We start from the raw sequence: 461,373 nt of genomic DNA, 5'->3' as shown, positions 1-461,373 counted from the left end.
CCGTGGCCTACAACGAGAAGAGTCTCAAGCTCCGCCGTTGAGTTGATTTCCGAGGGGGAATATAAGACATGGCAACCATCGATGATTTTCAGAAGCTCGACATCCGCATCGGCACGGTGCTGACGGCGGAACCGTTTCCGGAAGCGCGGGTCCCGGCGATCAAGTTGGAGATCGACTTCGGACCGGAAATTGGCGTCAAACGCTCCAGCGCGCAGATTACCAAACGCTACACACCGCAAGACATGGTCGGCCGCCAAGTGGTCGCTGTTGTCAATTTTCCGCCGCGTCGCATCGCCGGTTTTGCTTCGGAAGTGCTCGTGCTCGGCGGCGTGCCGGGAGCGGGCGATGTGATCTTGCTCCAACCGGAGCAAGCGGTGCCAAACGGCACGGTCATCGGGTAATGAGTATGAATCCCGCAGCCAAAAATCGTCTGATCGGGGGGCTGTGCCTTGGCGGCGCAGCGGCGATCTGGGGCGGCATGTACGTGGTCAGCAAATACGTGCTCGACTACATCCCGCCGCTGACCTTGGTCGTACTGCGGTTTGCCGTCGCAGCCCTCGTCCTCGGGCTGGTCGTCTGGGTGAAAGGGGGCTGGCGGGTCGAGCGGTCCGACTGGGGGGCGCTCGCCCGATATGCGCTGGTCGGCTACACGATCTCGATCTCCGCTCAGTTTATCGGCACGAAATTGTCATCGGCGCACATGGGGGCTGTGCTGACCTCTGCGTCGCCTGCGTTTATCGCACTGTTTGCCTGGCTACTACTCCGGGAGCGGCTGACGCTGCGCAAATTGCTCTCGCTCGCTGTCGCCACCGTCGGCGTGTTGATCGTCGTCGGCACGGATCAGGGCGACCCGTCCGGCGGCGGCAGCGTGCTGTGGGGCAATCTCGCCCTCGTCATCGCGGCCGTCACGTGGGCGCTGTACTCGGTGCTTGGCAAGTCGCTGTCCGACAAGTATCCGGCGTTGACCGTCACCTTCTGGGCGGCGGTCGCCGGTGCCGTCTTTACTCTGCCGGTCGCCGGATGGGAGATGACGACCGAAGAGATCATCTGGACGGCCGATCCGCTCGTCTGGGGCGGCGTGTTGTTTCTCGGGATTGTGTCGACGGCGCTGGCCTTTTTCCTCTGGCTGAAAGGCTTTGAGCTGATGGATGCGGGCACGGCCGGGCTGTTTTTTTTCGTCCAGCCCATCGTCGGCACGCTGCTCGGCTGGTTGTTGCTCGGTGAGCATCTGACCCTCGCTTTTTTGCTCGGCAGTGCTTTGATCATCGGCAGCGTGGCCGTGTCGATGAAACAGGCGCAAGAAACCTAAAAAGGAGACCTGCACGCGACTGTGCAGGTCTCCTTTTTCTCTTTTAGGAAGCGGGCAATTCGGACGTGCAATGACCGCAGCGGGTCGCCTGAAGCGGGATCTGGGAGATGCAGTACGGGCAGCTCTTGGTCGTCACCGGGACATCGTGTTTGCGCTTCATTTTGTTGATCTGGCGGATGACGAGGAAGATCGAGAACGCCACGATCAGGAAATCGAGCACGTTGTTCAGGAACATTCCGTAGTTGATCGTCGGCGCGCCTGCTTTTTTGGCCTCTGCGAGCGACGCGTACTCGGTGCGGGACAGATTGAGATACAGATTCGAAAAATCCACCCGGCCGATCAACAGCCCGAGCGGCGGCATGAGGATATCGTTGACAAACGACGTCACGATCTTGCCAAACGCGCCGCCGATCACGACACCGATGGCCAGATCGACAATACTGCCTTTCATTGCAAATTCTTTAAACTCTTTCCACATCGTGCATCAACTCCTTCCTTGTGTGATGCCGAAAGAGGGGGTCCTATAGACATGCGTAAACAACGACAGATGTATGCGGGTCAGTCAAAAAATCAGAAAAGTGCGCCGGAGGTAGGGAAGGGGGATCGAAGCAGAAGTTCCCGTCCCCTGTTGCATCCAGATCCTACGGCAATTGCGGCGTGTTCCAGTCACTTCGTTTCCACGGCGCGTCGTATGGGGAGCCGTATTCGTTGGAGTTGGTGCTGTATTCGGGGTCGCCGCCGTAGAAGATGTTCGGGGACATGGTGTACGGCGTGACGTTTGGCACGCCTGCGTCGTTGGAGTACACGACCCACGGGATCGTCTGCCCGTTGCCTTGATCCAAGCGACCGCCGTTTGCCGAGACGGCGCCGGAGTAGCGAATCTTCACGCCGTCCTCGCTGTCGAGTTTCATCGCGTGCGCACCGCCGTCGACACCGATGAACGGGTGGCCGTTGTCTTTGGGGATGTTCGCCCAAGGATAGATCGTGTTGTCGCTGTGGTGCGAGATCAGGAGGTACTTCGGCACGCCGTTTTGCACGTAGACGAAGTATTTTTCCCAGTCATGCTCGTGGTCGTTGATGTAGTCGTTGTCCGCGTAGTAGAGCCAGTACTGATAGATGTCATACCCGCCATAGGTCAAGAAATGAAAATAGACAGCCGGTCGCTGATCGTTCGGCCCTCGGTTGGCCCAGCCGGTCGAACCGGTGCCGGTGACGTAGTTGCCGATCTTGAAGCGGACCATGTTTTCCTTGTTGTGCTCGATGTTCGTGTCATAGCTCTGGAACCGGAACGGCTGCGGGAAGTTTTGTTCCCCCGAGTCCAGCCAGTCCTTGCCGTCAAACTGCAACGTCGCCAAATACGTCCGCGGGTCTACCGCAGCCCCTGCTTCCACAGCCGGGCTTACCATCGCGGTCGTGCCGACTGCGAGAAGCGCGGCGCAGAGGATCGAGACTTTTTTCATCGTGGTCTGCCTCCCATCTTTTTCTAATACATGGAGAAATTCGTCCCGCCGCTCCGCATTCCTTTCTACCTTTCCATAACGTTTCGTAAAAGTATCGAAAACACGACAGGCAGGTCATACTACTACTGGAAACCGATTCCGTAGCAGAAGGAGTGACCTTGGATGGACCTGAACGAAAAACGGATCGTCGATCGCTTTTTGGAACTGGTGCAGATCGACACACCGTCGCATAAGGAGCGGCCGATGGCCGATTATTTGTTGCGTGTAATGCGCGAAGAGTTTGGCTGTGAGGTGGAGGAGGACGATGCCGGGCAGCGTGTGTTGCGGGTGGCAGGGAAGGAAAAGAAGCAACTGCTCGAACACGAGCCTCAGACCGGCAATGTCATCGCCACGCTAAAAGGCAACGTCGAAGGGGCGACGCCTCTGCTCTTCACCGCGCATATGGACACGGTGGTGTCGAGCCAAGGCATCCAGGTCAAACAGGAGAACGGCGTCATCAAAACGGACGGCAAGACGATCCTCGGCGCAGACGACCGGGCAGGCATCGTGGCGATCCTCGAAGCTCTGCAATACATAAAAGAACACAACATCAAACACGGCGATCTCCAGTTCGCCTTTACCATCGCCGAAGAGACCGGGCTGTTCGGCTCTCTCTACCTCGACAAGGAGATCATTCAGGCAAAATACGCCTTTGTCATGGACTCCGGCGGTCCGCCCGACACGATCATCACGTCGTCGCCGACAGAGATCGATTTTACGATCCGCATCTACGGCAGAGCGGCGCATTCGGGGGTCAACCCGGAGGACGGGCTCAACGCGATCTCCGTGGCGGCCGATGCGATCTCTCATTTGAAAATGGGCCGGATCGACGAGGAGACCACGCTGAACATCGGCGTGATCCAAGGCGGGGACAAGACCAACATCGTCTGTGACCGCGTCGAGATCCTCGGTGAAGCTCGCTCGCGAGATGAGCAGAAACTCAGCGAACAGATGAACAACGTCCACACCGCCTTCACCCTCGCTGCCGAAAAATGGGGGGCCAAGGTGGACATCGAGGAGCAGAAGATCTACGACGGATTTAACCTCTCCGAAGCGGATGAGGTGGTGCAACTGGCGATGGAAGGTCTGCGCCGGGCCGGACTGACACCGAAGCTCGCCCCGCGCGGGGGAGGCAGTGACACGAACAACCTCAACACCAAAGGCATCCCCGCCGTCAATCTCGGCGTCGGGGCGACAAACGACCACACTGTCGACGAAACGGTCACCGTGCGCGACTTGCTCGCCGCAACGAAAATCGTCATCGGCATCATCCAGACGGCAGCCGAACGCAGGGAGGTGACTTCGTGATGAAATGGGATTTGGAGACGGGCCTCGTCGCGGCGGTTCTCCATGAATCGCCGCAAGGGCGGGAGTTGCTGGTCGAATTGAACGGCAGTCTGGAACGGGCCTGGCAGGAGCCCGTTTTCGGCGTGCCGGCAAAGGTCGGCGACCGCGTGCTGCTGAACACGACCGCTGTGCGGCTGGGGCTCGGCACGGGCGGAAGTCATTTTGTCATCGCCGTCGAAGGGGCGGCCCAGTCGCCGTCGTCACCCGAACAGCCGGGCCACATCATGAAAGTGCGCTACACCCCGTTCCAAGTCGCCGTACACGCCGTCGAGGAGCCCGATCACCCGATGCACGAGATCATGCGCGACGCCGAATCGCTCGACGGGACGCCGGTGGTGATCTGCGAGCTGCACAGCATGTTGCCGGCCGTCGCGATGACGCTCCGCTATGAAGCCGAACGCCGAGCGTGCCCTGTCGCCAAGGTCGCGTACGTGATGACAGACGGCGCCGCCCTGCCGCTCCATTTTTCGAAAACGGTCGCGCAGCTCAACCATCTCGGCCTGCTCGCCGGGACGGTCACCGTCGGCCACGCATACGGCGGCGATCTCGAAGCGGTCACTCTTTACAGCGGTCTGCTCGCCGCTCGCCATGTCTTGGAGGCGGACTGCATCATCGTCGCGATGGGGCCCGGCATCGTCGGCACGGGCACTCGCTACGGGCACACGGGGATCGAGGTCGGCACTGCCGTCAACGCCGTCCATGCGCTCGGCGGCGATCCGGTCGTCGTGCCGAGACTCTCGTTTGCTGACAGCAGACTGCGCCATCAAGGCGTGTCGCACCATACGTTGACCGCGCTGGCACACGTCGCCCTCGCGCCGGCCACCGTGCCGCTGCCGCTTCTGCCGGACGAGCAGGCGACCCGTGTCTGGGCGCAGGTGACGGGGGCGGGATTGCATCAAAAACACCGCCTTGTCGGAGTCAGCGGCCAATCGATACTGGACGCGACCCAAGCCTTTCCAGTACCATTAAGGACGATGGGGCGCGACCTGTCCGCCGACCCCGCCTTTTTCCTTGCGGCCGGCAGTGCCGGGGAGTGGGTGGCGCGACAATTGAGCGCTCCGAAAAAGAAAAAACCGCCGGAGAGTTACTCCCGGCGGGACGAAGCGTGGCAGTTGACCGACAAGAACTGATGCAGCGTCGTGTCGCTGCCCGCATAGGCGCGCAGAATGGCCCGGATCTGCCAAGCTTTGCCGACCATGCGCAACGAACGTTCCGATACATACGTTTTCACCATCTCACATACCCCCCGTGACCGTGTTGGATGTTCCCAGTCTATGCCGATCCGGGGACGGTTATACCACGTCTATGAAAAAGAGATGGTAGAGGAGGAGCCACCCATGTCCGAACAACAAAATCAACAGACCGACCTGCATCTGCGGGAAAAAACGATCGATTCGAAAACGATCTATGAAGGCCGCATGATCTCTCTGCACCTGCAAACGGTCGAACTGCCAAACGGCAAGACCGCATCCCGCGAGATCGTCACCCACCCGGGCGCGGTGACCGTGCTGGCGATCACCCCGGAAGACAAGATCCTGCTCGTCTCCCAGTTCCGCAAGCCGACCGAACGCGTGCTGCTGGAGACACCGGCCGGCAAACTGGAAAAAGGTGAGGACCCGCTGGATTCGGCGAAACGGGAGTTGGAGGAAGAGACCGGCTACACCGCGAGCGAGTGGAAGCATCTCAGCTCGTTTTACACCTCGCCGGGCTTTGCCGACGAGATCATGCACACCTATGTCGCGACTGGGCTGACCAAAACGGCGCAAAACCTCGATGATGACGAGTTTCTCGACGTGATCGAACTGACTGCGGACGAGGCGGAGGCGAAGATCGTCAGCGGCGAGATCGCCGATGCGAAGACGGTGGCCTGCGTCTACTACTGGCTGCGCGAGCGGGATCGTCAGGGGAAGGCGTAACACCATGTCCGATCTGGCGCTCCGAGACTACTTTCTCGACCTGCACATCCACATCGGGCGCACCGCCGACGGCCAGCCGGTAAAAATGGCCGCCTCCAAGGACCTGACCTTTTTTGAAATCATCCGGGAGGCGGCCGACCGCAAAGGAATCGACATCATCGGCATCATCGACGCCGTCTCGCCACCTGTGCTGGACGAGATCGAGGCCTGCGTACAAGAGGGTCTCCTCACCGAACTGCCGGGCGGCGGGTACGACTACCAAGGCAAGACGACACTCCTGCTGGGCGCCGAAGTCGAGACCTCGGGACCGCAGGGCGGAGCGGCGCACTTCGGGATCTGGATGCGCGACATCGTTGCGATGCGCCGATTTTCCGACTGGCTCGGCGAGCGGGTGAAAAATCGCGTCCTCTCGTCCCAACGCGCCCGCTGCACGTCGTTCGAACTGCAGGCGATCACGACCGAGCTCGGCGGACTGTTTATCATCAACCACGCCTTCACCCCGCACAAGAGCGTGCTGGGCAACTGCGTGTCCCGCCTCTCCGACATGGTCGATCCGACGCAGGTCTCCGCGCTGGAGCTCGGTCTGTCGGCCGACAACAAACTGGCCGACCTCTTCTCCGAACTGACCGACATCTCGTTCGTCTCCAATTCGGACGCGCACTCGCTGGCGAAGATCGGCCGCGAGTACAACAAAGTCCGCCTCGCCGCTCCGACGTTCGACGAGGTAAAAAAAGCGCTCCTGCGCCAAGACGGCCGCCGGGTGGTCGCCAACTACGGCCTCGAACCGGAGCTTGGCAAATACCATCGCACCTTCTGCGCGGCGTGTGACACGGTGTTGGACCAGGGCGACATCCAGACGCAGCGTTGCTCCCACTGCGGCGGCAAAAAAATCGTGCGCGGCGTGCTCGATCGCATCCTGACCATCGCCGACCGCGAGCAGCACGTGCATCCGGAGCACCGACCGCCCTATTTCTATCAAATCCCGCTCGACTTCATCCCGAAGGTCGGCAAGCGCACCATCGACAAACTGTTGGCACGCTTCGGCACGGAGATGAACGTGCTCCACGAGGCGACCGAAGAGCAGATCGCTGAAGCGGTCGGCCCGCAGATCGCCCGCGACATCGCCCGTGCGCGGCGGGGCGAACTGCCGATCTCGGTGGGCGGCGGCGGCACGTACGGCAAGATTCTCACTTGATGCTCTTCTAAAAAAAATTCATAGACTTCCTCTCGTCCACATAGGATGTAGCGTTAGGTTGGACAAAGAGGAGGGCTACGAACAATGGTACGCAAGGTGAAAATCTCTGTCTCCGGCTACCTGAAAGATCATATGAGTTTGTTTGTCTTTGTGTCGGTGCTGTTTATGATCGGCGTGTTGTTTGGCGCCATCGTCGTCGGCGCGTTGGCCGATTCGCAGGTCCAGTCGCTCCACGATGCGCTGAAAGGGTTTTTCCAAGCGTTAAACATGGAGCAGACCGGCACCACCCCGTCGGAGATCGCGTGGCACTCGGCCGCCGGGTTTTTGAAGACGACCGGGATGCTGTGGATTCTCGGGCTGTCGATCATCGGGCTGCCGGTGATCGTGATCTTGATCTTCATCAAAGGCTTTATGATCGGCTTTACCGTCGGCGTGGTCGTCTCGCAGTTTCAGGCGAAGGGCATCCTGTTTGCGCTGGCTGCCGTCCTGCCGCAAAATTTGATCTACATCCCGGCCCTGCTGGTCTGCGGCGTCGCCGGCATCTCGTTCTCGCTGGCCTTGGTCAAGAGCCGGTTCGGGCACGAGCAACCGGTGCTCCGCATGAGCGCGGGCACGATGCTCTACCGCAACTTTCTCTCGTACACGGGTCTGGTCGCGACGGTGGCGATGGCGATGATCCTCGCCGCGTTTGTCGAAGGCTACCTGTCCCCGGCGCTGATGCGCGCCGTCATCCCGCATCTGTAATAGACAAAAGGAGCGAATCCGCACGACATGTCACGCAAATTTACCGTTATCAACGAATCTTTCACCTGCCAGCATTGCGGCACGGAAGTCGGCCCGCTGGCACAAGGCTCCTGCCGCAACCACTGCCCGAACTGTTTTTACTCCCTGCACCTCGACATCAACCCCGGCGACCGCGCGGCAAACTGCGGCGGCATGCTGGAGCCGATCCGCATCGAGGAGCACAAAAACAAAGGCTACATGGTCGTGCATCGCTGCGACACCTGCGGTCACACCTGCCGCAATCGCCTGGCGCTTGATGATCCGAGCCAGCCGGACTCCTTTGACCGGATGCTGGCGATCATGAAGAAACAAAGCTTGTAAAAAACAGCACTCTCCATGTGAGTGCTGTTTTTGATGTTATCCCGCTTACAGGATCTTTTCCTCTCTTCTTTTATAATAGAAGCAGAGAGGGGTGGCTCAGCTATGAATCAACAATTGCAACTTCAGATGGCCGTCGAACTGCTCGAAGCGCATCGCGGCGACGGGCCCGCTTTGACCCGCTATGCCCAAAAAATGACGATGTCCGCTCTGCCTGCCATTCGTCAGGTGGCCTGCGCGTTGCTCCAAGATCTGTGGGTGCGCGACAAAAGCCTCACACCATATGTGCTGCGGCTCGCGGCTGACGCGGACGAGCAGGTGCGCGAACGGTCGGTGATGATGTTCACGTCGATGCTGATCACCGATTATCCGAGCGGCATCCAGGAGATCCGCGATCTGCTCGATCACCCGCAGGCAGAGGTGTTGCGCGCCCTCGCCGTGGCGGTCGGACAGGCTGCTCAATACCGCATCCCCGGCAGTGCCGCCGCACTGCTCGATCTGCTCCGACACGCAGGGGAGGACGACCGCTCCGAGGTGCAAGATGCGGTGCGGACGGCCGTCGATCTAGTAAAAAAACGACTGGATCATCAAGTCCGGAACTAAAGTTTGACACGGCTAAAACGGTTGCATATAATAGGAAACAGTTTGACGAAAGGCCGCTTAGGAGGGGGTTGCGATGCAAGAAAAACTCGAGACGATAAAAAAACAACTCCATGCGGAGCAGTTTAAATTGACCCCTCAGCGCGAGGCGACACTGCGCGTGCTGCTGGAAAACGAAGAGAGCCACCTCAGTGCGGAGGAGATCTTTATGCTGGTCAAGCAAAAGGCTCCGGACATTGGGCTCGCAACTGTTTACCGCACGCTCGACCTGCTGTGTGACCTGAAAATCATTGAAAAGCTCAACTTCGGTGACGGCGTGGCCCGCTATGAATTTCGCTCGGACGACCATCCGCATCATCACCATCATTTGATCTGTGTGAAATGCGGCACCTTGTCTGAGATTGAGGATTTGCTCGACGATCTGGAAGAACGCGTCGAGCGCGACCACAACTTCCAAATTGTCGATCATCGCGTGTCCTTCCTGGGATACTGCGCGTCCTGTCGCAATGTGAAAAAATAGTCGCAGATCGTGGAGTTCGTTGCGATCTGCATTTTTTTGCATGCAATTTCTTTCGGATCATGAAAGAAGTTGCAGATGTATGCGGATTCATGTATATCATCGTGGGACAAAAGTACAGAATAACAGGTGGACGAGCATGATTTTCAATAAATCTTTGCCAGCCGTCACTTTTTGGTATAAAATTTGCATGACATAGCAGTAGATTGACAGGCGGTGCATCGCGCCGCAGAGATTTGAAAGGGGACTACATACAATGATCGTAGGGATTCCGAAGGAAATTAAGAACAACGAAAACCGCGTTGCTATCACCCCGGCCGGCGTCGAAGCTTTGAAGCTCGCAGGCCATGAAGTATACATCGAATCGTCTGCCGGCATCGGCAGCGGCTTTACCGACGAAGATTACAAGGGCGCAGGCGCGATCATGCTCGACAACGCGGCAGACGTCTGGGGCAAGGCCGACATGATCATGAAAGTCAAAGAGCCGATGGCTCCGGAATACGGCTATTTCCGCGACGGCCTGATCCTGTTCACCTATCTGCATCTCGCTCCGGAGCCGGAACTGACCAAGGCGCTGGTTGAGAAAAACGTCGTTGCCATCGCGTACGAAACCATCCAGCTGCCGGATCGTTCCCTGCCGCTGCTCACCCCGATGTCTGAAGTCGCAGGCCGCATGTCGGTCCAGATCGGCGCACAGTTCCTCGAAAAGCCGTGGGGCGGCAAAGGCATCCTGCTCGGCGGCGTACCGGGCGTCCTGCCGGCCAACGTCGTCATCATCGGCGGCGGCATCGTCGGCACCAACGCAGCGAAAATGGCGCTCGGCATGGGTGCAAACGTCACGATCATCGACAAGAGCGAAAACCGCCTGCGTCAATTGGATGACATCTTCGGCGGCCGTCTGCGCACCTTGATGTCCAACTCCTACAACATCGAGATGATGGTGCGTCAGGCAGACCTGCTGATCGGTGCTGTCCTGATCCCGGGCGCGCGCGCTCCGAAGCTCGTCAAGGAATACATGGTTCAGCAGATGTCCCCGGGCTCTGTCATCGTCGACGTGGCGATCGACCAAGGCGGCTCCATCGAGACGATCGACCGCGTCACCACCCACTCCGAGCCGACCTATGTCAAGCACGGCGTCATCCACTACGCGGTGGCCAACATGCCGGGCGCAGTGGCGCGCACCTCGACGCTGGCACTGACCAACGTCACCATGGACTACGCGCTGCAACTGGCGAACAAAGGCTGGCGTCAAGCGGTCCTCGACAACGCGGCCCTCGCAAAAGGCGTCAACGTCGTCAACGGCAAGATCACCTACGAAGGCGTGGCGACCGGTCTCGGCTACGAGTTCACCGAGTTGCATAACGCGATCTAATCGCGCCGCTGCATCCGTACATTCCAGAGAAGGGTTCCTCGGAGCCCTTCTTTTTTGCGTTCGCCCGTCATACCTATAGGGAAAAGAGGACAGCCCGGAGGAAGGGGAGAGCGTGATGATCGTATCGCTGCGGCAAGTGTCGCGGTTTTGCCGGATGATCGTATTTGTCGTGCTGTTCAGTTTCATCTGTTTCAAACTGCTGGGCATCGTGCAGGACATGATCCAGCCGACGACCAACAAATACAAAGAGCCGATCGGCGGCGACGCGGTCAAAGTCAGCACAGAAGTCGGCGCGGGTCCGCACGCCTTGTGGGACGAACTGTTGGCAAGGCTTGCAGTCTTTTACCAAATTGGTGAATAGTCACAACGATAACTTTTGCCCGATTGCAGGAATTTCACAGTACGTTGCCGAAATTTGAGGCAGTGGAAAGCATGGGCAAAAGGAGTCTGTTGCATGGACAAGCTGATCGAACGTTTTATTCATTATCTGGCCGTTGAAAGAGGGCTCGCCCACAACACGCTGGAATCTTATCAGCGCGACCTGGTCCAGTACGTCGGCTTTTTGGAGAAAAATGAAATCCACGATCTGAACCAGACGCGGCGTGCCAACCTGATCGCGTATTTGGCCGACCTGCAGCGCAGGGGGAGAGCGACCTCGACGATCTCTCGCAACCTGGCCAGCATGCGGGCTTTTTACGGCTTTTTGCTGCGCGACGGGATGATCGACCAAGATCCGACGACCAACCTTGAGTCGCCGAAAATCGAAAAACGTTTGCCGAAGGTGCTCTCCGTGCAGGAAGTGGAGGCGTTGCTTGATGGACCGGACTACGGCACAGTCGCAGGGATTCGGGACAAAGCGATGCTTGAATTGCTCTATGCAACCGGGATTCGCGTCTCCGAACTCGTGTCGCTCAACTGCTCCGATGTCAACCTGAACATGGGCTTCCTCAAATGCTACGGCAAAGGCTCCAAAGAGCGGATCATCCCGCTCGGGTCGGTCGCCTTGAAATCGGTCAGCGACTACGTGATGCGCTCCCGAAACAAGCTGTTGCGCGACCAGTCGGAAGAGTCGTTGTTTTTGAATCACCACGGCCAGCGTCTCTCGCGCCAAGGTTTTTGGAAGATCATTAAAAAATACGCGATGGCGGCGGCGATCAGCAAAGAGATCACACCGCATACGCTTCGGCATTCGTTTGCCACGCATCTGCTGGAAAACGGCGCTGACCTGCGCGCCGTGCAGGAGATGCTCGGCCACGCCGACATCTCGACGACCCAGATCTACACCCATCTGACCAAGTCGCGGCTCAAAGAAGTCTACGCCAAGGCTCACCCGCGCGCCTAGCTCTCATCTTTTTATAAAAATGTTTTCGACCCACCCCCACATTCGCAGGCGGTGGGTCGTACTGTATAGCACAGCTAATCAATCTGTTTCATCCTGAAATCCCCCAATCCCCCTAGTGGAAAAGGTCCGGCAACCAGCAGCCGGACCTTTTCTCTGTGTTCATATCCTGTTTTAAGGGTTGTCAGACATCTGTCCTTTCAGGTAAGTTAATGGTATGGGCAGGAAAGAGATACCCTAAAATAGGAAGAGAGCACACCTGAATCGGAGGTATACAACTATGGCGTTCAAACGCGTTGTCTTTATCGTACTGGACAGCTGCGGCATCGGAGAAAGTCACGACGCTGCTGAATATGGAGATCAAGGCTCCAACACCATCGCCAACATCGCCAAGGCGGTCGGCGGCCTGCGCGTGCCGAACTTGGAAAAACTCGGCCTCGGCAAAATCCACAACATCGAAGGCGTCGCCAACGACATCGACGCGATCGGCTCCTACGGCCGCATGGCGGAGCAGTCGGCCGGCAAAGACACCACCAACGGTCACTGGGAGATGATGGGCGTCAAGCTCGACAAACCGCTCCCGGTCTACCCGGAAGGATTCCCGCGCGACCTGATGGACGCGTTTGAAGCGCGCATCGGCCGCGAGACGATCGGCAACAAACCGGCGTCCGGCACGGAGATTATCAAAGAACTGGGCGACGAACACGTCCGCACCGGCTACCCGATCATCTACACCTCGGCAGACTCCGTCTTCCAGATCGCCGCTCACGAAGAGGTGATCCCGCTGGAAGAACTGTACAACATGTGCAAGATCGCCCGTGAACTGCTCGTCGGCGAGCACGCCGTCGGACGCGTCATCGCGCGTCCGTTCATCGGCGCAAACGGCGACTACAAACGCACCACGAACCGCCACGACTACTCCCGCGACTTCGGCCGCACCGTCCTCAACGAAATGGACGAAAAAGGCCTGACCGTGATGGGCATCGGCAAGATCTACGACATCTACGGCGGCTCCGGCGTCAACGACAAAGTCGGCACGGAAGGCAACATGGACGGCGTCGACAAGATCATCGAGCAGATGGGCACCGTGGAAAAAGGGCTCATCTTCGCCAACCTCGTCGATTTCGACGCGCTGTACGGCCACCGCAACGACCCGGAAGGATTTGCCCAGTCGATCCGCGACTTTGACGCTCGTCTGCCGGAGATCCTCGATGCTCTGCGCGAAGACGATCTCTTGATCCTCTCCGCCGACCACGGCTGTGACCCGACGACGCCTGGCACCGACCACTCCCGCGAGTACGTGCCGCTGCTCGTCTACGGCAAAAACGCCAAAGGCAACGTCGATCTCGGCACCCGCGACACGTTTGCCGACATCGGCGCGACGCTCTCCGAGAACTTCGGCGTGAACGCACCGACCACGCTCGGCACTTCCTTCCTGAAAGAGATCGGGCCGAACGCATGAGAATGTATGACATCATTCACAAAAAACGGGACGGCGAGGTGCTGACAAAGGAAGAGATCGAATTTGTCATCACCGGATTTACGGACGGCCGCATCCCGGATTATCAAATGTCGGCGCTGTGCATGGCGATCTTCCTGCGGGGCATGACCGCGCAGGAGACCGCGCACATGACGCTGGCGATGGCGGCGTCGGGCGATCAGATCGACCTGTCTGCGATCAAAGGCGTCAAAGTCGACAAACACTCCACCGGCGGCGTCGGCGACACCACCACGCTGGTGCTGTTGCCGCTCGTAGCGTCTGTCGGCGTGCCGGTCGCCAAAATGTCCGGCCGCGGCCTCGGCCACACCGGCGGCACGATTGACAAATTGGAGTCGATCCCAGGCTTCTCCATCGAGCTGACCACCGAGCAGTTCGCTCACAACGTCAACACGCTGGGAGCCGCGCTAATGGGGCAGTCGGGCAGCATCGCCCCGGCAGACAAAAAACTGTACGCCCTGCGCGATGTCACGGCGACTGTCGATACGATCCCGTTGATCGCGTCGTCGATCATGTCGAAGAAGATCGCCGCCGGTGCCAACGCCATCGTCCTCGACGTCAAAACGGGCGAAGGCGCCTTTATGAAGACGCTCGACGGCTCCTTTGACCTCGCCCAAGCGATGGTTGAGATCGGCGACGAGGTCGGCCGCCAAACGATCGCCGTCATCTCCGACATGGAGCAGCCGCTCGGATACGCCGTCGGCAACGCGCTGGAGGTGCAAGAAGCGATCGACACCCTGCGCGGCCAAGGCCCGGCCGACCTGACCGAACTGTGCCTTGTGCTCGGCTCGTACATGGTCGTCGCGGCAGGCGTCGCCAAAGACGCGGCGGAGGCTCGTCAGAAGCTCACCGAGTCGCTGGAGCAAGGGCATGCCCTCGACACGTTCCGACGCTTCCTGAAGGCGCAGGGAGCCGATCCGGCCGTCGCGGACGACCCGAAGCTTCTCCCGCAGGCGCAAAAGACTGTCGAGCTCCCCGCAGACCGCGCCGGATACGTCACCCGCATCCACGCGGAAGAAGTCGGCACCTGCGCCATGCTGCTCGGTGCGGGGCGCGAGACCAAAGAGTCGGAGATCGACCTCGCCGTCGGCCTCGTCCTGCGCAAAAAAGTCGGCGACCGCGTCGAAGCGGGCGAGTCGCTCGTCACTTTGCACGTCGGCGACGAGAGCCGACTGGCCGAAGTGCAGCAGCGCCTGACCGCCGCCTACGAGATCGCTGAGAAGGCTCCCGTCCAGCCGACCCTGATCTACGGCGTCGTCACCCGCGACGGCGTGGAGCGGTTTGTTTAGGAAGGCAAGGGAGATTGCGGTATATGCCGTCCAAACGCTGGCAACAATAGCCCCATAGGGGGTGAGTACATATGCCGGCAGGAGTAAAATGCATGGTGGAAGAGTGCGTTCATAACGCGGAGAAAGCATGCAAAGCGGACGAGATCGAAGTCACGTCGAACGGGAACGATGTCGTCGGCACCAACAAAGGAACCATGTGTGGGACCTTTGATTATAAAGATCATTATCGCGCCGCTTCCGGACTCAGCAAAGAAGAGTACCGCGAGCGTCATGACGCGCAGCACTAAGAACATCCCCTCCGGCCGGAGGGGTTTTTCTTTTTTGTCTTGTAATAAAAAACCTCGACTGGAAGCATCCTACAGGTACTAGCACAAGCGTGATCAACTTTCAGGAGGGTTTCCTATGTCCTTGTTGAAAAAATCGTTCTTCAATACGGCCGCAGTCGTCTGCGCCACCGCTCTTATTTTTGGGCCATCCGCCCCGGCACTCGCGGAAAAAGACGCGAAAAAACCGGACGCTCCGCAAGCCCAACCAGCCGCCCTCGCCAAAGAAGCCGGCTCCGCGATCCTGCTGGATGCGGCGACCGGCACCGTTTTATTTGAGAAAAACAGCCACGAAAAACTGCCGCCCGCCTCGGTGACCAAAGTCATGACCATGCTCCTGATCATGGACGCTGTCAAGGACGGTAAAGTGAAGTTCGAAGACAAGATCCGCACCAGCGAATACGCAGCCTCGATGGGCGGCTCCCAGATCTTCCTGGAGCCGGGGGAGGAGATGACCTTGGACGAGATGTTCAAAGGCATCGCCGTCGCCTCCGCCAACGACGCAGCGGTGGCTGTCGCGGAGCATATCGCGGGCTCGGAGCAGGAGTTCGTCGCGATGATGAACAAACGCGCCCAAGAGCTCGGCTGCGCGGATACGCATTTCAACAATGTGAACGGCCTGCCGACGGACAACCACTATACGTCGGCGCACGATCTCGCCATCATGTCCCGCGAACTGCTCAAGCATGAGGGTGTGACGAAATATACTGCTGTCTACGAAGACCACCTTCGCAAAAGCAGCGCGAAACCGTTCTGGCTCGTCAACACCAACAAACTGGTCAAGTTCTACAACGGCATGGACGGCCTGAAAACCGGCTACACGGCAGAAGCGAAATACTGCCTGTCCGCTACCGCAGAGCGCAACGGATTCCGTCTGGTGGCTGTGGTTATGGGCGAACCGACCTCGCCGACTCGTAACGCCGAAATCTCGCAGATGATGGACTACGGATTTGCCAACTACAAATCGGAAGTCCTGTACAAACAAGGCGAAGTCGTCGAGAAAGTGAAGATCGACAAAGGCAAGATCGCGGAACTGCCGCTGGTGGCAAACGACACCGTCGGCATCCTGATGAAGAAGGGCGAGAAGAAAGAGGCGTACCAAAAGCTCGTCGCCCTGAAAGAAGACATCAAAGCCCCGGTCAAGAAGGGCCAAGTCATCGGCCAAGTGACCGTGAAGCAAGGCGAGAAGGAAGTCGCCAAAGTGGATCTGGTCGCGGGCGTGGACGTAGGGGAAGCGAATATGTGGGAGTTGTTCAAGCGGACCGTGGAGAAGTGGATGACGTTTGGGGAGTGATAGATTTTTGGGACAGAGGAGATAGCTATTGGGCTATCTCCTCTTGCTATGATCATGAATCATTTGGAAGGAAGAAAACGCCGGGTAAAGAGGATCAAGGACAGGGGGAGACCCCTGCCTTTTTGTTAGGGTCGCCACTCGTACACGGATTCCAGATAGAGGTCTTGGAAGCCGAGGTGTTTGTAGAAATTGTGCCCGATGTCGGTGGATTGGAGGGTGGCGTGGGTGTGGCCTTCCTCGCGGGCTTGTTCTAGGACGGCTGTCATCGTGGCTGCTGCGATGCCCTTTCGACGAGCTTCGGGGGTGGTGGCGACCCAATACACGCCGAGGACGCCGTCGGAGGGGATGGTGCAGATGGTGGAGACGGGCTTGCTCTCGGAGAAGCCGAGGTAGTGGCGGTAGGGGGCGTTCTCGGGGTCGAGGGTAGCCGATTGGATCATGATCCGGTCGAATACTTCGTGCAGGTCGGCCGGGATTTCGAAGCCTTTGCAGCAGGTGTCGGCCCAGAGGGCGAGGGCGGCGGGGGTGGTGATCTCGCGGAGTTCGAAGCCGGTCGGCGGCATGGTGGAGGCATTCAGTTGTGAGAGGTCGAGGTACATGCCTTGGAAGTCGAAAGCTTTTACATAGCCCCATTTTTGCAAGCGGTCGCCAAGGTCGGTTGGTTGCGAGAGGGGGCTTAAGATGATAGCGGGTGTCACGCCGCGTTGACGGAACTGGTCGATGGCATCTTTAACGGTGGCTTCGGCTCTGTCGGCCGCGAGCTGCGGGGCAAAGATGGTGTTGAGCACCGGGGTGCCGGTGTAGACCCACTTAAGGTCGTCGCCGTCATGGGCGGTGTGGGTGCCGAGGGTGAGAGAGTAGCGGTTGCGGTTGGCGATGGCGGATGTGAGGAGTTGTTGGATTGTTGGTGGGTACATATAGCGGGAGTCTCACTTTCGAAGTTTATCCCATATTATAACAATTGCACGAAAAAACAGCTACCTCCTGTGAAAGGGGCAGCTGTTTTCGTTTTTATGTTATCGTTATTGACCTTGCACGTCAGACACTTTCACCAGCATTTTGCCGGTGTTTTCGCCGCGGAAGAGGCCGAGGAACGCCTGCGGGGTGTTTTCCAGGCCTTCGGTGATCGTCTCGCGGAATTTCAGCTTGCCTTCGCCGAGCCATTGGCCGATTTGGGTGATCCCTTCGAGCATGCGGTCGTTGTAGTTGCTGACGATGAAGCCTTTTGCCATCGCGCTTTTCACCAGCAGTTGGCCGAAGTGGCGCGGGCCTTGTTCCGGTTTTTCGAGGTTGTAGTCGGCGATCTGGCCGCAGAGGATGATCCGGGCGTGGAAGTTGATCAGGCGCATCACTTCGTCGGAGATCGTGCCGCCGACGTTGTCAAAGTAGATGTCGACGCCGTTCGGGCAGGCGGCTTGGAGCGCCTCGCGCAGGTCGCCCGCTTTGTAGTCGATGACTTCATCGAAGCCGAGTTCGTCGCGCAGGTAGGCGACTTTGTCCGGGCCGCCTGCGATGCCGACGACACGGCAGCCTTTGATCTTGGCGATCTGGCCGACGACGGTGCCGACAGCGCCTGCTGCGCCGGAGACGACGACCGTCTCGCCTTCTTTCGGCTGGCCGATGTCGAGCAAGCCGAAGTACGCGGTGCAGCCCGGCATGCCGGCGACGCCGAGTGCGGCGGAGACCGGTTTGAGGAAGGCCGGGACTTTTTTCAGGTGCTTGCCACTGGCGACGGTGTAGTCCGCCCAGTCGAGCAGGCCGGCGACGATCTCGCCGACCTCAAAGTTGGCGTCTTTCGATGCTTCCACCTGGCCGACGACACCGCCGGTCAGCGGGCGATCCAGCGTAAACGGGTCGATGTAAGTCTTGACACCGCTCATCCGGCCGCGCATATACGGGTCGACGGAGAGGTAGACGGTGCGGACGAGCACTTGACCTTCTTCCAACTCCGGTGTCGTGGTCTCAACAAGGCGGAAGGTCTCCTCAGTCGGCATGCCTTTCGGGAATTCGGTGAGGAAATATTGGCGATTGATTTTCGTCATGGGATTTCGCTCCTTTAATGGTTGTCAGGATATGTAATATGATTTCAGAGTACAGGAGACGGAGTGAAAGTGCAATGTGTAAACGGCGGGTCTCGTCGGACAAGCAGGATTGAGAATGGATGTAAAAACTTGTATAATTAGGGTGATTCGGTCTGATCTCGACAACAGAGGGGGACGTACAAATGGGGTTTCTTGACGGATTGATGGGCAACGCTTCGGAGCTCAATCTGGGCGACGTGCAGAAGGAGTTCGGACATATCCTGTCCTCGACGGAGACGGTGGAAAAAGCGTACAAACTGGTGCGCGATCTGTTCATTTTCACGAACAAACGCCTGATCCTCGTCGACAAGCAAGGCATCACCGGGAAAAAGATGGAACTGCACTCGATCCCGTATAAAAGCATCACGCATTTTTCCATCGAGACGGCCGGCACGTTTGATTACGAGGCGGAGCTGAAGATCTGGATCTCCGGCGGTGCAATGTTGGAGAAGACTTTCAATAAGAGCTTGAACATCTACGAACTGCAGAGCGTGTTGGCGGAGTACGTTCTGGGGTAGGCGGATCGAAAAAGCGATGACGGAGAACGGCCGCTGTGCCGTTCTTTTTTATCAGGAGGACATGATCGAACGCGCAAAAAAGCCAAGGGCGTCGGCCCTTGGCTTTGGGTTTATTTGCTGGAAAGTGGTGAAACTAGACAGTCGCTGTATATGTCCTTCGAAACGTCGCAAGCCCTACCTCTCGTGCGACCATATGGCTCCAGTGACCATGCCTGTTGTGAATCGATGTCTCAATGTCTCATCTCAATGAGCAGAGCATCCGTCTAGCTTCGGATGTTGCCGCGGTAGGATAGGCATTATTATATAACGGATTGGCTTTATAAGCAAGGATAATCTGTTGGTACATTTATCGAAACAGTCGTTTCAGGCGTTTCAGGGCTTCTTCGCCTTTGCCGTAGCGGGTGTTCAGGTCGAAGAGGGTGGTCTGTTTGAGCACGCCTTTTTGATGGGAAAAGGCGTCAAAACTGTATTTCCCATGATAGGCTCCGGTGCCGCTCGGTCCGACACCGCCGAACGGGAGGTACGGCGAAGACAGGTGCATGACCGTGTCATTGATGCAGCCGCCGCCAAAGGAGATCCGCTCGAACACACGATGTTGCACGTCGCGACTCTCCGTGAAGAGGTACAGGGCGAGCGGTTTTTCACGGGCGTTGACTTGCCGGATCACTTCTTCCAAGTCGTCGTATTCCAATACGGGGAGGATCGGGCCAAAGATCTCTTCTTGCATGACGGGCGCGTCCCATCCCGTGCCGGTGAGCAGAGTCGGTTCGATCAGACGCCGAGCCGGGTCGGTGCGGCCGCCGTGGCAGATCGTCCCGTCGGTCAAATAGGAGGAGAGTCGCCCGAAATGCCGGTCGTTGATGAGCGACGGGTAGTGACGGCTGTCTGCGATCACATCCCCGTAGAGCGCTTCGATCTGCCGCTTCAACTCGTGCAGCAACCGATCCTTCACGCCGCGTTGCACCAGCAGATAATCGGGTGCCACGCAGGTCTGACCCGCGTTCAGATATTTGCCCCAGACGATGCGTTTGGCTGCGAGCTCCAGTTTTGCATCGCTGTGGACGACAGCCGGACTTTTGCCGCCGAGTTCCAAGACGACGGGCGTCAGATGTTTGGCCGCCGCCTCTGCCACGATCTTTCCCACCTGCGTGCTGCCTGTGAAGAAGATCAGATCGAACGGTTCGGCGAGCAGGGAGGTGCTGACTTCCACGCCGCCTTCCACGACGGCGATATACTCCTCCGGGAACGCCTCTTGGCAAATGCGGGCGATCACGGCAGACGTGTGCGGTGTCAGTTCCGAAGGTTTGAGCACGGCGCAATTTCCGGCGGAGATCGCGCCGATCAACGGGGCCAACGCCAGCTGAAAGGGATAGTTCCAAGGGGCGAGGATCAGCGTCAAGCCGAGCGGTTCCGGCATGATCGTGCCCTTGGCACCCAACAGGGTCAGCGTGCCCGGCACGTTTCGCGGCGAGGCCCATCGGTCCACGTGTTTGATCGTATGTCTGATCTCTGCCATCAAAAAGCCGATCTCCGTGAGAAACGTCTCAAAGGGCGGCTTGGCAAAATCTTCACGCAACGCTTCTGTCACGTCCGTTTCATGCTGCATGACCGCATCCGCCAAGATCTGCAACTGCCGCTTGCGAAAGGGCACGGAGTAAGGAGTCCCGCTTGCAAAAAAATCTCTCTGCCGACGCAACAGGTCTTGGATGTTCTCCGTCACCCTGGCTACCTCCTTATGAACCTACGGATGCAGAATCTCTGCTCCATAGGTTCTCCGGAGAAGACATCGCCCATTCGAGACGAAAATGCTATAGAATAAACGGACACGCACCTGTCAAAAAGAAGGCATGGAGGAACTAACTGTGAAAAATAAAACCTTAAAATCATGGAGCGACACGTGGCTCGTCGAAGCGACGATCGATCAATTGCAAGCTAAGATGGAAGCAGGCACCTTGACCGCCCGCGATCTCGTCTTGATGTATCTGGAGCGCATTGCGACGTACGACAAGCGGGGGCCAAAGATCAACTCGGTGCTGGAACTCAACCCGGACGCACTGCAGATCGCCGAAGCGCTCGATCATGAGCGGCGGACGAAAGGCACGCGCGGGCCGATGCACGGGATTCCGGTGCTGCTCAAGGACAACATCGACACCGGCGACAAGATGCACACCTCCGCAGGATCTCTCGCGCTGGCCGATCATACGGCGAAGGAAGACGCGGTTCTGGCACGCAAACTGCGGGAGGCGGGGGCGATCCTGCTCGGCAAATTGAACATGACCGAGTGGGCAAACTATATGACGAACCGGATGCCGTCCGGCTATTCGTCGCGAGGCGGACAGACGAAAAATCCGTATCGCGGCGATTATCTCGTCGGCGGCTCGTCGTCCGGTTCCGGTGCGGCGGTCGCGGCCAATTTTGCCACGGTGACGGTCGGCACGGAGACGGCCGGATCGATCCTCTATCCGGCCAGCGCCAACGCGTGCGTCGGGATCAAACCGACGGTCGGGCTGATCTCCCGTCGCGGCGTCATCCCGATCGCGCACAGCCAAGACACGCCGGGGCCGATGGCACGCACGGTGGCGGATGCGGCGATTTTGCTGAATGCGCTGGCGGGGGCGGACGAGCTCGACCCGATCACGCGGACCAGCGTCGGGCAGGCGGCGGCCGATTACACGCAGTTCCTCGACGCAGACGCGTTGAAAGGCAAGCGGATCGGTGTGGTGCGGGAGTTTTTCAAAAAGATCGACGCGGAGCATCAAGAGCTGATGGAAGCGGCGTTCGAGGCGATGCGCGATGCGGGGGCCGAGGTGTTCGACGTCGAGCTGCCGTCTGCAAATGCGGACTGGGACCACGATGTGTTGAAATACGAATACAAAGTCGATCTCAACGCCTATCTCGCCAACTGCGGCCCGCAGGTGCCGGTGCATTCCTTGCGCGAGTTGATCGCGTACAATATGGCGCATCCGGACAGCCTGCTCAAATACGGTCAGACGCTGTTGCTTGCATCGGAAGAGACGAGCGGCACGTTGACAGAGCCTGCGTATATCAATTCCCGCGAGAAGGACCTCTATCTCTCGCGCACGGCGGGCATCGATCCGATGATGGCGGAGCACCGCCTCGACGCGTGGGTTTTCCCGGCGAGCTGGGGATCGCACATCCCGGCCAAGGCGGGCTATCCGTCGATCAACGTCCCGGCGGGGGCATCGGTGGAAAAAGGTCCGGTTGGGATCTCGTTCTCGGGGCTGGCGTACAGCGAGGGCGAGTTGATCGCGCTGGCGTACGCGTTTGAACAGCGGACGCAGCATCGCGTGCCGCCGAAGATGTAAAAAAATGAAAGAGAGCCTGCGTCACGACGATATCGGACGAGGCTCTCTTCTTCTTATTTTGCAAAATAGATCTCCTGAATCTGCGCTGCCACGTCTGCGATGCGGTCCGATACCTGCGGGATGGAAAACCCGACAAAGATCGGCGTGGTCACGAAGCGGGGGACGATTTTGCAGGCGATCTCGCCGTTCTCCAGTTGATAGAAGAACAGGTTGTACGAGTTGCACGATTTGTGGAAATGGTGCAGGGTGTAGTGGGCGGCGACTTGGATGTAGTCGGCCATCCGGTCGAGCCGGGAGAAGTCATGCAACAGGACGTTGAATTCGAAAAAGCCAATGCGCGGCAGGGTGGAGACGTTGAACGTGACACCCGGCGTCTTTGCGATGGTGTGGCCGACAAAATGGTCAGGTCGCATATGATCGCGGTAGTCGACGTCCTTGAGCCCGACGATTTGCATGTGCGGGTGGTGGATCGAGCCGCCGGAGTAAGGGCCGTGATTTTTATAGAAGATCACCGACGTGTACGCGCCGCTCTCCGACATGCGCAGCCACTCCTCGACGCCAAAGCGGATCAGCGCGTGCAGGTGCTCGCGCTCGTAGGTGGCAAACTCGGACTCGCACGTATCGGTCTCGATCAACACGGTCTGCAACGTGTCTTTTAATGTGGGAAATTTGTTTTTGACCAGCAGGATCGGTCCCTGCTCGGCGAGGATCTCATCCAACTGCTCCCGGTCGCAAAAGGGGCAGGAGGTGTCGCGTTGGATAATGCTGTTCGGTTTTTGTTTGCTGAGGTGGGAATCGAAGTGCAAATGGGTGTTCGTCATGGGGATCACCTGTCTCGTCGCCTATTTTTGACAATATTTATGACAATATCATACCGGGAGCTGGAACGAATTGCTAGACCTGCTCTTTCCCGGTATGATGGAAGCAACAGAGGAAGGGAGTGGACGGCATGGTCTTGCGATTGCTGGAGGAGTCGACGTTTTTGCGGTCGCTGTTTGAAAATGTGAGCGATGCGATCCTCGTCGTCGACAAGGACGGGACCGTCACGGGCGCGAACGCGGCGTTTGAAAAGATGACCGGTTGGTCGGCGGCCGAGGTGATCGGGCATGGCGAGTTGTGCGACATCTGCCGGGGAGTGGCGACCTGTTCGGAAGAGTCGACCTGTGTGGAGTGCTTCTCGAAAAAATCGTCGGTGTCGTCGTTTGAGATGCAGGTGCGCACCCGCGACGGGAAGGAGATCCCTGTGGTCGCCTCATCGACGCGGCTGCCCGAGATCGGACACGGCGCGCTGGTGCTGATCCTGCGCGACATGAGCGAGCAGCAGCGGGCCCAGCGTGAACGGCACCAGCGCCAGTTGACCCGCAACGTGATCGAAGCGCAGGAAGCGGAGCGCAAGCGGATCTCCCGCGACCTGCACGACGGCATCGGGCAGGCGCTGTTTTCGATCATGGTCGGACTGAAGGTGGTCAATCAGCTCGACCTCGATCCGGCGATGCGCGAACACCTCGACGAGGTGCAAAAGCTGACAGCGAAAACGCTGGATGAAGTCAAAAACATGTCGGTCCAACTGCGACCGTCCGCTCTGGACGATCTCGGGCTGGTCCCGGCCGTCCGCTCCTACGCGAAAGGGTATCAACATACGTTTGGCATCCGAGCGCAGGTGGAGGTGCAGGGCAAGGGCCGCCGCTACCGGAGCGAGGTGGAGACGGCGGTGTATCGCATCTATCAGGAAGCGATGATCAACGTGGCAAAGTACGCACAGACCGAAGAGGTGATCGTCCGGCTGCACGACACCGGCGATCTGTTGGAGTTGATCGTGGAAGATCGGGGCGTGGGATTTGACCCGGAAAATATCCGCGTGCAAGGCACGGGGCTCGGACTGTTCGGCATGCGGGAGCGGGCCGATCTGATCGGCGGCAAAGTGGATCTGATCTCCGTGCCGGGCAAAGGCACGACCGTCCGGGTGACGGTGCCGGTGCAGGAAGAGGAGGCGAGCGTCTGATGGCGATCAAACTGTTGATCGCGGACGATCATGCGATCGTCCGCTCGGGGCTGTCGATGCTGATCGGCTCTCATGCGGACCTGGAGGTGGTCGGCACGGCGGCCGACGGCCGGGAAGCGGTGGAGAAGGCGCTGGCGTTGCGGCCGGATCTCGTGCTGATGGATCTGAGCATGCCGCCGGGGGAGAACGGACTGTCGGCGACGTCGCGGCTGAAAGAAGCGGCACCGGAGATCGAGGTGCTGGTGCTGACGATGCACGACGATGAGGAGTATCTGTTTCGCGTTCTGCAGGCGGGGGCGTCCGGCTTTATCTTGAAAAGCGCACCGGACCAAGACCTGATCGCAGCGATCCGGCAGGTGGCGGGCGGCTCGGCCTATCTGCATCCGTCGGCGACCAAGTCACTGATTCAGGAGTTTCTCCAGCGGGTGCAAAAAGGCGAGGATGCCGACCGCTACTCGGTGCTGACCGACCGGGAGCAGGAGATCCTCACGCTGATCGCCAAAGGGTACGCCAACAAGGAGATCGCCGAACAGCTCGTCGTCTCGGTCAAGACGGTGGAGACGCACAAGGCGAAGATCATGGAGAAATTGCAGATGAAAACGCGGCCGGAGTTGGTGCGGTATGCGATGAAAAAAGGGCTGCTCGATTTTGAGTGAGGCGGGTTCCGATGGGGAACTCGTCTTTTTTTGTGCTTTTTTCCGCTTTTTGCATCGGTTCAGGGAGTTCCCCGACCCGAATCAGGGAAACCCCCGATGTTTCCCAACCGAGTGCCATTTTATACTGAAAGCAAGAAATCCACACACAATAGGAGGCACGCATCATGGCAAGAGAGGCGTTGTCCAAACAAGAGACAGCCCCAAAAACGAAACCGCACCCGCCCGAAGAGGAGAGCTCGCTGCGCGGCACGTTCGTGTCGGTCTTGATCTTGGGAGCCTTGATCGTCGGTTCATGGGCCGCAGCATTCTGGCTCTATCTGAGCCGCGGGTAACGGAAGAGAGGGGAGTTTGACATGCATCTTCATAAATACGAAAAAATCTGGCTGAGCCTCGGCGGCCTCGCCTTGATCGCTTTCCTGGTGGTCCTCGGCGTCAACGCGTTCGCGATGGGCTCGCATCCGCCGAGCCACATGGCGTATGTCGATCCGACCAAAGTGGATCAGACCGCTCCGTTTGACAAACCGGGTCTCGTCCAGATCGGCGACAACGAGTACGACCTGAACATGACGGCGTTTGTGTTCGGCTACGGTCCGGCGCAAATCGAGATCCCGAAAGGCGCGAAAGTCCATTTTAATGTCACCAGCAAAGACGTGGCGCACGGCTTTTCCATCCCTGGCACGAACGTCAACATGATGGTTTTGCCCGGCCATGTGAATTCTGTCACACATACGTTTGATCAGGCTGGAGAATTTCTGATCCTGTGCAACGAGTACTGCGGGGTCGCCCACCACATGATGATGTCCAACATCGTCGTGAAATAAAGGATGTGAGCGAGAGATGATACATCGTGGAATTGAACACCGCGCGGCCGATCTGAGCCTCGCGTACGTGCTGGTCGCGTACCTCGCCTTCGGGGTGGCGGCACTGGCCGGCCTGTTGCAAGGTCTGGTCCGCGGCGGCATGATCGAGCTGCCGGAATTTATCACCTACTATGATATTTTGACTGCGCACGGCGTGTTGATGGGACTTGTCTTTACAACTTTCTTTATCATCGGTTTCCTCTTCTCCGGGATGGCGAAGACCATGGGCGGTCTGACCCCGACGGGGACCAAGCTCGGCTGGATCGGCTGGGCGATGATGTTCTTTGGCACCGCGATGGGGACGGCGACGATCCTCACCGGTGAGGCTGCCGTGCTCTACACCTTCTATGCACCGATGAAAGCGACCCCGTGGTTCTACATCGGGGCGGCGCTCTTGATCATCGGTTCCTGGGTCGCCGGATTTGGCATGATCCACTCCTACCGTCACTGGCGGAAAAACAACGAAGGCAAACTGTCTCCCTTGTTCGCTTTCATGGCGATCTCCACGATGGTGCTGTGGCTGATCGCAACCCTTGGTGTCGCGGCGGAAGTGGTGCTGCAACTGATTCCGTGGTCGTTTGGCTGGACGGACAAGATCAACGTCGTGCTCTCCCGGATGCTGTTTTGGTTCTTCGGTCATCCGCTCGTGTACTTCTGGTTGATGCCTGCGTATGTGGCTTGGTATGCGGTGCTGCCGAAGATCATCGGCGGCAAAGTGTTCTCCGACTCGCTGGCTCGCCTCGCGTTTGTGCTCTTGATCCTGTTCTCGATCCCGGTCGGGTTCCACCATCAGCTGATGGACCCGGGTATCTCTTCGGCTTGGAAATACGTCCACGTCGTCCTGACTCTGGCGGTCGTGCTGCCATCGCTGATGACCGCTTTCTCGATGTTCGCCGTGTTTGAAAATCGCGGTCGTGCGATGGGCGCGAAAGGGCTGTTCGGCTGGTTTGCGAAACTGCCGTGGAAAGACGTCCGCTTCTTTGCTCCGATGCTGGGCATGCTGTTCTTCATCCCGGCTGGCATCGGCGGCATCATCAACGCGTCCAACCAGATGAACCAAGTCGTCCACAACACGATCTGGGTCACCGGTCACTTCCATCTCACCGTCGGCACGTCTGTCACTCTGACTTTCTTTGGCATCACCTACTGGCTGATCCCGACGCTGACCGGTCGTGAGATGAGCAAGCGAATCAATGCGCTCGGCATCATTCAGACGCTGACCTGGGCGATCGGCATGCTGATCATGTCCGGCTCGATGCACTTCATGGGTCTGCTCGGCGTGCCGCGCCGAACCGCCTTCACCACCTATCTGGACCACGTGCAGGCTCTGAAATGGATCTCGTATCAAAAATTGATGGCAATCGGCGGTGTGTTCCTCTTCATCGCGGCCGCTCTCATGGTCGGCATCGTGCTGTACCTCTGGCTGTTTGCGAAAAAAGGCGTGACTGAGTATCCGATCGCCGAGAATGAAACGATCTCGTCGACCCCGCGCCTGCTGGAACGCTGGCCGGTCTGGGTGACCATCTCCCTGTGCCTGATCCTGATCGCGTACGGGTACCCGATCTACGATGTGATTCAAAATGCCCCGCCGGGATCGCCCGGTGTGAAAACCTGGTAGTCCCTTTGACCCGTTCGCCTGTAGGTGGTGAACGGGTTTTTCTATGCAATACGTAAACTAAATTTTCTGATAAAATAGTACTTTTTACCTATGGCGGAACCTGTCTTCCACATATTACTATTTATCTATGAGCAGTTATTCTGATTGAAATTGGGGGAATGAGAAATGAAAAAAGGGTTTGTGGCACTGACGATGTCCGCAGCGCTGGCGGCTACGTTGCTGGCCGGCGTGCAAGGGGTGCAAGCGGAAGAGAGCACAGAGAAAAATTATCTGCTGGCATTCAAAGGCGATCTCCCGGCTGACTATCAAGAGCAGATCTTGGCAGCGGGCGGCGTGGTCACCCGTGCAATTCCGGAAGTCGGGATCGTCGAAGCCACTTCCGCAAATGGCTCGTTCCTGACGGCCATCCGTGCCAATACGAACGTGTCGGCAGCTGAAGAAGAATTGGAAATCTTCCTCGAAAACGACCCGAACCCGGCAGACGGCAAGCCGATCACTTCCATTCCGCAACCGAACTGGGAAGACCCGACCCAAAACTACTATGACTATCAATGGGATGTGAAGCGCGTCACCAACGACTTCAAATCCTTCGATCTCCATAAAGGCAACCACGAGACGGTCGTCGGCGTCATCGATACCGGTCTCGACTTCAACCATCCGGACCTCCGGGCCAACGCGGACCTCGCCGGTTCCAAGACGTTCGTGCCGGGCACGACCGACGCTTGGGACTTCAACGGTCACGGCACGCACGTTGCCGGCTCCATCGCGGCAAACGGCAAGGTGATGGGCATCGGTCCGAACCTGAAAGTCCGCGCGTACCGCGTATTCGGTGCAAGCGGCGGTGCGCAGCAATCCTGGATCACGGACGCGATTGTAGCGGCAGCAAACGACGGCGTGGAAGTCATCAACATGTCGCTGGGCGGCTGGAGATGGATGGCGCACAACTACGGCGAGAAGGGTAACTCCGCAGCGATGGTCGCCTACAACCGCGCGATCCAATACGCGATCAACAAAGGCGTGACGGTCGTCGTCGCAGCAGGCAACGACTCGCGTGAACTGGGCAACCTGCACGACATGCAGGCGTACTGGAAAGACACCTATGGCCTCGACATCCAGGGCCCGTCCCGCGTCGTGCCGGCTCAGATCCCGGGCGTGATCACCGTGTCATCGACCAACAAGTGGTCCAGCGATTCGCTCGCGTTCTACTCCAACTACGGCAACCCGATTGACGTGGCGGCACCGGGCGGCGACAACGGTCCGCTCTATGACTCCTTGTACCGTCAAGATCCGAAAGGCAACTACCTCAACAAGCGTGACTTCCTGTACCGAACGCTGTCGACCTGGCCGACCTACCTCGCGCCGAACGTGACGTCCAACCTGCGCGGCTATGCGCTGTTGCACGGCACGTCGATGGCATCGCCGAAAGTGGCAGGCGTCGCAGCGGTCATCAAAGCGGCTCACCCGGAGTACTCCCCGGCACAAGTCGCGGCGGCGATCCGTCAGACTTCTGTCGATCTCGGCAAAGTGGGCCAAGACCAACTGTTCGGCGCAGGCGAAGCGAACATCTTCAACGCGCTGTCCGGCCAATAAGAACTACATGCAAAAGAGCCTCGGAGATCTCCGAGGCTCTTTTTTATGGTCAGATCGTGATCAGGTCGTCGGGATGCCGGTGCGCTCTTTGGCGTAGAGCGACCATTTTCGGTCACCCGTGGTGCCGCTGGCATAGCCAAAGCAGAGCTGGAGTTTGATGACGTTGCCGTTGGCGTCGGTGGTCGGGATCATCTGCATGCCTTCCGGTTCGCGGTAGGAGAGCGTTCGACCGGCTTCGGAGATGTTGTAGTCGACCTTGGTTCCGGTCGACCAGTTGTATTGGACGACGTGGTGGTTGCCGACGTTTGTGATCGGCTTGTCGTCCGGGTAGGTGTCGCCTTCTGAGTACGACTGCGGGCTGTAGTGTTCATCGTGATTGTAGGCGGAACCAAAATTGAAGTAGATGAAATTGCCGAAGAGGGTGAATCCTTGTGCAGGCAGGTCTTTCAATGTCTTGGACGGCGTTCCGTTGACGACCGAATACCAAGGCACGGCGGCAGCATCGAACGTGTTCAGGTGTTGGAAGACGGGGATGTTGTCCGCGTTGTACGTGTAACTGAAGATGGAAACACGATATTGGCCGCCCAGCAAGTTGTCTTTGTAGCGGACGGCTGCCCGTTTGTAGTGGTTGTCAAAAGAGATGGAGAAGTTGGTGCAACGGTCGGCATCCACACCGGGAACGGAAGCCAGCACTTCATGTTTCATCGTCCAGCCGTAACCGTCCACTTCCCAAGCATGGAAGGTGCCGTCGCGGTATTGGAAACGGGCGAGGTCGTCTCCGGCTACATCATACAAGTTGTCTTTGGGTGTCTTGGTTTTGTCGAGCACTTCGGAGACGTTGTCGCACCACAGGTAGGTGCCGTCCGGGGCGTACTCGATGGCGATCTGGGAGCCGTGGCCGAATCCCCAGGACCGGTCGTCTTTGTTGACTCCTTCGTAATAGCGCAAGGGATCTGCGCTCGCTTGGTAGATGGAGGTGTAGTGGTCGTGCACCAAGTGCATGCCGGTGCCGATCCGGTTTCCGGCTGCGTCGAGCTTGGTGATCACGAGGTCGCCTTTTTCCGCGCCGGTGTCGGTGGATTTGTTCTTGCATTGGATCACGTAGATCGCGGGATCGGTCAGTTTTCCTTTGTAATCAATCGCAAAGGATTGGCCGACGGTGCCTTGACTCAATGTCTTTTCTCGCAGGGCTGCGTTGGAGCCAAAGGCGACATTGACAGACGCTGAATCCGGATCGACAAAAACGTTGGCCGGGTTTTGTGCCATCACGCATTCCTCCTTTTGATGCAGGTACGGTAACATACGGGCACTGACCATCAAGTATGTCGGTGAAATTCCGACACGGCTGGAGCGGACGATGGATGAAAGGTACCCATAGGGGGTATCATATTTTGTGTTGACAATTGGCAAGGAACGGCATATATTTATACCCAAGGGGGGTATGGTAATTGGAAAACAACGAAACACACAACGAGAGCTGTCACCAACCGGAGCATTTCTCTGAGCGAGATAAAACGGCATTGATCCGCGACCTGCGCAAGATCGAAGGGCAGATCCGGGGCGTGCAAAAGATGATCGACGAGGACCGCTACTGTGTGGACATTTTGGTGCAGTTGGCAGCGATCAAGTCAGGGTCGCACCGGATCGGGCTGAAACTGCTGGAGGCGCACACGAAAGGGTGCGTGTCGCGGGCGGTGCAGTCGGATGGCGGCGAAGAGCACATTCAAGAATTGATGGACGTCATTCGAATCTTTACGAAGTGAGATCGGGAGGTGTTTGCGATGAGCGAAAAAGTCACGTTGCAGGTGACCGGCATGACATGTGCCGCTTGCTCGAACCGCATTGAAAAAGTGCTGAACAAAATGGACGGCGTCGTCGAAGCCAACGTCAACCTGACGATGGAGCGGGCGACGGTGAACTTTGAAGCTGACAAGGTCGGCATGGACGATCTGATCGAACGCGTGCACAAGCTCGGCTACGGAGCGACGGAATACGTGGAGGAGGCACCGGCAAACGAGGCCGGGGAGAAGAAATGGGATCGGCAACAGGCGATGCTGGTGTTTTCGGCGGTGTTGACGGTGCCGTTCGTTCTGGCGATGTTGAAGATGGTGGGGTTGACGTTTTTGCCGGACGTGCTGATGAATCCGTGGGTGCAACTCGCGCTGGTGACCCCGATTCAATTCATCGCCGGTGCCGGATTTTACACGGGGGCTTACAAAGCCCTGCGGAACAAGAGCGCCAATATGGACGTGCTCGTCGCACTCGGTACGTCGGCCGCGTATTTCTACTCGCTGTGGGTGGTGCTGCAGGGCGGGCATCACGTGTACTTTGAGACCAGCGCGATCATCATCACGCTGATTCTGCTCGGCAAGACGTTCGAACAGATGGCAAAGAGCCGCACGTCCGATGCGATCAAAAAGCTGGTTGGGCTGCAGGCGAAGACAGCTCGTGTGGTGCGCGACGGGGTGGAGGTTGACGTGCCGATTGAAGAAGTGGTCATAGGTGATGTGGTGCTCGTCAGACCGGGCGAGAAGATACCCGTGGACGGTACCGTCGTGGATGGGCTGTCGAGCGTGGATGAGTCGATGCTGACCGGCGAGTCGATCCCGGTGTCGAAAAAGGCGGGCGACCCGGTATACGGCGCGACCCTCAACAAAAACGGCGCGCTGCGCTTTCAGGCGGAAAAGGTCGGCAAATCGACGATGCTCGCGCAGATCATCCGCGTGGTGGAAGAGGCGCAAGGCACGAAAGCGCCGATTCAGCGGATGGCCGATGTGATCTCGGGGATCTTTGTGCCGATCGTGGTCGGGATCGCGCTGCTGACGTTCCTGGTGACGTATCTGGTGGTGGGCGATCTGACGACGGCGCTGATGAATGCGACCGCTGTGCTGGTCATCGCGTGCCCGTGCGCACTCGGTCTGGCCACGCCGACCTCGATCATGGTCGGCACGGGCAAAGGCGCGGAAAACGGCATTCTGTTTAAAGGCGGCGAACATCTGGAAACCTTACAAAAGGTCAATGTGATCCTGTTTGACAAGACGGGGACGATCACGAAAGGGCAGCCGTCTGTGACCGATGTGATTCTCGTGGAAGGCGGTGCGGTCGCGTCGGAGGGGGAACTGCTGCATCTGACGGCGTCTGCTGAGAAACATTCGGAACATCCGCTGGCATCGGCGATTGTGGCGGCCGGCCGGGAGCAGCGCGTGTTGACGGAACCGACCGAGTTTGAAGCGATCACCGGCCGCGGTGTGCGGGCGACGGTCGAGCGTCAGGAGCTGCTGATCGGCACGCGCCGTCTGATGGCGGAAGCAGGAATCGACGCGGGAGCTATCGAAGCACAGATGGAACAGTTGGAAAACGAAGGCAAAACGGCGATGATCGTGGCGGTGGGCGGCGTGGTCTCCGGGATCGTCGCGGTGGCCGACACGGTGAAGGAAGCGTCGAAAGGCGTGATCGCCGAACTGCAAGCGATGGGCATCCGCACGGTGATGATCACCGGCGACAACGAGCGCACGGCACGGGCGATTGCGGCGCGTGTCGGGATCGACGATGTGCGGGCGGAAGTGTTGCCCGAGGACAAAGCGAACGCGGTGAAGCAGTTTAAGTCGGAAGGGAGAATCGTGGCGATGGTCGGCGACGGGATCAACGACGCGCCCGCCCTGGCGACGGCAGACGTCGGCATCGCGGTCGGCGGCGGCTCGGATGTGGCGCTGGAGACGGCCGGGGTGACGCTCTTGGGCGGCGAACTCGACGGCGTGGTCCGGGCGATCAAACTGTCGCGGGCGACGATCCGCAACATCCGGCAAAATCTGTTCTGGGCGTTGGCCTACAACGTGCTCGGCATTCCGTTGGCCGCGTTTGGACTGCTGGCTCCGTGGATCGCCGGTGCGGCGATGGCGTTCTCTTCGGTGTCGGTCGTGTTGAACGCGCTGCGATTGAAGCGAGTCAAAATCTAAGGAGGCATCTCATCATGGAAAAAACCACTCTCAACGTACAAGGCATGTCCTGCGGTCACTGCAAAGCGGCCATCGAATCGGCAGTCAAAGAAGTCGGTGCGTCCGACGTCACCGTCAACCTGGAAGCGGGCACCGTCGATGTGACGTACGACACCGCCAAAGTCGACCTGCAAAAAGTCAAAGACGCCATCGAAGACGCAGGCTACGATGTCGCGTAAAGCACAGGAAAAGCGGCTCTGCTGATCGACTAGCAGAGCCGCTTTTGCGTGTCGACAGGGTGACAGTTCGCTGTGGTTGCTGATGGGAAGGCGGGAGGGTCTGCCGGATTCGAACATCGGCTTTTGCGTGTCGACAGGGTGACAGTTCGCTGTGGTTGCTGATGGGAAGGCGGGAGGTCTGCCGGATCAGGACATCGTTTTTCCTTTTTGTCTGCATGCGAAAAACGTAGTGCGGACAAGATAGGTGAACCGTGATTTACAACGTGTCTGATTTCGTTGGAATTTGGCGAAATACTGCCGTTGAGCAGATGCTGATCGCGTGGTATATTTAGTTTCGTCGCCACGGCGCGACACACGAAAGAAACGAAACGCACGACAGATTGCATCATGGAGAGATGTCCGAGCTTGGTCGAAGGAGCACGATTGGAAATCGTGTAGGCGGGAAACCGTCTCAGGGGTTCGAATCCCCTTCTCTCCGCCATCGTGGCGGTGTAGCTCAGTTGGCTAGAGCATTCGGTTCATACCCGAAGGGTCGGGGGTTCAAGTCCCTCCGCCGCTACCACTTTCTTTACAATTTTTATATGGAGAGATACCAAAGCGGCCAACTGGGGCGGACTGTAAATCCGTTGCGAAAGCTTCGAAGGTTCGAATCCTTCTCTCTCCACCATGTACATGGGGGTATAGCTCAGTTGGTAGAGCACCTGCCTTGCAAGCAGGGGGTCAGCGGTTCGAATCCGCTTATCTCCACCATGTATTCCTCGATAGCTCAGCTGGTAGAGCGCCCGACTGTTAATCGGATGGTCACAGGTTCGAATCCTGTTCGAGGAGCCACGCCTTTTTAGCTCAGTAGGTAGAGCGCATCCATGGTAAGGATGAGGTCATCGGTTCGATTCCGGTAAAAGGCACCAACTAGCGGATGCGCCCAGGCGAGACAACGCCGACACTTGCGCATCCGTGCGCTGCGGAAGTGGCTCAGGGGTAGAGCATCGCCTTGCCAAGGCGAGGGTCGCGGGTTCGAATCCCGTCTTCCGCTCCAAACACACAAAGCGTCTCCGAGATCTCTTGGGGGCGTTTTTCTTCGTGTTTATATATCTGATAATTTCAAATAATTGTATTTGCGAAACAGTCTGCGAATCCTTTAGAATGAATAGTAGAAAGAGGCAATTGAGGGGATGTGCCGGGGATGGGGAACAAGGGGTTATTTGCAGCGGGCGTGCTGGCGATGGCGGCGGTGGCAGCCATTTGGTTGTTGATGCCAAAAGCCCACGGAGAAACCGCGTTGATGGTCACAAATAAAGTGGAGAAGCGGCCGACGCACCTGTTGCGGGTGGCCACGTATAACATACACATCGGCAAGGACATGCAAAACAAACTGAATCTCGCAGGTACTATCGAGACCCTTCGCGAGACGGACGCCGATCTGATCGGTCTGCAAGAGGTGGAAAAGAACGGGCCGCGCACGCATTTTACCGATCAAGCCAAAGAGATTGCCACCGCACTCGGCATGAACTATCGATTTGAACACGGACTGAAAGTCGGCCCGTTCGAGTTTGGCAACGCGCTGCTCTCCCGCTACCCGATCCTGTCGGTGGAGCGCATCGAACTGCCGAGCAAGCATGAGAACCGTGTCGTGCTGCTCGCCAAAGTCGATGTCGCCGGCAAAGAGACAAACGTGTTGGTGACCCACCTCGGCCTGCAAACGGACGAACGGAAGCGAGACGTCCTTTTGATCGACGAACGTCTCGCCAACCTGCAAGGCCCGACGCTCCTGCTCGGCGACTTCAACGCGCCTGCTCAGGCGCCGGAGATGGCTCCGTGGTTCCAGCGGTTGGCCTCGGTCACCGACCAGCCGCTCGAGACGTTCCAGGGGCTCGGACAGATCGACCACATTCTCGCCACAGCCGACTGGGACGTGCGCAAGGTGTTCACTGTCGAAAGCACCGCTTCCGACCATCTGCCGCTGGTGGCCGAACTGAGATGGAAGCCCGATCTTCAACAAGATCTGTAAGGATCAGACATAAAAACCCCCTGCTTCTCATATAGAGAACAGGGGGTTTGATTTTTTACATCACCATGATCTTTTCGCGGAGATTGGTCTCGACGACGTTTTGCATCTTTTGCAGCGATTCGGTCGCTGCCAAGAAGTCGCCGCGGCCTTTGTGGATCTCGCCGACCAGCGCGTAGGACTTGGTCAGCTGACCGATCATGTCGTGCTTTTTGAACAGTTCAATCGACTTTTCCGCAAATTCCAGCGCGGTCTCGAACTCTTCTTGCGCCAGTTTGATCTTGGCGATGGTGCGGAAGACGTAGGCGCGTTCACGCAGATCGCCTTCCATCAGGTTCAGCGCTTCGTTGGCGTGGTTCAGCGCGTCTTCGAAACGGCCTTCTTTGAGCAACAGGCGGCCCATCTCGGTGTGCACGTTCGCGAGGTCAAGCGATGCGCCGTGCTTGGTGAAGCCTTCCATGCACTCTTCCAGCAGGTTGAGCGCTTCTTCGGTCTTGCCTTCTTCGCCTTTGATGATCGCGAGGTTGACCTTGCATTCAAAAGAGGCTTTGACATAGTTGAGCGATTTGAAGATCGCGATGGCGTCTTGCGTGTGCTCGATCGCTTTCTTGTAGTTTTTCATCTCTTTGTTGGCGTGGCCGAGGCCGTTGTAGGTCTCGCCGATCAACTTGAGGTAGTTGGTGCCTTGCAGGAGCTGGTAGGACTCGGTGTAGTAGGTCAGCGCTTCTTTATAATCGCCGAGCTTGAGGTTGACCATGCCGAGGTTGGTGATGACGAACGCTTTGGTCGAGACGTCGATGCCTTCGACGCGCGCGAGGATCTGGTAGGCTTTTTTCCAATGGAATTGAGCCAGCAGCAGGTTTTCCTTGCGCAGTTGGATCACGCCGAGCTTGTTCAGCGCCAGAACGGCCGTGTTGTGCTCGCCGCCCCGGATCGCGCTGTCGAGCACGCTTTCAAAAAGCTCCGTCGCGCGTTCGAACTGTTCGACATGCAGGTAGCAGTTTGCCAGATCGAACGAGATGTTCGTCAACTGCAGGTGCGGTGCCGGATTTTCCAGCAGCTCTTCGAGGAGCTGAATGGCGCGGTCGTACTCACCGGATTCCATAAATGCCTTTGCCAGCTTGTAGGTGCTGGTCTGCTCGAGCTTGGTCTGCATGTCGGTCAAGAAGTAGTCAACCGAAACTTCCAGTTTTTCCGCAATCGCGCAAAGCAATTTATGAGACGGATTCGCTTTGTCCGCTTCAATTTGAGAGATCATGCTGGGCGTTACCATGCCGGAGCCCAGGTCGCTTTGAGTGAGACCCTTCAAAATGCGCAGTTCCTTGATTTTCTGTCCCAGTGATGTAGTCATAGGGGTTACCCTCCCACCCGAAAGTCTGATTTAATTGAGTCAGCCTCTTCATTTTACTACAGAGCTCGGTTGAAGAAAAGAGGAAGACCAATCATATCATGAAATGTGATCACGTTTTAAATATTATACAGGTTATACATTTTTCCTGAACAATATACCAGATGATTCCGTTCACTGTCCAGTAAAGTCATGGAAAAACACTGCATAATTATAAAATTGTAAGCGGGTGACCACGAGAGAGGGGGCTTGTACGCATGGAACGACCACATCCGTCGCTCTATCAGCTGTCGACGACCGCAACGACGCGCATCAACGGGTGGGATGCCGTCTCCGCCGCGATCGGTGTCTCCCAGACGGTGTACCCGGCGGCAAGGCCAAACGCGGTGGTGCTGGCGAGGCCTGATTATTTTCCGGAGTCGCTGGCGGCGACCCGGCTGTTGCACCCGTTTCACGCTCCGCTGCTCTACACCGAATCACAGGCGTTGGAAGAGGAGGTCAAGCGGGAACTGGTGCGCCTCTCACCGGGCGGCAACGGTCTGCCAGGTCAGGTGATCGTCGTCGGAGCGGTGCATGCTCAGATCCTGCACGACATCGATGAACTGGGATTTACGTCTTGGCATCTGATCGGCCATGACCTGTGGGACACGGTCGACCGGATCGCGGAGTTGGACGTCGGCGTCGATCCGCGAGATGTCCTTCTCGTCTCGGCCCATCCGTTGGCTGGCGGTGTGGTGGCGGGCGGCTATGCGGCGCACAAGGGCAGCCCGATCCTGTTCGCCACCGAGCGGGGTCTGTCGCCGTCGGCCACCGCCTATCTGCGCCGCCATCCGCGCTCACGGGTGTTTGTCATCTGCCCGGAAGCGTATCTGCCCCGCACGCTGACCAGCGATGTGCGGTTGCTCGGATCCAAGGTCGAGGGCTGGATCGGCGGCGGCGATCCCTATGAGGTGGCCGGCGCGTTTGCCAAGTTTCGCCACAGCAAGTCGGGAGTCGGCTGGGGCCGTCGCGAACGGAGCGGAGCGGCGGTGACGCTGGTGCCGACGGAAAACTGGCCGTTTGGCGTGGCAGCTGCGGCGCTGTCGTCTGTCGGCAAACAGACGCCGCTGCTGCTGACCAAGCGGGAATCGCTGCCCGGGCAGACGGAAGACTTTTTGAATCGGTTGCGACCGCGCCTTGAGATCGGCGGGTTTCCGCAGACGCACGGATTTTTGGTCGGCTCGCTCGATGTGATCTCCTATCCGGTGCAGATGCGGATGCATCAGGCGCTGACGAGAGCAGACTGAGGAAGATGCTGTAATAGATGGAAGAAACTCGTCCGTGCGGCGTAGGCGAAGACAAGTTGGGCATCCTCTTTAGCAAACGAGTCAGAGGAGAGGATGTGTCCAGATGATCAAAAGCAAAGTCATGCGATGGATGGGTGCAGGAGGCGGCGTGCTGTTGGCGGCGGGACTGATGCTTGGCTCCGGAGCTTTGGTCAAAAGCGCGGAGGCAGGTCCACAGGTGTCCTCACGTCAAGGGGCGACGGCTCCTGATTTTGCGTTGACAGATTTTCAAGGCAAGCAGCAATCGGTCAGCCAGTTCAAAGGCAAGCCGGTGGTGGTGAATTTCTGGGCGTCTTGGTGCGGGCCGTGTCGGGAGGAGATGCCGGAACTGGCCCGGGCGGCCGATCATTGGCAGGGAAAGGCGGCTTTTTTGGGCGTCAATCTGACGGAGCGCGATTCCGTGCCGGTGGCCGCTTCCTTTTTAGAGAAATATAAGGTGGCCTATCCGAACGTGCAGGACGACAAAGGACAGGCGGCCGACCTCTATGACATTTTTGTCATTCCGACGACGGTGGTGATCGACAAAAACGGGCAAGTGGCCGCCCGCATTCAAGGTCCTGTCTCTGAAAAACAATTGGATCAACTTTTGCAAAAGCTGTTATAAAAGGATCTCTTCCGGTTATACTGGTAATTCGTAGGAACCGGAGAGGGGGCAACACCTTGGAACGGTATGTGATCATCGGCGGCGATGCGGCCGGGATGAGCGCCGCGATGCAGATCCGGCGGGCTCACCCGGATGCGTCGGTGACGGTCATCGAAAAAGGCGGCACTTATTCATACGCGCAATGCGGACTGCCCTATCTGGTCGGCGGCTGGATCCCGTCGCCTGACATGCTGATCGCACGGCGCTTGGAGACATTTCGGGACAAGTACAACCTGGATGCCCGCACGTATCAGGAAGCGACCGGCATCGACCCGTCCGCCCGGACGGTGCACGTGCGAGACCTGCAAGCAGAGAGCGAGTCGGACGTGCCGTTTGACAAGCTGTTGATCGCCACCGGCGGCTCTGCGGTGGTGCCAAAGGACTGGGACGGCACCGATCTCGGCGGGGTCTATGCGCTGAAGACGATCCCGGATGCAGAGCGGATCATCGCTTTTGCAAAAGAGCCGGATGTCCGGCGCGTGGTCGTCGTCGGCGGAGGCTACATCGGCCTTGAGATGGCGGAGGCGTTTCACGCGCTGGGCAAAGAGGTGCGCGTGCTGAACCGGGGGGAGCAAGTGGCAGGTCCTTGGGATCTGGAACTGGCAGGTCTCGTCTCGGCGGAGTTGGAACGAAACGGCGTGACGGTGACGTACGGGGTCGAGGTGACCGGTCTGTCCGGTGCAAACGGCCGCGTGACGTCGGTCGAGACCCGGTCGGGCTCGTATCCGGCCGATCTCGTCCTGATCGCGGTCGGCATCCTGCCAAACAGCGGGATCGCCAAACAGGCCGGGATCACACTCGGTCTGCAAGGCGGCATCGAGGTCAACAAACGGATGGAGACCAACCTGCCGGGGATCTATGCGGCGGGCGATGTCGCGTTGCAATACCATCGCTTGAAAAAACGTCTCGACTACATCCCGCTCGGCACGCATGCCAACAAGATGGGACGGATCGCGGGCAAGCAGATGGCGGGTCTTGGCGGCGTGTTTCAAGGGGTGCTCGGCACGGCGATCCTCAAGGTATTCGATCTGCAGGTCGGGCGCACGGGTTTGTCCGAAGGGGAGGCCCTCAAAGAGGGGATCGAGGTGGAGACGGTGACGATCAAAACGCTCGATCACGCCGGATACTACCCGGATGCCAAATCGCTGACGGTCAAACTCGTGCTGCGCAAGTCGGACGGCGTTCTGCTCGGCGGTCAGGCGGTCGGCCCGTCCGGGGTCGACAAGCGGATCGACGTGCTGGCCACGGCGCTGTGGCAGGGGATGACGGGCGAGGAACTGCTCGATCTCGACCTGTCCTACGCGCCGCCGTTCAACGCGGTCTGGGACCCGCTGCAACAGGCGGCGAGACGATTCAAATAGAGAGGAGGGGCCGATGGCAGATCGGCTTCTCTTTGCGTGTTTTGTTGCGAAAAATGACAACATTCCTCGACTGCATAGAGGTTTTGTCGAGGGGGAAGGAATCGTTTTGCCAGCAGTAGAAATGGGTAGCCAAGCAGAGAATTTTTACCTCTAGGGAGGGAGTCAGATGAGTTTGACTGTCAGCACAGAAGTGCGAGGCGATACGCTGATCGTGCGGCTCGAAGGGGAGCTGGATCACCACACGGCAGAGCAAGTGCGAACCACGGTGGAGGGAGAGCTCGACCGCGGATTGACCCATAATCTGGTGATGAATATGGAAGGGCTGCACTTTATGGATTCTTCCGGTCTCGGCATGATCTTGGGCCGTTACAAACGGGTGACGGGGGCAGGCGGGCGAATGACGCTGTGCGCTGTCAATGACCAACTGATGAAACTGTTCGAGATGTCCGGTCTGCTGAAGATCGTCCGCATTTACCCGAACGAATCTGTTGCGTTGGCCGAGACGGGGGTGGCGTAAGGGATGCAGGCGTCGAACTACATGGAACTGAAATTTTCTTCCCGCTCCGAAAATGAATCGTTTGCGCGCGTGGCGGTGGCGGCGTTTGTGTCGCAGCTCGACCCGACGGTCGAGGAGTTGACCGAGATCAAGACGGTCGTCTCCGAAGCGGTGACCAACGCGATCATCCATGGCTACGAGGACGGGGACGGCATGGTCACCATCTCATGCAGCATCATCGGCGGTGCGGTGGAAGTGATCGTCGAGGACCAAGGGCAAGGCATCGAAGACCTCGATGAGGCGCGTCAACCGCTGTACACGTCCAAGCCGGAGTTGGAACGCTCGGGCATGGGCTTTACGATCATGGAGAACTTCATGGACGAGATCGACGTCGTGTCGCGCACGGGAGTGGGCACCCGCGTGCGGATGCGCAAAACGTTGAAAAGTCCAACGATGGCAGAGCACTAAGAAGAGGTGCCTATGGAAAAAACTTCAACCCCGCATCAGAAATATACGGACGAGCAGGTCAAAGCCCTGATCGCCAACTCGCAGGCGGGTGACGGGTCGGCCCGCGAAGCGCTGATCGTCTCAAACCAGCGTCTGGTCTGGTCGGTCGTACAGCGATTTCTCAATCGCGGGTACGAGGCGGACGATCTGTTCCAGATCGGGTGCATCGGCCTGATGAAGGCGATCGACAAATTTGACCTTTCCTACGATGTGCGTTTCTCCACGTATGCGGTGCCGATGATCATCGGCGAGATCCAGCGATTCCTGCGTGACGACAGCACGGTGAAGATCTCCCGTTCGCTGAAGGAGACCGCACGTCAAGTGCGGCGCGCCCGCGACGATCTGGCCAAAAAACTCGGCCGTCAACCGCATATCAACGAGGTCGCGCAGGCGCTCTCGATGGAGCCCACTGAAGTCGTGTTTGCGCTGGAAGCGATGCGCCAACCGGCATCCATCCACGAGACGGTGTTTGAGAACGACGGCGATCCGATCTATCTGATGGACCAGATCTCCGACGAATCGCAAAACAAATGGTTCGACAAGGTGGCGCTGCACGACGCGCTGCAAAGGCTACCGGAGCGGGAGCGGTTGATCGTGTTCCTGCGCTTCTTCCGGGACAAGACACAGGCGGAGGTAGCCGAAGTGCTCGGCATTTCACAGGTGCAGGTGTCGCGGCTTGAGAAGAAGATATTAGGGATGATTCGCGATCAATTGGGTTAAGAGGCCGGAACTCGGTTCATACTAAAGGGCAAAGATCGCACAGTTGCGAGGTGCTTTATTGTATGAAGACGATAATCCGGCCGGGCAGGTCGCGGGCGTATTGGCTCATGATCGCCTTGCTGTTGCTCGTGGCGGTCAGCGCGGGCAGCTATTGGTGGTACGGGCAAGGCGCGGTCAAGTACGACCGCATCACAAACGCCAAACGCGTGTAAAAAAGAGCAGGTGCTCCTCCACGGGAGGGGTGCCTGCTTTTTCGCGTTTTCCGGCGGTGTGAAAAACTTGCCAACCGTTTGCAGACATAGGGGCAGGGCGGAGATGGAAACCTTAAGGACAGATGGTTAAGGGGGAATGCTTTGTGAAGCAAGGACCGAAGGACAAAGTGGCGTACAAAAAAATGGCGCAGCGGCACACGCCGAAAAAACCGGTGATGGCCAATTGTATCAAAGCTTTTTTGGTCGGCGGCATGATCTGTTTGCTCGGTCAGTTTCTACAGGGGTTCTACATCGCTTATTTTGGTTTTAACGAGCGTTCGGCGTCCAATCCGACGGTGGCGACGCTGGTGTTCATCGCCGTGCTGCTGACCGGATTGGGCGTGTACGACCGCATCGGTCAGTGGGCGGGCGCGGGGTCTGCGGTGCCTGTCACCGGGTTTGCCAATGCGATGTCGTCCGCAGCGTTGGAGCACCGCAGCGAAGGCTACGTGCTCGGCGTCGGCGGTCAGATGTTCAAGGTGGCAGGACCGGTCATCGTCTTTGGCACGGTCGCCGCGTTCTTTGTGGCGTTGATCAAACAGATACTCACCATGCTGAGTTGACGAGAGAGGAGGGGAATCACATGCCTTTGATGGGAAAGCAAACCTGGCACTTCCCTTCCGCGCCGGTTCTGCTGGCCACCGCTGCTGTGGTCGGTCCGAAAGAAGGAGCAGGGCCGCTGGGGGAAGATTTTGATACGGTGCATCCGGACAACTATATCGGACAGGACTCCTGGGAGAAGGCGGAGCGGCGGCTGATCGAAGAAGCCTGTCAGACCGCGCTGCAAAAAGCGGACATCAGCGGGGACAAGGTCGATGTGCTCTACGCGGGCGATCTGCTCAATCAGATCATCTCGGCCAACTTTGCCGCCCGCACGCTCGGTGTGCCGTTTCTCGGGCTGTTCGGAGCGTGCTCGACGTCGATGGAATCGCTGGCGCTGGCGGCGATGACGGTCGATGCCGGATATGCTGACACGGCGCTGGCCGCCACCTGTTCGCACAACTCGACGGCGGAGCGGCAGTTCCGCTATCCGACCGAGTACGGCGGGCAAAAGCCGCCGACGGCGCAGAGCACGGTGACCGGATCGGGAGCAGCGGTAGTCGGCAAGGGCGGGGTGGGGCCGCGCGTCACGCATGCCACCATCGGAAAAGTGGTGGATCTGGGGATTACCTCGCCGTTTGAGATGGGCGCGGCGATGGCCCCGGCGGCGGCCGACACGATCTCTCGCCATTTCCGGGACACGGGCCGCACGCCGGAGGACTATGATCTGATCGTCACCGGCGACCTGGCGCGGGTCGGGCACAAGATCTGCAACGAGCTGTTGGAGCAGGAAGGGTTTTATCTCGGAGACCGCTTTAAAGACTGCGGCATCCTGATCTATGACCCGGATCAGGAAGAAGTGTTTTCCGGGGGGAGCGGTTGCGGCTGCTGCGCGGTGGTGACGTACGGGCATCTGTTGAAGCGGATGGAGAAAGGCGAACTCGAACGCATCCTCGTCATCGCGACCGGGGCGTTGCTCTCGCCGGTCTCGACGCAGCAGGGCGAGTCGATCCCTTGCGTGGCGCACGCGGTCTGCATCGAGAGGGGGAGCGGCAGTGGAGATTGACATACAGTTTCTGTGGGCGTTTCTTGTCGGCGGCGGCATCTGCGTGATCGGGCAGTTGCTGATGGATCTGACGACGCTCACGCCGGCGCACGTGATGACGATCCTCGTCTGTACGGGGGCGGTGCTGGACGGATTTGGTTTGTATGAACCGTTGATCAAATTTGCCGGAGCCGGAGCTTCGGTGCCGATCACGTCCTTTGGCAACGCGCTGGTGCACGGCGCAATGGCCGAGGCGCAACAGCACGGTTTGATCGGCATCATCACCGGCATATTTGAAGTGACATCGGCGGGGATCTCCGCCGCTATCGTGTTCTCGTTTCTGGCTTCGCTGATCTTTAGGCCGAGAGGGTAGACTATCTTGCGACCGAAGGAGTGATGAGAAGATGTACAACACCCAAGAATCATCCGAACCGCGCAAAGTCATTTTGGTCACGGACGGCGATCAAGTTGCACGCAAGGCGGTGGAACGGGCGGCTGCCGATGCAGGCTGCCGGGTCATCTCCCGCTCCTCCGGCAATCCCACGCCGCTGAGCGGCGAGCAGATCGTCCGGCTGGTCCAGCACGCCAAACATGACCCGGTCGTCGTGATGTTTGACGACAACGGGGACGGCGATTTTGGATTTGGCGAAAAGGCGTTGGAGTATCTTGTCAAGCACCCGCAGATCGACGTGCTCGGGGCGATTGCAGTCGCGTCAAACACTCCGTTTGTCGAAGGCGTGCATGTAGATTTCTCTATCGACCAGAACGGGCGCATGATCGAAGATGGGGTGGACAAGGACGGCATCCCGGTCAAGACCGGCGAAGCGGTCGTCTACGGCGACACGGTCGATGTGCTCGCCGAGTGCGAAGTGCCGGTGATCATCGGCGTGGGCGACATCGGCAAGATGCAGGGCAAAGACCATTTTTTGAAGGGGGCCCCGGTCACCAAACAGGCGATCCTGGAAATTCTGAAACGGAGTGGATACTCGCATGGCTCAGATCAAACGAAACACTGACATTCCGCCGACCAAGCAAGAGTTGCCACTGGAGAAGAAGCTGTCCGAAAACCTGAAGTTCTTTGAACGCGCGCTCGGGATCGGCAAGAGCTTTGACATGATCAACCGGGAGATGACGTTTGCCGGGCATGACTTTGCGTTTTTGTACATCAACGGCTTTGTGAAGGACAACATCGTCGACGACATGCTGCGGTCGTTGTCGCATCTCAAACGAGAGCAGATCGCGGTCGACACGGTGGAAAAACTGTTCCATACGTATCTCGGGCACACGCAGGTCGAACTGGTGGAGACGAGCGACAAGGTGGTCGCGGCCGTCCTGACCGGGCAGACGGCGGTGTTGATCGACGGCTTTGAAAAAGCGTTTCTGATCGACGCCCGCACGTTCCCGGCCCGCTCGCCACAGGAGCCGGAGTTGGAGCGCGTCGTGCGCGGCTCCCGCGACGGCTATGTGGAGACGCTGGTGCACAACACGGTGCTCACCCGCCGCCGCATCCGCGATCCGAGACTGCGATTTATCAACATGAAGATCGGAACGCGCTCGATGACAGACATCGCCATCGCCTATCTGGAAGACGTGGCGGACGACCATCTCGTCGAAGAGATCCGCACGCGGCTGTCCGGGATCGAGGTGGACGGGCTGCCGATGGCGGAAAAGACGGTCGAGGAGTGGCTGACGCAGCGCAACCGTTGGAATCCGTACCCGTTGGTCCGCTATACGGAGCGGCCGGACGTGGCGGCGGTGCATCTGCTGGAAGGCCACATCCTGATCTTTGTCGACACGTCTCCGAGCGTGATGATCACGCCGGCGACGTTTTTCCATCACGTGCAGCACGCCGAGGAGTTTCGGGAAAATCCGATGACCGGTCTCTGGGTGCGGTGGGTGCGTTTTTTGGGGATCTTTGCGTCCCTGTTCTTTATCCCGATGTGGATCTTGTTTACGCTGATCCACCGGGAGTGGCTGCCGGCAGGACTTGCGTTTCTCGGACCGGATGACATCGGGGCGATCCCGATCATCCTTCAGTTCCTGTTCGCGGAGCTCGGGATCGACCTGATGCGGATGGCGGCGATCCATACGCCGACGCCGCTCGCCACCGCGATGGGCTTGATCGCGGCGGTGCTGATCGGCGATATCGCCGTCAAGGTCGGGCTGTTTGCCCCGGAGACGATTCTCTATCTGGCGGTCGCCGCCATCGGGATGTTTGCGACGCCAAGCTACGAGCTGTCGATGGCCAACCGGATCACGCGCGTCTTTTTCGTGCTCTCCGTGGCGTTTTTGGACTGGTACGGGCTGGCGGCGGCGTTCGCGGCGTGGTTTATCATCCTGGCCCGCACCAAGTCGATCACGCGTCCGTATTTCTGGCCGCTGGTGCCGTTCAACCTGAAGGCGCTGCTGTCGGTCGTGATGCGCGCGCCGGTGCCGTTCAGCAACGTCCGTCCGTCGTTTGTCCGTCCGAAAGACAAAGACAGACAACCGAATTAAACACCGTGCGGCAGGCAGGTGCGGAACTTGCAACTGGCGGTTGCCCGACATGAACATTCTTGTTATAATGAGACATAAATTAAACCAGCAAACCCTGATTCGAACGCTTTAGGTCGGGAATGTGGCACTGTAGAAAATTTTACATCGAGATGATGCTGAGTCCTACGGTCGACGTTTTTCGCGTCGACCTTTTTCATATCGGGAGAGGAGACGACGGGTATGTATTTGCATGGCACGAGTCGAGTCAATGAGGCGGGACAACTGGTGATCGGCGGCACGGAAGCCGCTGAGTTGGCCAAGCGTTTTGGCACGCCGTTGTATGTGTATGATGAAGCGTTGATCCGTCAGACGATCCGCGCGTACAAGGCGGCTTTTGAAAAGAGCGGGCTGCGCTACGACATCGCGTATGCGTCAAAGGCGTTCTGCACCATGGCGATGTGCCGACTGGTCGCAGATGAAGGTCTGTCGATCGACGTCGTGTCCGGAGGCGAGATGTACACGGCGCTCAAGGCGAACTTCCCGCCGGAGCGGATTCACTTCCACGGCAACAACAAGACCCCGGATGAAATCGAACAAGCGCTGGAGGCGGGCATCGGCCTGTTTGTCGTCGATTCGTTCCACGAGCTGCAGCTGCTCGGTGCTCTGGCGACCGAAAAAGGGCTGGTGGCCGACATCGAGCTTCGCCTGTCGCCGGGTGTCGAGGTGCACACGCATGAGTACATCTCCACCGGTCAGGAAGACTCCAAGTTTGGTTTTTCGATTGCAAAAGGCACGGCTCGTCAGGCGGTCGAGCAGGCGCTTCAGACGAAAGGCGTCCGTCTGGTCGGCATTCACTGCCACATCGGCTCGCAGATCTTCGAGACGGAGGGCTTCAAGACGGCGGTGGCCCGCATGGCGGAGTTTTACGTGATGAGCCAGCGCGAACTGGGCGCTGCAGACCTGTCGATCTTGAACGTCGGCGGCGGGTTTGGCATCCGGTACACGGCGGAGGATGATCCGCTGGAGCCGGTGGCGTATATCGATGCGATCACGGAGGCGGTCAAGGCAGAGTTTACCCGCCTTGGCACAGAGTATCCGGAAGTGGCGATCGAACCGGGCCGCTCCATCGTCGGTCCGGCGGGCACGACGCTGTACACGATCGGCTCGACGAAAGACATCCCCGGTGTGCGCAAATACGTCTCCGTCGACGGCGGCATGGCCGACAACCCGCGTCCGGCTCTCTACCAAGCGGTCTATGAGGCGATGATCGCCAACCGTGCCGACGAGGAGCCGACCGAACTGGTCTCCATCGCAGGCAAGGCGTGCGAGTCGGGCGACATGCTGATCTGGGATGTCAAACTGCCGACGGTTCAGGCGGGGGACATCCTCGCGGTGTCCTGCACCGGCGCGTACAACTACTCGATGGCGAGCAACTACAACCGCATGGTGCGTCCGGCTGTCGTGTTTGTACAGGAGGGCGAGGCGGATGTTGTCGTCAAGCGCGAGACGAAGGACGATCTGATCAAAGGCGACGTGATCCCGGCCCGTTTTTTGGACGGGGTGTACAGCAAATAGGTCAGGTGCGGAAAGCAAGTCCCGATCCTTCCACATAGTCTGTTAGGAAGAGGAAGGGAGGGAGTTTGCCATGGCATCTCTGTTGCTGTTCCTGCCGAGACTGATTCAATTTTTCGGTGTGTTTCGGGGCGTCTTCGGGTTCTTCCAACCGATGTGGCCCTATATCTCGCAATTTTTCAACCGCCGCCCTGCGGTTGCCTGAACATGAACGGCCATAGAAAAGAGCACCTCACGCAACGGGCGAGGTGCTCTTTTCTATGGCTGTTTTATTTTTTCGGGTTGGGCTCGGCGACGGTCCAGCTCCCGGAGTAGGTGCGGGAGAGCACCTGCCCGGAGGCGGTGGCGAGCGGCCAACCGGTGACGTAGTTGTTCCACGCGACGCTGTCGACGACCGTGCCGGCGGTGTTTTTCAGTTGCAGTTGATCGCCGGTGTTGGTCAGGGTCAGCGAGAAGCCGCTGACATCGAGGCCAAATCCTTTATAGGTGGCAAATGCAGAGCTGTCTTTGCCGACCGTCAGGAAGGAGTGCGCCGGGATGACGGTGGCGGCCGGGACGGTGTAGGTGCCCGATTTGTTGGTCAATTTGTAGGAACTGACGTCGACGGAGACGTTGTTCGGGTTGTAGAGCTCGACGTATTCACGGGTGGCATCGTAGCCGCCGGTCGCGTACATGACCTCGGTGATGTGCACCGGAGCGGTGCCTTTAGGTTCGGCCGGGTTCCAGGTCTGGGTGCCCGCCGTCCAGTCGTACCAGAACAGCGTCTCGTAGTAGGCGGCAGACTCCGGGTTGTCGACGATGATCCCTGCTTCGCGGTTGTTTTCCGGCGAGTTTTCCGACCAGTTGATCGAGGAGACGAGCACTTTGCGGCCGTCGACGATCATGCCTTTGTTGTGAATCTTTTCAATGCCGACTTTTGCGGTGTCGACCAGTTTGGCCTGCATGTCGAGACCTTCGCGGGCGGCGGTGTCGTTGATGTACTGCACCGTGTACTGGTTGTCGCGCGGGTCGTTCGGGTCGAGGAAGGAGGAGTCGAGCAGGACGCGGACTTGGACGCCGCGACGGGCCGCTGCGATCACTTCTTCGAGATAGATGTCAGGCGTCGTCGCCGTGGTGCCGGTCGTCGTCGATCCCCAGAATTTGTGGATGTAGAGCTGTTCGACGAGCAGCGACGTTTGCGCCTGACGTGCGAGGCCGATGATGCCGTTTTGCTGCAGGAACGTGTTGTCTGGAGCAAAGATCGGCGTGACGGTGAACTCGCCGGTGATCGGCTTGGAGCGAGCCTGCAGCGAGTACGTGCCGGAGCCGACGGTGTTGTCCGGGGTAAATCCGGCGGTCGGAGCACCCCAGCGCGAGTCGGTCGCGGTGAAGGGGAAGGAGTCTTTGGCGAGCACGTTCCAGTCGCTGTTGAAGACGTCGGTGAAGCGCTGGGCGGTGGCGGCGTTGTTGACGATCATGCCCCAGCCGCGGTTGCCAAAGTTGTTGACCGACGGAACGCCGGTCGGCTTCCAGTTTTCCGACTGGACGAAGACGCTCTGACCGTCGATGATCGCGTATTTGGCGTGGTCGAAGCGGTAGCGTTTGTGGATGCCGTTCGCCGTGTCGCTGACGATGAAGCGGACTTGGCCGCCGCCGTTCACGATCTGCTGGGCAACGTATTTGCCTTGGTCGACGAGGCCGCCGACCGGCTGCCCTTCGAGGAAGAGGCGGACTTTGACGCCGCGTGCCAGCGCGTTTTTCATCGCGTCGAGGAGCGGCGTGGATTGGAACTCGTAGACGTTCAGGTCGATGCTGGTCTTGGCGCTGTTCAGCAGCGAGACGAGCGTGGCGAAGGAGTTGTCGGGCGACGAGTAGGGCTGGACGGTGCCGGCAAACGAGTAGCTCGGCGCGGTGAAGCGGGACTGGCCCGCTTGGTAAACGCGCAGGTGTTCCCAGTCTGCGGCCGCGTCGCTGTCGTCAAACTGCGCGGTCGATTCACGGCGTTCGCGGACGTAGATCGTGCCCTCGGAGACGGTCGGCACTGATGCGCCGCTCCAGCCTGCCGTCGCGGTGTTGCCGGTGCCGTAGACGAACGTGTCGACGTTGGCAGAGGCGTTGTTCAGAGTCACGGCACCGCCTGCGTTGGCAAACGTCGGTACGGAGCCGGTGACGGTCATCTGCGGAACGGATGGATCGGAGTCGGCGCCATATTCAAAATGGGCCGGGAAGAGCATTTCCGATTGGAACGAGGAGGCGTTTTTGGTGATGTACAGCGTTTGATGCGCCCCCAGCGTGGTGTTGGTCGGGAAGGTCAGTTTGTTCGAGCCGACAGCCAGGTTCCAGCCGGTCAGGGAGACGTTGTCCGCCGTCGGGTTGGTGACGGCGATGTACTCCTCCGGTTCGTAGGAGAGGTTGGTGTCTGCGTAGACTTCGGTCAAGATCGGGTGGTTGACCGCCGCGGCTGTGGCGGGGACAGCGGTCGTCGGCAGGAGACCTGCGAGCAGACCGGTCGCCAGCATGGCGCTGAGCAGCGGAATGGAAAACTTGGTGCGCATGGGACACCGTCCTTTCAGAGAATACGAATAAATTACGAATATTTCTGTGGACATTGTAATCGAATGTTCGGTCGATTAGCAATGATAGAAACTGGGAAACGCATTTCAATTTATTTTTGACTGTAAAGTCGAACGATAAACAAAAAACCCGCCGGTGAGGGCGGGTCAGTTGTAGCGGTTTTGGAACGGCGGCCGGCGGCGTGTGCGGCGCATGCGAAGCAGGAACCAGCCGATCAGCGCGATCAACGCGAGCGGGATCGCGAACAGCAGGTTGCTCGGGCCGGTCGTCGCGCTGAGCAGCGTGGCGGGCGGGAACACGTCGCGGGAGGCGTAAAGAGGAGCCTCGGCCACCGTCTGACCGTCGATCTTCCACACGGCGGTGCCGACCTTTGTGCCTTTGGCATAGGGGGCGGTCGGCGGGTGCAACTGAATCTCGCGTTCGACCTTGGCTCCGCTGTCCCTGCCTGTGGTCACGTAGACGTCCTGCTCGACCTTGGCATCGATTAAGGGGGCTTCAGCCGTTTCGGCAGCATACGTCTGCAGCGTGTCACCGGACCTTGCGACCCGCTCGGTGGTGAAGGAGTCAAATCCGTAGTCGAGTAGCTTGGTTGATTCCAGCCGCACCTGCATCCGGTTCTCGACGCCCATCAGCACGGCGACGATCTCCCGGTCGCCGCGTTTGGCGGAGACGCTGATCGTCTGCTGCGCTTGGTCGGTGAAGCCGGTCTTGAGCCCGGTCGCGCCTTCGTAGTTCCAGAGCATCGAGTTGAGGTTGACGAGCAGCGAATCCCAGACGAGACCGTCCCAAGGGAGTTCCTCGGTGGCGACGATCTTGCGGAAGGTGCCGTTTTTCATGGCGTAGGCGGAGAGCAAGGCCATGTCGCGCGGCGTGGTGTAGTGGTTGTCGTCGTGCAGGCCGCTCGGCGTGACGAAGTGGGTGTTTGTCATCCCGAGCTCCGCCGCTTTGTCGTTCATCATCCCAGCAAACGCTTCGACCGAGCCGCCGATGTGTTCGGCGACGGCGACGGCGGCGTCGTTGCCGGAGTTGAGCATCAGGCCGTAGAGGATCTTTTCCAGCGGCTGGACTTCGTCGTATTCCAGGTAAATGCGGTTGCCCTCTTGCTCGCGGGCGAGCTTGGAAGTATTGACCGGGGCGGTCAGGTCGCCCTTTTCCAAAGCGAGGATCGCGGTCATGATCTTGGTGATGCTGGCCGGGTAGAGCTTTTCATCCGGGTTTTGCCCGTATAGCACTTCGCCCGACTGCATGTCCAGCAGCACGGCTCCTTTCGCTTGCAAAGAGTCGAAGGGAGGGGCGGGGAAATTATTGTCATCGGCTGCTTGTGTTTGGGATAGACTAACGGTCAGACAGAGCGTCATGGCCAGCAGCCAAGACAGTGATTTATAGAAATAGTTGTTCATTGTCTTCACTCCGGACTTGTAGTGGTTCGTCGCTGTACGTACTTATTGTATATTCTAGTACAGCGGTTTTGATCCTGCAAAGTTAGTCATTTACCGAAAAGAGGGTTGCGGGGTGTCGCGGAACACGGTATATTCTTCCTTATTGCTTCGAAGTTGGGGGATGGGCTATGCAAACTTGGAAAATAGGGCGGTTTATGACGCCAGCGAGGATTTTGGTATTCGGCTTCGCACTCTTGATCTTTATCGGCGGCATTCTGCTGTCGCTCCCGATTGCATCGGAGAGCGGGGAAAAGTTGCCGTTTCTGGATGCTTTGTTTACTGCTACGTCCGCCGTTTGTGTGACCGGTCTCGTAGTCGTAGATACGGGTACGTATTTTTCAAAGTTTGGCGAGATCGTCATCATCTCCTTGATTCAGATCGGCGGTCTTGGGTTCATGACCGTGGCGACGTTTGTTACAATCTTTACAGGGAAAAAGATCGGACTGAAGGAACGGCTGTTGATTCAGCAGTCGCTCAACGTGACGTCTCTGGAAGGGCTGATTCGGCTCACTCGCAATGTGGTGTTGATCACGGTGGCGATTGAGTTGGTCTTTGCGGCGTTGCTGGCGATCCGATTTTCGTCGGAGATGCCGATGGGCCGCGCGATCTATTTTGGGATCTTTCATGCCATCTCAGCATTTTGCAACGCAGGGTTTGACCTGTTTGGCGATTTCAAAAGCGTGTCCGATTATGTGGGTGATCCCACGGTATTGGTGCCGCTCATGTGCTTGATCGTCATCGGCGGCCTCGGCTTTACGGTGCTCGTTGACATCGGCCGCAAGATCACGAAACGCGACCGCGTCTCGTTGCACACCAAACTCGTCATCATCGCGACGGTGGTGCTGCTCGTGGTCGGCACGCTCGTCTACTATGGCTTGGAGAGCGGCAATCAGCAGACGCTCGGCACGCTGTCCGAAGGGGACAAATGGCTCGGTTCGGCGTTTTCGTCGACGGTTGCCCGGACGGCAGGTTATGCGGCGATCAACTACGAAGCGGCGACAGACTCCAGCAAGCTCTGGACGGTCTTATTGATGTTCATCGGCGGCGGATCGGGCTCGACCGCAGGCGGGTTGAAAACGGTGACGGCGTTTGTGATCCTGCTGTACATCTGGACGGTGATCTCGAACAAGGAACAGACGGTCATCTTCAAACGCTCCATCGCGCCTCGCCTCATCTATAAGGCGTTGGTGATCGCCGTCATGTTTACGATGATCGTGGTGTTTGCGACGTTCATCCTGACGATCACGGAACAGAAACCGTTCCTTTCCCTGCTGTTTGAAGTCGTCTCGGCTGCGTCCACCACCGGTCTGTCGGCCAATTTGACTCCGACTCTGTCGCCGGTCGGCGAGTGTGTGATCCTCGCGATGATGTACATCGGGCGTCTCGGTCCGCTGACGATCGCATTGGCGCTCGCAGCCCGCTCGCAGGATAAAGGAAATGTGCGCTATCCGGACGGCAATCTGTACGTCGGTTGATCGTTTGGGGAGTTTGTACAAGTTTTCACTTTACAGAATGCGGCAAAAGAAACTATACTTACAGGAACAATGACATATCCTTCAGGGCAGGGTGAGGCGTTTTCGTTACTGGAAACGGCCAATTCCCGACCGGCGGTGATGAACTCTCTGTTCTGGAGAGGGCTAAGTCCGCGAGCCCCCTTTTGCAGGGAGCAGGAACCGGTGCGAATCCGGTACCGACGGTATAGTCCGGATGGTAGAAGGAACTCATACGTGCGGATAACGGGATTGTCCCTGTGCTTTGTTTGATTAAAGCGCATGGTCACATCCCCTTCATTTGTGTTATCCGCCAACATGATGCAGCAAACTCGCGCCCTGAAGTCAGTTTCTTGACTTCGGGCGTTTTTTGTTTGGTGCAGACAAACATCTGGGAGGTGGATTCGTTGAACGATCAACACTACATGCAGTTGGCACTGAACCTGGCTGCGATGGCCAAAGGAAGAACCAACCCGAATCCCCTGGTAGGTGCTGTCATTGTCAAAGACGGCCGGATCATCGGACAAGGCGCGCATCTGAAAGCGGGCGAACCGCACGCGGAAGTCCACGCGTTTCGGATGGCGGGCGACGCGGCGGAGGGTTCGACGCTCTACGTGACGCTGGAGCCTTGCTCCCATCACGGACGGACGCCGCCGTGTGCGGAGCTCGTCGTGCGCTCGAAGGTGAAGCGCGTGGTGGTGGCGATGCAAGATCCCAACCCGCTGGTGGCCGGCCGCGGGATCAATCTCTTACAACAAGCAGGCATCGAGGTCGTCGTCGGGGTGCTGGAACAGGAAGCGCTTCGACTGAACGAACGATTTATAAAGAATATCGTGAAACAGCGTCCGTTTGTTGTGGTCAAGACGGCGATGACGCTCGACGGCAAGATCGCCGCGCACACCGGCGACTCGCGCTGGATCACAGGCGAGGCGGCCAGAGCGAGTGTTCATCGGCTGCGCGACGAGGTGGACGGCATTTTGGTCGGCATCGGCACGGTGCTGGCCGACGACCCGGAACTGACCACGCGGCTGCCGGAGGGCGGCGGGCGAAATCCGATCCGCGTCGTGCTCGACCGACGCCTGCGCATCGAGGAGACGGCGAAGGTGCTCGACACGAGCGTCGCACCGACGTGGATCGTGATCGGTGAAGAAGCGGACCCGGCCAAGGCGGCCCGGTTGCAAGAGCGGGGCGTGGAACTGATCCGCGTGCCGGAGCGCGACGGCCGGCTCGATCTGGAAGCGACGCTCGACGCATTGTACCCCAAAGGGATCACCCATCTGCTCGTCGAGGGCGGGGCACAGGTCAACGGCGCGTTTCTCACGGAGGGGCTGATCGATCAGGTCGTGTCGTACATCGCGCCCAAGCTGATCGGAGGTCTGTCCGCCCCGACACCGTACGGCGGGGACGGGTTTGCCAAAATGGCCGAGGCGGTGACGCTGACCGATCTGCGAGTGGAGACGGTCGGCGAGGATCTGTGCGTGATCGGCTATCCGGCGCGGCTGAAGGAGGACTAGAAACCGAATGTTTACCGGATTGGTGGAAGAGGTCGGGACGGTCAAAGAGATCCGTCCGGCCGGCAACGCGATTCATTTGACGATAGGCTCGTCCACCGTGTTGGAAGGTGTGGCGCTCGGCGACAGCATCGCCTGCAACGGCATCTGCCTGACGGTGACGCATTTCAATGCCCACTCGTTCACCGTCGACGCGGTGCCGGAGACGATGCGCAAAACGACGCTCCATGAGCTGAAAGCGGGCGCACCGATCAACCTCGAACGGGCGATGGCGATGGGGCAGCGCTTTGGCGGTCATATCGTATCGGGGCACGTCGACGGCGTCGGCCGCATCGTCTCCATCGGTGAAGAGGACATCGCCAAGGTGGTGCGGATCGCAGCTCCCCCGGAGGTGCTGCGCTATGTGGTGGAAAAAGGCTCGATCACGATCGACGGCGTGTCGCTGACGGTGATGGACGTGGACAGCGATTCGTTTCGGGTGACGGTGATCCCGCACACGTGGCAGATCACGGTGCTTCGTCACCGTCGCGTCGGCTCGCAGGTCAATTTGGAATGCGACATCATCGGCAAATATGTCGAAAAGCTGCTCGGTCCTTATCTGCCGGGTCAGACGAGAGGAAAAAGCTCCGTGAGTCTGGACTTTTTGCGCCAAAACGGATTTGCATAAGGGGATCATTTACGAGAGGGGATCGACCGGATGTTTCATACGGTGGAAGCAGCGATAGAAGACCTGAAGCAGGGAAAGGTGATCATCGTCTGTGACGATGAAGACCGCGAGAACGAGGGCGACTTTATCTCCCTCGCCGACAAGACGACCGCGCAGACGATCAACTTTATGATCACGCACGGGCGCGGCCTCGTCTGCGTGCCGATCACGGAGCAGCGGGCGGCAGAGCTCCAACTCGCCCCGATGGTGACGCACAATACGGACCAGCACGGCACGGCGTTCACCGTGTCGGTCGATGCGCTGGAAGGCACGACGACCGGCATCTCCGCTCATGAGCGGGCGGTGACGGTACAGGCGCTGATCAGCGACGCGACGCCGGTGGACGGGTTTCGCAAGCCGGGGCACATCTTCCCGCTGATCGCCCGCGACGGCGGCGTGCTGCGCCGCGCCGGGCACACGGAAGCGGCTGTCGATCTGGCCCGCCTTGCCGGTTCCTATCCGGCGGGCGTGATCTGCGAAGTGCTCAAGCCGGACGGCACGATGGCCCGCGTCCCGGACCTCGTGGAGATCGCCCGCGAGCATGATTTGAAAATGATCACCATCGAAGCGTTGATCGAGTACCGCAAAGACCGCGAAAAGCTGGTCGAGCGGGCGGCGTCGGCCGAACTGCCGACCGACTTTGGCACGTTCGACGTGCACGTGTACACCAACTCGCTCGATGACAGCGAGCATGTCGCGTTTGTCAAAGGCGAGATCGACCCGGAGTCGCCGGTGTTGGTGCGCGTGCGCAACGAATGTGTGCTCGGCGATATCTTCGGCTCGAAAAAATGCAACTGCGGCGCGCAACTGCATGCCGCGATGCGCGAGATCGAAGAAAACGGAAGCGGCGTGCTGCTGCACATCCGCAACTCCGCCTCGGGAAAGGCGCGAGGCGGCCTGATCGACAAGCTGAAGATGTACAAGGAAAAAGAGTGCGCAAACGAGGCCGCGCCGGACAAGCCGCAAGCGTCGGCCGACTACGGCCTTGGCGCGCAGATCTTACGCGACCTCGGCGTTCGCAAGATGCGCCTGCTCAGCAACAACCCGCGCAAATTCCGCGGCTTGGAAGGGTATGGCCTTGAGATCGTCGAGACTGTGCCGCTGACTGTAAAAGATACGGATCGCCACGTCGCGATTTCGATTTAATTGGAGGGGTTCTGACAATGGCTAAATTTATCGAAGGCAATCTGATTGGCACCGGGTTAAAGATCGGCGTGGTCGTCGGCCGTTTTAACGATTTCATCGGCGGCCGTCTGCTCGACGGCGCGCTGGACTCGTTTAAGCGTCACGGCGTGGAGGAAGACGATGTGGACGTGGCGTGGGTGCCGGGCGCGTTTGAGATCCCGTTGATCGCGAAAAAGATGGCGGCATCTGGCAAATACGACGCGGTCGTCACGCTCGGCGCGGTCATTCGCGGGTCGACCCCGCACTTTGACTACGTTTGCTCCGAAGTGGCAAAAGGCGTCTCCCGCATCAACCTCGACACCGGCGTGCCGACTGTGTTCGGCGTCCTGACGGTCGACACCATCGAGCAAGCGATCGAACGCGCAGGCACCAAAGCGGGCAACAAAGGCTGGGAAGCGGCCGTCACGGCGATTGAGATGGGCAACCTCGGCAAGCAGTTCTCCTGATCAGGAGTAAAGGAACAGAAAACCCGGTCCTTCCCAAGAAGGAACCGGGTTTTCTTTTGGCAAGGCCCGGTTTCCAATAAAGGAACCGGATTTTCCCTATAGCAAGGTTTGATATCTATATGCAAATGCGGATATCGGGTCGATTGCTTGTTTACAGGTGCACGGCCTCATAACGCGGGCTGTTCAGCACTTCCAGCATCAGGTCGAAGGCGGAGACATGCTCGCCTTTCATCAGATGGGTGAACAGCGTCGGGGAACAGCCGCTGACCAGTTGCACGCCTGCGTCGTTTTTCGTCATCGGAAACTGGGTGTTGCGGGCGTCGACGTTCCAGAAGACGAGGTGCGGCAGGTCGTAGCCGTGCTGGCGATAGAGCTCGCGGATCTGGTTGAACAGGGCGGTATCGGCCGATGCGTCCGCTTGATCAAACTCCATGTCGGAGATGATGAACAGCTTTTTGATCATCTGCTCCTGCGGGAGTTGGTTGTCGATGGCGGTCTGCAACACCAGTTGGAACACTTTGAAGATGTCGGTGTTGTAGCCCCACTCGGCCGTTTGGATGTTGCGCACCCGCTCGCAGAACGTCGAGCCAGTGATCTCGACCAGTTGCGGTTCCATCGAGAAAGTCAGGAAATGGTTGTGATATAAGCCTTTGTTGCGCTCGGCCAAGTACAGACCGACGGAGACGGCGACATCCATCGGCAGGCCGGTCATGCTCCCGGATACGTCGACGACCGCCAGCGCATCGTCCGCTGTGTCCCCGATGTAGTCGGGGAGGTTTTCCCACAGCGCATTGAGCGGTGCGTCTTGCTCAGGCAGACCTACGACGGCACTTGACGGACGATCTCGTAGGGGAAGAGAGCGCCGGTGTTGATCTTGCTCTCACCGTTCGCGACCGCCGCGAGGAAGGCCATGTAGCGCTCGTTGTCTTGACGCAGAAACGCCTGCCTGTATTTCAAGCCCGCCTGCGACGGCAGGGATTTGTATTCGATGTCCGACCAGCGCCTTTCGCTCATCGTCGTCTCGACGATGCCGATGCGGGCGCGCAGGCGGCTCAGGCTCTGGCGGTACTCCTTGGCGGAGAGGCCGAGGATCTGGCGCGTCCGGCGGGCAAGGGCACGGCTTTCCTTCGAGGAGGTGTTTTCCGATTTGAGCCATTTGCCGAGCAGGGACGGAGCGTCGGAGGCGAGGTCTTGGGTGAACTGCGCGGTGATCAATCGACCGGCCGCTCCCTCCGCCGGAGTGCCGAACAGGATATAGAGATCATCCCATCTGCCGTACACCGGGATCAGATGGATGTTTTGTTCAAGAGCATGCAGGTGATACAACGCCAGGTAGCGCAGGACGGTGCGAAACGTCTGCCGCTCACCCTGACCGCCGCGCACGTCGCGGAAATAAAACAGCGACTTGAGCGCGAGCAACGGGTCATCGGCCCATGCTTGCGAGAACAAGCGGATGATGTCCTGTTCATCACGTGTGCGCAGCGCGCCCGCTTGGGCGAACCAATCCAGCAGCGAACTGTGCGTGGTACGGGAGGCGATGGCACCGTTTTCTGTGACGGTCTGAGAGGTCGCATGTTTCAGGAAGTTCAACATAGACAACAGCTCCTGGCGTTTTATTTAGAAGAGAAAAAGAAAGAGAGATCGGAGGACTAGACACCTTCTCAGTTTAGAGGGAGAAATGGCTGTACGTGTCTATGGTCAAGACGCTGTTTTTACATCAGGCCGGAAACCCGGCTTGATCTCAGAGGTTGGTTGCTGGCAGCGTCTTTGGTTTCGATCTCTCGTTGTGTGTGAAATGTATCTTAAACGAATTTTTCAGAGTGTGCAACCACTTTTTTTCCATCGGTGATCAATCGCTGAATGCCGAGGATTGACAACGCCGCCACCGCTGCGCTCACCCACCAGAGCAGAGAGGGCATGCCGATCTCGGTGCCGTACTGGAGCAGATAACCGCCGGAGCCTTGCGCGACCGCGCCGCCGATCGCCATGGAAAATGCGGAGAAGCCAAAATAGGATGCGGCGAGCTCCGGCCGGGCTGCGCCTGCGATCACGTCGAAGGAGGCGGGCTCGACGATCATCATGCCGACGGCAAAGACGGCGACGCTGGCGACAAACAGGGCCCAGCCGTGTGCTGACCCGAGCAGGAGCAAGCCCGCCGCCATCAGGAGCAGCCCGCCTTGGATGCCGCGCAGGGCGGACCAGCGACTCATGAAGCGGGTGATCGGGTATTGGCAAAAGATGATGATGCCAGCCAACGTCAGGTTGATCGACGAGACGGCATGCACGCTGCCGGTGATCGAGACCGCTTGGATCGGGATCGTAAAGTACATTTGCAGGTAGAGGAAATAATAGCCGATGTTGCACACGATAAATTTCAGGAAAAAGCGGTCGGCCAGCACGGTGTTCCACATCCGTTTGAACGGCAAGCGCTCGACCTGTACTTTGATCGCAGGCAGGGTGTACATCGTGATGACGGCGGCGAGGAAGTAGGAGCCGCCGCAGACGAGGGACAGCCATTTGAAATCAAAGGCGATCAGAGCGCCGCCGAGGAGGGCGGAAAGGGCGATGCCGACGTTGCCGAGCACTTTTTTGATCGCAAAGACGCGAGTGCGGTCCTCCGCCGGGGTGAGGGCGGAGACGGACGCGTCGCGGGTCGGCTCGAACAGCGCGCCGCCAAGACCGGCGAGGATCGCCGACAGGAACAAAAGCGACGGCGTGGTGACGAGGCCAAACAGGGAAAATCCGACGCCGCGGATGATCATGCCGATGCCCATCATCGGTTTGTAGCCGACGCGGTCGGCGAGTATGCCGGTCAGAAAGGTGATCCCTTGCTGGCTCAACTGTCGTACGCTGAGAATCAGACCGACCAGCGCGGGCGTCATCAGCAGGGAGTGGGTCAGGTGGTAGGACAGGTAGGGGATCAGCGCATAAAAGCCCAGGTACATCAGCATGGATGTCAGCATCAGCATGGGCACCCCTTTGGGCAGGGGGCGTCTGCGTGCGTTGTGTGCGGTTGCGTTCGTTGTCATCGTTTCGTTTCACCTCTCTCTGTATTCTAAAAAAAGGAATCTCACAAGGGAAACGAAACTATTTTATCGAATCAATCAATAAAATTGATCAAAGCGGGGTGAGGAGTCTGGAACGGGAGCAGATGGAAGCGTTTCTCGCCGTCGCGGAAACGAAGCATTTTACCCGTGCGGCCGAGATGTTGCGCGTGGCGCAGACGACAGTGACTGCGCGGATCAAAGGACTGGAGGAGCGGGTCGGCAAGCCGCTGTTCGAGCGCAACTCCCGCCACGTCGACTTGTCGCCTGCAGGCCGGCTCTTGCTGCCGTACGTACAGCGGGTGATGGAGTTGATCCGCGAAGGGGAGTCGGTGACGAGGGCGTACGGCCGCTTTGAGGATCGGCTGGTGGTCGGGAGCGTGTATTCACTGTGGGATCATGTGCTGTTTCCGGTGGTGGAGGTGTTTCGCAAGGAGCATCCGCAGACGGCGTTGCGGCTGATCACCGGGCACTCGGACGAGGTGGTCAAAAAGATGATGGACGGCCTCGTCGATGTGGCGGTGCTGTTCGTGCCGCCGCAGCATACGGAGTTTGAGGTGGTGCCGCTGTTTTCGTCGACGATGCACCTGGTCGCGCATCGCGATCTCGGGCTGCGGGAGCGGGTGGTGACGGCGGAGGATCTCTCCGACCTGCCGTTCATCCATCTGAACTGGGGACCGCCGTTTGACGAGTGGTTTGCTGCCAAAGTCGGCAAACTGTGGTTGGCGGCGGTGCAAGTCGATCACGCGTCGTTGTTTTTGAATATGCTGCTCGCGGGGACGGGCATCGGTTTTTTGCTCGACTCGATGGCGGCGGAGCATCTGCAGAGCGGCGTGCTGGAGCGCGTGCCGTTTGACGGCGAGACACCGCTGCCGGAGCGGACGGTGTATCTCGTCTATCCCAAGCGCAAAGCGAACGCCAAAGGCGTGCAGGCGTGGATCGCGGCGATGCGCGACTTTCAGGTATAATAAGGGACAGTACATAGGGTTACAAAAGCAGCGGCTTTGAAAAAGGAGGGGCTTTCCATGCCCAAAACGACAAATCGTACCGCCGTGGTGGTCGCGGTGATGCTGGCGAATTTTCTGTCGGCCATCGATTTGACCATCGTCGGGACGGCGATGCCGACGATCATCGGCTCGCTGGGCGGTCTGCCTCTGATGTCGTGGGTGTTTTCGGGCTTTCTGCTCGCCTCCACGGTCACCGTGCCGATCTACGGCAAGCTGTCCGATCTGTACGGACGCAAATCGATCTTTATCATCTCTTGTCTGATCGTGGTCATCGGCTCGATCCTCTGCGCTCTGTCGACGACGATGGTGCAACTGATTTTGTTCCGCGTCGTGCAGGGTCTTGGTGCGGGCGGGATCATGGCGGTGGCGACGACGATTGTCGGCGATATATTCTCCGTCGAAGAGCGGGGCAAGATGCAAGGCTTGTTCTCGACCGTCTGGGGCGTCTCGGCCATCGTCGGACCGGTGCTCGGCGGTGTGATCATTCAGTTGCTGTCCTGGCACTGGGTTTTTTACATCAACGTGCCGATTGCGCTGATCGCCGTGCTGGTGCTGATCTATTCCCTGCATGAGGACATTGAAAAGAAAAAGCATCAGATCGACTATCTCGGGGCGATCACGCTGTCCGGGTCGATGACGGCGCTTTTGTTTGCGTTGCTCAGCGGCGGGACGGAGTTTGCTTGGCTGTCGACGCCGATCTTTGCGCTGTTTGGCCTGTTCTTGGTGTTGTTGATCTGGTTTGTGCTGCATGAGCGCAAGGCACAGGAGCCCTTGGTGCCGCTCGATCTGTTTGCGGTGCCGGTGATCCTCGTCTCGGTGCTGGCCGGATTTTTGACGCAGGCGGTGCTGATGGGCGTGTCGTCCTACATCCCGTCCTATGTGCAGGGCGTGTGGGGCGGCACGGCAACGCAGGCGGGTCTTGCCTTGATGCCGCTCTCCATCGGCTGGCCGCTCGCCGCTTTCTTTGGCGGACGCAAGATGATCGAGTGGGGCTTCCGGCGCACGGCGTTGATCGGCGTGGTGCTGATCGCCGTCACGTCGGTGCTGTTGAACTTTGTCACGCCAAAGCTTGGCTATCCGTACGCGATGGCGGTGCTGTTTGTGATGGGGATGGGCATGGGCTTGTCCTCGCTGGCGTTTCTCGTCGCCGTGCAGTCGGCGGTGCCGTGGAACCGTCGCGGTGTCGCCACCGCCTCCCTGCAATTTATCCGCTCGCTTGGGGCGGCCATCGGCGTGGCGGTGATGGGGGCGGTGATGAACGCCCGCATCCAGCAGGCGCTCGCCGATGAGCCGAGCATCGTCGATCCGCTGTCGGCAACCAACGACCTGCTCGATGAAGAGAAGAGAGCAGAGCTCACTCCCGACCTCGTCGCTCTGCTGTCCGGCGCGTTCGATACGGGGCTGCACGCGGCGTTCGTGTTGCTGGCGGTGTTTGGCATCGGCGGGCTGCTGCTCACCCTGTTCTTCCCGCGTGAACGGGCGGACGGGGAGGCGGCGGCCGCCGATCCCCGGCCATGAACGGCTTCGTCCTGCTATCCGCCCTCTGCGGCGGCATCGGCACCTATTGGATCTTGCGGGGGCGCACGATACGCGAGCATGAAACGGAGTCGCTGCATCAGACGGTGCATGTCGAGCGGCGGGGGCAGGTGCGCTATCTGCGCTTTGATTCCCGCGGCTGGCAAGGCGCGATGCATCTGCGGGAGCCGGAGCGGCTGCTGTTCGCCTATCAGCAAGCGTTTTTGCTCGCGGTCTGTGTCGTGCCGAACCTGCGAACGTTTCTCGCCATCGGCGTCGGGACGGGCACGGCGCTCGGCACGATGCGGCGGCTGTTTCCAACGGCGCAGTTGCACGGCGTGGACATCGACGGCGAAGTGATCCGGGTGGCGCGGGAGTATTTTCACGCGCCGGACGACGAGCGGATCGAGTATCTGGCCGCCGACGGCAGGCGGTATCTGGAGGACGCGACGGCAGAGTTTGACCTCGTGTTTCTCGACGCCTATGCGGACGACCGCATCCCGCCGCGTTTGGAGACGATCGAGTTTGTCCGCCTGCTGCGCTCGCGACTGGCCGAGGGCGGTGCTGTGGCGGTCAACGTGATCGGCGCGGTGCGCGGGCGGGAGAGCCTCTATCTGCGCCGGGTGTGGCGGACGTACCGGGATGTGTTTGCCCATGTCGTGATCATCCCGACGACGCCGTTTCCCGGCGAGCCGCAAAATATGCTGTTGATCGCCGCCGACGCGCCGCTGCCAGACCGGCAAGCGCTCTGGCAGCGGGTGTCCGGGTCGACGCACTTTAACCGGCACAAACGGCGGTTGAACCGATTGGCAGGGCGGATGCTGCATGATCCGCCGTGGGATTTGGCGGAGGTCAAACCGCTGACCGACGAAGACATGTTGCTGTTTCGCCTGCGTGATTGAAGCATCCGCATTTCTTCGGCGGATGCTTTTTCACTTTTTCGAAGGGGGCAGGTGTGATAAGATAGATTATTGACGAAACATATGGAGGGGGCACAACGCATGTTTTTCAGTGGTCTGAACATGGATGACATCCTGTTTCGACTGATCGCCTTCCTGATCGCGATCACCGTCCACGAACTGGCGCACGCTTTGGTCGCGTACTCGCTCGGCGACCCGACGCCCAAGCGCGATGGACGTCTGACGCTGAACCCGATCGCGCACATGGACATTCTCGGCACGCTTTTGATCCTGTTCGGCCCTTTCGGCTGGGCAAAGCCGGTCACTTTTAATCCATACAATTTCAAAGGCAACAAGCGGGTCGGCAAGATCCTGACCACGTTTGCCGGGCCGCTCGCCAACTTTGTGACGGCCGTGCTGTTCGCATTTATCTTCAAAATGATCTTCCCGTCCTTGATGGACGATGCCTGGTCCAATTTTGCAGTCGAATTGGTCAACGCGGTCGTGTACATCAACGTGATTCTGTTCCTGTTCAACCTGCTGCCGATCCCGCCGCTCGACGGCTACTGGATCGTCCGCGAACTGCTCCCGCAACGGACCGCTCTCAAAATGCACAACGTGGAAAAATACGGCCCGTTCGTGCTGTTGCTCCTGGTCTTCTTTGGCTGGGCGGGGTTTATCATCTTCCCGTTGCAACTCATGACCAACGACTTGATCCGCACGATCACAGGGCTGAGTTGACGAGATGGAACCGCTCAAGCTCAAGCTGCAATCGTTTGAAGGCCCGCTCGATCTGCTCCTGCATCTGATCGACAAAGCGGAGGTCGACATCACCGAGGTGTCGATCTCGGAGATCACCGACCAGTACATGGTCTATGTCGACCTGATGCAGGTGCTCAACTTGGAGATCGCCAGCGAGTTTCTCGTGATGGCTTCCAGCCTGTTGGCGATGAAGTCCCGACTGCTGCTGCCGCGTCCCATCGAGTTGGACGTGCCCCTGATCGACTATGAAGACCCGGACTACGATCCGCGTCAGGCGCTGATGGAGCGGCTGATCGAGTACAAGAAATACAAGCAGCTCGCCGAGGACCTCCGGGAGCGCGAGGAAAAGCGCAGCCGCGTCTTCACCAAGCCCCCGGAAAACCTCACCGCCTTTTTGGAGGACAGGGACAAACAGCCGCAGCCAAACCCGGTCGAGGGCGTGACGCTGTTCGACCTGCTCGACGCGTTTCGCAAGGCGCTGTCCAAAGCGCAGCCGGACGAGTACGTGGCCGACGTGCACCGCGACGAGATCTCGGTCGAGGGGCGGACGTTTGAGATCATGGACCGGTTGCTGTTTTCCGGCGGCTCGCTGTCGTTCTCCGCGCTGTTGGGTGACTACTACCGGCGGGGCGACATCGTGGTGACGTTTCTGGCGGTGCTCGAACTGATGAAAAAGCAGAAAGTGCGCTGCCTGCAAGATCGTCTATTCGAAGACATCATCATCGAGGCTGTGCTCGACATCGAGATCGACAACGAGATCGAATAGAGATAGAGGCAAGGGTGAGACACAGTGGATCTGAATCAGATAAAAGCGGTGATCGAAGGCTTGCTCTTCGTCGCCGGCAGTGAAGGCATCACCGCCAAGCAGGTCGCGGCGATCTTTGAGCTGGATGCGGAAGACGCGCTCGACCTGCTCTATGACCTGCAATCCGATTATGAAAACGAAGGGCGCGGTCTCGTTGTCGCAGAGGTGGCGGGGGCGTTTCAGCTGACCACCCGCGTCGAGCATGCGCCGTATTTTGAACGGCTCGCCCAGCAACCGCAGCAGGCCGGTCTCTCGCAGGCCGCGCTGGAGACGTTGGCCATCGTCGCGTACAAACAGCCGATCACCCGCGTGTTGATCGAAGAGGTGCGCGGCGTCAAGTCCGACCGGGCGATCACCACGCTGGTGAGCAAGCAGTTGATCCACGAGGTCGGTCGCGCCGAAGGGCCGGGACGACCGATCCTGTACGGGACGACCAAAGACTTCCTGGAATACTTCGGCCTGCGCGCACTGGATGAACTGCCGCCGCCGCCCGCGTTTATCGCGCCTGACGATCTGGAAGAGGAAGAGCATCTCTTGTTCCAGACGCCCGACATTTTTGCGGACGACGAGCAGTAAGAGTGCCAAAAACCCGAGACTTTCTGTCTCGGGTTTTTTCTGTATGCTGTGGGAGAAAGTGGAGAAGCTAATCTGAGAATCTGCAATGTCTGGAGGAGGGCCGCATGACTTGGGTTCGGGGACTCCTGATCGTCTTGGCGGTCATCGCTGCGCTGGTCGTGACCTGGCTGATGCTCCCGCCGCGCTGGGCCGAGTGGCTGTTAAACGGGCTGTTGCTCTTGCTCGGGCTGGTCATGGCGCTGTTGCTGCTGTTTCCGTTTTCCATCGAGATCCATTTCAAGCGCGAGGGCAAGGATGACCGCATCCACATCGGCGTGCGGGGGATGGCGGGACTGGTGCGCCTTGGCTACGACATCCCGGTCGCCGCGATCATGGAGCGCAGCGGCAAGATCACGCTGAAAAAAGACCCGGCTAAACAGACGCCGAAGCGGCAAAAGGGCTGGGTGACGATCACCGTGGAGAAGATCGAGAAAATCATGCGGGAGATTCGAAAAATCCGCAAGCGACTGCGCAAATACAAGCGGGCGGTCCGCCGGTTCACGCGGACGTTCGAGCTGCAAAAATTTGAATGGCGCACCGCGTACGGCACCGGCGATGCCGCCGAGACCGCCTACATCGCCGGCCTCGTCTGGGGGCTGAAAGGCATCATCGCGGGGCTGTCTTACCGCTATTTCAGCGTGAAAAAGCGGATACAGTACGACGTGCGGCCGCATTTCCAAGCAAAAGGCTTTCGGACGGAGCTCACTTGCATAATCCGATTTTGGCTCGGTAAAGCTATGGTTGCAGGACTGACATTGGTATTTCTCTGGTTGAGGGAGGGCATAAAATGGCGGAACATCCGATTCAAGGCTTGATGAGCACGGCGATGGAAAATCTCAAAGAGATGGTGGACGTGAACACCATCGTCGGCGACCCGGTTGAAACGCCGGACGGCAGCGTGATTCTGCCGATCTCCAAGGTGGGCTTTGGCTTTGCGGCAGGCGGATCGGAGTTTGATCCGGAGGTCGAGACGAGCGGCAAAGGCGGTAAAGACGGTGAAAGCGCGTCGGTCGAGCTGCCGTTTGGCGGCGGTGCGGGCGGCGGGGTGTCGATCACGCCGATCGGCTTCCTCGTCGTCGGGAACGGGCAGGTGAAGATGCTGTCCACCGAAGGACCGAACCAACTGTATGAAAAGTTGATCGACCTCGCCCCTCAAGTGATGGATAAGGTCTCGCAGATGATGAAGAAAAACAAGCAGAACGGACAGCAGGGCCAAGGGCAAGGACATGAAGGACAGAACGGCAAGCGCCGCAACGCGGAAGGCGGCGCGTCGAACCAATCCACGAACTACGAGTGCTAAGCATGACGAAAAACAAAGCGGGCATCTCTCGACCGGAGAGATGCCCGCTTTGTTTTTTGGGATAAGCCGGGGGCTTGTGCATATACATGAGGACAGACAGTCCAAAGGAAACGAGGTAGAGGGCCCCCATGAAAGCAAAATGGTTCGTGGCCGCGCTGGCTCTTGCCGTTTCGATGACGGCATCGCCTGTCGCGCACGCCACTCACAGCAATGCGCAAAACACCGCTGCTTTTCTGGAAGCGATCCCCGCTTCCGCGAACCTGTACGCCGATGAGGTCGGGGTGAGCGCCCGCGCAGCAGCCGTGATCGACGTGCACACCGGACGCATTCTGTATGAAAAATCGGCCGACAAACAAATGCTGATCGCTTCGATCACCAAGATCATCACCACCATCGTCGCCATCGAGTCGGGGATGGACCTGGACGGCATGGTCACCGTCTCCTCGCGGGCATCCGGCAAAGAGGGGTCGTCGATCTATCTGAAAGTCGGGGAGAAGCAAAAGTTGATCGACCTGCTCTATGCCGTGATGCTCCGCTCCGGCAACGATGCGGCGACGGCGGTGGCGGAGCATGTCGGGGGCGGATCGGAGGCCAAGTTCGTCGAGAAGATGAACGCGCTGGTCAAAGAACTCGGTCTGACCGGGACGCATTTTGCCAATCCGCATGGGCTCGATGCGGACGGGCACTACTCGACGGCGCACGACATGGCGGTGCTCAGCGCCTACGCGCTGCGCAACGAGACGTTCCAAACGATCGTCAAGACCAAGGTGTGGCGGATGCCGATGCCAGGCGAGGCGTGGGACCGCAAACTGTATAACAAAAACAAGATGCTCAACCGCTACGGCGGTGCAGACGGTGTAAAGACCGGCTACACGAAAGCGGCCGGCCGCACGCTCGTCTCGTCGGCGACAAAAAACGGGCGTCAGGTGGCGGTGGTCACGCTCGACGCGTCGAGCGACTGGGTCGACCATGCGCGGTTGCTCGACTACGGGTTTGAGAAATACGAGAGCAAGCCCATCGTCGAGGAGCATCAAGAGTTGCAATCGCTTCCGGTTGAGGACGGCGTGGAGGCGGAAGTGGGCGTGATCGTCGATCAGGAGTTTTCCTATCCGGTGCGCAGCGAGGAGCAAGAGAAACTGCGCAAAGAGATCAAGCTGGAAGAAAACCTGCATGCGCCGATCAGCGCCGGGCAGAAGATCGGCGAGATCAGCATCTATTTTGAAGATCGCCTCGTCGCGCAACTGCCGCTGCTCGCCGCGAAGGATATCGCCGAGAAGACGTTTTGGGAAAAGATGAAAAAATTGATCAATGGGATGATCAGCCGCTAAGGAGGCGCCAACATGATCAATGTGATCTGGGTGTTTATGCTCGTCTCCGGCGTGATCGTCGCTGCCGTGACCGGGCGGATGGAAGCGGTGACCAACGCGGTGCTCAGCGGGGCGAAGCAAGGCACGGTCGTCTGTTTCGGTCTGCTCTCCATCGTGGTGTTTTGGAGCGGTCTGATGAAGATCGCGGAACACGCGGGCCTCGTCCAGTCGCTGGCCAAATTGATCTACCCCGTCGCCCGTTTTCTGTACCCGTCGGTGCCGAAGGACCATCCGGCGATGGGCTCCATCGTCGCCAACATGAGCGCGAACATGCTCGGCCTTGGCAGTGCGGCGACGCCGCTCGGGCTGAAGGCGATGAAGGAACTGCAAGACCTCAACCCGGACAAAGAGCGGGCCAGCGACGCGATGTGCACGCTGCTGGCGATCAACACGTCGGGATTGACGATCATACCGGCGACGGTCATCGGCCTGCGGATGCAATACGGCTCGGCCAATCCCACAGAAGTGGTGGTCACGACGGTGCTGGCGACGTTCCTCGCGACGACGACAGCGGTGTTTCTTGACCGGTATTACCGCAATCGAGAGAGAAGGAGGACGAACCGGCGATGATGGAGATCGTACAGCTCATCGCAGCCTGGTCGCTGCCGGTGATCATCGCATTTATCCCGACCTACGCTCTCCTGATGCGCCGCGTGCCCGTCTACGAGACGTTTATCGACGGGGCGAAGAGCGGCCTGCCGACGGTGATCAAGATCATGCCGCATCTGGTCGGGATGCTCGTCGCCGTGTCTGTTTTTCGCGAGTCGGGGGCGCTCGACCTCTTGATCGGGAGTTTGAATCCGCTGTTGGAACCGCTCGGCGTGCCGTCTGAGTTTTTGCCGATGGCGCTGCTGCGCTCGATCTCGGGCTCGGGGAGCATGGCGATCATGACCGACATCTTCCAGGCGCACGGGCCGGACTCGTTTCTCGGCAAGCTCGCCTCGACGATGCAGGGAGCGTCCGACACGACTTTGTACGTGTTGACCGTGTACTTCGGCTCGGTGGGCATCCGCAACGCCCGCTATGCGGTGAAAGTCGGCCTGCTCGCCGACCTTGCCAGTGTCATCGCCGCGCTTTTTGTCGTACATTGGATTTTTGGGTAACGCATACACAGGGTCAGGCTTTGGCCGCATATGATGCTGATACTAAACCACCCAATGAGGATCTCGATGGGTGAACACGTAAACGGCATCGGTTGGGGAGGCGGACCTTGTGGGAGCAGCGATGGGATTTGTCGGGATTGTGTTGCACGACTCGGCCTGTCCGGACATCAACGGGTCGGGGTTTGACTTTTTGGTCTGCCGGGACGGCACGGTGATACCGTCCAACCAGTTCCGCGATGATGACCATATTCACGTCTGCGTGGAGGGGGACTTTTCCACGCTGGCAGACGATCCGGGCGTGGTCCGCGAGCAGATGTTTGTCTTGGTAAAATTGATGTTGCGACTGTCTTCCGCGTTTGAGATGGACCCTGGCAAAGTGAGCGCGCACGGAGATGATTGTCCCGGCGAGTATTTTCCCTGGCATGAACTGAAGATCCGCATCGACCGCCCCCCGCACTAGTCAAGTGCCGGGGGCGATTTGCTTTTGGGCATTTCTTCCCGCATAATGGTGCGTTAGAGGTGATCTTCGCACATGGAACAGATGGAACGTTTGCAAAAGGTGTTGGCGCAGGCAGGAGTGGCGTCGCGCCGCAAATGTGAAGAGTACATAGTGGATGGCCGCGTGACGGTCAACGGTGCAGTTGTCAAAGAACTCGGCACGAAAGTCGACCCGGCAAAAGACCGGATCGAAGTGGACGGCAACCCGATCTCGTCGGAGAAAAAAGTGTACGTGCTGCTGAACAAGCCGCGCGGCGTCGTGACCACCGCCCATGATCCGCAAGGGCGCAAGACGGTCGTCAAACTGCTGGAAAACGAGTATGCGGAGCGCATCTACCCGGTCGGTCGTCTCGACCTCGACACGGCGGGTCTCCTGATCATGACCAACGACGGGACGCTGGCGAACGGCTTGATGCACCCGTCCAAGGAGATCGACAAAGTGTACCGCGCGTGGGTGCGCGGCAAGGTGAGCGCCGAAACGGTGAAAAAGCTCTCCGAAGGCGTGGAGTTGGAAGACGGCATGACGGCGCCCGCCAAAGTGAAGATCTTGGAGACGGCTCGCGATGAGACGCAGCTCGAGATCACGATCCACGAAGGGCGCAACCGTCAAGTGCGCCGGATGTGCGAGGAGGTCGGGCATCCGGTCAAAACGCTGATGCGCACCGAACTGGCCTTTTTGAAACTGGGCCGACTGCGCTACGGCGAACACCGTCAGCTGTCCGAACTGGAAGTGCGCCGTCTCTATGCGGTGGCAGGGATCGAGGGACAGGATTGATCAGGTAAAAAAGGGCATCCTATGGGAAGAACTTCCCATGAGGAGGCAGACGATGCATATGCACGCAGGAAAAGTGATCGCGAGCTGTCTGCTCGCATCGGCGTTGATCGCCGGCTGCAGCGGGAACCAGGCAGCGCAACCGAACCAACGGGAAACAAACGAAACTCGTGCCGATCAAGGCATGCAATCGTACAGCGGCTTTACCCCGCCGGCTGACGACCGCCAGTTTGTCACCGACACGCGCAACATGCAAAAGGGCGATCAGATCCGCTCCGCCCACGCGATCGCCTACGAGTTGGAGTCGATCCCGGCGGTGCAGGGCGCGGCGATGCTCGTCGTCGGCCGCACGGCGTATATCGGCGTTCATCCGGCGCCGGGCTATCAGGTGACCGACGAAGTCCGCGATGTGATCAGTGCCAAGGTGTACGCCATCGACCGGACGATCAATCGGGTGAACATCACCGACCAGCCGGGAACGGTCGATTATCTCAGCGGCTACACGCACGCGCTGGAAACCGGTCGTCCTCTCGACGCGTATCAAGCTCGTTTTAAAGAGGTCGCGGGAACGACATGGCCGACGGGTCAGTAAGATGACGTGAAGAAGCCTCTCTGTGACCAGAGCAGGCTTCTTTGCTGACGAGGGCGGGGTTTTCATAAAACTGTCACGTTCGCGACCGTCAGACATCGTACACTTTCATGTATAATTTAGTAGCGCACAGAATGTCGAATCATAAGTCTTTCTTTCACAAGCAGAGGTGTAGCGACACATGGAGAAACGCACGGACCTCTCGAAGGTGGTCACAGTCGTCATCTTGCTCCTGGCTTCGGTCGGGATCTTGTGGGCGGTGTTCAACTTCCAAAATGATGAGGTAGTCAAACTGGAACTCGGCGGGCCGGCACCGGACTTTACCCTTCAGACGCTGGATGGGAAAATGGCCAGTCTGTCCGATTACAAAGGAAAAGTGGTGCTGGTGAACTTCTGGGCGTCATGGTGCCAACCGTGCCGGGAAGAGATGCCCGCCATCGAGCAGGCCTACGAAACTTACAAAGATCAAGGGTTGGTCGTTCTCGGCGTCAATCTCAAGGAAAAGACCGTTCCTGTACAGGGATTTGTCGACAACTACAAGCTCACATTCCCGATCCTGATGGATACGGACAACGCGGTGGCGATCGATCTGTACAAGGTCAAGCCGATCCCGACGTCGTTCTTTATCGACAGGGAAGGGAATCTGGTGCAAAAGGCGGATTTCCCGATGACGTTTGAGTATATCGAGAACACCGTCAAGCCACTCCTTGATGCCGGGAGATGAGGCAATTGAACAACGAAGAACAAACAGAAAACCGTAAGGGTCAAGGGACGGACCATGAGAACCAGACCGCTCAGGAGAACGCTGCTCAAGGCGCCCGGCCTGTGAGACCTGTGCGGCGCAAAGGGATCATCGAATCGATCTGGGACTTTTTTGCATCGGTTCCGGTCGGCATCACGATCATCGCGCTGCTGACCGTCGGTTCGACGCTCGGGACGATCTATCCGCAGGAGAACGCGATCCCGAGCCCGAACCCGGAATTTTACTATTTTGATACGTACGGCAAGCTCGGCGAAATCTATTTCCGCCTCGGGCTGAGCCACACCTACACGACGTGGTGGTACCTGACGCTCGTCCTGTTGCTGGCGATCTCACTGGTCATCGTCTCCATCGACCGCGGCGTGCCGCTCTACAAGTCGTTGAAAAATCAGCCGGTCGCCCGTAAGGTGCTGGCGATCCGCGGTGACCGGCTGTATGCAAGCAAGGAAGCGGCAGGCGAAGAGGAGATGAATCGGCTCGGCGAAGCGCTGAAGAAGCGCCGCTACAAGATCCGCACCGAGCAAGGCGCACTGCTTGCAGAAAAAGGCCGCCTGCCGCGATTTGGCGCGTACGTGATCCACATCGGCCTGTTGATCATCATCGCCGGTGTCTTCACCCGCTTGATCCCAGGCTGGTACTACACCGACATGGTCTGGATCAAAGAAGGGGAGCGCGTACCGGTTAAAGAGCTCGGCTTCTCCTTGCAAAACAACGGCTTTGAGCTGGAGTACTACGATCAGCAGCAGACCCGCGTCAAAAAGTACGAGACGGACGTGGCCGTGTACGAAGGCGATCAGGAGGTCGCGATTAAGCATCTGATCGTCAACGATCCGCTGATCTACGAAAACACGTACATCTTCCAAAACTCTTTCGACCCAAGCCCGATGTTCAAGGACGGGGAGATCCAACTGCTGGACAAAGCGACGCAAAAGCCGCTCGGCACGTTCCATTTTGACTTTGAAGACCCGCAGCCGGAGTACAAAGTCGGCGACTACACGCTGAAAGTCGTCAACTACTACCCGGACATCCGCGTCGACAAAGACATGGGGATCTACACGAACTCCCGCGAGCCGTACAATCCGGGGATACAGTTTGACATCTCGGGACCAGGGTTTGCGGAGCCGAGCCGTCAGTGGATGATGCCGATGGCTCCGTTTGTGGAGCAGATGCTTGGGGCGGAGTACAAGTTTTCGCTGAAATTCCAGCAGGTCGATGTGTTCCATATGACCGGCCTGAAACTGAACAGAGACCTCGGCATCCCGATTGTCTACACGGGGTGTGGTGTGACGTTGTGGGGCTTGGTGCTGGTGTTCTACTTCCAACATCGCCGCGTGTGGGCGAGACTGGAGGACGGCGTGCTGCATGTCGGCGGCCATACCAACAAAAACTGGCTCGGCATGAACAAGGAATTTAACCGTGCCTTGTCGGTGATTGACGTTGAACCGGTCAAATTCAAAAAGAAATAGAGAGATCATGACAAGACCATGATCGAGAGGAGGGAACAGGTAAGATGATGATGCAACTGTCCGGCTTCTTTTTTGGCACCGCTTTCTTCTCCTATCTGGCAGCGGCGATTCTCTACATCGTCGGTGTGACGGGCCGAAAAATGAAAGTCGAATCAAAGGAAAAAGCCACCTTCTGGACGAAGTGGGGGTATATCGTGATGGTGATCGGCGTTTCGTCGCAAGCGATCGCGATCATCACGCGTTGGGTGTACGGCGGGTTTGCCCCGGTCTCCAATATGTTCGAATACATGAGCTTCTGGGTCTTCACGATCATGCTCGCGTTTGTGGTCATCAATGCCTTCTATAAAGTGCACGTGCTCGGTGCGTTCGTTGCGCCGGTGGGTCTGACGATCCTCGCCTACGCGTCGGTGTTCCCGCGCGATGTCAAGCCGCTGATCCCGGCTCTCCAGTCCTACTGGCTGAGCATCCATGTGACGACGGCCGCGCTTGGCGAAGGGATTCTGACGATCTCCTTTGCGGCGGGTCTGATGTATCTGCTCGTCGTCACCGACGTGTCGGGCAAGAGCCGCGCAGCCAAGTTTTTGGAGTTTACGATCTATCTGTTCTTTACGCTCGTCGCCTTCATCCTGCTGGCAACCGGGTTCCGCGGCGCGGGCTATGAGTTCCTCGCCGGCGCGAACACCGGATCGCAACTGCTCTACCGCATGCCGCCCTTGGCCGGCCCGTCGGGCACCGACCTCGGCTCGCTGACGACGATGGCGGGCATCCCGCTGCCGTTGATCGAGACGCCGGGCTGGATGCACGGCACGAATGCGCCGGTCGGCTTTAACACCGTGATCTGGACGATCATCGGTTCGCTGGTGCTGTACGGCGTGCTGCGCTTGATCGCCCGCAAACCGCTGGTGCGCGTCATCTCGAAATGGGTGCAAGGACTCGACGCGGAGATGCTCGACGAACTGAGCTACCGGGCGGTGGCGATCGGCTACCCGGTCTTCACCCTCGGCGCGCTGGTGTTTGCGATGATCTGGGCGCAAGAGGCGTGGGGCTCCTACTGGAGTTGGGACCCGAAAGAGACGTGGGCGCTGATCACGTGGCTGTACTACACGGCCTACCTGCATCTGCGACTGCGCCGGGGCTGGGAAGGCACCAAGACCGCGTGGATGGCGGTGGCCGGATTTGTGGTCATCCTCTTCCTGCTGGTCGGTGTCAACCTCGTCATCTCGGGTCTGCACTCGTATGCAACGTAACGGCTCGACCGACAATCTCAAACTTCCATGTACAAGTCACCACTCCCGGTGGCTTGTACGTCTATCAGGAGAGTGAAACCGATGGAACAGACGCAAAACCCGAAGATCCTCGTCGTCGATGATGAAGACCGCATCCGCCGTCTGGTGCGAATGTACTTGGAGCGCAACGCCTTCGATGTGGAGGAAGCGGACGACGGGCAGGAAGCGCTCAATCTGGCGCTGGAAAACCGCTTTGATCTGATCATTCTCGATCTGATGTTGCCGTCGATGGACGGCCGCGATGTCTGCGCGACTCTGCGTCAGCAGGGCGTGGAGACGCCGATCATCATGTTGACGGCGGCAGGTGACGAGATGAACCGCATCCACGGCTTTGAGATCGGCGCCGACGACTACGTGGTCAAACCGTTCTCGCCGCGTGAACTGGTGATGCGCGTCAAGGCGTTGCTCAAGCGCGTCGTGCAAGTGCCGGGCGAAAAAGAGGCAGCCGTCTCCTCTGTGCTCACGTTCAACGGCTTGACGATCAATCTCGACTCGCGCCGCGTCACCTGCGAAGGCGACGAAGTCTCCTTGACGCCCAAAGAGTATGAACTGCTCGTCTATCTCGCGCAACGCCCGGAGAAAGTCTTCTCCCGCGAAGAGCTGCTGCGCGACGTATGGAACTACCAGTTTTACGGCGATCAGCGTACCGTCGACACGCACATCAAGCGTTTGCGTGAAAAGCTCGGCCGTGCTTCGGAGCGTGCTGCGTCGATGATCGTCACCGTCTGGGGTGTCGGTTACAAGTTTGAGGTGGGCGAGTGAAGATCCGCAACTCTATCGTCGCAAAACTGCTGCTGACGATCATCGGGTTGTTTATCGTCGTGCTGGTGTTGCTGTCGATCTTTTTGGAGCAACTGTTTGACAGCTATTTTTACAAAGCGGAAGCAGAACGGCTCCAACACCGGATCGAGCACATGGTCGATGTGATTCAAAACTACCCGGAGCCGCTCAACCAGACCATCGTCGAAGAACTGGCCAAGGAAGAGGCGGGGATGCCGAAGGTGATCCCGCCGTGGATGGCCGACGATGTGATCGCGCAGCTCAGCCCGGCTCAGCTCGAACAGATCGTGCAAGGGCGCGGTGTGGTCGTCCAGGGCAAACAGCCGTCGTGGGACACGGAAGTCCCGACGGGCACCAGTTACATCTGGGCGTTGCAGCCGCTGGTCGTAGGCGGGCAGATCGACCGCCTGCTGTACGTCATCCAGCCGACCACTGCCGCCGATGCGATCGACCGCGTCCGCGAGCTGCTGTTCTTTGCGGCGGGTCTCGCGATCATGCTGGCGACGGGACTGGCGTTTGTCGTCTCGATGAATCTGTCGCGGCCGCTGGTGCAGATGAACAAGGTCGCCGAACAGATGGCGCAGGGGGACTTTCACGGCAAAGTCGAGGTGGTCACCCGCGATGAGGTCGGCCGCCTCGGCTTGACGCTGAACACGCTCGCCTACAAGCTGGAAGAAAACATCGACGATCTGGAGCGGGAAAAAGAACAGCTCGCCTCGATCATCACCTCGATGACAGACGGCGTAGTGGCAGCCGATCTCAACGGCACCGTCACGCTGGCCAACCCGCCGGCCCGCCGCTACATGCGCGCCAAACTGCTGACCGACACCGGCTCGCCGAACGACCGCGAACTGCCTCGCGAGCTGTATGAACTGGAAATGCAGGTGATGCGCAGCGGCCAGCAGATGAACGATGAGTTTGACTGGCAAGGCCGCATCCTCGTGGTGACGATGGTGCCGCTCTATGAAAAGGACGGTGCATCCCAGCGCGGTGTCGTCGCCGTGCTGCGCGACATCACCCACGAGCGCACGCTGGACAAAATGCGTCAAGACTTCATCGCCAACGTCTCGCACGAACTGCGCACGCCGCTGGCGATGATGCAGGGCTATTCGGAGGCGTTGCTCGACGAGTTTGGCGACGATCCGGAGCAACGGCAGGAGTTGACCCAGATCATCCTCGACGAGACGCACCGCATGCGCCGCCTCGTCAACGATCTGCTCGACCTGGCTCAGTTGGAGTCGGGCCAATTCCAGATGAACGACGAGGAAGTCAACATGGTCCACCTGATCAAGCGGATCGGCCGCAAATTTGCCACCGTCGCGCACGAGCGCGAGGTGCACGTGGTCGTCGAAGTCGACGTGCCGGAGGAGAGCGAACCGATGCTCGTGCAGGGCGACACCGACCGGTTGGAGCAGGTGTTCACCAACCTCGTCGACAACGCCTTCCGCCACACGGCGAAGGGCGGGCAGATCACGATGCAGTTGACGCGCACCGAAGGGCTGGTACGCGTCGGCGTTCGCGACACCGGGGAGGGCATCCCGCAAGAAGATCTGCCGTTCATCTGGGATCGCTTCTACAAAGTCGACAAAGCCCGCACCCGGAGCAAAGGCGGCACGGGCCTGGGACTTGCGATCACGCGCAACATCGTGAAAAACCACCACGGCGACATCGTGGTGGAAAGTGAAGTCGGAACAGGCACGCAGTTCAATGTTTTGTTGCCGATCTTGCATGCATAAAAGAAAAAGCGATGTTCCGCAACGGGAACATCGCTTTTTTTACATTTCAGGCAACAGGCGGGAGACGATGTCGGCGATCTCGTCGCTGACGGTGGAGACCGGCTTGCCAGCGCGCACGCCGGCAATCAACTCGCGCACGCGGGTCACCGTGTCGATGTCGGCGGTGACGACCGCGTTGTAGCCTTTGCCGGTGCGCTCGGCCGCCTCTTTGACGGAGAACTTGATCGAGTCGATCTTCGAGCCGGAGATCTTGTTTTGCAGATCGACGCCGACCAGCGCCGTTTTGCCGGTCAACAGCACGGCGGAACGCTCGACGCCGGGGATGCGGTTGACGATCTCGGCGATCTCATCCGCTTGCTGATTGAGCGATTTGTCCGACCCTTTGTTGTCTGTCGCACCCAGTGCGGGGGCGCGGACATCGTGGCGGGGCGCTTTGATCTCGCCGACCTGTTCGAGGTTGGGCTTCCGTTCGGCCGGTGTCTGCTGCGTGCGGGCCTCCAGGTTGTCGCGGCCTTCGTTGGCAGGTGTCTGGTCCGCTTGCGGCGACGCGGTCGGGTTGCAACCGACCAGCAGCAGGGCGGCGGTCAGAGCGGCTGTGCCTGCCATCATCCGGGAGAATTTGCTCATCTGGACATCCCTCCTTTCTGCGTAGTGTGCCCAGGAGGAAAGTGATGATCGCGGGAAATTTCTAGGCAGGGTGGGGAAGACTGTATTCAACTACGTCGCAAAGGAGAGAAGCAAGCCGATGAGTTGGGTGTATTACGGTAAATTGTTCGACAGCAAATTTCAAGCGAGCTGTCTGGCAGCGCGATTTCGCGAAGACTGGTGGGTGTACGGCTACAAAAGCCCGTCGTACGTAGGGATCTACGAGACAGCCAAAGGGCGGTACGGGGTCAAATATTTGCAATAAAATTGTGTTTCCACGTGGAACAATTCAAAATATTATAGAAAATTGTCGATTGATATCGATTGAGGAGGATGAAAATGTTTCAAAATCCGACAGATGAACAACTGGTCGATCTGTTGAAAAACGCGAAGACCATCGCGGTGGTCGGTCTTTCCGAAGACGTGACCAAGCCGAGCTACGAAGTCTCCAAATACATTCAATCGCAAGGGTACGAAGTCGTCCCGGTCAACCCGAACGCCGATGTGGTGCTCGGACGCAAAGCGCATCCGTCGCTGACCGAGACAGAAGGGCCGATCGACATCGTCAACGTGTTTCGCAGAAGTCATGAGGTGGCGGCCATCGTTGAGCAAGCGATCCAGATCAAAGCCAAGGCGATCTGGACGCAACTCCAGATCGTCGACGAAGAAGCGGCCCAACGGGCGCAGGAAGCCGGATTGACCGTGATCATGGACAGATGCCTGAAGATCGAGCACAGACGGCTGCTCGGCAAAGAAAAGATCTGAGTCAGCAAAGATAGGCCTGATCAGAGCGTCTTTTCAGTGGAAAAACAGGTGCTGGACAATCTGCCTTCACTTCTGACAGAATGAGGGTGGAGGTGTTTTTACTTTTGAAACGCACAGCACTACTCTTTTGCTTTGTCGGCGTGATGGGCCTGCTGTTCCTCGGCGCGCTGGAAAAGCCGGAACGGCTCGATCTGAACACCGTTGCCGTCATCGCTCACTAAGTTTCCGCGTCATCGGGCATACTACCCGATAAAAGGAGCGGAGACATCATGCCCAAACAAGAAGCAGAGCAAACCAAAGACAAAGCGGCCCACTCCTCGATGCCGGCCCTCCCAAAAGCGCTGGAGAAGCGCGTGTCGCTGAAATGGCTGACGATGGAGGCGCTCTCGAAAGTGGCGATGCGCTACGGCAGCGGATCACAACCCGCCCGCGTCGTGCTGCTGACCGCATGGGGCAAGATTGAAGGCCGTCTGGAGGAGATCAAGCCCTCCTACGCCGAGTCGTTCACCAAACAAGGTGAGACGCTCACTCCGGACGTCGCCTCGATGGTCACTCACATGCGCACCGAATTGCTGGCCCTCTATGAAAAAGAGGAGCAAAAACTCGAACTGATCGATGCGGCCCCGATCCTCTCGCTGACCGACGTGACGCTCGGACAAGGGACGGAGCAGGTGCAACTGCCGCAGTTGACCGTGTTTGCCGATCAGGTGATCGGCTTCTCGCTGGTCTCTGTGCCGCAGGTGCATTAACCATTGTCAGGCAGAACAACCAATGGTATCATAAAAAGCGTATCAATCCCCTAGGGGTGCTTCCGACTGCGGAGGCTGAGAGAAGGCAGCTGACTGTGCTTTCAACCCTTGGAACCTGTACTCTGGATAATACCAGCGTAGGGAAGCGGGATGGCATCTACGCGTTCATATGACGTTGACACGCACTGCCGTCTCTGAGGAATAGTCAGAGGCGGCTTTTTGTTTTTTAGGAGGCTGGAACGATGGATTCGAGACTTTATGTGATCACCGGTCACGCGTTTCTGAAAGGAAGGCAGTTGGAAGACGTGATCCGTGCCGCCATCCAAGGCGGGGCCGACACGATCCAACTGCGCGAGAAAGACTACACCGGCCGCGACCTGCTGGCGGCGGGGCACCTGCTGCGCCGCCTGACCCGCGAGTTGGGGGCGCGTCTGATCGTCAACGACCGCATCGATGTCGCCCGGGCGGTCGACGCGGACGGCGTGCACCTCGGACAGGGCGACCTGCCGATTGAAATCGCGCGCGACATCCTCGGACCGGGCAAATTTGTCGGCATCTCCACGCACAACGTCGCCGAGGCGGTGGCGGCAGAGCAGGCCGGAGCGGACTACATCGGGCTCGGTCCGATGCGCCCGACGCAGACCAAGCTCGACACAGAGCCGGTCGTCGGCCCGGCCGGCGTGAAAGCGGTGCGCGATGCTGTGCGCTTGCCCATCGTCGCCATCGGCGGCATCGGGCCGGACGATGTGGCAGAGATCATTCGAAACGGCGCGAACTCCGTGGCGGTCGTCTCGGCGGTGATCGGTGCCGACGATGTGACGGGAGCGGCCCGTGCCCTGCGTGCGATCGTCGACCGCGAGAGGGGGGACCGAGCATGAAACTGATCATCAACGGTCAAGAGCGCGACGTGGCGGCGAAAACGCTCGCCGATGTGGTGCAGAGCTTTGGCTTGAACGAGCGGATCATCGTCATCGAGCACAACTTGAACATCGTGCCCCGCGATCTGTATGCGACGACCGATGTGACGGAAGGCGACAAGATCGAGATCGTCCACTTTGTGGGCGGCGGCAGATAAGAACGATAGAGTGAGAGGGGATCACAAACAATGGCAGATACTTTGAAAATCGGAACGTATGAGTTTACGTCGCGCCTGCTGCTGGGCACCGGCAAATTTTCCGACCTCGACGTGCAACAACAAGCGGTCGACGCATCGGAGGCGGAAGTGCTCACCTTTGCGATTCGCCGTCTGAATATTGACAACCCGGACAACCCGAATTTCCTCGAACGGCTCGATCTGAAAAAATACACCCTGCTCCCGAACACGGCAGGTGCACAGACGGCGGAAGAAGCGGTGCGCATCGCCCGTCTCGCCAAAGCGTCCGGCCTGTGCGACATGATCAAGGTCGAAGTGATCGGCGATATGCGGACGTTGCTGCCCGATCCGATCGGGACGCTCAAAGCGACGGAAATGCTGGTCAAAGAAGGATTTACCGTGCTGACCTACACCAACGATGACCCGATCCTCGCCCGTCATCTGGTCGAAGCGGGCGCGCATGCGGTGATGCCGGGCGCGTCTCCGATCGGCTCGGGTCTCGGTCTGCTCAACCCGCACTACCTGTCGTTCATCATCGAAGAGTGCGCGGGCAAAGTGCCGGTGATCATCGACGCGGGCGTCGGCTCGGCGGCTGACGTGGCGCAGGCGATGGAACTCGGCGCGGATGCGGTGTTGCTCAACACGGCCGTCGCCGGCGCGAAAGATCCGGTGCTGATGGCAGAAGCGATGAAATTGGCGATTGAAGCGGGCCGCAAAGGGTACCTTGCCGGCCGCATTCAGAAAAAACGTTACGCAAATGCGTCTTCCCCTCTGGATCTAATGATCGAATAGCGGTATTCTTGTACAAAAAGAGGAGAGAAGCCGGGATGAGAACAGACTATCACACGCATACGGAACGCGGACCGTACACGGTCGAGTGGCTGGAACACTTTTTGCGAAAAGCGGCAGCGGAGGGCATCGCTGAATACGGGGTGTCGGAGCACGGCTACCGTTTCAAACAGACGCGGGAGCTGTTCGACAACGAATGGACGGCGGAGCGGCGGCAGCAGGATCTCGACGAGTACATGGCGATGATCCTCGACGCCCGCAAAGCCGGTCACCGCGTCAAGTTTGGCATTGAGATGGATTATGTGCCAGGGCGCGATGCGGACATGCGCGAATTTTTGAAAAGCTATCCGTTCGACTATGTGATCGGTTCGGTTCATTGGATCGGTGATTTCGGCTTTGATCTGCCGCAATTTTTGCCGGAGTGGGAGCGCCGCGATGTGGTGCGGACGTACGAGGAGTATTTTGAGATCCTGCTCCAACTGGCGGAGAGCCGCCTGTTTGACATCTCCGGTCACCCGGACGTGATCAAGGTGATGGGCTATGAGCCGGAAGACGCCGCCTTTTTCCAAGGCTGGTACGAGCGGATCGCTGCGGCGTTTGCCCGCAACGGTCTCGCCGCCGAGGTGTCGACCGCAGGGCTGCGCAAACCGGTGCAAAAGCTCTATCCGGCTCCCGATTTCCTGCGGGCGTTTCGCGCACAGGGGGTGCCGATCTCGCTGTCCTCGGACGCGCATCGACCGGAGGACGTCGGAGCGGACTACGACACGGCGGTGGCGTACATCCGCGATGCGGGCTACCGGGAGATCGTGACCTTTACGGGACGCGAGCGGTCGATGGTGACGCTGACCTGATGACAGAAAAAAGAGACTCTCGAGAGAGTCTCTTTTTTGTATGTCCTAGTGTTTGCCCCAGATCGGCGGTTGGTCGGCGACGACGGCCGTTGCCGGAGCGGAGATCGCAAACAGGAAGGCCAGAATGGCGAGCGATGCGAGTGCTTTTTTCATGTGGACGTTCCTCCAAATGCTTATGATTTTTGTAAAAGCTTGCGGTAGTGCAGGTTTGCCAGTCGCAAGTACGGCACGGCCAACCGTTCACGCCCGATCTCTAGGTAGTAATTGCCCAAGCGTTCTGCAGACTCGGCCAGTTCGGTGGAGTAGCTGAACCGCTCGAAAATCTCAATCGCCTGTTTATATAACTGTGTATAATCGTCAAGAAGTCCTTCTTGCAGTGCCAGATCGCCCAGACAGCGCAGGGTGACCGCCCGCTGCAGGTCGAGGCTGTGCTTTTCGGTACGGTCGAGCGCATCCTGCAGGTAGTGGCGCGCCTCTTCCATCTGGCCGGTCTGTTGGGCCAGTTGAGCGAGGGAGCGCAACGTGTACAGAGCACCGTCAGTGTCATGGGACTGGCGTTTGTAGGTAAGGGAGCGAAGGAAATTTTTGCGGGCTTTGTCAAGGTGACCGAGCGTGACTTCGAGCTCGGCGAGGGAATGGTAGGAACGGGCGAGTGAGGACAGGTCGGATGTTTGACTCAAGATGCGAATCGAGCGTTCGATGTGCTGCGATGCCTTGGCGGTGCGACCGAGGTTTTTGTGGGCGGTGCCGAGCATCATCAGCGTGCGGCCGATAAAGACGACCATGTCACACTGCTCAAAGATCTGCAAGGCGCGCGTCGAATACCAGACGCAGCCTTCCCAGTTGCGCAGGACCTGCTTTAAGATCGCCATCGTGTAATAGAGGCGGCCGGTCTGCTCCGAGATGTGACCGTGCTGGTCGACGAGCGCCTCCGCCTCGCGCAGCCGTTCGTAAGCGTCCCAGATCTCGCCCAGGATGTAGCTGTTGTGACCGATGGTGGAATAGAGGGTGAGTGCACGTTCCAGATCTTCATCCGGCTGCAGCAAGCGCAACGCCTCCAGCCCCCAGTCGGTCGACGCTCGATGACGGCCCGTTTCATGGTAGAGCAGGCACAGGCCGTAGGAGCTCTCCAGCAGATAGAGCGTGCTGTTTTTGGCGAATGACTCGGTGTAGAGCGTGTGCAACACCTCGATGGCCTTTTCCCGCCGCCCGACCGTCTGAAAGCGCCGTGCGGTCTCCAGCAGGTCGCGGAGCCAGTCTTCCTGCAGGTCATGCTTCATGACCAACAGGTCGTCGACCGAGCAGTTCAGACGTTCGGCGAGCACTTCCAGCGTGCTCTCGTTCGCGCCCAGTTTGCCCCGTTCGATCAGGCTCATCGTCTGGACCGAAAACAGTCCTTTTGCCAGCACAGACTGGGAAAGACCGAGGGATTTGCGTTTTTCGCGGATGTTTTGGCCGATCTGCACAGCTCGAGGTTGGTTCCATACTCGCAACGTGAAAACCTCCAAAAAGACGTGGCTATTTGATAGTATTCTACCAGAATTATTTCGTCAATTGTACGGGGACGTCAGTTTTAAAGTAGAATTTTGTCGAAAACTGCTGATCGAACTTTAATTAAAGCTCGCTGAACCAAAAAACAGCAGATTGTGTTATAAAATAAGTGTAATGAAAATCTTGATTGTAAAGCATTGGGGAATGTCTTGCAATCTGGGTAATGGGGAATCTGGGGAGGATGCAAAATGAGTGATTTGACGATTGGGATGCAGTTGAAAAAACTGCGCAAAGAAACAGGTCTGAGCGTGAAAGAACTAGCTGACCGTGCTGGGGTTTCACAATCGTACATCTACGCGATCGAGTCGGGGACGCGCGGCGCCAATGCGACCAAGCTGTCCACGATCGCCCAGGCACTGGGGGTGCCGGTGGCCGATCTTTACGACGTCTACGCGTACTGATCTTTACTTTAATTAGAGAGATTCAATGCATGAATGAAAAAGGCACCGCTTGCTCGCGGTGCCTTTTTCTTGTGGAGCCAAGTCGTGTATAGTAGAGGAAAAGGAGGATGGATATGGACGTACATATTTTTTCGCTCGGTTTGTTTCAGACCAACTGCTATCTGATCGTCGACCCGGCCAGCAAAGACGCGGTGATCGTCGATGCGGGCCAAGACCCGGACGAACTGCTGGAGGCGGCGAAGGGCCTGAACGTCAAGGAGATCTGGCTGACCCACGCCCATCTCGATCACATCGCCGGGCTGAAACAGATCAAGGAAGCGACCGGGGCGAAGGTCTTGATCCACGAGATCGAAAAGGACTGGCTGACCGAACCGGATCTCAACGGCTCCGGTCGGTATGCGGAGTATATGGAGCCGATCACCGGTCCCGCTGCGGACGGGCATTTCGCGCACGGGGACACCCTCACGGTAGGCTCGTACACATTTGAAGTGCGCTTCACGCCGGGACACACGCCAGGTCATGTGGTGTTTGTGACGGACGGCATGGTCTTCGCCGGGGACACGCTGTTCCAAAACGGTATCGGCCGCACCGACCTGTACGGTGGCGACGGTCCGACTCTGATCAAGAGCATTCGCGAGCAACTGTACACGCTGCCGGTCGACACGGTCGTCTACCCGGGCCACGGGCCGGAGACGACGGTCGGCTATGAGCGGCAGAACAACTGGGCGGTCAACGACAAGAGCGACATCTTGTCGGACGGTCCGAACGTGAGATGGACATAGGGATAGTAAACAAGAGCGGTGTGCAGACGATGCACAACGCTCTTGTTTATTTTCCCGCACGATTCGGAGTAAATAGCTGCACCGAACGGATGTGAGCCTCCGTCTCCCACAACAGGACGAACGAAGATGGAAGGGATCGAAGGCACGCTGAGCCGTTGGCGTCGTTCCAGTCGGCGTCCTTCCGGCTGGCCGCGTTGACGGCTCGGGTCGGAAGCGGCGAGACAGATGTAGCTATAAAAAAACGACCTGAGCTAGGCACTTTTGCCGGACTCAGGTCGTTGTCATCTTTTAGAGCACGACATCGCGGAACTTCGTGATATCGGCGATCTTTTCAATGGCGCGCAGTGTTTCTTCCTCCGGTGTCTTATCTACCTGCAACACCATCAGGGCACGCCCGCCCTCTTCACGGCGGCCGACTTGCATCGAGGCGATGTTGATCTCGGCCATGCCGAGCATCGTGCCGACCTGGCCGATCATGCCCGGTTTGTCGCGGTGTTCGGTCATCAGTAGCACGCCTTGCGGGGCGAGATCGACGGTGAAGTCGCCGATCTGGACGATGCGCGGGCCGAGGCCGTCGATAAACGTGCCGGCGACGGTGACCGCTTCGCCTTCGGTGACGAGGCGAACGTGGAGCAAATTGTTATACACGTGGTGGCGCGTCGTCTTGGTCTCCTCGACGGCGATGCGGTGCTGTTCGGCGAGGAACGGCGCGTTGACGTAGTTGACCGTCTCGCCTTGGTGGTAGGAGAGCAGCCCTTTGAGCAGATAGCGAGTCATCGGCTCCGTCTGCCCGTCGGCCAGCTTGCCCGCATACGTCACTTCGATCCGACGCACCGAGTCGTCGGTCAGCGACGAGACGAGCGTGCCGAGCTTTTCGGCGAGCGTCAGGTACGGCTCCAGCGCTTGCCGCACGTCGCCGGGGAGAGACGGGAGGTTGACTGCGTTTTTGAACGGTTTGTCTTGCAGGATGTTCAGCAGTTCGGCGGCGACGTCGATGGCGACGTTGATCTGCGCCTCTTCGGTCGATGCGCCCAGATGCGGCGTGGTGACGACTTGGTCGTAGTCGAGCAGCGGGTTGCCGAGCGGAGGTTCTTCTTCAAATACGTCGAGGGCGGCCGCCGCCACTTTGCCGCTCTCCAACGCTTCAGCCAGCGCTTTTTCGTCGATGATGCCGCCACGGGCGCAGTTGAGCAGGCGGACCCCGTCTTTCATCCGGGCGAACTGGTCGCGGGAGAGCAGATGCTTGGTCTCTTTGGTCAGCGGAGTGTGGACGGTGATGAAGTCGGCGTTTTCGACGATCTCATCGACGGTCGACATCTTCACGCCCAGCGCCTCGGCGCGCTCGCGAGTCAGGAACGGGTCGAACGCCAGCACGCGCATGTTGAACGCGAGCGCCCGTTTGGCCACTTCCGCGCCGATGCGGCCAAATCCGAGGATGCCGAGCGTCTTGCCGTTCAGCTCGACGCCGACGAACGATTTGCGGTCCCAGGTGCCGGCTTTCAGCTTGCCGTGCGCCTGCGGGATCTTGCGCGCCATCGCCATCAGCATCGCGAAGGTGTGCTCGCAGGTGGAGATCGTGTTGCCGTCCGGGGCGTTGATCACGACGACGCCGTAACGGGTGGCAGCCGCCGTGTCGATGTTGTCGACACCGACGCCCGCGCGACCGATGACGCGAAGGTTTTTGCCCGCCGCGATGATCTCGGCGGTCACCTTGGTCTGGCTGCGCACGAGCAGGGCGTCGTAGTCGCCAATGATTTCCTTGAGTTCATCGGGAGCGAGGTCGGTCTGGATGTCGACGTCGACATCAGGCGAGGTGAGCAGAGCGCCGAGGCCCTGTTCGGAGATCGGGTCACTGACGAGTACGCGGTATTTAGGCATGTTTGAGGGCCTCCTTGGCGTTGAGATATACTTGCCCGGCTGCGCGGACACCCGCTCCGAGCTCGACAGCGGCACCGACGCGCAGCAGGGCGAGTTCCAGCGCGGCGAGCACTTGCAGCATGTCGAGCGGGGTGCAGTAGCCCATGTGGCCGATGCGGAAGATCTGGCCTTTCAAATGCTGTTGGCCGCCTGCGATAACGATGCCAAACTCGGTGCGCAGTACTTTGCGCAAAGCCTCGACGTCAAATCCGTTGCCGGAGAACGAGGTCACCGTCGGCGCGCCCGCTTCGTCGGAGCAGAACAGCGGCAGTCCCAGTGCGCGGCCCGCTGCGCGGACCATATCGCGCATCAGCAGATGGCGGGTAAAGACCTGTTGCAGACCTTCTTGCTCGATCAGGTTCAGCACCTCGGCGAGACCGAAGATCAGCGACACGGCCGGGGTGTACGGCGTGGTGCGTTCCGCCAGTTTCTTGCGATAGGAGCGGAGGTCGAAGTAGAAGCGCGGCGAGTCGTTTTGCTCGACGACTTGCCACGCCCGTTCGCTCAAGGCGAGGAAGCAGAGACCCGGCGGCAGCATGAACGCTTTTTGCGAGCCGGTGACGACGATGTCGACGCCCCAGCGGTCCATCGGCAGGTCGGTCGCGCCGAGGGAGGAGACCGCGTCGACGACGAGCAGTGCCTCCGTCTCGCGCACCGCTTTGGAGATGCCCTCGATGTCGTGGAGCACGCCGGTCGACGTCTCGCAGTGGGTGGCAAAGACGACCTTGATCTCCGGATGTTGCTCCAGCTCACGGCGAACCGCGTCCGGTGCGATTCTCTCGCCCCACGGCGCTTCGAGAACGAGCACGCGGCCGCCGTAGGACTTCACAATTTTGATAAACCGTTCGCCGAAGTTGCCGGCCGTGCAGACGAGGACGGTGTCACCCGGCGAGACGGTGTTGGCGACGGCCGCTTCCAGCCCGGCGGTGCCGGTGCCGGCGAGGATCGCCACGTCCTGCTCGGTTTGAAACACCAGTTTCAATCGTTCGGCCGTCTCGGCAAACAACTTGGAAAACTCGCCGCTGCGGTGGCCGATCATCGGTCGGCTCAGGGCTTGCTCAACGGTCGGCGGGATCGGGGTCGGGCCGGGGATACGCAAAATCGTCTGTCCTTGGAACATCGTGATCACTCTCCTGAATGTGGTTGTTTTCGGAATTTTGTGACTACAGGGAATGAAAAAATCCTCTCATCCCTCTCCGCACAAAAATCCTGTGAACGCGACAGGTGCAGACAGCACAGCCGCAGTTCTTGTACGGAAAGGGACGAGAGGAGTTCGAGATCCTTCGTGGTACCACCCTTGTTCGCATCCGTTCTCGCAAACGGACGCCTCAGCAGGTCTGCCGCCTGAAACACTGCGACGATCTGCAAGGCCGATAACGGGGCCGAGCCGTGATTGCCTACTGGACATCCCCGCCGCAGGGGTCAAGGTGCCGTTCGGAAAGACGCTCCGGAATGCTGAGTCTCTGTCTGACGCACCGGTTCACAGCGACCACCGGCTCTCTGAAGCGTCAAGGACAAGGACGATTTCCCTCATCGCGTTTCACTTGTGATGAAATTGTGTGTTCTTGAATTGTCTGTATTCTATCACGGGCATTTTCCGAACGTCAAGTGTATTTCGGTGAAAAAATGTTCGTGTTTACCGTTGTTCGTTTTGAAAGGGCTTACATGCCGAGTACAAGGAAAACCCCATTGGAAAGGGAAAAGACTTCACCGTGCAACGCACTTGCAATTTCCTGCGTTAAAGCGAGACATTGTTCGTCTGACTCAGCGAGAAACGCTTGCGCTTTGCCACCGGCGAGCCACTTTTTGTCTGTGGTGACGACGGCGAGTATGTCACGGGTTTGGCGCAGGGTCATCGTTTCGTTCACCGCCCCTCCTTCGGCAAAATCTCAGGATCGCGCATCCGGGCGCTCTTTTTCGCCGATTCGAGAATCGGCACTTGCGCGACCAGTTCCAGCAGCGCGCCGTTGTCACGGCGGATCGGGAGGAATGCGAAGCAGATCCGCCCCTTTTCAAAGTCACGCCGCTGATAGAGATAGCGTTTCAGCCCGAGCGTCCTTGCCGCCTCGTGGGCGATCGCTTGACGCTGGCCTTCATTGGCGAGCACGATCTGGCCTCCGACGGTACGGGCGGTGATCATCACGGCGACGCCTTCGCGCCGCATCCGCTCCCGGACATCGGGGAGGCCGACGTTGCTGACCGGCACGTCGTCGATCCAGAGCATGTCCCCTTCAAAGCGGATCGTGGCCAGCGCGACGTCGGCGATCTCCCCGATGGTCTTGCCCTTCGACAGCCGACGCAACAGGAACAGCGTCAGCAGTCCGGCGACCGCGCCGAACGGGATGTCCAGCAAGGGACGGTGACCTGGGATCATCAACATGACGAGGACGGTGACAAACGCGGTGATCAGCGAAAAATAATTGCGAGCTTCGAACGTTTTGGCGATCCCGTCGATATAGGCGCGGCCGCGCGGGATCTGCTCGGTCGGCTCCAGATCTTGCAGCGAGCTCTTCTCCATTTTGCGCACGTCGCGAAACTGTTGGATGGCGAGGGCGAGGAAGGAGACGCCGACAAAGTTGTTGGTGAGCAACGCCGGCAGCGCGACGGCGCCGATGGCGGCTGCCACGCCGCCGGTGACCAGGTGGATCAGATAGCCGTTCGGATAGCTGGGAAACTGGCGGTAGTCTTCTTCGACTGTGGAATAGCGGGCGTAGGTGCCCAGCACAAAGCCGGTTGCGATCATCGTGAGGTGCTCCGGTGTGAGCAGTTGGGCCGGCACAGGCATCCCTCCTTTTCCGTATTATTTCCGGGGGCGGAAGAGACATACTGAAAAGAGACATCCTGCAAGGAGCAGAGGAGGGACGATCAAGTGATGGAGGCACAATGGCGGGAATGGGCGAGGGCGGCCCGGCGGCCGGTGGCGATCACGGGGGCGGGCATCTCGGTGGCGAGCGGCCTGCCGACGATCAAGCGCGAGTGGCGGGGCGTGCCGCTCAAAGAGGTGTTTGCCAAGGAGATGTTCGAGCGCGATCCGGAGCGGTTTTACGAGTGTTACCGCGAGATGTTGCTCGATTGGAGAGAAGCGGTGCCAAATGAGGCGCACCGTGCGTTGGCAAGGAGCGGGGCCTGTGTGATCACGCAAAACTTTGACGGGCTGCACCAAAAGGCGGGCAGCGAACGCGTTCTGGAGATCCACGGCAACCTGCGCGAGTTGATCTGCCTCGGATGCGCGGCTCTCTATCCGGCGCATGTGGCGGAGACCAATCCGTTGCCGCACTGCCCGTCCTGCGGCGAGTTGCTCAAACCGAACATCGTCCTTGAAGGGGAAGAGGTGCGGCACTTCGCCACGGCGGTCGACTGGGTGGGGGAGGCCGACCTGCTGCTCGTCGTCGGGACCAAGTTGGACATGCAGCCGGTCGGCGGACTGCCGAAGATCTGCGAAGAGAAGGGAGTGCCGGTCATCGTCTGCAACAAAGCGGCAGAGACGGTGTTGCCGGAGCTGTTTGCATCACGCTAAAAAAACCCCTGCGCCGAAGTGGGACGCAGGGGTCTTTTGAAGTATGTGTGGAAATCGAGCGACAGCGCGCCTACCAGCGGGACTCCGGTCCGGAGGTGATGAAGGCGATCGCTACGAAAGCGCCTGCAAAGCCAAGCAGGACGGTCGCGAAAGCGGCCGAGTTGACAGAAAGCAACAGGCCGAACACTGCGAACAACAGACACATGATTGCAATACCCATATAGAAACGATACATCGGGACTCCCCCCTCACGCTAGATTTCTATTTGCCATGATACCACTATACTTTCCGGCTATGCAACAGATTTCACAAGGAAAGAGAATCGTTTCACAAAGTCGTAAGATTTGGAATCGGGGAAAACAGGCGAGAGACAGTACTAGTCTTTCCATGTTATACTTTGTCTATTATCATATCGCACACGTTACAGCAACGACAAAATATCTCATTTTCCGAGAATTGAGGGGACCACACATGTCGAACGCACTCGCGAACGAACTGCGCCAAGGGATCGGCGCAATCGAAAACGCTGAAGCGGAAATTTTGCGTACGGAGCGCTCTTCCCAGCGCACCAAAGAGCTGACCGAATACCTCAATGAGAAGATCAAAGAAATCGACGCGATCACCGTCTCGATCAACCGCATCGCCTCGATGACCAAAATGCTCGCGCTCAACGCAGGCATCGAAGCAGCCCGCGCCGGCGAACACGGCCGCGGCTTCTCCGTCGTCGCCACCGAAGTTCGCAAACTGTCCGAGCAGTCGGCCGATGCGACCACCTCGATCAAAAACGTGCTGACCGCCGTGCAAGGCATCACCGAGGATCTGTTCCGCTCGGTGGAAGAAGAGACCAACTCCGTCCAAAAGAGCGTCTCGGCGATGCAGGACGCAAAAGAATCGATCCATTCGCTCATCAACGAACTCGGCGAATAATACAGTTCTATAAAATCGGACACTCATCCGAAACAAACGAGTCGCAGCCCGGTATCTGAAGCTGCGACTGTTTTTCCATTCGGGAGGGGAACATGATGAAGCCAACAGAACCAATCGAACAACAAGCGGCACCGAGATATATCCTGGCACTCGATCAAGGCACGACCAGCTCGCGGGCGATCCTTTATGACGAGGCGGCGAACGTCGTCGCCGTGGGCCAGCACAGTTTCACGCAGCACTATCCGACTCCGGGCCACGTCGAACACGACGCCAAGGAGATCTGGGAGACGCAGCGGCAGGCGATGCTCGATGCGCTGGCAAACGGAAATGTGGCTCCCGATCAGGTGGCGGCTGTCGGCATCACCAACCAGCGCGAAACGACGGTGATCTGGGACCGGGTCACGGGCGAACCGGTGGGACCTGCGATCGTCTGGCAGTGCCGCCGGACGGCCGAGCGCTGTGAAGAGTTGACCGAGGCGGGCCATGCGCAGATGATCCGGGAAAAGACCGGCCTTGTCATCGACGCGTATTTTTCCGCGACCAAGGCGGAGTGGATGCTCGACCGGGCCCCGGAGCTGCGCGAACGGGCGGAGCGGGGCGAGCTGCTGTTCGGCACGGTCGACACGTGGGTCTTGTGGAATCTCACGGGCAAGCGCTTACATCTGACGGACGTATCCAATGCGTCGCGGACGATGCTGTTCAACCTGCGCACGCTGGACTGGGACGACGAGTTGCTCGCCCTGTTTCGCATCCCCCGCGCGATGTTGCCGGAGGTGCGCGGATCGAGCGAGGTCTACGGGCAGACCGACGAGACGGTCTTTGGCGCGGCTGTGCCGATCGCCGGGATCGCGGGCGACCAGCAGGCGGCGTTGTTCGGGCAGGGCTGCTTTGCGAAAGGCATGGCGAAAAATACATACGGCACCGGCTGTTTTCTGTTGATGAACACCGGCGGGCAACCGATCTCGTCGGAGAGCGGACTGCTGACCACGGTGGCGTGGAAGATCGGCGATCAGGTCACCTATGCGTTGGAAGGCAGCGTCTTTGTCGCAGGCGCGGGCATTCAGTGGCTGCGCGATGAACTGGGCATCTTGCGCGATGCGGCGGAGTCGGAAGAACTGGCGCGCACCGTGCCGGATACGAACGGCGTGTACATCGTGCCGGCGTTCACAGGCCTTGGAGCACCGTACTGGGACCCGTATGCGCGAGGCACGATCCTCGGTTTGACGCGAGGGGTCAACCGGGCGCACATCGCGCGGGCGATGCTGGAGGCGATCGCCTACCAGACGTGCGACGTGCTGTGGGCGATGCAGGCCGATTCGCGGCTGCAGATCGTGCAGCTGCTCGTCGACGGCGGAGCGGTGCAGAACGAATTTCTCATGCAATTCCAAGCCGATCTGCTCGGCTGTGCGGTGTTGCGTCCGGAGAGCCACGAATCGACGGCGAGAGGGGCGGCCTATCTGGCGGGACTTGCGGTCGGCTACTGGCCGTCGCTCGACGATCTGACGGCGAACATCGGCGCCAAAACGGCGTTCCAACCGCAGATGGCGGAGGAGCAACGGCTTGATTTGTACCGAGGATGGAAGAAAGCGACAGGGCGCGCCGGGGGTTGGACTTTAGCGGAGTAGGAAAAACTTCTTTGTATTCCTAGTTGGAAACGCTATAATGAACAAAGAGTCATTATTTTTACACCCGAAACGTCTGTTTCGCTACATAAGGAGGAACACAAGAAAATGAAAGTACAGACGGGCAAACGCCAAGCGGGTCAATTGACGATCGTTCCGGTATTCATCGGACAATCCTTTGATCAACTCGGTCTCCAACTGAACGAATACCACGGCAAGGTGAAAGACCATGCTGTGTTCTTTGATCGCGAAGGCACCCGCTATGCGGTGATCGGCATGGGCGCGGCCGCGAAGTTCGAACTGAACAAACTGCGCAACGCCGTGGGCTTTGGCGCGCGCGCCGCTCGCAAAGAAGAGCAAAAGGAAGTCACCGTGCTGCTTCCCGAAGGCACCAACTTCACCAAAGAAGAGCTGGTTCACGCAACGGTCGAGGGCTTCCTGCTCGGCGACTACCAGTTCGTCAAATACAAAAAGAAATTTGAAGCAGAAACGGTGGAGACGGTCACCATCGCAACGGTGGACGGTGAGCTGACCGGCCTGGATGAAGTCGTGAAAAAAGCGACCGTCTACTCCGAGGGCACCTGCATCGCCCGCGACCTGAAGAACGAGCCGACGAACAAAATGCGCCCGTACGACCTCGTGGACTACGTGCAAGAGCTGTTCAAAGGCACCGACGCGCAGGTGGAAGTCTTCAAAGGCGACGACCTCGCGGCGAAGAAGTTCAACGGGATCATCGCGGTGGGCAAAGGCAGCAAAAACCCGGGCGCGATGATCAAGATCTCCTACCAGACTGACGCTTCGCAAGAGCTGACCGCGCTGGTCGGCAAGGGTCTGACCTACGATTCGGGCGGCGTGTCGCTGAAGATCGCGCGTGACCTGTCCGACATGCGGATGGACATGGGCGGCTCGGCAGCGGTTGTCGGCGCGATGTACATCCTGACCCGCCTCGGCGTGAAAGCGAACATCGTCGCACTGATCCCGACCTGCGAAAACCTGCTTGACGCAAACTCCATGCTGCCGGGCGAGATCATCGAGTATGCAAACGGCATGACCGTCCAAGTCGGCAACACCGACGCGGAAGGCCGCCTCGTGCTGGCTGATGCGCTGCTGTACTCCCAAGAGCTGGGTGCGAAGCGCGTTGTCGACATCGCGACTCTGACCGGCGCGTGCCTCGCAGCCCTCGGCAAGAAGTACGCGGGTCTGTTCGGCGAAGAGAGCGTCGTCTCCGGCATCAAAAAATCGGCGTACTCGACCGGTGAGAAAGTGTGGGAGCTGCCGTTGGCAGACGAGTATGAAGAGTTGCTGTACTCCGCGTATGCGGACGTGCGCAACATCGCGGAAGGCCCGTTTGCAGGCGCGATCACCGCAGCTTTGTTCCTGCGCCGCTTCGTCGGTGCGGAACAGAAGTGGGCGCACATCGACATGGCCGGCCCGATGGACGTAAACCGCGTCCACACCTACTCCAACGAAGGCGCAACCGGCTTCGGTGCGCGTCTGCTCGCAGACTTCATCATCGGCTAGATCATGTCTTACTACCGTTTTTGGTGGCGCACCTGTCTGGTATTCTGCCCGCTGGTGTTCTTCATCCTCTACTTCAGCGGCGTCTCCTTGCTGTGGTCGCTGCTCTCGATCCCGATCATCGCCCTCGGCGGCCTGATCCTGATCCTGCCGTTCATCTTCGTCTTCTCCCGCGTCGACCGCGAATGGTGGTCGCCCGAGGAAGAGATCAAGAGAAAGCTGCGGTACCAGGAAAAGCTCCGCGAGTGGGAAGACCGGGATGATGACGAGGACGATGATGACCGATATGAGTCGTATGAGAGTCGGAATGACGAGAATCATGAGAACAGCCCTGACTAGTGTCAGGGCTGTTTTTTTGATAGAGTGACAGGAAAGGAAGGGGAGATCCAAATGCTGAGTTTTCGTCAGGTGCGGGTAGAGGATGATCTGGATACGTTGATCGCCTTTTTCACGGAGACGGCCTCGGGTGAGGAAGAGATCGAGGTGGATCGGGAGGACTATTTGGCATTTGCCAAGGGGAAAGCAGATGCGCTGCCGGAAGGTTTCGTGTTGGCGGAACAGGAGGGGCAGACCGTCGGCGAGCTGGTCTTGCGGGTGATGCCCTATGAAGGGAAGCAGATCGGGTATGTATCTTTCGTGTATGTGATCCCTTCCTGTCGCGGGAAAGGATACAGCGAGCAACTGATCCGGTATGCGGAAGACTTATTTTCCAACATGGGCTTGGATGAGTATCACCTGCGTGTGGCGCAGTCGAACCCGCGTGCGATTCGTTTCTATGAAAAGCAAAACCTCGTCCGTCTGTGCGAAGAGCCCAACAATCACGGGCAGCTCTGTTGGCGATTGGGGAAAAAGCTCGGGTAAGAGGGCAGACGAAATAGGAAGAGGCCCACGGGGGCGTGGGCCTCTCTATAACAGGAAAAGAGCGAAGGGTATCTCCCTTGGGGTGGGGTTGTACTGCTAGTATACAGTGATACTTCTACTCGTTAAAGCGGTAAAATCAGGTGGAAGTGGTATCGCGATTGTCTGGAACAGTCGGTAGGCAAAGACGGATGCTTTTTCTCCCCAAATATGCTATCCTAAATCTGTATACGCATGACCGTTTTTCCAAAGGAGCTGTGTTATGTATTACGCATATATCTTGGAGGCAAGTCGGAAAGCGAAGGCGGTTCGAAATCTGTATGAGCATTTGAAGTCGCATACGAAAGCTCCGTTTTTGCCGGAGTTGACGGTGGCTGACTTTGTGTTGACAGACGGGATGACGATCCCCCAGCAGGACAAGCATCGGGTGCTCAACCTGAAATTGCACGATGAGCATCTGTCGCCGTATTTCAAGTCGGATATGAGCCTGTTCCATCTGCTGATGATGGATGACAAAGTCGAGATGCGCATGTACCGCGTGGAAGCAGGCTGGATGCTGCTGTTTGACGGCATCCAGGCTCAGCCGAAGCCGTTCGGACAGAGCGGATTCGATCTGCGATAGCCAGCAGCCGGTGGACATGAAAAAACCTCTTCGTTAACGAAGAGGTTTTTTTTGTTGCCATTCACGCTGCAGGATGCCATTTGGTACAGGCTCCAGTAGGTGTCGCCCAGTTTGCGGACTTCGCGGATGCGGCCTTCTGTGACGAAGCCGCTTCGCTCGTAAGCACGGATGGCCGCTGTGTTGGTATCGAAGACGAACAAGGTGATGCGGTGCAGGTTCAATTCGCCAAAGCCGCAGTCGAGCAGGAGATCGATCATTTGGCTGCCGAGCCCCTTGCCCCGATAGGCGCGGTCGCCGAGGAGGACGCAGGAGATCTTGGCATTTTCATTGACGAGATCGATGTCGGTCAACTCGATATGGCCGATGTGTGTGCCGGTGGCGGTGTCGACGACTTTAAACATCCGCATGTCGGTCGACGTGACAGCACGCTGATAACGGGATTCCAACTGGTCGGCGGTGAGCGGGAAGGTAAAATGTGTGCCGTTCCACAGCATCAGTTCTTCCGGGGTGTCGATCCAGCCGAGTATGCGGTCGATGTCGGCCGGGTCGAATGGTTGCAGGGCGATTGAGATCATTCTGAAAACTCCTTTTGTCTGACTGACCGCCCTGGGTTCCGGTGCCTCCTTACTCCGGCTGTTTGAGCAGGGCCGGGAGAACGTCCACCTCAAGGACGGTGTTGTTCACGATGAGCAGTTCGACGCGGTCGTTGACGGTGACCGTCTGTTTCAGGACGTCGACTTCTCCATTGTGCAGGATTTTTACGTCGGCTGCAACGGATAGCGTCAACGTGCGCGGTTGTTTGTCCTTGTCTTCGGTGGGGTGCTTTTTCGCCGGTTGGGCGATGGTGATCATGCCGGCTGCGTCCGCTTTGGGCGCGGTGTAGGCGGTGACGGTGCCAAACGCATGAGTCGCGATCTCCTCGCGCTTCGGCGCTTGCGGCTGGGCTTGGATGAAGACGATCTGGCCTTGTGCGTTGAGCAAAACGCGCACGCCCATGCCGGTTTTCAGGTCGGCGAGCTGGGCGATCTTTTCGCCGAGGAAGACGTAGTAGGAGCCGGACAGTTTATAGGTGGCCGTCGCCCCGGTCGGCGTCCGGAAGGTCAGGGAGGTGTCGCTGACGGCGGTCAGGGTGCCGTGGAGCTGACCTTGCGATTGACGCTGGCGGTCGCGGTCGTACTCAAAGCGGTTTTCTGCACGGGCGAGGATCGCGGCCAGTTCGTTGCGCTTGACCGGCTTGTTCGGTTGGAACGTGTGGTCGAGGTAGCCGTTGATGATGCCTTGCTCCGCTGCGACCGCTATGTACCCGACGTAGTCGGCTTCGATTTCTTTCGCGTCTTTAAAGTCGAGTTTGTCGGTCATGTGCGCCTTGGCTTCTGCTTCGAGGCCCATGGCGCGGACGACGAGTCGGGTGATCCACTCGCGGTCGGCATGACCTTGCGGGTCGAGGGTGATGCCGGTGTCGAGGAAGCCTTTTTCCTGCGCGAGGGCGATGTAGGCTTTGGCCCAGGCGGAGACTTTTGCTTCGTCGTTCAGGTCGAGGTCGATGTCGGTGATGGCACGCGCTTCTTCTTCAAGGCCCATCAGGCGGACGGTCATAGTGATCGCTTCTTCGTGGGAGACGTTGGCACTCGGGCGGAACTGACCGTAGCCGTCGCCTTTGATCACGCCTTTGGTGTTCATCTCGGTGATGTAGCGGATCGCCCAGTCGCCTTTGGTCACGTCGTGGAAATGACCGTTAAATTTGAAGTGGCCGATCTCGTCCAAGGCAGGCATCGTGCGCGACGGGCCGTCCCCTTGGGCGTACGCGCCGGTGGCACCGGTCGCAGCGAGAGTCAGGGCAAGCAGGATGGAAGCGGTCTTCTTCATTTTTCAATTCCTCCTTCAAACTCGTGTCTGTCATATTTCTACGAGTGGAAAGACTTGCCTGTGGGGGTCGATTTTCGTTTTTTCCGGGCGGCTGCGATCGCTTTTTCTGCGCCGAGGGCGGTCCAGAGGTAGTAGGTGGCGTACGATTCGCAGCCTTTCCAGTCGGCGGCAAAGTCGCGCACTTCCTGCTCGGTCGGCTGATGCTCCCAGCCGTAGAAATGGCGGATCGCGTTGCGAAGGCCGATGTCGGCAGCCGGCAGCAGGTCGGGTCGGCCGAGACCGTTCATCAGGACGCACTCTGCACTCCAGCGGCCGACACCGCGCAGTTTCACGAGGTATTGGATCGCTTCCTCGTTGCTCATCGCATCGAGGGCGACGAGGTCGACGCTGCCTTCTGCCACCCCGCGAGCGAAGTCGACGACGTACTCCGCTTTGCGCTGGCTGTATTTGTGCGCGCGCAGGTCGTCGGCGGTGAGACGGGCGATCTCCTCGGGACCGGGGAATGCCACAAACGTCTCGCCGCCGACTGTGATGTGACGGCCGCAGAGCTCGACGAGGCTTTTTTTCAGGGACTCGGCAAAGCTCAAATTGACCTGTTGACCGATGATGGCGAGGATCATCGCTTCAAACGGGTCGCTGTCGAGCAGGAGATGCATGCCCTTGTAGCGCTCGGTCAAGCCGCGCAGGATGTCGTCGTGGGCGACGGCGTTGTAAAAGGGGGCGAGGTCGCGGTCGGCGGAGAGCATGTGCCGCCAAACGGCTGCGGCGCGGTCGGCGACGTCCTGCGCGGGCGCACCTTCGACTGTGAGATGGAGCAAGGGAGCCGCATCCGGGCTGTCCGGCTGCTCGGCACGCACGCGGACGAGCACGGTGTCGTCGCCGAGGATGTGCGCGCGGGCGATCTGATCGTCGCTGATCCTGTAGAGATAGGAGTTGGACGAGGTCTCGACGCGCTCTTTGAAGTAGCGGAATCGGTAAGGCGCGGCCGGGGTCAGGGTATAGGTGTATATCATGGGGGGAGCCTCCGTTTCTGCGGTGCAGGGATTGTCTATAGATAATTCTTCCACCTTGCCTAAATCACCTGTATCATGACCATTCTGAATGAGAGGCACGACATTCATACAGAGGTGAGCACAGGATGACGATATTTGGGTGGAATCTGGAGACGGCCATCGTAATCGGCAGTATTCTCACGGCTGTCATCGTCAGTTTATGGATCATGAGAACTTCTTGGCGACGCTATGGGATGCTCTTTGGATTGGCCAGTCTGGTGGCGATGTTTCTGTGCGGGGTTTTTGTGTATTTCGGTTTCTATCTGTTTCCGAATGCAATTCGACCGCAATTTCCGATCTTTCATGTGTTGGCGGTGATCTTCTCTTTTCCCAGTTTGGTCTTGCTAAGCGTTCGCTACAGCCCGACGGATTGGAAATGGAAAGTGCCGTTCTACTGGGCCGTCGTTCATCTGGGCATCTCTTTTGAAATCCTGCTGTCGAACAAGACTGATATCTTGATGTATTCAAAATACTGGGACACATGGGATTCCTATACGTGGTGGTGGCTCTATCTCCTGTTCTTTGAATGGGTCGGGGGAAAGATCGTGCCGATTGAAGCGAGAAAACCGATCGCGGCCGATCTGTTTCAATACGGAAGACCCGTATGGATCGCGGTGCATTTTATTTTGATCTCGACGATTTTCTTGGCCGGGATGTATGTGGGGATGAAACTAAAGTGAATTTTCCTGTATAGTAGAAATGATACTGGAGTTAAACGGAAAGCAGGGGAGTAATCGATGGAACGAGACATCCAAATCCGCAACGTGCGACCGGGTGATATCCTCGGCATGACGCGTGTCGTGCTGGCTGCGAGGGGACTGCGCGGGGCGGAGCTTGAGGTGCAGATGGAGCGGGATCTGGCGCGGTTTAACCGGCAGGATCTGGTGGAGACGATCGAGTCGGAGTCACTGGTGGCGATGCTCGGGGCGCGGATGATCGGGGTGTGGCGATACGGGGAGTTTGATCGGGATGTGCATCTGACCCGGCCCGAGATCGATCCGCTGGTGCAAGAGGTCTCGCAGGAGTCGGTGCGGGACGCTTTTTTGCGTGATTTCTGGCCGCATCTGTCGCCGGTGGTCAATCGGGCGATCTATGTGGATTATCCGTCGCCAAAAGGGCTGCTTGGGGAACATCTGTTGCGCCGCGGGTTTGATCGGCAGGTGACGCGCACCGATATGGTGATCGATCTTAAGGAGTCGGTCGCGTCGACGACAGACAGGCTGACGTTTGTTACATACAACGAGGATGTGCATGAACGGTTTCTGCGCGCGTTTTGCCGCTCGTTTGAGGGGTCGCTCGATCCGGCGATGGATTGGGATGCGCGGCACCCGGAGCAGAGTTTTCATCTGTTCCGCGACCGGTTTGGCGTGCTTGATCCGGGGGTGTGGGTGCTGGCGACCGACCGGGACGGGAGGGATGTCGGGTTTGCCCTGTTTCAGCATCTGACAGCCGGACGATACGCCGGACAGACGATGCTGCTCTACACGGCGGTGCTCCCGGAAGCGCGGGGGCAAGGCTATGGCGAGGAGATCGTGCGCGAAGGCTTGAAACGCGTGCGCGAGCGGCGCGGGTCGCAAGAAAAGGTGGCGTTGACGGTGTCAGATCCGAACGAGCCTGCGCGCCGCATCTATGAACGGGTCGGATTTGTGCCGACGGAACGGTTTTCTTTGTACGTGGCAACGAGGCCGAATCTTTGATACACTAGACGGTACAGGTTGATAGATTTGATTGATTCTCAGATAAGAGTCGTGGGAGAGAGAGGAAGTTGCCGCATGACCACTTTGACAGGGTTTTTGAGTGAATTGACGCATAAGCCGGAACTCCCGGTTCAATATTTTTTGGAAATGGGCGAGGAACGGGTGTCGCTCAATCCGTTTATCGGCGGGCAGGTGCAGCTGACGTTTCTCGATGAAAAGGCGTGCGGCACGTGCGGCCGCAAAGTGAAAAAGCTGTACGGCGGCGGCTACTGCTATCCGTGCGTGACGACGTTGGCGGAGACCGATCTGTGCATCATGAAGCCGCACGAGTGCCACCATCATCTGGGGACGTGCCGCGACGACGAGTTTGCACAGACGCACTGCATGATTCCGCATTATGTCTATCTGGCGTTGTCGTCCAATGTGAAGGTCGGCCTGACCCGGAAAAATCGCGAGTTGACCCGTTGGGTCGATCAAGGCGCGATCTGCGCGATCCCGATCGCCGAGACGCCGACCCGCAAGCTCGCGGGTGAGCTGGAGATGGCGATCGCCGAGCACATCGCCGACAAGACCGACTGGCGGAAAATGCTCAAGGGCGTCACCGAAGAGGCGGATCTGTTCGAGGTGCGCGAGAAGGTGAAGGAGATCGTGCCGCAGGAGTTCCAGCAGTATCTGTTTGACGTGGACGAGCTGTATGAGTTTACCTACCCGATCTTGGAGACGCTGGAGAAGATCAAGTCGCTGTCGTTCGACAAAGAGACGACGATCTCCGGCAAGCTGCTCGGGATCAAAGGTCAGTATCTGATCCTCGACTGCGGCGTGCTGAACATGAAGAAGCACAGCGGATACAAGATCGAAGCGGTGCTGACGGAAGCGTCGGAGGAAGCGGCCGCGCTGGCGTAACGGTCGGCGTGGATGCCGATTTCTGCAGAACGGTCGACAACAGAAGGGCCTTGCCGGTGTGATGGCGGCAAGGCCCTTTCTTTTTCACTGGTTATTGCCAAGCTTCCAGTTCTTTTTCAATTTCGCGCTTGAGGTCGTTCCACAGGGCGTCTTTGTCAGCGGCGGTGAGAAGTTCGCCGTTGACGTAGGCGTAGGGGACGGCGGCGCATTGCGTGCAATTGCTCAGGCACGGCGTCCGGATCACGCTCACCCCGGCATACTCCGTTTCGAGTTGTTCGAGGTCGAGCCCGGAGGCCGGGTTGACGTCACAGACTTCGACGATCACGATTCCCATATCGGCAGGCTCCTTCTTCCAGGTTCCTGACCAGTGTATCAAGAATAAGGGAGGTTTACCAGTCGTGACTACTTTGGGAGCGCGGATCAGGTCTTTGCGTCGGCGCGCTGTCATGTCCCAGAGCGAGCTGGCGGCGGGGCTGGTCTCGAAGAGCATGATCTCGCAGATCGAGTCGGACCGGGTGCAGCCGTCCCGCGAGCTGCTGGTGATGCTGGCGGAGCGGCTCGGCGTGGCGGAGGAGGAACTGTTTCCTGCGCAGTCGGTCGATCAGGAGCGGGCGGCCTGTTACAAACAAGCGCAGTCGTTGCTCGCGCTCGGGCATCGGGAGGCGGCGTTGCCGCTGCTGTTCACCTGTCTCGACGATCCGCATCCGGGTTGGTCGCTGCGTGAGTTGACCGGGCAGGCGGCAGACTGTCTGTACGGGCTCGGACGGCTGTTCGAGGCGAGGACTTGGTATGAGAAGGCGTTGCGTCTGGCCGTTCGGGAAGGCGAGGCGCGGGACGTGTTGCGGTGGCGTTGCCGGCTTGGCGAGGTGGCCGCGCTGCTTGGCGAGACGGAGGTGGCCTTGCAAGAGTGGCGGCTGGCGTTGCGCGAGTGGGAGAGCGTGCGGGAAGATCTGTCCTTCCATTTCGCGGCAGACAGGGAGCTGATCGTGTCGGCGCAGCTCGGCCTGGCACGGGCGGAGCAGCAGTCGGGACGGCCGGATGCGGCACTGCGGGCGTTTCAAAAGGCGGTCGACGCGCTGCGGGGCAGCCGGGGGCTGTGGAGACTGCGGGCATCTGCTCATGCCGGGCTCGGGCAAACGCTGGAAGGGCTGGGTCGATGGTCGGAGGCGGCCGAGCATCTTGATGCGGCGCGAACGATGTATGAGCAAGGACGCGACAGGCGGGCGGCCGTCGAGATGCGGGCGTGGCAGGCACGGCTGATGGGCCGAATGGGGCGGTGGGACGAGGCGGAGCGGGAGTTTGCCGACTGTTTACGCCAGTCGTTGACGCTCGGCCTTTCGGAGTTGATCGGGCAGGTGCTCGTCTTGCACGCGCAACATGTGCAGAGCGTCGGCGAACCGGGTGCTGCCCTGCGTACCTTGCAGGAGGCGATCTGTCAGTTGCCGCCGGAAGATCGTCACTGCGGCGTGCTGTATCGCGCGCTCGCCGATGCTATGTGGCAGGCGGGCGACGCGAAAGGCGCACGGGCGGCAGCGGAGCGAGCGGTGCGGCTGCTCGAAAGGGCAGGGTGGGAGCAGGAGTGGCAAGGGGCGTGTCTCCTGCTCGCCCGGATCTGCAAGGGAGCGGGGGATTTTCAGACCGCTCATGATTGGCAGACAAAAGTCAACGGGCTGCTCGGCAGCCGCTTGATCACGACAAAAAACCTGCGGACGTATCCGTAGGTTTTTTCTTTTCTATAAGATGCGCGGCATCGGGAAGAGCACCAGATCGACGCGGCCTTTGAGTTGATCGATGGCGACTTGGCCGACGCGGGTGTCGCGGCTGTCCAGCGACCCCATCGGGTGGCGGTTGTCGCCCATGACAAACAGGTGGTCGGGTGCGACGGTGACCGCGGGAAAATCTTCCGGGACGGTGTCGATGTAGGTCTCCGGCTGATGCTCGCCGTTTACGTAGAGCCGACCTTCTTTGATCTCGACGCTGTCGCCAGGCAGGCCGATCACGCGCTTGATGTAGTCTTTGGAGTCGTGCGGCGCGGGGAAGACGACGATGTCGCCGCGCTCCGGGTCGCCGACGGTGTAGGCGAGACGGTTCAGGTAGACCCGCTGGTGGTCTTCCAAGGTCGGCAACATCGAGGAGCCTTCGATTTTGGTGATCGCAAAGACGTGTTCGCGCAGCACGAGGTTGAGCAGGACGGCGACGGTGATGATGCACACCCAATTGACCGTTTCGCGCAACCAACGTGTTTGGATTGTTTTGAACATTTGAGCGGGAACCCTCCTTCTCGGCGCGTCGCATGGGATGAATACGACTTTACTTCGCGCCGTGAAGAAAGATTCCTGCAAAAAGCGGCTCAGGAGCCGGTTCCGCCTCCCATCCCGCCGGTGCCGCCGCTGCCACGAGCACCGCCGCCGGAGTTGGTGTCGTTCGGGTTGCGCTGTTCGTCGTTCGCACAACCGGCGAGCAACATTGAAGAGACCAGCGCGATCCACACCGCCTTTTTCCATCGTCCCGACATGGGATCACCTCCCCTCCTGGCAACATCTTGCGTAGTATGCCCCAGAGAGCGGAAAAGCGGGAAAAATTTCTTGACACATTTTTATACAAAATTGTATATTAAGTACATAAAATAGCATGCACCAGTCATGGAGGTATTTTTTTCGATGAAAATCGTAGCTCTCGTCGGTTCCTTGAAACAGGATTCCATCACGGCTAAAGCCGTCCAAGTAGCAGCAGCAGCATCCCGTCGCGAAGGCGTGGAAGTCGTCTTTTGGGATCTGAAAGAAAAGCCGCTGCACATCTATGACCCGTCTGACGCGGAAAACTACAGCAAAGGCCATGTGCCGGAGTTTGTCGCGCTGTTTGATCAAGCGGACGGTTTCCTGCTCGGCTCGCCGGAATACCACAACAGCGTCTCCGGCGTGTTCAAAAACGCGCTCGACTTTGTCGGCTACAACCAATTTTCCGGCAAGCCGGTCGGTCTGATCGCGTCGGGCGGCGGCCCGGTGGCGACCAACACGCTGAACACGATGATGACGATCATCCGCTCCCTGCATGGCTACCTGTCCCCGCACTTCGGCGCGGTACCGGGCGGCACCCAGTTCAACCCGGACGGCACGTTCTCCGATGAAAAGCTGCAAGAGCGCTTTGAAGCGATCGGCAAGGACGTGGCGCGCCTCGTTAAACTGTTTGCCGCAGCGAAGTAATCGGGCATCCTGCTACGAGAGGGAGGCGGACGCGATGAAGACAGCGATCCTCCTGATCGCGCACGGCAGTCCGATGGCGGCTGTCAACGAAGATCTGCACGCTCTGGTGCAGCTCGTACGGAAACGCAGCGGCGGCGACTGCATCGTCGAAGCGGCGTTTCTGGAGGGAACTGCTCCCGATATCCCAAACGGTCTGAACACCTGCGTCGCGCAAGGAGCGACGCGGGTGATTGCCGTTCCATATTTTCTGCTGCCGGGACGTCATGTCGCGCAGGATCTGCCGCAGGAGTTGCACGCAGCCAGAGCGCGGCATCCCGAGGTGGAATTTGTGCAGGCGGAGCATCTGGGCGGGCATGAACTCTTGGCCGACATCGCCTGGGAGCGCGTACAGGCGGCGGATGAACTGTGGTACAATGTAGACGGAACGCAAGGCAGACCGGCAGCAGAGGAGGGCGAGCATGAGCGACAACCGGGACGCGAGAATGGAACTCTTTGAGTGTTCGGCCTGCGGTCATCAAGTCCGGCCGGAGATGCCGACGGGCGAAAAAGGGGAGCAGCGCGCTGCTTGTTCATCCTGTGACGCGGTGTATGTGCGGACGTTCGCCCTGTTTGAAGGCGAGTGGGTGTTCGGCCTGTGGCGCAACAAGGCGACGGGCAAGGTGGCCTGCTCGATGTACAAGACGGCGTTCGGTGCGGATGACGCGGACTGCTGATCGAGACGGAGAGGTAGGAAAGGGGGTACATACGCGATGAACTGGGAAGATGCTTTGGATATTGCGGAGGCACTTCACGAGAAGCACCCGGATACGGATGTGCTCTCGCTGCGCTTTGCAACGCTGCGCCGTTGGGTGCTGGAGTTGGAAGGCTTTGAAGGCGACGCAGCCGACTCCAGCGAGAAGGTGCTGGAAGAGATCCAGATGGCGTGGCACGATCTGGTGGAGTAATCGATTGATTGGGAAAACGTCCTACTCTGTGGCAGAGTCGGGCGTTTTTTCCGTTTTTCCGGGGCATAGTAGGAGGAGAAGTCAAAAGGGGGAAGTGGAAAGGATGGCCTGGATGTATGAAGCCAGAACGTATGACAATCGTTCGCTTGCCAATTACGTGGCGATGTGCATGCGCGATGATCAGATGATGGCGGGCAACAGCCAGCCTGTCGTGCAGATCTTCAAGACGAAACGAGGCAAGTTTGGTGTCCGCTATCTGCTCAGTTGAAAAGGAGGCCTCGGCGATATGGAACAGGTGTGTCCGCTGTGCAACGGGCTTCAGGAGATGCATGTGCCCTGCAAAGACTGCGGGACGGCGATGACAGACGGCGGCATGGTCAGCGACTATGTGAGCGACTATTCGCCGTATTGGCTGTCGACGCAGGTGCGGGCGGAGAATGAAACGTGCACGCATCTCTTTTGGTGTTCTTCGTGCGGAAAAGAGTCCTACGCGATCGTGCAACAAGACCTGTTTTAAGCGAAGTGCCGCTGTTATTTCTGAGAAGTCGAACAATCGAGGGGCTATGGCTGGAATTTGTTGCCCTATTTGATGTAGAATAGAGGGAGTGCTTCGTACCAGTCTGTTTTGAGTAAAGGAGTTGTCTCTCTTGGCTTCGTCTGTGAAAATGGTGTTCTGCCAGAAGAACCTCGAAAAGTTTTCCCAACGTGTCTATGATGCGTACACGTCCAAATATCCGGATGAGAAAGTTGAGATCAAGGATTGCGCAGGCAAGGACCTGTGCTCGCTGTGCTTTGACGTGCCGTTCGTGATTCGCAACGGGGCGATTGTGCATGCTCGCGATGAGCGCGATCTGTATTTCAAATTGACAAGCGGCGCTGAGTTCCTGACGGGCGTTCAACTCGTCGACCTCCCGCCGGCACCGCCCGCGCCGCCGAAAGAACCGGCTGCTGCAAAACCGGCACCGGCTGCGGCTGCGAAACCGGCAGAAGCTCCGAAATCGGCAGAAGCTCCGAAATCGGCAGAAGCTCCGAAGGCGGACGCAGAACCGAAACTGGACTGATTGAAGAAACCGACCGTCAAGGTCGGTCTTTTTCTGCGCTTACATACCCTTATTTTACTTCCCGAGGAGGATTTTCATGGACTTTCAACTGACCCTGCAACCGATCACCGAAGTGGAAGCTGACGTTTTGATCGTCAATCTGTTCGAAGGCGTGACCGCTTTGGGCGGCGCGACCGGAGCGCTCGACGCCGCGCTGGACGGCCAGATCAGCGCACTGATCGCAGCCGGCGATCTGACCGGGCGTTTTAAAGAGACCCGCACCCTGTACCCGTTCGGCAAGATCAAGGCGCAGCGCGTGCTGGTGGTCGGGCTTGGCGAACGGGAAGAATTTCACGTCAACCGCGCCCGCCACATCGCAGCGGCGGCTGCGCGTGCGACCCGCGAGTTCAAACCGACCCGCATCGCCACTATCGTGCACGGTGCTGGCAGCGGCGGTCTCGATGTGACCGCAGCGGCGCAAGCGTTGGCGGAAGGCACGGTGCTCGGCCTGTACAAAGTCAAGACGCTGAAAAAGCATGAGGCAAAAGAGACTCTGCAAAGCGTCCTCGTCGTCGAGAACGACGCGAGCAAGGAAGCGGCGATCCAGCAAGGACTGAAGCGCGGTCTGATCATCGCTCAAGCGACCAATTTCTCCCGCGATGTGATCAACGAACCGGCGAACACGCTGACCCCGACCCGTCTCGCGGAGCTGGCGACCGAAGTGGCGAACCGTCACGGTCTTGGCATCCAGGTCCTCGAAGAAGCGGAGATGCGGGAACTGGGCATGAACGCGTTGCTCGGCATCGGCCAAGGCTCCGACCAGCCCTCGAAACTGATCGTGATCACGCACAACGGCGCGCCGGAGTCGGAAGAGAAGATCGCGTATGTCGGCAAAGGGATCACCTTTGACACCGGCGGCTACTCGATGAAGCCCCCGGCCGGGATGGAATTGATGAAGACCGACATGGGCGGTGCCGGCACGGTGCTCGGCGCGATGGAAGCCATCGGTGCGCTGAAACCGAAGGCGAACATCATGATGGTGATCCCGGCGGCGGAGAACATGGTCTCCGGCAACGCGATCAAGCCGGGCGATGTCGTCGTCGCGATGAACGGCAAGTCGATTGAGATCGTCAACACCGACGCCGAGGGTCGCGTGGTGCTGGCCGATGCGCTGACCTGGGCGGTGCGCAACGGCGCGACCAAGATCGTCGACGCCGCCACGCTGACCGGTGCGATCTCCATCGCGCTGGGTCGCCAAGTCGGCGGTCTGTTCTCCAACGACACCGACTGGGCGGCTGTGGTGAAGGAAGCGTTCCACCAAACGGGCGAGCGCGTCTGGGAACTGCCGCTGGTGGAGGAATACAGCCGCCAGTACAACTCGAACGTCGCCGACATGAAAAACTCCGGCGGCCGCGATGCGGGCTCCATCGTCGGCGCGATGATCCTGCGCGAGTTTGTGGAGAACACCCCGTGGGTGCATCTCGATATCGCGGGCACGGCTCGCGACGCGGAAGGCACTTCGGACCTGCATCCGAAGGGCGCGACCGGATTTGGCGTGCGCACGCTGGTGCAGCTGGCGGAAAACCTCGGCGAGTAATGAAAAGAAAAAAGCCATCGACAGCGTATCGTGTCGGTGGCTTTTTTGCTTGCGGTTACATCAATTCCAGTTTGAGGATCGACTCGTAGGTGACGAGGAAGCCGAGCACGACGATCAGCAGGGCGCTGAACGTCGCCATCATGTGGCCGATGCTGCGGCGTTCGAAAAATTTGACGGCGTTCTCCGCGCGCAGGAGCAGGATGCCGATCAGCGACAACGACACCGCCCCGCCCAGTGAAAACGCGAGCACCATCCCGATGCCGTGCGTGACCTGCCCGGCCGACGTGGCGGCGAGCAACATCGCCAGCGCACTCGGGCAGGGGATCAGCCCGGCCAGCACGCCGATGGTCAGCAGGCGGCGGAACGAAGAGGCCTGCAGGCGGTTGACGGTGCGGTGGTGGACGGCTGAGCCGGAGGAGGAGCCATAGCCTGCACCGGACGAGCCGTAGCCGGGAGCGAGGTCGTCGAGGGTGATGAGGTCATCGAAATGACGATGGCCGTGATGGCTGTGATCGTGTCCGCCGGGATCGCCGATCAGATGCACGTGTCCGTGATCGCAGACGTAGGTGCCTTCTGTGGCAGCGCGACGGATGCCGCCGAGCGTGACAACCGGCGGGAAGAGACGCTGGTAGACCATTTTGGCCCCGATGTACGTGATGATCGCGCCCGAGACGAGGCCAAGCCAGCCTTCGACTTGATGGGGCAGGAGAAATTGCAGCGCAGACGTGGCGACCAAGGCGATCAGAAAGATGGAAAAGGTATGCGACAGAGCGGCCGTGAACGCCAGAGTGATCGCATCGCGGGTGCGCGCCCGCGACGAGACCAGATAGGCGGTCATGACGCCCTTGCCGTGTCCCGGTTCCAAAAAGTGCATCGCGCCGAGTCCTGCCGCCGCCGGCAAAGCGATGAGCAGTTCCAAAACGAAGTCACCTCCGAGAGTCGTCAGAGCTTGTCAGTATATGTCTATGCAAGACAATCGCCTTTTTGTCCACTCGCCCGCATTTTAGGCGTACAAGGGGGCGGGCGAACACATACGATGTGGATACGAGGTGAGTGGAGTGAAAAAGGCGAATCAGAACCTGCGCGTAACCAAGAAAACCCGCAAAAAGGCGGCGGAGCGTCGCCTGTTCCCCGGACTCGCCGCGATGAGCGTCGCCGACGTCGTCGACCGCTACAAACAGGCGGTCGTCAACATTGAAGTCTCGAAACGAGAACCTGAGAAAAGCAGCGAGTCCTCCTCCCGGCGCCGTCGCGGTCATCCGCTTCCCATCGCGGATTCGTTCGACGAAAAGCCAAAGCGCAACACCACGAATATCGGAACGGGATTTTTCTTTGACCCCCGCGGGTACATCCTCACGAATGAACACGTCATCCACAACGCGGAAGAGGTCTTTGTGCGATTTTATAACCAAGATCGCTTGATGCGCGCCGAAGTCGTCAAGACGAGTTACAAAGACGACCTCGCCGTCCTCAAGGTCCACCCGCCCAAGAACTGCCGCACGATCCCGCTCGGCAGATCGGACAGCGTCCGAGCGGGGGAGTGGGTGGTGGCGATCGGGTGTCCGCTCGGCCTCGACCACAGCGTCACGGTCGGCATCGTGTCCGCCCTGGAGCGGCCGATCCAGATCGGCGACCGGCACTACCCGCACCTGCTCCAAACGGACGCTGCCATCAACCGCGGCAACTCCGGCGGTCCCCTGATCAACCTGCGTGGACAGGTGATCGGCATGAACACAGCGGTGAGCGCGAGTTCGCAAGGCATCGGGTTTGCGATTGCCGTCGATCAGGTGAAGCACGTGGTGCGGGATCTGATGAGCGGTGTGCCGAAGTTGAGAAGGAGAGCGGGGAAGGGGAGAAAGAGGTAGCAGTGAAGAAACCACCCGTTTTTTATGAGGGTGGTTTTTTTGCGCCTTCCCCTGAATATATTTCGACACGGAGTCATTCTGCAGGGGGTGGACATGATGCGATCCTGGAAGCAGGTCGTGTGTTGGGTGATCGGGCTGTTTGTGCTGTTGTGGGTGTCGGAGGAGATCCGGGAGTGGGTGCGAGGGTACATGGCCCGGACGTATGAGTACGGGTCGGTGATGTGGATTCATCTGCTGCTCGATGTTTGCTTCGGGATGTATCTCGGTGTGGCGTTGGTCCCGCGGATGAAGCGCGGGGTGAGGTGGCCGGTGCTTGGGTTGGTGTTCGCGCCTTGTGTCGTCCTGCTCGGGTGGACATTGTGCAGTTTTGCCGGGTGGGTACGGATGACGCCGCTGATGGCGCATTTTCTGGACAATGCGTATATCCAGATCACCTGCGGAGCTGCGCTGGTGGCCGGGCTGTTTGGCGGAAAAGAATAACGGGATCGTCCCGATTCGGAAAGCACCCGCGGGAGGGTGCTTTTTTCTTGCGATTGTTCTATGATACAGTCAGATACTATTGAAAAAGGGAAGGTCGGTGACATAGGAAAGGTGGAAAAGAGACGTTCGTTCGTCTACGGGGTCATTCATCTGTTGCTGCTATTGACGATTCTATATGGATATGAGAAGGACTTGGACGGCTTGATGCTGATCGGGGGCGTGACCGCCGTCGGACTGGCGCTGATGTCGGCTGTGGTGGTCCAGCGTGTCCGCGTCGCCGAGGAGGAACTGCGGGCGACGAAGGAGCAACTGGAGTCGTTTTTTGATCACACGGCCGATGCAATCGGGGTGTTTGCTCCGGACGGGACGCTGTTGCGGCTGAACAAGGCGTCTGAGCAGATCTTCGGCTACACGGTGGAAGAGATGACCGGGCGGAAGGTGCAGACGATCCCCGATGAGTCGTATATCACCGAGGTGGAGATGTTGCAAAGCCGTGTACGCGCCGGAGAGAGCGTGGTGGGCTACGAGACGGTTCGCCGCCACAAGGACGGCACGCTGATCGATGTGAGCATCACGTATTCGCCGATTCGCGATCAGCAGGGGAATGTGGTCGGATTTGCCAACATCCTGCGCGATATCTCGGAGCGCAAGCGGGTCGAGCGTCGGCTGCGGGAGAGCGAGGAGCGGTACCGGCTGATCACAGAAAATACGTCCGACCTGATCTCGCTGGTCGACCCGGACGGCTGCATCCGCTATGTGTCACCGTCGCACGAGACGGTGCTCGGGTATGATCTGAGCTATTTTCAAGGATTGCGCTCGCTCGAGCTGGTGCATTCGGAAGACGTTCAGCTGATGAAAGAGACCTGGCAACAGATGATCCTTGCCTCGCTGCCTGTCTCGTCGGAGTTCCGCTATCGGCACCAAAACGGCGAGTACGTGACGCTGGAAAGCCGGGGGATGGCGGTGGTTCGCGAGGACGGGACGATGGACAGCATGGTCATCGTCTCCCGCGATGTGACGGAGCGCAAACGGACGGAGGAGCTGCTGCGCAATTCGGAGAAGCAACGCGTGATCGGGGAATTGGCGGCCGGCGTGGCGCATGAGATCCGCAATCCGCTGACTGCATTGCGCGGGTTTGTGCAGTTGTTCCAGCAGGGGAGCGCCGGACATCCCAGTTATTATCAGGTGATGCTGGACGAGCTGGACCGGATCAATTTTATCGTCAGCGAGCTGCTTTTGCTCGCCAAACCGCAGGCGGTGCACTTGCAAGAGCGGGATCTGACGGTGCTGCTGCGCAACGTTTTGATGTTGGTCGACACGCAGGCGATCATGAACAACGTGCAGATCCTCACCGAGTTTGAAGAGGGACTGCCTCTGATCGTCTGTGAGGAAAATCAGCTCAAACAAGTGTTTATCAATCTGTTGAAAAACGCCATTGAGGCGATGCCGGAGGGCGGCGATGTGAAGGTGCAGGTCAGACGGCAGGATGAGGATCACCTGCTGATCCGCGTCACCGACAAAGGGTGCGGCATCCCGGAGGATTTGATCCCGCGCCTGGGAGAGCCGTTCTATACGACAAAGGAAAAGGGCACGGGGCTTGGTCTGATGGTCAGCTATAAGATCATACAGTATCACCAAGGCGAGATCGAGATCGAGAGCGGCCCGGACGGGACGACGATCGACGTGATCTTGCCGGTCGAACTGACGGGTGCCGTTGCTGAAATCGGTTAGTTTGCTTTCATCCATTTCTTGTAAATTATGCAACTTTTTTGGATCGTGAAACGATTTGCTCCTTTCATCCGTCGAAGTATGTAGAAAGAACGTGAAAACAGGGTGGGGTTGCACATGAGAAAATGGTCTGTTCCGCTGGCCGGACTGATCGTCCTGTTGCCAGTCTTGACAGCTTGCTCCGATACGTCTGCCATCTCGATGGCCAGAGAACACAAATCCAATACCTCGTCTTCGGATGTGCAGGCGACTCAACCGGCGCCTGCGAAGCCCCTGGCGGCTGAACGACCGACTCCTGACCGAGACGGTCAGAAAGAACCTCTGTCCGCAGTTCCTGCAAACCCGCAACCGGTTCCGGCAGAGAGCGGGAAGACCGAACCCGCACCGGCCCCGGCCGATCCGGGAAAGACAGACCCGGTCTACGGGCCGCAACAACCCGCCTCCGAACCGAAGCCGCAACCCCCGCAACCGACACCAGCACCGGTTGAGCAGACGCCGCCGCCGGTGCCGACCATGCCTCCTGCCGATGCGCAGACGGTGTACAAAGCAGGTCCTGCCGAGGTGCGTTCTGTGGCGCTGACGTTTGACGACGGGCCGGATGCGATCTACACGGGTCAGGTCTTGGACATCCTGAAACGTCAGAATGTGAAGGCAACATTTTTCCTGATCGGTCTCAACGCCGAGCATCATCCTGAGATGGTCAAGCGCATTGCAGCCGAAGGACACGCCATCGGCAATCACACGTGGAGCCACGTCAACCTGCCGAAGCTCACCGCGGCTCAAGTACAGGCGGAAGTCGGGCGCACATCCGACCTGTTGACGGAGCAACTCGGTTATAAGCCGTCGTTGGTGCGGCCGCCGTTTGGCTCGTTGTCGCCGGTGGTGACGCAGCAGATGAACGGGCTCGGCTATCGGGTGATCCACTGGTCGGTCGATACGCGCGACTGGGCGGGCACGCCGTCTGCGTCGATCGTCGCGGAGGTTCACGCCAACGTCAAGCCAGGCTCGATCATTTTGATGCACTCGGCCGGCGGCAAAGGCGGCAAGCTCGACAACACGGTGAGTGCGCTGCCGAAGATCATCGAAGATTTGCGCGGGCAGGGCTATCAATTTGTGACGGTGCCTGACCTGTTGAATCTGCCGAAGTCGATTTGACCACCCTTGGAAGAGAGGGTGGTTGTTTTTTTGCCCGGATGAATATGGTAAGAGCACGTAGGAATCTTTGGTTCGGGAAGCGAATGAATGTACAACGGGAAAAGGGAGGTACAGAGATGCTCAATCAAGCAGTTGTGGAAGACGTGCTGAACGCGGCGCTGGAGACAGGCGGCGATTTTGCAGAAGTGTTTGTGGAGGATCGCACCAGTTCGGTGTTGCAGATGCTCGGCGGCGATGTGGACAACGGAGTATCGGGGCGTGACTTCGGTGTGGGCATTCGGATTTTGGACGGCACGTTTGCCGTTTATGCGTATACAAACGATGCGGACCGTGACAATCTGATCAAGGTGGCGCGAGCGGCAGCCCAAGCGATTCGCGGGCAAGCGACCGGTCGCGCGCTCGATTTGCGCAAGTCGGTCCTCGACAACAGACACGAGGTCAAACTGTTGCCGCAGGATGTGGCGAAGGCGAAGCAGGTCGAGTGGATGCGCCGCGCTCATCTGGCGGCAAAAGCGGTCGATCCGGTGATCGCGCAGACGAAGATCGGCTTTTTGACAAACGATCAACGCGTGTTGATCGCCAACTCGGACGGACTGTTTGTGGAAGACCGCAGGGTGCGTTCGCGGATGATGATCGAAGCGATCGCATCGCGCGGGACGGAGAAGCAGACCGGGTTTTACGGGCCGGGTGCGCATGCGGGGCTGGAGTACTTTGCCAACCTCGACATCGAGCATTATGCGCGCGTGGCCGGGGAGACGGCCAAGACGATGATCGATGCGGAGTTTGCCCCGAGCGGGAAGATGCCTGTCATTCTGGACAATGAGTTTGGCGGGGTCATCTTCCACGAGGCGTGCGGACACGGGCTGGAGGCGACGTCGGTCGCCAAAGGGGCGTCTGTCTTTGCAGGCAAGATGGGGCAACAGGTGGCGTCGCCGCTGGTGACGGCTGTCGATGACGGCACGATCCCGAACGGCTGGGGCTCGCAAAACATCGATGACGAAGGCGCGCCGACTCAGCGCAACGTGCTGATCGAAAACGGGATCTTGAAAGGCTATCTGATCGACAAGGTCGGCAGCCGCAAGATGAACATGGCGTCGACCGGTTCCTCCCGCCGGGAGTCATATAAATTTGCGCCGACCTCACGGATGACCAACACGTACATCGCAGCGGGTCAATCGACGCCGGAGGAGATCATCGCCAACACGGAATACGCTTTGTACGCGAAGTATCTGGGCGGCGGATCGGTCAACACGGCGACCGGTGACTTTAACTTTGCGGTGCGTGAAGGCTATATCGTGCGCAACGGCAAGATCGAGAAACCGGTGCGCGGCGCGACGCTGATCGGCAAGGGCATCGAGGTGCTCCAGCGCATCGACATGGTCGGGCAAAACCTCGGCTACGGCCAAGGGATGTGCGGCTCGGTCTCGGGCAGCATCCCGGCTGACGTCGGCCAACCGATGATTCGTGTCTCGGAGCTGACGGTCGGCGGTCGAAAGGGGGGCCAGTAACTCATGGATCTGCAACAATTTCGAACGGAACTGTTTGCCCGCGGTCGGGAACTGGGATATGCGGATATGGAGGTCTATTATCAGGCGGACAAAAGCACGTCGGTCCGCGTGTTTAAAGGAGAGATCGACTCGTATACGGTCGCGGAAAAGGCGGGTCTGTCGTTCCGCGGCAGCATCGGCGGCAAGATGGGGTATTCGTTTACCGAGCGGCTCGACGAGTCGTCGATTGAATTTCTGCTGACGGAGGCGCGGGCCAACGCCGAATTGCTTCAGGGCGGCGAAATAGAGGAGCTGTTTGGCGGCTCGGATCAGTATCCGGAGTTGGACCTGTACGCGCCGGAACTGGCAAAGCTGGATCCGTCCGTGTTGATCGAGGCGGCGAAGGAGATGGAGCGTACGGCGTTGGCTGTCGACCCGCGTGTCGATCTGATCAACTACTGCATGGTGACCAACTCGGAGGCGGAAGTGTCGATCATCAACACGCAAGGGCTCGACTGCACGGTGAAGAGCTCGCTGGTCTACGGGGGATTGTCCGCAGTGGCAAAAGACGGCGAAGAGGTGACGAGCGCGTTGGACAGCGGCTTTGTCACCGATGATCTCGCCCGTCTTGATTTCACCGGGATCGCGACGCGGGCTGCCAAGGAATCGGTGGCAAAACTCGGGGCTCAGCCGGTGGAATCAGGCCAGTATCCGGTGATCTTGCGCAACAACGTTGCCGCACAACTGCTCAACGCCTTTTCGGAGGTGTTTTCCGGCGAGGCGGCAGAAAAAGGACTCTCGAAGCTACAAGGACGTGTCGGCGACCAAGTGGCGGGCGCAAACATCACCCTCGTCGACGACGCGCTGCTGCCGGGAGGGCCCGGCTCGGTGCCGTTTGACTCGGAGGGCACGGCGACCGCGCGTCTGGAGGTGATCCGGGAGGGGCAACTGGTCACGATGCTGCACAACCGCAAGTCGGCGAAGAAGGCCGGCGTGTCCTCGACTGGCAACGCAGTCAAGGGATCGTATAAATCGACCGTTTCGATCGCGCCGAATAACTTTGTCCTGCAACCGGGCACAAAGTCGCTCGACGAACTGATTGCCGGGACGGAACGCGGTCTGATGCTCGTGGAACTGCAAGGGATCCATGCGGGCACCAACCCGGTATCGGGCGATTTTTCGTTGTCGTGCCTTGGCTTTTTGATCGAAGGCGGCCAAGTGGCGCGTCCGGTCAATCAGATCACCGTATCCGGAAATTTCTTTGACCTGTTGCAATCGGTGGAGGAACTGGGGAATGATCTGCGCTTCCATGCGCCAGGGCGCGGGGCGTGCGGTGCGCCGTCGATCAAGATCGCTGCGCTGTCAATCGCGGGTAAGTAAAAATGAAAGGTGGGTGTGTCTTCCAGAGCGGAGGACACACCTTTTTTTATGTGCGGGCGGTGCGCATGTAGACGGCGAAGCAGATCAGAGGAATCAGCATCAGGCCGATGATGAAGAGCACCAACGTGGAGAAGGGGAAGTGGTCGTAGAGTAGGCCGCCGATCAGCGGGCCGAGCATCCGTCCGACCGGGCCGCCGCTGCCGATCAGCCCTTGCAGGAAGCCAAGGCGCGAGGGCGGTGAGAGCTGAGAGACGGCCGCGGGGATACACGGCCAGAGCAACATCTCGCCGAGGGTGAGAACGATCATCCCGGCGATAAAGACGGAGTAGCTGTTGCTCAGGAGGATCAGCAGAAACGCGATGAGAAACAGGCCGGTGCCAAGGAACATCTGCGACGAAGGTGACCGAAAGACCCGGACGAGCCAGGCGATCAGCGGTTGGCCGCAGAAGATCAGGACGCCGTTGATCGTCCAGAGCAGCGAGTAGGCGGACAGCGAGGTGCCTTGGCTCTGCATATACACGGCGATGGAGCTCTGCCACTGCACGTAGGCGATCCAGAGGATCAGGAAGCCGATGAACAGGGCGTTGATCGGCAGCCAAGGGATCTTGAATTCCGGAGTCAGCGGACGCTCAAAGGTCGCGGACGTTTCAGGGGCTGCGGCTTGCGCTTCGGCGACCGGTTGGGCAGGAGCCGTGACGGAGGGCTCAGGGTCGCGTATCTTGAAGAAGGCAAAGACGGCAAAGAGGAACAGGGTCAACGAGGCCGACAGAAAAGCGAGGTCGAAGGAGACCTGCGCGACGAGGCCGCCGATGGCGGTGCCGACCGCGACGCCGAGGTTGTTGGCGACGTAGAGGAAGTTGAAAGCCCGTCGTCCTCCTTCCGGCCAGACCTTGGCAGCGAGCGCGTTGATCGCCGGGAAGACGAAAGATGCGGACAGTCCGAACAAGAACATCACGGCGACATAGAGCGGCCACGAGTCGATCAGACCGGGCAGCGCGATCACGAGCGACGCGGTGAGCAGGCCGGTCAGCAGAACGGGGCGTGCGCCGACGCGGTCAAACAGCGAGCCGCCGGCGAGGTAGCCCGCCGTGGCGCCTGCCGAGTGCAGGAGCAGCACGAGACCGGCGACGGTCAGCGGTTTGCCCAGTTCCTCGTGGATGTAGATCGAGTTGAGCGGCCAAAGGAACGACAGACCGCCGACGTTGAGAAAACAACCGACGGCGAGCAACCAGAGCATCGGCGGATAGTCGGCCATGCTGCGGCGCAAACGATGAATGAGAGTCACTGCAAAACCTCCAAAGTACTCAAAGAAGTACGAAGTTATAGCGTTCGTTAATCTGTAACCAAACCATTCTATCACAGGGGATAAAGAGTCGATAGAGGGCAGAGGGCACCTGCTCTGAGCGTACGTAAGGGGCAGGATGTTTCATGCCGCTGGCAAGTTGTGCTACACTTTGTTGCAGATGGAATGTTTGGCAAGGATGAGGAGAGAAGTCTGTTTTGGACATTACAAATCTGTTGTTGCTCGGTTTGTTGGCGATCGGTGTGATCGGCAACAACCATTCGGTTTCGGTCGCGGTGGCGGTGTTGCTGCTGATGCGGCTGTTGCATTTGGATCGTTGGTTTCCGAGTCTGGAGCAGTATGGGTTGCAGTTTGGCGTGATCATCCTGACCATCGGGGTGCTCGCACCCATCGCCAGCGGCAAGATCGGCACCGATGAGATCTTGCGCACGTTCATCACGCCGCAGGCGTTGCTCGCCATCGCGGTCGGGGTGTTTGTGTCCTATCTCGGCGGGCGAGGCGTGCAACTGATGTCGGCCAGTCCGCTGGTGGTCACAGGGCTGATGATCGGCACGATCCTTGGTGTCGCGCTGTTCCGTGGCGTGCCGGTCGGGCCGCTGATCGCTGCCGGGATGATGGCGATGCTGCTCGGGCTGTTTCAAAGGTAAGGATAGCGGGGCATATGGAGGAGGCAGCAGAAGATGCAAAAGTGGTTGAGCGAGGCGTTGCAGGCGCCGTGGACAGCGTGGGACTATGAGGAGACGATCAAGGCGAAACTGTTGTTTCTCGACTGGCTGGGACAAGCGTGGGCGGGGCGGCAGGATGAGGAGGCACGGCGACTGGCTGAGCATCTGGAGGCGTTTGGCGGCGAGGAGCAGGCGATGCTGTTCGCAGCGGAGCGGATGGTGCCGGCACCGCTGGCAGCCTGCGGAAATGCGGTGCTGAAGGCGGGGCAGTTGATGTTCTCCGTGGTGTTGGCCTCGATTGAAGCGCAGAACAAAGGCGGCAAGGAACTGGTCGCCGCTTTGATCGCAGGGCTGGAGACATCGTATCGGATGGGGGACCATGCCGGCGCGGAATGGCTCGGTGCATTGGTCGGTGCCGCTCATGCGTTTGAACTGGACGAAGACGGATGGGCTGTGTTGCTCGGCATGATGTTCCGTCAACATCAGGAGGTGCCGGAGTCGGGGATCGCCCGTGGTCTGATCGCGCAGGACATCGTGGTGGCAGCCGGGCTGGCCCGCGATGAGTGGAGCGAGGAAAATGCCATGCGGAGCGATCTGCCGGAGGGCTGGTGGCAGGCGCTGGAGCGCACGTCCGGAAAGCCAGGGATGAGGGAGTTCCTTCTGGCGACGGAAGTCAATGCGGACGAAGTGGTCGCCCGTTTCCGGGAGCATACGTCAGGTCGGATGTCGGACCCTTACGTAGAATATTACGTCGATGCGGTGATGGCGATCGAGGATATTTGTTGCATCCCGCAGTTTTACCGACGGTAAAAAACAAATATATTATTTTTAACATAAGAGAGGCTGTTATAAGCCTCTCTTTTTGTTATTATAGGAAATAGTCGGAGTATGCGTTATTTTCGAACGTCCATGGTTTGTCCTGTATCATATGGACTAGATAAAAAAGAGCCAATTTAGACTTTTGATCGAGTGGGATCACCTTATGAAAGGGCTTTCATAGCTTTCACTGCGCATTGTGGCTTTGAATATTCTGTGTCATCAAGAATTTTCCCTTTGTATTTATATCCACGAGACCTTATAATCTAAATTATCGAGAAAAACGGAATAATCGGAGGTGTTCAAGGGAGATGGAAAAACAAAGAAATTGGAACAAAGAATTGCCGGAAGAACATGATGCATGCGGCATTGTCGCCGCTGTGGAAACGAGTGGTCAGCCGACACACGAAAATGTGTCGCGGATCATCGATGCACTGGACCAAATGAATCATCGGGCCGGCTTTGTGGATGGTGAAGGGGACGGGACCGGTATCTTGGTCGACATTCCTCGCAAGATCTGGATGAAACGGTTGATGAAGAACGGTTTGCCGGGCGCGTTTGTGGAAGATGAGCATTTTGGTGTGGCGCATCTGTTTGTGCCGAAGACGGACAGCGCGACGGTGGCCGACTGGAAAAAGACGGTGCGCGATTTGTTTGCAACAAAAGGGCTGACGATCCTGCTCGATCAAGCGGGCGAGGTCGACCCGAGCGTGCTCGGTCCGCAAGGGACCAAGGAAGAGCCGCTGTTTTGGCAGATCGCGTTCGGCGTGCAGGAAGAGGGCGCTGAGGCGGTTGAGCTGAAGGACTACGATGCGCGTCTGTACCATCTGACCTGCGAGATCGAGGCAGAAACGCCGATTCACGTCGTTTCGCTCAGCCGCTACAGCGTGGTGTACAAGGTGCGCGGATCGGCGGAGTGCCTGCGCGGGTACTACCCCGAATTGCAAAATCCGGAATTGCGCTCGTCGGTGACGGTCGGTCACAACCGCTATTCGACGAACACGACCACTGTGTTTGAGCGAGTCCAGCCGTTCTCGCTGCTCGGACACAACGGCGAGTTAAACACGATCAAGCGGCTGCGCGAAGAGGCAGAGATGCTCGGCATTCCGACGGTGGTCGGCGGGTCCGACTCGCAGGACTTGAACCGGGCGGTGGAAGGCCTGATCAACGAGTACGGTCTGTCGTTCTTTGAAGCGATGGAGATGGTGTTCCCGCCGATTGTCAACGAGATCAAGCACTTCCAGAAGGATCTGCAAGATCTGTACATGTACTTCCGTTCGGCGTGGGGGCCGTTTGCACAAGGTCCGGCTGGCATCGTGTCCCGTTATGGGAACGAGTGCGTGTTCAGCGTCGACGCGCTCGGCCTGCGTCCTCTGTGGCGGGTGCAGACGGAGACGTCGATCTGGTTTTCGTCGGAACAAGGCGTGGTGCCGCTGCGTGAGATGATTTGCGAACCTCGTCCGATGGCTCCGGGTGAAAAGATCGGTCTGCTCTTGTCGCCGGAAGGAGTCAAGGAGCTGAACTACCCGGAGTTGCAACGAGAGGTGTTGCAACGGGCGAGCACCCGTTTCAAATTTGCCAACTATCGCCGTTCGATTGCCTTCGGGGCACCGCGCGCGGAGTTTGCAGACGGTGAGTTGCTCGTCGAGACGGCGAAGCAGGAATCGGCGGAAGATCGCGAACGACTGCTGGCAGCGCTGGGCTGGGAGTCGGAGGATCTGACGCTGGTCGATCATCAGGCGAACACGGGCCTTGAGCCGATCCGGTCTCTTGGCTTTGACGGACCGTTGGCTGTGCTCAGCCAAGAGCGTCGCAATCTGGCCGATTATTTCAAAGAGAGCGTTGCGGTCGTCACCAATCCGGCCATCGACCGGGAGCGCGAGATCGAACACTTCTCCACTCGCGTCGTGATCGGACCGCGTCCGTCGCTGCTCGGTCATCAGGGGCTGGTGCACCGCCGCGTCGAACTGCAAACGCCGTTGCTGCTGGGCGGACATCGCCGCACGGCGCCGCTGTCTCGCGATCTGTACCGCCCGCTCGCGCATCAGCTCGGCACGTATCTGTTCGAAGACCTGCTCCGCGAGTTTGAAGATGTGAAGTACGGCGTATCGGTGCTGCACATCAACTCCCTCGAAGGCGAGTCGATGCAGCAGGCGCTGGCACGTCTCTCGCAAGAAGCGGTGGAAGCGGTGGTCAGCGGCGCGCACGTGCTGGTGCTCGACGACCGGTTTACGTTCCGCGATGACTTTGGCTATCTCGACCCGCATCTCGCCACCTCGGCGATCCATTTCGCCCTGAAGGAATACCCGGTGGCGAAAAAAGCTGAAAACCTGCGCCGTCGCGTCTCGCTGGTGCTGCGCAGCGGGGGCCTGCGCAATCTCCACGACATCGTCGTCGCCATCGGACTCGGCGCCGATGCGGTCAACCCGTATCTGATGTGGGAGCTGGCCTCGCACACGGAGCCGCTGGCGATGATCAAAAACCTCTACTCGGCTCTGCAAAAAGGTCTGGAAAAAGTCATCTCCACCATCGGGATCTTCGAACTGCGCGGCTATGACCGGCTGTTCTCGTCGATCGGCCTGCACCCGGAGGTGGCCGCACACTTTGGCATCGTGAATTTCTACGGGTCGCAAAAGGGCGGCGTGTCGTTTGCCGATCTGGAGCAAGATGCGGCCGGGAGAATGAAACTGTTCACCGAAGGCGAAAAGGCTCGCGTGGCTCGCGGCTATCAAGTGTTCCCGCGCCTGTGGAAACTGGTCACCGATGTGGGCGAAGGGGTTAAACCGTACTCGGCCTACACGGAAAAGGTGCAGGAGCTCGAGAAGAAAAACCCGATCTCCGTCCGTCATCTGCTTGCTCCGAAAGTGGTCGACGAGGCGAAGCGTCCGCCGATGGAACAGGTCGACATCTCCGTCGGCATGCATTCGCTGCCGTTCTTGATCTCCTCGATGTCGTTCGGCTCGCAAAATGAGACGGCGTTCCGCGCCTATGCGGAGGCGGCGTACCGGATGAACATGATCTCGTTCAACGGCGAAGGCGGCGAGATCAAAGACATGATCGGCAAATACCCGAACCATCGCGGCATGCAGATCGCTTCCGGTCGATTTGGCGTCAACAACGAACTGCTCAACTCCTCTAATCTGGTCGAGATCAAGATCGGCCAAGGTGCCAAGCCGGGCGAGGGCGGTCATCTGCCGGGCAGCAAAGTCAGCGTCAAAGTCGCGGCCGCAAGAAATGCGTCTGTCGGCGTCGACCTGATCTCGCCGTCGAACAACCATGACATCTATTCCATCGAGGATCTGGCACAGATGATCGATGAGATGAAGACGGCCAACCCGAATGCCCGCGTCTCCGTCAAAGTGCCGATCGTGCCGGGCATCGGCACGATCGCCGTCGGTGTCGCCAAGGCGGGCGCTGACATCATCACCGTCAGCGGCTACGACGGCGGCACCGGAGCGGCACGCGCTCATGCGCTGCGCAACGTCGGCCTGCCGACCGAGATCGGTGTCAAGGAAGCGCACGAAGCTCTGGTGGAGTCGGGCCTGCGCCACCTTGTCGAGCTGTGGGCGGACGGCGGTCTGAAAAACGGCATCGACGTGCTGAAGATGATCTTGCTCGGTGCAAACCGCGTCGGGTTTGGCACGCTGGCGATGATGGCGGTCGGTTGCACGGCGTGCCGAGGCTGTCACAAGGATACCTGTCACGTTGGCATCGCGACGCAGATCGAATCGATGGAAGAGGCGGAAGAGAAGGGGCTGAAGATGTTTGTGCCCCGCGAGTTGGATCGTTCGATTTCCCGTCTGATGAATTTCTTTGCCGGCATGGGAGAAGAGCTGCGCGAGTGGACGGCGAAACTGGGCGTCACCCGCACTCAAGATCTCGTCGGCCGCGCCGATCTGCTGGAGCAGATCGATCTGCACGCCCGCATCGACCTGACCGCGCTGACCACGCCGTGCGTTGTCGAGACGCAACACGGTGTGCCGGCGGTGCGCATGTCCAGCGTCGGCGTAAACTCGCTGACGGAGCGCATCTCGTCGGAGGCGGTCGTCGAGATGGCGTCCGGCAACTCCCACGTCACGCACCAAGTCCAGCGCACGATGAGTCGCGACCGCGTGCTCGGCAGCCACTTTGCCGGCACAGTGACCCGATCCCGCCTCAAAGGCGAGCACGGCAACTTCCAAAAGGCGTCGCTGCGCCTCGATGACGGTTCGATCGCCGGTAATGGGTTTGCCGCGTACAATGTCACCGGCGTTCATCTGCGGGTGCAAGGCGGCGCGCAGGACGGTCTCGGCAAAACGTCCTACGGCGGCAAAGTGATCTTGCTCAAAGGCGTGAATAAGCACGGCGTGCGCGTAAACGGTTCGGCGGGCAAGAGTCTTGGCTACGGGGCACAGCGCGGATTGTTTATCATTCAAGGCATGGCCGACTCCCGGGCGGGCATCCGCCTCTCCGGGGCTGACATGATCTTTGGTCAGCGGCTGACTGAACCGTTGCAAGACCACCTCGGGATGATCGGGGCTCGCTCGCAGATCAAAGGATTCGCGTTTGAGTACATGACGAACGGCCGGGTGCTGGTGCTCGGCGATCCGGGGCCGTGGATCTGCTCGGGGATGACCGGCGGCACGGTGTTCCTCCGTCTGCAACCGGAACTGGGTCTCGATGAGAAAGCGTTGCGTCGCCGCATCGCAAAAGGCGCGAAAGTGTCGTTGATGCGCCTGGACCGTCAAGGCGTTCGCGACGTCGAAGAACTGCTGACCACTTACCGGGCTGAACTGCAAAAGAGCGGTCAAGAGGAGGAGGCGTCGGTGATCGAACAACTGCTGCATGCCCCGCAGCATCACTTCCTGATGATCAAGCCGGGCGAGCAACAGACCGACCAGGACATTGCGACTGAATAATATAGAAGAGACACGCTGAAACAGGCGTGCAGAGAGGGCTCCCTGCCAAGTTGCGGGGGCCCTTTTTTGCGGGCGCATGACGGGGCGGGACAGACAGGTGCCGTTTCCACGGGAGGTGCCGTTCATACGATAAAAGAAGAGAGAACAAAAGAGGTGTCCGTGATGGAAGTACCTGACTGGATACGGCAGCATAAAGAACCACTCACCTGCTGTATCGGCGCACTCTGGTCGTTTGGTCTGTCGGTTCTGTTTTTGATGCAGTTTTAACGCGGCGGCGAAGTCAAATCACGCTGGATGTTACGAGATCCAGCGTGCAGACTTCGTCGTTTTTTGTTTTTTGTCAGACTCTTTCTTTTGGAAGAGTATCAGATATTCGTGGGGATGAAGGGTGAGCGGAAGGGGGGAGAGCGGTGTGCGGTGATCGTACATCACCTTGACGGAGAAGCCGCGGGAGAGGAAGCGATGGACGAACTGGAAGCCGAGCGGCATCATGCGGCCTCGGTCCTTGATGTCGCCGATCTGCAGGGCGCAGAGACCGCCTGGTTTGAGCACCTGCCAGAGGCTGTCGGCCACCTCTTCGATGGCGAGCAGAAACTCGCGGGAGGCGAGCCGGGACAGATCATCGCTCAGGTGGCGGGAGAAAGGGTGCGTGTTGCCATAGGGGGGCTGCGTGATGACGAGGTCGACCGACTCCGGTTCGAGCAAGGAAGGCAGCGAACGGGCGTCTGCCGTGTAAAGAGACGGACCGACTCCGGACAGCAGTCTGGAGCGCACCTCCTCCACATAGCGTTCGTTGCAGTCGACGCCGACCGCCTGCCGCCCCATCATCAGGGCTTCATAGACGGTGGTGCCGCCGCCGAGAAAGCAGTCGAGCACTGTGTCTCCCGGACGCGAGTGCGTGTGGATCAGGTGGCGAACCAGCGCGGGCGAGAAAGAAAGGCCGAACGCGCCAGGCACCTCATCGGGGAAATGGGGAGAACCGTATGCGGGGGACAGCAGATCGAGCTGTCTGCCTCCAAAAGGGTCCTGATGGGTAGATCGGGACGAAAGTACGGGAATGGCCATGAGTGTTCGCTCCTTTCAATCTCGTGACGCGTGGTTATATTTTGATTGTACTAGGAAATCATGGATTTGACAAGAACGTATGTTCTGTTTGTTTTTTTGCCTCCGGTTCTCTAAGATTTGAATTGGATAAGCTCACCAAGAAAGGGGAATTGTTATGAAGGTGATTTTTATTGAGATCGGTATGGGTGTGGATTTGCATGGACAAGATGCGACGGTCGCCGCAACGCGGGCATGCCGTGATGCGATTCAGACCAACTCGATGCCGGGTCTGCGCGCGATCCTGCCGGGGCAGGACATCCAAAACATGCGAGTCCGCGTCAAACTCGGCGTGCCTGTGCCGGCCGATCGCGTGGACATTGAAAAAGTAAAAGCAACATTTCCTTACGGCCAGGTCTCCGTCGAGATCGTTCCGGGCGGTTTGATCTGCTCCAGCGGCGTCGTGCTGCCCGATAAAGGAGATGCCAATGATGAAGTGATCGTGGTCAATGCGGCTGTCGAAGTGGGATACGAAGAATAAGCAAGACTAAAAAGGTGGATAAGCCCATATAGTACAAACATGGTAGATCACTCTGTTTACAGGGTGATCTTCCTTTTTTCGGTGAAAGGAGACAGATGATGAGTACGCGTCAACAATGGACCTCTGCATGGCTTTGCTTGTGCTTGACCCTGCTCGTGCTGTTCGCCGGAGGGGAAACGAACTATTTGCGACCGACACCTGTTTTTGCCGCATCCGCTCTGGCCGATCATCTCTCACCCGCTTCTCCTGCGAGAGACGTGTTCCCGAGCGGCTCGATCATGCTCGATAACTACCGCCCGGACAGAGGGGCGACGATGGAAGAGCTGCGCCTTGAGGCGGAGCAGATCGCTGAGATGAAAAAGGAAGCGCGGGAGCTGGCGGCCGCCCAGAAGTCGCCGCAACAGTACCTGCTCGCTTCCCGTTCGATACATCTGGCCGAATACGCCAAATTTGAAAAGGCCCGCCGCGGTCATCTCATCGCGCAAAAGGCGCAGCATTTTCTTGGCAAGCCTTACGTGTGGGGCGGCACGAATCCAAACGGATTTGACTGCTCCGGATTTACCCAGTACGTCTATTCGCAGTTTGGCGTGCAGGTGCCGCGCAACTCTTACGATCAATATCAGGTCGGCAAGACGGTGAACAAAACGGAATTGCAGCCGGGCGACCTCGTGTTTTTCTCTACCTATGCGCCGGGTCCGTCGCACCTTGGCATCTACATCGGGGAAGGAAAATTTGTTCACGCGCTCAATCAGGACACGGGCGTGATCACGTCCGCGCTGGACGCCGACTATTATCGCGACCGCTTTCTCGGAGGCAAGCGGGTGCTGTGATGCTTTGATTTGACAACGCACGTAAAACATGCCACGATGATCTCAGATTCCGAACCGTTGAGTGGAGTGAGGAAGATGAAAGTCGTCAACAACATCACTGAATTGATCGGGAACACTCCGGTCGTCAAATTGTCCCGTGTCGTGACTGAGGGCATGGCGGACGTCTATCTCAAACTGGAGATGTTCAATCCGAGCCGCAGCGTCAAAGACCGCGCGGCCTACAACATGATTCGGCAGGCCGAAGAGGACGGGCTGTTGCGCAAAGGGAGCACGATCATCGAACCGACCAGCGGCAACACCGGCATTGGACTGGCGATGAACGGGGCGGCGAAAGGCTACCGCGTCATCCTGATCATGCCGGACACCGCGACGGAGGAGCGCGTGCGCATCCTCAAGGCGTACGGCGCGGAGGTGATCCTCACGCCGGGAGCCGAGCGCATGAACGGGGCGGTTCGCAAAGCGCAGGAGTTGGCGGCGGAGATCCCGCTCTCTTTTGTGCCGATGCAATTCGACAATCAGCACAACCCGAACGCCCATCGCGGCACCACTGCACAAGAGATCTATGAACAGATGGAAGGGCGTCTCGACGCTTTTGTCGCGACGGCCGGCACCGGCGGCACGATCACAGGCACGGGTGAAGAGCTGAAGAAGCTGATCCCCGATCTGAAGATCTACGTCTGCGAGCCGGAGTCGTCCGCCGTGCTGTCCGGGCAGCCGGCCGGTTCGCACAAGATCGTCGGGACGAGCCCCGGCTTTGTGCCGAACGTGCTGAACCGGCAGATCTATGATCAGATCCAACTGGTGGTGTGCATGGACGCGATCTCGATGACCCGCCGCCTCGCCCGCGAGGAAGGCATCCTCGTCGGTACGTCGAGCGGCGCGGCTGCGCTGACGGCGCTTCAGGTCGCCCGCGAGCTCGGCCCCGGCAAGCGCGTTCTGGCCATCGCGCCTGACACGGGCGAGCGCTATTTGACGTCCGAACTATTTCAAAGCTGAGAATGAGGTGGTAGCATGCCGCACGAAATCGATGGCATCCAGCAGATCGACCAAGAAGAACTGCAACAACTGCTCAAAGAAAAAGAGGGCAAGATCAAATTTATCGACGTTCGCGAGCCGGAAGAATACAACGCCGGTCATATCCCGAACGTGCCGCTGATCCCGATGAACTCGATTCCGCAGCGTCTGGACGAGCTCGACAAGGACGAGGAGTATGTCTTCATCTGCCGCAGCGGCAACAGAAGCCACATGGTCTCTCGCTTCCTCAAGCAACAGGGCTTCGAAAAAGTGACCAATTTTAACGGCGGCATGCTCTCTTGGCGCGGCGACGTGAAGCAAGGCATGGAGGAGTAAATGCGGCTTCGTGATCAGATCGTGTTGATCACCGGTGCGTCGAGCGGTATCGGCCGTGAGACGGCGCTGCATCTCGCGCGCGAAGGGGCAATCCCGGTACTGGCCGCTCGCTCGGTGGATAAACTGCAAGAGGTGGCTGCCGAGATTCGCGAGCAGACCGGCATCGAGGCGCACGTCCTGCGTATGGACGTGCAGTCCGAGCAGGAAGTCCTTCGTGCGGTCGCCGAGGTCATCGAGCGGTACGGACGGGTGGATATCCTGATCAACTGCTCCGGATACGGCGTGTTCGACCCGGTCGCCACGATGGCGATGCGGGACTATGAAGGCATGATCGATGTCAACTACCTCGGCGTGGTCCGCGTGACAAAAGCGGTGCTGCCGGGGATGTTGCAGCGCGATCAGGGCCACATCATCCAGATCTCGTCCTTGGCAGGATTTGTGGCCGGTCCAAGGCACAGCGGCTATGCCGCGTCCAAATTTGCCGTGATGGGCTTTTCCGAGGCGTTGAGCTATGAGTTGGACGGCACGGGGGTGCAAGTGACCACGATCAATCCGGGTCCCGTCGAGACCCCTTTCTTTGATCATGCCGACCGCAGTGCGATCCCGGACTTTGTCCCGTCGCTTACGTCCGATCAGGTGGCGGCGACGATCTTGCGGGCGACTCGCGAGAAAAAGTCTTTATACATCATTCCGCGCCCGCTGTCGCTCGGCGTCAAACTGCGCTATCTGTTCCCGGCTCTGTACAAACGATTGACGCTCGCCGGGATTCGCTTCACAGAAAAGAAAAACGCTCCCTCGAAGTAGTTGAGGGAGCGTTTTTTTAGTGTTGCCGGTTTTGCTCGAGGTATTTTTCCAAAAAGAAATACTGGCGCGGCGAGCCGTCGTAGAGGCGTTGCAGCATATCGGGCATCTCGTCCACGAGCAGGAAAAACAGCTCGTCCATCTGTGAGGTCAGGTCGATCAGCCGCACGGTGTGCTCGCGAAATGACACGCCTTCCGTAAGTTCTTCCCACGGAAATTTCTGCACGGCCGCCTTCAAAAAGTTGTGGCGGGAGTCGTGGGCGTACAGGGTGTGATTGCCTTTTTCATCGACGAACAGCACGCCTTCCGGTCGAAAGTAGTAGTCGCCCGGATCTTCGACGTTTACAACATAAACTTTGGCTAGCTTGATGACAGGTTTTCGCATTCGACTATGGCTCCTATTTCCAAGTGATAGATTGACTTCCAGACAGCAGGTGGGTTAAAATGAATAAAAGGTAAGTTGTGGCAACGTTCCATCTCTTATCTACCTTTAATGTACCGTTAGGAGGATTCCCATGCAAGGTAAAGTGAAATGGTTCAACGCAGAAAAAGGTTACGGTTTCATCGAGCGTGAAGACGGTGGCGACGTATTCGTACACTTCTCCGCAATCCAGACCGATGGCTTCAAAACCCTCGAAGAAGGTCAAACCGTTGAGTTTGACATCGTCGACGGCGCACGTGGTCCGCAAGCGGCTAACGTCATCAAGCTGTAATCGGTAAGCGATATTTTCATAAATCTCGCTGATATAGCCCTGGGAGATCTCTCTCCCGGGGCTTTTTCCTATCTTCGCATACACGAGGGGGGAAAGGCAAAATCTAACGGCGAGGGGGGAGCGAACGCATGAATCGACTGGGACTGTTGTTGTGGAAGTGTTGCGATCCGGTCTATCGCGCGGTCCGGCGCTTTGATTATGAGGACATGGGCGGCACGAATGTATTTCGGATCAGGGTGCGGCGGTTTAAGGGTCCCGACTTTCGATTGCCGAACGGCGAGGAGTTGCGGCGCGGCGAGTGGGTCGGGATCTTGCATCTGTACAACGTCAGGTTGCAACAGTTGATGAACGGCATCTCGTCGGAAAATCGACGCTCGCTGTTGATGATCCGCGAGGCGAAGCGGTCGCTGCCGGAGTTGGCCGAGTTTGTCCGCGAGCATCCGCGCGGGCAACGGGTCAAGGCGTTGATCGGCGTGACGCTGCTCAACCGCGGCGTGGAACCGCTCGGCTTTCACGTCGGGTCGGTGCCTGATACGTGGTGGTATCGGTTTCGCAATTGGTACATGCTGCGGATTCTCTCCTTTTGTCATCCGGACGGGAGCAAGAGGCTGATGAGGCGTCGTGAGGCGCTGGTGCTCAAGCGGGTGATTTTGCTGAAAGACGAACTTTTTCGCCGCTACGGTCAAGTCGAGCCGAGGCTTGTCATAGATATGGAACAGGAAGGGACATCCTGATCCATTGATGAGGTGAGGCTGTTGAAGACGTGGGTGATCGCCGGGATCGTCGCGGCGTTTGCATACGGGCTGTACTCGCTGCCGCTCAAGTATCTCAGTTCCGACAAGTACATGAAGGCGCCGCTGGAAGTGATCGCACTGGGACTCGCGCTCGGGGTGGTCGTGACAGGCGGTGTGTTTGCTTGGATCAAAGGCGGACATGCGGTGCTCGCCGAGCCGAAGCTTTGGCCGGGCCTGTTGATCGGCGCGGCTGCAGGGGCGATCTGGTTGATCGGGACGCTGACGGTGACGGCGGCGTTTCGCGATCCGGCGACAAATGTGGCGCAGTTGATCCCGTTGGTCAATGCCAACACGGTCGTCGCGGTGCTCGGCGGACTGGTTGTCTTTCGCGAGCTGGCGAACGGGGCGGACCTGACGAGGATCGCCGTCGGCAGCGCGATTATCATGATCGGCAGCTATATTTTGAGCGCCTGATTTCAAAAAAAGATGAAACCCTTTTCGGAAATGAGCGTCTAAGTTCATAGGGAAAGGGTTTTTCTTTTGTGTCTGTGCGTCAGAAAACGTTCTCTCTTTACGAAATGGAGTAGGAGAGTGCCTGAGTTCGGTTGTCAGCCTGTGCAAAGGGAGATAGAATGTCCAGAAGAGGTGATAGACTTTGGGGAAAAAAATCATTCGCAGTCTTTTGATTGCGGTCTTGATCACCGGGATCTCCGTGATTTTGATCGGGTGTACGATGGTCCTGCCGACGCTCGATGCGTCGAAGCTGAACATTGAGTATAATACCACTGAAATTTTTGACCGCAATGGCGGCAAGATTATGGAGTATCAGGCGGTGCCGGGTGAGCCTGCCAAACTGAATGAGATACCCAAATACGTGCAAGACGCGATGGTGGCGGTGGAGGACAGCCGTTTCTACAGCCATAACGGGATCGATTTCAAAGCGATCGGCCGCGCGGTCTATCGCGATATCATCACCCGCTCGGCGGCGGAGGGCGGCTCGACGCTCACGCAGCAGCTCGCGAAAAACGTCTATCTGACACACGATAAGACGCTGAAGCGGAAGGTGTCGGAGATCGCGCTGGCCGCACAGATCGAACGCAACTTCTCGAAGGAAGAAATTCTCGAACTGTATTTCAACCACATCTACTTTGGCAACGGCGCGACCGGCATCAAGGCGGCGGCCGAGACCTATTTTGACAAAGGCGACCACATGCAGGATCTGACGCTCGCGGAGAGCGCCCTGCTGGCGGGTCTGCCGAACGCGCCGTCCGCCTACAACCCGTGGGTGGAGCAAAACCGGGAACTGGCGATGCAGCGCCGCAACATCGTGCTGCGCGCGATGGAGTCGCAAGGCTACATCACGGCGGAACAGTCGCAGGCGGCACAAAATGAGCCGATCAAACTGCAAAGCGGCGATGACATCAAAGGTCTGGATCAAGGCGGCAAGTATCCGTACTACCTCGATTACATCCTGGAAGAAGCGGAGAAAAACATGGACGTTCCGCCGGAGACGATCCTGCGCGGCGGGGTGAAGGTCTACACCCACCTCGACCCGGCCTATCAAGAGGCGCTGGAAGCGGTATACAACGATCCGCGCAACTTCCCGCCGAACGCCAAGGACGGCACGATCCCGCAGGCGGCATCGGTCGTGCTGGAGGCGGAGACGGGCGGCATCGTCGCGCTGATCGGCGGCCGTGACAACGGCCAAGAGCACATGCAGCAAGGCTTCAACCGGGCGAGCATGGCAAAGGTGCGCCCGGGCTCGACATTCAAACCGGTCGTGGTCTACGCACCGGCGATCGACACCGGAGCATATACGTCGACGACGATGCTCCCGAACCAGCTCAAACAGTTCCCGGGCGGCTACCAACCGCGCAACTGGAACGGAAAATACTCCGACAAGGTCTCGATGCCGCAAGCGATCTACCAGTCGCTGAACGTGCCGGCAGCCGAAGTGCTGTTTGACATCGGCATCGGCACAGGCTACCAGTACGCGACGAAAAACTTCGGCATTCCGCTGCCGTCGGAGGATAAAGGCAAGCTCGGCATTGCCCTTGGCGACGTGGAGATCTCGCCGCTGGAACTGGCGGGCGCGTATACGGCGTTTGCCAACAACGGCGTTCGCACCGTGCCGCACGCGATCAAGGAGATTCAAAACTCCAAAGGTCAAGTGATCGGCTCGCAAGGCGTCGAGACGACGCAAGCGATCAAGCCGGAGACGGCGAAAGTGATGACCAAACTGCTCAAGACCTCGGTCGAGCATCCGGACGGAACCGCAGGTCCGGCGCGTATCGGCGGCCGCGATGTGGCGGGCAAGACGGGCACCACCGAGATCGAAGGCATCAAGAACGGCAACCGAGACGCGTGGTTTGCCGGGTACACGGGCGAGAAGATGGTGATGGTGACATGGATGGGCTTTGACCAGTCGGACACGTCGCACTATCTGACCAAAGGCTCCGAAGTCCCGGCCGCCATGTTCTCCAAGGTGATGGCAAAAGGCCTCGCCAACACGAAGGCAGTCAGATTTGACACCAACGTCAGCGAAAAGCCGACCAAGGAAAAGGAAGAGGACGAAGAGGCGGAGAAGGCGATCATCAAAGACCTCGCCGCGACGCTCGAAGGCAACAAGGCGAAGGTCACGTGGAGCCCGGTCGACATCGAGGGCGTCAAGTACTTCCTCTACCGCGCAGAGCTGTCGGCAGACGGCTCGGCCAGCGGTTCCGTGGCGATCGGCGACTTCTCAAAGCCTGGCTACACCGATTCGAAGCTCGAAGCGGGCAAAACGTATCTCTACTGGGTCGTCGTCTGGAAAGACAAGGAACTGGCCAAATCGAACATTCCGCGACTGACCGTGCCGGGCGGCAACACCAAGCCGACCGACCCGAACAAACCGGGAACGACCGATCCGGCCAAACCGGGTAACGGCACGGGCACGACGCCGACCGATCCGAACAAACCGGGAGACGGCACAGGCACGACACCGCCGACCACCGACCCGAACAAACCGGGAGACGGCACGAAGCCGACCATACCGCCGATCCCGGACCCGACCACTCCGACTCAACCGGGCACCGGAACGGGCGATGGCGGAGGCGGTAGCACCACGCCGCCGAATCAAAACGGCAACTAAGGCGGTCGAGCGCCTGCTCGCAGATGAAAAGGACCTCTGCCCGTGCGGGTGGAGGTCCTTTTTTGCAGGAGGAACGCGGGGATGTTTTCCAATGGGGATTGCAGGTTTGAAATCAATCCAAATTGTGCTATAGTATTGGTAGTTTTTCTGTCAAAACCGAGTACTTGCAGAGCCTCAACGCGCATGTGTACAGGCTTTCTTACATACTAGGAGGTCATAGCTATGAACGTCGATCACAATAAAATAGAAGAGGCTGTACGGATGATCTTGGAAGCGGTTGGGGAAGACCCGGATCGCGAAGGGTTGCTCGACACGCCGAAGCGCGTGGCAAAGATGTATGCAGAGGTGTTCAGCGGCCTCGGGAAAAACCCGGAGGAAGAGCTGAGCGCGATCTTCAATGAGATGCATGAAGAGGTCGTCATCGTCAAAGACATTCCGTTCTTCTCGATGTGCGAACATCATCTCGTCCCGTTCTACGGCAAGGCGCACGTCGCCTATATCCCGACCAACGGCCGTGTGACCGGCCTGTCGAAACTGGCGCGCATCGTCGAAACGGTCGCTCGCCAGCCGCAACTGCAAGAGCGCATCACGTCGACCGTCGCCGACACGCTGGTCAACAAGCTCGAACCGAAAGGCGTCGCCGTTATCGTCGAAGCCGAGCATATGTGCATGACGATGCGCGGTGTGAAGAAACCGGGCGCGAGCACGATCACCACGTCGGTGCGCGGCCTGTATCAAGAAGACACGGCAGCGCGCGCGGAAGTGTTCGCGCTGATGCGGGGCTAATTTCATCAAAAACAGGGTGCCGTCACGGCGCCCTTTTTTGCTAGGAGGAGTCTAATATGTCCACAACAGAAAAATTGCTCAACCTGCTCGGCATCGAGGTGCCGATCGTCGAGGGGGGCATGGCGTACATCGGCGACGGCAGACTCGCCGCGGCGGTCTCCCAAGCGGGCGCGTTTGGCCAGGTCGGCTCGGCGGGGCGGTCGCTGGCCGACTTTGAAAAGCAGATCCAGATCGCCATCGAATCGACGAACAGACCGTTTGGCGTCAACCTGCCCATCGGCGAGCACAGCGACCCGAGAGAGCGGGTGGAGTTGATCTTGAAATACAAAGACCATCTGCGCGCCGTCTCGATCTCGGCAGGTAATCCGCGTCCGTTTATCCCGGTGTTCCAAGAGGCGGGTCTCCCGGTGATGGTCGTCGTGTCGACGGCGATGCATGCGGCGAAGGCGGAGCAGTCGGGTGCGGACATCCTGATCGCTGAGGGTACGGAAGCGGGCGGACACAACGGCCCGGCTGAACTGACGACGTTTGCCCTGATCCCGCAGGTGACCCGCGCGGTCCGCGTGCCGGTGCTGGCGGCGGGCGGCGTGGCCGACGGCCGGGGATTGGCGGCTGCCCTCGCGCTGGGTGCTGCCGGGGTGCAACTGGGCACGAGGCTGGTCGCAACGGTGGAGTCTCCGGCGCACGACGCTTACAAACAGGCGATCCTGCAGGCAAAAGGCGAAGACACGGCGATGATCGAGCGCAGCATCGGCCGCGTCACACGCGTGCTGAAAAGCCCGTATGTGAGCGAAGTGCTGGAGTTTGAGCGGACGCAGCCGTCGGTCGACGAACTGTACCCGTACATCAAGGGCGAGAAAAACCGCGTCGGTGCGGTGGAAGGCGATCTGGCACACGGCTTTGCCTACAGCGGGCAGGGGTGCGGTCTGATCGAGTCGATCCCGCCTGTGGACGACGTGATCCGCCTCATGGTCGAAGAAGCGCGTGCCGTGATGCGCAACCTTCCGGCGTTTTGATCGTATAGATAGAGGCATGGGCAGAAAAAAACACCCCGCTGCGGCTCAGGTGAGCTTCAGCGGGGTAAAATCGAGATAGTCGCAGGCGACCAGGTGATAGGAGATGCCGTCGTGTACGCCTTCCAGTGCGCCGCGATGGCCTTCCTTGCCGTGCAGGTGACCGTAGATCACCTTCTCGACCGGATACTGGCGCAGCACGTCGAGAAAGCCGGAGCTCTGGTGTTTCTCGTTGGTCGGCGGGTAGTGGAGCATCACCCAGATGCGGGTCGCGCCCTGCTTGACCGCGTGATCGAGCGACAGTTTCAAACGTCCGACCTCGCGTTCGTAGATCGTCCGGTCGTGCTCGTCAAAATGGAAAGAGCCGGGAGAGTCCCAGCCGCGTGCAGCGGCGATCACCAGATCGTCGGTGACTTTCAGCGAGTCGTTTTGCAGGACGGAGATCGAAGGATCGAGCGCCTTGCGCACTTTGCTGACGGTCGACCACCAGTAGTCGTGGTTGCCGCGGATCATCACTTTTTTGCCCGGCAGTTCGGCGATGTAGTCGAGGTCAGGCCGAGCCTCCTCCAGATTCATCGCCCACGAGATGTCGCCCGGGATCAAGACGAGGTCTTCCTCGGTGATCGATTCGAGCCACGCCCGGCGAATTTTTTCCGGGTGGTCGGTCCAGTTGTCGCCGAAGATGTCCATCGGCTTTGGATTGGCGAAAGAGAGATGCAGATCGCCGATGGCGAAGATGTTCATCTATCGTCACACATCCTTTCACAGGGCAGGAAGGAGCAGTCCCTTGTTTGCAAATCAATCATCCGAACAACAGCGGGTAACCGCCTTGATGTACCAAATGGCCCAATCATTGATCGCACATGATGATTTTACTATTCTGCCACAGGACCCCCGTGCGGGGCAAGACGAAGGGGAGGACGGCGTCTCGCAGGCTGTGCTGTACCGCCGTCAGTTCAATACGATGCAGGTGGTCCGCCTGATCCGCGCCGACCGGCATGATCTCGGCTACATCGAGCGTTTGATGCAAGAGGAAGTGCGGCGTCTGGACGCAGCGCGGCGGGAAAATGCGGTGGGCAGAATGTATGTCTTGACCTTTTTCATCTTCCCCCATTGGCGATCCGACGAAAACATCCGCGCCGTCTCGCAGGCGGGCGTGTATGCCGGATTGACCCGCAACCGGGGCGCGCTGGCCGTTGCGGTCGACGCCGCTCGCGGCGTGCTCGGACCGGTACCCGGAGAAGACGCGGGCAAAGAGATCTCCTTCGACCGATTGGCGGAGATCGTCGCCAGATTTCCGAACGAAGAATTTCCCGCTGAAGTGTTGGAGCGCACGCCGCAACAGTGGGAGGCGCAACTCGGCGAGCTGTCGCACCGGCGTCAGGAACGCGTCGAGCAAGTGATGCGCCCGGAAGGCAAGACCCGGATCGTCACGGCCGTGCTCGCGCTGACGGTGATGATCTGGCTGCTGGCGACCGCGTATCCCAATCTCGTGCTCGGCTACGGCTTGATGATTCCGGGCCGCATTCAGATGGGCGAGTTTTGGCGGTTGATCACGCCGATGTTTTTGCATTATGAGTTTGCGCATCTCGCGTTTAATATGTTGAGCTTGTATGTCTTTGGCCGTTTCGTCGAGCGGATCTACGGCTCGGGGCGGTTTGCCGTCATCTATCTCTTGGCCGGGATCGCCGGGTGTCTGCTGTCGTTCGCGCTGAATGACCAGCCGTCGCTGGGCGCATCCGGCGCGGTCTTCGGCCTGTTCGGGGCGTTGCTCGCCTTCGGACAGTACGACCGCCGCGCCTTTGCGATGACTATCGGAGCGTCGGTCTATGGATTGTTGATCATGAACCTGATCTTCGGCTTCCTGATGCCGAACGTAGACAATTGGGGCCATATCGGCGGGCTGATCGGCGGCTATCTGACGGCGATGATGCTCGGATTGCAAGGCCGGGCGGCCAAGCGGCGCGCGATGTATGCGCTGGGATATGCGGCGTTTGCCGTGCTGACGTTTGGCGTCGGCATGAGATAGGGTTGTGAATCAAAAGCCTCTTCGGAGGCTTTTTTTATTTAAAGATTTCCGTGTGACACGTGTATGCCTCTTAAGTATATTTGCGTATTGATTAAATAATTCTATTCTATTATCATGGTTTTGGGGATAATATTCATCTTTGATCACAAACAACATGTGCAGTTGAGGGGAGTACAGGGTGAGATGAGATTATCAAAATTGCTGGTCACGACCGGTGGGATCGTTGTGTTTGTTGCCGCGCTGATGGCAGGCGGTTTGTTCGTTTTAAGCGATGCTTCGGACAAGCAGGTGGAGGCGCTGAGTCGCCAGGCTGAGTTTAAACAACTGGGCTTGGATTTGGAGAACGCGGCCAACACGTTGACATGGGAAGCGCGCGAATATGCGCAATTTGGTGAGAAAGTTCACGCTGACAACTACTGGCGGGAAGTCAAGGAGACGAAGACCCGTGACCGAGTTGTCACTCGGCTGAAAGAACTGGGAGCCCCGCAGGAGGAGCTCGACCTGATCGAGTTTGCCAAGCAAAATTCGGAGACGCTGGAATCGTTGCAGCAGATGGCGATGAAAGCGGCCGACCGCAAAGATTTTGACGCGGCGCGCTCTTTGATCTTTGACGCGGAGTACGAAGCGCATCAACAGCGGATCGCCCGTCCGATCGCCGAGTTTCAGCAAAAGATGAAAGAGCGCACGGAGTTGGAAGTGACGAATGCTGAAAAGGCGAAGAATACCGTCACCGTCGTGCTTCGCGTGCTCGGATTCCTGATGCTGGCGTCTGTGATCGTGGCGTTCCGGCTGCTGTACCTCCGCATTAACAAACCGCTGGCTTCTTTGACCAAGACGGCAAACCGCGTGGCGGACGGCGACCTGACTGTCGAGCGCATCGAGGTACGCACCCAAGACGAGGTCGCGGATCTGAGCGAAGCGGTCAACACGATGGTCGACAACCTGCGTGGTCTGATCGCCAACGTCAACGAGACGGCGGAGCAGGTGGCGGCGATGTCTGAAGAGCTGCTGGCCGGCGCGGAACAGACGGCGATGGCCAACGAGCAGATCGCGTCGACCGTGCAAGAGATGGCGGGCGGTGCGGAGATGCAGGTGCACAGTGCCGAGGAGAGCCTGCTGGCGATGAACGAGATGAACGGCGGCATCCAGCGGGTCGCCGAGACGTCGGCCAACGTGGCGGCTGCGTCGCGGATCACCGCGCAGGATGCCGAATATGGCAATCTCACCGTGCAAAAGGCGGTCGGGCAGATGGACGAGATCGCCCGCACGTCGCAGGAGATGTCGTCGGTGATCGAGATGCTCGACAATCGCTCGAAGGAGATCGGCCAGATCGTCGAAGTGATCACCGGCATCGCGGCGCAGACCAACCTGCTCGCCCTGAACGCTGCCATCGAGGCGGCAAGAGCAGGAGAAGCGGGACGCGGATTTGCCGTTGTCGCCGATGAGGTGCGCAAGCTGGCCGAGCAGTCGGAAACGTCGGCCGGGCAGATCTCGACGCTTGTCCTGGAGATCCAGCGCGAGACGTCTGCCGCTGTCGAAGCGATGGCGAGCGGCGCGACCGAGGTGCAGGCGGGCATTCAGCTGGTTGACGAAGCGGGCGAGGCATTCCGTCGCATCGTCGACGCGGCGCAAGAGGTCGCGGCGCAGGTCGAGGAGATCTCGTCTGCGTCCGAAGAGATGTCGGCCGGCTCCGAACAGGTGACGGCAGGCGTCGGGCAGCTGACTGAGATCGCGCGCGACTCGGCCGACAACGCGCACAACGTCGCCGCTTCCACCGAGGAGCAACTGGCGCTGATGCAGGAGATCTCCTTCTCGATGACCGCTTTGTCTTCGATGGCGCAGGAGTTGCAGGAGAGCGTCGGACGATTCCGAGTCTGAGTCTTTTCAAAAAGTTTGCGAACCCCTTGTTTTGACCTTGTCAAAGCAGGGGGTTTTTCGTTAGGGTTAGGAGTAGTGTTTCACAAGGAAGAGACTGCGAGGTGAACAGATGGAGGACCACGAGTTGCAGACGCTCGTCGAGCGTGTGTCGGAGGAGTCGTTCGGGTGGCCGTTTCGGCACAAGGCGACGTTTAACGGCCGCCTGCGCACGACCGGCGGCCGCTACCTGTTGCGCACTCATGACATCGAGATCAATCCGCATCATTATCGCCTGCACGGGCTCGACGCGATGGTCGGCACGATCAAGCACGAACTGTGCCATTATCACCTGCATCTGCAAAGGCGCGGCTACCGGCATCAGGACCGCGATTTTAAAGAGATGCTGGCGAAGGTCGGCGGTTCTCGCTACTGTGCGGACACGGGACTGCGCCGAGAAGTGAAGACGCAGTATCTCTACGCCTGCGCCGCTTGCGGACAGACCTACCCTCGCAAACGCAAGATCGACACGAAAAAATACGGCTGCGGCCGCTGCCGGGGCAAGTTGATTTTACAAACTTCTTCTTCCTAGTACCGACAGGAATTCACCACCTGTCGTCGAAATGTATGGGAGTGGCGGCAGTTTTTTGAAATAAAGGGGATGACAGCAACATGTTGCAACAGAGTGCATGGACGTTTCGATACAGCCTTGAGGGCTTCTTGAAGCGGTTGCTGCAAGGGAGCGAGACCGGCCGGACGGAGTCTGAGCTGGTGCAAGAAGTCCTGAGCGGCTATGCTGCGGGAGATGAAAAGTCCCTCGAATCAATCCCCGCCCGCGTGCGTGCAGCCTTGAATGCGGCGCACGGCGCGTTTGTGAAGACGGAGGAGGAGCGGCACGTTCTGCGGGCATCGATCGCGGACGAGCTGAACGACCTGAGCTACCGTTTTTTGCAAGAGAAGGGGAGCCCGCAAAAGCACGGCGCCATCCTGCGCCACTTACAGGATGCGACCCGTCGCGGACGCGGCGAATTGATGTCGCGCGTCGATTTGGACCGCGACCCCCGCTTTGCACGCCTTGAGAATGGCGAGTGGCTGTTGACCGAATGGGAACTGGTCAACGACGCGGTCGCCGCGCTGATGACCGAGTTTGGCCAGCGCCGCGCCGATCGTACCGATCTGCTCGGACTGCTCGCCGAGGAAGAGACGTTGCAGGGCAAGACCTTGATCTTCTATCCGGAGCTCGACCCGCGCTTTGCGGCGTCGGGGGAAACGGTCGACTGCCTGCTGGTGGAACCGGAGGCGGCTGCGGCGGTGGGGATGCCGGTGGAACCTATTATTGAACCAGAGACGATAGAAACACACACATTGGACAAGCCGACGGAGCGCAAGGAGGATTCTCAGATGAGCGAGACGATGATGATGGATATGGTGATCACGGAAGAAAAAATGGAGAACGTCTCCACCGATCAATTGGTCACCACTGTATTGGCGCAACTGGCGTCTGCGAGCACGACCCTGACGGAGCGCAATCAGGAGATCCCGAACGAGGTGCTCAACCTGTTCAACCTCGAAGACCTGCAAGGGATCGAAAAGCTGATGAACCAACGCAAGCGTCTGGCTGAGCTGGCAGAAGACCTGCAGGCGGTCATCGCCAAGTGGTCGGCTGCGGACCGCGCCGAGTAACAGGAGGCTGAGCGCAGGCGATGCAGATGCCGGGCAAAGGACTGGAGCGCCGTTTTCAGCGGTTGCGCGCCGTTGTCTCGACGTGGCAGTTTCGGTATAATCAATTGCCTGACCAAGTCGTTTCGCGGTTTGACGAATCCGATCTGGACTCGATCGCCAAACTGTTGGTCGAGAAACGCGAGCTGGAGCGGCTGATTCGTGATTTGAATGAGTTTATCCGCCGCTGGGAAGACGTCCCTTCCGGACTGGATTCCCGGGCGGCGATCCGCTCCGGTGTCGGCGGCGATGAGGATTGAGAGCCATGAGCAACAACTCCCTGGAGACCGTTTTTTTTGAACGATTGAACACATTTGGCATTCGATTGAATGAAGAACAGCGAGAGGCGGTCCGTCATGTGACGGGGCCTCTCGTCGTGTTTGCGGGGCCGGGCAGCGGCAAGACGACCGTCTTGACCTGCCGGGCCTCCTATATGATGCAGGTGGCCGGGATACCGGCGCACAGCATGCTCGTCGTGACGTTTACACGTGCGGCGGCGGAAGAGATGAAGACGCGGCTGGCGGCGATGCCAGGGCTTGGACCGCAGATGGTGCGGTCGGCGGAGATCGGGACGTTTCACTCGATCTTCATGCGCATCCTGCTTCAGCAGTCGGGCGGCCGCGTGCCGCAACTGCTGGAAGAGCAGGAGCAGCGGCAGATCATCCGCACTCTTTTGCGCGGTCAAGGCAAGGACGGCGACGACGAAGAGGTGGCGGAAGCGCTGCAAAAGATCGGGCTGTGCAAAAACAATTTGATCATGCCTGAGCGGATCAAAGCGACGAAGCCGGAGAACCAGCAGTTCAAAGAGCTGTTCGCCGGGTACGAAGCGCAGAAAAAGCGGCAGGAGCGCTGGGACTATGACGATATCCTCGTGCATTGCCATGCGTTGTTGAAGAGCAACCCGACCGTGCTGGAGCACTATCGCCGTCGTTTCCAGTACATTTTGGTCGATGAGTTTCAAGACACCAACCTCGCCCAGTACGAAGTGATCCGGCTGCTCGGCGCGCACGGCAACGTGTGCATCGTCGGCGATGATGACCAGTCGATCTACCGGTTTCGGGGCTCGCAGGTCGAGTATCTGCTCGGCTTTGACACGCTGTTCCCGGGCAGCGGCAAGGTGATCCTCGCGACCAACTACCGCTCGACCGATCCGGTGATCGAGACGGCGTCGCGGCTGATCCTGCACAACAAAAAGCGGCAGAGCAAAAAGATTCGCGGCACGGGCCGCGCCGGGGTGCAGCCGACGGTGATCCGTCCGGAAGGCGAGCGGTCGGAGGCGGAGCAGATCTTGACGGAGATGGAGAAAAAGGTCGCGGACGGCACGGTGCTCGAAGACATCGCGGTGCTGTACCGGACCAACATTCAGGTCCGGGCGATCATCGACGGACTCGTCAAACGCAATCTGCCGTTTACGCTGCATGATGCCGAGGGCGATTTTTACCGCCGTTGGCAGGTGCGCGATGTGCTGACCTATATGCGTCTCGCGCTCGACCCGGACGATCTGGACGGGCTGGTGCAGATCATCAACCGGCCGAAGCGGTACATGTCGGCCGACCGCTGGGTCGAGGAAGCGCACACGATCCGGCGGGAGAAAAACGTGACGTATCTGGAGGCACTGCCGCACCTGTCCGGTCTGGAGCCGTACCAGACGGCAAAGCTGGAGCAGTTGATGCAGGACATCCGGTCGCTGCGCCTGCAAACGCCCGGACAGGCTCTGCGCACGATCCGGCAGGTGATCGGGTATGATAAATATTTGGAAGAATACTCGATCAAGACGGGCAACGATCTCAAACAGGTCAAAGATCCGCTGGAGGAGCTGGAAGAAGCGGTGATCGGGCATCGGACGATCCCCGACTTTCTCGCGCACATCGCCGAGGTCGCCGAGACGATTCGCAAGTCGCGGCACAAGGGTGAGGGCGTGCAGTTGATGACGATGCACCGGGCGAAGGGTCTGGAGTTCGGCCACGTGTATTGCATCGGCCTCGTCGCCGATATGCTCCCCCACCCGAAAGCACTGGCTGCGGAGGGGGAAAAGCGGGACGCGGCGTTGGAAGAGGAGCGTCGCCTCCTGTACGTCGGCATGACCCGGGCCAAAGAGTACTTGACCTTGTCCGCGCCGATGAACTACCACGGTCATCGGGCGGAGGTCTCGCCGTTCCTGTACGAGACCGGGCTGGTACCCCGTCCCGTCCGCGTCACCGTCTCCACCGACAGCAGCGGCACCGGCAAAGCGAAAAGCAAAACGGCCGCAGCCGCCGCTGTGCCTGCGAATGAGCGGATGAAGGCGGCACTGGATCGCTACGGGTCGCTGGAGATCTCCAAAGGGGACACGCTGCATCACAAGGACATGGGACCGGGCATCGTCGAGGAGATCATCCCGCTGTCGGGAAACGGCGGACGGCGGGTGCTGATCAAGTTCGCGGGCGTGGAGAAGATCAGCGACCTGCATCTGGAATTGTGTCTGTATCTGGGGTTGCTGGAAGCTTCAAAACCTGTTGAACTGACGCAATAAAGATCATTTCACGGAGCGACCGACAGCAGACCGCTCGTTCTTGACAAATCTCCAAAGACCAGCGACACACTTTTGTGTTCGTTGGTCTTTTTATTTGACAAGCCATATAACGATATGTTTATATGACTATGTTGGCGGGAACAGTTTTTCTTTGAAATGGGTATTCTATGCGTGTGTTTTCTGACGTGTTGGACAGAGAGGGTGTGAATCACCTATGACTACAATGGCTTGGCTTGCCATACTTTTATTTGTCATCACGCTCGTGTTTGTGATCTGGCAGCCGAAAGGGCTGTCCATCGGCTGGTCTGCGTCCGGCGGTGCGGTGCTGGCGTTGCTGTTCGGGGTGGTGAGCCTTGGGGATGTGTGGACGGTGACGGGGATCGTGTGGAATGCGACGCTGGCATTTGTCGCGATCATCCTGATCTCGCTCTTGCTCGATGAGATCGGCTTCTTTGAATGGTCGGCTCTGCATATGGCGCGATTGGCGCGCGGCAACGGGCGGCTGATGTTTGTGTACGTCGTGCTGCTCGGGGCGGCGGTGGCCGCTCTGTTTGCGAACGACGGGGCGGCGTTGATCCTGACGCCCATCGTGTTGGCGCAGGTGCGGGCATTGAAATTCTCGGATAAGATGATCTTTCCGTTTATCTTGGCGAGCGGCTTTATCGCGGATACGGCATCGCTGCCGCTCGTGGTCAGCAACCTCGTCAACATCGTGTCGGCCGACTACTTTGACATCGGATTCCTGGAGTATGCCTCCCGGATGATCGTGCCCAATCTGTTCTCGGTGGCAGCGAGTCTCGCGGTGCTGTATCTGTTCTTCGGCAAGGGCATCCCGAAAACGTATGATCTCGCTCAATTGAAACAGCCTCGCGAGGCGATCAAAGACGAGCGGTTGTTCCGGTTTTCCTGGGCGATCCTCGCCGTCCTGCTCGTCGGCTATCTGTTCAGCGAAACGTTCGGCATCCCGGTCTCGGCGGTGGCCGGCGTGGCGGCTCTCGTCTTTTTGGTCGCTGCTCGCCCCTACAGACGCGTCGTCAAAGAGGCGCCGTGGGCGGTGGTCGTATTTTCCATCGGCATGTACGTGGTCGTCTACGGCCTGCGCAACGCCGGGCTGACCGACCTGTTGGCACAGGTGATCCAAGCGGCGGCCGATCAAGGTCTGTTCGTCGCAACGCTCGCAATGGGCTTCCTCGCGGCGGTGCTGTCGTCCGTCATGAACAACATGCCGACCGTGATGATCGACGCGCTGGCGATCCAAAGCACGACGGCGACCGGCCCGGTGCGGGAAGCGCTGATCTACGCCAACGTCATCGGCAGCGACCTCGGGCCGAAAATCACGCCGATCGGCTCGCTCGCGACCCTGCTCTGGCTCCACGTGCTCTCCCGCAAAGGCGTGGTGATCTCGTGGGGGCAGTATTTTAAGACGGGGATCGTGCTGACCGTTCCGACGCTGTTGATCACGCTGGTCGGATTGTATCTGTGGTTGAGCGTGATCGCCTAAACAAAGAAGACCAACGGAGATGAACCTCGTCCGTTGGTCTTTTCATTTGTCCCTGTACAAATCCACATACAGGGACTTGTCTGCGTTGATCTGCCCCAAAAAAACGTCGTCGACGGTGAGCCGCTTGTTCTCCAATTCCCGCTCGACCCACGTCCGGTCGAGGCCGATGCGGGCGAGCGCTTTCGGCAACAGGGTGCCGTCCATGATGACGGTGGTCGGTTCGTTGTGCGGACGGACATTCAGGTGGATGTCCTTTGGGGTGAGCGGCATGAGTTGCGGTTTGAGACGGACGCTGATCCGACCGTTCGATTCCATGATCGCGAAGTCGACGTCGCCGATCTGGAAGGCGTTTTTCAGCCGCAGATGTTCGAGCAGTTCATCGGTGGTCAAGTGCTCCTTTGCCAAATTTTGCTCCAGCACTTTGCCATCCTGGATCAGCACAGTGTTTTTGCCTTCGACGAAGTTACGAAACCACTTGCTCTTCATTGACAGCCACGAAACCGAGTAGGGGATGGCCGCATAGACGCCGATGGCGACCAACCCGTTTACATAGTGGCTTTCCAAATCATAAGCCAGCGCGGCGGCGATGCTGCCGATGGTGATGCCGACTGTGTATTCGAAGAACGTCATCTGTGACAGTTGGCGTTTGCCGATCAGCCGGGTCACGGCAAAGAGCAAGATCAGAGAGACGGTGGAGCGAATCAACAGGGCGGGCATGTTGTGCATGGGCAGTTCCTTCTTCCTCGTTGCTTATTTCGCCGGGTCTTTGCGGGTGACGATGTTGATCGTCCGGCTGTCCTCGACCCAGTACACTTTCGCCCCGAGCGACTCGGAGACCGCTCGGATCGGCAGATACGGTTCGCTCCCGTACAGAAGCACCGGGGAGGGCAGTTTGACAAATTTGCCGTTCATCCGCAACCACAGGGCGCCGATGCGGGTGCGCAGCTGGCGGATTGTCTCCGGGCCGTAGAGCTGTCGGAGTTGATCGGCAGCGACATAGACGGTTCCGTTTTCGTAGAGGAGCCCGGCGTGCAGTTGCTTGGGCTTGCCGTCGAGGAGCAGGGTGGGGTTCATGTCTCCTTGTACGAGCAGCGGGATGAATTTGCCAAACAGGGCGTGCGAGATCTGTTCGGCGATGCGGGTGTGGCCTTCATTGTTCGGGTGAATGTCGTTTTGTTTCAGGTTGACGTATTCGTTTTCGTGCTTTAAAAACAGCGACGCGGTCGGCACGACGCTGGCGTCATGCTGGTTGGCGGCGGCCGCGAGCGATTCGTTGACCCAGATCACCCATTCGGCGAGCTGCGCGTGGCGGGCGTCGTCGACGGGAAACGGATTGTAGACTTCGAGGACGAACAGGCGGGCGTCTTCGTTCAATTGGCGGACGTCTGTCAGGATCTTTTCGATGTTCTCTTCATACTTGGTCAGCGCCTCGCGCATTTTCGCGACGTCGCCCGGGCTTTGGTGGTCGGTCCAGATGATGTCGTTGCCGCCGACGGAGAGCGTGATCAGGTCGGCTTTTTTGATCGTCTGGCTCAACTCAGGCCAGTGTTCGAGCAAAAAGAGAAACTGACCGGAGGTAAGTCCCGGGATGCCGAGGTTGTGCAGGTCGGAACTGCCGCGCAACAGCAGTTGGCGATGCAGGTGCGAGACGTAGCCGTTCAGCCGCGACCCGTTGACGGGCGGCGATCCCCATCCGGCGGAGACGGAGTCACCGATGGCGACGTAGGTCACGTGTTCAGGCAGGACGCTGCCCATGTGCGCGTGCGCCGGACTGAGTCCTGCGAGCAGCAGGCACAGGCAGAGGAGCAGAGCGCGAACGAACACTTCGCATCACCTCCGGGCTTTGAGTCTCGAAAACCATTCATCGAGCGAGAGATAGACGACAGGGACGAGCACCAGCGTGATCAACGTCGAGAAGGTCAGGCCAAACAGCACGACGGTGGCGAGCGGGGCTTGGATCTCCGCTCCTTCGCCGTAGCCGAGCGACGCGGGCAGGAGTCCGAGCACGGTCGCGCCGGCTGTCATCAGGATCGGGCGCAGACGGACGGGACCTGCCTCCAGCACCGCCTCGACGCGGTCCAGTCCCCGGCGGCGCAGGCGGTTGATGTAGTCGACGAGGATGATCGCGTTGTTGACGACGATGCCGACCAGCACGATCAGGCCGATAAACGCGCCGACACCGAGCGACCGCCCCGTCACCAGCAGGCCGAACACGACACCGATCACGGTGACCGGGACGGAGAACATGATCACGAGCGGGTGGAAAAATGACTCGAACTGTGCCGCCATCACCATGTAGACGAGGATGACGGCGAGGACGAGCGCACCTTGCAATTTGGTAAAGGCGTCGGACATCTGCTCCGACTCGCCGCCGTACTCGATGGAATAGCCGGCGGGCAGCGTCACGTTTTGTCCGAGCCGCTGGCGGATGTCATCCATGACGTGGCCGAGGCTTCTGCCTTGGTAGTCGGCTTCGACGGTCATCTCGCGCAGGTTGTTGTAGCGGGAGATCTGAGCCGGTCCGGTTGCCATGTTCAACCGGGCGACCGTGTCGAGGGCGACGTTGCCGCCCAGCGGCGAGAGGAGCTGCAGGTGGCGCAGTCGCTCGACGGAGCTGCGCATGTCGGGCGGAATGGTGACGCGCACGTCGAGCTCCCGGCCTTTGCTGCGGTAGCGGGTGACGGTCTGCCCCTGCACCAACTGGTGGATCTGAGCGGCGATCTGCGCGTGGGAGAGCCCGTAGGAGAGTGCCTTTTCCCGGTCGACGGTGACGCGCAGTTCTTGGGTGAGAGCTTCGCGGGCGGCCGATGCTTCGCGCACGCCTTCGACAGCGGAGATCTCCTGCTCGGTCTGCCGGGCGAGCGTACGCAGAAGCTCCGGGTCGTCGCCGCGCAGCCGGATCTGGATCGGGCGTCCTGCTCCGCCGCCGAACTGGTCGCCGGAGACTTGCACGGCGATGCGGGCGGCCGGGATGTCGCGCAGGCGAGCCCGAATGTCATCGGCGACCGCAGCGGTGGTGCGGTCGCGGGCGGTGCGCAGTTGGACGTTCAGCACCGCTTTTTGCGTTTGGATGCCCGCTGTCGGGTTGAATAAATTGCCGCCGCCGATGGTGACAAACGTGGTTTCGATCTCCGGCACCTGCCCAAGCCGCGCTTCCGCATCGGCGACGCGCTGCGAGGTGTGCAAAAGCGGCGTGCCCGGCGGCAGGTCGAGGTTGATCTGGATCGCCCCTTGGTCGCCTTTGGGCATGAATTCTTTGCCGAGAAACGGATAGGCGGCCGCAGACAGCGCGAGCAGGAGCAAGGTGGTGAAGTAGACCGTTTTGCGACGGTTCACCGCCCGGTGGAGGAGGCGGGCGTAGAGACGGCCGAGGCGACCGAGCGTCTCCTCCTTGGCGGTCTCTTCCTTCGCCAGTTCCGTCTGGTCCGTTTTCATCTGCTTGTCCCCGCGCAGAAAATAGTAGGCGAACATCGGCACGAGCAGCAAGGCGCTGAACAGCGACGCCAGATGGGAAAACGTGACGGTGAGCGCCAACGGTTTGAACAGTTGCGCAGCGAGCCCGGAGACGAAGATGATCGGCGAAAAGACGACGACCGATGCAAACGCGGCCGCTGTGACGGCGAGCGAGACTTCGCTGGAGCCGTCGAGCACCGCCTCCCGCAACGGACGTCCGAGCTGGCGATGGCGGAAAATATTTTCCAAGATGACGACGGCGGTGTCGACCATCGCCCCGACGCCGAGGGCGAGACCGCCCATCGTCAGCATGTTCACCGTCATCCCGGCAAAGTACACCATGATGAACGTGGCGATGATCGAGATCGGGATTGCCAAGGAGATGACGAGCGTGCTTCGCCAGCTTTTCAAGAACAGGCGCAGGATCAGCACCGCAAACAGGCCGCCGAGCAGCATGTCGCGGGTGAGGGTGCGCACCGACATGATGATAAAGTCGGCTTGGTCAAACAGCGGCGTGATCTGCACGTTGTCCGGCAGATCTTTTTTTAAGTCGTCCAACGCCTGTTCGACACCTCGGGAGACTTGGACGGTGTTGGCGTCCGACAGTTTTTGAATCGAGAGCGACACGCCGGGATGACCGTTCATTCGCGAGAGGTGACCGGCGTTGTCGGTCACCTCTGCCACGGTGGCGACGTCGCGCAGGTGGAAGCGGTTCCCCTGCGGCGAGGCCAAGGGCAGGGTCCGGATCGTCTCCAGATCAGGATAGTGGCCTTGGATCAGGATCGCCATGTCGCGGCCAGCCTCGCGCACGGAGCCGCCGGAGAGGGTGAGATTTTCAGCGGCGAGCAGTTTGCTCAGTTGATCGAGCGTCAAGCCGCGCGATTGCAGGGCCAGCGGGTTGACGGTGATCTCGATGACCTGGGTGCTGCCGCCGGTGACCTGAACGGCAGCGACGCCTTCGACCCGCTCCAGACGGCGCTTGATCGTCTCGTCGGCGAGCAGGTCGAGCTCGTTCAGGTCGCGGCCGCCCGTCATGCCGAGCTGTACGACCGGCAGCAAATTGGGATCGAAGCGCAGCACGGTCGGCGCTTGCGTGCCGGCGGGAAGCAGCGGCCGGATGTAGTCTACTTTTTCCCGCATCTGCAAGGTGGCAAAGTCCATGTCGGTGCCCCAGTCAAACTCGACGAGGATCAAGACGCCGCCGCTGCGGGTGACGGAGGAGATGTTTTTGACGTTGTTGGCGGTGCCGAGGATCTCCTCCAGCGGACGGGTGATCATGTTTTCCAGCACTTCCGGGCCGCTGCCGGGGCTTTGCAAGGTGACGGCGGCGATCGGGAAGGTCATGCGGGGAAACAGTTCGACCGGCAGTTTAAACAGGGAGACGCCGCCGAGGATGACGAGGGCGACGATGATCATCGCCGCGGCGACCGGGCGTTTGACAGACAGCTCGGACAGCCTCATGAGACGGGCTCCCCCTCGGTTTTGGTCACATTCAAGGCGGCGCCCGCCTGCACGCGGTCTGCGCCTTCGAGGACGACGAGGTCTCCGGCAGCCAGCCCGGACTTGATCTCGGCGAGGTGGCCGTTGTCATAGCCGGTGGTGACGCGCGCCGATTCGGCGGTGCCGTCTTTGATCCGCAGAACGAACGCACCTTTCTCATCGTGCAGGATCGCCGCTTTCGGGAGGACGAGCACGTTTTTGTGCGGATCGAGCGTGACGGTCGCCTCGCCGATCATGCCCGGTTTGAAGCGTTTGTCCGGATTGGGCAGGTCGGTGCGGGCGGTGAAGGAATGGGTCTGCGGTTGCAGGGCGGGCGAGACTTCGAGCAAGCGGGCTTCGACCGCAGCTTCCCGGCCGACCGACACGGCGGCCGCTTGTCCCGGTGCGAGCCGTGCTTGTTGGTTGGGATCGACGTAGATCTCAAACTCGACCTGCGGCAGGTTGCCGACGCTGTACAGGGGCAGACCCGGCGCGGCAGGTGAGCCGGGCGCGGCGTTTGCCGCCAGCACGACGCCGTCGAGGGGCGAGGTGAGACGGCCGGCGCGCACCTGCGCTTCGGCGAGTTGCACCGCTTGGCGGGCCTGGGCGATCTGGCCCTGCATGCTCTGGAGCAGGGGAGCGCGCAAGGCGGCGAGTCCGCCGGAGATCGCTTGCTCGCTCTGCAGGCGGGCCAATTGGGTCTGCAACTCGGTGAGTTGGCGCAACGAAGTCAGCAGAGCGGCGGGATCGGGAAGCGATTTGCCGGTCGCGTACCGGCTCAGTTGGTCGGTCTGCCGCTTGATCTCCCGCTCCAGACCCGCGATCCGGTCCTTGTCTGCCGGGTCTGACGGCAGGGCGGTCATTTGGCGATATTGGGCTTCCATCGCTTGCAACGCTTGGCGGGCCTGTTGCAATTGCTCCTCGCCTTGCCCGGTCTCCAGCGTGGCGAGGAGTTGTCCTTTCTGCACGGAGTCGCCGGTGTGCACGTATACTTGGCCGACCTTGCCGGGCAGGGTCGCGCTGACCTGCGCTTCTTCCGCCGCCACGACGCGGCCGGGCAAGAGCAGCGTCTCCGGCAGATCTTGCGCGCGAATCTGATAGGCGGTCACCGGCACACCGGCCGTCTCGCCGCCGCCGTTTGGCGCGGCATTTGCGCAACCGGTCAGGACGAGACAGAGCAGCAGCCGGCCAATCAGTCTTTGTCGCATCGGCTCGCCTCCTCACGAAACATTTTCCAATGGTGGAATTAGTGTGGGCGCACCGCCAATTTTTTATGAGCGCCGTGGGAGGACAAGTGTCTAGCTCAGAATCATAATAAGATAAGAATTGTGCAGGAATCGTGAAAAAATAAGAGGAGGGGGGAGGTGATGGCGGTAAACGGGGGAAAAAGGCGTTGAATGGCGGATAAAGGCATGATATATTTTCCTTAACGAACGACAACATTCGACATACATTCGACATGTCCACCACTTTTGCTCTCAAATTAGTCTTAGATCTTATCTCGTTCTACATCTAGATTTGAGCGGCAAGTACATACCAAGTACGCCTTACTGCAGAATCGACTGCGGTAGGGCGTACTTTTATTTCGCCACTTTTATCAATCGTTGCGCCCAAAAGGCAAGGCCGCCGCCGCCGAGGATCATCACGAGGTCGAGCGCGAGGCGGATCAAGACGGGGGTCATGGGAGTGAGGCCGAAGCCGGGGTGGCGGAAGAGGTGCACGAGCAGGGCGAGGAGCACGATCGCCGACACAGCAAAGGCCGCGCCGTACAGCCCGCGCAGGCCGAAGATGAGAAAAAAGAAAAATCCGAGCCCGAAGGTCGCGATCAGATGCGGCTGCTCGGCCGTCTGCGAGACCGACAGATTGGTGATCAGGTACGCGGTGAACACCGCCCACGCGAGCATCCACTTTTTCATGGACAGATTCCTCCCTTTGTCCCATTGTATGCGGGGCTGTCACGAATTACGACGAGCTTGGACGAACAGGACTCCGGCACTTTACGTGCCGGGGTTTTTTGTCGTGTCGTCTCGCAACCTATCACATTTTGGGGCTTGAGGTCGATGCGAGGAATCTAGCATAATGATAGTATCTAGCTGGTAGACTGATTGACAGTTTGGAAGGGGACCTAGGAGAATGAGGAAGAGATGGCTGACGGGATTGATCTGCGGGATTCTTGCTATGTCCTCGCTCACTGCGCCGCCGGCGGAAGCGGCGGCGAAAAAATTTAACATGTCGTATCTGTACTTCGGCAAGACGAGCTCGTATGTCGGGCAGGTGGACCGCACGAAAGGGTCGCTGAACGTCGTGTCGCCGAATTATTTTGATTTGAATGAAGACGGCTCGCTGAAGATCACGTGGAAACTGGAGCGTTCGTTTATCGACGAGATGCACAAACGCGGGATCAAAGTCGTACCGTACGTGACCTCGCACTGGAAACTCGACATCGGCCGCAATGCGATGGCCAATCGGGACAAGCTCTCCACGGAGATCGCCAACGCGGTCAACCAATACAACCTCGACGGCATCAACGTCGACATCGAAGGCATGACCGAGACGGAGCGCGATGCGCACACCGATTTCGTCCGCCTGCTGCGCGAAAAGATGCCGGGCAAAGAAGTGTCGGTCGCGGTCGCAGCCAATCCGAACGGCTGGACGAAGGGCTGGCACGGCTCGTACGACTATGGCAAACTGGCGCAATATGCCGACTATCTGATGGTGATGGCATATGACGAAGCATGGGCGGGCGACCCGACGGCAGGACCTGTGGCGAGCATCGGCTTTGTCGAGCGTTCGATCCAGTACGCGCTCAAACAAGGGGTGCCGAACTCCAAGATCGTGCTCGGCCTGCCGTTCTATGGCCGCCTGTGGAAATCGGACGGTACTTTCAAAGGAGCCGGCGTGTCGAACGTGCGCGTCCCGACCGTTCTAAACAAATACGGTGCGAACGTGGTGTTTGACGGGGCGACGCAATCGCCAAAAGCTACCTTTACCGTCAAAGAAAGCGATGAAAAGCTCACGGTCGGCTACAACACGCTGACGGCGGGCAACTATGAGCTCTGGTGGGAAGACGAGCGCTCCCTGAAGGCGAAACTGCGTCTCGTGCAGAAATACGACCTGAAAGGCGCCGGTTCCTGGTCGCTCGATCAGGAAGAAGCGTCGATGTGGAATTATTTCAGCCTGTGGCTGAACGGGCTGTATTTCACCGACGCGCAAACGCACTGGGCGAACAGCGAGATCCTGGCGATGGTCGACAAAGGCTGGATGCTCGGTACATCGAGCACGACCTTTGCCCCGGAGACAGCTCTGACCCGCGCGCAGGCGGCGGTGATCCTCGTGCGGGCGATGGGGCTGCAGGGCGTGACCCCGACGGAGACGGCGAAGTTCTGGGACGTTCCGGCGAACCATTGGGCAGGAAAAGAGATCGATCTCGCCAAGCAATACGGCTTTATCAACGGGGCGGGCGACAACGTGTTTGCTCCGGAGCGTGAAGTCAGCCGTGAGGAGATCTCGGCGATGCTGGCCCGCATCCTCGACCTGACCGCGCCGACCGACGGGCAGACGCCGTTTGCCGACGTCGACCCGAACCGCTGGTCGTATGCATCGATCCTGGCGATGAAGGAAAACGGCGTGATCAACGGTTATGAAGACGCGACATTCCGTCCGTTCAACCACACGACCCGCGCCCAGATGGCGACGCTGATGTCCCGCATCGCGACGCAACTCGAAGCAAAGAGTGTGAAATAAACAGGTGTCAGCCCCGGTCTCCGTGCAGAGATCGGGGCTGTTTCATTTCAACGGGAGGCAAAGACCGATGGATTCGATCCTTTCCCAGACGAAAACTGAATACATCTAGAGGGGATGGATCTCTGTGAGCGCACAGCGTTCGTTTCGTTTTTTATGGATCGGTCAGACGCTCGCCAATCTGGGCGATGTCTTCTATGTCATTGCGATCATCAGCGCGGTGTATGCGGTGACGGGATCGGCGAAGTAGATGGCGCTGGTGCCGTATGTCGGGTGGATGGGCGTTTGTGAGGAGAAACCACGTGAGGATGTGATCTTTTTTGACGAAAAAGATTCTGTGGTTGCTTGCGGCCATCGCGGTGGTTGTGTTCGGGTATTGGCAGATCGAGAGGGTTCAGGAGACTGATCGGCAGGATATCGGGAATCAAATGGTCATGTTCGTCCGTGGAGCCGAAAAAGCAGTCGACCGGGCGATCCGGTCCGGGGCGGGCAAAGGGGAAGAGTTGCCGCATCTGCAGATAGCGTTCGCTCATTTGCAAGATGCAAAACGGATGATGGTGGAGTTGGATCACGAGACGTAGAGAATGCCCATGGTGACCGAACTGCTCGACCTGTACAGCCAACTGTTGCCGAGTTTGGAACGCCGTCAGAAAGATGGAGAAGATGTCGCCGTACAACTCTCGCAAGTCCGCCATGATCTGGATGTGATCGCCAGCTCGCTTTCTCCCATGGGGGTCGCGTACTGGGACCAAGCGACACTCGGTCCTGAGTGGAAAAAGATCGTCGATCGGCTCACCTGCGAGGAAGTGCTGAACGTCTACCAGGTGGATGTGCCGCCTGAGTGGTATTCTTGGACCGTTGTCCTTGATACCCGCCGTCACACACCCGCATAGGATAAGGCAAGAGAAGTGCGGGAAAGGAGCGGAGAGTTGGATGCCCAAACTGGAGGCACTGCGCTGGGTACCGAAGCTCTTGAATGCCTATATCGACGCGAAAGTCGAGTACGAGACCAACCGCCGTCTGCAGGAGCAGAGCGGCGAAGAGACAAAGCCGTCCGACGAATCGGCCGATCTGCCGCTGCGACCGGCGAAAAAGCACCGACCGCGCTTGCAAAAGCACACGAGGCGTACAGCAGGCAAGAAAAAGGCGGTCACCTCTCCCGCACGCACGTTTGCCGAACCGGGATCGGTCTGGCTGGCGAAAGGGACGGCGCTGCCGGTCGGCAAGCAACGCCAGATGGACCGGCTGGAAATGCTCCGTCAGCAAGTGGCGCACCTGCAAAAGCAACTCGACCGCGAGTTGCAACTGTTGCGCAAACGGGTGTAAATCATAAAAGGGCAAGGCTCCTCAGCAGGAAGCCTTGCCCTTTTTTTATTTCGCCGCTTCGTTGCGCCTCATCTCCGGTCGTCTGCCGTATGTCAGCGTCCTCCAGACCCATTCCATCGGGCCGAATCGGAAAGTTCTGAGCCAAAAGACACTGAAAACGACGAGTGCGGAGTAGATCAAAAGGCTCAAGATCAGACCTTTGGCCGGACCGACTTGGTTGTACAGACCGAAGCCGTAGTGGTAGAAGATCGTCGTGCAGATCAGCGACGAAAGCAAGTAGTTGCTTAACGCCATACGCCCGACGAACGAGATCGGCCGCAAGAGGCGTTGCCAACCGGCATGCTGAAGGAGCAGGAGCACCGACGTCACGTAGAACATGCACCCGGCCGGATCACTGATGCGCACGCCGAGGCGGTAGAAATAATACGTCCACATGCTCTGAAACTGCAACCCGCGCTGCTGCTCCAGATAACCGCCGATCAGCGCGAGGATCAAGGAACCGATCCAAACGCCCCACAGGAACGCGCGGTGGAGGTGCGGCTGGTGAAACACACCTTTGCGCACCGCATACACGCCAAACAGGAACATCGCCAGCAACACCGGAAACGAAGCCCACCAAGCGAACGAATAGCCGTACATCACATCGAGATACCGCTGGTGCACCATGTCGAGATAGGTGCCTTTTGCGTAGGCGTTCTCGGCGAGCCTGATCATGCCGGGGGCGTGGAAGAACATCCCCCAATTCATTTGCTTCCAGATCCATTGAGAGTACTGGAAAAAGTTCAACACGTAAAAGATCGGGCTCGCCACCAGCAGAAACAGCGCGCTGCCCATCACGATTTTCTGTGAGGCTTTGCGAAAGAGCACGAGGACAAATCCGAGGATCGCGTATTCGACCAAGATGTCACCGTACCAGATCAAAAAGGCGTGAATCAAGCCGATGCCAAGCAGAACGCTCATCCGACGCAAAAACAGCATCACGGCCGATGTGCCTTTTTGCATTGCCCGGTCGAGAAAGATCACCATGCCGATCCCGAACAGGAAGGAAAACATCGTGTAAAACTTGCCCGCAAAAAACACCTCGATCAGCCAACGCACCAAACTGTCGGCCGCACCGGGCCAGTTTTGTGCGCGATACGGAGCGTCGTAGGAATGAGCGGAGTTGAAGAACGCCATGTTGACGATGAGGATGCCCAGTATCGCAACACCGCGAATGACGTCAAGCGAACCGATGCGGTCCTCCAGCTGGATCGGGGTGACATCGACGTGTTTGTTCAATTGGGGAACCCCCTTGTCTTCTCTCTATTTGACAGAATAGACACACAATTTGTCAAGGGGTTACACTCGCATATGACAGGGCAGGTTGTGCTTTTTTGCACATACAACCTGTGGTAGAATGGTCAAAATAACCACAAAGAAAAAAGGGGTGGAAAACACCTGTGAATAAAACGATCTATGATGTAGCGAGAGAAGCGGGTGTCTCGATGGCGACCGTGTCTCGCGTGTTGAACGGGACGGCGGTGGTCAAAGAGGAGACCAAGGCGAAGGTGCTGGCGGCCATCGAGTTGCTCGGGTATCGGCCGAACGCGGTGGCGCGGGGTCTGGCGAGCAAGCGGACCAAGTCGATCGGGGTCATCCTGCCTGACGTGTCCGATCTGTTTCATGCGGAGATCCTGCGCGGGATCGAGGACATTGCGACGATGTACCAGTACCACATCATTCTGGCCAACTCCGACGCTCGCGAGGCGCGGGAGATCGATCTGATCGGTACGATGTGGGAAAAACAGGTCGACGGACTCCTCTTCATTTCCGAGAAGATCACTCCTGACATTGTCAGAACATTTGAACAGGCACAGTTGCCGGTCGTGCTCTGTGCGACCGATGATCCGGAGGGACGCATCCCGGCGGTGTCGATCGACAACCAGTCGGCCGCACGGGACGCGGTGGACTATTTCCTCGAAAAAGGGGTGCGCCGGATCGCCTATCTCGGCGGCCCGACGGCGCATCCTGTGACGATGGAGCGGCTGAAAGGGTATACCGCCGCCTTCCAAGCGGCGGGGCTTCCGTTCGATCAGGAACTGGTGCTGCACGCCGACACGTTAAAATATGAAGACGGCTATGCGCAGGCGAAACGCTTCCTCGACCAAGGACACACCGCCGAAGCGGTCGTGGCGGCGAGCGATGAACTGGCGCTCGGCTATCTGAACGCGGTGCGCGACCGGGGCGGCAAAGCGCCTGACGACGTGCTGTTGCTCGGCTTTGACAACACGCGCCTCTCGACGATGACCCGACCGGAGCTGTCGGTGATCGCGCAGCCGACGTATGACCTCGGCGCGGTGTCGATGCGGCTGCTGACCAAACTGCTCAACGACGAGCAGATCGACGAATACACTGTGCGCCTGCCCCACTCGATCATCGAGCGCACGTCGACGCAGCGCAACGAAACTGCCGCCGAGGACCCAAACCGATGAAGCCGCGGGTGTTGGTCACCCGCGCTCTGCCGGAAGCGGGACTTCGCGAACTGCGCGAACGGTGCGACGTGACGGTGTTCTCCGCGGAACGTCAGCCGACGCGGGCGGAACTGCTGGAGCTCTTGCCGTCCTGTGACGGGCTGCTCTGCACGCTGATGGACGCAGTCGACGACGAACTGATCGCCGTCGCACCAAATCTCAAGGCGATCTCCAACTACGCGGTCGGCTACGACAACATCGACGTGTCGGCGGCCACTCGGCGCGGGCTCCCGGTGACGAATACACCGGGGGTGCTGACCGTCGCGACGGCGGAGATGGCGTGGGCGTTGATGATGGCAGTCACCCGGCGGATCGTCGAAGGGGATCATTATGTCCGCGACGGCAGATGGACCGGATGGTCGCCGATGATGCTGCTCGGCATGGAATTGGCCGGCAAGACGCTCGGCATCGTCGGCTGCGGCCGGATCGGACTCGCGGTGGCCAAGCGGGCCAAGGCGTTCGAGATGCAGGTGCTTTACACCAACCGCCGCCGACTCGATGAAGCGACGGAGACGGAATACGGCCTTCAGTATGCGGCGTTGGACGATTTATTGGCCGCGTCGGACGTGGTGTCGCTGCATCTGCCGTATGCGCAGGATTCGCATCATCTCATCGACCGCGACAAACTGCACCGCATGAAGCCGACCGCCTATCTGATCAACACCGCTCGGGGAGCTGTGGTCGACGAAGCAGCACTGGCCGCCGCTCTCAAGGAAGGGCGGATCGCCGGTGCCGGACTCGATGTGTTCGAAAGGGAACCGGCGGTGCACCCGGACTTGCTCGGCCTCGACAACGTCGTGCTCGCACCTCATCTGGGCAGCGCGACCCTGGAGACGCGCACCAAAATGGCGGAGATGGCGGCCGTCAATCTGGCGCGCGTGCTGCACGGGGAGCATCCGCTGTCTCTGGTCAACCCCGAGGTCTGGGACTCATACATCACGAAACACAATCAACAGCAGGGAATGTGAAAGGAGCACGGCGACATGTTTGCAAACTGGATCGACCAGCATCGCGAGGAGATCATCGCTGCCACGCAGGGGATTCTGCGCATCAACTCGGTGGGGGGCCCGGCGAGCGGGCCGGAGCAACCGTTCGGACCGGGGTGCGCACAGGCGTTGGATTATGTGTTGGATCTCGGTCGTGAACGCGGTCTGACGGTGAAAAATGTGGACGGATACGCCGGGCACATCGAAGCGGGCGAAGGCGACGACTATGTGGCCGTCCTGGCACATCTCGACGTCGTTCCTGTCGGCTCCGGTTGGACGTACCCGCCGTTCGGGGCGGAGATTCACGACGGCAAGATCTATGCGCGCGGTGCCATCGACGACAAAGGCCCGGCGATGGCGGCGCTGTTTGGGCTGTTTGCCGTGCTGGAGTCCGGACTGCCGCTGCAGCGCAAGGTGCGGATGATCTTCGGCCTCGATGAAGAGACGAACTGGCAGTGCATGGATCATTATTTTGCAAAAGAGCCGTTGCCCGTCGGCGGATTTACGCCAGATGCCGACTTTCCGCTGATTTATGCGGAAAAGGGGATCTTGTGCTTTGACCTGGTCAAGTCGCGTCAGTCGCAGGATGCGGCAGCCGTGCGCGTGCGGGAACTGACGGGCGGGTCGCGGATCAATATGGTGCCGGATCACTGCCTCGTGCAACTGACGGTGCAAACGGGCGACGCGACGGAGATCGCGGCCACGCTGCGACAGACGGCGGAGCAACAGGGTATTCTGGCAGACATTCAGACGAACGGCCGGGACATCACCTTGACGGTCGAAGGGCTGGCGGCCCACTCGATGGTGCCGGCCAACGGAGTCAACGCGGTGGTGCACGCGGGGCGATTGCTTGCTGCGCTTCCGACGGCCGAGCCGGACCTGTGGCAGTTTCTCGGACAGGTCGATCCGGCAGGGGCCACGATCGGCGTGGAGATGACCTGCGAGGTGACCGGACCGCTGACGTCCAACCTTGGCATCGCAAAAGTCGACGAAGAGCAGGCGGTATTTTCCTTCAATCTGCGCTTCCCGGTGGATCAGACCGATACCGGGCTGATGGATCTCGTGCGGGAAACGCTCACTCCGGCCGGCTATCGGGTCGAGCTGTCGGCGGACGTCAACATGAAGCCGCTCTATGTGCCGAAAGACTCGGAGATCGTGCAAAAATTGCTCGCCGTCTACGAAGCGGAGGTCGGGGAGCGTGCTGAACCTTTGACCATCGGCGGCGGTACCTATGCCCGGGCAATCCCGAATGCGGTGGCGTTTGGAGCGCTGTTCCCGGGCGAGACGGAGACGGCGCACCAAAAAGATGAGCACTGGCCGGTCGAAAATTTGATCCGCTGTGCGAAGATCTATGCCAACGCGATCTACGAACTGGCCAAGTAAACCGCTCTTCGCGCACGCCCTCGATTCTCGAAAGTGACCATGCTTACAGAACGATGGTGCCCTCCATTGCATAATGAATAGGTATCATACTTTTTTGATTGTTCGAGTATGATTGTCCATGAAACACCAATCTCTCTGCGAAGGAGTGAGGAGAATGCGCGTAGAGAGGATCGCAGACAACAAGGTACGTATCTTCATCACGTACGACGACCTCGATGAACGTGGCATTGAACGCGACGAGATCTGGCAAAACGGTCGCAAGGTGCAGGAGTTGTTCTGGGACATGATGGAACACGCCTACCTCGAAGTCGGTTTCGAAGTCGGCGGCCCGGTCGCTGTGGAAGCGTTCACAATGCCGACCGAAGGCGTCGTGGTGGTCGTCACCCGACTGCCGGGACTTCCGAACTCGGTGGAGCGAGAGGCGGTGCTGGACGAGGAGGAACTGGAACTGGATACAGAAACTCCCGACCCGTTTGGCGCGTTTACCTTCGTGTTTCAAGACTTGGAAGATGTGATTCGCGCAGCTCATTCGCTCGCTCAGTATGAAGGTGTCGGCGGCACGCTGTATCATTACAGAGGGCGCTATCACCTGTTCTTCGATGAAGAAGAGATCGGCGAAGAGATGTACGACACGTTCTGGTCGATCCTGCATGAGTATGGCGAGCTGTCGTCGACGACAAAGGCGATGCTCGATGAATATGGCAAACGAGTGATGGACGGGAATGCGATCCCGACGATCATTGCTCATTTCCCGCTGCAAAAGTAGTCACCCACCTAAATACGTGATCAAAAAAGCCCTCCTGCCTCGGCAGAAGGGTTTTTTTCTGTGTTCGTTTTTCATTTCGTCACCATCGACACGAGTTTCATCAGCATCGCGGCAATCGCAGCGGCCATCAGAGGGCCGACCGGGATGCCTTTCAAAAAGACGATGCCAAGCACCGACCCGATCACCAGACCCATCATCAGCTCCGGCTCCATTTTCAGCATGTACAGCCCTTGGCCGTTCACATAGGTGGCGATGATGCCGCCGAGCAGAGCGCAGATCCCGCCGATGGAGACGAACGTGGTCAGCAGGTCTTTGGTGCCGATCTTGCCGTTGACCAGCGGCACCAGCACCGAGATCATCAGAAAGAGCAGGCCCAGTTCCAACCCGCGCCGCTCCAGCGACGGAAAATACCGCTGCAGGCTGAGCAGTTTCAAGATGAGCAAAAAACTGGCGGCGGTGGCCAAGATGCTGGCCCTGCCGACAATCCCAATTATGATCAACACCACCAAGATGATCTCACCGGCCACAAAGGTGCCCTCCTGTCCACATGCGTAGTCACTCCATGTATATGGACGCGAGTGGACAGGTAGACCCTCTACAGCGTATTCCGCAGGGTGTCGCTGCGCAGCCCGCAGCGCAACGCTTCCAGAGAGATCGTGTCGCGCGGGTTGATGTTGCCCAGATTGACATTGGGTCCGAACGTGTGGATCAGCTCGATCTGCTGGCTTTTGAGCGGGGCTTCCCAGATCAGTCGGGACGGGTGAGGCAACTGCTCGACCAGCGCGTCAAAATCATCGCGGCGCAGCGTGCCGTCCTCATTGAAGAGGCCGACCGCCTTGCCCGATTCACGGCCTTCGATGATCACGTTGGTGGCGCCCGACTCCAGATCCGCTTCGATCATCTGCAACTGGACATCGACGGGGAGCATCGCGCCGTTTTCCTTTTTGCCCACTTCGGTAAAGACGTGAAAACCGAGACGTTTGGCCTCGCGGATGATCCGGCGGCGCAGTTCCGGCGACAAGGTGATCGTGCCGTCCGAAACTTCGACCGTTCGCATGCCCAGTTGCAGACACCGGTCGAGAAAAGGCTCCCATTTGTTCTGCAAAATCGCGGTTTCAAGGAAGGTGCCGCCCGGGTAGACGTTGATCTGATGCTCATGCAACAGGCGAATCTTGTCGGCGAGCACGGTCGCTGGATACAGCTTGGAAGTGCCGAATCCGAGCTTGAGGTAGTCGATATAGGGAGAGGCCAGTTCGATCAGGTCGCGAGTCTCTTGCAACCCAAGGCCTGTGTCGATCAGCATGGTCAAGCCGTGTTCCGTTCGCGGTTTGGCGATGCGACCCGGGATCGGGTCGTGGAGAAGATCATCCCACGCTCGGACGCGGACGTCACGCTCGGATGAGGAACGCTGCATACCTTCGACTCCTTTCGGTAGTAGGCTCCTTCATCCTATGCAAAGAGGCGGGCGACTGGTTACGCCCGCGCTCTGTTCCGTGCCAATGTCTTGCGATCCCATTCGATCTTCTTGTATTTGTCGCCGTCGCCTTTTTTCTTGCCGCTGCCCGGGTTGATCAGGAAGAACGCCAGCACGGCGCAAAAGATCGACAGACCGGCCATCGTGAAGAACATGATCTTCGGCGTGTCCATCAGCGCGCCAAAGATCGGCGGTCCCGCCGCCACGCCGAGGAAGCGAACCGAGCCGTACAGCGAGGTGACCGCGCCGCGCTCTTCTTTTTCCACCGCCGACGTGATCAGGGTGTTCAGACACGGCAACACGAGACCGGTGCCGATCCCGGAGATCACGAGCAGGCCGAGCGAGACGTACGGGTTGGTGAAAAAGGCGGCTGCGATCAGCGGTGCACCGATCAGTGTGAGCCCGGTGATGATCAGAATTTTCATCAGATTGAGCTTTTTCTTGATCTTCGAACCGGTGATGTAGGAGGTAGTGCACATCGCCAGCAGCGGCACCGAGAGGATCAGACCGCGCATCAGACCTTCGACTTTGTAGGTTTCTTCCAGGATCTGCGCGATATAGAACAGAACACCAAACAGGATAAAGAGGGCAGCCGAACCGGCAAGATAAGCGGTGAGCAGCCATTTGTATTCTTTCTTAAAGGTCTTTTTTAAAGCGGAGAGGTACTCTTTGACCGTCTGTTTCGGACCGGTCTTTTTCGGCTCTTTAACAAAAAAGTAGACCAACGCGGCCGCGACCACGCAGATGACCGGAAAGGCGAAGAACGCCGCGTACCAGACGATGAAGGCGATCAGCACACCGAGGATCGGCGAGACCACCTTGCCAAATCCGTTGGCCGCCTCGATCAGACCGAGCGATTTGGCGCGGGATGCGCCGCTCCAGATGTCGCCGGCCAGCGCCATCGCAATCGGTGCGGTGCCGGCAGCGCCGATGCCTTGCAACACGCGGCCGGTCATGATCAGCCAGTACGGGTTGTCGAGCAACCAAGCGGCGATCCCGGCGACCACCCCTCCCGCGCCGTAGAGCAAGAGGGCGGGGACGATGACGACTTTCCGTGTGTAGCGGTCCGATAAAAATCCGGCGAGCGGGATGATGATCCCGGCTGGAACGGAGAAGAGGGTGATCACAAGGCTCGCCTGAAACTTGGAAATGCCGATCTCCTCCTGCATCGTGGGCAGGATCGGGATCAACATCGAGTTCCCGAGCACCATGATCAAGGGCACGGTCGCCAATGCAAACAGAGGCAAGAAATGTATCTTCGACTTGGCAGCTTCCATCGTGTTCAGTCCTTTCTCCGTGGGCAGGATCTCCTACTTGTCTGCAGGTCTATTGTCTCCGTTCCGGCAGGGGGGCTATGTCAGGGAAATTACCCCTTGACAACGTTCGGTTCGTCAAGATAAAGTGGAAACATCAGCAAGCCAACCAATTACATACCAGCAATAAGACACTCTTATCCAGAGTAGGCGGAGGGACTGGCCCGATGAAGCCCGGCAACCGGCATCTGACACGTTTTTGATTTTTTCAGATGCACGGTGCCAATTCCTGCAGAGCGCTGCAAGCAGCGCTCTGAGAGATGAGAGAAAGTGCCCTTTTTTGCGTCTACGCGTATACAGGCCTTTCTCCTCAGGAGAGAGGTCTTTTTGCTAGGTGACACAAAAAAGGAGCGCGATACACATGCATATCGACACCAGACTGGCCCAGATCGGCAACAAAACGGACGTAAAGACGGGGGCGGTTTCCACCCCGATTCATATGTCGACCACGTTTGGTCACCCGGGGTTTGGTCAGAGCACCGGCTTTGACTACGCCCGTACGAAAAATCCGACCCGTCAGACGCTGGAGGATGCGATTGCCGCGCTGGAAGGCGGGTTCCGCGGCTTTGCATTTGCATCGGGGATGGCGGCGATCTCTTGCTTGTTCGGGCTGTTTGAGCAAGGCGATCACTTGATCCTCTCCCACGACCTCTACGGCGGCACCTACCGCCTGATTGAACAGATCCTGCCGAAGCAGGGCATCACCTCGACGCTTGTGGACACCGGCGATCTGGCAGCGGTCGAACGGGCGGTGCAGGCCAACACAAAGGCGATCTTTGTGGAAACGCCGACCAATCCGACCGTGAGAATCACCGACATCCGGGGCATCGTGGAGATCTGCGAGCGGTACGGCTTGATCTCGATCATCGACAACACGTTCATGTCGCCGTACTTGCAACGACCGCTCGACCTCGGGGCGGACCTCGTGGTGCACAGCGCGACGAAGTATCTCGGCGGGCACAACGACGTGCTGGCAGGACTTGCGGTGGCGCGTGAAGAAGCGTTGGCAGAGCGGGTGTATTTTCTGCAAAACTCCATCGGGGCGACGCTTGGTCCGCATGACTGCTGGCTGATGATGAGAGGGATGAAGACGCTCGGCCTGCGCATGGACCGCCATCAGGAAAACGCGATGTTGGTCGCCAAATGGCTGACCACGCATCCGGCGGTGAAAAAGGTCTACTACCCGGGCCTTGAAGGGCACGAAGGACGCGACATCCAGATCGCGCAGGCCAAGGGATACGGCGGCATGCTGTCGTTCGATCTGCGTTCGGAGGAACTGGTCGGTCCGTTCCTCGAGCATCTGCAACTGATCACCTTTGCGGAGTCGCTCGGCGGGGTGGAGTCGCTGATCACCTATCCGTCCAAACAGACGCACTTTGACATCCCGCAGGAGATCCGGGAGAGCGTCGGTGTGACCGACACGCTGCTACGCCTGTCTGTGGGGATCGAACATTATGAAGATTTGATTGAAGATCTGCAAGGCGCGATCACCGCGGCAGAAGCGGCCGTTCGCACAACAGAGGAGGTGCAAGGATGAGCGAGGACCAAGGGAAAGACATTCGGTTTGCCACCCGCCTGCTGCACACGGGCCATGAGATCGATCCGGTGCACGGTGCGGCGGCGATCCCGATCTACCAGACGTCGACCTATCATCAGGACGACGTGGAAAACCCGCCGCTGTACGACTACGCCCGCTCGGGCAATCCGTCGCGCGATGCGTTGCAAGGGCAGGTGGCGGCGCTGGAAGGCGGTACGCATGCGCTGGCGTTCTCGTCGGGCATGGCCGCGATCACTGCGTCGCTGATGCTCTTCTCGGCGGGCGACCATCTGATCGCCTGCGATGATATCTACGGCGGCACCTACCGCGCGTTGACGCAGGTGTTCAATCGGATGGGGATCGAGACGACGTTTGTTGACGCGACCGATCCGGACCGCATCCGAGCGGCGATTCGTCCGAATACAAAAGGCTTGATCCTTGAGACGCCGTCCAATCCGACGATCCGCATCATCGACCTGAAGGCGGCCGCACAGATCGCCCGCGAGCATGGTCTGATCTCTATCGTCGACAACACATTTATGACGCCGTACCTGCAACGCCCGCTGGAACTCGGCATCGACGTCGTCGTGCACAGCGCGACGAAGTTCCTCGGCGGCCACTCCGATGTGGTGGCCGGTCTCACCGTCACCAAAGACGAGGGGCTCGGCAAGCGGCTCAAATTTTTGCAAAATGCGACCGGCGGCATCCTCGGACCGCAAGACTGCTTCTTGCTTCAGCGCGGGCTGAAGACGCTGAAGGTGCGTCTGGACGCGTCGTCGGCAGGCGCGGAAAAGATCGCGAAATGGCTGCGCGGACGGGAAGACATCGCGCACGTGTACTACCCCGGTCTGACCGATCATCCGGGCCATGCGGTGCACAAAGCGCAAGCGGACGGTTACGGCGCGGTGCTGTCGTTCGACGTCGGCAGCGGCGAGCGGGCGAAACGGCTGGCCTCGCGGGTGACGCTGCCGATCTATGCGGTGTCGCTCGGGGCGGTGGAGACGATCTTGTCCTACCCGCGGACAATGTCGCACGCGGCGATGCCGGAGCCGGAACGTCATCGCCGGGGCATCACCGACGGCCTGCTGCGTCTGTCGGTCGGACTGGAAGATCCGGACGACCTGATCGCCGACCTGGAGCAAGGCCTGCGCTAGCAACAGTGGAGCAACCTGAACCTGCCGAGGTTTGGGTTGCTCTTTTTTAGGAAGAAAGGGGATCGTGGCGAGGGTGCGCCGGGTGACAGAACGTGAAAATGGGCACACTGTCTGTGAAAACCGATACGAGAAAAGGGGGAACCCGAACATGAAACCCTTTAACGCAATCACACGCAAGGACGGTGGCAAAGAAGATCTGATCGCGTTTGACAACCCGGACGATGCGCCGGAAGACGTCCCGGCAGCAGCACGGGGCTACGAGGAAGAACTGGTCGCCGTCGACTCCCCGGATGATTTTGAGGACGAGGGCGAACCGAGGGCGAACGGAACACTCTGAGGGTGCTCCTTGGCCTTCAGTCCAAAATATGGACTCGTATCTTGATCTTTCGAGCGAGACGGGTGCTACCCCCTCTAGCCAAGGAATACGCTTAGGTGTATATTGGTTGGGGGTTCACAAACCTCTCAATTGTTCAAAGGTGGTTGAGTCGACTTGAATAGCCAAGATGTTACATCGAATGCAACCAAAGATGAGCCGGTCGAGAATTTAAACGTTCTGACCAGCACTCAATTGGTCATCAAGGATGCCCTGAATAAGCTCGGATACGGCGATGAAATGTTTGAACTGCTGAAAGAACCGCTGCGTGTCCTGACCGTGCGGATTCCGGTCCGCATGGACGACGGAACTGTACGCGTGTTCACCGGGTACCGTGCGCAGCACAACGACGCGGTAGGCCCGACCAAAGGCGGGATTCGCTTCCACCCGGAAGTGACCGAGGACGAGGTCAAAGCGCTGGCAGTCTGGATGAGCATCAAGTGCGGCATTGCCAACCTGCCCTACGGCGGCGGCAAAGGCGGCATCATCTGCGACCCGCGTGAGATGTCGTTCCGCGAGACAGAGCGCCTGTGCCGCGGCTATGTGCGCGCGATCTCGCAGATCGTCGGCCCGACCAAAGACATTCCGGCACCGGACGTCTTTACGAACTCCCAATCGATGGCGTGGATGATGGACGAATACTCCCGCATCCGCGAATTTGACGCACCGGGCTTTATTACGGGCAAACCGCTCGTGCTCGGCGGCTCCTACGGTCGTGAATCCTCCACCGCGCGCGGTGTGGCGATCGCGATTGAAGAAGCAGCGAAAGTCAAAGGCATCGAGCTCAAAGACGCTCGTGTCGTCGTCCAAGGCTTCGGCAATGCAGGCGGCTACCTGGCCAAGTTCATGCATGACGCAGGAGCAAAAGTCGTCGGGATCTCGGACGCATACGGCGGCCTTCACGACCCGAACGGTCTCGATATTGAATATCTGCTGGATCGTCGCGACTCCTTCGGGACGGTCACCAAGCTGTACAAAAACACGATCACCAACCAAGAACTGCTGGAACTCGACTGCGATATCCTCGTGCCGGCGGCGATTGAAAACCAGATCACCGCTCGCAACGCCAACGATATCAAAGCCAAGATCGTCGTCGAAGCGGCCAACGGTCCGACCACGAATGAAGCGACGAAGATCCTCTCCGACCGCGGCATCCTGCTCGTGCCGGACGTCGTGGCAAACGCAGGCGGCGTTATCGTCTCCTACTTCGAGTGGGTCCAGAACAACCAAGGGTTCTACTGGAGCGCGGAAGAGGTGGACGCTCGTCTGCAAAAGATCATGTCCGGATCGTTCCACTCCGTTTACGAAACGGCGAAGCTGCGCAAGATCGACATGCGTCTCGCCGCCTACATGGTGGGCACCCGCCGGATGGCAGAAGCTTGCCAACTGCGCGGTTGGGTCTAAGACACACAAAGAAAAGCCGAATGCGCGCAACTGGCATTCGGCTTCTTTTTATGCTATCATTCTTGTTCGAAGTATTCTTTTAACTGTTCCAGATCGACCGTTTCACGCAGGGCGACCATCAGTTTGATCCGTGCTTTCTGCCCGTTCAGACCGTTGGAAAACAGCACGCCCAGATCGCGCAGATGCTTGCCGCCGCCCTCGTAGCCGTAGACGTCCTGCACGATGCCGTTGTAGCAGCGCGAGACGAGCACGACCGGGACGTTGTGCTGGATCGCATCCTTGATGCCGGGCACGACCATCGGCGGGATGTTGCCTTGGCCGAGCGCTTCGATGACGATCCCTTTGGAGCCGCTCTGCACGAGATAGCGGATCAGGCTGTCATCCATGCCGACTGCCATTTTCAAGAGACCGACCTCGGCGACGAGGGAGTCGACCGGGATGTGCGCGTGGGGTTTGGGGATGTGGCGGATCTGCACTGAGCGTTTGTCCAAAAAGCCGATCGGCCCCACGGCAGGCGATTGGAAGGTGGCGACGTTGCTGGTGTGCGTTTTGGTGACAAAGCGCGCCGCATGGATCTCGTCGTTGAACACGACGAGCACGCCTTGATCGACCGCCACTTCGGACGCTGCTGTCCGCACCGAGTTGAGCAGGTTGATCGGGCCGTCCGCACCCAGTTCGTTCGATGAGCGCATCGCGCCGGTGACGATGACCGGCAGTCCGGGCGGGAGGATCAGGTCGAGGTAATAGGCGGTCTCCTCCAGCGTGTCGGTGCCGTGCGTGATCACGATGCCGTCCACGTCCGGACGCGACAGTCGCTCCTTGACGGCACGGCCGAGATCGGTCAGTTGCTCGGTCGTCAGGTGGGGGCTCGGGATGTTGCTGAACGCCTCCACACTCACGCGGGCGACGTCTTTCAGTTGCGGGATCGCACCAACGAGGTCGGCCGCATTTTCCACAGGTTTCACAGTTTGGGTCGCCGGGTCCTCGATCATTGCGATCGTGCCGCCGGTGGTCATGATTAATATATGTTTAGGTTTCAAGTGCTCACACCTCATGTCATTCTTTCTCTACTCGATATTATGCCCCTGCGAGGACACCTGTGTCAAAGCAGGATTTTGATAAGAAGGAAAGAATTTACAGAGGAAGCAGCGTGGGAAGGGGGAATCGGAGTGAACATGCTGTTGTTGATCGGCTGTGCGGTCGCGCCCGCAGTGGCACTGATGTCTTATTTTTATTTGCGCGACCTGTACGACTCCGAACCTCTGCGTTTGGTCGGTTTGTTATTTTTGCTCGGGATGCTTTCGGCCGTGCCGGTGATGTACTCCGTGTCGTGGCTGGATCAGTTTATCGCCTCGCCGTATGCGCACGCTTTTCTGGCGGTGGCGGTAGTCGAGGAACTGCTCAAACTGGTGCTGACGTGGTGGTTTGCCGTGCGGCACCGAGAGTTTGACGAGGAGTATGACGGGATCGTGTATGCGGTCGCGGCGTCGCTTGGGTTTGCGACGATTGAAAACATCTTGAAAGTGTTGAGCTACGGGTGGGACACTCTGTATCTGCGGACGCTGTTCACCGTGCCGGGTCATGCCCTGTTTGGCGTGATCATGGGTTTTTACCTCGGCAAGGCCAAATTTGCCGTGTCCAAAAAGCAAAAGTGGATGTTCTACGGTCTCGCCTTTGTGTATCCGTGGTTTATTCACGGCACGTATGACTCGCTGCTGCTCTCCGAGCAGACGTTCTTGGTCGGTCTGACCGTACCTTTCATGATCTGGCTGTGGGTCAACGGTCTGCGCAAAGTGCGTCAAGCGCAGCAACGCTCACCGTTCAAACCGCTGGAAAAACATTCGCACGACGTATAAAACTCTTTCGTTTCGTCGACAATTGGTGCTAGAATGCCTGATCTCGTACCAAGGAGGCGGAGAAGATGCCAGAAAAGGCCGACCGGGTCAAAGTCCACATCCGTTGCCGCAACTGCGGGGAAACGTTTATCCTGCGCGGCATCAAAGATTATCGCGGCCAAATCGACACCGGATTTAAACGATGCCTGTGCGACAACGAACAGAGCTTTGATATCGAAACGCTCGCGTAAGTACCACATGGACAACATGCAAAAGGGAGCCCTCTGCCACGGCGGAGGACTCCCTTTTTTTGTCTCGGATAGGATGGTAGACCCTTCTTCAAACTAAGACCAGAACTCAATCTCACAAGAACTGGAGGGGGTACCACGATGAAGAGATGGAAAGTGTGGACAGCCGCGCTTTCGGTGGCGCTCGCGTCTCTCTGCATATACGCGGAACCGATTCGTGACCTGCCGCAGGGACATGACGCATCGGTCTTTACCACCCGTACTCTGGTCCGAGGCAGCCAGGGGATCGACGTTCGGGAATTGCAAGGCCGTCTCAAGTTCCTCGGCTATTACAAAGGTACGATCGACGGCAGCTATGGTTACGGTACATATTGGGCCGTGCGTAATTTCCAGAACAAATTCGGCATGAAAGTCGACGGCAAAGTCGGGGCACAGACGCGGACGAGGTTGGTCCGGGCCACGAAGGGGTACAACCCGTACAACCCGCCGAAGCAGACGGCAGGCGGGAGCGGCAGCAAAACGGGCGGCAACAGCGGCAATTCGACGCGAGCCGCCTCCTACGGCGGCAAGAGTCTGTCGGCCAACGACCTGAAACTGCTGGCCAACGCCGTGTACGGCGAAGCGCGCGGGGAGCCGCACGTCGGGCAGGTGGCCATCGCGGCCGTCATCATGAACCGGATCGACAACCCCAACTTCCCGAACACCGTGCCTGGCGTCATCTTCCAGCCGGGCGCGTTTACGGCGGTTGCAGACGGGCAGATCTGGCTGACCCCGAATGAAAATGCGAGAAAAGCTGTGCGCGAGGCGTTGAATGGCGCCGACCCGTCCACCGGCGCGATCTACTACTTCAACCCGGCGACGGCGACATCGAAATGGATCTGGTCCAGACCGCAGATCAAGCGGATCGGGCGGCACATCTTCTGCCGCTAGAAAGGAGGTCGAACGATCATGTTCTCTCGAATCACATCCTTGGTGCTGGTGCTCGCTCTGGTGGTCGCCGGTTTCTGGGGCTACCGCGAACACAAAGAAAAACAAGCGTTGCTGCTCAAGGCGGAAAACCAATACCAACGCGCGTTCCACGACCTGAGCGACCACATGAACCGCATCCAAGACGAACTGGGCAAATCGCTGGCGGTCAATTCGCAAAAGCAACTGACCCCCGCCCTCACCGAGACGTGGCGGATGGCGTCGGAGGCGCGCAACGACATCGGGCAACTGCCGCTGTCACTGATGCCGCTGAACAAGACGATGGAGTTCATCAGCGATGTCGGCAACTATTCCTACCATGTCGCGGTGCGCGACGAGAACAAGCAGGCGCTGAACGAGCAGGAGTGGCAGACGCTGCAAAAGCTTTACACCCGCTCGAAAGAAATCGAAAATCAACTGGCCGAACTGCAAACGGCCGTCATCACCAAAAACCTGCGCTGGATGGACGCGGAGACGGCTCTCGCGCAGACTGATAAAAAGACGGACAATCAGATCGTCGACGGATTCCGCTCGATGGAAAAGACGGTTGAACAGCAAAAACCGCTTTCCTTCGGCCCGACGATGGACCGGATGAAAGTCAATTCCAAGCTGGATGCCAAGACGCTGACCGGCAACGACGTGACTCCGGAGCAGGCGGCCGGGATCATCCAGAGATGGCGCGGGCTGGACAGCACGAAAAACATCGCAGTCAAGCGCAACGGCAAAGGGGAGCTCTACCCGTCCTACTCGATTGCCTACACCGCGCCGGACGGGCATAAAGAGTTCTTTACGATGACCGTCAAAGGCGGCAACATCACGTGGTATGCCAACGAGCGACCGGTCGCAAACGAGTCGATCGATCTGGCGCAAGGGGAGACGTTCGCGGTGAACTGGCTCCAGGCGCACGGGATCGAAGCCTCAGCAGTGGTCAAGACGGAGACGTTTGACAACGTCGGCGTCTATGAAGTGGTCGGCATGAAAAACGGCGTGCGGATCTACCCGGATGAAGTGACGGTGGAAGTGGCGTTGGACACGGGCGAGGTCGTCGGTCTGAACGCGCAAGACTATGTGTTCCACCACAAACAAAACCGCAGCGTCCCGCAAGTGAAAGTCTCCAAGGAAAAGGCGCAGACGATGGTGTCCTCCAAAGTGCAGGTGCAAGAGTCGAACCTCGCGCTGGTGCTCAACGATGCCAAGCAAGAGGAACTCACGTATGAGTTTGTCGGCACGATGGACCAAGACACCTTTAAAATCTATATCAGCGCACTCGACGGCGACGAGGTCGGCGTCGAGAAGGTTCGCTAACGTCCGGCAGGCAAAAAGAGAGGTCCGAGCGACCTCTCTTTTGCTTACTGTTTTTGCAAATGTGAGGATACTCCGTCGGCAATCGCCTCCGCCAGAGCCCGCTGCGAATCGCCGCTCGTCAGCCGGTGGCGGTCGTCTGCGATGTTCAGATAGCCGCACTCGATGATCAACGCCGGGATCGGCTGGGAGCGCAGCAGATAGTATTTGGCCGCCTTTGCATCGCGCTTGGACATGCCGGGGAGCTTGTGAAGCGCGGTCTGGACCGACTCGGCCAGCTCTTTGGCACCCGGCGTTTCGTCGGAATAGAACACTTCGGCACCGCCGCGCGTGGCCAGCGTGGAGACGTTGGCGTGCAGGGAGATGAACATCTGGGCTTGCAACTCATCGGCGATCTCGAGCCGTCGGCGCAGGTCGGCCCGCTTCGAATCGAGGCCGCGGGACCCGGACGGAGCGTAGTCGACATCCGACTCGCGGGTCATCGCCACGGAGATGCCGCGCTTTTCCAAGGCGGCCTGCAGATGCTGACCGACGGCCAGCGTGATGTCCGCCTCCCGCAGCCCGCCAGACAGCACGCCGGGGTCGTAGCCGCCGTGACCCGGATCGACCAGCACGATCACCGGCGCGCCGGGCGGGGCCAGCGTCTTTTCCTGACGTTCCGCGAGCGAGAGCGACGCAGCCGTGAAGAGTATCAATAAAAAAAACGGGTAGAAAAATCGCCGCATCAAGGAATTCCTCCTCGTCCACAGAAAGGGTTACTGCATGATATTCCGAGGCTGTCCCAAATATGAGCGGTGGTAAGATCGCGAAAAATGCGCTATAATTTTTCCATTAATTTTAAATTGACCTATAAGGAATTCATCGCATTTTTTCGACAGGTCTTCCTGTCACTGGAGAGTGAAACAAATTGGCATATCCGGTCGTAGGTCAGAGTTTGCAACTGGAAATTGCAGACGGCGAATTTATGGGGCGTTATGCAGCGCGGGTGCAGGACATCGAGAAAACAAAGCTGTTCATCGAGATGCCGCTCCGACAAGGGGCCAAAGTGCCTACACCGCTTCCGCAAGGGCACGCTGTGCTCGTCCGCTATCGGGCGGTCGACGGCGCGCAGTGCACCTTTACCACGCGGGTGCTGGGACGGGACGTTCGGCAGATCCCGCTGCTCGCTTTGCACCGTCCGCGTCTTTCGGAGATCCATCGTCAGCAGCGGCGCGAGTTTTTGCGCGTGCCGATCTCCTCGCCGTTCGATATCGTGTTTATGAACTCGGAGACAAAGGAGATCGTCTCCGCGCAGGCGCACGGACAGGATATCTCCGGCGGCGGATTTGCTTTCCGGGTCGCGAAAGACCTCGGCATCCGCGCGGGGGACATCGTCGGTTTTCGCGTGGTGCTCCCGCATGAGGCAGGTCCCGAGATCGTCGGCAAGGCCCGCGTGATCCGCGTCGGTCAGCCGAGCGGCGAGCAAGGGCTCAAATCGGTCTCGCTCAAGTACTTCGAGATCCGTGAAGCCGAGCGTCAACGCATCGTCCAGTACTCCTTCAAACGCCAGATCGAGATCCGCGACAAAGGTCTCGACTAGGCTGTCCTCGCGCGAGGACAACATGTATGAAAGCCCCCGGACTTGCATAGGATGGAACGTAACCGGGGGTGGTACAAGATGGAACAACGGCGGCAACAAACCTATGAAGAACGCTTTTTAAAAGCGTATGAGCGCTGGGAAAAACCGCTGGTGCGGGTGCTGATCGCCTGCTTTGTGTTGATCGTCGCGGCACAGGCCGTGCTGATGTGGCCGGCCGGACGGCAACTCCTCTCCGGAGTGGACCGGCTGGAGGGGCACAAGACAAACGGCGCGACGCTGGCGACAGCGACCAAAGACACGCGGGCGCAACTGACGATCCGCTCGGTGGACAGCGGGGCGGGCCTGCCCAAGGCATGGGTCAAGGTCAACGGCATCCCGGTCAGCGCCTTTACAGAAGAAGCGGTCACCGTCTCGGTGCGTGAAAAAGACGTGGTCACCGTCGATACGTCCGGTCTGCCCGGCGTGTTCCGCTTTGAGATCGACCATGACGACCCGCAGATCTCGTATCCGGTGCCCGGCACGCTCGTCGAGGCGGGCGACGGACAAGAGGCAAAGGTCGGCCCTGTGCATTTTTCGAAGTGACGCGACTTTCTTGAACCGATAGGGCAGGTGTGATACTATCGGAGGTAGGTGCAGATCTTGGTACTTATTCTCAGTGCTGACAACTGAAAATGTCGCGTCAACTCGTCCTTTTCAGGATGGCTGAAGTGAATATCTGGTCATGAGAAGCGGGCGATGGCCTGCTTTTTCGTGTCTGCCGGTTTTTGATTTGTTTGTTTGATTTACATTCTGATGTGCTACAGCAGGAGGCAGATAGGCTTTGATGAATACATTACGCGTGGCTCTCGACGGCCCGGCAGGAGCAGGCAAGAGCACAGTGGCGAAACGAGTCGCCCAAGCTCTGGGTCTGACCTATGTCGACACCGGTGCGATGTACCGGGCGGTCACTTGGAAAGCACTCCACGACCAACTCGACCTCTCAGACGCAGCAGGGCTCACCCAACTCGCGAACCAAGTACAGATCGACTTCAAGCCGACAGCTGCCGGACAAGATGTCTTCCTCGATGGTCAGGACATCACGGAGGACATCCGCACGCGCGATGTGACCAGCCAAGTGTCGGCTGTTTCTGCTGTCGCGGGCGTACGCCTCGCGATGGTCGAGCAGCAGCGCAACATCGCTGCCCGCACCGGCGTGGTGATGGACGGCCGGGATATCGGCACCGTCGTCTTGCCGAACGCGGAGGTCAAGATCTGGCTGACCGCATCGGTGGAAGAGCGGGCCACCCGCCGCTATCAGGAGCTGATCGACAAAGGGCAAGAGGTCGATTTTGAACAGCTCAAGCTGGACATTCAGCGCCGTGACGAGTATGACAGCGGGCGCGAGCATTCGCCGATGAAGATGGCGGAAGACGCCGTGCTGGTCGATTCCACCGGGCTGAACATCGATCAGGTGATCGAAGAAATTTTACATATCTGCCGTCAGATCGTAGCACAGAAATCATAGGGGCGACTTATAGTATGCTGTATGGATTTTTCCGGGCGTTGTTCCGTGGTTATTTTCAAGTGTTTCACCGCTGGCAGGTCAGCGGCGCCGAGAACGTGCCGCAAAATGGTGCGGTGATTATCGCCGCCAATCATATCTCCAACCTCGATCCGCCGCTGGTGGGATCGGGTTGCCGGCGCAAAGTTAATTTCATGGCCAAGGCAGAGCTCTTCAAGATCCCGGTGCTGGGCTGGCTCATCCGCGATTTTGGCGCCTTTCCGGTACGTCGGGGCGCAGGCGACCGGGCTGCGCTGCGCACCGTGTTCAAACTGCTCGACGAAGGCCAAGTGCTCGGCTTGTTCCCTGAAGGCACGCGGAGCAAGTCGGGCGAGGTCGAGGAAGGCCAGTCCGGTGCCGCCACGTTTGCGTTGCGTTCCGGGGCGACCGTCGTGCCGGCTGCGATCATCGGTCCGGTCAAACTGTTCAAACCGCTGAGATTGGTCTACGGCAAACCGGTCGATCTCTCCCGTTTCCAAGGCGTCAAGGCGAACAAGGAAATCATCGCCGAAGCGACCGAGGAGATCATGAACGCCATCGAAACTCTCATCGAAGAACACCGCCACCGTTAAACCGCTGGATTCGTATGGAATAACGGCTGTCGTATCATACTATCTTTGATCACCAATCCCGTTTTTGTTTCTTTTAGGTGGAACAGGATAACGAACGTCATCCGTCAGCTCTGCTGACGTTCTGGCGCTTGCCGAATAGGAGGTAGAATCTATGATCGAAGAAATGAAAGAGATGGATGTCATCACTCTGAAAAAAGGCGATGTTGTCAAGGGCACGATCTCAAAGATCGAAGACGGTCAAGCGATTGTGGATGTAGGGTACAAGTATGAAGGTGTGATTCCGATCGGGGAGCTCTCGGCCCTCCGCATCGACAACGTGGCAGACGCGGTCAACGTCGGCGACGAAGTGGAAGTGAAAGTCATGCGCATCAACGACGACGAAGGCAAAATGATCCTCTCCAAAAAAGAGGTCGACTCCCTGAAAGCGTGGGATGTGCTGGAAGAAAAGTACAACAACGGCGACGTTCTGGAAGTCAAAGTAAACGATGTCGTCAAAGGCGGTCTCGTCGTGGACATCGGCGTGCGCGGCTTCATCCCGGCTTCGCTGGTGGAGCGTCATTTTGTTGAAGATTTCTCCGACTACAAAGGCCGCACTCTGCGCGTGAAGATCGTCGAGTTTGACCGCGAGGGGAACAAGGTGATCCTGTCTGCCAAGGCGGTGCAAGACGAAGAGGCGGAGTCGCAAAAAGAAGCGCGCCTCCATGAGATTCAGGCAGGCGACGTGCTGACTGGCACGGTGCAGCGACTGACCTCCTTCGGCGCGTTTGTCGACCTCGGCGGGGTCGACGGTCTGGTGCACGTCTCCGAGATGGCGCATCATCGCGTCGACACCCCGGCCGACGTAGTCAAAGAAGGCGACCAAGTCACCGTCAAAGTCCTCAAGACCGACCCGGAAAAAGGTCGCATCTCCTTGTCGATCAAAGCGGCGGCACCAGGACCTTGGACCAACATCGGCGACAAGTTCCAAGCGGGAGAGATCTACACCGGCACGGTGAAACGCCTCGTTTCCTTCGGCGCATTTGTCGAACTGCTGCCGGGCGTGGAAGGTCTGGTGCACATCTCCCAGATCGCCAACCGCCATGTGGCGACGGCCGATGAGGTGCTTGAAGTCGGTCAGGAAGTCAAGGTGAAGGTGCTCGACGTCAACGAAGGCGAACAGCGCATCTCCCTGTCGATCCGCGAGACTGAGGAAGGCTTCGAACGCCGCAGCGGCGGCGGTGAACGTTCGGGCGGCAACCGCCCGGGCAGACCGCAGCAAAACAACGACTACCGCGATGAAGACGGCGGCCTCGGCACACTCGGCGACGTCTTCGGCGATCTGTTTAAAAAGTAAGAGAGAGAAGCAACAGCTGTAGAGAAGTGAGGGAATGGGACCGTGTCAATTGAACAACGCAAGCTCGACCACGTGCGCTATGCACTGGAATTGCCGGTGACGAGAAACACCGGATTTTCCGATCTGAGCTTCGTACACCGGGCGTTGCCTGAGTGCGACTTGGCAGACGTCTCCCTTGCGACCGAGATCGGCGGACTGACATTCAGTTCGCCGATTTTGATTAATGCGATGACGGGCGGGGCAGACCAGACAGAGCGGATCAACCGCGATCTGGCCGCGCTCGCACAGCGCACGGGGCTGGCGATGGCTGTCGGCTCTCAGCGCGCTGCGTTGAAGGACGAGCGGTTGGTGCGCACCTATGCCATCGTACGCGAGCTCAACCCGGACGGCATCGTGATCGGAAACTTGGGAGCGGGAGCGAGCGTCAAAGATGCACAGCGGGCGGTCGATATGATCGGCGCCGATCTGATGCATCTGCATCTGAACGTGGCGCAAGAACTGACGATGCCGGAAGGAGACCGTTCCTTCCAAGGCATCGCACAGCAGATCCGCGAAGTCGTGGAAGGGCTGTCCGTGCCGGTGATCGTCAAAGAGGTCGGCAACGGCATGGCGGCGGAGACGTACGAACAGCTCGCAGAGCTAGGCGTGCCGGTCGTCGACGTGGCGGGACGCGGCGGGACCAACTTCGTCTCGATTGAAAACCAACGCCGCAGCGGTCTGCATTTTCAGGATCTCGAAGGATGGGGGCAGACGACGGCCGTCTCCCTGCTCGAAGCGCAGCCGTATCTGAACCGCTATGACCTGATCGGCTCCGGCGGCGTGCAAAACGCTCTCGACGCAGCCAAATGCCTCGCGCTCGGCGCACGCGCAGTCGGCGTGGCCGGGGCGATCCTGCGTCCGCTGATGGAGCACGGGCTGGAGGCGGCGGTGGAACTGGTCGAGCATTGGCACGCCGAACTGCGGGCCGTGCTGACCTTGCAAGGCTGTGCACGCGTGACCGATCTGGCACAGCGGCCGCTGATCGTGCGCGGTGAGACGGCGGAGTGGTGCCGTCTGCGCGGCATCGATATCGAGTCGGTCGCACGGCGCGGTCTGTCTCGATAAGCAACCGAACACAAGGAGGGGGAAGGCGATGTCAGAGATCGAACTGAACACGTTTTCCATCGTCGCCCGCGACCCGCGCACGGGGCGGTTCGGCGTGGCGGTGACGACCAAAGCGTTTGCCGTCGGCTCGCTCTGCCCGTTCGCCAAAGCGGGTGTGGGCGCGATCGCCACCCAGGCGCGCGTCAACCCGACGCTCGGACCGAAAGGGCTGCGGCTGCTCGAACACGGGCTGTCGGCGGAGGAGACCTTGCAGGAACTGCTCGCCCACGACCTCGGTCGCCAGTACCGGCAGCTCGGCGTGGTGGACAAGTACGGCCGCGCCGCCGCTTGGACGGGCGAGGAGGCCAACGAGTGGCGCGGGCACATCGTCGGCGACAATTTTACCGTGCAGGGCAACCTGCTGGTCGGTGAAGAGGTCGTGCAGGCGACGGCCGCCGCGTATGTCGGATCGAACGCCCCCTTTGAAATGCGGCTGCTGCAAGCACTCGAAGCCGGCCAAAAGGCCGGCGGGGACCGGCGTGGCAAACAATCGGCCGCCTTGCTCGTCGTCGACATCGACGAATGGCCCTACATCGACATTCGCGTCGACGACAACCCGGAGCCGCTCAAAGAGCTGCGGCGGCTCTACGACATCCACAAAAACGGCCTGATGTCCGCCTACCACGAGTGGGTCGACACCACTTCGCGCGGTGTCATGATGGAGGGCATGGCAAAACCGGATGAGAAAAAAGCACCCTGAGGAAGTAGGGACGGGGTGCTTCTTTTCTGTGCGTTTTTTCTCCTTTTTCGAAAAATTGTTTCATTCATCAAACCTCTTGCAAACTAGCACATCCCGTGCTATATTACTAATCGTTCTCTCATCGCAGATACGACAGCTTACAACAAGATTCGACAGAATATGACGTTGCGAGAGAACATTCCCTACTACGCTTCCAAAAGCTCTGTGGCAGAGCAAAGGGAATACCAGTTCGACTCTGGTTGGAAGCTCCATATAGATTTCCCCTGACAAAGCCCGTTGGCCGAGCGAATCCACTTCGTCGGACAAGGGGCTTTTTTGGCGTCTTCTTTTGGGCGTATACCCCCGGCAAGGACAGGCAAAACTGACAGCAGACAGTCTGATGTGGTGGTTGTTTTCCTTGAGAGGGGGATCTTGAGATGAATCCGGGTGTGGAAGCGAACATCATCGCCATCGTGCTGACCATTCTCATCGTCACCGGCTGGGGCGAAAAAGCGCTCTATGATGCCAAGATGGGGGTGCGGACAGCCCTCCTGTTTCTGATCGGCTTCGTGTTCCTCTCGAACTGGACGCTGACCTTCCCGGCCGGTGTACAGATCAATCTCGGCGGGACGCTGATCCCTTTGGGAGCCAGCGTCTGGCTGCTGCTCATCGTCTCCCGCAACGCCGGTGTGCGACTGCAATGGGCGGTCGGCACGTTGACAGTGGCTTCGGCGCTGGTGATCTTGATGACACTGGTCCCGCTCGATCCGGCGTTCTTTCTCGTCGACAGCGAGATCCTGTTTCCGGCATCGGCCGTGATCCTCGCCGTCTGCTCACTGCGCCGTCCGTTCTACGCGCTGACGGCGGCAGTGACCGGGCTCCTGCTCGCCGCGTCGATCGACCCGCTGCTCAACTGGGAGCCGGAGTGGGGTGAGGCGGTCTTTGGCGGCGGCGAGGTGCGCGATCTGCTCGCCTATACGATGCTCGGCGTGCTGGTCTCGCACGGTCCGTATCACGCGACGGTGCGATTTGTGATGCGGACGATCAAAGCGATCTTCCGCCCAGGGCATCAGGAAGGAGGCCCCGAACATGCATGACACGACGCTGATCATCCTGATCGGCACGATCTGCGGTATCGCCTGCCGTCTCAATCTGCTGCGCACCGACTACCGCCAGTACCCGACCTATCCGCACGGGCGCATCGTCCATCTGGCGCTCGGCGTGATCGCGTCTGGACTCGGGGCGGTGCTGGTCGCCACCTTGCTCGACAAAAACTACACGGCGGTGACGTTCCTGACATTGGCCGCCCAGCAGTTTCGCGATGTGCGCAACATGGAGCGGCAGATGCTGACCAACGTTGACTCGATGGAACTGGTGCCGCGCGGTGTCACTTATATAGAAGGGATCGCGATGGCGTTTGAAGGGCGCAATTATCTCGTGATCGCCAACGCTTTTTTTTCCGCGCTGGCCACGCACTTTTTCACATGGATCGGCGGGCTGATCGTGGGCTTGATCGGCCTGTTCATCGCCCACCGCTTCATGTCCGGGCGCACGCTCGGCTCGGTTGTGGAGATCAAAAAGGCGAAGGTGCATTTTCAAGGTCCGAACCTGTTTGTCGACGACATCCTGATCTACAACTCCGGCCTGAAAGACAGCCAGGAGAAACTGGTCAAAAACGGCGTCGGACTGATCCTCGTTCCGAAAAACGCCAACGCCACCGTCACCATCGGCAACCTCGGCCAACGGCAAGCGATCCTGCACGACGTCTCGACGATTCTCGGCGTCTACCACGACTCCGGCGAACCGTCGCTCGTGCCGCTCTCCAAGCGCGATCTGAACAGCGGGCGACTGGCTCTGTTCTTGCTCCCGCTCGACCGAGACCCGGACAAAGCCATCGAGATCGTCCGGCGGGTGCCCTTGCTGGAGAATGCCTATCGCCGTCCGCTCAAAGGTTCGGTCAAGCCGGATCGGCAGCTCTAGAGGAAAAGGAGGCGTGATCTCGAGATGCCAAGTCAAGCGGTCTCCAATTTTATCCTGGCCGTCTGCACCCTCGACTCAACCAGCGTCGGCGGCTCCGGCCCGATCTTTTATTGCAAGGACGAAGAGGAGTTGCAGAAAGTCTCGCTCTATCTGGAAAAAATCCTCGACGCGATGGCTCATGAACTGCGTCCGGGGACGATGATTTTGGTGAAGCATTGATGAAACACCGCGTGTACTACGACAGCGGCACAGGCGTCGCCGCCCTGCTCGCAGCGGCGATCCGCCTGAAAAAATTGCGCGGCGACGTGCTGCCATCCGTCGAAACGGTCGCCGCCTTTCTGCGCGACCACGACAAAGTCCGTCCCAAAGGCGACGTCCATCTGCTCGGCGAGCTGCGGGGTGAGCGCATCTACTGGTGCGGTCTCGGGCGCTCCGCGACCATCGCGGTGCGCACGTGGCGGCATTTTTTGCATCTCTACGAAGAGCGGCAAGAGGACTATTTTTTCTATCAGGTGCCGTCGCCGAAAAAAAGACGGTGGAAGCGGGGCGAGCGTCTGCTGAACAAGCCGGGGCAGCGGGAGAAGGCCAGACAATATCTGGCCGAAGCGGCCGTCAAGGAGTACGCGCTCTTTTTGACGGTGCTGATGACCGACTGGCAGGAGGGGTGAGCCGAGGATGCATGTGATCTACTACTGTTACGGCAGCGCTCATTCGTCGGTGGCGTCTGCCGCCATCCATCTGGGTCGGCTGCCGAGCGACCGCGTCCCGACACAGGAGGAAGTGCTGCGCCTGACCGACTTTGATCAGGTCGAGTCGTGGCAGATCGGCACGCTGTTTTTTAAAGGGCACGACGAGTTTGACAATCCGGTCTACACGCTCGGGCTCGGTCCCGAGCAAGCGGTCGCCAAACAGGCGCTGCTCTCGTTTTTGGATCGTTTGGGCCTCGATACGGGCAATCTATTTTTGAACCACGCGCTGCCTCACATCAACCGCTACGCCAAGGCGGGCGGCGCGCTGTCCCGCCGATACGGGCTGGTCAAATGGGGGCGGCCCTTGTCCGCGTACGGCATCCGGCGCGACTATTTCAAACTGGTCGAGTTTGTGCAAGGGGTCAAGGTCGAAGAAAGCCGCCGCATGATGCACAAACACGGCGGTTGACAAGAGCAGGCAAGTTCAGGGATAATTATCAATTGGTATGCAAGTCCTAGATTGTAAGAAGAAAGGCAGGGAGTCAACCTATGCCAGCTCCAACACCATTAGTCGCCATCGTCGGCCGCCCGAATGTGGGCAAATCGACGTTGTTTAACCGTCTCGCCGGAGAGCGGATCTCCATCGTCGAGGACAAGCCGGGCATTACGCGCGACCGAATTTACTCCAGCGCGGAATGGTTGGATCATAAGTTTCGTATGATTGATACAGGAGGGATCGAAGTCGGGGAAGAGGACGAGATCGTCCTCCGCATCCGTGAGCAAGCAGAACTCGCGCTCGCGGAGGCGGACGTGATCATCTTCCTCGTCGACGGACAGGACGGCGTCACGCCGCAAGACCAGCAGGTCGCGCAACTCCTCTACCGGACGCGCAAACCGGTCATCCTCGCCGTCAACAAACTGGACAACCCGAAAATGCTCCAGTCTGTGTACGACTTCTATGAACTCGGATTCGGCGAGCCCTTCGGCATCTCGTCCGCGCACGGCGTCGGCCTTGGCGACCTGCTGGAAGAAGTGTTCAAACACTTCCCGGAGGACTACGACAAGGACTACGCGGAAGACACGATCAAAGTCTCGCTGATCGGCCGCCCGAACGTCGGCAAATCGTCGCTCGTCAACGCCATCCTCGGCGAAGAGCGCGTCATGGTGTCCGACATCGCCGGCACCACCCGCGATGCGGTCGACACCCCGTTCTCCCGCGAAGGTCAAGACTTCGTGCTGATCGACACCGCCGGCATGCGCAAGCGCGGCAAGGTCTACGAAAACACGGAGCGCTACTCGGTCATGCGGGCGATGTCGGCGATCGAGCGCAGCGACGTCTGCGTGCTGGTCATCAACGCCGAAGAAGGCATCATCGAGCAGGACAAGCGGATCGTCGGCTATGCGCTTGAGGCAGGCCGTGCGATCATCATCGTCGTCAACAAGTGGGACGTGCTGGAAAAGGACGACAAAACGGCTGTGGTCTTTGAAAAGACGATCCGCAGCGAGTTCCCGTTCATGCCTTGGGCCCCGATCTTGTTTGTCTCCGCGGTCACGAAGCAACGTGTACATAAAATCCTCGAAACGGTCAAAACAGTCGCGGAAAATCATTCGATGCGGATTCCGACCTCCACGGTCAACACGATCATCGAGGACGCCGTCACGATGGTGCCGCCGCCGACCGACAAGGGTCGCAGAATGCGCGTGTACTACTCGACGCAGGTGGCGGTGCGCCCGCCGTCGTTCGCCGTCTTTGTCAACGATCCGGAGTTGATGCACTTCTCGTACGAGCGCTATCTGGAGAACAAACTGCGCGATGCATTCGGTTTTGAAGGCACGCCGATGAAGTTGTTCGTTCGCAAGCGCAAGACGTCGGAAGACAATAAGTAGGCGGACCGCGAGAACGGAGGATTTTGTTTGAGCGGAATGGCAGCAATACTGATCGGTTATTTATTGGGTTCGATTTCCTTCAGCATGATCATCGGCCGCTACTTTGCCGGGATCGACATACGGGACCACGGTTCGGGCAACGCCGGGGCGACCAACACCCTGCGCGTGCTCGGACCGAAATGGGCCGCCACCGTGCTCCTGCTCGACCTGATGAAAGGTGTGTTCGCCGTCCTGATCGCACGCTGGATCGGGGCGACAGACACTTTCGTCGTGTTGACGGGGGTCGCGGTGATCGCGGGCCACAACTGGCCATTATTTTTCAATTTCCGTGGCGGCAAGGGCGTCGCGACCACCATCGGCGTGATGTTCTCCCTGTTGCCGCTCGAAGCGACGGCAGCTGCGATTATCGGGCTGATCGTGTTGGCGTTTACCCGCTATGTATCCCTTGGATCGATGGTGTTCGCCACGCTGATCCCGCTGTTGATCGTGTTGGCGGAAACGATGTTTGACTGGGAGATCTCGAGAGCATATCTGGTGTTCTCCGTCGTCGCTGCGGTGATGACGATCTGGCGGCACCGCGCCAACATCGGGCGGATCGCCAAAGGGAACGAGAGCAAGCTCGGCGCGAAGCGGCAAGGGCAGCAGCCTTCGCCGCGGGCGTAGGGCGGTCTCGGGAGAGCGAGGAGGGAAACCGTATGGTGGAACAGGTTGCAGTCATCGGCGCGGGCAGTTTCGGGACGTCGCTGGCGAACGTGCTGGCCGACAAGGGGTTGCAGGTCGATCTGTATGCGCGCCGCGAAGAGCTCGTGCGTGAGATCAACGAACAACATACCAACCGGCACTACCTGCCGGAAGTCTCGATTCATCCCGGAGTACGGGCGTCCGCGAATCTTTCGGACGTATTGAAAGGCAAGAAATGGGTGTTGATCGTCACGCCGTCCTCGGCGTTTCGTGAGACGCTGCGGGCGATGCGTCCGCACCTCGATCCGGAGGCATCGGTCGCGCACGGCACAAAAGGATTTGACCTCGAGACCGGGCAACGGATGACGCAGGTGATGGAAGACGAACTGCCGGAGCTGGACAAAAGCCGCTTTGCGGTCGTCAGCGGACCGTCGCACGCCGAGGAAGTGTCGCAGCGCATCCCGACGACCGTCGTGGTGGCCAGCCGCCGCCAGTCGACGGCCGAAGGTTTTCAGGATCTCCTGATGACCTCCTATCTGCGCGTCTACACCAATCCCGACGTGATCGGGACGGAGGTGGGTGGCACGCTGAAAAACATCATCGCGCTGGGCGTCGGCATGTGCGACGGCCTCGGCTTTGGCGACAATGCCAAGGCGGCGCTGATGACGCGGGGTCTCACCGAGATCTCCCGCCTTGGCGTGCATCTGGGCGCGTCGCATCTGACGTTCGGCGGACTGTCGGGCGTCGGCGATCTGATCGCCACCTGCACGTCGAAGCACAGCCGCAACTGGCGCGCCGGATATGCGCTGGGTCAAGGCAAACCCCTCGACGAAGTGCTGGAGCAGATGGGCATGGTGGTCGAAGGCGTGCGCGCGACAAAAGCGGCGTACCAAATCGCCGGGGAGCAAGGCATCGACATGCCGATCACCAAGGCGATCTACCACGTGTTGTTCGAAGGTCTGTCGCCAAAAGCGGCCGTTGAGGAACTGATGACGCGCCGAAAAGTTCACGAGATGGAAGAGGTCGCCGAGGCGGTCTCCCTGAAATGGGACCTGCCCTAAAAGGCTTCACCGCTTTTCATTGTGAATGGGCGGTACGATCTGGTACAATATGTAGCGGCATGGAAATTTTTTTGTAGCGTTAGGGAGGAATTTCTAGTGAGCAACGTACCGAGCAATCTCAAGTACAGCAAAGAGCACGAATGGGTACGCGTTGAAGGCAACCGCGCGTACATCGGCATTACCGACTTTGCCCAATCCGAACTGGGCGACATCGTGTTCGTCGAACTCCCGGAAGTCGGCACCACGCTGACTGCGAACGAAACGTTCGGCACCGTCGAATCGGTCAAGACCGTCTCCGACCTGTACGCGCCGATCTCCGGCACCATCGTTGAAGTCAACACCGAGCTCAACGACGCACCGGAAAAAGTCAACGAACAGCCGTACGAAGGCGCATGGATGCTCGTCGTCGAAGTGAGCGACGCTTCCGAGCTGGACAACCTGCTGTCCTCCGACGACTACACCGCGCACATCAACAAATAGTCAGGGAACCCACCGTGGAAACTTGGCGCATCATCAACACAGGAGCGTCCGACCCCGCCTGGAACATGGCGGTCGACGAGGCGATCCTGAACGTACACAGTCGGGGGCTCGTGCCTCCGACCGTTCGTTTTTTTGGGTGGAATCCGCCGACGCTGTCCATCGGCTACTTCCAGCGGGCGACGAAGGAGATCAACTTTGACGCCTTGAAAGAACACGGTCTCGGCTTTGTCCGCCGTCCGACCGGAGGCCGCGCCGTCCTGCACGACCGCGAGCTGACATACTCGGTCATCGTCAGCGAGTCGCATCCGATGATGCCGAGCTCCATTAACGAATCCTACCGCGTGCTCTCGATGGGCCTGCTCGAAGGATTCCGGGAGCTGGGCTTTGCAGCGGAGATGGTCTCGCTGGCCGACGAGAAGGAAAAAGAAAAATTTGCCTCGATGGGCTCGGCAGCCTGCTTTGACTCGCCGTCGTGGTACGAGCTGGTCGTCGAAGGCCGCAAGGTCGTCGGCAGCGCGCAAGTTCGTCAGCTGCACACGATCCTGCAGCACGGCTCGATCCTGCTCGATCTCGACATCGACCAACTGTTTGCCGTGCTGAACTTCCCCTCGGAGCGCGTCCGGGAGCGGTTTCGTTCCGCATTTGCAGACAAAGCGGTCTCGATCAAAGACTTCAGCGGCCGCGACGTCTCCTACGAAGAAGCGGTGGCGGCGTTTACTGTCGGCTTTGCAAGGGGACTTGGCGTCCGTCTGGAGCCGTCCGAACTGACGGCAGAGGAGCGGGAACTGGCTGAGACACTCGTCCGGGAGAAATACCGTGACGATTCGTGGAATTTTAAAAAGTAATCCGTCATACCATGACATTCGGGAAGAACTTCCGGATGTCTTTTTTCATTTTCTGCTCTTTTTTCGGAAGGGCTTGTTCTAGTTTCTCGGACCGGCTCATAGAGTAGGGGTAAAACAACCTGCCTGGCAAAACGGTCTGACCCAATCCAATAGGACACACCTGCATAATCTCGTGACGGTCTCATATATATGTAGTGTCCTATTGGAAGAGTTTGAGTCTCTCGGCTTTCATAGATGCCGTACCGAAAGTTTTCCATGGGAGGGATCTGGCGAGGGGTTTCGCGTACCGCAGTCAACGCCGATCATTTTAAGGAGGGAACAGCGTGGAAAAGTTCGACATTTTTAAAGACATCGCAGAACGGACGGGTGGCGACATCTATCTCGGCGTCGTCGGTCCGGTCCGAACAGGGAAATCGACCTTTATCAAGAAATTTATGGAACTGATCGTCCTTCCGAACATCAAGGAAGAGGCGGACCGCGTACGCGCGACCGATGAACTGCCGCAATCGGCGGCAGGGAAGACGATCATGACCACCGAGCCGAAGTTCATCCCGAACCAAGCTGTGGAAATCCTCGTGGCAGAAGGCCTCGACATCAACGTCCGCCTCGTCGACTGCGTCGGCTATGCGGTGGACGGCGCGCGCGGCTATGAAGATGAAAACGGCCCGCGCATGGTCTCGACTCCGTGGTTCGACGAGCCGATTCCGTTCCAAGAAGCGGCCGAAGTCGGCACCCGCAAAGTCATCGCCGACCACTCCACTCTGGGGCTGGTCGTCACCACCGACGGCACGATCAACGAGATCGCCCGCGACTCGTACATCGAGGCGGAAGAGCGCGTGATCCACGAGCTCAAAGAGCTCGGCAAACCGTTCGTCATGGTGATCAACTCGGTCGAACCGCACTCCGAGCGCTGCCAAGGGCTGCGTCAAGAGCTGATGGAAAAATACGACATCCCGGTGCTCGCACTGTCTGTGCAGCAGATGCAGCAAGAAGACATCATGGGCGTGCTGCGCGAGGCTCTGTACGAGTTCCCGGTTCATGAAGTCAACGTCAACCTGCCGAGCTGGGTCATGGTCCTCGACCAAGACCACTGGCTGCGTGCCAACTTCGAAGAGTGCGTCAAAGAGACGGTCAAAGACATCCGCCGTCTGCGCGACATCGACCGCGTCGTCGGGCACTTCTCCGAGTTTGAGTTCATCTCCCGCGCCGCCCTCGCCAACGTCGACATGGGCCACGGCGTCGCCGACATCGACCTCGTCGCACCGGATGAGCTGTACGACCAAGTGCTCACCGAAGTGGTCGGCGTGGAGATTCGCGGCAAAGACCACCTGCTCCAACTGATGAAGGACTTCTCCTTCGCCAAGCGCGAGTATGACAAAGTGGCCGAAGCCCTGCGCATGGTCAAACTGACCGGCTACGGCATCGCGCCGCCGGTGCTGGAAGAGATGACGCTCGACGAGCCGGAACTGATCCGTCAGGGCTCCCGCTTCGGCGTCCGTCTGAAAGCGACCGCGCCGTCGATCCACATGATCCGCGTCGACGTCGAGTCGGAATTTGCCCCGATCGTCGGTACCGAGAAGCAGTCCGAAGAGCTGGTGCGCTACCTCATGCAAGACTTCGAGGAAGACCCGCTCAAGATCTGGGATTCGGACATCTTCGGCAAATCGCTGGCTGCCATCGTCCGCGAAGGCATCTCGGCGAAACTGTCGATGATGCCGGAGAACGCGCAATACAAGCTGAAAGAGACGCTGGAGCGCATCATCAACGAAGGCAGCGGCGGTTTGATCGCGATCATTCTCTAAGTCAAATGGCATGTCAAGAACGCGTCAAAAGGAGGAAAAAATCGGGTCTTTAGACCTGATTTCCCTCCTTTTTTGGCGTGTTTTGTTGTATTTGGTCGTTACTGTGCTATAATGTGCCTTGTGTCTTTCTTATTCTATCTATGTCCAATGTATAAAGTTGCTCAAACTGGATACAAAGGGAAGTAAGCAGAGGAGGTGAAGGGTCGTGAACAAAACGGATCTGGTCAACCTGGTGTCCGAGAAGGCTGAGTTGTCCAAGAAGGATGCAGCAAGCGCTGTGGACGCCGTCTTTGATGGCATCATCGAAGCCCTCGCAAACGGTGACAAGGTACAACTGATCGGTTTCGGTAACTTCGAAGTACGCGAACGTTCGGCACGCAAAGGCCGCAACCCGCAAACCGGCGAAGAGATCGAGATCGCAGCAGCGAAAGTTCCGGCATTCAAACCGGGCAAGCAATTCAAAGATTCCGTCCAATAATCGGGATCGACACAGGGAATACATACAAAGGGCCTCCGTTTTCGGAGGTTCTTTTTGCTTGGAGAGGGAAGGAACTGGATGCGCATTTGTTGAAATACTCGAACAACAAATAGTGAAAGGGGTTTCAACCACGTGACTGCATCATTCGGGATTGACTATGAGCAAGAGGTGGCAAACTTTACACTGGAGATACCGGAGCGATACAACTTTGCCCGTCAAGTCGACGACTACGCGGCAACGCACAGCGACAAACTCGCCATCGTCTTTAAAACGGAGCCTGCAGACGAAGGTCAGACCCTTACATACGGTGAACTCAGCAAACGCTCCAACCAATGGGCGAACGTCCTCGCGTCCCAAGGCATCGGCCGCGGTGACAAAGTCCTCGTCCTGATCCCGCGCTCCGTCGACGCGTACGTCATCTACCTCGGCCTGATCAAAGCGGGCGCGGTCATCCTGCCCGGCTCCGAGATGCTGCGGGCCAAAGACATCGAGTACCGCGTCGAGCACGCAGGCGTCAAAGCGGTCGTCGCATACGGCGGCATCCTCGATCAGGTGGAGGCGGTGCGCGGCAAATCGTCGACTCTGTCCACCTTCATCCTCCTCGGCGGCGAGCAAGCGGGCTGGCAGTCCTATGCCGACCTGATGAACGGCCAGTCTGACCAGTTTACCAGCGCCGACACCGCCGCAGACGAGATGGCGTTCCTCTCCTACACCTCAGGCACCACCGGCGGCCCGAAAGGCGTCATCCACACCCACTCCTGGCTCTACGCGCACCAACGCATCGCAGCCGAGTATTGGTTTGACGTGCGCGAAGACGACATGGCGTGGGCGACGGCGGGACCTGGCTGGGCGAAATGGATCTGGAGCCCGTTCGTCTCCATCCTCGGACGGGGCGCGACCGCGTTCGTCTATGCGGGCAAATTCCAGCCGGAGACCTATCTGCAACTGCTGTCCCAGCACCCGATCTCCGTGCTCTGCGCCACCCCGACCGAATACCGCATGATCGCCAAAGTCGACGGTCTCGACCGCTTCACCCTGAAAGCCCTGCGCAGCGCGTGCTCCGCCGGTGAACCGCTCAACCGAGAAGTCATCGACACCTTCCACCAGCACTTTGGCGTCACCGTCCGCGACGGCTACGGCCAGACGGAAAACTCGCTGCTGGTCGGCACCTTCGTCGGCCTCGACGTGCGCGCAGGCTCGATGGGCCGCCCGTCGCCGGGCATCCGCGTTGCCATCGTCGACGAAGACGGCAAAGAAGTGGCACGGGGCGAGGTAGGCGACATCGCCGTCGACCGTCAGGCGCCGATCCTGTTCAAAGGCTACCTCAACGACCCGGAGCGCACCGCCAAAGCGTTCCGCGGCGACTGGTACATCACCGGCGACCAAGGCAAAATGGACGACGAAGGCTACATCTGGTTCGAAGGCCGCGCCGACGACATCATCATCTCGTCGGGCTACACCATCGGGCCGTTCGAAGTCGAGGACGCGCTCGTCCAACACCCGGATGTCGCCGAGTGTGCCGCCGTCGCCTCCCCGGACCCGGAGCGCGGTGCGATCGTCAAAGCGTTCGTCGTGCTCAAACGCCCGGAGCAGGCATCGGATGCGAAAGTGAAAGAACTGCAAGAGCACGTCAAAGTCCTGACCGCTCCTTACAAATACCCGCGCGAGATCGAATTTGTCGAGAGCCTGCCGAAAACGACGTCCGGCAAGATCCGTCGCGTCGAACTGCGCTCGCTGGAAAAATCGCGCAAACACTAACGAAGCTCACCACGAGACACGAGAGGACGTATTTCCATGACCAACCCCCACCCGAACCGCCTGATCCACACCTTCTCCATCGTCGCCTGCGACCCGAAAACGGGCGAGATGGGCGTCGCGGTCGCATCCAAATTTCTCGCCGTCGGCTCCATCGTCCCGTGGGCGAAAGCAAACGTCGGCGCCATCGCCACCCAGTCGTGGGCCAACACCGGATTTGGCCCGGACGGCCTGAGGATGCTCGAAGAGGGCAAGACGGCGAAGGAAGTGCTCGCCGCCCTGCTGGAAGGCGATGAAAACCGCGATTGGCGGCAGATCGGCATCGTCGACCGCCACGGCAACGCAGCGGCGCATACCGGCAAAGAGTGTCACGACTACGCCTTCCATCACATCGGCGAAGGCTTTACCATCCAGGGCAACCTGCTCGTCGGCCATGAAGTGATCGACGCGATGGCCATCTCCTTCCAGTACGCAAAAGGCGACCTCGCAGACCGCCTGCTGGCCGCCCTGATCGCCGGTGACGAAGTGGGCGGCGACAAGCGCGGCCGTCAAGGGGCAGCCCTCTACGTCGTCAAGGAGAAAGGCTCCTACGACGGCCTGATCGACAAATACGTCGACCTGCGCGTCGACGACCACAAAAACCCGGCCTACGAGCTCAAGCGGCTGCTCGGCCTGCACCGCCTCTACCTCGGCGAGACCGACCCGAACCGACTGCGCAAAGTGGAAGGCGACGTGCTTGGCGAGCTGACCGGCCACCTGATCGCGCTCGACTACCTGCCGACCGGCGAGTATGCGGAGTACAGCGAGCCCGTCAAAAAAGCGTTGCACGACTATTGCGCCGTCGAAAACTTCGACACCCGCTGGCGGGAAGACGACCTGATCGACGAAGAGATTCTCGTCTTTATGCGCGGTCAAACGCATAGAGATTAAAGGAAGAGGGGAGCCTCGTTTTGGAGATGGCTCCCCTTTGTGCTATAGTTGTAGAGTCCGGGAAATGTCCGGGAAATCAAACAACAGGGGAGGGGCGATCACATGAGTCGTTTGTTGCGAGGGGGCATCCTGCTCTTGGTCGCGATGCTGTGCGTGCTTTTGGGGACAGGGGTGAGCCATGCGGAGTCGCCTTTGGTCGAACGGTACACAGCGCCAGACGGCATGGTTATCACCAGCCACTCTCCGAGTTGGGATTCGCAGACCAAACTGAAGTCATTGCACGAGGAACTGCTGAAGAACACACACGGGGAAGAGATCGAACTGCTCGACGAGATCGTCGTCCACGACGACTACCCGCGAGGCAAAGGGGTAGCGGGGCAGTACATCTTCCAGACCGTGGGCACGATCATCCCCGGCACCAAACAGAAAATGCAACCGGGCAAAATCGAACTGTACGGCGGCCGCGAACATCAGACCGTCGCCTCGTTCGCCCACACCTTGGCACACGAATACGGTCATCACGTGACCCATTACTATACTCTGCAAGCGGACGGATATCCGCTGACCGACGAAAAGCGCTGGAGCCAAACGTCCTACGCCCGCATGCGCGGACTGACCCACGACGACCGCATCGCCGTCGAAGGCGTCGACCACCGCTGGCAAGTCGCCGAAGTCGCAGCGGAAGACTACGTCCAACTGTTCGGCTCGCCGCTGGCCAAAGCGCCGACCCCGTTCGAATCGCGCATCGAACAGGCGATGAGAGGTCAGGAGCCGTCCGCCATGTCATGGAACGCCTCCATGTACAACGTCCAGCCGCAGGAAAACATCCTCCTGCCGCTGGCCAGCGACGTGCCCCACCTCTACGAATTTTTCCACCAGCGGATGAAAGGCGAACCGGGCACCTACACCCCGCCGAAAAAGCCGGAGCTCAAACTGGTCTCCTACGCCGAGCAAGCCAACGCCGGATACCAGCTCAAGTTTGAATGGGAAATGCCGGGGGAGAAAGACAACTACACCTACACCCTCGTCACATACGGCGAAAACGACCTCCTCGCCGAGCCCATCGTCACCCGCAAAGCAGGGGAGGCCAAAGAGGCCCGCTACGGCTCTGTCGTCGTCCAGCGCGGCTCGTACCTGTACACCTATCAGGAACCCAACGCAAAGGGCCTGAGACACTTCAAACTGTACTCATTCGGCGACAACAACTGGGTCTCCGAATCGGCCGAACTCACCGTCGACATGGCCAATCCGACCGAGGTCAAAGTCAACGAGAAAAAAGTCGTCCCCGTCGCCGCAGCACCTGCCGACGAAACGGCGCTCGACGTCTGGGACATCGACCTGATGCTCTTTGACATCGACCTGTCCTGGCTCGTCTCCCTGATCGGCTGGGCGGCTGACTTCATCAACGGCGTGCTGACCGCCTTGCTGGGTTGACGAATTTCCGTGGAAATGAGAAAATGCGCGCAAACACCGAAAAACTGACAAAGGTGGCATGTAAGACATGGCAGCCCACTATCTCCGCTTTCAAGCTGAAGGCACCGTCCGCTACGGCGTGCTGCAAGGCGATACCGTCGCAGAACTGGCAGGCAACTTCCTCGACACCACCGAACGCACCGGCGCGACCTACGCGCTGGCAGACGTCGAACTGCTGACACCGACCGTCCCGACGAAGGTCATGTGCATCGGCCTGAACTACAAACTCCACGCCGAAGAGCGCGGCAAAAAGATCCCGGAAGAACCGATGCTGTTCCTCAAACCGCCGTCTGCCGTCGTGGCGACGGGGCAGGAGATCGTCCTCCCGGCCATCGCCCAAGACGTGGAGTACGAAGGCGAGCTGGCCGTCATCATCGGCAAACGCGCCAAATTCCTGACCGTGGAGGAAGCCCGCGACGCGATCTTCGGCATCACCGTCCTGAACGACGTCTCCGAGCGCTTCTATCAGGTCAAAGACGGCCAATGGGGCCGTGCCAAGGGGTTTGACACATTCGCCCCTGTAGGGCCGTTCGTCGCGACCGGACTGGACTACCAGAACCTCAAGATCGAGACGAAGATCAACGGCGAGGTCAAGCAGTCGTCGTCGACCTCCGACATGATCTTCACCGTCGACCACCTCGTCTCGTTCGTCTCCCAAGTCATGACCCTCGAACCCGGCGACATCCTCACCACCGGCACCCCCGCAGGCGTCGGCCCGCTGCAAGGCGGCGACGTGTGCGAGATCACGATTGAAGGCGTAGGGACCTTGGTGAATCGGGTACGAGACCTGCGGAAATAATTTCTTTGTCATAAACGCTTGCATCGGCGCGTACTCTCTGGTATAGTAGTAAACGTCGCCGATGCAATGCTGACGACAACCACACAACTGCAAACATCGGAATATAGCGCAGCCTGGTAGCGCGCACCCTTGGGGTGGGTGAGGTCGTGGGTTCGAATCCCGCTATTCCGACCATCTATAAGAGACTGTGTCAGACATCTACGTTCACAAGTGAGATGATGGCATGGTCTCTTTTTATGTTTTCAAATACTCAAATAGCGAAATGTCTGATACAATTTAAAGATTATTACATTGATGGGAGATTGATATACGATGAAGTATTCGAAAAAGTGGATTAGAATTTTGGATAAAGTTAATGGATTTACATATAGCAAGCGTGATGTTTGGTATAGAGGAGAAAGTAGAGAATGGCCAAAATTAAATTCTGGCCTTTTTAGATTGGATTTTCAGGGGAGTTTGGAAAGTTTCCTTAATTATGAGTTTAATCTCTATAGCGATTTTTATAATCTAGGTAATACAATTCATAGGAAAACGGATTGGGAACTATTGTTTTTAATGCAGCATCACGGTGCGAGTACTCGGCTTTTAGACTGGACGTCTTCGTTTGCGGTAGCACTATTCTTTGCAACTCAACGTTGGGACCATGACGGGAATGCAAGAATTTGGGTGCTCAATCCTTATAAACTGAATAACTTGTCTGATCATGAAGGGATATTGTCTATCCCACATTATTATCCAAGTTATGAAACATTAATTAATGATCGTTCTTTTTCGGATCAAACATTAGCTATTAGTACTGTTAGAAATAACCCTAGAATGGTGGCTCAGCATGGGCACTTCACTCTTCAGGGGAATTCCAATAAATCATTGGATGAGGAAATCGAAAATAGAGATGTTTTAAGTGAAATTGTGCTAACGCCTGATCTAAAAGTAGATATCGCCAATTTTTTGATTCAATGTGGGGTTAATGAGTTTTCTATTTTTCCTGATATGGATGGACTGGCCAAATATTTAGGGAAGAAGCAACAATTTGATCACTTTAGACAGTTTTCCTCTTCGAAATTATTTTAGTATTCATTGGCGCATGAATTTATGGTAGATATTACAGTAATTTTAGATGCAAAAGATATGCATGAACCTATTTAAAATAGGATAGTTAAGTATTCGAGAATGCATTCATGTTTAACTTCAATATTACGTAGCTTAGATAGAGAAGTCGCAAGTGAAGAGCGAATCGAACTTGCGGAAGTTTAAGATGATCTGTTAAGTATCAGTAGTACTTTCCCAGGGGCTTATACAACCTGTAAAAAAGTAGGATGATGTATCACTGGAATACACGAGATCCCCGTTTGGAATTTGTAAACGGGGATCTCGTTGTTAAATTATCAATATAAACTTAATCCAAGTATCGTTTGAGAACGAAACGTAAAATCACCATTCTATCTCAGCTACGCGTTTGATCATGGTATTATATAAATGTATTGCATTAATATGGTCAACTTTAGTTGCCCATGGTGCTCTCACTTCTTCTAGACAGTTGTCTTGGATTTTTCATGCATTATATAGCAAGTGCGGTAAACAAGCATGCTTAATTACCATCTTGGCCAGAAGGAAGTGATACTATGAATTCCGGTATGAAAAAATTCATTAAAGTATTTACTACCAAACGGGACTTATTTGTTGATAAAACTGATACTGATGAATTAATTGATCGTCTCTCGACGGTTCCTCTCGGGACTTTACTTAATGTGCTTTCTAGAATGTCTGCTCTGCCGTTGGATAAAGACGCAGCGGTTCGCGATTTATTCGAAAGGAATTTTCCTATTGCTGGTCAGAGGGCTAAGAACAAATATCTTTATAGTCATCAAGGACTTCTTGCGACTTGGAAATGGTTGTTGGCTTATGGCGACACCAACGCTATTGAAGAAGATAATATGCCACTAGGACATGCTGTATTGATCCTACTCATTTTTTGTATTGAAATATCAGATGCGATATCTTTAGAGGACATTTCAGTTGAAAGCGTAAAAAAGCATATGTTGCAAAACTATGTTTTCAATCAGCATACGGCAGGATTTGCTGCACTTGCTCGAGCAAAAATGATATTTACAGAGCTACCGATAGAGGTCGGAATGAATTTTCCGCGGGAGTCTATTAATTTTTCATCTAAATTCTATGAAACATATGGATACTCGATTCAAGACTATTTAGGCACGATTAGTTTGATAACGGCCAAATATCAAGAAGATGAGGATGCCATTTTTTCAAACAGGGAAGTGGACTTAATTAAGTTATTTAATAACGCGGAGTTCACCAAAGTAGGAGCAAAAGTTCTTGATTCGCTTAGTATTAGTTTAGAGGATGCAAAACTATGGGCTATTGATACAATCGATTCGCATTGGAACTACACGAAGTTTCTTGAATATCCGATAATAAAATTGCCTAATGGACGAAGTTATCCAATTATGTCTAAATTGCTTGAAGAGCAATTTTTTTCACAGTTGTTTTTTAGGATTAGAAACTGTTACCCACGAAATGACTCAAAGTTTTTAGGCTTTATGGGACGCGTATTTGAGCGGTATGTACAAATCTTACTGGAAAGAGCGATTCATGACTCATCCCTTCCTTATGAAGTGATTCAAGAGTTTGAGTATGAATATGGAGCAGGAGGTGTAAAGAGGTCACCGGACCTCATGCTTAGATTGGGAGATAAGTTGCTTGTCATAGAAACTAAGAGTAGAAGATTATTGCTTGAAACCATTCTTGAAGGTGAAGAATCATACATTGAGAAAGATATTGATCGAATGGTAATTGAGCCAATTAAGCAAATACATGATAGGCTGAGTGAATTGATTCATGGCGTGCAGCACTCAAAACTCAAGGGAATTCGAGATATCTTCGTTATGAGCGTAACGACGGGGGAATTTCCTACGATCCAGTTTATTGAGGATAAAATAACAGAGAGGCTCAGCTCATTATTAGATATGGATTTTAAAGGTCATTTTCATCTCAGCATTGAGGAGTTCGAGCTGATGAGTAACCTTATTGGGCGAAAAAATGGTAAGCCTATATTTCGAATCCTTGAAAACAAAAAGAAGTTGTTTCCAGGGATGTCATTTACAAACTTTATTGTCAGTACCTCGTTGCCTAATAGGTTTCCGAAGCTGATTTTCGAGAAATTATCAGAGAGTCTAGATGATTTTTCTCGTCATTTTGGTAGCTTTACCGATTAGATTCTGACATTTTGACCGTTTTGATAAACCATTACGGGGTTTTTTGCTGTCGGCTTAATGGAAATAAAAAGCACCCTAAGGGTGCTAAGTAAAGTCTAAATTATTTTGTTTGTGCAATCACCAATGGCCCTGGATCGCGGTCAGCAGCGGAGTATTGAAGATCCGCCTGAACAATCCCCATTCCGAGTAACACAACGAACATCGTGATCAGTACTTTTTTCATGTTATATTCGCTCCTTGTTCATCAGTTCTAGTACGTCGCTCCGTACCGATTGGTAGTGCAAAGCTTTTTCGAAATCTCCGAGACTGCGGTAAGAATCAACCACGAGTTTCAGGGCGTTGACTTGATCTTGGTACATGCCTATTCTACCAAAGATTTCGTAAGATTTTAAACTGTGATTGATGGATTGTGGAAATTGTTTTTTGGTGTGTTGGTATCGAGCGAGAACGGAGTGGTATTCTCCGGCTTCTAGAATCTCACCTACTGAAGATTCATAGACCGTTGCTTGTTCGAGAGTTGATTCACATTCCTCGAAGTGACCATGATCTAAAAGGAGACTCGCTTTCTTCGCTAACACAAACACGATACCGGCTGGGTCGTCTTCCTTTACAAAATGCTAGAAGCACTCTTCCAACTCTCGTAACGCTTGCTGAAGGTCGTGGTGATGGGTGATGGACGATGCGATGGTCAGTTGCACTTCGTAGAGTAAGGAGTGGTGGTTGAGCGTCTGGTAGAGCTGTTTCGATTGATGGAAAAGTTCGGCTGCTTTTTCGAAGTCGTGTGTGTTTTTATATGCGATTCCCTGCACGTAAAGGGAATGGGCATAGCTTTTTAGATTCTTGGTTTGTTGTGTGAGCAACGGTTGTAAAATCCCCAATATAAACGGTTGAAAATTCCCCACTTCCAACGGACAATCTCTCCGAGAGGAGAGAAATCATGGTCAAGAATGGGGAATATTTTGTGATTCAAGAGATGAAGCAACGGGGGATGAGCATCACGTCCATCGCGAAAGAGCTCGGCCGCGACCGTAAGACGATCAGAAGATGGATTCGGGAGGGAGTTCCGGGCGACTACCGCCGTACTGTAGAGAAACCAGAAAAGTTGGCTCCCTTCAAGACTTACGTCAGACAACGGATGGAAGAAGGTTGCCTCAATGCGGTTGTCATCTTAGACGAGATCCGAGCAACTGGGTACACCGGCGGGATTACGATCCTTCGAGACTATATGCGACCACTTCGGCCGCAGGTTTCCTCAAAAGCAACGGTCAGATTTGAAACACCGCCAGGTCGGCAGGCTCAGGTGGATTGGGGCGAGTTCCGAGTTGAGTGGAACGGAAAGAAAAAGCGTCTCTACGCGTTTGTCATGGTTTTGGGATTCTCCCGTTCCATGTTTGTGGAATTCACAGAAGACCAGCGTTTAGAAACCCTGATGGGTTGTCACGAACGGGCTATGCAATTCTTTGGTGGTATCACTGAAACTTGTCTCTACGACAACATGAAAACCGTAGTAGCTGGTGTGGATGATCAAGGCGATGTTGTTTGGAATGCGCGTTTCGCGCAATTTGCAGCCCATCATGGCTTCCCTTCTTCGCCGCTGCCGCCCCTATCGGGCTCGAACGAAGGGCAAGGTAGAAAACGGAGTGGGTTATGTCCGCAAAAACTTCTGGCCGCGGGTACAATCCTTTACCGATCTCCAGCACCTGAATGAACTGGCCCTTCACTGGCTAAACAGTATTGCGAATGTTCGCATTCACGGCACGACGCAAGAGCGCCCTGTTGACCGTCTCTCCCGTGAATGTTTAAAACAGATGGCATCAGAGCCGTTTGATTGTGTGGAATACCATGTTCGCAAAGTGTCGTCAGACACTCTCATCTCCTATGAGGGGAATCGATATTCTGTTCCGAGTCGGTTTATTGGGCATCTTGTGCAGATCAAAGATGATCGTCGCGGCGGGATTCGGATCTACTATGAAGGTAAGATGATCGCGGAACACAGAAAAGCTACCGGTCAAAGAATCGTTATACAAAATAAAAACCACTTCGAAGGCATTCGAACAGACAGCGTCGCCAAACCGGTTCCCCAACCTATACCGCGACTCATGTCTAACGCTATACCAGAAGTGGTCATACGTCCTCTCGCCGTCTATGAACAGTTCACAGACGAGGAGGTGGTGCGCTCATGATCATACAAGAGCGCTTAGAAGCCGCCTTTCAACAGTTTGGATGGGTCCGGATTCCGGAGATTCTCCATGCTCATGCGGAAGAAGCAGCTAAACACAATCTAACGTATTTGGAGTTTCTAGACAAGCTCCTTCAGGAGGAATTAGCGGCGAAACACGACCGCTATCTCAAGACGAGGACACGCCTTGCCAAGTTGCCGTACCACAAAACGATGGAACAGTTTGACTTCGAATTTCAGCCGTCTATCGACGAGCGCAGAATGCGTGACCTAGCCACCTTACGCTTTGTTGAACATCAGGAGAATGTGATCCTGCTAGGGCCGCCAGGTGTGGGGAAAACGCACTTGGCGGTAGCTATGGCGATGGAGGCCATCGCACAACGAAAGACCGTCTACTTTACATCGGCTCACGATCTTGTGCAGACTCTTCAGGACGCCCATCACAGCCGCTCCATTCAACAGAAGATGCGCGTCTATACTAAGCCGGATCTCCTCATTATTGATGAGATTGGCTACCGTAAGATGGACGAAACTGCTGCCCATTTCTTCTTTCAAATTGTCTCGGAACGATATGAAAAAGGATCGATCATCCTCACATCCAATAAATCATTCGGCATGTGGGGAGACATCTTTGGCGATACCGTGTTAGCGACTGCCATTCTGGATCGCCTCCTCCATCATTCCAGTACGATCAACATCAAAGGCGAAAGCTATCGAGTGAAGGAAAAGAAAAAAGCAGGATTCTTCAGGGCAGAAAACACCGAGGATCAGGACAGGTAGCCTTTTCATTTGGGCGGTGAAACTGGGGAATTTTCAAACGGCGTTTTTGAGGAATTTTCAACTGATGTTGACAGTTGAAAGTATTCTCCGGCGCGTTCCAAGAAGTGGATCGAGTCATGCGATCTGCCACGTCGTCTCAGGGTGAGGCCGACGTTGTAGGAGATATGGGCAGCGAGGTCGTTGAATGACGAGAAACGTGAGGTGTAATCGAGAGCCTTCTTGTAATTGTAGTAAGCATTTCCTGTGTCCTGTCTCTGTGTGTAGGCATTGCCGATTTTGTTGCGGATTAACGCTAACAGGTACGCGTCATGATGATTTTCCGCCTCTAGATCCGTAATGATGGGGTGGAGGACGTGAAGAGCATCTTCATAGCGTTTTTGTTGATACCGACATTCGGCCAGATGGACGGAGAGCATGATCCGGTCCTTTTCCGAAAGATCTTTTTCGTGTTGCAGATCCTGAATCATCGATTCTGCTTCGTCAGTTTGATTCGTTTCCAGCAAGACTTCGACTAAACGGATACGGCTGACGAGTTCCATGTGTTGATCTTCATCTTGCAAAAGCTCTCGTATCGGAACTTTAAGAGCAACTGCAATCTTGTTCAGCAACTCCGGCGATGCGTTTGCTTTGTCCTGTTCGATTTGGCTGATCCAGCCGAACGTGACGCCGGTGGCATCGGCCAGGAAGGATTGGGGGAGGTTGCGTTCTTTTCGGAGTCGGCGGATTCTTTCGCCGATGGTTTCTTTATGCTCGTTATGGATATTCATATGTACCACCTCTGCAATCACAATAAGCAAAGATAATTATACATAAGTATATCCATCTAAACAACAGTTGTGAAATGTTTATAGTCGTTATGCAAAATTCCTACTCGCTATAACATATTGCTGGAACTAATAAGTAAATTCTAAACTCATCTCAACGAGATTCAGAGGGGTGAGTGTGTGGGTGACTTGACGTTAGGACAGCGGATTCGGGAGTTGCGATTGAAAAAAGGGTGGACACAGATCCAGTTGGCAGAGGGGATCGCTACGCCGTCGATGTTGTCTCAGGTGGAGAGTGGGAAGGCGAGACCGTCTTTTAACTTGTTATCCGCCTTTGCGGAACGGTTGGAGGTGCCGGTGGAAAACTTGCTCTCGAACGTGGAGCTGAATCTGGACTCCATCAGCACCTACAAAATGGCGACGGCGATGGTGGCGGCACAGGAGTACGGGTCGGCGATCCCGTTGTTGCGGGGATTGGTGGAGAGGCGCGTGCGTCGATTTCGACGATGGAGATCTTGTTTCATCTCGGGGAGTGCTTGCTGCATACGAGTCAGTTTGCGGAGGCGGAGGCGATCTTCAAACAGCTGCAGGAATACGCGGTGCTCAGTGACGATGCGTATCTCAAGGCGAAGGTGTTGCTAGATCTGGGGCACATCGCGTTTCAACGCAAGCTGTATCAGATCGCGTGCTTCCAGTGGGAGAAGGCTTTGGCGGAGAGCGAGAAGATGGAGGCGAGAGATGCAGGTCTTCAGGCAAGTATCCTGCACAGGCTTGGTCAAGTCGCGATCATGCAAGGGCAGCCATCTACGGCGGAGGAGTATCTATCCCGTGCTGTTGAGATGTACGAGGGCAGAGACACTCTTCCGGAGATGGCACATGCCTGTTTGGAGCTCGCAAGATCTTGCAAGCAACTCGGGAAAGTGGAGCAAGCCGCTGTGCACTCGGAGCGGGCGCATGCTGTCTTTCAGAGCATTCAGGAGTTGCGGATGACCATCCAACTGGAAATCGAGACGGCTGCTCTATACGCGGTTACGGATCGGGAAGAGGATGCGGAGCAGATGTTGAGGTACGCGTTGTCCAAGGCGGAGTTTCTGAAGGATCGCGAGTTACAAGGCATGGCCTGTGCGGAGCTGGCACAGATCTATTTGCGGAAAGGGGATCTGGGTCGGGCAGTCGAGTCTTGCGGGCAGGCGCAGGCGTTCTTCCCGCCCCTGCATGTCGGTCAGGCTGTCATCAACCGTGTCCTGGCACGAGTCGCGGTGGCAACATACAACCCGGAGGAAGCGAAGCGCCGGTTCCAGATGGCCGCAGTTGGATTCAAACAGGCGGATCGGGTGGAGGAGTGGGAGGAAACGTTGTATGAACTCTCCCGGCTCTATCTGCAAGCAGGTGATCATCCCAGAGTGATCGAAATATTGGAAACAATTCGGGAGTACACGGTTCGAGTGAAGAGAAACGCGTCAGAACCTTTCCAATGAATCGCATGGGTGACCTGAAATGTGATTACAGACAGGAGGAATGATGACAGATGTATGGCATCAAGATCAGAAGGCCCAGAGCGGAGGATTTTGAAGAGTTGATGCAACTCTTTATCGCGGTCGTAGAGGATACATTCAAACGAGAAGGGCTGTCGGATTTATCCGATGATCGGGAGAGCGAAATCGAGAGCAAAAAACGGTACCTGCAAAGCGATTTGGACAGTAACGGGGAGCAGCGATATTTTCTGATTGCTGTAGATCAGCATCATCGCATCGTAGGCACGATCGAATACGGTCCTGCCAGTGAATTGATTCATGAATGCACCAATGGAACATGGGACGGATTGCAGGAGGTCGGAACTGTATTTGTGCTTCCGGAGTATCAGGGTCGCGGGATCGGGACCTTGTTATGGAGTGCCATGCTGCTGATCTTTTTAGGCCGGGGTATTCATGAATTCTGTCTGGACAGCGGCTACGGCCGTGCTCAAGCAATGTGGCGGAAGAAATTCGGAGAGCCGGATTATTGGCTAAAGGATTATTGGGGCCCTGGACATGATCACATGATCTGGAGGAAGAATGTACGTGATGTAGAGATAATGGTTTGACGTGAGTCGCATGGGGGGAACGCTGGTATTTTCTAAGCACGTTCCTTTTCACCGCAAAGACCGGATACAAATGTTTTTTCCTCTGCAAACTAAAAGAAATCATCAGGAGAAGAGGAATGCAGAGATGGCTCTTTCACCGCTTGTGTATCATCGGTTGGTGCGTCCCAAATGGATGACTCAGAAATACATTCATAACCATATCAACGCAAACTTTGATCTGAAGAACAAGCGTATCCTCGATTTTGGTGCGGGCACGGGAGCGAACTGCACGCTCTGTACGCCCGAGATGTATCACGGGATTGAGCCGGATCACGGACGAGTGCAGTTGGCCAGCCGTTTGTATCCGGGATACAAATTCAGCGTCTTGCAAGATGATGTTCTGCCTGTAGAAGACCGTTCGATTGATTTTGTGATGATTATTGCCGTTCTGCATCACATTGCCACGCAGGAGATCACCCGATATGTAGCGGAATTCCGGCGTATTTTGTCTCCGGAGGGGAGGGTGCTGGTGATCGAGCCGTCTCTCTGGGAACACACGCCCATCTGCAACTGGTTTATGCAATGGCTCGACAAAGGGGATTACATCCGAGACGAGCGAGGATACCTGGAGTTGTTCGAAGATCAGGGATTTTCCTGTCAAGTTCTCAAGCGATTTAAAAAGGGATTGTTCTACAATGAGGTGTATTTCTACGCTGTTCCTGAGCAAGAAAAAGGGGACCACTGATGTGGTCCCCTTTTACAATAGCGGTGCAAACATGCGGGCAGCCGCTTCTTTACATCGATGCGAGAGGGGGCGTTGTCTGTGCAGGCGAGGACAGACTCTCACGCTGTCCTCGATGTCTTGTAAAAAGTCTTGTTCCAAGCGGGCGACAAGTTGCCGATCATACAAAACCGCGTTGGTTTCGAAGTTCAATTGAAAGCTGCGAATGTCAAAATTGGCAGAACCGACGGAGGCGAACAGGTCATCGACGACGAGAACTTTGCTGTGCAAGATCCCTTTTTGGTACATGTAGATCTTGACCCCGGCCCGCAGTAAGTCTGCAAAATAAGACTGCGCAGCCCAAAATGTGAGCGGAGTGATCGTGCATCCTTGGACGATCAGCCGCACATCCAGACCGTTTTGAGCGGCTTGCTTGAGGGCCGCCAGTGTTCGCCTGCAGGGGGCAAAATACGGAGTTTGGATGTACACGCGACGCTGTGCGGTCATGATGGCCAGATGGAACAAGTCACGGATCAATTCACCTTCGCAAGACGGACCGCAATTGGCGATTTGGATGAATTGGCAGCCTTCCGATTCGGATTTGGGGAGATCATTCGTCAATTGAAGTTGACAACCGGTGAGGTAGTGCCAGTCATCCACGAACGTTTTTTGTAAATCGCGGACGCAGGCTCCTTCTATTTTCAGATGCGTGTCCCGCCAAAAGCCGATGCGTTGGTTGCGGGACAGATATTCATCGCCGATGTTCATGCCGCCGATAAAACCGAGCGTTCCGTCGATCACCACGATCTTGCGGTGATTTCGGAAGTTCAGCTTGAGGAGGTTGCGAAGGGTGATCGGAAGGAAGTGTTTGATCTCGATGCCCGCCTTCAACATGTCTTGAAGGACTCGTTTCGGGATCTTTCGGCTGCCGAGACCGTCGATGATCATTCGAACCTTCACTCCTTCCGAGCACTTCATTATGAGGAGGTCCCGGATCTCTCGACCGATCTGGTCGTCTTTTACGGTGTAGTACTCGATATGAATATAGTGCTTGGCCTGCAACAAAGCTTGCTTGAGCTCCCGAAACTTTTCCTCGCCGTTTGTGAGCACTTGGGCGCGGTTGTTTGATGTGAGCGGCGCAGCATGGTTTTCCGTGAGCAGTTGCACCAACCGATGGATGTGTGACGCCCCCTTTCCATGCATCGCAGACAAGTTTTGCAGTTGTCCTTTTTGTTGGTCTATGAAGTTTTCCAGATCGCCGTGATTGCCTGCCGGTCTTTGGAATAACTTTCGTTTGCGAAACGACAAGTAGAAAAAGGAGCCCAGGAAAAGAAGGACAGAGGAGCAGATGATGGCGACCACCGCCTTTTGCTGTCGGTTTTTGCAAATCGTCTATTCTATCATGTGCGAAAAGGGGCATGACTTTCCTCGTAAATTCTGGTGTTTTCTTGCCGAGGAGACGAGAGTTTTATATTTGATATATAATAATAATGATAGTCAGATGCGGATTCATAGAGAGGGAGTTGAGCGAATGACCGTTAGGATCAACCAAATGCTCTCGTTGCGGATCGAGATGCTGCTGGCGAATGGATTTGCGAAGCAGGACATTTTGACCGAGTTGAAAAAAGGGACGTTTGCCCGGGAGCACCAGATCGGTGATCGGATCGTCGATTTTACTTTGCTGATCGACTTCGCCGCTGACCATTGGCCTGAATGTGAAAAGGCGGTACAGGATGGATACCGCGTCACCTTCCACACGATCAACGGGGTCAAGTCTTTGCTCGCGGTGAAGTTTGGCTTGCAAGATGAGCGGGACTATCAGGACAAAGGCGATCATTTGGACGGGATCCAGTTGTCGGACGCCGATGTGGAGTGGCTCCAGTCTGTGTTGGCGATGAACTGGCGGGTCGTGGATCAAGAGGAGAAGGGATCAGACCCGAAGGTTGTGCAGATTCGGTTAGCGGCTCCACAAGAATGATAGCAAGCAGCACTCCGAGGAGTGCTGCTTTTTTCTTGTCATCCTCAAAGTGGCAGATGAAATGATTTTTGAAATAAATATAGACGAAACTCGCATTCGTCTATTATAATTGCAAACAAATACAAAATATGTTTTCTTTAGGGGGTAATCAGATGGAATCGTACAAAGGGAAAGTAGCCGTCATCACCGGAGCGGCGAGCGGGATTGGCCGTGCGTTGGCAGATCGGTGTGTGAAGGAGGGCATGAAGGTGGTGCTGGCGGATGTGGAGGAAGTGGCGTTGCAAAATGCCGAACGCGAGCTGAGAGCGAAGGGTGCGGGCGTTTTGGCCGTCCTCACCGATGTGTCGAAGGAGAGCGACGTGCAAGCGTTGGCCCGGCAGACGGTAGACGCTTATGGTGCCGTGCACCTGCTCTTCAACAACGCGGGAGTCGGTTCCGGGGCTTTGCTCTGGACCAGCACGGTGGCCGACTGGCAGTGGGTGATGAGTGTGAACCTGTGGGGGCCGATCCATGCGATCCGGGCGTTTGTCCCGATCATGCTGGAGCAGCAGACGGAGTGCCATATCGTCAATACGGCGTCTCGAGCCGGGTTGGAAACGGGGCCGGGGCTTGGTATCTATCGGATGACCAAACACGCGCTGGTCAGCATGAGCGAGACGTTGTCTCATGAATTGAAGATGATCCAGTCCTCGATTGGCGTCTCGGTGCTCTGCCCTGGATTTGTGCGGACGCAGATCTGCGATGCGCACCGGAACCGACCGACGGAGTTGAGCGGTCCGAATGACCGTGAGATGCCGTCGCCGATGGACATTCAACTCGATCAGATGATGAGGAAAGCGGTGAGCAACGGCATGACCCCGGAGGAAGTGGCGGACATCACGTTTGCTGCGATCCAAAACCGCCAATTTTACATCCTACCCGACCCGGAAGCCAAGCAGGCTGTGCAAGTGCGGCTGGAGGATATCTTGAACGACCGCAATCCGTCTTTTCTGATACCGGCAGCTTTTAACTGATTTATTAGATTCAATATTTCGAATATGGAAAACTGGCTGGTCTTTCATGCAACTTCTTGGTAGAATCCATAACTAATATCTTCGTTGGAAGTCGTAACGAGGCAACTGGACATCAAAGGAGTTATCGCACATGAAGGGTCTGCCGAGGAAAGAGATCGTCTATGTCAGTTTCATGCTGTTTTCGATGTTTTTTGGGGCAGGAAATCTGATCTTTCCGCCGTTCCTTGGGCAGTCGGCGGGGGAGTCTGTGTGGCTGTCGCTGGCGGGTTTTGTACTGTCGGCGGTGGGATTGCCGATCTTGGCCGTCATGGCGGTGGCGAAGGCAGGGAGTTTTGAACGCTTGGGCGGACGGGTGCATCCTGTGTTTGCGTCATGGTTTCCGGTGATCATCTTCCTCTCCATCGCCCCAGGGCTGGGAGTGCCGCGTGCGGGGAGTTTGGCGTATGAGATGGGGGTGCGCCAGTTTCTTCCTGTAGAAATGGCGGAGCATCCGGTGTCACTTCTGCTCTATACGCTGGTCTTTTTCGGGGTGGTGTATGCGCTGAGTCTCTCCCCTTTGAAATTGGTGGACCGGTTTGGAAAGCTGTTGACGCCTTTGCTGTTGACGATGATCGCTGTGATCTTTGTGAAGAGTCTGTTCACGGATCTGGGTGCTCTCGGGGAGCCGCGGGGTGAGTATGCGGCGCATCCGGTGTTTCAGGGGATCTTGGACGGGTACTTGACGATGGATGCGATCGGGGCGTTGGTGTTTGGCATGGTGCTGACCACGGCGTTGCGGTCGCGGGGGATCGAGGGAGACAAGGCGCTGTCGGCTGCGATGGTGTATGTGAGCATCGGAGCGGGTGCGTTGCTGACGACGGTCTATCTGATCATCGGCTACTTGGGCGCGCAGAGTGCGTCGCTCGGAGCGGCAGAGAACGGGGCGCAGATCTTGAGCGTGATGATGAACTATCTGTTCGGGTCGGGCGGCACGCTGTTGCTTGGTGTGGTGTTTACGCTCGCTTGCCTCTGTGTGTCAATCGGGCTGGTCACGTCGGCGAGTCAGTTTTTTGCGGGACGGTTTACGCGCCTGTCGTACCGGGCGTGGGTCGGAATTTTCTGCTTGGTGAGTCTGACGGTGGCCAATGTGGGGCTGACCCAGATCCTGAAGGTGTCGGTGCCCATACTCGGTGTGATCTACCCGGTGGCGATTCTGCTCGTGGTGTTCGGGCTGCTGGATCGGGCCGGGAAATGGGCGGCTCCCGTGTACGCGGCGACACTCGGATGTGCAGGGGTGTACAGTCTGCTCGACGTGATGGGTGTCGGGTCGCTGGCTTCGATGCCGTTGCAGGAGCAAGGGATCGGCTGGCTTGTGCCTGCTTTGCTCGGATTGGCAGCGGGATGGGTCTGGTCGAAGTTTGGTGCAAAGAAAACGGACTCTGTGCAGAAGCATGGGGTGTATTAGTATAGAAGAAACACATGAAAAAGGCGGCTGCTCCCCGTGTGGAGTGTCGCCTTTTTTGTCTGTGCAGGAAATAGACCGTTGCTATAGAATGTAGGAGATGGAAATCATTGGAGAGGGGGCGTGGGAAGGTGACGGGTATTATTCAGTTTTTTGGGTTGGCCTACATACTGGTTGTCGTAGGGATGATCGCCCTCGTGGTCTATCTCATCATCGCGGTGCTCAATTTTATGAAGAGAAAGCAACAGACGGATGCCGAGATGGCAGCCAAAATGGGGCGAATGATCGAATTGCTGGAGCGACGTGAATTGGAAGGTAAAGAGCTGAAATAAACAAACAACCACACCTCGTCACGGTGTGGTTGTTTGCTATCCAGCGATTGATTCGTGCTCGACGATGTCGATGTATAAACAAACAACCACACCTTGTCTCGGTGTGGTTGTTTGCTTTACAGTGATTGTTTGGTGCTCGAAGATGTCGATGCGCTCGACGAGCCGCCGTTTTTCAGGTCGTCGTATTTGTCTTCCATCTCGCGGCCTTTTTGGTTGATGGCTTCGATGTCGGCCAGGCAGGACTCCAACAGGGCGAGATCGAGGCTTTCTTCGGAGTCGCCGAGGGCGAGGCCGAGTTTTTTGTAGAGGTCTCCGAGGTCTTCGTAGACGTCGATGACCGATTGGTGGTAGTCCTTGTACCGGGTGTCGTCCGGGACAGGGGCTTTTTTCATGTCGCCCAGAGCTTGTTCGTAGTAGGTGGTGTTTTCGGCGTAGATCTCTTTCATCTGCTTGTAGGTGATGTCTTTGTATTTCAGGTCGTCGAATGCTTGTTCCATGCCGGCTTCGCAGACGGCGATGTCTTTGATGCCGATCTCCATGACCTCGAGGAAAGTTTCTTGCTGCTGTTTCGGATCTTCGGTGCCTTTGTCGCCGGCCTTGCTGTCCGATGCCGGGCGGAGGAAGACGAAGTTGTCTTCATCAAACATGACATCGCTGTACAGATCAAAGGCGATCTTGAACGGCAGGGTCGGGTCCATCGGCGGGTAAACCATGATGCCGCTCACTTCGGAGCGCGGCTGGATGTCCCCGCCGGCGAGGAATTGTTTGAAATCGACCGCATCTTTAAACTGGCTGCCGAACGTTTCTTCGAGTTGTTTGCCGTCTTGAGTGACGGTCGCCACGTTGTAGCCGATCTTGGAGGCACGGTTGTTTTTGATGGTCAGGTGGATGCGGGTCTCTTCTTTGGCGTAGTCGATCTTGTTGATGGTGAAGGAGATGTTTCGTTTGGAGAAGGTGCTGCCGTCTTCAAAGCTCTTCGCCGGGGAGACGATGGAGAGACCGTCGACTTTTTTCAGTTCCTTCAGCTTGATGACCGGCTGGGTCAGGTCGCCCAGTTTGTGGGTGCCGTCCACGGTGCCGGTGATCTGAATCCACGTGTCCATCGTCAGCCGCTCCGTGGACACGTCACCGATGTCGACGACGATCTCGCTGTTCGTTGCGCCGACGTGCATGACGAACGCGTTGGTGAGTTTGTCGGTCATTTTGCCAGGTTCGAGGAAGACTTTGCCGCTTAGTTCGACGGTGGAACCTTTGTATTTGTCCGGGCTTTTCAGCAGGTCGTTGACTTGGTCTTGGGTGATCTGGACGTTGGAGCCGCTTGCGGTCTCCGATTGGTTGCTGCAACCGACGGTGAGCGAGACGGCGAGGAGGAGGGCGAGACTGCCGGTGATGATGCGTTTGTTGTTCATGAAATTGACTTCCTTTCATACTTTTGGAGTAATTGTAAAAAATATACATAATGAAACCTTCCTTATTTTGCTATAAGATGTTGGTGTCGTCAACTGTTTTTTTTATTGAGATTTTTGCAGTAGAAGGATAGTCAAGAGAGGGGATTGTTCTACATGGAATGGATAGCAGACCACCGCTGGGAGTTGCTGATCGGGGCGGAGTTGCTCTTTTATGCGTGCGTGGCCGGTTTTTTCCTGCTGCGCTATATGTGGGGATGGGAGCGGGGGAGCCTGTTTGTGCTGGGGGTGGGACTGCTCAATGAGTTCTGGATTGTCGCGCTGGGTGTGATCGACTATCAGGAGACGGGGCAGATCTCTGCGTATCAGATCGTGATTGTTGCGGTGGTCCTGTACGTTCTCGTGCAGGGGAAGGAGGGGATGCGCCGCATCGATCTCTGGATGAAGAGTCAGGTCTTGCGGCTGAAGGGGCAACCGATTCCGGCGGAGTTGGATGATTACAAATACGGTGCCGCGAAAGCTCGCAGCGAGCGTCGCGGGTGGTTGACGCATCTGTTGATCTACGCGGCCGTGAACGGGATGTTTTTGGTCATGTACGGGCTGTCTGCCAGCCCCGACCATTGGTACGACAACGAGACGGCCGATAAAGTGGCCCGCGTGTGGGGCATTGTGTTTGCGGTGGATACGGTGGTGTCGTGGTCGTATACGGTGTTCCCGAAGAAACGGAAAGTTGAGTTGTAATACATAAGAAAATACCGCGAGAGATCGCGGTATTTTTTATTTGGGAGCCAACGGGATGAAGATCTTCTCCTGCCATTTGTGGTAGCCGTAGATGACGAACGAGAGCCCGAAGATCACGAAGAAGTACTGCCAGGCTGTGATGTTTTTCAGCGTCGCGATGCCGATCCGTGTGAGCAGAGGGAATACTGCGAACGAAAACAGCGCATCCATGACCAAGTTGCTCAACACATACAGCGCGAACCGATGCGACGTGAGATAGAAGATCCAAAACGTGCCGACGGCAAAGATGCCGTATGCAAAGCTGGCGTCGATCATATAGCCCCAAGGGACGATGGACTGGTGGATCTCCCACCAGCCGTACGCGTAGGCGATCTGGAAGTTGATCGTCATGAGCAGGGCAGTGAAGATCGTGGTCGGCATGTATCGTTTGATTGTGTTCTTATCCAAGAAAAAAAGCGAAAACCAAGGCGCAGTCAAGAGGATCAGTTGCAACGTTTTAACACTCATCGAAGGAACCTCCTGCGGAAAGCGGAGTTTATTTCACCTTGGATAGGGTGTGTCTAGGAAATCAATTTTAAACCGACGGCGGAGGCGAGGATCATCGACATGAAGAGGATGCGTCGCCAGTCTTTCGATTCGTTGTAGAGAATCATGCCGAGCAGTGTGGCGCCGACGGTGCCGATGCCCGTCCAGACGGCGTAGGCGGTGCCCATCGAGATCGTCTGCATGGCGAGCGTCAGGAAGGTGAAACTGCCGCAGAAGGCGATGGCTGCGATCACGTAGGAACTCCAGCCTTTGTTCAATTTGATCCGGTTCATGCCGATAACGCCGAGCACCTCGAAGGAGCCGGCGAGGACGAGATAGAGCCAGCCCATCAGGCGTCGCCTCCTTTTGTTTGCGTTTCGCCGGTGACGATCTTCAGCCCGATCACGCCGATCAGCAGCACGAGGATCAACGATACTTTGACCGGGTCAAAGGGCTCGTCAAAGAACAGCATCTCACCCGCGACCGTGCCGGCGGTGCCAAGGCCGGTGAAAACCGCATAGACGGTGCCGACCGGCAGGACTCTGAATGTTTTGATCATGATGTAGAAGGAGAACAGGATCAGTGCGGCCGTGCCGATCCAGCCCAGAAGGGTGGTGGAGTGTTTTAACCCGGAGACCCAGACCACTTCGAGCAATCCGGCTACGATGATCATCAACCAAGCTCGATTCATTTTCTCTCCCTGCTTTCTCTCGTTTCTCTTCTCTATGTTTCGATGGACAGTCCGCGCCAGAAGATATGCCAAGAAGCATCCAAACGCTTCATGCACCGTTCCGGCCCGCCGTATAACATCTCGACAAAGACGCCGTCGAGCAGGCACAGGTAGGCTGCTGCTGCACGATCGGGTCCGACGGGCGCGATGATCTGCTCCTGGATCGCACGATCAAAGAGGGCGGTGACGATCTGCTCGAAGGTGTCGAGGTAGTTGTACAACAGCTCCATCACCCGGTCGTGCAGATGATCCGGGGGGAAGAAGGACATGCGCAGCCAGAATTTTGTTTTGACGTCCTGTTCGTACAGTTCTTTGTAGCGCAGGAGCAGATGGTGCAAGCGGTCGGGCAGCGGTTGGTCGGCGTTGTCTGCGAAGTAGTGCGTGATGAACTGCATCTCGTCTGCCGCGATCTCTTGGATGACGGTGAGGAACAGCTCTTCTTTTCCTTTAAAATGCGCGTACACCGACGGCGTTTTGATGCCGACCTCGCGAGCGATCTCATTGATCGACGCGCCTTCATAGCCAAAGTGGGCAAAATGGGCGAGGGCGACCTGTTTGAGCCGGGTCGGGGTGTCTGTCATAAAGGGAGGCACCTGCCTAACTAATAGTAGTTAGGTAATACTATGCTCCTTCGATTGCCGGATGTCAAGGATGATCCTTGCAGAGGCTCCACATAATAGGGGCAAATAAAAAAGGGACCGATATCGGTCCCTTGACGTGTGTGTTGAAATTGATTTCCAATCGTTGCTGTGGTACAATGGAAAACGGTCATTTCTTATGTAATACATATCGAAAATATTCTAAACCCATTATCATTATACCCGAATATAAGGGCTCTGTCAATGGAGGATGCATATTTTTTCGGAAGAGGGGCGAATCGGGATGAGCATGACGGAACGAGAGTGGCAGGAAGAGCAACAGCGCGTCGATCAAGTGGTACAAGAGATCGACCAGCAGATGGAGTCGCTGGAGCAACAAGTCGGCGAAGTGCGGGCCGATATCGTCGACATTCGGAAAAACTTCTGGGATGACGTCAAGCTCAATTTCAGCGACGCCGGAGAGATGTATGAGACGTACCGCAGCATGAAGCAACAGGCGGACGTCCTGTCCGAACATGAACGCAATCACCGGCTGGCGCAAACGCAGTTGAAAAAATTGCAACGGCTGCGCAGGTCGCCTTATTTTGGACGGATCGATTTTGCGGAAGAGAGCGAGTCGTCGGCCGAGCAGATCTACCTCGGGATCGGCACGGTGCTCGATGAGGAGCAGGAGAATTTTCTCGTATACGACTGGCGGGCACCCGTGTCGAGTCTCTACTACGACTATGGGCCGGGTCCGGCGGAGTATGAGACGCCGGGCGGGACGGTCGCGGGGAGGATCGATCTGAAGCGGCAGTATGTGATCCGCGATGCAGAGATCGTGTCGCTGTTTGACACGGGGGTGACGATCGGCGACGAACTGTTGCAGGAGGTGCTGGGCAAGCACGGGGATGCGCAGATGAAGAGCATCGTCGCAACGATTCAACGGGAGCAAAATCAGATCATCCGTGACGAACGGAGCAAGATGCTGGTCGTCCAAGGCGCGGCCGGCAGCGGCAAGACGTCGGCGGCGTTGCAGCGGGTGGCGTATCTGTTGTACCGCTATCGGGAGACGCTCAGCGCCCAGCAGATCGTGCTGTTCTCGCCAAATCCGATGTTCAACTCGTACGTGTCGACGGTGCTCCCGGAGTTGGGGGAGGAAAATATGCAGCAGACGACGTTCCAGGAGTATCTGGAGCGGCGGCTCGGCAAGATGTTCCAAGTGGAAGACCCGTTTGAGCAGATGGAGTATACGCTGACGGCGATGAACGAGCTAGGGTACGAGGCCAGGGTGGAAGGCATCAAATACAAGGCGTCGACCCGGTTGCTGACAGCGATGGAGGAGTATTTGGACCGGCTCGCGCAAGGGGGGCTGATCTTCCGGGCGATCAAGTTCCGGGGTGAGGTGCTGATCCCGAGGGAGCGGATCAAGGAGCTGTTTTACGGGATCGACGATATCTCGGTGTTTCCGCACCGGATGCGGGCGTTGGCCGATCTGCTGCTGGAAGAGCTTAACGTCAAGGCGGAGGAGATGCGCAACGAGCCGTGGGTGGAGGAAGAGGCCGAGCTGATGGATAAGGAGCAGTACCAGCGCGCGCACAACCGTCTGCGGAAGGAGAAGCGGTATTCGGAAAACTCGTTTGACGACTTTGCCCGCGAGTTGGATGTTCTGGGCGAGATGGTGGTGCAGAAATATTTCAAACCGTTGCGGCGCGGGATCAATCAGTTGCGGTTTTTGAATCTGCCCGCCGTGTACCGTCAATTTTTCCTGCAACAAAAAAAGGCCGGGGAGACGGCGCATTGGGAAGAGATGTGCGCGCAGACGGTGGAGCGGCTGGAGCATGGGAAGCTGGCGTATGAGGATGCGACGCCGTTCTTGTATTTGAAGGAGCGCATCGAGGGCTTCCAGACCAACACGCAGGTGCGGCATGTGTTTGTCGATGAGGCGCAGGATTATACGGAGTTTCAGTTTGCGTTTTTGCGTCGGCTGTTCCCGCATGCGAAGATGACGGTGCTCGGGGATTTGAACCAGTCGATTTTTGCCCATGCGCAGGGCGGGGATCGGTTTGCTGCGCTGTCAGAACTGTTTGAGGAAGGCGAGACGAAGCGGATCGTGTTGCGCAGAAGCTACCGGTCGACGCGGGAGATCATCGAGTTTGCCAGCGGGCTGATCGAGGGCGGGGATGAGATCGAGCCGTTCAACCGGCACGGGTCGAAGCCGACGTTGACGCAGGCGGCCGATGAGCAGGATCTGGCGGCAAAGGTGGCAGCTCGCATCCGCGATCTGCAGGAGGCCGGGCATCAGACGGTGGCGGTGATCTGCAAGACGGCGGAGGAGAGCCGGGCTGCGTATGAGCGCCTGAAAGGCGCGGTCGATGTGCGGCTGATCGGGATGGAGACCGGCGGTTTTGAAGCCGGGGTGATCGTGATCCCGTCGTATCTGGCCAAAGGGATGGAGTTTGACGCGGTCCTCCTCTACAACACGTCGCAGGAGCGGTACGGACGGGAGAGCGAGCGCAAATTGTTCTATACGGCCTGCACGCGGGCGATGCATGAGCTGCACCTGTTCACGGTGGGTACGGTAAGCGAGTTTTTGGCGGGTGTGGAGTCGGGGAGTTATGAACGGCTGACATAGAGCAAATAAAAAGGCGACCCGGAGGTCGCCTTTTTTGTATCGCTTTTGAAAATTAGTTGGTGGAGATGCCGCGTGCTGCCCAGATCGCGTCGATTTGAGCTGCGTGGGAACCGCCGTAGAGCAGTTGGTCGGCTGCTTTGATCGCACGAGCGCCGTCGTTGAACGTAGCGTTCGGGGTGAGCGACCAGTGGGACTGCAGGATGATGCGGGTCGCGATGTCGCGGCCGAATGCTTTCGCCATTTCGTACTCGCCTTGCGACCAGATCTCGCCGTCCGCGTGGACTTCGCCTTGCCAGTCTTGCGGGTAGACTTTGCCTTCGTCCAGACGACGGAGGTTCGGCGGGTTGTCCGAGGAGTAGGAGACTGCGTCCCACTCGGCGACAACCGGATCAAATTTCGGGTCCGGCTTGAGGAACGACTCGTAGGTCGCGCCGAGGAAGTCGCCGAACGCTTCGCCCATCGCGCCGCCTTCAGCAGAGTTGCCGAAGCCCGGAACTTGGTTGTCCTGGATGGAGTGACCGTACTCGTGGACGATAACGCCTGCGTCTTCCGCGTCGTCTACGCCGCCGGTGCCGAAGGTCAGAGCCTTGGTGGACGGGGAGTAGTAGGAGTTGTCAGCGGTGGTGCCGTTGACGTTCGCTACGATCGAGCGGTTGTTGATGTTGTTGAAGCCGATCGACTGGATGTAGCGTTGCAGCGAGTCGAGGTGGTAGTACACGTTGGTGTTCTCGAAGTGCGCAGAGCTGCGGGTGTAGTTGTAGACGAAGCTCGAAGAGAAGGTTTTCGATTTTTTGTTGCTGATCGAGACATATTGGCCCGTCAGATAGCCGGAACCGTCGAGCCCTTGGAGGGTGACCGTTTTCAGTTCGTTGGTCAGCAGGTCGTAGTCGGCGTTGTTGTTGTCCGTCAGGTTGACGTTGCCGGAAGAGACGACCGGGTTCGGCAGGAAGACTTTGCCGGTGCCGTTGACTTTTTGACGCAGGTCACGGGATTTGATGATCGCGCCGGTGCCAGCGTGGACGTAGGTTTCGAACTCGCCTTCTTCTGCGATCGCCGAAACGGTGGTCACTTTGTATGCCGGAACAAGCTTCTTGTCCTGGACGATGTAACCGAATTTGCGGGATGCTGCGCTCGCGAGGTTTTTGATCTTGGTGTGACCGAGAGCGAGGCCTTCCGCTTCGTTTTCGGTGATGTTTTTCTTGGTGGTCTCAGCGGTCAGGTTCGGTGCGTAGTCGGAGGTGACCAGAACCGCGTTGCCCGCTTTGTCGAGGGTGACGGTGACTTGGTTGTAGAAGACTTCCTTGCCGCCGTAGGTTTGTTGGTAGCGGACGTAGTCTGCCGCGTCAGTGCGGACGGTCGTCACGTACTGCAGGTCGGACAGGTCAGCTTTCAGTTCGTACTTGCCGGCGTTTTGCTTCAGGAACGCGTCAGCTGCCGTTTTCGCGTCGACAGTTGCGACGGCCGGAGTTGCTACCGGTGCGCCGCTTTGTGCAAAAGCAGCCGGAACAGCAGAGGTCAGGATGACGGCAGTTGCCAGAGCGACTGCAAATTGTTTTTTCATTGGGTGTTTCCTCCCTTTGTGTTTTTTCTATCTTTTCACAATAATTTTACGGTTTTCAGCGGGAGGAAGCAATAGTTTTCGTAAATTTTATATTTGCTCGCGAGTTGTTTAACATACGAACAAAAAAAAGCCCCTCTCATCATGAGAGGGGCTTGCACCCAAATCTTTCAATTAACGCGCGTTACGTTGTGTTTTGTTCGTGTCGCGGAACAGCAGAGTCAGCGAGTACAGGCCTGCGATCCCGACCAGCGTGTAGACAGTGCGGGCGAGCCAAGAGTCAGCACCGCCGAGCAAAGCTGCCACGAGGTCCCACTGGAACAGGCCGACCAGCAACCAGTTGAGGGCACCTACGATCACCAGAATCAGAGCAAGACGATCCATTCATCCCCCTCCTTTCTGCCTAAAGGCGTACCTATAGACTTCTCCAGTGCGTGTCCCAATATGACTGGAAATAATGTCAGGAGTGCCGCTCGCCGTGATTCTCGGAGTCGTCCGTTTTTGGATTGGCCGTCGGCATATATCCTTTGGAGGGCTGGTAGTTCAGTCCGTCCAACGATTTGCCGCTGCGCTTTTCCAAGTCGATCTCAGGCTGTGACGGTCTGACTTCATTCGGTTCAACGTTCATCTCAGACGCCTCTTTCCTCGAAAGATCTGCACATTACCTCAACTAGTATGACCGCAGGATCGGGAGCGGATGCGCCCTCTTACCTATTTCTGCCTTTCTTGCTATACTTTATGTATCTGAAGGAGAGAAAGAGAGGGAGAAGGCATGGCGCGGCGTATAGCGGGGCAAACCGCGATTGTCACGGGGGCAGGTCAGGGCATCGGCCGCGAGATCGTCAGAACGCTGCTCGAGGCAGGGGCCCAGGTGGTCGCTGTCGCTCGCAACGAGGTGGGTCTCGAGCGTTTGCAAGAGGAGATGCAGGCTGGACGGCGGCTGCTGGCTGTCGCGTGCGACATCCGCGATCCGCTGGAGGTGGAGCGGTTGTTTGAAGTGGCGGCCGAGCGCTATGGCCGGATCGAGATCGTGGTCAACAACGCCGGTGTCGGCCTGTTTGCGGGGATCGAGGAGACGCCCGTCGCTTGTGTCGACGAGATGATCGACACCAATCTCAAGGCGGTGATCTTCATGTGCCAGGTCGCGTTTGCACACATGAAGCGCAACGGGGGCGGTCAGATCGTCAACGTGTCGGCTGTGCTCGGTCAGGAGGCGTTGCCGCACAGCGCCGCGTTTTCCGCCAGCAAGTGGGGCGTGAACGGGCTGTCGGAAGCGCTGCGTCAAGAGGGGCGTCGCTACGGCATCCGCGTGGCGGTGGTGGCTCCGGGGGAGACCCAGACCGATTTTGCCGGCACACCTGCCTACAACAAACCGCACGGACTGAAGCCGGAGACGGTGGCCGACAGCGTACGCTATCTGTTGATGCAAGAGAGCGACGTGCAGACGGCACATCTCGTGCTGCGGCCGGACGGAGCAGGCGCATAAAAAAATCCCCGCATCTCGTTGCCGAGGTGCGGGGTTGTTTTCTTGTGTCAGTTGACGTTTTGCGTCGCTTCGAAGCGGTTGAGGTATTCCTCAAGGCTCTTTTTCAGCTCCGGAGTGTGGATAAATTCGATGCCGAATTCAAAGACTCCATTTTTGAGCTGCACGCGGCGGACGATGCCGGTCGCGTCGATGTGCGTGTCGCCGTCGATCGAAACGGAGATCTCGGTGCCTTGCTCCAAGAATTTGTCAGACTCGACGCGCACGCCGCCGAAGGAGACGTCGAGGATCTTGGCGTTCAGATCGCCTTTGGACTGCGAGCTGACGGTGCCTTCGAGGTTGACTTCATAACGCGGGTGCTCGCGGCGGTCGGACAGGTTGGCCTCACGGTGCGGTTTGATCAACAGAATACGTTCTTCAAGAGTGCCGATAACGGTCGACTGGAAAGTCAAGATCCCATTTTTATGGTAGACAGTCGCGGTGACCGGATCGCCGATCTGCAGGTTGGCAGCGGTCGGGAACACGACGTCGAACAGTTCACCCTGTTCAAAGAAAATCTGTCCCATATTGGAATAGTTGGTGGAACTGACAAGAATATTCGCGCCTTCGAACATGCTCATCGCAGGCAACTCCTCTCCCCAATTACAATTTTAGACCCTTAATCTACAGTTTTGTGAAACTGTACCTTAAAATAATCCGTTGTTAACTATCATAACTCATTCTATTAAAAATGGAAACTGCCTTTGCGACAAATTCTGCCGATTTTCACTAAGTTTTGTCACGATTTGCTCGTTCTGGATTCCAGTGGTATACTATTTTCGAAATTTGAAGGGCGGGGATGGATCATGACGAATCATCAAACCGATTATTTTGTGATAAAAGCCAAGGAAAACGGGGTGCAGGTGATCGGCTTGACACGCGGTCAGGACACTCGATTTCATCACGCGGAAAAGCTCGACCGCGGCGAAGTGATGATCGCCGAGTTTACCGAGCACACGTCTGCGGTAAAGATACGCGGCAAGGCGACGATCTGGACTAAATTTGGTTCGATCGAGGCGGGAGACAACAATTAAGAGTACCATGAATAGGAAAGACAGCGGAGCAGACGGACATGTCTGCTCTTTTTCGTTCATAAACATCGTAGGGAAAGGGGGTCGCCTGCATGTCCAAAGGGATGCTGGCTGCGCTCCTGCTCTCGGTGATGTTGGCCGTCTCGCTCTCGTTCCTGCCGGAGCAGGCGCTGGACCGTTGGGGCGGAGACGCGTTTTTGCAAAAAATGCAAGACGGGCGCGATGTACCGGTGACAAAGATGGAAGGCGTTGTCGACGAACTCGGACAGATGCCGCTCAAAAGCTCGCTGCGCAAAGTATCGTGGGAAGGGGAGCAATTGACCGTCTGGCTGTCGGTGCCTGCCGTTTCGCTTAAGAAGGAGCGGCCGTGGCAAGACGTCTATCGCATCGTCTACCGCTTTTTGGTCGGCGTGCCGCAAAATGCCGCGGTCGAGGTGCGCGTCGTCACCAATGAACAGCCGGAGCGGGTAGTGTTTTCCGTGGCGGCCAAGCGGGCCGATCTGCTCGACGCGCCAAAGCCGGGTAGCGAGGGTGTGGAGTCGTTCGTTCGCAGCAAACTGCGGGTGTCGGAGTATCGTTGAGGAGGAAGTCGGCGCGGGGATGCTCTCGCGCTTTTTTGTATTCCCTACCCGAATTGTTATGTTATACTGGACGGGAAGTGATTTCATATTTCCTGTCGAAAACAGACATGTTAAAGTTGATCTATGAGATTTGAATCCTAGGGCTTCTCATAGCCTTTTTTATGTATACCAGGCTGGTGGAGTTCGAGTAGGAGATGGAGACGGTGCAAGTACAACAAAGATCCGAAAGAGATGTGTGCGTCGGCGACGTGCGTTCCCTGATACACGCGGAAATGGATCACGCCTACTTGTCCGGCTATTTTCGGGCACCTGAGTTGGAGGAACTGCCGCTGTTGCTTGCGACGTTGATCGCAAACGAAGCGGGGCTGCCAGCTCATCAGGCACAGGCAGCGGTCAGCACGCTGCTTTTGATCCATCACGGGTTGGCGTTGCACGAGGAGATCGAGCGACTGGCCGCCCGCGACAATGAAAAATATCGGCAGCTCGGCGTTCTCGCCGGCGCCTACTATTCGAGCAAATATTACCGCTTGCTGGCCGAGAGCGGTCAGATCGCGTTGATGGGGCGGTTCGCCGAGGCGATCCAATCGATCAACGAGGCGAAGGTGGAACTGGCACGCGACCCGTACGACATGTCGATGGGCATCGAGCGCTATCTGCTTCTGCAGGAGACGGTGTACGGCGGCCTGTTGCAGGGCCTGTTGAAAGCCTGTCTGCCGGACCGCGCCGATCTCGCGGAGCTGACGGAGGCGATGGTGCGGGCGGCGGTGTTGCACCGCGAACTGCGCGATCACGCCACGACCCCGGCGCGGACGTTGACCGCTCTGCTCGTGTGGCAGCACGGCACGTCGGAGGAGCGCCGTTTCTTGAAAAACCTGTCGCGTACAGGTGCTGAGACTCGACTGCTGTCCCTTCATGTGAAATATGGAACATCTGGCGAAGTCGCTCGTCTGCTGGAAAAAAGCCTCGGCCTCGCCGAGCATTCGCTCCGGGCATTCCCGGAGCTGGCGGACGACCTGCAAGGGCTGATCGGGCGGTTGTCCGACTATCAGCCGGTGACGTGGCGAGCCGAAGAGGGCTAGAAGAGGGAGCGATACCAGCATGAGCAACAAAACTGCGAGTAAGTCGGAATTTCAAAACAAAGAAGAAAAAGTACATTACGTGTTTGAGCGCATCGCCAAGCGGTACGATCTGATGAACTCCGTGCTGTCTGCCGGGTTCCACAAGCGTTGGCGCAAGATCACGATGAAAAAGATGAACATCCGTCCGGGTCAGTCGGCGATCGACGTGTGCACCGGCACCGGCGACTGGGCGATCGCAATCGCTCAGCAGGTCGGCTCCGAGGGCAAAGTGGTCGGGCTCGATTTCTCGCAGGAGATGCTGCGCTACTCGTACCCGAAGATCGAAGCGGCCGGCGTGGAAAAGCAGACCTCGATGATCTACGGCAACGCGATGGATCTGCCTTATGAGGACAATACGTTCCACTACTCGACCATCGGTTTTGCCCTGCGCAACGTGCCGGATATCCGCAAGGTGCTGTCCGAGATGATGCGCGTCGTCAAACCGGGCGGTCTCGTCGTGTCTCTGGAGCTGTCCAAGCCTGTTTGGAAGCCGTTCCGAGCGCTTTATTTCTTCTATTTCTATAAGATCCTGCCGATGATCGGAAGCCTCGCGTCCCGCGACAGCATCTCGTACAGCTGGTTGCCGGAGTCGCTGACTCATTTCCCGGATCAAAAGGAATTGAAAAAAATCTTCGAAGAAGTGGGCCTTGAGCATGTGCAGGTGACCAACTTCTTCGGCGGCATCTGCGCCCTGCACATCGGACGCAAACCGGAGTAAACAGACGGAGGGCGAACTCATGCGGAAAAAGGAATACGTGGTCGGCATGTCGGGCGCGAGCGGCGCGGTCTACGCGATCCGCCTCGTCCAAGAGCTGTGTCGGCAGGGGCATCGCGTGCATCTGTTGATCACCGAGTCGGTGTGGCAGGTGTTTCGTCTGGAGATGGGCTGGGACATCACACCGGGTGACCGGGCGGCGATCCCACGCTGGTTCAACCTGCCGGAGGACGCGGATCTCCTGATTCCCGAGGGACGCGACTACGGTTCGCCGGTGGCGAGCGGGTCGCACATCACGGAAGGCATGATCGTGATCCCTTGCTCGATGGGCACGCTGTCGGCCATCGCCGGCGGCGCCTCCGACAATCTGCTCGAACGTGCGGCCGACACTCATCTCAAGGAGGGGCGGCCGCTCATTCTCGTACCTCGCGAGACCCCGTTCAATAAGATCCATTTAAAAAACATGCTCGCCTGTGCGGATGCCGGTGCCAAGATCGTGCCGGCGATGCCAGGCTTTTACCATCGTCCGGAGACGATGGATGACTTGATTGATTTTGTGGTTGGCAAAGCGTTGGACGCTTTGCGAGTCGAACATGCTCTGTTCAAGCGGTGGGGAGACCGCGAACAAGAGTAGTCGGGAGGGAAACACCAGTGGAAATCATCGGAAAAGAGCATCCGTTCGCGGACATCTGGGCCAAGGTGCAGCGAGAAGAGCGACTGACGTTTGAAGACGGCGTGAAACTGATGTCGTCCAATGACCTGATCGCGCTCGGTCACATGGCGAACTACGTGCGGGAAAAGAAACACGGTTCCAAGACGTACTTCAACACGAACCGCCATATCAATCCGACCAACATCTGTCAGACGCTGTGCGATTTTTGCGCATTTGGCGTGCGGATGAAAGATCCGGCCGCCTATACGATGACGATGGAGGAACTGGAGCACCGCGTCGACATGATCACGCCTGACGCTACAGAAGTGCACATCGTCGGCGGCAACAACCCGACGCTGCGCCTCGAGTACTACGAGGACCTGCTGCGCATGGTGAAGAGAAAGCGCCCGAACTTGCACATCAAGGCTTTCACCGGCGTCGAGATCGACCATTTCACCCGCGTGAACAAACTGCCGGTCAAGGAAGTGCTCGACCGTCTGATCGATGCGGGCCTTGATTCGATGCCGGGCGGCGGTGCGGAGATCTTTGCCGACCAGCCGCGCTCGATCATCTGCGACCATAAGACGAGCGCTGAACGTTGGCTGGAAGTGCACGAATACGTCCATACCCGCGGCCTGCGTTCGAACTGCACGCTGTTGTACAACCATGTCGAGTCGATTGAAGACCGCATTGACCATATGACCCGTCTGCGCGATCTGCAAGACCGCACCGGCGGCTTCCAGACGTTTATCCCGCTGTCTTGGCACCCGGACAACACCGAATTGATCAAAAAGTACCCGCACCTCGCGACTTCGACCGGTTTTGACGATCTGAAGATGGTCGCGGTGGGGCGTCTGTATCTCGACAACATCGATCACATCAAGACGTACTGGATGCAGGTCGGTGAGAAACTGGCGCAGACCGCGCTGTGGTTTGGCGCGGACGATCTTGACGGCAACGTCGTCGAAGAGAAGATCTACCATGCAGCGGGCGCACAAACTTCGCAAGGGATGGCGAAATCCGATCTGGTCAAACTGATCCGGGAGGCGGGCCGCACGCCGGTTGAGCGAGACACGCTCTACAACGTGGTCAACACCGATTTCCCGGAAACCCCGCGCGGCGCGTCTGTCGCGGAAGAACTTCAGGTGCTGTCATGACATCCGAACTCCGGTACGCGGTAAGCGTCGTACCGGAACCAGAAAGGGCAGAGGGCGACGCACACATCCTGCGAGTCGGCCAGATCAAGTATACAAATGCGTTGCCGATCTGCCATTTTCTTGAGAAGAATGACCCGGACATCGAGTATTACCCGGGTGCTCCCATCGAGTTGAACAAATGGCTGGCGGAGGGCGCGGTCGATGTCGGTCTGGTGTCGTCGTTCGCCTACGCCGAGCATGCCGATACGATGGTCGCTCTGCGCGGGCTGTCAATCTCGTCGGGAGGTCCGGTCGGCTCGATCTTCTTTTTCTCGAAGCGACCGCTGGAAGAGCTCGACGGTTGCACCGTCGCATTGGCTTCCATCTCCGCGTCGAGCGTCAACCTGCTGAAGGTGCTCTTGGCTGAGATCGGGGTCACGCCGACCTACATCACCCGGGAGCCCAATCTGCCGGAGATGCTGGAGGAGGCGGAAGGTGCGCTGCTCATCGCCGACCAAGCGTTGTATTGGTCGTTGCAGGATCACGGCTGCTATGTCTATGATCTGGGTGAGGAGTGGTATCGCCGCACCGGGCACAACATGACGTTTGCCGTCTGCGCGGTGCCCAAGCGTCTGCTGACCGCCAACCCGGAAAAGGTGCGCAAGATCCACCGCTTTTTCTTGGAAGGAAAGCGCAAAGGGTTGGCCGACATGGACGAGATCGTGCGCGAGGCGCAACGGATGCTCGGCCAAAGCGAATCGTTCTGGCGCAATTACTTCGGCAATCTGATCTATGATTTCAATGAGGAGTTGGCGGCGGGGGCCGATCTCTTTTTCGAAAAGGCCCACCGTCACGGACTGCTCGAAAAGCCTGCAAAGGTTGAACTGTGGGGTGACGAGGAATGATCAACGTAAACACGAAGTCCACGAAGGTGGATGAAGTTCTGGATAAAGTGCTCCAAGGCGAGCGCCTGACGCTTGAGGACGGCCATATCCTCTATGCGAGCGACGATCTGATCAAACTGGGCGCGGCTGCCAAGCAAGTGATGATCAAGCAACACCCGGAAAATCTGGGCACGTTTGTGATCAACCGAAACATCAACTACACGAACATCTGCGATACCTACTGCCGTTTCTGCGCGTTCTATCGCACGGAAAAATCGCCGGACGCGTATGTGCTGACCGACGAACAGATCTTCGACAAGATCCAAGAGACGGTCGATCTCGGCGGCACGGAGATCCTGATGCAGGGCGGGACGCACCCGAACCTGCCGTTCTCCTGGTACACCGACATCCTGCGCAAGATCAAGTCCCGCTTTGACATCACGATGCACTCCTTCTCGGCGGCGGAGATCCGCAAGATGGTGCAAGTGTCCGGCCTGCCGCTCGAAGAAGTGCTGCGCCAACTCAAAGAAGCGGGTCTGGACTCGCTGCCGGGCGGCGGTGCGGAGATCCTCGACGACCGCACCCGTCTGCGCATCTCCAAGCTCAAAGAGTCGTGGACGGAGTGGATGGATGTGCATGACGCGGCGCAACGCCTCGGCATGAACACCACCGCGACGATGGTCATCGGCTTTGGCGAGTCGATTGAAGAGCGACTGCTGCACTTCCTGCGCGTGCGCGATCAGCAGGACAAGACGGGCCGCTTCACCGCGTTCATCTCGTGGACGTACCAGCCGGACAACACGGCGCTTAAAGGCGAGCGTGCGACGGCGGTGGAATACCTCAAGAACACGGCGATCTCCCGTCTGATGATCGACAACGTGAAAAACTTCCAAGCTTCCTGGGTGACGATGGGTCCGAAGATCGGCCAACTCGCTCTCGAATTTGGTTGCAACGACATGGGCTCGACGATGATCGAGGAGAACGTGGTCTCGGCAGCCGGTGCTCATAACCGCATGGACAAAGCCGCGCTGATCCGCGTCATTCGTGACGCTGGCCGCATTCCGGCGCAGCGCGACACCCAATACAATATCCTCAACGTTTTCTAAGGCGGGTTTTTAATGAAGTTGCTGGACATCTATTTTTCTCTCAAATCGGATATCGACGCGGTGGAGCGCCGTCTCCTCGATGAAGTGCATACGTCCCAACGCCCCCTCAAAAAAGCGTCGGCTCATCTGCTCAAAGCGGGCGGCAAGCGCATCCGGCCGGTCTTTGTGCTCCTGGCCGGCAAGTTCGGCACGTACGATCTGGAACGGCTGTCCCGGGTGGCGGCGTCGCTGGAGTTGATCCATATGGCGTCGCTGGTTCACGATGATGTGATCGACGACGCGTCGGTCCGCCGGGGGACGCCGACGGTGAAGGCTGAATGGGGCAATCGGATGGCGATGTACACGGGCGATTTTATCTTTGCCCGCGCTCTGCGGTTGCTCTCGGACATACCGAATCTCGAAGTCCATCAACTTTTGTCCAAGTCGATCGTCTCGATGTGCGAAGGCGAGATCGAGCAGATCCGCGATTTCTACAACGTGGATCAAAACTTGCGCACCTATCTGCGCCGGATCAAGCGCAAGACGGCGTTGCTGCTGTCGATCTCCTGCGAGCTGGGCGCGCTGGTCGCCGAGTGCCCGCGCCCGGTCGTCCGGGCGCTGGAGCGTTACGGCTACTATGCGGGCATGGCGTTTCAGATCATCGATGACATCCTCGATCTGACCTCGACGGCTGCCAAACTCGGCAAGCCGGTCGGCTCCGACCTGCGTCAGGGCAATCTGACCTTGCCGGTGCTGTACGCGCTGCGTCACTCTCCGGACCGACAGCGTCTGCGCACGCTGATTCACCCGGAGATCACCGACAGCGAAGCGATCGAGGCGATCGAGATCGTCAACCGCTCCGGCGGGCTGGAATACGCGGCCGCGCTGGCAGACCGGTACATGGAGAAGTGCCTCGCCGTTCTGGACAAGCTGCCCAAGATCGAAGCTCGTCGTCAACTGGAAGGCATTGCTCATTTCATCAATGAACGCGATCACTAGCGGATCGCGTTTTTTGTTTGCATTCCGTTCCCTGAGTTGGTAAAATGGACAAGGATTGTGTCACGTACATAACTAAGCATGTTTAAAGGAGTGTTTGAATCATGGCATTGGAAAGAACTTTTCTGATGGTTAAGCCGGACGGCGTTCAACGCGGTCTGATCGGCGAAATCGTTTCCCGTTTTGAGAAAAAAGGCTTCAAACTGGTCAACGCGAAACTGATCCAAGTGGATCGTTCCCTGGCTGAGTCCCACTACGCAGAGCTGTCCGACAAGCCGTTCTTCGGCGAACTGGTCGACTTCATCACCTCCTCCCCGGTCTTCGGCATGGTATGGGAAGGCGAGAACGTCATCACCACCGCTCGCGCAATGATGGGCGCTACCAACCCGTCCGCAGCAGCACCGGGCACCATCCGCAACGACTACGCGATCTCCGTTGGCATGAACATCATCCACGGCTCCGACTCCCCGGAGAACGCAGAGCGCGAAATCGGCCTGTGGTTCGGCGGCGAAGCGCTGTCCTACGACAAAGCCATCAACAAGTGGATCTAATCCGCGCACAGAGAAAGCCCCCTCGCTACAGGCGAGGGGGCTTTTTTGTCAGGTAGGAGCGGATGGCCGGGAGGGCGTCCCTCGCGGCTTGACGGCCTTGCTCGATGCAGTACTCGATGCGTTCAAAGGAGGTCCAGCCGACGCCTTGGATTGCAGGTCGGATGTAGAAGATGTTCTCGTCGCGCAACTGAAGAGCGGTGATGTCGTTCGCCATGATGTCCCAACTGCGCAAAAAGACGTCGAAGAACGTGTGGACCCGGACCTGACTCAGTTCGGCGTGGAGCAGGTCAACGGCGATCACTTTGTCACAGCCCGCCTGAAAGAGCAGCTCGGCCGGGATCGTGGTGCGGATCGCGCCGTCGATCAGCGTGCGACCATCCAGTTCCCGAGGAGCAAAGACGCCCGGCATCGAGCAGGAGGCGCGGATGGCGGCCGCACGGTCGGTGATCGGCAAAAAGACGGTACCGGGCGGCTCGTAGCGGCTGTCTGCGGGCGGTACAAGGGAAGAGTCGGTATAAACGACCGATTCGGCGGAGTAGAGGTCGACGGCGGTGACCAGCAGCGGGATCGGCTCGTGGGCAGGGGAGAGTCGGAGCATGCGATTCAGGTGTTCTTCAAATTTGTTGCCGCGCACAAAGCCGATCGGGATCATTTTCGACAAGTCCTTGGAGAGTCCCAGCCAGTAAAAAGGCAGTCGGACAGCCGTCCACAGCAGGTCGCCGACCGAGGTGGTCCAGTCGATCAACTCCCGTCCTTGCAATCCGCCTGCGAGCCGGGAGATCGTCTTGGGCGGCAGTCCGTGGGCATACAGGCCGGCGACGACGCTGCCGGCACTGGAGCCGGCGATCACGTCGGGGCGGATGCCCGCTTGGGTCAGCACCTCCAGCACGCCGGCGTGGGCGGCTCCGCGCAGTGTGCCGCCGCTCAATGCCAATCCGATTTTCAAAGCTTCATCTCCTGTCTGCCGGGGGCAGGATTTTGTCAAAACAGGGCGAATTGTATCATCCACCAAGGCAAGCTTTTGTGCGAAGGAGAGGGTTCGTCCGATGGCAGTTCTCGATGAATTTGACCAGTTTATGGAGGATATTCTGAAATTTTCGAAGATCGATTTGCGCAAATACAAACGTCCGCAGATGCAGCGGCGCTTGACCGCTCTTCGCGACAAGGAAGGGTTCCGCGATTTTGCCGCTTATTTTCAGGCGATGAAGGCGGACAAGCGGTTGTATCATGATTTTCTCGACCGGATGACGATCAACGTGTCGGAGTTTTTCCGCAACCCGAATCGTTGGGAAGTGGTCGATGAGCGGATCGTGCCGGAGTTTTTGCAAAAGACCAAGCGGCTGAAAGTGTGGAGCGCCGCCTGTTCGACCGGGGAAGAGCCGTACACGCTGGCGATGATTCTCAGCAAATATCTGCCGCTGGCCGACGTGAAGGTGATCGCGACCGACATCGACGACAACGCCATTGAAAAGGCCAAGCGAGGCATCTATCACCAGCGCTCGTTGCAGTTTGTGCCGCCGGAGTTTATGAAGAAGTATTTCAAGCCGATCGACGGGCAGTCTTTTGCAGTGGCTGATGAGATTAAGCGCTGTGTGACGTTTAAAAAGCAAAATCTGCTGGAGGACCCGTTCGAGTCCGACTTTGACCTGATCGTCTGCCGCAATGTGATCATCTATTTCACGGAGCCGGCCAAAGAGGTGCTCTATAAGAAGTTCTCGGCAGCCCTGAAACCGGGTGGGATCCTGTTTGTCGGCAGCACAGAACAGATCTTTAATCCGCAGTCGTTGCAGTTTCAAACGTATGATACATTCTTCTATCAACGTCAAGTATCACCGTAACCCTATGCTGGAGGACTGTTGTCCTATTCATGCGGCCGCCTTTTTGTCGATAAAGGCGGTCTTTTGTCGAAGAAAAACGTATTTTGTCGGCTGATTTATGGCTAAAATGGAGTCAAATCGTCCCTTCCTCCCCTTTACAGGGAGGAATATAACGGATAGAATACTATTAGAGAGCAGAGAGGTCATTAAATTCCTGTCAAAGAAGGCAGGAGGTTTTATTTAAATGACCACTGAGAAGAGAACCCCCACTGATAGGGGGCAGGGAGGCCATTTGCTTATAGAGCAGGGCCTGATACAAGTTTTGCCGAGCAAGAGTCAGATGACACAGCTGATCCACGCACCTCTCATTCCACTCACAACGCACAAGCAGATCTCGCATACATGAAAGGCCTGTCATCCAACGTGAAAAGGGCTGTCCGATCTCGGACAGCCCTTTTGCGTGTGTTGGCAGCCAACAGGATGTGACAAAGCGCAGGACAAAATAGAAAAAAGGATTCCAGCCTATCGCGATACGGCTGGAATCCTTTTTTTCGGGTGCTGGAGTTGATTACTCACCCAGGGTGGTGATGTATTTGGCTACAGCTTGAATTTCTTTTTCGTCCTTGATGATGCCGCCCGGCATATCGCCGCCGACGCCGTCTTTGATGATCTGCGCGATGGTTTCAGAGGACAGTTTCGAACCACGATCTACCAAGCTCGGGCCGGCACCGCCTTTGAAGTCCTTACCGTGGCAGGATGCACAGTTTTGTGCAGCCAGTTTCTCACCGCTGATCTCCGGTTTTTCATGATGCTGAATGACCGTAGACGAATAAGAAGCGACGCCACTGAAGGTTACACCCATGGCGAAGAGGAAAAGTACCAGTAAAAGACCGCGAACGCTCATAATTCACACTCCTTTCTTCTACTCACCCATTTTACCATGCGTCTTGAAAAAACCCCACACTTGTTTTCTTGGAAATATGTGAACAAACCGCAACTTTTTTCGACTTTGGGCGAAAGAGGGACTTTAGACCTATTTGCACGGAAGCTTTGACGAAGGGTATGATGTTGATGGTATGTAAATACGCTGATTCAAATTTTTCTACGCCTCAATTTGTAAGCATCCCCAGTCTGTGTATGACTTTTATTAATTTCTGTGTTAAGATTATCTATGAGATTGCGACGGAAGAAATGGATGTGATGTTCCATGACCGATTGGGAAGACACATTTGTCGATACAGGATATACTCTCTTGGACCTCATCAGCCACAGCAGCCATTTTGGCGACCTGATGCACGGCGTGAAGAACGAGACGGAGGAGCGGGTGCTGGTGTTGCGTCTGCCCACTCCGCTCGTGTCGTTTTTGCGCTTCGAACAGATCCGCCTGCGTGCGCATCTGTTTCAGGACCCGGCGTTGCCGATGTTGCGCCTTCTTGATGTCTATTCGCAGGGAGAGGCGGCGTTTCTGGTCTATCAGCCGGTGGACGGCGCCAGGCCTTTGCTCGACTATCTGGCGGACAAGTCCTTGCCGGAAACGCTCCATGTGCTGATCTCTCTGTGCAACGCGGTCGCCGCTTTGCACGAGAAGACGATGTGGCACGGCGGGATCGTGCCGGAGTACGTGTGGGTGTTGCCGGACGGGGAGATCCGTCTGTTGACGATGGTGACCGATTCGCCGCTGGCTTTGTTTAATGCCTGCGGAAATGGGGAGCCGATGCAGGTGTTTGCTCCGGAGACGCTGACGATGAGCCCTCTGGATGCGCGCACCGATATCTTCAACCTCGGCGTGCTGTTTTATTGGCTGCTGACCCGCCGCTATCCGTTCAGCGACGAGGACGGGGCGTTGCACCCGCCGTCCCGCATCAATGAACACATCCCGCCTCAGTTGGACCGCCTCGTACTGACGATGATCAATCAGAAGCCGTCGAAGCGCATCCAATGGATCGGGCAGATCGTCGATGAGCTGTCCCGCATGATCGGCGAGCACAATGTGACGGCTCCCGGACAGGAGCGCTGTGTGATCGGCGCCCAACATCTCTTCTCGGCGGAGTTTACCGGCCGTCATCAGGAGGCCAAACAACTCTCCGAGTTTTATGACGGGATGATCGCGGGCAAGCGTCAGGCGATGCTGGTCAGCGGCAAGCATGGCGTCGGCCGCAAGCGGCTGATTTATGAGCTGTCGGGGCGCTACATGGACCGCGTCTCCAGTATCTCTTGCAACGCCAAAGAGATGTCGTTCGCCGCGGTGGAAGACCTCGCGATCAAGATGTTCATGCTCTGTTCGGCGGTGCCGACGCTGAACCGGCTGGGCGAGATGTATGTCCGGCGACTGGCTCCGGTGTTGCCGCGTGTGGCGTATGAGTACCGGGAGATGCTGGCTGCCGACAAGACGACTCAGACGGAGATGTATGAATCAGACAGTATGCTGTTCGAGTTTTTCTGCGAAGTGATCGAGACCTACGGCGAGCCGATGGTGTTTGAGATCTATGACGTGCATCTGCTCGACAGCGATTCGATGAAATTTTTCAAAAAGTTGATCGCTCACGAAGCGATCGCCTTTGGTTTGATCGGGGTGACGGAGGAGCCGGAGGGGCCGTTCACCGATCTGTTCTCCGACCATCTGCATCTTGATCCGCTGCCGTTGCCGCAGATGCGCGAATGCGTGCTGTCGCGGTTTGGCGATGCCGATTTCTTGAGCGATGAGTTTATTGAGTGGCTGAATCACCATGCCCGCGGCTCGCTGGAGCAGGTGTTCCAACTGATCGAGTACCTTGCCGACACGAAGCAGATCTATCTGCAGCGGTATCACTGGCGGATGGTGCCCGGCAGCGTGGAGGAGTTGGACATCCCGCAGTCGATGGAGTCGCTGATCCTGTTCCGCTTGGACCGGTTGAACCCGCTGGCCAAAGAGGTTTGCCAAGCGATGTCGCTGTTTAAAGGCGCGTTCGTGCACGAGGCGATCGCCAAGGCGGTCGGGCTTGACTCGGTGCAAGAGGCGTTGGAAGTGATGCATTTTCTGGAGGAGCAAGGTCTGGTCTTGCAGACGAGCAACCTCTACCGCTTCCCGTCCAACAACGTCAAACTGCATATCTATAACGCCATCGAGCCGGACACGCGCCGCGGGCTGCATCGCAAGCTCGCCCAGTGTCTGGTCGAGGTCGGCTCGGCCGAATATCTGGAGATCGCCCATCATTTTGAAAAGGGCGAGGTCTGGGAGCAGGCGATCCTGCTCAACATCGTCGGCGGCCGCCGTTGTTTCCGACGCCAGATGTTGGCGGAGGCGGAGGCGCATATTCGCAAGGCGATTGAGTTGTACGGGCACCTGGAGGATCGCGTCTGCCCCAACTCCCTGTTTACCTTCCAGGCGCGGCTGTTGCGGCTGCTCGGTTTTTTGGAGGAGTCGGCCCGCGTTTACAGCGAGTTGTACGAGCGGACGAAGCAACTCACGGTGCTGATCTCCTTGTCGATGATCTATTGCAACGTCGGCCGCTTCCACTTGATCAAGCCGTATCTGGACTATATCGAACAGCGGCTGCGGTCGTCCGAACCGCTCAAGCCGAAACAACGGCTCAATCTGATGGTGATCAAAGGCAGTTACAACATCGAGGTGGACGGGAACTACGGGTTTATACAGGAGATGGAGGAGTACCAGTCGACGCACGGAACACAGTTGCGGGCAGAGATGAAGCCGCGCGATTATGTGAGTTGGCTGTACAACCTGCAGGTCTTGCTGACCTATGTGCCCGGCGTGCCGTGGGAGCAGCGCTCCCGCTATCTGCATGAAGCGGCTTCGCTGGCGGAGCACCACAATTTTCGCAATTTCCTCGTCGGCATCTACAACTCGATGGCGATCGGTTTCCAAGAGACCGATCCGCTGCGGGCGAAAGATTATTATATGCAGTCGGCGCAACTCGCCTTTGAGCTTGGGGACAAGAGCAAAGAGGCCATCGCGTATATCAATCTCGTCGACATCTACCGCTTGCTCGGGGATATGTATCACTCGCAGCGGTATATCGAACTGGCGCGGGAGACGGGGACGTCCGTCTTTAAAGAGTCGGACACCTATCTGATGCAAAACGAGATCGAGCATTACCTGTTCATCGAGGATTACAAAAAGGCGGAGCAGGTGATCGACGCGCTGGTGCGCAAGACGAAGTGGACCGGACAGCAAAAGATGCGCGAGTTCTCGTTCTTGAACCGCTTCCGCAGCTTTGTCGAGCAGGGCCGTGAGCGCTGCTGTGACCGGATGTGGCCGGTGGTCGAGCAGATCTGCAAGAACCGCAAGTTTGAGATCGAGCACCAATATCTGCGCGCGCAGTATTTCATGATGAAACACCGCTATGCAGAGGTCGTCGAGGAGTTGGTCGAGCTGATCGATCAGACCGATGTGCCGACCGAAGTGCGGATCCGTCGCAACATGTTGCTCGTCGAGGCGTATCTGCAGACGGGTCGTTGGCAGGACGGGCTGGAGATCGCCTTGTCGGTGCAAAAGCTGATTCACAACACCGGCTATGTCGGCTACCTCGCCCGGGCGCATTTTTATCTCGGACGTCTGTATCAGCTCACCCACCAGTTCGTGCTGGCCAACCTCAACTACAAGCGGGCGCTGATGGGCTTCCGCAAGCTCAACCAGCAAAATCGTCTCATCGAGATCGACCGCCTGATGCGTCAGACCAACCAGGAGATGGTCAAATCGGCCGACCGGATCATCGAAAAGATGCAGACGGAAGTGCGCGAGGACAATCCCAGAGGAGCGCTGGCCATCGCCGACGGCGGCGTCCGGCTGAAGGAGTGGGCGCTGACCATCGCCCGCGAGCGGCAAGAGATGATCGACACGCTGACCGACAACGAGATCTTGCTCGATGCGATTCGCCGCGTCTCGTCGTCGATCATGGTCAAGACGGTCTGCGAAAACCTCGCGGCCGTCGCGTTTGAGAACCTTCTGTTCGACCATCTGCATCTGTATGTCAAGCTCGGCGGCGACCGCGTTGAGATGTTGCAACTGAACGAACAGTTGCAAGCGATTTCGCACAGCTCGTCGGAGGTCGACGCTCTGATCGCCGAGGTGATCGAGTTGGAACGACCGGTCGAGCGGGAAGGGCGCGGGGCCTATCTGTACGGTCTGCCGGTCTTTGCCCACGATCAGCAGGTGATCGCGGTGATGGTGCTGGAGAAACTGACGTTGCAGACCCCGTTCACGGTGCGCGACCGACGTTTCATCACCTCATTTGCGCAGCTCGTCTCCTCCAACGTGGAGAACGCGATCATGTATGAAGTGATGATCACCGACAACTTGACCGGGCTCTATCAGCGCAATTACTTCATGAAGCGGCTCGGTGAGGAGTTCAACAAGGTCAAGCGCTACGGCGTCGACCTGTCGTTCCTGATGATCGACTTGGACGATTTCTCCAAAGTGAACAACGTCTACGGGCACAACGAAGGCGACCGCGTGCTGCGCATGGTGGCAAAGACGCTGGTCAAGTCGGTGCGCAACGTCGACGTGGTCGGCCGCTTCGGCGGCGAGGAGATGATCGTCATCCTGCCCAACACCGACGGACCGTCGGCCAAGATCGTCGCGGAACGGATCTTGCAAGCGTTGCGCGGCATCCAGATCGAAGGCGACCGCTACCGGGTCACCGGCTCCATCGGTGTCGCGTCCTGCGACATGGACCAACCGGAGGACGCGCTCGACCTGATCGAGAAGGCGGACCAAGCGGAAACCTACGCGAAACGCACCGGGAAAAACCGCATCGTCTGCCATTGGGAAATGGAGCAGGAGGCGGTGGAGCGGGAGCACCAACTCGCGTGCAAAAAGCATGAAAATGTATAAAGTTCGGACAGGGACACCCGGTTATGGGTGTCTCTTTTTTTGTTTGGAGTTGCCAATTTTTTAGGGATTTTGTGTTTTGGGAAGTGGTGTTAAATTAATGGCAAGCAACAATTAAGTCGCGAAACTCAACATCGAAGGGAGTACAATAACGTTGTCATCGAAGTGGAAGTCCTCATCTCAGTTTTTGTCGTTATTCCTTTCGACCTGTCTGGTGGCAAATGCGGCCTGCACGCCGAACGCAGAAGCGGCCGGCGCGATCAAGAGTCAGGGTGATCAATCGGCTATGAACGCGGTGATCGGCGAGATGCCGAACAAGCTCCCGAAAGAACGACTGGAGCTGACCAGCAAGCGAACCAAATACTCGACCACCTATCTAAACCCGGACGGCTCGTTCACAGAAGAGATCTCCCTGGAGGCGCAGCACTATCTCGACGCATCGGGCAAAGAATGGAAAAAGATCGACAACAAGCTGAAAGCAAGCAATCAAAAAACGGGGTTTGTCAACGGCTCCAATGCGTTTAACATCTGGTTCGCCGATCAGAGCGGAGCGAACGAACTGGTTTCCGTGGAGAAAGGCGGCAAGAGCGTCGGGCTGATCCCGGTCGGTGCCAAGCAAGCGAAGGGTGCTGTCAAAGGCGATGAGATCACATATGCGGGCGCATTTGAAAATGCGGATGTCCGCTACCAAGCACAAGGCGAGGGCGTGAAAGAGGACTTGATCCTCCACGCGCTGCCAAAGCAAGCGACGTTCTCCTTCGAACTGAAGCAAAAAGGGGTCAAGGCGACGGTTGAAAAGGACGGGACCATCGCTCTGGCCGATCAGAACGGCGAGAAGGTGTGGTACTTTGAAAAACCGTTCATGACCGACGCGGAAGGCAAGTACTCGCAAAAAGTCGACATGAACCTCCGCGAAGCAAACGGTAAAACATACGTTGATGTGACACCGGATGCGGCGTTCTTGCAAGACAAGACGACGAAGTTCCCGGTCACCATCGATCCGACGATCAACAATTGGGATGTTCTGCGCGACACGTTCATCTCCTCGGCCTTCCCGGATGCGAGCTACGGTTCGGAGACGTTCCTGACGACCGGCTACCACGGGTACTTTGGAGCGACTCGCTCTCTGGCGCAATTCTATCTCTCCAGCATGCCGAGCGACGCGAAAATCTCCAGCGCGACGCTGAACCTCTACCAGCAGAAAACGGACGCGACCAACACGTCGATCGACCTGCACCGCATCACCTCCGCATGGGGCTCCAACACCACGTGGAACACGCAGCCGGAGATCAAAACGACGGCGGAGACCACCACAACGAATTACACGGCAAACGCCTACTGGACGATGTATGCGACCCAACTGGTGAAGGACTGGTACAACGGCGTGACGCCGAACTACGGATTTCTGCTCAAACAGCAGAATGAGACGACCTCGCCGTACCGCACGTTCACTTCGGTCAACGCGGGCAACAACACGCCGCGCCTGACGATCACGTACACGGTGGACGCGATTGGCTTGGAAGAGTTCTGGGGCTACAGTAAGGACGGCGTAAACGTTTCGAACGGCAACCTCGTGCTTCAGGAGACCGACCTGTCGATTCAAGGTCGCGGTGTTCCGGTCGAACTGAAACGCACGCACAACAGCCGCCGGATGGCAGTGGCCGGGCTGTTCGGCTACGGCTGGCAAACCAACTGGGACATGCAACTGGTCGACTCCGGCAGCGGTCCGATCACCCTGATCGACGGAGACGGCACCCGCCACATTTTCGGTCAGCGAGCTGACGGCGTCTATAAAGCGAATGGCGGCGTGTACCTCGATCTGGTGAAGAACGCCGACGGCACGTACGTGATCACCAAACCGGACGGCACGGCCATCAATTTTGCAACGTCCGGCAAGCTGGCTTCTCTCGCCGACACGAACGGCAACGCGACCACTTTCCAATACGACGCATCGGGCAAGCTGACCTCGGTCAAGGATGCCTCGGGCCGCACCACGACGCTGGCTTACAACGCAGCAGGCTATGTCTCGACGCTGACCGACCCGGCGAATCGCATCACCCGTTATGAGTACGATGCGACGGGCAACCTGAGCAAGAAGGTAGACGCTGCAAACGCCGCCACTTCTTACGCATATGATGCCAACCGCAACATGACCGCGCTGACCGACGCGCGCGGCTACGCAACGACGTACACCTATGACGCAAACGACCGCGTCACGACGGTCGCTCGCCCGATCACCATCGGCACTGTGAAACAGACCGGCACGACCACGTACGCCTATGACATGACAAACCTGATCACGTCTGTCACAGACGCTGAAGGCAAGCGCATCGATTACACGTACAACGCCAACGGCAACGTCGTCCAGACCATCGAAAACCCGCTGGATGAGGCGAATAAAGCGGTCACGACCTACGCGTACGACAACAACAACAACCTGACACAGGTGAAAGACCCGAACGCAAACAAAAACGGCGGCACGGAAGCGTACGTGTATTCCTACGACGCGAAAGGCAACGTGACGGCGGTGCAACTGCCGGGTAGCCAGCGAGCGGACTACGGATATAACGGCCAAAACGATTTGACGAGCGTCGAGGACTTTAACAACAACGTCAGCTCGTTCGCCTACGATGCACGCAGCAATCAGACGGAAGCGAGCGACGCGTATGCGCAGACCACGTCCAACCGTTACCTCGCCAACGGCAACATCGACTATACGACGCATGCGATGTCTGTCGCGGATAACCTCGTCACCAACTCCAGCTTTGAGCAGGACGGCAACGGGGACAACTGGCCGGACAACTGGTCGAAACAGATCGAGCCGGGCAAGACGGCGACGATCACCACAGAGGCGGGAGGCAAATACGGCACCAAGTCGGTTTCGATCTCGAACCCGACAGGCTGGGCACTCGCGGCTTCTGACAGCATGATCCCGTACACCGCGGGTACGCCATACGTGGTGAGCGGTTTTATGAAACTGGATGGCGTGACCAACGGGGCTCTGGTCAAACTGGAGTTCTTCGACACCAACCAAAACTGGCTCGGCCAGCAACAGTCCTTTGTGATGAAGGGCACGCATGACTGGACCCGTCTGCAAGCGGTGGTCGACAACGCTCCGGCCAATACGGCCAAGGTGCGCGTGGCGGTCGGCATGAATGCAGGTCCAGGCACGGCGCACTTTGACGGCATTCAATTGGAAAAAGGCACTGTGCTCAGCGCGTACAACCTGCTGGAAAACAGCAGCTTTGAACTCGATGCCAACGTAGATAAAATGCCGGACTTCTGGACTCACTCGGGCAACCTGTCTGCCAATGACAGTCTCGTGCAATCTGTCAGCGGCGATGACAACGCCTATGCAGGCGCCAATTCGTTCAAATTGACCGGAGAAGCGGGCAAGAACAAATTTATCAAGCAACGCATCAATCTCTCCGGAGTAGCGGGAGAACGCTTTACTCTGTCCGGGTGGTCGAAGCAGACCGGGGCTGATCCGAACGGCGGCTACTACAACATGCAAGTGGCGATCAACCACGCTGACGGCACTACAGACTGGACAAACGCCAATGCGTTCGACAAGACGGATACCAACTGGCAGCATGTCGCTGCGGAAGTCACCGCGCAAAAAGCGTTCCAATCGGTAGACGTCTACTACTATTATTACAATCAGACCGGTGCCGCGCTGTTCGATGCCGTTCGTTTTGAGCAGGGGGCGTCGCACTCGTCCTATTCCTACGATGCAGCGGGCAACTACATCACCGCAGAGAAAAGCCCGGCCGGAACGACTTTCAAGTCGTCGTATGACGCGGTCGGCAACAAGATCTCAGCGACGGACGGCAAAGGGGCGCAAACCTTCTATCAATATGAAGGCCGCAACCTGTTGACCAAGGTCACCGACGCAAACAGCGGCATCACGTCCTACGGATACGACGGAACGGGCAACCGCACGTCGATGGTAGATGCCAAAAACAACACGACCAGTTATGTGTACAACGAATGGAACCTGCTCTCGAAGATCACAAACTCGCTCAACCAGTCGATCTCGATGGAGTATGATCGCAACGGCAATGAGACGAAAGTGACCTATCCGTCGGGCAACACGGTAGGTCAATCGTACAACGCCCGCAACCTCGTGGACGGTATTTATCACAACGGGGTGAAAAAGTGGAGCGCGACGTACCACCCGAGCGGCTCCTTGGCGAGCGTGACCGATGCGGCGGGCAGCACCACTTCGTTCGTGTATGACAAAAACGACCGCCTGATCCAACAGGTGACCGGCGCGAACCAACTGGACTTCGGTTTTGACGACAACAACAACCAGACCTCGGTCAAGATGACGTCCGGCACGGTCAGCGTCACGGCGGGCGCGGAGTTTAACCCGCTGAACCAACTGACCGCCTTGGCGCGAAACGGAGTCAAGCAAGCGAAGTTTATCTATGACGAACGCGGCAACGTGACGTCTGTGATCTACTCCAACGGATCGTACACCTCGTATCTGTATGATGAAGCGAATCGCTTGAAAGCGCTGAAAAACTACACGGTCAACGGTGCGGTGCTCAACTCGCACGCCTACTCCTATGATGCAAATGACAACATCATCGGTATCGCGACCGAAACGGGCAACTATGCGTACGAGTATGATTCGTTGCATCAACTGCTGAAAGAGACACATCCGGACGGCACCGCCATCCGCTATGTGTACGATGCGGTCGGTAACCGCACCAAGAAAGAAGTGACCAAAGGAACTGCGGTCACCGCCACCGCGTACACCTATGACGCCGGCAATCAACTGACCGCCGTCAACGGCCAAGCATATCAATATGATGCCAACGGCAATCTGACCCATAACGGGGCGAACACCTTTGTGTACGATGCAGGGAATCGTTTGACCCAAGTGAAGAACGCGCAAGGCACGGTGATCGCTTCTTATGAGTATGACTACCAAGGCAAGCGCATCGGCGCGACCACTTCTGCAGGCACGACTAAATTCCATTACAACGGCACCAAGGTGATGTTCGAGACTGATGCGAACGGTCAGATCAACGCCGAGTATACGTGGGATGAGGAAGGCAACCCGGTCACGATGACCAAGGGGGGGCAGACGTACTACTATCATGTCAACGGGCACGGCGACGTGACCGGATTGACCGACGCTGCCGGCAACGTCGTGGCCGAATACCGCTATGATGCATGGGGCAACATCCTGTCGCAGTCCGGTGCGATGGCATCGGCCAACCCGTACCGCTATGCAGGCTATCGCTACGAGGAAGCGACGAAAATGTACTACCTGCTCGCACGCTACTACGATCCGAACACGGGCCGCTTCATCACCCGAGACACGTTCCACGGCGTGGAAGATGTGCCGCTGAGCTTGAACCAATACGCGTATGCGCATAACAACCCGGTCATGAACATCGACCCGAACGGGCACCTTTCTTGGAAAGAAGCCACGAAAAAGTTGTTCAACCGCATCGTCAGCTCGCTGGCGAATGACTGGAGATCCAATACGCTGACCAACGTCTTCTTCACCTTTATGGGCGGCGGTATTGGCGGTGGTCTCGCTTACAAGGCGGCAAGAGCAGGCTTCACGTTGTTGGAGCGCCATGTATTGCGAAAATCGGTCATCGGTTTCATTAAAGGGGCGATCGGCGGCTATCTGTTCGGCGTCACTTCCCAGATCGGCAAGATCCTCGGGGCCGGCAACAAGTTGACTAACTTCGAGGGGGCATTTGACCGCACGTCGCTTGGACGCGCAGTGGACAATGCGATCACCCGCGCCGAGAGATCGCTCAAGGGCATGATCAGCAGATGGTAAGGTAAAGAGAGGAGAGAGGTGGGAGATGTCTGTACAGAGCACATGGAGCTTGGTGGCTGTCGGTCTCTTGTCGCTGTGGGTGTACCGATCTTTCTTCAAACCGCCCGCTCGTTATCAGGATCTGACCCGGCAGGCTGCTTTTTATCAACTCTTGCGGCAAAGGGACAAGGCATTGGCAGTGTGGCGAGCCGGATTGCAACTGCCGAGCCTCACCGAGGTTCAACGCGCCGGCATCTGGCTGGAGGTCGGAGGGCTGCTCGCACAGTGCGGTCAGCATCAGGAGGCCGCCGTAGCTTTCGGTCAAGCGTTTGATCTGATCGGCGAGCAGCAGTTTCGCTATGATGCCAAGCTGATGACTGCCGTGCGCGCCTTTGTGCAGACCGGGCAGCACGAAAAGGCACAGGCTCTGTATGATCAGTTGCTGAGTCGCGCTGAGTATGACAGACAGTTCCTGCGACTGCGGGAGATCGAGAATCTGTTGAAGAAATAAGAAAAAGAGCATCGGCCTGTATACACATACACAGGTCGATGCTCTTTTTTATGACCGCAACAGCCACACTGCGGCCGAATAGTACACCACGTGCAGCATCACCGACAGATACATACCAACCCCGAAACGATAATACCGTGCCAACGCGCCTTCCGTTGGCAGACGGCGGAAAAACAGCATCAAGGCCAGCGTGTCGAGCACGAGCAGGACGACGGGAATGGCCAGCACCCGTTCGGTGGCGGCGACGCTCAGCGCGTGGAGCAGGTAACCGCCCATCAGGGCGCAGATGAATTGGTAATAGACATGCGAGATGCCCTGTTCACCGACGAGCCGCCAGTAGGCGGTCGGTTTCAGGCGGATGACAGTAAAGGCTGACGCGATGTTCAGGACGAGAAATAAAATCGAGAGCGGGAGCAAAAACGGCTCCATAAGGCAATCCTCCTTCCGTCGACAAGTATAACACATGGAAATCGTGCGGTGAGAACAGACTAACAAGTGCTGGAAAACGGCAAAGGAAGGAGTCGGGTAGGTGTGAAGAGTCGGGAAACCAGACCGCAGATCTTGGACCGCCATTTCAAGCAGCGGGAAGGCATTATTTTGGCAATCGACCGCTATTACCGCAGCAAAACCGACGAAGAACTGCGTCTGATCCGAGCTGAACTGACCCGCGAGCAGCAGATGCTCGGCAACATCCCGCTGCTTGCTTCGACGACGCCGATCGTCTTTTTGATCTTCGGCTCGCAGGTCAATCAATATTTTCCGCACACGTCGATCCGCTGGAAGGTCGCGGTGGTCCTGTCGGTGCTGATCATCGTCTGGTCGATCAATCATCATTTCCGCAAACGGGGTCGGGTGTATCTCGATCTGTATTTGATAGAACAGATTGAAAAGGAGCGTTCCAAAACCGCACAAACTCCTGTAGAATAGAGGCAAATGAATGTTGCAGATGTAAGGGAGCATGAGTGGAACAGGATGGAGACGCTGCTGTGGAACTGCCGCCGGATCACGCTGGACGATGTGCCGGCGTTGCTGGAGTGGTACAATGACCGGGCGTTGCATGAGGTGGCCAACTCGCGCCCCTTTGAGCCCTATACGCTGGACGAGCTGGTGGCGTATTGGAAACGAAAGCTCAGCCGCGATCACGCCCGCTACTTTGCGATTGAGGTCGACGGGCGTCTCGTCGGTCGAACCGGGCTGAAGGAGACGCCGATGGGCGGCGATATCGTGGAGTATTCGATCTTGATCGGCGACCGGTCCTTGCATGCGCGGGGATTGGGCACGGCGGTGACGAAGCGGATGCTCGACGAGGCGTTTGCCGATCCGAAGGTGCAAGTGGTGCGGCTCTATGTGCGCCGCGACAATGCCAAGGCGCTTCGCTGTTATGAAAAATCCGGCTATCGCTCCGTGCACACCTTTACGCAAAACGGCGTGCCGATGGAAATGATGCAGGTCGACCGGCGCGATGTTCGAGACGCGCTCGTTGAGGAGAGGATGGGAGACGTATGAAGGTAGAGATCGATTGGCAGGGCAAGCGCAAGTTTGAAGCGACCGGCGGGTCCGGTCATCCGGTGACGATGGACGCCAAACCGGAGGCGGGCGGTGAAGACACCGGCGCACGCCCGATGGAACTTTTGCTGATGGGCCTGGGCGGTTGCACGGGCATCGACATCGTGATGATCCTTGAAAAAGGGCGGATGACCGTCGACGAGTTCCGCATGGAACTGGATGCCGACCGGTCGGAGGAGATGCCGCAACGTTTCACTGGCATTTCCATGCACTATATCTTAAAGGGCCCGGATCTCACACCGGACAAGGTCGAGCGCGCGATCTTACTCTCCAAAGAAAAATATTGCTCGGCGTCCGCATCGCTGAACGCGGAGATCCGCATGTCGTATGAACTGAACGGCGTGCAATATCAAGTAGGGGGAAGTCTGACCGAATGAAGATCGTTTGCAAAGAGTGCTATGAAGAGAATCCCACGCACGCAGAGCGTTGCCAGCGCTGCGGCTATCTGTTAGAGAACGCCAAGCGCGACCAAGCGAAGAGCGGCCATTTTGAATGGCAGCATCACGACGCGCCGAACACCATTGTGCGACGCACCGGCAAGCCGGAAGAAGAACGCAAAAAAGTTTGGTAATGAGAAGAGAGCCCTTGCCGTATCCGGCGGGGCATCTTTTCGTTGACGGGGCATCTCGTTTATTCAAAGTGGGGTTGGAGGTTGCTATGATTCCTTTGCGCAGAAGGTTGAGCGGCATGCTGGAAGTGCTGATCGGCCTCGGGCTGATGGTCGGGTTTGTGAACCCCGCCGCGCTGCTCAGTTTAAATCCTTCGCCGTTTTTTTTGGTGGTGATCTACGGGGCGTGGGTGGCGGGCACGGCAGTCGGTGTGCTGTCCGGCGTGCTGGCCTCGGTGCTGTATCTGGTGATGCTGGCGACGCTGACCGCCTTTCCTGTAGAAGCGCTGTGGTCGTTTATCGTCGCCGATCCGACGCACTATCTGACGCCGATGTTCCTGCTCGTGGCAGGCTACGTGTTTGGCGAGCTGCGGATGACCTGGCAACGTCGTTTGCAGCGGTTGCAGGATCAGGCGGAGATCTCCACGCAAGAGGCGGCAGACAGCCGCGCCCGCCTGCAACAGGCGGAGACGGCGCTCGTCGAGCTGCAGGGCCGAGTGCTCGGGCAGACGTCGACGATGAAGCGGCTCTATCAGATCGCGCAGAGCTTGAACGTGCTCTCGGTCGAGAAGATCTTGCTGGAGTTGATGGGCGTGCTGGAGGATCTGTTGCACGTCGAGCAGGCCTCTGTCTACCGGGTCGAGGAAAATCAAAAATTTGCCCGCCTTGCCGTCCGCACGGGCGGCGCGACGGGCAGCAACTCGCTGCAGATCGAGAAAAACGAGCTGATGGCCCGCGTGATTCGTGAAGGCAAGATCTTGACGTTCGCCGACGCGTCCGACCGTCCGGCGCCGATCTATACGGTGCCGATCCTGCGCGAGGACCGGACGTATGCGCTGATCGTGATTCACAAATTGCCGTTTGCCAAGGTGACGGCCGACACGCAGGAGTTGCTCGGTGTGCTGGCCCGCTGGGCGGGGGCGTCGCTGGAGCGGGCGACCTCGTTCGAAAAAGCGCGGGAGACGCAGGCGACCTATCCCAACTCGCGGGTGCTGCGCGAACCGTTCTTTTTGGAACTGTGCCAACTGGAGGTGGAGCGCCGCGACCGGTATGATATCCCGTACACGATCCTCCAAGCGGAGATCCAGACGGACGCTCCGGCGGAGCAAGTGCCGCAGTTGATCACCGAGCGGCTCGGAGGCGGCATCCGCACGTTCGATTTTGTATCGTGGGTGCCGGAGAAGCGCGTCGTGTCGTTCCTGTTTCCGACCTTGGAGCCGGAGCATGCCGATGTGGTGGCACAGCGGGTCTTTGAACGCTTGAACCGGGAGCCGTTGCGGGTGCTTGGTGCGGAGATGAACAACGTGGCGGAGTTGGAGCGGGCAGGTGATCGCCGATGAAAGATCTGACGTCAAGGCGGGACAAGCACCGCCGTAAAACGTGGCGCGATCATTTTCGCGAGCGGGTGTTGCCGCCGTCCGGCCTTGCCAAATCACGGCAACAAGCGGAGGCGCGCAGACGGCAGGCCAAGCGTCATGCGCGCTCGGTGGTCGGTTTTGCTTTGTGGGGGCTGGTTGATCTGGGATTGACGGTGGCAGCCCTCCAGGCGGGGTCGGTGTGGCCTCTGGCGGTGCGCTATCCGTTGACGTTTGCGGTCGCCGCATGGGTGCAGCCGTTTTCGGAGGAGAAGCCGTGGAGCGCAAGGCAGAGCCTGACCGCGTGGACGGCGGTGCTGATCCCGGGTCTTGGCAGCTGGATCGCGGCGGCGTGGTCGCTGATGATCTCGCGGCCGCAAGGGGCGTGGCAGGATGTGCCGGTGGCTTTGGAGACGTATCGGTCGTCCATCGACTGGGGCGGCGTGCTCGACGTGGTGCCGCTGATCGACGTGTTGGACTCGCCCGACCCGGTGCGAAAGAAGAACACGCTGCTTCAGATCCAGACGATGCGTTCGGCGATTGAGGTCTCGGTCGTGCGGCGCGCCTTGGATGACGAGGACCCGGAGGTGCGCTACTATGCGGCGGGTCTGCTCAACTATGCGGAAAACGTGCATTCGAGCCGGATCGCCAAATTGGAAGAGCGGTTGAGCGAGGACCCGGAGGACATCGGCGCGTGGAATGACCTGTCTGACGAGTACGCGGCGATCATCCGCGAAGGGATCGCCGGGGAAGAGCTGAGTCAATTTTTCCTGGAAAAACGCTTGATGGTGTTGGAGCAGAGCCTCCGCCTCGATCCGATGCAACCGGTTGCCGGGATCGCCAAAGCGGAGACGCTGTTTCAACTGGGGCGGCTCGACGAAGCGGAGTGGACGGCGAGCGAATGGATCTCCGATGAAGACGGGCGAATGGCGGATGCCGCCCGCGCGGTGCTGATGCGCGCGGCCTATCAGCGCGGCGATCAGGAGCTCCTCGAAACGTTGATGGGCGCGGTGCAGGATGTGGACAGACTGCCGGAGGAAGTGCGCGACACGGTGCGCTTTTGGCGGCGGACAAAGGAGGAGGCGCGATGAGGCGACGCGTACGGATCACCGTCTACACGCTGCTGCTCGCGGTGGCTGTGACAGCTGTCACCCTGCGGGTGAGCGGATGGCTGAACGACGGAGAGAGCTCGACGCCGAAACCGAATTTTACCGAGGAGAAAACGGTGCAGATCCCGGAGGGGCCGCACCAGCGTTATCTCCTGCTCCATCATGACCGGCAGGACATTCCGGAGGCGGCCAAGACGCTGCAAAATTTGGAGATGTCGCTGCGCTACGGCAAGCTGCCGTATGACGCGATGACGTTTGAGCAATGGCGGGCCGCGCCGCCCGACCTGCAACCGTATCGGCAAGGGGCGGTGATTCTGATTGGCGAAGATCAGAGCGCACTGGCTCACACCGAGCGGTTGCAAACGTATGTGGAGGAGACGGGCGGGCTGCTCGTGTCCGCGCTGCGCAGTGGCAATTCGCCGCTCACCTCGTTTTTCGGGATGGAGAGCCAGCCGGTCTATTTCGAGGACAGCATGAACGGGATGCGCTGGCAAGTTCCGGTCTATCCCGGCCTGTCGGAACAGGTGCTCAGCGAGGAGCGGATCAATTCGACCTCGCTGGATGTGCAGCTGACGAAGGGAAGCGAGGTGTGGGCGGAGTCGGTCTCGCCGCGGAAAATTCCGTTGCTCTGGTCGACTCGGCACGGGGCGGGCTCGACTTTGTATTGGAACACGACGGCCCTGTATGAAAAGTCGATGCGGGGCGCGTTTTTGCAGACGTTGCTCAAAGCGAGCGGCGGCGCAAAGATGACGGTCGGCAGTCAGGTGTGGTTTATTGACGATTTTCCGTCGCCTGCGCATGCGCAGGTCACACCGGGCAATCGGACGGGCCTGACCGACTATGATTTTCGTTTGAAGCGGTGGGACCCGGACATGCAGGCGATCGCTGCCAAATACGGACTGCGATACTCAGCCGGGGTGATCTTTACCTACAACGATCAGGTGAGCCTGCCGTTTGCGCTGGGACAGAATCTGGGACATGAGAAGCTGTTCCGGCTGGAGGCCGATCTGTTGATGGGCGGCGGGGAGATCGGACTGCACGGGTACAACCACCAATCGCTGAATCTCCGCTACAACGAGACGCAGCAGGCGGAGCTCGGCTACAGACCGTGGCCGTCAGTCACCGAGATGAAACAGGCGCTGATCGAGGCGCGCCGACTGTGGCAGGAGGAGCTGAAGCAACCGCTGCCGACGATGTACATCCCGCCGTCAAACGTGCTCAGTCCGGAAGGCAAGCGAGCGTTGGTCGAGGTGTTTCCGGAGTTGCGGACGATCTCGGCGATCTATCAGAGCAATGAACAGTTGGCGGCGTTTGAGCAGGAGTTTCTGCCCGACCCGGATCTGCCGCAGATCATGGGCACGCCGCGGCTGACATACGGGTATGATCTGTCGGCCGACGAGCGGTTCGATCTCTATGGTGGGATCGGTTCGGTCGGGATCCTGTCGCATTTCAATCATCCGGACGATGTGTTTCACGAGGACCGCAACAAAGGGCAGGACTGGAGCCTGTTGCGCGACCGCTTTGATCAGCTCGTCGGCGAGGTGCAGGAGCGGTTTCCGTGGATGCGCAAACGGACGGCGACGGAGCTGGCCGACGAACTGCGAGGGTATCATGCGGCGGAGGTGCGGTTTGACCGTTCGCAGCCGGGCGTGCTGACGGCGTATGCGTCGCCGATCAAACAGCCGCTCTTCGTCGAGGCGCGGGTGGATGCCCCTCTCAAATGGCAGGTGAAAGAGGGCGGCCGGATCGTCGGAACGGATGAGACGCACGGTCTGTTGTGGGTGGAGATGACGGAGCCCAAACTGGTGCTGACATCTTCTGTGAAGTAAAGCAAGGCTGGGAAAGGTAAGGAGAGGATCGGGCAATGAAGAACGTGTGGCGGATGACCGTCTATGCGGTGCTGCTCGTCGTGGCGGTGGCGGCTGTCGGCCAGCGGGTGAACGGGTGGTTGAGCAGCAGCGAAACCAAGTGGAGCGAGACGGGGTTTGAACAAGTAAAGGAGATGCAGATCCCCGAGGGAGCTCACGAGCGGTATCTGCTCTTGTTCCGCGAAGGAGAGGAGATACCGGAGACTGCGCAGACGCGTGACAACGTGGAGATGGCGTTGCGCTATGCACGGCTGCCGTATGACGTGCTGACGTTTGAGCAATGGCAAGATCAGCCGGTGTCGCTCGACCGATACAACCAAGGGGCGGTGATCCTGATCGGCGAAGATCAGGACGCGCTCGCGCATGTGGAGACGATCCAGCGGTATGTGACCGACGCGGGCGGGCTGCTCGTCAACGCGGTGCGCAGCGTCGATTCCCCGCTCAATGTTTTTATGGGCGCGACGAGCCGCAACCAATTTTTGAACATCCGCATCAAGGGATTGGGCTGGCTGGAGCCGTTGTTTCCGGGGCTGACCGAGCAGGGGCTGAGCGAAGAGCGGCTGAGTTCGTCTTCGCTCGATCCGGTGCTCGATCCGCAGGCGAAGGTGTGGGCCGAGTTGATCGCGCCGCGCAAGGTACCGTTCCTGTGGACGGTGCAGCGGGGCAAAGGGCGCACGCTGTACTGGAACACGACTTCGTTGCAGTCCAAGGTGATGCGCGGTCCGTTTTTGCAGGCGATGACCAAGGCGCAAGGAGACGGTGCGGCCCGGCTGACAGTCGGTGCGCAAGTGTGGTACATCGACGATTTTCCGTCGCCCGCCTATGACCGGGTGACGGAAGGCAACAAGACGGGGATGACCGACTATGATTTCCGGCTGAAGCAGTGGGACCCCGACATGCAGGAACTGGCGAAAAAGTACGGGCTGCGCTATTCGGCCGGTGTGATCTTTTCGTACAGCGACCGGGTGCAAGCGCCGTTTGAGTTGGAGAAGCGGCAGGGGCATGAGAAGTTGTTCGATTTTGAAGCGAAACTGCTGCAAAGCGGCGAATTGGGGCTGCACGGCTACAACCACCAGTCTCTGAAGATGGAGTACACGCCGCTGCAGCAAAAGGTGTACGGGTACAATCCGTGGCCGTCGACCGGCGAGATGCGCGGTGCGCTAGAGGAAGCGAGCAAGCTCTGGGACAAGGAGTTCGGAGGGCAGCCGACGATGTACATCCCGCCGTCGAACGTGCTCAGTCTGGAAGGAAAACAGGTGCTGGCCGACGTGTTTCCGGGGCTGCGAACGATCTCGGCGAGCTATGTGACCAACCCGGAGGAAGGCGCGTTTGAGCAGGAGTTTTTGCCGGACCCGGATGTGCCGCGCCTCATGGGCACACCGCGGCTGACGTACGGGTACGAGCTGACGGGCGACCAGCGGTTTGAGCTGTACGCGGGCGTGGCGACACTTGGGATCGTGTCGCATTTTAACCACCCGGACGATGTGTTCAACGAGGAGCGGAACATGGGCAAGGATTGGCCGGCGTTGTTGAGCAGTTTCGATCAGGTGGTGGCAGATGTGGAGGCGCGCTATCCGTGGCTGCGCAAACTGACGGCGACGGAGCTGTCGGACGAGCTGCGGCATTATTATGCGGCCGAGGTCCGATTTGACCGTTCGCAGCCGGGCAAGCTGACCGCTTATGCGTCGCCGATGCACGGCCCGTTGTATGTGGAAGTGCGGGCGCAGAACCCGGAGAGATGGCAGGTGAAGTCGGGCGGCGAGATCGTCGGGACGGATGCCAAGACGGGCCTTTTGTGGGTGAAGATGACCGATCCGATGCTGTCGTTGGAGGTGACGCCGTGAAGGTGACGCTGTTGCTGGAAGGCACCTATCCGTATATTCAAGGCGGGGTGTCATCATGGACGCACACGTTGATCCGCACGCTGTCCGACTGCGAGTTTTCGATCCTGTACATCGGCGCGACGCGCAATCCGAACGCGAAGTACCGGTACACGCTGCCGGATAACGTCGTGTCGGTGCAGGAGGTCTATCTGCACGAACAGGAGGAGACGCCGGGACGACTGCGCGGCTGGCGCAAGAAGGAGCGCGAGGAGATGGTGCGCTTTTTTAAGACGGGCGAGCTGCCGAGCCGCGAGACGTTGCTGACGGTGCGCTCCTGGCGCAAGACCCCGACGGCGGAGGCGATCCTCGAAGAAGAGTGGGCTTGGAATGTGTCGCTCGACGTGTACCGCTCGTTGCCGATACCGCCTGCACTGGTCGATTTTGTCTGGAACTGGCGGGCGATGTGGTTGCCGCTGTTGCGCCTGATGCGCGCACCGATCCCGCCGGGGCAGTTGATGCACAGCGCGTCGACCGGCTATGCGGGCTGGTACGGCGCGATCATGAATCGGCTGGAGGGAACGTCGCTGGTCGTCACCGAACACGGCATCTACACCCGCGAGCGAGAAGAAGAGATCGTGCGGGCGGAGTGGGTGTCACTGCCGCTGAAGAGTTGGTGGAACGACTTTTTCGCAGCGGTGGGACGAGCGGCGTATGATCAGGCCACATTTATCACCACGCTGTCAGTGGTCAACCGGCGCGCACAGGTCAAGTACGGAGCGCGGGACGAGAAGATCCGCCTGATCCCGAACGGGGTCAACCCGGTCACGTTTGCCGGGGTCCGGCCGACGGCGGGAAGGCCGTTTACGGTGGGGGCGATCCTGCGCGTGGTCCCGATCAAGGATGTGAAGACGCTGTTGCGGGCGATGGCGGTCGTGCTGCGGCAGGAGCCGGATGCGAAGTTGATGCTGATCGGGCCTCAAGATGAGGACCCGGAGTATTACGAGGAGTGTCTGGCTTTGATCGACTCGCTCGGCATCGCGGAGGCGATCATCTGGACGGGACCGGTCAACATTTTGGAGTACCTGCCAAAGCTCGACTGCATCGTGTTGACCAGCATCTCGGAAGGACAGCCGCTGGTCATGCTGGAGGCGATGGCGGCAGGGCTGCCCATCGTCGCGACGGATGTCGGGGCGTGCCGGGAGTTGATCGAAGGGTTCCCGGGCGATGAACTGGGCTCGTGCGGACTGGTGACGAAGTTGATGACGCCCGATGACACCGGTGCGGCGTTGCTGGTGCTGGCGAACAGTCAGCCTCTGCGCGCCGAGATGGGCGAGATCGGCCGGGAGCGGGTGCGGCGGCATTATGAGCTGTTTACGGTGATGCGCACCTATCGAAATCTGTACGAGGAAGCGGTGATGTCGTAGGTGGCAGGCATCGGGTTTACATTAAAAAAGGCGCTCGGTGAGTCGGGTCGCTCCGGGCGGTGGAAAGTCTATGTGTCGGCGGCGTTTGTCGCGGCCGGGCCGTGGCTGATCACGCTGATCTCACTGTTTGCCCTGCTGTGGTGGGGACGGTTGTTCGGGATGAACAACGACACGCGGGATCTGTTTTTTGCCACGGTCACTTATGCGATGATCGGGTCGAACCTGATCTCGACGACGGCGCAGTTCTTTTTGACCCGCTATCTGGCCGACGCGTTGTACGTGGAGGCGCACGACCGGCTGCTCAGCGCGTTCACGGGCATGTTTGTCTACACGGGTGTGTCCGCGTTGATCCTGACGGTGGCCATTCAGTGGTCGTTGCCGCTGCCGTTCGCTTATAAAATGTGGACGGCGGCGTTGACGGTGGTGCTGACGCAACTCGGTCTCTTGATGATCTTGCTGTCGGCTGCCAAAGCATACCGGGATATCGCGCGCGGTTTTTTGGTGGGCCTTGGCGGGCTGTTCCTCGCGGCGGTGCTCTACGGCCTGTGGGCGCGGGCGACAGGGACGTTGCCGAACGGAACGACGGTGCTGGCTCTGTTTACGCTGGGACAGACGTTGACGCTGGCGTGGCTCGGGGGGGTGACGGTCCGGGACTTTCCCGGTCAGACGCCGTCGCTGTATGAACTGGCTCCGCAGTACGGACGGTATCCGGAGTTGCTGTGGATCGGGCTGTGCTATGCGTTGACACTGTGGGTGGACAACGGTCTGTACTGGTGGTCGCCGGAGCATCATGAGATCGTCGCGGACAGCTACCGGCTGGCTCCGGCGTATGACCTCGCCAAGTTTTGGACGTTTTTGGCGTTGGTGCCGGGGTTTACGGTGTTTTCGGTTTCGATTGAGACCGATTTTTATCAGGTATTTCGCCGGTTTTATGACGCGATCGAACGCGGGGATACGCTGGCTCCGATTCATTTGCATGAGGAGGAACTGCGCATCGGCACGAAAGCAGCCTTGTGGACGATGGCGAAGGTGCAAGCGTTTGTGGCTCTGCTGGCGTGGGTTTTGGCGTTGCAAGTGGAGCGGACGTTCCCGGATGTGGTCGGGGTGTTCCAGTGGACGATCATCGGCTCCGTGCCGCATATGGTCTGGATCACGGCATTTTTGTTGCTGCTGTATTTTGATGCGCGCAAACAGGGGCTGTGGTCGGCGTTTATCGGCGTGGTCGCCCTGCTGGTCTGCACGCGTGTGGCGCTGTGGTACGACTGGTCGCCCGGGAGCGGCTATCTGCTGGGGGCGGTCGTGGCGATGGTGATCTCGATCCTGATGCTCAATCGGCAGGTGGAGCGGCTGCTCTATTTTGCTTTCTATGATCCGAACGGGTCGCGGACGAGGACGATCCCGCCGGCGGCGATGCCGAGCGTGCGGTTGAGCCGGATGGGCTATCCGCTGGTCGAGGAACTCCCTGAGGAGGAGCCGGGTGCGGCGAGAAAAAAATCTCAACCTCGCTGGAAGCCGGGGATGGTACTGCCCTCGCGCAAGGAGCGGCACGGCAAAAATGCGAAGTCGGGGAAGGAGGAAGAATCCCGATGAGCGAGCAAAGGGAGCAAGCAGAGAAGAGCGTGCAAGCGGAGCAGAACGTGAAAGTCGAGAAGAGCGTGCAAGTCGAGAAGAACGTGCAGACGGAGTTGCATCGGGATGAACTGGTGCATGTGACCGTTCCCTTGGAATGGGTCGGGGAGATGGTGCGTGATGTGATGAAGGAGCAACTTCGCATCCCGCGCAAGGTGATCCGCAAACTGGTCGAAGGGCAGGGTGTGCTGGTCAACGGGAAACACGTCTGGCTGTCGACGCGCTTGGCGGAAGGGGACACGTTGCGGCTGATGCTGCCGGCGGAGCAGTCGGAGTATATCTTGCCGGAGCCGATTCCGTTTTGCACGGTGTATGAGGACGCGGAAGTGCTGGTGGTGGAAAAGCAGGCCGGGCTGATCGTTCACCCGACCTCCGGGCATTTTACCGGCACGCTGGCGAACGGCGTGGTCTGGTCGTGGCAGCGGCGCGGCGTGGTCGCGAAGTTTCGACCGGTGCATCGGATCGATCAGTACACGTCCGGGCTGATCGTGATCGCGAAAAATCATTTTGCACATACGAGGTTGACGGCGCAGATGATGGAGCGCACGGTGGAGCGGTCGTATCTGGCGGTGGTGCACGGCGAGCTGACGGACGACAGCGGCCTCATCGACGGGCCGATCGAACGCAGCGACGAAGACCGCCGCGTGCGCGTGGTGCGGCCGGACGGGCAGGAGGCGCGCACGGAGTACCGGGTACTGGAGCGGTATGGGACAGGCACGCTGGTCGAGTTGAAACTGCACACGGGACGGACGCATCAGATCCGTGTGCACATGAAGCACATCGGACATCCGCTGTTTGGCGACGCGATGTACCAGAACGGAGACGACAGCGAGTGGATCGCCCGGCAAGCACTTCATGCACAAGTGCTCGGGTTTACGCATCCGAGGACGGAGGAGCGCATGCGGTTCGTTGCGGCGTTGCCGGACGATATGCAGAGGCTGACGGAAAAGTTGCGCAGCCGCAGGGAAACGTAGAAAAGCCATCCGCAATAACGTGCGGATGGCTTTTTGTTGTCTTCTTTAGGACCCTTTGCGGATCTGTTCCGCGACTTCGATGATCTGGAGGGGGGCGATCATGCCGGTGTCGTAGTCGCCTTGGAGGACGCGGTAGCTTTCGGCGATCATCGAGTCGGAGTCGGATGTGTCAGATTCGGGGAACCCGTAGGCGCGCACCATGAAGCCGTGCTGTTCGAGAAAATCGATCGCCCGCTGAATGTTCATTTTCATGGAAAACCCTGCCTTTCGCTGGCGTTTTGCACAGAATAGGGCTAGTATGCGCGTCTATGGCAGACTTTACGCAAGTTGACGATGCTTGGGCGGGTTGGTAGAATGAGGAGGACGATGGATCGGGTTTTACCACTCTGCCACTCTGGAAAGGATGGATGAACTATGTTGTACGTTCTCGTATTCCTCGCTGTCTCGTATCTGCTCTACACCTGCGGGGTGAAGTTTCAGACGCGCGGACATCTCCTTGGCAAAGGGTGGCTCGACCGTTGCGGCTACGTCTGTTTGATGACCGCTGCGATGGCGGTGACGTTGCCGACCGTCTTGTTGACAGTCGAACGTCTCGATCTGCAGCTCTCCGGCTATGCGCTGAGCTTGATCTCCACGCTCGGCACGGTGGCGCTCGGTGAGTTTTTGTATGCCCGCACGGCCAAAGTGTCTGTCAGGATGCTGGCGTTGTTGCGCGCAGAAGAGAGAAAGCGCGAGGCGTGACCTGGATTCGTGAGCGGGTCGATTTGATTTGATAGGATCAATCGTGATGACGGCTGCCAGGCCGTTTTCTGTTTTTTATATGTCCTGCAAAGGGGATGAGCGTTTGAGCAGTGGAAACATCCGCGAGACGATGAAGCAATTGATCAGCGACTGGGGCATTTCCGGTTATGAGCACGGCATTGCCGAGCGATTGAAGCACGTTTTGAAACCGTATACGACCGACATCCAAGTCGATAAAGTCGGCAACTTGATCGCACGCGTGCCAGGACTTGGTCCGGAGCCGCGCCCGACGGTGATGCTGGCGGCGCATATGGACGAGATCGGCCTGCTCGTGACCAAGATCGAGCCGGGCGGCTTTTTGCGCGTGGTCAACGTGGGCGGCGTCGATGCCCGCACTCAAGTGGCGCAAGAGGCGGTCGTGCATGCAAAGGACGGCGAGTATATCGGCATCTTCGGCACGAAACCGCCGCATCTGACCTCTCCTTCCGAGCGCGGAAAAGCGGCACCGCTCGAGGATTTGTTCCTCGACATCGGCATGCCGGAAGACATGGTGCGCTCTTTGGTGCGCATCGGGGATCCGGTGACGATCCGCCGCACGCCGCTGGAACTGCAAAACGACCGCATCTCCGGCAAGTCGCTCGACAACCGGGCGAGCATCGCCGCTGTGCTCGAGTGTCTGACCGAGATGCAACGATTGAAGGTCGGGACGGACGTGCTGGCTGTGTTCACCGTGCAGGAAGAGCGCGGTCGCAACGGTGCCGGACCGGCCGCATACGGCCTGCAGCCGGACATCGCCATCGCCATCGACGTGACGTTTGGCGACATGCCGGGCGGGCCGGTCGATGCATCGTTCCCGTTGGACGGGGGTCCGGCGATCTGCGTGGGGCCGAACCTCCACCGCAAGATTACGGCGGGTCTTGAGCGGACGGCGAAGGACCTGAACATGCACTATGAGCGCGAGATCACCCAGGGCGACTCGGGTACTGACGCGTATCCGATCCAGATCTCGCGTGGCAGCATCCCGACCGGGCTGGTTTCGATCCCGTTGCGCTACATGCACACGTCGGTGGAGACGGTGTGCTATCGCGACATCGAGCGGACCGGCAAACTGCTGGCTCACTATATCGCCGGGGTGGACCGGACGTATGTGGAGGGATTGTCTTGCTACTTAAAAAATTGACAGAAGCGATGGGTCCGTCCGGCTATGAGGATGAGATCCGACAGGTGATCTACGAAGAGATCAAGGATCACGTCGATCGCGTCTACACCGACTCGATGGGCAACCTGATCGCCGAAAAGGACGGCACGCGCCAGGGTCCGAAAGTGTTGCTGTGCGCGCACATGGACGAAGTGAGTCTGATGATCTCGCACATCGACTCGAACGGTCTGCTCCAGTTTCAGCATATCGGCGGCATCGATGACCGGGTGCTGATCTCCAAAGCGGTGGTGATCGGCGAGAACAAGATCCCCGGCGTGATCGGGGCCAAGCCGATCCACCACCAATCGGCCGACGAGCGCAAAAAGCCGATCGGGCTGAGCCAACTGCGCATCGACATCGGGGCGACGTCCCGCGAAGATGCGTTGCGAGTGGTCCAGCCGGGCGATGTGGCGGTGTTTGCGACGACGTATGAGGAGATCGGCCACCGCCGTGCCAAGTCAAAGTCGTTCGACGACCGCGTCGGCTGCGCGGTGCTGGTCGAGACGTTGAAAAAGTCGTTCGACGTGCCGTTGGTGTTCGGATTTGCGGTGCAGGAGGAGATCGGGCTGCGCGGTGCGGGCCCGCTGGCGTACCGCACCGATCCCGATCTGGCGTTGGTGATCGAAGGGACGCTCGCGTCCGATTTTCCGGGAACGCCCGCGCACGGGCGCGTCACGGAGCTCGGCCTCGGTCCGGCGCTGTCGATCATCGACGGGTCGACGATTCACAACCGCGCTTTCCTGCAGCACATGCAGCAGGTGGCGGAGAGCAGCGGCATCCCGTATCAGTTCCGCAAAGGGGCGGCGGGCGGCAATGACATCGGACGCATCCATCTGTCGCGCGAAGGCGTGATGTCGGGCGTGATCTCGGTGCCGACACGCTACATCCACGCTCCGTCACAGATGATCAGCCTCGATGACTACGAGAACACAGTGAAGCTGGTGGAGATGTTTCTCCGCAGTGTGGAACAGGGAGGACTCACGCGATGAAAGACACACTCAAGCAAAGTATCTCGCAGCTGGCGGAGAGCTGCGGCCCGTCCGGCAGCGAAGAGAAAGTGCGCGAACAACTGCGCAACATGGTCGCGCCCTACGCGGATGAAGTGCGCGAGGACGTGATCGGCAATTTGCTCGTCACCAAGCGCGGCATCGGCGTTGACCGCAAGCATCTGCTGCTGGTGGCGCACATGGATGAGCCCGGTCTGATCGTGATCCACATCGACGGCGACGGGTACCTGCGCGTGGCGCCGGTGGGCCCTGGCGAAGCGGCCTATCTGGTCGGGCAACGCGTGAAGTTCCCGAGCGGCATCGTCGGCGTGGTGGGCGCGCACGATGTGTCCGATCCGGGTGACGTGACGTTTGCCTCCCTGTACATCGACCTTGGCGTTGACTCCAAGGAGATGGCGGAGGAACTGGTGCAGATCGGCGAGTCCTGCGTGATCGTGCAACCGACCATCGAGCTGGCTCCGGACCGTCTGGTCGGCAAAGCGCTCGACAATCGCGTCGGTTGCTCGGTGGCGGCGGAAGTGTTGAAGCGGCTCAACGGCTGCCCGCATGATGTGACGGTGGTCTTTACCGTGCAGCAACATGTCGGCCAGCGCGGGGTCAAGCCGGCGGCGTTCGGCCTGTCGCCCGACTTTGCCCTCGTCCTCGACGGGGTGCGATCGGGTGATACACCGGGTGCGGATCGCATCGAGATCGGCCTTGGCAAAGGTGTTTCGGTCAAGATCATCGACAAGACGGTGATCATCCCGCCGCGCATCAAGAACTACCTCGTCGATCTGGCGGAGGCGAACGGCATTCCGTACCAGTTGGAAGTCTGTCCGGACGGCACGTCGGACGCAGGTTCGCTGCTGATCTCCCGCGACGGCATCCCGACAGGCGGCCTGTCGATTCCGGTGCGCTACCTCGTCTCCGGCTCGGAGATGGTCGACCTGCGCGATGCGGAAGCGGCTGCCTCCCTCGCTTTGCAAGCGTTGCAAAACTACCGCTGAGCGGCATGTTCATAGCAGACAGGAAGAAACCTTTGAGCGGATCGAAGGTTTCTTCTTCTGTTCAGGTGGAAGGTTGTCCCATAGGAACGCTTGTACTATAATGAGGGCGTACAGAGAGACGAGGGGAGTCGAAAGATATGTTGAGGTATCTGACAGCAGGCGAATCGCACGGCCCGGCTCTGACCGCTATCGTGGAGGGGCTGCCGAGCAATCTGGCGGTCGACATCGACGATGTCAACCACCAACTGTGGCGACGGCAACAAGGCTACGGGCGGGGCGGTCGTATGAGGATCGAGTCGGATCGAGTTGAGGTTATGAGCGGAGTGCGTTTTGGCAAGACGATGGGAACACCGGTGGCGTTGCTGGTTCACAACAAGGACTGGCGCAATTGGTCTGAAAAGATGGCGATTACCGGGGAGGCGCCGGACAGCGTAGTGGAGATCACCAAGCCCCGTCCGGGTCATGCCGATCTGGCAGGCGCATTAAAATATGGGCAAGAAGACGTCCGCAACGTGCTGGAGCGCGCCTCAGCCCGAAACACGGCGACGATGGTGGCGGTCGGCACGATCGCGCGGCAACTGCTGCGCCGCTTCGGCATGGAGGTCTACGGACATGTCGTCGAGCTCGGTCACGTCAAGGTCGATCAACTCGAAGGCACGATCCCGGAGATCGCCGAGCGGGCGGAAAAATCGGAAGTGCGCGTAGCCGACCCGGATGCGGAGCAGCGGATCATCGACGCGATCACGCAGGCCAAGGCGGACGGGGACACGTTGGGCGGGATCTTTGAGATCATCGTGACCGGCGTGCCGATCGGCCTCGGCTCGTACGCACACCCGGATCGCAAGCTCGACGGTCGTCTGGCACAGTCGCTGATGAGCATTCAAGCGATCAAGGGCGTGGAGATCGGTCTCGGCTTTGAAGCGGCTCGCCGACCCGGGTCGCAGGTGCACGACGAGATCGGCCACCGTCAGGGCGAGTATTACCGCCGCAGCAACAACGCGGGCGGACTTGAAGGCGGTGTAACCAATGGTCAACCGCTGGTCGTCCGAGCGGCGATGAAGCCGATCCCGACGCTGTACAAACCGCTGGAGTCGGTCGACATGCGGACGAAAGAGCCGTTCCGGGCGACGATTGAGCGCTCCGATGTGTGCGCGGTGCCGGCCGCTTCTGTCGTCGGCGAGGCGATGGTGGCGTGGACGGTCGCGCAGGCGTTCTTGGAAAAGTTTGGCGGTGACTCGGTGGAAGAGATGCAGGACAACTACGACAACTACCTGCGTCGGGTGGGCGAGCGATGATCCGCGAGCACGTAGGTCTGGAAGGCGGTCGTGCCTATGACATCGTGATCGGGGAAGGCCTATTGGAGCAGGTCGGCGGCATGCTCGGGGAACTCGGTGTGAGCGAGGCGTCCCGTCACCTGGTGATCACCGATGCCAACGTGCAGGCGGCAGGCTATCTGGAAAAAGTGATCGCGTCGATGGCGGCGGCCGGCTATGTGGCCGAGGTCTACGTGATCCCGCCCGGTGAAAGTTCGAAATCGCTGCCGTTGGCAGGCGAGGCGCTGGCGTTCGCCTATCAGTGCGGTCTCGATCGTCGTTCGGCGGTGCTCGCGCTCGGTGGCGGCGTGGTCGGCGATTTTGCCGGATTTGTGGCGGCGACGTATATGCGGGGCGTTGCGTTTGTGCAACTCCCGACGTCGTTGCTCGCTCATGACAGCGCGGTCGGTGGCAAGGTGGCGGTCAATCTCCCGCAGGCGAAAAATATCATCGGAGCCTTTCACCAACCGTTGTGCGTCGTCTATGACACGACGGCGTTGCAGACGCTGTCGTTGCGCGAGATGCGCTCCGGCGTGTCGGAGGCGATCAAGCACGGGGCGATTCGCGACCGCGACTTATTTTTCTGGATCGAGCAGCATCAAGAAGGTCTGCTCGCCAACGACTCGTCCCTGATGTCCGAACTGCTCGCCCGCTCGTGCCGGATCAAGGCGCAGGTGGTGGCGGAGGATGAGACGGAGCAAGGGGTGCGGGCGATCTTGAATTTCGGCCACACGCTCGGTCATGCGGTGGAAGTGCTGGCCGGGACGTACACTCACGGGGAAGCGGTGGCGATCGGCATGGTCGCGGCTGCCGACCTGTCGGTGCGGCTCGGTTTGTGCGCGGCGGAGGAAGCCGTGCTGGTCGAGCGGGCGATGGTCGCTTGCGGGCTGCCGACATTGATTCCGAACGAACTGGACGAAGCGGAACTGATCGAATCGATGCGAAAAGACAAAAAGGCGGCTGGCGGCACGCTGACGTTCGTGTTGCTGCGTGAGATCGGCCGCGTGGAGATCGTGGAGGACGTGCCGGAGTCGGCGGTGCGCGATGTGATTCGTGCGAGAAGGGAGGGGTAAGACGTGATGGAGATGGCAGTGCGCGGCATTCGCGGCGCGATCACAGTGACCGCCAACGACACGGCGGCGATCCATGAGGCGACGACGGAGCTGTTGCTGGAGATGGTGGCGGCAAATGGGGTGGTGACCGAGGAAGTCGCGGGCTGCTTCATCACCGCTACCCCCGATCTGAACGCCGCATTTCCCGCTGTGGCCATCCGCCAGCTGGAAGGCTGGCCGCTCGTGCCGCTGATGTGCGCGCAAGAGATGGAGGTGCCGGGCAGTCTGCCGATGTGCATCCGGATCTTGCTGATCGTCAATACGCCGGAGAGGCAGGCGGACATGCGCCATGTGTACTTGCGCGGGGCGGTTGTGCTGCGGCCTGATTTGGCCGAACCAAATGAGGATTCGGAAAATCGGGCTTGACGCAGGAAGTCGATCCGCGTATCATTTTAATAAGTTAAGATTATGAGAGCAAGTCAGTGAGAGCAGTTTGAGAGTGTTTAGAGAGCGTTTAGAGATTGATTTGAGAGAGCCTAGAGTGCAAGACATGAGTGAGATGAGCGCAGCAGAGACGAGTTGAGCAGAGCGGAGCAGGCAGAGCGGGATGGGTGAGCTATACCCATTTGCGCCTTTGTATATTCCTGTCCACGATGGTCAGAGCGTTGATGCTCTGGCCTTTTTTAGTACCCTTTGGGGCCTTTTACAAAAGACTAGCAGAGTTGAGAACAGCGGAGGAGTGAGTCGAGATGATCAAACAAGCACTGCACACGGTGATCAGCGGCGGCACGTTGACGGCGGAGGTCGCCGAACGGACGATGAGCGGGATCATGAGCGGAGAAGCGACGCACGCGCAGATCGCCGGTCTGTTGACCGCCCTGCGGATGCGCGGTGAGACGGTGGAGGAGATCACCGGGTTTGCCCGGGCGATGCGTCATCATGCGGCGAAAGTGGTGACCGCCGTGCCTGACCTCGTCGACACCTGCGGCACCGGCGGTGACGGAGCGGATACGTTCAACATCTCCACGACCGCGTCGTTTGTGGCAGCGGCGGCCGGGGCGAAGATCGCCAAGCACGGCAACCGTTCTGTGTCCAGCCGTTCCGGCAGCGCCGATGTGCTGATGGCGCTCGGGGTCAACGTCGACCTGAGCCCAGAGCAGGCGGCGGAGTGTTTGGAGGATCTCGGCATCTCGTTTATGTTTGCCCCGCTGTTCCACCAATCGATGAAACATGCGATGGCCCCGCGCCGGGAGCTCGGGTTCCGCACGGTGTTCAACGTGCTTGGTCCGCTGACCAATCCGGCTGGAGCTGCGCGGCAAGTGATCGGCACGTTCGCCCCGGATCTCGTCGAGAAAATGGCGGCTGCGCTGGCGGCACTGGGCACCGAGCACGCGCTGGTCGTCCACGGCGAAGATGGCCTCGATGAATTGACCGTCACCGGGCCGACGAAGATCGCAGAAGTGCGAAACGGCGTCGTGGAGCGCGTCTTCACCCTGACCCCGGAAGAGGTCGGGCTGGAGCGTCACGCGGCGGAGGAGTTGAGCGGCGGTGAAGCGCCGGAAAACGCGGCGATCACGCTGGACATCCTGCGCGGCAAGAAAGGTGCGCGCCGGGACATCGTGCTGTTGAATGCGGCGGCCACCCTGTATGTGTCGGGGAGCGCCGATACGATTGAACAAGGCGTGCGGCTGGCGAGCGACGCGATTGACAGCGGCAAGGCACTCGATATGCTGAACGCGCTGGTGCGCAAGACGCTGGGGTTGACGCAGGCAGAAAAGGAGTTGGCGTAATGATTCTCGACCGCATCGTGGAAGTGAAAAAAGAGGAGGTCGCACTCCTTTGCCAAACGTTTGACCGAAACCAAGCGTTGGAGACGATTGCCGAGCTCCCGCCGACTCGCGGCTTTGCGGCGGCGATCCAAAAGGCCGGAGAGATGGCGTTGATCGCGGAAGTGAAAAAGGCATCGCCGTCGAAAGGCGTGATTCGCGCCGATTTTGACCCGGTCGCCATCGCGAAAATTTATGAAAGCGCCGGAGCGACCTGCCTCTCGGTGTTGACCGATCACCAATTTTTCCAAGGGCATGCCGATTATTTGCGCGACATCCGGCGGGCGGTTTCCCTGCCGCTGCTGCGCAAAGATTTTATCATTGATGAAAAGCAGATCTACGAAGCGCGGCTGATCGGTGCAGACTGCATCTTGCTGATCGCGGCGATTTTGACGACGGAGCAACTGCGGGAATACGCTGCGTTGGCGAAGTCGATGGGTCTGGACGTGTTGACGGAGGTACATGACGAGGAGGAGTTGGAGCGCGTGTTGGCTGCCGGACAGCCGCAGTTGCTCGGCGTGAACAATCGCGATCTGCGCTCTTTCCACGTCGATCTGAACACGACAAACCGGCTGGCGAAACAGTTGCCTGCCGGGACGACGTTGGTCAGCGAGAGCGGCATCTTTACGCATGGAGACGTCGAGGCTGTGGCGGCAGCGGGGGCGAAAGCGATCCTCGTCGGCGAGTCGTTGATGCGGGACCCGGAGATCACCCCGGCTGTCGACCGACTGCTCGGCCGTCTGAATGCGGAGGCGTGATCGGGATGCGGATCAAAGTCTGCGGATTGAAGACACGGGAGGCGGTCGAACAGGCGGCCGCTCTTCCCATCGACTATGTGGGATTTGTCTTTGCCAAGAGCAAGCGGCAGGTGACAGCGGAGCAGGCGCGCGACCTGCTTGCGGATCTGCCCCGTTCTTTTCAAGCTGTCGGCGTGTTTGTCGACGCGGCGATGGACGACCTGTTGTTCACCGCGGAGACGGCGGGGCTTGACGTTTTGCAACTGCACGGGGAGGAGTCGCCCGCGTTTTGCCGGGAGCTGCGTGAACGCTCCGGGCGCGCCGTCTGGAAAGCGTGGGGCGTACGCGGGGATCACGGCGATCAACAGGTGGCCGAGTATGCCGACGCGGTCGATGCGGTGTTGCTCGACAACGCAAGGGGCGGCACCGGACAGACGTTTTCGTGGACGTCGATCCCGGCGTTGGCTGCGAGCCTGCCCGGCGTGCCGCTGTTTGTGGCGGGCGGGCTGCACCCTGGAAATGTGGAAGAGTTGATCAGCAGGTATCGCCCGGACGGCATCGATGTGTCGTCGGGTGTCGAGAGCGACGGCGTGAAAGACCCTGAGAAGATCACCGACTTTGTGATGAGAGCGAGGAAGGCCCAATGACCACCGCATACCCGGATAACAAAGGTCGCTTCGGTAAATTCGGCGGCAAGTTCGTCCCGGAAACGTTGATGAACGCGCTGGAGCAACTCGAACGCGATTACAATCATTATATAGAAGACCCGGATTTTCAAAAGCAATTGCAATACTACCTCAACGTGTACTCCGGCCGTCCGACGTCGCTGTATTACGCAAAAAACTTGACGGAACACCTCGGCGGGGCGAAGATTTACTTAAAGCGGGAAGACTTGAACCATACCGGCGCACACAAGATCAACAATACGATCGGCCAAGGTCTGCTGGCCAAGATGACCGGCAAAAAGCGTGTCATCGCGGAGACGGGCGCAGGCCAGCACGGCGTGGCGACGGCGACGGTGTCGGCGCTGCTGGGCTTGGAGTGTACCGTGTTTATGGGTGAAGAGGACATCGCGCGTCAGGAACTGAACGTGTTTCGCATGCGCCTGATGGGCGCCGAGGTCGTCCCGGCCAAGTCGGGCACGCGCACGCTCAAAGACGCGACGAACGAAGCGATCCGCCATTGGGTCGAACATGTCGAGGATACGTTCTACATCATCGGCTCGGTCGTCGGTCCCCATCCGTATCCGATGATCGTCCGTGATTTCCAGCGGATCATCGGCGACGAAGTGCGCGAACAGATCGTGGAATTGGAAGGCAAACTGCCGGATAGCATCATCGCCTGCGTGGGCGGCGGATCGAATGCGATGGGCATTTTCTACCCGTTCCTGCACGACGAATCGGTCCAACTGATCGGCGTGGAAGCGTCCGGCAAAGGCGTGGACACGGACGAGCATGCGGCGACGATCTCCAAAGGCTTGCCGGGTGTCATCCACGGCTCGCTGACCTACCTGCTGCAGGATGAGTACGGTCAGATCCAGCCGGCGCACTCGATCTCGGCAGGTCTCGACTATCCGGGCATCGGACCTGAGCACGCGCATCTCGCCGACACCGGCCGCGCACAGTATGTGCCGATCACAGACAACGAGGCGTTGGAGGCGTTCCAACTGCTGTCCCGACTGGAAGGGATCATCCCGGCGCTGGAATCGTCGCATGCGATCGCTCATACGATGCAGGTCGCGCCGACGCTGCCGAGCGACCACGTGATCGTCGTGTCGCTGTCGGGACGCGGGGACAAAGACGTGCATCAGGTGCTCGACATTTTGGGAGGTGCGGACAGATGAGCCGGATCGGTGCGATTTTCCAAGAGCTGAAAGCAAAAAACGAGAAGGCGTTCATTCCGTTCCTCACCGCCGGAGATCCGTCTTTGGAGATCACCGAGCGCCTGATCCTCGAACTGGACGCCAAAGGGGCGGACATCATCGAGATCGGCATCCCGTACTCCGATCCGCTGGCCGACGGTCCGACGATCCAAGCGGCGGCGGTGCGCGCTCTGGCTGGCGGTACCCGGATGCCGGACGTATTTGCGCTCGTCCGGCGCGTTCGGCCGCAGGTGAAGGCGGCGCTGGTGCTGTTCACGTACGTCAACCCGGTGTTCCAATGGGGCATCGACCGATTTTTTGAAACGGCAAAAGAGGTCGGCGCAGACGGCGCGATCATCCCGGACCTGCCGATTGAAGAGAGCGGAGAAGCGGCGGCAGCGGCAGCCAAACATGGCGTCGACCTGATCCCGTTGCTCGCTCCGAACTCTCGCGAGCGCATCGCGAAGATCTGCGAAGAGGCGCAAGGCTTCGTCTACGTCGTGGCGGCGCTCGGCGTGACCGGGGTGCGCGATACGGTCAGCGAAGACCTGCCGCAGTTGATCGCTTCGGTCAAGGAGCACACCGATCTGCCGGTGGCGGTCGGATTTGGCGTCGGGCGTCCGGAGCAGGCAGCGCAGATCGGCCGCCATGCGGACGGCGTGATCGTCGGATCGGCGATCGTCAAAGGCATCGGAGGGATCGCCGATGCGCTGGCAGCGGGTGATTCGGCACTGGCTGAGCAAAAGGAGCGCGAACTGATCGACTTCGCCGCGTCGCTGAAAGAGCCGTTGCGCTCGGCGGAAGCACCTCTGTAATCCACGTCCGATCTGCGGATCGGAGTGTTTTCCCGCAAGTGAGAAGGGGGCTTTTTGATGGAAATGAGAATCGAACCCGCGGCGTCTTTGCGCGGCGTGACGGCGGTGCCGGGAGACAAATCGATCTCGCACCGCTCCGTCATGCTGGGCGCACTGGCGAACGGGGTGACGCATGTCACCGGATTTTTGCCGGGGGCGGACTGTCTGAGCACGGTCGCTTGTTTCCGGCAGCTGGGCGTTTCGGTCGAGCAACTGTCGGCGACCGAACTGAAGGTGCACGGCGTCGGTCTGCGCGGTCTGCAGGAGCCGTCCGACGTGCTCGATGTCGGCAACTCCGGCACGACGATGCGGCTGTTGCTCGGCATCCTCGCCGGACAGCCGTTTCACGCGACGCTGACAGGCGACGTCTCGATCCGCCGTCGACCGATGGGCCGCGTGTCGGTGCCGCTGCGGCAGATGGGGGCGCACATCGACGGTCGGGAAGAGGGCCGTCTGGCGCCGCTGTCGGTGCGCGGCGGCGGTCTGCGGGCGATCCGCTTTGACTCGCCGGTCGCATCGGCCCAGATCAAATCGGCGGTGCTGCTGGCCGGCCTCTTTGCGGACGGCGAGACGGGCGTGCGCGAGCCGGAAGCGTCCCGCGACCACTCGGAGCGCATGCTGCGGGCGTTCGGCGTCGACGTGGCGGAAAAGGACGGCTACATCACGGTGCAAGGCGGCTCACAATTGATTGCGACCGACATCGAAGTGCCGGGCGACATCTCGTCGGCCGCCTTCCTGATCGTGGCGGCGGCGATCCGTCCCGGTTCCGACCTGACGATCCGCGGCGTGGGGGTCAACCCGAGCCGCACCGGCATCCTCGACGTGCTGCGCGAGATGGGCGCCCGCATCGACCTGCAAAACGAGCGCGAGTCGGGCGGCGAACCGATCGCCGACATCCGCATCCAAGGCGGCGAGTTGCGCGCGGTGACGGTCGGCGGAGCGACGATCCCGCGCCTGATCGACGAGATCCCGGTGCTGGCTGTGGCGGCGACACAGGCGGTCGGCGTGACGGTGATCCGCGACGCAAAAGAACTCAAGGTCAAGGAGTCGGACCGCATCGCCACCACCGCCGCCGAACTGCGCAAATTCGGCGCGTCGGTGGAGGAATTGGAGGACGGTTTGCACATCACCGGACCGACGCCGTTGTCGGGCGGAGCGGAGATTGCGACCTATCATGACCATCGGATCGCGATGGCGATGGCGGTGGCGGGACTGGCGGCAGACGGGCCGACCGTGATCCGCGATTGGGAAGCGGTCGACGTGTCTTTCCCTGGCTTTGGTCAACTTTTGCAAAATCTCAGATAATTTAGGTTGACAATCGAACAGTCGGTCGAGTAAGATAAACACATAAGCTTTAGTTCTGGTTTCTCTCCACTCCTATTCATTTAGTGCCTGTCCGCTTTGAGCGGGCAGGTCTTTTTTTGTTATGTAAGCGGTTTCGGCACGAGAACGGGAAGTGTGGTACAATTTTGTCGGGGGAAAGCAAAGGAGATGACCGTTGTGAACTTGGAACGAGAAGATCTGTCGCGCGAAGTGTTGCATGGCATCTTTTTGAAAATTTACGAACTGGAGTCGCTGAATATCGTCGCATCCAACCGCTGGCGGGAGGACGACAGCGCATTTCGCAATGAGGACATGCAGGGGGAGTACCTCTATGAACTGGTGACCCGCAACCGCGAATGGCTGGTCAAATTGCTCTCGGATCTGGATGCGATGGTCAGCATGTACCCGGCGTTCGTCATCTTGCCCCTCCTGCGAGCGTACGGCGCGTTGACGGTGCGGGTGCTCAAGGGCATCGACGAGCTCGACGGCGCGATGCTCTCGGTCTGGAAGGTGCTCAAGCGGCTGGAGCCGCACACCGCGACGGACGAGCAGGCTGAAAACGGCTGGGCGGTGATTCGCTCGGTCTGGACGATCCTGTTGAAGCCGGACGTCCTCGATTCATTGTAACGTTCGCATCCTGCTTGTCATGCTTGCCAATTCCGTGAATAGAATGATACGGAATGGACGGTCTGTGCAAGGGCCTAGCAGGCGGGGGGGACGTTTCCGATGAGGAGCTTGAAACTTTTTTATCATACGATCACCGCGCAGCTCGTCATCGTCCTGTGCATATTGATAAAGGTCTTGTTGATTCCTTTTTTGGTCTGGCGCTTGCTGGGAACGAGCCCGGTGGCGATGATCACGCTGGACGTGGCGACGATTGTGTTTGGCACGGCGGTGGCCCTGACGATGGGGCTGGTCGGCTATTGGCAGGCGGCTCATTTCAGCCGCGAGCGGCGGTTTCGCGAGTCGGTGCGCTATATGTTGCTGATCTTCGCGCCGCTGGCCTGCTTTTTGCTTTACAAAGGCGTGTACGGCGCAGCATGGGACACGGAACTGCTGTTGCTGTTCTCCGGCTGGGCTTCGATGTTCGCGCATCCTCTGAACTTGGTCGGATTTTACGGGCAGTGGGTGGACAGCGTGGCGTTGGTGGCGATGGGCGGCTGCTATCTGCTCGGCGTGTTCGTCTACCACGACGAACACCGCTCCGTGCCGCGTCAGCCGCAGCCACCGGCGGTTCCCTTGCGGCAACGGCTGAAATGAATCTGTCGAAGAGAACTTCTCTTCGACAGATTTTTTTTATCCTTGTATAGAGAACGGATGTTCGCGTATAATGAAGATAACATTACAGGAACAAACGTTCCCTTTTCGATGGGGGTAAGAAAATGGCTGGCTATAACGTAACAGACAAGCGCCGCGTCTTGCTCGTCGACATGAACTCGTTCTATGCGAGCGTCGAACAGGCCCAAGATTCGGCCCTGCGCGGCAAGCCGGTGGTGATCTGCGGCGATCCGGAGCGGCGCAGCGGCATCGTGCTCGCCGCCTCCAAAGAGGCCAAGGCGTTTGGGGTCAAGACGGTCGACCCGGTCTGGATGGTCAAGCAAAAGTGCCCGCAGGCGATCCTCGTGCCGCCGCGGATGGAGACGTACATGGAGGTGTCCGTGCGGATCCTGGACATCGCCAAACGCTTCACGCCGCAGGTGGAGGTGTTTTCCATCGACGAACTGTTCCTCGACGTGACCGGGACGGAAAAGCTGTGGGGCGACGCGTGGGAGGTCGGGCGGATGTTTCGCAGGCTGGTGTTGGAGGAGACGGGGGTGCGCTGTTCGGTCGGCATCGGGCCGAACAAGCTGGTCGCCAAGGTCTGCTGCGACAACAAAGCGAAAAAGGCGCCGGAGGGGATCTGGGAGTGGCGGCGGGAGGACATCGCCCGCGAGATGCATCCGCTGCCGGTGCGCGAGCTGTTTGGCGTCGGCTCGCGGATGGAGCGGCATTTTCAGAGCCGGGGCCTCGTGACGATCGGCGATCTCGCCGCGTACCCGCTGCACCTGCTGCGCAAGCGGTTCGGGATCATGGGCGAGGTGTTTCATCTCTCTGCCAACGGGATCGACTACAGCCCGGTCACGCCGAACACATTTCGGCAGGACATGAAGGGCTGCGGCCACATGATGACCTTGCCCCGAGACTACGAGACGGCACAGGAGGTCGAGGTGGTGCTGCTCGAATTGACGGAGGAGGTCTGCCGCCGGATGCGCCGGATGCGCAAGGGCGGGCGGACAATCCACATCCACTGCGGTTACAAGGGGATGACCGGCGGCTTTTCCCGCCAGACGTCAGTGCCGGTTCCGACCAACATCGCCGGCGATGTCTATGAAGCGGCGCGCCGGTTGTTTCACCAGCATTGGGACGGTACGGCGGTGCGTTCGATCAGCCTCTCCGTGGAGAACCTGACCGATGACGACGAGCAGCAGCTCGACCTGTTCCGCGACCGCGAGCGGGAGCGGCGTCTGGCCTACACCGTCGACCGGATCAAGGAGCGCTACGGCAACACCGCGCTGGTGCGAGCCGCCTCGCTGACCCGGGCGGGGCAGGCGTTTGAGCGTTCGAAAAAAATCGGCGGACACTTCAAGTAAACAGGATCCAAGCAAAAAAAGTTGATTTGTCGGAATTTAACCACTTGTCAGATTCGAACAGTTAGATTATAGTATATTCAGGGAAGGGTAAATGATAGTTACGAATTAGGGAGGTTTGTTAAATGAAAAAGATGAAAAACAAAGCGGCACTGACGCTGGCAGTAGCTCTCGGTGTATCGGCAGCAGCAGGAATCGGCGGCAACGTGGCCCAAGCAGAAGCAGCTCCGCAAAAATATTTGGTCGTCTTCAAGCAACAAGCAGGTCTTCCGAGCGGTTACGAAAGCCTGATCGAAAACGCAGGCGGTAAAGTGACCCGTTCCATCCCGGCACTGGGTGCCGTTCAAGTCGAGGCATCCAGCACCGACTTCCTGAATGCGGTGGAAACCTCCAGCCTCGTACTGGATGCGAGCGTGGAGAAAACGTACTTCCCGGACGTCATGTCCGACGCGACGACGGAAACGACCGTCCAAGCGGTTCCGTACGCAGGTGCTGACCTCTACAACACCTACCAATGGGACATCAAGCAAATGACCAGCAACGGCGCATCCTGGAACCTCCTGGGCGGCACCGGCAAATCGGTTGACGGCAAAGACATCGTCGTCGCAGTCGTCGACACCGGCATCGACTACACGCACCCGGATGTAAAGAACAACTACGCGTACGGCAAGTCCTTCGTGCCGGGCTACCCGGATGCGTTTGACCAGAGCGGTCACGGCACCCACGTTGCAGGCTCCATCGCAGGCAACGGCCGCATCCTCGGCGTCGGCCCGGATCTGAAAGTGGCGGCATACCGCGTCTTCGGCCCGACCGGCGGGGCATCCACCGCTGACCTCGCGGCAGCTCTGCACACGGCAGCTGACGACAACGTAGACGTCGTCAACATGTCGCTGGGCGGCTACGACTGGTACCAAGATCCGTCTCTGACGACCCAAGCTGTCGTCGCGGACGTGCTCCTGTTCAACCGCGCGATCGAATACGCGGTAAAAAAAGGCGTCACCGTCATCGGTTCTGCCGGCAACAACAACGTCGACATCTCCAAGCCGGGTGAACTGACCCGCGTGCTGATGGGCGAAGATGCAAAAGGCACAACGCACCGCAGCCCGAGCTCCCCGCTGCTGATCCGCGTTGCGTCCAACGGCGAAGCGCTCAACCGTGCGTACTACTCCAACTACGGCAACGGCAAGATCGACGTCACCGCTCCGGGCGGCGACTACGGCACCGCGTGGCTGGAAACTCGCAACCCGGCTCTGCGCATCGGCACCAAACGCGCACTGTCCTCCGTACCGGGCGGCTACGCTTGGTACCAAGGCACCTCGATGGCTGCTCCGAAAGTTGCAGGTCTCGCAGGCGTGATCATCGCAAAACACGGCAAAGACGTGCTGAGCCCGGCGCAAGTCAAGCAAATCATCAACAACACGGCAGTTGACATCAACAAGCCGGGTTACGATGAAGAGTCCGGCAACGGTCTTGCATCCGCACTGAACGCACTTCAATAAATCACGACTTTTCAAATACAGACAGCCGAGTTTCCATCGAGGAAGCTCGGCTGTTTGTTTGTCTGTTTACAGCTGGAGGAAGAAGTTACAACTTGCGAAATAACGGTCGCTAAGTTAACATAATGCACATAGGGAGCGCACCACATGAACAGCGATTCATGTCAGCTTCCTCCTTCGAAAAATTGGACAACACAAGATGTGCGTCTCAGGCAGCCGGTGCTCATGACCACCTGCTGTTAATGAAACGAAACCCGCCCTGGCTAGGCGGGTTTTTTTTGTATTACGATCCCAACTCATTTTTGGCCAAATGATAGAAACTCCAGACTAAGCCAAGCAGCAAGCAGACAAATGCCAACGTGTGATCTGCCATCGTCATCGCTTCTCCTTCGCTGTGGGTCGAGTGGTTGTGAGATCATCATATGGGGAGAACTTGGCCCTGTGAACCGCTTATTTTGGCGGAACTTCTACTGTATTTTCGACTTTGATTTCGCTATAATGGCAGATAGCGAATGGCATAGGAGAAAGGAGCAATGGACAGATGAGCGGCGTGAACAACGAAGGGTTTGTTCAAATCGAAGATCTCGACCAACACGCAGCCGATGCACACCGCCCGACGATGGCGGAGCGTCAGCGCGTCGACTACCGGACGATCGCCAAAGACGTCGGCCGACTCGGCGAAGGCAAACAATATTTCATCCGCACCCACGGGTGTCAGATGAACGAGCATGACACGGAGATCATGGCCGGCATGTTGGAAGAGATGGGATACGCCCCGGCAAACGTGATCGAAGACGCTGATTTCGTGCTGTACAACACTTGCGCAGTCCGTGAAAATGCGGAGGACAAGGTGTTCGGCCACATCGGCACGCTCAAACCGATCAAAGCGAAAAATCCAAACCTGCTGATCGGCCTGTGCGGTTGCATGGCACAGGAAGAGGTCGTGCGCGAGAAAGTCCGCGTCAAACATCCGCATGTCGACATCGTCTTTGGCACGCACAACATCCATATGCTGCCGGAACTGATCGAGCAGGCGCATCACAGCAAAGAGACGATCTTCGAGGTCTGGGATGCGGCGCAAGGCACCGTCGAAAACCTGCCGAAGATGCGCAAGGACGGCGTGCGCGCCTGGGTGAACATCCAGTACGGGTGCAACAAGTTTTGCACCTACTGCATCGTCCCGTTCACCCGTGGCGAGGAACGCTCCCGTCTGCCGGAAGACATTCTCAACGAACTGCGCGAACTGGCGGCAGAAGGATATAAAGAGATCTATCTGCTCGGGCAAAATGTCAATGACTACGGGCTGGATCTCGGCCACATCGACTTTGCCGATCTGATGGACATGGCGGCGGGGGTCGAAGGGATCGAGCGCATCCGCTTCACCACTTCGAACCCGTGGAACTTTACCGACAAGCTGATCGACACGATCGCCCGCCATGACAAGATCTGCAACAACATCCATCTGCCGGCCCAGTCGGGCAACTCGCAGGTGTTGCGCCGGATGAAGCGCGGCTACACCCGCGAGGAGTACCTCGATCTGGTGGAACGGATCAAGGCGCGCATCCCGGACGTGTCGTTGACGACCGATATCATCACCGGGTTCCCGGGTGAGACGGAGGAGCAATTCCAAGACACGCTGTCGCTGCTGGAGACGGTCCGCTACGACAGCGCGTACACGTTCATCTACTCGCCGCGCGCGGGGACTCCGGCGACCCGTCTGCCGGACGACGTGACGGAGGCGGAGAAAAAAGACCGCCTGCTCCGTCTGATCGGGCTCCAGGAGCGCATCACCTCCGAACACGCGCAAGAGATGGTCGGCAAGGTCTATTCTGTGCTGGTCGAAGGCGAATCGAAGACCAACAAGAACGTGCTGCAGGCGCGCACCGAGAGCAACAAGATCGTGCACATCGAAGGCTTTACGCCGGACGAGATCAAGAGCATGGTCGGTCAGATGATCTTGGCCAAAATCGTCGAATCAAAAACTTGGAACCTGCGCGGCGAACTGCTGCCGGAAGGGGTAACCGTATGAACATCCTGTTAGAAGAACGTCCGCAACTCGCACAAAAGGCGCAACACATCGCAGGCATGGTCACGCAGACGCTGGAGATGTCGATCTTTAAACAAGCGGAGCAAGACCTGCGCACCGACGAACAAGCGCAAGGCCTGCTCCAAGCGGTGCAACAAAAACAGGCGACCGGCGAAGACGTCGATCACCTGCTCGACGAGTTGGAGCAACTCGACGTGGTCCGCCGCTTCACCATCGCGCAAGAGGGTCTGTCGGAAGTGGTCTCCCACGTCACGAAGATCCTCGCGGCGGTGCTGTCCGACCGCGTCGACCTCGTCACCGAGTCGGAAGGCGGCGGCTGTGGCTGCTGCCCGGCAACGGGCTGCGCAGGCAAGGAGGGCACCGGTCCGGAACTGTGCGGCGGTGAAGGCCCTTCGAGCTGCGCAGTATAAAAAGAGCGGAAAAAAGAGAAACAGAGTGCAAAGGGAATTCCCGTTGCACTCTGTTTTTTTCTTTGTGTGACAAAGGGTGGAGGTGTCACGAGTCTTGACCGAGTATCTGCAAACGTTGGCGGTGGTCGTGTGCGTATCGACCGTTTTGTTCCTCTGCTTGCTGGTTCCAAGCACGGCGTTTCGCGAATACAGAGGACTGGAATTTCGGTCGTCGAGCTGGAAGGACCGGTGGCGGGGCAGGCTGATCAAGGCGTCGGTTTTTGGCGTCCTCATCGCCTATACAATCGCGATGCTGCCAGCTTTTCGCGACTTGCCGCATGTCTGGCAAAAAGAGTATCAGACCACAGTCGGCCTCGTGGAGGAAGTGGACGCGGAGACTGACTCTTTTTGGCTGCATCAAAACAATCTCAAGTTCGAGTACTCGCCGCGTGATGTCGAGATCGTGCGTTACCGATCTTATCGTCTCTATCATCTCCCGCACACTCGTATCGTGATGAAGGCGGAGGAAATTCGCCCTGGGGACGCATGAGAACAGGGACGACCCCGATTCTTTTTGTTATAATGGATGGATGTTCACAAGGTAACTGATCGAAATCGGGAGGAATCCTTTTTATATGGCACGTTATACACCGATGATGGAACAATATTTGGCTGTCAAAGCAGGGGTCCCTGATGCTTTGCTGTTTTTCCGTTTGGGCGATTTTTATGAACTGTTCTTTGAAGATGCGGTGACGGCGTCCCGCGAACTGGAGATCACGCTGACCGGTCGCGAAGGCGGGATCGGCGAAAAGATCCCGATGTGCGGCGTCCCGCACCATTCCTCGGAAAACTATGTGTTGCGCCTCGTGGAAAAAGGCTATAAAGTCGCGATCTGCGAACAGGTCGAGGACGCAGGCGCCGCCAAAGGCATCGTCAAGCGCGAGGTCGTGCGCGTTGTCACGCCGGGCACGGTGATGGAGAGCAAAGTGTTGCAGGAAAAGGCCAACCGCTATCTGGCTTCCTGTGTGGAAACGAACGGCCGCTACGGGCTGTCGTTTTGCGACCTGACCACCGGGGAACTGCTCGTCGTCGAGCACGACACCGAGCAGGCGATGCTCGACGAAATGCTGCGCCATCAACCGGCGGAGATCGTGGTGCCGGCCGGGGAGAAGGACGCGCTGTATGCACAGACGATGAAAGATCTGCTCGGCTCGGTCCTGACGAGCGGGGAAGAAAAAACGCATCGCACCGACCGGGCGACCGAGGTGCTGCTCGCTCATTTTGAAGTGATCTCGCTGGACTCGTTCGGCCTTGCCCGCAATCCGTTGGCGGTGGGAGCGGCGGGGATGCTGCTCGCGTATCTGGAGGTTACACAAAAGCGCAATCTGCACCATCTGAAAATGCCCGCCTATATCACCAGCGATGAATACATGACGCTGGACTCCTTCACCCGCCGCAACCTCGAACTGGTCGAGACGCTGCGGGACAAAGGCAAGCACGGCTCGCTGCTCGGCCTGCTCGACGAGACGGTGACGGCGATGGGCGGACGCTTGCTGCGCCGCTATGTCGAGCGTCCGCTGGCCAACAAGGCGCGGATCGAGGAACGGCTGGACGCGGTGCAGGAGTTGCACGGGCAGTTGATGTTGCGCGCCGACATGCGCCAGTTGCTCGATCAGGTGTACGATCTGGAGCGACTGGTGGCCCGCGTCGCGTACGGCTCGGCCAACGCCCGCGATCTGCTCGCCATCGCCTCGTCGCTGGCGGTCTTGCCCGCGCTGAAAGGGCGGCTGCTCTCCGCAGAGGCGGGGCTTTTGCGCCAGATCGCCGACAAGATCCAAGACTTTGATGAACTGGTCGACCTCGTGCAGCGAGCCATCGTTGACGAGCCTCCGGTCTCGGTCAAGGATGGCAACGTGATCCGCGACGGCTACCACGACCACCTCGACACGCTGAAGACCGCCTCCCGGGACGGCAAGCGCTGGATCGCCACGCTGGAGCAGGAGGAGCGGGAAAAGACCGGCATCCGCTCGCTGAAAGTCGGATTTAACAAAGTGTTCGGCTACTACCTCGAAGTCTCGAAGGCGAATATCCAACACGTCCCGGCGACCTACGAGCGCAAACAGACCCTGACCAACGGCGAGCGCTACATCACGCCGGAACTGAAAGAAAAAGAATCGCTGATCCTCGAAGCGGAAGAAAAGATGGTCGATCTGGAATACCAGCTCTTCGTCGAAGTCCGCGACGAGGTGGCAGGCGCTCTCGGTCAGATCCAGCAGGCGGCCGAGGCGATCGCGCAGATTGACTGCCTGCAATCGCTGGCGACCGTGTCGGCCAACCGCCGCTACACCCGTCCGCAGATCGAGACGGATGACCGCCTCCTGATCACCGAAGGACGGCATCCGGTCGTCGAAGCGATGCTCAAAGGCGAGCCGTTCGTCGCCAACGACACACTGCTCGACAACAGTTCACACCAGATCGCGCTGATCACCGGCCCGAACATGGCGGGCAAATCGACGTACATGCGCCAAGTGGCGTTGATCGTGCTGTTGGCTCAGATGGGCTGCTTCGTCCCGGCCGATCATGCGGAGATCGGCATCGTCGACCGCGTCTTTACGCGCATCGGGGCGTCTGACGATCTGGCAGGCGGCCAGTCGACGTTTATGGTCGAGATGGTCGAGCTGGCAAACATCCTGCATCACGCGACGCGCAAAAGCTTGATCATCCTCGATGAGATCGGGCGCGGCACCTCGACGTTTGACGGCATCTCCATCGCGCAGGCGGTCGTGGAGTTTCTCCATGAAAATCCGAAAGTGGGAGCCAAGACGCTGTTTGCGACGCACTATCACGAGTTGACCCGCTTTACGGAGTCGTTTGCGGGGGTGCGGCATTACTCGACGCACGTGCAGGAAAAAGGCGACACCATCGTCTTCCTGCGCAAGATCCTCCCGCAAGCGGCCGACCGCTCCTACGGGATTCAAGTCGCAAAACTGGCGGGGCTGCCAAACGACGTATTGGCCCGCGCCCGGGAGATTCTGGCCGAACTGGAAGAAGGCCAAGTGCAGTCTGCTGTCAGCCCGCAGGCGGAAATGGTCAGGGAAGCAGCTCCGACGTACGAGGTGAAAACAGAAGCAGCGCCTGAAGTCAAAGCGGCAGTCGAGCCGCAAACGAGCGCGCAGTCGTCGCAACTCTCGCTGTTTGCAGCGGAGCATCCCGTGGTCGAGGAGCTGCGCGGGCTCGATGTGATGCGTTTGACGCCGCTCGATGCGATGAACATGCTCTATCAACTGCACCAAAAAGCGCGGGGAAGTGAATAGAGATGGGGAACATCCAAGTCCTGAGCGACCTGCTCGCCAACAAGATCGCCGCCGGGGAAGTGGTCGAACGCCCGGCATCGGTGATCAAGGAGCTGGTCGAGAACGCTGTCGACGCCGGCAGCACCGAGGTGGTGATCGAGGTCGAGCAAGGCGGCCTCGATCTGATCAAGGTGGCCGACAACGGCGTCGGCATGGAGCCGGAGGACGCGCTGACCGCGTTTGAGCGGCACGCGACCTCGAAGATCAAAAGTGAAAAAGACCTCTTCCGCATCCGCACGCTCGGCTTTCGGGGCGAAGCGTTGCCGTCGATCGCCTCCGTCTCCAAGACGGAGGTCAAGACGCGGACGAAAGAGGCCAACGAAGGCACGCTCGTCAAAATCGAAGGCGGTCACCTGATCACGCACGGGGTGACGGCAGCGAAAAAAGGCACCGACATCGCCGTTCGCGATCTCTTTTTCAACACGCCGGCCCGCTTGAAATATCTCAAGACGATCCAGACGGAGCTCGGCCACATGATCGACATCGTCAACCGGCAAGCGCTGGCTCATCCGCAGATCTCGTTCCGGATGTACCACAACGGGCGGCAATTGCTTCAGACGCCGGGGGACGGCAATCTGCTGCACACCATCGCCGCGATCTACGGGCATGAGATGGCGAAACAGATGTTGCCGATTGAATGGGCAGATTATGATTACAAGATCACCGGGGCGGTTGGCTATCCGGAGTTGAATCGGGCCAACCGCAACCACTGCACGTTTTTGGTGAACGGGCGGTATGTGCGCAGTTATCAGCTGTTGAACGCGGTGCAAAATGCGTATCACACGCGTCTGCCGATCAATCGCTACCCGGTCTGCGTGATCGCAGTCGAGCTCGATCCGAGCCTCGTTGACGTCAACGTGCATCCAAACAAGCTGGAAGTCCGCTTCTCGGAGGAAAAAGACGTGCAACACGCGGTGCAGCAAGCGGTGGAGCGCGCACTGTCCGTGCAGACGTTCATCCCGAAAGCGACCGCCAAAATGGTGGAGACCTCGTCTGGCGAGCCGAAGGAAAAGACGGTGCAGGACCGGTTCGATTTTCAAGCGGGGAAAGGCGAGTCTGCACCATCGCCGGCGCCGTACAAGCAGGGCAGCAACGGCCCCGCCTACCGCGAACCGCTCCCGCAAGGCGGCTCGCTGGTTCGTGAGACCCCGCTGGCGAAGTCCTACACGACCCGCCGCGACCCCATCGACCGTGACAACCCCGGCCGGGAACAGATCGACGCCGCCATGAGCGCCTACGGTCGACCGGCCGAGCCGAACCCGGCACAGGACTTTTCGTCCAGAAAGCCAATAGACAAAACGACTGCCGTTCCAGATCACCCGGGCTTTGCCGAGGTCGCTGGGGCTCTCATGCACTCGACTCTGACACCGCCTTTGCCACCGGAGAACGTGCAGACCCCGACCCCTGCCGAACCCGCGGAGCCGGCTGCGGAACGCTCGCTGGTCCCTCAGTTTCGGCCGGTCGCTCAGGCGCTCGGCATGTACGTGATCGCGCAGGACGAGTCCGGGCTGTTCATCATCGACCAGCACGCTGCGCACGAAAAGGTGCTGTACGAGAAATTCACCAAAAAGCTCAACGCGCGCGAGATCCGTCCGATGCCGTTGCTCGTCCCGTTGACGTTTGAACTGACCGCCGCTGAAAGCGCCCAACTCGAACAGAAGATCCCGATGCTCGCCGACATCCAGATCGAAGTCGAGCTGTTCGGCGGCACGACGTTCCTCGTCCGCTCCGTCCCGGACATCTGGGAGGGGCTGGAGATCCAATCGTTGCTCCAAGAGCTGATCGATGAACTTTTGCTCGAAGGCCGCTCCCAAGATCCGCGCCAATTGATCGAAGCGAAAGTGATCTCCAAAGCCTGCAAATCGGCGATCAAAGCCAACCAATGGTTGTCGATGCCGGAGATGATCGCCCTGTGCGACCAACTGCGCGAGTTGGACAACCCGTTCACTTGCCCGCACGGTCGTCCGATCATCATCCACATGTCGAACTATGATCTGGAGAAGCAATTTAAAAGGGTGATGTAATTGATCGAGCCGCACAATCTGTACGTGACGACCGGGCTGAAAGAAAAGCCCGCCTACGTCGCCCTGGCTCACGAGTATTGCGCCGAGATCGGCGGCACCTACATCCAGCGCCGCAAGCTGGGTCTGGAGAAACTCCAAGACCGCTACGGCGCAAACGGACTGCTGGTCGTCAGCGATCAGGTGAAACTCTATCTCGAGGGTCGGGAATTCTTTTTTCACCCGAGTATGGCAAATACAAGAATTAAGCGCCTGAGATCTGGCGAGAATGACTTAGTGATCGAACATGCGGGAGTCGGACCGGGCGATACCGTGCTGGACTGCACGCTTGGGCTTGGCTCCGACTCGATTGTCTTCGCACATGCGGTCGGCGATGCAGGGCGGGTGATCGGCCTCGAAGCCTCCCCTGTGATCGCTGCGCTGGTGCGGCGGGGTCTGCAAGAATTTACGGTCGACGTGCCGGAGGTCAACCGGGCGATGCGCCGCGTGGAAGTATTCTACGCCGATCACCTCGACTATCTGCGCGCCCAGCCGGACCGCTCGGTCGACGTCATCTACTTCGACCCGATGTTTCGCCGCACGGTGCAGGAGTCGAACGCCATCGAGCCGTTGCGCGTGCTCGGCGACGACAGCCCGCTCTCCGTGGAAGCGATCCGGGAGGCGCGCCGTGTCGCCAGAAGGCGCATCGTGCTCAAAGAGCGCTGGTATTCCAAAGAATTTGACCGTCTCGGCTTTGTCAAACCGCGCAGATCGAGCGGCTCGACCAACTACGGCATCATCGAGATCGGAGGGACAGACGCATGAAGACAGGGGAGAAACCGCGCCTCTTGATCCTCGTCGGCCCGACAGCCGTGGGGAAGACCGCCTTTAGCATCGAGTGCGCGAAACGGTTTGACGGAGAGATCCTCTCCGCCGATTCGATGCAGATCTATCGAGGCATGGATATCGGCACCGCCAAGGTGACACCGGAGGAGATGCAGGGCGTGCCGCACTACGGACTCGACCTCGTCGACCCGGACCAGCCGTTTACGGTGGCCGATTTTCAGAAATACGCCGACGGGGTGATCCGCGACATGCACAGTCGCGGCAAACTGCCCATCGTCGCCGGGGGCACGATGTTGTATGTCAAAGCGTTGACCGACCATCTGGACTTTACCCCGGTGCGCATCGTTCCGGAAGTGCGCGATGAACTGAGCGCATTTGCGGAGCGAGAAGGCGCAGCGGCCTTACATAAGCGTTTGCAAGAAGCAGATCCCAAGACGGCCGAGCGGCTGCATCCAAACGACACCAAACGGGTGATTCGCGCGCTCGAAGTCTACCTTTCCACCGGCGTCCCGATGTCCGAATCCTATCAGGAGGAGCCGACGGAGACCAAATACGACCACGCCGTCTACGGTCTGTCTGTCGAAGATCGGCAGGTGCTCTACGAACGGATCAACCGCCGCGTCGACATCATGGTCGAACAAGGTCTGCTGGATGAAGTGCGCCGCCTGCTCGACAGGGGGTATCACCGCGACCTGCAGAGCATGCAGGCGATCGGCTACAAGGAGATCGTCGATCATCTCGAAGGCCGCCTGACCTATGAGGAAGCGGTCGAGGCGGTCAAACAAGGATCGCGTCGCTATGCCAAACGCCAACTCTCGTGGTGGCGGCGGGAGACGCAGATCAAGTGGTTCGATGTGATGCAGACCACATCTGAGCACCGTTTGCAGGAAATCGAACGGTGGGCAGCAGGAATTATCTAACATCACTTCGAATAACTTATATAAAAAGACAGACATGGGGGTAAATCCAGTGAACAAACAACAGATCAACATCCAAGACCACTTTCTCAACCAAATTCGCAAAGACAACATCCCGGTGATCATTTACCTCGTGAACGGCTTCCAAATCCGCGGCATCGTGAAGGCGTTCGACAACTTTACGATCATCGTCGAGTCGGAAGGCAAGCAACAAATGGTGTACAAGCACGCGATCTCCACCTTTACCCCGATGAAGAACGTAAGCTTCCACGCTGGCGAGTAAGCGTTTGACATAAACGCTTGAGAGGCGTTTCCGCTCCCGGAAACGTCTCTTTTTTTATTTTCTCGCCGGAGTGGGCAGAATGGAGAGTGAAAAGGAGGGCTGCTCTCATGTACAATCGCGAAGATCAACAAGGTCAAGAAGAGTCGGTGCAACACATCTTTCAGATCCTGAACGACGTCAAGGCGGCCGATCTGCCCGTCTCGGACGCGGTCGACTCGCTGGCTTACTGGTTCCATGAGGCGTTCCAGAAAGGCGAGATCTCCGTCGAAGAAGGGGAGATCGACGCGGAGGCGCTCCAAGGCGAAGACGTCTGGACGTAACCGGAATGCAGAAAAAACGACCGTGGCATTTTGTCGTCACGGTCGTTTTTCATACAGCCAAGCTCCGACGATGTTCACCCGAAGTCGACGAGGATCGGATGTTCAAGCGAAGTCGACGGGAATGGCATGGCCGCCGCTTTTGCCGGTGCCTTTGCGCGTGTCCTTGATGATGCGGATCTCCAGCAGTCCGTTCTTGTACTGCGCCCGCGCCTGCTGGGGCCGCACTCGGACAGGAAGGCTCACGGTGCGCTCAAAAGAGCCCCGGAAGCGCTCATCGAGGTAGAAGCGATCTTTACGGAACGAGGCAAAGCGGCCTTCCAACGAGCCGCTGACCGTCAGCGTCTCCGGTTTGACCTGCAGTTCCACGTCCTGCGGGGAGGTCAGCCCTGGCAGCTCGACGACGGCGACGACCTCTTGCCGCGTCTGGTAGATGTCGATGCGCGGAAGAGCGCCCTTCGTTTTGGCGGTGTTGACATCGGTCGCTTCGGTGCCGAACATGTGGGTCCACTCCGGCATGTTCTGCAGCGCATTCAGTTCTTGCATCGGCAACTGCTTCATCATGTTCTGCAAAAATTGCGGACCGAACATGCGTCGCAACTGTTCGTTCATGTTGGTCATGCCGCGAAAGCCTTGAAAGGGGTCTTTCGGCTGGTTGTCATCAAAGTTCATCTCGGGTCACCTGCCTTACGATATCAAGGTATGCAACAGGGCGAAATCCGCTCCTCGAAGGTGCGAGAGAGGGGGAGGGCGGGGTAATCGCGCGAGTTGTTTTGTTTTGTCTGGAGCTGCTGTTGCACCGCGTGCATCCGGCGTGGTAGGATAACTCTTGTCAGCGACGCTGCTGCGAACGAGTGACAGACGCAGTTGACATCGAGATGATGATGTGATATAGTAAATCTCGAACGAGAGATTTTTGAAACATGCCGGTATAGCTCAGCAGGTAGAGCAACTGACTTGTAATCAGTAGGTCACGGGTTCGATTCCTGTTGCCGGCACCATCGCAGGGGCATAGTTCAGCTGGTAGAACGTCGGTCTCCAAAACCGAATGTCGTGGGTTCAAGTCCTGCTGCCCCTGCCAACTTTATTTGCAAATCTTGTGATTGATGGGGAGTCGCCAAGCGGTAAGGCAACGGACTTTGACTCCGTCATGCGAAGGTTCGATCCCTTCCTCCCCAGCCATCAAAAGTAAAAACCATTTTTCGCATCCGGTTGCGAAAAATGGTTTTTTTTCGTTTCCCGACATATCTATAAAGAGTTTGGATATCCATCGAGGGGACGTGGCGGCGATCAAAACAAACGTGCTGTTTTTTTTCGACGGCGGAGTGGATGACGCGATCGCGTTGCTGTATGCGCTCGCTTCCGATCAGGTTGAGATCGTAGGCATCGTGGCCGACTATGGAAACATGTCGCGGTCCATCGCGGTTCGCAATGCCCGTTATCTGTTGCAAAAAACCGGCCGGGAGGAGATCCCTGTCATCAGCGGAGCCGAGCATCCTCTATCCGGCGCGTCACCCACTTTCTTTCCGCAAGTCCACGGGCCGCAAGGGTTGGGCTACATCTTACCCGCGCTGGCCCCGACGAATGTGGAGAATTTTGCAGACGTCGTTCCGATCTTGCAACGATATCAAGAACAACTGGTGATCGTGGCGGCCGGACGCTTGACTTCGCTGGCCGTGCTGGAGGCGGTGTATGGAGATCTGTTGGCGAAGGTGGGTCGGATCTTCGTGATGGGGGGCGCCTTTTTGGTGCCGGGCAACGTGACGCCCGTGGCGGAAGCAAATTTTCACGGCGACCCGCTGGCAGCAGAGGCGGTGATGAAGCAGGCTCGCTCGTTAACCGTCATCCCTTTAAACGTCACCGACCATGCGCTCGTAACGCCTGAGATGGCGGCGGAACTCGATGCGGATGATCGGACCGGATTGATCAAAGGGATGTTTGACTTCTATTACCGCTTTTACAAGTCGAAAAATCCCCAGATCCAAGGCGCTCCGATGCACGATCTGCTGACAATGATGGCTGTCGTGCAGGAGCCCATGATGCGTTACACGACGTCCCCTGTCTGGGTGGAAACACAATCTGGCGTCGCACTGGGGCAGAGCGTGGGAGATTTTCGTCCCTACGCAGAACGGCCTACAGATCGCCGGTCCCATCGGCTGGCCGTCTCGTTTGATCAGGAGTTTTTCCGTGCGGATCTGATGTCTGTGCTGAAGTCCGCCTTTTGATGCGCATCACCACCCACAGCAGGAGCGGGATCAAGATCTGAAAAGGCATCGAATAATAAGGCCATATCTCGGAAAATTGATACATGTCGGCGCTGTTTTTATAGATAAAAAAGTTCATTTCCAAAATCAGGAGCGCAATCGGTACGTAATAGACGGCGCGATGGCGCTCTTCGGTTTGAAAAACTTGAGAGAGGGCCAGCGTGGTCACATAAAAGCAGATGCTGAGCTTGACAAACACACTGGCCACTTCCGTCATGAAAACCATCGGCTCGATGCGCTCAATAAAATCTGCGATGGAAACGTACTGATACGCTGAATAAGTCGGGTAGATCAAGTTTGAGACGAGATCGCCGAGCACGAGCAGATTGCGGGTCTGACCGATCCAGAGCAACAGACCGGCCGCCAACGTAAACCCTACCGTCGTTTTGACGGCGCGGGAATGTTTCGAGAGTTTGGGCAGAACGAACGCAAACAGCACCGTCTCGCCAAAAGGAAAGGCGGTGCTTTCCAGCGCGCCTTTAACGACAGGACGCCACCCTTGATCGAACAGCGGAAGCAGGTATTCAAAATGGAAGTCCGGGGAGAGCAAGATCACCGAAACGACGATCTCGAGGACGATAAACGCCAGTAACACCACGGCGCATCGGCTCAACACATCGATACCCTGAAACGTGACCCACAGCATGATCGCGAGCAGGGGAAGGGCGCTCACGAATGTCGGAGTTTTCGTCAGCCCCACGCTGGAGATCAAGACGGTAAAATTTTTCAACACCAGCACGCCGAGGTGAAAACTGTACCAGGCATACAGCAGACCGATCCCTTTTCCCGTCCATTTTCCGAGCAACTGTTCGGTGATCTCGATGATCGTGCGTCCAGGGAACGACTGGCAAAGGTGAGCGTACAGCCAAGCGAGGCAGGTGCCTGCCGCAAGCGCCGAAAGGATGGACAACCAAGCATCGTGTTTCGCGACAGCAGCCATTGGCAAAGTGAAGGAACTTCCAAACAAGAACATGAAGAGCAAGGCACCCATTTCCGTTCCCGATACCTGTTGCCGATCAGAAGACATCGCCTGTTCATTCTCCTTTCGTTCGCGTCCGCTTCCGTTTGTGAAACACCGACACCAGCAAGAGCATCAAAGGAATTCCGATCTGAAAGGGCAGGGAGTACCAAGGCCATGCGTTTGCTGCCGTTTCGATCAACTCGGCATGATTGTTGTAGATAAATCGCGACAATTGCGCCATCAAAAGGGCGAGGGGGATCACATAGATGCGGTACCCGCTCGATTTGGTCACGTGGGCAAGGGACATGGCGCAGGCAAACAGACAGACGCTGATCTCGATATATCCGGCCAAGATCCACGTGACAATCGCCAACGGTTCGACCCGATCCAAAAAATCGAACAGCGAGATATACTGATAGACCGAAAACGTGGGATAGGTCAATTTGCTGGTCAATCCGCCGAATACGAGGATGTTTCGGACATGGACGAGCAGCAGAAGAGCCCCGCCCGTGAGGAGTGCGCGTAAGGAGATTTTCTTGACTTGATCGGTTTGATTCAGAAACGGAATGATAAACGCGAAGATCACCGTTTCGCCAAAAGGGAACGTCGTGATCTGGATCGCGCCTTCCAGCACAGGCGACCACCCTTTATCGAGCACGGGCAGCAGATTTCGATAGTCGAACTGATTGAAGAGCAACAGACTGGATACCAACACTTCGAAGATGACAAACAGGTAGATCGTCTGTGCATAGCGGCTCAGGACCTCGACTCCGAGATAGACTCCCCAGACGACCACGGCCAGGATAGGAAATAAAATCGCCGGGATCGGTGTCCGAGGCAACGCAACGGCCGACAAAAACTCGACGAAATCCCGCAAGACGAGCGAACCCAAGTGGAAACTGTACCAGAGATAGAACAGACCGACCACACGGCCCGCCCAGTTTCCAAGCAGCCCTTCGGCGATCTCTGAGATCGCCTTTCCGGGATGCGACTCGAGCAGACGGGAGTAGGTCCAGACGATCAGGCTGCCGGCGGCAAGGGCCAGCAGGATCGAGATCCACACGTCTTGACCGGCCACCGCCCCGATCGGTACGGTGATCGCGCTGGCCACGTTAAATATCAGCATCAAAGACCACAGCCCGGCGGTGGAGATCTGCTCTCGATGAGATCCCATAGGCGTGCCTCCCTTTTTACGGCTTGGGGAAGATCATTTTGGAGATCGGTTCGAACATCGCGCGGATCGGCGGGGCAGGGCTCGGCACTTCGATCCCGGCCAGCATCAAGGCGCCGATGAGCCCGGCACCGGACATGAGCGTCAGGTAGACCGCGATCTCTTTCTTTTTTTGCTGGGAGAGCAGGCTCCGCACTTGGAAAATACTCAGCAGGGCGATGAACAACAGGAAGAGCACGATCTGAGCGATCATTGCGTTTTGACCTCCTGTTCCTGCAATTGCAAGGGTGGGCCTGACATTCCGAAACGCGTGATCTTGACCTGAATGGCACAGGTGATCGTTGACTTCGGAAAGATCTCATCCCACCGGTCTTTCATCGCTTTCCATCGCTTTGGATCGTAGCGGTGGATCTCGTCGCCAAATCCGAACATGTCTGCCTGAAAGTCTTGTTGCGCTTTGTCGATGGCCTGTTGGATGTGTTTTTGCAGCGTCTTTTGCACGGCGTTTTGCATGATCTGGATGTTTTTGGGGTTGCTCAAGTCCAGATTGGTGTTGTTTTCATTGATGATGCCGTTCCCTTTCAGATCTACCTGAATGTGGACCTGATCCCCTTGATAGGTAAATTTGAGTTTTCGTTTCATGTCCAAGCCGACGACATTGAGATTGCCCTGTTTGCCTGGCAAGGTGGCCATGAGGGAGGCGTTTTTCAGTTTGTTGGTGAGACATTGCAATCCGATCGTTTCTTTTGCGTCGAGATATCCGGCCAGTTTATCGTCTTTGAAGACGGCCGTGCCCGACAGTTTTAACGTTTTCTCTTTGGAGCCCCCGACGGTTACCGGTTCAATCGCTGCCATGATCGGACACGCACCTTCGCTGGAGACGGAAAGCATCAAGTCTCGAATCGTCACTTGCGTGCCGCTGATCAATTGCTCGATTTCCCGGATCGCCTCTGACGGGTCCCGTTCGATGGGATAGCGGAGTTTCAAGATCTCTTGTGCCTCACTGTCCTTTGCCACCACGACGAAAGTGCGAAGCCGCGTGGTGGGGTCGCGGCCGTAATAGTCGAGGATGTTTTTGATCCCGTGTTTGGCCAGCCGGTCCCCGAGGACCAGTACTCGCCGATGGGAGGTGAAGACGCGCCGCGACAGTTTGGTCTGCTGTTTTTGGAACACATCGTTGATGTTTTCCCCGGTTGAGGTTTGGACGAAAAAGTTTTTTTTTCCTCCGCCTTCGCCGCCTCCGCCTCCGCCTGAGCTCGGTCCGACGCCCACCTTGGAGGGAATGGCGAACAAACTGGTGCCGAGCAATTTTTCATCTTCTGTCCAATCGATGCCACCGCCCATGGACAGGGCGATGTCGTTGATCTCTTCCCGGTCCCAACAACCGCTCAGCAGAACGCCGGAGAGGAGTGTGAAAGTCACAAACGCCGATTTGATGTTCATGTCTGCCTGTTCATTCCTTCCTGTCGGGCTTTGTCCCTCTGTCGGGGCTCGGCATCTGCCCGCTCGGCATTCTGGTTTCATTCTCGGGCGCAGTCGAATGGGGACGGAGGGTCATCTTCCAGATCGGGGCACGAACCAACACATCTTTGAGATCACGCATCGAGAAAGGGGCGACGGGATACAGATAGGGCACCCCGAACGAACGCAAGGAATTGAGATGAATCAACATGCAGATCAGTCCGATCGTGATCCCGTACAACCCCAGCGTGCCGGCCAGCAAGATCAACGGAAATCGCAAGATCCGGATGCTGACGGCAAAATTGAAGCGGGGAATCGTAAACGATGCGATGGCGGTGAGGGAGACGATGATGACCATCGGAGCCGAGACGATCCCCGCTTGCACGGCCGCTTGTCCAATGACCAACGCCCCGACGATCGAGATCGCGGAACCGACCTGCTTGGGCAAACGCACGCCCGCTTCCCGCAACGCTTCAAACGTGACCTCCATGATCAGCGCTTCGACCAAGGCGGGGAAGGGGCTGGCTTCCCGCGCTTCGGAGATCGAGAGCAGCAGGTTGGTGGGGATCATCTCTTGGTGAAACGTCGTCACCGCCACATAGAGCGAAGGGAAGAGCAGGGCGATGAAAAGAAACAGATAGCGCACCCAGCGAATCAGCGTGGAGATCATAAACCGCTCATAGTAATCTTCGCCGCTTTGCAATCCGCTCCAAAACGTATAGGGCAACAGCAGGACAAACGGCGTGCCGTCGACGAGGATCGCCACTTTTCCTTCCAGCAGATTGGCGGCCGTCACATCGGGGCGTTCTGTATTCTGAATCTGCGGGAAGGGGGTATAGGGACTGTCCTCGATCAGCTCTTCGATATAGCCGGATTCAAAGATTCCGTCGATCTGAATGCGGGAGAGACGACGGCGAACTTCGGCTAAGATCGTTTCCGAGGCGATCCCTTCGACATAAAGGAGCTCAACTTTTGTGTTCGAAAGCTCCCCGATGGTAAACGATTCCACTTTCAGCCGGTTGGTTTGAAGTTTGCGGCGAATCAAGATCGCATTGGTGCGGATATCTTCTGTGAACCCTTCTCGCGGTCCGCGTATGTAGGATTCGCCTTGCGGATCTTCGATGCTGCGGGGTTTCCAGCCTTGCAAGGAGACGACCAACCCTTGCGCGGCTCCTTCCGCCAAAACCGCTGCATGACCGCTCAGCACGCTTTGGGTCAGCGTGGTCAGGTCCGTGACGGTCTTGACGGAGCTGTTCGGAAGGACAGATTCCTGCAGCGAAGTGATCGTACCGTCTGCCGTCGTGTCGTGCTTCGGGAGAGGTGTTTGTTGCAAAGGTCCGATCACTTGTTGAGTGAGCTGTTCTGTGTTGATCAAACCCTCTATATAGAGGGTGAGCATCTTTCGGCCGTCGGCACTCACAATTTCATGGCAGACAAAGTCGGAACAGTTGCGAAAGATGTCTTGGATCAGCGCGTGATTTTTGACCAGATCTTCTGTCAGGTTCTGAGCCAAGTCATCCTCCAAACGAAGCTCGCGGGCATCCAACAGGGGAGCCCCGCCTTTTTTCCGTCCTCTGCGAATGCGGTTCATGATCGGATTCTCCTAGTTTTCATTATCCAAGGTTATCTTTTGATGAACTGTCAAAATTTATGAGTCGAAAAAAATCCAATCAATTTCCACTTGCATCGGACGGCGAGATCCTGTATATTAGTTTTCACAGGGCAACGACACGCACGGTGCTCATGGCAGAAAGACTCCGCGGATGTGGCGGAATTGGCAGACGCACTGGTTTTAGGTACCAGCGGGCAACCGTGGGGGTTCGAGTCCCTTCATCCGCACCACTTTTCAACTTCATATCATGTGCCCATAGCTCAGCTGGATAGAGCGTTTGACTACGAATCAAAAGGCCGGGAGTTCGAATCTCTCTGGGCACGCCATTTACTTCTGGGGGTATAGCTCAGTTGGTAGAGCACCTGCCTTGCAAGCAGGGGGTCAGCGGTTCGAATCCGCTTATCTCCACCAGTACACATTTTTTATTCCTCGATAGCTCAGCTGGTAGAGCGCCCGACTGTTAATCGGATGGTCACAGGTTCGAATCCTGTTCGAGGAGCCATACGGCTCGTTGGAGAAGCGGCTTAACTCACCGCCCTTTCAAGGCGGCATTCACGGGTTCGAATCCCGTACGAGTCACCATTTCGGAGGTTTAGCTCAGCTGGGAGAGCATCTGCCTTACAAGCAGAGGGTCGGCGGTTCGATCCCGTCAACCTCCACCATTTTCATAATTACCATGTCTCACAGAGACACACCATCGCGGGGTGGAGCAGTTGGCAGCTCGTCGGGCTCATAACCCGAAGGTCGCAGGTTCAAGTCCTGTCCCCGCAACCACATGGAGCTGTGGTGTAGTGGCCTAACATGCCCGCCTGTCACGCGGGAGACCGCGGGTTCGAATCCCGTCAGCTCCGCCATTTTACAACTTTATAGGTACGGAGAGTTGGCCGAGTCGGTCGAAGGCGCTCCCCTGCTAAGGGAGTATACGTCAAAAGCGTATCGAGGGTTCGAATCCCTTGCTCTCCGCCATTTCGCGGGTGTAGTTCAATGGTAGAACATCGGCTTCCCAAGCCGACAGCGTGGGTTCGATTCCCATCACCCGCTCCATTTGTTTTTCTGGACAAAAACAAATGGGCCCATAGCTCAGTTGGCTAGAGCGCACGACTGATAATCGTGAGGTCGGAAGTTCGAATCTTCTTGGGCCCACCAAATGAAAGACCTGATTCCTCGTGAATCAGGTCTTTTTGCATGGGCATGCTAACCCACGTACCAAACGAACTTCACAAAGGGGGATGTGCTCATGGTGCGCAACAAAGACAACCACCCGGGCAACTTTGGCGGTCCGAAACATCTCGACAGCCCGAAAGCTCGCGACGAGTACGCAGCGCTCCGTCCGGACGGCTCGATTGCGCCTCGTCCGCGTTCGCGCATGGCCCAAAGTCCTGAGCATCATGCCTACCCGAATGAACCGAAGATCTGAGGTACAGCGCGCCGCCGGGCTCATCCGAGCGGCGCTTTTAATCCGAATGATATCGTCTGCATATTGATAAATGTTCGTGAAATCCCTTGCACGATCCGCTGATGCCTAGTACAATGGCAAAGGCAACGAGATATGTGCAAAGGAGATCCGAACCATGCAAGCATACGATGTAATACTTGTAGGCGCAGGTCCGAGCGGGATTTTTGCCGCGTATGAACTGATGCATCTCGATCCGAATAAAAAAGTCCTTTTGATCGATAAAGGTCACAATATTTTTAACCGCAGCTGTCCGATCCTCGAAGAAAAACTGGTGAAATGCCCGCCGGCGCACCAGAAAAAAGAGTACGCAGGCTGTCTGCCGGCTTGCTCGATCACCGCAGGTTGGGGTGGGGCAGGAGCGTACAGCGACGGCAAATTTAACCTCACCACCGAGTTTGGCGGCTGGATGCAAGATTACCTGGCGCCGTCCGAAGTGCTGAACCTGATCGAGTACGCCGACGGGATCAACCTCGAACACGGCGCGACGCTGACTCTGACCGACCCGACCACCAAGGAAGTGGCAGCGATCGAGCGCACGGCAGCTGCTACCGGGCTGAAACTGCTCAAAGCACGCGTTCGTCACCTCGGCACGGAAGAGAATCTCAAAATATTGCAAAATATCTTCGCCACGCTGGAAAACAAGATCGAGACTCGGTTCAAGACGTTTGTCGAGGACGTGCTGGTCGAGAAGATCGACGGCAAAAAGACAATTCAAGGCGTCGTGCTGAAAAACGGCGAAGTTCTCCACGCGAAAAAGGTGATCATCGGGCCGGGCCGCGACGGTTCGCAGTGGCTCGGCGAGATCCTCAAGCGTCAAGGCCTGACGATGACCAACAACCAGGTCGACATCGGCGTGCGCGTAGAGACAACCGACGTGATCATGGCGGAGATCAACGAGCATCTCTATGAAGCGAAGTTTATTTTCAACACGAGCGTCGGCACCCGCGTGCGCACGTTTTGCTCCAATCCGTCCGGTCACGTCGTCGTGGAAAATCACTCCGGCGTCATGACGGCAAACGGTCACTCGTACAAAGACCCGCAGCTCGGCAGCAAAAACACCAACTTCGCGCTGCTGGTCTCGCATACGTTTACCGATCCGTTCGACAAGCCGATTGAGTACGCCAAAGAAATTTCCCGCCGTGCAAACGATCTCTCGAACGGCTCGGTGATCATCCAAAAATACGGCGACATCCTGAAAGGCCGCCGTTCCACGGAGAAGCGGATCAAGGAAGGCTTCCTCGAACCGACCTTGAAGGAAGCGGTGCCGGGCGACCTCGGCCTTGTGTTGCCGTACAACACGATGAAATCGCTGATCGAGATGATGGAAGCGCTCGACAAAGTGACGCCGGGCATCGCGTCGGAGCACACGCTGTTCTACGGGGTGGAAGCGAAGTTTTACTCCGCCCGTCCGCGCCTGACCGACAAATTTGAGACGGAGATCGCAGGTCTGTTCGCCGTCGGCGACGGGGCAGGCATCACACGCGGTCTGGCGCAAGCGTCTGCTGCCGGTGTGCACGTGGCCCGCTACATCACCTCCTCTTTCTAGAGGAGGCTTTTTTCTGCTCTTGCAAAATGTGATATAGCTCCTAGTACAATCGGGCACAATAGAATATGGTATACGAAACCGCAACAGATTGGAGCTTTGACACATGAGCAAAACACCGGAAGAGACCCGCGTCGTGGTCGGAATGTCCGGCGGTGTCGACTCTTCGGTCACAGCTTGGCTGCTCAAGCAGCAGGGCTACGACGTCATCGGCGTGTTTATGAAAAACTGGGATGACACCGACGAGTTCGGACACTGCACGGCCGAGGACGACTTCGCAGACGTGAGACGGGTATGCGACAAGATCGGCATTCCGTACTATACAGTGAATTTTGAAAAAGAATACTACGACAAAGTGTTCTCGTATTTCCTCGACGAATACCGCAAAGGCCGCACGCCAAATCCTGACGTGCTGTGCAACCGCGAGATCAAATTTAAAGAATTTCTGGATGCGGCGGTCGACCTCGGGGCGGATTATATCGCGACCGGTCACTACGCCCGCGTCGAAGAGGTCGACGGCGAGTTCCGCCTGCTGCGCGGCGTGGACAACAACAAAGATCAGACCTATTTCCTCAACCAACTCAGCCAGCATCAGCTCTCGAAGGCGATGTTCCCGATCGGCCACCTGCCAAAGCCGGAGGTGCGCAAGATCGCGGAGGAGGCCGACCTGGCGACGGCCAAGAAAAAAGACTCGACCGGCATCTGCTTCATCGGCGAGCGCAATTTCCGCGAGTTTTTGAGTCAGTATCTGCCGGCTCAACCGGGTGAGATGCAGACGCTGGAGGGCGAAGTAAAGGGGCGGCACGAGGGCTTGATGTATTATACCCTCGGGCAGCGTCACGGCCTTGGCATCGGCGGCTCCGGCTCGGGGGAGCCGTGGTTTGTCATCGACAAGGACGTCGAGCGCAACATCCTCTACGTCGGTCAAGGGGAAAACAACCCGGCGCTCTACTCGGAGGGCCTCTACGCCACCGACATCCACTGGGTCAGCGACCGCGAGAAACCGCAGTCGTTCCGCTGCACCGCAAAGTTCCGCTACCGGCAGCCGGATCAAGGCGTGACGGTGCACTTGCGCGACGGTCGGACGGCGGAGATCGTGTTTGACCAGCCGCAAAAGGCGATCACACCGGGTCAAGCGGTCGTATTCTACGACGGCGACGCCTGCCTCGGCGGCGGCACCATCGATGTGGTGCACAAGCAACTGCCGGAAGAGCTGAAAGATCTGGCGGAAGTCAAGTAACTCCCCTGCAACCGTCCGACAGAAAACTCCCGAACGGGTCAAACCGGCGGGAGTTTTTTCCTGTCTTCGTTTACAGGTTGCAACTGTGCTGTAACAAACGTTTGTTAGAATGTGGGCACAAGGTTTGATGGAGGGATATTAATGCGGTTACAGGATAAAGTAGCGATCATCACAGGCGGCGCCAACGGGATCGGCCGTGAGACAGCCCTGTTGTTTGCCAAACACGGAGCGAAACTGATCATCGCCGATTTCGACGAGACGAACGGCGGTGCGACCGTCGATGAGATCCGCGCCCAAGGTGCGGAGGCTGTCTTTGTAAAAGTGGATGTCAGCAACCAAGACGATGCGGTTTGCATGGTCGAGACGGCCGTCGGGCAGTATGGCCGCGTCGACATTCTGATCAATAACGCGGGCATCACCCGCGACGGATTTCTGACGAAAACGGACAAGGCGATGTGGGATCAGGTGATCGCGATCAATTTGACCGGCGTCTTCAACTGCACGCAAGCGGCGGTGCCGGTGATGATGGAGCAGGGCAGCGGCGTCGTGCTCAACGCGGCATCTGTCGTGGCGCTGTACGGCAACATCGGCCAGACTAACTACGCGGCCACCAAGGCGGGCGTCGTCGGCCTGACCAAGACGTGGGCGAAGGAGATGGGTCCCAAAGGCGTGCGCGTTAACGCGGTCGCACCGGGCTTTATCGTCACGGCGATGACAGACAAAGTGCCGGACAAGGTGCTGGGCGCGATGGCGGAAAAGACCCCGCTTCGCCGCCTTGGACAGTCGGCCGACATCGCCAACGCGTACCTGTTCCTCGCGTCGGATGAGGCGAGCTTTGTCAACGGCGCGGTGCTCAGCGTGGACGGAGGCTTGACCTTCTGATGAACCCGGTCACCGATTGGCTCGCCAGCCGCGCCCGGCTGACCCCGACTCGTGAGGCGGTCGTCGAGGTCGTCACGGGACTGCGCCTCACCTATGCGGAGCTGGACCGACGTGTCAACCGGTTGGCAACCGCGCTGCAACGGCTCGGAGCGGGTCAGGGCGACCGGATCGCCCTGCTCGCGCCGAACGCGGTCTGCTATCTGGAGATGCTGTTTGCCGCGGCAAAAACGGGGACCGTCTTTGTCCCGCTCAACCATCGCTTCTCCGTGCCGGAGCTGGACTATGTGCTGAGCGATTGCTCCCCGCATCTGCTGATCGTCCACGATGCATTTGCAGAGGTCGGGCGGGCGCTTTCGTCGAAAGTTAATATTCCGAACGTTCTGTCATTCGGTGAGTACGCAGGGCTGATCGAAGACGGTCAGCCGGAGACGTATGAGCGGGTGACGGGTGACATGGAGGACCCGTGGGCGATCATCTACACCGGCGGCACGACCGGACAGTCCAAAGGGGCGGTGCTGTCCCACCGGGCGATCACGTGGAACTCGGTCAACACGGTGGTCTCGTGGGGGCTGACGGAGCACGATGTCACCGCGCTGTACATGCCGATGTTTCACACCGGCGGCCTGAACGCGCTGACGATGCCGGTCCTGCACGCAGGCGGCAAAGTGGTGATCGGCGGTGATTTTCATCCGGTACAGGCGTTGCGGTTGATGGAGGACGAACGCTGCACGATCGCGCTGTTCGTGCCGACGATGCACCATCTGATGACCGAGTCGCCGGAGTTTGCGGCGATGGAGTTTTCCACGATGCATACGTTTCTCTCCGGGGGGGCGCCTTGTCCGCTCGGGATCTACGAGAAATATTGGAGCAAAGGGCTCGCGTTCAAAGAAGGCTACGGAATGACCGAGGCCGGTCCGAACAATTTTTACATCCACCCGGATGATGCCCGGCAAAAGATCGGCTCGGTGGGCGTGCCGATGTTTCACAACCAAGTCCGGCTCGTCGATGAAGAAGGGCAAGACGTGCCGACCGGCAGCACGGGTGAGATCTGGATACAAGGGCCGCATGTGTTTTCCGGCTATTGGAACAAACTGGAGATCACGGCGGAGACGCTGGTCGACGGCTGGTTGCGCACCGGTGACCTCGGGCGCCGCGATGAGGAAGGATTCCACTACATCGTGGGCCGGAAAAAGGACATGATCATCTCCGGCGGCGAAAACGTCTATCCGCTGGAGGTCGAGCACGTCCTCGCCGAGCATCCCGGCGTGAGTGAAGTGGCGGTCGTCGGACTTCCCGATCCCAAATGGGGAGAGAGGGTGACGGCGGTGGTTGTTTTGGCGGCCGGGACGGAACTGGGCGGCGATGAGCTCAAGGCTCATTGCACCGCCAAGCTGGCCGGGTACAAGATCCCCAAGCAGTTCCATTTTGTCGCCGAGCTGCCGAAAACGTCGGTCGGCAAGATCGACAAAAAGCAGATCGAGAAAGGGTTGACCCGTTCGGCGGGTTAACCCTTTTTTGCAGGTATTTCCCAGCGGAATCGAGAAATAGTGTCTACTACGAATCACCGGGGAAGTGGGGAGAGATTTGAAGCTATGAGGAACGAACAACATCTCGTCTTGGCCACCAAGCTCGTGCCGCCGCGCGTGAAGGCGCAATGTCTGCGTCGGGAGCGTTTGCACGATCTGTTCGCCGCCGTCACCGATTATCCGGTCACGCTCATCCAAGCGGCGGCCGGGTATGGCAAAAGCACAGCGCTCGTCGCTCATCTCTGCTCCCGGTTCGACCATGTCGCGTGGTACTCGGTCGAGGAAGGCGAGCGGGACATCTTTTTATTTTTACGCTATCTGATCCACGCGCTGAAAGCGTTGCAGCCGCAGATCGGAGAGCGTTCTTTGCGGCTCCTGCAAGAGGCGGAGCTGACCTCGTCAGCCCTCCAACCGGCGCTGACCCTGTTGATCAACGACATCGTCGAACTGGCACCCGATCCGGCGGTGCTGGTCCTCGATGACGTGCATGCGGTCGCCGACACGCCGGAGATCCGGACGCTGCTCGATCTGCTGGTCCGCTACCTGCCGCCGCATCTGCATCTCGTGCTGGGCAGCCGCACCGCGCTGGAGCTGCCGGCGATTCAAAAATTGAACGCCACCTACGACCTGCTCAAGATCGGCAAACAGGAACTCACCTTTACGTTTGACGAGATCGACACGCTGTTTGAGCAGGAATACGGGATCACCCTTGCGCCGGAACAGGTGCGCGAACTGGAAGAGCAGACGGAAGGCTGGGTCATCGCGCTCCAGATGATCTGGAAAGGGCTGGAGCAAGGCGTCGAACTGCGCGACCTGTGGCGCACGCACCCGGAGCCTGGGCGGCGGCTGTTCCATTATCTCGCGGAGGAAGTGTTCGACCGTCAGCCGGAGCCGGTGCAAAATTTTCTGCGCCGCACTTGCATCTTGGAGCTGTTGGACCCGCCGCTCTGCGACCGACTGACCGGTCGGGAGGATGCGGCAAAGATGCTGACCGATCTGGAGCGGGACGGGCTGTTTGTCACCGGCGGCGGGGCGGGCGATTATCGCTATCACCGCTTGTTCCAACAATTTTTGGTCGACCGTTCGCAGGCGACGCTGACCGTCGCAGAGTGGCTGGCACTGCATCGGGAGGCGGCCCGGCACCATATGCAAGAAGGCGATCTGCAAGCGGCTTTGTCCCATTTTGATCAGGCCGGAGATCTGGAAGAGGTGATCTCCATCCTGCTCGACAGCGGGGAGCATCTGCTGCACAGCGGGCGATTGGAACTGATGCGTCGCTGGATCGACCGGCTGCCGAGCTCGTATCTGGAACAACACCCGCGCCTGCTGTTTTGGCGGGGCGAGGTGGAGCGGGCCGCGTCGAGATTTCACGAGGCGGAGCACTGGTACCGGCTGGCAGAGGGCGGCTACATCACCAAGCGGGATGTGGTCGGACGCAGCCGTGTCTACCGAGGACAGGCGCAGGTCTACCTCGACACGATCCAGCCGAACAAAGCGTCGTATTGGCTGCAAAAGGCGGTCACGATCCTCGGCGACGACCACCCGGAGGAGCAAGCGAAGATCCTGCGCCTGCTCGCGGAAAATCACACCAACAGCGGCGATCTGCAGGAAGCGAACCTCCTGATCGAGCGCGCCGACCTCCTCGTGCCCGCCGTGCGCGACGAACTGGACATCCGGCTGTATCTGCGGACGGGACGTCTGCGCGACGCCCGCGGGATGGCGCAGGAGATCGTCGATCGGCAGCAGCACCTCGGCATCGCCTTGCACGAGCGCGTCGCCAAGTCGCACCGGGAGATGCATCTGCTGCTCGCGTTGATCGACGCGTTTCTTGGCGATGCGGCCTCCAGCCAGTGGCATGCGGAACAGGGCATCCGGATGGGGCAGACGTTGCGCTCGCCGTTTGTCGAGATGGTCGGCTACATGCGGCTCGGCCACGCGCTCGGCATTCAAGGTCGGCTGGAAGAGGCGCAGGACTGCTACCGAAAGGCGGTTGAGCTGACGGAGGGATTGGCTGTCGAGCGGGGCAAGGTGGAAGCTCTGATGGGGCTGTGCATCACCACCGGGCTGCTCGGCGAATTGGAGCAGGCCGAACGTCACGCCCGCGCGGGTCTTGAGATCGCGCTGAACGTCCACGACCGCTGGTGTGCCAACATGGTCCGGCTGGCGATCGGTTCCGTCTGGGGTTCGTGGGGGCATTATGAGCAAGCGTTGCCTTGGCTGCTCGATGCGGAAGCGGGATTTCAGGCGTGCGGCGATCACTTTTTGCTGACCAATGTCCAGCTCTGGCTGAGCATCGCCTATCACCGCACGGGGCAGGAAGAAGCGTTTTCAGCCGTCACGCCGCAGCTGCTGGAAAACGTGGCGGCAGGGGGGTACGAAGACCTGTTTGTGAAACGGACGCTGTTTGGCCCGAGCGATCTGCAGATGTGTGTGCCGACGCTGATCGAGGCCCGCGACGCGCTGGGGTTGAAGGCGGCCGACCCGATCTTGCGCCGGATGGGATTCCGGTCGCTGGAGCGGCATCCGGGTTACACGCTGCGCATCTATACCTTGGGCAAATTTGCCGTGTGCCGCGGGCTGGAGGAGGTCGGGCGCAAAGAGTGGAAGCGGGAAAAATCCCGCCAACTGTTCCAACTGCTCGTCACTCGCCACGGTCAATATTTCCAGCGGGAGGAGATCTACGACCTGCTCTGGCCGGACGACGACGAAAAGACGGCCAATCGCGATTTCAAAGTGGCGATGAACGCGCTGGCAAACGCTTTGGAACCCAAGCGGGAGGCGCGGGCCAACTCGTTCTTTATCGACCGGTTGGACACGGCGTACCGTCTGCAGACAGAGGCGGCGGTGTGGATCGATGTCCAGGAGTTTGAAGCGTTGGCGGAGGCGGGGCTGTCCGGCTCCGGCGCGGAGGCCGTGCGGTCGTTGCGGGCGGCGTTGCGGCTGTATCAGGGCGATTTTTTTGACGACTATCCGTATCTCGACTGGTGCGCCCATGAACGGGAGCGCATCCGCACGCTGTATCTGCGCGTGTTGGAGCGGCTGGCGGTGTGGCACCGGGAGCGGGAAGAGCACGACGAAGTCATCCTCTGCTGCGAGAAGATCCTCGCCGTCGACCCGGCGTGGGAGCTCGCGTACCGCCTGCTGATGCAGAGCTACCATCTGCTCGGCCATCGCAACCTCGTGATCGCCACTTATAAAAAATGCGTCACCGCTCTCGACGACCACCTCGGGCTCGCCCCGATGGAGGAGACGACCCGCCTCTACCAACGATTCGTGCGGGGCGCGCAGGGGGCGTAACGACAGTAACTCTCATGCAACCTCCTTGTGCTAGACTCTTCGGCACAAGGAGGTTTTGTTTGATGAATCAGACTGCAATCGGCATCGTCAGCACGGGAGTCTACCTTCCGTCCACATACCAGACCAGCCGCGAGATCAGCGAACAGAGCGGCATCCCGCAGGAGATCATCGAGACCAAGATGGGATTTTCGCGCAAGACGATCCCGGGTCCCGACGATCACACCTGCCAGATGGGTATCTGGGCGGCGCAACGGGCGATTGAAAAAGGCGGCATCGACCCCGCGACGATCGACCTCGTGATCTACGTCGGCGAAGAGCACAAAGAGTACCCGCTCTGGACAGCGGGCATCAAGCTCCAGCAAGAGGTGGGCGCCCTCAACGCATGGGCGTTCGACGTCCAACAGCGCTGCGGCACGATGGTCATGGCGCTGAAGGTCGCCAAAGACATGATGATCGCCGACCCGGAGATCCAAACGGTCCTGCTCGCAGGCGGCTACCGCAACAGCGACTTCATCGACTACACCAATCCGCGCACCCGCTTCATGTACAACCTCGCAGCGGGCGGAGCGGCTGTTATTTTGAAAAAAGGCCACGAAGAAAACGTCCTCCTCGGCAGCCATATCATCACCGACGGCTCGTTCTCGGAGGATGTAGCGGTGGTGGCGGGCGGCACCAAGCACCCGATCTCCGCAGAGGCCATCGAAAAACGACTCAACTATCTCGACGTCATGGACCCCGAGGGCATGAAACAACGGCTGGAGCAAAAGTCGATGGACAACTTTATTAAAGTCATGGAAAAGGCACTGGCGAAAAGCGGCCTGACCCATGACGATATCGACTACCTCTCGATCCTGCACATGAAACGCTCGGCACACGACTACGTGCTCCGGCACTTCGGTCTGAACGAGGAGCAATCGGTCTACCTCTCCGAGTACGGCCACATCGGGCAGATCGACCAGATCCTCTCGCTGGAACTCGGCTTGGAAAACGGCCGAATCAAAGACGGAGACCGCATCGTCATGGTCAGCGCAGGCATCGGCTACGCGTGGGACGCATGCGTGGTGCAGTGGGGGAAAGCGCATTCAGTGTAACTCCCGTGCAACGACCATCCGGTAGAATTACCTCAACATTCCGAAAGATATACACAAGGGGGAAATGTTAGATGAAAAAGTGGAGCAAACTGGGGCTCGTCTCCGTTCTCTCCGTGTCGATGTTGATGGCAGGTTGCAGTTCCAGTTCGACCGGCGGCAGCAGCGAGTCAGGCAGCAAGGATCCGATCAAGGTCGGTGTCGTCACCTCGAAGTCGGGCGCGCTGGAAGCGTACGGCATGCAGGAGATCAACGGTTTGAACCTCGGCATCAAATATGCGACCGGCGGCACCAATGAAGTCAACGGCCGCAAGATCGAAGTCCTCGTCGAGGATGACGCGGGCAAGCCGGACGAGGGCATCAAAAAGGCCCGCAAACTGCTGGAAGAGGAAAAGGTCGACATCCTCCAAGGCTCGGCCAACTCCGCCGTCGCGCTGGCTCTGCTGCCGCTGGCAGAAGAGTACAAGAAAGTGATCATCGTCGATCCGGCTGCAACCGACGAGATCACGGGCAAAAACTTCAATAAGTATGTGTTCCGCACTGGCCGCAACCTCTCGCAGGATGCTGCAACGGGCGCGAAATATGCGGTTGACACCCTCGGCAAGAAATTCTTCCACCTCGCGCCGGACTACGTGTTTGGCAAATCCAGCGCAGCGGCGTGGAAAGCGGCGATTGAAAAATCGGGCGGCTCGGTCGTGCAGGAAGAGTTCGCACCGCTGAACACGCAGGATTTCACCCCGTATCTTCAGAAAGCCACCCAGTCCGGCGCAGACGTGCTGATCGTCACCTGGGCAGGCGCAGGCGGCGCGTCGCTGTTCAAGCAGATCAATGAACTGAAGATCGCCGAAAAGATGAAGATCACCACCGGGATTCCGGATATCGCAGGCATCAAGGCGATGGGCGAGTCGGCAGTCGGTCTGACCGGGATGACCGCCTACTACCATGGGGCGGCGAAAAACCCGGAAAACGACTGGCTCGTCGAGAACCACAAGAAAGAATTTAACGGCGCTCCGCCGGATCTGTTCACCGCTGGCGGCTTCACGGCCGGCATCGCCATCGTCGAGGCGATCAAGAAAGCGAATTCAACCGATTCCGAAAAGCTGATCGCGGCGTTGGAAGGCATGTCTGTCAAAGGAGCGAAAGGCACGTACACCTTCCGCAAAGAAGACCATCAGGCTCTCCAGCCGATGTACATCGTCAAACTGGAGAAGAAAGACGGTTTCGACTACCTCGTGCCGACGCTCGTCAAAGAGCTCAGCCCGGAAGAGACCGCGCCGCCGATTCAAAAGTAAGCGCGGCAGGCAAAGTCCACAAGCAACGATGACGTAGCCCTGCCGACATCGGTGGGGCTTTCTACTACTAACAGAAGGAGGTGCCGGGCGATGTCCGACTATCTGCTCGAAACAAAAGGGCTGACGATCCAGTTCGGCGGCCATGTCGCCGTCTCCGATGTCAGCTTTCAGATCAAACGGCACACGTTCACCTCGATCATCGGCCCCAACGGGGCGGGCAAGACAACGTTTTTCAACCTGATCTCCGGCCAGCTCAAACCGACCGCAGGACAAGTGATCTTCCAAGGGCGTGACATCACCAAAATGCCGGTGCATCAGCGCACCCGGCTCGGCCTCGGCCGTTCCTTCCAGTTGACCAACGTGTTTCCCAATCTGTCGGTGCTGGAAAACGTCCGCGTCGCGGTGCAAGCGGCGAGCGGCGGCGGGTTTCGCCTGTTTTCCCACTACAAAAAGTTTCACCGCTATGAGGAGCGGGCAATGGAACTGTTGACCCTCGCGCACCTCGACGGCAAAGAGGGACACCTGGCGAAACACCTCTCCCACGGCGACAAGCGCAAACTGGAGATCGCGATCTTGCTCGCTCTGGAGCCGGACGTCCTGTTGCTCGACGAGCCGACGGCCGGGATGTCGCTGGAAGAGGTGCCGCAGATCATCGAAGTGATCCGGTCGCTGAAAGACTCCGGTCAGCACACCGTCTTGCTGATCGAGCACAAGATCGACATGGTGCTCGGCCTCTCGGACGCGCTGGCCGTGCTGTTCAACGGCAAGCTGCTGGCCCAAGGGTCACCCGATGAGATCATGCAAAACGAACTGGTGCAGTCCGCGTATCTGGGAGGTCTCTATGACGACGCTGTTAACGGTTAAGGGAATTCAGACGTTCATCGGCCAATATCACATTCTCCAAGGCGTCGATCTGGAGGTGGAGCAAGGCCGCGTCACCCTCATCCTCGGCCGCAACGGGGCGGGGAAGACGACGACGCTGCGTTCGATCATGGGGCTGACTCCTGCCAAGCAGGGCCAGATCGTCTTTGACGGGGAGGAGATCCAGACGCTCAAACCGCATCTGATCGCGCAAAAGGGAATCGGCTACGTCCCGGAGGACCAAGGGGTCTTCTCAGACCTGACCGTCGAAGAAAACATGAAGCTCGCCATCCGCAAACTGGACGACGCGACGCGGGCGCGACAAGACTTCGTGCTCGATCTGTTCCCCGATCTGAAGATCGCCTGGAAGCGCAAAGGCGGCAACCTCTCCGGCGGCCAAAAGCAGATGCTGTCGATCGCCCGTGCTTTTGTCAATGACAACCGGCTGCTCCTGATCGACGAGCCGAGTAAAGGCCTCGCGCCGATCGTCGTCGAGAAGGTGATGGAGTCGATCTTGGAGCTGAAAAAGCGCACGACCATCGTGCTCGTCGAGCAGAACTTCCTGATGGCGAGCGGAGTGGGCGACGACGTGTTCATCCTCGACGACGGTCACACCGTCTATCGCGGCAGCATGGCGGACGTGCGCTCGGATGAAGCGGTAAAGAAAAAATATCTCGGGATCGGCCTGTAGGCGGGAAGGAGGAGCCCTAGTGTCCCTCACAGTCAATCTGTTGTTAAACGGCGTGGCGCTCGGCATGCTGATCTTTTTGATCGCTGTCGGCCTGACGCTGATCTTCGGCCTGATGGGCGTGCTCAATTTTGCTCACGGCGCGATCTTTGCTTGGGGCGCGTACGTCGGATGGGCGGTGTACGGCGCGACCGGCAGTTTCATCTTGGCGATCCTCGCCGGGACGGCGACCGGGTTTGTGCTCGGATTTGTGATGGAGCGATTTTTCATCCGGCCTTTTTATGGCAATCATGTCGCCCAGATCCTGTTGACGCTCGGCCTGATGATCGTGCTCACCGAAGGGATCAAGATCTTCTTTGGCCCGAACATCCTCGGCTTTGACAAGCCGGAGCTGTTGCAGGGCGTGGTGACGATCCTCCAAGACCCGTTCCCGGTCTACCGGATCTTTACCATCGGGGTCGGCGCGCTGGTGCTGATCGGCGTGCACTACCTGCTCTCCCGCACCAAATACGGCATCATCATCCGCGCCGGTGTCCAAGACCCGGAGATGGTGCAGGCGCTCGGCATCGACGTGCGCAAAGTGTTTGCGCTGGTCTTCGCGTTTGGCGCCGGTCTCGCGTCGTTTGGCGCGGTGATCGCAGGTCCGTCGTTTGGCTCCTTGCACCCGGAGATCGGGATGCAAAACCAACTGGCGGCGTTTATCGTCATCGTCATCGGCGGCATCGGCAATTTTGTCGGCGCGGCCATCGGCGCGGTGCTGGTCGGGATCACGCAGACGTTGATGGCGTACTATCTGCCGGAAGCGGCGTTGGCCGTCAACGTGGCGTTGATGGCGTTGGTGCTGATCTTAAAGCCGGAAGGTTTGTTCGGACTGCGGAGGTGATCGAGGATGAGAGAGCGTATTTTCAATAATAAATGGCTGCTCGCGGCGGTGCTCGTCCTGCTGGCGATCCTGCCGTTCGTAGGCACGTCGCAATTTTTGATGTTGATGTTGATCCAGGTCTTCATTCTCGCCGTCTACGGCATGAGCTACGACCTGTTGCTCGGCTACACGGGGATCGTGTCGTTCGGCCACGCGATCTTCTTCGGAACGGGGGCGTACTCGGTCGGCATCCTGCTGACCAAGATGGAAAACCCCAATCTGCTGTTTGTCGCCTTCCTGATCGCCATCGTGTTTTCGGCGGTGGTGGCCTTGCTGCTCGGGGTGCTGTCCCTGCGCGTCAAGGACGTGTATTTCTCGATGATTACGCTGGCGTTTGCCGAGCTGTTCTTTATCGTCGCCGAGAAATGGAGCTCGCTGACCGGCGGCAATGACGGCATTCCGTACATCCGGGTGCCGGAGCTATTTCGCGAGCGGGTCTCCTTGTACTTCATCGCGCTGGGCTTCCTCGTCGTGATGTTTCTGTTCCTGCGCCGCGTCGTCGATTCGCCGCTCGGCCGGGTGTTGCAAGCGATCCGCGAGAACGAACGCCGTGCCGAGTCGCTCGGCTACAACGTGCTCCAGTACAAGCTCGTCTCCATCGTCATCTCCGGCATGGTCGCCGCGATGGCGGGCGGGATGTGGGCCGTCTTGCAGCGCTATGTTTCCACGACGGTGTTTTCCCTCGACCAGACGATCAGCGCTCTGCTGATGACGATCATCGGCGGCGTCGGCACGCTGACCGGGGCGATCCTCGGAGCCGGGGTGATCACGTTCGCCAACGAGTGGCTCTCGTCGCTGGCGTCGGTACACCCGATCTTTGAACGGTGGCTGATCTTCTTTGGCATCATCTACATCGTCATCGTGATGTATTTCCCGAAAGGCATCATCGGGACGATTCGCGACAAATGGGCACGAAGTTCGGAGAGGGGGAAGCGTGATGCCGCACAAACGGATCAACGGGGTAAATCTGTACTATGAGGAGGCGGGGCAGGGAGAACAAACCCTGCTCCTGATACACGGCAACGTCGCTTCGTCCCGCTGGTGGGACCCGATGTTTGACACGCTGGCCCGGACGCACCGCGTGGTGCGCGTCGATCTGCGCGGCTGCGGCAAAAGTGAAGCGCCGGGCGGCAACAGCGTTCCGCAATACAGCGCGGACGTGCGGGCCTTGGTGCAGGAACTCGGTCTGCAAAACGTGATCGCCGTCGGCCACTCGATGGGCGGCGCGATCTCGATGGACATCGCCACGGTAGCGCCGGGCTTGCTTAAAGGGATGGTGCTGGTCAACTCCGCTCCGGCAGAAGGGATCGTCACCCCGGAAGAGCGTCGTCCGCTGATCGAGCAGATGATCGCCGACCGCAACCTGATGAAAATGTCGCTGGCGGCCGTCATGCCGACCGCGGCCCAAGGCGAACTGTTCGAAGCGTTGGTCGACGACGCGATGATCGCGGGCCCGACCTGCATCCCCAATTACATCTCGCTCGGTGAGACCGACTATCGCGAGGCTCTCGCAGCGACATCGCTCCCGACGCTGATCATCTACGGCGACATGGACTCCCTGATCGCCCTCGACATGATGGAACGCACGCAGCAGGCGATCCCGGACAGTGAAATGGTGCTGTACGAAGGCATCGGTCACTCGCCCAACGTGGAAGCACCGGAGCGGATGGTGGAAGATCTGCTCCGTTTTGCCGCCCGGTTTGCGTAACAAAAAAATCCCGAAGGCGCACGGCCTTCGGGATTTTTTCTGTTTTCGTGTAACTGCTCTGCAACGACCGGTCGTTAGAATGAAGTGAAAGTTCGAAAAACTTTCACACAAAGAGAGAGGGAGGAAAAACAAATGAAAGGGACGATGCGCAAGATCGGGATGATCTTCATGGCGTTTGTCGTAAGTTTGCTCACGTTTGCGCCGGGTGAGGCAGAGGCTTCCAGCTTTAACGAGTACTACTACGGAAGCAACTTCTACTACAAGGTCTTCGTTCCGACCGGATACACGGCGGGCACGCCGGTGCCGTTGATGGTCATGCTGCACGGCTGCATGCAAAATCCGAACGACTTTGCTGCCGGCACCAAAATGAATGCGCTTGCGGAATCGAAAAAAGTGATCGTCCTCTATCCGGAGATGAACATCTACGCCAACTCCTACCAATGCTGGAACTGGTTCTTGGACTACAACCAGCATCGCGGCAGCGGCGAAGCGGCGATCATCAAAGGCATGGTCGACAAAGTGAAAGGCGCGTACACCATCGATTCGAACCGCGTGTACGTCGCAGGTCTGTCCGCAGGCGGCGCGATGGCGTCGGTCATGGGCGCGACCTACCCGGATGTGTTCCGAGGCGTCGGTGTCGCAGCAGGGGTGGAGTACAACGCAGCGGATGATTCCTTCACGGCCACGTCGGCGATGAACTACGGAGCTGCGTACTCGCCAAATTCGTCCGGCTACGATATCTACCGCGAGATGGGCAGCTACAAACGCCGCATGCCGACGATCGTCTTCCACGGCACAGGCGACAGCACCGTCCATCCGAGCAACGCAACGTCTGTCGTCGGATCGTGGGCGCAGGCCAACGACTATGTCGACGACGCGAGCAACAACGACTCGGTCAACGCGACCGCAGACGCGACCTACACCGGCACCGTCTCCGGCGGACGCAGCTATACCCGGTACGTCTACAACGACGGCGCTGGCAGAGGGCTGATCGAGTACTACAAAGTGACCGGCATGGGTCATGCTTGGTCGGGCGGCTCTTCGTCCGGTTCCTACACCGACCCGTCCGGTCCGGATGCCACCACGATCATGTGGAACTTCTTCACCTCGCACTGAGTGCGACCGGAAGCAACTCATTTGAAAAAATATGAGTTGCTCCGTTATACATATTGATAGTATTCTAGTATATCGAAAGGAAGGTGTTTTCTTTGTTAGAAATCTTAGCAATTATCGTATCGCTGGGCCTGCTGATGTATTTTGCCTACCGCGGCTTCCCGGTGATCGTGTTTGCGCCGATCTTTGCCTTGCTGGCGGTGGTGCTTTCCGGCCTGCCGCTGATGCCGAGCTACACCGAGTCATTCATGACGAACGCGGCGAACTATGTCAAATCCTTCTTCCCGATCTTCCTGCTAGGGGCAGTATTCGGCAAGGTGATGGAGATGAGCGGGGCGGCCGCCTCCATCGCGCATGGCATCGTTCGCGCCATCGGCTCGCAGCGTGCGATCCTCGCGGTCGTGCTGGCCTGTGCCATCTTGACCTACGGCGGCGTCTCGCTGTTCGTCGTCGCCTTTGCCGTCTATCCGTTTGCTGTCGCGATCTTCCGCGAAGCAAACATTCCGAAGCGTCTGATTCCGGGCACGATCGCGCTCGGCGCGTTCACGTTTACGATGGACGCGCTGCCGGGCACCCCGCAGATCCAAAACATCATCCCGACCAACTATTTTGGCACCGACGCTTATGCCGCGCCGGTCGTTGGGATCATCGGGGCGCTGATGGTGTTCTTCGGCGGCATGTGGTGGCTGGAACGCCGTCGCAAACAAGCGTTGGTCGCTGGTGAAGGCTACGGCGAAGGCCATATCAACGAGCCGGAGATCGCCACCGACACGAAATACATCAATCTGTGGCTGGCTCTGTTGCCGCTCGTGCTCGTGCTCGTCACCAACTTTACGCTCTCCCGAACCGGGCTCTCCGTGGCAAACTGGTACGACGCAGCGATGCTGAAAGAGTCGTTCAAGATCGCCAATCCCGCGACGGTCGTCTCGTCCTGGTCGCTGATCATCGCCCTGACGGTCGGGATCCTCGCGGCGATCCTGATCAACGTCAAGAGCGTCTCGAACAAATTTGCTTCCGGTCTGACCACGGCTGCAGCCGGCGCACTGCTGGCGATCTTCAACACCGCGTCCGAAGTCGGCTTTGGCAACGTCATCAAAACGTTGCCGGGCTTTAAAGCGATCCAAGAATCGATCCTCGGCGTGTCCTCGCATCCGCTCGTCTCCGAGGCGGTGGCTGTCAACGTGCTGGCCGGTGTGACCGGTTCCGCATCTGGCGGCATGTCGATTGCGCTGGAAGTGATGGGCAAACAATATCTGGAGATGGCCAATGCGAGCGGCATCTCGCCGGAGTTGCTCCACCGCATCGCGTCGATGGCGTCCGGCGGCATGGACACTCTGCCGCACAACGGTGCCGTCATCACGCTGTTGGCAATCACCGGACTTACACATCGCCAGTCGTACAAAGACATCTTTGCGATCACCATCGTCAAAACGGTGACCGTCTTTATCCTCGCATTCGCAGTTTCGATCTTCTAAAGGCCTAAAGGAGGTACCTGTTCCATGTCCCAACTGCTCCAAGGAAAAGTCGCCCTGATCACCGGCGCGGCCAGCGGCATCGGCCTCGCCATCGCCGAGACGTTCGCCAGCGAAGGCGCTGCGGTCGGCATCGCCGACCTCAATCAAGCAGCAGCCGAGCAAGCGGCGGAACGTCTGCGTGCAGCCGGTTTCACCGCGATGCCGCTGACCTGCGATGTCACCAGCGAAACGGCGGTGGGAGCGGCCATCGACGCGCTCGTCTCCGCATACGGCCGACTCGACATCCTCGTTAACAACGCAGGGATGCAATACGTGTCGCCGCTCGAAGAGTTCCCGAGCGACCGCTTCGAACTGCTGGTCAAGATCATGCTGACCGCGCCGTTCTACGCGATCAAGCATGCGCTGCCGATCATGAAAAAACAAGGGTTCGGCCGCGTCATCAACATGGCTTCGATCAATGGTCTGGTCGGATTTGCCGGCAAAGCGGCGTACAACTCCGCCAAGCACGGCGTGATCGGTCTGACCAAAGTAGCAGCGCTGGAAGCGGCGGCGCACGGTGTCACCGTCAACGCACTCTGCCCGGGCTACGTCGATACGCCACTGGTGCGCGGTCAGCTCAGCGACCTCGCCAAGACGCGGGGCGTGCCGCTGGAGAGCGTGTTGGAAGAGGTGATCTATCCGCTGGTGCCGCAGCGCCGACTCTTGCAAGTGCAGGAGATCGCCGACTACGCCACGTTTCTCGTCAGCGACAAAGGGGCGGGGATCACGGGGCAAGCGGTGGTCATCGACGGCGGGTACACCGCTCAGTAAGGGAAACGTGAAAAAAGACAGGATGGGCGCGCTCGGAGACGGGTGCGCCTGTTTTGTTTTCGGGGTCACCTGCGTATGCTTTGGAGGAGGTAGATGAGGAGGGCGATCATCGTCGATAAAAAGCCCACAAACAAAAAGACACCGGACCAGGCTGTGACGGTCACGTTGCGCATCACTCCTTTTTTCCGTATGAATAATAAATCATCGTATGTCGGCGAGTCCCGATATATGAATCGTTTGCGAGGAGGGGTGAGATGACGGCGAGATACAATCGCGTCTTGATCAAGCTGAGCGGCGCGGCCGTGGCGGGACCGCGCGACTTCGGATTTGACCCGGAGGCGCTGGAGCACATCGCCGCCGAGGTGCTCAGCGTCGCGGAGATGGGGGTGGAGGTCGCCATCGTGATCGGCGGCGGCAACATCTTTCGCGGCAACGTCGGCGAGGCATGGGGTCTCGAGCGGGCGGAGGCCGACACCATCGGCGTGCTCGGCACGGTGATCAATTCCTTGATGCTGCGCAGCGTCCTGAAAGCGCACGGCGGGCAGGAAGTGCGCGTGATGACAGCGGTGCCGATGAACGCCATCACCGAGCCGTTCATCCGGTTAAAAGCGATCCATCATCTGGAGAAGTCATTTATCGTCATCCTCGCAGGCGGAACCGGGCAACCGTTTATGACTACCGATTATCCGGCGGTGCAACGGGCGATCGAACTGCGCTGCGACGCGATCTTTGCCGCCAAACACGGCGTCGACGGCATCTACAACAACGACCCCAAGCGCGACCCTACCGCCCGCCGCTACCGGACCATCGGCTACGAAGACGTCGTGCGGGACAACTTGAAAGTGATGGACCAATCGGCGTTTTTGCTGGCCCGCGATTTTGGACTGCCGATTCATCTCTTCGACTTCGAGCGACGCGGCGCGATGACCGCCATCCTGCGCGGCGAAAACCCCGGCACGCTGATCGGCCCGGGGACGGTGGCCGATCTGGAATAGGGGAATGAACAAAACATGGACGAAAAAAAGCCCTCATCAGAGCGATGAGGGCTACGGCTGTTTTTACTGTTGCCAGTTGTAGCGGGATTCGGCTTGGGTCAGGGTGTCGACTACTCGTGCGTTGGCCCACAGTTTGGCGTATTCGGTTGCGGCGTCCTCGTCGAGGAAGGACTTCAGGAAATTGTTGTTTTGGTAGACGTGGAGCGGCCAGTTGTCCCAGACGACCGCTTGACTCTTGAAGTCGATGACTTTGGAGTTGGCCCACAGTTTGGCGTAGTCAATCGCTGCTTTGCGGCTTGCGAAGTCACCGAGGTAGGTGTTGTTTTGGAAGACCTGCGAGTAGTGGTTGTCCCAGACGAGTTCGCCGGAGCTGATGCTGTAGACGGAGCCGCCTTCCCACAGCTTAGCATAAGAGAGGGCAGCCTCGAAGGTGCCAAACGTATTGAGGTAGGTCGAATTTTGGAAGACGTTGTACTGCGGTTGGACTTGCACCGGAGCGGTGTAAGAAGGAGTCGTGTACGAAGGAGGGGTGTACGAAGAACCGCCACCCGAAGAGGATCCGCCGCCGTTGTGATAGTGGTATTCCCCGTAAGAGAGCCCCCAGCTTTCACAGTTGGTTCGGCAGGTGTGGCCGCCGCTTTTGTCCGTTCGACCCGGGTGGGCAGACGCGGTAAACGGTACGAGGAGGAGCGAGCCAGCAAGAGAAAGCGCAATTACTTTTTTCATCATTTACCTCCAGAGGTACATATTTTTCCGACATATGGTAATATAACATAGATTTTATCAAATTAGAAAGTAAGAAATGTACACATTTAGGAAACTTTCGTAAATGTTTCGTCGATGTAAAATACCGGACAAATATGACTAAAATGTGATCGTTTTAACGATTGATTGATCCTGTGGAAGGATATTGTAACCGCTTGTAGAAATGTGAGCAGAAACTATTTTTTATTTCATGCATAAGGCTTAATTTACGGGGGAGGAGTGATCGATTTGCGAAGAAGCCACTTGACCCTGTTTTTGGTTGTGATCATGAGTATGGTATCGGTATTGAGCGGATGCTCCATCAGCCTCGGGGTTCGCGATGCGGAACCGGCAGCTTTGGAGTACACATATGAGCACGCGTGGGGCAGCACGACCATACAAGGCACGCCAAAAACGATTGTCGCGCTGGACTTTTCCTTTGTCGATACGCTGGTGGCGTTGGACGTCTATCCGGCGGGGATCGCCAGCGCCGGCAAAAGTGAAGTCCCGGACTATGTGGCAGACAAACTCACAGACTACCGCAATGTCGGAGACCGCACGAGACCCAATCTCGATCTGATCCGCTCGGTGCAGCCGGATCTGATCATCGCCAGCGCGGATCGTCATCAGATGATCCAAAGCGAACTGCAGGCGGTGGCGCCGACCATCGCGCTTGACGACAACAGCTATCTGGAGGTGCTCGACAACCTCCAGTTGATCGGCGAGATCGTCGGCAAGCCGGGCAAGGCGGAGCAAGTCAGACAAGAGCTGGCTGCAAAAGTGGCAGCGGTGAAGCAACAGGTGAAGAGCGACCGCACCGTCTTGATCGGCGGCGCGTTTGATGACACGTTTTCGATCTGGCTGAAAGATTCGTTTGTCGGCTCGCTGATGACCGACATCGGCATGAATTACGCCTATCAAAAGCCTGAGTCCCCAAAGGAAGGATTTTCGGAAGTCGGTCTGCTGACGATTGAACAGATGCTGGAGATTGACCCGGACTATCTGTTCATCTACGGCGATTATAAAAAATGGGAAGACAAGTGGCAGTATCGCAGTCTCCATGCGATCCGCACCGACGGCGCGATGGAAGTCAACCGCAACCTCTGGTCGCGCGGGCGCGGTCCGTTGGCGGCAGGGCTGATCCTCGACCAAGCGATGCCGCTGTTGTCCAGGCCGTCTAAATAGAAGTCGGGCACGTGGGTAAAAGTAGAAACAGCTTCCGTACGCGGAAGTTGTTTTTTTGTGTGAAATCTCTTGACAGTGATAATCATTATCAATATGCTGTTATTGAGAATTGTTTTCAGTAAAAGACACTTGATGAGGTGAACGTTTTGTCTACGATTGAATCGCACGACCGCCAGAGACAGCTCGACGCGGAAGAGTCGAAGATCTGTTTCCATATACATACGGAACAGCCGGAATTGGAAGGGTTGTTCCTGCAACATCTCGCGGCAGCTCGTCGCGGCATCCTGCACCGCTTGTTGCAGGCGATGATCCGGGAAAACATCGCCGGTCTCGCGCACCGCACGATCTGGCCGGACGGCGACCGGACGGTCGAGGTGCAGGTGCGCAGCGGGGAAGTCCTGCGCGCGCCGGTCAAGGCGCGGCATACACTGGGCCGCTTCGATCTCGGGACGGGCGACGTGACCGTGACGGCAGCAGACGGGGTGGTGCGTGTGATCGAGCACCCGGTGGAGTTGATCGATCTCGTCAAAGCGGACGTGGTACAGGACGACGAGGGCGAACAGCGCTTCCGCCGCTTCCGGGAAGAGTTGCAAAACAGCGTCGCCAACTACGCGCTGGCTCTGGCCGGTGCCGAGGTGCGCGAACGGGATTTGCGCGCAGAGGCGGAACGGGCTGGCGTCACATCGGCGACCGCATGGGCAGAGCAGCAGGTCGGGTCTGACCCGATGTTCTCGCCGCTGGCTTTCTTTGAACAGTGGGTCGTCGAAGGACATCCGCTGCATCCGGGGGCCAAGATCAAGATGGGGCTGGATGTGGAGGACGTGATTCGTTATTCCCCGGAATGGGGCGCCACTCCCGGTGTGGCGATGGCGGCCGTGCGCAAAGACCTCGTCCGCTTTGTTTCCCTCGATGGTTCGTCCCCGGCCGACCTGTTGTGCCGGGAGCACACCGGACTGCAAGCACACATCGAGCAACGGTTGCGGGAGCGGGGACTCGACGCGGCCGACTATGAACTGATCCCTTTGCACCCGTGGCAGTTTGAACATACGCTTCCGCATCTGTACGCAGGCGAGATCGAGCGGGGGGAGATCGTGCCGATCCCGAGCTTCCGCATCCGCACGCACGCCTTGATGTCGTTCCGCTCGCTGGCACCGGTGCAACGGCACGGCGCGGGCAAGCACCACATCAAAACGTGCGTCAACGTTCAGACCACCGGCGCGGTGCGCACGATCTCGCCCAACTCGGCGTTTAACGGGCCGACTCTGACCCGGATCTTAAAAGAGATTCAGGAGCGTGAAGATCAATTTGGCGGTGCGTTCGTGATCTTGGAGGAGAGCTGCGGTGTCTACTACGACCCGGCCGACCAGACACTCTCCCACGGAGAACGGATGAACCTCGGCAAAAACCTCGCCTCGATCCTGCGCGAAAATCCGGAAAACCACGTTCTTGAAGGCGAGATCTCCATGCCTGGCTCCGGTCTGATCGCCAAGTCGCCGATCAGCGGCAAACCGGTGGCAGGTGAACTGATCGAGCAGTACGCCGCACAGCATGGCATCAGCGATCTGGATACAGCGGCCGTCTCTTTCCTTGAAGCGTACGCAAACGTCGCGCTGCCGGGCTTCCTGACCGTGATGAGCCGGTACGGCATCTCCTTGGAAGGGCACCTGCAAAACAGCGTCGCCGTCTTCCGTGCGGGCGAGCCGGTGCGGATGATCCTGCGCGACTTCGGCGGCGTCCGCATTCTCCAATCGCGCTTGGCCAAACTGGGCATGGGCGCCGAGTTTTTCCCCGGTTCGGCGACGGTGATCGACGATGTCGACGACATGCGCAACAAAATTTATTACCCGGTGTTCCAAAATCACTTCGGCGAGCTGATCACCGAGATCGCCCGCTGGTTGCAACTGGATGAACTCGTGCTGTGGCAGCCGGTCGCAACAGTCTGCCGCCGCGTGTTTGCCGAATTGAAACAAGACCCGGCGATTGCGGAGCAGACAGAATCAGATGAAGCGGCTTTATTTGAAGAAGGAATCGATTTGAAAGCGATGGCGACGATGCGTTTGCTTGGCGACGTCACCTCATATACGTTTGCAAAAGTGCCGAATCCATTGGCGCAGGTCTAGGAGTGAGTGGAGATGAACATCTTGATCGAACAACAGGCAGAGGACGCTCTCCAAGACGCGTACCGCAACATCCGGCAAGGCGGGCTTGACCCGGAAGAAGAGCGCGTCCTGCGCTATCTCGACGCGCAGCAGCCGCATCTGGCAGACGCGTACCGCTCGCACATCCCGAAGGCACGGCAGACGATCTTGCAACGCCTCGTCGCGTCCCTGCTGCGGGAGGACGTCCTCGGGTATGCCACCGCTGCCTATGACCTGCAAGTGGAAAAGGGCCGTTTTACCTTGAACGTGCCGGAACTGACTCCCGAGTGGGAAGCCTTTCTCGCCGCACTCAAGCGCTATGACCCGGCTGACCGCATGTACAAGGTCTATCCGCTCCCAGGCCATCAACAGCTCGTGACTCCGCTCGGGCGGACGTTTGCCTTTCGCCGTCTCGACGTCGAAGGTCCTGTGTTGCACGTGGCGGACGGCACCGTCCGGCCGCTCCAGCATGCGGCCGAAGTTCTGCACCTGATCCGTCTGCAGGAGATCGCCACCTCCGGACGCAGTGAAAACGCCTGGCTGCGGCTGACCGACGAACTGCGCAACGGCAGTGCCAACCTCGCGCTCGGCTATGCCCATTACGACGAGCAAAAGCGGGAGTGGCAGCGTGCGGCGGCCGAGCTGCGGACCGACACGACGCTCGGGCTGATGATGGCATGCAAAAAACAGGACCCGCAGTTTGACGCGTCGCTTTTCTTTGAACAGCTCTGCGTCGAAGGGCACAACTTGCACCCTGGCACCAAGACCAAGATCGGCATGGATTCGGATGCAGTCTATCGCTATTCGCCGGAGTTTAACGGCGTGACCGACATCCGCTTTGTGGGGATGCACCGCGACCACGCCGAATTTTCCGCAGTCGATCCGGTCGCGCACCCGAACGACGTGCTGTTTGGACAATACCCGGAGTTGGAGACGGTCGCCCGCAACGAGTGGGAGCGGCTCGGTCTTGCACTCGATGACTATCTGCTGACCCCGGTCCATCCGTGGCAGTACGAGAAAGCGATTCCGCAGATCTACGCCCGCGAGATCGAGCAACACGTGGTCGTGCCGGTCGAAGGCTACTCGGTGCCGTGCGGCGCGACCTCCTCGTTCCGCACCGTCGTGCCGCTCGGACGCGGTCCGCAGGCGCTGGCTCTGAAAGTGGCGGTCAACTCGCAGATGACCTCCACCGTCCGCTCGATCTCGGCCAACACGACGCAGAATGCAGCTGTCTTTACACACATGATCCGCGAGATCATGGATCGCGAGCCGGAGCTGTTGCGGACGTTCGTGCCGGTGTCGGAACTGGCAGGGTATTGCTTTACATCGTCCGATTCATTAAAATCCCGCAATCTCTCCGCTGTCCTGCGGGAAAACATCGACGGGTTCACCGGCACGGAAGAGCTGGCCATCGTCGGCTCCGCGCTCTACTCCGAATCACCGATCTCCGGCAAGCGGATCCTCGCGGAACTGGTCGAGGCGTTCGCAGAATCGACCGGGGCCGGATCGCTGGAAGCGGCGGCCAAGGAGTTTGTCCGCGCATACGCCGAAATGACGCTGCCGGGCGTGCTCACTTTGATGGTTCGCTACGGTGTCGGTCTCGAAGGCCACATGCAAAACAGCGTCCCGGTGTTTAAAGCGGGACGTCCGGTGCGAATGCTGTTCCGCGACTGGGGCGGGGCGCGTCTGTACGGCGAGCGACTGCGGGCGGCCGGATTTGACATGAAATTTTATCCAGGCTCCGTCACGGTGACAGAAAAAGTCAAGGACATGCAGAATAAAGTGTTTTATACTGTATTCCAGAACCACATCTCGGAAATCATCCTCCAACTCTGCAAAGATTTCCCGGTCGAGGAGGCTGACCTGTGGCGGGAGATCCGCTCCCTCTGCGACCGCGTATTTGCCGATCTCGCGCTCGACCCGGCCTGTGCCGAGGCGGCGGAGGAGGATCGCGAGGTGCTCTACTGCCCGGAAGTCGAGCATAAGGCGCTGACGAAGATGCGCCTTGAATCGGAGGAAAAAGGGTACTGCTACGCCAAAGTGAGCAACCCGTTGCACCAACCTATCCAGTAACAGAGAAGAAGGGTCTTTCATGGCAAACCTCGAGGTCAAATTACCAAATCAAAGCCGATACGCGCTCTATTCACCGTCGTTTCGGACTTATATGGGCGGCTCGCTGGTCGCTTCGGTGGGCGAGTGGATGGACATCGTCGCGCTGAACTGGGCGGCGTTGCAGATGACCGATTCGCCGATGCTGCTGGCGTTGATCAACGCCTGTCGCCTCGTGCCGATCTTTGTGCTCTCGTTCCCGGCCGGCATGCTCGCCGACCGCTACAACAGGCGCAAACTGCTGATCGGCATCCAAACGTTCGTCACGCTGCTGACGTTTGCGCTCGGTGCGCTGCTGATGACAGGGGCGGGGTTTTGGATGTTCGCCGCTCTCGTCACCGCGCGCTCGGTGCTGATGGCGATGGACCCGCCGGTGCGCAACTCGATGATTCCCAACCTCGTCGAGGAGAGTGCCATCCCCAGCGCCATCGCGCTGAACACGACGGTGCTCAACCTGTCGCGGATCGTCGGACCGGCGACGGCGGGGCTGTTGCTCACCGTGATCGAACCGGCGCAGATCTTCTATGTCAGCGGAGCGGCGCTCCTCGTCGAGCTGATCTGCCTGTGCGTGATTCGGATGCGTCCGCAGAGACACCGACCCGCGCCGAAAAAAGCCAAAGCGGGGATGGGGGAGGCGCTGATCTACATCCGCCGCCATCCCAACGTGCAGTCCCTGTTGATTCTGGCGATTGTGCCGATGGTGTTCGGCTTTCCGTATTCCTCGATGATGCCGTTGTTTGCCCAAGACCTGTACCAGCTCGGCCCGGACGGATTTGGCGCACTGCTCTCCGTCTCGGCTGCAGGTGCGATCATCGGCTCGTTCTGGCTGTCGCTGGTCGGCGGCCGGATCGGGGCCGGCAAATGGCTGGTCTGCTCCGTGATCGGGTTTGGCGTGTCGCTGGCTGCGTTCATGCTGATGAAGGACTTTTTCACCGCCGCCTGCGCGATGTTCCTCGTCGGTCTGACCTCGCAGACCTACCGCACGCTGTCCCGGATGACGATCCAGATGCAGGTGCCCGACCATCTGCGTGGCCGGATCATGAGCATCGCCCTGATGGACCGCGGCTTCATCCCGCTGGGGGCTTTGCTGATCGGCATGGTGGCGACGCAGTTTGGCACGCTGTCGGCCGGTCTGATGATGGGGGTCTGCTGCGTGACGATCACGTTGATCATGCTCGCGGCACGACGCCAGATCTGGGAGTTGTAAACAAAAAAGGAGACCTGTGCCCGCAGCCAGGTCTCCTTTTTTGTTGCCTTACAGCAGCGTGTATCCGACGATGACGACCGAAAAATAAAAGGCGATCTCCAGCCAGTCCTTCCGCGTGTGCTTGAGCAGTTTGAATCCGACATATGCGCATCGGCCCATGATGATGATCAAACAGATCTGATACAGCAACTTCGGAATGATGATCAAAGTCACATCGCCTCCTACCTTGATGTGACTCCATCTTTATTTTCAATCTCGCTTGAATATGACAGCAGGATTTTTTGACCTCTTCTCGAAGTGGTATATACCACCAGTTTATACTGGGAGTTTTCCAATCGGGACGAGGAGGAGAAGGGGAAAATGAAAAAATGGGTCAGTTTGGTCACCCTTTCCGCGCTGCTGTCGACAACTGTCGTAACGGGCGCATATGCGGGGACCGACAACAAAGTGATCGATGGGATTGAAAAGGCGTACATCGTGTCTGTGCAAGACGAGGGGAGCATGCTCACCTATCAGATGATCGTCGATGGCGAGGTCAAAACGTTCTACACCCACAACAAATCGTTCAGCGCCGGAGCGGGCCAGTTTGTCAGCTTCAAGGCAAAGGAAAACCGCATCGTCGACTTCCAAGAAGCGGTCGCCGTCGCGTCGCTCCAAGAGAAGATCATGGCGAAAAACACCACCGCGAAAACCCTCGACCTCGAACTGCGCGGCACCGTGCAACTGGCTGACGGATACGAAGTTTTCCAAAGCGTAAACGGACAATTGACTGAAAAGTCGCTCAGTGACGTGATGGTCGGTGCCAGCAATGTAAGCGTTTTCCTCAACGAGCAAGGCAAAGCGTTCCAAGTGATCATCGAGGGCCAAACGCCTGTCGACACGATGCGCATCGGGATCATGACCAGCGGCTTTGCATCGCTTGACCATACCCAATTCGATGTCAAATCGGCAAACGGATTCCAGATCGTCGACAAAAAAGGCGGCCAGACGTTCGAGATCGCGGCCAACGACGTCGCGACGTTTGTCTCCACGCCGGTCGGCACGAAAGTGTCGGTCAACGGTCTAGACCTCTACACCACGCCAAACCGCCTGTACGCAGTACCGAAAGACTCGCTGTTGACGGTCACCACGTTCAAGCGCGCGTACGGCAACCCGTCTTATCGCGGCACTTTCGAGATCACCGCTGCGCCGACTGCCGGCAAGCTCAACGTGATCAACGAAGTGAACATGGAAAACTACCTCACCCAAGTCGTGCCGTCCGAGATGCCGGCCTCCTTTGGCCTTGAAGCGTTGAAAGCGCAATCGGTTGCGGCGCGCACCTACGCGCTGTCCGACTACTTCTCCAACCGCTATGCAAACAAAGGCTTCCATGTCGACGACTCCACGCTGAGCCAGGTCTACAACAACAGCGCGGAAAACGCTCTGACCACGCAGGCGGTCAACGAAACGCGGGGCCTCGTGATGATGAGCGGCGGCGACCTCGTCGATGCCCGTTACTACTCGACCTCGGGCGGCTACGGCGCGGCGAAGCACGAAGTCTGGTCGGACGCAAACGGTGCCTTCCCGGGCACGCCGATCTCGTACCTGAACGCGAAGAGCTACGTCTACGATCCGGCCGATCCGTCGCAGATGTTCAACCTCAACACGCAGGATGAAGCGGCGATCAATTCGTTCTATAAAGATCTGTCCTTCAATGGCTACGACTCGACCTCGTACTATTTCCGCTGGAAAGTGGCGTTCTCGAAGACGGAGTTGGAAAACACGGTCAACTCGCAGATCAAAGCTCGCTACGCAGCCGATCCGAAGTTTATCCTGACCCAAGATGCGACCGGCAACTTTGTTTCCAAAGCGATCCCGACCGCCGGCGTCGGTGAGATCAAAAATCTCTATGTCGGCAAGCGTGGCACCGGCGGCAACATGCTGGAACTGGTCGTTGAAGGCACCACCGGCACGTACAAGATCGTCAAAGAATACAACATTCGCTTCACCGTTCGCCCGAACAAGCAATTCACGCTCTCTGCGGGCGACATGCTGCTCTACCGGGCGAAAGGCGGCTCTTCGACGTATGACCTCGGGTACACGCTGAAAAACTACACGATCCTGCCGTCCGCATTTGCCACCTTTGACATCGCTCGCGATGCAAACGGCGGGCTGTCGGCTGTCACCTTCTACGGCGGCGGCAACGGCCACGGTGTCGGCATGAGCCAGTACGGCGCATCCGACCTCGGCGCGAAGGGCTGGAAGTTCGACCAGATCCTCGACGCGTACTACAAAGGGATGGATTTGACCAACGTATACGGTGAATAATGTCGGTTTGAAAGGAGGAGCCTGCGCCAAAGCGCGGGCTTTTCTGTTTTCTCTTGTCAGACATATACTGGAATGGTAGAATACAGAAAAATTTTCAAGGGAGTCGGTGTGTGTTGAATTATCTGGCACTGGAAGCTTGGATCGAAGAGGAAATGAGAACCCGACACGTGCCTGGCCTGGCTGTGGCCGTCATTCAGGAAGGAGAACTGGTCTATGCGCGCGGTTTTGGCGTGACGGGACTTGGCGAACAGGCGGTGCCGGTGACGGCAGACACGCTGTTTCGCGTCGGATCGGTGACGAAACAGATGACGGCGATTTTGATCCTGCGCCTTGTGGAGGCAGGGCTGCTCGATCTGGATCGACCGGTGATCGACTACCTGCCGGAGTTCCGGCTGTCCGATGCGCAGGCGACAGAGGCGATCACGCTGCGCCTGCTGCTCGCTCATTCATCGGGTCTGATCAATCAGGCGGACCACTACGGCAGCCGCGACCCGCAAGGACTGCGTCGCTATGTGCTCCACGAGATCTCGAAACTGCCGGTCTGGTATGTGCCGGGTCAGGTGTTTTCTTACAGCAACAACAATTACAACATCGCCGGTCTCATCGCCGAAACGGTGACCGGGTGTTCTTATGACGATCTGATGCAGGAATACGTATTTGACGCGCTTGGGATGAGCCGCACCACGTTTGACCCGCTGCGGGCGATGGGGCTGGGGCTTGCGATGCCGGTGATGCGCGGTGGGGACGGCGAGTGGTCGCCGCTGCCGGTGTTCCCGGAAAATACGGTCAATCACCCTTCCTTTTTTGCCATGTCCTCGGTGCGCGATCTGGCCCATCTGGCGCTGTTTCACATGCATCGCGGTCAGTTTGGCGGTCGGCAAGTGGTACGAGCCGACCTCGTCGACGAGATGCATCGCCCGCAACAGCGCAACTACTACACCTCCCGGCTGGCTGCCGGTCTTGGCATTTTTTCCAATGTGCGCAAAGGGGTTCCGCTGCTGACTCACTTTGGCGATATCTCCAGCTACAGCGCGGATATCATCACCGTACCGACGCACAAAGCGGCGGTGATCGTCGTCAACAACAACGAGTTTCCGATCTATGACATCCTCTACAAGATCCTCGACCAACTCGTACCGGGAACGGAAGCGACAGGCGACACGGACGCACCGACGGAGGATCGCGAGTTGTGGCAGCGTCTGGTCGGGGTCTACTATGGTCCGTTCTGCGGTCAGTTGGAGATCGCGGTGGAAGAGGAGCAGCTGATCCTCCGCCACAACGGCACTCGACGCGCGTTGCGCCGCCATGCGGACGATCTGTTCGCCTGTTTGGACGAGGAAGGGACACACGTCGCGACACTCGGCGTTGTGGCGAATGAAGGCGACATAGATATCGTTACGGTTAACAATAATTTTGCCAAACGTCTGAATCGAGTTCCGAAACGGTGGGAGCCGACAGCGGAACAACTTTCGGCTTACACAGGCACCTACGCGCATCATGAGATCGTCTCCTGCGAGATCACCGCGCAGGAGGGGCGATTGAGCGTGACCGATGAGCATGGCACGGTGGAGTTGGCGCCGTATCGCGAGCATCTGTTTCTGCATCCGCATTTTGGCACGTATCTGTTCGAGGTCGAAGCGGATGGGCAGGCGGAGCGGTTGTTGTGGAGTCATTTTCTGCCGATGAAACGGAGGGAGACGCCATGAAGCGAGCGTTGATCTGGGCAGGGGCCGGTGTGCTCCTGCTCGCCGTCGGAGCCGGAATTTGGCAAGGGGGCTACCTGCAACGGTCGGTCGAGACGACACCTGCGCCTTCAGCCGCGACGGAGGACACGCAGACCGAGACGCGTTCGTTTGCGATCCGGGGTGTGATCGAAGGATTTTACGGCAAGCCGTGGTCGTTCGAGGAGCGGTTGTCGATGTTTGATTTTATGGCGGATCACCGCTACAACACGTACGTCTACGCACCAAAAGACGATCCGTACCAGCGGGTGTCGTGGGCCGATCTCTACCCGGCGGCGGATGCGGAGCGGATGAAGCAACTCGTGCAGGGGGCGGAGAACCGTCGCATCCGCTTTGTCTATTCGATCTCGCCGGGTGTGCCTGCGCCGCTGCCCGGTCAGAAACTGACGCAGGAGGCGATCGACCGCTCGATCGGATATTCGGTGGCGGCCGACCGCGAACGATTGAAGAAAAAGCTGGAGCAGATGCGCGGTCTTGGGGTTAAGACGGTGATGCTGTCGTTCGACGACGTGGCGAGCCAGATGAAGGACAAGGACCGCGGCATTTACGGCACCGATCTCGGAGCGGCTCACGTCGAGCTCGCCAATCTGGTGTTGGAGGAGCAGCGGGCACTCGACCCGGAGTTCACGCTCTGGTTCGCCCCGACGCGCTATCACGGAGTCAAAGACAACCAGTACTGGCAGACGGTGCGGGCCAAGCTGAACCCGGATATCCATGTGATCTGGACGGGCAAGGAGATCGTCTCACCTGCGATCCGCAGCGAGGAAGCGGATCAGGTCGCAAAATGGCTGGGCCGCAAGCCGCTGGTCTGGGACAACTACCCGGTGAACGATTTTACGTATGAGATCGACCATCGTCCCCAGCTCTTCCTCGGTCCGTTGGAAGGGCGCGACGCCGACCTGCACCTGCACACGGCCGGACTGCTGGCCAACCCGATGATCCAGCCGGAAGCGTCGAAACTGGCGCTGGCGACCGTCGGCGACTACCTCGACGACCCGAAAGGCTATGACCCGGAGCAAGCGTGGGGGGAGTCGCTCGCCGCTTTGCGCGGGGTCAAAGACGCGAAGGTGCTGGCTTCGATGCTGGCGTACGCGCGCACGAGCCCGGTGCATGCCGCTCCCGACGCGCGCATCGCCGAGTTGATCGCCGCTTTTTGGAAAGATCCAGCTCCGGCGTCCGCGGCGACGGCGCATTTGCGAAGCGAGTTTGAGCGGTTGCAGCGTTTGCCGGTCGGGTTGCCGACAGCGGTGGAAAACAAGGCCCTGCTGGCTGAGATCAACCCGTGGGTGCGCAAACTGGCCGGGCAAGGGGAGGCGGGGCTGCTCGCCATCGAGTATTTGTCCTTACCACCGGAGCATGCAGAGAAGGCAACGGCAAAAGCCCAATTGGTGGGAAAATTGCAAAAATTACAAGCCGATCCGACAAAAATCGGCGAAGAAGTGCTTGAATTCGCCTTAGAAGCTGTAAAAAAATAATTTTCTATCCGGGAGGAAAAGTTTTTCCCTCTCCGAATATATAGTGGTATAGACCTCCATATGTTAGGTGAACCCATGCTAAATAAAAATATACCGATACCTCTGTACTACCAGTTGAAGGAACGGCTGACTCAGACGATTCTGCAGGGCGAGTTGACGCCGGGCACGCTGATGCCGTCGGAGCGAGAGTTGAGCGACCGCTACAGCATCTCGCGGATGACCGTCAGGCAGGCACTCGGCGAGATGGTCAAAGAAGGCCTGCTCGTCCGCGAACAGGGTAAAGGCACGTTTGTCGCCGAGCCCAAGATCAACCAAGGCCTGCTCAAACTGACCTCTTTCAGTGAGGACATGCGCAGCCGCGGCATGAAACCGGATTCCCAAGTGCGCTCCGTGACGGTGCAGGAAGCATCCGCCGTCGTCGCGCGCGGCCTGATGATCCAGGAGAAAGACCAAGTGATCGTCTTCGAACGCGTGCGGCTCGCCGACTCGCGGCCGATGGCGTACGAAGTGGCGCATCTGCCGCTCGGGTTGTTTCCCGGCATCGAGGCGGAAGACCTGCACAACGTCTCGCTGTACAACTTGATCGAAGAAAAGTACGGCGCGAGTTTGGAGTACGCCCGCCAGACGATCGAGGTCGGGCTGTCCAAACCGTTCGAGTCTGAACTGCTCGGCATCGCGCCCGGTTCGCCGGTGCTGCTGATCGAGCGTTCGACGTTTGACGCGGACGACCGGCCGTTCGAGTTTGTAAAGGCTGTCTACCGCGGCGACCGCTACAAGCTCCAAGTCGAGCTGAGAAGGTAGGTGGGAGCGATGCGCGCATATGTCGGCATCGACGGCGGCGGCTCGAAGACACGGGCTCTCGTCGCGACGGAAACGGGCGTCCTGATCGCAGATCTCCTCGCCGACGGCTGCAATGTCAACCGCTACGGTTGGGAGAGATCGCAACACGTGCTCGATCAATTGTTTGAACAAATACGTGCCGCACTGCCTGCTGACACGGCAGTCGCGGCGATCTACCTCGGCTTGGCAGGCATTGACCGCGAGCCGGACCGCCGCCGCATGACCGAGTGGGCGTCATCGCGATGGACCGACTGCGCCGTGCGCGTCGAACACGACGGGATGCCTGCGCTGGCAGCCGGCAGCGGCGGCCGCCCAGGGATCGTGCTGATCTCGGGCACCGGTTCGGTGGCGTTTGGCATCGACCCGAGCGGACGTCAGGACCGCGCAGGCGGTTGGGGCTATCTGATCGGCGACGAAGGCAGCGGGTATGACATCGGCCGCCGCGCGTTGCAAGCGGTGATGAAGTCACACGACGGCCTGCTGCCGCCGACACGCCTGACCGCGTTGCTGCTGGCCCGCTACGGCGTGGAGCATCCGACCGGGCTGATCCCGGTGGTGTACAGCGACACGTTTTCCAAAGAGCGGATGGCCGAGGTGTCCCGCTTTGTGTTTGCAGCGGTCGCGGAGGGCGACGTCGTCGCGCTGCGCCTGCTGAACGGAGCGGCGGATGAGCTGGGCGCGCTGGTTCGCGTGCTGTTGGAACGGCTGGACTTTGGAGACAGCCTCGTGCCGGTCGTGGCGACCGGGGGGCTGTTCCACGCAGGCAGTCCGCTCCTCGCCTTGGTGCAGGAGCGGTTGCAAGGGCAGGCCGAGGTGCTGGTGAGCGATCACCCGCCGGTCGCCGGCGCGTGGATGCTGGCCCGGCAGATGATCGTCGGACGGCAAGGAGCAGCGGGCGGAAACGAGTGGAGAGCACTGTTTTCGCAGTTGTAACGGAAGGAGCTGTTTTTGATGGATTCGATTGCAAAGTTAGCGACGGAGCAGACAAACGACCGCTCGGCAACGCTTGATCAGATGAGCGCGCTGGAGATCGTCACCTTGATGAACGAAGAAGACCGCACGGTCGCCGACGCGGTGCAACGGGCGTTGCCGGCCGTTTCGGAGGCGGTGGAGCGGATCGTCTCCTCGCTGAGCCAAGGCGGACGGCTGTTCTATGTCGGGGCCGGCACGAGCGGACGGCTCGGCGTGCTCGACGCGTCGGAGTGCCCGCCGACTTTCGGCACGGAGCCGGAGATGGTGCAAGCCCTGCACGCAGGCGGCGAAGCGGCGCTGGTGAACGCGGTGGAAGGCGCGGAGGACGACTTTGCGGCCGGAGCGGCCGATCTGAAGGCGGCCGGGCTGCAGGCGGGCGACGTCGTCGTCGGCATCGCAGCCAGCGGACGCACGCCGTACGTGGCCGGAGCGCTGACCTATGCGCGCGAACTGGGAGCGGCTACGGTGGCGATGTCCTGCAACGCACCGGCGGAGATCTCCCGCCTCGCCGACACGGCCATCGAGGTCGTGACCGGTCCGGAAGTGCTGATGGGCTCGACCCGGCTGAAAGCGGGTACCGCGCAAAAGATGGTGCTCAACATGATCAGCACGGCGACAATGGTTCGCCTCGGCAAGGCCTACCGCAACCTGATGATCGACGTCAAGCCGACCAACGTCAAGCTGGTCGACCGCGCCTGCCGCATTCTCGTGCAGGCGGCAAACGTCGAGTACGAGGCGGCATCGGCCGCGCTGACGCTGTCGGGCAACCGCGTGAAGGTCGCCTTGGTCATGCTCAAGACCGGCCTGTCCGCTGAAGAGGCGGCGCAGCGGCTCGACGAGGCGGACGGCTTTGCCGGCCGCGCCGTCGGCGAAGCGTAAACGGAGGAAGGAGACCCATCATGACCGCATCTCAAACGAACGACACCGCGCTCACGCTGCGCCAAAAGATCGGCCAGACGATGATGTTCGGCTTCCACGGCACCGAGCCGTCTCCGGAGATCGAACGGCTGATCCGCGAGCACCACGTCGGCGGCGTCATCCTGTTCGCCCGCAACATCGGCGGTCCGGACGACGTGTTGAAACTGACCGTCGCCCTGCAAAAGATCGCCTATGAAGCGGGGCACGCGCACCCGCTTTTCATCTCCATTGACCAAGAGAACGGCATCGTCCGCCGCCTCGGAGCCGGAACGACGCTGTTGCCCGGCAACATGGCGGTCGGCGCGACCGGCAGCCCGGACAACGCCCGCGCTGTGGCCCGCGCCACCGGCCGCGAGCTGAAGGCGCTCGGAATCAACTACAACCTCGCGCCCGTTCTCGATGTCAACAACAACCCGTCCAATCCGGTGATCGGGGTCCGCTCCTACGGCGAAGACCCGCACTTCGTCGCCGATTGCGGCGTCGAAGCGATCAAGGGCCTGCAAGAGGCGGGCGTCCCGGCTTGTGGAAAGCATTTCCCCGGCCACGGTGATACGAGCAAGGACTCGCATCTGACCCTGCCGACGATCCCACATGACCGCAAGCGATTGTTCGAAGTCGAGATGGTGCCGTTCCTCAAGGCAATCGCGCACGGCGTCGATTCGATCATGATCGCGCACGTCTGCTTCCCGGAGATCGAGCCGGACGTCACCAAGTCGGCGACGCTCTCCAAGCGCGTCGTCACCGACTTGCTGCGCGGCGAACTGGGCTACAAAGGACTGATCACCACCGATTGCATGGAAATGCACGCGATCTCCAAAACGATCGGCACCGTCGAAGGCGTTTGCCAAGCCTTTCAGGCCGGCATCGATCTCGCCTTCGTCTCGCACAGCCACGACCTGCAGGAGGCGACGATCCGCCGCATCGCCGAGGCGATCGAGAGCGGCGAGATCCCGGCTTCCCGTTTGGATGAATCGGCGGAGCGCGTCCTCGACCTGAAACGCAACTACCTGTCGTGGGACGAGATCACGCCGTATTTCGGTCAAGAGACGATCACAGTGCCTTCGCTCGTCAACGGCGAAGAGCATCAATCGCTGGCACGCCGCGTCATGGAGTCGGCGGTCACGCTGACGAAAAATGACGGCGGCCTGTTGCCGCTGGCGATCTCGGCGGACCAATCGGTCGGTGTGGTGTATTTGAAAAACATCATGACGTCGATGGTCGAGGACGAGCGCTACCTGATCAACTCCTTGGCCCAAGCGGTCGAGGCGGTGCATCAAAATGCCCAAACGTTCGAAGTCGGCAACCCGCCGACCGATGAAGAGATCGAACGTGTGGCCGGACAGCTGTCCGACTGTGCGGCAGTGATCGTCGGCACGATGAATGCGCAGCTTTCCCCGCAGCAGGTGGCGCTCGTCAAACGTCTGCACCAACTGCCGCAACCGCTGGTCGTCGTGTCGATGCGCACCCCGTACGATCTTGCCGCATTCCCGGAAGTGGCGGCTCACATCTCGGCGTATGAATTTACACCGGTCGCGGCTGAGATCGCGGTCCAAGGCATCTTTGGCCGTACAGATCTGCAAGGCCGTCTCCCGGTGAGCATCCCCGGCGTCGCTCAAAGAGGCGGCAAGGCGGAGGCACGGGCATGAAGACGACGGAGCAGCAGCCTTTGACTTGCATCGGTCTGATGTCCGGCACATCGGTCGACGGGGTCGATGTGGCGATCGTCGATCTGACCGGTGCTCCGCCGTCTGTCGGTGTGAAGTTGCGCCATTTCCAGACCGTGCCGTTCACAGATGCCGTTCGGAGTGAGGTCTTTAAACTGTTCTCTCTCGGCAGCTCAAACAGTGCGACGATCTCGCAGATGAATTTTCTGCTCGGCCGGGTCTTCGCCGAAGCGGTTTTGACAGCGCTTTCACACGCAGGGATCGCCCGTGAGGAGATCACCTTCATCGCTTCGCACGGACAGACGGTCTGGCACAGCCCGACGCCGGAACCGTTGGCCGGGTACGACATTGCGTCCACGTTGCAGATCGGCGAGGCGTCTGTCATCGCCGAGCACACCGGCATTCCGGTCATCTCCGATTTCCGCGTCCGCGACGTGGCGGCCGGCGGGCAGGGCGCGCCGTTGGTACCGTTCGTCGACGCGCTGCTGTTCGCCGATCCGACCGGACAAACGGGGCGGATCACCGCCAACATCGGCGGCATCGCCAACCTGACCGTGCTGCCCGCTGGCGGCGTGGCGGCAGGGGAGCGGGTTATCGCCTTTGACACCGGACCTGGCAACATGATTCTCGACGGGCTGGTGCGGCGGGCGACGGGCGGAGCGCAGACCTATGACAAGGACGGCAAGATCGCCCGCTCCGGCCGGATCATTGAGGAGTATCTGCAAGAATGGCTTTCGTTGCCATACTTCAGAGAAACACCGCCCAAATCCACCGGACGCGAGCTGTTTGGCGAGCCTTGCGTGGAGATGTGGTGGCGAGACGGACAGGAGCGCGGCTACGCACCCGAAGATCTGATCGCCACGGCGACCGAGTTCACAGTCAGGACCTTCACCGAAGCGATCCAACACCACGTCCTCCCGCATCACGCCGTCGAGGAGATCATCATCGGCGGCGGCGGGGCGTACAACCCGCTCCTGCTCGCGGGCATCGGGGCGGGACTTCCCGGCATCCGCATCTTGCCGCAGGAGGCGACCGGCATCCCGAGCGATGCAAAAGAGGCGGTCGCCTTTGCGATCCTGGGATATGAATGTTACCATCGCCGTCCGAACAATCTGCCCTCCGCCACCGGCGCGCACCGCCCGGTCGTGATGGGCAAGATCGTCTGGACGTAGGGGAGCGATCGGTCATGACGATGCGCATCGGCATCGAACGCCTCTCCGACACTGACACCCTGCGCCGTTATCAAGGCGCGCGGATCGGCCTGTTCACCCACTTGGCTGCGGTCGACCGCGACCTCGTGCCGACCGTCGACCGCATCGCCGCGCGGCCTGAGCTCGATCTCCGGACGATCTTTACCCCGGAGCACGGACTCTACGGGGTGGCGCAGGCGGGCGACACCGTCGCGGACGAGACGCACCCGGAGTCGGGCGTCCCGGTCTATTCGCTCTACGGAGCGCGCAAAGAACCGACGCCGGAGATGTTGCGGGACCTCGACGCGATCTTCGTCGACTACCAAGACGTCGGCGTTCGCTTTTACACCTACCTGTCCGCGCTCGGCTACGTCCTCGATGCGGCCGCCGCGCACAGAATTCCGGTGATCGTGCTCGACCGTCCCAACCCGCTGTCCGGGTCCCGCGTCGAAGGCCCGCTCGTTCGCGTGCCGTTCCGCTCCTATGTGGGGCGCGATCCGTTGCCGTTGCGCTACGGCATGACGACAGGGGAGACTGCCCGATTTATCGCCGCGGGCAAAGGGTTGCCCGCACCTGAGGTGGTCACCGTCGAAGGATGGTCACGCGACCGCTGGTTCGACGAAACGGGCCGCCACTGGGTGCCGACCTCGCCGAACATGCCGACGTTCGATACCGCACTGGTCTATCCCGGTCTCGCGCTGCTTGAAGGAACCAACCTCTCCGAAGGACGGGGCACCACCCGGCCGTTCGAGACGTTCGGCGCACCTTGGCTGCGGGCCAAAGAGTTGATCCGCGCGTTTCATCGACTGAACCTGCCGGGCGTGCGCCTGCGCGAAACGCACTTCGTCCCGACCTTTTCCAAATATCAGGGCGAGCTCTGCCACGGCGCACAGGTGCACGTCACCGACCGTGAGACGTTTCGCCCGGTCGAGACGGCCGGGCATCTTCTGCAGACGGTCGCGCTCCTGCACCGGCAGGAGTTCTCCTTCACCGATCCGGTGAACGGCCGCCGCTTTCTCGACCTGCTGACCGGCACAGACGAACTGCGGACGGCGATCGAAACGGAGCAAGACCTTTCCGACGTGTATAAGAGGTGGCGCACCGAGGCGCAGGCGTTTTGCGCCGCACAGTCTGCTCACTTTTTATATCTATAAAAGCACATCTAGCACAGATTTAACCAAGGGGGCACTTACACATGAAATTCATGAAAACTGTGGCATTGGTCACTGTGATGGCAGTAGCGGGCGCAGGTTTGGCCGGCTGCTCCGAAAAAACGGAAAAAGAGACAGAGACCGCAAACTGGACCGGCAAGATCGTCATCTGGGACGGCCCGCGCTGGGAAGATCCGAGCAAAAACAAATACCATTGGCTGGAAGCACAAGCGAAAGCGTTTGAATCTTCGCACCAAGGCGTCACCGTCGAGATCGTGCAAGTGCCGTGGGCAGAGCTGAATGACAAGCTCGGCGTCTCCATCGCCGGCAAAGCATGGCCGGACATCGCGCCGATCGACATCTCCGGCAACGGTGTCAATCCGACCTTCATCAAGCAAAAAGTCGTCGAGCCGCTGGATGACTACTTCACCGCTGACGACAAGAAAGACTTCTACGAAAACGCGCTGGAAGCATACACCCAAGACGGCAAAATGTACGGCGTGCCGGCGGCGATGACCGTCCACTCCATGCTGCTTAACCTCGACGTCTTCAAAGAGCGCAACGTCGAGCCGCCGAAAGACGGCCAATGGACGTGGGAAGAGTTTGTCGACAGCATGAAAAAGCTGACCTACGACAAAGACGGCGACGGCACCACCGACGTGTACGGCATGTCCACCTACATCAAAAACGGGTACTACGAAGCTTGGCCGTTCCTCTACATGGACGGCGGACGTCCGCTGAGCGAAGACGGCACCAAGTTCACCTTCGACAGCAAAGAAGCGACCGACGCGATGAAAAAGCTGGCCGACCTCAAAGCTGTTGAAAAAGTGGCTCCGAAAGAAATGGGCTCCGGCGATGTCGGCGGCACCTGGAAAGCGTTCTCCGCTCAAAAATCGGTTGCCGTCGAGCCGTGGGCGACCTGGGCGATCTCCGCAGCAGCAAAAGCAAACATGAACAACGTCATGGTCGCGTCTTACCCGACCGGCAAATCGGGCAAGCCGGTCACCATCGGCGGCGTCGGCGGCTGGATGATGTTCGCACAAGAAGACAAAGGGAAAAAGAAAGTACTCGCTGACTTCATGAAGCAACTGTCCAACACCGACAACCAAGTGCTGTCCGCGAAAAACTACGGCACCTTCCCGTCCCGCAAATCGGCGATGGATCAAAAGCCGTTCGAAGGCAACATCCCGATGCAACAAGCGCAAAAGCTCACCGAGCAAGCGGTGATGGTTCCGAAGCACGCGAACTGGAAGAAGATCGACGAAGCGATTCAAAAAGAACTGCAACTCGTCCTCAACGGCGAAAAAGCGCCGGACGCAGCGATGGCTGACGCGAAGAAAACGGTCGACGGCCTGCTGAAGTAACACCGAACTGAACAACCTGCACAGGGTGGGGGCTCCCGATATGCGGAGCCCCTGCTACTACTTACACCGTCAGGAGGGAAGAGCGTGAAGACCTCTCCAACGACAGCACACGAAACGGGCAAACCGTCCGCCAAGCTCCGCTCGCGTCAGAAATCCTTGCTTCGCGAGATGTGGAAGCAGCGCGCCGCCTACCTGTTCCTGCTGCCGAAAATGATTCTGTTTATCGCCTTTATCGTGCTACCGGTCATCTGGGCGTTCGTCATTTCCTTCCAAGAGTTTGGCATCTTTGAGAGCGAATGGGTCGGCATCGACAACTACGTCGCCACCTTCCAAAACGAAGCGTTTATGATCGCTTTGTGGAATACGCTGAAATACACGTTGGTCACCGTGCCGGTCTCGATCCTGCTGGCGTTGACGCTGGCCACTTTGATCCACCCGCTGGGCCGGATCTCCCAGAGTTTTTTCCGGGGCGCGTTTTACCTGCCGACGGTCACCTCGATGGTCATCATCGCGATGGTCTGGCGTTGGGTGTACAACTACCGCTTCGGTCTGTTCAACTACTTCTTGAGCTTCTTCAACATCCCGGCTCAAGACTGGCTGAACCAATCGGACACCGCCTTGTGGGCGCTGATCATCATGAGCATTCTGATCCCGCCGGGCGTCGGCATCATCATGTACCTCGCCGCGATGGGCTCGATCCCGGAATCGCTGTACGAGGCGGCCAAGATCGACGGCGCAGGCTCGTTCCAACGCTGGTGGCAGATCACCGTGCCGCTGCTCAAGCCGACCACGCTGTACTTGACCATGCTGTCCTTGATCGGCTCGTTCCAAGTGTTCACGCAGGTCATTCTGATGACCGGCGGGGGACCGGGCGACGCGACGGAGACGCTGGTTCACTTGATCTACAAGACAGGCTTCCGCGATCTGGAGTTCGGCCTCGCATCGGCGCAGGCGATCGTGCTGTTCGTGATCACGCTGATCTTCGGCCTCATCCAATACCGACTCCTGTACCGCAAATCGGAAGACTAGGGGGGAGCAGACACAGATGAACCTGCAACGCACATCCGGCAAATTTATCACCTACACGATCCTGATCATCTGGGCCGTGATCTCGCTGCTCCCGCTGTACTGGGTCTTCTCGACCGCCTTGCAGCTCAGCGAATACAAAGACGACACCACCGGTCAAGTCATCTCCTACGTCGAGGCCGAACCGCCCAAGCTCTACCCGATGGGCATCCCGAAATACTTCGAGGAATGGGGCAAAGCCCGCGACGCCGCCTCATCCGGCAATGCCGCCGCAGAAGCGCATCACCGCGAGCGGATGGATATGATCGTCACCGACACTTTCTCCGGATTTGCCGCCTTGTTTAACGGCACGAGCATCTGGAAATGGTTCTTCAACTCCGCGTACATCGCCGTCGTCGTCACCGTCGGCATCCTCTTGCTCGACACGATGGCCGGCTACGTGCTGGCCAAAAAACAATTTCCCGGACGCGACTTTATCTTCTGGCTGATCATCGCCACGATGATGATCCCCGGTCAGATCACGCTCGTTCCTCTCTTTAAAATGGTGCAAACGCTCGGCCTGATGGACACGCATTGGGCGCTGATCTTGCCTGACCTCTCGATGGTGTTCGGCGTGTTCCTGATGCGCCAGTACATGCTCTCGATCCCGTCCGATCTGCTGGAAGCGGCCAAAATCGACGGCGCTTCCGAGTGGAAGACCTTCTGGACGGTCGTCGTCCCGCTGGCCAAGCCGGCGTTGGCGACGCTCGGTATCTTTACTTTCATGAACGTCTGGAACTCGTTCCTCTGGCCGATTATCGTGCTGAACAACGCTGACCTCTACACGCTCCCGGTCGGTCTGAAGACCTTGCAGGATCAAAACCTCGCGATCTTCAAACTGCTGATGAGCGGTGCGGCGGTGGCGGCGGTGCCGATGATCATCGTGTTCATCGCCTTCCAGCGCTACTTCATCCGCGGTCTCACCGTCGGCGGCGTCAAAGAGTGATCGCGCGAAACGTTCGCGCCGTTGTGGAGCAGGGGCTGGCAGACGGCCTCTTTCCCGGAGCGGTCGTGCGGGTGGTGCGGGCAGGGGAGGAGATCCTGTTCGACGCATGGGGGATGGCGGAGATCACGCCGGAGCAACGCCCGATGCGGACCGACATGTGGTTTGACCTCGCCTCGCTGACCAAAGTGATGGCGACACTTCCTGCCGTCCTGCGCACGCTGCAGGCAGGACAGATCGATCTGCACGCGCCGGTTCAGCGCTATGTTCCGCTGTTCACCCAGCCGGACGTGACCGTGTTTCACCTGCTGACCCACACGTCCGGACTGCTTGCTTGGCTGCCGATGTACTTGCGGGCGCAGACTCCGGAAGCGATCTATCGGCACATCTGCGAACGAGTGCGGCTGGAGGCGACTCCAGGCACGCGTGTCGTCTACAGCGACCTCGGATTTATCCTGCTCGGCTGCCTGTTGGAAGCCGTGTGGAACAAACCGCTGCTCGAGGTGTTCAACGAGCAGGTGTTTGAGCCGCTCGGCCTTGACCAGACCTTCTTCACCCCGACTCATCTGAAACGCACCGAACTGGTTGCGACGGAGGTCGGCAACGCCCACGAGCGCAAGATGTGCGCCGACTACGCCCCCGCTGCGGAGATCGACGCCTTCCCGTGGCGCACCGAGACGCTGGTCGGCGAGGTGCACGACGGCCACGCGTGGTACGGCATGGGCGGCGTGAGCAGCCACGCCGGGTTGTTTTCCACAGCCCGCGATGTCTCCCGCTATGTCGAGATGTGGGCGGCAAAGGGAGGCGGTTATCTGGAGGAGCATTGGGTGCGGCTGGCGACGACCCTTCACACGGTGGGCATCGGCGACGCGCGAGGGCTCGGGTTCCAATTGTATGAGGACGGGGCGTTCGGTCACCTCGGCTTCACCGGCACCTCGCTGCGCTTGCATCCGGCGACTGAGACGCAGGTGATCGCCTTGACCAACCGCGTTCACCCGCATGTGCAGACCGATCTGGCTGCGTGGCGGCGAGCCTTGCACGCCGCAGCTTTTCAACTCTAGCCAAGAAGGGAGGAGAGTCATATGAACCAAACGATCATCCAAGGCAACCTGGTCGTCGGAAGGCAGATCCTGGACGATCACCTGCTGATCGTCGCTGACGGCAAGATCACCTACATCGGTCCGCGACGAGACGAGACGCCCGACTTGATCTGTGCGGAAGGATACATCGTCCCCGGCTACCTCGACGTACACGTGCACGGCTCGAACGGCCATGACGTGATGGACGGCAGCCGGGCGGCGTTGGAGGGCATCTCAGCCTCGCTGGCCCGCTACGGCGTCACCGGCTACCTTGCGACCACGCTGACGGGAGGGATCGGCGATCTTCGTCAGGTGCTCGCCGCTTGCCGCCAGTTTGCCGACGAACGGCCGCCGGGCGCGGAGTTGCTCGGTATTCACCTCGAAGGTCCGTGGATCAACATGCGCCACAAAGGAGCGCAAAATGCTGCCTTCGTCGTCACGCCCGCCGTCGAGGACGCAGATGCGCTGTTGCAAGCGGCGGGCGGCCTGCTGAAAGTCGTGACGCTGGCTCCGGAGCACCCGGAGTCGCATGAAGTGATCGCACACCTCACCGCGCACGGTGTTCAAGTCTCTGTCGGTCACTCCGACGCCACCTATGACCACGTCAAAGAAGCGATGAACCACGGTCTGTCGCACGTCACGCACTGTTACAACGCCATGCGCCCGCTGCATCACCGCGAGCCGGGCGTCGTCGGCGCGGCGATGTACCACGACGAGCTGACGACCGAGTTAATCGCCGACGGTGTGCACGTCCATCCGGTGGCGATGAGCATCCTCTACCGACTGAAGCGGGCGAACAACCTCGTCCTCGTCAGCGACGGCATGCGCGCCGTCGGCATGGAGGACGGTGCCTACGACCTCGGCGGTCTCGACGTCCTGCTTAAAGACGGCGAAGCGCGTCTCCCCGACGGCACGCTCGCCGGCAGCACGCTGACTCTCGACCGCGCCGTGCAAAACATGGTGCGTCTGTGCCGAGTCCCGCTCCCGGAAGCGGTCGAGATGGCCACCGCCACCCCGGCCCGCCTGATCGGTGTCGCGGACCGTAAAGGACGGCTGGCTGTCGGCCACGACGCTGATTTCCTCGTCCTCGACACAGAATTGAACGTGGTACGCACATACGGTGCCGGACGTTTGCTCTACGAAAAAAAGACGACACTCCTCTAGCGGGAAGTCGTCTTTTTTCCCTTTTATCGGTTCACCTTTCTCTCCATCCGGCGCGTATGATGCCAATACGGAGCAAGAGGGGAGAGGAGGGGGTTCGGTGCCAGACACAACGATCACCTTTCGGGAAGCGTGCAGACAAGACGAGGGATATCTCGTTGACGTGACGTTGGAAACGATGCAGCGCGTCTTCGAATCGAGCGTCGGCCATTCGCTGACAAAAGAGGCGATCCTCGAGATCATCCACAGTTGCGACGTGACCCTGATCATCGAGCAAGATGGCCGGCCGGTCGGCTACACCTGCTACGCGCATACCGCGCCAGGGCGGATGTACTGGGCGTCGCTCGTGCTGTCTCCGCACGCGCAAGGCGGCGGCATCGGGCGGCAGGTGACCCGCCACATCGTCCAGACAGCCAGAGCGCGAGGGGTTCGCGTGATCGACGGACACGTCCAACTCCAAAACCGCCGTGCAGTCGATTATTGGTTCCGGCGCGGGTTTCGCCCCAGCGGCCCACCGGTGCAAGGGAGTCTGCCGATCTGCTTGTGGATCTGAAAACACAAAAAAAGACCCTGCCGAGGCAGAGTCTTTTTTTCTTACAAAATGCCTTCGATCAACAGCACGCGCGCAGGAGCGGCCTCCGTCTCCAAGATCTTCAGCGGGGCACCGACAAAGAAATAGCGGCCTTCCGCCACCTCTGCCAAACGCAGCCCTTCATAGATCACGATCCCGGCGGCAAACAGCGTCTTGTGCGTCGGATGACCCGCTTGGGCCCGTTCGATCCCCAGCGCGTCGATTGCCACGCCGCGCACCCCGATCTCCGCGAGATAGCGTGCACCGTCCTCGGCCAGATAGGCAAAGTCCGGGTCCCACTCTTCGCTGAGCGAGTTGCGCGTCTTCAACACGACAAACTCGTTTTTCTCGAGGCCGTATGTCTCCAGATCCGCACGGGAAATACCGGCTTCCACACGGGTCAAATCCAGCACCCGGCAAGGGCCGGTCAGCTGTTCCATCGGCCATTCCTTCATCGTGCCGCCGCCCGGCACCATGTGCAGCGGGGCATCGACGTGCGTGCCGCAGTGCATGTCCATGTCGATGCGGGACTCGTAGGCGGTCGCCGTGTCAAAATTTTGTACGTTGCGGATCTGCGGTTGCTTCTCCGGCTTCATTTTATAGACGGGCATGCCCTCGTAGATCGGCATCGACACATCATAAATCTTGTACATCAGACGTTACCTCCTCGGCACTTCGATCCGCTCTTCCTTCGCTTGAACGACCTGAGCGTCTTCCAACTGGACGCGCCACCAGTGCGTTTCGCTCTCGGCCAGCAGGTCATTCAGTCGCTCCGGGCCCCACGTTCCGGCCGGGTAGGTGGGGATCGGGTGCTCGTCCTTGTCCCAGGCTCGGCGGATCGGATCGACAAATTTCCAAGCCAGCGCGACTTCGTCCCATCGGGTGAAGAACGTGGAGTCGCCTTGAATCGCGTCATGGATCAGCGTCTCGTACGCTTCCGGCGAGTCAAACTCGCAGTTGTTGCAATAGTCCATCGCAATCGGCAGCACCTGCATGTCGTCTGCCGAATTGCCCTTGGCATTGAGCACGAGCGAGATGCCTTCCGACGGGTTGACGCGGATCACAAGCAGGTTCGGGCGCAGATCGCCTTTTCTGTTGAAATAGATATGCTTGGGCATCGTTTTAAACTGGATGATGATCTCGGTCGATTTCTCCGGCAGTCGTTTGCCCGTGCGGATAAAGATCGGCACGCCCGCCCAGCGGAAGTTGTCGATGTACAGCCGCCCGCCGACAAACGTCTCGGTCGACGACTGCGGCGAGACCCCGTTTTCCTCCGAGTAGCCCGGCACCGACTGCCCGCGCATCGAACCGGCCGCGTACTGACCGCGCACCATGTTGGCGTGCACCTCGTCCTCTTGGAAGCGGCGCAGCGAGCGCAGCACTTTGACCTTCTCGTCACGGATCGCTTCATTGACGAGGCGGGAAGGCGGCTCCATGCAGACCATCATCACCATCTGCAAAAGGTGATTTTGCACCATGTCTCGCAGCGCACCGGACGACTCATAGTATGCAGCGCGCTCTTCGACACCGACCGTTTCGCTGGCTGTGATCTGGATGTTGTCGATGTGCAGGTTGTTCCACAACGGCTCGAACAGCGAGTTGGCAAAGCGGATCACCTCGATGTTTTGCACCATCGTCTTGCCGAGATAGTGGTCGATGCGATAGATCTCTTCTTCGGCGAACGTCTGCTTGATCTGCTCGTTGAGCTCGACGGCCGTCCGGTAGTCGTGCCCGAACGGCTTTTCGATCACCAGCCGCTTCCAGCCTTTGTTTTCCGTCATGCCGCTTTCCCGCAGGTTGGTCGAGACCTGGCCGAACAACTCCGGTGCGATGGAGAGATAGAACATGCGGTTGCCGGGCAGATCAAACTGGGACTCCTTGTCCACGACCAGCGAGAGCAGGCCGCTGAAGGCGTCCAAATTTTTGATATCCACCGCCCGATAGTCAAATCGTTCGACAAATGCAGCCCAGTTTGCTTCGCTGTCGATCTTCATCCGGGAGTACGATTCGACCGACTCGCGGACCGCCTGCCTGAACTCCGCGGAAGTCAATTGTTGGCGTCCTGTCCCGATCACGGCAAAACGTGCGGGGAGCAACGAATTGCGATACAGCCCGTACAGAGCGGGGAACAACTTGCGCTTCGCCAAGTCGCCCGTCGCCCCAAAGAGGGTAAGCACGAAAGGATCGAGTTCTGTTGTATGTGCAGACACGGATTGCACTCCTATCCACGCAGATTTTTCCATGGGCAATTGTATCATACCTCACCTTATTTTTCCCCAATCTTCGACGAGATATTTTTTCGAAGGTTGGGACAGGAATCAAAGGGGAAAATGTCGAAGAGAGTCGACTCCTGTATTCTGGATGTATAGCCATCTCTAGCAAGCGAGGAGGTACCCGACTCTTGTCTATTAAAAGGAAACTGGCGATCATTTTCTCGATCATCATCTCCTCGATCTTATTGATAAACAGCACGTTGCATTACGTGTCGACCAGCGAGATGCTGGTCAATGACCAGATCAAACAGATGGAAGCGACCGCCGATGAGATCCGCGTCGCCGTCGAACATTCCGAACTCAGTCAGCAGTACGCCGAGGATCTGCTCGGCGAACAACTGCGCCTCGCAGCCATCGCCGCGCTGAACTCGCTCGACAAAGACGCGGCGGGCGTCACCAACGAACAGTTGTCCCGGTTGGCCGAGCAACTCGGCGTCTCGCATATCACCTTGTTCCAGCGAATCGGCGACGACATCGTCGGAGTCAAATCATCCGATCCGCATGAGGTCAATCTCAGCACCAAGGAATGGGGATATTGGTACACCGCCTTCAACCAACTGTTGGACCAAGGCCATGTGACGATCCCCGAGGGGCAAAAACTGCCGCACTTTTGGTCCGGTCCCATCGGCGTGTCGTCCTCCGACCCCGATCATATCGACAAATGGGGCTATTACTACGACGGCACAACCAACTACATCATCGACCCGTACTTCCGGGACATCTACCAATTCAAGCGCTTCGAGGAGAGCACCGGACCGAAAGCCATCGTCGAGGAGACGGTGCTCAAACGCCCCTCCCTGCTGGAGATCACCGCGTTCAATCCCACCGCATTCGGCGAGGAACCGATCGTCACCAAACTGGACGGCAACGAGTACATCGACTTGGAAAATCGCCCGATTCGATTTGGCGACTATACCTACGCACAGGAGGAGCGCGACGTCGACTCGGTCCGCAAGGCGGCCAGAAGCCGGGAAATCGTCTCCTATAAAGCGGAGTTGAACGGCAGCACCGTCCTGAAAACGTTCGTGCCGGTGGAAGCCGTTCGCCCGTACGTGATCGGGTTGGTCACCGATTATCAAGTGATCCAAGACGTGCTGAACCGTCAGCTGCTGACCAACACGTTGATCTCCATCGGACTGATCCTGTTCGTCTTTTTTGGCAGTTCGTTCATCGCCGGATACACGGTCCGTCCCGTGCAGCTCATCCTGCGCAAAGTCGACGAGATGGCGAAAGGCCATCTGGAAGTCCGCATCCCGCTCGACTCTCAGGATGAATTGGGCCAGCTGGCAAACGGCATCAATGCGATGTCACAAAACTTGCAGGTCTACACCGAAGAGCTGCGGTCGCTGTTTGAACACAACTCATCGGCGATCTTCTCGCTCGATCTGAACGCGACCTGCCTGAACATCAACCCGATGGCGCAAAAGATCACCGGCTACCTCGCAGAAGAAGTGCGCGGCCGCTCGTTCCTGGACTTTGTCGCCGAAAAGGAAATGCACAAGGCTGTTGCGCAGATGGAAGAAGTGAAAAAAGGGGAGTGGCGCTCTTTTGAACTGTTCCTCCTGCAAAAAGACGGGCATCAGATCGAGGTCAATATCAAAAGCGTGCCGATCGTCGTCAGCGAGCGGATCGTCGGATTTTACCTGATTGCCCGTGACGTCACCGAGAGCAAAAAGACGGAAGAGTTGCTCCGCAAATCGGACAAGCTCGCCGTCGTCGGCCAGCTCGCCGCAGGAGTCGCCCACGAGATACGCAATCCGCTGACGGCGATCAAAGGGTTTGTCCAATTGATCGCCAAAAGCGAAGGGGCAAAAAAAGAGTACGTGGAGATCATGCTCTCCGAACTGGACCGGATCGAATTGATCATCCACGAGTTTCTTGTGCTGGCCAAACCGCAGGCGGTAAACTACCAGCAAAAAAATCTGCTCCACCTGCTGCAAAACATCATCGCCATCGTCGAAACGCAGGCGATCATGAACAACGTCCAGATCCTGCTGACGGCCGATGCGGACATCCCGTCTATCGAGTGCGAAGAAAATCAGCTCAAACAGGTGTTCATCAACGTCCTGAAAAACGCGCTCGAAGCCATGCCGGACGGTGGCCAGATCACGATCTTCGTCCTGCGTGCCGACGAGGACCGCGTGTTGATCCGCTTTGTCGACGAAGGCGTCGGCATCCCGGACGAGCGCATCCCAAAGCTCGGCGAGCCGTTCTACACCACCAAAGAGAAGGGAACGGGCCTCGGTCTGATGATCTCCTACAAGATCATCAACGAGCACAAAGGCGAACTCAGTGTCTCCTCGCAAGTCAACGTCGGAACGACGGTCGATGTCGTGTTGCCGATTGACCGAAAGTTGAAATAAGAAATAAGAAACTGGAAACAAGAAAAAGCATCCGAACCTATGCGGTCGGATGCTTTTTTTGTTGGGCGTAGAGATCGAACAGGTGGCGCTCTTGCTCGGGGGTCAGACCGGACGTCATCATCCGCTCGCTCACTTCGCGATCCCAGGCATACGTGTCACGCAGCGTCTCTGCCAGCGGGCGCAGGGTGAGACCTTGATCCAGTGCTTTTTGCGAAGAAATGGTGTTGTAGTAGTTGGTGTCCTCCGGGACGAGCAGGAGGGAGTTGATCGGCGAGAGGCCCATCTTTTCAAACATCTGCTCTTGCAAAAACGCCTCGTCGACCCATGTGAACGTTGCGTCGCCGCCGGTGACCGCTGTGCAGAGCTGCAGGAAATCGGCCATCGTGAGGTCTTCGGCCGGGCCGCTGACGTTGTAGATGCCCGCCTGCTGGCGTTCGATCATGCGAATCGCAAACGAGGCGAGGTCGCGGGCGTCGATAAACTGCACGCGGCGGTCCGGTCGACCGGGGGCGAGCACCTCGCCGCCTTGGGCGATCCGGCGCGGCCAGGCGGGCAGGCGGTCGGTGTAGTCGTGCGGGCCCACAAGGATGCCGGGGCGCAGCACCAGCGTGCGACCGGGGAAATGCTCTTCGATCACGCGTTCACAGGCGACTTTGAGCGGTCCGTAGGCGCGCAGGTTGCGCTCTTCCCCGATCCCCTCCGGCAGCGGGGCGAGGGGCGCGTCTTCGTCGAGGTCCCGGTCGAGAAAACCGCCGTACACCGCGACCGTGGAGATAAACGTATAGTGACCGACCGCGCCGCGGAGCAGTTCCGCCGTCGCTTCGGCAATGCGGGGGAAGTAGGCGCTGACGTCGATCACCGCATCCCACTCGCGCCCTTGCAACGCGCTCAGGTCGCCGTCGCGGTCGCCGCGCAGATGCTCCGCCTGCGGAAACAGGCCGCTGCCGCTCTTACCGCGATTGAACAGGGTGACTTGGTGTCCGCGTGCCAAGGCCGCTTCGACGAGATGACGGCCGACAAACATCGTACCGCCGAGAATGAGGATTTTCATGGGCGAACCTCCTGGATCTTTTTTCTATCCGTTTCATTCGTGTTGTAGGGTGTGAACTCCTTTTTCAAAAGTGAAAGGAACCTTTGTGCCCGCGAAAATTGACCGATAATGATGAATAATGCGGATAATCTTAAAGGAATAATCCTTTTGCCACTAGATTTCTGTAAGGTACAGATACTATACTGATAAAAAGATTTAAATAATCATGATTTTTAGAAACGAGAATCTATGAAGTGATCATTCGTATTATTTTTATGTAAAGGGTTTGAAAAAATTCAGTTAGAAAATTTTCCTGGAGGTGGAAAGTTTTATGTTTGTGCCATCAACAGCTTCGAGGACGTTGCTTGAGCTGTTGCGGGAACGGGCGTTCGAACAGCCGGACCGCAGAGCGTATACCTGTTGGAGTGAAGAAGAGGAACGGCACTTGACATACGCCGACGTGGATCGGCGCGCACGTGCGATAGCGGCGTTGCTGCAACAGCGGGCGATGCCGGGGGAGCGGGCGTTGCTTTTGTATCCGCCGGGGATCGACTATCTGGTTGCCTTTTTTGGCTGTCTGTATGCCGGGGTGCTGGCCGTGCCGGCCTATCCGCCGAGGCTCAACGGCAACTTGGACCGGCTGTTGGCGGTCGTCGACGACTGCGAGGCGACGCTGGCGTTGACAACGGCCGAGATCCGGACCGGGATCGAGCGGCGGTTTGCCGACGCGGCCGGGCTGGCTCGCTTGCAATGGGTGGCGACTGAAGCGATGGATGAAGCGCAGGAGGAGGCGTTGGCTGCGGCGTGGCAGGCACCGGAGGTCGAGGAAGAGACGCTGGCGTTTCTCCAATACACGTCCGGATCGACCGGCACGCCCAAAGGCGTGATGCTCAGCCATGGCAACTTGATCGACAACCTCGGCTTGATCGAACGCGCATTTGGCACGAGCGCTGACAGCGAAGGGGTGATCTGGCTGCCCCCGTATCACGACATGGGGCTGATCGGCGGGATCTTGCAGCCGCTGTTTACCGGCTACCCGATGACGCTGATGGCCCCGGTCGACTTTATCACCAAGCCGTTGCGCTGGCTGCAGGCGATCTCGCGCACCGGGGCGACGGTGAGCGGCGGGCCGAACTTTGCGTACGACCTCTGTGTGCAGAAGATCTCGCCCGATCAGATGGCCGGGCTGGACCTCAGCCGCTGGGACACGGCGTTTACCGGAGCGGAGCCGATTCGGGCACAGACGCTGGAGCGGTTTGCGGCGCATTTTGCTTCGTGCGGGTTTCGCAAGGAGGCGTTTTATCCGTGCTACGGACTGGCGGAAGGGACGCTGTTTGTCACAGGCGGCCGCAAGGGACAAGCTCCCGCAGAGCGGACGTTTGACGAGACGGCGTTGGCAGAAGGCCGAGCGGTCGCGCAGGACGGCGGCCGCACGCTCGTTTCGTCCGGACGCGTCGGCTCGCACAGCCAGCTCGTCGAGATCATCGATCCGGCGAGCGGCAGGCAGGCGGCGACGGGGCAGGTCGGCGAGATCTGGGCGATGTCGCCGAGCGTCGCAAAAGGGTATTGGCAGCGCGAGGGCCTGACAGAGGAGACGTTCCGCGCGTTTCGCACCGACAATGGAGCCGGGCCGTATCTGCGAACGGGTGACCTTGGGTTTCTGCTGGACGGGGAGCTGTATGTCACCGGTCGGCTGAAAGACCTGATCATCATCCGCGGCCGCAACCACTACCCGCAGGATATCGAGTACACCGTCCAGCAGAGCCACCCGGCGTTGCGACCGGACACGGGAGCCGCCGTCGCCGTCGAGGAGGGCGGGGAGGAGCGGCTGGTGATCGTGCAGGAAGTCGAGCGGGCGTACCGCAAAGGCAACCTCGCCGAAGTGGCGGAAGCGATCCGGCGTGCGGTGTCGGAGCGGCACGAGCTGCAGGTGCACGCCGTCGTGCTGATCAAACCGGCGAGCATCCCCAAGACCTCCAGCGGCAAAATCCAGCGGCATGCCTGCCGGGATCGCTTCCTCGACGGCAGCTTGGATGAGTTGCATCGGGACATGGTCGGAGGAGCGACTTCGGTCGAGGAGGAAGGAGGGGCTTCGCAATCCCTGCATCAGGCGGACGTTTTGCTGGAGCGAACGGCTCAGATTTTAAAAGTGCCCTCTGCGCAGATTCAGTTTGACACCCCGCTCCAAGCCTACGGGCTGGACTCGCTGATGGCGGTCGAGCTGAAAAATGAAGTCGAGGCGCAGTTTGGAGTCGACATCCCGTTCGCCCAACTGCTGGACGGACTTTCGCTCGCCGATTTGGCACGAGTGATCGCCGATTCGGGAACGACGGCGGGCGTTGAGCGGGTGGAACGACCGTCTTCATGCGAAACGACCGGCGATGCGCCGCTCTCGTACGGTCAACGCTCGCTCTGGTTCTTGCAACGAGTCGCACCGGACAGCGCGGCCTATCACATCGCCCGCGCTGCACGTTGGAGCGGGGAGCTGGAAGTCGAGGCGTTGCGCGCTTCTTTTGACATCCTTGTCAAACGTCACGCCGCGTTGCGCACGTCCTTCCCGCTGATTGACGGCGAGCCGGTTCAGCGCCTTCACGAGCCAGGAGCGCTCGATTTTACAGTCGAGGATGCAGCTCCTTGGTCGGAGGAGCAACTGCGGGCACGGCTTCTGGAGGAGAGCCATCGTCCGTTTGATTTGGAAAAGGGTCCGCTGCTGCGGCTGCGTGTGTACCGGCGTGCGGCGGGGGAGCACCTCCTGCTCCTGACCGTGCATCACATCATCGCCGACTTCTGGTCGCTCGGTCTGCTCGTGCAGGAGTTGCAGACGATCTATCCGGCGGTACGCGACGAGCGGCCTTACGAATTGCCCCGGACAACGACCACCACGTTGGATCACGCACGGGCGCAAGAGGCACTGCTCAGCGGACCGCTCGGTGACCGGCTCTGGTCGTATTGGCAGAAGCAGCTCTCCGGCGCGCTGCCGGTGCTCCAGCTCCCGACCGACCGTCCGAGACCGCCGATACAGACCTACCGTGGTGCGGCGGAGTCCTTCCGCTTGGACGGAGCGCTGACGGAGCGCTTGAAACAACTGGCGCAGTCACAGGGGACGACGCTTTTTACGCTTCTTCTGGCTGCCTACCAAGTGCTTCTGCACCGCTATACAGGCCAAGACGACCTTCTGGTCGGTTCGCCGACCGTCGGACGTCGTGCGGGAGATGCCCATGTGTTTGGCTACTTCGTCAACCCGGTGGTGTTGCGCGCCCGTTTTGATCGAGGGGAGACGTTTTCTGACTTCCTCGCCCGGACCAAGCAGACGGTGCTCGATGCGCTCGACCACCAAGACGATCCGTTCGCCCGGCTGGTCGAACGCCTGCAGCCGCAGCGCGACCTGAGCTATCCTCCGCTCCTGCAAGCGATGTTTGTCCTGCAACGCTCGCACGCCCTCGATGACGCCGGTCTGAGCGCCTTTGCTCTCGGCGAGGACGAGGCGCAGCTCGCGGGGGCGTTGCCGCTCACCGCGTATCGGTTGGAACAACGTGCCGCCCAGTTTGATCTCACGCTGTCTGCGGCTGAGTCGGCAGGCGGGCTGATCGCGTCGTTTGAGTACAACACCGATCTCTTCGACAGCAGCACCATCGAGCGGATGGGCGAGCAGTTTCAGATTCTTGTGCAAGGCATCGCACAAACGCCCGACGCCCAAGTGGCCGACCTGCCGCTGTTGAGCGAGACCGAACGCCACCGCCTGTTGCACGGGTGGAACGACACCGTCCGCGACTATCCGCGCGACCGGACGGTGCACAGCCTGTTTGCGGAGCAGGCCGCCCGCACGCCGGATGCGACGGCGCTGGTGTTTGGCGAACAGACCCTGACCTATGCCGCGCTTAACCGACGGGCCAACCAACTGGCGCACCGTCTGCGGCGGCAGGGGATCGAGCCAGGGCAATTCGTCGCCGTGTCGCTCGAACGCTCCTTGGAGCTGATCGTCGGCATCCTCGGCATTTTAAAAGCGGGTGCCGTCTATGTTCCGGTCGATGCTTCCTACCCGGATGAGCGCATCGAGTACATGCTGGCCGACGCCGCCGCACCTCTTCTGCTCACCCAGCAGAGCCTGCGCGGAAGATTTGCCGGACAGCGGGCGGATGTGCTCTGCCTCGACAGCGACTGGAAGTGGATCGCAGAGGAGAGCGAGACAGACCTTCCTTGCGAACGGACGGCCGACAGCCTGGCCTACGTCATCTACACGTCCGGCTCCACCGGGCAGCCCAAAGGCACCTGCATCCCGCATCGCGGCATCGTGCGGCTCGTCCGGAACAATCCGTTCGTCGATTTTGCATCGGACGACGTGTACCTGCAGTTCTCGCCGATCTCGTTCGATGCGGCGACGTTCGAGATCTGGGGCAGCCTGCTCAACGGCGGTCGGTTGGCGATCTTCCCGCCGCAACAGCTGACGGCGGAGGAACTGGTTCGCCAACTGACCCTTCACCGCGTCACGACGATCTTCTGCACGACTACGTTGTTTAATCAATTGGTCGAGCATCACCTCGACGGCCTGCACACCCTGCGTCACCTGTTGATTGGGGGCGAAGCGATGTCGGCCGCTCCTGTCAAAAAAGCGCGGCAAGCCCTGCCGAACTGCCGCATCGCCAACGCCTACGGGCCGACGGAAAGCACCACGTTTGCCAGCATCCAGACGGTTCCGGAGCCGGAGCAGATCGGCACCAGCGTGCCCATCGGCCACCCGATTGCCAACACGCAGCTCTACATCCTCGACGGCCGCTTGCAGCCGGTCCCGGTCGGTGTGCCGGGCGAGTTGTACATCGGTGGCGACGGTTTGGCCACCGGGTATCTGAACCGCCCGGAGCTGACAGCCGAACGATTTATTGAAAATCCGTTCCCGGACACGCCGGGCACACGCCTCTACAAGACAGGCGATCTCGTGCGCCGGTTGCCGGACGGCGCAGTCGACTATCTCGGCCGCCTCGACCATCAAGTCAAGATCCGCGGCTTCCGCATCGAACTGGGCGAGATCGAATCCGCCTTGGAAGCGCACCCTTCGTTGGCCGCGTCTGCCGTGCTCTGCCGCGAGGATCAGCCTGGCGACAAGCGCATCGTCGCGTACTACGTCCCGGCCGCCGGGCAGCAGGCGAGCGGCGGGCTGCTGCGCACCTATTTAAAAGAACATCTCCCCGAATACATGATCCCGAGCGCCTTCGTGGAACTGGAAGCTCTGCCGCTCTCCCCGAGCGGCAAGGTCGACCGGAAGGCCTTGCCGCAACCGGCGGGCCTGCGCGATCTGGAGACGGCCTACGTCGCCCCCAAGACCGAACTGGAGCGGGGGATCGTCAGCGTCTGGCAGGAGGTGCTCGGCGTTGACCGCGTCGGGCTGCACGACAACTTCTTCGACCTCGGCGGGCATTCGATGTCGGTCGTCACCGCGCACAGCAAGATTCAGCAGGTGACCGGGCGCGAGTTCACCGTCGTCGAGATGTTCCGCCACCCGACCGTCGCCGCGCTGACCGCCTACCTTGGAGCGGAGGCACCGGCCAAAAAAGACCTCGGTCAGGTCCAAGATCTGGCCCGCCAAAAACGGGATGCGTTGAACCGTCAAAAGCAACTGCGCAAAGACAGGAGGAAATAATCATGAGCCAATTTGATGAAAAGGACGAAACCTTGCAAGGCATCGCCATCGTCGGTCTGTCCGGCCGTTTTCCCGGTGCCAAAAACACGGCCGAGTTTTGGCAGAATCTGATCGGCGGCGCGGAGTCGATTGAGGTCTTCAGTGAGGAAGACCTCACCGAGTCGACCGTCGACCGCACCCATCCCGATTACATCCCGGCCGGAGCGGTGCTGGAGGATGCGGACACGTTTGACGCACCGTTTTTTGACTTTCTCCCGAGCGAAGCAGAGATCACCGACCCGCAGCAGCGCCTGTTCCTCGAATGTTCGTGGGAAGCGCTCGAAGACGCGGGCTACGACTCGAAAAAATACGACGGTCGCATCGGCGTCTTTGGCGGCGTCGGCCGCAACACGTACGTCAACCGCCTCTATGCCAATCCCGACCTGATCGCAGCGGTCGGCCAGTACCCGGCAGCCGTCGGCAACGACGCTGATTTCCTCGCCACCCGCGTCGCCTACAAGCTCAACCTGCGCGGCCCGGCGATCACCGTGCAGACCGCCTGCTCGACGTCGCTGGTCTCCGTGCACCTCGCCTGCCAGAGCTTGCTCACGTACGAGTGCGATATGGCGTTGGCCGGAGGGGCTGCGGTCAAAACGCCGCAAAAAGAAGGCTACATTCACCAAGAAGGCGGCATCTTCTCCAAAGACGGTCACTGCCGCGCCTTCGATGAAAACTCCAGCGGCACCGTGCTTGGCAACGGCGTCGGGCTCGTCCTGCTCAAACGCCTCGAAGACGCGGTCGCGGACGGCGACCACGTGTACGCTGTGATCAAAGGTTCGGCGATCAACAACGACGGCGCGGCCAAGGTCGGATTTACCGCACCGAGCGTCGAACGCCAAGCGGACGTGATCGCCGACGCACTCGCCTTGGCCGACATCGATCCGGCGACGATCTCCTATGTGGAAACGCACGGCACCGGCACCGCCCTCGGCGATCCGATTGAGATCTCTGCTTTGACGGAAGCCTACCGCCTGCACACCGAGGAGAGCGGGTACTGCGCGATCGGATCGGTGAAAACCAACATCGGCCATCTCGACACCGCCGCAGGGGTGACGGGGTTGATCAAAACAGCACTGTCCCTCCACCACAGACAACTGCCGCCAACCCTGCACTATCAAGCGGCCAATCCGAAGATCGATTTTGCGAACAGCCCGTTCTATGTCAACGTCGAGCTGCGCGATTGGAAAGCAGGCGAACACCCGCGCCGCGCCGGGGTCAGCTCCTTCGGCATGGGCGGCACCAACGCCCACGCGGTGTTGGAAGAAGCGCCGCTCTTGGAAAAGGCGGGGGAGAGCCGCTCGAACCACCTGCTCGTGTTGTCGGCCAAGACGGCGACCGCTCTGGATGCGATCACCGACAACCTCGCGACCTATTTCGAACAGCGTCCGCAGGCAGACCTCGCCGACGCCGCCTACACGCTGCAAGTCGGCCGTCGCGAATTCCATCACCGCCGCACCGTCGTCGCCGCTGACGGGGCAGAGGCCGCCCGCTTGCTTCGCGAACGCCCGCAGGCCCGCGAGGCGGCAGGGGAGAGCACGCCGCTTCTCTTCGTCTTCTCCGGCCAAGGCTCGCAATACATCGGCATGGCCCGCGACCTCTATGACACCGAGCGGACGTTCCGCGAGACGGTCGACCGCTGCGCCGACCTGCTCCGGCCGCACCTCGGGCGGAACCTGCTCGACCTGATCTACCCGGCAGAAGAAACGGCGGACGAAGCCCGCGACCTGCTCAACCAGACCCGCTACACCCAACCGGCGCTGTTCGTCATCGAATACGCCCTCGCGACCCAACTGCTCGCCTGGGGCATGCAACCGGCCGCGATGTTCGGCCACTCCATCGGCGAATACGTCGCCGCTACCCTCGCCGGCGTCATCGCCCTCGAAGACGCTCTGCCGCTCGTTGCCGCACGCGGCCGTCTGATGCAGGAGATGCCGGTCGGTTCGATGCTCGCCGTCCAACTCAGCGAGGACCAAGCCTCGAAGTATTTGACCCCTGAGATCTCCATCGCAGGCATCAACGGCCCCCATTCGGTCGTCCTCGCCGGACCGACCGATGCCATCGCCGCCCTAGAGCAGGAACTGGTGAAACAGAACGTGCTCGTCCGCGCCCTTCAAACTTCGCACGCGTTCCACTCGGCGATGATGGAGCCGGTGCTCGCCCGCTTTGAGGAACTGGTCGGCCGAATCGAACTGCAAGCTCCCTCGATGCCGTATCTCTCCAACGTCAGCGGCACGTGGATCACCGTCGCCGAAGCGACCGACCCGGCCTACTACAGCCGCCATCTGCGCGAGGCGGTCCGCTTTGCCGACAACGTCCGCACCGCGCTGACCGAACACCCGCAGGCTGTCGTGCTGGAAGTCGGTCCCGGCCGCTCGCTGAGCACCTTGATCCGTCAGCAGATCCAGGCGGAGGGGATCGAGGCGGCCGTGCTGTCGACCACCCGCCACCCGGATGAAAAACAGCCGGACGACGCGTTTCTGCTCACCGCCGTCGGCCAGCTCTGGGGATTCGGCGTCGGCATCGACTTCCTGCGCTTTAACGAAGGGTCGGCGGTACGCCGGGTCTCCTTGCCGACCTATCCGTTCGAGCGTCGCCGCTATTACCTGAAACCGGGTCAACTCGTCATCCAGTCTGCGAAAAAGGGACGCCAGCGCGACCTCGCCGATTGGTTCTCGATCCCGGCTTGGAGCCAGACACCGCCTTTGTTCCCGCAGGAAACGGCGACGGGGCAGAGCTTCTTGCTGATTCACGACGACAGCGAGTTCGGCGAGTCGCTCGCTCAGCGTTTCCGCGCGGTCGGGCATGAGGTCATCACGGCACGCACCGATGCAGACTACGGTGACATTTTCAAACAGGGCGTTCCGTCGCACATCGTCCATCTAGGAGGTCTGCTCGCAGGCGGGGAGGAGATCGACGCGCAAACCGCCCAAGAGCGCGGCTTCTACAGCCTGCTGTCGCTGGCTCAAGCCCTCGGTGCGATCCAGCATGCGGAAATCACACAGCTCACCCTGCTCACCAACAACCTGCAAGCGGTGACCTCCGAACCGATCCTGCAACCGGCGCGGGCGACGATCCTCGGGGCGGCGAAAGTCATCCCGCAAGAGTATGAACACCTGACCAGCCGCGTCCTCGACATCGAGCTCCCGGTGGCCGGTTCGTGGCACGAAGCGCGTGTGCTCGACCAGATCATCGCCGAGATCTCGGAGCAGCGCGATGATTTCCTCGTGGCGTATCGCGGGGCGCACCGGTTTGTCCAAACCTTTGAAAAAGCCAAACTGACCGAGTCCAAGCAAGCCGCGTTCCGCACCGGCGGCACCTACCTGATCACCGGGGCCACCGACACGCTCGGACTTCTGCTCGCCGAACACCTCGCGACCGAGGCGCATGCGAAACTCATCCTGCTGGCCCGCCCCGATTTCCCGGCGCGTTCCGAATGGGCCGACTGGCTCGCGGCACACGCAGCGCACGCAGAGGATGACTCCCGCACCGACGCGATCCGCCGGCTGCAAGCTCTCTTAGAGCAGGGGATCGAGATCCTGTTCGCCCCCGTCGACCTGACCGACCGCACGCAGATCTCGCAGGTGCTCGCCGATGCAAGGGACGCATTTGGCGATCTGCACGGCGTCCTGCACGCGGACGAAACGGTCGGCAACGGCCTGACCCAACTCAAGACCCGCGACGCGGTCGAAGCGGTCCTGCAGCCGAAATTGTACGGCACCCTCGCCTTGGCAGCGGCGTGCGCAGATCTCGAGCTGGACGTGTTCGCCGTCTTTTCCCGGATGTTGGCGGTGACCGGCGGATTTGGCCAGACCGACAACGCGGCGGTCAGCGCCTTCCTCGACGCATTTGCCGCCGAACGGGCGGGGCAGGGCGGTGCCGCGCAGACGCTCGTGCTCGATTTTGGCATGTGGCAGTTTGACGCGCTCCCGGACGGTCCGATGATCCCGGCCGAGCTCAAGGCGCAATTTGCCAATCTGCAATCCGCATACGGCCTCACCTTCGAAGAGGGGATGAGCGCGTTTGCCCGCGCCTTGCACAGCCGTCTGCCGCAGGTGATCGTCTCGGCGCAGGAGTTGTCCGAGGTGATCGCCGAACTGAGCGAACTCACGCCGTCCCGCTTCCTGAACAGCCTGCAAGGCAACCGCCCGACGCTCGATGCCAACCGGGAGTACATCGCCCCGAGCACCGAGATCGAGCGGCAGGTCGCCGGATTCTGGGAGGAACTGTTCGGCATGGAGCAGATCAGCATTCACGACAACTTCTTTGAACTGGGCGGCAACTCGCTGCTCGGCGTCCAACTGGTCAACCGCGTCCGCAACGCGTTCGACGTCGACCTGCCGATGAGCGTGCTGTTTGAAGGCGGCACCGTCGCGGGGCTCTCGGCCTACATCGCGGGCAACCAGCTCAATGAAGAAGAGATGGTTGAGATCGAGCGCATGCTGGCCGAGATCGAAGCTCTCTCCGCCGATGAAGCGGCGAGCAAACTGGGAGGGGTCTAAGCCGATGAAACTGCATGAACGCCTAAGCAACCTCACGCCCGAACAGCGCGCCTTGTTCGAACAGCGGCTGAAAGAAAAAGGGCTCGCCGAGCGAGTGCTCCCCCAAGAGCCGACGCTGATCCCCGACGCCGTGCTCAAACACGTTGCCGGACAAGGCAAATCACCGCGTGCCGCAGACCGCCCGCGCCGCACCGACAAAGGCATGGAGTTCTCCCTGTTCTTCTTCTCCGGCGACGGGTCGGCAGCAGGGGAGGGCAAATACGACCTGCTGCTCGACAGCGCCCGCTATGCGGATCAAAACGGCTTCCGTGCCATCTGGACCCCCGAACGCCACTTCGAGGATTTCGGCGGCCTCTATCCCAATCCGTCTGTCGTCTCCGCCGCTCTGGCGGTGACGACAGAGAAGATGCAGCTCCGGGCCGGATCGGTCGCTCTGCCGCTGCATCACCCGATCCGCTTTGTCGAGGAGTGGTCGGTCGTCGACAACTTGTCGCGCGGCCGCGTTGCCGTCTCCTTTGCCACCGGCTGGCATCCGGCCGACTTTGTGCTGGCACCGGAGCGCACCCGCGAGTACTACGATAACCGCAAAGACAACATGATCGAAAACATCAAGCTGATCCGCCGCCTCTGGTCGGGCGAGCCGCATACGATCACCGACTTCGAAGGCACCGAGCACGTCGTCAAGATCCTGCCGCGGCCGCTCCAGCCGGAGCTCGAGATCTGGGTGGCGATCTCGAACAACGTCGAGACGTTCATCAAAGCGGGCGAAGTCGGCGCGCATGTCCTGACCGGTATGGTCAACCAGCCGCCGGACGACCTCGAACAAAAAATTCAGCTCTACCGCAAGGCCCGCGCCGAAAACGGCTATGACCCGGACACAGGCAAAGTGACCGTCATGCTGCACACCTGCGTCGGCGAGAGCAACGACGAGATCAAAGGACTCGTCCGCGAGCCGCTCAAAGACTATTTAAAGACGTTCATCAAACAGCAGAAAAACATCATGGAAGGCTACGGTCATTTTTCCGAAGCGGACCAAGACACCGTCGTCTCCTATGCGTTTGATAAATACTTCGAGGAGAGCGCCCTGTTCGGCACGCCCGACAAGTGCGGACAGCTCGTCCGCGACCTGATCGACGTCGGGGTGGACGAGGTCGCCTGCCTCGTCGACTTTGGCATCACGAATGAAAACGTGCTCGACAGTCTGCAACATTTGACCGTGCTCAAAGACCGCTTCCACGGGCGGTCTTGATCGAGAGGAGGAGGGACCCGACATGAAAAACAACCTGGCCGACCGCATCGCCAAGCTGACCCCCGAGCAACGCGCCCTGTTTGAGGCGAGCTTGCGGGCCAAGAACATGAAAGCCGACAAGATCCTGCCCAAAGAAGGTTCGATCCCGCGCCGGGGTCACAAAAACCCGAGCCCGTTGACTGTCGACCAAGAGCGCCTGTGGTTTTTCCATCAGATGAACCCGGACAAGCCGACCTACAACGTCTACGGCGCGATCCGTCTCGAAGGCCGTCTCGACATCGACGCGATGGAATTTGCGATCAACGAAGTCCTGCGCCGTCACGAGTCATGGCGCACCACCTTCGACCTGATCGACGGGCAGCCCGTGCAGATCGTCCACGACGAGCTCCAGTTGAAATTTGACGTGGCCGACGTCCGCGATCTCCCGGAGGAGGAACGGGAACCTGCCGCGCATCAAGAGACGCTCGACGAGGTCATGATCCCCATCGATCTCGTCAACGGCCCGGTCGTGCGCGTCAAATTGATCCGCATCTCCGAGACTCAGAACATCATCGTGCTGACCGTCCACCATCTGGTCACCGACCGCGTCACGTTCTCCATCGTCTTCCAAGAGCTGGTGCAGCACTACATCGCTCGTGTGCAAGGGCAGCCGTCGCGGCTCCCGGAACCGGCAATCCAGTATGCCGACTACGCGGAGTGGCAGCGCGAGTACCTGCAAGGGGAGACTCGCGAACGGCTGATGAACTATTGGAAAAATTATCTCGACGGCAGCGACTTTGTGCTCAACCTGCCCACCGATTTTCCGCGCCCGCCGGTGCAGTCCTACAAAGGGGCGCGCCATTTCTTCGAACTGCCCAAAGAGCTCGGCGACCGTCTGAAAGCGCTCGGCACCAAGGAGGGGGCGACCCCGTTCATGACCTTGATGGCCTCCTTTAAAGCACTGCTCTACCGGTACACCGGCCAAGAGGACATCATCCTCGGCACTCCGCTGGCCAATCGTGACAAGCCGGAGATGGAGCGCGTGCTCGGCTATTTCCTGACCTCCGGCATCTTCCGGACCCTCGTCGAAGGTCGTCTGTCGTTCCGCGAACTGCTGGCCCGCGTCCGGGAAAATACGCTCGGAGCGTTCGAGCACTCCGGCATGCCGTTCGGGCTGCTGCTCGACGAACTCAAGCCAAAGCGCGACCTCTCGCGAAATCCGCTGTTCCAAGCGATGTTCGTCTACGTCGATGTCCCGGAAGTACCGATGCAGTTCCCGGACCTCAAGATCTCCTATGAGCTGATCGACGGCGAAACGGCCAAATACGACATCGTCTTCGGTCTGATCGACCGCGACGGGATCGTCGACCGCGAGTACGGCACCGAATGCTTCTTTGAATACAGCCCGGATCTGTTCCGACCGGAGACGATCGCCCTGATGGCGGAGCATTGGGTCCTGCTGATCGAAGAGTTCCTCGCCGCCCCGGACACGCCGCTCGGCGACCTGCCGATGCTGACCGCAGCGGAGAAAGCGCGCATTCTTGGCGAGTGGAACGACACGCGAATGGAGACAGATGCTGACCTGTTGGCCTATGAGCGGATTGAAGCCCACGCCGCGCTGCGACCGGACGCTCCGGCCCTCGACTTTGAAGGGCAGATCGTCACCTACCGCGAGCTGAACGAAAAGGCCAACCGCCTCGCACGCCATCTGCAAAGGCAAGGCGTCCGCCCGGACAGCATTGTCGGTCTGTGCGTCGAGCGTTCCCCGGAGTTTGTCATCGGCTTGCTGGCCGTGTTGAAGGCGGGAGGCGCGTACCTGCCGCTCGACACGATCTACCCGGATGAGCGGATCGCCTTCATGTTGCAAGATGCAGGCGTTCAGCTCGTGCTCACCCAGACCGCTTCGCAAAGCCGCGTGGAAACGCTCGCTCCGCAGGTGCGGACGATCTCTCTCGACGCCGCAGATGAACTCCTGGCCGTCCAGAGCGCGGAAAATCTGACCCGCACCGCAGAGCCGGAACATCTCGCCTATATCATCTACACGTCCGGCTCGACCGGGCAGCCGAAAGGGGCGATGATCGAACACCGCAACCTCGCCAACTTCGCATCCGTCCTGCCCGAGCAGATCGGGGCCGGGGCGGAGGATCGCACTTTGCAATTTGCCTCGATCTCCTTTGACGCTTCGGCGCTGGAGATCTACTCGTCCCTAGTCGTCGGCGGCACCCTTGTCATGGCGCGCCGCGAGTCGCTGGTTCCAGGTCGGACCTTGGCGGAGTTTCTGCGCACCCAACGCGTCACAACGGTCGCGCTGACCCCGTCGGTGCTGCATCTGCTGCCGGCCGCCGACCTCCCGGATCTGCGCACGGTGTTGGCCATCGGCGAAGCGTGCACGTTGGAAGCGGTCGCCCGTTGGGCACCGCACTGCTCCTTCTACAACGCCTACGGGCCGACGGAGACGACGATTCTGTCGCATCTCGCATCGGTGACCGACACCACGCGCATCCCGCCGATTGGCCGTCCGTTGCCGAACATTCACGGGTACATTCTCGACGCGCACGGCCAACTCGTCCCGGTCGGCGTGCCGGGCGAGCTGCACATCGGCGGGGCGGGCGTTTCCCGAGGCTACCTGAACCGCCCCGACCTGAATGCGGCCGCCTTCCGCGCCGACCCGTTCTCCAGCCAGCCGGGAGCTCGCCTTTACAAAACCGGCGACCTCGTCCGCTGGTTGCCGTCCGGCGAGGTCGAGTACCTCGGCCGCATCGACCACCAAGTCAAAGTGCGCGGCTACCGCATCGAACTGAGCGAAGTCGAAGCCCGCATCGCCGAACACCCGCAGGTGCGTGAGATCGCCGCCATCGTCAAGCCGGATGCCAGCGGCAGCCACCGCCTGATCGCCTGCATCGTCGCACACGATTCGGCGCTGACGGCGGGGGAGATGCGCCTGTTCCTGAAGGACCGCCTGCCGGAGTTTATGGTGCCGTCCGCCTTTGTGTTCTTTGATCGCTTCCCGCTCAATCGCAACGGGAAAGTCGACCGCAAAGCCCTGCTCGACATGGACAACCTGCTCATCAACAGCGAGGAAAGCTATGTCGCGCCTCGCCATGAGATCGACGAGGTGTTGGCCAAGATCTGGAGCGAGCTGCTGGAGATCGAGCGCGTCGGCATCGACGATCACTTCTTCGACCTCGGCGGCCATTCGCTGCTCGCCACCCAGATGGTCTCCCGCGTCCGCGAGACGTTCCAAGTCGACGTGCCGATGGATCAACTGCTCGCCGCCGGCACCATCGCCGGTGTGGCCGACGCTCTCGTCCGCCACGAGAAAGTGCCGGGCCAGATCGAAAAGATCGCCCGCGTCCGCAAAAAACTCGATGCGATGAGCCCCGAACAAGTGGCCGCCCTGCTCGCTGCCAAGAAGGGAGGACAAGCATGACCCTGTCCAAAGATCAAGCCGAACTGCTTGCCCTTCTGCTCGCCGAGGAGGGTCTGGAACTGGAGCCGGAACGGTCGATTCGCCGTCTGGAACAGCGCGATGATCTGCCGCTGTCCTACGCGCAGCAACGGCTCTGGTTCCTCGCTCAACTGCTGCCGGGCGACCCGTCGTACAACATCTCCACCAACGTCCGCCTGCAGGGGGACCTGCGGGTGGACATCCTCGAACGCTGTTTCAACGAAGTGGTGCGCCGTCACGAAGCGCTGCGCACCCGCTTCCACAGCGTGGGCGGTCAGCCCCGGCAAGTGATCGAGCCGCAGCTCGCCATACCGCTCGTCACCGTCGATCTGCGCCATCTGCCGCCGGAGGAGAGGGGGGAGGAGGTCTCGCGCCTGTTCCGCAAGGAAGCGCAACAGGCGTTCGACCTCGTCCGCGATCCACTGATCCGCACGACGCTGCTCCAACTTGCGGAGGACGAACACGTCCTGCTGCTGACCATTCAGCATATCGTCTCGGACGGCTGGTCGATGGGCGTCTTTCTGCAAGAGGTCGGCGTGCTCTACGAAGCCTTTTTGCAAGGCAGGCCCTCGCCGTTGCCGGAACTGGAGATCCAGTACGCCGACTTTGCAAACTGGCAGCACGAGACCTTGCAAGGTGAGGTCTTGGCGGGCCATCTCGATTTTTGGAAAAAGTTGCTCCACGGCGACCTGCCCGTGCTGGAGCTTCCGACCGACCGCCCGCGCCCGAAAGTGAAAAGCGGCAAAGGGCATCTGAAAAAATTCGTGATCCCGCAGCGGCTGCTCGACAGGCTGACCGAACTTGGCGCCGAGCAGCAAGCGTCGCTCTACATGACCCTGCTCGCCGCATTCAACGTCCTCCTGTCCCGCTACACCGGGCAGGAAGACATCCTTGTCGGCGCGCCCATCGCCAACCGCAACCGTCGCGAGTTGGAAGGGCTGATCGGATTTTTGGCCAACACCGTTGTCTTTCGCACCGACCTTAGCGGTGAACCGACGTTTCGTGAGCTGCTGAACCGCGTCCGCGATGTGGCGAACGGCGTGTATGCGCATCAAGACCTGCCGTTCGTCAAATTGGTCGAGGCCATCCAGCCGGATCGCAACCTCGGCAACACGCCGCTGTTCCAAGTCTTTTTCGTCCTGCAAAATGCGCCGATGCCCGCGATGAAGCTGCCCGGTCTCACACTCAGCCTGATGGAGATGGAGAGCGCCACCGCCAAATTTGACCTCTCGATCTACATCCTCGAAGAAAACGGCTCGCAGGTCGGCATGCTCGAATACAACACCGACCTCTACGACCACGAGACCATCGACCGGATGATCGCACAGTTCCTGACTTTGCTGGAAGGCATCGCGGTCCATCCGGACCTGACCGTCTCGACCCTCCCCCTGCTCCCGGAGGCGGAGGAACGCCAGATCGTGCAAGACTTCAGCCACGGCCCGCAAACCGGTGTGGAGGACGTCTGCATCCACGAACTGTTCGAACGCCAAGTGGCCCGCACCCCGGACTCGACCGCTTTGGTTTTCGAAGGGGAGACCCTGACCTACCGCGATCTCAACGCCCGTGCCAATCGCCTGGCCCACTATTTGCGAAATCATGGGATCGGCCGGGACCAACTGGTCGGCCTCGCGCTCGAACGCTCGGTGGAGATGGTCGTCGCGCTGCTCGGCGTGCTGAAAGCGGGCGGCGCGTATCTGCCGCTCGACCCGCACCACCCGGTCGACCGCTTGACCTTCATCACCGAGGAGACCGGAATCAACATTCTGTTAACTCAAACTCGCTTCCTGCACACCCTGCCGCAGCAGGGACCGGCCTTGATCGACCTCGACTCCGAAACGTTTGTCGAGGAGAGCGAGACCAATCCGGTCAGCGGCGTCACGCCGGATGATTTAGCGTACGTCATCTACACGTCCGGCTCCACCGGCCAGCCCAAGGGCGTGCTCGTCCCGCATTACGGCGTTGTCAATCGTCTGCTCTGGGGGCAAGCAACCTACCCGCTGGACGGCACCGACCGCGTCCTGCAAAAAACGCCGTACACATTCGACGTTTCCGTCTGGGAGTTTTTCTGGCCGCTGCTGGCCGGTTCGACACTGGTCGTCGCCAAACCGGACGGCCACCAAGACCCGTCCTACCTCGTCGAACTGATCCAGTCGCAAGCGATCACCATTACTCACTTCGTCCCGTCTATGCTGCAGGTCTTCCTCGACGAGAAAAACGTCCGCGCCTGCACCTCGCTGCGCCATGTGATCTGCTCGGGAGAAGCGCTGCCGTACGAGTTGCAAGAGCGATTCTTCAACCGGCTCGGAGCCGAATTACACAATCTGTACGGCCCGACCGAGACATCCATCGAAGTCACCTACTGGGACTGCGACCCGGACAGCACACGCCGCGCTGTGCCCATCGGCTACCCGATCGCCAACGTCGAGACCTACGTCTTCGACCGCCATTTGCGCCCGGTGCCGATCGGCGTTCCCGGAGAGCTCTATCTTGGCGGGGCGTGTGTGACGCGCGGGTACAACAAACGGCCGGAGTTGACCGAAAAAGCGTTTATCCCGCACCCGTTCCCAAAAGGGGATGGAGAGCGCCTTTACAAAACAGGCGATCTCGTGCGCTATCTGCCGGACGGGGCGATTGAGTACATTTCACGAATCGACCACCAAGTTAAGATTCGTGGCTTCCGCATCGAACTCGGCGAGATCGAAGGCGCACTCGCCCAGCACAGCGCGATCCGCGAGGCGGTCGTCATCGCCCGGGAAGACGAGCCGGGGGACAAACGTCTCGTCGCCTATCTCGTCCCGGTCACAGGGCAGGTGGTACCGACAGCATCTGAATTGCGTCAGTATCTGACCGACCGTCTGCCAGCGTACATGATCCCGTCGTTCTTTGTCGCCCTCGATTCACTACCGCTGACATCGAGCGGCAAGACCGACCGCAAAGCGCTGCCCGCTCCGACGATTCAGCGTATCGCTTTCGAACGGGAGTACGTCGCCCCACGCGATCACCGAGAGGAGGAACTCGTCCAGATCTGGCGGGACCTGCTCGACGTCGAGGAGATCGGCGTCCACGACAACTTCTTCGACCTCGGCGGACACTCCCTGAAAGCGACCCAACTGGTCGCGCAGGTCAGCAACGCGTACGGCGTCTCCATTCCGCTTGGCCGCCTGTTTGAAGACCCGACCGTCGCCGGGCTTGCCGAGATGATCGCAGCAGGGGAAGGGCATGCGCAACACGGCGGTGAACAGCCGATCCAGCCGCTCGCCCGCACCGAAGCCTCGCCCGCATTCCCGGCTTCCTTTGCCCAGGAACGACTCTGGTTCTTTGACCAGTTCGAACCGGGCAACGCCTCCTACAACGTGCCGAACTTGATTCGTCTGCGGGGGCAGCTTGACTTCCGCGCCTTGCAGGACAGTCTGACGGAGATCGTCCGCCGTCACGAGTCGCTGCGCACGACCTTTGAGATGGTCGAAGGTGTCTTGCTCCAGCGCATCGCACCGCCGTCCGCGCAGGAACTGCGTTGCGTCGACCTGACCGACCGCCCGCGTCACGAGCGGGAAGAGACCGCCTATCGCCACGCCGATCTCGAAGCAAAAACCGGATTTGACCTCGCGAGCGGCCCGTTGTTCCGCCCGACGCTGTATCGCCTGCTCGATGACGAGCACTGGCTGATGCTCAATTTGCACCACATCATCACCGACGGCTGGTCGATGGGCAATCTCTTCCATGAATTGGCGACGCTCTATCATGCCTTTTCGCAAGGCAAGCCCTCGCCGTTGCCGGAACTGTTCCTGCAATACGCCGACTTTGCCGACTGGCACGCCAATTGGCTGTCCGGCGATCACCTGACCGGCCAGCTCGACTACTGGCGCGCTCAACTGGCAGGCGAACTCCCGGTCCTGCACCTGCCGACCGACCGACCGCGCCCGGCCGTCCAGACCTACAACGGCCGCCTGCACGTCTTCGAACTGCCCGTCGACCTGCGCGAACGCCTGCAGGCACTCAGCCGGGAGGAGGACGCGACTCTGTTTATGACCTTGCTGGCCGCTTTCAATGCGTGGCTGCACACCCTGACCGGGCAGCAGGACGTAAACGTCGGGACGCCGATCGCCGGACGCACCCGCAGTGATCTGAAAGAGATCATCGGCCTGTTTGTCAACACGCTGGTTCTGCGCAGTGATCTGGGCGGTGACCCGACCTTCCGCGACCTGATGCGAAGCGCCAAAGCGACCGCCCTCGATGCCTACCAGCATCAGGACGTTCCGCTCGACCGCTTGATCGAAGAGCTGCAGCCGGAGCGCGACCTGAGTCGCACCCCGCTGTTCCAAGCGTTGTTCGTTCTGCAAAACGCCCCGCTCGACGTGCTGGAGCTCCCGGCCTTGACGATGAGCTACATCGAAACGGACAGCGGCGCGGCCGGATTTGATCTGACGCTCTCGATGAAAGAGACGGCACAAGGGCTGTACGGAAAATTGATCTACAACACCGACCTGTTCGACGACTCGACCATCGAGAAATGGGCCCGCCAGTTCCGCACGATCCTGCAAACGGTCGTCGCAGAGCCGGATCTGCCTCTGGCCGACCTCGTGCAGCGCAGCGGGGCAGACACGTCCCGCTGGCACCAAGCCACCGCAGCATCTCGCACTCCGCAAGCCGCACTCCGCACGGAACATGCAGCCCCGCGCACCCCGCTCGAAGCGGAAGTGCTCGCCGCGATGACCGATCTGCTCGGCTTTGGCGGATTTGGCATCCACGACAACTTCTTCGAGCTCGGCGGACACTCGCTGATGGCCACCCGCATCGTCTCGCGCCTGCGCGCCGCCCACGGCGTCGATGTGCCGCTGCGACGGCTGTTCCAACGTCCGACAGCAGCGGGTATCGCCGAGACGATCACTGCGATGCGGCGCGACGAAGAGGCACGCGCCGTTCCGATTCCTTCGGTGAGCCCGGACGGCCCGCAGCCGTTCTCCTTCGCCCAAGAGCGCATGTGGCCGGTCTTGCAGCGCATCGGTGGCATTGGACTGTTCAACATGCCGATGGCGGCACGATTGACAGGCGAGCTGGACGCATCCGTTTTGGAAGCGGCTTTCAATGAGATCGTCCGCCGCCACGATGTCCTGCGCGCCCGCTTTACGCAAGGGGAGGAGGGGCCGATCCAGAGCATCGCGCCGTTCGAGCCGATTCGCATCGAGCAGATCGATCTCCGCCATCTGCCGCTCGAACAAAGGGAGGCGGAGGCGCACCGCCTGCTCGTTCCGCTCTCGGAGGTGCCGTTCGATCTGGCGAAAGGCCCGCTGATCCGCTTCCACCTTGTCCGCCTTGACGACGGTGAGCACATTCTGCTCTGCGTGGTGCACCACATCGCCGCCGACGGCTGGTCGCTCGGCGTGCTCTTCCAAGAGTTCGTCGCCCTCTACAGCGCCTACGTTGAAGGTAGACCGTCACCGTTTCTGCCACTGGCCGTCCGCTACGCCGACTATGCCGTGTGGGAGCGCGAGTACCTGCAGGGCGACCGCCTCGAACGCCAGCTCGACTTCTGGAAACAGCGGCTCGCCGATGCGCCGGAATCCCTGTTGCCGCTGCCGCTCGACCGTCTGCGCCCGGACGCACCGACCTTCAATGGTGCCAGCGTCGCCGTCACCTTGCCGCCGGCCGTGCTCACCCTCCTGCAAGAGATGAGCCGCCGCCAGGGGGCGACGCTGTACATGACGGTGGCAGCCGCCCTGCAGACCGTGCTGCACCGGATCAGCGGCGCATCGCGGATCTCCATCGGCACGCCGGTGGCCGGACGTGCCCGCACCGAATGGGAGAGCTTGATCGGTCTGTTCATGAACACCATCGTCCTGCACACCGACTTCGACGGCATCCCGACATTTGCCGATTTGTTGGCCCGCGTCCGTGATTACACCCTCGGCGCGTATGACGCGGCTGAAGCGCCGCTCGTGCTCGTCGGCGAGGCTCTGCAGCGCCGCACACCGTTCTACAACGTTCTGTATGCGCACCAAAACGTGCCGCTCGCCGACCTGCAACTGCCCGGTATCGCCCTGTCTTCGTGCCATCTGGACACCACACTGGCCAAAAGCGACCTGTCGTTCACGACGTGGGAAGAAGCGGCGGGCCTCGGTCTCTCGCTCGTCTACAACACCGACTTGTTTGACCGCTCGACAGCTAGAGCGATCCTGCACCGGCTGACCCGCTTCTTGGAACAGGCGGCCCGTGACCCGCACCAACCTCTGGAGGAGATCTGATTTGCTGAAAAAAGTCCTCGTCACCTCGCTCGCCCTTCTCCTCGCTCTGCTCGCAGCGGCGGGAGGGGGCGGCTACTGGTACGTCCATCGCTCGCTCGCTGTCACGGCGGGGGAGTTGCTCGTCGGCGTCGACCGGCCGGTCCGCATCGACCGGGACGCGTACGGCGTGCCGCATATTCAGGCGGAGACGGAGCACGACGCCTACTTTGCCCAAGGCTACGTCCACGCGCAGGACCGCCTGCTTCAGATCGAACTGACCCGTCGCGCCATCAACGGCGGGCTGTCCGCTCTGATGGGGGAGAGTACCCTCGTCTCAGACCGGTTCTACCTGACCATCGGCTTCCAACGCGCCGCAGAAGAGGCCGTGCCAAAGCTTCCCGACGACACCCGTCGCGCCTTGCAAGCGTACGCCGACGGCATCAACAACTTCATCGCCGACGCCAAAACGACCGGCAAGCTCCCGGCTGAATTCAAAGCGCTCGGCATCGACCCGGCACCGTGGCAGATCGCTGACACCCTCGCCATCGGCAAAGTGATGGCGTGGGACCTCGGCGGCAACATGCGCACCGAACTGTTCCTGAGCCAACTCGTCCCGCAGGTCGGCCCGGAAAAAGCGCTTTCGCTGGTCCCGTTCGCCCTCAACGTCAAACCGTCGGACCTCGTCGACCAACACCCGGTCGCCGCGCAGAGCGACAGCCGGATCGGCGACCTGCTCCACCTGATCGCGCAAGCCCGCGACATGGGCACGCCCGGGGAAGGCATCGGCTCCAACAACTGGGTCGTCTCCGGAGCGAAAAGCGCATCCGGCAAACCGCTGCTCGCCAGCGACATGCATCTGATGCTCGGTGCGCCGTCGATCTTTTACCAAAACAGCTTGGTCGTCCCCGGTGTCATGAACGTCTCCGGCGCGATCTTCCCAGGCGTGCCCGGCGTGATCGTCGGTCATACCGACCGCACCTCCTGGGCGTTCACCAACGGCATGACCGACGTCCAAGATCTGTACATCGAAAAGCCTCACCCGCAAAACCCGCACCAGTTCGCCTACAACGGTACCTACGAGACGGCCAAAGTCTACCCGCAGGAGATCGACGTCAAAGGCAAAGAGCCGGTCAAATTTGACGTCCTCGTCACGCGTCACGGCCCGATCATCACCGATCTGCTCGAACCGCTGGAAGACACCGGCGTCCTGTCGACCCCGATCCAGCAACGGGTCGCGAACCAAGTCACCGAGCCGCTCGCTCTGAGATGGGTTGCGCACGACTTCTCCGATGAGATCGGCGCGATGCTGCGCTTCAACAAAGCGAAGGACTGGACCGCGTTTGAAGCCGCCCTGCGCGACTTTTACGCCCCGGTGCAAAACGTCATCTACGCCGATGTCGACGGCAACATCGCATGGCGGCACAACGGTCACATTCCGATCCGCAAAAAAGGCACCGGCTTGCTGCCTGTGCCGGGCTGGAATGACGAATACGAGTGGACGGGCTACATCCCGTGGGAAGAACTCCCGCAAACCGTCAATCCGCCGGACGGCGTGATCGCCACCGCCAACAACCGCGTCATCGATGCCAGCTATCCGTACGCCCTGGCGCACGAATGGGAACCGAACTACCGCGTCGACCGGATCAAAGAGCTACTGGGCGAAAAGCCCAAGCTCACCGTCGACGACTTCACCAAGATGCACACCGACTGGAAAAACCGCCAAGCCCTGCAAAATCTCCCGGTCTGGCTCAAGATCTTGGAAGCGGGGGAGTGGAGCCCGCTCGAAACCGAGGCTCTGCAAGCCCTGAGGGATTGGTCGCCAAACCCGACCGACCACCCGGACCTGATCGGCCCGTCGATCTATCACAACACCTACCTGAAAATCGTCGAAGCGACCTACAAACCGCTGCTCGGCGACAAACTGTACTACCAGTTCATGCGCACCGGACTGCCGTTCAACGCCGTGGACGCGCTGTTCCAACAGGAGCAGCCGATCTGGTTCCAATCGACCGAGCAGACCACCGCGCAGGTCGTCCGCGACGGATTTCGAACGGCCGTCGCCGACCTCGCCGCCAAACACGGCGACAACGCGGAAAAATGGAAGTGGGGCACCCTGCACCAACTCACGCTGTCCCATCCGCTCGGCGGGATCAAACCGCTGCACCTGCTGTTCAACGACGGCCCGTATCCGACAGGGGGCAGCAACCACACGGTCGGCATGGGCGGCTTCCCGAAGACAAAGCCGTTCCAGATGGTGCTCGGCGCGCCGTGGCGTTTCGCCGTCGACATGGGCGACCCGTCGGCTGCACGCGACATCATGATCCTCGGCGCATCGGCACAACTGGGCAGCCCGCATTACAAAGACCAGACGCAACTGTGGATCACCGGGCAGACCAAATCTCTGCACAGCGAAACGGTCGAAACGTTGCTCCTTCAACCGGCGTCCTCTTTGTAGTACTATAGAAAAGAGGAAATAAGTCCCACAAGGAGGCAACCGATCATGAAATCTTTGATCGTCATCGACTATACCAAAGACTTTGTCGACGGAGCCCTGCCGGTCGGAGAGCCTGGCATCGCGCTGGAAGACCGCATCTGCGAACTGACCGAAGAGTTCGTGCAAAACGGCGATTTTGTTGTCATGGGAGTCGACCTGCACCACAGAGACGACCCCTATCACCCGGAGACCAAACTGTTCCCGCCGCACAACATCGACGGCACTCCGGGCCGCGACCTCTACGGCCGTCTCGCAGACGTCTACAAGGTGCACGCCGACCGAATCTACTGGATGGACAAAACGCGCTACTCCGCGTTCGCAGGCACCGACCTCGAACAAAAACTGCGCGCCCGCGGCATCACCGAAGTGCACCTGATCGGCGTCTGCACCGACATCTGCGTCCTGCACACCGCCGTCGACGCCTACAACAAAGGCTTTCGGATCGTCGTCCACGCCGACGCGGTCGCCTCCTTCAACGAGGCAGGCCACGACTGGGCGCTCGGTCATTTCACCGGCTCCTTGGGAGCGACCGTCGTAAAAAAATAAGCGCAAAAACGCCCGGATTCTACATCTCCGGGCGTTTTTTGTTGAATCTGTGCGAATAATCTAATTTCCACGGGAATACGCAAAAAAAAGACTGCCGAGCCTGAGACTCGACAGTCTTTTTCTTATTTCCCGATCCCGCAAACTTACTTCGCGAGGTCGAGGAGTACGGTTTGCAGGATGCCGCCGTTCTTGTAATAGAGAACGTCGACGACAGAGTCGAGGCGAACGATCGCGTCGAATTCTTTCACTGCGCCGTCATCGGTTTTTGCGGTGACTTTCACGGTTTGACCCGGTTTCACGTCATCGGACAGGCCGACGATGGAGAAGGTCTCGGAACCGGTCAGGCCGAGGTCTTTGTGAGACTTGCCGCCAGCGAACTGGAGCGGGAGCACGCCCATGCCAACGAGGTTGGAACGGTGGATGCGCTCGAAGGACTCTGCGATGACAGCCTTCACGCCGAGGAGGAAGGTGCCTTTCGCTGCCCAGTCACGGGAGGAGCCGGTGCCGTACTCTTTGCCTGCGAGGACAACGAGCGGGGTGCCTGCTTCTTGATACTTCATCGAAGCATCGTAGATCGACATGACTTCGCCGGTCGGGATGTAGGTGGTCACGCCGCCTTCGGTGCCCGGAGCCATTTGGTTGCGGATGCGGATGTTTGCAAACGTACCGCGGGTCATGACGCGGTCGTTGCCGCGACGGGAGCCGTAGGAGTTGAAGTCCACCGGTTTGACGCCGTTCTCTTGCAGGTATTTGCCTGCCGGAGAGTCAGCCTTGATGTTGCCGGCCGGGGAGATGTGGTCGGTGGTGACAGAGTCGCCGAGGACCGCCATCGCACGAGCGTTCAGGATGTCTTCGATCTTGCCGTCGGTCGACAGGTTCTTGAAGAACGGCGGCTCTTGGATGTAGGTGGAGTTCTCATCCCAGTTGTACAGGACGCCAGTCGGAGCATCGATCGCGTTCCACGCTTCGTTGAAGGTGAAGACGTTCTCGTAGGTGTTGCGGAACATCGCCGGTTCCAGCGCTGCGTTGAGGGTTTCCTTGATCTCTTGGTGGGACGGGAAGATGTCCTTGAAGAAGACCGGGTTGCCCTGTTGGTCATGGCCGAGCGGCTCGGTTGCAAAGTCGATGTCGACAGTGCCCGCGATCGCGTACGCCACGACGAGCGGCGGGGAAGCGAGGTAGTTCGCTTTGACTTGCTGGTGGATACGGCCTTCGAAGTTGCGGTTGCCGGACAGGACGGAGGTCACAGTCAGGTCGTTGTCCGCAATCGCCTGCGAGACTTCTTCCGGCAGCGGGCCGGAGTTGCCGATGCAGGTGGTGCAACCGTAGCCGGTGATGTGGAAGTTCAACGCTTCCAGCGGCTTGAGCAGGTCTGCTTTTGCCAGGTAGTCCGCGACGACGCGAGAGCCCGGTGCCAGCGAGGTTTTCACGTACGACGGAACGGTCAGGCCTTTTGCGACCGCTTTCTTCGCGAGGAGACCTGCTGCCAGCATGACGCTCGGGTTCGACGTGTTGGTGCAAGAGGTGATCGCCGCGATGACGACAGCGCCGTTTTTCATCGTGGTGGTCTTGCCGTTTTTGTGGGAGACGGAGACTTCTTTCGCGAGGTCAGCGTCAGACAGGCCAAAGCCGCCGTCTGCGATCGACTTGCGAACGACCGTGTTCCACTCTTTTTTCATATCGGTCAGCACGACTTTGTCCTGCGGACGCTTCGGACCTGCCAGCGTCGGAACGACGGTGGAGAGGTCGAGCTCGACTACATCGGAGTATTCCGGGGTCGGAGCGCCGTCTACGCGGAACATGCCTTGTGCTTTGTAGTATTCGCGAACGAGTTCGATCTGCTCTTCTTCGCGGCCGGTCAGACGCAGGTAGTTGAGCGTCTCTTCGTCAACCGGGAAGAAGCCGACCGTTGCGCCGTATTCCGGAGCCATGTTTGCGACCGTTGCGCGGTCAGCCAGCGACATGTGGTCGAGGCCGTCGCCGAAGTACTCGACAAATTTGCCAACAACGCCTTTTTTGCGGAGGATGTTGGTGACGGTCAGCGCCAGGTCGGTCGCGGTCGCGCCTTCCGGCAGCGAGCCGGTCAGCTTGAAGCCGACGACTTCCGGGGTGACGAAGTACAGCGGTTGGCCGAGCATGCCCGCTTCTGCCTCGATGCCGCCAACGCCCCAGCCGACGACGCCAAGACCGTTGATCATCGTGGTGTGGGAGTCGGTGCCGACGAGGGAGTCCGGGAAGACTTGGGTTTCGCCGTTTACTTCTTTGGTCATCGCAACGGATGCCAAGTACTCGAGGTTGACTTGGTGAACGATACCGGTCGCCGGCGGAACCGCGCGGAAGTTATCGAACGCCGATTGTGCCCAACGCAGGAAGCGGTAGCGCTCTGCGTTGCGCTCAAACTCGATGCGCATGTTTTCATCCATCGCGTCGTCGGAGCCGTGTACGTCGACCATGACCGAGTGGTCGATGACGAGGTCTACCGGCACGAGCGGGTTGATCTTGTTCGGATCTTGGCCGATGCGGTCCATCGTCGCGCGCATCGCTGCGAGGTCGACGACAGCCGGAACGCCGGTGAAGTCCTGGAGGACGATACGAGCCGGTTTGAACGGAACCTCTTGGTTCGGGTCGCGCTCTTGGGTCCAGTTCGCGAGTTTTTGGATGTGCTCGGTGGTTACGCCTACGCCGTCTTCGGTGCGCAGTGCTGCTTCGAGCAGGACTTTGATCGAATACGGCAGTTTGGAAACAGAACCGATACCTGCTTCTTCGAGAGCCGGGAGCGAGTAGTAGGTGAAGTTTTTGCCGCCTACAGACAGCTCACGGCGAGTTTTGTAATGGTCGTTATGAGACATTTGATGAGACCCCTTTCCGAACTCGGCGTTCCACAGAGTGAAACGTCGTTTCGTTTTATGATACTATTATATATGAGAAACTCTCCTTCGGGCAACACCATTCCCATCATAATATCCCAAAAAGGCAGGAGTCTACGCAGAGCCGCTCACCTTTTCGCATAGAACTGCGCAAATCACCCACAATAAGGAAAACAACATGCACTCGTTGCGCGAAGGAGTGGGCTTATGGATCCGCATCAACCCAGTTCCCGAAGCCGCGTCCGCCGGCCGCTGGTGAAATTGGCGTCGACCAGTGTCAACTTGATTCATCGACGCAACCCGTGGGTGATGGCTTGGTGGTCTACCGCTTTTCCCGGTTTTGGTCAACTGATCTTGGGGCAACACGTCAAAGGATTTGTTCTGATCTTTTGGGAGATCGCCGTCAACGTCGGCAGCCAGTTGAACGTCGCGATCATGTATTCGCTGCAAGGCCAGTTTGAGCGCGCCAAATTGGTGTTGGATCATCGTTGGTTTTTTCTGTACACGCCCGTTTTTATCTACGGGATCTGGGACAGCTATCGCACCACGGTCAGTCTCAACAACAGCTACGGGATGGCCGTCTTTGAAAATGCCAGGATCAATTCCTTTCATATGGACAGCATCAGCGTCAACTTCCTTGACCGGCGTATTCCGTGGGTTGGTATGATCTATTCGCTCTTGATGCCAGGACTCGGACAGCTCTATGTGCATCGCTTGGTCACCGGCTTTTTCATTTTAATTTGGTGGATCGTCATCGCCTATTTCTCCCATGTGACGGAGGCGGTCTATTTCACATGTATCGGCGATTTTGTCCGGGCCAAAGCGGTGGTCGATATGGAATGGCTGCTCTTCCTGCCGTCGATTTACGGATTTGCTTGCTACGAAGCGTACATCACCATCGTCGAGCTGAATAATCTGTTTCGTCGCGAGCAAACACAGTATTTGATCGAGCACTATCAGTCCTCATCCTTCCCGTTGCCGGAGCCAAACCAATGAGCCAAGAGACTGCGATCTGCCTTGTCGCTTCATTTGAACAGAATACTCATTTTGAAATGGCGCTGGTCCATTTGGAACAGATCGGGATAGTCCGCAGTCAATTGTTTGCCGTGCCGTTGGAGAGCAGGTCGATGCCACCGCAATTTTTCGACACGATCAGCCGCTCGGACGGACGTTCTCTGTTTGACGGAGCAGCGGCTCTCGGGACCGTGATGATGGTGTTGGGCAGCATTTACGGTTTTCTCTGGAAATGGGGGCCGATCCTCTGGGGCATCATCGGCTTGTTTATCGGGGGACTGATCGGTTTTGGACTGGATTATCTTTGGACTCGGAGCCAGCAGGTGAAACAGTTGAAAAAACCGATGACCGAGGTCGTGTTGCTCCTGTATTGCCGTCAGGATGAAGCGGATGCGTCAGTAAGGGTACTGTGGCAGCAAGGAGCGCTTGGTGTCGCCCGTCTGGATCGTTCCAAGGACGCTTTTTGTCGAGATTCAGCACATTCAGAAAAATAGAACTTTAATTGAATGAAGCGTATTCGTCGGCGTCTGACAAAAACAGTCAAAATCACTCATCGAAAAGTTTCAGGATCTGTCATATACTATCCTTCGTGGGAATGCAACGAGGGGGACTACCGATGGAGAAAGACCTGCTGCTGCAAAAACAAATCGCCAGACTGCGAGCCAAGATGATCTCAACGGCCGAACGAACCCGCTCCCTGACCGATCAGGATGTGATTCGCATCAGCCAGGAGCTCGACACCTATTTGGTGCAATTGCAACGTATGAAGATGCAACGTATGAATTGACCTTATAGAAGCCATACACGCCTTCCCGCTTGGGAGAGGCATTTCTTTCTAAAAGAGCACCTCACAGCGATTGTGAGATGCTCTTTTTTTGTTGTCGATAGTTTGATTACGGTAAAGTAAGCATCCCTTTCAGCGTCGGAACAGCAGCTCCGCCCACGCGGATCACGGCACCGTCCGGGGAAGAGGAGATCGAGATCTGCAAACGACCCGGACGGCGCATCGCATCGCCTTGAGCAAACGTCAGACGATGCTCCGTCGCGTTGTCCAAGACGCCTTCCAGCACGAGGTAGCCGGCGAGCGCTCCGTTGGCCGATCCGGTGACCGGATCTTCCGGGATGCCGACAGCCGGACCGAAGTCGCGGGTGTAGAGGTCGTAGTCGCCGCCTTTCGATTCCAACGTGAACAGGTGCGTCGTCACCGCTTCCTGTCTTCTATTGATCGCTTCCAACTCACTCAGCATCGGTTGTGCCGCATCGATGGCTGCGCGGGTCTTCACCGGTACCAGCAGATGCCAGTTGCCGGTATGGCCGAGCCGGATCGGGTAACGTGTGTCCAGATCGGACTCTTGCACCCCGACCCACCGGGCGACGTCCGCAGCGGATACCTCCGCATCGCGTACCTTCGGGGTCACCTGCGTCATGACGACGTCGGTCAGCCGGCCGTCCGTCGTCTGCCATTCGACCGGCACGAGGCCGATGTTGGTCTCCAGCACGAGTCGCTCCGCTTTTTCCAGCCAGCCGTAGTCTGTCGCCAGCACCCACGCCGACCCGACGGTCGCATGACCGCAGAACCCGATCTCCGAGGTCGGAGTGAAAAACCGCACTTTCAGATCGGCCTCCGGATGTTGCGGCGGCAGAAGAAATGCCGTTTCCGACAAATTCAGCTCGCGGGCGATGTTTTGCATCTCCTCTTCGGTCAGCGCGCCGGCATCGGGCACCACACCGGCCGGATTTCCGGTGAAAGGCGTTGACGTAAAGGCATCCACATGATAAACGGGGATTTGTTTCATTGTTTTGATCGCTCCTTTTTTGTCTGTCTGTACGTCCACTATACCGCGATGGCATTTTTTAGGGAAGGGGCATTTTTTATACATAAATGTATTGAAAGTTTTGCTAAGAGGGGTAAAATGGAAGTCAAAGGGGAGTGACACACGATGTGGTCGTTGATGAAAGATCGGCGAATGGCTTTTTTGATCTTTGCAAACTTATTTTCTTCTGTGGGGTCCGGTATCACAATGATCGGCATCCCGTGGCTGTTCGTCACCCGCGACGGCGGGGACGCGATCTTTGGTTATACCACGTTGGCGACGACGGCGGCGCTGTTCTTTTTCTCCCCGTACATGGGCGCTTTGATCGACCGTTATTCACGAAAGACGCTGCTGCTCGGCAGTGAAATCGTCGGCGGCACGTTTATGATCGTGTTTGCCCTGTGGGGATTGATCGCCGGGCACTATGAGACTTGGCAGTTAATCCTGATTTATTTCGGTGGATCGCTGTACTATTCCATGCACTATCCGACGCAGTTTGCGTTTACACAGGAGATCTTCTCCCGCGACCAGTACAAAGCGCTCAACTCCGTGCTGGAAGTGCAAAACCAGTCGGCTTCGATGATTGCCGGGGGGCTGGCGAGTCTGCTGATCGACCGAATTGATTTCTCATGGATCTTGCTGGCCGATGCGCTGACGTATGCGGCCGGATTTATTCTCTTTCTTCTGATCCCGTACCAACGAAGTGCCGAGACTGCAGGTTCTGCGGCAGCTAACGTATCCATGTGGCGCAACATCGGCGAGGGTTTTCATTATCTGAAGCAAAAGCCGTTGCTCACCGTCTTCTTCCTATGTACGCTGATGCCGTTCGTCGGCGTGATGCTCGGCAACTATCTGTACCCGGTGTACGTGCAGAGCATCCTGCACGGCACCGCGTCCGTGCTGGGCGCGTCCGACATGATCTACGCGGTCGGCGCGGTGTTGGCCGGGTTGACGATCCCGTTTTTGATCCAACGTTTTGGCTCGTATGGGACAGTGATCGTCACATTTCTCACGTTCACCGCGTCGGTGTTGCTGATCTATGCGTTTCCCATCGTCGGCGTCTTTCTCGCGGTGAAGATCCTCAACGGTTGGGGCAACTCCGGGACGCGGGTGGCGCGCAACACGATCATGATGGAAACGGTACCGAACCACGTAATGGGCCGGGTCAACAGCTTCTTCAACGCAGCCGGGATGGGCATGCGCGTGCTGATGATCGGGATGGCGACCCAGGTCGTGGCCTTCTCGGGCGTGGATACCGCGCTGCTGGTGTTGGCCTTGGTGCTGGCCGTCAGCTTCGCAGGTGTGCTCGCCACCCGCAAGCTGTTTACCGTCCAGAGATCGAAACATCTGCATACGCCGTAGAATACCTGATGGACAGAAAAAAGACGCCCTCCGATACGTCGGTGAGGCGTCTTTTTTGATGAGAGGGATGCGTGTGACCGCTTGCCCGGTGCAGAACGGGATGGGTTGCATCGATGCCTTTGCCCCGTATAGCAGAGGGCTGCGCTTATATTTTGAATTGCTTGATCAGTTCTTGCAGTTCGCCTGCCAACTGCGCCAGAGCTTCCGAAGAAGCGGCGACCTCTTCCATCGAGGCGAGTTGTTCTTCTGCCGCGGCCGACACATTTTGCGTCGACGAAACGGCGTTCTGCGTGTTCATCGCCATCGACTGCATGGTGGAGACCACTTGTTCCGAGCCGACGGACAGTTGCCGGGTGGAAGCGGCGACTTCTTGGATCTGGTCGGTTACAGCTTGGATCGAGTGCTGGATCTGTTTGAACGAGGCGCCTGCCAGATTGACAGTCTGCAACCCGCGAGTGACCTCTTGCGTGCCGTCTGCCATCGAGTCCACGACCGTCAGCGTCTCCGCCTGGATGGAGGAGATCAGCGTGGCGATCTGCTGCGCGGCCTGATTGGACTGTTCGGCCAGTTTGCGCACTTCATCGGCCACGACGGCAAACCCTTTGCCGTGTTCTCCGGCACGGGCCGCCTCGATGGCAGCGTTCAAGGCGAGCAGGTTGGTCTGGGTGGAGATCCCCGTGATGACTTCCAGAATGCGGCCGATCTCCTGCGAACGCTCGCCGAGTCCTTTGACGGAGTGTTCGAGTTCGGTCATCGTCTGCGAGATCGAATTCATCTGCGAGATGGCGGTCTGAATCGACTGGTTGCCGATGCGGACGTTCTCGGTGGCGGTCATGGCGTTTTCCGTCACCTGTTGCGTCACGCCGGCGATCTGCCGGATGGAAAGGGACATCTCTTCCATCGTGCCGACATTCAGTTCTGCGAGCGACATCTGTTGCTCGCTGCCGGCCGCCATCGACTGTGCGGACTCTGCGATGTGCTCAGTGGCTTGAGAGGTTTGTTCCGCGCTCGCCGTGAGCTGCTCGGCCGACGATGCGACATGTTCGGACGTTGCCCCGACCTGTTGGACCAGATGGCGCAAATTTTGGACCATGCTGTTCGTCGACTTTACCAATTGACCGATCTCATCACGGGATCGCACCGTCATCTCGTCTTGGCTCAGATCACCTGCTGCGACGAGACGCAACCGATCCACCACGGCCAAAATCGGCTTGACCAGCATGCGGGTGAAGACGATGGCGATCCCGATCCCAAACGCCAGCACGGCGAGGGAGAGGATCAGGTTGGTCATCGAGAGCTGCTTGCCTTGCTCCAACATGCTGGCTCCGTTGGCCTTCATTTGATTTTCCAGGTCGAGAACTGCCTTGGAATACCCGTCGATCAACGGCACGCCTTGGACGATCACCTCGGTCATGACCATCGTGGTGGCCGTCTCTTTGTCCCCGCTGTCATAGACGCGGAATACCTTTTCTTCCACCAGTTTGCTCCACGCTGCGTCCTGCTGGAGCAGAGCTTGTATCTCTTGGGAGACACCTCGCTTCATTAACTCTTGGGAAATGGCCTGGCTCTCTTCTTTATTTGCTCGGAAGATGTTTTTTAAATTCTCTTCACCGCTCAACACATACGCGCGAGTCAGAGCCATCCGATCCGCCACGGTAAAGCGCAATTTTTCATAAGACATCATCATCGGCAATTCCTGCGTGATCGACCGTTCCACCTGCGTTTCAAATGCCATGATTCCATACTGACTAAACGCGCCGATCCCGGCTACCAAGAGCAACAGGACGGAGAAAAAAGCGAGTATCTTCTGACCAAGCGTCATGTAGAGAAAACCTCCATCATTCGTTTGTTTGGTTATATTCGACTTAACCAGACATAAACCTACACAAACGTAAATAGTAAATGATGGCATGAGATAGCGGAAACAGAAAGGAGGCAGCCTTCCGCACAGGGAAGGCTGCCTCCTTTTTATTTGAAACGTGTGGTTGCCGGATTAGTTCACGCCTACGTTGCTCCAAGCGGTTTGGAGAGCCGTGTAGTAGGAGGAAGACGTGCCGTACAGAGCTGCTACCGCTTGCAGGGTGGCTGCGCGTGCGCCCGAGAAGTTGGTCGAGGAGGTCATGTAGTCGCGGGAAGCGGTGTACCAGACCTTGCCTGCGATCGAACGGGAGCCGATTGCCGTTGCGAAGTTGTAGAACGCTTTGTTCGGGATGCCGGAGTTGGTGTGCACGCCGCCGTTGTCGGAGGTCGTGTTCACGAATTGGTTCATGTGCTCCGGATCGCCGTACGCGCTCGGGTTGGACATCGAACGCAGAGCGTCGCCTGCCTTGCCCGGGGTGTAGACGTCTTCGCCGATCAGCCAGTCGTCGCTGTCCATGACAGCCGCCATCGCATCGGACCAGGACTCGTTCAGTGCACCGGATTGGTTCTGGTACACGAGACCGGAGGTGTATTCGGTGACTGCGTGGGTCAGTTCGTGCGCGACAACGTCATATGCGCCGGACAGAGCGATGAAGGTCACGCCGTCGCCGTCGCCGTAGGTCATTTGCGAACCGTTCCAGAACGCGTTGTTGTAGCTGCGGGAGTAGTGAACGCCGGACACGAGGGTCGCGCCGTTGTTGTTGTACGAGTTGCGGTTGTGCTCGTTGAAGTAGTAGTCGTATACTTTGCCAGCGTAGTAGTGAGCGTCAACGCCTGCACGCTGGACACTGGTATCCCATACGTTGTCGATGTCGCTCATCAGCGTCTTGCTGGAAGTGCTGTTCGCGTAGTCGTAGGTTTGGACAGACGTAGCTTTCGTCTTGTCTTGCAGGTAGTAGGTGCCGTTGCTGAGCATGGTGTTCAGGGACGTCTTGGTGTCGCCCAGAACGCCGGTGCCGGTACCGACAGCAGCGGTGCCGGTGGTCGGCGTGGTGCCGCCGCCCGGTTTGGCTTTGACGAGGGTGTGGTTGGCGTATTCCACACGGTTGAACGAATCGACGATGGAGCCGTCAACCGCATTGACGAAGATCGACCAGTTGCCCGGAGTCTCATCCATGTAGCGAACGGATACTTCATAGGAGAGAACTGCCTTGTCCGCTTTCGGGACAAACACCAGTTTCGCCTGAGCCTCTTCGGTCAGCTCACCAGTGAAGCCGGTGCTTGCCACAGCTTTTTTGATCGCTTCAGCAGAGGAGAGCGACGCTTTTTTAGCGGTCGGAGCCAGATCTTTGTAGCTGCCGGTTACGCCTTGGACGTTGCCGTCTTTCTCGTGGACGATCATCTCGCCGCCAAAGACCGGGATGCCGTCGATCACGCGAGCCAGTTTGGTGTGCGAGACACCGTTGTCGTCCTTGTGGGACTTGGTCACTTTGAAGTGGCCGTTTGCCTGAGCATAGCCAAAGTCGCCTTTGACTTTGTCGAGAGCTTTCAGTGCGCGTTCATCAGCGGTGGCACCCGATACTTTGCCGAGTTTGCCGACGACGTTGTGCACGTGACCCGTCTCGTTTTTCAGGACTTGCTTGTCGCTTGCGGCGCCTGCGTTCATCGACAGTGCCGAAGCAACCATCGAGGACAGCACAAGGGTGGTGATGACTTTCTTGTTCATTTGGTAATTCCTCCCTTTTGTTCGAGGGCGTTTTTTTTGTTTTTGTGTCGCCCTTGCAAGAAATCTACACCATACCAAAACTTTCTGTCAACTAATTTTCCGAATATTTTTATGGTGGAATGAATATTTTTGAATAGTTTCAATTCAGTAGCTCTGGATCGTGATAAAGCGTTAAATTGAATGTCGCACAACTCACAACACCAGTCAGCATGCGGGATCACGCTTGAAAGCGGTTGCACGCAATCGGTAAGGGCATTTATAAAACAGGCGAGCGGCACATCGAATCGGTCCTGCGACGATGTTTATATTTATTCATTGAAAGGACAAACTTGGTCTCATGCTTATTTAATGAAGAGAAGGTACGGGATTAAAAGATCCCCCTTGGGCAATCACCCATTCACCCCTTGCATCATACCTTGTAACAATCTCTCAAAAAGTGAGGTGGAAGCCAACGTGATGAGGAGCGGTCAAAGGCCGCCTCAGCGGGGCGGGGGCTCGTCGGTTGATGTGATCGATCAGTTCCGCAACGGGGAGGTGGCTTTGAATGAAGCACTACGCAAACTGCATGGGTCGCATACGCCGATCCTCCGCGATGCGCACCGCTCGACTCCGACCGATAAACAACGCTTTCAGTCGATCATGAATGAGCTGGATCAATTGATCGGACTGCGGCAGGTGAAGACGCTGGTGAAGGAGATCTACGCGTTTATCCAGATCCAGCAAAAACGCCAGCAGGCGAAACTCGCCACCGAGCCGATCGTGTTGCATATGATCTTCAAAGGCAACCCCGGAACGGGGAAGACGACTGTCGCGCGAATCTTGGCAAAACTTTTGCGTGAAATGGGCGTACTATCAAAAGGTCATCTCGTGGAAGTCGAACGGGCAGACCTCGTCGGAGAATATATCGGGCACACAGCGCAAAAAACCCGCGACCACGTCAAAAAGGCGTTGGGCGGGATCATGTTTATCGATGAAGCGTACTCCCTGGCTCGCGGCGGGGAAAAAGACTTTGGCAAAGAGGCCATCGACACGATGGTAAAGGCGATGGAGGACCACAAAAACGATTTTGTCCTGATTCTCGCCGGGTACGACACGGAAATGGAACAATTCCTGCGCACCAATCCGGGCTTGCCTTCCCGCTTTCCCATCGTGCTGAACTTCGAAGACTATACGGAGCAAGAGCTGATGCAGATCGCCGATACGATGCTGCGCAAACGGGAATACAAACTGTCGCCGGAGTCATCGTCAAAATTGCGCACCTACTTGCGCAATTCGACGCAGCAGCAGGGAAAACGGAACTTCAGCAACGCGCGGATGGTGCGCAACGTGATTGAGCGGGCGGTGCGCCTGCAAGCGGTGCGGTTGCTGGAAGCGCGCAATCCGACCCGTGACGAGTTGATGAAGATCGAGCCGGATGATCTGGTTTTCGAGGAGGGACCCCGAGATGAAGAACTGTCTTTTGGTGGGCCGTACCAACGTCGGTAAGACGATCTTTTGCATCAACTTCGCCGAGTATCTCGGGTTGACCCGCATGGAGGTCCTCTTTCAACTGCCGGACGGCACCACCCGTCAACGCAAATACGACATGGTCAAAGCCCGCCACGAACTGTCGGGCGGCGGCATCCACAAGACGCGCAATCTGCAGTCCATCTCGCTGGAACTGCCGCGCGGCAAAGGGGTGCGCGAGTTTAAACTGACCGACTCGACGGGACTGGCAGACGGCATTCCGACCGATCTCGAGATGCGCGAGGCGATGGCGCAAACGTTGGAACAACTGCGACAGGCGGACTGTGTGTTGCACATGGTGGACGCGCCGGAGATCCACAGGGCAGGAGGGCTTGGCAAACTGGGCGAGCTCGACCAGCAGGTCGCCGAGATCGGCCAGCGCAAAAGCGGGTATCTCTGCCTCGTCAACAAGACGGATCTGCCCGAGGGGCAGCGCGGGTTTCGCTTGCTGGAAAAGGAGTTAAAAGGGGTAAACCTGCTGCCGATCTCCGCTTTGTACCGCCACGGGTTCCGGGAGGTGAAAGAACATGTTTGGCGTCTGGTCTAGCCTGCTGGTCGAGACTCTCGGCATCGTGCTGGCGGGACTGACGATCAAATTGATGGATGACTGGCTCGACATCGAGTACGACCAGTGCATCGGCCGGCACACGCTGGCGATCCGCCTCGGGCGGGCCTGCCTGCCGTATGCGCTGGTCTCGCTGGCCTTGGCGATGGCCTTGGCTCCGGAGGTGGCGTTGACGCTGTTCTTTGCCGCCTATGCGATCGGGATGGGCCATGATCTGCGGGAACGGATGCCGACGCAGTTGCCCGGTTGGTTGGAATCGATCCTCGCGGTGCTGCTCTCTGTTCTTGTCGGCGGCTTTTGGCTGACGGTGTGGGCGGTGTGCGCGATGGGGATGATCCAGTTGCTCGATGATCTGATGGATGTGCAAAAGGACCGCCGCTCCGGTCAGAACAATCTCGTGTTGCGGTACGGGCTGGTCGAGGTGACGATCCTGATGTTCATCTGTCTGTTGGCGGCGGTGCTGCTCTCGCCGCTGCGCACGGTGGAAGTGATGCTGGCGATGCCGCTCGTGCATATCGTGCTGTCACTGCTCACCGGGCTGGAACTGCGAGGTCGGAAGGAGGAGTCTGGATGAGCACAGGCGTGATCTTGCTGCTGTTGCTGCTTTCGATTCTGGTCGGCTACTCGGTCGGACGCCGCATTGGCTACGTAAACGGCCTGGAGGGCGGCCGCGCCCTCTCACGGATCGAACTCCGCGAGCAGAGCTACCGGGATGGGAAATGTCCGATCTGCGACCAGAAGGGTTGAACGGGAAAAGGGCCGCATCGTCGAAGGTGACGATGCGGCTCTTTTAGTTTGCCGGCAACCGATCTGCGATCCGGTTCAGCAGCGTCGCGCACTGCGCCCGCGTCAGCACGTCCCCTCCGGCAAACGTGGTCGCGGTCATGCCGGTAAAAATGTTCTGGGCACTCACGGCGAGCACGGCTGCATACGACCAATGGCCGGGAAACACATCTGTATAGGGATTTGGCAACGTTTCGTCCGCAGGCAATTTCAAGATCCGGCTGAGCATCACTGCCATCTGTGCCCTTGTCACGGGAGCGTTCGGTGCAAAGGTGATCGGGCCAAGCCCTTGCATGACGCCGTTTTGATAAGCGCGTTCGATCTCATCTCGGGCCCAGTGCCCCGCCGGGATATCGGCGAAGGGAGAGCCGCCTCCAAGGCGGGGCAGAGCCAAGGCTCGCGACAAGATCACGGCAGCCTGCGCACGGGTGAGTGAGCCGTTTGGGGTGAAGGTCGTCAGGGAAGTGCCTCTCAGCCAACCGTGTTCGTAGGCGGATTGGATCTCCGGTTCCGCCCAGTGTCCGGCGATGTCGCGAAAGAGGACAGGGCTTTGCACCAATCCGTAGCCGTAATAAGGATCGCGCCCCACCGCGCCCAGATCGAGTGCGGTGCCCTGCAAGATCTGCCGCAGCCGGGCAGGTGTCGCGTCGGGGTAGCGTTCCTTCCACAGCGCGATGATCCCGCTCACGTAGGGGGCGGCCATGCTGGTGCCGTCCATATAGGCGTAGTCGTTGCCGGGATAGGTGCTGAGCACATTGACACCGGGAGCGGACAGTTCGATCTTCGACCCTGACGCCGAGAAGGGGGCGCGCCTGTTGTACGCGTCCGTCGCGGCGACGGCGATCACCGATTCATAGCGGCCTGGATAATTCACCGTCTCTCCGGCGCCCTCCGGGTCGCCTTCGTTGCCTCCTGCGGCGACGCAGAGGATGCCGTTTTCGACCGCTTGACGCAGGACCATCGTCATGGCGTAGGAGCCGGTGTAGGTGCCAAAGCTCATGTTGATGACGTTCATCCCGTTGGTGATGCACCAATTGATCCCGGCCACGATGTCGGAGGTGTATCCTTCGCCTGTCTGGTCGAGGACTTTGACCGCGTACAACTGCGCATCCGGTGCGACACCGACGACGCCGATCCCGTTGTTCAACGCGGCGATGATACCGGCCACATGCGTGCCGTGTCCGTCGTCATCCGCATAGGAGGAGGTGTACTCGACACAGGATACGCCCCCGGCCAGCACCAGATCGGGATGAGACGAGATGCCGGTGTCGAGCACCGCCACTTTCACTCCTTTGCCGGTCAGCCCGGCTGCGTTGGCCTGCGGGAGGAGTGTTTTGGCGTGTCCCCAGTCGACGTGCTGGGGCTTGACCTCCTGCACAACGTCCGGCTCGACGGCTGCGACCGCCTGGTCTGCCCGCAGCACAGGAATGGCGGCAGCGGGGAGGAGCGCGGTGATCATGTGCAGATACGGAGACTCGACGTGATCGATGAGCTGCCCGCTGGATTTTTGGATGAGCGCGGGGTCGTTTCGATCTTTGAACAGGATGACGTACCGCCCGGTGGGGGTTGTCTGCTGGGAAATGCGCATCCGTGCGGAGGTGTCCGGCTCGGCCGCGCGCGTGCCGCACGATGTGCAGAGTAGGGCGAGGGTCAGGATCAGGACGATCGATTTGTGCACTGCGCGATCATCTCCTTTGCTCGGCAGCCGCTTCGATGTCGGCTGCCAGTCGGTACATCAGCGCAGCCACCTGCGAGCGGGTGGATCGTGCGGTCGGGGCAAACAGGTCGTGGCCGATCCCGGTGATGATCCCTCTTTGCTGCATCGCCACGATGTTGGGGTAGGACCAGCGGTTCGGATCGACGTCTGTGAACGGACTTTGCGCCACATCGCCCGGTGTGAAGTGAAAGACGTTGTTGAGCAGGGTTGCGAGCTGTTCGCGGGTCATCGGATCGTTGGGGGCAAAGCGCTGGGCGCCCACGCCGTTGATCAGGCCGTGCTCGCGGGCGACTTCGATCAGATCTTGTGCCCAGTGCCCCTGCGTGTCGGTAAAGGTGCGGGCACTCGGCGTCAGATGGTCGAGTCGCAGCGCCCGCACCAAGATCACCGCCGCTTGGGAGCGGGTCAACGGTTGCTGCGGAGCGAACAACGTGCCCGACACGCCGTTCATCCAGCCCTTCGCCGACACGGCCAGAACGCTTTCACCCGCCCAGTGCTCCACCGGGACATCGGAGAAGAAGCGGCCGTTTAGCCAGTTGGTATAATAGCTCCACATCGCCGGTTCCTCTTGGTACAAACTCCAAGATCCGGTGCCGCGGATGCCGTATTTCCCGAGTATTGAGAGCTTGCTTTTGATCGCTCGTTCGTTGTCATACCAGATCAGATAGTGTCCCGCGCTGAGTTTGGTGTTGGCGAGATAAAACTGCGCTCCTGTCGGCACGGTCAGGGTGACGTGGGCGCTTTGCGCCGTTTCGTCGAAGGCGACCGTTCCGCCGAATTGCTGGACCAACGGTTGCACGCGGACGTTGGAGACACCGAGGCCGATGATCTCTTGGCCGTCCAGCGTCGGCCCGTCTGTCTTCCAGATCCGGCCGTAAAAAGGCAGTCCGGCCACGATCTTTTCTTTGGGCACGCCTTTGTTGATCGCATATTGGATGGAACGCTCAAAAAACGAGAGACTTGAAACAGGCCCCGGGTCGCTGCCTTCCCAGCTTTCATCGTACGTCATCAGCATGAGGTAGTCGGTGTGCGGGTGAAGACTTTCGTAATCGTACAGGCCGTGCCAGCCGAGATTCCAGCCGTTCGGATTGGCTGCGACGGCCACGCTGACTTCTTTGCCGGACGGCAGATGACTGCGCAAGAGTCGGATCAAATCGGTGAAGGCGTCCCGATACTCGTGCCCGATGCCCTCGATGTCGACATTCACGCCGTCCAGATGGTACGCGTCGACCGCTTCAGCGATTTTGGCAGCCAGCGCCTCCCGGTTGGCAAGCGCTTGGGTGCCCGCCTTGTAGTTCCAGTGATTGCTCAAAAACGGGACGACGCGTATGCCGCGCCGGTGCATCGTGTCAATAAACGAAGACTGCAGTTTCCATGTGATGTTCAGCGTGCCGTCTTCGAGAATGTCGAAATAGTTCGGAGAGACGACGTCGAGGCTGTTCTGTGTTTTGTCTACCTGGCCTACATAAGAAGTCGGGGAGCCGAAGAAAAGATACGACATATTGAACCGATCCTCCAGAGTTTGCGACGATGTGACGGAGAGCGGCATCGTGAGGAAGACCAGACCGAATACAGCGGCCATTACGGCGGCGAGTTTGGATTTTTTCATGACAGGCTCGCCTGGAAGGTCAGCGTGTTCTTTTGCGAAGCGATCTCATAGCGCACGCCTTCCACTTCGACGGGGGATGACGTGAGCCGGGTGAGATCGGCATCCGGCCGCACACCTAGTTTATGGAACAACGCGTCCGCTTCGAAAGGAGGGGTCTCCGGATGGTTCATGGTGAAGACCTGGCCCCAGGCACTGAGCATTTGATAACGCTCCGCTATCGTGCGGGCGGAACTGATCACTTCAACTCTCGAGACGGTGTTGTCGTGTTCAGGCGTCAAGCGAAGGCGGAGTCCCGGGCGGAACGCATAGGTATACCGTCCGCCCGCCCGCCAGCGAAACGCGGCCGGATCATGAATGACCAGCTCTGATCCCATATCGGCAGACACGGCATTCCACCGCTCGGCAAACTCTTGCAAAGGAACGTGAAAAGGCTGTTTCCGCTGCAATAGGCGGGCTCGTTTCGCGTCTTTTTGGATGGCAGGCGGTTCCTCGTGCGCCTGTTGATCCGGAGACTGACATCCGGTCAACAAAGAGAGACAAGTCACGAGAAGGAGAACCACGTTCCGGATGGCTGGCATCGTCTGCACCTCTTTCCGTCAAGTCCCGATTTTGGGTCGCATGAAGTTGTCTTATTTGTTCCACGAGAACAAGTTCCGATACATCGGGGTCACACTGTAGGGGAGGTGAGGCGTTCGATGATGAGGACTGCATCTTTGAACCAAAGTGGGATGGGGGGCGGATCTTGATCCAGTGCGCACGGGTGCGCTATTTGGAGCGGACGGACCGACATGAGTTAAAAATGTGCCAGTTTCAAGGATTTTTATTTGAAAAGCGACCGGAGGACTGTTTTTGGGTGAGGTAAATCTTGTAAAATAGGGAGGAGAGAAGGAGGAGAGAGTTTTGAGTTTGCCGATCTGTGTAGCGTGCGGGGTGCAGTACGAAGGAACGATCGCGTCGCCGCCGGTGTCGTGTCCGGTCTGCGAGGATGAGCGGCAGTATGTGCGCCGCGAGGGTCAGGCGTGGACGACGCTGGAGGCGTTGCGAGAAACGGAGCGGGTGAATCGGGTGATCGAAGTCGAGCCAGGCCTGTACTCCGTGCAGACGGAGCCGCGCGTGGCTATCGGGCAGCGGGCCTTGCTTGTGCAGTCCGATGCGGGCAATGTGCTGTGGGATTGCGTAACGTATTTGGATGATGCCACAGTCGAGGCGATCCGTCAACTGGGCGGGATTCGCTATATCGCCATTTCACATCCGCATTATTACTCGGCGATGGTGGAGTGGGCAGAGGCGTTTGATGCGCAGATCGTGCTCCACGAGGATTCGAAGGAGTGGGTGATGCGCCCGAGCGAGCGGATCACGTTCTGGTCGGGGGACGCGTTGGAGTTGGCAGCGGGTGTAACGATGCTGCGCGTGGGCGGGCACTTCACCGGGAGTGCGGTGTTGCACTGGCAGCAAGGGCAGGCGGGGAAAGGCGTCCTGCTCACAGGCGACACGATCTACGTCGTGGCCGACCGTAAATGGGTGAGCTTCATGTACAGCTACCCCAATCTGATCCCGCTGCCCGCCTTCGAAGTGGAGCGCATTCGCGATCTCGTGCAGGCGTATGAGTTTGACCGGCTGTACGGCGCGTGGCCGCATTCGGTGGTGGAAACGGATGCGCGGCAGGCGGTGATCCGCTCGGCGGACCGCTACATCGCGGCGTTGACGAGCCGACCGCAGAATGAGTTAAAGAACCGGTTCTAACACAGAGATCCTTAACCAGAAAAAAGGTTGCATCTCTCCGAGGAGGATGCAACCTTTTTTCACTCGTCATCGCGCCGCATGCGGATCAAATACGTGATCCCTGCGACGGCTGCGGCCGCGCCGCCGAGCAGGAGCCAGGTCTGCACCGGGTCGTACCACATGCGGACTTTCCACCACGTGGCGGGAAAGGTCAGCCAGTCGGTGAGGCGGAACGCTTCTTTTTCGCCGGTGGCGAGGACGTATTTTCCCGTTTTTCCCGCCGGATCGTAGACGGCCAGATAGTAGGTGCCGGGTGCGAGCGTGCGGGAGATCCATTGTCGTTGAAAAAGGGTGGTCTGGGTGAAGGGTTCGAAAAATTCATCCGCTTCGCCTTCCGGGAGAAAAATCGCGCGTCCTTGTTCGCGGCTCAGCTCAATCGGAAAGTTTGGCGGCGTGTTGCTCGTCGGCAGGCCGGGGCCGATCAGGACCAAGGCGGGGGCGAAGTCGGCATGGCCCTCCCGTTTTGGCACCGAGATGCGGGCGTAAAAGGGTGTTTCTTCTGTCAAGGTCAGGGCAAAGAGATCGACTTCTCCCGCCGCTGCCAGATCGCTGTACGTCGCGTAGGACACGTTCGCATCCGGGATGCGAAACGCCTGCTCAAAGCCGGAGGGCTGCTCCTCGACAAAGAGCGGTTTGTGCGCCATCGCCGAAGAGGGAAGGAAGAGTGAGGCGATCAACACGATCAGACCGTAGAGCAGAAACGGCGGCCGGCGTTCGTTGCGTTTGTTTTTTGTCAGGGCCTGTCACCTCCTGTACCACTCATATGCGGGAGGAAGGACATGCAGAAGAGCAATCGTGACAGGCGGGGGAGGTTAGGGTAAGATGGAAGTGCGATGCCACTCGTAACGTGGTTACATAACAATACTTATGAAAACCTTACATAGAAATGGTGGAACTCATCTTGAAGAAAATGCTGATGATCTCCTACTACGCACCGCCGATGCTCAACGCGGAGTCGATCCTCGTGGCGAAGACGCTGAAATTTCTGTCGCAAACGTTTGACGTCGAGCTGTTGACCGTCTCCCGTGACTCTGATTTCAAAGAAGACCCGTACCTCATCGAGGAGATGGGCGAAGGCACGAAGGTCCGCCGCTTCCGCAATCCCAAACCGCAGTCGCGCGTCCTGCGCAAGATCTATCGCGAGGTGATGAACCGCTTCTCGATGGTGGACAACCCTCTGTGGCTCGGCAAGGCGTTGCAGGCGGTGGAACGGCTGCCCGACGCCTACGACGTGATCTACTCGCGGTCACAGCCGGGGGCGAGTCACATCGCCGCGCTTTCAGCCAAGAAAAAGCTCGGCATCCCGTGGATCGCCCAGTTCAGCGACCCGTGGGGGCACAATCCGTACCATCCGTACCACGGTCGTCGCAAAGCGGTGATCGAGCGGTACGAGTCGGAGGTGATCGAACTGGCGGACCACTTGATCTTCCCGACGGTGGAGATGCGCGACCTCTATGCCTCGGTCTACCCAAAGTTGAAGGTCAAGCAGCGTTCAACCGTTCTGCCGCATCATTTTGACCAAGCGTTGTACGGGGAAGGTCAGCCGGAGAAACAGGACGAGAGCAAGATCAGTCTCGCGTACATCGGCGATTTCTACGGCCTGCGCTCCCCGGAGCCGCTGTTGAAAGCACTGACCGAGCTGCGCGAGCGGCGGCCGGATCTCGTCGAGCGGCTGCAGCTCGATGTGATCGGCAACGTGGAGCGCACGTTCCACGGGCAGCTCGAAGACGCGGAAAAGCGACTGGGGATGCGTGTCAACCGCGTCGGGCAGGTGCCGTACCGCACCTCGCTTGTGCGGATGGCGCAGGCTGACCTGCTGTTGCTCGTCGATGCGCCGAGCGATGTCAATCTGTTTCTGTCGTCGAAGCTGATCGACTATTTTGGCGCCCGCCGTCCGATCCTCGGCATCACGTCGACGAAAGGCACGGCCGGCCGCCTGATCGCCGAGTGCGGGTGGAACGTCCATCACCCGGACGACGTGGCGGGCATCTCCCTCGCTTTGGAACGCTATCTCGGCGAGTTGACGGAATATCAGGAGCGCGCACGCCATCTGGAGTTGGTCGACCGCTACCGCTCCGAGACGGTGGTCGGGGAGCTGGCCGGTCTGTTTGAAAAGCTTGGGAACAAAAAACGCAACTAAAAACGCAGGGAGGACTCACAGATGCAGGATCAAACGTTGGAATATGCCCGTTCGCTCGACAAAGGGGATGAGCTCGCCGGTTTTCGCGAGCGTTTTTATCTGCAGCCGGGCACGATCTATATGGATGGCAACTCGCTGGGCCTGATGTCCCGCGACGCGGAGGCAGCGGCATTGAACGCGCTCAACGATTGGAAGACGCTCGGCATCGAAGGCTGGATGGGCGGCAATCCGCCGTGGTTTTATCTGGCGGAGGAACTGGGCCGGATGCAGACCGATCTCGTCGGGGCCAAACCGGAGGAGCTGGTCGTCGCCGGTTCGAACACGATCAATCTGCATAACCTCGTCGCGACGTTTTTCCAACCGGAGGGCAAGCGGACGAAGATTTTGACCGATGATCTGAACTTCCCGTCCGACCACTACGCGCTGCAAAGCCAACTGCTGCTCAAAGGGCTCGACCCCGCTGAGCACCTCGTTGTCGTGAAGAGCCGTGACGGCCGCACGATCAGTGAGGACGATCTGATCGCAGCGATGACCGACGAGATCGCGCTGGTGTTCCTCCCGGTCGTGCTGTACCGCTCCGGGCAACTGCTCGACGTCGAGCGCCTGACCCGTGAAGCGCATGCACGAGGCATTCTGATCGGCTTTGACGGCTGTCACTCGGTCGGCGCGGTGCCGCACCGCCTGTCAGAGTGGGGCGTCGATTTTGCGATGTGGTGCAACTACAAGTACCTCAACGGCGGCCCGGGCGCGACGGCCGGGCTCTATGTGAACGAAAAGCACTTCGGCACCCGTCCGGGCCTGTCCGGCTGGTTCGGGTATCGCAAGGATCGGCAGTTTGACATGGTGTACGACTTTGAAGGCGCAGAGTCGGCCGGCGCATGGCAGATCGGCACGACGCACCTGCTCTCGTCCGCCCCGCTGCTCGGCTCGCTGAAGATCTTCCAAGAGGCGGGCATCGACCGTCTGCGGGCGAAGTCGCTGCGGATGACCGACTATCTGATGGAGTTGATCGACGCGCTCCCGGAGTCTTACGGCTATTCGATCGGCAACCCGCGGGAAGCCGACCGCCGTGGCGGACATGTCGCGCTGGAGCATGAGGAAGCGATCCGCATCTGCAAAGCGTTGAAAGGGCACGGGATCATCCCGGACTTCCGCTTCCCGAACGTGATCCGACTGGCGCCGGTCGCGCTGTACAACACGTTCGAAGAAGTCTGGCAGACGGTCGAGGCACTCAAGCAGATCATCGACAACAAGGAATACGAAAAGTTCCCGAAAGACCGCGAAGTGGTCGCCTAATAAAGAAAGAGCCTCGGCTGTCGAGGCTCTTTCTTTATTTCGCCAGTGCGGCGCGGATCTTGTCTTTGTTAAAACCGAGCACGACTTCATCGCCAATGACAAAAGCCGGGGTCGCGTTGGCACCGAGGTTGACCAGTTCTTCAAGGTATTCCCGCTTCTCGCGGATGTCGCGGACTTCGAACGGGATCTCTTCATCTGCCAGCCATGCTTTTGCTTGGAAGCACGGAGGGCAGGTCGGTTGCGAATAGAGGATGACTTTTTTCTCCATGAGACTCACTCCTTTTGGTATCTGCTCTTAGAGTAGCAGAGGAAGGCACTCAGTTTCTGTAAGAAGGCAAACAGTTCTACAACAGCACGAGAAAAGGTGATATAATCTCAAGATGTGTGTCATGGTTTGAGAGGAGAGATAGAATGGCTCTAACACTTCGCAAATTTTCCACGCCGCTGCTGATCCTCGCAACGGCTGTTGTCATGCTCGGCATCTTCCAAGTCCAGAGCTGGGGTTGGGCTTCTCTGGTCGTTCTGGCCCTTGCGCTGATCGGCGTGCGCAAAGATTCGAAAGACATCTCCTGGGCGCGGTTTATGCCGGTCGGTTTTGTCACATTGCTCGTGTTCTACATGATCTATAAATACGCAGGTCCGCTGTGGAGCACCGTCGTCGGTTGGCAGACCGACAACATCAAGCACTATTTCCAATGGAACGAGCTGTTCAACTCGATCCCGTTCAACGACGCGGCTTGGCTGCGCGTGTGGCAACCGGATTGGCTGACCGGCTACATGCAGTGGGTGTATTTGAACGGTTTTACTTTGTCCTACTGGATCTGTGTCATTCGCGCGTTCTTTACGAAAGACGTGAAGAAACTGGCTCTGTACTCGCTCGGCGGCTATCTGTTGCAAGTGCCGCTGATCCTGCCGTTCTACAACACGATCCTGCTCCAAGAGATCTGGTACGTGCAAGGCGTGCCGGATATGCTCGCCCGTGACCTGACGCCGGCGGAGCAGTATACAACGGCGTGGAACTGCTTCCCGTCGATGCACACGTCGATTGCGTTTGCGGCCATCGTGCTGGCGATGCGCGAAAAGAGCCGTTGGTTCCGCTGGTTGATCGGGATCTACTGCGGTTCGATCATCCTCTCGACGATGTACCTGAAGATCCACTGGGTCATCGACGTGTTGGGCGGCATGGCGTTTGCATACGGTTGTGTCAAACTGGCCGATTTGATCGTGAAGGCGAAGTTCTTTGAGAAGTTTGCTACTCGTTTCGAAGCGATGGCAAACAAGCTGAGCGGTCAGCCTGCAAACCTGCAGATGGCAGCGACAAAGGAAGAAGAGAAATAAAGCCGGGGACTGGTTCCCGGCTTTTTTTCGTATGGTATGATAGAGGCAAGGAAGGGCATACATAGGGCATTCTTTAGGAGAGTGAGATCGATGAATAGAGAGTTTTTTGAAAACAACCGCAAGAAACTGCACGGAAAGCTGGCGGATCGTTCCCTCACGGTGTTGTTTGCAGGACGCGCACCGAAAAAGACGGGCGACCAGATCTATGACTTTACGCCAAACCGCAACTTTTACTACCTGACCGGGTTTGAAAAGCCGCACGCGACTTTGCTGCTCACCAAATGGGGCGATGAGGTGCACGAGACGCTGTTTATCGAGCGTCCCGATCCGGTGAAGGAAAAGTGGGAAGGAAAAGTGATGACGGAGGAGGAGGCGAAGGAGATCACGGGCGTGGAAAACGTGATGTTCCTCGACCAGTTTTTGGACCAGTTCCGCCGTCGGTTGATGGATGATTATCAAAATCTGTACCTCGATTTGGAGCGCGACGCGTGGGACCTGCCGTACACGCATGAGCAGGAGTTTGCGCGCGAGTCGCTGGAGAAATATCCGTTCTTGAACATCGCAAATCTGTACCACGAGATCGCGCACCTGCGCCGTACCAAATCGGCGGAGGAAGTGGCGATGTTGAAGCGGGCGATTGAGATCACGGATGAAGGCATCCGCCATGTGATCGCCCATGCGAAGCCGGGGATGCGGGAGTATCAACTGGAGGCGTATTTCGACTTCACGCTGCGTTCCAACGGCGTGCGCGACCGGGCGTTCGGCACGATCCTGGCGTCGGGTGCCAATGCGACGGTGCTGCATTATGAGAGCAACGACGCGGTGGTGGGCGACAACGATCTGGTGTTGCTCGACCTCGGGGCTTCTTACGGGCACTACAGCGCGGACATCTCGCGTACGTTCCCGGTGAGCGGGAAATTTACGGAGCGTCAGAAGGAGATCTACAACATTGTCCTCAAGGCGGAAGAGACGGTCATCGCTGCGATGAAGCCGGGTCTGCCGGTAGCGGAGTTGAACAAGATCTGCAAAGCGGTGCTGTCGGAGGAACTGATCCGCATCGGGCTGATCGAGAAAGAGGAGGAACTGACCAAGTACTACTACCACGGCGTCTCCCACTATCTCGGTCTCGACACCCACGACGTCGGTGCCTACCGCGACGCCGTACTGGAGCCGGGAATGGTCCTCACCGTCGAACCGGGCCTCTACATCGCCGAAGAAGCGATCGGCATCCGTATCGAAGACGACGTGCTGATCACGGAAGAGGGGCATGAGGTGCTGTCGAAGCAGATCCTGAAAACCGTCGACGAGATCGAAGCGTTCATGGCCAATCGGAAGTAAGGAAATTGTGATAAAGAGAGGAGCCTTGAAAAAGGCTCCTTTTCATGTCCTGAAACGGGGCAATTGAGGAGACGAATGGTCATTTTCACGCAAAAAGGAGCCAGTCAAGGCTCCTTTTCATGTCCTGAAACGGGGAATGAGGAGATGAAAGGTCTTATTCACGCAAAAAGGAGCCAGTCAAGGCTCCTTTTCATGTCCTGAAACGGGGAATGAGGAGATGAAAGGTCTTATTCACGCAAAAAGGAGCCAGTCAAGGCTCCTTTTCATGTGCAGAAACGGGGTTATGAGGAGACGAAAGGTCATTTTCACCCTGCGAGGCTCCTTTTATTTTTCCTTGATCGTGATCGGAAGGCTGACACCGATTTTTACGTCGTTCTCGAGGATGCGGGTCAGTTCGGCCCGGAGTTCGTAGCGGCCGGGTGGAACAGGCTCGATCACGCCGGAGGTTTTTTCAACTGCCGGCATCAGGGTGACCGATTTTTTCACCGATTGTCCCGGATCGAGCTGTTTGTTCGTGATCGCTTGGTGGCAGATTTTCGGTTCGCCGGCGTTTTCGGGACGCTTCTCGACGAATTTTTGCTTGATGCCGTCGGTCGAGACGTACACGCGGATCCCGTCGTCGCAGCCGTTCAGCCCGTTGTACGCAATGGGCTGTTGTGTCACATTGAGAATCTCCACTTCCACGCGGATCTCCTCTTCCTTGGTGAACTCCTGACCGTTCATGGTCACTTTAAAACGCGCACCGTTCGAGTCTTCCACATGTTGAGGAGCCGAGGCGGGCGGCGGTGCTTGACCTGCGTCGGTGGCGCAACCTGCCGCGCCGGTCAAAGCCATCGCCGCCAACAAGATCCACTGCAGCATGTCCGTCACCGCCTTATGCTTCCGCCAACGCATCTGCATACGCCTTCGCATAGGGCGGCAGATCCGGCGGACGGCGAGATGAGATAAAGTGGCCATCGACAACGACCTGCTCATCGATCCAGATCGCACCCGCATTTTCCATATCGTCGCGGATGCCGGGCGTAGAGGTCACTTTCACGCCTTGCAGGATCTTTGCGGAGATCAGCACCCATCCTGCGTGACAGATCTGGCCGATCGGCTTTTTCGTCTCATGCATGTCTTTCACCAACTGGATCACGCCCGCATAGCGGCGCAACTTATCCGGCGACCAACCGCCTGGCACGAGGATGCCGTCGTAGTCGGATGCGTCGATGTCTTCAAACGCATAGTCGGATGTGACCGGAACGCCGTATTTGCCCGTATACGTTTCGCCCGCCTTCGGGCCGACGATATGGACCGTCACCCCTTCTTCACGCAGCCGGAGCACCGGATACCACAGTTCGAGGTCTTCAAACTCGTGCTCGACGAGCTGAATCACTTTTTTGCCAGACAGTCTCATATGGAACCTCCTCAGAATGGGTCTTTCTGCCATCGTAACACAATTGTTCGGCGACTGAAACTGATTGCCCCCTTGACGTACCATCCAAGGCATGTGAGAATAACATAGAATACATCCAAATTTTAAAGAATTGTGAGTGAGTCGCGATGAGAGACCATACGGCAGGACCAGGTCAGACAATCGAATACGACGTCGCTTTGGAAAAAAGGGACCGAGTGGAAGCAGATGCTTCCGCCCGGTCCCTTTCTTTAGCTAAAGCAAGAAAGGAGAACGTTGACATGAATCAGATTTTTCTTGATGGAGAGAGCGTGACCGCAGAGAAGGTGGCACAGGTCGCGTTTGACCGCGTGCCGGTGGCGCTGGATGAAACGACGATGGAGCGTGTGGCCGCATGCCGCAGCCGAGTGGAGGAGTTGGTGGACACCGGGCAGGTCGTCTATGGTATCACGACCGGCTTTGGCAAATTCAGCGACGTGCACATCTCGAAGGAGGATGCAGCGCAACTCCAGACCAACTTGATCAGAAGCCACGCCTGCGCTGTCGGTCAACCGCTGCCGATCCCGACCGTCCGCGCTCTGATGATGCTGCGGGCCAACGCGCTGGCAAAAGGGTACTCCGGCATCCGCCCGGAGACGTTGCAACTGCTCGTCGACTGTCTCAACGCCGGCGTGCATCCGGTGGTACCGGAGCAGGGGTCGCTCGGAGCGAGCGGCGATCTGGCGCCGTTGTCCCATCTGGCTCTGCTGCTGATCGGGGAAGGGGAGGCGTATTATGAAGGCGAGCGTCTCACCGCAACCGACGCGCTCAGCCGTGCGGGCCTGTTCCCGATCCAACTGCAAGCCAAAGAGGGCCTCGCCCTGATCAACGGCACGCAAGCGATGACCTCCATCGGCACCTTGACGCTGGTGCAAGCGCAGCGTCTCGCCAAGGCGGCCGACATGATCGCCGCCCTGACGACCGAGTGCTTGCGCGGCATCCCGGAGGCGTTTGCCGAGGAAGTGCATCGCGTCCGCCCGTACCCGGAGCAGATCGGCGTCGCGAAAAACTTGCGCACCCTGCTCGCCGGCAGCGGGCTCACGACCGAGCAAGGCGAACTGCGCGTGCAAGATGCTTACTCGCTGCGCTGCCTGCCGCAGGTGCATGGGGCGACGCGCCAGTCGCTCGCCTACACCGCCGATAAAGTGAGCATCGAGATCAACTCCGCCACCGACAACCCGCTGATCTTCCTCGAAGAGGGCAAAGTCATCTCCGGCGGCAACTTCCACGGGCAACCGATGGCGTTCGCGATGGACTTCCTCAAGATCGGCATGAGCGAGCTCGCCAACATCTCGGAACGCCGCACCGAACGACTCGTCAACCCGGCGCTGTCCGGTCTCCCGGCTTTCCTGAGCCATCAGCCGGGCCTCGCATCCGGCATGATGATCTTGCAGTACGTCTCCGCCTCGCTGGTGTCGGAAAACAAAGTGCTTGCTCACCCGGCCAGCGTTGACTCGATCCCGTCCTCGGCTAACCAAGAGGACCATGTCTCGATGGGCACCACCGCAGCGCGCCATGCGGCGCAAGTGGTCCACAACGCGGCAAAAGTGCTCGCCATCGAGTTGATCTGCGCAGCCGAGGCGGCCGAGTTTGTCGGGGCAGACCAATTGGCTCCGGCCACTCGCGTCCTGTACGACCATCTGCGCGCCGTGGTGCCGCCGGTGCTGGAAGACCGCTCCACAAGCGCAGAGATCGAACACGTGGCAGAGCGACTGCTGTCCGGTGACTGGGTGGACGCAGTTGAGCAAGTGACAGGCACTCTTTTCTAATACCTTTCTAACTAACTTCTAGGAGGATGAACTGATATGACCACCAACACCAACACGACCGAAAAAAGAAAAACCTATGGTGCCCCGCGCGGCACGGAACTGTCCTGCAAAGGTTGGGTACAGGAAGCGGCGATGCGCATGCTGATGAACAACCTCGACCCGGAAGTCGCCGAACGCCCGGAAGATCTCGTCGTCTACGGCGGCATCGGCAAAGCGGCGCGCAACTGGGCGTCCTACGACGCCATCGTCCGCGAGCTGCAACGCCTCGGCGATGACGAGACCTTGCTGGTGCAGTCCGGCAAGCCGGTCGGCGTCTTCAAAACGCACAGCCGCGCACCGCGCGTCCTGCTCTCCAACTCCGTACTCGTCCCGGCGTGGGCTAACTGGGAGCATTTCCGCGAGCTGGAGCAAAAAGGTCTGATGATGTACGGCCAGATGACGGCCGGCTCCTGGATCTACATCGGCACGCAAGGCATCCTGCAGGGCACGTATGAAACGTTTGCGGAAGCGGCTCGCCAGCATTCGAACGGCACGATGAAAGGCACCCTGACCTTGACCGCTGGCCTTGGCGGCATGGGCGGCGCGCAACCGCTGGCCGTCACGATGAACGACGGCGTTGTGATCTGCGTCGAGGTCGACCGCACCCGCATCGAACGCCGCATCGAACACCGCTACCTCGACACAATGGCGGAGACGCTCGACGACGCGCTGCGCATCGCTGAAGAAGCAAAAGCGGAGGGCCGCGCGCTGTCCATCGGTCTGCTCGGCAATGCGGCGGAGATCTTCCCGGAGTTTGTCAAGCGCGGCATCAAGCCGGACTACGTGACCGATCAGACCTCGGCGCATGACCCGCTCGTCGGCTACATCCCGGCCGGCTACTCGCTGGAAGAAGCGGCGAAACTGCGCACCGAAGACCCGGAGCGCTATGTCACCCTGTCGAAACAGAGCATGGCCGCACACGTCCAAGCGATGCTCGACCTGCAAAAAATGGGCTCTGTGGTGTTCGACTACGGCAACAACATTCGCCAAGTCGCGCTCGACGAAGGCGTGAAGGACGCGTTCAACTTCCCGGGCTTCGTTCCGGCCTACATCCGTCCGCTGTTCTGCGAAGGCAAAGGCCCGTTCCGCTGGGCGGCACTGTCCGGCGACCCGGAAGACATCCGCAAAACGGACGAACTGGTGCTCAAACTGTTCCCGGAAAATGAACACCTTCGCCGCTGGATCACGATGGCGGGCGACCGCGTGGCGTTCCAAGGACTGCCGGCGCGCATCTGCTGGCTCGGCTACGGCGACCGTGCCAAGCTCGGCCTCGCCATCAACGAAATGGTCCGCACCGGCGAGCTGAAAGCGCCGATCGTCATCGGCCGCGACCATCTCGACTGCGGCTCCGTCGCGTCGCCGAACCGCGAGACCGAAGCGATGAAAGACGGCTCGGACGCTGTCGGCGACTGGGCGATCCTCAACGCCCTGATCAACACCTCGGCAGGCGCATCGTGGGTGTCCGTTCACCACGGCGGCGGCGTCGGCATGGGCTACTCGCTGCATGCGGGCATGGTCGTCGTCGCGGACGGCACCGATGCGGCAGCGGAGCGTCTGGAAGCGGTGCTGACCTCCGACCCGGGCATGGGCGTCATCCGCCACGTCGACGCAGGCTATGACGAAGCGATCGAGACGGCAGAAAAACACGGCATCCGCATCCCGATGCGCGAAGGGGAGTGAGGGAATGGCTGAAAAAATCGACCTGCTGGTGACGGGGATCGGGCGGCTGGTGACACCGCCCGGGAACTCCCCGCGCTTTGGCGCTCAAATGCGTGACGTCCGCGAGATCGAAGGCGCGGCCGTCGCCATCGCAGGCGACCGCATCGTCAGTGTCGGTACGGAGGCGGACGTGCGCGCCGAGATCGGCGACGCGCAGGTCGTCGAAACGCTTGACGTCGGCGGCCGCCTTGTGGTGCCCGGCCTCGTCGACCCGCACACCCACCTCGTCCACGGCGGCACTCGTGAGAACGAACTGGCTCTGAAGCGCTCCGGCGTGCCGTATCTGGAGATCCTCGCCCAAGGAGGCGGCATTCTCTCCACGGTCAAATCGACCCGAGCGGCCAGCGAGGACGACCTGTACGCCAAGGCACGGAAAAGCCTCGACGAGATGCTGCGCCAAGGCGTGACCACCGTCGAAGCGAAAAGCGGCTACGGCCTGACCACGGGTGACGAGCTCAAACAACTGCGCGTCGCCAAACAGCTGCACGACACCCATCCGGTCGACGTCGTCTCGACGTTCATGGGCGCGCATGCGGTACCGCCGGAGTACAAAGGGCGCACCGATGAATACGTCGACCTCGTCGTGGAGGAAATGCTGCCGCGTGTGGCAGAAGAACAGTTGGCCGAATTCTGCGATGTCTTCTGCGAACACGGCGTGTTTTCAGTCGAGCAGTCCCGCCGTATCCTGCTGGAAGGCAAGCGCAACGGCCTGATCCCGAAACTGCACGCCGACGAGATCGAACCGCTCGGCGGGGCGGAGTTGGCCGGGGAAGTGGGGGCGATCTCCGCCGAACACTTGCTGGCCGCCACCGATGAGGGGTTGAAGGAACTGGCAGACAACGGTGTCATCCCGGTCCTGTTGCCGGGCACATCGTTCAACCTCGGCCTGTCCACCCATGCGCGGGCACGGGACATGATCGACCGCTACGAACTACCGGTCGCCCTGTCCACCGACTATAACCCCGGCTCCTGCCCGACCGAGTCGATCCAACTGATCATCATGCTCGCCTCGCTGAACTTGAAAATGACGCCGGAAGAGATCCTCACCGCCTGCACGATCAACGCGGCGAACGCGCTCGGGCGCGGTTTTGACATCGGCTCGTTGGAGCCGGGCAAGCGGGCGGACCTCGCGATCTTCGATGCGCCCAATCTTGCCTACCTGCCGTACCATTTCGGCATCAACCACACGTTCGGCGTGATCAAAAACGGCCGCGTCGCGGTCTGGGGAGGGAACATCTCCTGATGGCTGAGCAAGAGAACACCTACCAATTCCTTAAACCGGTCGACCAAGCGGCGTTTCGCGACCACATGGAGACCAAGGTCGCCCAGTGGATTCGCCCGTGGGACGGTCAAGAGGAACTGCTGGCCGGCGTAATTGGCGTACCGCTCTCGAAAACGTCGATCTCGCACTCCGGAGCGTCGACCACCCCGGCAGCCGTCCGCACCGCGTTCAAGTCGTTCACCACCTACAGCATGGAGTACGGTGTCGACCTGCAAGATCTCGCTGTGCGCGATCTCGGTGACATCGCTATGCACGCGACCGATCTGATGGGCAACCACCGTCGCATCGAAGACAGTTTGCGGGCCTTGTTCCAAGCCCACCCGGCACTGATCCCGGTGCTGATAGGCGGCGACCACTCGATCACCTGCCCGGCTGTCAAGGCGTTTGCCGACCGCCATCCGGGCAAAAAAGTCGGCATCATTCACTTTGACGCGCACCACGACGTTCGCAACTTCACCGACGGCGGCGTGACCAACGGCACCCCGTTCCGCGGCATCCTGGAGTCGGGGGTGGTCGACGGGCGCAACATCGTCCAGATCGGGATCCGCGGCTTCATGAACTCGAAGCCGTACCACGACTACGTGACCAGTCACGGAGTCACCGTCTTTTCCTCCCGCGATGTCTATCGCCAAGGCATCGAGAAAATCATCGATCAAGCGCTCGAAATTGCGGGGCAGGGAACGGATGTTCTGTACGTCTCCTTTGACGTCGACGTGATCGACCAAGCGTATGCACCGGGATGCCCGGCGATCGGCACAGGTGGGATGCACCCGTGGGATGCGCTCGATGCGCTGTACCGGCTGGGCACGTTGCCGCAGGTACAAGGGCTGGACTTTGTCTGCATCGACCCGACGGTCGACATTCGCAACGTCACATCGCGCCTCGCCGTGCAATTTATGCTGACTTTCTTCGCCGGCGTGGCGGAACGTGCGAAAATTTAACAAAAAATTCCTTCCACACCTCGACACAAACGTATCGAAACAGGTATGATCGAGATACACCAGAGAAAGGGTGTGGAAATGCACGTGTCCACCATGTCTAGTTTCTTTCGCAATCGATTCGTCCAAGCGATCATCCTCTCGACGCTGTTTGTACAGATCGGGGTTTGGGTACGCAATTTTGCCATCCTGTTGTATGTGATGGAGAAGACCGGCAACGACCCGATGTCCGTCTCGTTGATCTACGTCGCGGAGTTTGTGCCGATCTTCCTGTTCTCCTTTATCGGCGGTGCGTTTGCCGACCGCTGGCGTCCCAAGCGCACGATGATCGCGAGCGAACTGCTCAGTGCCGTCTCCGTTTTCGTCGTGCTGGGGGCGTTGGTCTCCGGGATCTGGCAAGCGATCTTCTTCGCGACACTCGTCTCGGCGATCCTTTCGCAATTCTCGCAGCCGTCCGCGATGAAATTGTTCAAACAGCATGTGCCCGCCGAGCAACTGCAGATGGGCATGGGCCTGTTCCAGTCGCTGATCGCTCTCTTCCTGATCGCAGGTCCTGTGATCGGTACGTTCGTCTATCAGCGCTACGGCATCGACGTCTCCATCGCGGTGATGGGGATCGCCTTCCTGCTCTCGGCCGCCGTCCTGACCTATCTCCCGGCAGACCGCCCGGAAGAGGAGAAAGCGGAGCAAACGTCGCTCAAGCAAGAGATGAAAGAGGGCATCCAGTACGTGCTCAGCCGTCCGATCCTCAAATCGCTCGGTGGCTGCTTCATGGCAGCCGGTGCGGCCGTCGGTCTGATTCAGCCGCTCGGCGTGTTCATCGTCGTCGAACGGCTCGGCATGCCCAAAGAGTTTCTGCAATGGTTCATGGTCTGCACCGGTGCCGGCATGCTGGTCGGCGGCGGATTGGCGATGGGCCTGGCCAAAAAGATCGCACCGGCGCGCATGCTCTTCGTCGGCATGCTGGTCTCCGCCATCGCAATGGTGATCACCGGCTGGTCTGAGATCTGGGCGCTGACGCTCGCCGTTCAATTCCTCTCGTCGCTGTTTATGCCGATGATCCAGATCGGAATCAACACGATCATGCTTCAGTCGACCGAGGAAGCGTTTATCGGTCGCGTCAACGGCATCCTCAACCCGTTGTTCATGGGGATGATGGTTGTGCTGATGAGTCTCTCGGGCACCTTGAAAGAGATGAGCTCGCTGATGACCGTCTACATCATCGCCGGCGCCCTGTTCTTCGTCGGCATGATGTTCATCCTGCCGCTGCTCAAACACAAACTGACCGAGCAAGCTCCGGCAAATTAAACATGCAAAGACGCCCCCTCGCATATCTATCTGATACGAAGATAGGAGAGGGGGCGATCTTTTTTGTTCAACATCAACGATCCGGCGATCTGGACTGTGGTGACGATGCTGGAGTTCGTCGGCGCTTTCTTTTTGGTCTTGGTCCTGTTTCAAGTCATCCTCGCAGGAAAAAACCGCTCCTGATCGTATCGGGAGCGGTTTTTAGTCTATTTCATAGGCGGCGACACGATTGCGGCCGGCCTGTTTGGCCCCGTAGTACATCGCCCGGTCGGCGAAGCGGAGCAGTTGTTGCTCATCTTCGGTGTCGTCCGGGATCGTGGCCACGCCGATGGAGACTGTCAGCGAGATCTGTGAGAGGACATTGTCCATGTCGGACACCGTAATCTTTTTCGATGCGACCGAAGCGCGGATCTTTTCAGCGATGGTCAGGGCGATTTCTTTATCGGCGCCGGGCAGGACGACGATAAACTCCTCACCGCCGTAGCGGGACACAAAGTCATTGTTTCGCAGGCAGTTTTCAAATGTGCGGGCCAAGGAGCGCAACACCGTATTGCCCGCGAGATGTCCGTAGCGGTCGTTGATCTGCTTGAAATGATCGAGATCGATCAGCAGCAAGGACAGCGGTGCCGAACCGTGCAACCGTTCGACTTCCTCGCGCAGGCGACGTTCGCAAAAGCGATGATTGGGGAGTTGCGTCAATTCGTCGTACAAGCTTTGTTTCTCGACATGTTCGTATCGCATGGCATTGCGGTAGGAGACACCGAGTTGGTTGGCGAGAATCGCCGTGGCGTCCAGCGATGTCGAGTCAAATTCGTTTTCGTTCGAGAGCAGGCAGCAATACCCGAACTGACCGGGCTCTGTAAGGAACGGTGTGACCAGCAACGCACGATACGACAGCGGTGTAAACTCCGGCTCTTCCGACAGCCGTTTGGCGAGATAGGGCATCCGGCTCGGGCCCGACGTGCGGATCAAATACTCGCGCATCGCCGCCACCGCATCCTCGGGACAATCGGCGGAGACCGAGAGAGGGACGATGTCCGAGTTGGACTGCATAAAGATGACGCAGTGCGCAGCTTGAAACCACTTTGGCAGTTCCTGCGTCACTTGCCTGGACAGCGCACTCACCGCCAGTTCGCCGGAGACGATACCGGTGAGTGCCGCCAGATTGCGAAACAGGGCGTTGGAACGCCAGACGTCGTTGAACAGCTTGAAGACATACACGCACAGGATCATCGGGATGCCGATCGCGAGCAGGCCGTACAGCCCGTCCCCTTCGTATAGGAGGATCACCAGCAGCCCAAGGCTCGCCGCAAACAACGAGGAGATCAGATCAAATTTGGCATCGGAGAGAAAGTCCTTGAGCCGGATGCCGCTCAAGTTGCGCAAGAAGATGAAGAGCAAGAGGTAGTTGAGCACAAAATGAGCGAGAATGTAGGTCAAAAGCGGCAGCAGATTATGAAACAAAGCGGCGCTGTGTGATCCGCCCATCAAATAAAACACGGAAGCCGAGCCGCCGCTCAGCACCAGAAACATGCCGCCGTTGGCCATGATCTTCCACAGGTCCAGCTTTTTCTCATTGGCCCAGCGCGACACAGAGATCAACACTTGGGAGATGAGCACGACCGGGATCAGACCGAATTTGAGAAAGATCAGCAGTTCGACGCTGGAAGACAGCGAGATCGTGTGCTGCAACCGCTTCAGCGGGAAAAATTCGGTAAACGCATAAAACGCGATTAAGACCAAAAGAATGGAAGAGTCGGCCAGCCCGAACGTTGGCTGTGCGTTGGTGGCCGCCACCACACTGACGAGTAGCGCACCGAGAAGAATCGTTCCGATGGCAAGCCGTTGAAATGACACGGATCGATCACCTTTCAATCAAATTTAGCTATTTTTATGTTCAATAGAGGAACAGTTTCTCCATTCTTTGACAAAAACCTTCCTAAAACCTGAAAAAATATAGGTAAACTGTATTGGTTCTATAGTCCTTTGAACTTAATAGTCGAGAGGAATGAGTTTTGCAAGGATTAATAGAGGCTGGGCTCGAATAGGAAGCTGATGAGAAAATTGCGAAAGTGAGGAAACGAAATGAACGCCACCACGTATATCAAAGAACGTTTTGCGAAGGAAGACGACGTGCTGACGGCTGTGCGACAAGGGATCAAGGACCGTGACATGCCCTCGATCTCCGTTGCGCCGGAGACGGGCAACCTGCTCAGTTTGCTTGTCGGCATCAGCGGCGCCAAAACCGTGCTGGAAGTCGGGGCACTGGGCGGTTACAGCGGCATCTGCCTGGCTCGCGCACTGCCTGCAGACGGCCGACTCGTGTCGCTGGAGCTCAAACAGGAGTATGCGGATTTTGCTCATGAAAATTTGAAACAGGCCGGGTATGGTGACGTTGTGGAATACCGCGTGGGGGAAGCGCTCGACCATCTGGCAGCTTTGGAGCAGGAAGAGCGCCGATTTGATTTCTTCTTCATCGACGCGGACAAAGCCAACTATGCCAACTACCTCGAATGGGCGATCAAACTGGCCAACAAAGGCGCCGTGATCACCGCCGACAACGTCCTCTGGGGCGGGCGCGTGCATGATGAGACCAATCAAGAGGAATCAACGACCTATCTGCGAGCCTTCAACGACCTTGTCGCGGCCGATCCCCGCCTGGAAGCGATGATGGTCACGACCGGCGACGGATTGATCGTAGCGAGAGTAAAAGATTCGATCAGTTGAGTCTCGTGTGCGCGCTTTTCATACATCGCACAGAGTCACCACCTTGTCCTCAAATTTGGACGAAGGAGAAGATGCTGAGTGGAGCCGCTAGTTGCATTTCTCGGGCCGCGCGGGGCTACTTCATCCCCGATGTGGAACGACCCGGCGAAGACGCGTTCATGGACGAAGCCTTGTCCGAATTGAAGGCGTTCGGATGCGTGGTGCAAGGGCTGGTTTCGTATCCGGTCTATCTTTATGAAACAAATAGGGAATGAGCGGTGCTTGAATGTGCCAGTATAGAAGAAGTTCACGATTGTATCGACCGCATCGATGACCAGAACGTGCGCCTGATCGCCGAACGACACCGCAAAGAGGAGATCATCCAGCGGGTGAGAGGACGGGCCGACTGGAACGGCATCGACCCGCCGATCACCGAACGGATCTACCGGGCGATGAGGTGGTTGGGGGAGCTTGACACGTAACCAAACGGTATCCTATAATGTGGACGGGAAACCAAAAGGTTTCGCATTCGAACTCTTCTCTAGGAAAAGATACGGAGGTAGACAACATGCAACACAGCACCGTGCCGGACATCCGGCATACATACGTATACGCAGCGCCGATTCAAAAGGTCTGGGAGGCCGTTTCCACATCGGAAGGTCTGTCCGCATGGTTTATGAAAAATGACATTGCACCGGTACTGGGTCACACGTTCACCATTCATTCGCCGTATGGCGACCAGTCCTGCGAAGTCACCGTCGTCGAGCCGCCGACCCGGCTCGCGTTCACATGGGGCACGCAATGGCTGATCACCATCGAGCTCGAAGAGCAGGCTGACGGCAAGACCGAGGTTACGCTGACGCACTCCGGCTGGGTGGAAGAGATGGCCGCAAACCGAGAGCGCATGAACCACGGCTGGCAGGAGATCCTGGATCAACGCCTGCGTCTGGCTGTGGAATCCGCTTAGTTGATCATCAAAAAGAAGCACTCAGGTGCTTCTTTTTTTGTATCCAGCCAGATCCCGTCCGAAGGTGGCGTTCTGGTATAAATTCCCCGCGCTCTGCTGACTCTAAGTTGAAAGAAAAAACACGTCCAGAATCCGGAGGAGAAGAACGAACGTGCAGCCCAAGAATTCACTGAATTTCTTTCAATTATCGATGGTGTACATGATGTCGACCGGATTGCTCAACCACGTCACGCTGATCCCCATTCTGTTGGAAGTGGCAGGGCGCGATTCGTGGACCGGGCCGCTCGGTGCCACTGGATTCACCATTCTGTGGAGTGTTTTGTTGGTCTTTATCATTCGCCAAATGCAGGGAAAGCATCTCTGCGACTGGCTGCAACAAACGGTGGGACGGCCCGTCACCTATCTGTTGATCGCGTGGATGACGGTGATATTGTTCTTGCCGACGGCTGTTACGCTTATTGATCTGATCTATTGGACGAACAACACCTATTTGACGAACACGCCGAGAGTGATCTTGCTGATTCCGATCTTGGGCTTGTGTTTGTACAACGCGTACCACGGCATCTATTCGGTGCGAAAGACAGCGTCGTTGCTGTTGCCGTTCGTCATTCTTTTTGGAATATTTGTGGCGACTGCGAACATGTCATATAAAGACTACACGATGCTTCTGCCCGTTTTGGAGCAAGGCTGGCACCCCGTGGTGCGAGGGACACAATACGCGCTGTCCGGATTTCTCGAGATCATCTGGATCGTGCTGTTGCAACACCGGTTGGACAGGTCTGCTCCGCTTTTTAAGGGGATGACGGTGATTACGCTGCTCATGTTCGGTCTGACTGTGGGACCGCTCATCGGTGCAATCGTAGAATTTGGACCATCGGTCGCGGCCAACATGCGATATCCGGCATTTGAGGAATGGCGGTTGGTGAAGATCGGCGATTATATCGAACATGTGGACTTCCTTTCAATCTTTCAATGGATCACCGGAGCGTACGTGCGATTGTCCCTGCATGTGTATTTGATTCTTGAACTATATCGTTTGCACGAACAGAAGAAACGCAAGGTACGGCTGTGGGCGTTGGGAATCCTCGGCGCGGGGCTGCTGATGATTTTTGCCGTGCCGCTGAATGACATCCAGTTTATTGGACTGTTGAAGACGTTGGTCTTGCCTTTAAAAGTTTACACCTTGCTCGGACTGTCGGTGATTTTGGGAGTGATTGCTCTGCTTGCAAAACGAAAGGAGGGACGTGAGGGCGATGAGGGAAACGAGCATCCGGAAGCTGTTTGATCGGAGTCCCGATGTGGTGATCCGCCCGGTCGCATTTGGTGAAGGGCGCAGTGCGGAAACGATTCTCCTGATCTTTTGTACGACGCTCTGTGACATCGAAAGGATCGACGAGATCGTGCTTCCGCGGTTGTATCGCGCGGCGAGTGCCGGCGGCGGACGCCAGTTGGTTAAGACGATTCCCCAGTTGTTGTCGGCCGTGCCGATGGAGTTCAACGAAGAGTATCTTGTCGAAGAGGTGTTCGGCGGCACGCTGATCCTCTTTCATGAGCAGACGGGTGCGCTGTTTACTCTGGGCATGTCCAAGCGACCCAATCGAAACGTGGAAGAAACGAACACCGAAGTGTCGGTTCGCGGACCGCGCGACGGATTTATCGAAGACCTGAACACCAACATCGCATTGATCCGCAAACGGCTGCGAACGCCGACGTTGACGTATGAACAGTTTGTCATCGGCAGAAGGTCCAAGACCCAGGTGGCGTTGCTGTATATGACCGATATCACGCGCGATGATGTGATCGCCGAGGTGCGGGATCGGATCAAGCAGGTCGACGTCGATCTGCTTCCCAGCATCGAGTCGCTGGGCAAAACGGTCGCCACCTCCTCGTATCGCTTTTTTCCAGCCTTCATTTTTACCGGTCGTCCTGATTTTGCGGCCGATGCGTTGGTCAATGGCCGTTTCCTGATCCTGATGGACGGAGATCCGACCTGCATGATCGCCCCGGTCGAACTGCTCTATCTGTTGAAGACGGCGGAAGACAACCGCCTTGCGTCCGTCTATGTGATGGCCGAGCGGATGATCCGGCTGGTCGGTCTGTTCTTTGCACTCTTTATGCCGGCCTTCTGGACGGCGCTGGTCGTCTATCATCAGGATCAACTGCCGTATCGGATGCTGGCCACCGTCACGATGGCGCGGCAAGGGGTGCCGTTCCCAGCCGGATTTGAATCTTTCATCATGCTGTTTTTGTTTGAGCTGTTTCGCGAAGCCGGGGCACGTATGCCCAAGGCGGTGGGGCAGACGCTGTCTGTTGTCGGCGGTTTGATCATCGGGGATGCGGCGATTCGCGCCGGCCTCGCTTCGCCCGGGCAGGTGGTCGTCATCGCGATGTCGTTTGTCGCCACCTCCACGCTGGTGCATCACTCGTTGACCGGCACGGCATCGTTGTTGCGGATGTTTTTCTTGCTGGTGAGCACGTTGTTGGGGATGTACGGAGTGGTGCTGTCGTTTATCGGATTGATCCTCTGCTGGACCAATATTGAATACTTTGGAGTCCATTACCTCGCCTCGATCAACTACAGCAACTTCCGCCAACTGTTCGCTGCTACTTTGTTCCTGCCGTATCACGAGTTGCGTAAACGCGCCAAATTTTTGCGTCTGAAAGACGAAACGTCAGGGGGCGATGAGGGATGAGGGGGCGGTTGCTCAGAGGCGGGCTACTGGTGTTGGCATTGTCTGTGATGGTGACCGGTTGTTGGGACGCGAAAGAATTGGAACAGATGATCTATCTCAATGCGCTCGGTTTCGATTACAAGGACGGGGAGTATACGACCTACGCGCAAATCGTCAATTTCTCCAATCTGGGGAAGCAGGAGGGCGGCGCACGCATGCCGGAGGAAGTGTGGGTAGGTCGCGGCTACGGGAGCACGATCGACATTGCGACAGACAACCTCTATCCGTCGTCACAGCAACGAATCTCATGGGCGCATGTGAAAGGAGTTGTGCTCAGCGAAGCAGCGCTCAAAACCGGGCAGTACGATGAGATGTTCGACTCGTTCAACCGCTATCCGGAGATTCGCCATGAGATGTCGTTTTATGCGACAAAGGAATCACTGGAAAAACTGTTGACAGCCAAACCGATTCTCAATCAATCCGCTTTTTACACCCGTTTGATCAACCCAAAAGATATATACCGGCAATATTCGCTCATCAAGCCGTTGACGATCCGTGAGTTGGGCAAGTACTTGCACGAGCCTGCGAGCACGATGGCGGTGCCTTTCCTGCGGGTCAACTCGGAGCGTTGGAAGGCAAATGAAAAGGGACATCCGGTGATGGAAGTCGACGGAGCAGCTTTTGTTAAGAACAAAAAGTACAAAGGCTCCTTGGACCGCGTCAAACTGATCGGCATGCGGTGGGTGCAGAAAGGCTCCTCAAGAGCCCCGGTTTATCTGCGCAACGAAAAAGGACCTGTCGGCGTACTGGCTCTCTTGAAGCCCAAATGCAAGATCAAATACCGCATCGTGGACGGCAAACCGCGATTTTCTTTACAAATCAAAGCATCGGGCCCCGTCATCGAACGCATTCAGGCGGTGGACGAAAAAGAATTGATCAAACTCGGGACCAAAAAAGTCGAAGAAGAAGTCCGCGGCCTCTACCGGGAAGGGCTGGCGATCCAAGCGGACGTGCTGGGGCTCGAAGAGACACTGTATCGCAAAGACCCAAAGTTATGGAAAAAACTGACCAAAGGTGGAGATCTCCCGCTGGATGAACAAATGTTGGAGAATATCGAGGTAAAAGTAAAACTGGTTTCCACCGGCAAGATGAAGCTAAACAGCTTCTATTGATTTTAGTTAACATAATATATATTATCGGACGTTTAGTCCGGACAAAGAAAACCCGCCAAACCGGCGGGCTTTTCTACTTTTTAAAAACCTCCTCTGCTGTCTGCAAACGTTCTGCGATCTCATGCAGTTCGGTTGGGGTTTTCTCCTCAAGGTCTCCCGAGATCCAAGTCCAGACCTGCCGAAACTGATCCGCGACGTCATGTGTTCGCTCCAAAACTCTCGTACCGGCTGGAATCGCGCTCGCAGCGTATGCTTCATAGGTGTACTTGATGGCTGCCGTTTCGTGAAGAGCTTTCTCGTGCAGTCCTTCACGTTCGGCCACAGCAGTCGCTACGGCCAGTTTTTGAACGACTTCTCTCAAATTTTGCGTGTGACGGGCGACTTGCTCCAACTGAATGCTCTGGAGCGTCACAATCTGATCTTTCAATTGTTGATGCTGACGGTATGTTTGCATGGAAAACAGCAACAAAACAACGCATACGACCGACAGTGCAATCGTTGTCCTCTTCATACTGCTACTCTTCCCCGTCCGTCCAAAAAGAAAAACCCGCCTTTTGGCGGGTTTTTCTTTTGTATGAGATTAGTTCGCCCAGTACCAGGATTGCGACCCGTACGGGTATTCGACACGGCTGTCTACGTGCAGGAAGCTGGAGTACGGGATGATTCCGGAGAAGCCGCTGGTCTTTGCAATCGATTGCATCGTGGAAACGGATTTGCCGCTGATCACGATGTCAGCTGCGATGCCGTACATATGTTGGGAGTTGGAAGCACCGCCGACATTCGTGTTGTGGTTGATCGAACGGAAGCCGGAGTTGATGGTGATCGCCGCGTTGCCTGCTTTTTGACGAACAGCTTCCAGTTTCCACATCAGCTGACGGACGTTTTCTTTGACGGTGGTCGAGCTGACTTTGCCGCCGGAGAAACCGCTGCCGTCTTTGGAGTAGAACTCGCTGAACTCGAAGTGCAGGGTCGAACCGTCACCGGTGTCTTCCAGTGCGTTGAGCTTGGATTGAGTAGCCGGGCCAACGATGCCGTCAGCGGTCAGGCCGTGTGCACGTTGGAAGCGGATGACAGCCGCTTTGGTGCCGGCACCAAATACGCCGTCTTTCGCTACGTAGGTTTGGGAAGCGGAGTCCGCTGCATAGCCAGCCACGCGTACTTGCAATTCCTTTACGTCGGAACCGCTGGAGCCTTGTTGCAGGGTGCGGGTCCAGGTGTACGCGTGAGCATCTTGAACCGTTACAAACGGGAGCAGCATGGCGGTTGCCAGCATCATAGCGGCAACCCGAGACTTTTTGGATTTCAACATAGTCATATCCCTCTCTCTCTTATCTGTTTATTAGGAATAATATAGTATCCCTGGCAATAGTATATAAAGGTGTTACGTACATGGCAATAGTTTTTAACCTTAATTCATGATATTTCGTATATTTTTTCAAAAATCGACTGAAAGATACAGAAATTTTGTAATGAAATCACATATTCAACATTAAAAAACCTGTGATTCTAAACGAAATGTTCAGAATCACAGGTTTTTTGTTTTCTCTATGCGATGATTACACCAAGCGCATGCTGACGACAAACACGACGGTCAGCGTGGCGAGGGCAAACATGGACAACGCAATCGAATAGCGGCCGACCAGCTTGGCAAACTCCCCTGCTCCCTGGCTGCCTGCCAATTTTTTCGCGGCGCGGTTGCTCATCCAGGTCATGACGATGATGAACAGCAGCACGGTCATGCCGCCCGCCTGCTCCATCAAAGAGAGCCACAGCGGTTTTTCCGAGTGGGTGAAGCCCAGACGCTGCACCAATGTCGCGCCGGAAACCAGAACGATCAGAGCGGCGAAGTTGACAAATCGCTTGACCGCCTTCATCGACAGCAAAAACACGGGCTTGCCGTTCCCCTCCGTCAGATGACGGCGCACGGACAGCAGCAGAATCACCAGCAGAACGGTCGAGCCGAGCCACAGGGCCAGCCCGGAAAGGTGTAGGAAATACAGGATGGTATCAAGCATTTAGATGTTCCTCCTCTGTTCTCTTGATTGTAGGTACATGTTGAAGTTTCGGCCACCAGTTCCAGCGACCGAGCAAGACCATGATCGCAGGCATCAGCATCCCGCGCACGAGGAACGTGTCGATCAGTACGCCCAGTGCGACCACGAAGCCAAACAAAAACAGTTCCAGCAACGGTTGTGTCATCAGTACGGCAAACGTCGCGATCAGGATCAATCCGGCCGACGAGATCGTTTTGCCCGTTTTGGCGACGGCCACTTGGATCGCGGTGACGAGATCCTGTTTGGTCGCTTCTTCCCGGACGCGGGACCACAGCAGAATGTTGTAGTCGACGCCCAATGCGACGAGAAACACAAACGTGTAGACCGGAATCCGGTACGAGATCGCATCATATCCGAACACCCCGGTGAAGATCAGCCAACTCAACCCGAGTGATGCCCCGTAGGTGATCAGGATCGTGCCGATCATGTACAGCGGAGCAAGCAATGAACGGGACTGGAAGATCAGGAAGAAGGTGATCAAAAACGTCACGGACAGCATCACCCACAGCGTGTCCCGGTCGTTGACGCTGCGCGTATCCACCTGCACCGCCGTCTGACCGGCCACATGCAGCGTGGTGAGAGCCGGGTCGTACCCGCTGTCGCTCAAGATTTGACGCGACTGTTCGCGCAGGTGCTCCACCGTCCGCATCGCGTCGTCGCCATACGGGTCGTCTTTGAGCACCACTTCGACGCGCACAGCCAGCCCGTCAGAAGAGATCTCCTTTTCAGACGATACAGACGCTACGCCTTCCATGCCGGCCAACGTCTCACCCAGTCGGCCCTCCGGCAAAGCTTGCGAAGAGGTCGCGATCACTTGCACCGGGGCGAGCGTTCCTTTCGGGAAATGTTGCTCCAAGACGGTGAATCCGGCCCGCGATTCCATCTCTTCGGGGAACGACTGCAAGAGATTAAACGAATACTGGATATTTCCCACGGCCAATGAAGAACTGCCGAGCAGCACGACGAGCACCGCGATGATCAGGCGAGGTTTGCGTGTGACAAAGCGTCCCACAGCGACCCAAAATCCTCGCTCCCCTTTTGACTCTTCTCCGATTTTCGGCACGAACGGCCAGAACGCCTTTCGTCCGATCAGAGAAAACGCAGCCGGGATCAAGGTCAAGCCGCCGAGCATGATCACCAGCAACGCGACCCCAAATACCGGAGCGAAGTGCTGATACGGTTTAAAGAGAGTGCCGAACAACGCCAGCACGGCGACCAAGATGATGCCGCTGGAGAAAAAGATCGGCTCTCCGACATGGGTCATCGCCACTCGCATCGCCTCATACTGCGATTCGGTGCGACGCAGTTCTTCCCGATACCGTGAAAACACGAACAGACAGTAGTCGGTGAGCACGGCAAACAGCAGGATCATCATGATCGACAGTGCCTGACTTTCGACCACAAACCAAGCTCTCTCCCCGGCGATGCCAAGGATACGGTCCACGATCTGATGCAGAATGCCCGCGATGACCAACGGTACGACGGCCAGCACCGGCGAGCGGTACAGCACGATCAGCAAGACCAAGATCAAAGCCACCGTGGCGAGCATCAGCACGACATCCGCTCCGGCAAAAATGCCGATCGCATCGGACGCGATCCCGGCCGGACCAGTGACGGCCACTTGCATCTTGTTTGCAGCGGCTTCTTGGAGTTGCGCGCTCAGGGCGGTGACGACATCGTGCACTTGGTGCGTGTCGAGGTCCTGCTCCAATTGAACGGGCAACATCAAGGTGGTGCGATCCTCCGAATACAGACCGGCCCAGGCAGCAGGCGGCATCGCATGCAACGGTACCGATTGTTTCACACCGTCCGGTTTTTGCTCCGTCATCGTGCGGCTGATCTCCTTGACCCGCTCCAGCTCTTCCTCTGTGAGCGGCTGTGAATCATGAAACACGACCAGCGCCGTGACGCTGCCGTCTCCCGGAAAATGAGTTTCCATTGCATTTCTGGCGATCTCCGACGGGACCCCGTCCGGCAGATCGGTGCGGTTTGAGTTTACGGCAAACGTATCGCTGGAAGGTGCGAAGCTTGCCAATACGGCTGCCAGCACCAACCAGAAAACGAGCACGACTTTGGCGCCAGTTTTGCTGCTGGCAAAGTCGGTGATCGTATGAAGAATTTTCATCATGTTCAGTTCCCTCCTGTCCTCTGTCCTCTACATCTCGGATTGTAAGTGACAGACATGAACAGAAGATGAACGAACAATTACAAACGAGGCAATCGAATCAAGAAGGTCGTCCCGATGCCGGGAGTGCTGTCCACTTCGATCTGACCGCGATGCTGGCGGATGATCTTTTGCACGATTGACAAACCGAGTCCGCTACCCGACCGATTGCGGTTGCGGGACTTGTCCGCTTTATAAAAGCGATCAAAGATGTGCGGCAGTTCGGCAGCCGCGATGCCGATGCCGGTGTCGCGAATGAGCAGGTGCACCTCTCCCACGTCGGAGGACAACTGCAAGGTGATCGCGCCTCCTGCTTCGGTGAACTTGATGCTGTTGGTCAGCAGATTGATCCAGACGAGATGCAAGAGCTGACGGTCGGCCCGGACCGTCACGTCCGGCAACTCCAGTTCCAAGTGCAAGTCTTTTTCTTGCCACTGCCATTCGAGCATCAGCGCGACCTCGCGCAGCTGTTCATCGAGGCGGTACTCGGTCTTGTCCAGCGCGGCATTCCCTTTGTCCAGCGCGGCCAACGTCAACAGTTGTTGGCTGATCGAGGACAGCCGTCTGCTCTCCGACTCGATGATGGACAGGTAGACCTCCCGTTCCTCCGCAGACATCTCTTCGGTGCGCAACGCCTGCGAAAAACCTTGGATCGAGGTCAGCGGCGATTGGATCTCGTGGGAGACGTTCGACACGAACTCCTGCCGCATCGCCTCCAACTTCTTCAGCTCGCCCGCCATCTTGGAAAAATGGCGGGCCAATTCGCCGATCTCATCGCCGCGCGCGATCTCATAGTGTACATCAAAGTCACCCTCGGCGATCTGGTTCGTCGCGGCCGTCAGCCGTTTGATCGGTTGGACGAGCAACCGGGTCAAGATGGTCAGAAAGATCAACGAGATGCCAAACGTCAGCACGAGCAGCCACGCCAGCAACACGCGCAGTTCTCCAAATGCGCTTTCGATGTCCGGACGCAAGAACAGAACGTACGTTTGGTTAGCTGTTTTCAAAGGGACGCCGACGCTGTTGGCGAGCGTATTTTCAAAATATCCGGTAACAAACAACTCGTGCTTCCGTTCCTTGACGCCGTGATACGGTTGTCCGTTGCGCACGCGCTCCACGATGGCCGGGTCCGGGTGCGTGTCTTTGAACGGCGAGCCGTACATCGTACCGTGCCCCTGCTCGTCGACGATGTACAGGCGGTAGTTCAGATCGGCGATCAAGGTCAGATACTCATGCAGATCGAGCATGGGATGCCTCTCATATTCGGACGCGATCGATTGAGCCATGTGCATGAGCCTTTCTTCGTTGTGAGACTTGAGCTGCCATTGGTAGTAGAGATTGGAGAGCAAAAAAGCCAGTACCCCGCTGGCGAGGACGACGATGACGGTCAGCATGGTGATACGAACGTACAGCGTTTTCAGCTCTCCCGCACCTCCAGTTTATAGCCGAGTCCGCGCACGGTGACGATGGCGATGTCCTCGGCGTTGACCAGCCGTTCGCGCAGGCGTTTGATGTGGACATCGACCGTGCGGCTGTCCCCTTGGTAATCGATGCCCCAGATGCGCTGGATCAGTTGATCGCGCGTCATGATCCGCCCTGGATTGCTGCCCAGCAGCGCCAGCAGCTCAAACTCTTTTAGCGGCAGGACCAGAGATTCGTCGCCGACGCGCACCTCGTAGTTGCGCCTGTTGATCGTCGTTTTGGCGAAGGAGATGATCTCTTCAGAGACCGCTTGATACCGCCGCAGCAGTGCCTTGATGCGAAACAGCAGCTCGCGGGGTTCGAACGGTTTGACCAGATAATCGTCCGTCCCGGCCAAAAAGCCTCGCTCCTTGTCTTCTACTTCCCGCTTGGCTGTCAACAGGATCACAGGCAGGTCATAGACATCGCGGATCTCTTGGCACAGTTCGTAGCCGTCTTTGCCCGGCATCATCACATCGACGACCGCCAGATGGATGCGTTCCCGCTCCAAGATCTCCGCCGCGTGGAGGCCGTCTTCGGCAGCGTGCACGGTATAGCCTTCTTTTTGCAGATAAAACCGCAGCAAAGTGCGGATGTTCGGATCATCGTCTGCGATGAGGATGTGAATGATCATGGCTTCCCTCCGGAACGCATGAGAGTTTGGAACTCTTTTATTGTACCAGAAAGAGGGCCTGGAACTAGGTCCCAAGCCCTCTCTTTTTATCCGATGGTAGTTATCCGAGCAGATCTTGCTTGGTAAAACGCCACTGTCCGATCAGATACAACGCGACGGTCCAGCCGATCAGCCAGAGCGCGCTTTCCCCCAATGTGATGTGGAGTCGGAACATCTGCCCCACCTCGCCGGAGTAGATCGAAGGCAGATTGAAATGGGTGGTCGGCAACCACTTCAGCCATTCGCTCCCCATGGACACCTGTGTCACGATCGTGCCGCAGACGACCACCCCCATCGCGAGGCCGGTCGAGACAGCCGCTGAACGCACCATCGTCGAGCAGAAGAAACCGAGCGTGGTCATCGCCACCGTCGCCGCCACGGTGAGCAGCATGCCGTTCAGAACAAATGTGCCGAGCGGAATGACTTTTGCGTTGGACGCGTCAACAGCGAAGATGGTTTGCATCTGACCGCCCATCATCACTTGCTCCTCGTAGTGTCTGACGCCGATCGTTTTCGGATGCTCGTAGCCATCCGTGCCGAACAGAGCAAACATGGCGCCGGTCAGCGCCCCGAGCAACAGCGCGATCAGGATGATGCTGGCGATCAGGGAGGTGATGTATTTGCCAAACAGGATCTTCGAACGCGAGGCAGGACGCGCCAGCAACAGTTTGATCGTGCCGCCTGTCATCTCGCCCGACACCATGTCGGCCACCAGCAACACCGCCAGCAGCGGGAACAGCACCATCGCGCCGATCATCAAAAAGGTCTCGATCATCTGCCAGGACGATGCCGGGCGGAAGTCTTCCAAATTGGGCGTCATGTCGCGGGCGATGTAGTACTCATAGGTGAGGATCTGTTGCTCCATATCGCCTGATTGCCACTTTTGGTCAGGCGGGAGATTTTTGATGTTTTCTTTGATTTGCTCGATCTGGGTGCGCAACATCTCGGCTGTCATCTTGGTTCCGGACGGTTGGCCCGATTTCACGCGGTCGAGCCGCTCTTGTGTGTTCGTTCGCTCCAGTTTCATGTGTTCTTTGTCAGCGGCCGGTATGTTCTCGTCCGCGATCATCTCATCGAGGTGGCGCAGTTGGTCTTCGAGCATCTGCTGTTGGTACTCCGGAGAGTTGTATCGCTCCATCTGTTTTGCTTCATAATAGGAGCCGACAGAGAACAGGCCGACCACCGCCAAACTCAGCAGCAACACGACGAGAAACCGCCGCCGCCGCAACAATTTGATCCATTCATTCTGTATGATCGCCACGATCTCACGCACGTTGATTCCCTCCGGTCATCTCCAAAAATACGTCTTCCAGCGTCGAGGACTGCTCTTCGATGCGCAGGATCTCAATGTTCGCCTTGATCAGGCTGCCGAGCAGCGCGTTCAGACTGCCGCTCGGGCGATCCACAGAGAGCAGACCCGGTCCTTCTACGACCGGCTGTAGGTCGGATGCGACCGACCAGACTGTATCGTGCGCCAGTTCGGCCCGGTCGACGTGCAGGATCAGGCGATTTTGCTGCGAGCGTTGTTGCAGGTCGTGCACCGTCGCGGTCGTCACCCATTTGCCTTGTTGAATAACGCCGACACGGTCGCACACCAGTTCGATCTCCGCCAGCAAGTGTGAGGAGATCAAGATGCTGGTGCCCTGCGCTGCCAACGAGCGGAGCAGTTCGCGAAACTCGCGAATGCCGCTCGGATCGAGGCCGTTGGTCGGTTCGTCCAAGATCAGCAAGGCGGGATCGTGCAACAGCGCCTGCGCCACACCGAGCCGCTGACGCATGCCGAGCGAGTAGCGGCGCACTTTGTCACCGATCCGCTCCTCCAGACCGACGAGGCGCACCACGTCGCGGATGCGGGCTTCGGTGATGTTGCCGCTCAGTCGGGCAAACTGTTGCAGATTTTCTAATCCGCTGAGATACGGATACAGTTCCGGGTTTTCGACGATGGTGCCCACTCGCTTCATCGCGGCGGACCGATCCTTTTGCACGTCGTGGCCGTCGATGGCGATCCGACCGGATGACGGACGGGCCAGACCGACCAGCATGCGGATCGTCGTTGTTTTGCCGGCGCCGTTTGGCCCCAGCAGGCCGAACACTTCACCGCGTCCGATCTCAAATGATATGTTGTCGACCAGCGTGCGCGATTTGATCGCTTTGGTCAGACCTTCCACTTGCAATACAGGTTGCATTCACACATTCCTCCAATTTCTGTCTCCCCTGTGCCTACTTCATTAGACGCATTCTACGGCAAAAAATTGAAGGAAAAGGTAGAAAAGTTCTTAAGAAAATATGAAGAAACCCCTTCCTGTTCAGAAAGGGGTAAAATTTTGTGTGGGAACGGCTAAATGCCGCCGCGCACGTACAACGTTTGACCGGTGATGAAGCTCGACTCGTCCGAGACGAGGAACAGGACCGCGTTGGCGATGTCGATCGGCTGACCGACGCGGCCGAGCAGAGATTGCTGCGCACCATACGCTTTGAATTGTTCGAAGTCGACGCCCATTCGCTCCGCCGTGGCGCGAGTCATATCGGTCTCGATAAAGCCCGGTGCCACCGCGTTGACGTTGATGTTGAATTTGCCCAATTCGATCGCCAGCGTCTTGGTGAAGCCTTGCAGACCGGCTTTGGCGGTGGCGTAGTTGAGCTGACCGCGGTTGCCGAGGGCAGAGGTCGAGGAGAAATTGACGATCTTGCCGTAGCGGGCTGCGACCATGTGTTGCTGCGCGGCTTGCGAGCAGTAAAAAGCGCCTTTGAGGTGGACATTCATCACGGTGTCCCAGTCGTCTTCGCTGAGCTTATGGATGAGGTTGTCCCGCGTGACCCCCGCGTTGTTGACGAGGATGTCGAGGCGGCCAAATTCATCGATGGCGCGTTGAATCAGGCCGGTCACCGCCGCTTTGTCGGTGATATCGCACGGGTGCGCCACCGCAGTGCCGCCGGAGTTGTTGATCAGAGCGGCTGTCTGCTCGGCATGTTCGGCGTTGATGTCGTTGACGACCACCTTCGCCCCTTCTTCTGCCAGTCGGATGGCGGTCGCAGCGCCGATGCCCCGGCCGGAGCCGGTGATGAGGGCGACTTTATCTTTTACACGCATGTAAAATTCCCCTTTCAGATGGAACAGGTTTTTATTCGAGAACAGCGACGGTGGCGGTCCCTTTCATCGCGACCTCGCCCTGTTGGGTGATCGCTTGCACCTTGCAGACGAGACGCAGCGTCCCGTCCGTTTCCAAGCGTTCGGTGACTCGCCCGCTGCAGGTGATCACGTCACCAGGGCGCACCATGCCGGTAAACCGCACCTTGAACCCTTCCATCTGCCCGTCCAGCCCGATCCACTCGGTCAGGAGTTGACCGACAAACGCCATCGTCAGCATGCCGTGGGCGATCACACCGCCGAGACCGACCTCCTGCGCGTATTCTTCAACTGTGTGGATCGGATTGAAGTCGCCGGATGCGCCGGAGTACATGACGAGCTGTGTTTTCGTCACCGTCGGTTTGGTCAGTTCCGGCAGAGCATCGCCCGGTTGAAAGTCACGAAGCGCCATGTTACGCCTCCTCCTTTCGCTGCGGGATGATGATCTTGAGCGTCGATGTATAGCAGTGTTCGCCGTGCTGGTTGTAGCCTTCCTGCTCTACGACGACGAACGTCATGCCGCCACTTTTCCCATTGCGTCCATAGACGTCCTTGACAGTCAGCGAACAGGTGAGGACATCGCCGGCATGGATCGGCCGACTGTAGCGAAACTCCTGCTCACCGTGGATCAAGCCGTCCGCCTTGATATTCAGCCCTTCGATCACGCCGCAGTTCAAGGTGATGCAAAACGTCGGCGGTGCGATGATTCGCCCGTAACGTGTGGTCGCCGCATAGTCCGGGTCGCGATACAGCGGGTTCGGATCGCCGATCGCCTCGGCAAATCGGCGGATCGCGCCTTTTTCGATCTCGTTTTGTACGGGCTTGGACGACTTCCCGATCAGGTCAGGGGAGATCATCAACTCGCATGCCTCCTTTGGTGTACAGGGTGTTCAGATCCCAATTGTTTCTATTATACGAAATGAAAGTGATTTCAGAAATGTTTTTTTATACTGATCAGGCCAAAAAGGCCCGGTTCAAGAACCGCGGACCTCATTGCCGTATTCTTTATGACCTTGATACTCCAGCCAACGGTGGATGATCGAGCGCAACCGCCGCTGTCGTTGCAAAAGCAGACGCTTGATAAACTGGCGCTCCCGTTCGCGCAACGCCCCGCGCGGTACTTTGTTCAAGGCGTTGTTGATGTCCGATTCTTGGAGCCGTTCGATCTGATCGATCATCGGCTCCAGCAGGTCGAGCCGCGATTGCAAGTGCAGCAGTCCTTGCGGCACGCGGTAAAACAGCCACAATTGCTCCCAGACCGCCGAATTCCATGAGCCGCGCTTCCACTTGCGGGGCGATCCGTACAGGGCGCGGGAATGATCGGTCAGGTACCAGTCGTATTTTTCATTCGGATCGTTCCGATAGAGGATCAAGTTGTGGCCGGCCGCCCGCTCCGGGTTGGCGATCCAGGCATCGAACACGATCAGCGAGGCAAGTTGCTCGACATCGTGCAGAGATTCCTCCGGCCGCTCTTGCACTCGTTGCGGTGCTTCCGACCAAGGGATGATCTCGACAGCGCGGGCTTCGACGGTGACGATACCGCTCTGTGCCTCTCCTTCAGGTCCGAGCACCGTTGCTTGTTCCAGAGCGGCGACAGGATAGCCGAGCCGCTCGGCCAGGGCGGCTGCCACATATTCGTTGGCGACGATCGGGCCGCTCTCATACCAGTGGCGGGTGGTGGCAAATTTAAAATCGCCGCGTACGCCCTGTTGATCGGCGACGACCCAGATCTGACCTTGGCGCTTGGCTTTGCGGACGGCGACCCATTTCCAACGTCGTCTCCACATGCGGTCATCTCCCCTTTCTCGGTGATTCTCTCAGCGGAAAGGCTTGCTTTTTGTTATCCTATGGTAAAAGGGTGCAGATCGGGAACCTTTTGCCCGTCCAAACGTACTAGAGGTGTATCGAGTCTAAAAGGAGTGACAAAAACGATGACCATGCAGATCATCGCCATCGTGATCAGTTCGCTGCTGATCTTGCTGGCGATTGGGTTTACGGTCGTGCCGATCATCCCCGGCACGCTGTTCCTGTACCCGGCGGTGCTGGTGTATGGCTTTATGGTGGATTTCTCCCCGTTTACGATGTGGTTCTGGGTCGGTCAGATCGCGCTGACTCTGATCAACTTTGTCTCCGATAACATCGCCCAACTGCTCGGGATCAAAAAGATGGGCGGCTCCAAACACGGAATGATCGGCGGCACGATCGGCATGTTCGTTCTGCCGTTGTTGATCTCGCCGCTCGGCTTGCTGGCCCTGTTCCTCGGCCCGTTGGTCGGTGCCGTGATCGGGGCGATGCTCGGCGAGATGATCGCCCGTCGCCAGTCAAATGAGATCGTGAAAGTGGGCTGGGGTTCTGCCCTCAGTTTCCTCGCTGGCACGTTCTTTAAATTTGTGCTGGTGATGATCCAAGTGACATGGTTCTACATGGCGATATTCTAAAAGAAAATGGATTTTTTCCGGTTGGCCCTCTGCATTCTTGGGAATAGTACCAAGAAAAGGAGGGCGTTTTTCATGAACGAATATTCTTTCGCCGACATGTTCCAACACCGGCATTGGTCGGAAGAATTGCATGAGACCCCTTGGTGGCAGGCGCTGATGGCCGATCCGCGCTTTCATGCCGCCTACGAGCGGAACCATCACATGCGGCTGAAATTGAGCAAGACCAGTTACCTCAAGAAACTGATGCGATCCGAATCGGAACGCCAGTCGTTCATCGCGGGTGTCCTGCAACCGGAACCGGAACATCTGTCCAACTGGGAGTTGGACTGACCTGACCGGAGCAACAGGCACAACGACGGTACGGCATGCGTACTATGTAACACCACTCCCCCATCTCATCAATCGCAGGAGCTCGCTCCTTTAGAAGAAAGGGTGCAAAGCGATGAAAAAGATTCATTTTGTCGGTATCAAAGGGACGGGAATGAGCGCCTTGGCGCAATTGTACGCTCGGATGGGTTACGAGGTGTCCGGCTCGGATAGCCAGGAGATTTTCTTCACGGATGAATTGCTCTCGAAAGCGGGCATCACATATATCGGCACACCGAACGCAGCGCAGGTAGAGCAGGTCGATTTGGTCTGCCATTCGCCGGCCTACAACCACGAACACCCGGAGATTAAACGGGCGCTGGAACTCGGAATCCCGGTGTACACCTATCCGCAATTGCTTGGCAAACTGACCACGGAGCGCCCGTCGATCTTGATCACCGGCACGCACGGCAAAACGACGACGACCTCGATGGTCGGATCGCTCCTCGCCCATGTGGGGCAAGACCCGATGGTCGTGATCGGCAGCAAAAACTACAACATCGGCAGCAATGCCCGGTACGGCGACGGCGCATTGGTCGCGGAGGCTTGCGAGTACAAGCGCAATTTCCTTCACTACCAGCCGCACATTCTCGTTGTCAACAACATTGATTTCGATCATCCGGATTATTTTCACGACCTCAACGACGTCTTTCTGGCCTTCCAACAGTTGACCGATAAACTGTCGCCGGAGGGTGTGCTGGTCGCATGCGGCGACGATCCGCTGTGCCGGAGGTTGCAAACGTCGGCCAACACGATCTATTTCGGCTTGAAGTCGGGCAACGACATCTATGCGACCAATATCGTCGAGTCGCGCGGCGTGCTGCGCTTCGATGTGTGGGAAGGCAGCCAACCGCTGGGCAGCGTCCAGTTCCGCTCGCTCGGGGAGCACAACGTGCTGAACGCGCTGGCGACGATCTCTGTCTCCCGTGCGATGGGTCTCTCCTTCCAAGATGTGCAAGCGTCGCTGACTCAATTCCAAGGGGTGTACCGCCGCTTTGATTACATGGGTCGCCTCGGTAAACTGGAGTTATATGATGATTACGCGCATCATCCCAGCGCGATCACCACGACGCTGCGGGCGGTGAAAGCCTCTTTTCCGAATGATCCGTTGATCACCGTGTTTCAACCTCACACGTATTCGAGGACGAAGAAGTTTCTGGAGGAATTTGCCGAGTCGTTGACGCTTTCCGACGAAGTGTTGCTCGTCAAACTGTTCTCCTCGGCCCGCGAGACAGATCCCGGTGACAACCTCTCCGAACAACTGGCCACCGCGATTCGCAATCGGGGCAAGACGGTCACGTTCGTTGAAAACCTGGAGGAAGGCTCGCGCTATATCCAACAAATCGCCAAAGGTCGCGACGGCATCGTCCTGACGATGGGGGCCGGCAATGTGCGCGGCATCGGGGAAGACTCGCTGTCTCTGCTCTTGGAATCGCAATCGGAATAGAAAATGGCAGGTAAAGGCCGTCCAAGCGGGCGGCTTTTTTTCGTTTTTGGAGCGAATGGACGACAAGGGCCCTGTATGCCCGTTTGAGGGATTTAGTCCTGTTCTGGTGTTATGGTATTGAGGGGTAGTAGAAAACGCGAATACAAGGCAAATAGAGGGGGTGTTTTTTGAGGAGATCGGAAAATGAGTTTACATAAAAAGACAATGTAGATCATACACACCCACTTTTGGAGCGAAAAATAGAAAATAAAACAATCTAGCAAATACTATGGCGATAATAACCCCTTATCGCTATAATCTAAGTATAAAGACTTGACGAAAGGAATGATCGTTAGTGTCTGATCGGTTCCCTGTATTGAGCCAAACGTACGTTCCTACTGTTGCTCAGGAGATGGGCGTGCTGCATGATGAACACCTCATCACCCTCTTCCTCAATCGTCCCCGTCCGAAGGTCTGGTCGAAAATGACCCGCAAGGCCTACCATCGCGACTTGGAAGCTTTTTTGAAATTTATCGACGGCACTCCCCTCGCCCAAGTTACATATGTAAAGTTGGTGGAGTATTGCTATTCCATTCAACACTATGCACCGGCCACCCAGCAGCGGATGATCAACGTGATGCGCTCCCTGTTCTTGTTTGCCCACCGGCTCGGTTATCTGCAAAAGAACCCGGCGATCCTCATCGCCGCTCCCAGCGTTCCTGTTCGGGCAACGCATAAACGTTCGCTGTCCATTGCCGAAGCACAACGGATCTTGGAAACAGCTCGCGGGAAGGATCGCTACTACCTGATCGTCGTGCTCCTGATGACCACCGGCGTTCGCGTAGAAGAACTGTGTTCAGCAAAATGGTGCGATCTCTATGAAGACATGCGCGGCAACATCGGCTGGATGGTGCGGGGGAAAGGCGATAAGGACCGTCCGGTGCTGATTCGTCCGGACGTCTGGACCCTGTTGCAGGACTTCCGACGCAAGACCGGCAAAAATCCGGAGCTCGATCCCAGCGATCGTACGCCCCTGGTCTTTACCACGCGCTACACCCGCTATCAACAAAACGCAGTGCGAGATATGATGTACCGCCTTTCCGATGCGGCCGGCCTCTCCCGCCGAATCTCCCCGCACATCTTGCGCCACACCTGCGCCACGTTTGCTTTGGAAGCGGAGGCCCCGCTGCTGCAAGTGCAACGGCAGATGGGCCACTCCAGCCTGCGAACCACCGAACGCTATCTCCATGACATTCGCGAACTGAGCGAGAGTGCAGGCAGTTACATCAATCAAGTTCAAATTTAGGATAGCAACTCGGGGTTGTCTGTAATAATGTTATGTTGCTTGTCCACTCCGAGTCCGATGAAAAAGCCATGCCGATCTATTGGCACGGCTTTTTTACTTGTCATAATATTTGTTACGGAAACCAGCGTCCCACTTTTTCACCGCTCCCCACCGCCCGCGTAACAACGGCCACATGTTGGGGTCCTCGATCCCGAGCCTCCAGAGCGAGAGACCGGCGAGTTCGTGGCGGTTGATCAATGTAATCTTTTGTGAAAGGGACGATGTGTTTTCAAACCAAACCTGATGCGGGGTGCCGCTGGAATCCCGGTACGTGTAGGTTGGAGTCTGACTGTCCGCATCTAACACTACATGGACCCGATACTGTCTGGCACGATTCATCGCCCCGTCGAACGACAGGTACTCCGGCACCTGACTTGACTCTTTCCAATCATAGGCATACCCGGCGAGCCCGAGCAGCGTCTTTCCCGGCTCCAAACCCTGTGCCAAAACGGATCGGATCCCCGATTCAGCCCAATCCAGCGAGGAGATCGGGCCAGGCAGCGTATACATCCGATGCTCCGTGTTCAACATCAGGGAAACCAGATCGGCCGACCTGCTCAGTCGTTGAAGCTCCGAGACCGGACAGCGCGGCTGGCCGTCATCGCCTGCCAGCAGAGGAATTTGAACGACCAGCCGCAGACTGGCCTGTCGACACGCCTCAGCCAGTGTCTCCACCCATTGGACAAATAAAGCGTTGTCCTCCGGATGCAGATCGGTCCAATCCAAACAGATCCCGTCCGCCCCGATGCGACTGTACGTTCGTATCAACGTCTCCGCCAACTGATGCTGATGACTTCGCATCGCCTGCCGGACCACTTCCCGGCCGCCGATGCCGCCGTTATAGTAGAGATTGCTCAGAGCGGGCAACACGTTGACGCGCCGCTCGCGAGCCGTTTGTACAGTACGCAGGATCTGCTCTTCCGCCACAAATGACTGCAACCGCCACGGCTCGGAGGGCGCCACTTGAAACCATAGCGGAAAGATCCCGCTCAGCCCCTCCTCTCCTTCACGTACGAGCGCTTTGTCGCTGCCGGGGTAGATACCCTCCTGTCCGGTGCAAAAAGCAAACGCATAGCGTGGAGTGCGAGGTCGAGCGAGCAGATGCTGTTTGTACCCCGGTTCCGGCCGCGGTTTGGGCACCTGCAGCAGTTGGCCCGCGGTGATCGCTGCCTCCTTCGTCAGCCCGTTGAGACGGGCGACGGTCAGTACCGATGTCCTGTAGCGGCGGGCAATCGATTCCAAGGTGTCGCCGTTTTGCACGATCACATAGGTGACCACTGTCTGAGCCACGACGCTCACCTCCACACGCGTTTATTCGATCGGGGAGAGCTTGGCGCGGATCGCGCTCCAGGCGGTAGGATCTTCAAGCCCAAGACGCCAGATGATCACCCCGCCCAGATTGTAGCGGCGCACAAGGTCCAGTTTCATCGATATCGAACGTGCGTTCTCAAACCATACTTCGTGGTTGCCCCCGCTCTTGTCGGTGTAGACCATGTACGGCACTTTGTACGTCGGATGAAACTTCACGACGCCGCCGTGTTCGGCCCGGAGTTTTTCGACCGCCTCATGGGACAGGGCACGGGCACCCGCTTTGCCGATCGTCCAGTCGTAGCCGTAAAACGGAATGCCGAGCAAGATCTTTCGCGGCGGCACGCCGTCTTCCAACGCCATCGCCAGCGTGTCGCGCACCCACGGCAGAGCTGCGACCGGTCCGGGAGCAGCCTCCGTCGGTTTATATTGATCGTACGTCATGATCCCGAGATAGTCGGCCGACTGAGCCAATCCCGGATAATCGAAGTCGACCGAATACGGTACCTTCCTCGCATCGCCAAGAACGTCGACAGTGACGAGCTTTCCTTGACTGTGCGCGCGCTCAGACAATTCACGGACAAATTCGGTGTAGAGCGCACGGTCTTCATCGCGCAGCTGCTCGAAGTCGAGGTTGACCCCGTCAAACTGGTATTCGTTGATCAAAGAAAACAGATTTCGATAAAACGTGTTGCGATGCGACCGCATCACAGCGCTGAGCGTGTCGGCCGCCGTGGTGCCTGCCGCCTGATCGGTGTTGTGGATCGACGCAAGGATCTTCACCCCGCGGCGTCGAGCGCTCTCTACCAGTTCAAGGATGATCGTCGGCGAGACGCGCGGCTTGATCTGACCCAACGCCTTGCGGTCGAGATCAAACCAGTATGGCGCGACACTCGACAACAACCGTGCATGCCTCTCAAAGGAAGCGGCACTCCCCGGCATCGCCGCCCCCATGGGACCTGTGTAAAACCCCAGCACATGGCGAGTCGGCACTCGCGGCTCGCGAAACTGCGGCGCTTCCTCCCCCACCTTGATGACATCACCTGACTCTACCTGCCGGAGCCCGCCGTTGAGCCGGGCCAGTTCCTCAATGGAAGTTCGATAACGCTCCGACAGTTCGGCCAAAGTCTCACCTTGTTGTACGACGACATAGGTGAGCCGAGATCCTTCCATCCTGCCAGCCTCCATTCCGCATTCTCGACAGAAAAGGTGCACCGATGCATTCCGTCACCGCTATCGTATGCAGGCGGCTGTCAGGGTGACAACGACTCACCAAGTCTCCGGCAAGATCAGCGTTTGCCCCGGATGCAGGTAGCCGTCGTCCAGTGCATTGATCTTCCTCAGCGTGTAGACCATCTCCCGCACGTCGCGCTTCCCCGCCTGCTCCTGATGGCGTTCCGCAATCCCCCAGAGCGTGTCCCCATATGAGACGACATACTCCTGCCCGGATACGCCTTCCGCTTTTTCCGCCCCTGCCTCCACTCCAAGCAAGAGCAGCAATCCCCCATAAAGCAAGATGCCGATGCCGAGTCCCGCTTTTTTCACCGTAAACTTGTCCATATTTGCAGTCCCCCCCACATTTAGAACACATGTTCGCGTTTGGTGTTTTTATCATATGGCGAATGTATGTTCCTGTCAAGAGAAATAGGAACTCATGTTTGTATTCTATTACCATCCGTGGTATAATTTCATCAAATCAAATTGCGAACATATTTTCGATCATCGGAATCTCGTGAGGGAGTGTTATAGATGTTGAAATTATCCAAGCGACAACAGGAGATCCTCGACTACATCAAGCGTGAAGTCCGGGACAAAGGATATCCGCCGTCCGTCCGTGAGATCGGCGAAGCAGTCGGCCTCGCCTCCAGCTCCACCGTGCACGGACATCTTGCCCGCCTTGAGCAAAAGGGTCTGATCCGCCGCGACCCGACCAAGCCGCGCGCCATTGAGGTGCTTGACGACCTGGACGCGCCGCAGTCCCGTTTTGAATACTCGACCATCATGGCGCCGATCGTCGGCCGTGTCACCGCAGGCATTCCGATCACCGCCGTCGAAAACATCGACGACTACTTCCCGCTGCCGTCCCGCTTTGTCGGCGACTCCCACGTCTTCCTGCTGGAAGTCGTCGGCGAGTCGATGATCGATGCCGGCATCCTCGACGGCGACCTCGTGATCGTCCGTCAACAAAACACCGCGCACAACGGCGAGATCGTCGTCGCGATGACCGAAGACGATGAAGCGACCGTCAAGCGATTCTTCCGCGAGGCGGACCACATTCGCCTCCAGCCGGAAAACCCGACGATGGACGCGATGCGCTACAACAATGTCACCATCCTCGGCAAAGTCATCGGCGTCTTCCGCAACGTCGACTGATCGATTCTGTCTCCCCTGCCCGTCTCCGACGGGCTTTTTCTATCTAACAGAAATGAAACAAGACCCCGTCGCAAGGACGGGGTCTTGTTTCATTTCTGATTCTTAGTAGGTGGTCAGGTACTGGTTGCGTTCCCACTCGGTGACGGTGGTGCGGAACATATCCCACTCGATTTGCTTCGCTTCAACGAAGTGGGTGACAGCGTGCTCACCGAGGGTCTTCAGGAGCAGTTCGTCAGCCAGCAGTTCGTCGATCGCTTCCTTGAGGGAAGACGGCAGCGACAGGATGCCGTTTTCGAGACGCTCTGCTTCGTCCATCACGTAGATGTTGCGGTTGACCGGTGCTGCCAGCGGCAGTTCGCGGCGGACGCCGTCGAGGCCGGATTGCAGCATCGCAGCCAGTGCCAGGTACGGGTTGCAAGCCGGGTCCGGGTTGCGAACTTCGACACGGGTGGACAGACCGCGGGATGCCGGGATGCGGACGAGCGGCGAACGGTTTTTCGCCGACCAAGCGATGTAGCACGGCGCTTCATAGCCCGGTACCAGACGCTTGTAGGAGTTGACGGTCGGGTTGGTGATCGCAGCGAAGCCGCGTGCGTGTGCCAAAATGCCCGCCAGGTAGTGTCTTGCCGTCTTGGACAGGCCGAGTTCATCAGACTCGTCAACAAAGACGTTCTCGTTGCCTTTGAACAGCGACATGTTGCAGTGCATGCCCGAGCCGTTGATGCCATAGACCGGCTTCGGCATGAAGGTCGCGTGCAGGCCGTGTTTGCGAGCGATCGTTCTAGCAACCAGCTTGAAGGTCATGATGTTGTCTGCTGCGGTGACAGCGTCGGAGTATTTGAAGTCGATCTCGTGCTGACCGACTGCCACTTCGTGGTGAGAAGCTTCGACTTCAAAGCCCATCTCTTCCAGGGTCAGAACGATCTCACGGCGGCAGTTCTCGCCGAGGTCGACCGGTGCCAAGTCGAAGTAACCGCCTTGGTCGTTGACTTCCGTGGTGACGTTGCCCTTGTCATCCAGTTTGAACAGGAAGAACTCCGGCTCCGGGCCGACGTTGAACTGGGTGAAGCCAAGGGATCGAGCGTCTTCCATCGCTTTTTTCAGGATGCCGCGCGGGTCGCCCGCGAACGGGGTGCCGTCCGGCATGTAGATGTCACAGATCAGACGCGCCACTTTGCGGCCTTCTTCGATCTCCCACGGGAAGATCAGCCAGGTGGACAGGTCCGGGTAGAGGTACATGTCAGATTCTTCAATGCGGACGAAACCATCGATGGAGGAGCCGTCGAACATCATTTTGTTATCCAGTGCTTTGTCGAGCTGAGAGACCGGGATCTCGACGTTCTTGATGATCCCGAGCAGGTCGGTGAATTGCAGTCGGATGTAACGGACGTTCTCTTCTTTTGCCAGACGACGGATGTCGTCAGCCGTGTAGTTGCGGTTCATTGGTTTTTCTCCTCCTTGGCCCCGTCACGAAGATCTCGGACTCAGGCTTTATATATTTAGTGGAAGAAGCGCGACAGATCACCGGCGTTGAAGGTGTTAACACCCGGCATGCTCGGTCTGCGCACCATTTCCCTTTTCCACATCTCGCGCACTTCCCGATCGGACAGGTCCTTTTCGAGCTTTTGAGCAGCCTTTTTCGCCTGCTCTTTCTCGCTCTCCGGCAACAGATCGGACGTGGTCTTGGCAGCACCGACGACCGCTTTGATGCCGGCGATGTTCAGGCCCTGATCGATCAGTTGCTTGATCTCCAGCAGTCTCTCCACATCATTGAAAGAGAACAGCCGTTGATTCCCATCCGTTCGCGCTGGGCGGATCAAGTCGTGCGTTTCGTAATACCGGATCTGCCGGGCGCTCAACTCGGTGAGTTTCTGAACGATCCCGATGGGGAACAGGGCGAGATTACGTCTGATCTCATCGTTCATGTTCATCATCGCCTTTCCTTGGTACACCCTCATTATATGCGCGTCACTATTAGTTGTCAACGCGTGTAAGGAAAGTTGACACGATAATTTTCAGATGAAAAAAGACCATGCTTGGCGATGATGTCACCCCTAGCATGGTCTTTTTCCCTGTTTACTATGTCAGTCGAGCAGCCCGCGTGCCTTCAGAGAAGCGACAGCAGACAGCACCGCCACTTTACCGTGCGCATAGGTCAGCCCGCCCTGCAAAAATCCGACGAACGGTTCGCGGATCGGACCGTCGGCCGACAGCTCGATGGACGAGCCTTGAATGAACGCTCCGGCCGCCATGATCACTTCGTCCGCGTAGCCCGGCATCGCCCACGGCTCCGGCTTGACATGCGAGTCGACCGGCGCGGCCGCTTGAATCGACTGGCAGAACGAGATCAGCCGCTCGCGGGAGCCGAGCCGCACCGCTTGGATGATATCGGTGCGGCGCGCCTGCGAGGACGGGTGCGTCTCCAGACCGATCTCTTCAAACAGCCCGGCTGCGAACACTGCCGATTTCAACGCTTCCCCTACCACATGCGGCGCGAGGAAGAAGCCTTGGAACAGCGTACGGTTCGTGCCGAGCATTGCGCCTTGCTCTGCCCCGATGCCAGGCGCGGTCAGACGGCACGCGGCGCGATGTACGAGATCGGCGCGACCGACGACATAGCCTCCGCTGTGCGCGAGGCCACCGCCCGGATTTTTGATCAGCGAACCGACGGCGAGATCGACGCCGACCTGCGTCGGCTCCAGGTCTTCCGTAAATTCGCCGTAGCAGTTGTCAACATACACGACAACGTCCGGCTTGATCTCCTTGACGAAGCGCACCATCGCGCCGATCTCCTCGACGGTGAACGACGGACGCCACGCATAGCCGGCCGACCGCTGGATGCCGATCATCTTGGTGTTCGGCTTGATCTTTTTCGCCACCTCGGCAAAATCGACTTTGCCCTCCAGCAGCGGCACCGAGTCAAAACTTACACCAAACTCCGCCAGCGAGCCTTCTCCCGCCTCGCCGCGCACGCCGATCACTTCTTCCAGCGTGTCGTAAGGCTTGCCGGTGATGTAGAGCAGTTCGTCTCCAGGGCGCAGCACGCCGTACAACGCCAAGGAGATCGCATGCGTGCCGGAGACGATGTGCGGCCGCACCAGCGCCGCTTCCGCTCCGAACACTTTCGCATAGACGCGCTCCAGCGTCTCGCGCCCCGCATCGTTGTGACCATAGCCGGTCGACGAGGCAAAATGGAAGTCGGCCACCTGCTCGTCCTGGAACGCTTCCAACACCTTGGCTTGGTTGTACAGGACCGTCTCGTCGATCTGACGCAGACGATCTGAAATCTTCGCTTCAATCTTGGCAGCCGTCGCTTGCCAAGCAGGGTCTTTGATCAATTGCAACAAGGACAAAGCACGTTCTCTCCTATCTATTGGAACCTCTTTTGTCATCATACCACAGATTTCGAACAGGGCGTGTACCCTTTGCGGAGAGGATACGTCTTGATGAGTCTTGTCTTTATAGAAAAAGAAGCGCCTGCAGGGTCTCCCCCTCAGGCGCTTCTTTTTTTGCCCCACCACAGTCGGTCGAGCAGCAGCGACCACACATAGCCGCCGAACAGCTTGGCCAAAAATTGACCGATCACGATCTCCGGCAAAAACGAGCCGAACGCGATGGTGGGAAACACCACCGAATCGACCGCGCTCGACACGGCGTTCGAACCGTTGACCTTGGCGAACTTCGGAAAGCGGCGCATCAGTTGATACACCACCGTGTCGGCCGCTCCGGACAGTGCAAACGCCGCAAACGACGCCATCGCCACGCTGGCCGCGTCCCGGTTGAGCAGGTACGAAAGGATCGAGCCTGCCCCGATCAGCAACGCCATGTTGATCCACAGACGCCGGCCTTGCCAGCGTTCGTGCAACACATCCCGCATCGTGATGTCCAGCCCGATGAACAAAAAGGCGTTGATGATCGTGGACTGCGGACCGAAATAGGCCACAGACAGATTGGCCGCCACAATTGCCGCCAGATACAACACCCACAACATGCTCCCGTTCCCTCCTACTCCTACTGAAGCGTCGAGTCGGTCACGTCGAACACGATCTTTTGCGCCGGTTTCGGCGGCTTTTGCTCACGCGCCTCCTCTTCCAAATAAGGACGCAACTCGTCTGCCAGCCGCTGCGGCACTTCGGCGCGCAGATAGGTGCCACTCTCGCGGTGCTCCTCTTCAAACACCCGCGCTTCCCGATGCAGGCGAGCGACCAGCGCACTCTCTTGGTACGGCACGACCGCTTTGATGATCAGCGAGCGGACGCCGACCAGATCATCGACCTTCTCCATCATATCGGCCACTCCGTCGCCGTTCAATGCCGACACGCGGATCGTCGCCGTGGAGTTCGGGTCGTTGCCAAACCAAGTCCCCGGCACCCGGTCGATCTTATTGAACACCGTCAGGATCGGCCGGTCGAGCACCTGCAACTCCTGCAACACGTGATAGACCGTGTCCATCTGCACATCAAAGTTCGGATGGCTGGCATCTACCACATGGACGATCAGATCCGCCTCGGCCGTCTCTTCCAGCGTCGAGCGGAATGCCCGCACCAACGCATGAGGCAGTTGTTGGATAAAGCCGACCGTATCGGAGAAGATCGAGGTCTTGCCATCCGGCAACCGCACCTGACGCGTCGTCGTGTCCAGCGTATCGAACAAACGGTCGCGCCCTTCCGACACCTCTTTGCTCCCCGTGCCGTACCGCTCGACAATCGCCCGCATCAGCGTCGATTTGCCTGCGTTGGTGTAACCGACAAACGCAATCACCGGCACCTCGTGCTTTTTCCGGCTGCGGCGATGCAGATGGCGGTGTTTGCGCACCTCTTCCAGATGGCGGGTCAACTCCAGCAGTCGGCCGCGAATGTGCCGTCTGTCGGTCTCAAGCTTCGTCTCACCCGGACCGCGCGTCCCGATACCGCCGCCAAGTCGCGACAGCCCGGCACCAAGTCCCGAACCGGCCAGACGCGGCAACAGATAGTTGAGCTGCGCCAACTCGACCTGCAGCTTACCCTCGCGCGTGTTCGCCCGCATCGCAAAGATATCGAGGATGATCTGCGTCCGGTCCAGCACGCGGCACGGGCGCAGCGCATTTTCCAGATTGCGCACGTGCTTGGGCGACAGTTCCGAGTCAAATACCACCAGATCGATGTCCAGCTCTTCGATGATCGCCTTCAGCTCTTCCAGCTTGCCCCGCCCGACATAGGTAGAGCTATCGGGCAACTGGCGGTTTTGCGTCACATGCGTGACCACTTCCGCCCCCGCCGTCTCGACGAGACCTTGCAGTTCCTCAAACGCCATCGCCCAGATCTCTTCCTCATCCCGCGCCAGTTTCAAACCGACCAGCACCGCGCGTTCGCGGCGATTTGCTTGTTCTTGTATCTCATGCATGAACGGAGAATCCCTCCTGTCTCTCTACTCCACTTTCGCACCGAACGCACGAGCAAACTCCAACGCTTGCCCGATGTCGATTCTGACCCCGGCCATGTCCACCGCCGTCCAGTTGACGCCCTCCGTCTGCGCACCGCGCAGGTCGGCCCCTTTCAACCGCGCCCGGTCGAGGATCGCATGGGTCAGATCGGCGTCGCGCAGATCTGTCTTTTCCAAATTGGCTCCGTACAGATCCGCTTCTTTTAATTGTACCCCGCGCCACTTCTGCGCTTTCAGATCGAGCATCCGCAGATTGGCATACGACCAATCGCCGCCTTCGAAATGCGCGCCGCCGACATTTGTCTCCGTCAGATCCGAGCCGGTCATCTTGCAGCGGACAAACCGCGACACAAACAGGCTGGCTCCTTTGAAGATGCAGTTCGTGAACGCAGACCCGTCATGCATCGATCCGTTCATCGTCGCGTTGCTGAAATCACATCCGGCAAACAAACATTTTTCTGTGGCCGCCTCCGAAAGATTGACACCGCGAAAGTTGCAATTGAAAAATCGGCAATCCCGCATCGTAAAGCCGGTCAGATCGTCGCCGGAAAATGTCTCATCATGAAATTCTTTGCCTTCCCACTCCGTCATCCTCAAAAAACCACCTGTCGCTTCGAAAGATGTGAAACTCAAGTCCTGGCGCTGATCCATTTCTCCATGCGATTCAGTCCTTCTTCCAACTGCTCCATCGAGTACGCATACGACAACCGCACGTACCCTTCGCCGTACGAAGAGAACGAATCGCCCGGCACGACCGCTACACGGGCCTCTTCCAGCATCCGAATGGCAAACTCAAACGACGGCAGGCCAAACTTTTCAATTGACGGGAAGATGTAGAACGCCCCGTCCGGCTTGACCACATCCAGCCCCATCGCGACCAAACGGTCGTATACGTAATCCCGGCGCTGTCTGTACTCCTCCCGCATCGGCAGCGCGTCGTCCGCACCGTTCGTCAGCGCTTCCAACGCCGCGAACTGTGAGATCGACGACGCACAGGTGGTGTTGTACTGATGCACCTTGATCATCTGACGGGCGATATAGCTCGGCGCAAACGCCAGCCCCACCCGCCAGCCGGTCATCGAGTGCGACTTTGACAGACCGTTGATCACAATCGTCTTCTCCCGCATTCCCGGCAACCGGGCGATCGACTGGTGCCGTTCCCCATAGATCAGTTCACTGTAGATCTCGTCGGAGATCACAAAGATCTCCTTGTCCCGCAGCAGATCGGCGATCCCGCGCAACGTCTGTGCATCAAGGACGCAGCCGGTCGGATTGCTCGGATACGGCAGGATCACGCAGCGCGTTTTGTCGGTGATCTTCTCGGCGATCATCTGCGCGTTGACGCGAAATCCGCTTTGGCGTGTGTCGACATGCACCGGCACGGCGCCGCACAGCTTGATGATCGGCTCATAGCCCGGATAGACCGGACCTGGCAGAATTACTTCCGAGCCCTCTTCCAAGATCGTGCGCAGCGCGATGTCGATCGCTTCGCTCGCGCCGACCGTGACGATCACCTCATCCTCGGCATTGTAAGTCAGATCATACCGGCTCTGCACAAATCGTGCCGCCGCCTCACGCAGTTCCAGCAAACCGGCGTTGTGAGTGTAGGAGGTGCGATTGTGATCGATGGCCGCTTTGGCCGCTTCCTTTATATGCAGGGGCGTCGGAAAGTCAGGCTGCCCGATCGTCATCGAGACTGCATCCGGAAATTCGACGACTTTATTGAAGAACTTGCGAATCCCCGAGATCTGAATCTCTTGCACGCGCTTGTTCAATAGATGTTCCATGATGACTACCCCGCTTTCACTTGGCTGACAGTTGTTCCAAAAATTACATCCCTTTATTATACCCCTTTTTTTCCTCTGGTGCCAAGGCAAAAACTTATCCTAGCATAACAGTCGGGTATGTAGTATAGTTACTCAATGTCTCGTATAGATCAAACAACTGGTAGAACGTACGCAACTCGCGAGGTGAATCTAACATGAAAAAGAAATTCAAATTTGGACTGGCGTTGCAAATCTTGATCGGTCTGACTCTCGGTATCCTCGTCGGTGCCATCTTCTACGGCAACCCGGCGGTGGCGACCTACCTGCAGCCAATCGGCGATATCTTCATTCGCCTGATCAAAATGATCGTCGTCCCGATTGTGGTCTCCACCTTGATCGTCGGCATCGCCGGCGCGGGGGATATCAAAAAACTGGGCCGACTGGGCTTGAAGACGATTCTCTATTTTGAGATCATCACCACCGTTGCGATCATCCTCGGTCTGGTGATCGCCAATCTGTTCCAACCCGGTGCAGGCATCGACATGAACGCCCTGACCCAATCGGATATTCAAAAGTATGTAGACACAGCCGGTGAGACTAAAAGCCACGGCTTTGCTGAAACATTCGTCAATATCGTACCGAAAAACATCTTCGAATCGCTGATGAAAGGTGATATGCTGGCGATCATCTTCTTCTCTGTGATGTTTGGTCTGGGCGTTGCGGCCATCGGCGAAAAAGGCAAGCCGGTGCTGAACTTCTTCCAAGGCGTCGCCGATGCGATGTTCTGGGTGACCAACACGATTATGAAATTCGCTCCGTTCGGCGTCTTTGCGCTGATCGGCGTGACCGTTTCCAAATTTGGCGTGGCCTCGCTGATCCCGCTGGGCAAACTGGTCCTCGTCGTGTACGGCGCCATGTTCTTCTTCGTCCTCGTCGTGCTCGGACTCGTGGCCAAGATCTCCGGCATCTCCATCTTCTCGATGTTCACGATCCTGAAAGACGAGTTGATCCTCGCCTTCTCGACCGCATCCTCGGAGAGTGTCCTGCCGAAGATCATCGAGAAAATGGAAAAATTCGGCGTACCGAAATCGATCACGTCGTTCGTCGTCCCGACCGGCTACTCGTTCAACTTGGACGGCTCCACCTTGTACCAAGCCATCGCAGCTCTGTTCATCGCACAGATGTACGGCATCGACCTGTCGATCACCGCACAGATCACGCTGGTGCTGGTCCTGATGGTGACCTCCAAAGGCATCGCCGGCGTACCAGGCGTCTCCTTCGTCGTCCTGCTCGCCACCCTCGGCTCGGTGGGCATCCCGCTCGAAGGCCTCGCCTTCATCGCCGGGATCGACCGCATCCTCGACATGATGCGCACTGTCGTCAACGTCATCGGCAACTCGCTGGCAACCGTCGTCGTCGCCAAGTGGGAGCGTCAGTACGACGCGAAAAAAGGCCAAGAGTACCTGAACAGCCTGAAAACCGCTTCCAACGGCGGCAACAACATCGCAGGTTAACAAATGACAAGAGAGCAACACAAAGAGAGCACCGGTGATCCCTGTCACCGGTGCTTTCTTTCGTCGTGCCTGTCTCTGGTTTTGTATGCTATGTCTGTTAAGCGACATCCAGCAGGCGATTGCTGCTGATTTCCAGGAATGCATACGCTTCTTCCTTCATCTTGTTTGCGTCGTCATCCCAGCTGTGTTTGCAGAATTGGAAGATGCCGCTGTTCTTTGCAACGCGGTCCATCTGCATCTTCATCAGCGGGCCGTTGCACAGCACCGCGACCTTCTCCAGATAGCTCATCGTCCACTTCTGCAGTTCTTCCCAAGCTGCGTTTACTTCCGGACGGAAGACGATCGGGTGGCCGTTCTTCACCATCAGGCGGTTGTCGGCCAACACCTTGATCTTGCCTTTTTCCAGTTGTGCAAACGCATTTTTGATCAAGGTCGAAGCTTCCGCCACGTCCTCGACAGTCAGGTTGTCCTTGATTTGCCAAGCAACCACTTGGTTCACCTTGTCGATGTCGATTACAAATTTGTCTCTCATTTTCATACCCCTCCGTAGCTGCAACGCCAGCCCCCCGCCGGCGTCCGCTTGATTGTAAGTTTTTTGAAAATCCAACTGCTGATGTAAACGATAAGAAAACACCAGAGACAGACCCCTAAATAAATCTGGTTTACAAACCAGTACAGTCCATTTCGACAATGAATGACAATGTCCTTCAAGAAACGATCAGGATTTGCAAATTTTTTTCACCGATAATGATTCCGTTTCACAATTCACACTTTTTATTTTACACGCATCAAACAAGCGTTCCCCTGCGTAGGGATAAGAACATCCCGCGAAAGGAGGTGCTCGTCATGTCGCTCGTCTTGTTAGAAGACCAAAAGCGCCCGATGTCCAAACATCGCTATGTGGTGTTTGACTCCTTCCGTCCGCTGCGTCCGCTGTACCGTTTGGTGCGCTTCACGTATCACAGTTCCCGTCTGATCGCGGCACGGGTCTCCCGGATCATCCGTCTCCCCGGCCGCACGGCAGCCGATCAACAGCCGGCCTATGAAGTTCTGCCGCACAAACACTCCTGAGGGCCTGATCGATTTTTTATCAAGAAAAAAAGACCTGAGTCTCCTCAGGTCTCGCGTCCGTACAAGCGGTAAAACGCATCATATTTGTTTTCTTGCTCCGGCTCGATCTTCTCCGGAGCTTTTTCGCGTCCCCGATTCTGCTGACCTTTCGCGTTGGCCGGACCGCCGCTGCGGGGGCCGGACAGCCGGTTGCGAAACTGTTCGCGATACGCGGTCAACTCTTGCAGAGAGCGGATGTTGTTCTTTTGCCATTCAAACAAGATCCGGTCGATGTATTTAAAATTGAACTTTGCGGAGAGCACCGCTTCGCGCAGTGCTTCGCGGATGATCTCTTCTTGGTAACGGTCTTCGTCCAGCCAGCGCACGATCTTTTCATACTCGAGCGGTGACAGCGGACGGCCAAACTCTTGCTCGAACAGTTCGAAGACGCCCGTCTCCTTTTTCTCGAGGATCTGCAAGGAGTTGACAGGCGGACGCTTGGGAGTCAACAGATCGTTCAATTTATGATACAGCGGGCGCAGATCGTACGACTCTTGGCCGATGCCGACCCCGTCCTCGATGGCGAGAAAGCCTTGGCGCAGCAGGACGTTCATCGTGCTGGCGATCATCGCTTCCGGCATCATCATCCGCTCGGCCAATTCGCGTTGTGTCGGCAGTCCGATGCCCTGTTGCCGAAAATCGATCAGGTGCAAGAGCAGCATCATCTCTTCGTCTCCGAGACCAATGCGTTTATAAGAGCGCAATAGGATGCTCGGTATGGCGAGAAAGCCGGATGTCATCAGCATCGTCACGGCGTTGTCTTCTCGTGGTCTCTCAGCCATTCCATCTCCCCCTCTATCTCAGGTCGCGTCTTAGTATAACACAGGATTGCCGTTTTGAAAGGCACCTAAAAACACAAAAAGGACAGGTAATTTTCCTGCCCTTTCGCGTTTAAAAAAGGTCTGAATTTACGGGTAGAGACGGTACAGCGTACGCGGGATCATGATCGTCTCACGGATGTGATCGATGCCGCAGATCCACGCGATCGTACGCTCCAAACCGATGCCAAAGCCGGAGTGCGGCACGGAGCCGTACTGGCGCAGTTCGAGGTACCAGTTGTACGACTCGTCAAAGCCGTGCTCCGCATAGCGCTCTTTCATCAGCTCGTAGTCGTGGATGCGTTGCGAGCCGCCGACGATCTCGCCGTAGCCTTCCGGAGCGAGCAAGTCGGCGCCGAGGATGACCGAGTTGTCTTCCGGGTCCGGCTGCATGTAGAACGCCTTGATGTTGGCCGGCCATTTTTCAACGAACACCGGCAGATCGAAGTGGTTGGTCAGCTCCGTCTCGTGCGGTGCGCCGAAGTCCTCGCCGTACGGGAAATCATGGCCTTTCTCCTGCAGGATCTTGACCGCTTCCGCATAGGTGATGATCGGGAACTTTTCGTTTACGACACGCTCCAGCGGCGCAGTGTCGCGCTGGATCGCTTTGAGCTCTTGCGGGCAGTTGTCCAGAACATGCTTGATCGTGTGTTTGACCAGCGCCTCTTGGATCTGCATGTTTTCCGCGTGCTCGACGTACGCCATCTCCGGCTCGATCATCCAGAACTCGTTCATGTGCTTGCGGGTCTTGGACTTTTCGGCGCGGAAGGTCGGGCCGAAGGAATACACTTTGCCCAGCGCCATCGCAGCCGCTTCCATGTAGAGCTGGCCGGATTGGGACAGGTAGGCGTTTTCGCCGTTTACGTATTCGGTTTGGAACATGTTGGTCGTGCCTTCTGCCGACGACGGGGTCAGGATCGGCGGATCGACCTGGGTAAACCCGTTTTTGTCAAAGAAGTCGCGCATGCCTTTGATGACTTCTGCGCGGATCTTCAGGATCGCCCGTTGGCGCGGGGAACGAATCCACAGATGACGGTGGTCGAGCAGGAAGTCGACACCGTGCTCCTTCGGGGTGATCGGATAGTCTTCCGTGCGGGAGACCACTTCAATGCCGGTGACCGTCAGTTCGTAGCCGATCGGCGAACGCTCTTCGGCGCGCACCTTGCCGGTGACGCGGATCGAGGTCTCTTGGGAGAGGCCTTTTGCCAGCGCAAACAGCTCTTCCGGCACGTCTTCTTTGGCGACGACGCCTTGGATGAAGCCAGAACCGTCCCGGATATTCAAAAAGGCGATCTTGCCGCTCGAACGCTTGTTCCACAGCCAGCCTTCAAGCAAAACTTCTTGATCGACGTATTGACCAATCGTCGCGATCTTCGCTTTCGTGCTCACGTCAATATCCCTCCACCTGTTTCAAACAACAGCGCGGTTATCGCGCTGGTACTTGTCCTTTTTATGTATCAAAACTTATACTATCACGATCTGGAGTCGTGGACAAGCCAGTGACCAGAGAGTTCGTATCCCGTGCGATCATCAATTCCTCATTGGTCGGGATCACGCACACCGCCACTTTGGAATTCGGCGTCGTGATCAGCCGCTCCCCCTTGCCCTCTTCGTTGGCCCGATCATCGACTTCGATGCCCAAATAGGTCAGCCGCTCCAGCACCGAACGGCGCAGCAACGGGCTGTTTTCCCCGACCCCGGCTGTGAAGAGGATCACATCCACACCGTTCATCGCCGCCGCGTACGCACCAATGTATTTGCGGATGCGATACGTGTACATCGAAAACGCCACCCCGGCCCGCGTGTTGCCTTTGCTCCGCTCCTCGACGATCTGACGCATGTCACCGGTGATTCCGGAGACGCCGTACAACCCGCTGTGCTTGTTCAGCATCGAGTTCAGCTCGTCGAACGTCAGCCCTTCCTTTTCCATCACATACTCGTGAATGCTCGGGTCGATGTCCCCGGAGCGGGTGCCCATCATCAGCCCCTCCAACGGCGTCATGCCCATCGACGTGTCGATGGAACGCCCCCGCCAGATCGCTGCCACAGACGCCCCGTTGCCGATGTGGCAAGAGATCACCTTCAACCCCGTCACGTCACGTCCGACCAGCGCCGGCACACGGGAGGTGACATAACGGTGCGACGTGCCGTGAAACCCGTAGCGACGCACCTTGTGCCGCTGATACAGCACATAGGGGATCGGATAGAGAAAATGTTCCATCGGCATCGTCTGGTGAAACGCCGTGTCAAACACCGCCACTTGCGGCACGGCGGGCAACACCTCTTCCATCGCCTCGATGCCGAGCAGATTGGCCGGGTTGTGCAGCGGCGCGAGGTCGAACGTGTCACGGATCGCCTGTTTGACCTCGCCGTTGATCAGCGTCGACAGTGAAAACCGTTCGCCGCCGTGCACCACGCGATGCCCGACCGCCGTGATCTCCGCCGCTTCCTTGAGCACCCCGACCTCGGGGGAAGTCAACGCCGCCACCACTTGCCGGATCGCCTCGCGGTGGTCGAGGATCTCGGAGACCGTCTCCCCTTTTTGCCCGTCCGTTTTATAAGCATGGATCGCGTCGTCGCTGCCGATCTTTTCGACCGTCCCTTTGATCAGCACCGCCTCTTCCGGCATCGCGAACAGTTGGTATTTCAGCGAGGAACTGCCGCAGTTGAGCACGAGGATTTTCATCGCCTGCCCTCCAGTCGTTCGCCGCTTTCGTCATAGCGGTAAAATCCGATCTTCGACTTGATCCCGAGATGTCCGGCTCGCACCAGTTTGCGCAGATAAGCGGCCGGACGGTACTTGGGGTCGGCCGTGTCGTGAAACAGCGATTCCAGGATGTCGAGGCAGGAGTCCAGACCAAAGCGATCGGCCAGTTCCAGCGGCCCGTGGCTGAATCCATACCCCGCCTTCATCGCGAGGTCGATGTCCTCCGACGTCGCCACCCCTTCCGCGAGGATCAGCGTCGCCTCGTTGATCAGCGGCATCATCAGGCGCGATGTGATGTAACCCGGCGACTCAAACACCCGGACGGCCGTCTTGTCCAATTCGCGAACGAGCGCCATCGCATCGTCCACCGTCTGTTCGGACGTGTGCAACCCGCGCACCAGCTCCACCACATCACGCTGCAGCGGCGGGTAATGAAAATGCAGCCCGATCACGCGCTCCGGATGCTTGATCTGGGCGGCGATCTCCGTGATCGACAGCGTCGAGGTGTTGGAGGCGATCACCGTCTCCGCCCCGACGACCGCTTCGATCTGCTGGAGCACTTGGATTTTATCTTCCAGCACTTCCCACACGCTTTCCACCACCAGCGAACATTCGGCGAGATGAGTCAGATCGCTCGCCAACCGGATGCGCGAGAGGATGCCCTTTTTTTCCGCTTCCGTGATCCCCCACTTGGTCAGACGCCGGTCGAGCGACAACTCCAGCCCCACCCGGGCGGCGTTCAGCTCGGTTTCCGACTTGTCGATCAGCACGACGTCGAGACCCTTTTCCGCGATCATCTCCGCGAGGCCGATCCCCATCGTGCCAGCGCCGACGATCCCCACACTGTTGATGTTCAAAAGCTGACCCTCCTTCACGTTCCCTGACTTGCTCGTCCACCCTAGGATAACCAAAAAAGCCCCGACCTCATCAGGTCAGGGCTTTTCTGGATGTGTCACCGAGTTAGCAGCCGCATTTGCCTTGAACCGGAGCTGCGTAGCCGGTTCCTGCGAGGAGCAGGAACAGCACGAAGATGATCAGGAATACAACCGCCCATTGCGTGTAAGGTCCGAATACACCGTACATGAAACCATCCCCCTCTCTCAGAATTTTGCGAGTTTGCCGTTTCCCTTACGCGCCGTAGCCAGCGAGGCCCGGGACGAGCAGGAAGAACAGCACGAAGATGATCAAGAACACAACCGCCCATTGCGTGTAAGCACCGAATACACCGTACATTTCACATACCCCTTTTCGTATTTTTTTGTTTTCGTCAGCGAACAGAGTGACCTTCACCGTAGCCGCCCAGACCAGGCACCAACAGGAAGAACAAGACGAAGATGATCAGAAACACGACGACCCATTGGGTGTAGGGACCAAAAGTACCGTACATGGTTCATTCCTCCTCTCAGTGTGGTTTCGCGTCGATAGCGTCGTTGCGACTTGGTGTGTTGCTTGGTTTTGTTATACTCTATGTCCCGTCCGCCAGCAGTGGAAAGGCGATGGCCTACTGGGGCCTGCCCATTTTCGGGGACAGGAAAAAAGAGCGATGTGCACGTAGGTGGGGTGCGGCATCGCTCTTTCGTAGGCGGTTCGAGCAGGTATCAATAGGCAAAGGCTAAAGCAGTCACTGCCTTGTACTCTCCCTACCGACTGTTTCAATCAATGACAATACCACATCCCCCTGCACTTCCCGCTTTAACGTTGCAAAGCTGTACACTATACTTAAATTATCGCTCCCTCCCCCAGGGAGACGAGACGCATCGAACTAACCCTTTTGTGAATCTCACGCTTTGTTTGTACCCCATACCCTTCTTTGGCAGAGACCCCTCCCTAGGTCTCTGCTTTTTTTCTCTATTTGCGCCACAGTTTTTCTGTCTGTTCAACGGGTATCGTGATCTCCAACCCTTTTATCGTCGCGGCATCGAACTGTGTTTGATGTCGGCGAACGGGCCGTATCGTGATTGATTGCGGCAAGTCTGTCACAGATTCGAACAGGCCTTTGAACCAGTCACCGTTCCCTGTGCGGCTGATCTGTTCGAGACGATTCCCTTTGTCGTCCACGACTTCAAACTCCATGAGGCCCGCCAGACCCGCCTCGCCCTTTGCGCTCGGCTGGATGGTCCGCCCGACGATCTCAGTAGCCGTAGCGGCGAACGAGACCTTTTCGATCAAGATCGTGGTGTCGCCGTACGTTTTTGCCTGCATCGGCATGATGACCTTGTTGCCCGCGGTCTGTTTCTTGACAGGAAAAGTGAAGGCCCACTTCCCCTTGATGTCCCCGAACTGGCGGAAAGTCAGTCCGAAGTCGAAGCTCTCGGGCAGCGTCGCAGCCGGGAACACATACACGAGTCCGGCATACGAGTAAGCGTCGATCCTGTCTCCTGTACCGCTGGAGCCGTACGTGCCAAGGCGCTCGCCATTGATTTCAATATAGGTGTGCGGATTGGTCTGCTCCGGCAGCACTTTGTCGGAGGAGAGCACATAGCCGATCGACAGTTGCGAACCGTCGAAGAGCACCTCCGTGATGTTAACTTCATATCCTTGGTCGGTCGCGCTCTGGTTGATCTCCGTGACAATTCCCTTTTCATGAGCGGACTGCAAAGGCGCGTCGCCGACCCGTTTGAACACCGACCCGATCACCGGGGCTTCCCGCAACACTTCAGCGAAACTCGGCACTGTAAAGCCGACGACCATCAAGCAGGCGACCGAAGACGCGAGGACGGCGGAGAGCACCATTCGATTGCGCAGACGCGATGGGTTCACGCTGCGTCTGCTAGCAGGCAGAGACGCGAGCGTCTCGTCGATTCGATGGCGGACGATCTCCGGGAGTTCTTGCTCCGTTACCGTCGTATTTTTCATGATAGTCCCTCCTCTCGTTGATTCACCCCAAAGAATCTCGCGAGCTTGCCCCTCGCCCGGTTCAGCCTCGACTTCACCGTTCCTTCGCGAATGTCCAGCGACTGCGCGATCTCTTTGATGCTCAGGTCATGAAAATAATACAGCGTGACGATCACCCGATGATCGTCTTCCAGCGAATCGACCGCTTCCTGGATCTCCACCTTGTCGTAGGACGAGGTGGAAGCAGCAGGCGTGTCCATCCATTCTTCGATCAGGACGACTTGGCGGTTCGTGCGGAGCATCTGGTTGCAGACATTGATCAGGATGCGGACCAGCCAGGTCTTGAAATATCGCGGCTCCTTGACAGAGCGAAGCGAACCGTACGCTTTCAGAATCGTCTCCTGCAAAGCGTCCGCACAGGCTTCGTCTGTCTTGACCATCGACTTGGCGATGCGGTACATCGTGAGTTCCGCATCTTTGACCAAGCGGACGAATGCGTCCTTGTCGCCTCGTTGAGCCGACCGGACGAGCGCTTCTTGCGGCACGTGATGTACCTCCTTTGTTGGTTGGTACTGATTAGAACAACCGGGAGTGAAAAAGGTTCCCTTTTTTCTGTACGAAACATCTATCCACAAAAAAGACGCGCCAATTGACGCGTCTCGAAGGACTCGAAAGATTTTATTCTCCGGAATCCTCGAACAATTCACTTTCATCGGTCAGCAGCTGTTCCGAGCGGTCGATGAAGGACTCATACTTGGCATGGTCGGCGGGGTTCTCGAATATCACCTCTCCGTCCACCACAGTGAACTGACCCAATCGATCTTCCATAAAGACGAAGTATTCCTCCAACAAAGCTAACTCCTGATGCTGGAGTTCGATAAATTGCTCCTCCATCGGCAACACGTCAAGACGAGCATGCTGTACAAATAACCACATCTCTTTTTGCAACTTTGGATCGAGATCGAGTGCTTCAGACTTCTCGGACAAGGTGACATTATAATGACGATGTATCTCGCTGTCATACAAATTGAGGGAAACCTTCAAAGCTGGAAACAGTTCCCGTACTTCATCAAATATCATCGGGTTGGTCAGTGCATCCGGGTCTAACAACCCTTCTACGGAAGAGGCGTCCGCTTGAAAGCGTCCGTGGATGCCATCTAGGTCTTCTTTCATATCTTGAAGGAAAGCCGAAACCTCTTGAGGTAAGATGGGGACGGGTCTGGAGTACGAGACCGTTTCCACATCGGCATTCAGGATGTTGCCAAGCGAGAAGAAGAGAAACAGCAGGCTAGCACTCACGAGACCCCAAGGTTTTCTGCGTTGCAAGATAAAGCGTTCCAACGCAGCACCAATCAAGAAGGCCGGCAGGAGCAGAAGCAACGGATAACCTATGGAATAAAAGAGTCGATCGGTTTCAGAAAACATAACTTGGGTGAACTTCCAATAGGTAGCAGCCATTACCACGCAACAAACGATCCGCGTAAGAATACGCAACTGTATGGTTTTCAAAAAATATCACAACTCCCAATTAACTAGTCGCATTTTGCCGAGTGATACCGAGAACGATTTCCCACCTTGTTTTAATACCAGCAGAACGGGAGACTCCAGAACGGCATTGCAGCCATCGAGAAAACTAGTGGAAGCGTCTTAGATATATCCAAAGCACTCACTCCTTTATGTGTAAAATTCCACTCACAGCTCAGTCATACCTCTATCTTGATTGAATCTTTGTCTTTCCTTTTGTAAATCAATAATACTACCAAATTTTAAAAAGAGACCTAAAAAGGTCTCTAGACGGAGGTAAAACAAATGGGTTGCACTGTAACGCTTGCTAAGTATTCTTGCCAAGTAGGTTCATTGTATAAATCAGAACATCCTCTGTCATGCGCAGACATAAAAGGGCATCCTCGTTTGATACCTGTTTCTCTTTTAACATAGGGATACATTCTGCTTGATGCGCACCAAGGTGACTTAAAAGCGAATACAAGGAGTAAACCACGTTAAACCTCTTGTATCCAGCTTGGAGTCCTTGCTTTTTACTTTGTTGTACAGCATTTAGAATCGAAGAGTAAGTGTCCGTGCCAACAAGTTCCTCGGGAAGTATATGAAATAACCCGTTGTGCCAGTGTTGATTCGGAGGCTGAATGTGCTGCTCATAAACCCCCGTTAGCATATTTCTACATGCTGTTATACAAGCTATCGGATTGCCTTCCAATACCGAGCTCAATGCTTCTCTGTAATTGACCGCAGAATTTCGATAATTCCTTTCAAGCCAGATCTCTAGTAAACTTACATCTTTGGACCTCTGAAACACTCCATTAATAGCAGGCCTTACAATTATATTTTGGGGAAGAATCTCAAGATCAAAGCCCAAAACTCGAATGCAATTTTCAAATTTCTTAAAATCATCCGTCAGAAAAGGGGTAATATAATTTGAAAAACCGTTATCTGTGCATCTCTCCAGAACTTCTTTTCTATCCCACGCCATCTCATCTCGAGTTTTAGTGAGACCAAAACAAATATCTTCTACCTCCATGAAAGAAGCAATCGTTCCAATCAATTTGTTGAAAGCCCCTTCCGCCCCTTCCGAATAAACCTCTCTTAATATCTCATAAACAGATGTGAAACGATAATCATACTGCTTATTTTTTTTTTGTCCCCCAGTCATCCACATTTGTGGGTACAAGATACTGAGCGTGTTCATCCCACAATTGTTTTTGGCCCGATGTTAGAAGGATCTTCCCCCAAATTTCCTGGCGTCCAAACGATTGAGGATCAAGAATAGAGTTGTTAGTTAAAACAGTAGCCAACTCTGCAATGGCTATATTTTTCTCGTTATCCAATATTATTCCTCCCTATTTCAATCTAGAAACACCTATACTATAATACATTTTTTAGTTTAAGATGGGAAGTATTTGTCTGCTATATATCATTATGCGTATATCTACATCGTAGAAACTATTGATTTCTCAGTGTCTTTATCAAGATGCTATTATCGGTAATCATCAAAAGCCTCGTGCCGCATACCGAGTAGCATAGGCTTGATGGGTGTGAACAACATAGGTCGCACCTCATGCTGATTGTCACATGGTGGAGCTATGTAAGGTAGAGGGGATCGATGGAAGTGCGGCTTGAAGGGAGATGACTCATCTTGATACGTACATTCGCACGTGCCACCTCTTTGACACGTACAAAAGCACGTGTTAAACTATAGTCAGAAGGAGGGACACGATGAAAGAATACAGAGACTCACGCAAGATGCTCCGTCTGCTGGAGCGGGACGGCTGGCGCATCGCCCACCAAGTTGGGAGCCACATCCAACTAAAGCACCCCACAAAGAAGAACAGGGTCACCGTGCCGCACCCGCAGAAGGACACACCACTCGGGACTGTCAAGAACATCCTGAAGCAAGCCGAGATCGAGGTTGAGGGGGACTAACCCCCTCCGCTTCACTCGGAACAAAGGAGGCGCATCAGCATGAAAGATATCTACTGGTTCTGGGCGATCTGCAGCCGCGACGAAGACGGTATCTCGGTGAGATTTCCCGAGCTTCCCGGATGTTACACCGGCGGATCCGATCCAGAAACCGCGAATCAAAACGCCAAAGAAGCACTTGGACTTCATATCTACGGTATGGAGCAGGATGGCGAACAAATCCCCGAACCATTTGGTCTAGAATCTCTTCTCAAAACGTTGAGTGAAAATGAGTACGTTTCATACGTGGAAGTACGAATGATTCCTTTCCGCTCAATGATGAGGAACAAGGCTGTAAAGAAAACACTCACCATCCCCCAGTGGCTCAATGACATGGCAGAAGAGCATAACGTGAATTTCTCTCAGGTGTTGCAGGACGCCCTGAAACAGACCCTTGGGGTTGTAGATCCATCTAAGGCCAAGGAATAAAAGTAAAAAAAATATAAGTGCGCTGATAGAAAACCCCGCATGACAGAGTCCCTCCTGTCATGCGGGGTTTATTAGCAATAAAAGCAGCATATTACGTTCTTACCTTACTATTTTTAGACTTGTGGCTTCTTTCCCTAACCTTTTTGGGCCTTGGGTTAGCAGTAACACCATTTTCTCTCAGTCTCGAAATTGAGTCGATCACGCAATCGAAAAACAGAACCACTTTTAGCGAATTTTCCTTTGTTCCGTATCGCCAATCAGCTCCGTGAAGTATGGCATGTCTACTTAAGGGTTCGCTAAGTTGAGCACCGTGCTCAAAGCCTTCCAACAACTTTTCGATGAAGAACTTTTGTATCTCGACTAAAAAACGATCCCGTTTATTGTTCAATTTCATCGAAAGAATGTATTCTTTGAGCTCCCCGTTCTGCATTTTTCCTACCTTTTGGGCCCAATCAACGACAACACCTTCAAAATGAGGCAACATTGCGGGGATTGATAGATTATACTTGCCTTCAAGGTGTGCATTTACGCTATCCTCAAGTATTGGATACCTATGAGCAAGCCACTCGTATTTTCCCCAAGTACTAATAATTAGCTTTATCACCTCTTCATCATCGTAAAAGTCCACGATCATTTTCGAGACAATTCCCTTTGCCTCATCTATTGGCTTATCGTTATATATTTCTACGACCTCTGGCACCATAGGCATCGGTATATTGAGATCAGGTGGCCACCCCAGCGCCACCATAGCAACTGGGTATGCATCCATGATGCTTTCGTACTCGCCTGCAGATTCCTGCAATCGTTCTGCAAGTTCAGTAAGGTCTGGAAAAAAGACGATACTGCCTAACATTTTTATGATCGGTTGTCTCCAACTTTGATCAATTTGCTGCGCTATGTTCTGTAGCCCTTCGTTAATCGGTTCAAAAGCGCGGTTAATCTGTTCAGATGTCGCACGTATTGATTCAGTGATTGCCTTTCTTGATTCCGAAAATTGTTCTGATATCATTTTCAATTCTTCCGTAACTTGCTTTACGCTTTTACCTTCATACATGATGTGAACCTCCTTTGCTAATAGAAAAGCCCCGGCGTTGTTTACCGGGGCTCGGGCGGCGCGTTACGCTTGTGCAATTCGTTCGCAGGCTCGAGATAAGCTATCAATTGTAGTTATTGTAACACCCCATAATCATTAACACAACGCCTATGCGATATTATTTATTACGAATCAATTGCAAGATACCATTGTAATGAAACGCAGTTTCTTGGTCAGCAGCCGAGTATAGGTCTAAAGCTTTTTCACGGTTTCTCATATAATAATCGTACGATGTTTGATTGCGTGTATCGTAATAAGCCCGCAAACCCTTAATAGATTCATCCAAAGCAATGAGTGAATCGAGATATTTTTTGTAAATCGGTTCTATCGCCTTATAGTGCGGGTTTGACTCACCTCCGATAGTAGAAAAATATGAATCAGTATATGTTGCGAAATCCATCATTACCTTCGTGGTAAATTCATGTCGCTTTTTTGATAGATCGAGCCCCTCGGTGGTATAGCGATACTCAACTCCCGTCCAAGCTAAACTAAGCGAACTGTTTAACTCGTCTAGGTGGTCTTCTAGGTCGCCCAGTCTGCGGTACACATCCGCGATACCGACTAAATCTTTGATTTCCTGCTTGTTTTGCTCATTGCTGTTGGCATGAATATTGACCGTCCCTGTTGCCACATCGAACTCCACATTCCCGCCCATCGACTCTGCAACGAAGCGCGCAGGGACGTAGGATCGGTTCTGGTAGTTGAGGACCGTGTAGCCCTCCGGCAATTGCTTCTCCACGCCATTGAACTTGAATTTGAACGAGCTAAGATAAGCGTTAACCGTCTGGTCTGCGGCCGCTACACCCGTGCCGGCCACCACCGCGCCGATGATGATACCGGCAATGAGACCCTTTGCATTTTTGAACATATGAACACTCCCTTTTATCGCAACCACCAAGAAACTATATACTACTTTCATAAACAAATTCCTGCTACTTATAGAAATGTTGTGGATCAAGACACCGGCCTAATGTCCCCATTGCAACACGAGTCAACCAAGTGCGCAGACAACCCAGGAACAAAGCCTGAGTCCTGGAGGGGGCGTCCTTTTTCGGATTCGGTGATTTATTCCACGTTGTTCGACATTTTCCTCTAAGGACGAAAACAAACGCCTGTGTCCAGCAGACTGAGTTCACACTCAGTCTCGCAGCGGTCTTATTTATCCGTCTTCCGACGCTCTCTTGAGGTCTCCCCTCAAGCACCTCATACTATCATAGTAACAGGGCTTGACTCCAATTCCCTTTAATATGACTCTGATTTTACTCTGAAAAAACTCCACCGTTTTTAGCAAAGTCAGACGTGGTACGTGCTTTCTGCCAAGCCTTCCTCACACATCCGTTCGTAAATCATGCCGTCGATCACAGAAGCGACCTTCTTGCTTCGCATATACGGTTGCTCCAGCAGGTACGAGCCCGCTTGACGTAGATCGCCAGCCACTTCATCGTGCCCAGTACCAGTCGCGCTCGTCCAGTATGGGCACCTTCTCCCGAACACAGATAAGGAAGTTGCCGATCACATGGCTGAAATACTCGCAAAAGGCATCGTATATAAGAAGCGAATGTTTGTAAACAAGAAAAAGAGCGATTCCGCGCATCAGTCGCAGAATCGCTCTTTTATTGCTTCCAACCATTACTGGTCTGTGTTTTGAGAGTTTGGCGGCATGCTGTCCGCGTCCTCTTGATTATCGCGAATCGTCTTTTGCAAGACAAACGACGACATCACCAAGAACATCGCGGTCACTGCATAATATCCCTTAACCGACAGCGGCTCTTCCAACGTCCAGATGCCGATGTACATCGCGGCGAACGCTGCGACGAACGAGGCCCATGCGAGGAACGTGAAGGCTGGCGTGTTGCGTTTTCTGTTTCTCATGAGTATGCACCCCCTCCTTGCCTGCTAATATTTTACAGGCAAGTTGAGAGTTGTGCAAGATGCAACAATATTTTGTTTAAACAGAAACAGGCTCCTTGATCTGCGCTTGCAGCCACGTGCGGAACTCGTCGCCCGTCATGTTCTCGTCGCGGACGAGGTCGACCGACAGCGTGCGGATGCCTTCTTCATAGACGGACAGCATCTCGCGGGTGCGGTCGTAGATCTCTGCGAAGATGCGGCGGATCTCCTCATCGAGGATGTTCTTTTGCAGGTTCTCGATGTCGACGATGCCCAGCGTAGACAGACCGCAGGCGATGATCGTGCGTGCCATGTTGGTCGCTTGCTGGATGTCGCCTTGTGCGCCGGTGGAGCGGTTGCCGTAGATCAGTTCTTCGGCGACGGTGCCGCCGAGGGCGACGATGATCTGGTTGACCAGTTGGTCGTACGTGTACAGATAGCCGTCGCTCTCCGGGACTTGGCGCACAAATCCAAGCGCGTTGCCGCGCGGGGCGATGGTGATGTGCGACACCGACTGGGAGCGCACCAGTTCACTGGTGATCGCGTGACCCAGTTCGTGGACGGCGACGCGCTCCAGCTCTTCTTCACGCGGGCGCTTGCCGGTGCGCTCACCGAGCAGCACTTTGTCGACCGAGTCGCGGAAATGCAGCTGCTCGATCTGTTCCTTGCTTTCGCGCATCGCGAGGATCGCCGCTTCGTTGCACAGGCTCTCGAGCTGCGCGCCGGAGAAGCCGTACGTTTCGCGAGCGACCTGCTCCAGGTCGACGCTGTCGGCCAGCGGTTTGTTTTTGGTCTGGATCTCGAGGATATGCAGTCGGCCGGTCTTGTCCGGCAGATCGACTTTGATCTGACGGTCGAAGCGGCCCGGGCGGATCAGTGCCGGGTCGAGCATGTCCAGTCGGTTGGTCGCGGCGATCACCAGCACCATCGGCGAGGTGGTCGTGCCCATGCCGTCCATCTCGGTCAGCAGTTGGTTCAGCGTCTGGTCGTACTCTTGGTGCGAACCGGTGCTACCCCGCTTGCCGCCGATCACGTCGATCTCGTCGATGAAGACGATCGCCGTGTCTTTGCCTTCTTTTTTCGCGGCCAGACGCGCTTTTTTAAACAGGTCGCGGACGCGGGATGCGCCGACACCGACGTACATCTCGACAAACTCCGAGCCCGATGCGGCGACAAACGCCGAGTCGGTGTAGGTCGCCGCCGCTTTGGCCAGCAGCGTTTTACCGGTGCCGGGCGGGCCGGAGAGGATCAGGCCCTTGAGCGGACGGATGCCAAGCGTTTGGATCTGGTCACGGTGCTTGAGGAAATCAAGCGCCTCCATGATCTCGCGCTTGGCCATGTCCTGGCCGCCGATCTGGTGAAACTCGATCTGATGCGATTTGGCCACTTCGCCGGTGACGCCGGCTGCGGCACTGCGATTTTTTTCGATCATCACGCTCGCGGCGAACAGCAGCGAGAACAGCAGGAAAAACGGGAACAGATAGCCCGGGAAGGTAAAGCCGACGAACACGAGCGTCGCAAAGCCGAGCCCGAGCACCACTTCTTTCAAATAGGTCTTCACAGCGACGACACCCCCATCAGCTGTTCAACGGTCACCGCTTGATATGGCAACACTTCGTAGAGGTAGTGATCCCCTTTTTCCAGTTGAACAAAAATATAGCGGTCGTTCATCGACAGGTTCGACTCCACACCGGCTTTGCCAGCCTCAGCCTGCACGCGTTCGATCATCGCCGGGAAGTCCCCTTGCGCGATCCCGGCGTACAGGGTCGGTTGCAGATCGCGATAGAAGGTCTTCAGGCCTTCGTCGCGAGTGTCGAGCAGGTCGATCTTGACTTGTTTTGTGCCGAGCGAGTTGTAGACTTTCTCCTCCAGCGCTTCATAGGTCACCTGCAGATCGGCGACCGGTTTCATCTCGATCTTGATTTCACGATCCGAACCTTGGACGATCGTCTCGACGCGTTTGACCGCGCTGTCTTGCAGCAGTGTATCTTCGAGGGGGCGCACCAAGCCGAAATTGCGGTACAGCTCCCAACCGCCAAACAAGACAGACAGTGCCACAGCGAGGACGACGAAGACCGGAACTATACGAATTCGAGACATGTGACATCCCTCCTCGTCCTTCTATGTGAACGGTATTTTTAGTTTACATAACGAAAAAGCATCCCCGTCAGTATAGCACAGGCATGCTGGGAATTTCCCTAGGAATGTAGAGGAAAACACCTCGTCGCTGGGTACGGACGAGGTGTTTTCTAGGTGACAAGAATAGACATTATGTGACGTGACGTTACTTCGCGTCTTGGTTCTGCTCGGGCAACGCGATCTGCCACAGCACCTGACCGGTTTTGAAGTCGAGGTAGGTGTAGCCGGGCGTGCCGTTTGCAAAGCGGCCATAGATCTCCCAGACATGGCGGCTCGGGGCGGTGCGATACTCGACCTTGCTGTTCGCCAGCACCGGGCCTGGCAACGCCTGCACGACCTCGGCGACCGGCTGCAAGGCCTGTTCACGCATCGTCTCGCGGACGAGTCGTTCTGCCCAGACCGGTTGCTTGGACGCTTCGATCGCCTGTTCGCGGGTCATCCCTTGGTCTGCGTACTGGGTGGCGACGACCTTTTCGTCTGCTGCCCAGACGTAGAGATCACGGCCGAGTTCGTCATGACCGGTGATCAGAAAGCCGTTGAATCCGCCGGTGTACGGGGTCACTTCGGCGATCTTCGCCAGCGGCGTGGTGTCGAGCGCATGCTGGGCGGAGATCTCGGCTCCGGTGTACTGCGCATAGGTGATCTCGCGGATGGCAAACACCGCTCCGCCGAGCAAGAGCAGCACGATGACCAGTGACAAGCCGATGTATTTTTTCATGGGGGGTTACTCTCTTTCGGAAGTCTCGCTGTGTACGATTAACAGTCCCGCTCTTCGTACACGGTTATGTTAAATGTACCCTCTTCCTGTCCCTTCGTCAAGCCGAAGACCAGTCCCCGCTCCTTGCAGGTGCGGTTGAGAAAATCGACCACCTCATACCATTCGCTCGGGTCCGCGACGGTCTGCGTGCCCAGTGTGACGAGCTTCGTGCTGTCCATACAAAGAGACCTCCTTTTGTCAGTCGAGCGTCCACCCTTTCAGCGCGTCGATCAGCTTCCGGTTGGTAAAGTCGAAGTGCAGCGGTGAGACGCTGATGTGCTTTTCTTTGATGGCTTCGATGTCGGAGCCTTGCTCGGGATGCAGGTCCATCAGTTCGCCGGCCAACCAGTAGTAGTCGACGCCGCGGGGGTTGACGCGTTTGTCGTATTCGTTGTGATAGCGACGGGTGCCGAGGGTGGTGATCCGGGTGCCTTGGATCGTCTGGCCCTCTTTGAGTGCCGGCACGTTCACGTTCAATACAGTATCTGCGAGTAAGCCGTTTTTCATGACTTCTTGGACCAATGTGGCGGTGAAGGTAGCTGCGTGGGTGAAGTCATACGGCGCATGGCCGCACAGGGAGACGGCGATGGAAGGGATGCCTTGGATGGCGCCTTCGATGGCGGCGGAGACGGTGCCGGAGTACATGACGTCGCTGCCGAGGTTGGGACCGGCGTTGATGCCGGAGACGACGATGTCCGGTTTGTTGGCAGGGCCCATGATTTGATCGATGCCAAATTTGACGCAGTCGGCAGGGGTGCCGCTCACGCCGTATGCTCGGATGCCGTTCGGGAGCGTCTTTTCGTCGACGTAGAGCGGTTTATGTAAGGTGATGCCGTGGCCGGCGGCACTGCGTTGACGGTCGGGGGCGACGACAAAGACTTCACCGATGGTTTGCAAGCTGGCTGCTACGGCGGCGATGCCGGGTGCGAGTACGCCGTCGTCGTTGCTGATTAAGATTTTCATTGTGTTCCACTCCCCTTTCTTTGGCTCATTGTATCATGGTGGACGAGGAATCGTCTGCCAGTCGAATGGTAAAAAGCAATCAACATAGCGGTCTACCTCGCGGAGATACTAATGGCACAACACCAAGGGGGTGAGCCGGATGACAGTATCCACGATCAGCACGGTCTCCACCGAGGAAGTCAAACGGTTTGCTGAAGAGATGGCGAAGGAGCTTGGGATTGCGGATTTGTTGCAGATGGAGTGTTGGGCGCATCCGCATTTGAAGGCTGTGGAGCTTGATGAAGGACCTTTGAAATTGCGGAATACTCAGTTGCGTATGCGGATTGGTGAGAATGACAAACATTAGGTTTTCCGATACAAAATGTGACTATACGTGAAATGTCACGGAGAAAAACCGTCAGTTGCGAGGGAGAAAGGTCTCGTGGCTGGCGGTTTTTTGGGTGATAATGTAGGGGGATTTGTGGCTGACGGTCTTCGCTTGCTGAGTGGTCTGAGTTGACGGGGGGGCCTTTCCCCCGCTCAGACATTCATGACAAATGTTATGAAAAACTCGCTCCTCGAAAGGCCCCCCCCCCGCCAACTCAGGCATCGCCCGAGCGGCAGGCGGGTTGTTTTGAAGGCCAAGGGGCTTACTTTTGGGGCGCTGTGTAGGTGGTTTTGAGCCAGTAGTTGGGCTTCTGGTTCGCCGTTGGCGTGTTGTAGCTGCGGATCTTGAAGGTGTACCAGCCGGTGCTGGTCGGTGTGTAGGTGATGGTGCCAGGCTGTGCGGTCGAAGTGTAGAAGTTGTTCGAGGTGATTTTGGTTCCCGTGGGGCCGTCTAGTTCGAGGTAGATGTAGGTGGAACCTGTCCAGGAGGCCGCGTCGTAGTAGAGGTTGGCAGTGATCGGCTTGCCCGACTGGGCATACACGCGCCCGACGGTGACCAGTTGGGTGTTGTCGGCTGGTTTGATGTCAAGGTCGCTCGCGCCCGCGAACTCTTGGGTGACCGCGTAGTTGGCGGTCGCGAAGGTGCCGCCGATGCCGTCTTTGGAGTAGGCAACGTAGTTGTTGGCCGGGATGGTGATGGTCGCCTGACCACTGCCGTTGGTCCAGACGTCCGCCCCTCGACCCGCGTAGTCATGCAATTTGACGTTCGCGCCAAAACCGGTCTGGACGGTGATGGTTCGCGCAGAGGAACCATTGTCGTTGAGCGCTGTGAGCAGATGGTTGCCGCCCATGCGCTCGTAGGCAAAGACGTCGCCGTCTTTCCACCGCTGCTGGGTGCTGCCGGACGCGATTTTTTCGTGAATCCAGATCAGGTTGTCGATGGTCGATTTCATGCCGTAGTTGTAATAGTCTTTGTAGAAGACGGTCGGGTAGCCTTCCGAGGTGAGGATGTAGGCGTAGGCGAGGTGCTTGTTTTTGGAAATCGGGTTGTGCCCGTCGGTGTCGTGGTTTTCGACCCATGTGACCGATTGCGACGGGTTGATGCCGGTCAGTCCGGCATGGTCGAGGCGGCTCATGTCGTAGTACCCGCCGCTGTTCGCCATGCTGGCGAGCTCATCGCGCAGGGCGAAGTCAAAGACGGTGGAGCGGTTGCCCATCGCCGACGAGGTCCACCAGTTCAGGGTGTCGCGGTTGCCGTCCCAGTACTCGCCCACGGCAAATTTGCCCGCCATTGCGCCGTAGTTGAGGTAGTCTTTCAGGAAGGTGTAGGAGATGCCCTTGACGTAGTCAAGGCGGTATCCTTGAATATCGAGGGACTTGGTCATCCAGTCGCCCGCTTTTTTGAGTCCGTCTGCTACGTAGGCGCTGTCATGCGCCAGATCCCGGCCAAAGGACGAGTCGTCGTTGGGGACGTTGGCATCCTGAGATTTGAAACCAGGGTGGAAGTCGTAGTAGCCTTTGCCAAAGCGGCCGTTGCCATTGCCGACGACGCCGTATGCGTCCGCATATTTGAAGTTCCACGAGCCGTCGTCGCCGTTGCGGTGGTTGAGCACCATGTCGACGTAGACATCGAGACCGTTGGCGCGCATCATGGCGACAGACTTTTGCAGGTCCTCCCTCGTGCCCCATCGGGTCGCGACGGTGCCCATCTGGTTTTTGCTGCCCATGTCGTAGTCGTCAAACGGATCGTAGCCGTTTGAGTAGCCGCCCGATGCGCCTTTTGTCACCGGTGGAATCCACACGGCGGTGAAACCGGCCAGTTTGAGTTCGTTCGCCTTGCTCCCAAGGTTGTTCCACCACGAGGTGCCCGAGGCACTGGCGTCCCAGTAGAAGCCTTGCATCATGACGCCTGCGGACGCAGGCTCGACGAGCAGGCTGACTGCGACGACTGACGGTGCGAGGACGGCAAATGCTTTTTTGAAGTGCATGGATGTTTCCTCCCTGTCTGTTAGTGCAAACGCTTTCACGGTTGCTTGACTTATATTATTTGCGAATTTTGTTGCAATTCCTTCTGGGACGAAAAGAAGCCCACTCTTAAGAGTGGGCCTGTAAATATTACAGCAACATGGACAACTGTTCCTCTTCGCCCAAGCGATCCAACGACTTTGGGGCATGATCTTGCAGATAGGCGGTGTGCAACTCTTTCTCTTTTGTCATCACAGCAATGGAAGGATCTTTGGTCGGACGCAGTTTGCAACTGTATACGATCGGGAAATAATCGCGCAGGAATTTCCCCTCTGCGTGCGCCGTCAACGCAAGGATCTGGAAACCCAACTGTTTGGCGATGTGAAAGACGGGGCTCAAGACGTGGTCGCTGGACGCCTTGCCAAAAGGATTGTCACAGATGACGACGCGGTGGTTCAGATGACCAGGCCGCAGATGACCCCGTTTTTCTGCCAAATAGTTGAGGATGCCGAGGAACAAGGTCATGTTTTTGCTCCACTTCTCTCCTCCCGACCAATGTTCGGTGCTCGGCCATTCTGTGAAGGCACCCGATACTTTTCCGTCATTGGTCACTTTGCGACAACGAACTTTGATCGCGTTCGCGGAGTTGATCACCTGCAACAGCGTCGTGGGATGCAGCCACGACTCGACCTGCTTCTTGACCTTGTCTTTTTCTTCATGGCCTTGGGCATTTTTGTATTTGTCTTTCTCCAACTCTTTCATCATCCATTCCAGATGGGCGCGCATTCGCAAGAGCCCTTCTTCATCCTCCCACTCCGGGACGGTGAAGTCGTAGATGTCCTTGACTCCCGATTCGAATCGGACTTTGGTCATCTTCGGAATCGCATTGAGTTCTTGGCAGATGTTTTTGAGGTAGGAGTGCAAATGCGAGATCACATGCTGCACTTGCTGGTCGCTCTCCCGCTGCTGTTGCTCCGCGATCTGGATCACTTGCTGAATGCGAGTGTGCATGGCGGATGACCAGTCCGAGATATCCTGATACGTGATCTTGACCCGCAGTCCATCGAGAATCTGTTGCCGCACGCGCTCTTCCTGCACGTCCTGTGCGAGATATCGTCGGAACTGCGCGATCTGTCCGTTTCGCGCATCGACGGACGTTTGCAGTCGGTCTTTCTGCTCCTGCAATTGCTTGGCAAGTACTTTGACAAATTTCAGTCGCTGGTAAGGGAAATCCCGCTGCTCCTGCTCGCTCAACGCAACGACCGAGAGTTCCGGGTCGCCGATGCTGTGACCGTTTTGCAGAGATAACAGATCGAGTTGATATTTGACTCCTGCCAACTCCTTTTGTAAGGAGGTCGCCTCTCGTTGATCGGCACTGTTTTGCTCCGATCTGTTTTGGATCGAAATGCGGTCCAGTTCCAACTGTTCCTCGATCACTTCCACGCTGGAATCTCCGAACACGGTACCGTCCCATGCGACTTCGTATCTGTCCAAGTACGAGTCTTTTTTTACATCAAAACCTCTCCGTGCATCCTCTCTCGCCTGATCCAATCGCTGATACTTGATCTGAGCCTCATGAAAACGTTCTTTTCGGTCCTTCCAATGGGCCTGAGCCGATTCGACAGCCGCTAGAAGATCACCGGCGAACACCAGTTCTTGATCGATCCAATCTGCGTATTCGTCCAGATAGTGAGCTAGACTTGAACGAATGCGTTTCAGACTTTCCCGAAATTGCATCAATCGGTTCTCAATGTCTTCCTTCCGCGCATTGATCCCCATCAATTTCAAGTCCAGATCACGGATTTGATCCTTTAACACAGGCAAAGAGCTTTGTGTGCTCTGCGGAGTCAGGTCTTGCACCCGCTTGTACAGATCCTCTCCTTGCGTCACATGTTCATTTCCTCTCGCCTCTTGCACCCTTGCCGTAAAGACGGCCTGCTCTTCTTGCAAATGTTTGATCTTTTGTTTCAGGTTTTCAAGAACGCCTTCACACGCAGCCAACCGCGCACGCTCTTGTTCCAAATCCACAAGCGTCTGTTGCCGCTGTTGAGCGATCCCTTCCCAGCGCGTCGCTTTGCGAATCCGGTCTGTCAGATCTCTTTCTTGGTCGTTCAGCAGATCGATCCGACTGATGATCGTTTCCATCTCATCATCAATCCGCTCCTCGTCAAATTCCAAAGTCTCCAAAAGACGAGTGCTGTCCTTGCCTTTTTGCAGAGCCTCGTCCCGCTGTCGCCGCCAGGTCTGGATGAGATCCATCGGATAGTTTGCAAAAAACTGCTTGGTGCTGTGGGCGAGATTGGCGACCTGTTGACGTTCTTGTTCGAGGATCTTTCGTTGCTCTTTTTCACGAGTCGCTCTGTTTTTTTGCTCTTCCAACCAGTTTCGGAACGAATCAGGCTCCGTCAGGTCTTTCCATTGGCGGGGGGTGAACAAATAAGCCGGGTCCTGCCACACTCCTAGCAGATAAGAATGTGCCTGTGCTGTCGTGAGCAGATGGATCGGATGAGTCCACGTGTTTCCATGACTCAGACGTTGCTTGACTTTTTCAAGATCGTGAGCGGCGGTGATGACTGTCATCGGCCAGAGCGGATACATTTCATACAGTTCGTTCAACGTCCGACCAGACTCAGCGGCGACTCGCAGGACATACTGCGTCCCCAATTCGAGTGACGGCAGGTCTTTAAGCGCCCCCTCCACCCATTGCTCCAATTCCGGGTCTGCCGAGAACACGCCGTTCTCCTTGTACAGATCGTAAAAGCGATAAGCCAAACGCTCGCTCTCCAGAGACGTCTCCACCCGCTTCTCCAAATGATGGATCTTATCGTCCAGACGGTGGCGAATCGTCTCTTCCTTTCGATGCAAACCTTGCGTTTCGGAGAGATCGTCCATCACCGATTGCAGCGTTCTCAGCACTCGCTGCTCTTCCTCCTGAAAGAAGGACAGCGTCGACTCGGCTTCGTGCAACGCCTGATTGCTCGCGAGCAAGTCCTCGTGCACTCGTTTGATCTGTCCCCGAAGCAATTCTTTCTCCTGCTTTGTTGTTGTCTTTTGCTTCATGAGCCGAGGCAGTTCGGTTTGAATCGCCTTCAGTTGCTCAGACCATTTGACACGCTGTTGCAGAACATGATCTTTGGGATCGATCAAAATCTCAGACTCAATCTCGCTCATCTGTCCTGCAAAAGTCTCGACCAAAGTTTCCCACTTCGAACGATTTTTCACCAAATCCTCTCGCTTGTCGGCCGCTTGCTTTTCTTGCCCTTCCGTTGCGCGAAGATCGCGTTCGATCTCCTCCAAACGAGTCTGAGCGGCTTGTCTCTGTTCTTGCAAGGTCTGCAAGATCGACCGATAAAGATACGCGGCCTGACTCAGATATTCACTGCGCGCGCGTTCCAAGCTCTCCGTCGTCTGGTCGCTCTCCATGTTCCGCAACTGCTCTTCGTGCCAAAGGATCTTATTTTGCGTCTCTTCGGCATCCGCTGTCATCTGCTTGTATTCAAGACTGCGAAAACGTCCCTGTGCATCCCGCTCCGCCAGTTGAATCTGCTGATAGACAGGGAGGTACGCCTCAAACGCTCGCAATTTTTCTTCATAGGCGATCTTCTTGACCAGTACGGCAAGCCCGGTTTTCCGGCGCTTCCATGCCTCCTCTGCAACTGCCAGGTCATCACGCTCGGCTTTCAACTGCTCCAGCCGCTCCCCCACCTGCTCCAGTTCCGCCGTCATGTTCAACCACAGCGTCTTGCCTTTGCCCTGCAAACGCTGATAATCGTGTTCGATCATGTCGGTTTGCCGGTATCGGTCGACGATGCCTTGCAGCTCTTCGTCGATCTTTTGATATTCTTTCAGTTGCTCGCCCAACGCCATATATTCGCGAAAATGCTCGCGGTGATTTTCAAACAACTTATAAAAATCTTGGGTGCCATTGCTGGCAAGTCCCTGCTCGACAGTCGGGATCAGCAGTTTGTCCACGAGTTGGGTCATCGTCTTGCACCCGTCAAAGAACGCATCGACGCCCCCCTCGGCTCCGTTGATCTTCAACATCGCCTCCCACTCGCCAGGTACGAGACGATACCGCTCTTCCAAATGATCGATATATTCGCCGCGCTTCGTGAAAAACGCTGCGTTGCTGCGATAGTCCCGCGACATGCGATCATAGTACTCTTGGATCTCGTCCCGGTTCGCCACCCGCTTCCCTTTCGCTGTCTCTTTGACAAAAGGGATCTGTCCGATCGCGTGCGGACTGCCTTCCCGATAGTCAAACGCGTACATCAAATACGACAAACCATCCCGCCCCATGTAAAACGTGACGCAGGTGACGAAATACTCGCGCGGCGATTCCTCCAAAATCCATTCAACCGCCACGTGCGCCGGTCCGAGCGATACATCGAGCGTATCTCGCATCTTGCGCTCCGCCATTGTGCTGTTGGGCAACACACATTGAATCAGCGTCTGAATAAAGACCGTCTTCCCGCCGCCGTTTTCCAAAAGCAGTGCCCCGTTGTGCCCGTCAAAGATGAACGTCTCATCGTTGTAGCGCTTGTTGCCCCCTTCATAATTAACGTTGGCAAAGCGAACTTTCGATATCGCCGGCATTTACTCTTCCTCCCCTTGCACCTGATCAAACTCGTACATGAACTGAAGAATGCCGCGGTTGTATTCTTTGTTCATAAAATACCGTTGGATGATCACCTTGGCCTTCTCGGTGAGCACGATTTCTTGATTGCTCTGATCAACAGCCAGATCTTGGTCCTGCAAAAAATTGAAGTAACGTTGCATATAACCAAAACGAGTATTCTGCCGAGCGTCCAATTTCTTGGCATTCTCGCGCAGATGATCCAATTCCCCCCAGCGCTTGACCACTCCAGCCCAGTTCCACTCCAGATCCTCACTGGCCTCTTCCGTCTCCGCCTGATGTTCCGCGAGGCTTTTGATCCGCTCGTCGATCAACCTCATCCATTCGTCATACGTCAAAAAATCACGGGTCGGCTCAGAGCTCTCATAGCTGTTGTAAAACGCGCCAAACAACACCAAGATCGCGAAATACATCAGATACACATCGAGATTGGTCGCCCCGGTGGGGAGATACTGTCTGATCCGGCTGTTTTTGATATGAAAATACGAATCAGTCACCTTCGGAATCAAATACAGATAATCGCTCGTCTTCTCAAGGACCGCATCGACCTCCGCACTGTACAGTTCCGCAAGATCCCGCACAGCGCTGTGCACCGTATAATCGCGATACCCGTCCTGCTCGCGTGCCACCTTGCCCTCTCTCATCAACTGAGCGAACACACGGAAACTGCGCTCCACATCATCGCGATGATACATCTGACTCGTCGTCATTCGATTCCTCTCCCCTGCGCAAAATCATCTCTTGAATGGTAAACCTCTCATGGGGTCTCAGTAGCTGATCGACCTCCTTGACGACGAGCGTTTCTCCCCGCCCGATTCTGTCGACAACACCGTCGAGCAGTCCCGCTTCTTCCGGGTCCGATCCGGGGAAAAGCGGCGAACGTTGATGCAGCAACAGCCAGAACTCATAAAAGGAACGATGTTCGAGCATCGCCACCCCTTGCGGCTGATCTCGCAACCACTCGACAAACTCGGAAAGCCGCGTCTCTTTTTTGCCATGTAAGAACTGATCCACGACCTCCGCTATTTTCATAAAATTCTCTCGTTGGAGTTTGACAAACGGGGGACGCTCCTCTTCCGAGATCGCCGTTGCAAACTCGCCTCTCGCCTCATCCGGCTCTTCGTGCTTTTCCATCCGTTGCGGCGCAAACAGCGTCAACGGCGACCACCCGGCGTATCGATCCAACAACGCCATCGGGCGCACCAAACTGTGCACCGCTTTGGGTGGAAGCGGGGAAGCGACCGTTCGGGAGACAAGGTCCTGATCAAAATTCAGCGAAGCCCGGCCGACATGATACAGTGACTCTTTCGCAGCGTGCAACACCTTGCGCTTTAACGTGATGCTTTCATCCAAAAGAGTCCGATGCAGATGATGCACCTGATGCAGCTCATTGGCGATCTTGACGATCAGCCGATACGAACGTTGCTCTTTCTCCCCTTGCTGATCGTACTCAAACTTTTGACGGGCCGTACGGACAAACTCTTCCAGATCGGCAAACTCCGCCTGCTCGCGCTCCAGCCGATACGTGATATCGTCCACGAGTCGGCTGTACCGGTCCTGAGTCTCCGACGAGACGATGTTCCGTTGCACTTCATGACCCAGTTGAATCAACTTTTTGCGCAATTCCTCCACCGCGACACGCATCTCGTCGATCTCCCGCAACGCGCTGTTGAACTCACCTTTTTCAAGCTGTTTTCGCAGGACCAATTGGTTGATGGAGATCTGATATTCGCTGAAATACTCCTTTGTGGCAAACACCAGTTCCAATCCCCTGTCTGTCAGTTGGTAATACTGGCGATTCTCTTTGAGGTTGTAGTCCCTGACATCCAGCAACGTAAAGTAATACGTCTCCTCTTTTCGCGTCTCCCAGTCGTACACCGTGAACGATTTGCGCTGACCTGTCGGGTCTCGAAAAGCCTCGACGATCTCACGAGCCAGTTTGATAAACCCTTCGCGGTCTTCACGGATGGGACCGTCTGCATTTTGCTGATACAAAAACTCGCCGAGATCATCAATCGACGTGTCGCGGTTGCGTGTGAGCATGCTTTCAAAGAAAAACAACAATCCCAATACACCAAGGGAAAACCAATCGATCGAATTGCCTTCCCGGTCCGTTTTTCGCTTTGTGCTCAATTCAAATAAAGGGGCAAAGATCGACAAACGTTGAATGCGTTCCCCAAATCCTTGCAACAGATCCTGCATTCGGTCGCTCATGCTTCACGCTCCCAATAGATCCCCCACTCACGGGAGGTCACCGCTTCTTGCGGCAGATAGTGGCCTGTGCCCAGCATCGTTTGAATCACATGCGCCTCGTCCTGGCCAAACTGTGACGACAGTGCTTGCAGAGCTTCTGCCTGCACTCGATGATGCTCTTTGCCAGGGACTGCACGTTTCTTTAGTAACTCCCGATACAACTCCAGAGCAGGCTGTACCTGTCGCGATTGGAACAAGGAATACCAAATTCCAATCCCTTCATAATCCAGATCGCCGAAATAATAAAACTCGCACTCACACTGTTGATCGAGCCCGGTCTGCTGATCGATCTGCCCGATATTGGACAAGATCGTTTTTCCTCTTCCGAACGTCATGGTCGTATAAAAGGTCTGACGATGAAACCCTTGAAGCAGAGCGTGGAACGGCGTCTTGTTCTCGATGATGAGATGCCTGTGCCGGGAGTGCTGAGCCGCCTGTCTGTGAACGGCGATCATCAACGGCTCCGGGATCTGTACGATCCCGAGTTGTTCCAGAGAGAGTCCGAGGCGTTTGATTGTCTTTTCTCCACCGCCCTCTTCCAACCACTTCTCATCGCCGACCATGTGAAAGGAAGCCTCGGGTATTGGAATCCCCGACACTGAATCGGTGCGATGCTGCAAGTATAGGTCAATCTGGTGAATCCAAGGCAGATCGGCGTGGAAAGCGGATCGTCCGAGTTTGTAGTAAGCGTCTAAACTGATCATCGGATGCAACCTGACTTGCTCGCTGCGCAGTTGTTCAAAGAAATCGCCTTGCAACTTCGTATGCGAAACGCGATATTTTTTTGGCAATTGCGGTTCTTGACTGTTGAGATCTTTCATTCCTTCTAGTAGGCCGTCTGCCATCAACGTTTGAACATGCGCAGCGAGCGTCCGATACTCGATCATTCGAAATTCTTCCTGTATCGTCCGAAGTTCGATCGTCTTCTTCTTGTAAGCAAGAAGAAATTGTTGAATCTCTGAAAACATACACCCATTCCTCTTTCTATCAACTATAAAATCTTCTAGACCTATTATATCTGGAAATTGTTCAAGGAGGTTAGGCGTTTTTAGACAAAATCAAAGACCAGCGATGTGATCGCTGGTCTTTGGTGTACTGCTTATTGATTAGGCGAACAAACGCGCACACACGCGCTCGATCTCTGCGTAGATCTTCTTCTCATCCATCGTCAGCACGTTGCGGTTTTCGACAACGAGCTCGCCGTTGACGATGACGTGCGTCACATCATGCGACGACGCGGAGTACGCGATGTGCGCGATCATGTTGTGGCGCGGGTGGAAGTGCGGTTGGTCGATGTCGAGCAGGATGACGTCGGCCAGAGCGCCCGCTTGCAGGGTGCCCAGTTTGTCTTCGAGGAACAGGGCTTTTGCGCCGTCCTTGGTCGCCATCTCGAGGGCTTTGTAGCCGGAGATCGCGATGGAGTCTTGGTGGACGCCTTTGTGCAGCATCGCGGCCATGCGCAGCTCTTCGAACATGTCGAGGTTGTTGTTGGATGCTGCGCCGTCGGTGCCAAGGCCCACGGTCAGGCCGGCATCGAGCATTTTCTTCGCCGGTGCGACGCCGGAGCCGAGCTTGAGGTTGGAGTCCGGGTTGTGCGCGACGCGCACGTCGTATTTGGCCATGATCGCGATGTCCTCGTCGCTGAGGTGTACGCAATGCGCCGCAAGGGTCGGGCGGGTAAAGACGCCGAGTTCCTCCATCAGCTGGATCGGGCTCATGCCGTGCTGCTCTTTGCATTGCTGGACTTCGAACGCCGTCTCCGAGAGGTGGATCTGGATCGGCAGGTCGTATTTCTTGGACTCCTCCACGACGCTCTTCAGGTAGTCCGGCGGGCAGGTGTACGGCGCGTGCG

At 58.1% G+C, this 461,373-nt stretch carries 441 protein-coding genes, 22 tRNA genes, 1 pseudogene and 3 riboswitches (2 of these 467 only partly in view); of the genes and pseudogenes, 333 read left to right on the top strand and 131 right to left on the bottom strand.

Features of this window, described 5'->3' with window-relative positions:
- The 3 genes in view from OS242_RS04115 to OS242_RS04105 are tightly spaced (at most 27 nt apart) and all read left to right on the top strand, a layout consistent with a single transcriptional unit that may run on beyond the window.
- Positions 1–41: the end of a helix-turn-helix domain-containing protein gene (locus OS242_RS04115; RefSeq protein WP_267150364.1), read on the top strand. It extends 1,279 nt beyond the left edge of the window; 41 of the gene's 1,320 nt are visible here — the last part of the coding sequence; its start codon lies off the left edge, out of view; the stop codon is at positions 39–41.
- A gap of 27 nt (positions 42–68) precedes the next feature.
- The gene (gene csaA / locus OS242_RS04110) at positions 69–401 is read left to right on the top strand and encodes a chaperone CsaA (protein ID WP_267150363.1); all 333 of its coding nucleotides are present in this window, start codon (positions 69–71) and stop codon (positions 399–401) included.
- Positions 401–1,309 carry a DMT family transporter gene (locus OS242_RS04105; protein ID WP_323372898.1) on the top strand — a complete coding sequence of 303 codons (909 nt, stop codon included), beginning with the start codon at positions 401–403 and terminating at the stop codon, positions 1,307–1,309. The genes csaA and OS242_RS04105 overlap by 1 nt, the downstream gene beginning before the upstream one ends.
- Positions 1,310–1,352: 43 nt before the next feature.
- On the opposite strand, the gene mscL is transcribed toward OS242_RS04105, so the two are convergent.
- Together mscL and OS242_RS04095 are read right to left on the bottom strand one after the other, a co-directional pair.
- Positions 1,353–1,787 carry a large-conductance mechanosensitive channel protein MscL gene (gene mscL, locus OS242_RS04100; RefSeq protein ID WP_267150362.1) on the bottom strand — a complete coding sequence of 145 codons (435 nt, stop codon included), beginning with the start codon at positions 1,785–1,787 and terminating at the stop codon, positions 1,353–1,355.
- A gap of 163 nt (positions 1,788–1,950) precedes the next feature.
- Complete coding sequence (locus OS242_RS04095) at positions 1,951–2,769, bottom strand: hypothetical protein (protein ID WP_267150361.1); 819 nt, start codon at positions 2,767–2,769, stop codon at positions 1,951–1,953.
- Positions 2,770–2,931: 162 nt separating this feature from the next.
- On the opposite strand from OS242_RS04095, the gene OS242_RS04090 reads away from it, so the two are divergent.
- Together OS242_RS04090 and OS242_RS04085 are read left to right on the top strand one after the other, a co-directional pair.
- Positions 2,932–4,116, top strand: coding sequence for a M20/M25/M40 family metallo-hydrolase (locus tag OS242_RS04090; protein ID WP_267150360.1), 1,185 nt, complete (start codon positions 2,932–2,934; stop codon positions 4,114–4,116).
- The gene (locus OS242_RS04085) at positions 4,116–5,285 is read left to right on the top strand and encodes a DUF3866 family protein (protein ID WP_267150359.1); all 1,170 of its coding nucleotides are present in this window, start codon (positions 4,116–4,118) and stop codon (positions 5,283–5,285) included. Before OS242_RS04090 ends, OS242_RS04085 begins: the two co-directional genes overlap by 1 nt.
- On the opposite strand, the gene mciZ is transcribed toward OS242_RS04085, so the two are convergent.
- Positions 5,240–5,389, bottom strand: a complete 150-nt coding sequence (gene mciZ / locus OS242_RS04080; RefSeq protein ID WP_267150358.1) for a Z-ring formation inhibitor MciZ — start codon at positions 5,387–5,389, stop codon at positions 5,240–5,242. The two genes, OS242_RS04085 and mciZ, sit on opposite strands and share 46 nt — an antisense overlap.
- Before the next feature lie 103 nt (positions 5,390–5,492).
- Between mciZ and OS242_RS04075 the strand changes: the two genes are divergently transcribed.
- The 13 genes from OS242_RS04075 (at position 5,493) to OS242_RS04015 (ending at position 16,599) form a co-directional block, all read left to right on the top strand.
- The gene (locus tag OS242_RS04075; protein WP_267150357.1) at positions 5,493–6,071 is read left to right on the top strand and encodes an NUDIX domain-containing protein; all 579 of its coding nucleotides are present in this window, start codon (positions 5,493–5,495) and stop codon (positions 6,069–6,071) included.
- 4 nt (positions 6,072–6,075) lie between these two features.
- Positions 6,076–7,266 carry an endonuclease Q family protein gene (locus OS242_RS04070; RefSeq protein ID WP_267150356.1) on the top strand — a complete coding sequence of 397 codons (1,191 nt, stop codon included), beginning with the start codon at positions 6,076–6,078 and terminating at the stop codon, positions 7,264–7,266.
- Positions 7,267–7,350: 84 nt separating this feature from the next.
- Complete coding sequence (spoIIM, locus tag OS242_RS04065; protein WP_267150355.1) at positions 7,351–8,010, top strand: stage II sporulation protein M; 660 nt, start codon at positions 7,351–7,353, stop codon at positions 8,008–8,010.
- A 27-nt stretch (positions 8,011–8,037) separates the two neighbouring features.
- Positions 8,038–8,370 carry an RNHCP domain-containing protein gene (locus tag OS242_RS04060; RefSeq protein ID WP_267150354.1) on the top strand — a complete coding sequence of 111 codons (333 nt, stop codon included), beginning with the start codon at positions 8,038–8,040 and terminating at the stop codon, positions 8,368–8,370.
- Positions 8,371–8,472: 102 nt separating this feature from the next.
- A complete protein-coding gene (locus OS242_RS04055) occupies positions 8,473–8,970 on the top strand; it encodes a hypothetical protein (RefSeq protein WP_267150353.1) in 498 nt (165 codons plus the stop codon).
- 73 nt (positions 8,971–9,043) lie between these two features.
- Positions 9,044–9,487 carry a ferric iron uptake transcriptional regulator gene (gene fur, locus OS242_RS04050; RefSeq protein ID WP_267150352.1) on the top strand — a complete coding sequence of 148 codons (444 nt, stop codon included), beginning with the start codon at positions 9,044–9,046 and terminating at the stop codon, positions 9,485–9,487.
- A 253-nt stretch (positions 9,488–9,740) separates the two neighbouring features.
- Entirely contained in the window at positions 9,741–10,856 is a 1,116-nt protein-coding gene (gene ald / locus OS242_RS04045) for an alanine dehydrogenase (protein WP_267150351.1), read from the top strand.
- A 115-nt stretch (positions 10,857–10,971) separates the two neighbouring features.
- The gene (locus tag OS242_RS04040) at positions 10,972–11,217 is read left to right on the top strand and encodes a DUF4227 family protein (protein ID WP_267150350.1); all 246 of its coding nucleotides are present in this window, start codon (positions 10,972–10,974) and stop codon (positions 11,215–11,217) included.
- Between the two features lie 93 nt (positions 11,218–11,310).
- Positions 11,311–12,198, top strand: a complete 888-nt coding sequence (xerD, locus tag OS242_RS04035) for a site-specific tyrosine recombinase XerD (protein ID WP_267150349.1) — start codon at positions 11,311–11,313, stop codon at positions 12,196–12,198.
- A 277-nt stretch (positions 12,199–12,475) separates the two neighbouring features.
- Positions 12,476–13,657 carry a phosphopentomutase gene (locus OS242_RS04030; RefSeq protein WP_267150348.1) on the top strand — a complete coding sequence of 394 codons (1,182 nt, stop codon included), beginning with the start codon at positions 12,476–12,478 and terminating at the stop codon, positions 13,655–13,657.
- The gene (locus tag OS242_RS04025) at positions 13,654–14,982 is read left to right on the top strand and encodes a pyrimidine-nucleoside phosphorylase (protein ID WP_267150347.1); all 1,329 of its coding nucleotides are present in this window, start codon (positions 13,654–13,656) and stop codon (positions 14,980–14,982) included. The genes OS242_RS04030 and OS242_RS04025 overlap by 4 nt, the downstream gene beginning before the upstream one ends.
- A 92-nt stretch (positions 14,983–15,074) precedes the next feature.
- The gene (locus OS242_RS04020) at positions 15,075–15,269 is read left to right on the top strand and encodes a DUF1540 domain-containing protein (RefSeq protein ID WP_267150346.1); all 195 of its coding nucleotides are present in this window, start codon (positions 15,075–15,077) and stop codon (positions 15,267–15,269) included.
- Positions 15,270–15,393: 124 nt separating this feature from the next.
- Positions 15,394–16,599, top strand: coding sequence for a D-alanyl-D-alanine carboxypeptidase family protein (locus OS242_RS04015; protein WP_407702079.1), 1,206 nt, complete (start codon positions 15,394–15,396; stop codon positions 16,597–16,599).
- A gap of 125 nt (positions 16,600–16,724) precedes the next feature.
- Here the strand turns inward: OS242_RS04015 and OS242_RS04010 are convergent, their stop codons facing one another.
- Positions 16,725–17,516, bottom strand: coding sequence for a GNAT family N-acetyltransferase (locus OS242_RS04010; protein WP_267150344.1), 792 nt, complete (start codon positions 17,514–17,516; stop codon positions 16,725–16,727).
- A gap of 105 nt (positions 17,517–17,621) precedes the next feature.
- Positions 17,622–18,641 carry an NADP-dependent oxidoreductase gene (locus OS242_RS04005; RefSeq protein WP_267150343.1) on the bottom strand — a complete coding sequence of 340 codons (1,020 nt, stop codon included), beginning with the start codon at positions 18,639–18,641 and terminating at the stop codon, positions 17,622–17,624.
- A 182-nt stretch (positions 18,642–18,823) separates the two neighbouring features.
- Between OS242_RS04005 and OS242_RS04000 the strand changes: the two genes are divergently transcribed.
- Entirely contained in the window at positions 18,824–19,198 is a 375-nt protein-coding gene (locus tag OS242_RS04000) for a PH domain-containing protein (protein ID WP_267150342.1), read from the top strand.
- 346 nt (positions 19,199–19,544) lie between these two features.
- Here the strand turns inward: OS242_RS04000 and OS242_RS03995 are convergent, their stop codons facing one another.
- Positions 19,545–20,918, bottom strand: coding sequence for an aldehyde dehydrogenase (locus OS242_RS03995; RefSeq protein ID WP_267150341.1), 1,374 nt, complete (start codon positions 20,916–20,918; stop codon positions 19,545–19,547).
- Between the two features lie 142 nt (positions 20,919–21,060).
- Between OS242_RS03995 and OS242_RS03990 the strand changes: the two genes are divergently transcribed.
- The gene (locus tag OS242_RS03990; protein ID WP_407702071.1) at positions 21,061–22,524 is read left to right on the top strand and encodes an amidase; all 1,464 of its coding nucleotides are present in this window, start codon (positions 21,061–21,063) and stop codon (positions 22,522–22,524) included.
- Between the two features lie 53 nt (positions 22,525–22,577).
- On the opposite strand, the gene OS242_RS03985 is transcribed toward OS242_RS03990, so the two are convergent.
- Positions 22,578–23,345 (bottom strand): DUF4931 domain-containing protein, encoded by a 768-nt coding sequence (locus OS242_RS03985; RefSeq protein WP_267150339.1) that lies wholly within the window; start codon positions 23,343–23,345, stop codon positions 22,578–22,580.
- Positions 23,346–23,473: 128 nt separating this feature from the next.
- Here OS242_RS03985 and OS242_RS03980 point away from each other — a divergent pair, with 128 nt between their 5' ends.
- The 6 genes from OS242_RS03980 (at position 23,474) to OS242_RS03955 (ending at position 29,250) form a co-directional block, all read left to right on the top strand.
- Entirely contained in the window at positions 23,474–24,526 is a 1,053-nt protein-coding gene (locus OS242_RS03980) for a PAS domain-containing sensor histidine kinase (protein WP_267150338.1), read from the top strand.
- Positions 24,526–25,182, top strand: coding sequence for a response regulator transcription factor (locus tag OS242_RS03975; protein ID WP_323372896.1), 657 nt, complete (start codon positions 24,526–24,528; stop codon positions 25,180–25,182). Before OS242_RS03980 ends, OS242_RS03975 begins: the two co-directional genes overlap by 1 nt.
- Before the next feature lie 164 nt (positions 25,183–25,346).
- A complete protein-coding gene (locus tag OS242_RS03970; protein ID WP_267150337.1) occupies positions 25,347–25,514 on the top strand; it encodes a cytochrome c oxidase subunit 2A in 168 nt (55 codons plus the stop codon).
- Positions 25,515–25,535: 21 nt separating this feature from the next.
- On the top strand, positions 25,536–26,003 hold the full coding sequence (locus OS242_RS03965) for a cytochrome c oxidase subunit II (RefSeq protein WP_267150336.1): 468 nt from the start codon (positions 25,536–25,538) through the stop codon (positions 26,001–26,003).
- A gap of 16 nt (positions 26,004–26,019) precedes the next feature.
- The gene (locus OS242_RS03960; RefSeq protein ID WP_267150335.1) at positions 26,020–27,660 is read left to right on the top strand and encodes a b(o/a)3-type cytochrome-c oxidase subunit 1; all 1,641 of its coding nucleotides are present in this window, start codon (positions 26,020–26,022) and stop codon (positions 27,658–27,660) included.
- A gap of 165 nt (positions 27,661–27,825) precedes the next feature.
- Positions 27,826–29,250, top strand: a complete 1,425-nt coding sequence (locus OS242_RS03955; protein WP_267150334.1) for a S8 family serine peptidase — start codon at positions 27,826–27,828, stop codon at positions 29,248–29,250.
- A gap of 60 nt (positions 29,251–29,310) precedes the next feature.
- On the opposite strand, the gene OS242_RS03950 is transcribed toward OS242_RS03955, so the two are convergent.
- Positions 29,311–30,516: a hypothetical protein gene (locus OS242_RS03950; RefSeq protein WP_267150333.1), complete on the bottom strand. Its 1,206-nt coding sequence runs from the start codon at positions 30,514–30,516 to the stop codon at positions 29,311–29,313.
- Positions 30,517–30,698: 182 nt separating this feature from the next.
- Here OS242_RS03950 and OS242_RS03945 point away from each other — a divergent pair, with 182 nt between their 5' ends.
- From OS242_RS03945 to OS242_RS03895, 11 genes are all read left to right on the top strand, one after another.
- A complete protein-coding gene (locus OS242_RS03945; RefSeq protein WP_267150332.1) occupies positions 30,699–31,013 on the top strand; it encodes a metal-sensitive transcriptional regulator in 315 nt (104 codons plus the stop codon).
- An 18-nt stretch (positions 31,014–31,031) separates the two neighbouring features.
- Entirely contained in the window at positions 31,032–33,206 is a 2,175-nt protein-coding gene (locus OS242_RS03940; RefSeq protein WP_267150331.1) for a heavy metal translocating P-type ATPase, read from the top strand.
- Positions 33,207–33,220: 14 nt separating this feature from the next.
- Complete coding sequence (gene copZ, locus OS242_RS03935) at positions 33,221–33,424, top strand: copper chaperone CopZ (protein ID WP_267150330.1); 204 nt, start codon at positions 33,221–33,223, stop codon at positions 33,422–33,424.
- Between the two features lie 389 nt (positions 33,425–33,813).
- Positions 33,814–33,905 (top strand) — tRNA-Ser (locus tag OS242_RS03930).
- Between the two features lie 4 nt (positions 33,906–33,909).
- Positions 33,910–33,986: transfer RNA gene (locus OS242_RS03925), tRNA-Met, on the top strand.
- Positions 33,987–34,007: 21 nt separating this feature from the next.
- A tRNA-Tyr gene (locus OS242_RS03920) sits at positions 34,008–34,091 on the top strand.
- A gap of 7 nt (positions 34,092–34,098) precedes the next feature.
- Positions 34,099–34,174 (top strand) — tRNA-Ala (locus OS242_RS03915).
- Between the two features lie 5 nt (positions 34,175–34,179).
- Positions 34,180–34,255, top strand: a tRNA-Asn gene (locus tag OS242_RS03910).
- Position 34,256: 1 nt separating this feature from the next.
- Positions 34,257–34,332 (top strand) — tRNA-Thr (locus tag OS242_RS03905).
- A 53-nt stretch (positions 34,333–34,385) separates the two neighbouring features.
- Positions 34,386–34,460, top strand: a tRNA-Gly gene (locus tag OS242_RS03900).
- A 147-nt stretch (positions 34,461–34,607) separates the two neighbouring features.
- Positions 34,608–35,432, top strand: a complete 825-nt coding sequence (locus OS242_RS03895; RefSeq protein WP_267150329.1) for an endonuclease/exonuclease/phosphatase family protein — start codon at positions 34,608–34,610, stop codon at positions 35,430–35,432.
- 55 nt (positions 35,433–35,487) lie between these two features.
- Here OS242_RS03895 and OS242_RS03890 read toward each other — a convergent pair whose 3' ends face one another.
- A complete protein-coding gene (locus OS242_RS03890) occupies positions 35,488–36,780 on the bottom strand; it encodes a helix-turn-helix domain-containing protein (protein ID WP_267150328.1) in 1,293 nt (430 codons plus the stop codon).
- A 254-nt stretch (positions 36,781–37,034) separates the two neighbouring features.
- Here OS242_RS03890 and OS242_RS03885 point away from each other — a divergent pair, with 254 nt between their 5' ends.
- From OS242_RS03885 to OS242_RS03815, 15 genes are all read left to right on the top strand, one after another.
- Positions 37,035–38,063, top strand: a complete 1,029-nt coding sequence (locus OS242_RS03885) for a cell wall-binding repeat-containing protein (RefSeq protein WP_267150327.1) — start codon at positions 37,035–37,037, stop codon at positions 38,061–38,063.
- A gap of 103 nt (positions 38,064–38,166) precedes the next feature.
- Positions 38,167–38,706, top strand: coding sequence for a TlpA family protein disulfide reductase (locus tag OS242_RS03880; protein WP_267150326.1), 540 nt, complete (start codon positions 38,167–38,169; stop codon positions 38,704–38,706).
- 56 nt (positions 38,707–38,762) lie between these two features.
- A complete protein-coding gene (locus OS242_RS03875) occupies positions 38,763–40,106 on the top strand; it encodes an FAD-dependent oxidoreductase (RefSeq protein WP_267150325.1) in 1,344 nt (447 codons plus the stop codon).
- Between the two features lie 13 nt (positions 40,107–40,119).
- The gene (locus OS242_RS03870) at positions 40,120–40,260 is read left to right on the top strand and encodes a hypothetical protein (RefSeq protein ID WP_267150324.1); all 141 of its coding nucleotides are present in this window, start codon (positions 40,120–40,122) and stop codon (positions 40,258–40,260) included.
- A gap of 12 nt (positions 40,261–40,272) precedes the next feature.
- Positions 40,273–40,623, top strand: a complete 351-nt coding sequence (gene spoIIAA, locus OS242_RS03865; protein WP_267150323.1) for an anti-sigma F factor antagonist — start codon at positions 40,273–40,275, stop codon at positions 40,621–40,623.
- A gap of 3 nt (positions 40,624–40,626) precedes the next feature.
- Positions 40,627–41,070 carry an anti-sigma F factor gene (spoIIAB, locus tag OS242_RS03860; protein WP_267150322.1) on the top strand — a complete coding sequence of 148 codons (444 nt, stop codon included), beginning with the start codon at positions 40,627–40,629 and terminating at the stop codon, positions 41,068–41,070.
- A 12-nt stretch (positions 41,071–41,082) separates the two neighbouring features.
- Positions 41,083–41,829, top strand: coding sequence for an RNA polymerase sporulation sigma factor SigF (gene sigF, locus OS242_RS03855; RefSeq protein ID WP_267150321.1), 747 nt, complete (start codon positions 41,083–41,085; stop codon positions 41,827–41,829).
- A 62-nt stretch (positions 41,830–41,891) separates the two neighbouring features.
- Positions 41,892–42,041, top strand: a complete 150-nt coding sequence (locus OS242_RS03850; protein ID WP_267150320.1) for a hypothetical protein — start codon at positions 41,892–41,894, stop codon at positions 42,039–42,041.
- 182 nt (positions 42,042–42,223) lie between these two features.
- Entirely contained in the window at positions 42,224–42,643 is a 420-nt protein-coding gene (gene spoVAC, locus OS242_RS03845) for a stage V sporulation protein AC (RefSeq protein WP_267150428.1), read from the top strand.
- A 20-nt stretch (positions 42,644–42,663) separates the two neighbouring features.
- On the top strand, positions 42,664–43,686 hold the full coding sequence (gene spoVAD / locus OS242_RS03840; RefSeq protein WP_267150319.1) for a stage V sporulation protein AD: 1,023 nt from the start codon (positions 42,664–42,666) through the stop codon (positions 43,684–43,686).
- Position 43,687: 1 nt separating this feature from the next.
- Positions 43,688–44,038, top strand: a complete 351-nt coding sequence (spoVAE, locus tag OS242_RS03835; RefSeq protein WP_267150427.1) for a stage V sporulation protein AE — start codon at positions 43,688–43,690, stop codon at positions 44,036–44,038.
- A gap of 31 nt (positions 44,039–44,069) precedes the next feature.
- Positions 44,070–44,681: a stage V sporulation protein AE gene (locus OS242_RS03830; protein ID WP_267150318.1), complete on the top strand. Its 612-nt coding sequence runs from the start codon at positions 44,070–44,072 to the stop codon at positions 44,679–44,681.
- Complete coding sequence (locus OS242_RS03825; protein WP_267150317.1) at positions 44,656–46,161, top strand: spore germination protein; 1,506 nt, start codon at positions 44,656–44,658, stop codon at positions 46,159–46,161. The genes OS242_RS03830 and OS242_RS03825 overlap by 26 nt, the downstream gene beginning before the upstream one ends.
- 219 nt (positions 46,162–46,380) lie before the next feature.
- Positions 46,381–47,715, top strand: coding sequence for a diaminopimelate decarboxylase (lysA, locus tag OS242_RS03820; protein WP_267150316.1), 1,335 nt, complete (start codon positions 46,381–46,383; stop codon positions 47,713–47,715).
- A 70-nt stretch (positions 47,716–47,785) separates the two neighbouring features.
- The gene (locus OS242_RS03815; protein ID WP_267150315.1) at positions 47,786–47,917 is read left to right on the top strand and encodes a hypothetical protein; all 132 of its coding nucleotides are present in this window, start codon (positions 47,786–47,788) and stop codon (positions 47,915–47,917) included.
- Between the two features lie 64 nt (positions 47,918–47,981).
- Here OS242_RS03815 and OS242_RS03810 read toward each other — a convergent pair whose 3' ends face one another.
- Entirely contained in the window at positions 47,982–50,246 is a 2,265-nt protein-coding gene (locus OS242_RS03810; RefSeq protein ID WP_267150314.1) for a phospholipase D-like domain-containing protein, read from the bottom strand.
- A gap of 165 nt (positions 50,247–50,411) precedes the next feature.
- Positions 50,412–51,665: a D-alanyl-D-alanine carboxypeptidase family protein gene (locus OS242_RS03805; protein WP_267150313.1), complete on the bottom strand. Its 1,254-nt coding sequence runs from the start codon at positions 51,663–51,665 to the stop codon at positions 50,412–50,414.
- Between the two features lie 167 nt (positions 51,666–51,832).
- Between OS242_RS03805 and OS242_RS03800 the strand changes: the two genes are divergently transcribed.
- The 5 genes from OS242_RS03800 (at position 51,833) to ribH (ending at position 57,042) form a co-directional block, all read left to right on the top strand.
- Positions 51,833–53,179 (top strand): TrkH family potassium uptake protein, encoded by a 1,347-nt coding sequence (locus tag OS242_RS03800; RefSeq protein WP_267150312.1) that lies wholly within the window; start codon positions 51,833–51,835, stop codon positions 53,177–53,179.
- Between the two features lie 73 nt (positions 53,180–53,252).
- A riboswitch (FMN riboswitch) is annotated at positions 53,253–53,427 on the top strand.
- A gap of 174 nt (positions 53,428–53,601) precedes the next feature.
- Positions 53,602–54,708 (top strand): bifunctional diaminohydroxyphosphoribosylaminopyrimidine deaminase/5-amino-6-(5-phosphoribosylamino)uracil reductase RibD, encoded by a 1,107-nt coding sequence (gene ribD / locus OS242_RS03795; protein ID WP_267150311.1) that lies wholly within the window; start codon positions 53,602–53,604, stop codon positions 54,706–54,708.
- A gap of 7 nt (positions 54,709–54,715) precedes the next feature.
- A complete protein-coding gene (locus OS242_RS03790) occupies positions 54,716–55,372 on the top strand; it encodes a riboflavin synthase (RefSeq protein WP_267150310.1) in 657 nt (218 codons plus the stop codon).
- Between the two features lie 30 nt (positions 55,373–55,402).
- The gene (ribB, locus tag OS242_RS03785; protein ID WP_267150309.1) at positions 55,403–56,557 is read left to right on the top strand and encodes a 3,4-dihydroxy-2-butanone-4-phosphate synthase; all 1,155 of its coding nucleotides are present in this window, start codon (positions 55,403–55,405) and stop codon (positions 56,555–56,557) included.
- A 17-nt stretch (positions 56,558–56,574) separates the two neighbouring features.
- Positions 56,575–57,042 (top strand): 6,7-dimethyl-8-ribityllumazine synthase, encoded by a 468-nt coding sequence (gene ribH / locus OS242_RS03780; protein ID WP_267150308.1) that lies wholly within the window; start codon positions 56,575–56,577, stop codon positions 57,040–57,042.
- Positions 57,043–57,193: 151 nt separating this feature from the next.
- On the opposite strand, the gene OS242_RS03775 is transcribed toward ribH, so the two are convergent.
- The 3 genes from OS242_RS03775 to OS242_RS03765 form a co-directional block, all read right to left on the bottom strand.
- Positions 57,194–57,781: a DUF7788 domain-containing protein gene (locus OS242_RS03775; RefSeq protein ID WP_456128041.1), complete on the bottom strand. Its 588-nt coding sequence runs from the start codon at positions 57,779–57,781 to the stop codon at positions 57,194–57,196.
- Between the two features lie 80 nt (positions 57,782–57,861).
- Positions 57,862–58,635, bottom strand: a complete 774-nt coding sequence (locus tag OS242_RS03770) for a DUF2828 family protein (protein WP_267150307.1) — start codon at positions 58,633–58,635, stop codon at positions 57,862–57,864.
- 209 nt (positions 58,636–58,844) lie between these two features.
- Positions 58,845–60,071, bottom strand: coding sequence for an MFS transporter (locus OS242_RS03765; RefSeq protein WP_267150306.1), 1,227 nt, complete (start codon positions 60,069–60,071; stop codon positions 58,845–58,847).
- A 98-nt stretch (positions 60,072–60,169) separates the two neighbouring features.
- On the opposite strand from OS242_RS03765, the gene OS242_RS03760 reads away from it, so the two are divergent.
- The 19 genes from OS242_RS03760 (at position 60,170) to OS242_RS03670 (ending at position 77,346) form a co-directional block, all read left to right on the top strand.
- Positions 60,170–61,054: a LysR family transcriptional regulator gene (locus tag OS242_RS03760; protein ID WP_267150305.1), complete on the top strand. Its 885-nt coding sequence runs from the start codon at positions 60,170–60,172 to the stop codon at positions 61,052–61,054.
- A 57-nt stretch (positions 61,055–61,111) separates the two neighbouring features.
- Positions 61,112–62,611, top strand: coding sequence for an MDR family MFS transporter (locus tag OS242_RS03755; RefSeq protein WP_267150304.1), 1,500 nt, complete (start codon positions 61,112–61,114; stop codon positions 62,609–62,611).
- Positions 62,608–63,510, top strand: a complete 903-nt coding sequence (locus OS242_RS03750; RefSeq protein WP_267150303.1) for a spermidine synthase — start codon at positions 62,608–62,610, stop codon at positions 63,508–63,510. The genes OS242_RS03755 and OS242_RS03750 overlap by 4 nt, the downstream gene beginning before the upstream one ends.
- Before the next feature lie 99 nt (positions 63,511–63,609).
- Positions 63,610–64,248 carry a site-2 protease family protein gene (locus OS242_RS03745; RefSeq protein ID WP_267150302.1) on the top strand — a complete coding sequence of 213 codons (639 nt, stop codon included), beginning with the start codon at positions 63,610–63,612 and terminating at the stop codon, positions 64,246–64,248.
- Between the two features lie 4 nt (positions 64,249–64,252).
- The gene (locus OS242_RS03740; protein WP_267150301.1) at positions 64,253–65,035 is read left to right on the top strand and encodes a segregation and condensation protein A; all 783 of its coding nucleotides are present in this window, start codon (positions 64,253–64,255) and stop codon (positions 65,033–65,035) included.
- 24 nt (positions 65,036–65,059) lie between these two features.
- Positions 65,060–65,650 carry an SMC-Scp complex subunit ScpB gene (gene scpB / locus OS242_RS03735; protein ID WP_267150300.1) on the top strand — a complete coding sequence of 197 codons (591 nt, stop codon included), beginning with the start codon at positions 65,060–65,062 and terminating at the stop codon, positions 65,648–65,650.
- Positions 65,651–65,754: 104 nt separating this feature from the next.
- Entirely contained in the window at positions 65,755–66,504 is a 750-nt protein-coding gene (locus tag OS242_RS03730) for a DUF2953 domain-containing protein (RefSeq protein ID WP_267150299.1), read from the top strand.
- Positions 66,477–66,989 carry a GerW family sporulation protein gene (gene ytfJ / locus OS242_RS03725; RefSeq protein ID WP_267150298.1) on the top strand — a complete coding sequence of 171 codons (513 nt, stop codon included), beginning with the start codon at positions 66,477–66,479 and terminating at the stop codon, positions 66,987–66,989. Before OS242_RS03730 ends, ytfJ begins: the two co-directional genes overlap by 28 nt.
- Positions 66,990–67,117: 128 nt before the next feature.
- On the top strand, positions 67,118–68,317 hold the full coding sequence (locus tag OS242_RS03720) for a D-alanyl-D-alanine carboxypeptidase family protein (protein WP_267150297.1): 1,200 nt from the start codon (positions 67,118–67,120) through the stop codon (positions 68,315–68,317).
- A 12-nt stretch (positions 68,318–68,329) separates the two neighbouring features.
- Positions 68,330–68,926, top strand: coding sequence for a nucleoside recognition domain-containing protein (locus OS242_RS03715; RefSeq protein ID WP_267150296.1), 597 nt, complete (start codon positions 68,330–68,332; stop codon positions 68,924–68,926).
- Positions 68,923–69,459 (top strand): spore maturation protein, encoded by a 537-nt coding sequence (locus OS242_RS03710; RefSeq protein WP_323372893.1) that lies wholly within the window; start codon positions 68,923–68,925, stop codon positions 69,457–69,459. Before OS242_RS03715 ends, OS242_RS03710 begins: the two co-directional genes overlap by 4 nt.
- Positions 69,460–69,568: 109 nt before the next feature.
- Entirely contained in the window at positions 69,569–69,919 is a 351-nt protein-coding gene (locus OS242_RS03705; protein ID WP_267150295.1) for a peptidoglycan recognition protein family protein, read from the top strand.
- 81 nt (positions 69,920–70,000) lie between these two features.
- Positions 70,001–70,732: a pseudouridine synthase gene (locus OS242_RS03700; protein ID WP_267150424.1), complete on the top strand. Its 732-nt coding sequence runs from the start codon at positions 70,001–70,003 to the stop codon at positions 70,730–70,732.
- Between the two features lie 52 nt (positions 70,733–70,784).
- A complete protein-coding gene (locus OS242_RS03695) occupies positions 70,785–71,321 on the top strand; it encodes a YhcN/YlaJ family sporulation lipoprotein (RefSeq protein WP_267150294.1) in 537 nt (178 codons plus the stop codon).
- Between the two features lie 178 nt (positions 71,322–71,499).
- Entirely contained in the window at positions 71,500–72,042 is a 543-nt protein-coding gene (locus tag OS242_RS03690) for a redoxin domain-containing protein (protein WP_267150293.1), read from the top strand.
- 5 nt (positions 72,043–72,047) lie between these two features.
- Positions 72,048–73,544, top strand: a complete 1,497-nt coding sequence (resB, locus tag OS242_RS03685; RefSeq protein ID WP_267150292.1) for a cytochrome c biogenesis protein ResB — start codon at positions 72,048–72,050, stop codon at positions 73,542–73,544.
- Positions 73,545–73,588: 44 nt separating this feature from the next.
- Entirely contained in the window at positions 73,589–74,791 is a 1,203-nt protein-coding gene (gene ccsB, locus OS242_RS03680) for a c-type cytochrome biogenesis protein CcsB (RefSeq protein ID WP_267150291.1), read from the top strand.
- Between the two features lie 81 nt (positions 74,792–74,872).
- Complete coding sequence (locus tag OS242_RS03675; RefSeq protein ID WP_267150290.1) at positions 74,873–75,592, top strand: response regulator transcription factor; 720 nt, start codon at positions 74,873–74,875, stop codon at positions 75,590–75,592.
- Positions 75,589–77,346, top strand: a complete 1,758-nt coding sequence (locus tag OS242_RS03670) for an ATP-binding protein (RefSeq protein ID WP_267150289.1) — start codon at positions 75,589–75,591, stop codon at positions 77,344–77,346. Before OS242_RS03675 ends, OS242_RS03670 begins: the two co-directional genes overlap by 4 nt.
- Positions 77,347–77,385: 39 nt before the next feature.
- On the opposite strand, the gene OS242_RS03665 is transcribed toward OS242_RS03670, so the two are convergent.
- Positions 77,386–77,973, bottom strand: a complete 588-nt coding sequence (locus tag OS242_RS03665) for a YhcN/YlaJ family sporulation lipoprotein (protein ID WP_267150288.1) — start codon at positions 77,971–77,973, stop codon at positions 77,386–77,388.
- A gap of 118 nt (positions 77,974–78,091) precedes the next feature.
- Between OS242_RS03665 and OS242_RS03660 the strand changes: the two genes are divergently transcribed.
- The 7 genes from OS242_RS03660 (at position 78,092) to OS242_RS03630 (ending at position 82,238) form a co-directional block, all read left to right on the top strand.
- The gene (locus OS242_RS03660) at positions 78,092–78,256 is read left to right on the top strand and encodes a hypothetical protein (protein WP_267150287.1); all 165 of its coding nucleotides are present in this window, start codon (positions 78,092–78,094) and stop codon (positions 78,254–78,256) included.
- 68 nt (positions 78,257–78,324) lie between these two features.
- On the top strand, positions 78,325–78,756 hold the full coding sequence (locus OS242_RS03655) for a CoA-binding protein (protein ID WP_323372891.1): 432 nt from the start codon (positions 78,325–78,327) through the stop codon (positions 78,754–78,756).
- Positions 78,757–79,025: 269 nt separating this feature from the next.
- Positions 79,026–79,505, top strand: a complete 480-nt coding sequence (locus tag OS242_RS03650) for a hypothetical protein (RefSeq protein WP_267150286.1) — start codon at positions 79,026–79,028, stop codon at positions 79,503–79,505.
- A 42-nt stretch (positions 79,506–79,547) separates the two neighbouring features.
- Positions 79,548–79,666: riboswitch (TPP riboswitch) on the top strand.
- An 81-nt stretch (positions 79,667–79,747) separates the two neighbouring features.
- Positions 79,748–80,383: a thiamine phosphate synthase gene (thiE, locus tag OS242_RS03645; protein ID WP_267150285.1), complete on the top strand. Its 636-nt coding sequence runs from the start codon at positions 79,748–79,750 to the stop codon at positions 80,381–80,383.
- The gene (thiS, locus tag OS242_RS03640) at positions 80,380–80,580 is read left to right on the top strand and encodes a sulfur carrier protein ThiS (protein WP_267150284.1); all 201 of its coding nucleotides are present in this window, start codon (positions 80,380–80,382) and stop codon (positions 80,578–80,580) included. Before thiE ends, thiS begins: the two co-directional genes overlap by 4 nt.
- A 30-nt stretch (positions 80,581–80,610) precedes the next feature.
- A complete protein-coding gene (locus tag OS242_RS03635) occupies positions 80,611–81,390 on the top strand; it encodes a thiazole synthase (protein WP_267150283.1) in 780 nt (259 codons plus the stop codon).
- Between the two features lie 35 nt (positions 81,391–81,425).
- Positions 81,426–82,238 (top strand): histidinol-phosphatase HisJ family protein, encoded by an 813-nt coding sequence (locus tag OS242_RS03630; protein ID WP_267150282.1) that lies wholly within the window; start codon positions 81,426–81,428, stop codon positions 82,236–82,238.
- A gap of 173 nt (positions 82,239–82,411) precedes the next feature.
- Here OS242_RS03630 and OS242_RS03625 read toward each other — a convergent pair whose 3' ends face one another.
- Positions 82,412–83,731 (bottom strand): helix-turn-helix transcriptional regulator, encoded by a 1,320-nt coding sequence (locus OS242_RS03625; protein ID WP_267150281.1) that lies wholly within the window; start codon positions 83,729–83,731, stop codon positions 82,412–82,414.
- 255 nt (positions 83,732–83,986) lie between these two features.
- Between OS242_RS03625 and OS242_RS03620 the strand changes: the two genes are divergently transcribed.
- Positions 83,987–84,190 (top strand): helix-turn-helix domain-containing protein, encoded by a 204-nt coding sequence (locus OS242_RS03620; protein WP_407702068.1) that lies wholly within the window; start codon positions 83,987–83,989, stop codon positions 84,188–84,190.
- 113 nt (positions 84,191–84,303) lie between these two features.
- Positions 84,304–84,972: an MBL fold metallo-hydrolase gene (locus OS242_RS03615; RefSeq protein WP_267150279.1), complete on the top strand. Its 669-nt coding sequence runs from the start codon at positions 84,304–84,306 to the stop codon at positions 84,970–84,972.
- Positions 84,973–85,260: 288 nt separating this feature from the next.
- On the opposite strand, the gene serA is transcribed toward OS242_RS03615, so the two are convergent.
- The 4 genes from serA to OS242_RS03595 all read right to left on the bottom strand — a co-directional run bounded on the left by serA (position 85,261) and on the right by OS242_RS03595 (position 89,668).
- Positions 85,261–86,850: a phosphoglycerate dehydrogenase gene (gene serA / locus OS242_RS03610; RefSeq protein WP_267150278.1), complete on the bottom strand. Its 1,590-nt coding sequence runs from the start codon at positions 86,848–86,850 to the stop codon at positions 85,261–85,263.
- The gene (locus tag OS242_RS03605; RefSeq protein WP_267150277.1) at positions 86,843–88,009 is read right to left on the bottom strand and encodes a pyridoxal-phosphate-dependent aminotransferase family protein; all 1,167 of its coding nucleotides are present in this window, start codon (positions 88,007–88,009) and stop codon (positions 86,843–86,845) included. The genes serA and OS242_RS03605 overlap by 8 nt, the downstream gene beginning before the upstream one ends.
- A 541-nt stretch (positions 88,010–88,550) precedes the next feature.
- Entirely contained in the window at positions 88,551–88,757 is a 207-nt protein-coding gene (locus OS242_RS03600; protein ID WP_267150276.1) for a capping complex subunit for YIEGIA, read from the bottom strand.
- Positions 88,754–89,668, bottom strand: coding sequence for a YIEGIA domain-containing protein (locus tag OS242_RS03595; RefSeq protein ID WP_267150275.1), 915 nt, complete (start codon positions 89,666–89,668; stop codon positions 88,754–88,756). Before OS242_RS03595 ends, OS242_RS03600 begins: the two co-directional genes overlap by 4 nt.
- A 93-nt stretch (positions 89,669–89,761) precedes the next feature.
- Here OS242_RS03595 and OS242_RS03590 point away from each other — a divergent pair, with 93 nt between their 5' ends.
- Positions 89,762–90,406 carry an SIR2 family NAD-dependent protein deacylase gene (locus OS242_RS03590; protein WP_267150422.1) on the top strand — a complete coding sequence of 215 codons (645 nt, stop codon included), beginning with the start codon at positions 89,762–89,764 and terminating at the stop codon, positions 90,404–90,406.
- A 70-nt stretch (positions 90,407–90,476) separates the two neighbouring features.
- Here the strand turns inward: OS242_RS03590 and OS242_RS03585 are convergent, their stop codons facing one another.
- Positions 90,477–90,641, bottom strand: a complete 165-nt coding sequence (locus tag OS242_RS03585) for a hypothetical protein (RefSeq protein ID WP_267150274.1) — start codon at positions 90,639–90,641, stop codon at positions 90,477–90,479.
- 236 nt (positions 90,642–90,877) lie between these two features.
- Here OS242_RS03585 and OS242_RS03580 point away from each other — a divergent pair, with 236 nt between their 5' ends.
- The 6 genes from OS242_RS03580 to OS242_RS03555 all read left to right on the top strand — a co-directional run bounded on the left by OS242_RS03580 (position 90,878) and on the right by OS242_RS03555 (position 95,953).
- Complete coding sequence (locus OS242_RS03580; protein WP_267150273.1) at positions 90,878–91,333, top strand: methyl-accepting chemotaxis protein; 456 nt, start codon at positions 90,878–90,880, stop codon at positions 91,331–91,333.
- A 95-nt stretch (positions 91,334–91,428) separates the two neighbouring features.
- The gene (gene glpK, locus OS242_RS03575; RefSeq protein WP_267150272.1) at positions 91,429–92,958 is read left to right on the top strand and encodes a glycerol kinase GlpK; all 1,530 of its coding nucleotides are present in this window, start codon (positions 91,429–91,431) and stop codon (positions 92,956–92,958) included.
- A gap of 105 nt (positions 92,959–93,063) precedes the next feature.
- Positions 93,064–94,476, top strand: a complete 1,413-nt coding sequence (locus OS242_RS03570) for a leucyl aminopeptidase family protein (protein ID WP_267150271.1) — start codon at positions 93,064–93,066, stop codon at positions 94,474–94,476.
- Between the two features lie 3 nt (positions 94,477–94,479).
- Positions 94,480–94,812, top strand: coding sequence for a hypothetical protein (locus OS242_RS03565; protein WP_267150270.1), 333 nt, complete (start codon positions 94,480–94,482; stop codon positions 94,810–94,812).
- Positions 94,813–94,863: 51 nt separating this feature from the next.
- Positions 94,864–95,334, top strand: coding sequence for a GNAT family N-acetyltransferase (locus OS242_RS03560; protein ID WP_267150269.1), 471 nt, complete (start codon positions 94,864–94,866; stop codon positions 95,332–95,334).
- A 259-nt stretch (positions 95,335–95,593) separates the two neighbouring features.
- On the top strand, positions 95,594–95,953 hold the full coding sequence (locus OS242_RS03555) for a hypothetical protein (RefSeq protein ID WP_267150268.1): 360 nt from the start codon (positions 95,594–95,596) through the stop codon (positions 95,951–95,953).
- Here the strand turns inward: OS242_RS03555 and OS242_RS03550 are convergent.
- Genes OS242_RS03550 through OS242_RS03540 form a run of 3 tightly spaced genes read right to left on the bottom strand, consistent with a single transcriptional unit; the run spans position 95,911 to position 98,832 of the window.
- Positions 95,911–96,528, bottom strand: coding sequence for a GNAT family N-acetyltransferase (locus OS242_RS03550; protein ID WP_267150267.1), 618 nt, complete (start codon positions 96,526–96,528; stop codon positions 95,911–95,913). The genes OS242_RS03555 and OS242_RS03550 overlap by 43 nt on opposite strands.
- Positions 96,529–96,577: 49 nt before the next feature.
- Positions 96,578–97,819: an S-layer homology domain-containing protein gene (locus OS242_RS03545; RefSeq protein WP_267150266.1), complete on the bottom strand. Its 1,242-nt coding sequence runs from the start codon at positions 97,817–97,819 to the stop codon at positions 96,578–96,580.
- A 38-nt stretch (positions 97,820–97,857) separates the two neighbouring features.
- The gene (locus tag OS242_RS03540) at positions 97,858–98,832 is read right to left on the bottom strand and encodes a DNA-3-methyladenine glycosylase family protein (protein WP_267150265.1); all 975 of its coding nucleotides are present in this window, start codon (positions 98,830–98,832) and stop codon (positions 97,858–97,860) included.
- 125 nt (positions 98,833–98,957) lie between these two features.
- Here OS242_RS03540 and OS242_RS03535 point away from each other — a divergent pair, with 125 nt between their 5' ends.
- The 3 genes from OS242_RS03535 to OS242_RS03525 all read left to right on the top strand — a co-directional run bounded on the left by OS242_RS03535 (position 98,958) and on the right by OS242_RS03525 (position 101,471).
- Positions 98,958–99,551: a CBO0543 family protein gene (locus OS242_RS03535; RefSeq protein WP_267150264.1), complete on the top strand. Its 594-nt coding sequence runs from the start codon at positions 98,958–98,960 to the stop codon at positions 99,549–99,551.
- 57 nt (positions 99,552–99,608) lie between these two features.
- Complete coding sequence (locus OS242_RS03530; protein WP_267150263.1) at positions 99,609–100,568, top strand: GNAT family N-acetyltransferase; 960 nt, start codon at positions 99,609–99,611, stop codon at positions 100,566–100,568.
- A gap of 75 nt (positions 100,569–100,643) precedes the next feature.
- Positions 100,644–101,471: a DUF2797 domain-containing protein gene (locus OS242_RS03525; RefSeq protein WP_267150262.1), complete on the top strand. Its 828-nt coding sequence runs from the start codon at positions 100,644–100,646 to the stop codon at positions 101,469–101,471.
- A gap of 91 nt (positions 101,472–101,562) precedes the next feature.
- On the opposite strand, the gene OS242_RS03520 is transcribed toward OS242_RS03525, so the two are convergent.
- Positions 101,563–101,805 carry a DUF1450 domain-containing protein gene (locus OS242_RS03520; RefSeq protein ID WP_267150261.1) on the bottom strand — a complete coding sequence of 81 codons (243 nt, stop codon included), beginning with the start codon at positions 101,803–101,805 and terminating at the stop codon, positions 101,563–101,565.
- Between the two features lie 64 nt (positions 101,806–101,869).
- Here OS242_RS03520 and OS242_RS03515 point away from each other — a divergent pair, with 64 nt between their 5' ends.
- Positions 101,870–103,192 carry a helix-turn-helix domain-containing protein gene (locus OS242_RS03515; protein ID WP_267150260.1) on the top strand — a complete coding sequence of 441 codons (1,323 nt, stop codon included), beginning with the start codon at positions 101,870–101,872 and terminating at the stop codon, positions 103,190–103,192.
- A gap of 12 nt (positions 103,193–103,204) precedes the next feature.
- On the opposite strand, the gene lepB is transcribed toward OS242_RS03515, so the two are convergent.
- Both lepB and OS242_RS03505 read right to left on the bottom strand, forming a co-directional pair.
- On the bottom strand, positions 103,205–103,732 hold the full coding sequence (lepB, locus tag OS242_RS03510) for a signal peptidase I (RefSeq protein WP_267150259.1): 528 nt from the start codon (positions 103,730–103,732) through the stop codon (positions 103,205–103,207).
- An 89-nt stretch (positions 103,733–103,821) separates the two neighbouring features.
- Complete coding sequence (locus tag OS242_RS03505) at positions 103,822–103,986, bottom strand: hypothetical protein (protein ID WP_267150258.1); 165 nt, start codon at positions 103,984–103,986, stop codon at positions 103,822–103,824.
- Between the two features lie 145 nt (positions 103,987–104,131).
- Here OS242_RS03505 and OS242_RS03500 point away from each other — a divergent pair, with 145 nt between their 5' ends.
- The 8 genes from OS242_RS03500 to OS242_RS03465 all read left to right on the top strand — a co-directional run bounded on the left by OS242_RS03500 (position 104,132) and on the right by OS242_RS03465 (position 108,255).
- The gene (locus OS242_RS03500) at positions 104,132–104,674 is read left to right on the top strand and encodes an NADPH-dependent FMN reductase (protein ID WP_267150257.1); all 543 of its coding nucleotides are present in this window, start codon (positions 104,132–104,134) and stop codon (positions 104,672–104,674) included.
- A gap of 34 nt (positions 104,675–104,708) precedes the next feature.
- Positions 104,709–105,170 (top strand): sirohydrochlorin chelatase, encoded by a 462-nt coding sequence (locus tag OS242_RS03495; protein ID WP_267150256.1) that lies wholly within the window; start codon positions 104,709–104,711, stop codon positions 105,168–105,170.
- Positions 105,133–105,387 carry a zinc ribbon domain-containing protein gene (locus OS242_RS03490; protein ID WP_267150255.1) on the top strand — a complete coding sequence of 85 codons (255 nt, stop codon included), beginning with the start codon at positions 105,133–105,135 and terminating at the stop codon, positions 105,385–105,387. The genes OS242_RS03495 and OS242_RS03490 overlap by 38 nt, the downstream gene beginning before the upstream one ends.
- A gap of 36 nt (positions 105,388–105,423) precedes the next feature.
- Positions 105,424–105,618, top strand: coding sequence for a Fe-S cluster assembly protein IscX (gene iscX / locus OS242_RS03485; RefSeq protein ID WP_267150254.1), 195 nt, complete (start codon positions 105,424–105,426; stop codon positions 105,616–105,618).
- A gap of 103 nt (positions 105,619–105,721) precedes the next feature.
- Positions 105,722–105,886, top strand: coding sequence for a hypothetical protein (locus OS242_RS03480; protein ID WP_267150253.1), 165 nt, complete (start codon positions 105,722–105,724; stop codon positions 105,884–105,886).
- A gap of 18 nt (positions 105,887–105,904) precedes the next feature.
- Positions 105,905–106,135, top strand: a complete 231-nt coding sequence (locus OS242_RS03475) for a hypothetical protein (RefSeq protein ID WP_267150252.1) — start codon at positions 105,905–105,907, stop codon at positions 106,133–106,135.
- A gap of 130 nt (positions 106,136–106,265) precedes the next feature.
- Complete coding sequence (locus OS242_RS03470) at positions 106,266–106,679, top strand: hypothetical protein (protein ID WP_267150251.1); 414 nt, start codon at positions 106,266–106,268, stop codon at positions 106,677–106,679.
- 76 nt (positions 106,680–106,755) lie between these two features.
- Positions 106,756–108,255, top strand: a complete 1,500-nt coding sequence (locus OS242_RS03465; protein WP_267150250.1) for a leucyl aminopeptidase — start codon at positions 106,756–106,758, stop codon at positions 108,253–108,255.
- Positions 108,256–108,310: 55 nt separating this feature from the next.
- On the opposite strand, the gene OS242_RS03460 is transcribed toward OS242_RS03465, so the two are convergent.
- The gene (locus OS242_RS03460; protein WP_267150249.1) at positions 108,311–109,174 is read right to left on the bottom strand and encodes an urease accessory protein UreH domain-containing protein; all 864 of its coding nucleotides are present in this window, start codon (positions 109,172–109,174) and stop codon (positions 108,311–108,313) included.
- Between the two features lie 139 nt (positions 109,175–109,313).
- On the opposite strand from OS242_RS03460, the gene OS242_RS03455 reads away from it, so the two are divergent.
- From OS242_RS03455 to OS242_RS03430, 6 genes are all read left to right on the top strand, one after another.
- On the top strand, positions 109,314–110,120 hold the full coding sequence (locus OS242_RS03455; RefSeq protein ID WP_267150248.1) for a S1C family serine protease: 807 nt from the start codon (positions 109,314–109,316) through the stop codon (positions 110,118–110,120).
- Between the two features lie 96 nt (positions 110,121–110,216).
- On the top strand, positions 110,217–110,600 hold the full coding sequence (locus OS242_RS03450) for a hypothetical protein (RefSeq protein ID WP_267150247.1): 384 nt from the start codon (positions 110,217–110,219) through the stop codon (positions 110,598–110,600).
- A gap of 111 nt (positions 110,601–110,711) precedes the next feature.
- Positions 110,712–112,331: a PAS domain-containing sensor histidine kinase gene (locus OS242_RS03445; RefSeq protein WP_267150246.1), complete on the top strand. Its 1,620-nt coding sequence runs from the start codon at positions 110,712–110,714 to the stop codon at positions 112,329–112,331.
- Positions 112,332–112,445: 114 nt separating this feature from the next.
- On the top strand, positions 112,446–113,483 hold the full coding sequence (locus OS242_RS03440; protein WP_267150245.1) for a polysaccharide deacetylase family protein: 1,038 nt from the start codon (positions 112,446–112,448) through the stop codon (positions 113,481–113,483).
- Positions 113,484–113,599: 116 nt separating this feature from the next.
- Positions 113,600–114,991, top strand: a complete 1,392-nt coding sequence (locus tag OS242_RS03435) for a TldD/PmbA family protein (protein WP_267150244.1) — start codon at positions 113,600–113,602, stop codon at positions 114,989–114,991.
- Between the two features lie 3 nt (positions 114,992–114,994).
- The gene (locus OS242_RS03430; RefSeq protein ID WP_267150243.1) at positions 114,995–116,350 is read left to right on the top strand and encodes a TldD/PmbA family protein; all 1,356 of its coding nucleotides are present in this window, start codon (positions 114,995–114,997) and stop codon (positions 116,348–116,350) included.
- 46 nt (positions 116,351–116,396) lie between these two features.
- On the opposite strand, the gene OS242_RS03425 is transcribed toward OS242_RS03430, so the two are convergent.
- Positions 116,397–117,587, bottom strand: coding sequence for an MDR family MFS transporter (locus OS242_RS03425; protein WP_407702078.1), 1,191 nt, complete (start codon positions 117,585–117,587; stop codon positions 116,397–116,399).
- 263 nt (positions 117,588–117,850) lie between these two features.
- Between OS242_RS03425 and OS242_RS03420 the strand changes: the two genes are divergently transcribed.
- The 3 genes from OS242_RS03420 to OS242_RS03410 all read left to right on the top strand — a co-directional run bounded on the left by OS242_RS03420 (position 117,851) and on the right by OS242_RS03410 (position 124,032).
- Entirely contained in the window at positions 117,851–118,300 is a 450-nt protein-coding gene (locus tag OS242_RS03420; RefSeq protein ID WP_267150241.1) for a DUF441 domain-containing protein, read from the top strand.
- A 33-nt stretch (positions 118,301–118,333) separates the two neighbouring features.
- A complete protein-coding gene (locus OS242_RS03415) occupies positions 118,334–119,128 on the top strand; it encodes a hypothetical protein (protein ID WP_267150240.1) in 795 nt (264 codons plus the stop codon).
- A 317-nt stretch (positions 119,129–119,445) separates the two neighbouring features.
- A complete protein-coding gene (locus OS242_RS03410) occupies positions 119,446–124,032 on the top strand; it encodes a glutamate synthase-related protein (RefSeq protein ID WP_267150239.1) in 4,587 nt (1,528 codons plus the stop codon).
- A 297-nt stretch (positions 124,033–124,329) separates the two neighbouring features.
- Here the strand turns inward: OS242_RS03410 and OS242_RS03405 are convergent, their stop codons facing one another.
- The gene (locus OS242_RS03405; protein WP_267150238.1) at positions 124,330–125,097 is read right to left on the bottom strand and encodes a TRM11 family SAM-dependent methyltransferase; all 768 of its coding nucleotides are present in this window, start codon (positions 125,095–125,097) and stop codon (positions 124,330–124,332) included.
- A 154-nt stretch (positions 125,098–125,251) separates the two neighbouring features.
- On the opposite strand from OS242_RS03405, the gene OS242_RS03400 reads away from it, so the two are divergent.
- The 5 genes from OS242_RS03400 to OS242_RS03380 all read left to right on the top strand — a co-directional run bounded on the left by OS242_RS03400 (position 125,252) and on the right by OS242_RS03380 (position 128,598).
- Positions 125,252–125,614 (top strand): Lin0512 family protein, encoded by a 363-nt coding sequence (locus OS242_RS03400; protein ID WP_267150237.1) that lies wholly within the window; start codon positions 125,252–125,254, stop codon positions 125,612–125,614.
- A gap of 98 nt (positions 125,615–125,712) precedes the next feature.
- The gene (locus OS242_RS03395; RefSeq protein WP_267150236.1) at positions 125,713–126,444 is read left to right on the top strand and encodes an NlpC/P60 family protein; all 732 of its coding nucleotides are present in this window, start codon (positions 125,713–125,715) and stop codon (positions 126,442–126,444) included.
- A 75-nt stretch (positions 126,445–126,519) separates the two neighbouring features.
- Complete coding sequence (cysK, locus tag OS242_RS03390; RefSeq protein WP_267150235.1) at positions 126,520–127,440, top strand: cysteine synthase A; 921 nt, start codon at positions 126,520–126,522, stop codon at positions 127,438–127,440.
- A gap of 15 nt (positions 127,441–127,455) precedes the next feature.
- Positions 127,456–127,794, top strand: a complete 339-nt coding sequence (locus tag OS242_RS03385) for a rhodanese-like domain-containing protein (protein ID WP_267150234.1) — start codon at positions 127,456–127,458, stop codon at positions 127,792–127,794.
- Positions 127,795–128,598 (top strand): SDR family NAD(P)-dependent oxidoreductase, encoded by an 804-nt coding sequence (locus OS242_RS03380; protein ID WP_267150233.1) that lies wholly within the window; start codon positions 127,795–127,797, stop codon positions 128,596–128,598.
- Between the two features lie 16 nt (positions 128,599–128,614).
- Here the strand turns inward: OS242_RS03380 and OS242_RS03375 are convergent, their stop codons facing one another.
- Positions 128,615–128,980, bottom strand: a complete 366-nt coding sequence (locus OS242_RS03375; protein WP_267150232.1) for a hypothetical protein — start codon at positions 128,978–128,980, stop codon at positions 128,615–128,617.
- 130 nt (positions 128,981–129,110) lie between these two features.
- Between OS242_RS03375 and OS242_RS03370 the strand changes: the two genes are divergently transcribed.
- The 6 genes from OS242_RS03370 (at position 129,111) to OS242_RS03345 (ending at position 134,974) form a co-directional block, all read left to right on the top strand.
- Positions 129,111–129,308: a cold shock domain-containing protein gene (locus OS242_RS03370; protein ID WP_267150231.1), complete on the top strand. Its 198-nt coding sequence runs from the start codon at positions 129,111–129,113 to the stop codon at positions 129,306–129,308.
- A gap of 128 nt (positions 129,309–129,436) precedes the next feature.
- On the top strand, positions 129,437–130,042 hold the full coding sequence (locus tag OS242_RS03365; protein WP_267150230.1) for a YkoP family protein: 606 nt from the start codon (positions 129,437–129,439) through the stop codon (positions 130,040–130,042).
- A 21-nt stretch (positions 130,043–130,063) separates the two neighbouring features.
- Entirely contained in the window at positions 130,064–130,516 is a 453-nt protein-coding gene (locus tag OS242_RS03360; RefSeq protein ID WP_267150229.1) for a hypothetical protein, read from the top strand.
- 181 nt (positions 130,517–130,697) lie between these two features.
- Positions 130,698–133,172, top strand: a complete 2,475-nt coding sequence (locus OS242_RS03355; protein ID WP_267150228.1) for a transglycosylase domain-containing protein — start codon at positions 130,698–130,700, stop codon at positions 133,170–133,172.
- A gap of 222 nt (positions 133,173–133,394) precedes the next feature.
- A complete protein-coding gene (gene folE, locus OS242_RS03350) occupies positions 133,395–133,958 on the top strand; it encodes a GTP cyclohydrolase I FolE (RefSeq protein ID WP_267150227.1) in 564 nt (187 codons plus the stop codon).
- A gap of 56 nt (positions 133,959–134,014) precedes the next feature.
- Positions 134,015–134,974 (top strand): NAD(P)H-dependent flavin oxidoreductase, encoded by a 960-nt coding sequence (locus OS242_RS03345; protein ID WP_267150226.1) that lies wholly within the window; start codon positions 134,015–134,017, stop codon positions 134,972–134,974.
- Positions 134,975–135,019: 45 nt separating this feature from the next.
- Here the strand turns inward: OS242_RS03345 and OS242_RS03340 are convergent, their stop codons facing one another.
- On the bottom strand, positions 135,020–135,715 hold the full coding sequence (locus tag OS242_RS03340; RefSeq protein ID WP_267150225.1) for a metallophosphoesterase: 696 nt from the start codon (positions 135,713–135,715) through the stop codon (positions 135,020–135,022).
- 43 nt (positions 135,716–135,758) lie between these two features.
- Between OS242_RS03340 and OS242_RS03335 the strand changes: the two genes are divergently transcribed.
- From OS242_RS03335 to OS242_RS03305, 7 genes are all read left to right on the top strand, one after another.
- Complete coding sequence (locus OS242_RS03335; protein WP_267150224.1) at positions 135,759–137,000, top strand: rhomboid family intramembrane serine protease; 1,242 nt, start codon at positions 135,759–135,761, stop codon at positions 136,998–137,000.
- Positions 137,001–137,183: 183 nt separating this feature from the next.
- The gene (locus tag OS242_RS03330; RefSeq protein ID WP_267150223.1) at positions 137,184–138,878 is read left to right on the top strand and encodes a methyl-accepting chemotaxis protein; all 1,695 of its coding nucleotides are present in this window, start codon (positions 137,184–137,186) and stop codon (positions 138,876–138,878) included.
- A gap of 109 nt (positions 138,879–138,987) precedes the next feature.
- Positions 138,988–139,446, top strand: a complete 459-nt coding sequence (locus tag OS242_RS03325; protein WP_267150222.1) for a SprT family protein — start codon at positions 138,988–138,990, stop codon at positions 139,444–139,446.
- Between the two features lie 80 nt (positions 139,447–139,526).
- Complete coding sequence (locus tag OS242_RS03320; RefSeq protein ID WP_267150221.1) at positions 139,527–140,537, top strand: hypothetical protein; 1,011 nt, start codon at positions 139,527–139,529, stop codon at positions 140,535–140,537.
- A gap of 20 nt (positions 140,538–140,557) precedes the next feature.
- A complete protein-coding gene (locus OS242_RS03315; RefSeq protein ID WP_267150220.1) occupies positions 140,558–140,833 on the top strand; it encodes a hypothetical protein in 276 nt (91 codons plus the stop codon).
- 5 nt (positions 140,834–140,838) lie between these two features.
- Positions 140,839–143,085, top strand: coding sequence for an ATP-dependent helicase (locus OS242_RS03310; protein ID WP_267150219.1), 2,247 nt, complete (start codon positions 140,839–140,841; stop codon positions 143,083–143,085).
- A 223-nt stretch (positions 143,086–143,308) separates the two neighbouring features.
- A complete protein-coding gene (locus OS242_RS03305; protein ID WP_267150421.1) occupies positions 143,309–144,586 on the top strand; it encodes an arsenic transporter in 1,278 nt (425 codons plus the stop codon).
- A gap of 42 nt (positions 144,587–144,628) precedes the next feature.
- Here the strand turns inward: OS242_RS03305 and OS242_RS03300 are convergent, their stop codons facing one another.
- The 5 genes from OS242_RS03300 to OS242_RS03280 form a co-directional block, all read right to left on the bottom strand.
- On the bottom strand, positions 144,629–145,312 hold the full coding sequence (locus OS242_RS03300) for a DUF421 domain-containing protein (RefSeq protein ID WP_267150218.1): 684 nt from the start codon (positions 145,310–145,312) through the stop codon (positions 144,629–144,631).
- A 24-nt stretch (positions 145,313–145,336) separates the two neighbouring features.
- Positions 145,337–146,410 (bottom strand): GDSL-type esterase/lipase family protein, encoded by a 1,074-nt coding sequence (locus tag OS242_RS03295; protein ID WP_267150217.1) that lies wholly within the window; start codon positions 146,408–146,410, stop codon positions 145,337–145,339.
- A 6-nt stretch (positions 146,411–146,416) separates the two neighbouring features.
- Entirely contained in the window at positions 146,417–149,500 is a 3,084-nt protein-coding gene (locus OS242_RS03290) for an efflux RND transporter permease subunit (protein WP_267150216.1), read from the bottom strand.
- Entirely contained in the window at positions 149,497–150,726 is a 1,230-nt protein-coding gene (locus tag OS242_RS03285; protein WP_267150215.1) for an efflux RND transporter periplasmic adaptor subunit, read from the bottom strand. The genes OS242_RS03290 and OS242_RS03285 overlap by 4 nt, the downstream gene beginning before the upstream one ends.
- Before the next feature lie 372 nt (positions 150,727–151,098).
- On the bottom strand, positions 151,099–151,434 hold the full coding sequence (locus OS242_RS03280) for a hypothetical protein (RefSeq protein ID WP_267150214.1): 336 nt from the start codon (positions 151,432–151,434) through the stop codon (positions 151,099–151,101).
- A 217-nt stretch (positions 151,435–151,651) separates the two neighbouring features.
- Between OS242_RS03280 and OS242_RS03275 the strand changes: the two genes are divergently transcribed.
- From OS242_RS03275 to OS242_RS03255, 5 genes are all read left to right on the top strand, one after another.
- Entirely contained in the window at positions 151,652–153,262 is a 1,611-nt protein-coding gene (locus OS242_RS03275) for a glycosyl hydrolase family 18 protein (RefSeq protein WP_267150213.1), read from the top strand.
- A 124-nt stretch (positions 153,263–153,386) separates the two neighbouring features.
- Positions 153,387–153,509 (top strand): hypothetical protein, encoded by a 123-nt coding sequence (locus OS242_RS03270; RefSeq protein ID WP_267150212.1) that lies wholly within the window; start codon positions 153,387–153,389, stop codon positions 153,507–153,509.
- Between the two features lie 70 nt (positions 153,510–153,579).
- The gene (locus OS242_RS03265) at positions 153,580–153,840 is read left to right on the top strand and encodes a hypothetical protein (RefSeq protein WP_267150211.1); all 261 of its coding nucleotides are present in this window, start codon (positions 153,580–153,582) and stop codon (positions 153,838–153,840) included.
- A 3-nt stretch (positions 153,841–153,843) separates the two neighbouring features.
- Entirely contained in the window at positions 153,844–154,152 is a 309-nt protein-coding gene (locus OS242_RS03260; protein WP_267150210.1) for a hypothetical protein, read from the top strand.
- 40 nt (positions 154,153–154,192) lie between these two features.
- Positions 154,193–154,585, top strand: coding sequence for a hypothetical protein (locus OS242_RS03255; protein ID WP_267150209.1), 393 nt, complete (start codon positions 154,193–154,195; stop codon positions 154,583–154,585).
- A 45-nt stretch (positions 154,586–154,630) separates the two neighbouring features.
- On the opposite strand, the gene OS242_RS03250 is transcribed toward OS242_RS03255, so the two are convergent.
- A complete protein-coding gene (locus OS242_RS03250) occupies positions 154,631–155,863 on the bottom strand; it encodes a DUF418 domain-containing protein (RefSeq protein WP_267150208.1) in 1,233 nt (410 codons plus the stop codon).
- A gap of 161 nt (positions 155,864–156,024) precedes the next feature.
- Here OS242_RS03250 and OS242_RS03245 point away from each other — a divergent pair, with 161 nt between their 5' ends.
- From OS242_RS03245 to OS242_RS03230, 4 genes are all read left to right on the top strand, one after another.
- Positions 156,025–157,056 (top strand): substrate-binding domain-containing protein, encoded by a 1,032-nt coding sequence (locus OS242_RS03245; RefSeq protein WP_267150207.1) that lies wholly within the window; start codon positions 156,025–156,027, stop codon positions 157,054–157,056.
- Positions 157,053–158,063 (top strand): 2-hydroxyacid dehydrogenase, encoded by a 1,011-nt coding sequence (locus OS242_RS03240; protein ID WP_267150206.1) that lies wholly within the window; start codon positions 157,053–157,055, stop codon positions 158,061–158,063. The genes OS242_RS03245 and OS242_RS03240 overlap by 4 nt, the downstream gene beginning before the upstream one ends.
- Before the next feature lie 15 nt (positions 158,064–158,078).
- Positions 158,079–159,464 (top strand): dipeptidase PepV, encoded by a 1,386-nt coding sequence (gene pepV, locus OS242_RS03235; protein WP_267150205.1) that lies wholly within the window; start codon positions 158,079–158,081, stop codon positions 159,462–159,464.
- Between the two features lie 154 nt (positions 159,465–159,618).
- Positions 159,619–160,230, top strand: coding sequence for an adaptor protein MecA (locus tag OS242_RS03230; RefSeq protein WP_267150204.1), 612 nt, complete (start codon positions 159,619–159,621; stop codon positions 160,228–160,230).
- Positions 160,231–160,301: 71 nt separating this feature from the next.
- On the opposite strand, the gene OS242_RS03225 is transcribed toward OS242_RS03230, so the two are convergent.
- The 3 genes from OS242_RS03225 to OS242_RS03215 form a co-directional block, all read right to left on the bottom strand.
- Positions 160,302–160,757, bottom strand: a complete 456-nt coding sequence (locus tag OS242_RS03225; RefSeq protein ID WP_267150203.1) for a DUF441 domain-containing protein — start codon at positions 160,755–160,757, stop codon at positions 160,302–160,304.
- Between the two features lie 68 nt (positions 160,758–160,825).
- Positions 160,826–161,644 carry a phosphosulfolactate synthase gene (gene comA, locus OS242_RS03220; RefSeq protein WP_267150202.1) on the bottom strand — a complete coding sequence of 273 codons (819 nt, stop codon included), beginning with the start codon at positions 161,642–161,644 and terminating at the stop codon, positions 160,826–160,828.
- A gap of 59 nt (positions 161,645–161,703) precedes the next feature.
- On the bottom strand, positions 161,704–162,981 hold the full coding sequence (locus OS242_RS03215) for an MFS transporter (RefSeq protein WP_267150201.1): 1,278 nt from the start codon (positions 162,979–162,981) through the stop codon (positions 161,704–161,706).
- Between the two features lie 170 nt (positions 162,982–163,151).
- Positions 163,152–163,284: riboswitch (SAM riboswitch) on the top strand.
- Positions 163,285–163,378: 94 nt separating this feature from the next.
- Here OS242_RS03215 and OS242_RS03210 point away from each other — a divergent pair.
- The 4 genes from OS242_RS03210 to OS242_RS03195 all read left to right on the top strand — a co-directional run bounded on the left by OS242_RS03210 (position 163,379) and on the right by OS242_RS03195 (position 167,485).
- On the top strand, positions 163,379–164,554 hold the full coding sequence (locus OS242_RS03210; protein ID WP_267150200.1) for a trans-sulfuration enzyme family protein: 1,176 nt from the start codon (positions 163,379–163,381) through the stop codon (positions 164,552–164,554).
- Positions 164,551–165,708 carry a trans-sulfuration enzyme family protein gene (locus tag OS242_RS03205; protein WP_267150199.1) on the top strand — a complete coding sequence of 386 codons (1,158 nt, stop codon included), beginning with the start codon at positions 164,551–164,553 and terminating at the stop codon, positions 165,706–165,708. Before OS242_RS03210 ends, OS242_RS03205 begins: the two co-directional genes overlap by 4 nt.
- A gap of 148 nt (positions 165,709–165,856) precedes the next feature.
- Positions 165,857–166,045, top strand: a complete 189-nt coding sequence (locus OS242_RS03200; protein ID WP_267150198.1) for a hypothetical protein — start codon at positions 165,857–165,859, stop codon at positions 166,043–166,045.
- Positions 166,046–166,261: 216 nt separating this feature from the next.
- A complete protein-coding gene (locus OS242_RS03195) occupies positions 166,262–167,485 on the top strand; it encodes a Glu/Leu/Phe/Val family dehydrogenase (protein WP_407702077.1) in 1,224 nt (407 codons plus the stop codon).
- A gap of 56 nt (positions 167,486–167,541) precedes the next feature.
- Here the strand turns inward: OS242_RS03195 and OS242_RS03190 are convergent, their stop codons facing one another.
- Positions 167,542–168,525, bottom strand: a complete 984-nt coding sequence (locus OS242_RS03190) for an asparaginase (protein ID WP_323372888.1) — start codon at positions 168,523–168,525, stop codon at positions 167,542–167,544.
- Positions 168,526–168,660: 135 nt separating this feature from the next.
- Here OS242_RS03190 and OS242_RS03185 point away from each other — a divergent pair, with 135 nt between their 5' ends.
- The 4 genes from OS242_RS03185 to ypeB all read left to right on the top strand — a co-directional run bounded on the left by OS242_RS03185 (position 168,661) and on the right by ypeB (position 171,839).
- Positions 168,661–169,341 carry a PrsW family glutamic-type intramembrane protease gene (locus OS242_RS03185; protein WP_267150419.1) on the top strand — a complete coding sequence of 227 codons (681 nt, stop codon included), beginning with the start codon at positions 168,661–168,663 and terminating at the stop codon, positions 169,339–169,341.
- A 65-nt stretch (positions 169,342–169,406) separates the two neighbouring features.
- Positions 169,407–169,571, top strand: a complete 165-nt coding sequence (locus OS242_RS03180; RefSeq protein ID WP_267150196.1) for a hypothetical protein — start codon at positions 169,407–169,409, stop codon at positions 169,569–169,571.
- Between the two features lie 138 nt (positions 169,572–169,709).
- Entirely contained in the window at positions 169,710–170,498 is a 789-nt protein-coding gene (sleB, locus tag OS242_RS03175) for a spore cortex-lytic enzyme (RefSeq protein ID WP_267150195.1), read from the top strand.
- A gap of 18 nt (positions 170,499–170,516) precedes the next feature.
- Positions 170,517–171,839: a germination protein YpeB gene (gene ypeB, locus OS242_RS03170; protein WP_267150194.1), complete on the top strand. Its 1,323-nt coding sequence runs from the start codon at positions 170,517–170,519 to the stop codon at positions 171,837–171,839.
- A gap of 44 nt (positions 171,840–171,883) precedes the next feature.
- Here the strand turns inward: ypeB and OS242_RS03165 are convergent, their stop codons facing one another.
- The gene (locus OS242_RS03165) at positions 171,884–172,561 is read right to left on the bottom strand and encodes an N-acetylmuramoyl-L-alanine amidase family protein (protein WP_267150193.1); all 678 of its coding nucleotides are present in this window, start codon (positions 172,559–172,561) and stop codon (positions 171,884–171,886) included.
- Between the two features lie 182 nt (positions 172,562–172,743).
- Here OS242_RS03165 and OS242_RS03160 point away from each other — a divergent pair, with 182 nt between their 5' ends.
- From OS242_RS03160 to OS242_RS03035, 26 genes are all read left to right on the top strand, one after another.
- The gene (locus OS242_RS03160) at positions 172,744–173,415 is read left to right on the top strand and encodes a flagellar brake protein (RefSeq protein ID WP_267150192.1); all 672 of its coding nucleotides are present in this window, start codon (positions 172,744–172,746) and stop codon (positions 173,413–173,415) included.
- A 78-nt stretch (positions 173,416–173,493) separates the two neighbouring features.
- Positions 173,494–173,997, top strand: a complete 504-nt coding sequence (locus OS242_RS03155) for a hypothetical protein (protein ID WP_267150191.1) — start codon at positions 173,494–173,496, stop codon at positions 173,995–173,997.
- A gap of 241 nt (positions 173,998–174,238) precedes the next feature.
- The gene (cmk, locus tag OS242_RS03150) at positions 174,239–174,919 is read left to right on the top strand and encodes a (d)CMP kinase (RefSeq protein WP_267150190.1); all 681 of its coding nucleotides are present in this window, start codon (positions 174,239–174,241) and stop codon (positions 174,917–174,919) included.
- Between the two features lie 14 nt (positions 174,920–174,933).
- The gene (locus OS242_RS03145) at positions 174,934–175,527 is read left to right on the top strand and encodes a lysophospholipid acyltransferase family protein (protein ID WP_267150189.1); all 594 of its coding nucleotides are present in this window, start codon (positions 174,934–174,936) and stop codon (positions 175,525–175,527) included.
- Between the two features lie 151 nt (positions 175,528–175,678).
- Positions 175,679–176,860 (top strand): 30S ribosomal protein S1, encoded by a 1,182-nt coding sequence (rpsA, locus tag OS242_RS03140; protein ID WP_267150188.1) that lies wholly within the window; start codon positions 175,679–175,681, stop codon positions 176,858–176,860.
- A 42-nt stretch (positions 176,861–176,902) separates the two neighbouring features.
- Positions 176,903–177,964, top strand: a complete 1,062-nt coding sequence (fni, locus tag OS242_RS03135) for a type 2 isopentenyl-diphosphate Delta-isomerase (protein WP_267150187.1) — start codon at positions 176,903–176,905, stop codon at positions 177,962–177,964.
- A 28-nt stretch (positions 177,965–177,992) separates the two neighbouring features.
- Positions 177,993–178,703 (top strand): DUF1028 domain-containing protein, encoded by a 711-nt coding sequence (locus OS242_RS03130; protein ID WP_267150186.1) that lies wholly within the window; start codon positions 177,993–177,995, stop codon positions 178,701–178,703.
- Positions 178,704–179,119: 416 nt separating this feature from the next.
- Positions 179,120–179,779: a hypothetical protein gene (locus OS242_RS03125; protein ID WP_267150185.1), complete on the top strand. Its 660-nt coding sequence runs from the start codon at positions 179,120–179,122 to the stop codon at positions 179,777–179,779.
- Positions 179,772–180,662: a YIEGIA family protein gene (locus OS242_RS03120; protein ID WP_267150184.1), complete on the top strand. Its 891-nt coding sequence runs from the start codon at positions 179,772–179,774 to the stop codon at positions 180,660–180,662. The genes OS242_RS03125 and OS242_RS03120 overlap by 8 nt, the downstream gene beginning before the upstream one ends.
- A 24-nt stretch (positions 180,663–180,686) precedes the next feature.
- On the top strand, positions 180,687–180,881 hold the full coding sequence (locus OS242_RS03115; protein ID WP_267150183.1) for a capping complex subunit for YIEGIA: 195 nt from the start codon (positions 180,687–180,689) through the stop codon (positions 180,879–180,881).
- Positions 180,881–181,330, top strand: a complete 450-nt coding sequence (locus OS242_RS03110; protein WP_267150182.1) for a DUF3189 family protein — start codon at positions 180,881–180,883, stop codon at positions 181,328–181,330. Before OS242_RS03115 ends, OS242_RS03110 begins: the two co-directional genes overlap by 1 nt.
- Positions 181,331–181,337: 7 nt before the next feature.
- The gene (locus OS242_RS03105) at positions 181,338–181,820 is read left to right on the top strand and encodes a DUF3189 family protein (RefSeq protein WP_267150181.1); all 483 of its coding nucleotides are present in this window, start codon (positions 181,338–181,340) and stop codon (positions 181,818–181,820) included.
- An 80-nt stretch (positions 181,821–181,900) separates the two neighbouring features.
- A complete protein-coding gene (der, locus tag OS242_RS03100) occupies positions 181,901–183,238 on the top strand; it encodes a ribosome biogenesis GTPase Der (protein ID WP_267150180.1) in 1,338 nt (445 codons plus the stop codon).
- Between the two features lie 36 nt (positions 183,239–183,274).
- Positions 183,275–183,901: a glycerol-3-phosphate 1-O-acyltransferase PlsY gene (plsY, locus tag OS242_RS03095; protein ID WP_267150418.1), complete on the top strand. Its 627-nt coding sequence runs from the start codon at positions 183,275–183,277 to the stop codon at positions 183,899–183,901.
- Positions 183,902–183,933: 32 nt separating this feature from the next.
- Positions 183,934–184,980 (top strand): NAD(P)H-dependent glycerol-3-phosphate dehydrogenase, encoded by a 1,047-nt coding sequence (locus OS242_RS03090; RefSeq protein ID WP_323372887.1) that lies wholly within the window; start codon positions 183,934–183,936, stop codon positions 184,978–184,980.
- A gap of 96 nt (positions 184,981–185,076) precedes the next feature.
- Complete coding sequence (gene gcvH / locus OS242_RS03085) at positions 185,077–185,460, top strand: glycine cleavage system protein GcvH (protein WP_267150179.1); 384 nt, start codon at positions 185,077–185,079, stop codon at positions 185,458–185,460.
- A 14-nt stretch (positions 185,461–185,474) separates the two neighbouring features.
- The gene (locus tag OS242_RS03080) at positions 185,475–186,305 is read left to right on the top strand and encodes a lipoate--protein ligase family protein (RefSeq protein ID WP_267150178.1); all 831 of its coding nucleotides are present in this window, start codon (positions 185,475–185,477) and stop codon (positions 186,303–186,305) included.
- Between the two features lie 323 nt (positions 186,306–186,628).
- A complete protein-coding gene (gene spoIVA / locus OS242_RS03075; protein ID WP_267150177.1) occupies positions 186,629–188,107 on the top strand; it encodes a stage IV sporulation protein A in 1,479 nt (492 codons plus the stop codon).
- Positions 188,108–188,312: 205 nt separating this feature from the next.
- Positions 188,313–188,585 carry an HU family DNA-binding protein gene (locus OS242_RS03070; protein ID WP_267150176.1) on the top strand — a complete coding sequence of 91 codons (273 nt, stop codon included), beginning with the start codon at positions 188,313–188,315 and terminating at the stop codon, positions 188,583–188,585.
- 132 nt (positions 188,586–188,717) lie between these two features.
- The gene (locus OS242_RS03065) at positions 188,718–190,343 is read left to right on the top strand and encodes an acyl-CoA synthetase (RefSeq protein WP_267150175.1); all 1,626 of its coding nucleotides are present in this window, start codon (positions 188,718–188,720) and stop codon (positions 190,341–190,343) included.
- Positions 190,344–190,379: 36 nt separating this feature from the next.
- Positions 190,380–191,270: a DUF1028 domain-containing protein gene (locus OS242_RS03060; protein ID WP_267150174.1), complete on the top strand. Its 891-nt coding sequence runs from the start codon at positions 190,380–190,382 to the stop codon at positions 191,268–191,270.
- 102 nt (positions 191,271–191,372) lie between these two features.
- On the top strand, positions 191,373–192,704 hold the full coding sequence (locus OS242_RS03055) for a hypothetical protein (RefSeq protein ID WP_267150173.1): 1,332 nt from the start codon (positions 191,373–191,375) through the stop codon (positions 192,702–192,704).
- Between the two features lie 67 nt (positions 192,705–192,771).
- A complete protein-coding gene (locus OS242_RS03050) occupies positions 192,772–193,542 on the top strand; it encodes a fumarylacetoacetate hydrolase family protein (RefSeq protein WP_267150172.1) in 771 nt (256 codons plus the stop codon).
- A 97-nt stretch (positions 193,543–193,639) separates the two neighbouring features.
- Positions 193,640–193,716, top strand: a tRNA-Pro gene (locus tag OS242_RS03045).
- Between the two features lie 138 nt (positions 193,717–193,854).
- Positions 193,855–194,613 (top strand): FRG domain-containing protein, encoded by a 759-nt coding sequence (locus OS242_RS03040; protein ID WP_267150171.1) that lies wholly within the window; start codon positions 193,855–193,857, stop codon positions 194,611–194,613.
- Between the two features lie 551 nt (positions 194,614–195,164).
- On the top strand, positions 195,165–196,775 hold the full coding sequence (locus OS242_RS03035) for a hypothetical protein (protein WP_267150170.1): 1,611 nt from the start codon (positions 195,165–195,167) through the stop codon (positions 196,773–196,775).
- Positions 196,776–196,875: 100 nt separating this feature from the next.
- Here the strand turns inward: OS242_RS03035 and OS242_RS03030 are convergent, their stop codons facing one another.
- Both OS242_RS03030 and OS242_RS03025 read right to left on the bottom strand, forming a co-directional pair.
- Positions 196,876–196,998, bottom strand: coding sequence for a hypothetical protein (locus OS242_RS03030; protein WP_267150169.1), 123 nt, complete (start codon positions 196,996–196,998; stop codon positions 196,876–196,878).
- A 394-nt stretch (positions 196,999–197,392) separates the two neighbouring features.
- A complete protein-coding gene (locus OS242_RS03025) occupies positions 197,393–197,683 on the bottom strand; it encodes a hypothetical protein (RefSeq protein WP_267150168.1) in 291 nt (96 codons plus the stop codon).
- A 29-nt stretch (positions 197,684–197,712) separates the two neighbouring features.
- Between OS242_RS03025 and istA the strand changes: the two genes are divergently transcribed.
- The 3 genes from istA to istB all read left to right on the top strand — a co-directional run bounded on the left by istA (position 197,713) and on the right by istB (position 199,734).
- The gene (istA, locus tag OS242_RS03020; protein WP_267150167.1) at positions 197,713–198,483 is read left to right on the top strand and encodes an IS21 family transposase; all 771 of its coding nucleotides are present in this window, start codon (positions 197,713–197,715) and stop codon (positions 198,481–198,483) included.
- A 100-nt stretch (positions 198,484–198,583) separates the two neighbouring features.
- Entirely contained in the window at positions 198,584–198,958 is a 375-nt protein-coding gene (locus OS242_RS21355; RefSeq protein WP_407702076.1) for a Mu transposase domain-containing protein, read from the top strand.
- Positions 198,955–199,734, top strand: coding sequence for an IS21-like element helper ATPase IstB (gene istB, locus OS242_RS03015; RefSeq protein ID WP_267150166.1), 780 nt, complete (start codon positions 198,955–198,957; stop codon positions 199,732–199,734). Before OS242_RS21355 ends, istB begins: the two co-directional genes overlap by 4 nt.
- A gap of 5 nt (positions 199,735–199,739) precedes the next feature.
- Here the strand turns inward: istB and OS242_RS03010 are convergent, their stop codons facing one another.
- Positions 199,740–200,501 carry a helix-turn-helix domain-containing protein gene (locus OS242_RS03010; RefSeq protein WP_267150165.1) on the bottom strand — a complete coding sequence of 254 codons (762 nt, stop codon included), beginning with the start codon at positions 200,499–200,501 and terminating at the stop codon, positions 199,740–199,742.
- Positions 200,502–200,678: 177 nt separating this feature from the next.
- Here OS242_RS03010 and OS242_RS21350 point away from each other — a divergent pair.
- From OS242_RS21350 to OS242_RS02995, 4 genes and pseudogenes are all read left to right on the top strand, one after another.
- Positions 200,679–200,849: pseudogene (locus OS242_RS21350) on the top strand (helix-turn-helix domain-containing protein); the annotation flags it as partial.
- Between the two features lie 185 nt (positions 200,850–201,034).
- Positions 201,035–201,976, top strand: a complete 942-nt coding sequence (locus tag OS242_RS03005) for a tetratricopeptide repeat protein (RefSeq protein ID WP_267150164.1) — start codon at positions 201,035–201,037, stop codon at positions 201,974–201,976.
- A gap of 50 nt (positions 201,977–202,026) precedes the next feature.
- Positions 202,027–202,581 (top strand): GNAT family N-acetyltransferase, encoded by a 555-nt coding sequence (locus tag OS242_RS03000; protein WP_267150163.1) that lies wholly within the window; start codon positions 202,027–202,029, stop codon positions 202,579–202,581.
- A gap of 10 nt (positions 202,582–202,591) precedes the next feature.
- Positions 202,592–203,305, top strand: a complete 714-nt coding sequence (locus OS242_RS02995) for a class I SAM-dependent methyltransferase (protein ID WP_267150162.1) — start codon at positions 202,592–202,594, stop codon at positions 203,303–203,305.
- A 12-nt stretch (positions 203,306–203,317) separates the two neighbouring features.
- Here OS242_RS02995 and cls read toward each other — a convergent pair whose 3' ends face one another.
- Entirely contained in the window at positions 203,318–204,643 is a 1,326-nt protein-coding gene (gene cls / locus OS242_RS02990) for a cardiolipin synthase (RefSeq protein ID WP_267150161.1), read from the bottom strand.
- Positions 204,644–204,812: 169 nt separating this feature from the next.
- Here cls and OS242_RS02985 point away from each other — a divergent pair, with 169 nt between their 5' ends.
- The 4 genes from OS242_RS02985 (at position 204,813) to OS242_RS02970 (ending at position 208,045) form a co-directional block, all read left to right on the top strand.
- Positions 204,813–205,259 (top strand): hypothetical protein, encoded by a 447-nt coding sequence (locus tag OS242_RS02985; RefSeq protein ID WP_267150160.1) that lies wholly within the window; start codon positions 204,813–204,815, stop codon positions 205,257–205,259.
- 152 nt (positions 205,260–205,411) lie between these two features.
- Positions 205,412–206,272 carry an SDR family NAD(P)-dependent oxidoreductase gene (locus OS242_RS02980; protein WP_267150159.1) on the top strand — a complete coding sequence of 287 codons (861 nt, stop codon included), beginning with the start codon at positions 205,412–205,414 and terminating at the stop codon, positions 206,270–206,272.
- 130 nt (positions 206,273–206,402) lie between these two features.
- Positions 206,403–207,716, top strand: coding sequence for a branched-chain amino acid transport system II carrier protein (gene brnQ, locus OS242_RS02975; protein ID WP_267150158.1), 1,314 nt, complete (start codon positions 206,403–206,405; stop codon positions 207,714–207,716).
- Positions 207,717–207,844: 128 nt separating this feature from the next.
- Positions 207,845–208,045, top strand: a complete 201-nt coding sequence (locus OS242_RS02970; RefSeq protein ID WP_267150157.1) for a DUF4083 family protein — start codon at positions 207,845–207,847, stop codon at positions 208,043–208,045.
- Between the two features lie 116 nt (positions 208,046–208,161).
- Here the strand turns inward: OS242_RS02970 and OS242_RS02965 are convergent, their stop codons facing one another.
- Entirely contained in the window at positions 208,162–209,454 is a 1,293-nt protein-coding gene (locus OS242_RS02965) for a TIGR03943 family putative permease subunit (RefSeq protein WP_267150156.1), read from the bottom strand.
- Positions 209,455–209,607: 153 nt separating this feature from the next.
- Here OS242_RS02965 and OS242_RS02960 point away from each other — a divergent pair, with 153 nt between their 5' ends.
- Complete coding sequence (locus tag OS242_RS02960; protein WP_267150155.1) at positions 209,608–210,192, top strand: hypothetical protein; 585 nt, start codon at positions 209,608–209,610, stop codon at positions 210,190–210,192.
- 36 nt (positions 210,193–210,228) lie between these two features.
- Here the strand turns inward: OS242_RS02960 and OS242_RS02955 are convergent, their stop codons facing one another.
- From OS242_RS02955 to OS242_RS02940, 4 genes are read right to left on the bottom strand one after another with little or no spacing between them, the layout of a single operon-like run.
- A complete protein-coding gene (locus OS242_RS02955) occupies positions 210,229–210,699 on the bottom strand; it encodes a hypothetical protein (RefSeq protein ID WP_267150154.1) in 471 nt (156 codons plus the stop codon).
- A gap of 53 nt (positions 210,700–210,752) precedes the next feature.
- Positions 210,753–211,067, bottom strand: a complete 315-nt coding sequence (locus OS242_RS02950; protein WP_267150153.1) for a DMT family transporter — start codon at positions 211,065–211,067, stop codon at positions 210,753–210,755.
- Positions 211,067–211,408: a DMT family transporter gene (locus OS242_RS02945; RefSeq protein ID WP_267150152.1), complete on the bottom strand. Its 342-nt coding sequence runs from the start codon at positions 211,406–211,408 to the stop codon at positions 211,067–211,069. Before OS242_RS02945 ends, OS242_RS02950 begins: the two co-directional genes overlap by 1 nt.
- 32 nt (positions 211,409–211,440) lie before the next feature.
- Positions 211,441–212,028, bottom strand: a complete 588-nt coding sequence (locus OS242_RS02940; RefSeq protein ID WP_267150151.1) for a TetR/AcrR family transcriptional regulator — start codon at positions 212,026–212,028, stop codon at positions 211,441–211,443.
- 301 nt (positions 212,029–212,329) lie between these two features.
- On the opposite strand from OS242_RS02940, the gene helD reads away from it, so the two are divergent.
- Positions 212,330–214,660: an RNA polymerase recycling motor HelD gene (gene helD, locus OS242_RS02935; protein WP_267150150.1), complete on the top strand. Its 2,331-nt coding sequence runs from the start codon at positions 212,330–212,332 to the stop codon at positions 214,658–214,660.
- A 52-nt stretch (positions 214,661–214,712) separates the two neighbouring features.
- On the opposite strand, the gene OS242_RS02930 is transcribed toward helD, so the two are convergent.
- The 3 genes from OS242_RS02930 to OS242_RS02920 form a co-directional block, all read right to left on the bottom strand.
- Positions 214,713–216,221: a M36 family metallopeptidase gene (locus OS242_RS02930; protein ID WP_267150149.1), complete on the bottom strand. Its 1,509-nt coding sequence runs from the start codon at positions 216,219–216,221 to the stop codon at positions 214,713–214,715.
- Positions 216,222–216,392: 171 nt separating this feature from the next.
- Positions 216,393–216,602, bottom strand: coding sequence for a DUF378 domain-containing protein (locus tag OS242_RS02925; RefSeq protein WP_267150148.1), 210 nt, complete (start codon positions 216,600–216,602; stop codon positions 216,393–216,395).
- A gap of 76 nt (positions 216,603–216,678) precedes the next feature.
- Positions 216,679–216,846 (bottom strand): hypothetical protein, encoded by a 168-nt coding sequence (locus OS242_RS02920; RefSeq protein ID WP_267150147.1) that lies wholly within the window; start codon positions 216,844–216,846, stop codon positions 216,679–216,681.
- 144 nt (positions 216,847–216,990) lie between these two features.
- Here OS242_RS02920 and OS242_RS02915 point away from each other — a divergent pair, with 144 nt between their 5' ends.
- Positions 216,991–217,704: an SDR family oxidoreductase gene (locus OS242_RS02915; RefSeq protein WP_267150146.1), complete on the top strand. Its 714-nt coding sequence runs from the start codon at positions 216,991–216,993 to the stop codon at positions 217,702–217,704.
- A gap of 47 nt (positions 217,705–217,751) precedes the next feature.
- Here OS242_RS02915 and OS242_RS02910 read toward each other — a convergent pair whose 3' ends face one another.
- A complete protein-coding gene (locus OS242_RS02910) occupies positions 217,752–218,321 on the bottom strand; it encodes a PilZ domain-containing protein (protein WP_267150145.1) in 570 nt (189 codons plus the stop codon).
- 225 nt (positions 218,322–218,546) lie between these two features.
- Here OS242_RS02910 and mtrB point away from each other — a divergent pair, with 225 nt between their 5' ends.
- From mtrB to ndk, 10 genes are all read left to right on the top strand, one after another.
- Positions 218,547–218,774, top strand: coding sequence for a trp RNA-binding attenuation protein MtrB (gene mtrB / locus OS242_RS02905; RefSeq protein ID WP_267150144.1), 228 nt, complete (start codon positions 218,547–218,549; stop codon positions 218,772–218,774).
- Between the two features lie 89 nt (positions 218,775–218,863).
- Positions 218,864–219,352, top strand: a complete 489-nt coding sequence (locus OS242_RS02900) for a hypothetical protein (RefSeq protein WP_267150143.1) — start codon at positions 218,864–218,866, stop codon at positions 219,350–219,352.
- A gap of 203 nt (positions 219,353–219,555) precedes the next feature.
- Complete coding sequence (locus OS242_RS02895) at positions 219,556–220,431, top strand: heptaprenyl diphosphate synthase component 1 (protein ID WP_267150142.1); 876 nt, start codon at positions 219,556–219,558, stop codon at positions 220,429–220,431.
- A 19-nt stretch (positions 220,432–220,450) separates the two neighbouring features.
- On the top strand, positions 220,451–221,188 hold the full coding sequence (locus OS242_RS02890; protein WP_267150141.1) for a demethylmenaquinone methyltransferase: 738 nt from the start codon (positions 220,451–220,453) through the stop codon (positions 221,186–221,188).
- Positions 221,189–221,207: 19 nt separating this feature from the next.
- A complete protein-coding gene (locus tag OS242_RS02885) occupies positions 221,208–221,819 on the top strand; it encodes a UbiX family flavin prenyltransferase (protein WP_267150140.1) in 612 nt (203 codons plus the stop codon).
- Positions 221,820–221,836: 17 nt separating this feature from the next.
- Positions 221,837–222,994: an aminofutalosine synthase MqnE gene (mqnE, locus tag OS242_RS02880; RefSeq protein WP_267150139.1), complete on the top strand. Its 1,158-nt coding sequence runs from the start codon at positions 221,837–221,839 to the stop codon at positions 222,992–222,994.
- Positions 222,991–223,878 carry a menaquinone biosynthetic enzyme MqnA/MqnD family protein gene (locus OS242_RS02875; protein ID WP_267150138.1) on the top strand — a complete coding sequence of 296 codons (888 nt, stop codon included), beginning with the start codon at positions 222,991–222,993 and terminating at the stop codon, positions 223,876–223,878. Before mqnE ends, OS242_RS02875 begins: the two co-directional genes overlap by 4 nt.
- Positions 223,875–224,963 (top strand): cyclic dehypoxanthinyl futalosine synthase, encoded by a 1,089-nt coding sequence (gene mqnC / locus OS242_RS02870; RefSeq protein WP_267150137.1) that lies wholly within the window; start codon positions 223,875–223,877, stop codon positions 224,961–224,963. Before OS242_RS02875 ends, mqnC begins: the two co-directional genes overlap by 4 nt.
- Before the next feature lie 12 nt (positions 224,964–224,975).
- Positions 224,976–225,941 (top strand): polyprenyl synthetase family protein, encoded by a 966-nt coding sequence (locus tag OS242_RS02865; RefSeq protein ID WP_267150136.1) that lies wholly within the window; start codon positions 224,976–224,978, stop codon positions 225,939–225,941.
- A gap of 107 nt (positions 225,942–226,048) precedes the next feature.
- The gene (gene ndk, locus OS242_RS02860) at positions 226,049–226,489 is read left to right on the top strand and encodes a nucleoside-diphosphate kinase (protein WP_267150416.1); all 441 of its coding nucleotides are present in this window, start codon (positions 226,049–226,051) and stop codon (positions 226,487–226,489) included.
- Between the two features lie 25 nt (positions 226,490–226,514).
- Here ndk and OS242_RS02855 read toward each other — a convergent pair whose 3' ends face one another.
- Positions 226,515–227,435 (bottom strand): patatin-like phospholipase family protein, encoded by a 921-nt coding sequence (locus OS242_RS02855; RefSeq protein ID WP_267150135.1) that lies wholly within the window; start codon positions 227,433–227,435, stop codon positions 226,515–226,517.
- A gap of 100 nt (positions 227,436–227,535) precedes the next feature.
- Here OS242_RS02855 and OS242_RS02850 point away from each other — a divergent pair, with 100 nt between their 5' ends.
- A complete protein-coding gene (locus tag OS242_RS02850) occupies positions 227,536–228,327 on the top strand; it encodes a CheR family methyltransferase (protein WP_267150134.1) in 792 nt (263 codons plus the stop codon).
- 547 nt (positions 228,328–228,874) lie between these two features.
- Here the strand turns inward: OS242_RS02850 and OS242_RS02845 are convergent.
- Positions 228,875–229,210, bottom strand: a complete 336-nt coding sequence (locus tag OS242_RS02845) for a c-type cytochrome (protein ID WP_267150133.1) — start codon at positions 229,208–229,210, stop codon at positions 228,875–228,877.
- Positions 229,211–229,558: 348 nt separating this feature from the next.
- Between OS242_RS02845 and OS242_RS02840 the strand changes: the two genes are divergently transcribed.
- The 3 genes from OS242_RS02840 to OS242_RS02830 all read left to right on the top strand — a co-directional run bounded on the left by OS242_RS02840 (position 229,559) and on the right by OS242_RS02830 (position 240,432).
- Positions 229,559–234,136, top strand: a complete 4,578-nt coding sequence (locus tag OS242_RS02840) for a diguanylate cyclase (protein ID WP_267150132.1) — start codon at positions 229,559–229,561, stop codon at positions 234,134–234,136.
- A 151-nt stretch (positions 234,137–234,287) separates the two neighbouring features.
- Positions 234,288–239,942 carry a DNRLRE domain-containing protein gene (locus OS242_RS02835; RefSeq protein ID WP_267150131.1) on the top strand — a complete coding sequence of 1,885 codons (5,655 nt, stop codon included), beginning with the start codon at positions 234,288–234,290 and terminating at the stop codon, positions 239,940–239,942.
- A gap of 25 nt (positions 239,943–239,967) precedes the next feature.
- Complete coding sequence (locus tag OS242_RS02830) at positions 239,968–240,432, top strand: hypothetical protein (RefSeq protein ID WP_267150130.1); 465 nt, start codon at positions 239,968–239,970, stop codon at positions 240,430–240,432.
- Between the two features lie 48 nt (positions 240,433–240,480).
- Here OS242_RS02830 and OS242_RS02825 read toward each other — a convergent pair whose 3' ends face one another.
- Positions 240,481–240,861: a hypothetical protein gene (locus tag OS242_RS02825; RefSeq protein ID WP_267150129.1), complete on the bottom strand. Its 381-nt coding sequence runs from the start codon at positions 240,859–240,861 to the stop codon at positions 240,481–240,483.
- Between the two features lie 102 nt (positions 240,862–240,963).
- On the opposite strand from OS242_RS02825, the gene OS242_RS02820 reads away from it, so the two are divergent.
- The 11 genes from OS242_RS02820 to OS242_RS02770 all read left to right on the top strand — a co-directional run bounded on the left by OS242_RS02820 (position 240,964) and on the right by OS242_RS02770 (position 252,787).
- Positions 240,964–241,359 carry a hypothetical protein gene (locus tag OS242_RS02820; protein ID WP_267150128.1) on the top strand — a complete coding sequence of 132 codons (396 nt, stop codon included), beginning with the start codon at positions 240,964–240,966 and terminating at the stop codon, positions 241,357–241,359.
- Positions 241,360–241,404: 45 nt separating this feature from the next.
- On the top strand, positions 241,405–241,938 hold the full coding sequence (locus tag OS242_RS02815; protein ID WP_267150127.1) for a GNAT family N-acetyltransferase: 534 nt from the start codon (positions 241,405–241,407) through the stop codon (positions 241,936–241,938).
- The gene (locus tag OS242_RS02810) at positions 241,935–242,375 is read left to right on the top strand and encodes an OsmC family protein (protein ID WP_267150126.1); all 441 of its coding nucleotides are present in this window, start codon (positions 241,935–241,937) and stop codon (positions 242,373–242,375) included. Before OS242_RS02815 ends, OS242_RS02810 begins: the two co-directional genes overlap by 4 nt.
- Positions 242,372–242,569 (top strand): hypothetical protein, encoded by a 198-nt coding sequence (locus tag OS242_RS02805; RefSeq protein WP_267150125.1) that lies wholly within the window; start codon positions 242,372–242,374, stop codon positions 242,567–242,569. Before OS242_RS02810 ends, OS242_RS02805 begins: the two co-directional genes overlap by 4 nt.
- Before the next feature lie 116 nt (positions 242,570–242,685).
- Positions 242,686–243,945: a GAF domain-containing protein gene (locus OS242_RS02800; RefSeq protein WP_267150124.1), complete on the top strand. Its 1,260-nt coding sequence runs from the start codon at positions 242,686–242,688 to the stop codon at positions 243,943–243,945.
- The gene (locus OS242_RS02795) at positions 243,942–245,051 is read left to right on the top strand and encodes a tetratricopeptide repeat protein (RefSeq protein WP_267150123.1); all 1,110 of its coding nucleotides are present in this window, start codon (positions 243,942–243,944) and stop codon (positions 245,049–245,051) included. Before OS242_RS02800 ends, OS242_RS02795 begins: the two co-directional genes overlap by 4 nt.
- The gene (locus OS242_RS02790; RefSeq protein WP_267150122.1) at positions 245,048–246,898 is read left to right on the top strand and encodes a DUF2194 domain-containing protein; all 1,851 of its coding nucleotides are present in this window, start codon (positions 245,048–245,050) and stop codon (positions 246,896–246,898) included. The genes OS242_RS02795 and OS242_RS02790 overlap by 4 nt, the downstream gene beginning before the upstream one ends.
- Before the next feature lie 35 nt (positions 246,899–246,933).
- Positions 246,934–248,781: a DUF2194 domain-containing protein gene (locus OS242_RS02785; protein WP_267150121.1), complete on the top strand. Its 1,848-nt coding sequence runs from the start codon at positions 246,934–246,936 to the stop codon at positions 248,779–248,781.
- Positions 248,778–250,184, top strand: a complete 1,407-nt coding sequence (gene pelF / locus OS242_RS02780) for a GT4 family glycosyltransferase PelF (protein WP_267150120.1) — start codon at positions 248,778–248,780, stop codon at positions 250,182–250,184. The genes OS242_RS02785 and pelF overlap by 4 nt, the downstream gene beginning before the upstream one ends.
- A complete protein-coding gene (pelG, locus tag OS242_RS02775; protein WP_267150119.1) occupies positions 250,185–251,774 on the top strand; it encodes an exopolysaccharide Pel transporter PelG in 1,590 nt (529 codons plus the stop codon).
- Positions 251,771–252,787, top strand: coding sequence for an RluA family pseudouridine synthase (locus OS242_RS02770; RefSeq protein ID WP_267150118.1), 1,017 nt, complete (start codon positions 251,771–251,773; stop codon positions 252,785–252,787). The genes pelG and OS242_RS02770 overlap by 4 nt, the downstream gene beginning before the upstream one ends.
- 45 nt (positions 252,788–252,832) lie before the next feature.
- Here the strand turns inward: OS242_RS02770 and OS242_RS02765 are convergent, their stop codons facing one another.
- Positions 252,833–253,039 carry a hypothetical protein gene (locus OS242_RS02765; protein WP_267150117.1) on the bottom strand — a complete coding sequence of 69 codons (207 nt, stop codon included), beginning with the start codon at positions 253,037–253,039 and terminating at the stop codon, positions 252,833–252,835.
- A 162-nt stretch (positions 253,040–253,201) separates the two neighbouring features.
- Between OS242_RS02765 and OS242_RS02760 the strand changes: the two genes are divergently transcribed.
- From OS242_RS02760 to OS242_RS02635, 26 genes are all read left to right on the top strand, one after another.
- Positions 253,202–253,528 carry a hypothetical protein gene (locus tag OS242_RS02760; protein WP_267150116.1) on the top strand — a complete coding sequence of 109 codons (327 nt, stop codon included), beginning with the start codon at positions 253,202–253,204 and terminating at the stop codon, positions 253,526–253,528.
- A gap of 103 nt (positions 253,529–253,631) precedes the next feature.
- Positions 253,632–254,708: a M42 family metallopeptidase gene (locus OS242_RS02755; protein ID WP_267150115.1), complete on the top strand. Its 1,077-nt coding sequence runs from the start codon at positions 253,632–253,634 to the stop codon at positions 254,706–254,708.
- Positions 254,690–255,715, top strand: coding sequence for a M42 family metallopeptidase (locus tag OS242_RS02750; RefSeq protein ID WP_267150114.1), 1,026 nt, complete (start codon positions 254,690–254,692; stop codon positions 255,713–255,715). Before OS242_RS02755 ends, OS242_RS02750 begins: the two co-directional genes overlap by 19 nt.
- The gene (locus OS242_RS02745; protein ID WP_267150113.1) at positions 255,712–256,719 is read left to right on the top strand and encodes a M42 family metallopeptidase; all 1,008 of its coding nucleotides are present in this window, start codon (positions 255,712–255,714) and stop codon (positions 256,717–256,719) included. Before OS242_RS02750 ends, OS242_RS02745 begins: the two co-directional genes overlap by 4 nt.
- Before the next feature lie 137 nt (positions 256,720–256,856).
- Positions 256,857–258,014 (top strand): chorismate synthase, encoded by a 1,158-nt coding sequence (gene aroC, locus OS242_RS02740; RefSeq protein ID WP_323372885.1) that lies wholly within the window; start codon positions 256,857–256,859, stop codon positions 258,012–258,014.
- Positions 258,011–259,105, top strand: a complete 1,095-nt coding sequence (aroB, locus tag OS242_RS02735; RefSeq protein WP_267150112.1) for a 3-dehydroquinate synthase — start codon at positions 258,011–258,013, stop codon at positions 259,103–259,105. The genes aroC and aroB overlap by 4 nt, the downstream gene beginning before the upstream one ends.
- A gap of 12 nt (positions 259,106–259,117) precedes the next feature.
- A complete protein-coding gene (aroH, locus tag OS242_RS02730) occupies positions 259,118–259,510 on the top strand; it encodes a chorismate mutase (protein WP_267150414.1) in 393 nt (130 codons plus the stop codon).
- A 323-nt stretch (positions 259,511–259,833) separates the two neighbouring features.
- Positions 259,834–260,874, top strand: coding sequence for an anthranilate phosphoribosyltransferase (trpD, locus tag OS242_RS02725; RefSeq protein WP_267150111.1), 1,041 nt, complete (start codon positions 259,834–259,836; stop codon positions 260,872–260,874).
- Complete coding sequence (gene trpC / locus OS242_RS02720) at positions 260,874–261,668, top strand: indole-3-glycerol phosphate synthase TrpC (RefSeq protein WP_267150110.1); 795 nt, start codon at positions 260,874–260,876, stop codon at positions 261,666–261,668. The genes trpD and trpC overlap by 1 nt, the downstream gene beginning before the upstream one ends.
- 5 nt (positions 261,669–261,673) lie before the next feature.
- Positions 261,674–262,294, top strand: coding sequence for a phosphoribosylanthranilate isomerase (locus OS242_RS02715; RefSeq protein ID WP_267150109.1), 621 nt, complete (start codon positions 261,674–261,676; stop codon positions 262,292–262,294).
- Positions 262,291–263,490 (top strand): tryptophan synthase subunit beta, encoded by a 1,200-nt coding sequence (gene trpB / locus OS242_RS02710; protein WP_267150108.1) that lies wholly within the window; start codon positions 262,291–262,293, stop codon positions 263,488–263,490. The genes OS242_RS02715 and trpB overlap by 4 nt, the downstream gene beginning before the upstream one ends.
- The gene (gene trpA / locus OS242_RS02705; RefSeq protein ID WP_267150107.1) at positions 263,487–264,323 is read left to right on the top strand and encodes a tryptophan synthase subunit alpha; all 837 of its coding nucleotides are present in this window, start codon (positions 263,487–263,489) and stop codon (positions 264,321–264,323) included. The genes trpB and trpA overlap by 4 nt, the downstream gene beginning before the upstream one ends.
- A gap of 57 nt (positions 264,324–264,380) precedes the next feature.
- Entirely contained in the window at positions 264,381–265,667 is a 1,287-nt protein-coding gene (aroA, locus tag OS242_RS02700; protein WP_267150106.1) for a 3-phosphoshikimate 1-carboxyvinyltransferase, read from the top strand.
- 195 nt (positions 265,668–265,862) lie between these two features.
- Complete coding sequence (locus tag OS242_RS02695) at positions 265,863–266,312, top strand: hypothetical protein (RefSeq protein WP_267150105.1); 450 nt, start codon at positions 265,863–265,865, stop codon at positions 266,310–266,312.
- A gap of 99 nt (positions 266,313–266,411) precedes the next feature.
- Positions 266,412–266,945 (top strand): hypothetical protein, encoded by a 534-nt coding sequence (locus OS242_RS02690; protein WP_267150104.1) that lies wholly within the window; start codon positions 266,412–266,414, stop codon positions 266,943–266,945.
- 122 nt (positions 266,946–267,067) lie between these two features.
- Positions 267,068–268,315 carry a DNA polymerase IV gene (locus tag OS242_RS02685; RefSeq protein ID WP_267150103.1) on the top strand — a complete coding sequence of 416 codons (1,248 nt, stop codon included), beginning with the start codon at positions 267,068–267,070 and terminating at the stop codon, positions 268,313–268,315.
- A gap of 122 nt (positions 268,316–268,437) precedes the next feature.
- Positions 268,438–269,811, top strand: coding sequence for a S8 family serine peptidase (locus OS242_RS02680; protein WP_267150102.1), 1,374 nt, complete (start codon positions 268,438–268,440; stop codon positions 269,809–269,811).
- 538 nt (positions 269,812–270,349) lie between these two features.
- The gene (miaB, locus tag OS242_RS02675; protein ID WP_267150101.1) at positions 270,350–271,837 is read left to right on the top strand and encodes a tRNA (N6-isopentenyl adenosine(37)-C2)-methylthiotransferase MiaB; all 1,488 of its coding nucleotides are present in this window, start codon (positions 270,350–270,352) and stop codon (positions 271,835–271,837) included.
- Positions 271,834–272,265, top strand: a complete 432-nt coding sequence (locus OS242_RS02670; RefSeq protein WP_267150100.1) for a YlbF family regulator — start codon at positions 271,834–271,836, stop codon at positions 272,263–272,265. The genes miaB and OS242_RS02670 overlap by 4 nt, the downstream gene beginning before the upstream one ends.
- A gap of 94 nt (positions 272,266–272,359) precedes the next feature.
- Entirely contained in the window at positions 272,360–272,794 is a 435-nt protein-coding gene (locus OS242_RS02665; protein ID WP_267150099.1) for a hypothetical protein, read from the top strand.
- Positions 272,795–272,879: 85 nt separating this feature from the next.
- Positions 272,880–275,558 carry a DNA mismatch repair protein MutS gene (mutS, locus tag OS242_RS02660; protein WP_267150098.1) on the top strand — a complete coding sequence of 893 codons (2,679 nt, stop codon included), beginning with the start codon at positions 272,880–272,882 and terminating at the stop codon, positions 275,556–275,558.
- A 2-nt stretch (positions 275,559–275,560) separates the two neighbouring features.
- Positions 275,561–277,621 carry a DNA mismatch repair endonuclease MutL gene (mutL, locus tag OS242_RS02655; protein WP_267150097.1) on the top strand — a complete coding sequence of 687 codons (2,061 nt, stop codon included), beginning with the start codon at positions 275,561–275,563 and terminating at the stop codon, positions 277,619–277,621.
- Complete coding sequence (locus OS242_RS02650; RefSeq protein WP_267150096.1) at positions 277,622–278,422, top strand: class I SAM-dependent methyltransferase; 801 nt, start codon at positions 277,622–277,624, stop codon at positions 278,420–278,422. It begins immediately after the preceding gene.
- Positions 278,419–279,363, top strand: a complete 945-nt coding sequence (gene miaA, locus OS242_RS02645) for a tRNA (adenosine(37)-N6)-dimethylallyltransferase MiaA (RefSeq protein WP_267150095.1) — start codon at positions 278,419–278,421, stop codon at positions 279,361–279,363. Before OS242_RS02650 ends, miaA begins: the two co-directional genes overlap by 4 nt.
- Before the next feature lie 49 nt (positions 279,364–279,412).
- Entirely contained in the window at positions 279,413–279,643 is a 231-nt protein-coding gene (gene hfq / locus OS242_RS02640; RefSeq protein ID WP_267150094.1) for an RNA chaperone Hfq, read from the top strand.
- A 107-nt stretch (positions 279,644–279,750) separates the two neighbouring features.
- Positions 279,751–279,963, top strand: a complete 213-nt coding sequence (locus tag OS242_RS02635; protein ID WP_267150093.1) for a hypothetical protein — start codon at positions 279,751–279,753, stop codon at positions 279,961–279,963.
- Between the two features lie 102 nt (positions 279,964–280,065).
- On the opposite strand, the gene OS242_RS02630 is transcribed toward OS242_RS02635, so the two are convergent.
- A complete protein-coding gene (locus OS242_RS02630; protein ID WP_267150092.1) occupies positions 280,066–280,632 on the bottom strand; it encodes an Hsp20/alpha crystallin family protein in 567 nt (188 codons plus the stop codon).
- 253 nt (positions 280,633–280,885) lie between these two features.
- Between OS242_RS02630 and OS242_RS02625 the strand changes: the two genes are divergently transcribed.
- The 4 genes from OS242_RS02625 (at position 280,886) to OS242_RS02610 (ending at position 282,185) form a co-directional block, all read left to right on the top strand.
- A tRNA-Thr gene (locus tag OS242_RS02625) sits at positions 280,886–280,961 on the top strand.
- A 4-nt stretch (positions 280,962–280,965) separates the two neighbouring features.
- A tRNA-Trp gene (locus OS242_RS02620) sits at positions 280,966–281,041 on the top strand.
- A gap of 26 nt (positions 281,042–281,067) precedes the next feature.
- Positions 281,068–281,142, top strand: a tRNA-Gln gene (locus OS242_RS02615).
- A 77-nt stretch (positions 281,143–281,219) separates the two neighbouring features.
- Positions 281,220–282,185, top strand: a complete 966-nt coding sequence (locus OS242_RS02610) for a nucleoside hydrolase (protein WP_267150091.1) — start codon at positions 281,220–281,222, stop codon at positions 282,183–282,185.
- On the opposite strand, the gene OS242_RS02605 is transcribed toward OS242_RS02610, so the two are convergent.
- Genes OS242_RS02605 through OS242_RS02585 form a run of 5 tightly spaced genes read right to left on the bottom strand, consistent with a single transcriptional unit; the run spans position 282,094 to position 287,408 of the window.
- Entirely contained in the window at positions 282,094–283,251 is a 1,158-nt protein-coding gene (locus OS242_RS02605; protein ID WP_267150090.1) for a GerAB/ArcD/ProY family transporter, read from the bottom strand. The genes OS242_RS02610 and OS242_RS02605 overlap by 92 nt on opposite strands.
- Before the next feature lie 7 nt (positions 283,252–283,258).
- The gene (locus tag OS242_RS02600) at positions 283,259–284,359 is read right to left on the bottom strand and encodes a GerAB/ArcD/ProY family transporter (protein ID WP_267150089.1); all 1,101 of its coding nucleotides are present in this window, start codon (positions 284,357–284,359) and stop codon (positions 283,259–283,261) included.
- 16 nt (positions 284,360–284,375) lie between these two features.
- Positions 284,376–284,609, bottom strand: coding sequence for a hypothetical protein (locus OS242_RS02595; protein WP_267150088.1), 234 nt, complete (start codon positions 284,607–284,609; stop codon positions 284,376–284,378).
- Positions 284,606–285,799, bottom strand: a complete 1,194-nt coding sequence (locus tag OS242_RS02590) for a Ger(x)C family spore germination protein (protein ID WP_267150087.1) — start codon at positions 285,797–285,799, stop codon at positions 284,606–284,608. The genes OS242_RS02595 and OS242_RS02590 overlap by 4 nt, the downstream gene beginning before the upstream one ends.
- Positions 285,800–285,809: 10 nt before the next feature.
- A complete protein-coding gene (locus OS242_RS02585; RefSeq protein WP_267150086.1) occupies positions 285,810–287,408 on the bottom strand; it encodes a spore germination protein in 1,599 nt (532 codons plus the stop codon).
- A 168-nt stretch (positions 287,409–287,576) separates the two neighbouring features.
- On the opposite strand from OS242_RS02585, the gene OS242_RS02580 reads away from it, so the two are divergent.
- From OS242_RS02580 to pyrH, 28 genes are all read left to right on the top strand, one after another.
- Positions 287,577–287,659: transfer RNA gene (locus tag OS242_RS02580), tRNA-Leu, on the top strand.
- A 19-nt stretch (positions 287,660–287,678) separates the two neighbouring features.
- Positions 287,679–287,755 (top strand) — tRNA-Arg (locus OS242_RS02575).
- 9 nt (positions 287,756–287,764) lie between these two features.
- A tRNA-Ala gene (locus tag OS242_RS02570) sits at positions 287,765–287,840 on the top strand.
- 15 nt (positions 287,841–287,855) lie between these two features.
- Positions 287,856–287,931, top strand: a tRNA-Asn gene (locus tag OS242_RS02565).
- A gap of 3 nt (positions 287,932–287,934) precedes the next feature.
- Positions 287,935–288,011 (top strand) — tRNA-Glu (locus OS242_RS02560).
- 4 nt (positions 288,012–288,015) lie between these two features.
- Positions 288,016–288,091: transfer RNA gene (locus tag OS242_RS02555), tRNA-Val, on the top strand.
- A 36-nt stretch (positions 288,092–288,127) separates the two neighbouring features.
- Positions 288,128–288,203 (top strand) — tRNA-Met (locus tag OS242_RS02550).
- Positions 288,204–288,206: 3 nt separating this feature from the next.
- Positions 288,207–288,283: transfer RNA gene (locus tag OS242_RS02545), tRNA-Asp, on the top strand.
- A 20-nt stretch (positions 288,284–288,303) separates the two neighbouring features.
- Positions 288,304–288,395, top strand: a tRNA-Ser gene (locus OS242_RS02540).
- Positions 288,396–288,399: 4 nt separating this feature from the next.
- A tRNA-Gly gene (locus tag OS242_RS02535) sits at positions 288,400–288,473 on the top strand.
- 25 nt (positions 288,474–288,498) lie between these two features.
- Positions 288,499–288,575 (top strand) — tRNA-Ile (locus tag OS242_RS02530).
- A 91-nt stretch (positions 288,576–288,666) separates the two neighbouring features.
- A complete protein-coding gene (gene sspK / locus OS242_RS02525) occupies positions 288,667–288,846 on the top strand; it encodes a small acid-soluble spore protein K (protein WP_267150085.1) in 180 nt (59 codons plus the stop codon).
- 154 nt (positions 288,847–289,000) lie between these two features.
- Complete coding sequence (locus OS242_RS02520) at positions 289,001–290,431, top strand: NAD(P)/FAD-dependent oxidoreductase (RefSeq protein WP_267150084.1); 1,431 nt, start codon at positions 289,001–289,003, stop codon at positions 290,429–290,431.
- A 103-nt stretch (positions 290,432–290,534) separates the two neighbouring features.
- Entirely contained in the window at positions 290,535–291,668 is a 1,134-nt protein-coding gene (gene mnmA, locus OS242_RS02515; protein WP_267150083.1) for a tRNA 2-thiouridine(34) synthase MnmA, read from the top strand.
- Positions 291,669–291,809: 141 nt separating this feature from the next.
- The gene (gene fabG, locus OS242_RS02510; RefSeq protein WP_267150082.1) at positions 291,810–292,550 is read left to right on the top strand and encodes a 3-oxoacyl-ACP reductase FabG; all 741 of its coding nucleotides are present in this window, start codon (positions 291,810–291,812) and stop codon (positions 292,548–292,550) included.
- Positions 292,550–294,058 (top strand): acyl-CoA synthetase, encoded by a 1,509-nt coding sequence (locus tag OS242_RS02505; RefSeq protein ID WP_267150081.1) that lies wholly within the window; start codon positions 292,550–292,552, stop codon positions 294,056–294,058. The genes fabG and OS242_RS02505 overlap by 1 nt, the downstream gene beginning before the upstream one ends.
- Before the next feature lie 84 nt (positions 294,059–294,142).
- Positions 294,143–297,373 carry a BTAD domain-containing putative transcriptional regulator gene (locus tag OS242_RS02500; RefSeq protein WP_267150080.1) on the top strand — a complete coding sequence of 1,077 codons (3,231 nt, stop codon included), beginning with the start codon at positions 294,143–294,145 and terminating at the stop codon, positions 297,371–297,373.
- 62 nt (positions 297,374–297,435) lie between these two features.
- On the top strand, positions 297,436–298,464 hold the full coding sequence (locus OS242_RS02495) for a 3-oxoacyl-ACP synthase (protein ID WP_267150079.1): 1,029 nt from the start codon (positions 297,436–297,438) through the stop codon (positions 298,462–298,464).
- Between the two features lie 71 nt (positions 298,465–298,535).
- On the top strand, positions 298,536–299,753 hold the full coding sequence (locus OS242_RS02490; protein WP_267150078.1) for a substrate-binding domain-containing protein: 1,218 nt from the start codon (positions 298,536–298,538) through the stop codon (positions 299,751–299,753).
- Positions 299,754–299,843: 90 nt separating this feature from the next.
- Positions 299,844–300,617: an ABC transporter ATP-binding protein gene (locus OS242_RS02485; RefSeq protein ID WP_267150077.1), complete on the top strand. Its 774-nt coding sequence runs from the start codon at positions 299,844–299,846 to the stop codon at positions 300,615–300,617.
- Positions 300,595–301,305 carry an ABC transporter ATP-binding protein gene (locus OS242_RS02480; RefSeq protein WP_267150076.1) on the top strand — a complete coding sequence of 237 codons (711 nt, stop codon included), beginning with the start codon at positions 300,595–300,597 and terminating at the stop codon, positions 301,303–301,305. The genes OS242_RS02485 and OS242_RS02480 overlap by 23 nt, the downstream gene beginning before the upstream one ends.
- Positions 301,306–301,324: 19 nt before the next feature.
- Positions 301,325–302,185 carry a branched-chain amino acid ABC transporter permease gene (locus OS242_RS02475; protein ID WP_267150075.1) on the top strand — a complete coding sequence of 287 codons (861 nt, stop codon included), beginning with the start codon at positions 301,325–301,327 and terminating at the stop codon, positions 302,183–302,185.
- A 6-nt stretch (positions 302,186–302,191) separates the two neighbouring features.
- Positions 302,192–303,202: a branched-chain amino acid ABC transporter permease gene (locus tag OS242_RS02470; protein WP_267150074.1), complete on the top strand. Its 1,011-nt coding sequence runs from the start codon at positions 302,192–302,194 to the stop codon at positions 303,200–303,202.
- Positions 303,162–303,932: an alpha/beta fold hydrolase gene (locus tag OS242_RS02465; RefSeq protein WP_267150073.1), complete on the top strand. Its 771-nt coding sequence runs from the start codon at positions 303,162–303,164 to the stop codon at positions 303,930–303,932. The genes OS242_RS02470 and OS242_RS02465 overlap by 41 nt, the downstream gene beginning before the upstream one ends.
- 132 nt (positions 303,933–304,064) lie before the next feature.
- Positions 304,065–305,048 carry an extracellular catalytic domain type 1 short-chain-length polyhydroxyalkanoate depolymerase gene (locus OS242_RS02460; RefSeq protein ID WP_267150072.1) on the top strand — a complete coding sequence of 328 codons (984 nt, stop codon included), beginning with the start codon at positions 304,065–304,067 and terminating at the stop codon, positions 305,046–305,048.
- Between the two features lie 92 nt (positions 305,049–305,140).
- Positions 305,141–306,520, top strand: coding sequence for a GntP family permease (locus tag OS242_RS02455; RefSeq protein WP_267150071.1), 1,380 nt, complete (start codon positions 305,141–305,143; stop codon positions 306,518–306,520).
- 24 nt (positions 306,521–306,544) lie between these two features.
- Complete coding sequence (locus OS242_RS02450) at positions 306,545–307,330, top strand: 3-hydroxybutyrate dehydrogenase (protein WP_267150070.1); 786 nt, start codon at positions 306,545–306,547, stop codon at positions 307,328–307,330.
- Positions 307,331–307,584: 254 nt separating this feature from the next.
- Entirely contained in the window at positions 307,585–308,325 is a 741-nt protein-coding gene (gene pyrH, locus OS242_RS02445; protein WP_267150069.1) for a UMP kinase, read from the top strand.
- A gap of 63 nt (positions 308,326–308,388) precedes the next feature.
- On the opposite strand, the gene OS242_RS02440 is transcribed toward pyrH, so the two are convergent.
- Positions 308,389–309,051 carry a YHYH domain-containing protein gene (locus OS242_RS02440; RefSeq protein WP_267150068.1) on the bottom strand — a complete coding sequence of 221 codons (663 nt, stop codon included), beginning with the start codon at positions 309,049–309,051 and terminating at the stop codon, positions 308,389–308,391.
- A gap of 267 nt (positions 309,052–309,318) precedes the next feature.
- Between OS242_RS02440 and OS242_RS02435 the strand changes: the two genes are divergently transcribed.
- From OS242_RS02435 to OS242_RS02420, 4 genes are all read left to right on the top strand, one after another.
- Positions 309,319–310,254 carry an ABC transporter substrate-binding protein gene (locus OS242_RS02435; protein WP_267150067.1) on the top strand — a complete coding sequence of 312 codons (936 nt, stop codon included), beginning with the start codon at positions 309,319–309,321 and terminating at the stop codon, positions 310,252–310,254.
- Positions 310,255–310,400: 146 nt separating this feature from the next.
- The gene (locus OS242_RS02430; protein ID WP_267150066.1) at positions 310,401–312,374 is read left to right on the top strand and encodes an IucA/IucC family protein; all 1,974 of its coding nucleotides are present in this window, start codon (positions 310,401–310,403) and stop codon (positions 312,372–312,374) included.
- 12 nt (positions 312,375–312,386) lie between these two features.
- Positions 312,387–314,465, top strand: coding sequence for an IucA/IucC family protein (locus tag OS242_RS02425; protein ID WP_267150065.1), 2,079 nt, complete (start codon positions 312,387–312,389; stop codon positions 314,463–314,465).
- Between the two features lie 19 nt (positions 314,466–314,484).
- Positions 314,485–315,708 (top strand): MFS transporter, encoded by a 1,224-nt coding sequence (locus tag OS242_RS02420; RefSeq protein WP_267150064.1) that lies wholly within the window; start codon positions 314,485–314,487, stop codon positions 315,706–315,708.
- A 48-nt stretch (positions 315,709–315,756) separates the two neighbouring features.
- Here the strand turns inward: OS242_RS02420 and OS242_RS02415 are convergent, their stop codons facing one another.
- Positions 315,757–315,915 (bottom strand): hypothetical protein, encoded by a 159-nt coding sequence (locus tag OS242_RS02415; protein WP_267150063.1) that lies wholly within the window; start codon positions 315,913–315,915, stop codon positions 315,757–315,759.
- Positions 315,916–316,068: 153 nt separating this feature from the next.
- Between OS242_RS02415 and OS242_RS02410 the strand changes: the two genes are divergently transcribed.
- The 15 genes from OS242_RS02410 to OS242_RS02340 all read left to right on the top strand — a co-directional run bounded on the left by OS242_RS02410 (position 316,069) and on the right by OS242_RS02340 (position 334,132).
- Positions 316,069–318,015: a SpoIID/LytB domain-containing protein gene (locus OS242_RS02410; protein WP_267150062.1), complete on the top strand. Its 1,947-nt coding sequence runs from the start codon at positions 316,069–316,071 to the stop codon at positions 318,013–318,015.
- 113 nt (positions 318,016–318,128) lie between these two features.
- Entirely contained in the window at positions 318,129–319,721 is a 1,593-nt protein-coding gene (locus OS242_RS02405; RefSeq protein WP_267150061.1) for a serine hydrolase domain-containing protein, read from the top strand.
- Positions 319,718–321,232: a protein O-GlcNAcase gene (locus OS242_RS02400; RefSeq protein WP_267150060.1), complete on the top strand. Its 1,515-nt coding sequence runs from the start codon at positions 319,718–319,720 to the stop codon at positions 321,230–321,232. The genes OS242_RS02405 and OS242_RS02400 overlap by 4 nt, the downstream gene beginning before the upstream one ends.
- Positions 321,233–321,307: 75 nt before the next feature.
- Entirely contained in the window at positions 321,308–322,033 is a 726-nt protein-coding gene (locus OS242_RS02395; RefSeq protein ID WP_267150059.1) for a GntR family transcriptional regulator, read from the top strand.
- A gap of 9 nt (positions 322,034–322,042) precedes the next feature.
- Positions 322,043–323,005 carry an N-acetylglucosamine kinase gene (locus OS242_RS02390; protein ID WP_267150058.1) on the top strand — a complete coding sequence of 321 codons (963 nt, stop codon included), beginning with the start codon at positions 322,043–322,045 and terminating at the stop codon, positions 323,003–323,005.
- An 18-nt stretch (positions 323,006–323,023) separates the two neighbouring features.
- Complete coding sequence (gene murQ / locus OS242_RS02385) at positions 323,024–323,923, top strand: N-acetylmuramic acid 6-phosphate etherase (protein WP_267150057.1); 900 nt, start codon at positions 323,024–323,026, stop codon at positions 323,921–323,923.
- A gap of 20 nt (positions 323,924–323,943) precedes the next feature.
- A complete protein-coding gene (nagZ, locus tag OS242_RS02380; protein ID WP_267150056.1) occupies positions 323,944–325,608 on the top strand; it encodes a beta-N-acetylhexosaminidase in 1,665 nt (554 codons plus the stop codon).
- Positions 325,605–326,798, top strand: coding sequence for an anhydro-N-acetylmuramic acid kinase (locus OS242_RS02375; protein WP_267150055.1), 1,194 nt, complete (start codon positions 325,605–325,607; stop codon positions 326,796–326,798). Before nagZ ends, OS242_RS02375 begins: the two co-directional genes overlap by 4 nt.
- 14 nt (positions 326,799–326,812) lie before the next feature.
- Positions 326,813–327,970: an exo-beta-N-acetylmuramidase NamZ family protein gene (locus tag OS242_RS02370; RefSeq protein WP_267150054.1), complete on the top strand. Its 1,158-nt coding sequence runs from the start codon at positions 326,813–326,815 to the stop codon at positions 327,968–327,970.
- Positions 327,971–328,011: 41 nt separating this feature from the next.
- On the top strand, positions 328,012–329,331 hold the full coding sequence (locus tag OS242_RS02365) for a sugar ABC transporter substrate-binding protein (protein WP_267150053.1): 1,320 nt from the start codon (positions 328,012–328,014) through the stop codon (positions 329,329–329,331).
- Between the two features lie 84 nt (positions 329,332–329,415).
- Positions 329,416–330,360, top strand: coding sequence for a carbohydrate ABC transporter permease (locus OS242_RS02360; RefSeq protein ID WP_267150052.1), 945 nt, complete (start codon positions 329,416–329,418; stop codon positions 330,358–330,360).
- 16 nt (positions 330,361–330,376) lie between these two features.
- On the top strand, positions 330,377–331,342 hold the full coding sequence (locus OS242_RS02355) for a carbohydrate ABC transporter permease (protein ID WP_267150051.1): 966 nt from the start codon (positions 330,377–330,379) through the stop codon (positions 331,340–331,342).
- On the top strand, positions 331,339–332,400 hold the full coding sequence (locus tag OS242_RS02350) for a serine hydrolase domain-containing protein (RefSeq protein WP_267150050.1): 1,062 nt from the start codon (positions 331,339–331,341) through the stop codon (positions 332,398–332,400). The genes OS242_RS02355 and OS242_RS02350 overlap by 4 nt, the downstream gene beginning before the upstream one ends.
- A gap of 21 nt (positions 332,401–332,421) precedes the next feature.
- Positions 332,422–333,582, top strand: coding sequence for an N-acetylglucosamine-6-phosphate deacetylase (nagA, locus tag OS242_RS02345; RefSeq protein ID WP_267150049.1), 1,161 nt, complete (start codon positions 332,422–332,424; stop codon positions 333,580–333,582).
- A 97-nt stretch (positions 333,583–333,679) separates the two neighbouring features.
- On the top strand, positions 333,680–334,132 hold the full coding sequence (locus OS242_RS02340; RefSeq protein ID WP_267150048.1) for a GNAT family N-acetyltransferase: 453 nt from the start codon (positions 333,680–333,682) through the stop codon (positions 334,130–334,132).
- Between the two features lie 41 nt (positions 334,133–334,173).
- Here OS242_RS02340 and OS242_RS02335 read toward each other — a convergent pair whose 3' ends face one another.
- A complete protein-coding gene (locus OS242_RS02335; protein WP_267150047.1) occupies positions 334,174–334,803 on the bottom strand; it encodes a cyclase family protein in 630 nt (209 codons plus the stop codon).
- A 6-nt stretch (positions 334,804–334,809) separates the two neighbouring features.
- On the bottom strand, positions 334,810–336,360 hold the full coding sequence (gene zwf / locus OS242_RS02330; protein WP_267150046.1) for a glucose-6-phosphate dehydrogenase: 1,551 nt from the start codon (positions 336,358–336,360) through the stop codon (positions 334,810–334,812).
- 191 nt (positions 336,361–336,551) lie between these two features.
- Between zwf and OS242_RS02325 the strand changes: the two genes are divergently transcribed.
- Complete coding sequence (locus tag OS242_RS02325; protein WP_267150045.1) at positions 336,552–338,786, top strand: ATP-binding protein; 2,235 nt, start codon at positions 336,552–336,554, stop codon at positions 338,784–338,786.
- Positions 338,787–338,823: 37 nt separating this feature from the next.
- Here OS242_RS02325 and OS242_RS02320 read toward each other — a convergent pair whose 3' ends face one another.
- Positions 338,824–339,837 (bottom strand): SDR family oxidoreductase, encoded by a 1,014-nt coding sequence (locus tag OS242_RS02320; RefSeq protein ID WP_267150044.1) that lies wholly within the window; start codon positions 339,835–339,837, stop codon positions 338,824–338,826.
- Between the two features lie 310 nt (positions 339,838–340,147).
- On the opposite strand from OS242_RS02320, the gene OS242_RS02315 reads away from it, so the two are divergent.
- The 7 genes from OS242_RS02315 to OS242_RS02285 are packed head-to-tail and all read left to right on the top strand — an operon-like array spanning position 340,148 to position 363,926.
- On the top strand, positions 340,148–345,451 hold the full coding sequence (locus tag OS242_RS02315; protein WP_267150043.1) for a non-ribosomal peptide synthetase: 5,304 nt from the start codon (positions 340,148–340,150) through the stop codon (positions 345,449–345,451).
- A 2-nt stretch (positions 345,452–345,453) separates the two neighbouring features.
- Positions 345,454–349,989, top strand: a complete 4,536-nt coding sequence (locus tag OS242_RS02310) for a type I polyketide synthase (protein ID WP_267150042.1) — start codon at positions 345,454–345,456, stop codon at positions 349,987–349,989.
- Positions 349,990–349,993: 4 nt separating this feature from the next.
- Positions 349,994–351,238, top strand: a complete 1,245-nt coding sequence (locus tag OS242_RS02305; protein WP_267150041.1) for a MupA/Atu3671 family FMN-dependent luciferase-like monooxygenase — start codon at positions 349,994–349,996, stop codon at positions 351,236–351,238.
- Between the two features lie 22 nt (positions 351,239–351,260).
- Positions 351,261–354,647, top strand: a complete 3,387-nt coding sequence (locus OS242_RS02300; RefSeq protein ID WP_267150040.1) for a non-ribosomal peptide synthetase — start codon at positions 351,261–351,263, stop codon at positions 354,645–354,647.
- Positions 354,644–360,907, top strand: a complete 6,264-nt coding sequence (locus OS242_RS02295) for a non-ribosomal peptide synthetase (RefSeq protein WP_267150039.1) — start codon at positions 354,644–354,646, stop codon at positions 360,905–360,907. Before OS242_RS02300 ends, OS242_RS02295 begins: the two co-directional genes overlap by 4 nt.
- A gap of 1 nt (position 360,908) precedes the next feature.
- On the top strand, positions 360,909–363,341 hold the full coding sequence (locus OS242_RS02290; protein ID WP_267150038.1) for a penicillin acylase family protein: 2,433 nt from the start codon (positions 360,909–360,911) through the stop codon (positions 363,339–363,341).
- A 45-nt stretch (positions 363,342–363,386) separates the two neighbouring features.
- Complete coding sequence (locus tag OS242_RS02285) at positions 363,387–363,926, top strand: cysteine hydrolase family protein (RefSeq protein WP_267150037.1); 540 nt, start codon at positions 363,387–363,389, stop codon at positions 363,924–363,926.
- Between the two features lie 143 nt (positions 363,927–364,069).
- On the opposite strand, the gene acnA is transcribed toward OS242_RS02285, so the two are convergent.
- Positions 364,070–366,775, bottom strand: a complete 2,706-nt coding sequence (gene acnA / locus OS242_RS02280; RefSeq protein ID WP_267150036.1) for an aconitate hydratase AcnA — start codon at positions 366,773–366,775, stop codon at positions 364,070–364,072.
- A 225-nt stretch (positions 366,776–367,000) separates the two neighbouring features.
- On the opposite strand from acnA, the gene OS242_RS02275 reads away from it, so the two are divergent.
- The 3 genes from OS242_RS02275 to OS242_RS02265 all read left to right on the top strand — a co-directional run bounded on the left by OS242_RS02275 (position 367,001) and on the right by OS242_RS02265 (position 368,594).
- Positions 367,001–367,789 (top strand): hypothetical protein, encoded by a 789-nt coding sequence (locus OS242_RS02275; protein ID WP_267150035.1) that lies wholly within the window; start codon positions 367,001–367,003, stop codon positions 367,787–367,789.
- Entirely contained in the window at positions 367,786–368,301 is a 516-nt protein-coding gene (locus OS242_RS02270) for a hypothetical protein (RefSeq protein WP_267150034.1), read from the top strand. Before OS242_RS02275 ends, OS242_RS02270 begins: the two co-directional genes overlap by 4 nt.
- A 122-nt stretch (positions 368,302–368,423) precedes the next feature.
- A complete protein-coding gene (locus OS242_RS02265; RefSeq protein WP_267150033.1) occupies positions 368,424–368,594 on the top strand; it encodes an aspartyl-phosphate phosphatase Spo0E family protein in 171 nt (56 codons plus the stop codon).
- Positions 368,595–368,700: 106 nt separating this feature from the next.
- Here OS242_RS02265 and OS242_RS02260 read toward each other — a convergent pair whose 3' ends face one another.
- Positions 368,701–369,603 carry a PhzF family phenazine biosynthesis protein gene (locus OS242_RS02260; protein ID WP_267150032.1) on the bottom strand — a complete coding sequence of 301 codons (903 nt, stop codon included), beginning with the start codon at positions 369,601–369,603 and terminating at the stop codon, positions 368,701–368,703.
- 144 nt (positions 369,604–369,747) lie between these two features.
- Between OS242_RS02260 and OS242_RS02255 the strand changes: the two genes are divergently transcribed.
- Positions 369,748–370,983: an MFS transporter gene (locus OS242_RS02255; RefSeq protein WP_323372883.1), complete on the top strand. Its 1,236-nt coding sequence runs from the start codon at positions 369,748–369,750 to the stop codon at positions 370,981–370,983.
- 145 nt (positions 370,984–371,128) lie between these two features.
- Here the strand turns inward: OS242_RS02255 and OS242_RS02250 are convergent, their stop codons facing one another.
- Together OS242_RS02250 and OS242_RS02245 are read right to left on the bottom strand one after the other, a co-directional pair.
- Positions 371,129–372,805: a methyl-accepting chemotaxis protein gene (locus OS242_RS02250; RefSeq protein ID WP_267150031.1), complete on the bottom strand. Its 1,677-nt coding sequence runs from the start codon at positions 372,803–372,805 to the stop codon at positions 371,129–371,131.
- Positions 372,806–372,976: 171 nt separating this feature from the next.
- On the bottom strand, positions 372,977–374,569 hold the full coding sequence (locus OS242_RS02245; protein WP_267150030.1) for a M4 family metallopeptidase: 1,593 nt from the start codon (positions 374,567–374,569) through the stop codon (positions 372,977–372,979).
- Positions 374,570–375,025: 456 nt separating this feature from the next.
- Here OS242_RS02245 and spoVK point away from each other — a divergent pair, with 456 nt between their 5' ends.
- The 4 genes from spoVK to OS242_RS02225 are packed head-to-tail and all read left to right on the top strand — an operon-like array spanning position 375,026 to position 377,387.
- Positions 375,026–376,054 (top strand): stage V sporulation protein K, encoded by a 1,029-nt coding sequence (gene spoVK, locus OS242_RS02240; RefSeq protein ID WP_267150029.1) that lies wholly within the window; start codon positions 375,026–375,028, stop codon positions 376,052–376,054.
- A complete protein-coding gene (locus OS242_RS02235) occupies positions 376,014–376,622 on the top strand; it encodes a GTPase (protein WP_267150028.1) in 609 nt (202 codons plus the stop codon). The genes spoVK and OS242_RS02235 overlap by 41 nt, the downstream gene beginning before the upstream one ends.
- On the top strand, positions 376,603–377,214 hold the full coding sequence (locus OS242_RS02230; RefSeq protein WP_267150027.1) for a hypothetical protein: 612 nt from the start codon (positions 376,603–376,605) through the stop codon (positions 377,212–377,214). The genes OS242_RS02235 and OS242_RS02230 overlap by 20 nt, the downstream gene beginning before the upstream one ends.
- Entirely contained in the window at positions 377,211–377,387 is a 177-nt protein-coding gene (locus OS242_RS02225) for a hypothetical protein (protein WP_267150026.1), read from the top strand. Before OS242_RS02230 ends, OS242_RS02225 begins: the two co-directional genes overlap by 4 nt.
- Positions 377,388–377,430: 43 nt before the next feature.
- On the opposite strand, the gene OS242_RS02220 is transcribed toward OS242_RS02225, so the two are convergent.
- The 3 genes from OS242_RS02220 to OS242_RS02210 are packed head-to-tail and all read right to left on the bottom strand — an operon-like array spanning position 377,431 to position 381,294.
- Positions 377,431–379,101: a S8 family peptidase gene (locus tag OS242_RS02220; protein WP_267150025.1), complete on the bottom strand. Its 1,671-nt coding sequence runs from the start codon at positions 379,099–379,101 to the stop codon at positions 377,431–377,433.
- Between the two features lie 7 nt (positions 379,102–379,108).
- Entirely contained in the window at positions 379,109–380,749 is a 1,641-nt protein-coding gene (locus OS242_RS02215; RefSeq protein WP_267150024.1) for a glycosyl hydrolase family 18 protein, read from the bottom strand.
- Complete coding sequence (locus OS242_RS02210) at positions 380,746–381,294, bottom strand: hypothetical protein (protein WP_267150023.1); 549 nt, start codon at positions 381,292–381,294, stop codon at positions 380,746–380,748. Before OS242_RS02210 ends, OS242_RS02215 begins: the two co-directional genes overlap by 4 nt.
- 355 nt (positions 381,295–381,649) lie before the next feature.
- On the opposite strand from OS242_RS02210, the gene OS242_RS02205 reads away from it, so the two are divergent.
- Complete coding sequence (locus tag OS242_RS02205; RefSeq protein WP_267150022.1) at positions 381,650–382,492, top strand: MBL fold metallo-hydrolase; 843 nt, start codon at positions 381,650–381,652, stop codon at positions 382,490–382,492.
- Positions 382,493–382,551: 59 nt separating this feature from the next.
- On the opposite strand, the gene OS242_RS02200 is transcribed toward OS242_RS02205, so the two are convergent.
- Positions 382,552–383,208, bottom strand: coding sequence for a hypothetical protein (locus OS242_RS02200; RefSeq protein WP_267150021.1), 657 nt, complete (start codon positions 383,206–383,208; stop codon positions 382,552–382,554).
- A 233-nt stretch (positions 383,209–383,441) separates the two neighbouring features.
- On the opposite strand from OS242_RS02200, the gene OS242_RS02195 reads away from it, so the two are divergent.
- Both OS242_RS02195 and kynU read left to right on the top strand, forming a co-directional pair.
- Complete coding sequence (locus tag OS242_RS02195) at positions 383,442–384,671, top strand: glycosyltransferase (protein WP_267150412.1); 1,230 nt, start codon at positions 383,442–383,444, stop codon at positions 384,669–384,671.
- 21 nt (positions 384,672–384,692) lie between these two features.
- Positions 384,693–385,967 carry a kynureninase gene (gene kynU / locus OS242_RS02190; protein WP_267150020.1) on the top strand — a complete coding sequence of 425 codons (1,275 nt, stop codon included), beginning with the start codon at positions 384,693–384,695 and terminating at the stop codon, positions 385,965–385,967.
- Between the two features lie 34 nt (positions 385,968–386,001).
- Here the strand turns inward: kynU and OS242_RS02185 are convergent, their stop codons facing one another.
- Positions 386,002–386,235: a glutaredoxin family protein gene (locus OS242_RS02185; protein ID WP_267150019.1), complete on the bottom strand. Its 234-nt coding sequence runs from the start codon at positions 386,233–386,235 to the stop codon at positions 386,002–386,004.
- 143 nt (positions 386,236–386,378) lie between these two features.
- On the opposite strand from OS242_RS02185, the gene OS242_RS02180 reads away from it, so the two are divergent.
- Together OS242_RS02180 and OS242_RS02175 are read left to right on the top strand one after the other, a co-directional pair.
- Entirely contained in the window at positions 386,379–387,305 is a 927-nt protein-coding gene (locus tag OS242_RS02180; RefSeq protein ID WP_267150018.1) for a phosphatase PAP2 family protein, read from the top strand.
- Positions 387,306–387,395: 90 nt separating this feature from the next.
- Complete coding sequence (locus OS242_RS02175) at positions 387,396–388,643, top strand: aminopeptidase P N-terminal domain-containing protein (protein ID WP_267150017.1); 1,248 nt, start codon at positions 387,396–387,398, stop codon at positions 388,641–388,643.
- 324 nt (positions 388,644–388,967) lie between these two features.
- Here the strand turns inward: OS242_RS02175 and OS242_RS02170 are convergent, their stop codons facing one another.
- The gene (locus OS242_RS02170) at positions 388,968–389,504 is read right to left on the bottom strand and encodes a hypothetical protein (protein WP_267150016.1); all 537 of its coding nucleotides are present in this window, start codon (positions 389,502–389,504) and stop codon (positions 388,968–388,970) included.
- 13 nt (positions 389,505–389,517) lie between these two features.
- Positions 389,518–390,042: a type 1 glutamine amidotransferase domain-containing protein gene (locus OS242_RS02165; protein ID WP_267150015.1), complete on the bottom strand. Its 525-nt coding sequence runs from the start codon at positions 390,040–390,042 to the stop codon at positions 389,518–389,520.
- Between the two features lie 278 nt (positions 390,043–390,320).
- On the opposite strand from OS242_RS02165, the gene hutH reads away from it, so the two are divergent.
- The 5 genes from hutH (at position 390,321) to OS242_RS02140 (ending at position 397,133) form a co-directional block, all read left to right on the top strand.
- The gene (gene hutH, locus OS242_RS02160) at positions 390,321–391,847 is read left to right on the top strand and encodes a histidine ammonia-lyase (protein WP_267150014.1); all 1,527 of its coding nucleotides are present in this window, start codon (positions 390,321–390,323) and stop codon (positions 391,845–391,847) included.
- A gap of 36 nt (positions 391,848–391,883) precedes the next feature.
- Positions 391,884–393,566 (top strand): urocanate hydratase, encoded by a 1,683-nt coding sequence (hutU, locus tag OS242_RS02155; RefSeq protein WP_267150013.1) that lies wholly within the window; start codon positions 391,884–391,886, stop codon positions 393,564–393,566.
- A gap of 4 nt (positions 393,567–393,570) precedes the next feature.
- Positions 393,571–394,848 (top strand): imidazolonepropionase, encoded by a 1,278-nt coding sequence (gene hutI / locus OS242_RS02150; RefSeq protein WP_267150012.1) that lies wholly within the window; start codon positions 393,571–393,573, stop codon positions 394,846–394,848.
- Complete coding sequence (hutG, locus tag OS242_RS02145; protein ID WP_267150011.1) at positions 394,848–395,828, top strand: formimidoylglutamase; 981 nt, start codon at positions 394,848–394,850, stop codon at positions 395,826–395,828. The genes hutI and hutG overlap by 1 nt, the downstream gene beginning before the upstream one ends.
- Positions 395,829–395,906: 78 nt before the next feature.
- Complete coding sequence (locus tag OS242_RS02140; protein ID WP_267150010.1) at positions 395,907–397,133, top strand: MFS transporter; 1,227 nt, start codon at positions 395,907–395,909, stop codon at positions 397,131–397,133.
- A gap of 201 nt (positions 397,134–397,334) precedes the next feature.
- Here the strand turns inward: OS242_RS02140 and OS242_RS02135 are convergent, their stop codons facing one another.
- Positions 397,335–398,990 carry a sensor domain-containing diguanylate cyclase gene (locus tag OS242_RS02135; RefSeq protein ID WP_267150009.1) on the bottom strand — a complete coding sequence of 552 codons (1,656 nt, stop codon included), beginning with the start codon at positions 398,988–398,990 and terminating at the stop codon, positions 397,335–397,337.
- 228 nt (positions 398,991–399,218) lie between these two features.
- On the opposite strand from OS242_RS02135, the gene OS242_RS02130 reads away from it, so the two are divergent.
- From OS242_RS02130 to OS242_RS02100, 7 genes are all read left to right on the top strand, one after another.
- Positions 399,219–399,860, top strand: coding sequence for an O-methyltransferase (locus tag OS242_RS02130; protein WP_267150008.1), 642 nt, complete (start codon positions 399,219–399,221; stop codon positions 399,858–399,860).
- A gap of 71 nt (positions 399,861–399,931) precedes the next feature.
- Positions 399,932–400,114: a hypothetical protein gene (locus OS242_RS02125; protein ID WP_267150007.1), complete on the top strand. Its 183-nt coding sequence runs from the start codon at positions 399,932–399,934 to the stop codon at positions 400,112–400,114.
- Between the two features lie 3 nt (positions 400,115–400,117).
- Positions 400,118–400,321, top strand: coding sequence for a chorismate mutase family protein (locus OS242_RS02120; protein WP_267150006.1), 204 nt, complete (start codon positions 400,118–400,120; stop codon positions 400,319–400,321).
- A gap of 86 nt (positions 400,322–400,407) precedes the next feature.
- Entirely contained in the window at positions 400,408–400,806 is a 399-nt protein-coding gene (locus OS242_RS02115; protein ID WP_267150005.1) for an SRPBCC family protein, read from the top strand.
- A 151-nt stretch (positions 400,807–400,957) separates the two neighbouring features.
- The gene (locus OS242_RS02110) at positions 400,958–402,091 is read left to right on the top strand and encodes a GerAB/ArcD/ProY family transporter (RefSeq protein ID WP_267150004.1); all 1,134 of its coding nucleotides are present in this window, start codon (positions 400,958–400,960) and stop codon (positions 402,089–402,091) included.
- Entirely contained in the window at positions 402,060–403,499 is a 1,440-nt protein-coding gene (locus OS242_RS02105; RefSeq protein ID WP_267150003.1) for a spore germination protein, read from the top strand. The genes OS242_RS02110 and OS242_RS02105 overlap by 32 nt, the downstream gene beginning before the upstream one ends.
- The gene (locus OS242_RS02100; protein WP_267150002.1) at positions 403,496–404,650 is read left to right on the top strand and encodes a Ger(x)C family spore germination protein; all 1,155 of its coding nucleotides are present in this window, start codon (positions 403,496–403,498) and stop codon (positions 404,648–404,650) included. The genes OS242_RS02105 and OS242_RS02100 overlap by 4 nt, the downstream gene beginning before the upstream one ends.
- A 73-nt stretch (positions 404,651–404,723) precedes the next feature.
- On the opposite strand, the gene OS242_RS02095 is transcribed toward OS242_RS02100, so the two are convergent.
- The 12 genes from OS242_RS02095 to OS242_RS02040 form a co-directional block, all read right to left on the bottom strand.
- A complete protein-coding gene (locus OS242_RS02095) occupies positions 404,724–405,161 on the bottom strand; it encodes a hypothetical protein (RefSeq protein WP_267150001.1) in 438 nt (145 codons plus the stop codon).
- A 69-nt stretch (positions 405,162–405,230) separates the two neighbouring features.
- On the bottom strand, positions 405,231–405,959 hold the full coding sequence (locus OS242_RS02090) for a D-Ala-D-Ala carboxypeptidase family metallohydrolase (RefSeq protein WP_267150000.1): 729 nt from the start codon (positions 405,957–405,959) through the stop codon (positions 405,231–405,233).
- 247 nt (positions 405,960–406,206) lie between these two features.
- The gene (locus OS242_RS02085) at positions 406,207–406,665 is read right to left on the bottom strand and encodes a hypothetical protein (RefSeq protein ID WP_267149999.1); all 459 of its coding nucleotides are present in this window, start codon (positions 406,663–406,665) and stop codon (positions 406,207–406,209) included.
- Complete coding sequence (locus tag OS242_RS02080; RefSeq protein ID WP_267149998.1) at positions 406,658–408,832, bottom strand: MMPL family transporter; 2,175 nt, start codon at positions 408,830–408,832, stop codon at positions 406,658–406,660. The genes OS242_RS02085 and OS242_RS02080 overlap by 8 nt, the downstream gene beginning before the upstream one ends.
- 77 nt (positions 408,833–408,909) lie before the next feature.
- Positions 408,910–410,262 (bottom strand): sensor histidine kinase, encoded by a 1,353-nt coding sequence (locus OS242_RS02075; protein ID WP_267149997.1) that lies wholly within the window; start codon positions 410,260–410,262, stop codon positions 408,910–408,912.
- Positions 410,263–410,285: 23 nt separating this feature from the next.
- Entirely contained in the window at positions 410,286–410,963 is a 678-nt protein-coding gene (locus tag OS242_RS02070; protein WP_267149996.1) for a response regulator transcription factor, read from the bottom strand.
- A gap of 100 nt (positions 410,964–411,063) precedes the next feature.
- Positions 411,064–412,275 (bottom strand): ABC transporter permease subunit, encoded by a 1,212-nt coding sequence (locus tag OS242_RS02065; protein WP_267149995.1) that lies wholly within the window; start codon positions 412,273–412,275, stop codon positions 411,064–411,066.
- Positions 412,268–413,188 (bottom strand): ABC transporter ATP-binding protein, encoded by a 921-nt coding sequence (locus OS242_RS02060; protein WP_267149994.1) that lies wholly within the window; start codon positions 413,186–413,188, stop codon positions 412,268–412,270. Before OS242_RS02060 ends, OS242_RS02065 begins: the two co-directional genes overlap by 8 nt.
- Positions 413,189–413,340: 152 nt before the next feature.
- On the bottom strand, positions 413,341–414,093 hold the full coding sequence (locus OS242_RS02055; protein ID WP_267149993.1) for an SDR family NAD(P)-dependent oxidoreductase: 753 nt from the start codon (positions 414,091–414,093) through the stop codon (positions 413,341–413,343).
- A gap of 31 nt (positions 414,094–414,124) precedes the next feature.
- The gene (locus tag OS242_RS02050) at positions 414,125–414,541 is read right to left on the bottom strand and encodes a MaoC/PaaZ C-terminal domain-containing protein (protein ID WP_267149992.1); all 417 of its coding nucleotides are present in this window, start codon (positions 414,539–414,541) and stop codon (positions 414,125–414,127) included.
- A gap of 1 nt (position 414,542) precedes the next feature.
- The gene (locus tag OS242_RS02045) at positions 414,543–414,986 is read right to left on the bottom strand and encodes a MaoC family dehydratase N-terminal domain-containing protein (RefSeq protein ID WP_267149991.1); all 444 of its coding nucleotides are present in this window, start codon (positions 414,984–414,986) and stop codon (positions 414,543–414,545) included.
- A 117-nt stretch (positions 414,987–415,103) separates the two neighbouring features.
- On the bottom strand, positions 415,104–415,916 hold the full coding sequence (locus OS242_RS02040) for a hypothetical protein (RefSeq protein ID WP_267149990.1): 813 nt from the start codon (positions 415,914–415,916) through the stop codon (positions 415,104–415,106).
- Between the two features lie 144 nt (positions 415,917–416,060).
- Here OS242_RS02040 and OS242_RS02035 point away from each other — a divergent pair, with 144 nt between their 5' ends.
- The 4 genes from OS242_RS02035 to OS242_RS02020 all read left to right on the top strand — a co-directional run bounded on the left by OS242_RS02035 (position 416,061) and on the right by OS242_RS02020 (position 419,665).
- Complete coding sequence (locus OS242_RS02035; protein WP_267149989.1) at positions 416,061–416,567, top strand: DUF456 domain-containing protein; 507 nt, start codon at positions 416,061–416,063, stop codon at positions 416,565–416,567.
- A 72-nt stretch (positions 416,568–416,639) separates the two neighbouring features.
- Positions 416,640–416,897 carry a hypothetical protein gene (locus tag OS242_RS02030; protein WP_267149988.1) on the top strand — a complete coding sequence of 86 codons (258 nt, stop codon included), beginning with the start codon at positions 416,640–416,642 and terminating at the stop codon, positions 416,895–416,897.
- 112 nt (positions 416,898–417,009) lie between these two features.
- Positions 417,010–418,380 carry a UDP-N-acetylmuramate--L-alanine ligase gene (gene murC / locus OS242_RS02025; protein WP_267149987.1) on the top strand — a complete coding sequence of 457 codons (1,371 nt, stop codon included), beginning with the start codon at positions 417,010–417,012 and terminating at the stop codon, positions 418,378–418,380.
- Between the two features lie 334 nt (positions 418,381–418,714).
- Positions 418,715–419,665 (top strand): tyrosine-type recombinase/integrase, encoded by a 951-nt coding sequence (locus OS242_RS02020; protein ID WP_267149986.1) that lies wholly within the window; start codon positions 418,715–418,717, stop codon positions 419,663–419,665.
- A gap of 93 nt (positions 419,666–419,758) precedes the next feature.
- Here the strand turns inward: OS242_RS02020 and OS242_RS02015 are convergent, their stop codons facing one another.
- The 3 genes from OS242_RS02015 to OS242_RS02005 all read right to left on the bottom strand — a co-directional run bounded on the left by OS242_RS02015 (position 419,759) and on the right by OS242_RS02005 (position 422,572).
- Entirely contained in the window at positions 419,759–420,994 is a 1,236-nt protein-coding gene (locus OS242_RS02015) for a LysM peptidoglycan-binding domain-containing protein (protein ID WP_267149985.1), read from the bottom strand.
- 21 nt (positions 420,995–421,015) lie between these two features.
- Entirely contained in the window at positions 421,016–422,185 is a 1,170-nt protein-coding gene (locus OS242_RS02010; protein ID WP_267149984.1) for a LysM peptidoglycan-binding domain-containing protein, read from the bottom strand.
- Between the two features lie 96 nt (positions 422,186–422,281).
- Positions 422,282–422,572 carry a LysM peptidoglycan-binding domain-containing protein gene (locus OS242_RS02005; protein ID WP_267149983.1) on the bottom strand — a complete coding sequence of 97 codons (291 nt, stop codon included), beginning with the start codon at positions 422,570–422,572 and terminating at the stop codon, positions 422,282–422,284.
- Between the two features lie 189 nt (positions 422,573–422,761).
- Between OS242_RS02005 and lexA the strand changes: the two genes are divergently transcribed.
- Positions 422,762–423,385 carry a transcriptional repressor LexA gene (lexA, locus tag OS242_RS02000; protein ID WP_267149982.1) on the top strand — a complete coding sequence of 208 codons (624 nt, stop codon included), beginning with the start codon at positions 422,762–422,764 and terminating at the stop codon, positions 423,383–423,385.
- Between the two features lie 102 nt (positions 423,386–423,487).
- On the opposite strand, the gene glnA is transcribed toward lexA, so the two are convergent.
- The 7 genes from glnA to OS242_RS01965 all read right to left on the bottom strand — a co-directional run bounded on the left by glnA (position 423,488) and on the right by OS242_RS01965 (position 430,593).
- Positions 423,488–424,828, bottom strand: a complete 1,341-nt coding sequence (gene glnA / locus OS242_RS01995) for a type I glutamate--ammonia ligase (protein ID WP_267149981.1) — start codon at positions 424,826–424,828, stop codon at positions 423,488–423,490.
- Between the two features lie 56 nt (positions 424,829–424,884).
- Positions 424,885–425,310, bottom strand: coding sequence for a MerR family transcriptional regulator (locus OS242_RS01990; RefSeq protein ID WP_267149980.1), 426 nt, complete (start codon positions 425,308–425,310; stop codon positions 424,885–424,887).
- A 159-nt stretch (positions 425,311–425,469) separates the two neighbouring features.
- A complete protein-coding gene (locus OS242_RS01985; protein WP_267150411.1) occupies positions 425,470–426,732 on the bottom strand; it encodes a methionine gamma-lyase family protein in 1,263 nt (420 codons plus the stop codon).
- A gap of 146 nt (positions 426,733–426,878) precedes the next feature.
- Entirely contained in the window at positions 426,879–427,376 is a 498-nt protein-coding gene (locus OS242_RS01980) for a VUT family protein (RefSeq protein WP_267149979.1), read from the bottom strand.
- A 20-nt stretch (positions 427,377–427,396) separates the two neighbouring features.
- A complete protein-coding gene (gene hflX, locus OS242_RS01975; RefSeq protein WP_267149978.1) occupies positions 427,397–428,767 on the bottom strand; it encodes a GTPase HflX in 1,371 nt (456 codons plus the stop codon).
- Positions 428,768–428,791: 24 nt separating this feature from the next.
- Positions 428,792–429,397 carry a pentapeptide repeat-containing protein gene (locus OS242_RS01970; protein WP_267149977.1) on the bottom strand — a complete coding sequence of 202 codons (606 nt, stop codon included), beginning with the start codon at positions 429,395–429,397 and terminating at the stop codon, positions 428,792–428,794.
- Between the two features lie 38 nt (positions 429,398–429,435).
- The gene (locus OS242_RS01965) at positions 429,436–430,593 is read right to left on the bottom strand and encodes an aminotransferase A (RefSeq protein ID WP_267149976.1); all 1,158 of its coding nucleotides are present in this window, start codon (positions 430,591–430,593) and stop codon (positions 429,436–429,438) included.
- Between the two features lie 194 nt (positions 430,594–430,787).
- Between OS242_RS01965 and gltP the strand changes: the two genes are divergently transcribed.
- Positions 430,788–432,086, top strand: a complete 1,299-nt coding sequence (gene gltP, locus OS242_RS01960) for a glutamate/aspartate:proton symporter GltP (RefSeq protein ID WP_267149975.1) — start codon at positions 430,788–430,790, stop codon at positions 432,084–432,086.
- Positions 432,087–432,183: 97 nt separating this feature from the next.
- Here the strand turns inward: gltP and OS242_RS01955 are convergent, their stop codons facing one another.
- Positions 432,184–432,618, bottom strand: a complete 435-nt coding sequence (locus OS242_RS01955; protein ID WP_267149974.1) for a hypothetical protein — start codon at positions 432,616–432,618, stop codon at positions 432,184–432,186.
- Between the two features lie 314 nt (positions 432,619–432,932).
- Between OS242_RS01955 and OS242_RS01950 the strand changes: the two genes are divergently transcribed.
- A complete protein-coding gene (locus OS242_RS01950; RefSeq protein WP_267149973.1) occupies positions 432,933–433,157 on the top strand; it encodes a hypothetical protein in 225 nt (74 codons plus the stop codon).
- Between the two features lie 44 nt (positions 433,158–433,201).
- On the opposite strand, the gene OS242_RS01945 is transcribed toward OS242_RS01950, so the two are convergent.
- The 10 genes from OS242_RS01945 to OS242_RS01900 all read right to left on the bottom strand — a co-directional run bounded on the left by OS242_RS01945 (position 433,202) and on the right by OS242_RS01900 (position 442,399).
- On the bottom strand, positions 433,202–433,978 hold the full coding sequence (locus OS242_RS01945) for a DnaD domain-containing protein (protein ID WP_267149972.1): 777 nt from the start codon (positions 433,976–433,978) through the stop codon (positions 433,202–433,204).
- 126 nt (positions 433,979–434,104) lie between these two features.
- Entirely contained in the window at positions 434,105–435,403 is a 1,299-nt protein-coding gene (gene asnS, locus OS242_RS01940) for an asparagine--tRNA ligase (protein ID WP_267149971.1), read from the bottom strand.
- 61 nt (positions 435,404–435,464) lie between these two features.
- Positions 435,465–436,700, bottom strand: a complete 1,236-nt coding sequence (locus tag OS242_RS01935; protein ID WP_267149970.1) for an acetate/propionate family kinase — start codon at positions 436,698–436,700, stop codon at positions 435,465–435,467.
- Complete coding sequence (locus OS242_RS01930) at positions 436,697–437,578, bottom strand: 3-hydroxyacyl-CoA dehydrogenase family protein (protein ID WP_267149969.1); 882 nt, start codon at positions 437,576–437,578, stop codon at positions 436,697–436,699. Before OS242_RS01930 ends, OS242_RS01935 begins: the two co-directional genes overlap by 4 nt.
- 103 nt (positions 437,579–437,681) lie before the next feature.
- The gene (locus tag OS242_RS01925; RefSeq protein WP_267149968.1) at positions 437,682–437,804 is read right to left on the bottom strand and encodes a hypothetical protein; all 123 of its coding nucleotides are present in this window, start codon (positions 437,802–437,804) and stop codon (positions 437,682–437,684) included.
- A 765-nt stretch (positions 437,805–438,569) separates the two neighbouring features.
- Positions 438,570–439,577, bottom strand: coding sequence for a DUF4179 domain-containing protein (locus tag OS242_RS01920; protein ID WP_267149967.1), 1,008 nt, complete (start codon positions 439,575–439,577; stop codon positions 438,570–438,572).
- Positions 439,574–440,101, bottom strand: coding sequence for a sigma-70 family RNA polymerase sigma factor (locus OS242_RS01915; protein WP_267149966.1), 528 nt, complete (start codon positions 440,099–440,101; stop codon positions 439,574–439,576). The genes OS242_RS01920 and OS242_RS01915 overlap by 4 nt, the downstream gene beginning before the upstream one ends.
- 133 nt (positions 440,102–440,234) lie before the next feature.
- Positions 440,235–441,065 carry a hypothetical protein gene (locus OS242_RS01910; protein WP_267149965.1) on the bottom strand — a complete coding sequence of 277 codons (831 nt, stop codon included), beginning with the start codon at positions 441,063–441,065 and terminating at the stop codon, positions 440,235–440,237.
- Between the two features lie 322 nt (positions 441,066–441,387).
- Positions 441,388–442,224: a hypothetical protein gene (locus tag OS242_RS01905; RefSeq protein ID WP_267149964.1), complete on the bottom strand. Its 837-nt coding sequence runs from the start codon at positions 442,222–442,224 to the stop codon at positions 441,388–441,390.
- On the bottom strand, positions 442,199–442,399 hold the full coding sequence (locus OS242_RS01900; protein WP_267149963.1) for a hypothetical protein: 201 nt from the start codon (positions 442,397–442,399) through the stop codon (positions 442,199–442,201). Before OS242_RS01900 ends, OS242_RS01905 begins: the two co-directional genes overlap by 26 nt.
- A 388-nt stretch (positions 442,400–442,787) precedes the next feature.
- On the opposite strand from OS242_RS01900, the gene OS242_RS01895 reads away from it, so the two are divergent.
- Together OS242_RS01895 and OS242_RS01890 are read left to right on the top strand one after the other, a co-directional pair.
- Positions 442,788–442,994: a type II toxin-antitoxin system HicA family toxin gene (locus tag OS242_RS01895; protein ID WP_267149962.1), complete on the top strand. Its 207-nt coding sequence runs from the start codon at positions 442,788–442,790 to the stop codon at positions 442,992–442,994.
- Between the two features lie 39 nt (positions 442,995–443,033).
- Entirely contained in the window at positions 443,034–443,459 is a 426-nt protein-coding gene (locus tag OS242_RS01890) for a type II toxin-antitoxin system HicB family antitoxin (protein ID WP_267149961.1), read from the top strand.
- Positions 443,460–443,550: 91 nt separating this feature from the next.
- On the opposite strand, the gene OS242_RS01885 is transcribed toward OS242_RS01890, so the two are convergent.
- The 9 genes from OS242_RS01885 to surE form a co-directional block, all read right to left on the bottom strand.
- Positions 443,551–444,513: a hypothetical protein gene (locus OS242_RS01885; RefSeq protein ID WP_267149960.1), complete on the bottom strand. Its 963-nt coding sequence runs from the start codon at positions 444,511–444,513 to the stop codon at positions 443,551–443,553.
- 157 nt (positions 444,514–444,670) lie between these two features.
- Positions 444,671–445,471, bottom strand: coding sequence for a stalk domain-containing protein (locus tag OS242_RS01880; protein WP_267149959.1), 801 nt, complete (start codon positions 445,469–445,471; stop codon positions 444,671–444,673).
- A gap of 374 nt (positions 445,472–445,845) precedes the next feature.
- Positions 445,846–445,989: a hypothetical protein gene (locus OS242_RS01875; RefSeq protein WP_267149958.1), complete on the bottom strand. Its 144-nt coding sequence runs from the start codon at positions 445,987–445,989 to the stop codon at positions 445,846–445,848.
- A 192-nt stretch (positions 445,990–446,181) separates the two neighbouring features.
- Complete coding sequence (locus OS242_RS01870) at positions 446,182–446,424, bottom strand: YiaA/YiaB family inner membrane protein (RefSeq protein ID WP_267149957.1); 243 nt, start codon at positions 446,422–446,424, stop codon at positions 446,182–446,184.
- A gap of 76 nt (positions 446,425–446,500) precedes the next feature.
- Positions 446,501–448,003 (bottom strand): AAA family ATPase, encoded by a 1,503-nt coding sequence (locus OS242_RS01865; protein WP_267149956.1) that lies wholly within the window; start codon positions 448,001–448,003, stop codon positions 446,501–446,503.
- Positions 448,000–448,542 carry a hypothetical protein gene (locus OS242_RS01860; protein WP_267149955.1) on the bottom strand — a complete coding sequence of 181 codons (543 nt, stop codon included), beginning with the start codon at positions 448,540–448,542 and terminating at the stop codon, positions 448,000–448,002. Before OS242_RS01860 ends, OS242_RS01865 begins: the two co-directional genes overlap by 4 nt.
- A 184-nt stretch (positions 448,543–448,726) precedes the next feature.
- Complete coding sequence (locus OS242_RS01855; protein ID WP_267149954.1) at positions 448,727–449,299, bottom strand: hypothetical protein; 573 nt, start codon at positions 449,297–449,299, stop codon at positions 448,727–448,729.
- A gap of 38 nt (positions 449,300–449,337) precedes the next feature.
- Positions 449,338–449,517 carry a YpmA family protein gene (locus OS242_RS01850; protein ID WP_267149953.1) on the bottom strand — a complete coding sequence of 60 codons (180 nt, stop codon included), beginning with the start codon at positions 449,515–449,517 and terminating at the stop codon, positions 449,338–449,340.
- Between the two features lie 19 nt (positions 449,518–449,536).
- Positions 449,537–450,301 (bottom strand): 5'/3'-nucleotidase SurE, encoded by a 765-nt coding sequence (surE, locus tag OS242_RS01845; RefSeq protein ID WP_267149952.1) that lies wholly within the window; start codon positions 450,299–450,301, stop codon positions 449,537–449,539.
- A gap of 139 nt (positions 450,302–450,440) precedes the next feature.
- Between surE and OS242_RS01840 the strand changes: the two genes are divergently transcribed.
- The gene (locus OS242_RS01840; RefSeq protein WP_267149951.1) at positions 450,441–450,647 is read left to right on the top strand and encodes a hypothetical protein; all 207 of its coding nucleotides are present in this window, start codon (positions 450,441–450,443) and stop codon (positions 450,645–450,647) included.
- Between the two features lie 283 nt (positions 450,648–450,930).
- On the opposite strand, the gene OS242_RS01835 is transcribed toward OS242_RS01840, so the two are convergent.
- The 6 genes from OS242_RS01835 to OS242_RS01810 all read right to left on the bottom strand — a co-directional run.
- The gene (locus OS242_RS01835) at positions 450,931–452,655 is read right to left on the bottom strand and encodes an alpha-amylase family glycosyl hydrolase (RefSeq protein ID WP_267149950.1); all 1,725 of its coding nucleotides are present in this window, start codon (positions 452,653–452,655) and stop codon (positions 450,931–450,933) included.
- A gap of 127 nt (positions 452,656–452,782) precedes the next feature.
- A complete protein-coding gene (locus tag OS242_RS01830) occupies positions 452,783–457,228 on the bottom strand; it encodes a coiled-coil domain-containing protein (RefSeq protein ID WP_267149949.1) in 4,446 nt (1,481 codons plus the stop codon).
- Positions 457,229–457,978 carry a DUF6063 family protein gene (locus tag OS242_RS01825; protein WP_267149948.1) on the bottom strand — a complete coding sequence of 250 codons (750 nt, stop codon included), beginning with the start codon at positions 457,976–457,978 and terminating at the stop codon, positions 457,229–457,231. It abuts the gene before it with no gap.
- Positions 457,947–459,482: a replicative DNA helicase gene (locus tag OS242_RS01820; protein ID WP_267149947.1), complete on the bottom strand. Its 1,536-nt coding sequence runs from the start codon at positions 459,480–459,482 to the stop codon at positions 457,947–457,949. The genes OS242_RS01825 and OS242_RS01820 overlap by 32 nt, the downstream gene beginning before the upstream one ends.
- On the bottom strand, positions 459,479–460,489 hold the full coding sequence (locus OS242_RS01815; protein WP_267149946.1) for a Wadjet anti-phage system protein JetD domain-containing protein: 1,011 nt from the start codon (positions 460,487–460,489) through the stop codon (positions 459,479–459,481). Before OS242_RS01815 ends, OS242_RS01820 begins: the two co-directional genes overlap by 4 nt.
- Positions 460,490–460,627: 138 nt before the next feature.
- On the bottom strand, positions 460,628–461,373 hold the 3' portion of the coding sequence (locus OS242_RS01810) for an amidohydrolase (protein WP_267149945.1). It continues 550 nt past the right edge of the window; only the last 746 of its 1,296 coding nucleotides appear in the window; its start codon lies off the right edge, out of view; it ends in the stop codon at positions 460,628–460,630.

The sequence above is a fragment of the Tumebacillus lacus genome, assembly GCF_026410385.1.
Classification (GTDB): Bacteria; Bacillota; Bacilli; order Tumebacillales; family Tumebacillaceae; genus Tumebacillus; species Tumebacillus lacus.
The sequence above is the reverse complement of the archived record's forward strand: the minus strand, read 5'-3'. Positions and strand labels throughout refer to the sequence as shown.

Excerpts from the sequence above, each read along its gene's own strand:
- OS242_RS03125 (WP_267150185.1), top strand. The coding sequence starts at position 179,120 with ATGAATCCGGGTGTGGAAGCGAACATCATCGCCATCGTGCTGACCATT.
- OS242_RS02805 (WP_267150125.1), top strand. The coding sequence starts at position 242,372 with ATGAAGATCGTTTGCAAAGAGTGCTATGAAGAGAATCCCACGCACGCA.
- OS242_RS03200 (WP_267150198.1), top strand. The coding sequence starts at position 165,857 with ATGAAACCCTTTAACGCAATCACACGCAAGGACGGTGGCAAAGAAGAT.
- OS242_RS02585 (WP_267150086.1), bottom strand. The coding sequence starts at position 287,408 with ATGAACCGCATTCGCAGAGGACGGAAAAAAGGCGGGGCTCCCCTGTTG.
- OS242_RS03540 (WP_267150265.1), bottom strand. The coding sequence starts at position 98,832 with ATGATATACACCTATACCCTGACCCCGGCCGCGCCTTACCGATTCCGC.
- mciZ (WP_267150358.1), bottom strand. The coding sequence starts at position 5,389 with ATGGTGAAAACGTATGTATCGGAACGTTCGTTGCGCATGGTCGGCAAA.
- OS242_RS03975 (WP_323372896.1), top strand. The coding sequence starts at position 24,526 with ATGGCGATCAAACTGTTGATCGCGGACGATCATGCGATCGTCCGCTCG.
- OS242_RS02320 (WP_267150044.1), bottom strand. The coding sequence starts at position 339,837 with ATGAAAATCCTCATTCTCGGCGGTACGATGTTTGTCGGCCGTCATCTC.
- OS242_RS03400 (WP_267150237.1), top strand. The coding sequence starts at position 125,252 with ATGAAGGTGATTTTTATTGAGATCGGTATGGGTGTGGATTTGCATGGA.
- OS242_RS03730 (WP_267150299.1), top strand. The coding sequence starts at position 65,755 with ATGACTTGGGTTCGGGGACTCCTGATCGTCTTGGCGGTCATCGCTGCG.
- OS242_RS03060 (WP_267150174.1), top strand. The coding sequence starts at position 190,380 with ATGACCAACCCCCACCCGAACCGCCTGATCCACACCTTCTCCATCGTC.
- OS242_RS01950 (WP_267149973.1), top strand. The coding sequence starts at position 432,933 with ATGTCGCTCGTCTTGTTAGAAGACCAAAAGCGCCCGATGTCCAAACAT.
- OS242_RS03695 (WP_267150294.1), top strand. The coding sequence starts at position 70,785 with ATGCATATGCACGCAGGAAAAGTGATCGCGAGCTGTCTGCTCGCATCG.
- OS242_RS03690 (WP_267150293.1), top strand. The coding sequence starts at position 71,500 with ATGGAGAAACGCACGGACCTCTCGAAGGTGGTCACAGTCGTCATCTTG.
- OS242_RS02140 (WP_267150010.1), top strand. The coding sequence starts at position 395,907 with ATGCACGTGTCCACCATGTCTAGTTTCTTTCGCAATCGATTCGTCCAA.
- OS242_RS01990 (WP_267149980.1), bottom strand. The coding sequence starts at position 425,310 with ATGAACGATGAGATCAGACGTAATCTCGCCCTGTTCCCCATCGGGATC.
- OS242_RS03040 (WP_267150171.1), top strand. The coding sequence starts at position 193,855 with ATGAAGTATTCGAAAAAGTGGATTAGAATTTTGGATAAAGTTAATGGA.
- hutG (WP_267150011.1), top strand. The coding sequence starts at position 394,848 with ATGGCTGAGCAAGAGAACACCTACCAATTCCTTAAACCGGTCGACCAA.
- mtrB (WP_267150144.1), top strand. The coding sequence starts at position 218,547 with ATGACGAATCATCAAACCGATTATTTTGTGATAAAAGCCAAGGAAAAC.
- OS242_RS04005 (WP_267150343.1), bottom strand. The coding sequence starts at position 18,641 with ATGACGAAAATCAATCGCCAATATTTCCTCACCGAATTCCCGAAAGGC.
- OS242_RS02500 (WP_267150080.1), top strand. The coding sequence starts at position 294,143 with ATGAGGAACGAACAACATCTCGTCTTGGCCACCAAGCTCGTGCCGCCG.
- aroH (WP_267150414.1), top strand. The coding sequence starts at position 259,118 with ATGGCAGTGCGCGGCATTCGCGGCGCGATCACAGTGACCGCCAACGAC.
- nagA (WP_267150049.1), top strand. The coding sequence starts at position 332,422 with ATGAACCAAACGATCATCCAAGGCAACCTGGTCGTCGGAAGGCAGATC.
- OS242_RS02175 (WP_267150017.1), top strand. The coding sequence starts at position 387,396 with ATGAATAGAGAGTTTTTTGAAAACAACCGCAAGAAACTGCACGGAAAG.
- OS242_RS02310 (WP_267150042.1), top strand. The coding sequence starts at position 345,454 with ATGAGCCAATTTGATGAAAAGGACGAAACCTTGCAAGGCATCGCCATC.
- OS242_RS02915 (WP_267150146.1), top strand. The coding sequence starts at position 216,991 with ATGGCGCGGCGTATAGCGGGGCAAACCGCGATTGTCACGGGGGCAGGT.
- OS242_RS03240 (WP_267150206.1), top strand. The coding sequence starts at position 157,053 with ATGAAGCCGCGGGTGTTGGTCACCCGCGCTCTGCCGGAAGCGGGACTT.
- thiS (WP_267150284.1), top strand. The coding sequence starts at position 80,380 with ATGAAACTGATCATCAACGGTCAAGAGCGCGACGTGGCGGCGAAAACG.
- OS242_RS02505 (WP_267150081.1), top strand. The coding sequence starts at position 292,550 with ATGAACCCGGTCACCGATTGGCTCGCCAGCCGCGCCCGGCTGACCCCG.
- OS242_RS02250 (WP_267150031.1), bottom strand. The coding sequence starts at position 372,805 with ATGACGCTTGGTCAGAAGATACTCGCTTTTTTCTCCGTCCTGTTGCTC.
- OS242_RS03300 (WP_267150218.1), bottom strand. The coding sequence starts at position 145,312 with ATGCACAACATGCCCGCCCTGTTGATTCGCTCCACCGTCTCTCTGATC.
- OS242_RS03145 (WP_267150189.1), top strand. The coding sequence starts at position 174,934 with ATGCTGTATGGATTTTTCCGGGCGTTGTTCCGTGGTTATTTTCAAGTG.
- OS242_RS01895 (WP_267149962.1), top strand. The coding sequence starts at position 442,788 with ATGAAAGAATACAGAGACTCACGCAAGATGCTCCGTCTGCTGGAGCGG.
- OS242_RS04075 (WP_267150357.1), top strand. The coding sequence starts at position 5,493 with ATGTCCGAACAACAAAATCAACAGACCGACCTGCATCTGCGGGAAAAA.
- lexA (WP_267149982.1), top strand. The coding sequence starts at position 422,762 with ATGTTGAAATTATCCAAGCGACAACAGGAGATCCTCGACTACATCAAG.
- OS242_RS03255 (WP_267150209.1), top strand. The coding sequence starts at position 154,193 with ATGCCCAAACTGGAGGCACTGCGCTGGGTACCGAAGCTCTTGAATGCC.
- OS242_RS02005 (WP_267149983.1), bottom strand. The coding sequence starts at position 422,572 with ATGGACAAGTTTACGGTGAAAAAAGCGGGACTCGGCATCGGCATCTTG.
- OS242_RS03280 (WP_267150214.1), bottom strand. The coding sequence starts at position 151,434 with ATGAAAAAGTGGATGCTCGCGTGGGCGGTGTTCACCGCGTACCTGATC.
- OS242_RS03805 (WP_267150313.1), bottom strand. The coding sequence starts at position 51,665 with ATGAACAACTATTTCTATAAATCACTGTCTTGGCTGCTGGCCATGACG.
- OS242_RS03955 (WP_267150334.1), top strand. The coding sequence starts at position 27,826 with ATGAAAAAAGGGTTTGTGGCACTGACGATGTCCGCAGCGCTGGCGGCT.
- OS242_RS03635 (WP_267150283.1), top strand. The coding sequence starts at position 80,611 with ATGGCAGATACTTTGAAAATCGGAACGTATGAGTTTACGTCGCGCCTG.
- OS242_RS03825 (WP_267150317.1), top strand. The coding sequence starts at position 44,656 with ATGGCTCAGATCAAACGAAACACTGACATTCCGCCGACCAAGCAAGAG.
- aroA (WP_267150106.1), top strand. The coding sequence starts at position 264,381 with ATGGAAATGAGAATCGAACCCGCGGCGTCTTTGCGCGGCGTGACGGCG.
- aroC (WP_323372885.1), top strand. The coding sequence starts at position 256,857 with ATGTTGAGGTATCTGACAGCAGGCGAATCGCACGGCCCGGCTCTGACC.
- OS242_RS01885 (WP_267149960.1), bottom strand. The coding sequence starts at position 444,513 with ATGTATGAAGGTAAAAGCGTAAAGCAAGTTACGGAAGAATTGAAAATG.
- OS242_RS02465 (WP_267150073.1), top strand. The coding sequence starts at position 303,162 with ATGCCGCACAAACGGATCAACGGGGTAAATCTGTACTATGAGGAGGCG.
- OS242_RS02985 (WP_267150160.1), top strand. The coding sequence starts at position 204,813 with ATGACCGTTAGGATCAACCAAATGCTCTCGTTGCGGATCGAGATGCTG.
- spoVAD (WP_267150319.1), top strand. The coding sequence starts at position 42,664 with ATGCCTTTGATGGGAAAGCAAACCTGGCACTTCCCTTCCGCGCCGGTT.
- OS242_RS02955 (WP_267150154.1), bottom strand. The coding sequence starts at position 210,699 with ATGAGTGTTAAAACGTTGCAACTGATCCTCTTGACTGCGCCTTGGTTT.
- ytfJ (WP_267150298.1), top strand. The coding sequence starts at position 66,477 with ATGGCGGAACATCCGATTCAAGGCTTGATGAGCACGGCGATGGAAAAT.
- OS242_RS02245 (WP_267150030.1), bottom strand. The coding sequence starts at position 374,569 with ATGAACAAGAAAGTCATCACCACCCTTGTGCTGTCCTCGATGGTTGCT.
- acnA (WP_267150036.1), bottom strand. The coding sequence starts at position 366,775 with ATGTCTCATAACGACCATTACAAAACTCGCCGTGAGCTGTCTGTAGGC.
- OS242_RS02900 (WP_267150143.1), top strand. The coding sequence starts at position 218,864 with ATGTCCAAAGGGATGCTGGCTGCGCTCCTGCTCTCGGTGATGTTGGCC.
- OS242_RS01815 (WP_267149946.1), bottom strand. The coding sequence starts at position 460,489 with ATGTTTTCAGAGATTCAACAATTTCTTCTTGCTTACAAGAAGAAGACG.
- pyrH (WP_267150069.1), top strand. The coding sequence starts at position 307,585 with ATGACGGCGAGATACAATCGCGTCTTGATCAAGCTGAGCGGCGCGGCC.
- OS242_RS02045 (WP_267149991.1), bottom strand. The coding sequence starts at position 414,986 with ATGATCTCCCCTGACCTGATCGGGAAGTCGTCCAAGCCCGTACAAAAC.
- OS242_RS02075 (WP_267149997.1), bottom strand. The coding sequence starts at position 410,262 with ATGCTGACCGTCATCGTCGTCCTCGCCAGCGGGGTACTGGCTTTTTTG.
- OS242_RS02085 (WP_267149999.1), bottom strand. The coding sequence starts at position 406,665 with ATGCTTGATACCATCCTGTATTTCCTACACCTTTCCGGGCTGGCCCTG.
- cysK (WP_267150235.1), top strand. The coding sequence starts at position 126,520 with ATGAAAGTCGTCAACAACATCACTGAATTGATCGGGAACACTCCGGTC.
- OS242_RS03535 (WP_267150264.1), top strand. The coding sequence starts at position 98,958 with ATGACGATATTTGGGTGGAATCTGGAGACGGCCATCGTAATCGGCAGT.
- fabG (WP_267150082.1), top strand. The coding sequence starts at position 291,810 with ATGCGGTTACAGGATAAAGTAGCGATCATCACAGGCGGCGCCAACGGG.
- OS242_RS03800 (WP_267150312.1), top strand. The coding sequence starts at position 51,833 with ATGCAAACTTGGAAAATAGGGCGGTTTATGACGCCAGCGAGGATTTTG.
- OS242_RS03345 (WP_267150226.1), top strand. The coding sequence starts at position 134,015 with ATGTCCACAACAGAAAAATTGCTCAACCTGCTCGGCATCGAGGTGCCG.
- ypeB (WP_267150194.1), top strand. The coding sequence starts at position 170,517 with ATGTTCTCTCGAATCACATCCTTGGTGCTGGTGCTCGCTCTGGTGGTC.
- OS242_RS03590 (WP_267150422.1), top strand. The coding sequence starts at position 89,762 with ATGGAGGCACAATGGCGGGAATGGGCGAGGGCGGCCCGGCGGCCGGTG.
- OS242_RS02770 (WP_267150118.1), top strand. The coding sequence starts at position 251,771 with ATGAGCGAGCAAAGGGAGCAAGCAGAGAAGAGCGTGCAAGCGGAGCAG.
- OS242_RS03315 (WP_267150220.1), top strand. The coding sequence starts at position 140,558 with ATGCAGATGCCGGGCAAAGGACTGGAGCGCCGTTTTCAGCGGTTGCGC.
- OS242_RS03970 (WP_267150337.1), top strand. The coding sequence starts at position 25,347 with ATGGCAAGAGAGGCGTTGTCCAAACAAGAGACAGCCCCAAAAACGAAA.
- OS242_RS03370 (WP_267150231.1), top strand. The coding sequence starts at position 129,111 with ATGCAAGGTAAAGTGAAATGGTTCAACGCAGAAAAAGGTTACGGTTTC.
- OS242_RS02450 (WP_267150070.1), top strand. The coding sequence starts at position 306,545 with ATGTCCCAACTGCTCCAAGGAAAAGTCGCCCTGATCACCGGCGCGGCC.
- OS242_RS03410 (WP_267150239.1), top strand. The coding sequence starts at position 119,446 with ATGGAAAAACAAAGAAATTGGAACAAAGAATTGCCGGAAGAACATGAT.
- OS242_RS03495 (WP_267150256.1), top strand. The coding sequence starts at position 104,709 with ATGAAGACAGCGATCCTCCTGATCGCGCACGGCAGTCCGATGGCGGCT.
- OS242_RS03330 (WP_267150223.1), top strand. The coding sequence starts at position 137,184 with ATGAGATTATCAAAATTGCTGGTCACGACCGGTGGGATCGTTGTGTTT.
- OS242_RS02790 (WP_267150122.1), top strand. The coding sequence starts at position 245,048 with ATGAGGCGACGCGTACGGATCACCGTCTACACGCTGCTGCTCGCGGTG.
- OS242_RS02980 (WP_267150159.1), top strand. The coding sequence starts at position 205,412 with ATGGAATCGTACAAAGGGAAAGTAGCCGTCATCACCGGAGCGGCGAGC.
- OS242_RS03660 (WP_267150287.1), top strand. The coding sequence starts at position 78,092 with ATGAGTTGGGTGTATTACGGTAAATTGTTCGACAGCAAATTTCAAGCG.
- OS242_RS03365 (WP_267150230.1), top strand. The coding sequence starts at position 129,437 with ATGAATCGACTGGGACTGTTGTTGTGGAAGTGTTGCGATCCGGTCTAT.
- OS242_RS02425 (WP_267150065.1), top strand. The coding sequence starts at position 312,387 with ATGAACATCTTGATCGAACAACAGGCAGAGGACGCTCTCCAAGACGCG.
- ccsB (WP_267150291.1), top strand. The coding sequence starts at position 73,589 with ATGATGATGCAACTGTCCGGCTTCTTTTTTGGCACCGCTTTCTTCTCC.
- OS242_RS03740 (WP_267150301.1), top strand. The coding sequence starts at position 64,253 with ATGGAACCGCTCAAGCTCAAGCTGCAATCGTTTGAAGGCCCGCTCGAT.
- OS242_RS02965 (WP_267150156.1), bottom strand. The coding sequence starts at position 209,454 with ATGAACAACAAACGCATCATCACCGGCAGTCTCGCCCTCCTCCTCGCC.
- spoIIAB (WP_267150322.1), top strand. The coding sequence starts at position 40,627 with ATGCAGGCGTCGAACTACATGGAACTGAAATTTTCTTCCCGCTCCGAA.
- OS242_RS02105 (WP_267150003.1), top strand. The coding sequence starts at position 402,060 with ATGAGGGAAACGAGCATCCGGAAGCTGTTTGATCGGAGTCCCGATGTG.
- OS242_RS03790 (WP_267150310.1), top strand. The coding sequence starts at position 54,716 with ATGTTTACCGGATTGGTGGAAGAGGTCGGGACGGTCAAAGAGATCCGT.
- OS242_RS03850 (WP_267150320.1), top strand. The coding sequence starts at position 41,892 with ATGAAGACGATAATCCGGCCGGGCAGGTCGCGGGCGTATTGGCTCATG.
- OS242_RS03710 (WP_323372893.1), top strand. The coding sequence starts at position 68,923 with ATGATGGAGATCGTACAGCTCATCGCAGCCTGGTCGCTGCCGGTGATC.
- OS242_RS02630 (WP_267150092.1), bottom strand. The coding sequence starts at position 280,632 with ATGAACTTTGATGACAACCAGCCGAAAGACCCCTTTCAAGGCTTTCGC.
- OS242_RS03570 (WP_267150271.1), top strand. The coding sequence starts at position 93,064 with ATGAAAGTACAGACGGGCAAACGCCAAGCGGGTCAATTGACGATCGTT.
- OS242_RS02275 (WP_267150035.1), top strand. The coding sequence starts at position 367,001 with ATGGATCCGCATCAACCCAGTTCCCGAAGCCGCGTCCGCCGGCCGCTG.
- OS242_RS02180 (WP_267150018.1), top strand. The coding sequence starts at position 386,379 with ATGGCTCTAACACTTCGCAAATTTTCCACGCCGCTGCTGATCCTCGCA.
- trpA (WP_267150107.1), top strand. The coding sequence starts at position 263,487 with ATGAGCCGGATCGGTGCGATTTTCCAAGAGCTGAAAGCAAAAAACGAG.
- OS242_RS03340 (WP_267150225.1), bottom strand. The coding sequence starts at position 135,715 with ATGAACATCTTCGCCATCGGCGATCTGCATCTCTCTTTCGCCAATCCA.
- OS242_RS03165 (WP_267150193.1), bottom strand. The coding sequence starts at position 172,561 with ATGCGGCGATTTTTCTACCCGTTTTTTTTATTGATACTCTTCACGGCT.
- istA (WP_267150167.1), top strand. The coding sequence starts at position 197,713 with ATGGTCAAGAATGGGGAATATTTTGTGATTCAAGAGATGAAGCAACGG.
- mnmA (WP_267150083.1), top strand. The coding sequence starts at position 290,535 with ATGAGCAAAACACCGGAAGAGACCCGCGTCGTGGTCGGAATGTCCGGC.
- OS242_RS03750 (WP_267150303.1), top strand. The coding sequence starts at position 62,608 with ATGAACGGCTTCGTCCTGCTATCCGCCCTCTGCGGCGGCATCGGCACC.
- rpsA (WP_267150188.1), top strand. The coding sequence starts at position 175,679 with ATGATCGAAGAAATGAAAGAGATGGATGTCATCACTCTGAAAAAAGGC.
- OS242_RS03665 (WP_267150288.1), bottom strand. The coding sequence starts at position 77,973 with ATGAGCAAATTCTCCCGGATGATGGCAGGCACAGCCGCTCTGACCGCC.
- brnQ (WP_267150158.1), top strand. The coding sequence starts at position 206,403 with ATGAAGGGTCTGCCGAGGAAAGAGATCGTCTATGTCAGTTTCATGCTG.
- OS242_RS02690 (WP_267150104.1), top strand. The coding sequence starts at position 266,412 with ATGAGGAGCTTGAAACTTTTTTATCATACGATCACCGCGCAGCTCGTC.
- OS242_RS03130 (WP_267150186.1), top strand. The coding sequence starts at position 177,993 with ATGTCAGAGATCGAACTGAACACGTTTTCCATCGTCGCCCGCGACCCG.
- OS242_RS03500 (WP_267150257.1), top strand. The coding sequence starts at position 104,132 with ATGAAAATCGTAGCTCTCGTCGGTTCCTTGAAACAGGATTCCATCACG.
- OS242_RS02095 (WP_267150001.1), bottom strand. The coding sequence starts at position 405,161 with ATGAAGAGGACAACGATTGCACTGTCGGTCGTATGCGTTGTTTTGTTG.
- kynU (WP_267150020.1), top strand. The coding sequence starts at position 384,693 with ATGCAGGATCAAACGTTGGAATATGCCCGTTCGCTCGACAAAGGGGAT.
- spoIIM (WP_267150355.1), top strand. The coding sequence starts at position 7,351 with ATGGTACGCAAGGTGAAAATCTCTGTCTCCGGCTACCTGAAAGATCAT.
- OS242_RS03465 (WP_267150250.1), top strand. The coding sequence starts at position 106,756 with ATGGACTTTCAACTGACCCTGCAACCGATCACCGAAGTGGAAGCTGAC.
- OS242_RS02410 (WP_267150062.1), top strand. The coding sequence starts at position 316,069 with ATGAAAAAATGGGTCAGTTTGGTCACCCTTTCCGCGCTGCTGTCGACA.
- OS242_RS01820 (WP_267149947.1), bottom strand. The coding sequence starts at position 459,482 with ATGAGCGACCGAATGCAGGATCTGTTGCAAGGATTTGGGGAACGCATT.
- OS242_RS02995 (WP_267150162.1), top strand. The coding sequence starts at position 202,592 with ATGGGGGGAACGCTGGTATTTTCTAAGCACGTTCCTTTTCACCGCAAA.
- OS242_RS02830 (WP_267150130.1), top strand. The coding sequence starts at position 239,968 with ATGTCTGTACAGAGCACATGGAGCTTGGTGGCTGTCGGTCTCTTGTCG.
- OS242_RS03230 (WP_267150204.1), top strand. The coding sequence starts at position 159,619 with ATGCGCGTAGAGAGGATCGCAGACAACAAGGTACGTATCTTCATCACG.
- OS242_RS02765 (WP_267150117.1), bottom strand. The coding sequence starts at position 253,039 with ATGAAAATGAACATTCAGCGGGCGATCGATTTTCTCGAACAGCACGGC.
- serA (WP_267150278.1), bottom strand. The coding sequence starts at position 86,850 with ATGCCTAAATACCGCGTACTCGTCAGTGACCCGATCTCCGAACAGGGC.
- OS242_RS02185 (WP_267150019.1), bottom strand. The coding sequence starts at position 386,235 with ATGGAGAAAAAAGTCATCCTCTATTCGCAACCGACCTGCCCTCCGTGC.
- iscX (WP_267150254.1), top strand. The coding sequence starts at position 105,424 with ATGAACTGGGAAGATGCTTTGGATATTGCGGAGGCACTTCACGAGAAG.
- OS242_RS02255 (WP_323372883.1), top strand. The coding sequence starts at position 369,748 with ATGTGGTCGTTGATGAAAGATCGGCGAATGGCTTTTTTGATCTTTGCA.
- OS242_RS04040 (WP_267150350.1), top strand. The coding sequence starts at position 10,972 with ATGATCGTATCGCTGCGGCAAGTGTCGCGGTTTTGCCGGATGATCGTA.
- OS242_RS02355 (WP_267150051.1), top strand. The coding sequence starts at position 330,377 with ATGAACCTGCAACGCACATCCGGCAAATTTATCACCTACACGATCCTG.
- OS242_RS03980 (WP_267150338.1), top strand. The coding sequence starts at position 23,474 with ATGGTCTTGCGATTGCTGGAGGAGTCGACGTTTTTGCGGTCGCTGTTT.
- OS242_RS03770 (WP_267150307.1), bottom strand. The coding sequence starts at position 58,635 with ATGTTGAACTTCCTGAAACATGCGACCTCTCAGACCGTCACAGAAAAC.
- surE (WP_267149952.1), bottom strand. The coding sequence starts at position 450,301 with ATGAAAATCTTAATCAGCAACGACGACGGCGTACTCGCACCCGGCATC.
- OS242_RS04060 (WP_267150354.1), top strand. The coding sequence starts at position 8,038 with ATGTCACGCAAATTTACCGTTATCAACGAATCTTTCACCTGCCAGCAT.
- OS242_RS02605 (WP_267150090.1), bottom strand. The coding sequence starts at position 283,251 with ATGTCTTCTGATCGGCAACAGGTATCGGGAACGGAAATGGGTGCCTTG.
- OS242_RS03290 (WP_267150216.1), bottom strand. The coding sequence starts at position 149,500 with ATGAGGCTGTCCGAGCTGTCTGTCAAACGCCCGGTCGCCGCGGCGATG.
- OS242_RS03275 (WP_267150213.1), top strand. The coding sequence starts at position 151,652 with ATGAGGAAGAGATGGCTGACGGGATTGATCTGCGGGATTCTTGCTATG.
- OS242_RS03830 (WP_267150318.1), top strand. The coding sequence starts at position 44,070 with ATGTACAACACCCAAGAATCATCCGAACCGCGCAAAGTCATTTTGGTC.
- OS242_RS03755 (WP_267150304.1), top strand. The coding sequence starts at position 61,112 with ATGCCCAAAACGACAAATCGTACCGCCGTGGTGGTCGCGGTGATGCTG.
- OS242_RS02390 (WP_267150058.1), top strand. The coding sequence starts at position 322,043 with ATGCGCGCATATGTCGGCATCGACGGCGGCGGCTCGAAGACACGGGCT.
- OS242_RS03115 (WP_267150183.1), top strand. The coding sequence starts at position 180,687 with ATGCCAAGTCAAGCGGTCTCCAATTTTATCCTGGCCGTCTGCACCCTC.
- OS242_RS03715 (WP_267150296.1), top strand. The coding sequence starts at position 68,330 with ATGATCAATGTGATCTGGGTGTTTATGCTCGTCTCCGGCGTGATCGTC.
- OS242_RS03090 (WP_323372887.1), top strand. The coding sequence starts at position 183,934 with ATGGTGGAACAGGTTGCAGTCATCGGCGCGGGCAGTTTCGGGACGTCG.
- mutL (WP_267150097.1), top strand. The coding sequence starts at position 275,561 with ATGGGGAACATCCAAGTCCTGAGCGACCTGCTCGCCAACAAGATCGCC.
- OS242_RS02590 (WP_267150087.1), bottom strand. The coding sequence starts at position 285,799 with ATGAACATCAAATCGGCGTTTGTGACTTTCACACTCCTCTCCGGCGTT.
- OS242_RS04055 (WP_267150353.1), top strand. The coding sequence starts at position 8,473 with ATGAATCAACAATTGCAACTTCAGATGGCCGTCGAACTGCTCGAAGCG.
- OS242_RS02875 (WP_267150138.1), top strand. The coding sequence starts at position 222,991 with ATGACATCCGAACTCCGGTACGCGGTAAGCGTCGTACCGGAACCAGAA.
- OS242_RS02885 (WP_267150140.1), top strand. The coding sequence starts at position 221,208 with ATGCGGAAAAAGGAATACGTGGTCGGCATGTCGGGCGCGAGCGGCGCG.
- OS242_RS02010 (WP_267149984.1), bottom strand. The coding sequence starts at position 422,185 with ATGGAAGGATCTCGGCTCACCTATGTCGTCGTACAACAAGGTGAGACT.
- OS242_RS02070 (WP_267149996.1), bottom strand. The coding sequence starts at position 410,963 with ATGATCATTCACATCCTCATCGCAGACGATGATCCGAACATCCGCACT.
- OS242_RS02595 (WP_267150088.1), bottom strand. The coding sequence starts at position 284,609 with ATGATCGCTCAGATCGTGCTCTTCCTGTTGTTCATCGCCCTGCTGAGT.
- OS242_RS03450 (WP_267150247.1), top strand. The coding sequence starts at position 110,217 with ATGCGATCCTGGAAGCAGGTCGTGTGTTGGGTGATCGGGCTGTTTGTG.
- OS242_RS03630 (WP_267150282.1), top strand. The coding sequence starts at position 81,426 with ATGAGAACAGACTATCACACGCATACGGAACGCGGACCGTACACGGTC.
- OS242_RS02050 (WP_267149992.1), bottom strand. The coding sequence starts at position 414,541 with ATGGCGCTTCGTGACTTTCAACCGGGCGATGCTCTGCCGGAACTGACC.
- OS242_RS01890 (WP_267149961.1), top strand. The coding sequence starts at position 443,034 with ATGAAAGATATCTACTGGTTCTGGGCGATCTGCAGCCGCGACGAAGAC.
- OS242_RS03405 (WP_267150238.1), bottom strand. The coding sequence starts at position 125,097 with ATGGCCATTCCCGTACTTTCGTCCCGATCTACCCATCAGGACCCTTTT.
- OS242_RS21355 (WP_407702076.1), top strand. The coding sequence starts at position 198,584 with ATGGCATCAGAGCCGTTTGATTGTGTGGAATACCATGTTCGCAAAGTG.
- OS242_RS01835 (WP_267149950.1), bottom strand. The coding sequence starts at position 452,655 with ATGCACTTCAAAAAAGCATTTGCCGTCCTCGCACCGTCAGTCGTCGCA.
- OS242_RS02225 (WP_267150026.1), top strand. The coding sequence starts at position 377,211 with ATGAGCACAGGCGTGATCTTGCTGCTGTTGCTGCTTTCGATTCTGGTC.
- OS242_RS02865 (WP_267150136.1), top strand. The coding sequence starts at position 224,976 with ATGAAGTTGCTGGACATCTATTTTTCTCTCAAATCGGATATCGACGCG.
- OS242_RS04025 (WP_267150347.1), top strand. The coding sequence starts at position 13,654 with ATGAGAATGTATGACATCATTCACAAAAAACGGGACGGCGAGGTGCTG.
- hutI (WP_267150012.1), top strand. The coding sequence starts at position 393,571 with ATGGCTGAAAAAATCGACCTGCTGGTGACGGGGATCGGGCGGCTGGTG.
- mscL (WP_267150362.1), bottom strand. The coding sequence starts at position 1,787 with ATGTGGAAAGAGTTTAAAGAATTTGCAATGAAAGGCAGTATTGTCGAT.
- cmk (WP_267150190.1), top strand. The coding sequence starts at position 174,239 with ATGAATACATTACGCGTGGCTCTCGACGGCCCGGCAGGAGCAGGCAAG.
- OS242_RS03320 (WP_267150221.1), top strand. The coding sequence starts at position 139,527 with ATGTTGCAACAGAGTGCATGGACGTTTCGATACAGCCTTGAGGGCTTC.
- OS242_RS02090 (WP_267150000.1), bottom strand. The coding sequence starts at position 405,959 with ATGTTGAAATCCAAAAAGTCTCGGGTTGCCGCTATGATGCTGGCAACC.
- aroB (WP_267150112.1), top strand. The coding sequence starts at position 258,011 with ATGATCCGCGAGCACGTAGGTCTGGAAGGCGGTCGTGCCTATGACATC.
- OS242_RS03430 (WP_267150243.1), top strand. The coding sequence starts at position 114,995 with ATGGATCTGCAACAATTTCGAACGGAACTGTTTGCCCGCGGTCGGGAA.
- sigF (WP_267150321.1), top strand. The coding sequence starts at position 41,083 with ATGGAAAAAACTTCAACCCCGCATCAGAAATATACGGACGAGCAGGTC.
- OS242_RS02945 (WP_267150152.1), bottom strand. The coding sequence starts at position 211,408 with ATGAATCGAGCTTGGTTGATGATCATCGTAGCCGGATTGCTCGAAGTG.
- OS242_RS02600 (WP_267150089.1), bottom strand. The coding sequence starts at position 284,359 with ATGGGATCTCATCGAGAGCAGATCTCCACCGCCGGGCTGTGGTCTTTG.
- OS242_RS04090 (WP_267150360.1), top strand. The coding sequence starts at position 2,932 with ATGGACCTGAACGAAAAACGGATCGTCGATCGCTTTTTGGAACTGGTG.
- OS242_RS02470 (WP_267150074.1), top strand. The coding sequence starts at position 302,192 with ATGAGAGAGCGTATTTTCAATAATAAATGGCTGCTCGCGGCGGTGCTC.
- OS242_RS03745 (WP_267150302.1), top strand. The coding sequence starts at position 63,610 with ATGTTTTTCAGTGGTCTGAACATGGATGACATCCTGTTTCGACTGATC.
- mqnC (WP_267150137.1), top strand. The coding sequence starts at position 223,875 with ATGATCAACGTAAACACGAAGTCCACGAAGGTGGATGAAGTTCTGGAT.
- OS242_RS03050 (WP_267150172.1), top strand. The coding sequence starts at position 192,772 with ATGGCAGCCCACTATCTCCGCTTTCAAGCTGAAGGCACCGTCCGCTAC.
- OS242_RS03615 (WP_267150279.1), top strand. The coding sequence starts at position 84,304 with ATGGACGTACATATTTTTTCGCTCGGTTTGTTTCAGACCAACTGCTAT.
- OS242_RS02215 (WP_267150024.1), bottom strand. The coding sequence starts at position 380,749 with ATGAAAAAATCCAAACTCGCCGCCGTAATGGCCGCTGTATTCGGTCTG.
- OS242_RS02825 (WP_267150129.1), bottom strand. The coding sequence starts at position 240,861 with ATGGAGCCGTTTTTGCTCCCGCTCTCGATTTTATTTCTCGTCCTGAAC.
- OS242_RS02400 (WP_267150060.1), top strand. The coding sequence starts at position 319,718 with ATGAAGCGAGCGTTGATCTGGGCAGGGGCCGGTGTGCTCCTGCTCGCC.
- OS242_RS02495 (WP_267150079.1), top strand. The coding sequence starts at position 297,436 with ATGAATCAGACTGCAATCGGCATCGTCAGCACGGGAGTCTACCTTCCG.
- OS242_RS02295 (WP_267150039.1), top strand. The coding sequence starts at position 354,644 with ATGACCCTGTCCAAAGATCAAGCCGAACTGCTTGCCCTTCTGCTCGCC.
- OS242_RS03185 (WP_267150419.1), top strand. The coding sequence starts at position 168,661 with ATGCTGTTGTTGATCGGCTGTGCGGTCGCGCCCGCAGTGGCACTGATG.
- OS242_RS02060 (WP_267149994.1), bottom strand. The coding sequence starts at position 413,188 with ATGCAACCTGTATTGCAAGTGGAAGGTCTGACCAAAGCGATCAAATCG.
- OS242_RS03285 (WP_267150215.1), bottom strand. The coding sequence starts at position 150,726 with ATGCGACAAAGACTGATTGGCCGGCTGCTGCTCTGTCTCGTCCTGACC.
- OS242_RS03870 (WP_267150324.1), top strand. The coding sequence starts at position 40,120 with ATGGCAGATCGGCTTCTCTTTGCGTGTTTTGTTGCGAAAAATGACAAC.
- OS242_RS01825 (WP_267149948.1), bottom strand. The coding sequence starts at position 457,978 with ATGACGACGAGTCAGATGTATCATCGCGATGATGTGGAGCGCAGTTTC.
- thiE (WP_267150285.1), top strand. The coding sequence starts at position 79,748 with ATGGATTCGAGACTTTATGTGATCACCGGTCACGCGTTTCTGAAAGGA.
- OS242_RS01880 (WP_267149959.1), bottom strand. The coding sequence starts at position 445,471 with ATGAAAGTAGTATATAGTTTCTTGGTGGTTGCGATAAAAGGGAGTGTT.
- OS242_RS02745 (WP_267150113.1), top strand. The coding sequence starts at position 255,712 with ATGAAAGACACACTCAAGCAAAGTATCTCGCAGCTGGCGGAGAGCTGC.
- OS242_RS03545 (WP_267150266.1), bottom strand. The coding sequence starts at position 97,819 with ATGAAGAAGACCGCTTCCATCCTGCTTGCCCTGACTCTCGCTGCGACC.
- OS242_RS03375 (WP_267150232.1), bottom strand. The coding sequence starts at position 128,980 with ATGCGAAAACCTGTCATCAAGCTAGCCAAAGTTTATGTTGTAAACGTC.
- OS242_RS02950 (WP_267150153.1), bottom strand. The coding sequence starts at position 211,067 with ATGGGCTGGCTCTATCTCGTCCTCGCCGGCTCCTTCGAGGTGCTCGGC.
- OS242_RS01830 (WP_267149949.1), bottom strand. The coding sequence starts at position 457,228 with ATGCCGGCGATATCGAAAGTTCGCTTTGCCAACGTTAATTATGAAGGG.
- OS242_RS03000 (WP_267150163.1), top strand. The coding sequence starts at position 202,027 with ATGTATGGCATCAAGATCAGAAGGCCCAGAGCGGAGGATTTTGAAGAG.
- hutU (WP_267150013.1), top strand. The coding sequence starts at position 391,884 with ATGACCACCAACACCAACACGACCGAAAAAAGAAAAACCTATGGTGCC.
- OS242_RS03030 (WP_267150169.1), bottom strand. The coding sequence starts at position 196,998 with ATGAAAAAAGTACTGATCACGATGTTCGTTGTGTTACTCGGAATGGGG.
- OS242_RS04020 (WP_267150346.1), top strand. The coding sequence starts at position 15,075 with ATGGTGGAAGAGTGCGTTCATAACGCGGAGAAAGCATGCAAAGCGGAC.
- OS242_RS04070 (WP_267150356.1), top strand. The coding sequence starts at position 6,076 with ATGTCCGATCTGGCGCTCCGAGACTACTTTCTCGACCTGCACATCCAC.
- OS242_RS02635 (WP_267150093.1), top strand. The coding sequence starts at position 279,751 with ATGTACAATCGCGAAGATCAACAAGGTCAAGAAGAGTCGGTGCAACAC.
- OS242_RS03675 (WP_267150290.1), top strand. The coding sequence starts at position 74,873 with ATGGAACAGACGCAAAACCCGAAGATCCTCGTCGTCGATGATGAAGAC.
- miaB (WP_267150101.1), top strand. The coding sequence starts at position 270,350 with ATGAGCGGCGTGAACAACGAAGGGTTTGTTCAAATCGAAGATCTCGAC.
- sspK (WP_267150085.1), top strand. The coding sequence starts at position 288,667 with ATGGTGCGCAACAAAGACAACCACCCGGGCAACTTTGGCGGTCCGAAA.
- OS242_RS03425 (WP_407702078.1), bottom strand. The coding sequence starts at position 117,587 with ATGCTCTGGTTGCTCGCCGTCGGTTGTTTTCTCAACGTCGGCGGTCTG.
- OS242_RS01980 (WP_267149979.1), bottom strand. The coding sequence starts at position 427,376 with ATGTTGTGGGTGTTGTATCTGGCGGCAATTGTGGCGGCCAATCTGTCT.
- OS242_RS04085 (WP_267150359.1), top strand. The coding sequence starts at position 4,116 with ATGAAATGGGATTTGGAGACGGGCCTCGTCGCGGCGGTTCTCCATGAA.
- OS242_RS02395 (WP_267150059.1), top strand. The coding sequence starts at position 321,308 with ATGCTAAATAAAAATATACCGATACCTCTGTACTACCAGTTGAAGGAA.
- OS242_RS02480 (WP_267150076.1), top strand. The coding sequence starts at position 300,595 with ATGACGACGCTGTTAACGGTTAAGGGAATTCAGACGTTCATCGGCCAA.
- OS242_RS02925 (WP_267150148.1), bottom strand. The coding sequence starts at position 216,602 with ATGGATCGTCTTGCTCTGATTCTGGTGATCGTAGGTGCCCTCAACTGG.
- der (WP_267150180.1), top strand. The coding sequence starts at position 181,901 with ATGCCAGCTCCAACACCATTAGTCGCCATCGTCGGCCGCCCGAATGTG.
- OS242_RS02335 (WP_267150047.1), bottom strand. The coding sequence starts at position 334,803 with ATGTACAAGATTTATGATGTGTCGATGCCGATCTACGAGGGCATGCCC.
- plsY (WP_267150418.1), top strand. The coding sequence starts at position 183,275 with ATGGCAGCAATACTGATCGGTTATTTATTGGGTTCGATTTCCTTCAGC.
- OS242_RS02055 (WP_267149993.1), bottom strand. The coding sequence starts at position 414,093 with ATGCGTGTAAAAGATAAAGTCGCCCTCATCACCGGCTCCGGCCGGGGC.
- OS242_RS03585 (WP_267150274.1), bottom strand. The coding sequence starts at position 90,641 with ATGTATCGTTTCTATATGGGTATTGCAATCATGTGTCTGTTGTTCGCA.
- OS242_RS03120 (WP_267150184.1), top strand. The coding sequence starts at position 179,772 with ATGCATGACACGACGCTGATCATCCTGATCGGCACGATCTGCGGTATC.
- OS242_RS03880 (WP_267150326.1), top strand. The coding sequence starts at position 38,167 with ATGATCAAAAGCAAAGTCATGCGATGGATGGGTGCAGGAGGCGGCGTG.
- OS242_RS03700 (WP_267150424.1), top strand. The coding sequence starts at position 70,001 with ATGGAACGTTTGCAAAAGGTGTTGGCGCAGGCAGGAGTGGCGTCGCGC.
- OS242_RS03440 (WP_267150245.1), top strand. The coding sequence starts at position 112,446 with ATGAGAAAATGGTCTGTTCCGCTGGCCGGACTGATCGTCCTGTTGCCA.
- OS242_RS03055 (WP_267150173.1), top strand. The coding sequence starts at position 191,373 with ATGAGTCGTTTGTTGCGAGGGGGCATCCTGCTCTTGGTCGCGATGCTG.
- OS242_RS02680 (WP_267150102.1), top strand. The coding sequence starts at position 268,438 with ATGAAAAAGATGAAAAACAAAGCGGCACTGACGCTGGCAGTAGCTCTC.
- OS242_RS01955 (WP_267149974.1), bottom strand. The coding sequence starts at position 432,618 with ATGAGAGACAAATTTGTAATCGACATCGACAAGGTGAACCAAGTGGTT.
- OS242_RS02375 (WP_267150055.1), top strand. The coding sequence starts at position 325,605 with ATGAAGACGACGGAGCAGCAGCCTTTGACTTGCATCGGTCTGATGTCC.
- OS242_RS03490 (WP_267150255.1), top strand. The coding sequence starts at position 105,133 with ATGAGCGACAACCGGGACGCGAGAATGGAACTCTTTGAGTGTTCGGCC.
- OS242_RS03885 (WP_267150327.1), top strand. The coding sequence starts at position 37,035 with ATGGAACGACCACATCCGTCGCTCTATCAGCTGTCGACGACCGCAACG.
- OS242_RS02270 (WP_267150034.1), top strand. The coding sequence starts at position 367,786 with ATGAGCCAAGAGACTGCGATCTGCCTTGTCGCTTCATTTGAACAGAAT.
- OS242_RS03950 (WP_267150333.1), bottom strand. The coding sequence starts at position 30,516 with ATGGCACAAAACCCGGCCAACGTTTTTGTCGATCCGGATTCAGCGTCT.
- OS242_RS03385 (WP_267150234.1), top strand. The coding sequence starts at position 127,456 with ATGCCGCACGAAATCGATGGCATCCAGCAGATCGACCAAGAAGAACTG.
- OS242_RS02030 (WP_267149988.1), top strand. The coding sequence starts at position 416,640 with ATGAACGAATATTCTTTCGCCGACATGTTCCAACACCGGCATTGGTCG.
- OS242_RS02235 (WP_267150028.1), top strand. The coding sequence starts at position 376,014 with ATGAAGAACTGTCTTTTGGTGGGCCGTACCAACGTCGGTAAGACGATC.
- OS242_RS02785 (WP_267150121.1), top strand. The coding sequence starts at position 246,934 with ATGAAGAACGTGTGGCGGATGACCGTCTATGCGGTGCTGCTCGTCGTG.
- OS242_RS01935 (WP_267149970.1), bottom strand. The coding sequence starts at position 436,700 with ATGAAAATCCTCGTGCTCAACTGCGGCAGTTCCTCGCTGAAATACCAA.
- OS242_RS02035 (WP_267149989.1), top strand. The coding sequence starts at position 416,061 with ATGACCATGCAGATCATCGCCATCGTGATCAGTTCGCTGCTGATCTTG.
- trpD (WP_267150111.1), top strand. The coding sequence starts at position 259,834 with ATGATCAAACAAGCACTGCACACGGTGATCAGCGGCGGCACGTTGACG.
- OS242_RS01840 (WP_267149951.1), top strand. The coding sequence starts at position 450,441 with ATGACAGTATCCACGATCAGCACGGTCTCCACCGAGGAAGTCAAACGG.
- OS242_RS02370 (WP_267150054.1), top strand. The coding sequence starts at position 326,813 with ATGACGATGCGCATCGGCATCGAACGCCTCTCCGACACTGACACCCTG.
- spoIIAA (WP_267150323.1), top strand. The coding sequence starts at position 40,273 with ATGAGTTTGACTGTCAGCACAGAAGTGCGAGGCGATACGCTGATCGTG.
- OS242_RS02795 (WP_267150123.1), top strand. The coding sequence starts at position 243,942 with ATGAAAGATCTGACGTCAAGGCGGGACAAGCACCGCCGTAAAACGTGG.
- OS242_RS02420 (WP_267150064.1), top strand. The coding sequence starts at position 314,485 with ATGGCAAACCTCGAGGTCAAATTACCAAATCAAAGCCGATACGCGCTC.
- OS242_RS01860 (WP_267149955.1), bottom strand. The coding sequence starts at position 448,542 with ATGTCTCGAATTCGTATAGTTCCGGTCTTCGTCGTCCTCGCTGTGGCA.
- fur (WP_267150352.1), top strand. The coding sequence starts at position 9,044 with ATGCAAGAAAAACTCGAGACGATAAAAAAACAACTCCATGCGGAGCAG.
- copZ (WP_267150330.1), top strand. The coding sequence starts at position 33,221 with ATGGAAAAAACCACTCTCAACGTACAAGGCATGTCCTGCGGTCACTGC.
- OS242_RS02125 (WP_267150007.1), top strand. The coding sequence starts at position 399,932 with ATGCTGAGTGGAGCCGCTAGTTGCATTTCTCGGGCCGCGCGGGGCTAC.
- OS242_RS03815 (WP_267150315.1), top strand. The coding sequence starts at position 47,786 with ATGGCATCTCTGTTGCTGTTCCTGCCGAGACTGATTCAATTTTTCGGT.
- OS242_RS03655 (WP_323372891.1), top strand. The coding sequence starts at position 78,325 with ATGAAAATGTTTCAAAATCCGACAGATGAACAACTGGTCGATCTGTTG.
- OS242_RS01970 (WP_267149977.1), bottom strand. The coding sequence starts at position 429,397 with ATGACGGAGTGGGAAGGCAAAGAATTTCATGATGAGACATTTTCCGGC.
- OS242_RS02910 (WP_267150145.1), bottom strand. The coding sequence starts at position 218,321 with ATGAGCATGTTCGAAGGCGCGAATATTCTTGTCAGTTCCACCAACTAT.
- OS242_RS02170 (WP_267150016.1), bottom strand. The coding sequence starts at position 389,504 with ATGCTGCAGTGGATCTTGTTGGCGGCGATGGCTTTGACCGGCGCGGCA.
- comA (WP_267150202.1), bottom strand. The coding sequence starts at position 161,644 with ATGCAGCGTTCCTCATCCGAGCGTGACGTCCGCGTCCGAGCGTGGGAT.
- hflX (WP_267149978.1), bottom strand. The coding sequence starts at position 428,767 with ATGCATGAGATACAAGAACAAGCAAATCGCCGCGAACGCGCGGTGCTG.
- OS242_RS02760 (WP_267150116.1), top strand. The coding sequence starts at position 253,202 with ATGTTGTACGTTCTCGTATTCCTCGCTGTCTCGTATCTGCTCTACACC.
- OS242_RS02080 (WP_267149998.1), bottom strand. The coding sequence starts at position 408,832 with ATGATGAAAATTCTTCATACGATCACCGACTTTGCCAGCAGCAAAACT.
- OS242_RS01870 (WP_267149957.1), bottom strand. The coding sequence starts at position 446,424 with ATGAGAAACAGAAAACGCAACACGCCAGCCTTCACGTTCCTCGCATGG.
- OS242_RS03210 (WP_267150200.1), top strand. The coding sequence starts at position 163,379 with ATGCATATCGACACCAGACTGGCCCAGATCGGCAACAAAACGGACGTA.
- nagZ (WP_267150056.1), top strand. The coding sequence starts at position 323,944 with ATGACCGCATCTCAAACGAACGACACCGCGCTCACGCTGCGCCAAAAG.
- OS242_RS02315 (WP_267150043.1), top strand. The coding sequence starts at position 340,148 with ATGTTTGTGCCATCAACAGCTTCGAGGACGTTGCTTGAGCTGTTGCGG.
- OS242_RS03580 (WP_267150273.1), top strand. The coding sequence starts at position 90,878 with ATGTCGAACGCACTCGCGAACGAACTGCGCCAAGGGATCGGCGCAATC.
- OS242_RS01855 (WP_267149954.1), bottom strand. The coding sequence starts at position 449,299 with ATGAAAAAATACATCGGCTTGTCACTGGTCATCGTGCTGCTCTTGCTC.
- trpC (WP_267150110.1), top strand. The coding sequence starts at position 260,874 with ATGATTCTCGACCGCATCGTGGAAGTGAAAAAAGAGGAGGTCGCACTC.
- OS242_RS03180 (WP_267150196.1), top strand. The coding sequence starts at position 169,407 with ATGCCAGAAAAGGCCGACCGGGTCAAAGTCCACATCCGTTGCCGCAAC.
- OS242_RS04105 (WP_323372898.1), top strand. The coding sequence starts at position 401 with ATGAGTATGAATCCCGCAGCCAAAAATCGTCTGATCGGGGGGCTGTGC.
- OS242_RS03505 (WP_267150258.1), bottom strand. The coding sequence starts at position 103,986 with ATGTCGGGACGATGGAAAAAGGCGGTGTGGATCGCGCTGGTCTCTTCA.
- OS242_RS02260 (WP_267150032.1), bottom strand. The coding sequence starts at position 369,603 with ATGAAACAAATCCCCGTTTATCATGTGGATGCCTTTACGTCAACGCCT.
- OS242_RS01945 (WP_267149972.1), bottom strand. The coding sequence starts at position 433,978 with ATGGCTGAGAGACCACGAGAAGACAACGCCGTGACGATGCTGATGACA.
- csaA (WP_267150363.1), top strand. The coding sequence starts at position 69 with ATGGCAACCATCGATGATTTTCAGAAGCTCGACATCCGCATCGGCACG.
- gltP (WP_267149975.1), top strand. The coding sequence starts at position 430,788 with ATGAAAAAGAAATTCAAATTTGGACTGGCGTTGCAAATCTTGATCGGT.
- OS242_RS03960 (WP_267150335.1), top strand. The coding sequence starts at position 26,020 with ATGATACATCGTGGAATTGAACACCGCGCGGCCGATCTGAGCCTCGCG.
- OS242_RS02800 (WP_267150124.1), top strand. The coding sequence starts at position 242,686 with ATGCTGGAAGTGCTGATCGGCCTCGGGCTGATGGTCGGGTTTGTGAAC.
- OS242_RS02520 (WP_267150084.1), top strand. The coding sequence starts at position 289,001 with ATGCAAGCATACGATGTAATACTTGTAGGCGCAGGTCCGAGCGGGATT.
- OS242_RS01925 (WP_267149968.1), bottom strand. The coding sequence starts at position 437,804 with ATGTACGGTGTATTCGGACCTTACACGCAATGGGCGGTTGTATTCCTG.
- OS242_RS02265 (WP_267150033.1), top strand. The coding sequence starts at position 368,424 with ATGGAGAAAGACCTGCTGCTGCAAAAACAAATCGCCAGACTGCGAGCC.
- glnA (WP_267149981.1), bottom strand. The coding sequence starts at position 424,828 with ATGAACCGCAACTACACGGCTGACGACATCCGTCGTCTGGCAAAAGAA.
- sleB (WP_267150195.1), top strand. The coding sequence starts at position 169,710 with ATGAAGAGATGGAAAGTGTGGACAGCCGCGCTTTCGGTGGCGCTCGCG.
- OS242_RS03605 (WP_267150277.1), bottom strand. The coding sequence starts at position 88,009 with ATGTTCCAAGGACAGACGATTTTGCGTATCCCCGGCCCGACCCCGATC.
- OS242_RS04010 (WP_267150344.1), bottom strand. The coding sequence starts at position 17,516 with ATGTACCCACCAACAATCCAACAACTCCTCACATCCGCCATCGCCAAC.
- OS242_RS02285 (WP_267150037.1), top strand. The coding sequence starts at position 363,387 with ATGAAATCTTTGATCGTCATCGACTATACCAAAGACTTTGTCGACGGA.
- OS242_RS03520 (WP_267150261.1), bottom strand. The coding sequence starts at position 101,805 with ATGGGAATCGTGATCGTCGAAGTCTGTGACGTCAACCCGGCCTCCGGG.
- OS242_RS02130 (WP_267150008.1), top strand. The coding sequence starts at position 399,219 with ATGAACGCCACCACGTATATCAAAGAACGTTTTGCGAAGGAAGACGAC.
- OS242_RS02165 (WP_267150015.1), bottom strand. The coding sequence starts at position 390,042 with ATGAGACTGTCTGGCAAAAAAGTGATTCAGCTCGTCGAGCACGAGTTT.
- OS242_RS03325 (WP_267150222.1), top strand. The coding sequence starts at position 138,988 with ATGGAGGACCACGAGTTGCAGACGCTCGTCGAGCGTGTGTCGGAGGAG.
- istB (WP_267150166.1), top strand. The coding sequence starts at position 198,955 with ATGATCATACAAGAGCGCTTAGAAGCCGCCTTTCAACAGTTTGGATGG.
- OS242_RS03565 (WP_267150270.1), top strand. The coding sequence starts at position 94,480 with ATGTCTTACTACCGTTTTTGGTGGCGCACCTGTCTGGTATTCTGCCCG.
- OS242_RS02960 (WP_267150155.1), top strand. The coding sequence starts at position 209,608 with ATGGAATGGATAGCAGACCACCGCTGGGAGTTGCTGATCGGGGCGGAG.
- OS242_RS03415 (WP_267150240.1), top strand. The coding sequence starts at position 118,334 with ATGCAAAAGTGGTTGAGCGAGGCGTTGCAGGCGCCGTGGACAGCGTGG.
- OS242_RS02440 (WP_267150068.1), bottom strand. The coding sequence starts at position 309,051 with ATGAAAAAAGTAATTGCGCTTTCTCTTGCTGGCTCGCTCCTCCTCGTA.
- pepV (WP_267150205.1), top strand. The coding sequence starts at position 158,079 with ATGTTTGCAAACTGGATCGACCAGCATCGCGAGGAGATCATCGCTGCC.
- OS242_RS03530 (WP_267150263.1), top strand. The coding sequence starts at position 99,609 with ATGGAACGAGACATCCAAATCCGCAACGTGCGACCGGGTGATATCCTC.
- OS242_RS03215 (WP_267150201.1), bottom strand. The coding sequence starts at position 162,981 with ATGGAAGCTGCCAAGTCGAAGATACATTTCTTGCCTCTGTTTGCATTG.
- murQ (WP_267150057.1), top strand. The coding sequence starts at position 323,024 with ATGGATTCGATTGCAAAGTTAGCGACGGAGCAGACAAACGACCGCTCG.
- OS242_RS01965 (WP_267149976.1), bottom strand. The coding sequence starts at position 430,593 with ATGGAACATCTATTGAACAAGCGCGTGCAAGAGATTCAGATCTCGGGG.
- OS242_RS02040 (WP_267149990.1), bottom strand. The coding sequence starts at position 415,916 with ATGTGGAGACGACGTTGGAAATGGGTCGCCGTCCGCAAAGCCAAGCGC.
- OS242_RS02810 (WP_267150126.1), top strand. The coding sequence starts at position 241,935 with ATGAAGGTAGAGATCGATTGGCAGGGCAAGCGCAAGTTTGAAGCGACC.
- OS242_RS03480 (WP_267150253.1), top strand. The coding sequence starts at position 105,722 with ATGGCCTGGATGTATGAAGCCAGAACGTATGACAATCGTTCGCTTGCC.
- OS242_RS03310 (WP_267150219.1), top strand. The coding sequence starts at position 140,839 with ATGAGCAACAACTCCCTGGAGACCGTTTTTTTTGAACGATTGAACACA.
- ald (WP_267150351.1), top strand. The coding sequence starts at position 9,741 with ATGATCGTAGGGATTCCGAAGGAAATTAAGAACAACGAAAACCGCGTT.
- OS242_RS01905 (WP_267149964.1), bottom strand. The coding sequence starts at position 442,224 with ATGACTGGGGGACAAAAAAAAAATAAGCAGTATGATTATCGTTTCACA.
- lysA (WP_267150316.1), top strand. The coding sequence starts at position 46,381 with ATGTATTTGCATGGCACGAGTCGAGTCAATGAGGCGGGACAACTGGTG.
- xerD (WP_267150349.1), top strand. The coding sequence starts at position 11,311 with ATGGACAAGCTGATCGAACGTTTTATTCATTATCTGGCCGTTGAAAGA.
- OS242_RS03525 (WP_267150262.1), top strand. The coding sequence starts at position 100,644 with ATGACCACTTTGACAGGGTTTTTGAGTGAATTGACGCATAAGCCGGAA.
- OS242_RS03305 (WP_267150421.1), top strand. The coding sequence starts at position 143,309 with ATGGCTTGGCTTGCCATACTTTTATTTGTCATCACGCTCGTGTTTGTG.
- spoVAC (WP_267150428.1), top strand. The coding sequence starts at position 42,224 with ATGGCGCAGCGGCACACGCCGAAAAAACCGGTGATGGCCAATTGTATC.
- OS242_RS02100 (WP_267150002.1), top strand. The coding sequence starts at position 403,496 with ATGAGGGGGCGGTTGCTCAGAGGCGGGCTACTGGTGTTGGCATTGTCT.
- OS242_RS03475 (WP_267150252.1), top strand. The coding sequence starts at position 105,905 with ATGGAACAGGTGTGTCCGCTGTGCAACGGGCTTCAGGAGATGCATGTG.
- OS242_RS03985 (WP_267150339.1), bottom strand. The coding sequence starts at position 23,345 with ATGACGAACACCCATTTGCACTTCGATTCCCACCTCAGCAAACAAAAA.
- OS242_RS02920 (WP_267150147.1), bottom strand. The coding sequence starts at position 216,846 with ATGAACGTTGAACCGAATGAAGTCAGACCGTCACAGCCTGAGATCGAC.
- OS242_RS02670 (WP_267150100.1), top strand. The coding sequence starts at position 271,834 with ATGAACATCCTGTTAGAAGAACGTCCGCAACTCGCACAAAAGGCGCAA.
- OS242_RS02850 (WP_267150134.1), top strand. The coding sequence starts at position 227,536 with ATGGCAGTTCTCGATGAATTTGACCAGTTTATGGAGGATATTCTGAAA.
- OS242_RS03155 (WP_267150191.1), top strand. The coding sequence starts at position 173,494 with ATGGAACAACGGCGGCAACAAACCTATGAAGAACGCTTTTTAAAAGCG.
- OS242_RS03035 (WP_267150170.1), top strand. The coding sequence starts at position 195,165 with ATGAATTCCGGTATGAAAAAATTCATTAAAGTATTTACTACCAAACGG.
- trpB (WP_267150108.1), top strand. The coding sequence starts at position 262,291 with ATGACCACCGCATACCCGGATAACAAAGGTCGCTTCGGTAAATTCGGC.
- OS242_RS03435 (WP_267150244.1), top strand. The coding sequence starts at position 113,600 with ATGCTCAATCAAGCAGTTGTGGAAGACGTGCTGAACGCGGCGCTGGAG.
- ribB (WP_267150309.1), top strand. The coding sequence starts at position 55,403 with ATGTTTCATACGGTGGAAGCAGCGATAGAAGACCTGAAGCAGGGAAAG.
- OS242_RS02940 (WP_267150151.1), bottom strand. The coding sequence starts at position 212,028 with ATGACAGACACCCCGACCCGGCTCAAACAGGTCGCCCTCGCCCATTTT.
- OS242_RS03890 (WP_267150328.1), bottom strand. The coding sequence starts at position 36,780 with ATGACTACATCACTGGGACAGAAAATCAAGGAACTGCGCATTTTGAAG.
- OS242_RS02890 (WP_267150141.1), top strand. The coding sequence starts at position 220,451 with ATGAGCAACAAAACTGCGAGTAAGTCGGAATTTCAAAACAAAGAAGAA.
- spoVK (WP_267150029.1), top strand. The coding sequence starts at position 375,026 with ATGAGGAGCGGTCAAAGGCCGCCTCAGCGGGGCGGGGGCTCGTCGGTT.
- helD (WP_267150150.1), top strand. The coding sequence starts at position 212,330 with ATGAGCATGACGGAACGAGAGTGGCAGGAAGAGCAACAGCGCGTCGAT.
- OS242_RS03395 (WP_267150236.1), top strand. The coding sequence starts at position 125,713 with ATGAGTACGCGTCAACAATGGACCTCTGCATGGCTTTGCTTGTGCTTG.
- OS242_RS03110 (WP_267150182.1), top strand. The coding sequence starts at position 180,881 with ATGAAACACCGCGTGTACTACGACAGCGGCACAGGCGTCGCCGCCCTG.
- lepB (WP_267150259.1), bottom strand. The coding sequence starts at position 103,732 with ATGTTCAAAACAATCCAAACACGTTGGTTGCGCGAAACGGTCAATTGG.
- OS242_RS02305 (WP_267150041.1), top strand. The coding sequence starts at position 349,994 with ATGAAACTGCATGAACGCCTAAGCAACCTCACGCCCGAACAGCGCGCC.
- OS242_RS03010 (WP_267150165.1), bottom strand. The coding sequence starts at position 200,501 with ATGAATATCCATAACGAGCATAAAGAAACCATCGGCGAAAGAATCCGC.
- OS242_RS04030 (WP_267150348.1), top strand. The coding sequence starts at position 12,476 with ATGGCGTTCAAACGCGTTGTCTTTATCGTACTGGACAGCTGCGGCATC.
- OS242_RS02930 (WP_267150149.1), bottom strand. The coding sequence starts at position 216,221 with ATGAAAAAACAATTTGCAGTCGCTCTGGCAACTGCCGTCATCCTGACC.
- OS242_RS03765 (WP_267150306.1), bottom strand. The coding sequence starts at position 60,071 with ATGACAACGAACGCAACCGCACACAACGCACGCAGACGCCCCCTGCCC.
- OS242_RS03650 (WP_267150286.1), top strand. The coding sequence starts at position 79,026 with ATGCCCAAACAAGAAGCAGAGCAAACCAAAGACAAAGCGGCCCACTCC.
- OS242_RS03720 (WP_267150297.1), top strand. The coding sequence starts at position 67,118 with ATGAAAGCAAAATGGTTCGTGGCCGCGCTGGCTCTTGCCGTTTCGATG.
- OS242_RS03555 (WP_267150268.1), top strand. The coding sequence starts at position 95,594 with ATGTATTACGCATATATCTTGGAGGCAAGTCGGAAAGCGAAGGCGGTT.
- OS242_RS01920 (WP_267149967.1), bottom strand. The coding sequence starts at position 439,577 with ATGAAAAATACGACGGTAACGGAGCAAGAACTCCCGGAGATCGTCCGC.
- murC (WP_267149987.1), top strand. The coding sequence starts at position 417,010 with ATGAAAAAGATTCATTTTGTCGGTATCAAAGGGACGGGAATGAGCGCC.
- OS242_RS04000 (WP_267150342.1), top strand. The coding sequence starts at position 18,824 with ATGGGGTTTCTTGACGGATTGATGGGCAACGCTTCGGAGCTCAATCTG.
- OS242_RS02365 (WP_267150053.1), top strand. The coding sequence starts at position 328,012 with ATGAAATTCATGAAAACTGTGGCATTGGTCACTGTGATGGCAGTAGCG.
- OS242_RS03205 (WP_267150199.1), top strand. The coding sequence starts at position 164,551 with ATGAGCGAGGACCAAGGGAAAGACATTCGGTTTGCCACCCGCCTGCTG.
- OS242_RS02490 (WP_267150078.1), top strand. The coding sequence starts at position 298,536 with ATGAAAAAGTGGAGCAAACTGGGGCTCGTCTCCGTTCTCTCCGTGTCG.
- OS242_RS03940 (WP_267150331.1), top strand. The coding sequence starts at position 31,032 with ATGAGCGAAAAAGTCACGTTGCAGGTGACCGGCATGACATGTGCCGCT.
- OS242_RS04095 (WP_267150361.1), bottom strand. The coding sequence starts at position 2,769 with ATGAAAAAAGTCTCGATCCTCTGCGCCGCGCTTCTCGCAGTCGGCACG.
- mutS (WP_267150098.1), top strand. The coding sequence starts at position 272,880 with ATGGCACGTTATACACCGATGATGGAACAATATTTGGCTGTCAAAGCA.
- OS242_RS03810 (WP_267150314.1), bottom strand. The coding sequence starts at position 50,246 with ATGCGCACCAAGTTTTCCATTCCGCTGCTCAGCGCCATGCTGGCGACC.
- OS242_RS02685 (WP_267150103.1), top strand. The coding sequence starts at position 267,068 with ATGGCTGGCTATAACGTAACAGACAAGCGCCGCGTCTTGCTCGTCGAC.
- OS242_RS03895 (WP_267150329.1), top strand. The coding sequence starts at position 34,608 with ATGGGGAACAAGGGGTTATTTGCAGCGGGCGTGCTGGCGATGGCGGCG.
- OS242_RS03105 (WP_267150181.1), top strand. The coding sequence starts at position 181,338 with ATGCATGTGATCTACTACTGTTACGGCAGCGCTCATTCGTCGGTGGCG.
- folE (WP_267150227.1), top strand. The coding sequence starts at position 133,395 with ATGAACGTCGATCACAATAAAATAGAAGAGGCTGTACGGATGATCTTG.
- ribH (WP_267150308.1), top strand. The coding sequence starts at position 56,575 with ATGGCTAAATTTATCGAAGGCAATCTGATTGGCACCGGGTTAAAGATC.
- OS242_RS03380 (WP_267150233.1), top strand. The coding sequence starts at position 127,795 with ATGCGGCTTCGTGATCAGATCGTGTTGATCACCGGTGCGTCGAGCGGT.
- OS242_RS02715 (WP_267150109.1), top strand. The coding sequence starts at position 261,674 with ATGCGGATCAAAGTCTGCGGATTGAAGACACGGGAGGCGGTCGAACAG.
- OS242_RS01850 (WP_267149953.1), bottom strand. The coding sequence starts at position 449,517 with ATGGACAGCACGAAGCTCGTCACACTGGGCACGCAGACCGTCGCGGAC.
- OS242_RS02460 (WP_267150072.1), top strand. The coding sequence starts at position 304,065 with ATGAAAGGGACGATGCGCAAGATCGGGATGATCTTCATGGCGTTTGTC.
- OS242_RS02815 (WP_267150127.1), top strand. The coding sequence starts at position 241,405 with ATGGAGACGCTGCTGTGGAACTGCCGCCGGATCACGCTGGACGATGTG.
- OS242_RS02230 (WP_267150027.1), top strand. The coding sequence starts at position 376,603 with ATGTTTGGCGTCTGGTCTAGCCTGCTGGTCGAGACTCTCGGCATCGTG.
- OS242_RS02300 (WP_267150040.1), top strand. The coding sequence starts at position 351,261 with ATGAAAAACAACCTGGCCGACCGCATCGCCAAGCTGACCCCCGAGCAA.
- OS242_RS02845 (WP_267150133.1), bottom strand. The coding sequence starts at position 229,210 with ATGAGCGTTCGCGGTCTTTTACTGGTACTTTTCCTCTTCGCCATGGGT.
- hutH (WP_267150014.1), top strand. The coding sequence starts at position 390,321 with ATGAATCAGATTTTTCTTGATGGAGAGAGCGTGACCGCAGAGAAGGTG.
- OS242_RS02485 (WP_267150077.1), top strand. The coding sequence starts at position 299,844 with ATGTCCGACTATCTGCTCGAAACAAAAGGGCTGACGATCCAGTTCGGC.
- OS242_RS03260 (WP_267150210.1), top strand. The coding sequence starts at position 153,844 with ATGCCCATGGTGACCGAACTGCTCGACCTGTACAGCCAACTGTTGCCG.
- OS242_RS03550 (WP_267150267.1), bottom strand. The coding sequence starts at position 96,528 with ATGATCTCAATCGCCCTGCAACCATTCGACCCGGCCGACATCGACCGC.
- OS242_RS03965 (WP_267150336.1), top strand. The coding sequence starts at position 25,536 with ATGCATCTTCATAAATACGAAAAAATCTGGCTGAGCCTCGGCGGCCTC.
- OS242_RS02195 (WP_267150412.1), top strand. The coding sequence starts at position 383,442 with ATGCTGATGATCTCCTACTACGCACCGCCGATGCTCAACGCGGAGTCG.
- miaA (WP_267150095.1), top strand. The coding sequence starts at position 278,419 with ATGAAGACAGGGGAGAAACCGCGCCTCTTGATCCTCGTCGGCCCGACA.
- glpK (WP_267150272.1), top strand. The coding sequence starts at position 91,429 with ATGAAGCCAACAGAACCAATCGAACAACAAGCGGCACCGAGATATATC.
- OS242_RS03560 (WP_267150269.1), top strand. The coding sequence starts at position 94,864 with ATGCTGAGTTTTCGTCAGGTGCGGGTAGAGGATGATCTGGATACGTTG.
- OS242_RS02115 (WP_267150005.1), top strand. The coding sequence starts at position 400,408 with ATGCAACACAGCACCGTGCCGGACATCCGGCATACATACGTATACGCA.